The sequence below is a fragment of the Peribacillus sp. B2I2 genome, assembly GCF_041261685.1.
In the GTDB taxonomy this organism is placed as follows: Bacteria; Bacillota; Bacilli; order Bacillales; family DSM-1321; genus Peribacillus.
On sequence record NZ_JBGCCB010000001.1, the window covers coordinates 3519006 to 3980378 of the forward strand.

A 461373-nucleotide genomic window follows, 5' to 3' on the forward strand; every position below is an offset into this window, starting at 1 on the left:
CTGTTGTCGGGTGACGAAGACTGACTTCTTCTGCATGGCTCGGCCCTGAAAGAACCACTATATCTTTAAGCCAATCCGCCGAAGATACTTCTTCAATCATTTCCGAAATACGAAGCAGGGAATCAGGTTCAATCCCCTTACTCACATGAACGATTGTCAATGGTTTATCATGAGCCTCTTTAATCTGACCCAGCACTTCCCGGTAGGCTTTAGTCGGCACAGCCAAGATTATTATTTCAATCCCGACCAACGCTTCCTCAATGGAAGAATACCCTTGAATCCCCAAAGGCAATTCAATCCCAGGCAAGTATTTTCCATTCGTATGATTTTGATTGATTTCATCAATTTGTTTCTGATTATGTCCCCATAATCTCACTTCATGCTGGTTATCAGCTATGACCATCGCTAAAGCAGTTCCCCAGCTACCTGCACCAATCACTGCGATGCTTTCTTTTGCTTTCACCATTGTATAACCACCTTTTACTATTTTCTCTGACGTCCAAAAATTCGTATTGGTGTTCCTTCAAAACCAAAGGCATCCCTAATTCGATTTTCTAAAAACCTCTCATATGAGAAATGCAATAACTCAGGATCGTTAACGAATACAACGAAAGTAGGCGGCTTGATCGCTACCTGAGTCGTATAATAAATTTTCAAACGGTTGCCATTATGAGTCGGTGTCGGATTCATCGCCACGGCATCCATGACCACTTCATTCAATACATTTGTCTGAACACGGATAGCATGATTCTCACTAGCCTGATCAATGACTGGTATTAAGGTATGTGTCCGTTTTTTAGTTAAGGCAGAAAGATAAATGATTGGCGCATAATCCAAGAATAGGAAATGGGCACGGATTTTTTCTTCAAAATCCTTCATCGTTTTTTCATCTTTCTCGATGGCATCCCACTTATTGACGACGATGATGACCGCTCTACCCGCTTCATGGGCATATCCGGCAATTTTTTTATCCTGCTCACGAATACCTTCTTCAGCGTTAAGGACCACAAGAACAACGTCTGAACGTTCAATTGCCCTTAATGCACGAAGTACGCTATATTTTTCCGTACTTTCATACACTTTCCCTTTTTTCCGCATCCCAGCTGTATCAATAATGACATATTCTTTGCCATTATATTTATAAGGAGAGTCGATCGCATCGCGAGTCGTTCCTTCAATATCACTTACGATGACTCGATCTTCACCTAACAACGCATTGACCAGGGATGATTTACCTACGTTCGGTCTTCCGATCAAACTGAATTTAATGACATCATCAGCATAATCCTGGCCGCTGAATTTAGGGAAGTGTTTGGCCGCTTCATCCAGAAGGTCACCAAGACCAAGTCCATGAGACCCGGAAATCGGGAATGGATCGCCAAAACCTAACGCATAGAAATCATAGATTTGATCTCTCATTTCTGGGTTATCGACTTTGTTGACTGCAAGGACAACTGGCTTTCTCGATTTAAAGAGAATTTTAGCGACCTCTTCATCAGCAGCCGTTACACCTTCACGACCATTCGTCATAAAAATGATCACATCCGCTTCGTCGATGGCAATTTCAGCCTGCTGGCGAATTTGTTCAAGGAACGGCTCGTCTCCGATATCAATTCCACCTGTATCAATAATGTTAAAATCATGTGTCAACCATTCACCTGAACTATAAATCCTGTCCCGTGTTACTCCAGGAACGTCTTCGACAATCGAAACCCGTTCTCCCACTATTCTATTAAAGATTGTCGATTTTCCTACGTTCGGACGACCGACTATCGCAATTACCGGTTTTGGCATTGCTATTCACCCTTTCTGCTACTATATCTCTGTCAAAGTCACGAAATTCATGAATGCATTTTTTACGGTTGCTTTGCATTATTGATTTTCATTTTTTCCTTTTAAAGGAAAAGGCTGTATCCATCATCATATAAGGGAAACTTTCATCAGTAATCCTACTGATGTTCAGTTAAACGTATCAAGTATTAACAGGCAGTTTGTCCACTTTACTACCCAGTTCCTCAGGTGACGTGAAGCCGAACCCTCAGCATGCTAAAACGTGATTATAAACAGCCCAAAAAAATGAAGAAAGCTTTCGGCATACTGCTTCCTTTTTAATTGTTTAGAGCATTTTACGATTTATCTACAGACCTCTAACTATCCTATAGTAACAAATTTCTCGCCAATCAACAATGATTGTATGCATAAAAGCCTTCCAATACCCTTTGATTCCATTTTAACTGCAGCCTTTTGATTAAAGCGGATAACACCCCTTGCCTATTTTCCACCATACTCACTCTTCATTGATTAAAATTCTCTTTTCCTTGTTTTGATAAAAATCTCGATTGGGATGATAAATAAATGTATTGGCCAAAAAGCTCCAATATTCTCCATAGTATGTTTGCGCCCAATATCAGCACTGCATTATCATGCCATGCGTACGCAAGGCCCACATGGGGCAAAGAGTGATAAACAAGCAATCCGGAATATATGATATCACCCATTATCAAGCCATTTAAAAGGACGAACAATCGATGTTTCCAATTTTTAAAAAGCAAAAGGATTAGATAATTCAGGAAAATACACAAAAGATAAGAGGGTTTCATGATGAGCCATATCGGATCAAGCAAAGAAAAAAGTTGAAAACTGGCATAAGCGAGAGTGATGATAAGACTGCCGCTGATCAGTTCCATTATCTTGAGGATTGATTGCTTCCTAATATACACACACAGTATAAAGAAAAGATATGGACCGCTCAAATGCACGGAAACCAGGGAAAATTCCAGTTTATACCCCGCCAATATCATTACGGCCAATAGATGAAAAAGAAAATCAAAACGAAAGGGAACCGTTTTTGGAATAAAATACATGACAATGACCCAAACTATCCATGACATCCAATAAAACAAAATTCCATCCATGCATCGTCCCCCTTTTAGGAAACATTATGGCTTGTTTATTCAAAGTATAAACGTAAGCCCGGCATTTAATGTGGAACTGCAAATATTTATGCATAAAACCTTCCCACTATCAACTAAAGAAGGAGGTGTAAACATGGGCAAAGATCGGCAAGAGAAGAAATTGAAAGAAAGTAAACGGGTGGAGTCCGACAGGGACCAATCATTGGATAAAAAAGGGGCAACAAGCATGGAAAGTCCTGAAGAGGCAAGAAGAAGGAATAGTTAAGTCTATCCTCAACAAAAAGAAGCATCTCAATTTGTTTCAATCGAGATGCTTCTTTTTGTGGTCATTCATTTAGCATATGCCGAACAATCAATGCCTCTTTGAGATAACCAATGATAGGTGTTGCCTTTGATGACTATTTTGGATTTCCTTAGCTCTGAAATATTACAGCACCCGAGTGCAGTCATGATGATCTTTAAATCTTCATGTATGTAGTTTATTTCTTTAATCAGTTGTACCAGGCCCAACTCTTTATGCAGCTTGAGGAAATGTCCGGCTAACCCTACACCTTTCGCTCCTAAGGCCAGGCTTTTTGTAATTTCCAAGGGGCTTTGAATCCCACCCGATCCAATGACTGACAGCTGAGGTGAGACATTAACAGCTTCTACTATCGAAGCAGCTGTCGGTATTCCCCATTCATTAAAATACTCGAGTATCTTCGCTCGTCTTTCATTCTCGACTTTAGCAAAATTTGTTCCGCCAAACCCACCTACATCAATGATCGAAACACCTACGGAATGTAACTGTTGCACCGTTTCCATACTCATCCCAAACCCAACCTCTTTTACGATGACAGGAATTCCGATAGTTCTGTTAATTTCCTCTATTCTCGAAAGGGTACCCGCAAAATTCCTATCCCCTTCAGGCATCGTCAATTCCTGAATGACGTTAATATGAATCTGCAGTGCATTAGCCCCGATCATTTCGCTAGCTCGCTTTGCCTGTTCGACTGTTGCTTCACCACCGAGATTACCAATCAACACCCCATCGGGATTTTCCTGTCTTACCACTTTAAAGGAGGCCTGCTGGCTAGAATCCTTGATGGCTGCCATTTGTGATCCAACCGCCATAGCGATTCCTGTTTCCCGGGCTGCAATGGCAAGGTCACCATTCAATTTTTCGGTTTCAGGGCCTCCGCCTCCAGTCATGGCATTTATAAAAATCGGCGAACTTAATTCAAGTCCGCCAACTTCTGCTGTGAGGTTCACATTATTCAAGGAAATCCCTGGTAAGCTTTGATGAATGAACGAAATATCTTCTAATCCGGTTTTATGCTGCTGACCTGTTTTTAGCGCAAATTCTATATGATCTAACTTTCGTTGTTCTCTCTCCAAGGCCATCACCATTATTATCTTATTTTAGTTTTTTCAATTGATCACCGATCATTTCACCTAGCTGAAAGCCTTTCGTTTCTTCAGGAAGCTCATAATCTGATGTGTTGTAATTGGATTGTGGCTCTTCAAGTTCTTTAATGCTCAATGATAGACGTTGATCCGTTTCATTGACATCCAGGACTTTCACTTCGACTGACTGGCCTTCTTTAAGTACTTCTTGTGGTGTGGCAATATGCTTGTGCGAAATCTGTGAAATATGGACAAGCCCTTCTACCCCTGGGAAAATCTCCACGAATGCACCGAAAGAAACAAGGCGTTTAACGATTCCCTCTTGTGTAGAGCCTTTTGCCGCTTTTTCGGCAACGCCTGCCCATGGTCCCGGAAGAGTATCCTTAATGGAAAGTGAAATCCTTTCATTATCACGATCAATGGATAGGACTTTCACCTGCACCTTATCGCCTTCTGAAACGACATCGGATGCTTTTTCGACATGCTGATGGGAAAGCTGGGAAATGTGGACAAGACCGTCTACGCCTCCAATATCCACGAATGCACCAAAATCGGTAATCCTTTGGACCACGCCCTCAAGCACTTGCCCGCTTTCGATTTTATCCAAAACGTTTGCTTTTTGTTTTTCCTTTTGGTCTTGAACGACTGCCCGATGTGAGAGGATCAAGCGATTCTTGTCTTTCTCAAGCTCAACGATCTTGAATGTTAAAGTTTTGTTTTTGTAATCAGAAAAGTCTTCAACGAAATAGTCTTCTACAAGAGAAGCTGGAACAAATCCACGTACGCCTAGATCTACAACAAGCCCGCCTTTGACGACATCTTTAACTTCGGCCTCAAAAACGTCTCCGTTCTCAAATTTCAATTCCAGGTCATCCCATGCTTTCAGAGCGTCAATTTTACGTTTTGATAGAATGATAGCTTCTTCTTCAACTTTAATGACTTCCAGCTCCAATACATCACCTTCCGAAACGGCATCTGACGCCTTTTCGACATGAAGGCTTGAAAGCTCACTTATAGGAATGATCCCATTAGTCTTACTGTTTTCCACATCGACAATGACCTGTTTTTCTTCCACCTTTGAAACGGTTGCTTTAACTTGATCCCCAACTTTGTAATTGTTCACTTCTACCTGGTTCATATCTTCTGTCATTACTAACTCCTCCTTAACCCATGACTGATCAGCTAACTTCCTCTTCATCGGCCACATATTTTATTTAAAGTGGTTCAATAAAAACACTTTCCTAATAAAGATAAAAACAGTTTTCTTTAGAGTTATAAGGTTATATTCCTTTTCATCCCCAATAAGGAACAATACCCCTATTTTATAAATTCTAACAAAATCAGAAAATTGTCAAGTATGAAGGACTATTTATGCTCGGAAATCAATTTCCCAATTTGGTCCATGATGATTTTGGTAGCTTCATCGGCTGATATTTTCCGTTCCCGATATTCGGTAAAATTTATTGGAGGGCCGTATACGACCTTCAACGGACGCAAAAATTTATATGGGCCGATGATCGCACACGGTATGATCACGGCATCAGATCTCAGCGCGAAAAATCCAGCACCCGCCAAACCTTCTCCCAATTCACCTGTCTTACTTCTGGTACCCTCGGGAAACAGTCCAATCACCTTGCCTTCCTTCAAAATCTTTAACCCTTTTCTAAGAGATTCGCGATCACTATTGCCCCGCTTCACCGGAAATGCATTTACTCTTGGTAATATACCCTTTAAAACCGGTGCATGAAACAACTCTTCTTTCGCCATGAAATGAATATCCCTTGGTGAAGTTATGCCAACTATAGGCGGATCCAAATTATCAATGTGATTGGCACAGATCAATACTCCGCCCTCTTTAGGGAAATGTTCCTTTCCGAGCGTTTTAACCCTAAACGAAGGCATTAAAACGCCTTTTACGACGTTCTTGGCAAATGTGTAAAAATCCAATGTCATCTTTTCCTCTCTTCTATTAAAGACATGATACTTTCTGCAACTTCTTGAATCGATAATGAAGTCGTATCAATTTCGATAGCATCCGCTGCCTTCTTCAGGGGCGATACCTCGCGTTCAGAGTCCAGCTTGTCCCTAGTAGCAATTTCCTCCCTTAATTTTTCAATATCGGATGGAAAACCTTTCAAAATATTTTCCTGATGCCTCCGCTGTGCCCTTTCATCTACAGAAGCGATAAGAAATACCTTTACCTCGGCGTTTGGTAAGACATGCGTACCGATATCCCTGCCATCCATGACGACTCCGCCATTTTCACCAAAGATTTGCTGCCTGCGCACCATTTCTTCCCGGATGCTCCTGTGCTTTGCCACTTCCGAAACAGAACCGGTCACTTCATTGTTCCTGATTTGGGCTGTCACGTCCTCATTATCGACGAACACCAACTGCCCATTTTCACTTGGTCTTAATTCGATTTCTGTATTGATGAGAACTTCAGATAATGCTTGTTCATCATTCAGGCGAATCTTTTGATTAAGGGCCTTATAGGTAAGGGCCCTGTACATAGCACCTGTATCCACATATATGTAATTGAACTTTTCTGCAACAATTTTAGCAACCGTGCTTTTCCCAGCAGCAGCTGGTCCATCGATTGCAACTGATAATTTTTTTTCCATAAATCCTCCCAAGAATCCTACAATCATGCTGATTATTTAGTACCCTTTCATTTTATCACAACTAGCGGGAAAATCATTAATAAAAGGGATGTGTTCGTTCAAAATCACCTTTGTTCAACTTTCGGTTTATACAGCCATCAAAATTATCCTTTATCGAAAAACCTTCATACAAAAAAAGCGGATCACCGCTTTCACTTTGGGGTCCCATTGAAAGTTTCAATGATTTTCGTATAATTATTGCTAGTGACACCTTCGTATTTCGAGAGCTTGGTCAAATCAAAGATTTGATCCTCCCTGCTTAAAAGGAACTGGAAAAAAAATAAGCAGACCAATTGGATGATGATCACTTTAATTAATAGTCTTTCAAATGTTTTCATAAGCCGCACCTTCCATACTGTTTATATTAGCAGTATGGATGGAATCACTGTTTTTCATTCAATCATGTCAAACATACAAGCCTTTTTTCTTTCAGTCCACCTGCTTTTCAAAAATAAATCTCATAATGTCTGTACATCATTTTTTGTCGGTTCAAGAACTTGGACGTGCAGCAGCATATTCACATACTCTTTCTCCGTTAAACGAATGACCTTGGTTTTTAACCTTAAATAATGAATCTCCGTCCACGTCCTTGTATGAAGGAAACCCATAATATTACCCATTAATCTTCCCATATAATCCATAAATCATTTAAGTTATTATGTCATGAAATAAAAAAAGGGAAAGTGCTAGGCACATTTCCCCACTGTGTATGAATCATCTTAGCAGTTTAAATTAAATTTTCATATACCGGTTCGGAATTCTTTAATTTTTCCACCTTTTCTTCTTGACCGGTGTCTGCATTAATGAAAATGCGGTACGTATCATCTTTAATCGTACCAAGGAATTCATAACAAAGAACTTCTTCACCAATATCATTGGTGATTAACGCCTTTCCTTCATCCATTATTTTCACATTCGCGTTGATTTTGTCCTTAGCTTCTTTCTCGGATATTTTCGGATTCCCTATTTCCCTGGTTTTATGTGATTTTAAATACTCGTCGGCTGAAAACCCTATAACGGATCCATCATCCAATGCAATTTTAACCTTGACTGAATCAGGATAAATCTTGACTCCATTTTCAGATGTCACGAAATTCAGTAATGCGATATTATCGTACTGAGCACTTTCAAATAGTTCAAGTGAACTGAAATCATGTTCCCTTAAAAATTCTTCGGCTTTTGTATAGGCTTGATTCAAATCAATGGTTGTCTTGTTCACATCCCTATTATTGATATACCAAATAGGGTAACCGCCTTTTTTTGTCAAATCCATATTCATTTCGATATCGGATTCTTTATCGAGGATGCTCACACTGTAAAATCCATAATCGGAACCTTTGCCATTTTCTTCAACATTCACCTTCAAATTTCTGCTTTTTGAATGGGCATAGCTTTTTGCTGTCTCAATTGCTTCTTCTTTTGAAATGGTTTCACCTTGCAAATTTTTGAAGTTTTCATCCCTCTGTTGTGCAGAAGTAAAAGTCGGATTCATCTCATTCGTTTCCCCATACCCAGATACTTTTTTCTCTACCGTTTTTAATCCGTCGATGATTGTGTTATCCGAATTTTCTTTTCCTGATGCAAGTGCCATTTGGACATCCATCCACCTTAAATTGTTTTTAAGGACTAGATACTGCACTTTTCTTAACTCGCCCTGGATGTCTCCTGCCTGTGTGTACAAGGATTGTAAAGTCGAATATTCCTGATCATTCAATGGTTCTTTTTCAAGGTCACGTACAGCCGTTTTATAACTGAAGTCCGCAATTTTCGATAAAAATTCTTCTGTCTTATTAAAAGGAAGCAAGGTCAATGGCAACTGCCCGACATCACTTTGGGCTTCTGAAGTGATACGCCAAACATCTGTTAAAGCTGGACTTAATGAATAACGTGAATTCATAGCCAAAGTACTGCCGACCTTATCGTGCAATAAATCTACTTGATAGCTTAAATCATGAAAGGCTCGCTGATACGTATTTTCCGCGTTGATTAGTACAGCATTTTTTTCCTTATGTTCTTGATAGCCCCAGAATGCAGTTCCTGCAACAACTACAACAAGCAGGGCAATCACTATATTCCTGATCATTTTCCTTCACCTCTTTACTTACAAAAGATATGTTTTCCGATTCTTTTAATTTGTTCTCTTGACCAAATCCATTTGCTCGTTGCCGTAGCGGGATTAAAATAATATTCTGCATTACCGGTTGGATCCCAACCATTGATGGCATCCACCACGGCTTCTTTTGCCCTTTCGTTTGGTGTCAGCCAAATCTGTCCATCCGCAACAGCCGTAAAGGCTCCAGGTTCAAAAATCACGCCCGAAATGGTATTCGGAAAAGCTGCACTTTCCACCCTATTCAGTATTACAGCCGCAACGGCAACCTGACCTGTATACGGCTCCCCTCGCGCCTCCCCATAAACGGCATTGGCCATCAGCTGAATATCGTTTTGAGAATATCCTCCTGGAAGATTGGCTGATGTCGCTGTTTTGGAAGGGGCTTTTCCAGGTGTGCCTCCACCAGACTTGGATCCATTCGCTTTCACTTTCACCTGGTTTTCAATGGGTACTCCCCCATAATAGGTGAACTCGTTCCCTTTATTGATCTGTTCGTGAACAAATTTTTTATTGAAATTAGATGCATTCGCCAACTTCTGTTTTGTTGAAGTCCCTGCAAAGCCATCGATTGGAAGCCCGAAATCTTGTTGAAAGTTTCGAAGTGCCCAATAAGTGCCCCATCCATAGGCTCCATCAATCTTTCCATTATAGTATCCGATGTTTTGTAAGCGTGCCTGCAGTTCAATTACATCATCGCCAACCGCACCTTTTTGAATGACTTGGCTCGAAAAGGCACTTGTTCTTGCTTCCGGGTAAATTCCGAAACAAATAGTAATACACGAAAACAGCAAAAGCCATTTCCATTTTGACGAAATTCCTTTCATCAAAAACACTCCTCTTTTTCTTGAATTAATGTAATTCTATTTTCTTCTTAACTGTCTTTTTTATTCCAACCCATAAAAAAAACGGAGCGGGCAAAATATGCCAGCACTCCGTTTTGGTAGTATTCGTCTATTTGCTAAGGGAATGGTTTTGGGAAAGTTTTTCTGCATGAAAGTCAGACAACAATCGTGCTTTTTTTACTTTTTTCATGCCTAACCACCATAGGTAAATCATAAATGGCATAATGAAGTACACCCAAAATTTTTGAGAAACCAAAATATAGTCATAAACCCCATGTAATGAAATTGGTATGATCAATGCCAATAATAAATAGAACTTATTATTCGAAGCTGAAAATTTCGCCTTGCCCAAATAATACCCCATGATCACACCGAACAAAGCGTGACTGGATACTGGGAGAACGGCTCTTAGAAATGCATGTTCAACCCCGTTGGCTAGCAGGTACAGAATATTTTCCATCGTAGCGAATCCAAGGGAGACTGCAGCTCCGTAAACAATCCCATCATATGGCTCATCGAATGCCACATGCTGATAAATAACATAAATGAGTATGAACCACTTGAAAAATTCTTCAAGCAGTGCAGCCCATAAAAAAGCATTAGCTAAATCGGTATTCAAGATATGTTCCGTTTCGAGCACATACTGTATGAACATTATCGGCAAAACAAGAAAGACACCGAATAAGAATGTTTTGACCACAACCGATATCGGTTCGGTTTCATATTGATCTTTCAAATAGAAATAGCTCAGTAGCGCCAATCCTGGCGCAATGGCCGCTGACAACATGACCAGCATTAGCTGACCCTCTTTTCCTCTTCTTTTCCTTAATCGTACCATGGAATGAAGAAAAACTGAATCCAAGAATCAAGACTTCCAACAATTATTTAATCCGTCAGTACTTAAAGAAAGTTTCATCTATAGAGTTTTCGCTTGCCAGCACGACAGCTAACTTAATTCTAGCCTTCTTGCAGTCATAATCAGCACCTAATATCACGCCACGTTGTTTTAAATCAAATGCGCTGCCTTCATAATCATAAGCTGGGTAAACTTTTCCTTCTTCTGCACTAGTAGCCATGATGATCGTTACTCCATTATCGATTGCATTTTGTATGGAAGTTACCATTTGTGGAGTAACCTGTCCCCTTCCTACACCTTCGAGCACGATGCCTTTCGCACCGTTGGCAACCGCAGCATCAATAAAGATACCATCAGCGCCTGTGTGGCACTTGATGATATCCACTCTTGGGATGCGATTCCGAATATCATAACACTCCCTATGTAAAGGTTTTTGATAGATGCTGACGACATCATTATCAATTATCCCCAAATATCCATAACCAAAAGATTCGAATCCCTGCAAATTGGAAGCATGCACTTTTTTAACATACTTTGCTGAATAGATTCGCTCATTAAAAACGACAACTACGCCAACATCCCTAATTAGATCACTTGCAGCGCATAATATCGAATTCCTTAGATTGGAATATACATCGGTTCCCACCTCTTGAGGTGACCGTTGGGATCCGGTTAATACGATTGGACGTGGATCCTTATTCGTGACATCAAGGAAATAAGCCGTTTCCTCCAGTGTATCCGTACCGTGGGTCACGACAATTCCCGTAACTTCCGGATCCTCCAATTCCTTTTGGATGGCCAATTTAAGCTGTTGCATTTTCTCAAAGGACATGGACATGCTTGAAATCTGAAAAAGATTAACCACTTTAACCCCGATACCATTTGGCAATTCGCAAAGTGATGCCAACTCATGGCCAGTCAATGCACCAGAGGCCAACATACCATTCGCGGTTTCTTTACTGGCGATAGTCCCACCTGTGGTAATTAATGATATTTTTCCCATATTCAACCATCTCCATTTCGTTTAATTCACTTTTCTTTAACAGCCAAATGATAGGCAATCAAACCACCATGGAACCTGCCATTTTCGATGAAGATTTCATTCGCATTATTTCCGGCTGCCAGAACTCCTGCAATATAAAGACCTTTAACATTCGTCTCCATCGTTTCCTCGTTATATGAAGGCCTTCCAGTTTCCTTATCAATATTTATGCCCATTGAAGCCAAAAAGGAATGGTCAGGATGGTAACCAGTCATGGCAAACACAAAATCATTTTTAATAACTTTTTCCTCTTCACCTACATGATATATGACACTATCTTCAGTTATCTTGTCCAAATTCGCATTAAACTCCATCATAATCGTTCCATTGCGGACTAATGATTCAAATTCCGGGAGAATCCATGGTTTGATACTTGAAGAGTACTCCGATCCTCTATAAAGGACTGTAACCCTTGCGCCAGATTTGACCAATTCCAGAGCCGCATCCACACTTGAGTTTTTACCACCGATGACGGCAACATCACAATTAAAGTAGGGGTGGCCCTCCTTGAAGTAATGAAACACTTTAGGAAGCTGTTCGCCCGGAATGCACATATAGTTTGGATGATCATAGTATCCGGTCGATACGATCACATGTAGAGCTGTATAGTCACCTTTTGATGTCTTGACTAAAAATTTCCCATCTTCACGTTTTTCCACTTTTTCCACTTTTTCGAATTTATTGATTCGCAATTCTTTCCTTTTGACTACTTCCCTATAATAGGCTAGCGCTTGATTACGGACCGGCTTACGATTTTCGATAATAAATGCGGTATCACCAATCTCCAGTTTTTCGCTTGAACTGAAAAATGTTTGGTGTGTTGGATAACGGTAAATGGAATCCACCACATTACCTTTTTCAATGATCAGGGACTGAATTCCCACTTCTTTAAGAGCGATCGCAGCAGCCAATCCACAAGGGCCCCCACCTATGATAATGACTTCTTCAACATTCATCTATACTCCACTGCCTTTCCATGCACTATGTAATTCGTTCGTCTAAAAATAAAAACTCCTATCAATACATGATAGGAGTTTTTACAAATCATTTCAATGATAAAGCAATCAACATGATTTTCACTATAATCAATACAAGAATTTGAATCTTTTAGATCCAACCACGGAAGCGTGAAGCTTCAGCCATTTTCCTTACGCCAATCATATAAGCCGCAAGTCGCATATCAACACGTCTGGATTGTGCAAGTTCATAAATATTATTAAAAGATTTCACAAGGATTTTTTCCAGCTTTTCATCCACTTCTTCTTCAGACCAATAATATCCTTGATTATTTTGTACCCACTCGAAGTAAGAAACCGTTACTCCACCAGCAGAAGCGAGGACATCTGGAACAAGAAGGATTCCACGATCCGTTAGGATTTGTGTCGCTTCAATTGTTGTAGGTCCGTTTGCCGCCTCGACAACGATCGCTGCTTTAATATCAGCAGCATTTTCTTCAGTGATCTGGTTTTCAATTGCAGCCGGAACTAAAATATCACAATCCAATTCAAGCAATTCTTTATTTGAAATTGTGCTTTTAAACAATTTCGTTACGGTTCCGAAACTATCTCTCCTATCGAGAAGATAATCGATATCCAGTCCTTCAGGATCATGTAGAGCACCATAGGCATCTGAAATACCAATAACTTTAGCACCTGCGTCATGCATGAATTTAGCTAAGAAACTACCTGCGTTACCAAAACCTTGAATGACGACCCGTGCCCCTTTAATATCAATGCCCCGTTTCTTGGCAGCTTCATTGATACAAATCGTTACACCCTTGGCAGTTGCTGATTCACGGCCATGAGAACCACCAAGTACAAGCGGTTTACCCGTAATGAATCCTGGTGAGTTGAATTCATCCATACGGCTGTATTCATCCATCATCCAAGCCATGATCTGAGAATTTGTAAATACATCAGGTGCCGGGATATCTTTAGTCGGCCCCACGATTTGGCTAATTGCGCGAACATAGCCCCGGCTTAGCCTTTCCAACTCACGGAAGGACATATTACGAGGATCACAAACGATACCGCCTTTACCCCCGCCATATGGTAAATCAACGATGCCGCATTTTAAACTCATCCAAATGGATAATGCTTTCACTTCACGTTCCGTTACATTAGGGTGAAAACGGATACCACCTTTTGTAGGCCCAACAGCATCATTATGCTGTGCACGGTAACCCGTGAAAATTTTCACTGACCCATCATCCATGCGGATTGGCATCTTCACCGTTAATAAACGCAATGGTTCCTTCAAAAGCTCATAAACTTCTTCCGGGTAACCCAGCTTATCCAAAGCTTTATGTATTACAGTTTGGGTAGACCTCAGTACGTCGTGTTTTTCTTCTTCATTTACATGGCTATTACCTTTTGCCGATTCCATTAAAAGTACCTCCTAGGGAAAATCTCATCCATATATAAAATTATAATGTACAAATAGTCCTCTTCATGTGCTAGTATACACCTTCGATATATTTATGCAAGAGTAAAAATGGGAATTTAAAAGTTGGAAATATTCTAAAAATGAAAACGTTATCATATCAACTGTTTTCTTACTATTTTACCGTACATCTTCTCCGGCCAAAAAGGTGAGACAGATAAGGCAAACCGCATTGTTTTTCCATTATGTGGTTGCCTTGTCTCATTCGTATTGCAGCTAACTGAAGTGTGTGATCAAAACATGTATCGCTTCATTCTGGATTATGCATGTTCCATATTCATTGATGCGGCAAAGTGTCAATGTTGATGCATGGCCATACTCAGCCGCTAAAGAGATGACCGTGTCATAGGTCGTGTCTTTAACATTTTCGATAAGTAAATAGTATCTTCCCTCATAATGATAAAGAGTACTTTTAAGCGAACCTTGCAAAGACAATCGATGAGATAATTGGACGATATCTTCAAAATCATTGAAAACATACAGAATATGGGGGAAGTCATCAATTTTCACCTGCAAATCCAAGAATTCCTCTTCGTCTGTCAATAGTTCCTCTTCGTCCTTTGTTACGATGATTATCAATCCCTGTGCAGGCAGGGAAAAAATTTCGATTGCAATGGAACCACTCATTTTAAAGCTGAGTTCTTCGCACGCTTCTTCAACCATATCCTGGAATAACTTGTGGACCTTAAAGGAATTCCCTAAAATATCTTCTTTTGTAATACCTCTATCAATCAAATCATCAAGGGTCAAAAAAATCTTGATTTTATTATTAGTTAATCGCTCCAGCTTCATAAAAAAATGCCCCCTGGTTACCATCTTCATACATCATATGAAGCCTTGGTCGCAGGGTGCATATCCATTATTTCTCCACAGCCGATCGCTAACCTTTCAGCCATTCTTCCCATTTCGATTGCGTGTCCCCCATCAAAACTCCGCTGAAGGCAGTACGTTTCTCTTCGGATATAAGGCTCAGCGCCGCACCTCCAAGACCCACCTTCAAATCCGGGAAATCCTTCATTAACTCCTCAACCAGCCTAAATGTTCTATCGAGATTCTCTTTTAGTGAACATGACATGAATAAGTAAGAGGGTCTTATGATGTTTAAAACGGTAAAAAGATCCTTATCCGCGATGGATTCTCCCAAATAAATGGTTTCATATCCTTTCCGCTTCAAAAAAATGGTAAAGACCAACAGTCCGAATTCATGTTTTTCACCAGGGGCGCAAACGGTAAGGGCTTTCGGAAGAAAACCGTTAGTCGGAATCGTATGCATGACTGAGCTGATCCTGGATTTTAAGATGTTCGAAGCAAAGTGTTCATGAGCGGAAGTAATTTCCCCCCTTTCCCACTTATCCCCTATCTGAACCAATATTGAACCGAGTAGATCAACTATGGTATGTTCGATTGTATACATACTGAATGCTTGGCTTATCAGCATATGGGCTTTATTTTCATTGAAATTTAATAGAGCTTCAATTAATTCATCCGATAACTTAGTCGTTTGTTCATCCTTACGGTTCGTTTCAGGAACTCCAGTCGCCAGATAGCCTGTACTTTCAAGTAGCGAAACGGCTTGGCTTATCGTAAAACCTTGCTCTGTTTTATTGATGAGCCATTTAAGGATTTGCAGATGTTTTTCTGTATACAGCCGGTGCCCTGATTCATTCCTGACAGGTTCGATAAATTTATATCGCCTTTCCCACGCCCTTAGGGTTCCTGGCTGAATGTCTAGCAGTTTTGAAACTGCCTTTATATTATATTTACCTTCTTGCATGGTTTTACAAGGCCTCCAATAACTGTACGATCAATTGTTGAAATTATAGTGGATTTTTTTAAGTCTGTAAAATCTCGATAGGCTCGATTAAAAGCAGCTTAATAGGTCTGCTCCACCGCTTCGCCTATTTTAGTGCATGCCCCCCTTTTCAGGGTGAATAAGTGCGTTTCCGGCTTTGCTTCAAGCCTTAAAGGCACTGTACTTGTCCCATAGCCATTACTCGTCATATACAAACAGTCCCCCTCTTTTTTTATGCTGCCGATCTGATAGGGACCGAATCCAAATATGCGAATCTGCCCTCCATGGGTGTGACCTGACAGAACGAGACTTATATGGTGTTCCGGAGTCAATTGTTTCTTAACCAATGGGTTATGACTCACCAAAATCCGAAAAGCTTCATTCCCGCAATCCGACAACGCAAGATCGAGCCTATCTCGTTCTTCCGTTATATCATCAATGCCCAGAAGAGCGATTTTGCTGCCATTTTGAGACTCAAAAGAAACAGCTGTATTATCAAGGATTTTCACTCCATGTTTCAAAAGGGTTGCATCAAGCTCATGGAAATCCCCTTCATAATCATTATTTCCCCAAACAAAATAAAGGGGGCCAAGTTCTTTTAATTTCAATATATTTTTTTCCACACGTTCCAAGGGAACCCCGTTTTCCCTTATGTCCCCGCCGATGATCACCAGATCAGCCTTGTCACGTGCTCCCTCAATTAATCTATCCGATATGATCCGTCGATGAAGATCAGATATGAAAAAAATCCGAACATCGCCAAACCCTTCAGGAAAGTCATTGAAAAATAAGTCTTGAAAAATCAACCTATCTTGCTTGGCCATACGCCACATGTAAATAATCGTGGCAAATACCAGCAGAATGATGACTAAAAATAATCCAGATACCAATAACATCTTTCGTAAACCTTCTTTCCATCCTAATCCCAAGAGTTATCTTCATATAACCATAAAACCATATTACTCGCAATTAAATATGATTTAACGCGATCATTCATTTATTTTCATGATATAAGTTAATATCATAATTCTTCTTCATCATTTCAAAAACCTTATGGCGACTTTTCCATTCTTCCTCTTTTTCCCATAACTGCTTACTTTTATTAATAATTTCACAGCGAAGCAACTGAAACTCCTTTTCTGCTTTATCGAGCTTTTTTTTAATTAATATCATATATCCATATAGCCCTATGGCTGCCGCCAAAAAAAGGAAATGGCTAAAATGGTCGACGAAAACACTAAACATACTGAAAAAGGAATAAGAATAAGGTACAACGATATAAAAATAAAGATAAACCAAAAAAAGGGTAGCAACAATCATGGTTGCCCATAAGCTTTGAAGGTGTTTCCTTTTAAGAGCCTCGAACTTTTTTTTTCGATCCACGACATTCTGCAGCATTTGTTTAGTTGCTTGATCCGTTTTTTCATCCAATAAAATGATTGTAGATTCCATCGCATTTCCTCCTCTACTCTTTCAAATCATGATATGAAAGAGTAGTGGAAAAAATGATAAAGTACCTGTCATGTTTGGCTTCATACTGAACCAAGTTGAACAATATTAAAAATACCCTGCCTATAAAGACAGGGTCAGACTGGAGACAAACTCGATAATAATTGAGTTTGTCTCCAGTTTTTTTAGGTTTTTAAAATTTGAATGTTGATTTCCACTTCAGGCACTCGCTTTCCGCGTCCAAGGGAGTCTCGTACCTTCCGTTCCAATCAACTTTGTTTTAACATTAAGGTAGAACTCCTTTTGCCTAAAGTCTTTTTTGTTTTGAAATAGAAGGATTTAAACTTGATGTTTTCTAAAGGTGCCATCATTATTTCTTGATCGGAATTTTCAAAACCTGACCTCTGGAAATTTCATTGCCATTCAGACCATTCCACTCCCTGATCAGAGCAATGCCTTCCTGTGATTTGTAGTAATTCATGGAAATTCGGAATAATGTTTCCTCACCTTGAACAGTATGTAAGACAACCTTGTATTCCTCTTTATCCGATTTCGCCGCTTGAACTCTTTCGGCTGCCCTTTTCTTTTCTGCCGCTTCAGCCTTTGCTTTTTCGTCAGCTATTTGCTGTGCTTTGGCTTTTTCTTCGGCTTCTTGCTGTGCTTTAGCTTTTTCTTCGGCCTCTTGCTGTGCTTTGGCTTTTTCTTCGGCCTCTTGCTGTGCTTTAGCTTTTTGTTCGGCCTCTTGCTGTGCTTTAGCTTTTTGTTCGGCTTTTCTCTTTTCTTCTTCCTCTGCTTTAGCCTCAGCTACTTCTTTTTCTTTCTTTTCCTTTAAATCCTCTGCCGTTGCTGTAGTAGGGATCGCTTCTTTATCTTCCTTATTTTCTTCAAAGACGACTGGGTCACTTTTTGGATCATGTACAGGGAAAGGTTTTTCCTGAAAATATGTATAAAGGCTGTAAAATCCAATTGGAAGCAAAATAAAAAACAATGCTAATAATTGTATCATTGGAAACTTAATCTTCACTTTACTTTTTTTCTTTTTATTCTGGTGAACTTTGCTGCGCTTTGGCAATGATGACTTAGCCTTATGACGTTCAATTCGCGAACGAAGTTCACCAGCCTGATCGTTTTCCTTTTCACTCTTCTGCACTCGACTCATTAAAGTCACCCCCTTTCTTGCTCAACCCTCTTTGCTTTTTGCTCTTGATTAAAATACCTAGGATAAAGTCAATCAAAAAGTGTGCCGTAATCGTCACCAGGATATTATTGGTCATTTCAAAGAGAAAACCGATAAAGAAGCTCAAAACCAAAACATTTAAAAATAAAAACCAATTAAAAAGGTAACGATAATGAACAGCTGCAAAAATGAGGCTCGTAAGAAGCAAGCCAAAATGTGTTTGCAACACTCCACGAAATAATAACTCTTCACTTATCGCTACCACTAAAGCAACGACAAAAATCATCGGGTATGACAAATTACTGAAAATGCGTTCGTTAATACCACCATCATCCTGATAGGAAGATGGTGTCACTTTCATAAAGAAAATGTCAAATAACACGACAATGACTCCAGCGGGAATTCCAATCAGCAAAATGTTCAGGTCATCAAAGATAAATAAGTCGAAAAAAGCAGAACGGTCTTTAAATAAAATAATACCTAAAAAAATGGATAACGTTAAGAGAATAATTTGTGTAAGAAACAAATTATTTAGCAACTGTTTATCTGTTAGTTGTTTAATTATTTCAGCTTGCTTATTTTTCATTCCCATTTTCCTTCTTTAATAAGATAAAAGCCAATTCCTCTTTCCACGTTGAATAGGAATTAACCGGATCCACCTTGACTTCCGGCCATACATCAGCCATTTTCTCGGCATCCATACCACAGATATCACAGCAAATGGGGTTCACTTCCCGCTGCTTTTCTTCAAAATAGTCCAATATACCTGAACGGCGACATTCGTTTGCTTGTATCCAAATAAGGAAATTATTAAGCTTTTCTTGATTCCCGGATTTCCTCTTTTGACAATACTCTTTCATCTCTGCCACTTGATATAAAGGATCTTTATTTCCTGTAATGAACTGGGTAAAAAAACGAAGCTGGATTTCGTTCAACGAAAAAGATTGAGACAGCTGTTCTTTTTCTGATAGGGTCAAATTCGCCGGAATCTGTTGTGAAGCATTAAGGAAAGAGCAAACACCATCGATTTGCATATCCGTAGGCAACTGTTGCTCCATCAGATGCAGGGGAAGCCCTTCATCCCCGTCACTATATAATAAGACAGCCACACTTTGCTTCCTATCTCGTCCCGCCCTGCCTATCTCCTGAAGATAAGCTTCCATCGTGGATGGCATATGAAAATGGATAACGTACCTGACATCGGATTTATTTACACCCATGCCAAAAGCACTCGTTGCACATATAATTTTCAACTGACCGGAAATGAATTGCTGCTGAATGAGCATCCTTTGTTCCTGTTCCATGCCACCGTGATAATAATTGACGCTCTCTATCCCGTTTTCCTGTAAAAACCCAGTGACCGATTCCGCCAATTTTTTAGAGGAAAAATAAATAATTCCGCTACCTGTAAATTTCCTGACAAGCTCCAGTACACGGGATAGTTTCTCTTCGTAGCTGAACTTGCGCTCTACAATTATTGCAATATTATCGCGGTCAACAGATGAGACGGTTTCCTTGGCTTGTCCAATGTTGAGTTTACCAATGATATCCCTTCTGACTTCAGTGGTTGCAGTTGCTGTCAGGGCAAGAGTCAATGGATTGTTCAATTCACGCCTCACTTCTCCTAAATTCAAATAATCCGGTCGGAAATCATATCCCCATTGTGAGATGCAGTGTGCTTCATCGATGACGAATAGACCTATTTCTATGGATTTCAAGGATTTTATCACAGTCTCCAGGCTCAGCATTTCAGGAGATAAAAAGATAAAACGATAACTATGTAACCGGTCGAAAGCTTTCCTTTTTTGATTTAGATTCAAAAAAGAATTGAGGGTCAAAACACTTTTTTCGCCACTCATCTTGAGCTGATCTGCCTGATCCTGCATTAATGATAATAATGGGGAGACAATTAGGACAGTCTTATTCAAAAGATAGGCCGGCAACTGGTAACATAATGATTTACCGGATCCGGTTGGCAGCATCGCTAAAGTATGACGGCCGGACATCAATGATTCAACCACTTCTTTTTGTCCGGGACGGAATTCATCAAATCCGAATTTTTCTTTGAGGACTCGTTCTATATTCATCATCCATCACCTAATTTCGCAAGTACAAGCCGTATTTGGAAAAAGCTTATCTGTTTATTATCGACCATATTCTTGATTGCTTTAAGCTTTTTCGTACCAAGTTCCTTAATAGCAGCAGCAATTTCTCTCTCATCCTCGATAGACACATAATCGGATATTGGAAAACCTTTATCCGATAGGACAATTTCAACGAGGTGATCTTCAATGGTGTTGACTTTCAATCGGCGGATTTCAGCTATTTCCCCCAGGTTTTTCCCTGCCTGTATGTACCGTAAAGTAGTCTGTGTAGATTGTGTCAAATGAGGATTCTCACTCTTTTGCCAATCATTGGTTAACGAGGACAAAAGGGGGTATTCCGTTCCCGTTCCCGTATCCATTTCTGAAAGCATTTGATGCAACGAGTCAAGAAATGTAAAGCGAACATATTGTTCTTCTACATCTTTCCTTTTGGCAATCTGTTCAAACGTAAGCCCAATCCTATTTACCCCAGTTAATTTCAAAATGAAAATGTCTCGTTTCAAATCACTTTGACTTTCTAAAAGGGAAATCAGTTCTTCATATAGATGTTGAGCAATCAACACTCGGTCCTGACGATTGGCATGTAAGAATTCCTTCACGAAATATTGGATTTTCGGATTTCGTTGTATCGGATAAAAACGTCTTTCATTGTGGACAATATGGGATATGGTTTGAATGAGCAAGTTTAACCTTCCCCAGAAAACCGGGGTGATATTGTGATACTTCCAACCATTTATATACGTCGGAAAAGGATTATTATTAAAGTAATCGACTAACATTCCCTCTCCTTGCAGACTAATTTCATATGCATCTGATTTATCCGTTAAATTAATGTAGTCATGCTTAAGGAACTGTTCAATGTTTTGATTCAATTGCTGACGTGTAAACCGAGGTATTGTCCCAAATATATTCGTTAACCCGAATAAATGGGCATCCTGGATTGTTTGTGACGACTTCTTTCCCTGTAGCATATGGTATATAGCATAAATGGAACGTTCGCCTTGAAATTTTTTTATCGCATATAGAATGATTGCCTGTAGATAATTATTCATGGGACTCACATCCTTGTTTCATTTAACCAATAAACCCATTGTAACAAATATCTGCAAAAATCGCCGTTATTATTGATGAATACAAGGAAAATTATGTGACTAAATGACGAACCATGGTAGGACCCAAGTTAATTATTACGATGTTTTTCGTTGACATTCTACTACATGATAGTTATTATCAATACAATTTCTATTGAAAAGTTTGGCATTCGGTCTTACAATAAGAAAGAGATAATAATCTGAAATAAAAAGATTATCAGTTGTTAATCAACTTAGGAGGGGTTATATTCATGGCTAAATTTACTATTGTGGATAAAGAAACATGCATCGCTTGTGGTGCTTGTGGAGCAGCAGCACCAGATATATATGATTATGATGACGAAGGGATTGCATTTGTTACCCTTGACGATAATGAGGGAATCGTTGAAATTCCAGATGTACTAATAGATGATATGATGGATGCATTTGAAGGATGTCCAACGGATTCTATTAAAGTTGCTGACGAGGCATTTGACGGGGATGCACTAAAATTCGAATAAAGGTACAAGCCATTTTCAATCGAGAATGGCTTTTTCTTTTGGCCAATGTCGCTTACACATTCCCATACCAATGACATAAAAAAACAACCGGATATGTATATCCGGTTGTTTTTTTATATTTCTATCGTCAATGCCGTTAAGCATTTTTATATAATATTTGCTTATTGATCCATGTCTGTAATTTAATGAACAATAACATGAATACAGATGTGATGAGCACGCCTTTAATCACGTTGAAAGGCAAGATTGCCGTCGTGACGAACTTTCTCGACTCGGGTGCCGACATTGCATCCGCTCCCATAAAGAAGGTATAAGCCGGTAAAAAGACAAAATAGTTTAAAACACTCATAAATACCGCCATGGAAACTGTACCCGCAAGTAAAGCGAACGTCATCCCTTTTTTTGAATTGATTTTATTAAATACATAATAAGTCGGCAAGACGAACAGTATTCCCGCAACAAAGTTAGCGATATGTCCCACTGGTACAGCAGTCAAGGTCCCTGTCATGACAAAATCCAATAGGTTTTTAAGGAATTCAACTAGAATCCCGGCCATCGGTCCGAAAATCAATGCCGCCATCAGTGCTGGTATGTCGCTAAAATCAACACTCAGAAAAGGTGGAAATCCTGGGAACGGAAAATTTAAAAGCATCAATAAATAAGAAATGCTTCCCATCATGGCCAGTGTGACCATTTTTTTCACTTTGTTCTTTTTCATAGTTCTCTCTCCTTCTTTTCCGATCTACCTGAAAAAGAGGTTAGGGTTCCTTAATCATGTTGATGCTCAATAAAAAACCTTTAATTCCAATAGAATTAAAGGGATAAATTAAAGGTTACATCAAACAAACGTTCAGCAAATAACTGTTGAAACGCACTCAGGAACCTCCATCTTCTCCCATCCAGACTATACTGTCGGCTTTGGAATCACACCAAATCCTGCCCATAAGGCTCGCGGGCTTAGAAGAGAATTTCCTTCATCACCGCCGGTGGGGAATTACACCCCGCCCCGAAGATAGACCTATAAAATTTTGTTTTATCTTTCCCATTATATCCGAAATTCCTTTTTTGTGATAGCATTTTTTCTCAGTTGATACATTTAGGACTATAAATCACTTAAAAGAAAAATCGGATACACAAAATTATCATAATGAAAATATTTTTTCTTTTAAGGCAATCGATGTTGAAGCCATTAATAGTGCGGCATTAAACATACGATCCAAATGTAATTATTGTTTTAAGCGCTTACAATCAGTGAAGCCAAATTGACACAATTGGCATTTAAATTGTAAAATTAACTGAAATTTAAGATAATTCTTTTCCCTAGGAAGGTGTTTAGACGTGTATCGGATTTTAGTAGCAGATGCCATCAAACCAGAAGGACTCGGACCGCTATCAGAGGCTTCCAATATTCACCTTATTCAGAAGACAGTAGAGGAAGCGGAAAACGAACTTGATCAGATTGATGCAATACTTGTAAGAAGTGCAACGAAGGTTACGGAAGATTTAATGAACCGTATGCCGCAGTTGAAAATTATAGCACGCGCTGGTGTCGGCGTCGATAACATAGACATCCCCGCTGCGACAAAACGTGGGATTGTCGTGGTTAATGCTCCTGACGGCAATACCATTTCAACTGCAGAACATACATTTGCCATGATGGCTTCTTTAATGCGCCATATTCCGCAAGCTTATGCTTCACTGAAGAATGGGGAATGGAAACGTTCTTCATATACTGGAACGGAACTTCGCGGCAAAGTATTAGGTATAGTTGGATTTGGACGTATCGGAGGGGAAATTGCCAAACGTGCTAAAGTGTTTGGGATGGATGTAATTGTCTATGATCCGTTCCTGACTGCTGATCGTGCAAAGAAAATGGCCGTAACGTCCCTGCCGTTAAATGAATTGCTTCCTAAAGCAGATATCATTACTGTACATACTCCACTAACGAATGAAACTAGAGGTTTAATCAATAAAGAAAAACTGCTTACCTGTAAAAAAGGAGTTTATGTACTGAACTGCGCACGTGGTGGAATTCTAGACGAAGATGATTTATATGAAATGATAGTTGAAGGACATGTTGCAGGGGCGGCGCTGGATGTTTTCGTGGAAGAACCTCCACTTGGCCATAAACTGCTTGAATTGGATAGCGTCATTGCTACACCTCATCTAGGTGCATCTACGAAAGAGGCCCAATTAAATGTAGCCGTACAGGTTGCCCAAGAAGTTTTGACCTATTTCGAAGGAAATCCAGTTTCCAGTTCAATCAACCTTCCAGCGATTTCTAAAGAAGTGTTTGAAAAGGTACAGCCATTCTATCAACTTGTTCAGCAAATGGGATCCATTGCTTCTCAGTGCATGAATGAAGGGATTCAGGAAATCTCCGTTACGTATGCAGGAGAGTCATTGGACTTCGATACAGCGATTCTGACAAAAAGTCTAATCTCAGGCTTCTTCAAATCAAGGGTTGATGCATCAGTCAATGAGGTGAATGCCTTGCTGGTCGCAAAAGAGCGTGGCATTACAGTTGGTGAAAAAATCTCAACGGACTCTTTAGGATACTCTAACTTGATCAGCCTTAAAATAAAAGGTGACAACCGCGAATTAACAATAAGTGGAACTTATATCGAAAATTACGGTTCTCGAATTGTAAGCTTGAATGGTTTCAAAATCGACTTTCATCCGGAATCGAATTTACTTTATATCCAGCATACCGATAAACCTGGTGTAATCGGTAACGTAGGTAAGGTTCTTGGTGATCACGGAGTGAATATCGCCACCATGCAGGTAGGCCGAAAAGAAGCTGGTGGGGAAGCAATCATGGTTTTAAGCTTTGATGAACCATTGGCAGACAACATGAAACAATTTTTAATGGAAACAGAAGAAATTACATTCATGGCCCGTATTTCATTATAAGAAGAAAAAAGTGCCCGTCAGCGCGGGCACTTTTTTTAAATGTATAGAGCACCCCTCCATCATTTAGCCCGTCCCCTGCATCAATTCACTAGGTTCGGTGCTTTGGGCACCCATATGTCTTCAGTTAAATTCAACTGGCCGACCTCTTCAATTGGTGCATTTTCAAACTTCACTTTTTCAAAACCAAAATCCTTAGCAATGAAGAGTATGGCTTCTAAAGCTTGAAGGGATTCCTCACTATTTTCTATAGCTGCTTGATCTGACAATTGAATGGACACAAGATCTCCTTTTGAACGTATACTTTCCCATTTAAGGTCATCCGGGATTGCAGGTGAAATCCCCTCCATGTCCGGCTCCCCTTTTCCAGCTTGAAGTGCCTCTTCAATGTCCCGATAATCCATATTGCTTGGAACTAGGAACCTTGGAGAGGATTCATCTCTTTGGTAAAGTAGGTATGTGCGTTTTTGTTGATGAGGTATATCCGCCTCCTTTAAAAATCCCTTATTGGCAAACATTGCCCCTTGCTTACCACCTGTAGAAAAAGTCATCTTCTCTATATCATTATAGGAAAGCGTTTCTTCCATCGAATGGAGAAAAAGAGTATCCTCTTTCAATAATCGGCTGTTTTCTCGAAACTCAATATGAGCAGTGGTCATATCGTTTCCTTGGTTAATCTTTATATCAAGCGGAAAATAGTCAGATAGCCCATATTGCTCTTCATCGATATTGGACATTTGATTCGTTAACCGATTCAGTGTATCCGCTTTGTCATAATGTTTGAGTTTAATTGATATGGGAACGATGAAATTCATTTGATCATCAGGTACGCCCATGGTAATGACCGATGCATTTTTAAGGTCGTCTTGATAAATCGCATGTGCAAAAGTTTTTTCCTTTTCCCCTGTTAGAGGTTCTATTTCTGAAACCTCGTCTTTAGATTCAATCTCCGCTTGCTTACTCAAAAACTCTTGATTACCCTGTTTATCTTCTGAGGTATTTTCTTTGATATTTGCATTTTGCCGTTCCTGATCTGCCATTTCCTTATTTTCGGATATGGATAATTTCCCATTACCGCTGCTGTCCTCTTCCCTTGTAGTTCCCTTGTTTCCAATAATTAACGATGACGCCAAAACAACCATTAAGAATAAGGAGGCCACACCCGCAATTAGAGGTATCCAGTGTTTCTTTCTTTTTTTATCATGTATTCTCGCATACACCTCTGCCTTGGTTCGGTCATCTTTTAATTTCGGAAGCCCGCGTAGCATGTCTTCAATTTCGTTTTCTTTCCAACGGGATCTTCTCATTGCGGTGGCCCTCCTTTCCTGATAAATCTTCCATCAATTTTTTGATTGCCTTTAAAGCACGGTGCTGGGTCGTTTTTACCTTACTTTCACTCCAATTTAATATTTCTGCAGTTTCCGTAATGGACATGCCCTGAATGTACCTTAAAATGATGACGGATCTTTGATCGACGGTACATCTGTTTAAACATTGATAAATATCTTGGATATCATCGTTCATGATGGCCACTTCTTCCGGAATGGGCTGAGTATCTTTAATCAATTGCCTATCCCAATCAAAGTTAGGAAAGATTTTGTCTTTCCACCCTTTTTGTTTCCGAAAATAATCAATCGTCACATTTCTGGCAATCGAATAAATCCACGTTTTTTCACTGCTTTTTCCTTCGAAGCGTTCATAAGCCTTCATAACCCGGATATAGACCTCCTGAACAAGGTCCTCTGCCGTTTCTCGATTTTTAGTCATATAAAAAATGAATTGATAAACTTCCTGATGATATTTTTCATATAGATCGTGGAAAACGGAATCCATCATTTCCCCACATCCGTTCATAAATATAGTCGTCATTCCTCAATAAAAGTTACATACTTCGGCTTTAATCTTAATATAAAATTCCGTCAATTTCCACATGTCCGGAACTTCTTATCTTGTTCGCTAAAAAAAACAAAGACAAGTTGGAAATGAATCCAATTGCCTTTGTCTTCACAGTTCCCTATGAAACAAGATTTTTTTGGAAAGCTGTCCGTCATTCAATCGGCATTTTCCATAATTCGAGGCAGGATAAAACTGAACGTTGTCCCTTTATTAGGTAAACTGTTTACCGAAATGTAGCCATCATGGGCATTGATTATATTTTTTACGATGGCCAAACCCAATCCGGTACCTGATCGGCCGCGGGTCCTTGCCTTATCCGCTTTATAAAACCTCTCAAATACAAAAGGTAAATCTTCTTCGGGAATACCAGATCCAGAGTCCCTCACATCAATGATCAGACCTCTTCGATCACTTGTCCTCTGAATGACATCAATGTTCCCGCCTGGAGGAGTATGACGAATCGCATTATCAATTAAATTAGTCAAAACCTGTTCAATACGGTCAGGATCAAAATGCCATTCAATTTCATTGTCTTGAAGACTGACTGATATTGTAATCCCTTTTTCTTTGGCTAGCCCGGAAAACTTACTTGTAATCCTCTTTAAATAAGGTGAAATTGGTACATGTTCAAAGCTAAGGTTCATTTTTCCCGATTCCAATTTAGCCAGATCGAGCAGATCATTGACTAAACGTCCCATTCTCAAAGACTCATCATAGATGATGCGGGCCATCTCCAGCTTTTCCTCTTCACTGCCCGCAATATCATCAACGATCGCTTCACTATATCCTTGCAGCATTGAAATGGGCGTTCTTAATTCATGGGAGACATTGGCTATGAAATCCGTCCTAAGTTTGTCCATACGTCTTTCATCACTCATATCCCGTATGATGGCCACCGCTCCCCGAATATTGTCGGCATTTGTATATAGCGGGCTGACAATGAATCCCCAATCTCGGCCCTGCAAGGTAATTTCCCCGACTTGCTCCTTATCGAAGGACTCTGATTCATCAAAAAGATTCATCAAAACCAAGGGGACATTCACGTTATCTTCCCGGTTATTGCCTTTTTCAAAGTACCAGGATTGGAGAAACCTTTCCGCTGGCGGATTCGTTTCAAGGATTGTGCCATCTTTATTGAAGGTAATGACCCCATCAGCCATACTGCTAAGAATGCTTGAGAGATGTTCCTTTTCCTGACTGAGTGCATTCATATTGAATTTCAGCTGCTTCCTCATCTGATTAAACGCTATGGCCAACTCACCGATCTCATCTTGAGTCAAGATTGGAACCTTTGTATCAAATTTCCCCCGGGCAATCGCCAGTGCGGCTTCCCTCATCTTCACCAATGGGGCATTGATTCTTGTAGATAAAAAGAAAGCAAAAATCGTTGTCAAAATAATGGCGATGCCCGCTGCCAATAAAATGAACTGTGTAGTGGATTTTGTGGTTTCTTCCATGGACTCCAATGATTGAAATAAGAAAACTTCATCCTGTTCCCCATTCAATTCAAGTGGAATCCCAACAACGATTGCGGATAATTCCTCTTTACCCGGATCATGGGATAGCGCCATTTCCTTTTTTACAGTCTTTCTTTCGGTAAAAACCTTGAGCAATTCAGGATCATTCTTAATGGATTCCGGCGTGATTTCAAACTCCTTATCTCCTCCAATGGATGAGAAAATCATTTTGTCATCGTTTAGAATGATCATTTTCGTTTCGTTTCCTATTAATTCCGAAGCTATTTGTAAAACCTCATTGTTAGATCCCTGATGGTCATTTGTTACCTTAATGATTTGTTCGGCCGTTTTGGTTAAATCATTTTCAATATTTTCAATTTGGAAATTCTCAAAGAATTCGACCAGCAGAACGGTTAAAACGATTAATACGAATGACACGAGCAATAGGATCGTTGCCCATAGCTTCCCTACGACACTGCCCCACAGCATCAGTCATTAACGACTTCGAACTTGTAACCTACACCCCAAACAGTGACAATCATCTTGGCTGCGTTTTCGGATATGCGGTTTAATTTTTCACGTAAGCGTTTAACATGCGTGTCAACAGTTCGAAGATCTCCAAAGAATTCATAATGCCACACTTCTTTTAACAATTGCTCCCGATCGAAAACTTTATCTGGGGATTTAGCTAAGAAATATAATAATTCATATTCTTTTGGTGTTAATGAAACCTCTTTGTTATCAGCAAGTACACGGTGGGCATCATTATCAATGGTTAGATGCGAGAAGACGATCACATCTTTTGCCGTCGTTTCCGTCTGCATGTAACCCGTGCTTGAGGAGCGGCGCAATAAAGCTTTAACCCTTAACACGACTTCACGGGGACTGAACGGCTTTACGATATAATCATCGGTCCCCACTTCGAACCCTTGAACGCGGTTCACTTCTTCCCCTTTAGCAGTCAGCATGATAATAGGTGTCGTCTTCTTCTCCCTTAATTCACGGCAAACTTCGATTCCATCTTTACCAGGCATCATAATATCCAATAAAATTAAATCATAATCATTTTCAAGGGCTTTTGTTAAAGCCACATCTCCATTTTCAGCTTCATCAATTATATAATCTTCTCTTTCCAAATACATCTTTAACAGCCGGCGGATTCTTTCCTCATCATCCACCACGAGAATTTTAATAGCGTTATACATTATGTAATCAGCCTCCTATCATTTATTCTACAAAATGAAAACTTCCCTGACTAATAATTTTTCCTTCCAAAGTACGATAATGAGCCAATTTCGCATGGCTTTTATGGACCTTTCACCATATTGTCACAAAAAAAGACCTCACCCGTTTCCTCTGTGAATTCATAGTGGGTATTTCACTGAAATATCATATATAAAGTGAGGACGGAAAAAGGGATCATTCTCTAGAAAAATCGACAAGCCAACCCTCGACGTTTCTATCAAAAGACCCCCTTCATCTAATTATTACAATACAGAATCAAGCATATGAATGCAAACCAGCAATAACAAGATTAACAAATATCAAGTTAAATATCATTATGGCAAAACCGATGACGGCAAGCCATGCTGATTTTTCCCCTTGCCACCCCTTTGACATGCGCAGATGTAAAAAGGCCGCATAAAACAACCAAGTAATCAGAGCCCAGACTTCTTTCGGATCCCAGCCCCAGAATCGTGTCCAGGCCACTTGAGCCCAGATCATTGCAAAAATGAGGGCACCGAGTGTAAAGATCGGAAAACCGATAAGGACTGAACGATAACTAATCTCGTCCAATAAATTCAAATTCACATTTTTAACGATCGGCTTAATCAATGCTGCCACTCTTTTACGGGCAATCAATCTTATTAGACCATACAGGACGAGTCCCATACCGATTGACCAAATGACTGTATTCAGTTTCTTGGCATTGATCAGGGCAGGCATGTTCACCAGTGGTTCAAACCGATCCGTCTCGGTTAGTTCCCCTTCATGGGGACCTACAAGTGCAGGAAGGTTAAATTCTTGCTTAGCTGGCACACCTTTTTTATCGACCCAATCAAAATTCGCCTTATAATCCATGGCGGCAAAAGTAGAAGTGATGATGACGAAACCGATGGTACTGACTAATGTGAACATGATGACTTCAAGCCAAAACGTTCTTTTGCTCGCTTGTGACTGATCGACGAATTTGATTAAATAAATGATGGCTGCAACGAAACTTATCGCAAGGATCGACTGTCCTGCCGCTGCGGTCGTTACATGAATATGAAGCCAATCGCTCTGCAAAGCAGGAATGAGCGGCGAAATTTCTGTAGGGAACATACTTGCGTATGCAATTATCAATAACGCAATCGGTAAAGCGAATAACCCAAGTGCAGGTGTTTTATAAAGGAAATAAATTAGTATGAAAGCACCGACCAGCATCATTCCGAAAAAGGTCGTAAATTCGAACAGGTTACTTACCGGGGCATGGCCAGCAGCAATCCATCTAGTGATGAAATACCCAATTTGCGCAGCGAAACCGAGAATGGTGATGAAAATGCCAAGTTTAGCCCATTTGTTTTGTTTCTTTTCCTCCGCTCCACGTTTATCCTTTATCGATCCCCCAAATAAAAAGGTAGCGATCAGATATGATAAGAAAGCTGCATATAAAAAGTTACTGCTTAATTCAGCCATTTAAAACTTCCCCCTTATTAGAAGATTTCTCCTCCTCAAGTTGATCCGTTGGTTCGCAAAGAGATGTTGATTCTATCGCTTGTCCTATATCTCTTTTAATGCCGTGCCAGTTTTTGTTTGTATGGCCGGCCATTAATATCTCATCATCTTTCCTTTTAATCCATATACGTCGGTGATTCCAATATGAGCCTTGGACAACGCCTATCATGAAAATGATTCCACCAGAGAATAGGATCCAAAGCGTTAAATCCTTCCTAACGGTCAAAGCCGTGACATCTTGGGTTTCCACACCATTAAAGGCCATTTTATATGTATTTTCCCCTAAAGGCTCCACAGTCTCTTTAATCGCTACGAAACTGACTTCACCCTCTGGCTTATCCGGAGTATGCATTTTAAAGATAAATGCTGGATTATTCGGAATCTTCGATATCGTTCTAGGTTCACCTTTTTCATCGAACTCGAAATCAGGGAAGTAACTGATCAAATCAACAGAATAACCTTCATCCAACTCGTATTTCTTTTCAGGATTATTCAAATCAACCTTTAAGCTGCCATATTTCTCTTCGGTTTCTTTATTTATCAAATTAAAAGACATCGTACTGAGCTCATCCAGTTTATAGTCTACTTGGTAGAGGGCATAATGATCATGTTTCAGAGGTTCATTGACTTTGATTTTAAAATCTTTAAGCTTATCAAGGTCCACTTTCTCCCCTGGTATGGTTTCTCCCTTGCGCTCATAGAGCGTTACATCGGATTGATAGGTTTTAGCTATCGTACCGGTTTTATCTATTGCAGCACTGTATTGTTCATCTTCTTCATTTTCTTTGTCATATACCTCTAAGGTAAATTCATTATTCTGGAGGTAGTATTCACCATTTGTACCCGGGATTTCTTTTCTCTCGCCTTCCCGCAGCCAAAGTACTTTGTCAATATACATCCCAGGGACAGAACGCAATAATGCTCCAATTAAGAAAATGATAAGTCCAATATGATTTACATAGGGTCCCCAACGTGAAAAACGACCCTTTTCGGCAAGTATATGACCGTTTTCCTCTCGTATATGATAACGCTGCCTTTTTAGCCTATTCTTTACTTCTTCAAGGTTTACATCTTGATCTTCAAGCTTTGTCACACCAAAAATCCTTTGACGTTTCATGAAACCGTCATGACGTGTGACCCCTTGTTTTTTTAACGATTTATATAAGGGAAAGAACCGATCGATACTGGCAATCAATAGTGATATGCCGAGCATGCCTATGATAATTAAATACCACCATGAACTGTACAAATTATGAAACCCGAGTTCATAATACACCTTTCCGAACCAGCCGTACTCCAGTTCATAATGCTCTGCAGGCGTCGCCGTTGAAGGGATATACATTTCCTGAGGTAAAATCGTCCCGATAGCTGAAGCGACTAAGGCAATGACAATGAGCGTCACCCCTACCTTAACGGAAGAAAAGAAGTTCCATATTTTATCGATGACCGTTTTTTTATATGTTTGTGAACGCCTTGCACTTCCTTCATATCGCATATCAATTAGCTTGTTTTCTTTTTCGTTACCAAGCACCATCCCACATTTCCCACAAATCTTTGTGCCAAATGGATTTACATGACCACAATCGCATTTTACTTCTTTCATGTCAAAAACTCCCCAATATTATGGTTTAATTCTCTCCATATGCTTTTGGATGCTCTCTTCTGTCAAAGCTCCGGTGATGATATCTATCACTTTCCCCTCTTTATCAACCAAAAAGGTGACTGGCAAAATATCCACGCGATAGGCATTTTCCACTTCCCTACCTTTATCGATCATGACAGGAAAGGTAAGATCATGCTTTGTGATGAAATTATTGACAGCATAGTCAGATTCCCCGACATTAACCGCTAATATCTCAACGCCCTGGTCTTTAAATTTCTTATATTGATTTTCCATATAAGGCATTTCATATTCACACGGCTTACAATATGTACCCCAAAAGTTCAGGAAGACGCCTTTTCCCTTGTAATCGGAAAGTTTATGTTCTTTGCCTTCCATATCAGTCAAAACGAAATTGGGTGCATCGGATCGTTTACTCAGACTTTCATTCTTATCTTTAGTGAAGTTCGTATAAAGGGCAAACACTAAAGCTGCACCTAGAAGCAGGAGAATGATGGTCCTGATAATTAGGCGTCGCTTCTTTTTATCCATAGAAATCCTCCTAAGGCCACACTAATTTAACCATACCATTATACCATTTAACACCATGTCCATTTTATTTACATTTCTGAAGGTTTTGTGACATCTTTTCCCGATTCATGAAGGAAAGGTATTTACAGGTTGTTTTCCACCACCCAATCCTCCAGGGGAAAAATGGGGTAGTGGTTTCAACCTATTAATACAGGAAAAATTCTTTCTTACATTCTCCGCTGTTTTGGTTCGGTCGTTGCTAAAGTCCGCATTAATTTAACTTCATGTGGAGTCAGCTCACGGGAATCTCCTGCTGTTAAACCGTCCAATGTCAAGAAACCATATTGTTCCCTCTTCAATTTTATGACGGGATGGCCGATTGCTTCAAACATCCGGCGGACTTGCCTGTTCCGGCCTTCATGTATTGTGATTTCAACTATGGCCGTTTCCTTTTTTTTGTCGGTGGACAATACCCTAGTCTTGGCTGGGGCAGTCTTACCATCCTCCAATTTGATACCTTTATCCAACTTTTTCAAGCTTTCACGCAAAGGCATCCCTTTCACTTTTGCCACATACACTTTATCCACTTCATGCTTAGGATGCATTAACGTGTTTGCAAATTCTCCGTCATTGGTTAAAATCAACAAACCCGAAGTATCGTAATCCAAGCGGCCAACTGGATAAATCCGTTCATTGATGTAAGGGAAATAGTCCGTTACGACTTTTCTATTCTTATCATCAGAAACTGCCGAAATGACACCGCGCGGTTTATAGAATAGGAAATAAACAGGAGCTTCTTTTTCAAGCGGGACTTCATTAACCTGAACCTTATCATTAGGACCCACCTTCACACCTAATTCCTTCACTACTTTGCCGTTCACTTTTACCTTACCTTCTAAAATCAACTCTTCTGCTTTACGGCGGGAAGCCAGTCCAGCATGTGCTATCACCTTTTGTAATCGTTCCATCTATCTTCACCCCATAATATAATCATTCGTTTGTTATTGTCGATACATACACAATCATACAATTATTACATATAGAGAGGCAAAAACAAAAGGTTTTTCGCGATTAAGAGCTTTTCTTTTATAATTACATCAATAATGTGACGGTTAAATGGGTTGGTTTCCATAATGAGTGTAACATAGCTTATTTTTCCATACAAAAAAATGTTTCTTTAAGATGAATGTTCGAACCATATAAAAAATTGATAGCTATCCATAACGGGTTCGTTTAAGAAAAAGGCAAAAAAAAAAGAAATGGAATCGCCCATTTCCTTACCTTTAATTCATTCCAAATACTAATGTGACGACGATAACGGCGGCTATGATTCCGATCAAGTCTGCCAAAAGACCAACCTTAAGGGCATCACCCATTTTTTTGATTCCGACGGCTCCAAAATAAACCGTCAATACATAGAAGGTGGTGTCTGTACTTCCCTGAATCGTGGCAGCCAAGCGCCCGACAAAGGAATCCGGTCCATAAACCGATATCAGGTCGCTGGTCATTCCTAATGCGGCTGTTCCTGATATTGGCCGGATAATCGCAAGGGGTAAAACCTCAGACGGAAAATGAAGAAGGGAAAGCAATGGGTTTAGTGATTGTACAATGAAATCCAAGGCGCCTGATGCCCTAAATACTGAAATCGCCACAAGCATGCCTACCAGGAAAGGGATAAGGGAAAAGGACATGTTGATCCCTTCTTTCCCCCCCTCGACGAACATCTCATAGGTGGGGACTCTTTTCAATGTGCCGTACAGTAATATACTGAGGATCAAAATCGGTATCATCCAAATTGAAATGGTGGTCATCCAGTGCAACATCCTATTCCCTCCCGCTCCTCTTTCTCCTGTAATAAAAATATCGATCTATCGCGATTCCTCCAACGGCAGAAATGGCCGTAGCTATTATGGTTGGAAAAACGATGTCCGTCGGGGATTGGGCATCGTAATTCATGCGAATCGCAATGACAGTCGTTGGAATCAACGTTACGCTTGAGGTATTGATCGCTAAAAAAGTGACCATCGAGCGGCTGACCGTTGCTTTTCCTCCATTCAGTTTCTTTAGCTGCTCCATCGCTTTAATGCCAAGAGGTGTAGCTGCATTCCCCAAACCGAATGTGTTTGCCATCATATTCGAAAGTATATATCCCATAGCCGGATGATTTGGCGGCACTTCAGGGAACAGCCATCTCATGAATGGCCTGAACAAGCTGGATAGTTTATCAAGCAGTCCCGATTCCTCCGCTATTTTCATCAAACCCAGCCAAAAAACAAGAATGCTCATCAGTCCCAGACAAAGGGTGACCGCTTCCTTTGCGCTGACAAAAAGAGCTTCATTGACCTGATCCATCGTCCCATTAATCATGCCGAATACAATACCTATCACAAACATGCCAACCCAAATGTAATTAACCATTTCGTTCGAGTCCCAATACCGATTCAAATACCTCAGCCCATGAAGATTGGAATGATTGTTGCTTGAAGCTTTCTTTCGATTCCCCATAAAAAATTGAACGCGTTCCTATTTTCTTTCCATCGAGATAAATGGATGCTCTGCCGACCACTTCCGGGATTTCCCTTTTATCTTTCCAAACCTTCTGTGGCTTCAATAATTTCATTTTCACATTGACCAATTTTCTCTCTTCTTTTGTCAGTGGGTACGAGAAATCATTTTTAATGTAAACATGCCCTTTATACATTTTATTTTGCAAATTTTCTACCATGCCTTCGGGTAAAATTTCTGTAGGCTTATAATCCTTAAAAGCGGATTCGTACATTTGGATATGATCATTCCAATCATCGGGACCATTCAATGTCACAGCAATCAGGTCATGCTCGTTTTTTGTTGCCGTCGTCACCAAGGTACGTTTTGCTAGTTTGGTATACCCTGTTTTCCCGCCTGTGCAATACTCATATAATTGTGTAAGCAGGCGATTTTTGTTCTTCCATACATAATCCCATTGTTCTGTAGAATTATGCGCCCTGTGCTCCTTAGTGCCGGCAATCTTTGCATACGTTTCATTTTGCATGGCATAACGAGTAAGTATGGCCATATCATATGCGGTTGAATAATGGTTTTTCGTATTATCCAGACCATGTGGATTTGAAAAATGTGTATTTTTCATCCCGATTTCTTCTGCCTTTTGATTCATCATCCAGACGAATCCATCCAGGCTTCCACCAACCTTTTCACTGATTGCGACTGCTGCATCATTACCTGAGCGAAGCATCAAGCCATAAACCAAATCTTCGAGCTTAATCTTTTCTCCCACTTTTAAATAAAGGGAAGATCCCTCCGTCCCGAAGGCATTGCTGCTTACCTTAACTGTTTCATCCATTTGTCCCGATTCAATAGCCAAGATAGCCGTCATTATTTTGGTAATGCTTGCTATGCGATTCTTTTCATGAGCATTCACCTCATAAATGACCCTTCCGCTATCCTCATCCATTAAAATCGCGCTATGGGCACTTACAGCTACATTTGCATTGACGCTTTGTACAGGTGCCATAAAAGACAACAGGAGAATGACGATACACAAACTTGATAACCCTTTATATGGAAAACGCATGAGTGCCCCCTCGTCTCTTTACTTGTTTTTGTACAAGTTTATGCAAAAGGACAAGGGTTATGAATAAAAGAATGTAAACCGGCATGATATCTACTGATTTTCAAGGGTCATTTCCCATAAAAAAATCGATAGGAGGACATTCCCCTATCGACTTAGTGTTCTATCATACTAATAACGCTGCGATTTCATCAATTTTCTTAGCGCCGAATACCACTTCTTCATCATTGATGATCATGGCCGGCACGCTCATGACTTTATATTTCTTCTTAATTTCCTGGAAATTGCTTATATCGACCATTTCAGCTTCAACGTTAGGGTTTTCAATCGCAATACGCTGTGCGCCAACTACAACGTCTGGACAGTAGTGACATGCCAATGAAACCATAACCTTAATGTTCGCTTTTTTACTGATTCCCTTAATTGAATTCAATACGACTGAATCCAATGCTTGACCAGGTCCGGCTAGGTTATAGATAGCCAAAATGAAGGAATTCAACTCATGGCCGCCAGGTACACCGTGGTATTTGACGCCACTGTATTCACCATTCGAATTTAAGAGGGAAACGACAGGGAACTTATCTGCATTGATTTTTTCTTCGATTTCCTTATTTTCCCCCTTGTTGTATAACTCAAGATGAAGCTTGTCCCCCAATTCAGCAACATCCAACAAGAAGTCTCGCAATTCGACTGATTTCGGCAAACTTTCATCGACGATGGACACCAATGTTACGTCACTCTCCATCTTGCCGAAGATGCCCTTTAATTGGCCACGTAACGCATCACTTAATAAAGCGCTCTTTCCTGCTGGGACAGCGGCCTGTTCTTTTTTGGCCGGTTTTTCAACTTCAGGTTCATCTTTAATGCCTAAGCGATCTTTTTCTTCTGCAATATATTTACCGGCATCCGTTGCTGCAATCGCACCGTCAGATACAGCTGTGATAATCTGGCGCAAGGATTTTGGCCTTAGGTCGCCTGCCGCATATACACCATTCACATTAGTCTTCATATCATCATCAGTGAGAATGTAACCCGCATGATCCATTTCGATATGGCCATTGAAAATCTCTGTTTTCGGCTCATAACCTATGAAAACGAATACTCCAAACGTACTGTCTTCTTCCTTCGCCTTATACTCAAATTCTTCTTTAGTCGCGTTATTGATGAAACGGGCACTTTGAATCATCCCATCTCCATATACCCCTAGGATCTCCGTATTGAATTTCACTTCAATCTTATCATTTGCCATTACCTTATCAACAATGGACGGGGCACACGAGAAGCTTGATTCACGTGCGATAATTGTAACCTTTGTAGCAAAGCGGGTCAGGAATATAGCTTCTTCAGCGGCTGCATATCCTGCCCCGATAACGAAAACTTCCAACCCTTCAAAGAATTCGCCATCACATGTTGAACAATAAGCTACACCGCGACCAGTAAATTCCTCTTCACCTGGAAATCCTAGTGTTCTTGGAGAAGCACCCGTTGCAATGATGACCGCGCGGGAATGGTAGTCCCCACCAAGGGTTTTAACCACTTTTACCTCACCGGAGAAATCCACGCCCGTTACATCAGCTTTGGCAAACTCAACCCCAAAATCTTCATTTTGCAGCTTCATTTCTTCAACTAACCTTGGGCCCGATATATGGCGGATACCAGGATAATTGGCTATTTCCGATGTAGTTGCAGCTTGTCCGCCGCCAGTTCCTTTTTCAAGAATAATTGTCTTTAATTTAGCTCTTCCTGCATAAACGCCTGCTGAGAGGCCTGCAGGACCACCACCAATAATTAATAAATCATATATTTTTTTCATTTTGTTCTCCTTGCTGAATGATAATGTCTGCTAAACTGATTATTTTGACAAACAAAAGGCACTTATTTTAGGTAAGTGCCTTTTGTCATTAAATCTTGTCGGACGAATTGTCCCAGTAATCGTAATCAATTGCTGGATATACCCTTTAACTGAAGAAAGGAATCATCCCATTTAAAATTAAAGTTTACCTACAAGGTCCAGGCTTGGTTCAAGAGTAGCTTCACCTGGAGTCCATTTTGCAGGGCAAACTTTATCTCCGTGTTCTGCTACGAATTGTGCAGCTTGAACTTTTCTTACTAGTTCTTCTGCATTACGGCCAATCCCTAAGTCATTAATTTCGTATGCTTTAATTTGTCCTTCTGGATTTACAATGAAAGTTCCACGTAGAGCCAATCCATCTTCTTCAATCAATACACCGAATTGACGGGATAAAACGTTTGCTGGGTCAGCTAACATTGGATATTGAATTTTACCGATTGTATCAGTAGCATCAGCCCATCCTTTGTGGCTGAAATGAGTATCTGTTGATACTGAGTAAACTTCACAACCAATTTCCTTGAATGTTTCGTAGTTATCTTGAAGATCAGCTAATTCAGTTGGACATACGAATGAGAAGTCAGCTGGGTAGAAAAAGAATACTGCCCATTTTCCTTTAACATCTTCAAGTGTAAATTCTTTGAATTCTCCTGCATGGTAAGCTTGTACTTTAAAATCTTCTACTTGTTTATTGATCAATGACATAATAAATTCCTCCAATTAGCTATTTTTTTTATATGCTCCTGTTTATAATAATTATTAAATAGAAACTAGTCAATAAATATACCTTAATAATTTTTAAGTTCACAAATTAGTCACAGTTTTTATATTGATATAAATTAAATATTTTTAAAAACCCATAGTACTTCAAAATAGCATATTTAACACATTTCCGATGTTATTTCAAGGTTTAAAATAAGACGCATGCTCATTATTTCGAAAGATGATACCATCCCCTTTTCAATCAAATAAAAATATCCAAATGAGAATCAATAGTCGTTTGCAAATAAATGGGTAGGTGATTCTTTTATATCATTGCCATATTTTCCCTAGAAAATTCTTGATACAGGATTTCAGCAAAAAAAATACGAACCGTCACGGCTCGTATCTTCAAATTGGTTCCCCTAAACATTCCTGGATTTTATCAGTTATTGTTTTTTCCAAATCAGCTTCTTCGCTTCCGTGAACCTTACGGCCGTTTGCGGCCAGTTTACAACGTCCCACCATTTGTCCACATAGGCTGCCCGATTATTTTTATATTGTAGGTAATAAGCATGTTCCCATACATCAAGAACAAGGATTGGAATCGTATCCCACTGGGTCAAAACCATATGCAACTCCGATTGAAGTATTTCTAGCCGCCACGCACGTGGAGCCCAGACTAATATCGCCCAGCCAACACCTTCTACCTGTTTGGCCGCTTCACTAAAATGACTTTTAAAAGCTGCAAAGCTTCCAAAATCCTTTTCAATCTGTTTAAGTAAATCTCCCTTTGGCTGTCCGCCTCCTCCTGGAATCATCACTTCCCAAAAAAGCGTATGGAGATAATGGCCTGACCCATGAAAGGCTGCTTCCTTTTCCCAATGTTTCAACAAGGAGAAATCTTTCGTTTCCCTCGCTTTTTTCATCATCAATTCCGCTTTATTCAGCCCATCGACATATGCTTGATGATGCTTATCATGGTGCAGATGCATGATCTCCCTTGAAATCGTCGGTTCCAACGCATCATAGGCATAAGGTAACGGCGGAAGTGTATGCTTCCCAATCGGGACTGATTGCCTATCCTGTATATTGAATTCTCTAGCGAGTTCTTCAATTTCTTCATAGACCCGAGCCATCTCTTCTTCAATCAGGACCATATCCTCATAATCCATTTCTTCCTCATCCATATCTTTTGTCAACTGGGAAAGCCGTTCAATATTTGATAACACTGACGAATCGGTGATATCGATCTTCTCAAGATATTCCATGACTCCATCAACCCAATCACTTACCTCTTTAGCATAATCTCTAACATCAGACATCTTTCAACCTCCTCTTAACCCTCATGCACATAATCATCAAAGTATTCTATGTTTCGATTAAGCGGAGATTCCATTTATAAATAAAAAAACAGCTAGGCCTATTAAGCCTGGCTGTTTCCTTATCTTGACTGTAACATTTTCGTCCGGTAATCCGTTTCATAAAACTCCAATTCTTCACGCATGGTCTGGAATCCACTTTCCACGGCCTTCAGAATGGTTATTATGCTGTCTGGCACACTTTGGTGAAATTTAATCGAGTTTTTTCCTGTATAGGCAGATCTGCTGTCCTCAAACCACCGATCCGATTTTGGGGAAAAGTATTCTTCGATACATTGATGATAAACCCTATAAAGCGTCTTTTCAGCTGCAGCTTTATTAAAAACATCATTTTTAAGAACGATTTGGCAAGCCTCCAAGCCCTCTTCACAACTTACAAGCATTCTTCTTAAACTAGAAAGGATCCCTTTATAATAAGTTTCATCCCCGCTTTTTTCCTCTTGCAGCTTAGTATAGGTCGTCTCATTTATAAATTCCTCTAGCTGAGCCACTGTCGTTTCCAAAAAGCCTTTTACATCCTCAAGCTGAGATTTAACCAATGTATTCCCCAACCGTGAACCCTCCTCAAAATGATTAAGATTGAATATAATAGTCAACATGTGATTCTATATCATATGGTTTAGCTTGGTCAATAGATATAAACACTTTCTCCAATTTTTCAAAATCTATATTTTCAAAATAACCGGCTAGCTCTTTTTCTGCATTTATATATACACGTTTTCGGTTAACCAGGCTCGGGTCTTTGAGCAGACAGACCATTGCAATGATATCAGCCATATAAATATCTCTCTTAGAACTTTTGAATAGCGGATTGGCGGGATAAGGAGTCCAACGAGTGACCATCTCATCAAAATAACGAAGATACAGTACATTCAGCGTCTTTTCTTCTCCATCCTTTATGTATTCTATAACGGATCGGTTAAAAAATTCCTCCGGCGAATTTGGCTTTTCTTTTTCAAGGCCAAATCCATTGCATGCTACAATTTGCACCCGCAATCCCCCCGCATTCATTTTTTTCTATATTATCACAATTTAAAGAAAAATGTTATTCGATTGTTTGCTGAAATTTTTCAAAAAACAGATCTGCTTCACCATTTTCAAAGCTATCATCCGAATTATCGGCGAGCGGCGGTAATTCATCAATGGAATTCAGGCCGAAGTAATCCAAAAACTCTTTTGTTGTCCCATATAAATAAGCCCGGCCGGAACCTTCAGCACGTCCGACCTCTTTTATTAAGACTTTAGTGACAAGTGTATGGATGGGGCGGTCCGTTTTGACACCGCGAATTTCATCAATTTCAGCTCTGGTAATCGGCTGCTTATAGGCAATGATTGCGAGTGTTTCCAAAGCGGCCTGGGACAAACCTTGAGTGTTTGATGTTTCCACTAGTCTTTTCAAGTAATCCGAGTGTTCTTTTTTTGTCGTCATTTGATAAACACCCGCTATTTCGATCACCTGAATCCCGCGTACATCCGATAAATATTCTTCCTTTAAACTTTCAACGATGTCCGTTGCTTGATATTCCGTAATTTCAAGGACAGAGGCAATTTGTTTGACGGAGAGTCCTTCATCTCCTGCAGCAAACAATAATGCCTCAAGAATCCCTTTCCAATTAATAACTTCCAACTGGCTCTACACCTTCCTTAGCAGCAATCATGATTTCCGAAAAATTATCTTCCTGTTCAACAATGATTTCATTTAGTTTCATAAGTTCCAGCACCGCCATAAAAGTGACGACGATATGCTCTTTAACCGGAAGCGAAAACAGTTCAAAGAAACTTTTCTTCCCTTTAATTGATTGTAACTCAATCATGATTTCATCCATTCGTTTTTCTATCGAGATCTCTTGTTTCGTTACTTTCGTATAAAGCGGCTTTTGTATTTTTTGCCTTCGCAGCAGTTTTTGCAGAGCTCCCAACATATCGTATAGACTTATGTTCAACTCTTGTTTATCACTTTCCGCTTCTTTAACATATACAGATAAATCACTTGGGGGTTTAGTGAACATCAAGCTGCGTTCTTCTTCCATCCCTTTAAATTCTTCAGCTGCATACTTATACTTTTTATATTCTAATAGTTTCTCCACAAGCTCATCCCGTGGATCTTCTTCAAATATTTCCCCATCTTCATCAACCAATTGTTCATCTTCATGTTTTGGCAGCAACATTTTACTCTTGATGGCAAGCAGTGTTGCAGCCATCACCAGATATTCACTGGCCACATCCAATTCCAGGTGCTGCATCGTATGGATGTATCCAAGGTATTGATCTGTAATATCAGCCATCGGAATATCGTAGATGTCTATTTCCAGGCGATTAATCAAATGCAGGAGTAAATCCATCGGACCTTCGAAAGCGTCAATTTTTATATTATAACCCATTAAATTACCCCATTTAAATCTAATTGGCCGATAATAGGCCTATTTCTTTCACTAATCAAGTATAGTGGATTGCCGCCCTTTATCCAATAATAATAATTTCCAGACCTTAGAAAAGTTCTTAAAAGGGATTTGCGATAAATGGGTCGATGCCCAATCACATTCTAAAATCCAACATAACCTAGAAATGTAAGAATAGCAGAACAAAGGAGGTACTCATTATGGGTGCAGGTGGTTTTGGAAACGGCGGCGGATTCGCGTTTATCGTAGTATTGTTCATTTTATTAGTTATCGTCGGTGCTTCTTGGTGTTAATGGAAGACTGATGAATCAAGCTGATTGCCTTGCAATCGGCTTTCTTTATTTTCCAAGAAAAAATTCTATGCTAAACTTAGAGGGTATACATGGCGGGTGTTAAGCTATGGAAAAGGCTTTTTTCCTTACTTAGAGATTCCATCAAACAAAAGGGGTGCTCCTATTGAATTACGCGGAAGACTACCTTTCTTTCCTTGTCCATTTCCATGGGACAAGGGATTACTTCGAATGTCATGAAATTCTTGAAGAATATTGGAAGGAAACCGCTCCAAAAGAGCGTGACTCGCATTGGGTCGGGCTCATACAAATTGCAGTTGCCCTGTACCATGACCGCAGGGGAAACAAAAAAGGGGCTGCAAGGACCCTGGCTAAAGCCCTGGCAAATCTCCACACTAAAAAGGCCGAGCTCCTGAAGTTGGGGCTCGATCCAGAAGAACTGTTCAAAATGCTCGAGGACACACATGAACGAATGTTATCCCAAAAGCCATATGAAAGCATAAATCTTCCGATAGCGGATCAAGGGTTGATCGAACAATGCCAATCCATGTGTTTGCACGAAGGGTACATATGGGGCGCAGGTAGCAACATGGCTAATTCATCAATAGTTGATAAGCATCTAATGCGCGACCGCTCAGATGTCATTTCAGAAAGGGCTCGTCAGCTATCCCTTCGAAAAGCAAGAATGGAGGACCGCCCTTAAAGGTGGTCCTCCATTCAACTTTCATATTCAGACTTCTTCACACCTGTCAAGAAAGCTTTCCGTAAACTCATTTGCTTTTAATTCTTTGTCAGGATATTGCTCCTTGATGGCCCTGACCATCGTTTTACCGATACCTTGTTTCCGAAAGGATGGATTTACAGATATATGTTGTATCTCAATGTGGTTTGGAGAGACTTCTATTCCGATCAAGCCCGTAATCTCTTCATCTTTCCATAAGAACAGCTGTAGATTTTCATCCGTTTCATAATTCTTCATCGTATTCCGAAGCGTTTTTATTTCTTTTTCATTTGGCATGAAAGATAATAATCCCATGGCAAACTTCTCATAACTTTTCTTATACTTAATCAACATAATATCCCTCGTTACTAAATAACGTTTTTATTATCTACCTGTTTCAAATAATTCGCTTTGAATAATAATCCTCACATATAACATTTCCATCATACATAAAAACTTCGTTCGTTTCAACATCACTTTCAGCACTTGATTTATCGATGTACTATGTGCTAAGCGATAAACAGCCAATATACGATTCCCCACATCAAAGCGATAATAAGCATCATAAGTAAAAGAGTTTTATTACTTTTCCTCATCCCATACTCCCTTTATGAATGGTCCAAATATTTAAATAACGAATTCATTTTACTATAACTTAACACACTCTGACAAATATCCTTGCAATCTTGCTTCGATTTTACTACATTGGTAAAGTGATCTTAGGTTCATAGAGTGGTCTTAGGTATAAAATACAAGGATGCAATCACTTTTTCTCCGTTGAAAGAACCTTAGCTATCTTTGGCTATACAAATATTTTCCGGAAAATATGTATCTTTTTTATCCTTTGTTTCGTCAAATACTATGAATCTTTATTTAAAGCGCCGCCCTTTTATTGAAAGATTCTAATTCAGCAGGAAAAGTTAAGGAGGATTATCATGAAAAAAATGAATAAATGGGTCATTGTAACCATTTTATTATGTCTATTATTGCCATATAAAGCTTTTGCAGATGCAGCTGTTGGTGAAATGATCGTCACACTTGGGGAAAATTTGACAAATGAACAAAAAAATATGATTTTGTCAGAAATGAAAGCCCCTAATGATGTTGAGGTACTGACGGTTACAAATGCGGAGGAACATGAATACTTAGGAGACTATATCGCTAGCCGGCTGATCGGTACTAAAGCGATTTCATCCTCTGCGATTACTTTGGAGGAAAAAGGTACTGGACTTAAACTGGAATCGAAAAACATTAACTGGGTCTCAGATGAAATGTATATCAATGCACTGGCAACTGCTGGAGTAAAAGATGCTACCGTTTATGTCACCGCACCTATACCCGTTTCCGGTACAGCAGCTTTGACAGGGGTCATTAAAGCCTATGAGATCTCCTCCGACAAGAAGATTCCGGAAGATGTGAAACAGGCAGCGAATGAAGAAATGGTGAAAACAGCTAAATTGGGTGACGAAATCGGTACAGAGGAAGCCTCTGCACTAGTAACGAAAATAAAAGAGGAAATGGCTGAAAATCCACCAGCCAATACTGAAGAGGTCCGCGAGGTTGTCGAGTCTTCAGCAAAAGAACTTGGAATCGCCTTAAATGATGATCAAGTTCAAAGTCTAATTGATTTATTCAATAAGTTAAAAGAATTGAATATCGATTGGAACGCTGTCGGGGATCAGCTTACTGCAGCTAAAGATAAGCTATCCAATTTTCTTGAGTCCGAAGAGGGTCAATCATTCTTGGATAAATTGAAAGAAGTATTCAGTAGTTTAATAGACGCAATCAAATCATTTTTCAGCTGATTCAAATGAAAAAAGGATGGCCAATGCCATCCTTTTTTCATTTTTTATTGACGACCGCTGCTTCATGTAGGGCCAAATCCAAATGGATAAGATCTTCATACGTTTCGCGTTTGATGACCAATCGGGCTTCTCCATTTTCGGCAAAGACGACAGCCGGTCTCGGAATCCGATTGTAATTATTCGACATGGAATATCCATATGCCCCTGTACAAAAGACTGCCAAGACATCACCTCGTCCGGCTTTTGGCAATGGTAAGTCCCAAATTAACATATCACCGCTTTCGCAGCATTTCCCAGCAATGGACACCGTCTCTTCTACAGGATCAAGTGGCCGGTTTGCAAGAATGGCATCATATTTCGCTTCATAAAGAGCAGGACGTATATTATCACTCATGCCCCCATCAACGGCAATATATTTACGGACATTAGGCACTTCCTTTTCAGAACCGACCTTGTACAAGGTCACACCGGCGTCTCCGACTAATGAACGGCCAGGTTCGATCCAGATTTCAGGCATCATTAAATCAGAATCGGCAATCAGGTTCTGCACTTCCGTAACGATTTCTTCTACATATTGAGATGCCGGTAGCGGGTCGTCCTCTTGTGTATACCGAATTCCGAATCCCCCTCCGAGATTCAATACCTTTGGTTGAAACCCTATCGAGCCATGCCAGTCATTCAGCTTGCCGATAATTTTTTGGGCTGCAAGAAGGAAACCGGTCGTTTGAAAGATCTGGGAACCTATATGGCAGTGCAATCCCAGAACTTCCAGAAATTCACTTTTCAGTGCTTGTCGAAGGGCGCCTTCCGCCTGCCCGTTAATAAGATCAAAACCAAATTTCGAATCTTCTTGCCCTGTCAAGATGTAATCATGCGTATGGGCTTCGATACCTGGTGTTACACGAAGAAGGATTTTCATTTTTTGTTCACGGTTTGTACAAATTTCTTCCAACAGTGTCAACTCTGAAAAATTATCGACTACTATACAGCCAATGTCATAATCCAAAGCCATATGTAGCTCTTCTTCACTTTTGTTGTTTCCATGGAAGTGAATCCGTTCAGTTGGGAAATTTGCCTTAATTGCCGTATACAATTCCCCCGCTGAGACAACATCGAGAGAAAGTCCTTCTTGATCGGCCAACTGGATCATGGCAATCGAAGAAAAGGCCTTACTTGCGTAAGCAACTTGAGCAGAAATCCCCAATTCCTCAAAAGTTTTCTTGAACCCTCTTGCCCGTTCACGAATTAGCTCTACATCATAAACATATAATGGTGTACCAAATTGTTCGATCAGTTCGATCGTGTCCACTCCTCCGATCTCCAGATGTCCACGTTCATTGACACCACCGGTTCCGTACAAATGCATGATAGCCTCACCTTCCTGACTTAGATCTAAAGATTAATAAGAAATGAGGCAGCCCCAAATAAAGAAACCCTGCTGTAAGTGAGTAGGGTCCTCTATATGAACAAGCCTCATCCGTATCGATTATCCCATTTAATATTGTTCTCTATGACTGCTTAGTAGTTCGAAGGGAAAGACAGATTGGTTTAACTTCAAAGAGGCATAAACGCTCTATCTCTTTGTGAAGCCTTAACTTTACCGCTTTATCCGAATAAAATTAAATTACCATAACTTTTCGACAACATCAACCTTTAGATTTTCTCGGCTGCCTATATTTATCCTGGGGATGCACAATACTCGGACGCTCAGCAGTTCCTGGATAAGGTCTTCTTAATAGTATATGTGACAAACCCTTCGGCTGAAATGGGATAAGCGGCCATAAATAAGGTGTATTTAACGTTTTTATATTAGTAAGCATAATAATGTAGAGTGTGATGCCTATGATCAAGCCCGGCACTTTAAAGATAGCGACCAACACTATCAGTATTAAACGGGAAATTTTATTCGCAACCCCTAATTCTAAACTTGGAGTGACAAAAGTACCGATTGTCGCTACGGAAGCGTAGAGAACCACTTCAGGAACAAATAGTCCGACATCTATCGCTATCTGTCCAATCAAAACTGCCGCAACCAAGCCCATTGCCGTAGAAAGCGGGGACGGGGTATGTACGGCTGCCATCCTTAAAAATTCTATTCCTATATCGGAAATGAAGATTTGGACCACAATGGGTATATGCGTTTTTTCATTCGGCCCGATAAATTCCAACTTATCCGGTAAAAGAGAAGGATCTAAAGCAAACAATAACCAAATAGGCAGCAAGTATAATGAAACGAAAATCCCGAAAAAACGTACCCAGCGCACCAAGGTTCCAACTGCAGGCGCCTGCCGATACTCTTCAGCGTGTTGCATGTGATGGAAAAGAGTGGACGGGGTAATGATGACGCTCGGTGAAGTATCCACATAAATAAGGACATGCCCCTCAAGTAGATGTGTTGCCGCTACATCAGCCCGTTCCGTGTACCTGACAAGCGGATATGGGTTATATCTTTGCTTGACGATGAACTCTTCGATCGTCTTATCAGACATCGTTATGCCATCAACCTCAATGTTATTCAATTCCTTACGAACGATTTCTATTAAATCAGGATCGGCAATATCTTTAATGTAGCCGATGGAAATATCCGTTTTCGATCGTTCCCCTACATGCAACATTTCGAAACGTAATCTTTCATCCCGTATTCTCCGTCTGGTTATCGCAGTGTTAACGATGATATTCTCGACAAAACCATCTCTTGATCCACGGACGACTTTTTCCGTATCGGGTTCTACTGGCTGTCTCCCGGGATAACTCCTGACATCAACAACCAATCCTATTGGTTTACCATCAACAACAATGACTATTAAACCGGATAATACCTGATCAACAAGCTCATCCATCGTCTTTATTTCCTCAACGGATTGGTGTACGAGCAAGCCTTTGACTGCATCAAAAACTTTAGTAGTCAAGATTTCAGCATTTTTGTTATGAATAAGAGATTCGAGGATTTCCATGATGAACTCTGTATCCGTCAGCCCGTTTATATAGTAAAGATGCACATCTTTTCTAAGGACCTTTATCCTTCTTACCCCTAAGTCGAAGCTGACGCCCAGACCTACTTTCTCTTTCATGTATGCGTCAACTTCCGCTACCCTATCCGGAATCGGTTTCATGTTTTCAGGTTTTTCTGAAGTCATCATGTCCACTCCTTTCCAATATGATTTCCACCGCTAGCTTCGTTATCGGTGCTCCTCTTTTAAAATCGTCCTGATGGGACATTTTTCCGATATCCCCTATCCCCACTACTATGGGAACATGCAATTGATCGATGCAATACACCGTGTCTCCTGTAATCTTACCCAGTTCGAATTCCTCAGCGCCGTATTTATCAACCCCGTTCGGTGTCAAATTACCATCACGGTCAATACAGATATCCACCTTGGTCCATTCTTCCCTTCTAGTCTTTGAAGCGACCGCTATCACTCCAAGGACATTAATATCAGGGTGACCGGCAACTACCTTCATTGCCTGTTCGCCGGATCCTTCACCGATAAAACCGCTATCATCAAACATGACCAATACTGGATCATACTTCGCCTTTTTTATTAATTCAACTAACTCCAAGCCCGTATATCGTGATGGATTACCCTGGGACATGGAGATACATCTTCCCCCAATTTCCTTGGCTACATGCTCGACAGCCCGTTTCGCATACTCATCTCCATCCGTAATCAATATCACTTTTCGTTTGGTCACCATCTTGGGCCTACCTTTCATCATCAGGAATAGTTACCTCATAAACTTATAAATCGACAAAATAAATCCATTGGAATAATGATCCCGCTATTTTCCCCAAAACGAGTGCCATTAACAGATAAATGATTTTCTCTTGAATGCCGATTCGCTTGGACAGAACCGGAAATACATTCAGGACTTCAGTTAAGGCAGCAGCAAGCATCCCATTAAAGATCCCGTCAGCCAGGCCGATCGGAATCAATAAAAATTGTGGGAGGGAAAATTCCGTACCCTGTAACCCTAGCCAAGTTCCTGCGACAACCCCGGCAATGATAGCTCCTTCGTAGTAATGTATCATTTTCATTGTTTTTGTCAGCTGAGTCAGCCTCGGTATCACCCCAAGTACAGTTAAAAACGCTACAAAACCGGCACCTGTCGCAAAACCTCCGGCTAAACCAACAAAGATTCCGAAGATAACTTTACCTGTCATCAAGATGGCGCACGTTCTCCTTATTTTCATTCATGATTACATAACGGTCCAAATCCTGCTGATAGTTGAACATTTCAACCTCGAGCGGACTAGGTTCCTCATTGAAGCGTTTTTTAAAAAAGTGATTAAAAAATAAAATCATGCCCATGCCAAGTCCGAAGCTATATGGGATTTGGATCAATAACGGCTTTTCTTCCACTTTTCCCGTTATTAAAGTAAAGATTTTTTGATGCACTTCCCCCATGCTGACATCCACATGGAAGTTCATGATGGTCATCCCACCGCCGACAAACAACAAGAACCAGACTAAGGCGAAAGTCAAAACTGACATTTTCTTTTTCGAAAGGATGATTTCGATGATCGTTTGGGAGGGTCCGAACGTCTCCACCTCAATGGTCGTATCCACCTTACGAATGGCCATGATAACTTGAGCCAAATCAATGACAATAATATTCCTATCTTCCTTCTTGACCGTTAATAATATGATTTCTTCAATTTTTCGAATCACTTCTTCAGGTCCGATTATCCTTGCAATGTCTTTTATCCTCACCGTTTGATTTCCCTTTACTTGTACACGGTTCCTCATCCTAATATATACAACTGCCACTATCATCACATCCCGACCTTTTATTTCCTTATGCTAGTAGTATGGATTTGAAACAGTTTGAAAATGCAGGAAGTGAACCATGTCCAAATATTACTAATTGAAAACAAAAAAGACATGCTGCAATGACAGCATGTCTTTTTGATTTACATTCATAAATTAATGAGTGGGGAAGAAAATCAGCTGAATCAAAAATATCAATCCAAAAATATAAATGAGCGGATGTACCGATTTTCCTTTTCCACTGAATACCTTCATAAGGGGATAAGTAATGAACCCGATTGCAATCCCTGTAGATATGCTTGAAGTAAGCGGCATCGTTAAAATGATCGCAAATGCCGGAAATGCTTCATCGAAAATTTTCCAATTGACTTTAGCCAAGCCTTCCATCATGAAACATCCTACGATGATCAAAACGGGGGCTGTAATTGCTTGAACTGAAGAAATGGCCGATATTAATGGAGAAAAGAAAATCGATGCAGCGAACAGGATCGCCACAACAGTAGCAGTTAACCCGGTACGTCCGCCTGCGGCGACTCCAGTACTCGATTCAACGTAAGCCGTTGAGGGACTTGTTCCAAACATCGAGCCGACTATCGTCGCTATCGCATCACCTAAAAATGCTTTCTTGGCGCGTGGGATTTTCCCATCCTTCGTTAGTCCTGCCTGTTCCGTGACACCAATCAAGGTACCTGTCGTATCAAAGATCGTCACAAGTAAAAAGGCGAAAACGATTGAATATAAAGAATGCGTGAAGACCCCGGCAATATCGATATCGAAAAATACCGGTGTTGGAGGTACAGATACGACTCCATCAAAGTTGAGCAAACCGATAAAGTAGCCAATGACTGCCGTGATAATCATACCAATAAAAATTGCCCCTTTAATATTACGGGCCATAAAAATCAAGGTAATGAATAAGCCCGCTAACGCTAAAACGGTTCCTGGCTGATGCAAATCGCCTAGCGTCACCATCGTTGATTCATTAGACACCACGATTCCAGCGTTCTTCAATCCGATAAATGCAATGAATAAACCGATTCCGGATGTGATGCCATATTTTAATGAGTTAGGAATCGCATCAATTATCATTTTACGCAAGCTCGTTACGCTAATTAATAGAAATAGCAAACCAGCAATGAAAACCGTACCGAATACAGTCTGATATGAGAGGCCCTGTGCCCCCACAACGCTGGCAAAATAAGCATTCAAACCCATCCCTGGTGCTATCGCAATCGGGTATTTTGCTACCAGCCCCATGATAAGGGTCCCAATTACCGCTGATATGACCGTTGCCATGAAAACTTGTTCAAATGGAATTCCGATAGAAGACAATAATGCCGGATTCACAATAAGGATATAAACCATTGTTAAAAATGTCGTAACACCCGCCATGACTTCTGTACGGACATCCGTCCCATTTTCTTTCAGGGAAAAAAACTTTTCCATAAACATATTTTAGACCTCCAGATCTAAAGGAAACACCGACAACCGTTTGCACGCAAAGACAAGGTGTCCTAAAATTGTACTGCATCGACGCTTTTCCTGATTGATTTTTCGTTTAAAACAAGATGAAAAACGAATGAAAAACGCGACCTTTACTATATTATTCGTTTTTAATTTTAAATTCAACTAAAAAATTTGACCCCCACTCATATTTTCAAAAATTTTCATCCCACCAAGATATCCTGAGGGAATTACTTTTACTTTTTCCTAAAATAAAGATTTATCTCCAGCCAAATGAAAAACCACATGAATCACTGATTCATGTGGTTTTTCATTTGCTGAAGAATTTTCTTTTCCAGTCTTGACACTTGAACTTGGGAAATACCAAGCCTTGCCGCTACTTCCGATTGCGTCTGATCCTTATAATACCTCAGGAAAACAATCAGCCTTTCACGTTCATTCAATTCATGTATCGCTTCTTTCAAAGCGATTTGATCAAACCAAGATGTCTCGTTATGATCGGCAATCTGGTCAAGAAGGGTAATCGGATCTCCATCATTTTCGTAAACCGTTTCATGGATGGATGAAGGGCTCCTGCTGGCTTCTTGGGCCATGATGATTTCTTCTGGCGATAGCTCAAGGTGTTCCGCTAATTCGTTGACAGTCGGGACACGGCCATACGTCTTTGAAAGTTCCTCTTTGGCCCTGCGAATTTTATTCGCCATTTCCTTTAAAGACCGGCTTACTTTAACCGTTCCATCATCACGGATAAAACGTTGGATTTCACCAATGATCATTGGCACAGCATAAGTTGAGAATTTCACCTCAAACGATAAGTCAAATTTATCCACGGACTTCAACAGACCAATACAGCCAATTTGATAAAGGTCGTCCGGTTCGTAACCTCGATTGAGGAATCTTTGCACGACTGACCATACAAGCCTAAGATTGCTATTGACAATCAGGTTCCTTGCATCCTGGTCACCGCTCTGGCTGCGTTGGATTAAATTCCGCAATTCCTCATCTTTTAAATGGGGCTGGCCTTTCTTGCTCTTCTGGTTTTTAACCTCCACATCCATATGCAAGTCTCCCTTAATTGCACAAAGCTCTGCTTGTAGTTAAGTGCTTTTTTAATCGAATGATCGTGCCTTCGCCCTTATGGGAAATTATATGGATTTCATCCATGAAGTTTTCCATGATGGTGAATCCCATACCGGAACGTTCAAGTTCGGGTTTAGTCGTAAATAACGGCTGTTTAGCCTCCTCGACGTCCTCAATGCCCAGTCCTTCATCCCGGATGGTCAATTCCACAGTATCACCTTCGATGACCACTGAAATATAGACCCAACCTTCAGGGTCGCTCTCATACCCATGGATAATCGAATTCGTAACGGCTTCTGACACGACAGTCTTGATCTCAGTCAATTCATCCATCGTCGGGTCCAATTGGGCAATGAAAGCCGCAACAGTTACCCTTGCAAAAGATTCATTTTGGCTTAGTGCAGAAAATTTCGTTTCCATTTTATTTTTCATCTTAGGCAACCCCCAGTCTTTGCAAAGCGTTTTTTTCGGATAGTTCCATTTTAACAATTTTAAACAACCCTGACATCTCAAATAACCGCTTTACCGCTGGAGAAATTGCACAAACCACCATTTCACCTTGCTTTTTGTTTACCTGCTTATAGCGTCCTAAAATAACTCCAAGCCCTGAACTGTCCATAAAATGCAATTCTTCCATGTTGAGGATAATATGCTTGATGTTATGCTTTTGAATGGCTGCCTCTGCCTGGTTTTTCAATTTTTCTGCTGTATGATGATCTAAATCACCTTTGAGACGAATGCACAATACACGATTTTTCGCCTCCATATTAATCGTAAGACTCATTATATACAGCCTCCTTCACTGTCTTATAAAGAGTCAAATTCTCTTTTTCACCTGCAGATTCCTTCTTAGTGGCAAAACTAGTGGAGATTCGCCTAAATTAGTACAATTAACAGGCATTGCGACAATTTATTCTATTTCGCTTGGGCAAACATGCCGAAAGCCCGTTTATACAATTGCCACCAGCTGGCATTTTCAACAGTTTCTTTCGCGACTATTGGAGATTCGACATACACCTTACCGTTTTTCTTCAATTCAAGTGTACCAATTTGATCGCCTTTTTTAATGGGGGCATCCAAATTTTTATCAAGAGTGATTTTTTTTGTAAAGTCCTTTGGCGTCCCGTTCTTGGTTGTCAAAACTGAAATGGGTTCACTTGTCACTCCCATCACGGATTTCTTGCTGCCTTTACTTATCTTCGCTTCACCTAACACCTCACCGCGTTTATAAATCGGATATGTGATGTATTGCGAAAATGCATAATCCAACATCTTGGTGACCTGAGCGTTTCGTTCCTTTGGAGAAACGGCCCCGAAAACGACGGCAATGACACGCATATTCCCCTTTTTTGCTGTGGCTGTCAGACAATACTTCGCTTCATTTGTGAATCCTGTCTTCAGTCCATCCACTCCAGGGTAAAATTTCACCAATCTGTTCGTATTGACAAGCCAGAATTTCTTTTCGGTATTTTCACGGAGGTAATCTTCATATGTTCCCGTGAACCTTGTTATCGTATCGTATTTCAATAATTCCTTCGCCATGATCGACATATCATGGGCCGAACTGTAATGATCTTTAACAGGAAGGCCTGTTGCGTTTTGGAACTTCGTATTTTTCAACCCGAGGTCTTTCGCCTTTTTGTTCATTTTCCTAACGAACTCTTCTTCCGATCCAGCAAGACGTTCAGCCATCGCTACCGATGCATCATTCGCCGAACCAATCGAGATGCCCTTAAGCATTTGTTCTGTGGTCATTTCTTCACCTGGCTCGAGGAAGATCTGGGAACCTCCCATCGAAGCTGCATACTCACTAGTCCTGATTTTCTCCTTCATGCTGAGTTCGCCTTTATCGATCGCTTCCATGATCAGCAGCATCGTCATGATTTTCGTCATGCTTGCCGGTGAAAGACGAGCATCTGCATTTTTATCATACAGAATATTGCCTGTATCCCGTTCAATCAAAATGGCTGATTTAGCATTGGCCGCCAAGTCAACTCCCTTTTCTTCAGCTGCCTCTGTATGCGGGATGCTAAAACCCATTGCTACTAATACGGTTAAAAATAGAGAAAGAATCCGCTTCATCTCCATACCCTCCAATCTTTATATGATTTATTTTTTCCATCAAACCCATTTTTATACAAATAAAGATGAATTTTGAACATATAATGGATATTGGGTAACATATTAACAAAAATAAAAGAGGATGCGCATGGGCATCCTCTTTTAAACATTCAATGGGACAGACGTAAAAAGGCCGCTCAAAACCGCGGCCTTTTTTTTGTTATTCCATGATTTCTTTATAGATCAAAGTAGGTTTTTCCACTTTCTCTTTTGAAATCGCAATGCTTTCATACAATTTTTCTTTCACCTTTGAAACATCTTCAAAATTGCTGTAAATCGTCACAAGGGATTCACCTTTTGCCACGGATTCCCCGATTTTTTTACGGAGTACCAGCCCGACTGCCAAATCAATCTCTGACTCTTTTGTCGCCCGCCCGGCGCCTAAAAGCATAGCTGCCGTTCCTACTTCATCAGCGATGATTTCCGATACATATCCATCCTCTTTCGCTTCTAGCTCGAAAACATGAGCAGCCTGCGGAAGTTTTTCCGGCTGATCCACAACCGAACCATCGCCTCCCTGCGCTTCTAGGAAGACTTTGAATGAGTTAAGTGCAGAACCATCTTTGATCGCATTTTCAAGCAAGGTTCTTGCTTCTTCCAGCGAGCTTGCCTTTTTGGCAAGGTACACCATGTGGCTTCCCAGTGTTAAAGAAAGTTCCGTTAAATCTTCCGGTCCTTCCCCTTTAAGCGTATCGATGGCTTCCTTCACTTCTAATGCATTTCCGATTGCGTAACCCAGAGGTTGGCTCATATCGGAAATGACAGCCATCGTGTTTCGCCCCACATTGTTCCCAATGCTTACCATAGCATGCGCTAACTCTTCGGAATCTTCGAGAGTTTTCATGAAAGCGCCTGCTCCCGTTTTAACATCAAGTACAATCGCATCAGCACCAGCAGCGATTTTCTTACTCATGATCGAGCCGGCAATCAAACCGATACTATTAACCGTAGCCGTAACATCGCGCAATGCATATAACTTTTTGTCCGCTGGAGTCAGGTTACCACTTTGCCCAATGACAGCTATTTTATTTTTATTGACAAGTCTAATGAACTCGTCATTTTCTATTTCGACATGGAAACCTTTTACAGACTCCAATTTATCGATCGTACCGCCTGTATGGCCGAGCCCGCGTCCTGACATCTTTGCCACTGGGACACCTACAGCAGCAACCAATGGTCCAAGCACTAGTGTTGTGGTGTCACCAACACCGCCTGTTGAATGTTTATCGACCTTAATTCCTTCAATCATCGATAAATCAATTTGATCGCCCGACTCGACCATTGCCATGGTTAAATCAGCACGTTCCTGCTCATTCATCCCTTTGAAATAAACAGCCATTGACCAGGCACTCATTTGGTAATCCGGAATCGATCCATCGGTAAACCCTTTGATAATGAACTGTATTTCTTCTGTAGAAAGAGCCTTTCCATCACGCTTTTTCTCAATTAAATCTACCATTCTCATATTGGAATCCCCACTTTTTTAAAGACACCGCTTCTCTCAGGTGTACTTGTATTTTTTTGGATCGTTTTATATGTCTTTAACGATTTGCTTAACAAATTCCAGAAAACTGCTTTTCACTTTTTCCGTCGTTTCAATTACCTCTTCATGCGACAAAGGCTGATCCAGAATGCCTGCAGCCATATTGGTAAGGCATGATATTCCAAGCACCTTCATACCGCTATGCCTTGCTACGATAACTTCCGGAACTGTCGACATCCCAACTGCATCCCCGCCAAGGATCCTTGCCATTTTCACTTCTGCCGGTGTCTCATAGGTTGGCCCTGTATTTCCGATATAGACACCTTCTTTAATATCCAGGCCTAGTGAAGATGCAATTTGTTTAGCTTGAGTCCGAAGGTCTTTATTATAAGCTTCTGACATATCAGGGAATCTAGGGCCGAAACGCTCCTCATTAGGACCAATCAATGGGTTTGCCCCCATTAAATTAATATGATCCGTAATGAGCATCAAGTCACCTGGTTCATAGCTTTCATTAACGCTTCCGGCAGCATTCGTTACAATTAGCTGCTCAACACCAAGAAGTTTCATTACACGTACTGGAAATGTGACTTTCTCCATGGAGTACCCTTCATAAAAGTGGAAACGCCCTTGCATGGCCACTACCTTTTTACCACTTAAATTACCAATGACAAGCTGTCCAGCATGTCCTTCAACAGTCGATACCGGAAATTCCGGAATTTCGTGGTAAGGAATCGTTATGGGATTTTCAATTTCATCTGCTAATACTCCAAGTCCAGAACCAAGAATCAGTCCTATCTCCGGGGAGCCTTCAATCTTATTTTTTATGAATGACGCAGCTGTCTCTATTTTATTAAACATCTATTTAATCTCCCCTTTATTTAGATCGCCCAATATATTTTTCCCGAAGGCAGGCATTTTCACATCAAAATTAGCAGCGACCGTCGCCCCGATATCAGCAAATGTATCTCTTACCGGGAGCTCGGCACCTTCTGTAAATCGTTTGGAGTAGACTAATAATGGCACATATTCACGTGTGTGATCGGTTCCTTCATGTACCGGATCATTCCCATGGTCGGCAGTGATGATCAATAAATCATCCTCTTTCAGTTTATCTAGGACTTCCGGCATCCGAGCATCGAATTCTTCCAATGCCTTTCCGTATCCCTCTGGATCGCGCCTGTGACCGTATAAAGCATCGAAGTCGACCAGGTTAAGGAAACTTAGCCCTTTGAAGTCCTGTTCTATTGTTTGGATTAATTTATCCATTCCATCCATATTGGATACGGTCCTTAATGATTCTGTGACGCCTTCCCCATCAAAGATATCCGAGATTTTCCCGATTGCGAGCACATCATATCCAGAATCCTTCAATTCGTCCATTACTGTCCGGTTAAAAGGCTTCAATGCATAATCATGACGGTTAGTGGTTCTTTTGAAGCTGCCTGGTTCACCTGTGAAAGGTCTGGCAATCACGCGCCCAACCTTGAACTCATCAGCCATTGTCACCTCACGTGCAATTTCACAAATCCTGTATAATTCGTCTATCGGAACGATATCTTCATGTGCAGCAATCTGTAAAACTGAATCAGCTGATGTATATACGATCAACGCACCCGTTTTCATATGTTCCTCGCCCAGTCTTTCAATGATTTCCGTACCGCTTGCCGGGACGTTCCCAATAATTCCCCGTCCCATTTTCGCCTCGAGTTCATTGACTAACAATTCCGGAAAACCATCTGGAAATACACGGAATGGAGTGGATATATTCAACCCCATGATTTCCCAATGTCCAGTCATCGTATCTTTTCCTGTAGATGCCTCTTTCATTTTCGTATAGTATGCGAGAGGATGTTGAGCTTTATCAATCCCTTTGATTTCACGTATATTGCCTAAACCCAATTTTGCGAGAGTCGGCATGTTCAATCCATTCATTTTTTCTGCGATATGGCCAAGTGTATCCGCCCCTTTATCACCGAATAAATCTGCATCAGGTGCTTCGCCGATTCCAACAGAATCCATAACAACTACAAATATACGTTTAAATGCTGAATTTCCATTCATGAGTCATTCCTCCTAAAATAGTAATCAGTTTTATACTCTCTATAATACCCTTATACTGCACAGTTACTCTTCAAATAAATGCAATGATGATAACGTCAGAAGTCTGACCTCTCTATATTGTAAACGATTACCTAGATGGAGACAAATAATATATTTCACGAATGAAATAAAGTTCCATTGGATGTGCGCTAGAATCTCAGCAGCATTATGACTGTCGAGACAGATCGGAAAAAAGGCTGCTCCCTTCAACTGCCTCGCAGTTAAATTCACAACCTTTCTATCATTCTGCTATTCTATTATGCTCGCGGATGGAATTTTGAATATACATCCTTGATCCGTACGTTCGTAATATGTGTATAAATTTGCGTTGTCGAAATATCCGCATGACCGAGCATTTCTTGGACGGCACGTAAATCAGCCCCATTCATCAATAGATGAGTCGCGAAAGAATGTCTCAGTGTATGTGGTGTAATTTCTTTTTCTATTTGTGCCGATTTCACAAGTTTTTTTAGAATCTTCCAAAACCCCTGCCTTGTCAGCCTGTTGCCATGATGATTCAAAAAAAGTGAATCTGTCCTGTGCTTTGGGCTGGCCAATCTCCCTCGGGAACTTTCCATATAATGTTCAATGGCACCCAGTGCCGTTTGTCCAATCGGAATGATCCTCTCTTTATTCCCTTTCCCTACACAACGGACAAAACCCATCGATGCATGAACATCACTCACATCCATGGATATCAACTCACTGACACGCATACCTGTCGCATACATCAGTTCTAGCATCGCCTTGTCTCGTAAACCGAATTCATCCATTATCTTCGGGGCTTCCAATAGTGCTTCAACCTCTTCCATGCTTAATACTTTCGGAAGGCTTCGTTCCGGTTTTGGCGTTTCTATATGTATGGACGGATCCTGATCGGTTACTTTTTCCCTTAGAAGAAATTGATGAAAAGACCGGATGGACGCAATATGACGTGCTACCGTCTTCGATGATTTCCCTTGATCCTTCAAATGCACGAGAAAATGCAAGATGTTCACCCGCCGTGAATCATTCCAGTCGTTAATGGTTTCAACATCTTTCAGATAGCCCCAATATGATTTTAAGTCGCGCTCATAGGAGACGAGCGTATTCTTGGCCAGTCCTTTTTCAATGGTTAAAAAATGAATGAAATCCCTAATTTGATTCTCCATATTCATTACTCCCCGTTTAAATAAAACAACATTAAGCGTTCAAGCCATGCATCATCACCTGTATCAACAGCCTTCGATACTTTTACAGCCATACCTTTGGGTTCATCATAACGATGATAACTCTGATATTCCTGATTTAACCATACCATTCCTATATAAAAAAGAACAGTAAAGCTAACAAAGAGAACCATCACTTTAGCCGTATGCAAAATAAGCGATAATGATGTTTTCATCATCTTTCCCCTCCCATTCGATCCTCTGTATCAATCTATGCCCAACAGGACAAGTTTTATACGTGTTTAGGTAAGGAGAAAGCAAATACTGCACTTACGTGAGAAAATTCATTCCTTCATCCTGATATTTTCCTGATGTCTCGCAATAGGTTTTAGCCCTTTAAAAATGCAGAAAACCTTCTCCACTAAATGGAAAAGGTCCAACTTCATTCACCTTTGTTGTCTTCTTTGTCATGACATCGATGACAAATGCCATGAAAGGTTAATCTATGGTCTTTAATCTTGAAGTTCCAGTCGCGTTCGACAATGTCTTCTACGTCTTCAAGTAGGTCTTCCTGGATCTCATCTACCGCACCACATTCCACACAAACAAGATGATGATGGAAATGCGCAGCTCCTTCTTGTCTTAAATCATAACGGGAAACCCCGTCTCCAAAGTTAATTTTATCTACTATCTTCAATTCAGTCAGCAACTCTAGCGTACGGTAAACTGTTGCCAATCCAATTTCCGGCGACTTTTCTTTGACAAGGAGGTAAACGTCTTCTGCGCTTAAATGGTCCTCTTCATGCTCAAGTAAAACGCGGACGGTCGCTTCTCGCTGAGGCGTTAATTTGTAGCTGGACGAGTGCAACTGCTTTTTTATCCTATCAATTCTGTTTTCTATTTCCATACCTAATATTCCCTCCCGCGCCGCTATCCTATCCATTATATCAAATGAGGGAAAACTGTCAAAATAGATTTCTTGTTAATGATAAAAAAATTTGCGGGAACCGTAAATTTCCATCAATGACCCAATAAACTTACGACATTTTTCATTAAGGAAGGGGATAGGTACGCTTCAAATGCAGCAGCTGTAACCAAAAATAACCCCGACAAAATCAATGAGAAAATATACCGTGATATTATCGGCTTCAGTGGCTCACGAACCTGCTTAAGGAAAATCCGGCTGATCATTTTCATTGATAGTGAGACGGCAAGGACGGTTATCACGATGAATATAGGGACTATGAATATATTTTGGGGCAGAATGGCGACAAACGATAATAAAAACCCACTCCACCCCATTTGATTGACTAAAAAGCCGACTGTGAATCCAACAACCATCCCTTTTATAAATAGCAAAACCAAGATGACAGGCAAACCGATGACCGATATTCCGAGAATCCAGATGACGCCGATATATTTTATATTATGCATAATACTTTGGCTGAACATATCATGCGAAGATGCAAATTCACCTTTGGATACTTGTCCGAAAAATTGCGATAAATAATAGAACAAGTCTTCCTTTTGGGTAAAGCTCAAACTATTCACCAGTACTGCCCCAAAAATGACACCCATCAAAAAAAGCACAGTGATAAAGACATATAATGAGGAATGTTCGTTAATATGTTTCATTACGGCATTTTGTACGACAGATTTTTTTTTCATCTTTCATCCTCCCAACTCCGCTTACTAGAATCTATGTTTTCACTCTCTCATTTATGCTAAGAAAACTTTCCCCATCAGCAGAACACCTTAAACTGAATTTGTGTTATAATTTCCCAAAATCATTATATGGAGGTAGGATATGAAAGCTATATTAATGGATTTCCCCGAAAAAATTGAAACCCCACGATTATATTTAAGACCATGTCAGCCTGGTGATGGCCTTGACGTTTACGAGGCCATTGTCCATTCTAAACATGAATTGAAACAGTGGCTGCCATTTGCCCATCAAGATGCGTCTCCGGAAACTTCAGAACAGAACGTTCTTAAGTCCTTTGCGGACTTTATTATAAAAGAGGATATTAGACTTCATATTTATAGGAAAGAAGACGATCAATTCATCGGCTCCACTGGTCTGCACCGGATTAACTGGGATATCCCTAAATTCGAAATTGGCTATTGGATTGATACGAGGTACAGTAAACAAGGGTACATAATGGAAGCGGTCGAAAAGTTAACCAAATTCGCTTTTTACCATTATGGGGCAAAGCGAGTTGAAATCCGCTGTGATCCTAAAAATATTGCCAGCAAACGGATACCCGAGAAGCTAGGGTTTATCCTTGAAGGAACTTTGCGTTATGACTGTCTAAGTGCTGATGGCAAGGAATTGCGGGACACCTCCATTTATGCAAAAACTACAAACTAAAAAAAGTCCTGACAGGTAACAATCATCTGTCAGGACTTTTATTCAGGTTAGCTTTCCTTTTTGACTTTTCCGTATTTGCCTCCGCCCCCCACCTCAAAAGAAAGCGTCCCTTTTCTGGCAGAATCAATGTATCGAGCCAATTTTTCAGGCACGATTTCCATGAGCTGTTCAAGCGTAACTTCATGAAGGATATTCATCTCTGTTCCAAATGCCTCCAGCAGTTTTTCCATCGATTTAGGTCCAAGTCCTGGGATGAAATCGAGTGGTACTTGATGGATATATGGTGGCCTTTCCCTTCCATATCTTCCGTTGATTTTGGTAATGGAGAGTTCGTTGATCCTGGACGATACTCCTTTTATAATGGATTTATTACCACACTCAGGACATTGTTCACTATCCCTCAACACCTGGTGTAAACACCCTGAACATACGGTTTGATGATATTTTCCCAATAAGGGGTTCAATCCATAATTAACGGTCACCTTACGATTCCCTTTTTCTTTAAGGGCTTTTGCCAGCTCATTGAAACTTGGTTCTGCAAGCAGGACTTTTTGATATTCACGAGCGATTTTCCCAAGCGAATGAGCATCAGAATTTGTCACGAATACATAGGAGTCCAACTCCTCGATATCCTTGACCATTTCTGTATCTGAACTTAAGCCAAGTTCGATGGCATCAATCAGCTTCGGATCGAATACTTCTGTCAGACTGGACCGCACTCCTTTTCCATACAAGCTTTTAAAAGGGGTGAAAACATGTGCCGGGATAAACAGGCCGCCCAGTGACTTCACCATCTTTTGCAGCGTTCTTCCATCACAATAAATCCTTTGGGAGCTCAAGGTTATATTTTTAACATGTCCGCTCATCCATGAGGAGAAATCCTTCATCGCTTTTAAAGTGGGAAAATAGGCGAGGACATGGATTGGTCCATTACAATTCTGGTCATAAATTTCAATCTCCGAGCCTGGAATGATGGTTGTATTCCTGTATTGAAGTCCACCTTCCATCTTTTCCGTGATTTCGCCATCCAGAATCCCCGCTTCGATCTCTTCGATAATTTCAGGAGAATGGCAATCGATTATCCCGATTAGATCAAGGCCCTTCCTTTCACTCGCCACTTGCAGCACCTTGCTGAAGGTTAACGTCTTAGCACCTGTTATTTTCACGGCCCTTCCGCTTCTCGTTCTGCCTATATGGATATGCAGGTCAGCGTAAAACTCCTTCATTTATGAAGTCATCGCCTTTTTCAACAGCAGATACTGCACGGCATATGCCGTTTTGGCATCCTGGATTTTCCCTTCAACCATATAAGTTTGAGCTTCCTCCAACGTGAGTTCAATCATCTCGACAAATTCATCTTCATCCAGTGGGGCCGCATTTTCTTTCTTTTTCAAATTGTGGGCCACATACAGGTGGACCAATTCATCGGCGAAACCTGGTGAAGTATAGAAGGATATGATGTGCTCCATTTTTTCGCATTCATAACCTGTCTCCTCTTCCAACTCCCGTTCTGCCGACAGAACCGGTTCTTCCCCTTTTTCCAGCTTTCCTGCAGGGATTTCCACCAAGCTTCTCTCCAGCGCTTTACGGTACTGTTCAACCATGATGATTTTATTTTCTGCAGTAAGAGCTATGATGGCAACCGCTCCCGGATGTTTGACTATTTCACGTTTACCCGTTTTCCCATCAGGAAGTTCAACATCATCCACTTGCAGGCTGATTACCTTTCCTGTGAAGATTTTTTCCGAAGACAGCGTTTTTTCTTCAAATTTTTTCATCCTGACCACTCCTCTGTTCTAATTGCAGCATGATTTCTCATACATTTTACCATAATAGAGAGGGAGGGCGATTTAATGAAAGTTTACGTATTGGAAAAAAGCGTTACTTTATCCGGAAAGAGTTGGGAAATCCTTCAAAAACTAAAACAATTGCAAAATCAATATGTCTATATCAATGATTGGATTGCCGACATACACCATCAGGCGCCACCCGCTCCTTTAAAACGGATCAAGTGAATTCTTTGAGTGAAATGGATTTCTCCTTTACAATGAATGTAAAGGGAGTGGATAACATGAAAAAACGCAGACTAGGCAATTCAGAATTGCTAGTATCTGAAATCGGGCTCGGATGCATGTCATTGGGGACTGTTGAAAATCAGGCATCCGAAATCATACAGGCCGCTTTAGATGAAGGAATCAATTACTTTGATACGGCTGACTTATATGATTTCGGTATGAATGAAGAAATCGTCGGAAAGAATTTAAAATCGGTCCGCGATAAGGTATACATAGCCACCAAGGTTGGAAACCGTTGGAATGAAAATAAGGATGCCTGGAGCTGGGATCCATCTGGCTCTTATATTAAAACGGCAGTAAAAGATAGCTTAAAACGGTTGGGGACTGATTATATTGACCTTTATCAATTACATGGAGGCACCATTTCAGACAATATCGGAGAAACGGTAGAAGCATTTGAAGAACTGAAAAAAGAAGGCTATATCCGATATTATGGAATTTCCTCGATTCGTCCGAATGTGATCAAGGAATTCACTGAAAAATCCGAGCTCGATTCCGTAATGATGCAGTTTAATCTTCTCGACCGCCGCCCAGAAGAGTGGATGTCCCTTTTGGACAACAAACAGATCAGCATCATCGCCCGTGGGCCCCTTGCTAAAGGGTTGCTTAGCGAGAAAATGCTTGCAAAGGCAAAAGAGGATGGATACCTCGACTATAGCTATCACGAGCTTAAGGATTTACTTCCGCAATTAAAGGACAAACTTTCTGATAGGAAGTTGAATGAAACGGCACTTCAATATGTATTGTCCCATCAAAGCGTCGCTACCGTTGTACCAGGAGCAAGCTCAGTACAGCAGCTCCGTGAAAACTGCCAGGCCGCTAACAGCTCTTCACTGTCCAAAACCGAGCTTGATATCTTGAAGCAGTTGACCAAAGCGAACAAATATGTAAGTCACCGGGAATAAAAAGTTGTTCGAACTAAACTAAATGTTTCAAAGGAATGTCAGGACGATCTTTAGAGGCTGCCTTATCTGCGTTTAACCAACGGGATAGGCAGCCTATTTCCGTTCCGTCATTTTATTTTCCATAGTGCTTCTGTATCTCCTATCATTCTAATCCTTTCCAGACCCCACTTCTAATATATTCAGTTGATGAATTTTGATCGATAACTTCATTCGATATAGTTTTTCAACTTTTTCATTGCCATCCTAAAGTTAATGTTGTACAATTCAGTTGTGCACAATTAAAAATAAGAAGGTAAGGGAGAAAAATCATGACAAAAACATTATTTACAACATCAGTAACAGTGGATGGCGGAAGAGAAGGAACGGCTATTTCCGCTGACGGTAACTTCACGGTTGATATTGCGATGCCGGGAACGCCAAGGGCTAAACAGATGCCTGAAGCATCTAATCCGGAACAGCTTTTTGCAGCTGGATATGCTGCATGTTTTGATAGTGCCTTGCAATCAGTTGGTAAAATTGAACGCGTTTCTTTCGATTCCAAAGTCACTGCAAGCGTCAGTCTATTGATGGGTGAGATGCATCAGTACAGCTTGGCTGTAACTTTGGCCGTGAAGGGATCCGGGGTCGATAAGGAGACATTCGAAACCCTTGTTCATAAAGCACATCAAATGTGTCCTTATTCAAAAGCAATCAACGGCAATGTGGATGTCGCCATTGAAATAGATGTAGATTAATCCGACAAAAAGACGCTTGGGGGTTCCCAAGCGTCTCAGACTGTAGACAAACTCGAAGAAAAGCGAGTTTGCCTGCAGTTTTTTATTTTAAAAAAGTTGCAGTTGATTTCAGCCGGTGCACTTTTTTCGACCTACACCGTACTTTTTTCGTTATCCGGAGCTTTTTCCCGGCAGTCCACGCAGTTTTTCAACTTACACCACATTTTTTTTGGCCGTTCACGCAATTATTCGACCTACACTGCACATTATTCGACCGTTCACGATTTTTTTCGACCTACACCGCACTTTATTCGATCTTTCACAAATTATTTCGACCTTCATTTCACTATTCGGACGCCGAAGCAATTATTTAAGATCCACGGATCAAATCCGCTCCCTTTCCGTCGACTGTCAGCCAAGCGTCTGTGGGGTCTCGGCTAGCCAGTTATTCGGCAGGAGTGTCGCAAATTTCTTCAATCTACTAAGGTTTGGATAACCAAGCCTTCTTTTATAATTTGGTTAGGGATAAGACCATTCCGAATCTCCTTTTTTCGACAAACTAAAACGCTTGGGATTCCCAAGCGTTTTTCCTTTTTGCTAAAATTCCTGTAATGTTTTCAATAGTTGGAGCAGTGAAGCTTTCAAATCCTCAACCACCCTCTTATCCTCACCCGACATAGCCGAAATTCGATCGGGAATGAGACAGGCCTCTTCCTGTAAACCATGTCCCTTTTCCGTCAGCTTTATCATGACAGACCGTTCATCTTCAGTGGAACGTTCACGGACAATCAAGCCATTCTGCTCCATTCGTTTCAACATGGGGGTTAGCGTTCCTGAGTCGAGGGCAAGCAGCTCCCCTAATTTTTTCACTGTAAGTGTATCCTGTTCCCATAGTAGAAGAAGAACCAGATATTGAGGATATGTCACTTCGAGTTTATCAAGCAGCGGTTTATATTTTTTCGTCATTTCCCTTGAACTTGCATAAAGCAGGAAACATAATTGGTTTTCCAGTACATTTTCTATTTTACTTTGCATCATATCACCAGCTAGTAGTAGTCCATCCGATATGAATGCATATCGAACTTATCTTTAATATAATCGTTATACTTTATAAAATAAAGGAATATCAGCAAGGAATGTTCCCCTATCCTTTTCTAAGAATGGTTCTTTCCTGTTGTTAGGAACGAAAAAGGGAGACGCCCCTTAAACTGCTCCCTGTTCTTCATTTATAGTTCTTCCAGTTCATATTGCTTTCACCCAATAGTTCTTCGAATGATTTGTTCTTCTCCCGCTGCTTTCTTTCTTCGCGTTTTTTTTCTTCTTCCGCTGCCCTTTTCTCTTGTTCAGCCTCATTCAGTTCCTTTTGCTTTTGACGAAGCTGGGACATGATATCTTGATTGATCATATCACCAAGTTTCAATGATGATGAATCTTTATCTTGGTTTTTGCTTTGATTTTGATTTCGCGGCTGTTTCTTTTTCATCCTTAAAACCTCCTGGCCATTTATGAAATTATTATATCACGACTGCCGTTTTCCTCGTTATGGTTTTCAAACAGTGTTTTCCCATTTCCCTCATGGTAAAATAAAGAAAATCAACCGAGGAGGATCCTTCATGAAGAAATGGTGGTTTACACTCGCTGGAATCCTAACCTATATCATCGGCGTCGGCATTTATTTTTCCAATCGGATCATGTACATGAAAAAAAAGGAAGCTGATTTTATCCAGAATCGTGAAATCACGGCTAAACGCCTGATCAGGGAGGATTTTGATAATCTGCCTAAAACGGAAATTTGGGTATCCTCACCATCCGGATATTCCTTGAAATGCTTGTTTATCGAACCGCATGATACCAATAAGTGGGTGGTCATTTCCCATGGTGTGACGGAGAACAAAGTCAATTCCATTAAGTACATGAATATTTTTCTTAAGCGGGGCTTCAATGCCATCATTTATGACCACCGCCGGCATGGGGATTCCGGTGGCAAGACGAGCAGTTATGGACATTATGAAAAATTCGACCTGAAAGCCGTAATCGATGAATTGAAAAGGCGTAAAGGTTCTGATCTTCATATTGGCATTCATGGAGAATCCATGGGGGCCGTAACCCTGCTTTTATATGCCGGAATGCTTGAAGATGGTGCTGACTTTTACATTGCGGACTGTCCATTTTCAAATTTCGAGGATCAGATCAAACACCAGCTCAAGCTTGAAATCCCATTTCCCTCTTGGACCGTGTTTCCGCTTGGGCGTACGTTCATCAAACTCCGTGATGGATATTGGACCAATGAAGTGTCCCCAATCGATTATATGAAAAATATCCGAAACCCCGTGCTCTTCATCCATAGTGAGAATGACAGCTTTATTCCTGCTTCCATGACAGCGGAATTATATGCAGCAAAAGAGGGCCCAAAGCAGTTGTACATCGCTAAAAAAGGGGCCCATGCTCAATCTTATAATGAAAATCCAAAAGAATATGAAGATCAAATCGATCAGTTTCTCGAACTTGTCTGAGAAGAAAATGAGAGGGATCCAAGATTCCCTCTCATTTTCTTCAGTTAGATTTTATTAAAATAGCTCATCCTCGGATTTAAGATTTGATTCGGACTTTTTAACTGAAAGCTGTTCGCTTCCGGAACAAAGTCTATTTTCATGACTTCATCCAAAAAAATCATTTTCGATTTCTCCACATATAGAGGGATTCCGTTTGTTTCCGCTTTTTCGGTACCTTCCTCAGGTTCGTTGACCAACCATAGCGCCGTCACACCACTTACCACGCAGCCACAGCCATCAGTATCATATTTCAACTGTAAATATCCTTCTTGTCCCTGTACCTTATCGGCTATTTTCTCAGCCGCTCTTTCCGTCCATTCAATATACATGATTACATGCCTCCCGATGTCTTTGCATTCCCCCATTATAAACGATAAAAATGTTTCTGTTAACGAAACTGCCTGCTTCCTTCTGCAAGATCGGCCGACATGAAAATCACTTTTTCCATTAACCGTGCTACAAGTCAGATTCCCTTTTGCCCGATGATTTCCTTTTATCAAGATGAAAATACAGTAAAGAGGATCGATGTCGTTCCGAAAATGAAAGGCTGTCCCTTGAGAACAGCCCTTCCGCTCATTATTCCATTATCCTTACATCCGCTATATCGGAAAGCCTGATATAGTGAGCCTGCTGAAAGCGATCAACGATATGAAGCTTTTGGGTGAGCTCATTATAATAATGGATCCTGCCGATTAACAGCTGATACCGGTTTCCTTCATAATGAGCAATCGCGACATCCTTTCTTTCCTCCATCGCTTCCCCCATTACCGCATTCATTTCTTCCAGTTGCTGCTCATCCAGGATGCGCTCCGTTTCATAGCCATCCTCCACCACCCAATCCCGCAGCATCTTCACATGCTCCGGCAACATCATCGATGTCCATTTGATACGGCCGCGATCACGAATCATTCTTTTCCCTCCCTTCAAAGTCAACCTTACGCCTTATGCCCACCAAGCAGCCTGCTTCGGTGAACAGCTGTACCCGCTTCTGTATACGAAACTGCACGCAATAACGATTTGGGTCCATATTTATGGCGGATTCGATCAACCGTGTAACTCAATTCCCGCTTTTTCCAGCGCGAAGCATCAAATAAAGTCAGCTGCATTTCGTTATCATCCACAATATTCGAGAGTCGGACCTCTATGCTCCGAACCGTTTTTTGCTTATAGTTCTCATGAAAAAGCTCCAGGCAAACTTTATATAACTCCATCGTAATGTTGGTCGGTTCGCTGATCGAACGCGAACGATGGAAACCACCGCCAAACTCATCCTTGCTGTAACCAATGCTTAGGCTGACCGTCCTTCCTGCCTTGCGATGGGTACGTGCCCTTCTTCCAACTTCTTCGCAAATTTCCAGCATGACCTGCTTGACCTCATGCTCCGCCTTATAATCCCTAAGCAGGATTTGACTTTTGCCAAAGCTGACCTGCCCTTCGATGATCACTGCCCCCATATCCGATAAATCTATTCCCCACGCATGGTGGTAAAGCTGATTGCCCATAATTCCAAACTTCGCTTCAAGTAATTCAAGATCATAATTGGCAAGCTGCCCAACCGTGAATATTCCCATTCCATGAAGGGTTTTTTCTACGCGCCTGCCGATTCCCCACATTTCACGAAGCGGGGAAATCGGCCAAAGTTTGTTTGGCACATCCTCATACTTCCATTCTGCAATCCCTTTATCTTTGGCTTCCAAATCAAGGCAAAGTTTTGCCATAAGCATGTTCGGACCAATTCCAATGGCACATGGGAGCTGTAATTCCCGTTCGATTTCATCTTTTATCTTTTCAGCTATCACCCGGGCATCTCCCCATAAAGAAGCGGCACCATCGACTTTCACAAAACTTTCGTCCACACTATACACGTGAATCGCTTCTTTGGGCACATAACGGTTGAACAAGCGGGTGATTTCTGTCGAGACCCTTAAATAGGTCGCCATTTTGGGTTCAACGACGACAATCCTTGGATCATTCGGAATCTCAAACATCCGCGAACCTGTCTTGATGCCAAATTCCTTCTTCATTTTTGGAGAAGCTGCAAGCACAATGCTCCCCGTCCTCTTCAAATCACCAACCACCGCCAGATAACAATCGAGTGGGTCCAGACCAAGCATGACCGCAGAACAGCTTGCATAAAAACTTTTCATATCGATACACATAATTGATTGTTTCGGCATCGTCCCATAATCCATCATTTCTTCACCCTAACAAGAATATACGTTCGCTTTTATTATATTCATAACTTTAACCGAATATACGTTCTTATTCAATGGAAGTTTTCATACAAATTTCTACTTTTTATTGTAATTCCCTTGAAAAATATAACAGACCCTAAAAACGGATAAATTACCATATTTAAACTATGTTTCCATATAGTTTTTTTCAAATAGATTAATTAGTAACTTGAATAATTTCAAGTGAATCCATATGCTTAGTTTTTTAAAATTCATCCACCCTTTTCAATAGACTTTCGTCTATTTAATTTTAGTCTTACTACTCATTTTTTGTAATGTAATTGTAACCAAAATTATGTCTAATTGTCATAATGGTATTGTAGGATAATATTGTTAAGAATAATAGAGAGATAGATAGAGAGGAAATGAAAATTATGAAGAAATGGATCGCTTCAGCTGCTGTTGCATCTGCCATGATGCTAACCCCACTGCAAGCCTTTGCAAATATCGGAGATCAAACCCTCAGACCCGGAATGACACATAGCGATGTCAAACAACTACAACAACTTTTAAAAACCAAAGGTTATTTCACATATTCAGGTTCACTGACTACATATTACGGCACCTATTCTGTATCTGCAGTAAAAAAATTCCAAAAAGCCAAAGGATTAACTGCCGATGGGATTGCCGGCCGAGGCACATTTAATGCGCTTGGTGTTTATAATGTCAATAATACAAGCCTGATAAGCTATGCAAAAACCTTAATAGGCAAACCTTACAAATGGGGCGGAACAACACCGACTGGATTCGACTGCTCAGGCTTCGTCTATTACGTATTCCAGAAATCACAAGGAATTACCTTACCTCGTACAACATCATTGCTCTATTCCAATACAGGTTTAAAAGTATCATCACCAGCTAAAGGTGATCTTGTATTCTTTGATACTTCTTCTGGAAGAACAGGAGTATCCCATGTTGGGATCTATATCGGAAATGGTCAATTCATCAGTGCTACGTCTTCTAAAGGAATAACCATCACGAATATGGATAATTCTTATTGGAAACCAAAATATTTAGGTGCGAAAACGTTATAAAATCCAGGACATGAGCTCATCCTTGTGAGCGAAATCCCATTAAAAAAACCGGACTGAATTCATAAATGATTCAGTCCGGTTTTTTTGATTTATTTTATATATAATATTTCATCCGTTAAATCCTCTATAGTCACCATGAATGATGAATCCAAATTGGAACGATTCATCATTTCAATATTATACACATGCTCTGAGGGCAAATGGACGACATCGAGAACCATGAATCGCTGACTTTCCGCTTTACTGACATGATTGAGGGCAGCAGTGACAGCCCTTTGTTCGGCCAAACTTTTTTCATCCGTCAAAACAAGAATCAATTTCGCTTCCGCTTTCCCAGGAAATGATTTCTTGACCCCGCCCCGGTGCCATGGTTTCACTTTCATCCCGATTTCCAAGTCAGAATATTCGAGGTCATTACCATGTTGATCTTGAATATATGTATCATTGGTCACCCTATAATAAGTCCCTTTAATCAAAATCCTTTTATCGTCAAGATCTGTAATGAAACCTTCTTCCCCCTTGGCAATGGCTTCACCCATGTTCCAATCAGAGGATTGACAGCTACCCAGAATAAAGACAACAATTATATATATTAAAAGGTTTACAATCATCTTCATGAAAATCCCTCCTAAGAAATAGACGGATTCCCCATGAAATAGTTACCAATTTATTCAGAATAAAACTTCCTTTATTTCATAAAAAAAGGGGAATGTCATCGACATTCCCCTTTTTTTACCTATTATTGAACATCTTTCGCCTTGTCCGGTATCGAAAATCTAGCCTACTTTTTAAAAAATGCTTTTTTCCCTAATGTTTCGGTGATCTTTGGAAACATGTTATACCATTTCCCAGCTAAATTCATCCAGCCAGGGAGGTTGATTTCCCTCTTATTGGTCAGCATCGCCGCTACGATTTTTGCCGCGACATCTTCAGGCTTAAGCATGAACTTTTCGACATTCTTTAAATATGTACCTGATTCATCTGCAATGTTAAAGAAATTCGTTTCTATAGGTCCGGGATTGACGGTGGTCACAAAAACACGATCCTCCATCAGCTCGAGCCGAAGTGCGTTTGAATAGCCAAGAACTGCGAACTTGGTTGAGGAATACAATGTTGATTTAGGAGTGGCAATTTTACCGGCCTGTGAAGCAATATTGATGATATGCCCCGATTTTCGCTGCTTCATATACGGAAGAACCAGCTTTGTGCAGGCCATTAATCCAATGACGTTGACAGCAAACATTGCTTTCGTTTCATTTAGTTCCGTATCCTGCGCTTCTTTAAACGTGCCGAAACCAGCATTGTTGACCAACACATCCACTTCACCTATTTGAGCATGGATGTCATTAAATACCCTTGTCACCTGATCAGTATCTGCAACGTCGAGCTTATAGGCATATGCATCAATCCCATATTGGTCGATGAGTTCATTCTTTAGCTGTTGTAATTTATCCAGACTTCTGGCCAAGAGGACGAGACGGCATCCCTGCTTTGCACTTTGGATGGCAACTTCCTTGCCAATCCCTCCGGAAGCACCGGTGATAACAATAATTTTCCCTTGTAACTTATTCAAAAAAATGTGCCTCCTTGCCTAACATTAAGCGATTGAATACAGAATGACCCCTGATTGGATTTTGGTTTCGACTTCACCCAAATCTTCTAAATAGTCCAGCTGACCGACCGTTTCCGAAAGTGTCAGGCCCACTTCCTGAAGGTATACTTTAGGAAAAAGCTGCTGACACACTTCAAAGGCCGATAAAGGCTTATCTTGAAGCATGCTTTTCACCTGCATGGCCCGGTTATGCTGCCGCTCGAATCGATATTGAATCAAGTCGGCAACCTCATCTCCTTCCACTTCAGATCCATGTCCGGAATAAACAGTGGAAATCGAAAAATCCAATAATTTCTGAAGTGATGCATTATATTGCAGTAACGGACGAGGCCTCATGCCACCCGGAAGTAAAGGCGGTTCCATTAATGGATTGGGTGAAATCTTAGCAAGCAAGTGATCGCCCGCGATCATGACCCCGTCACTTTCCCGGTAAAAGGATAAATGGCTTTGCGCATGCCCTGGAGTCTCGATCACTTTCCAGCCTGGAAGACCAGGAAGCTCATCCCCTTCAGCCAAATATCCATGCAGCTTCCGTTCACTAAGGAATCTGATTTCGTCACGGTTATGGATCAGTTTATTTTTCAGCTCTTCTGCCACTCCAAACTTTGTGGCATAATCAAGGAAAAAACGATTATGGGTTTCAAGGAAATCATCACTGATAGTCAGCCAGCGCTGATTGTTTTTATGTCCATAAACCGGGATTTCCTTATCAAAGAAATCGAGTGCACCAGCATGATCAGGGTGATGATGGGTTAAAATGATTTGTTCGATATCGGTCAGTTTCAGACCCAAATCCCCAAGCCCGTTAGTCAAGGCTTCCTTTGATCGTTTGGTTTTAACACCAGTATCAATGAGCGTCAAGGCATCCCCTTTAACTACATAAACATTCACATCACCCACTGCAAACGGCGTGGGCAAAGCAATTTTTGCAATATTTCCATTCCAATTCGCCATAATCTTTTCCACCTTAGAAATTATATTTATATAAATCTTTTTATACGCTAAACAGAATTACTTAGTATACTTAGCAAGAAAACGAATGTATAATTACCATTTTACATGCATTTTTAAATACTGTCATTATTTTCACATAATTCATGTCTATTTTTTGTCGTCCATGCATATATTATCATTGACAGAGTACTGATATATCCTTCATAATCACAAGTAATTAAAGACGGCATGGCTTTGATTAAGGCCAAGTAAATTTATTGATGGCGTAAAGAGAGTGAAGCTCGGAATGTGCTGAAAGGCTTCATCGCCCCCTCATTATTGAACCTACCTTATGAGCCTTCAGGAAAACCTGACGTAATTCCCGCGTTAGAGGATTCAAGTGCAGCTTTTCTGTTTATTTATTATGGAAAAGTTGAACAAAGGTGGTACCACGGAAGCTAGACCTTTCGTCCTTTATTGGATGAGGGGTCTTTTTGTTTTTCAAAAAAAGCCAGAAATTTAATAGGAAAAGGAGCGGGAAATATGAAAAAAATCGCGTTTATCGGAGCTGGATCGATGGCAGAAGCAATCATTTCGGGGCTGGTGACCCAACAGGTAATTGACCCAGCAAATATTTTTGTAACAAATAAATCCAATGATGATAGGTTCAATTATTTAAAGGAACAATACGGTGTAACTGCCACAAGATCGCTGAAGCTTTTAGTACAGGATGCAAACCTTGTCGTACTGGCCGTGAAACCGAAAGATATTTTAGAAACGATGCAATCAATAAAAGAATATATTCGGGAAGAAATGCTATTCATTTCAGTTGTGGCCGGGGTTCAAACTGCAAGCTTGGAAGGAATCGCCAACAAGCGGTTCTCGATTGTCCGTGCCATGCCTAATACATCGGCAGCTGTGGGAAAATCAGCAACGGCCCTTGCGGCTAATGGTCATACGAAAGACTCGCAATTACAAACGGCGATTACTCTCTTTGAAACGGTGGGTACGGTGGCAGTCGTTGACGAAACGCAGCTCGATGCGGTAACAGGCTTATCAGGAAGCGGACCGGCTTATATTTATTACTTGGTCGAAGCATTGGAAAAATCAGCAGAAGAAATAGGTCTCGATTCCGAAACCGCGAAGCAATTAATTCTCCAGACACTGATGGGTGCGGCCGATATGTTGCAGAAATCACCTAAAACCCCAGCCGTGCTAAGAAAGGAAGTAACTTCACCAGGCGGAACGACCGAAGCAGGTCTGAAAGCACTTCAAGCACATCAAGTGCAAGAAGCTTTCATTGCCTGTGTACAAGAAGCGACTGAGCAATCGAAGCGAATGGGCAATCAAATAAGTAAAGAACTTGCCAAGCATGTAGTTTCTCAGTAAATGCCCAGAGATGATGATTGGCTGTTGCCTAGCACTCCCTTACAGGCAGCGGCTAGGCAACAGTCCTTTTTATGATCTGGACTCCTTATAAGTGGCATAGGGAAGGTCCAGGTCAATTTGATTTCACAGCTGCAGTGAGCGTTACTTTATAATCAGCATATCCGATTCATCAAAACTCCAATCCTTCGAATACGCAACCTCCCAATAGTAACCATCGGGGTCTGAAAAATATCCGCTGTATCCTCCCCAAAAAACCTCTTGAGGTGATTTCTCGATTGTGCCTCCGGCCTTTTCAGCCTTGTTGATCACCTCATCGACTTCTTCAATTGATTTAGCATTATAAGCAAGCGTAATACCCGGGAAACCATTTTTCTTAGGCGGTTCTATCTCATTGATGTCTTTTGCTAGCTTCTCTAAAGGATACAAAGCAAGTTTCGTTCCTGCATTATTAAAAAAAACGATTGCGGGTTCGTCCTCTTTAATCGATGTATGGAATCCCAACCCGTCCCGGTAAAACCTTAATGATTCATTGATATCCCTGACACCTAAAGTTATAATGTTGATCCTGTTCATACTAGTCCTCCTTTATACATTGTTCATTGGTAATTCGACATTTGAATCATTTTTCCTTTTAAAGCTTAATTGACCGGCAAACCACGCACTCACAAATGCTCTTTAAAGCTCCTAACAAGGCTCACCATTTTCCAAAACCGACTCCAAGAGATTCCCCCCTTATTGATCGTTTCGCATGCAAATTACGTAGGAAATCCACTTTCTTTGCCGAATGAAAACATGTTTTGTCATCTGTAAAGGAATTGCCTCATACTTATCGAATTCAACAACCAAAAGGGGGAATCTCGATGAATACAAGTGCAGTTGCCCGGTTACTGAATGTTTCCCATAGTACGATTCAACGCTGGGTTACTCAATTGAACATGGAAGTAGAACGGAATCAGCTTGGCCACTACCAGTTTTCAGATGATGACATTGCATTATTGAGAAAAGTCCAAGATCAGCTGAACGAGGGCATCATTCTCCAAAAGGTCAGCATATCAGAGAAAAAAATTAGAAAAGCAACCGTCCAGAAACACCCCGAAACGAATAAAGAACATGAACAATTGATAGAACGGGTCGTCAGGCTTGAAAATGGACTGAAAACAAAAGCGGACGATGTTGTATCCTATCAACTTTTACAGCACAGAAGTGAAATGGAAGAAATGCACAAACTCGTTAAGAAGCTCGAAGCCCGTATTGAAGCGTTAGAAACACCAATGGACCAGCACTTTGATTATTTCCTCGCGGCTGAAGAAGCTGCTGCCACGAAAAAGCCGAAAAAAAGACCATTCATAAAAATGATTTTTGGAAATTACAGAAAGAACGATACTTCATCATGGAGCACAGCCGACAGCGATTAGCATCGGTTATCATCCAAGATCGTTAATGATTGCTCCACCATAGCCATTTTCCCTATGCTAAGGTACTTCATCGACATTCGTTCAGAAATAGAACCTGATCTGATAATTACCCAAAAATAAAAAGGCCCTGCCCCAAGGTTAGTCTTCCACCTGGGTCGGGCCTTTTCATCATCTTAAATCAACACTGCACGGTCATTTAGCATTTTTTCACCTTTGATGCGTTGGAATTCGTTAAGCAGTTTTTCAACGGTTAGCTTCTGCTTTTCAGCGCCTCTAGCTTCAAAAATGATCTGTCCCTTATCCATCATGATCAAGGAATTTCCAAGATCGATCGCCTGTTGCATATTATGAGTCACCATCAACGTCGTTAACTGGTTCTTTTCGACGATTTCCTTCGTCAGATTTGTAACAAGCTCTGCCCTGGAAGGATCAAGTGCTGCTGTATGTTCATCAAGAAGCAGGATTTTAGGATCCGTGAAGGTCGCCATCAGCAATGATAGAGCCTGGCGCTCCCCTCCCGATAATAATCCCACTTTTGCTGTCATCCGGTTTTCCAAGCCTAAATGAAGGGTACCCAAACATTCTTTAAATAGTTCTTTCCGTTTTTTTGTCACCCCGAAGCCTAAACCTCTTCTATTGGTTCGGCCATAAGCAATCGCCATATTTTCTTCAATCGTCATATGTGGTGCCGTTCCCAGCATGGGATCCTGAAAAACGCGGCCAATCATTCTGGCACGTGCATGTTCTTCAATTGCCGATACGTTTTCCCCATCAATGATGACTTCACCGGCATCAGGGAGAATCTTACCGGAAATCATATTCATCAACGTCGATTTACCTGCTCCATTACTTCCGATGACAGTTACAAATTCGCCTTTTGTCATATGCAGTTCCAGATTTCCAAGGGCAAGCTTTTCATCCGGTGTTCCTTCGTTGAAGACTTTATAAATCTGATTTAACCGAAGCATATCCTTCCCCCCCTTTCGGTAAAGTCCCGCCATGACGCATCTGTATTTCTTTAAGCCGTCTTTTCTTCCGGTTTTTTTCCTTTTGTTTATCGGAAATTTTCGGAATGACAAGTGCCCCGACCACAATAAGTGCCGTAATTAATTTAACATCACCTGTATCAAGGAATTCTACGCGAAGTGCCAAAGTTACGACGATTCGATAAATAATCGCCCCTCCAATAACCGCAAGCGTCGCACGCGCAATCGTTTTAGCCCCAAATAAAGCCTCACCGATTATGACGGATGCCAATCCGATGACGATGATTCCTATCCCCATGCCAATATCACTAAAACCGTTATATTGGGCAACCAAGGACCCCGAGAATGCCACAAGTCCATTTCCGATTGCAAGTCCAAGGATTTTCATGTTGCCGGTATGGGCTGAAAAACTCTTGACCATGGCTTCATTATCACCAGTCGCCCGTAAAGCCAGACCGATTTCCGTTTTTAAAAAAGCTGACATTCCAGCTTGAATGACAACGGCCACAATCAGCATAACGATTAATATGGCCCACGTTTTTGGCAGGCTATCACCGAGACCCACGATCGATAAAAGACCATTCAACAAATTGTCCAGCCCGGTGCCGACCCAGGCATCCTGGATATTCGTGATAATGGTCGTTTGAGAAAGCAACGGAATGTTGGATGCACCCATGATCCTTAAATTGATGGAGTAGAGCGCAATCATCATTAAGATACCTGCCAGGAGTGGATTGATTTTTCCTTTCGTATGCAGGAAACCCGTTATTGTCCCAGCGATGAACCCGGCTACCATAGCACTCAATGTGGCTACGATCGGCGAGAAACCGTTAACGATCATAATGGCGGCAACAGAGGCCCCTGTCACAAAACTACCTTCCACTGTCATATCCGGGAAGTCGAGAATCCTGAATGTTAAATAGACACCTAGTGCCATGATCGCATAAATCATTCCCGACTCAAAAGAGTTGAATAAGGCTGAGAACATTTTTTTCTTCCTTCCCCGAACAAAAGCAGAGTTTATTTTACAAACTCAGCATCTGCTTTCCATTCTTCTTTTATTTCAACACCCATATCTTTTGCTGCCTTTTCATTAATGACCAATTTAAGTTTTTGTGGATATTGAACCGAGATATCTCCAGGCTTTTTACCATCCTTCAAGATTTCAACCGCTTTTTGCCCCGCTTCATAACCAATATCATAGTAACTGAAGCCGTAGGCTGCAAAACCACCCGCTTTAACGGAATCAAGTTCGCCAACAAACAAAGGGATATCTTGATCATCTGCCACGGAAATGACCGATTCCAGAGCCGAGACAACTGTATTATCAGTAATGATATAGAAAGCATCCGCTTTTCCGATTAATGATTCCGCTGCCTGTTTAACCTCGGCTGAAGTCGAGACAGATGCTTCCACGACTTTCAATCCTGCTTTTTTCGCTTCCGCTTTCACATTTTTTATTTGGACGACGGAATTTTGCTCCCCTGTATTATAAACGGTACCAATTGTCTTGGCGCCAAGTTCTTCCGCTAGGAATTTCATTGACTTTGCAATGGCTTCAGGATGGGAATCCGTCGTGCCCGTCACATTTCCGCCTGGCTTATCCAAAGAAGTAACTAGCTCCGCCGCTACGGGATCGGTAACCGATGTAAAAACGATTGGAATATCCTTGGTCGCATTTAATGAGCTTAGGGCACTAGGAGTGGAATTCGCAAAAATCAGATCCACTTTATCCCCAACGAAGTTATTGGCAATCGTCTGACTGTTGTTTTGGTCACCCTGTGCAACTTGAAGATCATACTTGGCATTGATGTCGCTGTCCTTCAATGCCGCCTGGAATCCTTCATATGCCTGATCCAGGGAATCATGCTGAACGAATTGTGATACCCCAATCTTGAAGGTATCCTTTCCGCCTTCATCCTTGGCCGTATCTTTTTCCTTGTCATTTCCACACCCAGCCAGTAATAAACCTGCGACCAATGTCATGGCTGCAGTTGAATATAATTTCTTTTTCATATGTTTCCCCCCGCTTTTTTCTTATTTAATAACGACGCCAGCTTTTTAGCTTTTATGTCCTAAATTATAATCGTTTAGTCCCAATTATTCCAATCTATTTTTTAACTTTTTAGAATTTTTCGAGTTTTAATTGTAAAACATCAAAAAAGCTGCTGTGAAAGGGGATAACTTTCACAGCAGCTAAATGGAATATCAGTGTTCGACTACTTGGTTAACAATTTCGGTAACTGTAGCACGATCAATTTTTTCTTTGCCTTCTTTCAAGGCCTTCAATGTGGCTTTTGCCAATTCCAAGGGTATTTTACAGAATTGGATGATCTCTTTCGTTTCAATCTCCCCAATGTAGGCATCGGCTAATGTAAGATTATGTTCCGTATGGGCAAGCATCTCATCGAAACCCCAGCCATCCGGATAAAAGTTCACACCACGTTCTGCATCTTCCTCACGGTTACGCAGGATATTGACCGTTTGGAGTCCACGGCCAAATGCGATGGCAAGTTCACGGTCCGTTTCCGTTCCATCATACCAGTTCCACATATCAGACAGCATGACTCCAACCAAACCCGCAACATAATAAGTGTAATCATCGAGCTCTTCCTCATTATGGATTTGCCAATCTTTCTTAACCCACTTGGCCATGCCTTCGGCCATTTCCTTTGTCGACTCCAGGACTTTGGCTTTTGCACCGGGAGGACAATATTGAATCCAGTCCGAAAGAAGCAGGGTCACGTCGGGCAGTTCATCCTTATATGGTTCAAATAACGATTGAAGTTCTTCTTCCCTATAATCCGCCCCAAGCAGCTCACTGAGATCCTGTAACAGGGAAACCTTAATATCAGCAGGAAGACCAGGGTGATCCTCGATCTCATCGATGGCGCGCATGCAAAGGTATGCTGCTCCAATGGCCTCCTGTAATCCCTTTGGAAGATAGCTGATTGGTATGAAAAAAGTCCGGCTTGTTTTTAAGAGAAAATCCATTGCTTTAGTATGTAGGTTACTTTGGTCCGTCATATTTACACTCCTTTAAATATCCAATGAACAATTGATTAATTATATCAAACATCAGCATCGATTTCAGCTACCCTATTCCTCTGAATATAAAGGAACTTTAATGGTCATTAAATCTTCTGCCATGATCGTGTTTGCAAAGATCGCTTCGCTTTCCGCTTTTAACCTCTCCGAATCCTCTGGAGTATACCGTGAGCTGATATGGGTAAGGATTAGATGCTTAGCTCCCGCTTTCAAAGCCGTTTCTGCAGCCTGAACCGTGGTCGAATGATAATAGGCGGATGCCATTTCAGATTCTTCCGCTGAAAATGTAGCTTCATGAACAAGGTAATCCGCCGATTCAGCAAGAATGAGAGCATTGCTGCACACTCGTGTATCACCAAGAATCGTGATGACCCGGCCTTTTTGCGGAGCACTGAGATAATCCTTCCCATTTAGGACACGGCCATCATCGAGACTGACCGTTTGTCCATCTTTCAATGCTTTAAAAAGCGGACCCGGCTTTACACCTTCTTTTAGCAGCCGGTCGACCAGTAAGCTTCCCGGTCGATCCTTTTCCACAATCCGGTAACCGATACTGTAAATGCCATGATCAAGCGACATCGCCGTCACTATGAATTGTTCGTCCTCAAATACTACGCCTTCCTCTATTTCAATGATCTCCAATGGATATTTCAAATGAGTGCCACTCACCTGTAAGCTCGTCTTAATAAATGCATCTATGCCATGTGGACCATATACGGTCAATTTTTCCAGTCCGCCCTGAAAAGATCGGCTGCTTAAAAACCCAGGGAGTCCAAAGATGTGATCACCATGCAAATGGGTGATGAAAATTTTTTCGATCTTTCGCGGTTTGACTGCCGTTTTTAAAATTTGATGCTGCGTCGCTTCACCACAATCAAATAACCAAACCTTCCCCCGCTCTTCCAATAATTGAAGAGCGATTGACGTCACATTACGCGCTTTAGCCGGAACGCCAGCGCCTGTACCCAATAAAACAAAATCCACGATACTACCTCCGTTGCAAATACTTTATGACTTAACTATAGCATAACCAAGGTGCTCTTTCATTTATGGTCCATTAAAACCGAAACCAAATTAATCTTTTAATGAAATATGAGAAAAAATGCGCAAATTGATTGCTTTGAGGGAAAGCTAAACGTAAAATTAGAAATTGGTACACATTCGGGAATTCCAACTTTATAGACAGATTTAAGGGAAAGTTGAGGTTTTAACATGACAGAAAACAATAAACCCACAGCATTGATCATGATTTTTGGTGCTACCGGAGATTTAGCGAAAAGGAAATTGTTTCCTTCCATATATCGACTATTTCAAAAAGAGAAAATCAATAAATTTGCTGTCGTTGGAGTAGCAAGGAGACCATTGACGAACGAGGAGTTTCAAACAAGTGTCAAGGACTCCATACTTACGTTCGGACATGCGGAAGAAAAGGTAGACGAATTCATTTCCCATTTCCATTATCACTCCCATGACGTAACTAGCTCGGAATCATACCTGCAGTTAAAAGACATTGCCGAAAAATTAGACGGACAATATCAATTAGAAGGAAACCGGATCTTTTATTTAGCGATGGCACCCGAGTTTTTCGGAACGATTGCCGAACAGATTAAAGCTCAAGGCCTGACTAACTCGAATGGATACAAGCGCCTGGTCATAGAAAAGCCATTTGGACACAGTTTCGAAACCGCACAAAAATTGAATGAGCAGATTCGGACTGCCTTCGCTGAAGATGAAATCTACCGTATCGATCATTATTTAGGAAAAGAAATGGTTCAAAATATTGAGGTCATACGTTTTTCAAATGCCCTTTTCGAACCGCTTTGGAATAACAGATATATATCTAACATCCAGGTTACTTCAAGCGAAACACTTGGCGTTGAAGAACGTGGGCGTTATTATGAAACTAGCGGTGCCCTAAGGGATATGGTCCAAAACCATCTGCTGCAAATGGTTGCCTTGCTTGCCATGGAGCCCCCAATCGCTTTGACAACCGAAGAGATCCGAAGCGAAAAAGTGCGGGCTTTGCGTTCACTTCGCCCAATGAAAGTGGAAGAAGTCGATCAATACTTCGTCCGCGGCCAATATGGTGAAGGAACGGTAGACGGTCAAACACTTCCGGCATACCGCAATGAACATAACGTAAATCCCGAATCCAACACAGAGACCTATGTTGCGGGCAAATTGATGATAGATAACTTCCGTTGGGCCGGTGTACCTTTTTATATCCGTACCGGTAAGAGAATGGATGTCAAATCAACGAATATCGTTGTTCAATTCAAAGATATCCCAATGAATTTGTATTATAAAACGGAAGAAACGTTGAACCCGAATCTTCTCGTAATCCATATCCAGCCAGACGAAGGCATCACACTATACTTAAATGTCAAGAAATCCGGGACGACATCCAATACAAAGCCAGTGAAGCTGACCGTATCCAACAAAGGGATCGAACACATCAATTCTCCCGAGGCGTATGAAAAGCTATTGTTTGATAGTATGCGCGGCGATGCTACAAACTTTACGCACTGGGACGAGGTTGCCCTCTCATGGAAGTTCGTCGATACCATTTCCAATGCATGGGAAAATACTAAAGAAGAGTCTTTCCCTAACTATGAAGCAGGATCCACAGGTCCACTTGCATCCGATGAACTCCTGGAAAAGGATGGGCATATTTGGTGGCAAATCAAGAAAAACATAAATAATGATGATTGATTAAATAAAGAAGGGATGCAGATTTGAATCTGTATCCCTTCTTCATTCATGAAACACTCTTCCTGACCAATTTCTTCCTGATAATACGAAGCATTTCCTTGGGCTTGGACATTGCTTCATCCATTTCTGAATTAAGCCAAAATGAAACACCAAATTCTAAGGCAATGAAAAATAAAAAAATGGCTACAGCCAACCAGATGATGAACATCTGTCATCCGCTCCTTCTCTCTCTTATCTGCCTACTGTATCCTACGGTTCGTCCATGGCTCTTCATGTTTATATTTCTTTTTCCGCAGGTGTTTAAACCTAAAAGGCCTGGATGAATGACATCCATCATACTACCATTTCCATAAAAAAGGTAAATCAATTAGCACTATTTACAATTAGTTCATTTTTACCATTTTCACCCTTTTATTCTCTTTATAAAAAAAGAATGCTGAGGTCTTGCTGAGGTTACACTAGAGAAGGTGATATTAAGGCACCACTAACTTCGATGTGGAGGGATTAAACGATGGACATTCGTGAAGGATTAATTCCAACAGCCTTGGGCACAGCCGTGACAGCTGCGGGCTATGCAATGAAGCAGAACAGGCGCTCAAACAAAATGGTAGCTAATACGGTCTTTGGTTTCGGTTTGGCACATGTTGTATTAGGGGTCATTGACCTTGTAGAGCATCGGAGATAGAAAAAGAGAGGGCGCATTGGGGCGCCCTCTCTTTTTCTGTACATAAAAGTTCCTTCAATCGATGAATACAAAAAAAGCCGGCTTGAAAGGGAATTTCCTTATAAGCCGGCTTGAACTTTTTATTTTTCCATCCATTCGGTATGGAACGTTCCCTCTTTATCAATGCGTTGATAAGTATGAGCTCCAAAATAGTCACGTTGAGCTTGAATTAGGTTAGCTGGCAGCGTTTCTGTACGATAGCTGTCGAAATAAGCAAGAGCTGATGACAAGCAAGGAACCGGAATTCCGTTCATCACTGCCGTTGACACTACTTCACGTAAAGCTCCTTGATAGCTTTCAACGATTCCTTGGAAATAAGGATCTAGAAGAAGGTTGTTCAAGTTCGCTTCACGATCGTACGCTTCCTTGATTTTTTGTAGGAATTGTGCACGGATGATACAGCCGCCACGGAAAATCATCGCGATTTCCCCATATTGCAAGTTCCAGTCATTTTCTTCTGATGCTGCTTTCATTTGTGCAAATCCTTGTGCATATGAACAAATCTTGCTCATGTAAAGTGCTTTACGGATATTTTCAATCAAAGCCTTTTTGTCACCAGTAAATGATTCGGCTTTTGGACCGCGAAGGATTTTACTCGCTGCAACACGCTCGTCCTTGATTGCTGAAATAAACCGGGCAAATACGGATTCTGTAATGATTGGAAGCGGAACACCAAGATCAAGCGCACTTTGACTTGTCCATTTCCCTGTACCTTTTTGGCCAGCTTTATCTAAAATGACATCGACCATCGGCTTGCCAGTTTCTTCATCATATTTTTTGAAAATATCAGCAGTAATTTCTATTAAATAGCTATCAAGTTCCCCTTTATTCCATTCAGTAAAGACTTCATGGAATTCTTCAGCGGATAGTCCCAGAAGATTTTTCAAAAGGAAATAAGATTCGGAAATCAACTGCATGTCCCCGTATTCAATACCATTATGTACCATTTTCACATAATGACCTGCTCCATTAGGTCCGATATATGTACAGCAAGCATCACCATCGACCTTAGCTGAAATATCCTTCAAGATCGGTGCAACCAGTTCATATGCTTCTTTTTGACCTCCAGGCATGATGGATGGACCTGTCAGAGCTCCTTCTTCCCCTCCTGACACGCCTGTACCGATGAAATGGATGCCAAGCTGGCTTAATTCCTCATTACGGCGCTGAGTGTCTTTGAAGAAGGTATTCCCTCCATCAATAACGATATCACCTTTATCAAGTAACGGTTTTAACTGCTCGATTGTTGCATCTGTTGCAGCACCAGCTTTAACCATCAATAAAATTTTACGTGGCGTTTCCAAAGAATCGACGAATTCTTCAAGCGTATAAGTGGCTGTTACGTTTTTGCCTTCCGCTTCCTTCATCATTTCGTCCGTTTTTGACCCTGAGCGATTAAACACGGAAATTGAATATCCTCTGCTTTCAATATTAAATGCAAGGTTTTTGCCCATTACAGCTAGTCCGATAACGCCAATCTGTTGTTTTGTCATGATCATCTTTCCCTTCTCTATATCTTTACACAGCTTATACGCTATTCTTTGTCAAAAGAATCATCATGCCTTCTGGATTGCTCAAAGAAATCTTTGCTGAAGCTAGTGTCTGTTCCAATCGAACGGTTCTTCAAGGGTAATCCCTTTTTAATAATATTTTCTCCGTACTTATTTTGCAAGTGTTCCATCGCTTCATACAGAGGTTCTTTTTCTGCATCCTCTTTAAATGAGAAAATATCCAGTTGCTTGAAGGCCGACTCTTTCTCGATGACATCATAGGCAGTGACACCAAGAAGCCTGATTCCTTCCCCATTCCAATTTTTCATAAATAGTTCGGTAGCTACATCCAAAATATCCTTTTTTTCAAAAACTGGATTAGGAACCGTTCTGCTTCTCGTTATAGTGCGTCGGTCTTTATAACGGATCGTCACACCAATTTTTTGACCAAGCAGGCGTTTATTTTTTAAACGGACGGCTACCTTACCGGAAAGCTTTTCCAATACACCGATCAGTTCTTTTTGATTGGTGGTGTCATGTGGAAGAGTTGTCGAGTTCCCAATGCTTTTATGATCAAAAATCGCTTCGGGATCGACAACCCTCGGATCGTTTCCATTAGCCCTATCTTTCAAACGGATGCCATTGATCCCAAGAAGCTGTTTCAGTTGATGATCATTGGCGTGTGCAAGGTCCCCGATCGTCATTATGCCAATAGTATGAAGCTTTTCCGAGGTCTTATCCCCGATGCCATGCATTTCGCCGACTTGTAAAGGCCAGAGCTTTTCCGGAATATCCCTTTTCCTAAATACGGTGATTCCCATAGGCTTCTTCATATCTGAGGCAGTTTTGGCCAAAAATTTATTAGGGGCAATCCCAATGCTGCAAGGGAGATCCATCGTATTATAAATTCTTTCCTGAATGCTCTTGGCTATATCTAAAGGTGAACCCAATTCGGCGCATTCACTAATATCCAGAAATCCCTCATCTATCGAAACCGGTTCAACCATCTCTGTATATTGCCTTAATACATCGAAAATAGCCAGTGATGCCTTTCGATAACGCTCGAAATTCGGTTTCTGGATGACTAATTGAGGACATAGTTTTTTCGCCTGCCAAATCGGCATGGTCGTTTTAACCCCGAACTTCCTTGCTTCATAACTGCAAGTGACGATTATGCCTCTTCTCTCTTCAACATTGCCTGCTATGGCAAGCGGTTTGCCTTTCAATGAAACATCATATGACATTTCCACTGAAGCATAGAAACTATTCATGTCTACATGGAGAATGACCCTGCCATTTTTGGGATACATGTCCTTCATGTTTGACCGTCACATCCTTGTAAAAATAAAAAACACCGGATAATAGGGTCAATAAAAAAACCATTCCTTTTAAGATACCCCTATTTATCTTTGGTAATCACTGTAAAAGTGCTTCCACTCCAAGAAAAACAGCCATCATGTCATTGATGACTGTACATATATTCCTGCAATACCTGAACTCCTTCAAAAGATGATACGAGTTTTTGCGGATCAATGATCGTAATCAAACGGCTACCCACATTGGCAACACCCTGCATATATTCAGTTTTCAGATTGCCTAATTAGCCTATCCGTTCAAAGGGTATATCCTTTAAATCAAGTATTTCACGGTCTGCCTGGACAATGGAGGGGATTCCACCTTTAATGTAATCCACCTCTGTTCATCTACCGATAGCTGATTTACCTGGATATAATACCTCATTCATATCATCAGTGGTTACAATTCATTCCTGACTTTGTCATGCCAGCAACAAATCCTGGAAAGTGGGAATCAAAGTAATGCATCATTTTTCTCGTCGGTAACCTGCTTCGATATATCCAGGAAATTCTTCCCCACTCCTGTCATTTTCCGGGTTGATTATTCCCCGGATACTTCTTTGATGATACTGACAACCATCTCAGCAAGCTTCGTTAATTCCTCAACTGGAATTCTTTCATTCGTAGTATGGATATCTTCATAGCCCACTGCGAGATTGACAGTAGGAATCCCAAAGCCTGCAATGACATTTGCATCGCTTCCGCCGCCGCTTTTAACCAACTCGCATGGACGGCCGATTTTCTCTGCTGCCTTTCTCGCGATTTCGACTACATGGTCACCAGCCCCATATTTAAAACCAGGATACATGACGTTAACTTCAACTTCGGCACGCCCGCCCATTTCAATAGCGGCAGTCTCGAATGCCTCTTTCATTCTCGCTACCTGTTTTTCCATTTTTTCAGGAATCAAGGATCTTGCTTCTGCAAGGATTTCAACATGGTCACAAACAATATTGGTTTGCTGTCCACCCTGGAAACGTCCGATGTTGGCTGTCGTTTCCTCATCGATTCGGCCTAATGGCATTCTAGAGATTGCTTTTGCAGCGATCGTAATAGCCGAAACTCCTTTTTCTGGAGCGACACCAGCGTGAGCGGTCTTGCCTAAAATTGTCGCAGACACTTTCGCCTGAGTAGGTGCAGCAACGACGATATTACCCACTTTTCCATCACTATCAAGTGCAAAACCGAATTTAGCCGTTACAAGGGAGCGATCCAATGCCTTTGCTCCAACCAAGCCAGATTCTTCACCGACTGTTATGATGAACTCGATTGTTCCATGCTCGATATTCTGTTCTTTCAACACTTTAAGCGTTTCTAACATGACCGCTAATCCAGCTTTGTCATCAGCCCCTAAAATGGTCGTTCCGTCTGACACTATGTATCCATCTTTGATGGAAGGCTTGATTCCGTTCCCAGGAACAACCGTGTCCATATGGGAGGTGAAATAAATGGTATCTACGCCTTCTTTCATTCCTTTTAAAGTACATACTAAATTGCCTGCACCATGACCGGTAACTGCTGTTGTATCATCTTCAAAAACCTCTACACCCAGTGCCCCGAATTTTTCTTTCAGCACTTTGGCGATGGCTGCTTCATTTTTCGTTTCGGAATCAATTTGCACCAATTCCATGAATTCACTAACTAAACGTTCTTCATTAATCATAAAATAAAACCTCCAAAAAAGTTTTCCTCTTTAATTATACTTCTAAAAGCAGCGCCCCGGCAAATAATGTGAAAATGAAGAACCCCGCTTAATGGTCATTTCCCTCCCAAAAGGTCGTTTTAAACTGGGAATGATGACTTATAAATGATTTCCTTTAATCATGATTTCTTCCCAATATGGAAAAGAGCCCAAAATAGATTTATTTTGGGCTCCTTGCAGTTGGATCACAACGGGATATTGCCGTGTTTTTTCCATGGACGTTTTTCTTTTTTGTTGCGAAGCATTTCAAGTGATTGAATGATCTTAATCCTTGTTTCACGGGGATCAATTACATCATCTACCATTCCAAGGCTCGCAGCAACATATGGATTGGCGAATTTCTCACGGTACTCTTCTATTTTAGCTGCACGGGTCGCATCTGGATCCTCACTATTTTGAATTTCACGGGCAAAAATGATATTTGCCGCTCCAGCAGAACCCATTACCGCGATTTCGGCATTTGGCCATGCAAACGTTAAATCAGCACCGATGGATTTACTATTAAGGGCCACATAAGCTCCTCCGTATGCTTTACGCAGAATGATCGTCAATTTTGGGACTGTTGCTTCTGAATAAGCGTATAGCAGCTTTGCACCGTGACGGATAATCCCGCCATGCTCTTGTTTAACGCCCGGAAAGAACCCTGAAACATCTTCAAACGTAATTAACGGAATGTTAAACGAGTCACAAAAACGAATAAAACGGGCAGCCTTATCAGATGAATCAATATCCAGTCCCCCTGCCAATACTTTTGGCTGGTTGCAGACAAGCCCCACTGATTTCCCTTTGATTCGCGCTAAACCAATCACTATGTTCTTCGCAAAGCCCTCTTGCACTTCCATAAAGGAATCCTCATCGACAATTTGCTCCAATACTTTCCGAACATCATATGGACGGATCCCTTCATAAGGGACTACATCCGTTAAGTCCGGACGGTAGTCATCGCCTACGTCCGCTTCCAAAACCGGCGGCTTCTCTTCATTGTTTTGTGGAAGATAGCTCAGGAGACGTCTAACGTCGGCCAATACTTGTTCTTCTGTTGCTCCCTTGAAATGCGCATTACCGCTTATGGTATTATGAACAGTCGCTCCACCCAACCCTTCAGATGAAATCTTCTCACCCGTTACCGTTTCAATGACTTTGGGTCCTGTTATGAACATTTGGCTCGTTTTTTCAACCATGAAGACAAAGTCGGTTATGGCTGGGGAATATACGGCTCCGCCAGCACAAGGTCCCATAATAACCGAAATCTGTGGAATGACCCCTGAATAAATGGAATTCCGGTAAAATATTTGGCCATATCCGTCAAGCGAAACTACGCCTTCTTGAATACGCGCCCCACCAGAATCGTTCAAACCTATGAAAGGGGCTCCATTTTCCGCTGCTAAATCCATAACATTGGCAATTTTCAGAGCATGCATTTCACCGAGTGCACCGCCAAATACAGTAAAGTCCTGCGAAAACAGGTAAATGTCGCGGCCGTTCACCTTTCCGTAACCGGTGACAACCCCTTCTCCCGGCCCTTCTTCCTTTTCCATGCCAAAATTGGTATTACGGTGTTTGATAAAAGGATTAAGCTCGATGAAAGTACCTGGATCAACTAAAAGTTCAATTCTTTCCCTTGCAGTAAGTTTGCCCTTATCATGCTGCTTGTCGATCCTTTCTTCTCCGCCGCCCATCTCCACTTTTCGGCGTCTATCATATAAGTCATTGATCGTTTCATATATGTCTGTCATTCCTGCTCCTCCTTTGATTCGGCTCGTTCACAAAGCTCATATAATACACCCGCGGTAGACTTGGGATGAACGAAAGCAACATCTGCATGGTGCGCTCCCTTTCTTGATGAATCATCAATCATGCGCAATCCCGATTCTTTAATTTCTTTAATTCGATCTTCGATACGATCGACGCCAAGCGCCACATGATGAATACCTTCACCGCGTTTTTCAATGAATTTGGCGATTGGACTTGAAGGTGATAACGCTTCCAACAACTCCAAACGGGTATTGCCTGCCAAAATAAAGGCCACTTTTACGCCTTGGTTCTCCACTATCTCAATTCCTTCAAGTTTCAATTTCAGCGTTTCCGTGTAAAGTGGCAAAGTCTCATCAAGTGACTTGACGGCAATCCCGATATGATCGATATTTTTTATCATCATTCAAACCCCCATGCTATGTATTATTGGATGACTCCATTTAAACACTACTAATCTTGCATTAAAGTCTTTTAAGATTCGGAATAATATGAACATTATACTTTTACTTGTTTCTACTAAATGTTCAAGTTAAAATGAAATCAATTAAACTGTTTTGAGGGAGAGAGCATATGGGAAACAAAAAAATAAGAAAGATCGTCGTGTATTTAATGCTTATCTCAATGTTATTAATGAGCTTATTATCAGGTATCGCATTTCTTTTGTAAAAGACATCGTAATGGGGAGGGGAGCAAAAAGCTTCCCTCTCCTTATTTTATCGCCCCGTTTTTCTTTGCCAAAGTTTTGAAATCCTCGTTTGATATGGTAATCAACACCTTAGTGCCGATAGGGACTTTTTCGTACAAACGCTCTACATCGGATTTATGCATCCGTACACAACCATTTGAGATGTATTTACCAATTGATGATGGCTGATTCGTACCATGAATGCCGTAAATCCTCCCATCGGTATTTCGTGCATCGAATCCAATCCACCGCGACCCCAGAGGGTTTCTGGGATCGCCGCCGGGAATATTCTTTTTACGGTAATAGGGGTTGACCGCTTTTACTTTAACCGTGAAAATCCCTTCAGGTGTCAGTTCCTGACTCTTTCCCGTACCGACCGGCAGTATCTCCTTGACCTCGTTTTCATCAATGAACGCCAATTTATTGTTGGCTTTATTGATGATGATAAAAGGATCGCCAGGCTTAACCGATTGAGGTTGGGCATGTACCTGCAGCGGCCACAAAGATAGCATAAGCAACAAAGAAAGGATCCATTTCATTCGTATCAATTCCTTTACCTTTTTGCTTAGTTTAAGCCAAGTGCCTCTTTTTCATTCGGTTGCTGGTCGGCTTGGGTAACCCCTTGAAGGAATGCTTCAATAATAAATAGCGTTCCATTTCCTTCATGAGCTGCAGTAATGCGGCCCTGGATTCGAACTCTTCCCGTGTCTGCGGCAGTGCCATTCCCCTAAAATGAATCTCCATTTCTTCAAGCTTCTTCAGATAAAGAATGGCCGTATTTTGTGGATGGACGTTTTCTGCCAGATCTTCTATAAAATCAGCCACTATCCCGCTTTGCTTGACGACCAATGGAATATTCGTGACTAGGGGAAGAATTCGTTCAATGATTTCAAATTGCTTTTCACGCATTTTGAAATAATGGTAATACAGGTCTTCTTCCCTTAAAAAATGATTTTCCACGTCCCTGAAGGCAAGGCTTTTGGCTTGATTAAGAAGATTGGCTGTTTCAGTAATTTCCTTACCATCCCATGTGTGATCATTATCCCTTAAATAGCGGACAATCCCCATCAAGATCGCACTAAAGTTAGTTTCGATACGTTCCTGATAGGCAAGCAGTTTCTTATCGACACTGGGCATGTACAGATTCATGACAAGCGCCACTCCAACACCAACGGCAATTAATATCGTTTCATTGATCAGCAGTGAAAAAGTGATGTCGCCCGACCCATATAGGTGCATGATGATGACGCTACTCGTCACAATCCCCTCATTAATCTTCAAGGCAACTGTTGTTGGAATGAAAATCAAGAGAATCAATCCTATTATCAGTGGATGGAACGCGATGAACTGAAACATTAGGGATGAATAGGCCATTGCGATCAAACAAGCTAAAAACCGGTGCCAGGAGGCATACACCGACTTCTTTTTCGTGACTTGAATGCATAAGATCGTAATGATTCCCGCAGCAGAAAAATACTCCAGGTTAAGCATTTGTGCAATAATGATTGCCAGGGTAACCCCCAAAGCAGTTTTAATCGTTCTGTACCCGATTTTAAACATTGTTATGTATCACCTGGCTCTTTCGCTCTCTATTATAATACTATCAGGAATTCAGATATTTTCACAGTCCTTTGCGAATGAAATTTCCAATTATTCAAAAGACACACTCAAAAATACATTATAGGAATAAAATAAAAAAAGGTAACCTAAACGTTACCTTTTTTTCATAATTATATACTATTTGCTTTAGCTTATAAAACTTTTTCCAAGAAGTCTTTTGCACGCTGGCTTTTCGGATTGGAAAAGAATTCTTCCGGAGCACTTTCCTCAACGAGCAGACCTCCGTCCAGGAATAAGACACGATCGGCCACTTCTTTGGCAAATCCCATTTCATGCGTTACGATCAGCATGGTCATCCCTGTATGTGCCAGTGACTTCATAACCTCGAGCACTTCTTTTACCATCTCGGGATCAAGAGCAGAAGTCGGCTCATCAAAAAGCATTACTTCCGGGTTCATTGCCAATGCCCGTGCAATGGCGACCCTTTGTTTTTGCCCGCCTGACAGACGATTCGGATAAGCTGATTCTTTGTCGGCCAAACCGACTTTAGTCAATAGCTCACGAGCTTGTTTCACTGCCTCAGCCTTTGATAATTTTTTCACCTTCATAGGTGCATATGTCAAATTCTCCAGTACGGTTTTATGAGGAAATAAATGAAAATGTTGAAATACCATCCCGACATTTTCACGCACTTTCATGATATTGGTCTTTTTTTCAGTGATGATTTGATCTTTAAATCTAATTTGACCATCAGTTGGAGTCTCGAGCATATTGATACAGCGCAAGAAAGTTGATTTTCCCGAACCGGATGGGCCGATGATCGCCAACACTTCACCCTGCCCTATCTCGGTGCTGATTCCTTTTAATACCTCAAGCTTACCATAATTTTTTTTAAGTTCATCAATTTTAATCACTGCGCCTCATTCTCCTTTCAATCACTTTGCCTAAGATGGTAAGAACCATGACCATCACATAATAAATGAGTCCGGCAAATAAAATCGGCTCGAAGAATTTATATGTCTCACCGCCGACAATATAAGAACGACGCATGATATCCCCTAATCCAATGATTGTGACAACCGCTGATTCCTTCGTTAAGGAAATCAATTCGTTCACAAGGGAGGGCAGGATATTCTTGATGGCCTGCGGAAGGATAATATTGAGCATCATCCCTGAATAGGGAACCCCAAGTGCAAGTGCTGCCTCGCGTTGCCCTTTATCGACCGCTAAAATCCCCCCCCTGATAATCTCGGAAATGTATGCCGCAGAATTTAACCCGAATGCTAAAAATGCTGCTTGGAATGCTTCGATTTGAATCCCTAATATTTGTGGTGAACCAAAATAAATAAGCATTAATTGAAGCACTAAAGGGGTACCGCGGAAAATGGATGTATAGAAGTCAGCAATCCAATTCAAGGGCTTGATTCTACTGATTTTTAGTATAGATAATAATATTCCCAAAACAAAACCGATTACAGCCGCAACCGCTACAACTTTTAATGTAGTCGGTATTCCCTCCAAGATATATGGAAGGGAGGGCATAATCCTATCAAATTCAAGATTCACTCCATTCATCCTCTCTTATGAAGGCCGTTATCCCAGGCCTTCCTCCTGCTTCATTTTAATAACAATAAAGCGCGGAAAAACGTTCAGAAGGCATATTGCATCTCTTCTGAACGTTTTTCATCTCTCTGCATTATTCAGTTTCACTGCCACCGAACCATTTTAGTATTAATTTTTCCATTTCGCCATTCTCTAACATTTTTTTCAATTCGGTATTGAATTCGTCAGTTAACTTGCTTCCTTTTTGGAAAGCTATTGCCGAACCGGCATCTTGTTCACCAGACTCGATCACATGGCCCACCAAATCCTTGTTATCTTTCAAATAGCCTTTTGCCACAGTATCTTCCATGATCACGGCGTCAAAACGTCCAGTAGACATTTCCTGAACAACTTCGGGAATACGATTCCGTTTTTCAACTTTCATCCCGATATCTTTGGATTTATTCAAGTCGTTTGCCAATGTCTCCTGAATGGATGCAAGCTGTACGCCTACCGTTTTCCCTTTTAAATCTTCAACAGTTTTGATCTTACTGTCCTCTGTCGTGATGATCATGTTCTTAGCTGTATAGTAAATATCACTGAAGTCAACGGATTGCTCACGTTTTTCTGTCGGAGTCATTCCAGAGATAACGAAATCGACCGATTTATTTTCCAGAGCCGGCACAAGACTATTAAAGTCAATGTCTTTAACTTCGACCTCATAACCTAATTTTTTACCGATTGCTTTAGCGATATCAATGTCGAATCCTTTTATTTCATCACTTTTAGATGTTTCAACAAATTCAAATGGCGGATAATCCGCAGATGTTCCCATTACCAGGACCTTTTTGTCTTCGTTGCCAGCTGTGTTTTTATCTTCTTTCTCTGATGTTCCGCATGCCGCTAAAATACCTACTAATAAAACAGAAGTAAGCAACAATGCTAACTGCTTTTTCAACTTCATTATTATTCCTCCAAAATGATATTTTCAATTCTCTAGTTATTAAGTTTGGTTTTAGTTAATATATCAATTAACTAATATTCATACACTATTGTGTATTTTAACACACTCTAATAATTATTCAATAACGTAAATAATAGATTTATTTTTCAGAATATTTACACAAGTTTATTTCTAAGTTTCGCACTTTCCTCCATGGGGAATATATCGGGCATCCTTATCTATCTTCTTTCCTAAATGTTCCTTAATTATGCAAATTCATGAATAATAAAAAAACCCGCCGATTGGGCGGGTTTCAGACTATAGACAAACTAGAAGAAAAGCTAGTTTGTCTACGGATTTTTTCTAAAATAAATATTCCAGTTGATTTCAGAAATCCGCTCCCTTTCCGCCGCCTGTCTGCCAAGCCGCATCAAAGCAAGCGTCTGTGGGGTCTTGGCTAGCCAGTTATTCGGCAGGAGTGTCGCAAATTTCTTCAATTTATTGAGGATTTCATTTCATATAAAAAAGTAAAAATTCATGAAGGTTTTTATAATCACGGTTCGGGATGAGAGCATTCCGAACCTCCTTATAGTAGACAAATTCGAAGAGACGCTAGTTTGTCTGCAGTTTTTTTCTAAAAAGATTCCAGTTGTTTTCAGAAATCCGCTTCCCGTCTGCCGACTGTCTGCCAAGCCGCATCAAAGCAAGCATCTGTAGGCCCTTGGCTAGCCAGTATATTCGGCAGGAGTGTCGCAAATTTCTTCTATTTAGTGAGGATTTCATTCCATATAAAAAAGTAAAAATTAATGAAGGATAACCAAGTCTTCTTTTTATAATCATGGTTCGGGATGAGAGTATTTCGAACCCCATTTTTCAACAAACTAAAACCCGCCGAGTGGGCGGGTTTTTCAGTTATGACTATGGCTTACACTTCTTCGCAATATTGGTCGAAGTAGTCTTGCAATTTTTCAACTACGGACATCGGGTGGTGACCTTCAATTTCATGGCGTTCTACCATAGTGACGATTTTTCCATCTTTCAACAATGCAAATGATGGGGATGACGGCGGATACCCTTCGAAATAATCACGTGCTCTCTCCGTTGCCTCTTTATCTTGTCCAGCAAAAACAGTAACAAGCTGATTTGGGCGTTTATCATTATGAATCGCATGAGCCGCTGCAGGTCTAGCTATACCCCCGGCGCAGCCACAAACGGAGTTGACCATAACAAGCGTCGTTCCTTTTTGCGCAAATACTTCTTCTACTTCCTCGGGAGTGGTCAATTCTGTATATCCAGCAGTCTTAATCTCATCGCGAGCCTGTTTGACTACGTCGTTCATTAAAAAATTAAAATCCATATTCATGGTATGTGCTCCTTCCAAGTTTTCTCTTCAATCCTATCATAACAATTGCCTCTTCGTGATTCAATAAATTTACCTGCTAAACAGCATAAAGCGTTCCGAATATGTTTAAAACGAAAGTGAAGCGGGAATCATATGTGTAACAACAAGAAGACTTCTTAGAAAAGGATGGGGCATGCCCCATCCTTTAATTCGGCTTAAACGTATCAGTAAAAGATTGAAACGCCTGCTTAACAGCAGCAGTGACCGTTTTATTCCCTGACATCACTTGATTCTCGAGTATAGGGAGAAGACCTTTGACGGTTTCATTTTTATAGAACATCGTTTTAAGCTGGTGATCCATTAATGAATAAAGCCATTCCTTAGATTGCATTCTTCTCCGTTCCTGGAAAACACCCGATTCCTTGGTCATATCGGAAAATTCATTCAATACATCCCAAAGCTCAGGAATTCCTTTACCGGTTATGGCAGAACAAGTATATGCCTTTCCTGCCCATCCCTTTGTTGCTGGCTGAAGGAAGTGCAAGATTCTGCTATATTCGGACTTTGTCCTAATCGCCAGCGGAATGTTCTCTCCATCCGCTTTATTGACCACAATTCCGTCCACAAGTTCCATGATCCCTTTTTTCATCCCCTGTAATTCATCCCCGGCACCTGTTAGTACAAGGAGCATGAAGAAGTCGACCATGCTTCGTACTATAGCTTCACTCTGACCCACACCAACTGTTTCTATCAGTATGACATCAAATCCTGCCGCTTCACAAAGCAACATCGTTTCCCTCGTTTTACGGTGAACTCCTCCTAAGGTGCCTTCGGATGGTGAGGGCCGTATGAAGGCATGGGGGTTTCTTGCCAGCTCCTCCATCCTCGTCTTATCGCCTAGTATACTTCCCCCATTTATCGAAGAGCTTGGATCAACGGCTAGGACAGCAACCTTATGACCCCTTTCACATAAGTAGGTTCCGAAGGTCTCGATAAACGTACTTTTTCCAGCACCAGGCACTCCGGAAATCCCGATTCGAATCGAGTTCCCGGTATGAGGAAGGATGGCATGCAATAATTCCTGTGCAGGATCGAAGTGGTGGGATGCATTGCTTTCAATCAGTGTAATCCCTTTAGCAAGCCTGGCCCTGTCCCCTTTTATGATTCCCTCCTTAAGTTCATGGATCGGTACGTTTACATTTTGTCTTTTGACGAATTTGCTTTTTGAAGCTTTGTTATGGCTGGCTGCTAATTCTACACCTGGCTTTAATGATGAAGCAAAACCTTCCTGATTGTTATCATCGACCCATTCCGGCTTCTTGTCTTCACTCATTATTGGGCCACTTCCTCATATCCAAGGCGATTGTATATTTCCTGAAGTACTTTTTTCGCTGCCTGGGGAATGACAGTACCAGGTCCGAAAATGGCTGAAGCGCCATTTTCCATTAAGTACTCATAATCCTGTGCAGGTATGACGCCACCGACGATCACGATAATGTCTTCACGGCCCAATTTCTTCAGTTCCGACATAAGCTGCGGCAATAATGTTTTATGGCCGGCAGCAAGCGAACTCATTCCGACTACATGCACATCATTTTCCACGGCCTGTAAGGCAGTTTCTTCCGGTGTTTGGAATAATGGACCGATATCGACATCATAGCCTAAATCCGCAAAACCCGTTCCTACTACTTTAGCTCCGCGATCATGACCATCCTGACCCATTTTAGCCATTAACAAACGCGGCCTTCTTCCTTCATTTTCAAGGAACTCTTCCGTCATGCGGACGACTTCCTCAATTTCCGCTTCTTTTGAGTATGCTGAGCTGTATACGCCGCTGATTGAACGGATGGTTGCTTTGTGACGTCCAGCCACCTCTTCGATTGCATCGGAGATTTCACCTAGTGAAGCACGTACTCTTGTAGCTTGAACAGCCAATTCCAGCAGGTTGCCTTCACCCGTTCTAGCAGCCAAGGATAGCGCCTGAAGGGCTTCATCCACCTTTGCCTGGTCACGTTTCGCTTTTAATTCGCCCAAACGCTTAAGCTGACTCTCGCGAACTGCAGTATTATCAATCTCCAGTATTTCAATCGGATCTTCTTTTTTCAAACGATATTTATTGACGCCGACGATCGTTTCATCTTGAGAATCGATTTTAGCTTGACGCTTTGCAGCCGCTTCCTCGATTCTCATTTTTGGAACGCCGGTTTCAATTGCCTTTGCCATTCCTCCAAGTCCTTCGATTTCTTCTATGTGAGCCCAAGCGCGTTCGATTAATTCATTTGTGAGCGATTCTACATAGTAGGAACCCGCCCATGGATCGATTACCTTTGTGATCCCGGTTTCCTCCTGCAGATAAAGCTGTGTGTTGCGTGCAATTCGGGCCGAGAAATCAGTTGGGAGTGCAATGGCCTCATCCAATGCGTTCGTATGCAGGGACTGTGTATGTCCAAGTGCGGCCGCATGCGCTTCAATCAGGGTCCTTGCGACATTATTAAACGGATCCTGCTCGGAGAGGCTCCAACCCGAGGTTTGGGAATGAGTCCTCAATGCCATCGCTTTATTATTTTTCGGTTCGAATTGCTTCATCAGTTTTGACCAGATGAAACGAGCCGCCCTCATTTTCGCCACTTCCATGAAATAGTTCATACCTACAGCCCAGAAGAATGACAGTCGTGGTGCAAATTTATCGATATCAATACCTGCTTTCATTCCGGTACGTGCATACTCAAGCCCATCAGCCAACGTATAGGCAAGTTCGATATCCGCCGGCGCACCCGCTTCTTGCAGATGATAACCGGAAATGGAAATGGAATTGAATTTGGGCATATATCTCGATGTATACTCGAATATATCGGCTATGATTTTCATGGACATTTCAGGTGGGTAGATATACGTATTCCGAACCATATACTCCTTTAAAATGTCATTTTGAATCGTGCCTGAAAGTTTATCCTGTGTAACGCCTTGTTCTTCAGCTGTCACGATATAAAATGCCAGGATGGGTAATACCGCCCCGTTCATGGTCATTGACACGGACATCTGATCTAGCGGAATACCGTCGAACAGGATTTTCATGTCTAGAATGGAATCAATGGCAACTCCCGCTTTCCCCACATCACCGACAACTCGCGGATGATCAGAGTCATAACCACGGTGTGTGGCTAAATCAAAGGCAACTGAGAGCCCTTTTTGCCCCATTGCGAGATTACGTCTGTAAAACGCATTCGATTCCTCAGCAGTAGAAAAACCTGCATACTGACGTACTGTCCAAGGACGGTTGACATACATCGAAGGATAGGGCCCCCTTGTAAACGGAGCGATGCCTGGTACACTCTCCATATGCTCCAAATTGCGATTATCTTCTTTAACATAAAGCGGTTTGACTTTTATTTGTTCATTGGTTTCAAACAGAAGATCATCGATATTTTCCCCAACGGCTTTTTCGGCTTCTTTTTTCCATGCTTCTACCGTCCCTTTAATCTCAGCCTTGGCAGGATTTATAGCAGAAAAATTCGGTTTTTTCATTTCAGTTCACCCCTAGCTTCTGCAAAAATTCCAATAAAATGGCTATTGCATTCGTTTTAACATGGATAAAATCTTTGATTCCGGCTTCACTTAGTGTAATTTCCAATTCTTCTTGCTGCTTGCCAGCCATATAAATATTGATTTCCGGGAATTTCTTTTTGATTTCTTTAATGGTGATTGGCGCTAAATCCGAGTAGTCACCATCACTGCCGCAAACACAATAAACAGGGAGCTTGGTGGAAGCTACGTAATCAACTGCGTCCTTAATGGTTTGACACCCATTACTACCGAGTGTTTCAATACCTCCTGCTGCAGCCAGACTTTTAACGAAATCTGCACGGGGTTTATAGGATTTAAGATTTTTCAAGTTAATTAAACCAATCGTTGGAGCCGTTCCACTTATTTCTTTATACGTTTCACTGCGTTGTCTTATCTGTTCGAACTGAATGGATACCCGATTCCTGGCAATTGGCGTAATGCCAACCGGTTTCTCGACTTTCATATATGACACTTGGTTATCCTGTGTCGGAGTTTTAATCTTATCCGCTGGATTCGGATATACATTCGTTCCGATGATGCTTTCTTTTCTGAAAGCCGCATTTTGAACTCTGCCTTGGTAAACTTCAGCTATTTCTTTCTGCAGGGTGCCTTGCTTAATTAGCTCTAAAATCCCCCCGGCTTCATCGATTTCAAGGAAGTTCGCCCAAGCCTTTTCAGCCAATTCATCCGTTAATTGCTCAACATACCATGAACCGCCAGCAGGATCGACCACTGTCGTGATATTTGTTTCTTCTTTTAATATCAGGTGAGTGTTGCGGGCGATTCTTTCTGAAAAATCATCAGCTTCACCAGTTGCGTGAGTAAATGGATGAATTTGAAGGTATTGAATGCCTCCAATAGCTGCAGCGAAAGCTTGGTTTGTGGTCCGAAGAATATTGACGTGCTGATCATATAGCGTTTCTGTCAATTCGGAAGTAACAGCATGTATGGCCATTTTAAAATGGTCCTGAGCTGTATCGAAGGCTTCAGCAAGACCTGCCCAAAGCCTCCTGGCAGCCCTCAGTTTAGCGATGGACATGAAGTAATTGGAATCCACTGCAAACGAAAATACTATTCTTTCGGATACTGAAGAAATAGAAAGCCCTTGTTTTTGCCCTTCCAATAGATATTGGACGGCTGCGGATAATCCGTACGCTATTTCTTGAACGGCATTAGCCCCTCCATTATGATAAACTGCCGTATTAATCAAAACTGTCTTTAAATCCCGGCCTATCTTCTGATAATCTTGGATCGTCTTCATCCAGTCTGCAAAATAGTTTTCCGTATCTTCTGGCAGCTGTCCGCCAATGAGCCATTCTGCAATGGGATCTTCTGCAACTACACCTGTCAATTGGGCATTTTGCGATTCGGCAATAGCTTTGAACTGCGGGAATAATCCTTTTTGTTTCCCCTTAAGGTCAATGAAAATCGGGATTTCCTTTAATGGGATATCCTTAAACAACTTTTCAGCCCTTGCCCCCTCAGCAAGCAATCGTGCAGGGTATGCCACAACATTTTGACCGCGCTTGAATGAGGCCTTCATCTTTTCATTTGCCTCTTCTGCCGTGATACCGCTTACAGGTTGAACGACAAGCCAAGGTTTTTCATAATAACCCATTGGGGACGTTCCTCGGGTGAAAGGGAAGAGTCCTGGCAATTCAGATACTTTTACTGTCGAATCCGCCTTTTCTGTATAGAGCGGATATAACGTGATGCCCTCATATGTATTCGTTTTTAACTTTTCTATACTTTTTCCTTTTAAACTGGCTTCCGCAGCTTCTTTCCACTCTTCAAAAGAAGGCCTAGGAAAGGTTATGTTTTTCACATCTTTCAGTTCCATCTGTAATCGCTTTCTTATCGTCTGCCGCCTCAAATGCTTGGTCCATTCCACTGGAGAACGAACGCTCAGTCGGTTTAGATAAGAAAACCACCCTCCCATCAATTTGATCTGGATTATACTAACATTCTATCATAATTTTCTTGAAATTTATGTTAATAGAAATTGGCAAAGCTGCTGTAAGGGAAACCAAAAGCCTATTTTTCCTATTTAAAATGAAGTACAGCCCCTTATCTGTATTAGAACAGCTCTAATTAAAATAATAGCAAAAATAAAATTTTTGTCGATGTTTTTCTACTGAAAAATAAAGTGCAAAAAAAAAGGAAGGAACCTAATGGCCTTCCTTTTTCTTCACTTTAGTATATGGAAGTGTTGTCTTTGGAAATCTTTTCGATGATTTCTTTAACCCTTGCGAGGAAACGTCCGCATACCAGTCCATCCAAAACACGATGATCAAGTGATAAACAGAGATTCACCATATCCCGAACTGCAATCATGTCATTTATGACCACTGGACGTTTTACGATCGTTTCAACTTGTAAAATGGCGGCCTGTGGATAATTGATGATTCCCATGGACTGGACTGAACCGAATGAGCCAGTGTTATTGACAGTGAACGTGCCACCTTGCATATCCTCTGCTTTTAACTTACCCGCCTTCACTTTGGATGCGAGTTCCTGTATCTCCCTTGCTATACCTTTGATTGATTTTTCATCTGCATTTTTTATGACAGGTACAAATAAGGCATCTTCAGTTGCAACGGCTATAGAAATATTGATTTCTTTCTTTTGTATGATTTTATCGCCAGCCCACATCGAATTGAGCTCTGGAAATTCCGTAAGGGCTTGAGCAATCGCTTTTACAAAAAAGGCAAAGTAAGTTAAATTATAGCCTTCTTTTTGTTTAAAGCCGGACTTGAGATTATCACGCAACTTTACCATATTGCTTGCGTCGACTTCCACCATCGTCCATGCATGCGGAATTTCGTGCTTACTTTTTAACATATTGGATGCAATTGCCTTACGGATACCCGTAACAGGTATTTCCTTGTCACCAATAGCAGTCGGCACGTTAGTAGTCACTGCACTAGTTTGACGATTAATTGGAGGCTTGTTCTCTTCATGAGCCGAATCGGATATCACGGAAGGTTCATCCGCCTTAGGAAGAGTACCGGATTCAACAAGTTTCAATAGGTCTTTACGGGTGATCCGTCCCTCATTCCCCGTTCCTTTCACTTTCGAAAGGTCGATCCCATGCTCCTGGGAAAGTTTTAACACGGCAGGTGAAAAGCGAGCTTTCCTTGATGGTTCACCTGCTTGCTGCACATTTTTTGTAACAGGTGCATCAACATTTTCCTCGCTACGAGAAACAGCTTGGCCTGCGTTGTCGTTATCCGTCTTTGCCGCTTCAACTTCAATCGAGCAAATGACTTCCCCGACTGCCAACGTTTGATTCTCTTCCGCTTTCAATTCCTTGATGATGCCGGTAAAGGAAGAAGGAACCTCAGCATTTACTTTATCCGTCATCACTTCAGCTAGCGGATCGTATTTCGTGACATGATCCCCAGGCTTTACAAGCCATTTACTGATGGTTCCCTCTGTGACACTTTCGCCTAGTTGAGGCATCTTCATTAATTCCATTGCCATAAATCGTTCCTCCTTCTTAACAGTCATTAATACTCGGCCAATTCCCTCATCGCTTTTTCCACTTTATCAGGGTTCACCATAAAATGTTTTTCCATCGTAGGCGCATATGGCATGGCAGGTACATCAGGCCCGGCCAATCGTTTTATAGGGGCATCCAAATCAAAAAGGCAATTCTCGGCAATGATGGCTGCGACCTCACTCATAATGCTTCCTTCTTTATTATCCTCCGTAACCAGTAAAACTTTCCCTGTTTTAGAAGCTGCTTCTATGATAGCATCCTTATCTAAAGGGTAGACGGTGCGAAGGTCAAGAACATGTGCAGAGATTCCATCTGCAGCTAATTTTTCTGCTGCCTGGAGAGCAAAATGCACGCAAAGGCCATAGGATATGACAGTAATGTCTTCCCCTTCCCTTTTCACATCCGCCTTACCGATTGGAAGTACATAATCTTCAGTGGGTACCTCACCCTTAATCAAGCGGTATGCGCGTTTATGTTCAAAGAAAAGAACTGGATCTTCATCACGAATGGCAGCTTTAAGCAACCCCTTGACATCATATGGAGTGGAAGGCATCACAATTTTCAAGCCCGGCTGGTTAGCAAAAATCGCTTCAACCGATTGCGAATGATAAAGAGCTCCATGAATCCCTCCTCCATAAGGAGCACGGATTACCATAGGACAGCTCCAGTCATTATTAGAACGGTATCTAATTTTAGCTGCCTCTGAAACAATTTGGTTAATGGCAGGCATGATGAAATCAGCAAATTGCATTTCAGCTATTGGCCGAAGCCCGTACATGGCGGCTCCAATTCCCACTCCAGCAATTGCAGATTCAGCGAGCGGTGTATCGATGACCCTGGCTTCACCAAATTGGTCGTATAAACCGTTAGTGGCTTTAAAGACCCCACCTTTTTTTCCAACATCCTCTCCCAATACGAATACACGGGAATCACGTTCCATCTCTTCCCTCATTGCCATTGTCACGGCATCTATATAAGAAATCACTGGCATTCTATTACCCCCTTACTTTTGTGCATACACATGATTCATAGCACTTTCAGCCTTCGGATATGGAGCATTTTCAGCATAATCAGTTGCTTCGTTGACTATCTTCATGACTTCATCATTCATTTGTTTCTCAAAATCATCATCCATGATTCCCGCTTCTTTTAAATACGCTCCAAATGTTATTATGGAATCCTTCGTTTTGGCTTCGGCCACTTCGTCCGCTGTCCGGTAGCTTCGGTCATCATCATCACTTGAATGAGGAGTGAGCCTATATGAGACGGTTTCTACAAGGGTAGGCCCCTCTCCCCTTCGTGCACGGTCAGCCGCTTCTTTCACTGCTGCATACACTTCCAATGGATCATTGCCATCCACCGTTATTCCAGGCATCCCATAGCCAATCGCCCTGTCGGAAACATTCTCACATGATAGTTGTTTCGAAATAGGAACGGAAATCGCATATTTATTATTTTCACACATGAAAATGACCGGCAGCTTATGTACACCTGCAAAGTTGGCCCCTTCATGAAAATCGCCCTGATTGGATGAACCTTCACCAAACGTAACGAATGTTACTAAATCCTTGCTTTCCATCTTCCCAGCAAGGGCAATTCCAACTGCATGCGGGACCTGTGTCGTTACAGGTGATGAACCAGTGACGATCCTATTTTTCTTTTGACCGAAATGGCCAGGCATTTGGCGTCCGCCTGAATTGGGATCTTCCTCTTTCGCAAAACCTGAAAGCATCAAGTCTTTTGCTGTCATTCCGAAGGTAAGTACCACACCTACATCCCGATAATAAGGAAGTACATAATCCTTTTGCCGATCCAGCGCAAACGCTGCCCCAACCTGCGCAGCTTCTTGCCCCTGGCAGGAAATCACGAAGGGAATTTTCCCGGAACGGTTTAAAAGCCACATACGCTCATCAATCCTGCGGGACAAAAGCATTGTCCGGTACATATCTAAAACCGTTTCCTCATTTAAGCCTAATTGTTCATGACGTTTTTCTACCATCATAAAACCTCCTGACCTTATTCTTTATGAATGAATGGCAAGTCCATCGACAGCAAGCGCCGCCTCTCCGATTGCTTCAGAAAGACTTGGGTGTGGATGAATTGTCTTGGCTACCTCCCAAGGTGTCGCATCAAGCACTTTTGCAAGTCCCGCTTCTGAAATCATATCCGTAACATGTGGACCGATCATATGAACGCCCAGTATATCATCCGTTTTCTTATCTGCAATGATTTTGACAAAACCATCCGCTTCCCCGAAAACCAGGGCCTTACCAACTGCACGGAATGGGAATTTTCCAATTTTAAGCTCATAGCCTTCCTTTTTTGCCTGTTCTTCCGTCAAACCGACACTTGCCGCTTCAGGGCTTGAATACACACATTTTGAAATGAGCGAATAATCCAAGCGTTCCGGTTTTTGGCCTGCCATATGTTCAACGGCAGTAATACCTTCATGGGAGGCAACGTGAGCCAATTGCAGACCGCCGATACAATCACCGATCGCATAGATATGCGTTTCCTTCGTTTGGAAGAAGTCATTGGTTTCAATAAAACCTTTTTCTTTTACAATTTCTGTATTTTCAAGGCCGATCCCTTCAACATTTGCTGTTCTGCCTACGGATACCAGCATTTTTTCAGCTGTGAATTCCTCTACCGATCCTTTTACTTCAGCAGAAATGGATACTGAAACATCCGTTTTCAGGGTTTCAGGCAATACCTTGGCACCTGTAATGAATTTGACGCCTTTTTTAGTTAGGAGACGAAGCATTTCACTGGAAATATCCTGGTCTTCAGTCGGGATGATCCTATCCGCATATTCCAGTACGGTTACTTCCACACCAAAATCATTCAGCATCGAAGCCCACTCAATGCCGATAACCCCACCGCCTACAATAATCATTGATTTCGGCAGGCTCTCAAGCTTTAGAGCTTCATCCGATGTAAGCACCAATTCCCCGTCAATTGTTAAACCGGGCAGTGTTTTCGGACGCGAACCGGTAGCAATGATAATATTCTGAGGAATGAGCATTTCATTTTCACTGCCATTATTCATTTCCACTGAAATTGTCCCAGGCATCGGTGAAAATATAGATGGACCAAGTATACGTCCTAAACCTTCATAAACCGTTATCTTCCCTTGTTTCATCAAGTGCTGAACACCTTTATAGAGTTGATCGACGACTTTATTCTTTCTTTCTTGTACCTTAAGGAAATCCACCTTTACATCCCCGGTTACAATACCGAATTCCTCACTTTTCACTGCAGTCTGATAAACTTCCGCACTCCTTAAAAGTGCTTTTGAAGGGATACAGCCTTTATGTAGACACGTTCCGCCGAGCTTGCCTTTCTCCACGACAGCCGTTTTCAATCCTAATTGAGCAGCCCTTATTGCTGCCACATACCCGCCTGTTCCTCCTCCGAGGATAACGAGGTCAAATTCTTCAGCCAAAACCACTCCTCCTCACAAATACACACTATTGTCACCGTTATTACTTGTCCTATGTTTCATTACATTATCCATGTTGAAATTCCTGTGTTTATATTTAAAAAAACACAGGAATCCATATCTTGTCAATTATATTCATTTTCTTCCATTCAAGATATGTTTTTCATTTTGCAAGAATTGACTTCTTGAATTCCGCATACGAGCAATGCGCTCCTCTGCCATCCTGTCCGCTGCTTTATAAGTTGGAATTTGATCGCGTTTGGCAATCTCCATGACTCGTTCAATCGTATCATAAACCATTTCCACTTTCTTAAGGGCTCTTTCTCGATTATACCCTAAAAGTTCATCAGCCACGTTTATGACACCACCTGCATTAATTACATAATCAGGAGCATATATAATGCCTTTTTCATGAATTTGATCACCATGAACAGGATCCTTCAATTGATTATTGGCTGCACCTGCAATGACTTTCGCCTTAATTTGATTAATTGTTTGATCATTAATGACGGCACCTAATGCACAAGGAGCATAGATATCACATTCAACCCCATAAATTTCATCAGTATTCACTGCAGTCGCCCCAAAGGATTCAACCGCACGTGCCACGCTTTCTTTATTGATATCGGTAACGATCAGCTTAGCGCCCTCCTCATGAAGGTGACGGCATAAGTTATAAGCTACATTCCCGACGCCTTGGACTGCAACAACCTTGCCTTCTAATGAATCAGTGCCGAATGCTTCTTTTGCAGCAGCTTTCATACCGCGGTACACCCCATATGCAGTTACAGGCGAAGGGTTACCTGAAGAACCGAATGCAGGGGAAATCCCAGTGACAAAATCCGTTTCCTCGTGGATGAGATCCATATCTTCAACCGTGGTCCCTACATCTTCAGCAGTTATATAACGCCCATTCAGCCCTTGGATATACCTTCCGAATGCACGGAACATTTCTTCATTTTTATCCTTGCGAGGATCGCCGATGATGACGGTTTTTCCCCCGCCTAAATTCAAGCCGGCCGCTGCGTTTTTATATGTCATTCCTTTCGAAAGCCTTAAAGCATCTTCTATGGCATCTTCTTCGGAAGCATACGTCCACATCCTTGTGCCACCAAGTGCTGGTCCTAATGTCGTATCATGAATGGCAATAATCGCTTTCAAACCCGATTGTTTATCCTGACAGAATAGCAGTTGTTCGTAATCATACTTCTCAAGATATTTAAAAATTTCCATACAGGAATCCTCCCTAGATGTTTTAATAAATGTCAGATATGAGGACACTGAATCACTCCTCATTCTTACTGGTCACTACGTTCATTTTAAATAAAATCCGCTAATCACATGATATTTTCCCCACTGGGAATGGTTCCCTTGAAAAATCCATGCACCTTTAAATATGCAAATAACATGCCAATAAATTAAATAATGAGAGCCTTTTCACCCAAAAAAAGGAGATGCTGGTTAATATATTGAGCAACTATAGCCTATAACAAATTCAAAAAAATTTCATGTTGGAAGTGAACTCTCGCTTAAATTAAAATAAATCAGAAAATTCTGTGCAGTTTTTTTCATACTATGCAATTGCTTGCATGCAAATATTTTCACAGTTTTAATTTTTCCATTTTATAATATAGATTTCTAACTGAAATACCCAACGCTTTTGCAGTAATTGTTTTATTTCCCTTGTGGGTATCGAACGCTTGCTGAATGATTTTGGCTTCATACTGGTCTATTATCTCCGAGAGCGGTTTACCCGATACGTAGCCAGAAGGCTCCATTAAGAGTTTCTCCTGTTTTAATGGAATCTCTTCGATAAAATCAGGAATATGCTGTATATCAATGATTGTCTCGTTCAATTTCATGAAAATGATAGCCCGTCCCAAAATATTTTCCAGTTCCCTTACATTCCCTGGCCAGTTATAGATTTGCATCTTATGTATAGCTGCTTCAGTAATCCCCTCTATGCTCCGTCCATACTCCTGATTGATTTTATGAATCAAATGCTCCGCCAATTCCCTCAAATCTTCTTTTCGTTTTCGTAAAGGAGCAATGAAAATAGGCATGCGGTTCAGCCTGAAATATAAGTCTTCCCTGAATGATCCGTTTGCAATGGCGTGTTCAAGATTGATATTCGTGGCGGCTATGACACGGACATTGATGGAAATCGGCTTTGTCCCCCCCACTCTGATGATTTCCCGTTCTTGTAAAACCCGAAGTAATTTAGCTTGGATGTTAGCTGGTAATTCACCAATTTCATCTAAAAAGATGCTTCCTTGATTTGCCTCTTCAAAAAAACCGACCTTTCCGCCCCTGCTTGCCCCTGTAAACGCTCCCTCATCATAACCGAACAGTTCACTTTCGAGTAATGATTCCGAGATGGCCGCACAGTTTACACGAACGAATTTATTGAATTTCCTATCACTCGCATTATGGATGGCGTGGGCAAATAACTCTTTGCCGGTCCCTGATTCCCCTCTTAATAAGACGGTAGCCGGTGTCCTTGCCGATAATTTCGCCTGTTCGATGGGAAGCTTCATCTCTTCGGAAGCCCCTATTATATCATCAAAGGAATATTTAGCCTGTAATGTCCGGATAATCTGTCTTGCCCGATTCAATTCGTGAGTCAAGGTTTGAATTTCCGATACATCATGAATGACGCCAACGCTACCTTTCAGGCACCCATCCACAATGATTGGAGCAACATTAACAATCACTTCCTTATGTTTTGGGCCGACACGCATATTGACACCCCGAACAGGCTTTTTTGTCTGAAGCACTTTCATATGCATGCTATCACCTTCGTAAATATCGATGGAAGCCGGCTTACCAATCACTTGGTCCTTGGTTAAGCCAGTGATTCTTGTATATGCCGGATTGATCAAAAGTCCCCTCCCTTGATCGTCCACGACCGAGATGGCTTCATCACTGGATTGGATGATTGCCTGGAGCATCGTCTGTATCTCTTTTAAATCAGTGATCTGCTCCGCCAATTGTACAGCTTCCGTTTTATTCCGAAACACGGAAAAAGCCCCTATGATTTCCTTATCGGCATTCACCAGAGGAATCCTTGTCGTTATGAGCTCCATCCCATTAGTAAGGGTAATCTCCTGATTCACTTCTTTTTGGTTCGTTTCCATCACTCGTAGTAATCCAGTTGAAGGAACGAAATCTTTGATATGTTTGCCTATCACATCCTCGCGCTTTGTGTCAGATGCTCGTTCCGCACTATCATTGAACATGATGATGAATCCATCATGATCAATCACCACCATTCCTTCACTGGTCGTATTAAGGATCAAGTCCATTTTTGCCGAGGTATTTTCCAATTTATTTATTAAACGATTTTTCTCTTCAAACAACTTTGTCATAATGAGGGCGACACTTCCAGGAATGAGTATCGTTTGATCGCTCATATCCCGTTTTATCTTACTATAGACAGTCGGGTCTCCAGTGGTATCAAAAATGATATCCAAATCCCCATCCAATCCCTCGCTCCAATCAGTCACTGTAGGAATCCTTCTTTCTTTTGCAGCAAGCATCCCTTCAGCGGATTCATTCGTATCAGCCATACAAACAATTGAGAATACTTCACTTTCCGAGAGGAGTTTCAACACCGTTGTCCCCCCCACTCCTCCCCCTACTATCATGACTTTTTGCATGAGCCATCCCCCTTAAGATATAATTACCCTATTATTAGATATATCTCTGCAATTTTTTTCATACTTCACACCTCATTTTACCATATTGGCATCCTTTAAAAAACAGCCTCTAACTTCCAGTCATTTTCTAGTTTCCCGAAACTTGACAAATATTTTATATCCTTTATCATTTTTAAAAGACGGAATTTTCGGAAGGGATTTGGCCGCATGAAACGTTTAATCGCTTTTTTGATTCTTTTTATACCCGGGGCCTTTGCTGCCTATGGCATTAAAATAATGAGGGACATGGTGTTCGGTATTTTACAGCCTCCCTATCCAGTCCTTTGGCTGCAATTTTTAATCGGACTGCTTATTACGATTGGCGGAATAGCCTTTATCGCAGGCTTCGTCCTTCATCGAGATCGAAAACAAAATAAGGTCCAAAGCAGGTTCAATAAATTTTAAACGTAAAAAGAAGGTGCCATGTATAATTGGGCACCTTTTTCTTTATCTTGATTTAAGTCCTTCTCTGACCCGTACGGCTGCCTCAGGAAAATCGGTAATGATGCCACTGCACCTCAATTTGAATAATCGCTTCATATCGGCTTCCTTATTAATGGTATAGGGCCGTACAGGAACACCCAGGCTCAACGATGCTTGAATTAGTGCATCAGAGGCAGACCTGATATTTGGATGGATTGCGCTCGCGCCTATTGCCTTGGCATATATCCATGGCATGTATAGACCATCCCTATAAAGTAGTGCCGTTTCCAGTTCAGGTGCCAATTGATGACAATTAACCAAACTATAATGATTGAAAGAAGAAAGGATTATCCTTTCCTTCATTTCGTAGGCACGAATGAGCCTTATGACTTTCTCTTCTAAGCCTGGATACAGAAAAAGCGTGTTTTTCAATTCAATATTACAAACAAGCTGGTTATCTTTAAGCCATATAAATAGTTCTTCTAGCGTCGGAATTTTTTCTTTACCCAATTTACCCTTAAAGTTTGAGGACGCATTAAGATTTTTCAACTCCATCAAGGTCCGGTCTTTTACATACCCTGAGGCATTCGTGGTCCGATCGAGCTTTTCATCGTGAATGATGACCACTTCTCCATCTTTCGAGAGTTGGACATCCGTTTCAATACCGTCCGCCCCAACACGGGCAGCTTCTTTGAACGCCGACATCGTATTTTCCGGATGTGTTCCTGCAGAGCCTCGATGTGCAAAGATTAAGGTCATGATGAAACGCCGCCTCTCCCAAAAATTGTTATAACCCAATTTTATGAACAGAAACGATAAATTATTTTCATCTTCTTTAATCGAAATAGAGGTGATTATTTTCTTCGTAGAAGGTTTTCTAAAATATCCCCCATAATAACTGAAAAGTTCCCTTAAGGTAGTTATCCGAACAATTGAGTTTTACACTTGCGGACATTTATCAGCAGCTATTGTTTGACATTCTCCAGCATGATTTGCGGAAAATTCAATAGGATGGGGATGGGATTAAATTGAAGAATGGAAAAAGCCTTTTTAAAAACGGTAAAATACCATTTCAATATCCACTTCTAATGCAAAATACTTATTTTTTTCATAAATCATTTATTTACCCCTTATTCACTATATATATACCTATAATTATAATCTAAAAATTAAGAAAAGGACCCATAATGCCAAAATCCGTTTAAAAAATTAGTGATTCAGATAATTAGTGTCGCTTTTTCACGCAAACAAAAACGCCTTTTATTTATTGGATTTCCTGCAAATCCAATAAATAAAAGGCGTTTAATTTTTTTAACCGGCAGCGTAAAAAAATTGAAGTTGCCGATTAGAAAAAATCACAAAGCAACTTCTTCCTGTCCATACCACCAGACGGAGAGTTCCTATTTATATTTAGTGGCTCTAGCCTTTATTTGGTCAATTGTTATCCTGAATCCGAACACCGGTGTTCCCCTACTGTCAAGAAGCTTTATGTTCGAGACGAAGCTTATCGGCAACCATGGCAATGAATTCGGAATTTGTAGGTTTTGCCTTAGTCATGCTGACAGTATAACCGAAAAGAGATGAAATGGATTCTATATTGCCACGGCTCCAAGCCACTTCAATCGCATGTCGGATGGCTCTTTCAACACGGCTGGCCGTAGTATTGTATTTTTTTGCGATATCCGGATATAAAACTTTCGTGATCGAACCCAATAGTTCAATATCATTATATACCATGGATATGGCTTCCCTTAAATACAAATAGCCCTTGATATGTGCAGGCACTCCAATTTCGTGAATGATGCTTGTGATGCTGGCATCGAGGTTTTTCGGCTTGGCTTCATTTTGGGGACGATAGCTAAACTGACTATGATTTTTTAAAACCGACTGCCCTTTACCGCTTACCTGACGAATGTGATTGGCCAGATTTTCCATATCAAAAGGTTTCAGGATAAAGTAAGACGCGCCCAAATCAACAGCTTTTTTCGTTACATCTTCTTGACCAAAGGCAGTAAGCATAATGACATTAGGCATAGCACCCCGTTTTACTTCACGAAGTTTTTCAAGTACACCTAATCCATCTAAATGAGGCATGATAATATCGAGAATCAATATATCCGGATCAACACTTTCAAGCATACCCAGGCAATCTTGACCGTTATGTGCCACCCCAATTACTTCCATGTCTTCCTGTGCTGAAATGTATTCTTCCAGAAGGCCAACAAGTTCTCTATTATCGTCTACAACGCACACCTTAATTTTTTTCACGCTTGATTTCCTCCTCAACTACAATTGGTCTTTTTTTCTATATGACTAAATTCTATTGTAATTGAACTTTTCGACAATGGAAACTAAATTCCTTTTATTTTTGAAAAAATATAAGGAATTCAATATTATTCTCCGGATATCTCTTGTTTTCGACTTCGTTTGCTATTCGAATAAACCGATTGTCGAAAAATCTTCATTTCGTTATCATTTTATCACAACGTTTCAAAAAAACCTCTATTTTTTGAAGAAATCATATTTAATTACCATCCATGACCTGGGCTAATCAATTAAAAAGGGGCATCCAAAAGGATACCCGGTTTCTTTAGCTTGCCTTTTCATAATTATCTTTGTCGTATATATTTATACCGGCTTCGTTTAACATCCATTCGATATGGACTCCATACCCACTTGTAGGATCATTAACAAATACATGGGTGACTGCACCGATTAATTTCCCATTTTGTATGATAGGACTGCCGCTCATACCCTGAACGATCCCGCCCGTTTTTTGAAGCAGTTCTTTATCCGTCACTTTTAAGACCATTCCTTTAATCGCAGGAAACTTCTGTGGTATGGAACTGACGATTTCCACATCGAATTCCTCCACTTTAGAACCATCCACCACAGTCAGTATTTTTGCTGGTCCTTCCTTTACCTCATGGGAAAGGGTGATCGGGAGAGCCTTGTCATTAATCCCATTTTTAAAATCTTGATTTAATTTCCCAAAAATCCCAAAGGGACTATTGCGATTGATATTTCCTATTTTTTCTTTGTTGGAAGAAAAGCGTGCCAATTTTTCTCCAGGATCACCATTGCTTCCCTTTTCAATGGACGTGACCGTGGATTGAACAATCTGTCCATCTTTTACAACAATCGGCTTTTTGGTATCCATATCGGAAATGACATGTCCCAATGCTCCATATTTTTTCGAATCCGGGTGATAAAATGTCATCGTTCCGATGCCAGCTGCTGAATCACGGATATACAAACCCAATTTGTAAGTTCCTTCATTCTTATCTTTTAGAGGTAAAAGGGTGCTATGAAGCACTTCATTATCACGGTTTATGACTAGATTCAACGCCTCACCCTTTTCACCTGCCTGCTGAACAAAAGGGGTTACATCCCCCATCTTCTTTATCGTCTGACCATTGATTTCTGTAATAATATCACCGATTTCAATTTTCGCTTTTTCACCTGGTGATTTTTTCCCCTGCGCAGTATCAATAAGATGATGACCTACTACGAGCACTCCGAGAGTATTTAGCTTCACTCCAATGGATTGGCCTCCAGGCATGACTTTAAAGTCTTTCAACACCCTAATGTCGACCTTTTTGGCGGGCAAGCCTGCTACATCCAGCAACACTTCATTCGTACCTGGTTTCTCAGCACCAAGCGTAATTGAAGCTTGCTCATCATGAAGCGAAATCCCATCACTGAATCCCGAAGCTTTTGCAGAAACAGGCAATGATTTGGAAATACTATATTGACTTCCTTCAAATAGTACAAGATGATTTGGAATTAAAAAATATTCACGAGATGGCTGGTATAACCCTAATGTTAATAGCGAAACAAGGAGAATTCCACCGATGATCCTGTTTATCCATACAAATTTCAACCCATTCACTCTCCTCGCTCTCTGAAACTTTATGGCTACACCTTTAATTTAGCCCTCAAGACAGTCATTTATAACAGATGCACAAAATAAAAGCTATCCGTTTTTGGATAGCTTTACAATGAATGCTTATGATAAGTTTAAATTATCTACTTTACCTGTCCATCAAGATGTGATTTTCAACCTTTTTGCCAGCTGGATTAATTCATTGGCATGCTGCTTCGTCAAATCCGTAATCTCGACTCCAGAAATCATCCTGCCAATTTCTTTTATCTTTTCCGTTTCAATTAAAGGCTTTACCGAGGTATTCGTGCGTCCGGCCCTTACATTTTTCGCTATGAATAAGTGAGTATCCGCCATAGCTGCCACTTGTGGTAAATGGGATATGCACAGTACTTGAGATCCCGTTGCCACTTTATAGATCTTTTCAGCAATGGATTGTGCAACCCGTCCGCTCACACCGGTGTCCACTTCATCAAATATAATGGACGTTATGCCTTGGTGCTTGGAGAAAATGCTTTTCAAAGCCAGCATGATCCTCGAGAGTTCTCCACCCGATGCGATTTTAGATAGAGGTTTTAACGGTTCACCTGGATTTGTGGAAATATAAAATTCCATCGAATCTAGCCCCGACTGATTAATGCCCCTATCTGACAACTCATCGAAAGTATAAGCCGTTTGAAGGAAATGTGGTTCAAAAATGGTCTTTTCCATGTATAAATCTTTTAATTCCTGATGGATCTTTTTGGTTAACTGCTGAGCGAATGTCTGACGAAGTTCAGACAGATTCTTTGCTTCAACAATTAAATCGGCCTTGATGGATTTCATTTCCTTTTCAAGCTTCGCTATATGCGTTTCCCTATTTTGCAGCTTTTCGACTTCCTCTTCTATGCCTGCACCATATTCCAGGATTTCCTCGATGGTCCGCCCGTATTTACGTTTTAATTGATTTATTTCATTAAGGCGGCTTTCAATGAATTCGACACGCTCTGTATCATAGTCCAAAGAGTCTAATTGATCCCGGATGTTTGACACTGCCTCTTCAAGCAGGAAGTAACTATTTGAAACGGTTTCGGAGCTGTTTTTTAAACCTTCATCAAGGCCTGCGGCTTCTTCCAGGTTATTCATGGCTACGGAAAGCCAATCAATTGCATGCTGCTCTCCATTTAAAGCATTATAACTGGTTTGCAGCGCTTCATGAATTTTTTCGAAATTATTAATTTTCTTTCGCTCTTCCATTAATTCTTCATCTTCACGTAGTTTCAAATCAGCTTTTTGAATTTCATCGAATTGAAATTGGATCAAATCAAGACGGTGGACCATTTGCTGTTCATTTTGGCTCAAACCATTCAATTGTTTTGAAGCGGTTTCATAACGTTTATAGAGCTTTTGGTATTCCGTGAGTGCAGAGGCGATTTTTTCACCGCCGAATTGATCCAGCAGAGGAAGATGGAGTCGTTCATCCATTAATTCCTGATGTTCATGCTGACCATGAATATCTATCAATGTCCTTCCTATCTCGCGTAAAATGGCAATCGTTACAAGTTTTCCATTTACTCTGCAAACGCTTTTGCCGCTCTGTGAAATATCCCTTCGAAGAATGGCCATCCCATCATTCATATCCAGTCCAAATTCTTCTGCTTTGGCAAATACCGGGTGTTTTTCATCTTCAATTTGAAATAATCCCTCTATTTCGGCCTTGGACTCACCATGCCGAATGAATTCTGCCGAACCACGTCCCCCAACCAAAAGATGAACGGCATCTATAATGATTGATTTCCCTGCCCCTGTTTCTCCGGTCAAGACAGTCAAGCCTTTCTCAAATGAAACGGACAGGCTTTCTATGATCGCAAAATTCCTAATCGATAGTTCTGTTAACAAACTAGGTCACCTCACAAAATTATTAGAGCATGTCCAAGAATTTGCCGGAAATGATCTTTGCATCTTCCTCAGAACGGCAGATAATTAAACAAGTATCATCGCCGCCAATCGTCCCGAGTATCTCTTGCCAATTCAAATTATCAATCAATGCACAAATTGCCTGGGCATTACCCGGGAGCATCTTCATAACCAGTAAATTATTGGCTGCGTCAATACGTACAAATGCATCAACCAGGATTCTCTTTAATTTTTGAAGTGGATTGAAACGTTGGTCGGCTGGCAGGCTGTATTTATACCTTCCATCCGTTAAAGGGACCTTAACTAGGTGAAGCTCTTTAATATCCCTTGAAACAGTTGCTTGAGTTACATTGTATCCAGCTAATTTCAGTTCTTCAACCAGCTCATCCTGGGTTTCAATATCGTTATTAGTTATAATGTCCCTTATTTTTATATGTCGTTGTCCTTTATTCATAAGTAGTAGCACCTCTTCTCATCTGTTGCTCATTTTATTGGCAATCGATATCATACTTAAGGAAGCTCCCAATATGGGATTGCTTCGGTAACATCCGTACGTGCAAATAGGCCGCTCTAGAAAGTGGCTAAAATTAATGTTATCGGATTTTTATGCAATTGTACAACTTTTTCTCTAAAATGCATAACAAGTCTATTTTTTATTCTTACCTATTTTATGTATCCAGACTTAAATGATTCAAGTGCATTTCAACACCATTTCAAGTTAAAAAGCTCCTTTAGCCAACCATTCAGCCAAAGGAGCCGTACAAGTTCTTGCTATTCTTTTTTAAATTGCGCATGGGCTTCCCCAACGATGTCATCAACCGTTTTCGAAAGCAATATCGCTCCATCTTCCTTTGACCCTTGCCAGTATAAATGAAGTAAAAATTCAATATTTCCATCACCGCCGGTAATCGGTGAGAATGAGGCATCCTTAATATCGTAGCCTTCCTTTTTAGCAAAAGAAATGATCTTATCCAACACTAGTTTATGGATTTTGGGATCACGAACAATCCCTTTTTTACCCACCTGATCCTTCCCAGCTTCGAATTGCGGTTTAACTAAGGCAACGACGTCGCTATTCGGAACGAGCAAGGTCTTCAGCACCGGTAAAATTAACGTTAGGGAGATGAAAGAAACATCAATGCTTGCAAAGTTAGGCATCTCCCCATCGAGATCGGCGGGTGTAACGTAACGGAAATTCGTCCGTTCCATTACTTTCACCCGTTCATCCTGCCTAAGCTTCCAGGCAAGTTGATTATATCCTACATCAAGGGCATAAGACATTGTGGCACCATTTTGCAAGGCACAATCCGTGAACCCTCCTGTTGATGATCCGATATCAAGCAGGATTTTTCCGTTCACTTGTAAATCGAATTCCTTTAAAGCCTTCTCAAGTTTAAGTCCGCCTCTTGAAACGTAAGGCATGACTTTTCCTTTAATAGTAAATTCGAGATCAACCGGTACTTTTTCCCCGGGTTTTTCGTACCTCTCTTCATTCGCGTAGACAAGACCAGCCATAACCATACGCTTTGCTTTTTCTCGTGTATCTGCCAAGCCTTGTTCTACAAGTAATACATCTACTCTTTCTTTCATCACTTTCATATTGTCAGGCCCTTTTTTCTTTTTTGGGTGTTATCATTTTAATCTTTTTGATGGCTGTTTCAGTCGTTAAACCGATCTCTTCAAGAAGTTCATCGACACTGCCATGTTCAATGAAATAATCAGGTATTCCCATTCGATCTATAATTGCCCCATAAAACCCTTGGTCATGAGCATATTCTAGTACAGAACTGCCAAAACCACCTTGAAGAACCGCTTCTTCTATTGTCAAGATAGGCATTTTTTCACCAAGTAGGCTGCTTAGCATGTTCTCATCCAAAGGCTTAATGAACCGGGCATTGATCACCTTAACTGAATAATCCTCTTTCTCTAGCAGTTCTGCCGCTTCAAGGGCCATTGGAATGGTGGTACCGAACGTTAAGATGGCAGCATCCGTTCCTTCTTTAAGAACTTCCCACGAACCGATTGGAATCTGCTGTAATTCAGCATCCATCACAACACCCCAACCATTCCCACGAGGGAATCGCATAGCGATTGGACCATCATTATAGCTTAAGGCCGTATTGACCATATGCTGGCCTTCGTTTTCATCTTTCGGCATCATCAACACCATATTAGGAATGTGCCGTAAGAATGCAATATCGAAAACGCCTTGATGCGTTTCACCATCGGAACCAACCAATCCGGCACGATCGATTCCTATGAATACGTTCAAATTCTGTCGGCAGATATCATGGACCACCTGGTCATAAGCCCTTTGCAGGAAGGTTGAATAAATGGCCAGGAACGGTTTCATTTTTTGCGTTGCCAATCCAGCTGCAAAAGTTGCAGCATGCTGCTCGGCAATCCCTACATCATAGAAACGCTCTGGGAACTCTCGGGAAAACCCCACTAATTTCGAACCTACGGGCATTGCAGGTGTAATCGCGACAATCCGTTCATCTTCACGGGCGAGCCTGCTGACAGTATCGCTTACAAGGGCACTCCATGCAGGAGCTTTACTAGTGGATTTCACGAAATCGCCTGTCTCTATCTTGTAGGGGCCTGTCCCATGCCAATTTCCTGTTGTATCCAACTCGGCAGGTGAATAGCCTTTGCCTTTTTTCGTGATGACATGTAGCAGTACGGGTCCCTTCGTTTTCTTGGCATATCTTAAATTCTCCAGCAACTCTTCATAATTATGACCATCGACTGGTCCAAGGTATGTGAAACCGAGTTCTTCGAAAAAGATTCCTGAGACCAATAAGTACTTCATGCTATCCTTCAAGCGTTCAGCGGTAGCTGCAAGCTTACCACCGACTGCAGGAATTTTTTTCAAAAGTAACTCCAATTCATCTTTTGCCCAGTTATATTTACCTGCGGTCCGCAATCTTCCCAATATCGTGTGCAAAGCCCCCACATTAGGCGCTATCGACATTTCATTATCATTCAGGATAACGATCATGTCCTTTTTTTCATCACCGATATGATTCAATGCTTCAAGTGCCATTCCGCCTGTTAGGGCCCCGTCACCGATTACAGGCAAAATGAAACTTTTTTCACCTTTTATATCACGGGCAGCGGCCATTCCCATTGCAGCTGAAAGGGAAGTCGAACTGTGACCGGTTTCCCAAACATCATGGGGGCTTTCAATCATTTTAGGAAAGCCGCAAAGACCTTTATATTTCTTTAAGGTATTGAACTCCCCTGCTCTGCCAGTCAGGATTTTATGCACATAGGATTGGTGACCGACATCCCATAATATTTTATCATTCGGACTGTCGAATTCTTTATGCAAGGCTATAGTCAACTCGACTACACCTAAATTGGGACCGATATGCCCACCGGTCACCGATAATTTTTCCACAAGGAATTTACGTATTTCCACACTTAACTCGACTAGTTCTTCATTATTCATCTTCTTCAAAAAAGAAGGGTCTTTTATAGATAGAAGATCCAAACAGGACCACTCACTTTCTGTCATTTTCGGTTGTTAGCATAAACAAAGCCTCATAAAGAGGGCTATATGGAAGACTTGACCGAAAAATTGGTTTTAAGTTAAAAAATAGCCGCCAACACCCAGGTGATTTCGGCGGCTTAATATACCTATTTTATCACGTAACTCAATTAAAAAATCCATTTTGATTTTCGCATATTTTTGCACAATGAGTATACCATAAAACCTCAATTGATAACAAATTTAGCCACAATCAATGATTACGGTTCGCTATTAAATCGGTTAGTTCATTCAACAAACCCGTTTGTAAGGTTGTTTTTCCCAAAGCGGCATGAGCAAGTTCAATATGATGGTTCAACTTTTCCTTTGCCCCTTGAAGCGAAAGTAAAGAAGGATATGTGCTTTTATGATTTCCCTCATCACTGCCAACCGGCTTGCCGATCAACTCGACTGACCCTTCAATATCCAGAATATCATCCCGAATCTGAAAAGCAAGCCCCAGGTGGTATGCAAAGTCACGTAAATGGAGTCGCTGTTCTTCATTCGCACCGGCTAATATAGCACCGGAAAGGATGCTTGCAGTCAATAACTTCCCTGTTTTATGTTCATGGATATACTCCAATTCCTGAAGGGTCAACTGTTTATTTTCACCTTCCATATCGGCAACTTGACCTCCAACCATCCCTTCGGCACCGGCAGACTTAGCAATTTCACTTACAAGGTTCAGCTTCATTTCAGCCGTCACATCTGGATTGTTCATATCCGTCACCAATTGAAAGCTATATGTAAGGAGGGCATCACCTGCCAGTACTGCTACCGCCTCACCGAACACTTTATGGTTCGTCGGTTTTCCGCGGCGGAGATCATCATCATCCATCGCTGGAAGATCATCATGAATCAAAGAATATGTATGAATCATTTCAATGGCAGCAGCTGCAGGTATCCCCATCCTCAAGTTTTTTCCAAAGGCCTCCAGAACCGCAAAGACCAATAAAGGGCGAATCCGTTTACCGCCTGCCTCCAATGAATAGATCATGGCTTCTTTGACCACAGCAGGAGCATTAAGCTTATTGACATATTCAACGATTTCCCGTTCTATAATCGCCTTATATTCTTTAGAAAACATATCAAAGGACACCGTACCCATGTTATTCTTCCTCCTGTACAGTGAAGTTTTCGAGTTCCCCATCTTCGCGCAAAATTTGAGTCAACTGATCTTCAACCGCCTTAAGCTTTGAATGACAAAGCCTGGATAAATCCATTCCTTGTTTATATATGGAGATGGCTTCCTCTAAGGGCACATCGCCTTCTTCCAACTGTTCTACAATTTTCTCAAGATTCTCCATTGCTTCTTCAAAAGTGGCTTCCTGTTTTTTTGTCATGGTTCTATTCGCTCCTTTATTTCTTTAATTTCACATTCAAGTGTTCCATCTTTAATGGAAACGGCTATCTTATCCCCTCTGGATACTTGCTGTGTACTTTTCACTAACGTCTCATCCTCAGCAAAAACCAATCCATAGCCCCGTTCCATGATTTTTAATGGACTGAGGGCAGACAAAGTGGCTGTAATATGAACGAACTGCTGTGATTTTTGCCGATAAATGGCTTCCATTGCCCTCCGCAATACTTTTGCATGCTGCCGCAATTCATCTTTGGAATTTTGCACCGCTTGTTCAGGATGCTGCTTTTTCAGAATATCGTTCAACTGATTCAGCTCATCCCTCTTTTTCATGAAATACCGCGTGCCGGTCCTCCCTAGCCTGTCCACCGTCTTGTCTAGCTGTTCGAGCTTCTGTTCATACATTTTATGTGGATAACGGAAAGCATAAGATCTCTCCATCCTGGTCAAACGGGTTCGTTCGAAATTCACCACTTCACGAATGGAGCGGGTCAAGCGATTCTTACGGTTCATCAGGCGTTCAAGTATTTCATTAAGGTGGGGAACCGCTAACTCTGCTGCACCAGTCGGTGTAGGAGCCCGCATATCCGCGACAAAATCAGCAATTGTAAAATCGGTTTCGTGACCGACAGCAGAAATTATCGGTATATCAGAATCATAGATTGACTCAGCCACTATCTCCTCATTAAAGGCCCATAGCTCCTCGATCGACCCGCCGCCCCTTCCGACAATGAGTACATCGCTTTCCGCCCTAGCGTTAGCCATGGAAATTGCCTTGGCAATCGATTTAGCGGCATTATTCCCTTGGACTAGTGCTGGGTAAACGATGACTCTGGCAATTGGATATCTCCGCTTGATGGTGATCAGGATATCTCTTAGTGCAGCTCCGGTCGGTGATGTTATGACTCCTACAGACTTAGGGTATTGTGGAATCTGTTTCTTATGCTCGGCCAAAAACAAACCTGCCGCCTCCAGCTTTTTCTTCAGCTGTTCATAAGCAAGATACAAATCCCCGACACCATCAGGGGCCATGCTTTTCACATAAAGCTGATACTGTCCGCCTGCCTCATATAATGAAATATCGCCCTTAACAAGTACCTTCATTCCATTTTCAGGCAGGAATTTCATCCCTTTGTTATTGGCGGCAAACATAACGGAGAGGAGTCGGGCCTTCTCGTCCTTTAGAGTAAAATACATATGTCCGCTTGTATGTTGTTTAAAATTTGAAATTTCGCCTTTTATGTATACATTTCGCAAATGGGGATCGGCATCGAACTTCCTTTTGATGTATTTCGTTAAAGCCGATACACTCAAATATTGTTGGTTGCTCATATAATGTCTCCTTCCGATGGAAATCGGATTTAAAGAAAACTCACTTATAGGTTTTACTTAAAACTCGCTTAATCTATGAATGAAAAAAAGCGGTCTCCCGTTATTATAAAACAAGAGGTCCGCTTCTTTAAAATAATTTAACGTTTTTTTAGCTTTTTAAGGCTTGCTTATTCTGTTCAAGTGTTTTTTGAGCAGATTTAACCGTATTCTTCATAAGCATCGTAATCGTCATGGGACCAACGCCTTTAGGAACAGGTGTAATGTATGAAGCCTTGGTTTTCACTTCATCAAACGCCACATCACCGCAAAGCTTCCCTTCATCATTCCTGTTCATTCCGACGTCAATGACGACAGCACCTTCTTTAATATGGTCACTCGTGATCGTGTCCCTCTTGCCGACAGCTGCCACAACGACATCAGCTTGCTTTGTATAATACGCAAGGTCCTTTGTCTTTGAATGACAGTATGTGACGGTTGCATTCGCATTTAGAAACATTTGTCCGGCCGGTTTTCCCACGATATTACTTCTTCCTACGATAACAACATGCTTACCTTCAAGGTCATAGTCGATATACTCAAGCATTACCATCACCCCGTATGGCGTACAAGGTAAATAAGCATCCTGCCCAGTCATCATCCGCCCAATATTAATGGGATGGAATCCATCTACATCCTTCTCGGGGGAAATCGCTTCAATGATCGCTTTTTCCTGAATATGTCCAGGTAACGGCAGCTGCACCAATATACCATGAATGCTGTCATCCTGGTTTAATTCATCAATGCTCTGAATTAATTCCTCCTGAGAGAGTCCCGCAGGCTTTTTAATCAATACAGAATGCATGCCCAGATCTTCACACGCCTTTTGCTTATTGCGTACATAGGTTTGCGATGCTTGGTTGTCCCCCACAAGGATTACAGCCAAACCCGGAACGATATTTTTTTCCCGTAATTGTTGAACTTCCTTACTGATTTCTTGCCTAACTGCCTCCGCAATTTCTTTACCATTAATGATTTGAGCTGACATGTGTATATTCCTCCCAAGATAATTTTGCTAAAGAAATTGCTGAGAGAATCCCCTGGTTAAAGGCTGCAGCCTTAGCTGCCGCTTTTTACCTTAACTTTGGATAAAACGGCATTTACAAAGCTGCTCGATTGATCATCACCGAATTTCTTAGCAATTTCAATAGCTTCATTCATTGCAACACTTACAGGAACATCTTCACTGTGAACCATTTCATAAACCGCGATTCGCAGTAAATTCCGATCAATGTTCGCCAGTCTTTCCAACGTCCAATTCTCTAAATTGTCCCTGATCATTCCATCAAGTTGTTCACGATTTTCCGTTATCCCCATTACTAATTTCTTGAAATATTCATCAGTAGGAGCACCATCCAGTACGCTTTCCATTGCTTCTTCTGCATTCGACTTGGCAATATCTATCTGATATAGTGCTTGAAGGGATTTTTCACGGGCTACTCTTCTTTTCATAATCTTACTCCTTTAACATCTACTATTATATATGAAAACGCTAGAACAAACGAACATTTAATAACATTTTTTCAAAAATATTAAGATTTTCGCTTCATTTTTTATAAATTAAGCTGAATCCCACTTGAATTAAGGCCAAAAGACTCAAACATCTTGATTCAAGACAACATCTCAAGATTCATTTCCAGTTAAACGGCCAACACAGTCATATACTTTTTGAAAGTGTCAAAAAGCTCTTGCCTAGCTTTCATGCTCATATTTCACCTTTTACACTCTAACAGAAATCACCCTTGAATTAAAGGGAAACTTCCAGATACCGCCTTATTATGTTCATTTAACGTAATATTATTAGCGGGCTCCAAAAGCAGGGTATCATTGAGTCAAGAATTCAAAAAAACAAAAACCCGGCTTTTTGCCGGGTTTTTGCAGGTGTGAATCGAATGAAGCCAACTTACACTTCTTGTTCGTAATCCGCTTCTTGTTTAGCGTTTTCAAACGCAATGCCCACTACATGAATGTTCACTTCGCCCGCGTCGATAGCGGTCATGTTCAACAAGGCTTCACGAATGTTATCTTGCACTTCCTGAGCAACTTTCGGAATTGAGACACCAAACTTCATGACACAATAAAGTTCGACTTTGATGGATTCTCCCGTTAAGTCAACTTTAACACCTTTACCGTGGTTCTTTTTACCAAGCTTTTCAACTACACCTGTAGCGAAATTCCCGCGCATATGTGCAACACCTTCAACTTCCGATGCAGCGATACCCGCAATCACCTCAATCACCTCAGGCGCAATTTCAACTTTGCCCAAACCACTATTATAATCATTCATTTCGAGTAATTGGCCTTCCATTTCACTCATTCAAAAGCACCTCCTGTCTTCCTTTACATTATGAGTTCATTACATCATATATTTCAAGGAATTTGGTATTAAATTCTCCGGAAACAAATTGTTCATGCTGAAGTAACTTAATATGGAAAGGAATTGTCGTGCTGATCCCTTCAATGACAAACTCACCTAAAGCGCGTTTCATCTTCTCAATCGCCTCGTCTCTCGTTGGTGCGTGGACAATCAATTTAGCGATCATGGAATCGTAATACGGAGGTATCGAGTACCCAGGGTATGCCGCAGAATCCACACGTACTCCGTAGCCACCTGGCGGTAAATACATGTGAATCTTACCTGCTGAAGGCATAAAATTCTTTTCTGGATTTTCCGCATTGATCCGGCATTCGATGGACCATCCGTTAAACGTGACATCTTCTTGTGAAAGTGATAGTTTGTCACCTGAAGCAACTTTGATCTGTTCTTTAATCAAATCGACGCCCGTTACCATTTCTGTAACTGGGTGTTCGACCTGGATACGTGTATTCATTTCCATAAAGTAGTATTTTCTATTCACATAGTCATAAATAAATTCAACTGTACCGGCACCTGAATAGTTTACGGCAAGAGCAGCCGTAACTGCAGCCTGCCCCATATCCGCCCGTGTTTCACCATCCAGGGCCGGAGATGGAGTTTCCTCAACAAGTTTTTGCAAACGTCGCTGAACCGTACAATCACGCTCACCTAAATGAATGGCGTTGCCATGATTATCTGCCATGACTTGAATTTCAACGTGCCGGAAGTCCTCGATGAACTTTTCAATATACACGCCTGGATTCCCAAATGCCGTCGCGGCTTCCTGTTGCGTGATGTTTATGCCTTTAATGAGTTCTTCTTCGGTCCTTGCGACCCGGATACCTTTACCGCCCCCACCGGCAGTAGCTTTGATGATGACTGGATAGCCCATTTCATTAGCGAGGGCTACACCATCATCCGTATCTTTAATTATGCCTTTGGAACCTGGAACGATCGGCACACCAGCTTTACGCATGGTTTCCCTTGCTACGTCCTTCGTTCCCATTTTATTGATGGCTTCTGGGCTAGGACCGATGAAAATGATATTACATTCACGGCATAGCTCAGCAAAGTCCGCATTTTCAGCAAGGAATCCATATCCAGGGTGAATCGCATCGGATCCCGTTTTCTTGGCTGTACTGATTATGTTCGTTGTATTTAAATAACTGTCTTTTGATAATTTAGGACCGATGCAATATGCTTCATCAGCAATTTGAACATGTAATGCTTCTTTATCCGCTTCTGAATAGACCGCTACAGTCTCGATTCCTAATTCCTTGCATGCCCGGATGATTCGGACAGCAATTTCCCCACGATTGGCAATTAATACCTTTTTAATCATTTAGAAACAGCTCCTCATTCCGGCTTTACTAAAAATAATGGTTGTCCATATTCTACAAGTTGACCTTCTTTTACAAGGACTTCAACGATTTCACCGCTTACTTCGGCCTCAATTTCATTGAAAAGTTTCATGGCCTCCACGATGCAAACAATGGAATCCCCTGTTACTTTATCGCCTGCTTTTACGTATGCAGGTGAATCCGGTGCAGGAGATTGGTAGAATGTACCCACCATCGGAGAAGTGATTTTATGTAAATTTTCCTGTTCAGTGACGGCAGCAGCCGGTTTTGCAGGTTCAACAGCTTTTGGCGCTACAGGGACAGGAGCAGCTACGGGCTTGACCTCTGCATTGGCTTGAACAACTTCTTGAGCAGCTGATGGCTGTAATACTGTACCCGTTTCAGTTTTTTTCAATTTAATTTTCGTTCCTTCATTTTCAAAAACGAATTCACTGATATTTGATTGATCGACTAGCTTAATAATTTCACGAATTTCTTGCACTTTCATTTTGTGGCACCCCTTGTCTAATTTAATATGAGTTTGTGAGGCAATAATATTTTATGTAACCTTTTACCCTTAGCTTATCCTACTTTGTCCAATTCTGCACAATGTAGCCGCCTTCTCCATCCGAAAGCGTATAAACTGAATACACCCTCCATCTGTATTATAACAGATATTTCATTTTCTCAAAATATTGTTCCCATTAGAGAATTGAAAAGTTTATGACCAGCTTCTAACATCATACAATATTAGCTTATACAAATTCAATGATAGATTAGTTGCAACTTGTTATCCATGCTTTTATATTACACCTTTATTATAATATTGTGAATATTTTTCAACCGGGCACCCTTAGCGTTTCCACTTGAATTCTGCTAATTCCCACTTTGAAACCTGCATTAATCTCCATCTAAATTACTTTTCTAGAATATTACGGATGATCATAATACCCATTTCTGTTTGAGTTCCTGGTATCAATTTACATAAAAAAACTTTTTCTCTAAAGTTTCCCGGTTGTATGTTAGTGAAAAAATAATAATAAAAAAGCCTCCCTTTTTTTATTTAAGGGGGACTTTCAAATTTTTACGATTATGAACTGTTGTGTATCAGCCCTTATTTCTGTATCTGAGATTACTTTTCCGGTTGGAAATCTACCACTACATTTTGTGCATCGCTGACTTCTTTCCTTACGAGGCGGATAATGTTATTGGCCTCTGTTTTCGTTTGTTTATCGGCCTTGACACTCACCTTTACATCCGTTCCGTCCACCCGGACCAGTGCGGCATTGTAATCCATGGCTACAATTAAGTTTTCGATGATATTTTCTTTTACTTTCGTTTCACTTAATTGCTCGATTTTCGCATAAGCCTCATCTCGTTCTTCAGCGGATAGATCTGTATTGCCCATCTTTGCAGTCAATTCTTCATTCAGCTTAGCCCGTTCATCTTCAATCTGCATCCTTAACGATTCGAACTCGTCCCCTGATGCAATGGTTACAGAAGAACCTTCTGTATTTTTGGACGTTTCTTTTTCACTTTTATTTTCCCCTTTGGTATCCGCTTTGCTATCTGTTTTACTTTCTGTTTTACTTTCTGTTTTATTTTCTGCCTGTTCCATTTCTTCAGTTGCCGTCATATCGGCAGCATTTTCCTCAGGAGCTGTTAAATAATAGACTGAAAGTACAACGACCAGACTTAGCATAGTCAATAACCAAACGGTTTGTTTTTTTAATAACATGTAGATTTTCCCCCTTATTTTTTAGGCATGACAGAAACCCTGTGACTCGGTACATCAAGTGAACGTGTGACAGCCTCGATGATCCACTTCTTTATTTGGATGTTTTCAGCCCCTTTAGCGACTACCAGGACGCCTCGTACACTAGGTTTTTTCGTTTCCGAAATGATCGGCCCTTCTTTTTCACCGCTTTTGACCAAAACGAGCTGTTCATCAACCGATGTGTCTTCGACCGTCCTTTTGCCGCCTTCCTGGTCGGTTTCTTCTGTGACTTGTTTTTGGGTGACTTTGTTTCTTTCATATACTTTTTTCTCGGATGCATCCACGTAGATTACGACTTTTACATCCTGGACGCCTGCGATGGATTCAAGCGCTTCCTTCATTTCATTCTGAAGATATATTTCATAGTCTTTTGTCGTCTTGAATTCGGATTTCTTCTGGCCGAATGTTTCAACATCCCCTTCGTCATCTTGTTTATCATTATTGAATACCGTCTTCACTTCAGGTGTTTGTCCCGTCTGGTTGGTGGTTAACAAGTTCCCGGCCATCATAATTCCCGCTCCCAAAAGGACAACTATTAGAGCATAGACATACAGGGAAGGTTTTTTTTCCTTAGGCTCTTTTTGGTCAGGGTCTTTATTTAATAGTTTTTGCAGCCAGGATAATGGACCTTTGTCTTTGTTCAATACTCAGTCACTTCCTTTCCCCGGCGATTTCAATGATCTCTTCATCAACGGACCAACTTGTTGCCAGAAACCTTTTGACAGCATCCAGATTGGCATCATTCGGAGTGGAAGATCTATCTGCATTGATATCAACCTTCGCTACTGCCTCTATCTCCGAGTCTTCTTTCCCCTCTGCCTTTTCCAATGATATGGTTATGTTTTGCAAATCATCAACGCCCGGCTTTTCCTCATTCTTGACTCCTACTTCAATTGAACTAATCTTCATGTTATAGTCCACCATCAGCTCCTCTTCCACTTCTGCCTGTAAGTCAACAGCCATTTGTTTTAAAATATATGCACCCTGGGTAGCTTGTATTTCTTTTTTCTTCATTTCTGTCAAATTTCCTAAATCTTTTTTTTTCTGATCTTCAAATTCACTTGTAGCCGCAGAGAGGATTTCGTCGAAGTCCTTATTGAATAATCCCAATATAGGAGTGATGATGATCGCAATCAGTAAAAGTCCGATTACCATTTTGGCATACTTCTGTAAAGCCGAATTCGGTAGAAGCATATCGATCACAGTAGCCAGCAATACAAATATGATGATGTTGGATACCCAGCCAGCTAAAAAACTCACCAAGCCCTCCTCCTTTCTAACGAACCATCAATGTAATATTTCCAGAGGCGATAATTACTGTGATACTTAAAAAAAACATGAGTGAGACAATGGCCAATGCTGCGAAAATATAAATCATGCTTTTACTTATAATGTCAAGGCACTTTATTACAGGCCCCCCGCCCAGCGGCTGCAAAAGACTCGCTGCCAATTTATAGACAAAAGAAATCATCAAGATTTTTATGGCGGGAAATGTGGTTATGAGCAAGAGAATAATGACGCCTGACAAGCCAACTGTATTTTTCAGAAGAACGGAGGCACTGATGACCGTATCCGTTGCATCTGTAAACATGCGCCCTATTACCGGTATAAAGTTACCTGTCACGAATTTGGCCGTTCTGATCGTCACTCCGTCAGCTACAGCGGAGGATGCTCCCTGAACGGATATGACGCCAAGGAATATGGTCATGAATGCTCCAAGGATCCCGATGGCAAAATTACGGAGAAGCTGTGCCAGCTGTGTCACTTTATAATGTTCGGTCAGCGTGCTGACGATGCTTAAAATCGCTGCAAAGAATAATAACGGAAGGACGACAAACTGGATCAAGATACCGCTTGTATTCATCAAAAACATTAATACCGGGTGAAAGAAAGCTGCTGATACAAGTCCGCCTGAAGCGGCTATTAAGGCCAAGAGTAAAGGGATGAGCGCCATTAAAAAGGAAATCATCAAATCTATCGTATCTTTTGTATATTCAATCGCCACATGAAAACTGTTAAGTGCCAAAATGATCAGCACCATATAAACGATTGCATAAGCGACTTTACTTACGGAGCTTTGTTCAAACGCATTCTGCAAAGACTGCAGGAACATGCTGAAAACTGTTAATAAAATGAGTGATCCCAGCAGCTTTCCATTCACGAGCAGTTCATGAAAAATGAATTTTGTAATCCCCTTTATCCATTGCTCAAAGGAGAATTTCTTATCACCGCTTACAAAATCCATGAAGCTCCCTTTCTGGCTTTCCGGTAAGAATCCTCCATATTCCGTTACAATGTCATCCCAATATTGTTTGAGTTCATCGACACCGAGCCTTTCTATTTGGGCTTGTACCAGTTCCGACTGCATGATCGGCTCTTGATCGATTTCACCACTTTCAGGATCTTCGGCAGCTTGTCCAATAGATGTATGCAAAAAAAAGAGTAAAACGAATAGAATGGATAAGTAAGGCATCCGCTGCTTCATACATTCACCTCATTGACTAGTAGAAGTAATCCGTTAACTTGGGAGCATCTGTAAAATCGTTTCGATGATGACCGTCAAAATCGGAATCGCCATGGCAAGAATCAAGATTTTTCCGCTCAATTCTATTTTGGAAGCGAGCGACCCTTGCCCTGCATCTTTTGTAATTTGAGAAGCGAATTCGGCAATATAGGCAATTCCGATTATTTTTAGGATGGTCTCCAGATACACGGTATTTACATTCGCATTCACAGCAATTTTTTCTAACATCAAAATGATTTCGTATATCTTATCCGCTAGAAAAAGAAATATGGAGCAGCCTACAAAAACGACAAGCAGGAATGCGAAATTTGGTTTTTGCTCTTTGACGACTAGGGCCAAAAAGGTGGCAACTAGGGCAATGCCCACGATTTTTATGATTTCAATCGTGAATCCCTCCCTTACTGAAATAGGAATACAGATTTAATTTTTTGAAATAAATCCTCTACTACAGAAGCTACCATGAATAAAATATAGATAAATCCGAAAAGTGTGACCCACTGGGCATATTCCTTCTTCCCAACCTGATCGAGTATCGTGTGAAGAAATGCCACAACAAGCCCTACACCAGCTATTTTAAATATGATGTCCACATCAATGCCCATTTTCATTCCCCCCACATATTCCTACATCAGCAAGATGATCAATAATAGACCTGATAAAAAACCAAGACTTTTCATCATTTTTTCATATTTTCCCTGTCGGTCGAGTGCATCGCTCTCTTCCCGTTCCAAGTGTGCCATCGTCAGCATGATTTGCTTTTGCTGATGATATTTATCGCTTTTTCCAAGCGTCTCCCCAAACTGTGAAAGAATCTCGAATTCTCCCTGTTTTAAAGCAAGGGATTGCCATATTTTCTTCAAACTATCATCCCATGCTTCTTTGACGGTGGTCTCACCTGATTCGAGTCGATTTGCAAAGGTATCGAAAAAGATGGATAAAGGTTTGGGCATCTGCTTAGAAAGTTTCCTTGCGGCTTCTTTCAAAGGTGTGTGACCATACATGATTTCTGCTTCAAGTGATTGCATGGCGACTTTTAGCTGCCTCAGTTGGCGGGGCCTCATACTTAATTTTTTCGCAGCTTCGAAACCTGCCCATGTCGTTGCAATGATAATGATCGCTGCTCCAATTAACTTAAACATGCGGGTTCACACTTTCTCCCAAGAAAATGGGAACCCCCGCTGCATCAAGGACTTTGTAGCCCCTCTTTCCGGATTTACTTCTCTGTAATTCTATAAAACGTTCAAAGATGTTTTGCTGTAATATTTCTGTGATGAAAGGCCGCTTCTTAACTTCAGCCAGTGTATGGCCATGAGTAGTTATCATGAGTTTAATACCTGCATTCACAGCTTCCAGCACAGCCTGTGTATCCTCCGCGCGGCCTATTTCATCCACGATCAATACATCAGGGGACATCGAACGGATCATCATCATCATCCCTTCCGCTTTGGGACATCCATCGAGCACATCCACCCTTGTTCCAAATTCGAGCTGCGGCACTCCATGAACACACCCGGCAATTTCTGAGCGCTCGTCCACTATTCCCACCTTTTGAGGGGGAATGCCCCGTTTTTCATCTCCACTGGATATCATTCTTGCGATATCACGTAATACCGTCGTTTTTCCTGTTTGCGGAGCACCAATCAACATCGTATGTTGCCATTCCCCATTATATAAATAAGAAGTGAGCGGTTCAGCAGCACCTATTTTTTCACGTGCAATCCGAATATTGAATGAGGAAATGTCCCTGATCGCTTTGACCGCCCCATTTTCCAGGATAACCTTGCCAGCAAGACCCACCCGATGTCCACCCGCTATAGTTATATATCCTCGTTTTAATTCTTCCTCAAGTGTATATAACGAAAATTGACCTATCTGATTCAATAATTGATCTGCATCCGAATGGGTCACTTCATAGGAAAAGAAGAAAGGTTCCCCACCTACAATGACTTCAAGCGGCCTTCCAACCCGAATCCGCAGCTCTTCCATCTTTTCGATCATCATCGGTGTCATACCCCGGAGTTGCTCGTATAATTTTTTCGGTAAAAAAGAAAGAATCGTTTCCATTTTGACAATCCTCCTGTATACACCACTTTCAATAAAATATATGCCGACCACCCCACAATGATGACAGGCTATTAAAGAAACCGGCCATTTATTGATTTTTTTATTACTTCCTGGATCTAAAAAAGACCAAAAAAAAGACCGAGAAATTAATCTCGGTCTACAGTCTTTTTATTAAAAAAAGTTGCAGTTGATTTCAGAAATCCGCTCCCTTTCCGCCTGTCTGCCAAGCCTCCTCGGCGCAAGCGCCTGTGGGGTCTCGGCCAGCCAGTTATTCGGCAGGAATGTCGCAGATTTCTTCTATCCAGTGAGGGGTCCACTCCATAAAAAAGGTAAAACATGAAGGATAACCAAGTCTTCTTATAAAATCATGGTTTGGGATTAGACCAAACGGACCCTCCAGACTGTAGACAAATTTGAAAAAAGCGAGTTGCCTACAGTCTTTTTAAAATAGAAGGATGAAAACTTAAGGTGATGAGGATGCTTTTTAAACATGATCATGATTCTATTCAGCGAGGTCAGCTTGAAATGATTACTACTTTAGACCAATTGGTGCCAGCTAAACATTTGGTTCGTAAAATGGGGATTTAAAGTAAACAACAACAAATAAAGAGGGCTATCGTGAGTACAAATCATCTATATCCAATAAAAAATCAAAAAGGTTTCGGAATGAGACCATTCCGAAACCTTTTTGTCTACAAACGAAACCGAGAAATTCATCTCGGCCTTCTTTCATTTATGCGCGTGATACGTAAGAACCTTCATTTGTATTGATCAATAATTTGTCACCTTGGTTGATGAAGAATGGAACTTGAACCGAAAGGCCCGTCTCAAGTACCGCTGATTTCGTTCCGCCTGAAGATGTATCGCCTTTTATTCCTGGCTCAGTCTCCGCAACTTCAAGTTCTACTGTGTTTGGAAGCTCGACCCCAAGTGTTTCGGCTTGGAAAGTCATGATATGTACTTCCATATTTTCCTTAAGGAATTTCAGTTCACGTTCAATGCTTGAAGCTGGTAGCTCGATTTGGTCATACGTTTCGTTATCCATGAATACATGGCTATCTCCGCTTGCATAAAGGTACTGCATTTTGCGGTTTTCGATATGTGCTTTAGCAACTTTTTCACCAGCACGGAATGTTTTCTCCTGGATCGAACCTGTACGAAGATTACGAAGTTTAGAACGTACAAAAGCTGCACCTTTACCAGGTTTAACATGTTGGAACTCGATAACCTGCCAAATTCCATTATCTACTTCAATCGTAACACCCGTGCGAAAATCGTTTACAGAAATCATAAAATTGTCCTCCTACATGTACATGTTTACAGAATGATTAACTCTTTCGTTGAATGAGTAAGTGCTTCGTTACCTTCATTTGTAACGATTGTATCATCTTCAATCCGCACTCCGCCTACCCCCGGTAAGTAAATCCCCGGCTCGACGGTTACGGCCATACCTGGTTCTAAAATGATATCAGACCTTAAGGATAATGCCGGACCTTCATGAACTTCCAGACCGATTCCATGTCCAGTCGAATGTCCAAAATACTGCCCGAATCCCTTTTCTTCAATTAAATTACGAGTTAGTGCATCCGCTTCCCTGCCCGTCATCCCAGGTTTAATCCCAGCCATTCCGCGCAGTTGCGCTTCTAAAACAATGTCATAAATGTTAATAAGTTCTTCACTTGGCTTGCCAACTGCCAATGTCCGAGTTATGTCAGACACATATCCGTTATAGTATGCTCCGTAATCCAATGTGACAAAATCGCCTTTTTCAATGATTTTATCCGTAGCCACTCCATGTGGAAGAGCAGATCTTACACCAGATGCTACGATAATATCAAAGGATGAGGAAGTTGCCCCCTGTTTCCTCATGAAGAATTCAAGTTCATTGGATACATCCAGTTCTGAAATCCCTGGACGCATGTAATCCAGAATATGTGTAAAGGCAGCATCAGCAATAGCAGCCGCTTCCTTTAATATCTTAATCTCTGATGAAGTCTTTATCAAGCGTAAATTCTCAATAACTCCAGACACCGGCAAAAGTTGTGCTTCAATGCCCGCTTCGTATGCCTTATATGTCGCAAAAGTCATATGCTCTTGCTCAAAGCCCAGTGTGCCGATATTCATTTCTTTTGCCTGCTTACCGACTTCTTCGATGATGGTTCCCTTATGTTGGACGATTTCATAGTCTGCAGCCTGCTTGCCCGCTTGTTCCACGTATCTGAAATCAGTGATGAATTTAGCTTCTTTTTGGGAAATCAGGACGACGCCTGCACTTCCCGTAAAATTGGTCATGTACCGGCGGTTATATGTACTGGTGATCAAAAAACCATCAATGCCTACCTTTTCCATTGAGGCTCTTAAGCGCATTAGTTTATTCATTTAATTTCTCCCCTTTGCAATCTTTGTGATCGCCTGCAACGCCAATTCATAACCGTGTATCCCCAAGCCGACAATCTGTCCCGCCGATACCGGCGCGGTCACTGATTCATGCCGAAAGCTTTCACGGGCATGTATGTTCGAAATATGCACTTCCACAACTGGAACATCAATTCCGGCAATTGCATCACGAATCGCATAGCTATAATGAGTAAAAGCTCCAGGATTAATGATAATCCCGTCGATCCCATGATCTTCTGACCAATGGAGCTTGTCGATAATCGCCCCTTCATGGTTAGATTGAAAAGAGGTAAATTCCACATTCAAGCCTTGAGCTTGCTGCAGCAATAGAGCTTCCACATCCGCAAGCGTCGAGGATCCATAATGTGCAGGTTCCCGCTTCCCCAAGCGATTTAAATTCGGACCATTGATTAGTAAGATTTTTGTCATCATCAACACCTGCTCATAATTAAAAGAATGCTTTCCATGAACATTCTATCATAATTACAAATTGTCTTACTACTTTTTTACAACCAAGAAGCGATCAGCTTTCCTTTCGTTTCTCAGCGTTTTTTTGTTGACGTATATATTCCTGATGATCGTATGATATAGAATACCCTACAAAAAGACCGTATAAAATAAAAATGCAGACACTGGTTATAATCGTATTTGCCGACATTTTCGAAATGGTTGGCAAATCGGCGAACATCGGTTTCAGGACAAATACGAGCAACGCCCAGCAAACCACTCCCAAAAAAATACCCGAAAAAATACTCTTCATCCTTTTAAAAAGACCATAGTATATAAAAGCGATCCCCACGGATAGAATTCCGAACAAAAGTATGGTCATTACCGTACCAAGCCAGTGATCGATCCAAGTCATATTCGACCACGAAGTAAGTATGAATTTGGGGCTAAACCCCATAAAATTAACATAATGGGCGATGATTCCGGCAAAACTGGCTGCAGCCCCGCCAACAAAACCGATAGCTAGTACATTGTAGATCAAGCTTTGATTTTCCTGTTGAATTTGTCCATTTTCATTAGAAGACATATCAAACACCTCCGCTACGTAGTATGCCCTTTGTTAAATAGAACTATTTTTTTTTATTCTTAAGGAGGAGAATCACTAGAGGTTTTGGGATTTATTCTGTATGATTAAATCATAAATATTGTACTTTTTTCAGAGGAAAATACCTATCCTCTGTTGAAGTTTATAATGTACACAGGATACTAACTTCCTGTGAGTCAACATTCATAAAGTAATCGCAGGGATAAAGCCGCCATTCAATTTTGGAGGACCGCCTTTAAACCCTTGTGATGCTTGATAATAAACATGTTAGCACCCATGAGAGAGCTACGTGAATAACTATTAGGTTGGTGTAGAAATGTCTGAGGTCCAAAAACCCGTTTATGGAGGGCAGGCTGTTGTGGAAGGCGTCATGTTCGGGGGCAAACATCACACAGTAACTGCGGTACGCCGCAAAGATTCAACGATTGTATATTATCACCTGCCGCGAGAATCAAAACCTGTTGTCAACCAATTAAAAAGAGTGCCGTTTCTAAGGGGTATCGTATCACTGATTCAGTCAAGTGCCACCGGCTCGAAACATCTGAACTTTTCCACTGAACAGTTTGAAGAAGAGGACGGGGAAAAGCAGGACGAAAAGAAAAAAGAAACGAAAGAATCTTCTAAATTAAGTGTATGGCTTGGAGTTGCCGTAATCGGTGTTCTTTCCTTCCTATTTGGAAAGCTGCTTTTCACTTTGATTCCAGTCTTTCTTGCCGAATTGACAAGACCCATCTTTAGTGGCCATATTGCCCAGGTTTTAATGGAAAGCTTGTTCAAGTTGATATTATTGCTGGTATACATTTATGTAGTATCCATGACCCCATTGATCAAACGGGTCTTTCAGTATCACGGAGCAGAGCATAAGGTGATTAATTGCTTTGAAAGCGGAAAAGAATTGACCGTTGAAAATGTGCAGGCAAGTTCACGCCTTCATTATCGCTGTGGCAGTAGCTTTATTTTATTTACAGTCATTGTAGGTATGTTTGTCTATATGCTCGTTCCGACCGATCCATTATGGCTCCGTGTCGTGGATCGCGTTTTACTTATCCCCGTAGTGCTAGGCATAGCCTTCGAGGTATTGCAGTTGACCAACAAAGTAAGAGATATTCCCATCCTGCGTTACCTTGGCTACCCTGGCCTTTGGCTTCAGTTATTGACAACCAAAGCCCCTACCGACGATCAAGTCGAAGTCGCATTGGCGTCCTTCCACGAACTGTTAAAAATGGAAAAGAGAACTGAAAAAGATTTAGAATCGGATGTTATTGTGTAAAACATCTATACACATTTTGATTATGGAAAATCATATACTAACTTAAGGAATGATCTTCATTTATTTCAAAGATTTTACATGAAGAATGTTTAAAATAAGCAAAAAATGCTTATGATGCTCTTAAGGAGGTGTCTTTGTTGAAACGTTTCATATCTTTCATGATATACGGAATCATCGCCCTCGGAGTCCTCGGACTAATGAGCCGACTATTTAATGACCCGATTGGCTTTTTTAGAAACATTCTCATAATAGCCATTGTCGCAGGGATTATTTATATGATTTATACCGGATTAACAAAGGGAAAACCAGTTAAAAAAGAGCAGCAAGCATTCCGAAAGGCTGCCCGCCAATCGAAAAAAAGGCTAAAAAACCGAACTTCGAAAAAGGATAATGTGGCTAGCTTCTCTGCAGCAAAATCATCAAAAAAAATAAAAGTGAGAAAGAAAACGGATAGTCACTTAACCGTCATCGAGGGGAAAAAGAATAAAAAGAAAAATCGGGCTTCTTTTTAAGAGCCCGATTTTTTTATGATTATTAATATGTCCAATTCTTAAGGAATTCTTTAGTACACTGTCTGCCCTGATCCATCAATTCACCCTTTTTTTCATCATTCAGATTGAAATCCATTGCAGAAATTCCCTTCATCGGGATAAATACAATATTCTGGACGTGTTTCTTGGAAATATAACGTGCATCATGGGCATCTTTCATCGTTTTGAATAGTGCGGAGAACAATTCTACCGCATTATCCACCTTATGCGGTTTCCATATCTCATCGACACTTAGTCGCAAGCCTATGACCGGTCGTTCCTTCCTTACATGATCTGAATTGAATAACCACATTGGAAAATTGCTTATCACACCTCCATCAACAAAAAGGAACGTGCTTTTTCCGACATCAAGTTTTACTGGCTCAAAAAAATAGGGAATGCTACAACTCATTCTCACTGCCTTAGCCACTGGAAATGTGAGCGGATCAATTCCATAATTCGGTAACTCATCAGGCAGTACCACCAATTTCCCATTTGTAATGTCAGAGGTTATGATACGGAGAGACTCCGGTCGAACATCCTTAAAGGTAACTACATTCCTTTCGGCAAGTTTACCGGCAACCCAGGATTCCAAAGCGTCGCCTTTATAAAGGCCCAGTTTCCAGTAAATAAGGAGCCACTTAGCAAGCGGGATAGGCAATAGACCACGCCTTTTATCCAGCATGCCGCTTAAATCTATATCAAGAAAAAGCTCTTCCATTTCTTTACCTGTGTATCCAGCGGCTACGAAAGCTGCAATTATGGAACCAGCACTTGTACCCGCTGTCCTATGGAATACAAATCCTCGTTCCTCTAATTCCTGCAGGGCTCCAACTAAACCATATCCTTTAATTCCGCCTCCGGAAAAAACGCCGTCAATAATCATAGCTGCCCTCCCCTAATCCGGTCTTTACATTTTTAAGCAGGATTAGAGCGATTTATGACAGTTTTATATGAAAGATGGCCTTCTTCAGGTAAAATACTGAATTTCCGCTTTAGGGAAAAATTCCGCTATATACCCACGAATTGCCGTTTCCAGTTCTGCGGCTTCTTCGGTTTGGTAAACATATTTACCAATACCGTATCGGCCCCATTTATATTTACGCTTCGTTTCGTCCAGTTCCAATTTCGTTTTCGGGTAGTTTTTTTGAATCACTTTTTTGGCAGGGCCAGTAAACCGATGCTGGATTAATTCGAAAGTCAAGTCTGGGATATCCACGCCTTTTAACGCCTCACTTAACCGTTCGAATAATTCACGGTAGCCCTCTTCCCATGCTTCATGACGATATATTGGAGCTACGATAAAACCCAAGGGATATCCGGCACCTGCCACTTTTCGAGCCGCTTCCATTCTTTCTTCAAAGCTCGAAGTGCCGGGCTCGAAATTCTTTATCACGTAACGTGAATTTATACTGAACCTAAATCTAGTTTTTCCATTATGCTCAGCATCCAACAGGTGGTCGACATGATGAAATTTAGTTACGAACCTTAGGACCCCATATTCACTTTTCCCAAAATATTCTATAGCCCTTTTTAACGAATGTGTCAAATGATCAATTCCGACGATATCTGATGTACAGGCCGCCTCAAAACGTGTAATTTCAGGCTTTCGCTCATTGATATAATTTTCGGCAGCCTCGAAAATCTCCTCGAGATTCACGTATGTCCTAATATATGGCTTTGTTCCGAGTGTCGTCTGTAAATAACAATAATGACAATGCCCCATACACCCGGTTGCAAGAGGGATGGCATATTCAGCAGATGGCTTTGAAGAATCGAATTTCAATGTCTTTCTGATCCCTACCACAAGCGTGGACTTGGCGACACGATATTTTTGTAAATCATTTTCTCCAGGTAGATCCCTAATTTGGTTATGTGAGGTAGTCTCACGGATTTCAATGTTCAAATCCTCAAATTTTTTTTTCAATTCCCGCCCAAGCGGGTATTCCAGTGCCCTGGGCTCGATATATACTAACTGTGGCATAAATGGTTTCATTTCGTTCTCCGTTCTTTTCTGTATTTGTTCATACTTTCAATCGAACTACACAATCTAATTAATAAGGATAGTTTTTCTTTATTCTGTTATCCTCATGATTGTTTTTAATTGGAAAATCCAAAATGAAGGAGATGCGATATGGTATGGCTAATAAACGAGACTTCTTGACAAATGGAATGGGGAAACAATCGATAACCGTCCAAACAGATAATAAATATCCAAATCCCAGGAATATACCTGGAGACTCGGTCGATGAATTTTCGGTATTAAAGGATGGAAACCAATATCTAGCCGAAAAGGAAATAGGCCAGCAAAATGAAAATGGATGAATGAACGCAAAGAGAAGCCGAATCCAACGATTCGGCTTCTCTTTATTTAAGTTCAATGGAATGTAAATTGAACAGAAGTTAAAAACCTACAAGCTCAATCCAATATGTTTATATAAAAAAGCCGTTAAGATCAGCTTTTCAGCACACTTAACGACTTCTTCTATCAGCTTAGCTTATAGCCCACATTTTAATTGTGCTCCACAATTCGTGCAAGTATTACATCCGCCCATTTCCTGGACTTCGCCTTTACGGCAGACCGGACAAGTGTTGCCCACTTCCGACCCAATCGTAACATTCGTCGAACGGAGTTCATTTATCGTATCGACCAATACGACTTTTTTCTTTACTTCCACATCTGTCAATTCGTCCATCTCTAGCTGTTCGTCCATTTGGTTTTCTTCCGCTTTGAGCGTGAGAACCTGACTGTCACGGCTGCCGTCCACATAAACGGTACCGCCTTTTGCTCCGCCTTTGTATAGACGTTCATATACTTTTTCAACCTGTTCGACAGTATATCCTTTTGGAGCATTGACCGTTTTACTGATCGAACTGTCAATCCAGCGTTGAATGATGCATTGAACATCCGCATGGGCTTCAGGTGCCAATTCCATAGCGGAGATGAACCATTTTGGAAGCTCCTCTGGATCAGCTTCTGGATGACGGTCCAAGTATTCCTGAACAATATCAGCCTTAACTTCAATGAATTTGCCAAGTCGGCCACTGCGGAAATACGTGAAGGAGAAGTATGGTTCAAGACCTGTAGATACCCCAACCATCGTTCCTGTGCTTCCTGTAGGAGCCACTGTCAATAAATGAGAGTTACGGATTCCATGTGCAGCAACACTTTCCCTGATGTCTTCCGGCATTTTTTCCATAAATCCGGTTTGTGTGAAACGCGTTCTAAGCTCATCGGTTTCTTTATCATTTGATCCGATCAGGAATGGGAAACTGCCTTTTTCTTTAGCAAGTTCCACGGATGCCCTGTAAGCCGTAGTCGCAATCGTTTCAAACACCTTGTCGACCAGGATGTTTCCTTCTTCAGATCCGTATTCCGTTTCACAGTAGATCAACAGGTCATGCAGACCCATTACACCAAGTCCAACCCGTCGCTCGCCCAGTGCCTGTTTTTTGTTTTCATCCAAGAAATAAGGAGTTGCGTCAATGACATTGTCCTGCATACGCACACCGACTTCGACGGTCTGCCTAAGTTTCTCGAAATTAACGGTTTTGTTATCTTTATCGGCCATTTCAGCCAAATTGACAGCAGCAAGGTTACATACTGAATATGGGGCCAATGGCTGTTCGCCACATGGGTTCGTAGCTACGACCTGTTGACCGTATGCTTTGGCGTTCGTCATTTCATTAGCATTATCGATAAAGAAAATACCTGGTTCAGCAGAATATGTTGCACAAATGTTTATTAAGTTCCAAAGCTCTTTAGCCCGGATTTTACGGTAAACACGAACTTTGTGACCCATTCTCTCCCATTCGCGAACATCACCGACATTATGCCATTCGGCATTATAAATAGCCATTTCTTCGGCATTATAGCTTTCAACATCAGGAAAACGCAATTCGTATTCCTCATCTTTTTCTGCCGCTTCCATAAATTCCTTAGTTAAGCAAATCGAAATGTTGGCGCCAGTTAGAAAATCGGAATTATGGACACTGTACGTTCCGCCTGTACGGATCTTTTCCTCTGCATCCCTAATGATTTTCTCGCTAAATCCACCTAGACCAGGAATCTCTTTATAATTGATGATTCCTTGATACATAGCCGTTTCCTGTTCGGTGTGCGGCGTGAATTTCAATTTATCCGTCGCATATTTCTTGATGGCCTCATCTTTAGTGTTTTCCACTAGATAACGAAGGATCCTTGGATTTTGCATTTTAGAGATGATGAACTCTGCAATATCAGGATGCCAATCAGCGAGCATGATCATTTGCGCACCGCGTCTGCTACCGCCCTGTTCAACAAGATGCGTCAATTTCGCAATATCATCAAGCCATGACACTGAACCCGAGGATTTTCCATTTACCCCTTTTGCCAGAGTGTTCCTTGGACGCAATGTCGATCCGTTCGTACCCACTCCGCCGCCGCGGCTCATGATTTCCATCACTTGTTTCCTATGTTCTGAAATTCCCTCACGTGAATCAGGTACGAATGGCATCACATAGCAGTTGAAATAAGTAACATCCGTATTGGAACCCGCACCATATAATACTCGACCTGCCGGGACAAAATTAAGGTTCTTTAATTCTTCATAGAATTTATTGAACCATTCCGTTCTTTTTTCTTCAGTGGTTTCCACTGAAGCCAAGCCTGTTGCATTACGTTTCGCAATTTGTTCATAGTATATTTCAAGCGGTTTTTCGATAATATCCAGCGGACGGTTTACAATCCCCGTCTCCACTTCTTCCGGATTATCCAATACGCCGCGGAATTCTTCATCCACCAATACCTTGGCTTTTTTGGTTTCCCAATCTATTTCAACGATGTGACCGAGACCCCGTGCTGGGAATTTCGGATCTTCCTTGATCGTCAACACTACGAAATCGCCTGCCGAGAGTGTGATTTTTTCAGTATCCTTAAAAGAATAGCGGTCAAGCATGACTAGACGGGACACTCCCTTATGCGCCATTTTCATATCAGCCGTTACAGGGTGAACCTGGGGAAATAAAGAAATATCCTTATTCAACCTTTCTAGATCAACCTTTAAAGCTTCTTTTATTACAACCGACATAATTCCCTCTCCTTTATATGTTTCAAGATCCGTTCTTGCCGCCGCAAAAATCTATATGTAGCCTTACATGTCCGTTTCGCTTAACAAGTACCCTAAATTTATCATAGCGAAACTCAAAAATCAACATATAGTGTCGCATTAAATATTTCAACTACTATATATTGTGTTTGTTTTGAATGACTTTTAATTTTGTCAAACGATAAATCAATTAATATAGTTAGCAAAAGGGAGGAAAATGTCGATTTACAATAATTTTTCATCAGATTTCAATTAATTTGGACCTTGCTTTTTCCCCATCCCTTTTAGGACTTATTCCTGCAAGGAATAGCTTATTTGGTAAACAAATCTGAAAAAACTTTTTTATTTTCCACTTTAATTATTCTGCTTCTTCTATCTCATGAAATTCCATTCATCGCTTTCATATTTGCTTTCTGCAATGGCCTTCACTTCCAGCAATTGTTGTTCAGTGAGGACGTATGGTTCTAGATCGATCGATAGTCCTTCGGCAAAACCTTTTTCAAAAGCAACTTTCGCTTCGGGGATGGTAATCTTTCTTCCGGCAATGTCATTCATGGCTACAGCTTTGTTTTTTAAGTTTTTTTGCATTCTCTCTTTAACCCTGTCATTTGAAAATTTAAATACGCTAAAGAGCTTTTCATCATCAAGTTCAAGCAAAATGGCCCCGTGTTGAAGGATGACGCCCTTTTGCCTGGTTTGTGCGCTGCCAGCGACCTTCCTGCCCTCAACGACCAGTTCATACCAGCTTGGAGCATCAAAGCAGACGGAAGACTTGGGCGCTTTTAAAGCCGCTTTTTCCTGCTCGGTTCGAGGCACAGCAAAATAAGCATCCAATCCAAGATTCCTGAACCCCATTAATATTCCTTCAGATATGACACGATATGCTTCAGTAACGGTAGTTGGCATTCCCGGATAGGATTCTGGAACGATTACGCTATAAGTCAATTCATGCTCGTGCAGCACCGCTCGCCCTCCTGTTGGTCTGCGAACAAAACCGAGGCCTTGCCTTTTGACCTCTTCCATATCGATTTCCGCTTCTGCCTTTTGAAAATAACCAATCGACAATGTCGCTGGATCCCAACCATAAAAGCGTATGATTGGCGGAATTTCCCCTTTGCTTTGCCAATTTAAAAGCGCTTCGTCCATCGCCATATTAAAAGCCGGTGAACAATTTCCAGAATCTATAAAACCCCATTTTTCTTTAGTCATCCTAAACCCTCGTTTCAATAGACTGTTTTTCAGTAATTCCGTTATACCCCACAAAAAACTCACATGTAGTAGTTTAACAGACTTTAACACTCTAAAAAAGAAAGTGCTATCAAGTCGATAAAGAATTTGATGAAAATTCTTTTTGATTATTAAGTAAAGCAATTATATAATAAGTATTGTCTGTATTCGTTAAGGTAGAAGGGAGTTTTAATGTTTGGAATTATTATATACACTGCTCATCATCTTGGGAGTGGTTATTGCGTATTCACTTTTTAATTGGTACCGCCAGCGTAAAATCGTTAAAACATTAACACAGGACGAATTTATCGCTAACTACAGAAAAGTGCAACTGATCGATGTTCGGGAACCGAATGATTTTGATAATGGTCATATCTTAGGCGCAAGAAACATCCCTATGACGCAAATGAAAACTCGCTTGGTCGAAATTAGGCCGGACAAGCCTGTATACTTGTACGCTCAAAGCGAAATCATCAGCGGAAGAGCTGCAGCCATGCTATACAAAAAGGGCTACAAGGAACTTTTTCACCTAAAAGGCGGTTTCAAAATGTGGACCGGGAAAATCAAAGCAAAGAAATAAGACCCCATCTCCGCATGGGCTCTTTTTAATTAAAACGTCTACATGTTCAATGCGGGCTCAATGAAAATGAAAATGAAAGTTAACTCATTGACTTTGATTAGTTCTTTACAAGATACATAAACATGAAAAAACCCCCGCCGGCAGGCAGGGGTTTTTTCATGTAAGCTTTCAGTCTAGGCTTGAAAACGCAGAACCGGTTTTCTTGCAGCAAGAGTTTCATCAAGCCGCTTTATAACGGTCGTATGCGGAGCTTCCTGAACGATTTCCGGAGTTTCCTCCGCTTCCTTGGCAATCTGGATCATTGCATCGATGAATGCATCCAGAGTTTCCTTGGACTCCGTTTCGGTCGGTTCTATCATCATTCCTTCTTCCACGTTCAACGGGAAGTAAATGGTTGGAGGATGATACCCGAAATCCAGCAATCTTTTGGCTATGTCGAGAGTCCTGACTCCCAATTTCTTTTGCCGACGTCCGCTTAATACGAATTCGTGCTTACAATGACGATTATATGGTAGGTCAAAATAAGGTTCCAACCTACGCATCATATAATTTGCATTGAGGACCGCATTCTCGGTGACGGCTTTAAGGCCATCAGGACCCATTGAACGAATGTACGTATAAGCCCTCACGTTTATCCCGAAATTCCCATAGTAGGGTTTTACCCTGCCAATGGATTGCGGGCGATCATAATCAAGAACGAATTGCTCATCTTGTTTGACCACAAGCGGTTTAGGCAAGTAAGGAATCAAATCCGACTTTACCCCTACAGGGCCAGAACCCGGACCGCCGCCGCCATGCGGGCCAGTGAATGTTTTATGGAGATTTAAGTGAACCACATCAAAGCCCATGTCACCCGGGCGTGCTTTTGAAAGTACTGCATTCAGATTGGCACCATCATAATAAAGCTTCCCACCGGCATCATGGACAAGTTGTGCCATTTCCAAAATGTTCTCTTCAAACAATCCCAACGTATTGGGGTTCGTCAGCATCAAAGCCGCCGTATCCGGTCCCACAACACGCTTTAAATCCTCAAGGTCGACTAACCCGTTTTCATCGGATTTCACTGTTATCGTTTCAAGTCCGGCCACAGTGGCAGAAGCTGGATTCGTACCGTGTGCAGAATCGGGTACGATCACTTTCGTCCGTTCTGTATCGCCATTAGCTTCGTGAAAAGCGCGAATCATCATCAACCCTGTCCATTCACCGTGTGCACCTGCTGCAGGCTGTAATGTCACTTGATCCATCCCAGTGATTTCCGTTAGATGTTCCTGCAAATCAAATAATAGTCCCAAGGCTCCCTGAACAGTACTCGGATCTTGATATGGATGGATATGGGCGAAACCGTTAAAGCGTGCCACATTTTCATTTATTTTCGGATTATATTTCATCGTGCATGAACCCAGCGGATAAAAACCCGAATCCACTCCATGATTCCGTTTGGAAAGTGCTGTATAGTGACGCATGATATCCAATTCGGACACCTCAGGAAGCTTAGCCTCTTCTTCACGGATGTAGTCGGCAGGAAGAATTTCTTCGAGCGGAGTAGTTGCAACATCCATTTCTGGCAGACTATACCCGATTCGACCGGATGTACTGATTTCAAAAATGAGTGATTGATCTTGATTATTCATGTTGATCCCCCAATTCCTGCGCAAGTGCATCAATTTCTTCTTTTGTTCTAAGTTCCGTTACCGCGACCAGCATATGGTCTTCCAGCTCAGGATATACCTTTCCTAAATCAAAGCCGCCGATCATCCCTTTTTCAAATAGGTTTTTATTGATTTCTGAAAACGAAGCAGGCAGTTTAATGACAAATTCATTAAACGAAGGACCGTCGAACATTACTTTTATCCCTTTTGCCTCAATAGCTTTTTTCGCATAATGCGCTTTTTGAATATTTTGCACGGCCATTTCTTTGACCCCCTTTTTCCCAAGAGCGGTCATTGCAACAGAAGCTGCCAAGGCGTTCAACGCTTGATTGGAACAAATGTTGGATGTGGCCTTATCACGGCGAATGTGCTGCTCACGAGCTTGAAGCGTCAGCACAAAACCCCTTTTTCCATTTTCATCCACTGTTTGACCGACGAGTCTGCCCGGAACTTTCCGTACAAGTTTATTCGTAACGGCAAAATATCCACAATGAGGTCCGCCGAATGCTGCTGGAATGCCGAATGGCTGAGCATCCCCCGTTACGATATCTGCACCGAGGGCACCAGGGGATGTCAAGGCTCCCAGTGCAAGCGGATTACTGGAAACGATAAACATGGACTTGACGCCATGAATGATTTCTTCCATTTCTTTCAATGGCTCGATGCGGCCAAAAAAGTTCGGATATTGCACAATCACTCCTGCAATATCATCATTCACCAACTCCCTTAAGGCCGCCATATCCGTCACACCGTCTTTATAAGGAATTTCGATCACTTCCACGCGTTGTCCTTTCGCATAGGTCTTTACGACTTCTCTTGATTCAGGATGAACCGTCCCTGAAATGAGAATCTTCTTGCGTCGTGTGTGACCTGAAGCAAGCATGGCTGCTTCAGCTAGCGCTGTCCCGCCGTCATACATGGAGGAGTTAGCCACATCCATACCCGTCAATTCACAAATCATCGTTTGATATTCAAAGATGGCCTGAAGCTCGCCCTGTGAAATTTCAGGCTGATAGGGTGTATAAGCCGTATAAAACTCAGAACGGGAAAGAACATGATCGACGATGACCGGTGCATAATGGTCATAGACACCCGCACCAAGGAAGGAAGCATAGTTTTTAAGATCCGCATTCTTGGAAGCAAGCCTTGATAATTCTTTCATTAAGGCAGGTTCCGATTTAGCGGGCTTGATATCGTATTCGCCTTGAAAACGAACACTTTCAGGGATATCATTGAAAAGTTCTTCAACAGTAGGTACACCTATCACTTCAAGCATTTCTTGTTTATCTTGCTCTGTCATGGGTAAATAACGATGTTTCATCTAATGACCATTCCCCTCTATTTACGTGGTTTTTTATAAAAAGGTGTTTGTATGATAACGGCTTTCAAACGTTTGGATCGGATTTCCACTTCGACTTCCGCATCCAGCACCGAAAATTCCTTATCGATAAGTGCCAATCCTACGTTTTTCTTCAACGTTGGTGATTGGGTACCAGTCGTGACCTCGCCAATGACTTTGTCCCCGCTGTAGACCTTATACCCATGACGTGGAATACCACGGTCAATCATTTCAATTCCCATAAGCTTGCGGGGAGCCCCTTTCTCCTTTTGTTCAGCAAGAACGGCTTTCCCGAAAAAATCTGCTTCCTTATCCACTTTTACCGCAAAACCGATCCCGGCTTCTATTGGGGTGATGTCCGCTGAAAGTTCCTGCCCATACAGTGGCAGCTTCGCTTCAAAACGCAGGGTATCACGAGCACCTAAACCAATCGGCTGAATCCCTTCTTCCTTGCCGGCATCCAGAATCGCCTTCCAAAGGGCAGGACCGTTTTCACTATCGCTATATATCTCAAAACCATCTTCACCAGTATATCCGGTACGGGATACCATCGTGGAGATACCATTTATCATGACATTTTCCTTGAACTTGAAAAATCCAATTTCACTTAAGGCAGTATTTTCTGATAGTTTTTGTAATATCTTCTCTGCAGATGGCCCTTGAAGTGCTAGCTGTGTATAGTGACTCGATACATTCGTGATTTGGACATCTTCTGGTAGATTAGCTTGCAGCCAATCGAAATCTTTTTCTGTATTCGCTGCATTGACCACGAGCAGATAGTCGTCTTCAGCCCTCTTATAAACGATGAGATCATCAACCGTCCCGCCGTTTTCATAGCACATAGCCGTATATTGGGCACCGCCCTGTTGCAGCTTTGATATATCATTAGTCAGCATCTTCTGTAAAAAGGAAAGGCTCGCAGGACCCTTAACATCAACTTCCCCCATATGGGAAACATCGAATAACCCCGCTTTTGTACGTACGGCTTCATGTTCGTCCTTTATACCCGAAAATTGGACAGGAAGTTCCCAGCCGCCAAAATCGATCGTTTTACCGCCGCATTCACGATAAACTTCAAATAGTGGTGTTCTTTTTAAATTGGTCAAAAAATGACCCCCCTCAGATTTTTTAATTTAAATGGCTTCATTATCAAAGCTTCTTGTCATTACGCATCAGATATCCTGATTCATGATGTGAAAAAAGCACAAAAAAGGACAGAGAAAGCCCGTTTGAGCTTTTTCTCTGTCCTGAAACCTGAAAGTTTACCTATATAATAGGTTTTCCCCTTTGGTGGCCGTCCCAAAATGGGCGGCGCTCTCCAGAGTTGCGTCCAATAAGAGTTCTTTTGCCTGAGAGATTCACTGCTAAGTTTGCTCCTTCGGCGCTACATCCGTAGTCTCTCCCCTTATCTTCACCCGCATATAAATGGTCTACCAATGAAAGTAAGCGAATAAGCCCCAAGCATTAGTAAAACCTTTGAGCATCATGGAATGCATTCTCTGCCAACTCTCCTAAAACTTCAGGAACCGTTTGAATGATCTCCTTCAGTATCTTGGATAAAATAGGAGCCTGTAGCGCATACTAAGAAAACGCGAACTGCAAAACCGAAATACAAAGATTCTTTATAGCGTTTGGAAATTGGAATTTTCTAAATATACTTATATCCTACCCTAAGAAACTTATCTCTGCAATATCTTTTGAAGAGAAATATTTTTCTTACTTCACATATGAAATGTTCGGGTTTTGACCTTTTATTAAGGAAATTATGATTTAAGAGGGAGTTATTTCTATGAAAATCAATATATCCTTCAATTCTGAATGGAATGACGAGTTTCTGCAAAAGATGGAAAATGACGGTCCATGGGGAAATTGGGAGCTTTATAAGTTGGCGGTTCAAATGGAGGAAAATCTCATCATCCCTGATTTTGAGGGTTTACAGGCGCCCAAGCACCTTCCGCAGTTAACCCCGCTTCCCCACCAATTGGAAGCAGCAAAGCAAGTGGTGGAAAAGATGAATGGAAAGGCCATTTTAGCTGATGAGGTAGGGCTCGGAAAAACAATTGAAGCCGGCTTGATCCTAAAAGAATATATGATTAGAGGCCTTGTAAAAAAAGTATTGATCCTTGTACCGGCTTCACTTGTAACACAATGGGCTTTTGAATTGAATACCAAGTTTCATATTCCGGCAGTCGTTCAGAGAAAAAGTTATGTTTGGGACTCCTGTGATGTGGTCATTTCATCCATTGATACAGCGAAACGCGCTCCACATCGTGATATCATTTTCAATCAGGAATATGACTTCATCATTATTGACGAAGCTCATAAACTTAAAAATAATAAGACGAAGAACTATGAATTCGTCCAAAATCTGAAAAAGAAATTTTGTTTACTCCTGACAGCTACTCCCATTCAAAATAAAGTCGAGGAAATTTTCCACCTCGTTTCGTTATTGAAACCAGGCCACTTGGGAAATGCCACACTCTTTTCGGAAAAATATAAAGGGAAAGGCCGGAACATAATTGAAGATGAACACCTTAAGGAACTGGTCAACACTGTTATGATACGAAACCGGCGGGCCGATACTGGTATTGAATGGACAAAAAGGCATGTGGAAACCATCACCATTGAATTTTCTCCAACCGAGCAGGCATTGTACGATGCCGTTTCCAAATTTAAGCCTATTTCGGATGGAACAAAAGGAAGCGCCTTTTCAGCTCTCACTCTCCAAAGGGAAGCCTGCAGCAGCAGGGAGGCAGTCTTTTATACTTTAAAAAATATGAAAGCAAAATACGACCAGCCTTCCCCTGACTTTTTGGCAAAGCTTGATGATTTATTTTCTAAAGTAAACGAAACGGTTCAGAACTCCAAAGCTGAAAAAGCTTTGGAACTGATCAAGAAAATTGATGACAAAGTGATTATCTTTACCGAATACCGAGCGACCCAGCTTTATCTGCAATGGTACCTGCAACAGAATGGGATTTCTTCAGTCCCTTTCCGAGGCGGATTTAAGCGTGGAAAGAAAGACTGGATGCGCGAATTATTCCAAAAGAAAATACAGGTATTAATCGCAACCGAAGCGGGCGGGGAAGGGATAAACCTTCAGTTTTGCCATCACTTGATTAATTTTGACCTGCCATGGAACCCCATGAGACTCGAGCAAAGAATTGGGCGGATTCACCGGCTTGGTCAGGAAGAAGATGTCATGATTTATAACTTTTCCACGAAAAATACAGTTGAAGAACATATTCTGAAGTTACTATACGAAAAAATCAATTTATTTGAAAAAGTAATTGGTGAACTGGATGATATTCTAACCAAACTGGATATTAACAACATTGAAGAATACTTAATTGATGTAGTCGGCGAGTCCAAAACAGAGGGCGAAATGAAAATCAAGATGGATAATTTTTCATCGTTAATTCAATTCGCTCAATCCATGAAGGAAGGTGAGGTTCATGCAGCAACGGGAAATTCATGATTTTTTATTAACTTACTTTAAAGCCAATGATTGTGAAATACTGGATAATACACCAACCCACCTTACCGTTCAACTGACGATTGAAATGGATAAAGAATTAATGAACAGACCCTTTTATTGGCACTATCTAGAAAAAACGGGTGGCATTCCGAACCCAGCCCAGATGACTTTCATTACCGACCCAGAACACGCTCCACCCGATTTAAAGGGAGAAATGATTCATTTTGGCTCCCCTCGCCTTCATCAAATTATTCAATCAACAAAAAATCTGGCAGGGTATACTAGACTTTTTGAGGATACTCCTCCATCAAAAGGCGGGAATAATCCATTGTTTCCTTGGCTAACCCTTAATGTGAAAATATCCTATCAATGCGATCGTAAAAAAGATACCTTTATGTCCATCGGATTGAATTTAATCTCAGGCGAGATCATGGAAAGCTTTCACCATCGGGTTTTACCGGTTAAGGTCACCCCAAAAATACCGGATTATTCCTTTACGCTTTCACCGCTCATCATGCCCAAGAGTGGATTGGCCAGACTGGATACATACATCAGAACCAGTTTCGAGGATGATGACCATTCTTGGGCGGAAGAAGCAATGCTTCGCTGGCAGAATGACTTGAATTTATTGGAGCATTTTTACAAGGATATGGACGAAAAAAGTGAGAGCTATTTTACCGAAAAAGAAGCCTTAAAAGCACAATATGAACCGAACATCCGAATATCCATCATCAATGGAGGTTTATTTTACCTTTCAGATAGGGCGTTGGGATAGGATCCTTAATAAAAAAACAGATGTCCTAATTTAAGGACATCTGTTCTATTTCTTGATATTTTTCCTTAAGAACATCGACAAAGCAAAAGGGACAATGCCAAACCAATGGGACATACCATGGTTTTTATCCTCTTTTCTATGACGTCGCTTTTCTTTTCGTTCTTTTTTGGTCAGATTAAAATATTCGACAAGCTGTTGCGTCAGATATTTAATATAAGCGTTTGTAGACATATAAAAATCACCCTAAACAAAGTATGCCCGGTTTACGCTTGTTTTATTCCTTCACTTGTTCCCTAAACACGCGAATCTATCGCTTGAACATGATTGAACCTTTATAAAAGACTGTGTATTTTACGTATTACACAGCCTGCTTTTCTATCCATTGTATCACTCGCCCCGCTTCTGTATCGTATTGAATGATGACCCTACCCCTTCGGTCATTTTTAGTCGTCGATGAAAATTCTATATAGACGTAAGGACCATCTTCCTCCGTTAAGGAATATCGCACCGTACCATTGGGGTAGAAAATTTCCCCCTGGATGATTTCCGGGACCTCTTCCCCCCACTCTGACGTCACATCCTTAACGGCAAGGTGGACAAGATGATCGGCCACAAGCGATTCTTCCACTTCTTTATAAAACATTTTATCGATGATAAATTGATCGATCATTAATATCGTGAACATGATGAAAACACTCGCTACAATCATGATCATCGGGAAAACGACTCCTTTTTGATTATTCATCGACTTTCGTCACATTTCTTAAGAAAGGATGAAATCTTCGACTGAAAGTAGTCCCTGCTTTATCCGTTATATTTAGAACAATGACACTTCCATCCTTCTCAACCTGGAATTCCGAAATGTTCTGCAAGATGACCTCATGCCCCTTACCATTCACTCTCCTTCGGACCTTATCTTCATATTGTTCAATGGATGATAATTGTTCACCTGAAAGCAAATATAATTTATTTCCCATTACATCCTGAACTTTGGAACTCCGGACCTCCTGCTTCATTTGCATGGTAAAGACCTCCCACTCTTTAGGATGCAATTTATCAATGGATCTCATCTGGGTGTGAATGATTGAAAAAAGCTGTAGGACAAAAAGGGACGTCGTCATTAAGATCATTAAAGAAAAAAGCAACTCTATCATCGTAAAACCATCATCTTTTCGCAGCATCACAAATGGTTTCAAATTTACCCGATTCATTTTCATAACGTACACACCCTTCAATCATCCCCGGGAAATCCCCATGATCCTTCCAAATCAATTCATAGGATCTTTTTTTGTTGATGATTTCCTGTCCAATTGCTTGTATCTCCCCATCCATGAAAGCCGTCAATCTTTCATATAATAAATGGTGGGCTTCTGTCCTGATTACGATATCTTTCCGATGCGTGATTAACTCGTCAATAATCGGTAAAATGGAAAGGATCAAGAAAATACAAACGAAAAATGCGGCCATTAGCTCAAGGTAGACGTAACCTTTACAATTTCTCAATCCTGAACCTCCCTTTACCTATATTGAGGACCAATTTATACTGTCCTTTTGAAGTGTCAATGATCATCGTTCCTGCTTTTGAAGCATTTCCAAACTGATTAAAATGAAAGCTGAACCCTAATGTGCCATTTAAAAACTGTATATCCTTTGGTATGCTTCTCTCTAGAACGATTCCCTCCTTATAAGACAAAATGGTATAAACCTTTTTGTTATTATCAATCTGGAGGTAAATCAGGCTCTCATGACTGATGGCATACTGCTGTGCATGGAAAAGATCTTCATGGAACCGGGAAATGAATAGCCTATTTTCCATTCCTTTAGTGAAGCTTGGATATAAATTTGGACTGATGGAAATCAGGAGTACAAAAATAACGAGGACTATAAGGGTTTCAGACAGGGTATACCCGCCATTGGAGCGCCGTGCATTCACTTTTCTCCTACTCAACGACCGTTATCTTTCCTTTGCTATCCAAACTAATATCATCCCCATTAGGACAGGATGTCTGTTTGAGATAGCCTTGGCTTTCCAATTCATTGATACTTACGGGCAGTTTAGCATTGTCGATCTCATATGCCTGAACCTGTGCTTGAGCCATCTTCACGAATGCTTCACACCCTTTAGACTGGATTGTCGATTGGTTCTTCGTGATATTGGGTATTGTAATAATCAAAAGAATGGATATTACAAGTAAAACAATGAGCATCTCAATTAGTGTAAAACCTCGTTCATTCATCACTTTCTTCATCATATCATCCTGCTCCTGAAACCATCTGAATACCAGATGGTTTCAGGAGCAATTTCACCTCCAGAATGCAAAAATCAAATTCTATATACCTTCGAGCAGAGAGAACATCGGCAGCAAAACCGCTAAATAAATGGACACGATCACAATACCTATCAGTAAAAACATAAGGGGCTGAATGATTTTCAAGACTGCATTCATTCTCTCTTCAATTTTCTCCAGTAAAAAACGACTGTAATGAAGTAGCTCCGCATCAAGTCTGCCATATCTTTGACCATTTGCAACGACCACCGGTAAATTCCCATCAAAATAGGGGAGTTCACGAAAGATCATTTCAAGCGATCTGCCCTCGATAAGGTCATCCTTAATGATCGAGCATAGTTTTTGGTAAAAAGGCTGCTGCTGATTTATAGAGAATAATTTGATGCTGTCGTTAATCGATAACCCTCCGGAAAGTAAGCCACTGAATTGGCTTGCAAAAAAATAAGTTTCGTATAACTTGATGAAGGTTCCTAATATCGGAATTCCCATCAAAATCCTCCGCTGCCGTAATGGGCATAATCCGTTAAACCAAAATCGTTTGAGTACAAACAAGAATAGGAGCGATACGAGAAAAATGAAGGGGAGAGCCGGAAGAATGAATGTAGAAGCTGACAGTAATTTCAAGATTGTATTCTGTTCAACATCCATCGTGAAATAGATGGTCTGGAATTTAGGAAGGAGAACACTCTGAAGAATGTAAAAAACGATGCTTACAAAAAAGATTAAGAATACGGGATACACCATTAACTTTTTTACTTTATCCATATCCTCCGTTCTTTTCTTCCAATATCGCCCTCCCTCTTTCAATGCCCGATCCAGGTCGCCGTATTGCTCTCCATAAAATATATAACTTACAAGCTGAGGATGAAAATTAAGATGGGTTAGCACTTGATGCAACGGGTAACCGTTCCTTAATTCCTTTATGGCCAGAGTGAAGTCTTCCGCTTTATTCTTTGATTCCTGAAATTCGAGAAAATGTAAAGCTTCCGCCAAGGGATAACCATGATGTAATAATTCACCTAGCTTCGAAATAAAGACCGCCTGTTCTTTTAACTTCCATTTAGTTTTTAGCTTCATGGTATACAAGCCGTTCATATTCCTGCGAATCCACATAGCCCATCGCAACAGCTTTTCCTATTTCATCCTTCAATAGGCGGTAGCTGGCCGTTGCCCTTCCTTTTTCATCCCCCATCATCCGGAGAACCTCGGCCAGGCTTTTTCCATAAAGCAATTCATACACACTTGCCCTTTTATTCCTGGCAGTCATTTGGCAAGCAAAAGCACAGTCCCCATTACATGGAAGACACCTCAATTCAACCAGCCGCTGTGCTGTCACGCCAATCAAACTCTGTTCAATCTCAAGCAAGCTGACACCAAATTCAAGTAACCTGGAGATAGCCCCCTGTGCATCCCTTGTATGCATGGTTGTAAGTATCAAATGGCCGGTTAGAGCTGCACGCACTGCGATTTTGGCCGTTTCGGCATCCCTGACTTCCCCTACCATGATCACGTCGGGATCATGCCTTAGCACAGCTTTAAGTCCGACAGAATAAGTAATGCCCGCCTTTTCATTGATTTGGACTTGCAGTACCTTTTCAGATACATTTTCAATGGGATCTTCAAGCGTTATGATATTTCGATTGATCATCTCATGGGCATGATGAAGCAGGGAATATAGTGTCGTGGTTTTCCCACTGCCGGTCGGACCGGTAAAAATGAGCATGCCATGGGAATGCTTCAAAAGTGCAATCAATTTTTGAACGGTGTTTGGAAATAAGGATAACTGTTCTAGAGGAAGGATATTCTGTTGGGGTATTAAGCGGATGACCAAACTTTCGAGATAGGAAGTGGGTAGAGTGGAAAGGCGGAGTCCAACCACTTGGTTAGCCAAATTGATGGTGATGGCACCACTCTGGGGTCTCCTTTTCTCCCCTATGTCCATTGCGGCAAGGAACTTCAAATGGGCTATCAGCCTTTCAGCTTCAAAGAATGATAATGTTTCCTGGGGAACGAGTTTATTATCTATCCTGAATTGGATGAGAGGCCCCTCCCTGCGAAAAAAAATGTGGATATCCGATGCTGATAACTTTATGGCACGGGTAAGTATTTTTTCTGCGGTCTTTTCAATCGATATCAATTCATTCATCACCTCCTATGTTTCTTGTTGTATGAATTCGACAATCCACGACAAATTCCTGCTTATGAATAAAAAAAATCCCCGAAAGGAAACTTCGAGAATCGACTTACATGCTCATTTTCAAATTAATCCTTTGTGATACCAAATTTCTTAATGCGTCCTCATTATGACCAATCACCAGTTTTTCCCCGTTGATAAGGATGGGCCTTCTTAATAACTTCGGTTCTTTTGTTAATAATTGGATGACATCAGAAAGCATCATTTCGTCAATATTAATATGTAAGCCTTTGTAAGCTTCACTTCTGGTTGCCAAGACTTCATCAAGTCCTTCCGTTGTCAATTCAAGAATTCTTTTTAACTCTGCTACTGTTGGAGTTTCCCTGAATAAATGTCGCTCATCGAAGGAAACATGATTGGCCTTTAACCATTTTTTTGTTTTTCGGCAAGATGTACAACTTGGGTACGAAAAGAATGTTAACTGTTGCATACTTATCACTCCCCGTTCACATTTTGTATATATAATCACCCATATAATGATTGTATAACATTTGTACAATTATTGTATATTATTTTACCTTATAAAACCGTTTGAATTGTGAACTTTTTTTAAACTAAGGGGAGTTTGCCATTTCTATTATTCCATTTTTTTCTTCCTGCATTATAATGAACATAGTTAAACTATGGAACATGAGGAGGGTAAAATGGAACAAACGTTAAGAATAACAAACGTGTTAGCAGATCCCACCAGATATTATATTTATCAACATATAGTGAAAAGCCATGGAGATGTATCGGTTCAGCAAATCGCCGATTCTTTTAAAATCCATCCCAATGTGGCCCGTCTACATTTATCAAAACTGGAAGATATCGATATGTTGACCTCTGATGCCCGTAAAACTGGGAAAGGCGGTCGCCCTAGCAGACTTTATCGATTGTCTGATAAAGTCATTCAGCTTAATTTTCCATATAGGAACTATCAGCTCCTTTCAAGGATTGCAATCCAGACGATTATGACATTAGGGGAACCAGGTAAACAGGCTCTTTATGAAACGGGAAAAGTATTCGGAGAGGAATTGATCAATCAGCAACTATCCATGAACTCAACACCGATCGATCAAATCGCTTTTGCGGAAAAAGTCAACATTCTTAAAAATGCGGCTAACATTGCAGGCTTGTCGCCTGAAATACAAGCTAGCGAAGAAGAAAATAAAATCTACTTCAGTATCTACAATTGCCCGTTTAAGGAAGTTACTGAATTAGAGCCAGGTACGATCTGTTCCATGCACAATTCATTTTTAAAAGGTATGTTCGAAGCCTTGTTTGAAAATGTCCATATTGTGGAATTGGAAAATATGATGTCTAATTGCGCAACATGCTCTTATCAGGCTTCGGTTCTCACATAGAAACAAAAGGCATCCTTTACATTACCTTACAATCTCATTTATAATTATTTAGAATGTACACGACTAGACATAAGGAGGGATTCGGATGGAACGCATGTTCAGAGTATGTGGATTTTGGACAGGAATTATGGCAATATTCTTTTATCTTGGCCATATGCATCAAACGTCATTACTTTTCTTTGCACAAACCGGCTTTTTCGTACTTTTAAGTTATTTGAAATTATCTGAGCGCATGTATATTTATGTTTTCGGCGCCTATCTCACCGTTTTCTTTGTAGGATTTTCCTACTGGAGCGTATTTATGATGACTCCAGGTACTGCGCATTAGGAACAAGCAATATTACATAACCCATGAATTTTGATTCATGGGTTTTTACTTGTCCTCATTCAGGGAGGATCTTTGCATCTTCAGCTAAATTCTTCGATTGAAGCAACACTCTGAAATGTTCACTAAATCCCCCTGGAACGATTAGCCCCCGAATTGCACGATTACGCTTTGCCGTTTTGGAGAATGGATCAGTTCCTTGGTGGTCCTTCAATTCCTCAAGTATCCCGGTTTTAATCAGGAATTCATTTTGAAGAAAAAGCCCCTGATTGAAAAAACCCTTTCTTTTTCCGATTTCGATTAAAGTGTCAAAATGGATATGTGTCGTCAAATCCATATCACCAGGATACATAAGTGGATCTTTGATCATTTCATGCTGATAATAGCCCCTCAAGCTCCCTTGAAGGTGGGTTGGCTCCTTCCATTCCCGTTCGGTATAACCATAATCAATTGTAAGGAGCATGGCCGAATCGATATGGGAAATGATATTCTCATATTCCTGGACCATTTTAAGCGGAACTTCGTATCGTTGTTTTTCATTTAATGTGATGTTTCGTTCTGTAAGGTAAGATAGAATGCCAGGGTTGACCAAAGGTTCCCTTACTTCTACCAAATCGCCTTCCTTTTCAGCAACGAATACCTCTACAAGCGCTCCCTTATACTTTTCAATGACATGTACAGGCAACGCGTCGAATAGTTCATTTGAAAAGACGATTCCATTTACTTTCGTCCATTTTTCTAAACTGGCAACAGAAACTGCCTGTTTGAACATCCCTACACGTTCTTGCTGGATCTTTCTGTGATACGGACTGCCATCGACCATGATATAAGTCAGGGAGTCCCATAAAAGCGGTTCCATTTCTTTTATGAAAACGAGGATGTCATAAGCCAGCTTACCATCCCCAGCACCGACTTCGATGATTCTTGGTGAAACTCCGCACATTTTTATTAAATAGACGAACCATCTGGCAAGTGACCTTCCAAATGCATCCCCTACATTACCAGACGTATAAAAATCCCCTCTTGAGCCAATCTTTTCTTTTTCGCGCACATAGTAGCCTATATTTGGTGTATATAAAACAGCATCCATATAGTCATGATAGGAAATTCTCCTTTGGGAGCTGCTTGCAATCAATTCCTTCAAGTGATTTATCAACACAATGCCTCCGTCTCCATGGTCATCGGAAAATTAAACCTTCCCTTATCTTTAATAAAAATAAGTTCTATGTCATGAATAAGTTTTTTTATCGACAACATGCAAAAAACTATATTTTAAAGTTCACAAAAAGGACACAGTTCATAAAAGATGCACCTTGATAACTTTAATCGAAAAAAAGGAATGTTCTCCCTAAAACCGACATTAAAATAAGCATTTTATTTCAGAGCAGGAATCAGGAAAGTCATCCACTCCCAGGAAGACCCTTAAATTAAACTTGGGCCTCTCTTTTCATCCCCTCCATTCCCCGATCAAGTGAGAGACAAAACATTTTTTATATTCAGTATAGTTCCGGAGATGACCGATTTCAATATTTTCACATTACAAAGAACGTAAAATAAAACAGGTGCCATATGGCACCTGCAATAGTCATTATCTTAAAAAGGGATTGGTATTCTTTTCATCTAAAATGGTCGTGACTGGCCCATGACCTGGAAAAACGATAGCATCATCAGAAAGTGTCAGCAGCTTCGTTTCAATGCTTTTTAACAGCACTGCTTCGCTTCCGCCTATTAAATCGGTTCTGCCAACGCTTCCCTGGAACAAGACATCCCCTGAAAATAGAAGACGTTCCTCCTTCACATAATACGACACGCTCCCTGGTGAGTGTCCGGGGGTTTCGAATACTTCGAAAGTGAATCCTCCTATAGTAAGTTCTTGCTCATTTGCGAGGATGTGATCGGCTGGCTTCATGCGCATTGGATTTTCAGGGAACCACTTTTGGGAACCATTCAATGCGGGATCAAGTAGCCACTTGGCCTCTTTTTCGTGAATATATGCAGGTATCTCATAATAATCGCGAATAGCATCAAGAGCACCGATATGGTCAAAATGTGCATGTGTCAATAAAATCGCCAATGGCTTCAATTTTTTTGTCTGTATGTACTGTATGATTTTTTGAGGCTCTTCACCCGGATCGAAAATGACGCAATCCTGTCCATCGGAAACTACATAACAATTCGTTTGCAGCGGGCCTAGAGGTATTTGTGTCCATTTCATTTTCATCAACTCCTATATGATTTTCTATCTTCATCTTACACCAATTAAAGCTGCTAATGTTAATTCAGTTTACTCAAGTCATACAAGTGTCACCTTTTAAACCTCGACAAATAATTGAAAAAATATTAAGATATTAACAAATGCAATCTTTTCTACATATTTTTGGTAGTTGCTTTATTCTCTGGGTATATTATTAGAGATTAGGTATTCATTACAAAAAAGGGGGTTTTGATATGATATTAATGGTTGTTTTCGGACTTGTGGCCATCTTAGGAGTTGCAGCTGTGTTTACCTCATTAAAAAAGAGAAACTTCTTAGGATTCCTTTTTGCAGCCGGCAGTGCAGTCGTGTTTGGCTGGTTCACTGTCATGACTGTCATCAACAGTGGTTTTCCTGTTGCCCATTAAAGAAAAAAGCTCGCCATCCGGCGAGCTTTTGTTTTGGGTCATTATGTTTGTTTGAACAATCTTTGTATTTGATGGGTTTTCATATCAATGATTTTCTCAAATTGATATCCATATAAGCAGAGGTTGCCATCAAGCGAACAGCTTAATGGTTCATTTTCCATGTCCTTCATCAATTCTTCTTGTGTGCCTTTTTCCCAATTTAATTTAGTTAAGGTAAACCTTCCCTCATATTGGTCCGCATCTTTTGATTCATTAGGAATAAACGTTATGAATTCCTTGTTTTTTTCAATGAAATCATAGGATGGAATCACCCAATCTGAAAAGCTTTTCAATAGTGGCACGGAAAAAGAGTGGATCGGTTTGTTTGTTCGATCATAAAATGCATATGTACCCCGATCTTGTTTTTCTGTCTCCACTTGAATCGTCATCAGCGCTTGTTTCATTTTTTTAAAGTGAATGACATCGAGCATAAGGCTTTCCGCTCCAGCATCATTCAGCGCTTTTCTTTCTAAGGGAGCCGTCAAAGCAGGTTCTTGCTTATCCCAATCGAGAAACATCAATTCTTTTTCACTTGCCCATTGAGCAAAGGGCTGTGGAAAGTCCAGTGTTTCCAGTGTTTGATCACCTGGATTCAACACATAACTACTGTATGTCCAATCTTCATAAAAACTCGATAAAAACAACATGCCATCTTGATATGAATTCCACTCATAAGCTAATTCATAGGCTGGGATCGCCACGGAATACAGTGGATTTCCCGTTTTATCGAGTATTGTGATTGATGCTTTACCCGAAGAGGTGAAGGACGATAACAAAATATGCGTACCAGACGGACTGATGGAAACTTCAGAAAACGCAAAAGCCGGCTGATAGAAAACGGAAGTGTCATTCGTTTCCAAATTCCATGACATCAACTGGGATAATTCATGACCATCCCGCTTCACAGAATATAAAATGGTTTTAGAATCCAGCCATCCAAAAATGGCTTCGATTTTTTCCGTTTCTGCAGTCGGGACCTTTAATTTGCTTACTGAAGTTTCCTTGGTAGATTGGGAGTGTTCTTTTTCCGTATCATTTACGGGTTTACTAAGGTCCTTGGAAGGCTCACAAGCCGAGATAAGAAGGATAGTGGAGATAAATAATGGGATGAAACACAACATCTTACAAATGGAAAGCCGCATACAAAGTGCTGCTTTGGATACTTTAATCTCCACACACCTCCCACTTCATAACTAAAAACGCCTGGCATATGTGAGCGAGACATTAGAAAGAGAGTAAGGATTAACCAATCGAACCCTTACGACTTTCATTATAAAGTAAAAAAGAGAAAATGTGGCGAATAATTACCTTATATTTTTTTGGAAGTATATTCCCCCGGATTAATGGCATCACATATACAAGCCAGCCATCAAAATCTTAACGGAATCTTCATATATACCAGGCAAATGGGATAGGGGAAGTGGATTGATGCCCTTTCCCAGCTCAATTGTGAATCCGCAACGTTTGAATTCCTGAATGAACCAATCTTTATACCCAGCATGGCTGTCAACATATTGTACAGCCCGATATCCGCTCCGTTTCTCAAACTCCCTCGCAACATTCGCAGCCTGTTCAGGTTCATGTCCTTCATATCCCCAATAAAATTCTTTTCCTTGTGTGTGAAGTGCTAACACTCTTTCAAAATTCCGTCTTTTTGCCAGCTCCTTCATGGCCAATGCTTCTGGTTCCGATAATGCGGTCTCGCCTGGAAAATCCCTCGGGGCAGGGGCTTTTGGAATCTTTCTTTGCTTTTCAATCTCCCAATTGGCCGGATATTGATTATTCAGGTCGACACCGCGGATATTGGCTTTCCAAGCATAAAAGGCAGGATTTCCATTATTCATTTTCAAAACATCGACTTTCCCCTCTGCCGCCTCCTCCCCCTTTAGGACTAGCTCTACTCCATCCGGATTAACCATTGGAACCATCGAAATCGTCGTATCCCTATAGAAGGGCATACAATCCATACCGCATAATGTACGATCATTCGTTACTGCCAGCAGAAAATCATTCAGCCACTTCATCAAGACCGCCGAAGTGATCCATTCATTTGCATGGAATGAACCGTTATAATGTATGATTTTTTCACCTTGACCGATTCTTACCTCAAGGAGGTCTTTTCCCAATACACTCCTCCCAATCGATTCAACTTTAATGAAGGGGTAATGAAAAGATAGAATATCAAGATCGTTAAGAAGTGATTGATAATCATAGGGTTTTTCGGTGACAAGCATGGGATTCATGATTCGGACGGGTACGGAAATCGTTTTTTGTTCAACTTGATTCAATAATAATATCCCATCGATGGGCAGGTGATATAGTAAAGCGATTTCGGCAAAATCGATATCTAACCGGGACTCTTCCTGAACAATGTACCCCGGTATCTGTACTTCCATGCCATTTGGCAAAACCCCGTCAGTAATACCGGGATTTGCATCCTCAATCAAAACTCGGGGAATTTGGAACATTTGGCTGTAATATGCCAAATTATCCCCGTTTCTGCTCACTACTTTCATTCAGCCTCCGCCCCTTTCATTGTTTAATCTTTATGAAACGAAAGGCAGAAAGATGTTCAGGAAGTCTCCGTGTTTCATAATTGATTCTAGGTTCTCCTTTTATGGACCTGAATCTCCTTACAAAAACAAAAAAACCTGGATTGCTCCAGGTTTCTTTTTTCAACGTCGCTCATAAAATCGGAGCAAATCCCCGTATATGATTTTGTCGGAGTAATCAAGCTCCTGCTTCGCCTTTTCCAAGTACTTCTCACATGGATCCTTTTCCGTCGCCGCTCCGGTCTTTTTATCATAACAGGTATCCATCGTATAGAGATAATCCTTCGTGATGAAACTGCTATCGCGAAGAACGGTGAATTCTATTTTCTCTTCAGAAAATAGATCTTTGCCGAATTCGATATAATCATCATTTTCAATCCCCAATAAATGAAGGAGAGTCGGCCTTACATCAATCTGACCGGAAACGGTGGAAACCGTTTTACCCTTCTGCCCGGGGACATGTATGATGAGCGGGACACGCTGAAGCTGGATGGATTCGAAAGGCGTGATTTCCTTCCCAAGGAACTGGCTCATAGCAGAGTTGTGATTTTCCGAAATGCCATAATGATCGCCATATAATACAATAATGGAATCCTCATATAATCCCTCACGTTTCAAATCACCGATAAATCGTTCCAATGCTTCGTCAGTATAGCGCACGGTCGGAAAATACTGATTCAATGTTTTGGAACTCGAATCGTAAGGTTCCAATGTCCGGTCTTCTTCATTCAAAGTGAATGGGAAATGATTGGTTAACGTTATGAACTTGGCATAAAAAGGCTCCGGCATCCCCTTCAAGTGGGCAATTGATTGCCGGAAGAACGATTTATCATTCAAACCCCAATTGACGGAATTCTTTTCAGAGACTTTATATTCATCACTATCATAAAACTGCTGATACCCAAGAGAGTCGTACATTATGTCACGATTCCAAAAACTTTTATTATTGGCATGCAAGGAAGCCGTATAGTAACCTTTTTCCGTTAAGATTTCAGGGGTGGCTCTGTATTCATTTTGGGCATGAGTGAAAAATACTGCACCTCTGCCTAAAGGATAGAGGGAATTCTCAATAATGAATTCTGAATCGGATGTTTTCCCCTGGCCAGTTTGGTGATAAAAGTTATTGAAATAATAGCTATCTTTGATGAATTCGTTCAGAAAAGGAGTGATTTCTTCACCGTTCACAGTTTTATTGATGACAAAGCTTTGAGTCGATTCCAATGAAACAAGAATCACATTTTTGCCTTTTGCCAGACCATATAGATCATCATTAACCGCTTTTTGATTGGCACGGACATAATTTTCAATTTCCGACAATTCACTGCCATCCGCAAGGGCACGTTGGGCCGATGATTTCGTCTGTAATATTGCATCATAGAGGTGATAATGGTACGTACCAATATTCTTGACGAGGATTTCACGGTCAAACGTTCGCGTCAGGAGTTCAGGACGCTCAGCTTCCGCTAAAGCTAAATTAAAGAAGGTCACTCCTAAAGCCATTAACACAAAGAATTTACGGTCCTGAGGATTGTATGAACGGTCATGGAATGATTTCGGTTTGTATTTCACCATAAGCATCAGGAACAGAATATCGGCAAAATACAAAAGGTCACTTGGATTGATCAATTCATGTACACTGCTTCCAAGGTCGTTCATATTGCTCGTTTGAAAAAGTACGGGAATGGTTAAAAAGTCATTAAAAAAGCGAAAAAACACAAGGTTGGCAAAGAGGACGAAGGTGATGAAAAAACTCATGATCAGTAAGTATGCCGTCCGTTTATTTTCTTTTAAAAATATATACACGCCAAGAGTAAGTAAAAGGAAACTGACCGGATTGATGAAAAGTATGAACTCCTGGATCCAATTTTCAATATCTATCTCAAAACTTGTTTTATAAGCAATGTATGTTTTAAGCCAAAGTGATATTAATACGACCCAAAACAATGAATGTCCCTGTTTTTTGAAGACCCTTATCAATCCTGGTCCCTCCTCATCGAAGAAGCGATGGAGCTATGATCCAGAGCGCTTCAATCTTGGGTCATAGTTCTCCCCGCTATGCAAAATGCATCCACCCCTTCAAATGGGGAACTTTTTGAAAATTCGATAATTTACACACCCCAGCTTGCCAAAGGGCACAAGAACGGATCAACCATTCAATTGGCTTTTAATGAGCCAGGCTGCACCAATTACCCCTGCATCATTGCCTAGTGTTGCCAGGCTGATTTTCGTTGATTTACTAACCCGTTTAAAGGCATACTTTCCAAAGGCAGATCGGACAGGATCGAGCAAAATGTCTCCCGCTTGTGAAACGCCCCCACCAATGACGATTTTATCCGGATTCATGACATTCCCAACATGTGATAGTGCTAGCCCCAAGTAATTGCCTACCTTATCCACCACTGCTTTGGACAAAGGATCGCCTGCTGCAGCGCATTGGAATAACAATTTGGAAGTAACCACATTTCCCTCGTCGACTTTCTGCTGAAGCATTGACTTTTCATCGGCAGTATTCAAGGCCTCTAAAGCCATACGAACGATTCCCGTAGCTGAAGCAACCGTTTCCAAACAACCTGTCTTGCCGCAATTGCATGGTGCCCCGCCGTCCGTTACGACCGTTATATGCCCCACTTCACCAGCAGCTCCACTAGTACCATGGACGATTTGCCCATTATGGATGATCCCTCCGCCTACACCCGTTCCCAGAGTTATACAAACGAGGTCTTTGGCACCATTACCGGCACCTTTCCACATTTCTCCCAAAGCTGCCATATTGGCATCATTATCGATCACCGCAGGGAGAGATGTCTCCACCTCCAATAAATCTTTTAATGGATAGTCTTTCCAACCTAGATTGACAGCTTCATATATGGAACCGTTAACAAATTTCACAGGGCCGGGGGCACCCATTCCTATCCCTACTATCTTACTCTTCGGTTCATTAAGTTCCACGAGCTTCGCATCAATCGCTTTGGCTATGTTAATCGTAATGAATTTGCCCTTTTCGGAGATATCCGTGCTGATTTCCCATTTATGAATAATCTCTCCGTATGAATTGATCAGAGCCAGTTTGGTAGTTGTACCGCCTAAATCTACACCCATCAGCCACTTTTCCATCATTCTCACCTTTTTTATCAATTTTTTTTCTGTTTTTCCCTTTCAAGAGACAATTGCTGCCTAATTAAAAGGATCGCCATTTGATAATCTTTCGTATCCATCATCTGCATACGGTGGATTTCCCTGATTTCAGCTTCCATCAGTTCAAGCTCGGCTAATCGATCACCAATGTAAATAAATGTGCCGAATCTTTTCAGGTATTGTTGAAGATCATAATATGTTTTCATAATAAGCCTCTTTACTCTTTTCTATAGGAAAGTATATCGAATCAGCCTCATTGTAACAAGCGTCGATTTCCACTTTTGATAATTTTCCCCATCCTCCACATACATGTCCAACTCTATTCATATGATGAAATATCAAGAATGTGAACGCCTAATATGGACTCTTTCGATTTGATTTGAAAATTTGAAACTGCTTAATATTTTTTAAACCATTCATCATGCGTAAAAACGGAGGGGAAAAATGAAACTACAATTGAAGTATACCGTCTTTTTAGTCTTAACCACCATTTTTGTCATCCTTTATTTTTCAAATAATGAACAGACAGAGGAAACCATCATTTTTTTTCCCATCGATTCCTCGCTCCATTTTGAACATGCTTCCACCCACCTGACACCGAAGGGTACCGGGAATTCCACCTATACAATCACTTGGAAGGTGAGTTCTGCGTTGGACCAGCCTGCTTACTTACGTCAGGATGTATCGCTCTTATACAAAAATGGAAAATTGGCAGGAGCGTTAAAAAATTGGCGGCAAAATAAACAAGAACTCTCTCAAAAAGCGAAATCTAAAGAAACCGAGAGTGGGCGTTATGAAGCGGTAACTTTTCATTATGCCGAGGTTCATCCGAGCGACACAATTTTCACCAGTGCCCAGCAGCTGAGTAAAGAAAAACTTTATACAGTAACTACACCAACTTTTCAATACTTCCACCGTCCCCTTTCAGAGGAACAGATTCAGTGGAAAAAAACGCTGGACGGCTTTACCGATCAAACGGTTCGAAATGGTTTGGAGAAAGCCGGTCAAGCATTTCAAGTTAATCTGGATCAGTACAAAATCATCTCATTGACAGACCTGCCCTCAAAAAAAAACCAATGGCTTTCTGCCTTCCCCCAATTCAAACGGGAAGAAATTGTGGGAAAGCTGTGGGAAGGGCTTTATAAAAATTATGTGTTAGGAATAAAAAAGGAGGATGGATCCACTGTGAGTCCACAAGGCAGCACCATCCCCCAATTGCTCATGGCTAAGAATCAAAGTGAAATACTTGTCTTGTTTACACTGAAAGACGGTACCCCAATCATGCTACGTCAAAAGTTATAGCCGTTTTTCAATTTCTGGCAGCAGTTTAGTATATGACTTATTATCCGGGGCAAGCTCAATAGCCTTTTCAGCTTGCTCCTTAGCTTGATCGAATGATTCGAGATTCATGTAGACTAAGGCAAGATTGTAATGGGCTTCATGCAAATCCGGATTGCTTTCAACCGCCTTTTCATAATAATCCCTCGCTTTATATATATCCTTTTTCTCAAAAGATAAATTCCCTAGCATAAAAAGCGATAGTGGTGCATCAGGGTTTGCATCCACATATTTGAATAACATCTCTTCCGCTTTATCTTCTTCTTCATCATCAATATACTTTTGGGCAAGCATGGCCATGGTATTATCATCCATAGCTGCACTGTCCTGATGGTTGAAACCAAATTGAAGCAAGCCATAGGTCAGTATTGCCGTCCCTATCAGAAAAGCCAGCTGCCGAAAGATATTCTTGGATTTTGGCAGATGGACCACTCCAGCAGCCAAGAACCCTCCGATCAAACCTCCGATATGCCCTGCATTGTCAATTCCCGAAACGGTGAAACCATATATTAAGTTAATGATGATCAACACGATCACCGATGAACCCATCGAGCGCATGAATAATTTCGGATAGACGATGCCAAAGTACAGAAGTGCCCCAAAACAGCCAAAAATGGCCCCGCTCGCCCCTGCCGAAAGATTCGGGGTCATGATGAAGCTGCCTAGAGTTCCAGCGAAACCAGCGAATATATAGATGAAAAGGAACCTGGCATTACCGTAAATCCTTTCCACTTCAGCACCGATCAAATACAATGAAAATGTATTCATCAGTAAATGAATAAACCCAATATGGACAATCATTGGTGTAAAGAACCGCCACCATTCCCCTTGTATGATATAAGGAGAAAATTTAGCGCCAAACTCAATCAAGGTCTTGGAATTGGTGCTGCCTCCATTGAACTCCATCAAGATGAACACAGCTATTTGTATCGCCATGAATATATATGTAAAGAATGGCTTATTGGCATTTTGAAATACCTTCTGCTCAGCCTTAGCCTTTTTGACCGACTCCGAGATTGCGTCTTTCTTTGCTGCGAGAATCTTTTCCTCATCTATTTCATCTTCTTCAAGAACTTGAATTGAAAGTGGTTTTTTCAATACATGCTCAAGGTTTTGTAACGAATCATGAAATGATTCACAAGTTAGAATAAACGTGTTAACATTCGTTTTTTTAAAGGAAGCCACCTGTAAACTAAAGTCATGATCATCGACCGGGGCAAATTTACTAACATAGATACTTAATATGTCTATGGGCTTTTTGTATAATTTCCTTCTGATCCTTTCCCCATTCTGCAATGTTCGGTCGATATCGCGCTTGAGCCAATTAGCCCAATCCAAATCATGTCGAATGAGTCTGATGACTGGAAACTCCTTATTCTTATCGCTCTCAAGCCAAATCTCCTGATGGTTTTCCGTGACAGTGATCATTCGATAATCATAATGGGCCGACAACTCCCTAATGGTTTCCCAAAACAAATAATCCTCTTTAAATCCCAATGCCTTCCCCACTTTCCAATGAATCTTAAGCTTCTAAAATTCCTGTTTCTATAATTAAAACTATAGACGAAATCATGAAAAAAGTAAAAAAGGAGACTGTTTTAACCCCTCTCTCCCTATGGGTTATAAATAAAAAAGGAACCCCTGATCAGGTTCCTTTTAAGATGCCGGCATCATCATTTGGTCTGACTGAACATGCTTTGCATCATTTTATCCCTGAACATTGGCATATTCAAGGATTTAGTCACTAGAAATCTTCTTAGTATACCGCTAGACAGCACAACATTTATCAAGCGGTACCGATTTTGATAACCTGCATAAACCACTAAACCAACCAAGAAGATTTGAATAATTAATCGAAGCATAACGATCCCTCCTATCATTAGTGTGATACAGGACAGGATTTTTATGAGCAAAAAAGTGATAATTAATAAACTTCTTCTAGTGGGCGTACGTGCGTAAAACCCTGGATGGGGTGATGAGTTTGCTGACAGCTATATCATGAACCTCTATCGGGAGATCATCCATTAATTGAAGCTCGTATGTAAGGGCCAATGTAGCTCCTCGGTAATGAGAGAGGAAACGGTCATAATAGCCGCCCCCAAAGCCCAGGCGATACCCTTCTTTGGTAAAAGCAAGACCGGGGACGATCATTACATCCAATTCCTCTTTACGGGCCTTGGCTGTTTCTTCCACTGGTTCAAGCAATCCATAATAAACAGACTCCAGCTGATTGAAGGACGAAATCTTTTTGAATTCCATTGTCTTTTTTTCAGGATCACATTTCGGTACTGCCACTTCTTTTCCTTCACTCCATGCTTGTTCGATGATCCGTACTGTTGGAACTTCAGGCGGAATGGAGATGGTGATCCCAATGGTTTTAGCTTTTTTCCATTCCTCCAGTGAAAATAAGTTTTCAGCGATGCTGTTCGAAAGTTCTTTATGTTCCTCTTTGGTTAGCTCCATTAAACGGGACCTAACTTCTTGGCGGAGCTTATTTTTGTTTTCTCTCATCATTTCCGACTCCTTTAGTCTAATTCTATTATTATCTCATAATATTTGTTCATTTACGAAAATACGAAATGGGAAATTGCCGAGTGCATTCTGAAAATATTCACTAAAGGAAAGATAGGGAGAAGACATTAAAAAAATGCAAAAAAAAACAACAGGAAAAATCCTGTTGCTTACTTTGTTTCACGGTGAGTCGTGCTGCGTTTTTCTCTTGAGCAGTATTTTTTAAGCTCAAGACGGTCTGGATTGTTACGTTTATTTTTTTTAGAAATATAGTTACGGTCTCCACATTCAGTGCAAGCTAATGTAATATTTACGCGCATTGTGTATTTCCCTCCAAACATATTGACTTTTTCACATAGGACTTTTCTATAATAGCATTATTCAATGTGAATTGCTAGTATGTTTTTTGGGAAATCCAACATTAACTTTTTTTAATTTTTAATTGGTTACGTTTTGCATCGTCAGGAGGAGCTGATTATTCATGATTTTCGCTTCTTCTTTCGTTTCAGCATGAATGACCCAAGCCACAGCTTCCACACATTCCTTCGGTAAGATTTCAGTCTCCAGTGTGAAAACGCTGGTTACCTCCCCTTTGGCGAGCGGTGAATAAGCAAGGAGCCCTTCTTTCAATGATTTGAAGCATCCCTCTTGATAAAGGCTTCCCTTACCTTGGATGCAATATTGAGAGATGCTTTTCCCTTTCACCAATCCACCCAATAAGGCTATCGATTGAGGGGCTACATGTAAAATCGCCCGTTCATTCGGGCTATAAAAAGCCACCGCCTGTCTTTCGAAAGCGTTTTCATAGTGAAAAAACACTTTTGGGCGCTTAGTTTCAAATGAGGTATTCCTAATTGTGAACTTCGAAAAGGTCACCTGCCCTTGGGTATAAGTTTGAGAAAGTGTCCGGATCTCCCCATTAGGATGACTCATCATATCTTCCTCAGGATACCAATCAAAACTCTCATCCATCCATAACCCAGCCTTTAACCCCTTACGATACATATCCTGGTTATCCTGCGGCATATACGCGATCGAATTCATATAATCATCCCTTCCCCTTCTTTATCCTTATATAACTTATCGTTAGGCGCTGACAGTGAAACTATCCACTTTAGAATCTGCACACCATTTCCTTATAGGTTCATTATTTTAACTATTCAAAATATTTCGTTTTTCGATTTATTCTATCTTTATGTTAGCACTGAATTGGCTGATGGACAATAAACACATTTTGTCGAATTTTATGTATGTTATATCTAAAGGGTTTTTTTCCCCTTTTTAGTGCCTGAATTTTTTTCTTCAACGATAGTCATGAGGCATTTCGACAATAATTTGAAATAAAACAGACAATAATTGAAGGTAACTGCCACTTCCGAAGATATAAAAATATGAAAATCTCCAATTTTTTATAAAATATGTGTAAAATATAAGTATATGTCGAAATTCAGCTTCTGAGGTGAAATCATGGAAACACTTATCATCCTTCTTTTTTCATTAGCGATTGTCCTTCTTATCATTTCCTTTTTCAGTAAAGATAAGGTTGCCAAATTAGAAGAAGATTTAGAACAGATGACCATTACGTATATGCAGGATATCTACCAATTAAAGAAGAAGGTGAAGATTCTTGAAGAGGAATTCGTTATCCAGGATGACCCTGTTCCTCCCGTTAAGACTAAATCACTTGTCACTTCCAATGAAGTTGAACCTATTCATGAAATTCTAAAAAGTCAGGTTCTATCCTTATATAGTCAAGGTCTTTCTTTGGACCAGATCGCTAGCCAATCCTCGTTAACGAAGGAACAAACCATTTCAGTGATCGAGCAACAAAGATTGCAGGGTGAATGAAGATGAACAAAGCAAGACTGCAAGGTCTTCCGCCGGTATCATCTTTACAACAACAATCTTTGCCGGTTTTAATTATGGCACCGGATTAATCGAAGGTACCACTCCGACTGCAGAGGAAGCTAAGGAATTGCTCGTGAAGCAGGGATTCGTCGTTTCCCTTCCTATGGAGGAAACAAAAAAGACCGTCCAACCAAAGGATGCAGATAAAGATTTATTGGAGAATGAAGCATCAAAAAAAGTTCAATCCATCGTCTCCTATACGATTAAAATGAAAACGAATATGACCACAACTGAAATTGCCGATAGGCTCTCCAAGGAAAAAATCATCGATGATGCTGCTGGATTTGAAGCTTATATAAATGAACATGATTTCTCAAAAAAAGTTCAAATCGGCGAGTTTGTCGTTACGAATAATATGACATATAGACAATTGGCCAACACTTTGACCCATTAATGAATAAGAGAGACTTTTTAATTGGACTTTGTCCGAAAAAAAAGCCTCTCTTTTTTTCAAATAAGAATGAATTCATTCATTCATTCCTGCTGATATATCTCCCTCTTACCAGGAAGTAAATATTCTCTGCGATATTCGTTGTATGATCTGCCGTTCTTTCTAAATATCGGGCAATTAAGGAAAGCTGTGTGACCTGCTGTAGGTTTTTTTCATCTGAAAGTCGAAGGAGACTTCGAATCATCTCTCCATAAAAGCGATCGACCTCATCATCCATTTCAATGATTTCTCTTGAAAGGACAACATCTTCCTTCTCAAATGCTTCTATCGAAAGTTCAATCATCTTTAATGTAATATCATGCATCTGCCTTAAAGGTGTTAAAGGCAGAATAAATGGCTGGTCACCGATTCGGATGGCTGATTTAGCGATATTGACGCCAAAGTCCGCCATCCTTTCAATATCCGAGGCAATTTTTATGGCAGCAATGATACGCCGCAAATCAATTGCAACCGGCTGCTGCTTCGCAATCAGTAAAATCGCAAAGTCATTAATTTCCTCTTCCAGTAAATCAGCTATTGTATCATCATCAATAACTTCAAGAGCATCATCAACATTATTGTTTTCCAGTGCGGCATATGATTTTGATATTGCCACTGAAGCTAAATTAGCCAACCTCACTATTTTCTCCTGTAACTCTTTCAACTGAAGCTCGAAATTTTCACGAACGACCATTATCGCATCTCCCTTTCTCTTTAACCGAAGCGTCCGGTAATGTAATCTTCTGTCCTTTTATCATTCGGATTAGAGAAGATGGTGTTGGTATCAGAATATTCGATGACTTCCCCATTTAAGAAGAAGGCTGTTCTATCAGAGATACGTGCTGCCTGCTGCATGTTATGGGTAACGATGATGATGCTGAAATCCTTTTTAAGTTCTTGGACCAATTCTTCTATTTTCAAAGTGGAAATCGGATCAAGGGCAGATGTCGGTTCATCCATTAATATGACATCTGGTTCGATTGCCAAACATCTGGCGATACAAAGACGCTGTTGCTGTCCACCTGAAAGTCCATATGCATTTTCATGCAGACGGTCTTTCACTTCATCCCAAATGGCTGCCCCTTTTAAACTCTTTTCAACTATCTCATCAAGAATTTTTTTATTTTTTATTCCATGGATCTTCGGTCCGTATACAACATTTTCATAAATTGATTTAGGAAAGGGATTAGGCTTTTGGAAGACCATTCCCACCTGTGTCCTTAAATCTTCAACCTTGTAGGACTGATCGAGGATATTCCTGTTCCTATATTTAATCTGGCCTGTCGTTTTAACATTCGGGACTAGTTCGATCATTCGGTTCAATGTTTTGATGTAGGTGGATTTCCCACATCCTGAAGGTCCTATGATGGCTGTCACCTCATTTTGATGCATATCCAAATTAATATTTTTCAAAGCATGGTTTTCTCCATACCATAAATTGAGATTGGACGTTTCATATACCTTTTCCGAAAAGGGAACGGACTCGACATTTTCGAACCCGATAGCCGGTGACTCATTTTCTCTCATTAAGGTCATATTCATGCTTTCCTTCCTCCTATTAGTATCTTTTCTGGAATTTATTTCGAATTAAAACCGCTATTGAATTCATGAAAATTAACAGGATGAGTAAAACGATGATTCCCGCGGCAGCAACCTGCTGGAATTCCTCCTGCGGACGAGATGTCCAATTATAGATTTGCATTGGCAGAACTGTAAATGTATCCATGACCGTTTGTGGTAAAAAGGCGATGAACATCGGTATGCCAACCACCACAAGTGGCGCCGTTTCACCGATTGCCCGTGACAAAGCCAGTATTCCCCCAGTTAAAATACCAGGTACCGCAGCCGGCAGGACCACTTTCAATATCGTCTGCCACTTTGTTGCACCCATTCCAAAGGAAGCTTCCCTTAAATCACGCGGTACGGCACGTATGGCCTCTTGGGCAGCTACTATGATGACCGGAAGAACGAGTAGGCTCATGGTCAAGCCTGCTGCCAATATGGACCGGTCCAATGCTAGAGCACGAACGAAAACCGTTAAGCCCAGCAGTCCAAATACTATTGACGGGACACCTGCCAGATTGGAAATATTCACTTTGATAAAAGTGGTGATCCAATTTTTCCTGGCATATTCCTCTAAATAAATGGCCGTTCCGACACCAAGCAGCAGGGAAACTGGAGCCACGACTACCATCAACCATATTGAACCGATCAATGCTGCCTTTATACCAGCCTCTTCTGGTTTCCTGGAAGCGAAATTCTGAAGGAAATCCCCATTCAGACTACCAATTCCTTGAGTGAATATCCGATAAAATAAGATGGCCAATACTACGAGGCCAACCAATGTTGCCAAGAAGAATAATCCTTTACAAATCGTATTAACAGCCAGCCTAACGGGCATCTTTTTTGCAACATGACTTTTGTTTATCAGTTTCATGTCTTAATATTCCTCCCTGAACTTGCGAGAGATGAACTGCGCCAGTAAATTCATGATAAGCGTAAAGACGAACAGTGTCATTCCAACCGCATATATGCTGTAGTAAATCGTTGTCCCGTAACCTGCATCCCCCGAACTGACCTGTACGATATAAGCAGTCATCGTTTGGATCGATGAAGTCACATCCATGCTCATATTTGGGGTCGAGCCACCGGCAACACTCACAATCATGGTTTCCCCGATCGCTCTGGATAAAGCAAGAACGATGGATGCCACAATTCCTGAAATGGCTGCTGGCAATACCACTTTGATTGTCGTTTCGAGTTTCGTAGCTCCTAAAGCATACGCACCTTCGCGAATCGACTTCGGCACTGATACAAGGGCATCTTCCGACAAAGAGGCTATCATCGGCATGATCATGATACCTACAACGATCCCAGGACTTAAAGCATTGAACATGTCAAGGAAAGGAAATAAATCGCGCAAAACCGGTGTTACAAAAGTTAAGGCAAAGAAGCCGTAAACGATAGTAGGAATCCCAGCTAAAACTTCTAAAATCGGCTTGATGATTCTCCGTGTTTTCTCAGATGCATATTCACTCAAGAAAATGGCTGTTGCAAGCCCTACTGGAACTGCAACCACCGCTGCTATGACTGTTATCTTCAACGTTCCAACGATAAGGGGCATAATCCCATAGGAAGGTGTAGATGCAAATGGCAGCCATTTAGCTTCTGTAAAAAACTCGACGATGGACACTCTATCAAAAAAGATAAACGTTTCAAATATAAGCGTCAGGATAATCCCGATTGTAGTGAAAACGGAAATCGCCGCCGTAAGGAACAAAAGCTTAGGTATGACTTTTTCCATATTCATTTTTTTCTTTCTTTTCTTTTCCAGGATCATTTGCTGTACAGAATAGGTTTCTGTTTTTCTAAGTTCCAACTTGCATCCTCCATTTCAGACACGCAATTTTTGGATTTACAAGCTGTTACCCCCGCCTTAATCGAGTCAAGGCGGGATTTCAGTAGCCTGTAATATCGGTTATTTTTCCAGTTCTTTTAATTTATCAAGATCTTTCTGGTACTCTTCTTCCGGCAGGCTGATATAACCCACTTCTTCAGCAAGCTCTCCTGCATTTTCAATGACGAATTGAGTATAATCTGCCACTTGTTCTTTTTCAGCTACAGACTTATTAGCTACATATGTGTAAAGTGGACGTGATAACGGGGCATACTCGCCACTTTTGATCGTTTCATGTGTTGGCTCTACGGCACCTTTGCCGTTGTCGATGGAAATGATCTTTAACTTATCTTTATTTTCTGAATAGTAGGCATAACCGAAGAATCCAATCGCATTTTTATCACCTTCTACACCTTGTACAAGAACGTTATCATCTTCTGAAAGCGTAGCATTTTCCACCATCGGTTTTTCTTCAAGGATCACTTCATTGAAATAATCATATGTGCCTGAATCTGTTCCCGGAGAGTAGAATTTAATTTCTTCCTTCGGCCATTCAGGACGTATATCAGACCATTTCTTCACCTTTCCATTATCCACCCACAGTTTTTGAAGTTCTTCAACTGTTAGTGAATCGATGAATTCATTATCTTTATTGGCAACGATTGAAATACCGTCAAATGCCAGTTTCAATTCTGTATATTTAACTCCCTTTTCTTCAAGTAAGGCAGTTTCTTCTTCTTTGACCGGACGGGATGCATTGGCTAGGTCCGTATCACCAGCGATGAATTTCTTGAATCCCCCACCTGTTCCTGACGATCCCACTGAAACCTTCACATCAGGCTGTGTACCCATATATTCTTCTGCAACTGCCTCCATGATCGGAAAGACCGTTGAAGAACCATCCGTAATCACTTCTCCCTGCAGTTGGCCAGATCCTTTTCCTTCACCGCTGCTTGTCTTAGTGTCATCGGATCCACAACCCGCCGCTACTGCAATTACTCCGCCCATCATTACAGTCATTGCCATACCTTTGAAACGTCTCATTTGTAAATCCCCCTAAGAATTTTATATGAATATTTTGTACTACTCTCATATCATACTTTCAGACTGTAAATTCCGTTTAAAGCATTTGTAAATATTCAGTAAATTATTGTGTGCTTATTGTAAAGATGAAAGAACTGAACTGATTTCGTTCTTAAAATGCAAAAAAACACGTTTTCGGTTTACCCAAAAACGTGTTTTAACCTTTTATTCATTTTCCTGGCTTTTTCTAACTTCAGCCTGGTCCTTTTGGACGTCTTTACCATTCTCCACTTTCAAATCAGTCGAGGTTTCAGTATTTTCCTTCTTTGCCCGTTCTTTCTTCAGTTCGAAATAAGTATCCATAATCTCTTCGCCAATTTTTTTACTCATATCATGACCCGAATGGCCCTGATACGCCCACGGGACAACAACAGAAAAAGCAACTTCCGGATTTTTAGCAGGGGCATAGCCGACCAACGTGATATTCATCGTATCTTGAGGTTCGCTATAATCCGCTCGGTTCGGACCATCATAGAAAGCTTGCGCCGTTCCGGTTTTAGCCGCTACCGTATATGGTTTCTTACCAAAATACTTATATGCTGTTCCGCCTTGTTCCATGGAAACTTTCTCGAAACCGCTCTGCACACGTTCTATCCATTCTTCCTTCATCTCAAGACGATTAAGGACAGTTGGTGAAACGTCTTCCGCAACAGGACCCAATTCCTCATTATTATCTACCGGATCGCGGATTTCCTTAACCATATGCGGCTTCATACGATTTCCACCATTCGCAATGGATGAAACATACTGCACAAGCTGCATCGGTGTGTACGTATCGTACTGTCCGATTGCGAGGTCAAGCAGTTTACCTGGTGACGTTTCCGAACCTTTGAATCCACTCATTTCATTCGGGAGGTCGATCCCCGTTCGGACACCCAAGCCAAACTGGGCAAATGAATTACGCATGGTTGAAAAGGCACTTGAACTTATATTCAAAGGTTCATTCGGCACATAATGCGCACCTGCAATATTAATTGCCGTTCTGAACATATAAACGTTCGAGGATACTTTTAACGCAGTCAAATCATTAATGTTCCCAAAGTTACTATATGAGCCTTTTTCCTTTGTACCCTTAATCTTCAGCTTCGTATCATAAAAGTATGTACCTGGCTGAATGGCTCCTTGCTGATAACCGGTCAAAACAGTTGCGCCTTTTACTGAGGAGCCCATTGTATAGGAAGTCGTAATATTCCCTAATGCAAAGTCCTCTATGGAAGATTTCCCTGTTTTTGAATCCTTCTCATATTTCTTACCCGCCATCGTTAAAATTTCCCCTGTATTAGGATCCATCATAACTACAAAAGCTCTATCCAAGAACTTAGTGTTGCCCATTTTTTTCTTGGCAATCAATTCCTTTTCAATGATTTCCTCTGTTGCAAGCTGTAAATCCATATCAACTGTCAATATAAGATCTTTTCCTCGCGAACCTTCAGTAATCACTTCGGAATCGACAACATTTCCTGATTTATCGGTCACATTCCTTACTTTCGCTTTCTGCCCTTGGAGGATATCCTCATATTGCGCCTCAATATAACTCTTACCTACACGGTCATTCCGGCTGTAATCACGTGCAAGGTAGTAGTTCAGGCTTTCACTAGGCAAACCCTCTTCAGATGAAGAAACTTTACCTAATACAGATTTAAGCGTTTTATTATACGTATAAAAACGATCCCAATCTGTTGATATATCGACCCCTGGGAGCGAATCAAGGTTTTCACTCACCTTAGCGAATTCTTCTTTCGTTACTTTCTTGTTTTTCACAATTTGCGGGGTAAGGGCATATCCGCTAGCAAATTCCCTATATATTGCAAGGACTTCCAGCTCATCTTTCGAAAGCTCTATTTCATCTAAAGTAATCCGATCAAGCTGAAGCTTATACAAATCACTTTCTTCCAGCTCTCCCTCTTCCACCTTTTTCCTCTCTTTATCCGTAACCTTCTTCTCGGCCAACTTTGGATTATTTAAAATCCAAAAATCCTTTTTATCGCGCTCAGTCACTTTTTTTGTGTCTTTTTCGATCAGCTTCGCGAGTTTTTCAGCCGTTTCCACCATTTCTGTTTGTTTCGTACCTTGCTTTCGTGTATATGTAATTGCATCCAGTGGTTGGTTATCGACCATCAATTTTAAATTCCGGTCATACATTTTCCCACGGGGCACCGAATTATTCACGGTCACTTCCTCTGTTCTTTCAATCTCACGCCGGTAATCATCACCATAAACAATCTGTACAACACCCAAGCGTAAAATTAAAGCGGAAAACAAAACAAACACTAAAAAGAAAAGAATATTCAATCTGAAAGGCACATGCGTCTTTTTCTTTTTCTTTTTATTCACACTAAGCCACACATCCTTTTTACATAGTCATAATAGTCCTATACTATTCTATAGAACATTTATATTTTTTTCTACCTTAGTGTTCTAGAAATATTAAACATCTAACGAACTTTACATAAAAAGTGACTTACGGCTCATATTTCCTAAAACCGTAAGTCATGGATATTGAAAAGAGGCCACTAAGGCCTCTAATCTTGGTCAATGATATCGATTTTCCGTACAAACCAATATATCACGGTATGCCCTGCCCCGACGATTAAAAGATAAATTGGCAGTACTTGCTTTAGGTCGAAAAACATGACGGAAAGAATGAATCCCGATATGGATACAATCCTTCCAATATGAACGAACAGTTCCCTGACAACGATATATTCAATCCTCATTTCCGCTGCTTTCCAAGCGCGGCCTATAATGTCATAAGTCAATGAAATATAAGGAACCAAAAGAATTGGATAAGCGGTAGCAACAATCGCCCCATATATGAGAAGCTTTCCGAAAGTGATATCAAATGCAATCAATAAGACCCCTGCATACAACAGGATTCCCCCAATAAGAATCGCTTTTTTCCGCATCGGCTGTTTTATATATCGCGAAGCAAAAAAATACGCAACGAATGAAATGGCTGAATTTAACAGACCATAGCTACCTAAGGCCAGTTCACTCTCCGTCTGAATGAAAACTGTAATCGATATGATGAACATGAATGTTCCTTCTCGTATCCCTTGAAAAAAGTGAGCACGGGTGATCAAGAGCCAATTTCGATTATTTTTACGTTCTTGCAATATCCGAAGGAAAAAGTATTTCCCATGAGCCGGACGCCTTTTTAACGAAAAGCTAAGAAACACCGCAACGGAAAACAATAGCAAAGACAATCCGAATACAATGGAATATCCCGTGAATTTTTCAAGCCTCGAAATGATGAACCCTGAAAGAATCGGACCAACCATTCCCCCGAGGGATGATAAAATCCCTAAAAAACCATTGAAGAAATCTCTTGTTTCCGGTTCAGTGATTTCAAAAGTCAATACATTATAGGCAAGCCAATAAAACCCATAACCAATACCTAACAGTGCACCAAGCAGCCATAGGAAATCCGTTGCATGTGTGCCGACCAAAAGGACAGATAAATAAAATAGGGCCAAAAAGATAACGCCTAGACGCAAAACAATGATTCGATCCACTTTTTTCGCCAGCCTGCCAGCAAAGATAAAAGTTAGTGGTTGAAAAAGCACCACGGTTAGATTATATACGGCAATATCAATAATTTGACCGGATTGTTTCCACAAGTACACATTAACGAATGTATTGGATAAAGCAATACTTAGGCTGTACAGACCGCCAATAAACAAAAGGAGATGCAGATCCTTCTTCCCTCCCGCTTCACCCAACCATCTCTCTAAAATACCCATTGTTTTAACTCTCCTTTAAATTCCACTCTAGTGTTTGAAAAAACAAAAGAATTTATGTAAAAAAAGGTAAAGAAAACTCTTCGATTGGCGAGACAGGATGGCGAAGACAGAGAAGTAGTTGCCCTTATACTGTTTTCCTCTCTCTTGAAATCAGGGATCAAGAACAGTATAAAGAAAACTCTTCGATTGGCGAAGACAGAGAAGTAGTTGCCCTTATACTGTTTTCCTCTCTCTTGAAATCAGGGATCAAGAACAGTATAAAGAAAACTCTTCGATTGGCGAAGACAGAGAAGTAGTTGCACTTATACTGTTTTCCTCTCTCTTGAAATTAGGGATTAAGAACAGTGTAAAGAAAACTCTTCGATTGGCGAAGACAGAGAAGTAGTTGCACTTATACTGTTTTCCTTACCGTTTTTTTCTCCTCTTGGAATTGGGAACAGTGTAAAGAAAACTCTTCATTTGGCGAGACAGGATGGCGAAGACAGAGAAGTAGTTGCCCTTATACTGTTTTCCTCTCTCTTGAAATCAGGGATCAAGAACAGTGTAAAGAAAACTCTTCGATTGGCGAGACAGGATGGCGAAGACAGAGAAGTAGTTGCACTTATACTGTTTTCCTATCTCTTGAAATCAGGGATCAAGAACAGTATAAAGAAAACTCTTCGATTGGCGAAGACAGAGAAGTAGTTGCACTTATACTGTTTTCCTTACCGTTTTTTTCTCCTCTTGGAATTGGGAACAGTGTAAAGAAAACTCTTCGATTGGCGAAGACAGAGAAGTAGTTGCCCTTATACTGTTTTCCTCTCTCTTGAAATCACGGATCAAGAACAGTGTAAAGAAAACTCTTCGATTGGCGAGACAGGATGGCGAAGACAGAGAAGTAGTTGCACTTATACTGTTTTCCTATCTCTTGAAATCAGGGATCAAGAACAGTATAAAGAAAACTCTTCGATTGGCGAAGACAGAGAAGTAGTTGCACTTATACTGTTTTCCTTACCGTTTTTTTCTCCTCTTGGAATTGGGAACAGTGTAAAGAAAACTCTTCGATTGGCGAGACAGGATGGCGAAGACAGAGAAGTAGTTGCCCTTATACTGTTTTCTTCTCTCTTGAAATCAGGGATCAAGAACAGTATAAAGAAAACTCTTCGATTGGCGAAGACAGAGAAGTAGTTGCACTTATACTGTTTTCCTCTCTCTTGAAATCACGGATTAAGAACAGTGTAAAGAAAACTCTTCGATTGGCGAGACAGGATGGCGAAGACAGAGAAGTAGTTGCCCTTATACTGTTTTCCTATCTCTTGAAATCAGGGATTAAGAACAGTATAAAGAAAACTCTTCGATTGGCGAGACAGGATGGCGAAGACAGAGAAGTAGTTGCCCTTATACTGTTTTCCTCTCTCTTGAAATCAGGGATCAAGAACAGTATAAAGAAAACTCTTCGATTGGCGAAGACAGAGAAGTAGTTGCACTTATACTGTTTTCCTCTCTCTTGAAATTAGGGATCAAGAACAGTGTAAAGAAAACTCTTCGATTGGCGAAACAGGATGGCGAAGACAGAGAAGTAGTTGCCCTTATACTGTTGTAGTCCCCTCATTATAAGAAACAAAAAAAAGACAGGATTCCCTGGAAAGGGGGTTCCTGTCTTTTTAATTAATTACAAATTATTTTGCAGCGCTGTAACGTTTTGCAACTTCATCCCAGTTTACAACATTCCAGAAAGAATTGATGTATTCAGGACGACGGTTTTGATAGTTTAGGTAGTAAGCATGTTCCCAAACGTCCAATCCAAGAAGAGGAGTTTTACCTTCTGATAAAGGATTGTCCTGGTTCGGTGTGCTTGTTACTTCCAACTCGCCATTGTTGACAGCAAGCCAAGCCCAGCCAGATCCAAAACGAGTTGTAGCCGCTTTAGCGAACTCTTCTTTAAAGCTGTCAAAGCTTCCGAATTTTGAAGTGATAGCATCCGCTAATTCACCAGTTGGTTGTCCGCCGCCGTTAGGTGAAAGGATTTCCCAGAATAAAGTGTGGTTAGCATGTCCGCCACCATTGTTGCGTACAGCTGTACGAACAGCTTCAGGTACTGCGTCAAGGTTAGCGACAATTTCTTCAACGCTTTTGCTTAGAAGTTCTTGGTTGCCTTCTAGAGCATTGTTCAGGTTTGTCACATATGTGTTGTGATGTTTAGTGTGGTGAATGTTCATTGTTTCTTTGTCGATGTGTGGTTCCAATGCATCGTATGCATACGGTAATTGTGGAAGTTCAAAAGCCATAATAAAATTCCTCCCTATGTAAGCTGTTTTTTTTTGAGGGCTTCAGTTCTCGAAAGATACCTGAAGCTCGCTAGCAATAGAGTATCAAATTTTTGTAACCGTTTCAAACCTTATGCCTCAATTTTTCATTTTTCGATTTTATTTCCTATGAGAATACCACGAATATAAAATATCCGATCATTAGTAATTGAATGATGCCTTTTGTGATTACACTACTTATAAAACCTACGACGGAACCAAGGCCGATTTTAGAAGCAGTGACCGGGTCTTTTTTATGGACTAGGATTTCTGCCAGGAATGCCCCGATGAATGGACCTATTAAAATTCCGACGAACGGAATCACGAATGGTCCGACCAGAAGCCCAATCGTACTGCCCCAAACCCCCGCTTTCGTGCCGCCATATTTTTTGACCCCAACCATGTTTGCGATATAATCGGCTGCGAATAAAAGGATGACGAATAGAATTTGTACCGTCCAGAAAAACCAGCCAAATGGTTCAAACGAATAAAATAGTCCATATAACAATATTCCGCCGAATATGAATAAAACACTTGGGATGATCGGAAAAATCAGACCGACGAAGCCCATTATGAACATGAGGATGATTATTATCCAAAATAGTGTATCCATAACCAAAAACGCCCTTTCTCATTTCATTTATAAATTGGCTTTATCTCTCCATAATTGCCTCTTTATTGATGGTTGAAACCAATGAAGCAGAATACAGGTTGTTTTATTTTTCCCATATAGTTAAAATTGGTTAGGAATCTTATATAGTTAGGTGCTGAAAACATTGAACATATTCAAACAACTATGGGTAAGCTTATATTCTCCTAAAGATATCGCTTCCTTTCAAAACCAAGGTATCGGGAAAACGATTTTATTCGTATTCTTTATAAGTCTAATCGCCTTTCTCCCTTCAGCTTATTATTTCGGTACAATGATAGTTGACGGGATAGATGCCATGCATGAAACAGTATCCGAAGACTTGCCGGCATTTGAAATCAAAAATGGCACGTTGACGACTGAAGAAGGTGAACCATTTAGCTTGAATAAAAACGGTTATCAAATTTTTGTAGATGGTACGGGAGCCTTAACCCCGGAAGAAGTGGCTGCAAAAGCTGATGAGGCTGTCGCTCTTTTAAAGTCTGATCTGGTTTTCGTATCTGGAGGCAACGTGCAATCCTCTCCATATTCACTTTTGGAAGGAGATAATCAGGACATATCCACTTGGCTTGATTCAGTCGAATCTGTGCTACCGATCATCCTTCCGTTGCTACTACTTATATTATACCTGTTTACTGCCAGCGGAATTTTCATTAAAGTGACAATCCTTGCCGCTTTCGGTCTTCTTTTCAAAAATGCCCTTGGCCGTTCGCTTTCCTATAGGCATTTATGGAGAATTAGTGCTTACAGCATTACGCTTGCCACCATATTCTTCACTATCATGGATGCTTTTCAAGCAACGGTTCCATTCGCTTCAATCATTAGCTGGTTTGTGACATTGATGATGTTATATTTATCCATTAAAGAAACATCAACTAATAAGATCGAAGATTGATTTTAAAAAGAAAAAGATCCGGATCCATCCTGGTGCGGATCTTTTTCTTTTGCTAATAATCGGGTAATCCTTTCCCCGCATATGACTACAGTCATCATTTTTTCATATCTACTTAATTCGACAAAATACTCACCAAGTTATTCCTATACTTATACTTGAAATAGTAATTAAGAGGTGATAGACGTGAAGGAGAATAATATTGATGTACAGTGGTTGTTACTTATAATGCAGGCAAGAAAGATTGGTCTGACTACAAAGGAGATCAGCTCCTTTCTTAGCTCCCATTCAAATAAGGATTTTACTCAACTGAAATAGAGAATTTGAATGGTACCCCATATTCCATTTGAAAAACCGCCCATTTTTAGGCATATTTTCGGACCCTTCCAAGTATATATGAATTAAAGACAAGCTTGGGAGGATGGAAAATTGAAACGGCTACTGCTTTTTATCTCATTCTGTTTCACTTTATTTATTATTTATTTCGATCTGACTACGGGGACCCTGCCGGCTTCCCATCCACCGGCCACTACAAGCGAACCGGCCGTCCCGGCCAGCCAGCCTGCATCCGCACCATCTGCTGCTTATAAAGAAATCACCATGAAACCCGGGGATACCTTACTCTCCATCGTTGAAACGGAAAAAGGCGGATCCAAACAGCCAATCGAAACGATCATCTCTGACTTTCAAAGTTTGAATGAAGGATTGCAGCCCGAAAATATGCAAATTGGCAAAACATATAAGATACCCGTTTATAAATAATCGTCTTAATGGAGAACTCCCCCTTCCCAAGAACCATTAAGAGGGGTTTCCATGCAACGAATATATCCAGGAATAGGGAATCCTTCATGTTGAAAAAAGATATTGCGTCCTATTTCCTTGTCAACCGGTATGTACATTGATACAATATTTGAGAGAAGCAAATTAAAAATCAAAACTGATTTTTTCCTAAAGGAGAGAATTCCACTTGAGTGAAATCATACATCGCACCAAGACGCGGCCAATTAAAGTCGGAAACTTAACGATTGGCGGCAATAATGAAGTTATAGTACAAAGCATGACAACTACAAAAACACATGATGTTGAAGCAACGGTTGCAGAGATCCTTCGTCTTGAAGAAGCGGGATGCCAAATCGTACGGGTCGCATGTCCGGATGAAAGGGCAGCCGATGCAATCCCTGAAATAAAAAAACGGATTAACATCCCTCTTGTAGTCGATATTCATTTCGATTATAAACTTGCTCTGAAGGCCATTGAAGGCGGAGCGGATAAAATCAGGATAAATCCCGGTAACATCGGACGCCGTGAAAAGGTTGAGGCAGTCGTGAAAGCTGCGAAGGCCAAAGGAATTCCAATCCGCATCGGGGTCAATGCCGGTTCTCTTGAAAAGAAAATCCTGGATAAATATGGGTACCCAACTGCTGATGGAATGGTAGAAAGTGCTTTACACCATATCAAGATCCTGGAAGATCTCGATTTTCATGACATTATCGTTTCCATGAAAGCTTCCGATGTAAATTTAGCCATCGAAGCATATGAAAAAGCTTCAAAAGCATTCGATTACCCTTTACATCTTGGGATCACGGAATCAGGTACACTGTTCTCCGGAACAGTAAAAAGTGCTGCCGGACTAGGTGCAATCCTAAGTCAAGGTATTGGAAGCACGATGCGTGTTTCCTTAAGTGCCGATCCTGTCGAAGAGGTGAAGGTGGCAAGGGAGCTCCTAAAAGTATTTGGCCTTGCTTCTAACATGGCCACTTTAATTTCCTGCCCTACTTGCGGTCGAATCGAAATTGATTTAATCTCCATCGCGAATGAGGTTGAAGAGTACATCCAGACGATTAAAGCACCAATCAAGGTATCAGTGCTTGGTTGTGCTGTAAACGGTCCTGGGGAAGCCCGTGAGGCTGATATCGGCATAGCCGGGGCTCGTGGTGAAGGTTTGCTGTTTAGAAAAGGTCAGATTGTTCGTAAAGTGCCTGAAGAGACGATGGTCGAGGAACTGAAAAAGGAAATTGACAAAATTGCTGAAGAGTACTATGAAAAACAAAGAGCCGAAGCTGCTGCTGCAGCTTTACTAAATAAATAAAGCAAAAAATCCCGAATTTTCATTATCGGGATTTTTTTTTTTATTTGAAAAACCCTTTGATGCATTTTGGAGAAATGACATCAAAGGGTTTCATAACGCTTAAAAGAATGGCAGGATGAATATGCCAACGATGATGGAGATTGCACCTATGACTATGGCCCAAGTACCCATGTTCGATCCTCGGCTTCTTGCCACTATCCCTACAATGATACCCACAACCCCTAAGATGAAAGGCATCATGAATAACGATAAAATGGAGATGATCAAAGCTATGACACCAATAACTTTCCCTCTTGATGCCACATCCCCGGAATCAGCAGCACCTGCAGACTCGTCATCCCTATATGTCCTGATTCGCTGAGGTGGTGTTGAAATTTCGGCAGACGTTTCTTCCTGATAGCGGTTATCCAAATTGGCATCGGTCCCGCGACTTTCATATCGTCTGTCATCTGAAGGTGTATCTTCATTATAGTACCGCTCATGATGTTGATCATCCACAACGGATGGATCACTGCCCTCTTTAGCCAATTGCATCTCATCGTCAATACTGGAGTATTGATCTTTTTCCATTCTTGCATCCCTCACTTTCGTTTGTGGAGCATTTATAGTGTATGTAAAAATTGCTAGAATCCATCGTGAAAATGGTTTCATGTCTTGGAAATAAATATGGGTTTTTACCAAAGCTATGATGGTATATGTTACACTATTACAAGTATTGAAAATGAGGAGAGATTCATCATGAAAAAACGTTTTGGCATTGATATAGACGGGACTGTTACGAGACCAGATTCCATGGTCCCCTTTTTAAATAAAGCTTTTCAGCTAAATTTAGCTTATGAAGACATTACGGAGTACGACTTATTCCCTTTCGTGAATGTTCCAAAAGAAGAATTCACTAAATGGTTCATTGAAACGGAGCCACTCATCTATTCCGAATCTTTATTGGCTGAAGGAGCGAAAGATGTATTGGAAAAATGGACAGAAAAAGCCAACTTATATTTCATCAGTGCCAGGAGCTCCCGTTTATTGGATGTAACGAAGAACTGGTTCACGACGAATCAAGTCCTTTATGATCATATAGAGCTTGTAGGTTCACACGATAAAGTGGCTGCAGCCAAGAAATTTGATATCGACCTGTTTTTAGAGGACAAGCACGATAATGCAGTGGCCATTTCGGAGGAGTGTAAAATACCCGTGATTTTATTTAATACTCCTTACAACCAAGATCCTGTGCCTGAAAGGGTGATTCGGGTCAACAATTGGCAAGAAGCATCAGTCTGGGTGAATACTTGGATGTCAGGTAAACCTGCAGCCATAAAATGATACAAGAAAAAAACCATTGACCGAGGGTCGATGGTTTTTTTATGCTTCCAAAGATATGCTACATGCGGGACAGCGTCCGTAAATTTCAAATTTATGCCCCGAAACATCATAGTCCTTCAAGCTTTCCTGAAGTTCCTGCATCGGGCACAATTCGATTTCTTTCGTTTTTCCACAATTCAAACAGATGAAGTGGTGATGGTGGGAGGAATGACCGCAAGTAAAGCGAAAATGCTTTTCCCCTTCCAACTCGGTCGCTTCAAAGATGCCTAGTTCGACAAATAAGGAAAGATTCCTGTAAATCGTATCGAAACTTAACCCTGGATAGTCTTTTTTCATATTCTCCAAAACATCTTTTGCCGTTAAATATTTATCGCTGGAAGAGAAAAGCTGAAGCATTTCCTCCCTCTTTCCTGTATGTTTAAAACCTTTATCTTTTAATAATTGCATGGCAGTAGTTACGTTCAAAAAAAATCACCCCATCTATCGATTTTTCCACTTATCAAACAAAATTGACAAGATGAGAATTAGCACAGCTATTATTACAATGGTCCCACCAGGAGCGAGATCAAGGTTGTATGATAAAAACAATCCGCCTATGACAGATATTTCACCGAATAATACCGAAAAAACAATCATCTGCTTAAAGCCCTTCGCAAAGCGGAGACTAGCTGCTACCGGGAGCGTCATGAGCGAAGAAACCAGTAATATTCCAATTATTTTCATGGAAGCGGCAATGACCAATGCTACCATGACAATGAAAATAAAATGAATGGCTTTATAAGGTATTCCGGACGCTTTCGCGTGCTCTTCATCAAAAGATAACAGAAATAATTCTTTATACAAGAGGGTTAGCATCAAGGCAACGACTATCCCCACTGCCAATATGACATACAAGTCCGCCCGGCTGACGGCACTTACACTGCCGAATAAATAACCATATAAATCCGTATTGAAACCATCTGCAATGGATATGAAAATGACACTAAGACCCATGCCGCCGGACATAATAATCGGGATTGCAAGCTCTTGGTAATGCTTGTAAACCCCTCTTAATTTTTCAATGAATAATGAACCACCTACAGAAAAAGCCATCCCTATATAAAGTGGATTCAATCCTGCTAGAGATAGAAAGCTCTTCTGAAGCAGTAAACTAAACGCTATACCAGCAAGCGCTACATGACTGAGCGCATCGGAAATCATCGACATCCGCCTTACCACGACAAAAACGCCCACTAATGGCGCAATCGCTCCGATGATGATTCCGGTCAAGAATGCGTTCTGCAAAAATTCAAATTGCAATATCCCCGATATCATTGGGCTATCCTCCAAAACATATTAATGATCATGATTTAAAAATTGGACCCCATGTCCATAAATGGACGAGAGCTCGCCTTCATTCAACTCATTATATTCACAGGCATCCCCGTGAAAATGAAGCTTTTTATTTAAACAGGCGACATGTGTGACTTTATCGGTCACAGTACCAACATCATGGGTTACTAAAATCAGGGTTATTCCTAATTTTTTATTCAACATCTCAAGCATTTCATAAAATTGGTGGACGTTCTTTGAATCAACGCCAACCGTGGGCTCATCCAATATCATCAATTCCGGCTCGCTGACCAGTGAACGGGCAATGAATACCCTCTGTTGCTGCCCTCCGGACAATTCTCCGATATTGCGGTTCTGATACTCAAGCATGTCCACTGATTCCAAGGCCTTCTTCACCTTTTGCTTATCCTCTTTACCAGCAAACTTGAATAATCCTATTTTTTTGGTCAAACCGCTTTGAACCACTTCAAATACAGTGGCAGGGAATCCAGAGTTGAAGGAGTTCGCCTTTTGGGAAACGAACCCGACCTTTTGCCAATCTTTAAATCGTCGTATATCTTCCCCGAATAACTCAATTTTTCCCTTTTGAAGCTTGAACAGACCAAGCAGCAATTTCAAAAGTGTTGACTTACCGGATCCATTCGGCCCGACGATAGCTAAGAAGGCACCTCTAGGAATTTCAAGCGAAACATGTTCCAGCACTAGATCTTTTGTATATTTGTAAGATATATCTTCTAATTTAACTATGGGGTTTACTACATTATCCAAAGAGATCACCTATTTTTTAAGAATCATTACGATTAACAATCGTTAGTATAAATCAAAGAAGTCCAGATGTAAAGAATCCGGTCCTCAAAACAAGTGCCCATCCGCCCAGAACCACCAAAAAACGTTAGCGGAACCAAATTCCCTCAAATCAAACAAAGTTTCATGTTCACATACGTCTTCCTCCTTCATATGTTTTAACAAAGGAGGAGATCGTTTGAAATTATTTGAAATGATGGTCAATCATAAAATCAACAACATACGCCCAGATGAACTGCTTTCCCTTGCTAAGCAGCACAAGGTTGCACTCACCCAAAAGCAAGCACAGGATATCACTGCACTTCTAGCAGGTAAAAATATTAACATTTTTGATATACGTCAAAGACAGAACGTACTTGGTCAAATTACAAAAGTTGCCGGTGCAAGCACAGCCAGGGAAATAGAATCCCTCTTTAACAACCTTACTTCCACCTTTTAACTTGGCCTACTTCCTGAATTTGAACGTCATACTTAAACCAATGTAAAATGAAAGGACGATTCATCAAAATAAAGATGAATCGTCCCTTTCTATTATGATTATTGTTGGAATCTGATCTTTTCCAATAAATCTTCTTCAAATTGATTATTCTTGAACATATCTATTTCAAATTTATAAGGTGCCTTTTTGTCTTTCTTGTCTTCCCCCACATAAGGTGTTTCCAAGATTTTTGGAACAGTGCTTAATTGCGGATGGTGGACAATATCATTCAACGCTTTAAAACCGATATGACCAAATCCTATGTTTTCATGGCGGTCTTTACGCATGCCGCGTTCGTTTTTGCTATCGTTTATATGAAGTACCTTGATACGTTCAATACCGACCAATTTATCAAATTCATTCAGTACGCCATCAAAATCCTCAATGATATTATATCCTGCATCGTGAGTATGGCAAGTATCGAAGCATACCGATAATTTTTCATTATGGGTCACACCATCAATGATCATCGCTAACTCCTCGAAAGACCTGCCACATTCAGTACCTTTACCCGCCATCGTTTCAAGGGCGATCTGAACTTTATCATCAGCAGTAAGCACTTCATTCAAACCCTCGATGATTCTCTTGATGCCCAGTTCACTGCCTGCACCAACATGCGCACCTGGATGAAGTACGATCTGCCTTGCACCAATCGCTTCGGTCCGATCGATTTCGCTACGTAAGAAGTTGACTCCCAGCTCGTATGTGGCTGGATTCGTAGTATTTCCTATATTGATGATATACGGGGCATGGACTACGATATCACTGATTCCATTCTCTTCCATATGCAGTCTTCCGGCTTCGATATTTAAATCCTCGATTTTTTTACGTCTTGTATTTTGAGGGGCCCCCGTATAGATCATGAATGTGTTGGAGCCATATGAAGCCGCTTCTTGACTCGCAGCAAGAAGCATATTTTTCCCGCTCATTGAAACATGCGATCCAATCTTCAGCATCTGATTTCTCCCTTATTTCTTTCTCTGTATACGACGTTCACGTTTTTTAAAGTTTTCCACATCACGTTGAATTTTCTTCTTGTAACCTGGCTTGACTTTAGTTGGCTTCTTGACGTGCCTGCTCGCTTTAACATCGATATCAGATTTTTGTTTTTTACGGTTTTTACGTTTATTACGTTCATCGATATCAACCCAATCACCGTTTTGGATATCGGCATCACGGAATTCAATGCCCATTTTTTCAAGGCGGTTCAATGAATCTTCATCGGATGTATTATAAATGGTAGTGGCAATGCCAGAATATCCTGCACGAGCCGTCCTTCCCGTCCTATGGATGTAAAAATCCAAATCTGAAGGCAATTCATAGTTTATGATATGACTTACACCTTCAATATCGATTCCACGGGAAGCCAGATCTGTAGCAACAATGAATTGATACTCCAAATCATTGATTTGCTTCATCATTTTTTTACGCTCACGAGGCGTTAAATCCCCATGAATACGACCGACATTCAACCCTTTTTCGATCAAGGAATTCGCCACATGATCCGCCATTTTTTTTGTGTTCGTGAAAACTATCGCCAAATATGGATTATATCGAACGATGATATCATGAAGTAACTGCTCTCTGTTTCGGTGGCGAAGCGGTACGAGAACATGTTCAATTTTCGCAGCGGTTGCCTGCTTGGGATTCACTTGAACATACTTTGGGTTCTCCATATATTTATTCAAAAACGGCTTTAATTTTTCCGGGATGGTTGCCGAAAAGACAAGCATTTGAATTTTTTCAGCCATACGTGATGCAAATACATCGACATCTTCAAGGAATCCCATGTCTAGCATAAGGTCCGCTTCATCTACTACAAGCATTTTTGCTGTATACACTTGAAGTGCCTGAGCTTCAACCAAATCCTTGATCCGGCCTGGCGTACCGATTACCAGTTGAGGTTGTGTCTTCAATTTATCAATCATTCGCTGTTTATCAGTACCACCGATGAAACAACGGACTTGAATCTGCTCATCCTCAGGGAAATGGTCGGCAATTTTCAAAGCTTCTTTGTAGATTTGGTTCGCTAACTCACGGGTTGGTGCGGAAATAATCGCTTGAACCTCATTTTTACCAGCATCAAGCCTGTTCATAATCGGCAGCAAATAGGAATGTGTCTTTCCTGTACCTGTCTGCGACTGTCCAATTAAGCTACTTCCCTTTAAAAGCGACGGAAGCACACGCTCTTGAATTTCCGTCGGCTTATCGAACCCTAAAGTACGAACCGCATCTAGAATGTAGCTTTTCAAATTAAATCGTTCAAATTGGTTTTGTTTCATCAAAAAACTCCTTTATCCTGTCAGTCATTAGACATGTCCTGTTATTATAATAAATTTTATACAAAAAGCGCAAGCGCCTGGGTTGCTCGTGAAGAAAATAGGGATTGACCCGTAAGGCGTTCTTTTGCCTTATGTGGTCCATCATCTTTTTCACAACGAGCTGGGCGCTGAAGCTGGATTATACAAAAAGCGCAAGCGCCTGGGTTGCTCGTGAAGAAAATAGGGATTGACCCATAAGGCGCTCTTTTGCCTTATGTCGTCCATCATCTTTTTCACAACGAGCTGGGCGCTGAAGCTGGATTATACAAAAAGCGCAAGCGCCTGGGTTGCTCGTGAAGAAAATAGGGATTGACCCGTAAGGCGTTCTTTTGCCTTATGTGGTCCATCATCTTTTTCACAACGAGCTGGGCGCTGAAGCTGGATTATACAAAAAGCGCAAGCGCTGAGGTTAGTTCTCTTAAGTTGGACTCTTGCAAACGAAAAGCCCCTGTCCTGGTCATAGCGTATCCCCCGCAGACATGGAGCTAAAAGACTACCGTTACCATCTTACCTTCTTTCCGGTCACTTCACAACTGCCCAGTCACTCTTTCCTCAAACCTTTTTTGTCGAGCTGCATATTTTATATAGAAGAATACACCAGCATAATAACATAGAGGAGGTGAAACCCATGTTCCCAGATAGAAATCGTCAATTCGGACCCGGTTTTCAGTCACCCAATGGTCGAAGAATGCAACAGCTCCCTGCTCCATTCAGGCAAACACCACAACCCCCCCACCCTTATCAGCAGATGCGGCAGCCAATTATACAAAACAGACCGCAGGGGCCACAGGGACCTCAAGGTTTCCGAGGTCCTTTCACCCAACCGCAGCGCCAGGAAATGCCGCCTGCAAAGAAGGAAGGGCTATTGTCAAAGATACTTGGTAAGTCAAAACAAAAAGCTGGTTCGCCTAACTTGTTTGCTCCAGCTGGTTCCACTAACCAAAGTTCTTCAAGAAGCAGCGGAGGCGGTATCTTAGAAACACTAAAAAACCCCGATTCCCTGAACAATATGCTTTCCAATACGCAAAAGGTGCTGCAGGCAGCCGAACAATTCACCCCTATGGTGGAACAATACGGACCAGTGATCAAAAATCTGCCTTCAATGTGGAAAGTTTTCCGGAGCATATCGTCAGCCGGTGATACCGGGGACCAGGAAACTCCCGTTGAAAGCGGGCCTAATGTAGAGGCAAAAAAAAGTGAGGTAAAAAACAGTGCGGTAAAAACCGATTCGAAGAAAAAAGTAAAAGCTAAACCCATCGCCCAAGTTCGTAACAATACCAAAAGGGAAAGGTCATCCGGTCCAAAGCTTTATATTTAAAGGTATAAAAAATTTTTACCAGTAACCGAATTTATGCAAATAGGATGTTTTGTAATATCATCTATGGTCTTATATAATAGAAAGGTATAAAAAGTGAGAGTTTCTTGCCTTGAAGGAGGACACATAGATGAAAGTGATTAAAATTTCCCCGCGCGGCTATTGTTATGGCGTTGTCGATGCCATGGTCATCGCCCGAAATGCGGCTTTAGATAAAACCTTGCCACGCCCCATTTACATTTTAGGAATGATCGTGCATAACAAACATGTGACTGATGCGTTTGAAGAGGAAGGCATCATCACGTTGGACGGCAGCAACCGTAACGATATCATTGAACAGGTGGACAGCGGAACTGTCATCTTCACTGCTCACGGCGTTTCCCCTGAGATTAGGAAGATCGCTGAGAAAAAAGGGCTTGTTACGCTTGATGCAACGTGTCCCGATGTTACCGCAACTCATGACTTAATTCGGGAAAAAGAAGCGGAAGGTTATCAAATTATTTATATTGGCAAGAAAGGCCATCCGGAACCTGAGGGCGCAGTCGGAGTTGCACCCGATGTCGTACACCTGGTTCAGAAGGATGAAGATGTTGAAGCCTTGACATTGAATAGTGATAAGATCATTGTGACCAATCAAACAACGATGAGCCAATGGGATGTTTTGGATATCATGGATAAGGTTAAGGAAAAATTCCCACATGCCGAAGTCCATAAGGAAATTTGTTTAGCGACACAGGTACGCCAAGAAGCGGTTGCCCAGCAAGCAGGCGAAGCTGATGTTTTAATCGTCGTCGGAGATCCCAAGAGTAATAATTCAAACCGCCTTGCACAAGTATCCGAAGAAATTGCCAGCACGAGAGCTTATCGCATCGCTGACATTTCCGAGCTGAACCTTGAATGGCTAAAGGATGCAGAAACGGTTGCAGTCACTTCTGGGGCTTCTACACCAACTCCGATAACGAAGGAAGTTATCGCTTTTCTAGAGCAATATGAAGCAAATGATGAATTGACTTGGAATACCGAAAAGAAAACGCCATTGCATAAAATTTTACCTAAGATTAAAGTGAAAAAATGATACACACAAGAAAAGGCAGCCACTATGGCTGCCTTTTTTCGTTTTATTTAAATGAAGCGGAAAGGGTCGGTATTCAGCTGGGATGGAATGAATTCCACATCGTAATCGCGACACATTTCTTCAAGGATTCGTGCCACGCCTTTTTTCATCACCTTTTCAACATTGTGGCCTGGGTCCACAATATTCAAGCCAATCATCATCGCGTCATGGGCTGTATGGTAATACATATCACCTGTAACATATACATCAGCACCCTTGAATTTTGCCGTCGTAAAGTATTTATTCCCGTCTCCGCCCAACACGGCCACTTTTTTTATCGGGCTTTGCAAATCTCCAACGACACGTACCTTTTCCACATCAAGTGTCCGCTTCACATGTTCAGCAAACTGTTGAAGTGTCATTTCTTCAGCAAGTACACCAATCTTTCCTAAGCCAAGTGACTCCCCTTTATTCTCCAGTTTATATATATCGTGAGCAACTTCCTCATATGGATGGGCTTTAATCATCGCAGCAAGCACTTTCTTCTCGATATTTTCCGGGAATATCATCTCAACCCGCATTTCAGCTACCGCTTCAAGCTTTCCTTTGGTGCCGATTACCGGTTCACTGCCTTCACCTGGCAGGAAGCGTCCTGTACCTTTTCCAGAAAACGAACACTGGCTGTAATCCCCAATTGCTCCGGCACCTGCCTTACCTAAGGCTTCCCTCACCTTTTGTTCATCTGCCTCCGGAACATATACGACCAATTTTTTTAGGACCGTCTCGTAAGTAGGAACCAATACTTCTGTGTCCTGCAATTGGAGCGCTTCGGCAAGTAAATCATTTACTCCACCCTTAGCTACATCCAGATTGGTATGTGCAGCATAAACAGCGATATCATGTTTGATCAGTTTTTCTATGATCCGGCCTCCAGTAGCCATTGTATCGATTCTTTTCAATGGTCGGTATATAAGCGGGTGATGAGCGATGATTAATTCCACGCCATGTTCTATCGCTTCGTCCACAACCTCTTCCAATACATCAAGGGCAATCATCACTTTAGTAACCGGCTTATTCAGCTGCCCGACATGCAAACCGATAGGATCTCCCTCCATTGCATATTGCTTCGGGGAGAATTGTTCAAACATTTCAATGATTTTGTGACCATTTACTGTCTTCAACCTTTAAGCACCTCCTCAATTACGGAAATTTGGGATTTTAATTCATTGCGTTTCGTTTCCAATCCGCTTCGTCCGCTTTCATCCAATTGTTCGATGATTCTTTCCAAATGTTTTTTCTCAAGCTGCCATTTTTTTATGAAAATGTCACTGAATTGCTTTCTTAAGTAAGGACCGAAAATCAGGCCGGTTTGCATGTTTACACGATAAGGGCGAAGCGGGTCCCCTTTTTCAGCAATTAAGATTTCGTAGATTTTCCCATCTTCCTCAAGGATTTCCTCTCCACTAAGTTCCCAGCCGTTATCGATTAGCCAGCTGCGGACATTCGCTGCACCGACATTAGGCTGAAGGATAAGCCTTTCCGCCTTGCCGAGTTTTCCTTTTCCGCTTTCCAATATACTTGATATTAAAGTGCCTCCCATGCCTGCTATCGTAATGCATGTCGCTTCATCGGGATTCAATACTTCAAGCCCGTCTCCTTTACGTACCTCTATCTTGTCCCCGAGCCCCGTTATGGCCACTTGCTTGCGGGCTGACTGATAGGGCCCTTCTACAACCTCACCGGCTATAGCACTGTCACACAGGCCGTTAGTCACCGCATAGCACGGCAAGTAAGCATGGTCGGACCCTATATCTGCAAGGATACTTCCTTTTGGTATATGTATGGCAACACGTTCTAATCTCATCGATAGTTTCTCATGATTCATATTTATCAACTCTCTTAATTCAAATAATGTCTTGCATATAATTAGTTTCCCATTCGATTATACCAAGTTCAATCGAAAAATTACAGGAAGGAGAAACATGGGTCTTTCTATCACTGGGCAAAGGGAACCTTCCATCCGGAATCTTCCTTTTTGGAATAAAAGAAAACTGACTCAAAAAGTTCGCCTTCCAACGATTTCTTGAGTCAGTTTCGTGAATTATTTCAGTCCATGAATATATTCGGCCATGGCGTCAATGTTCTGTTCTTCGACTAAGCCTGGTGGCATGGCACCCCGTCCATTAGTGATCACGTTTTTAACCTCATCGACCGACAGTCGATCGCTAACTCCTTTTAGAGCAGGTCCGACACCGCCTTGATAGGCGTTACCATGACAAGAGATACAGTTTTGCTTATAAATGTCCTCAGGTGATGCAGAGGCACTTTCTGTTTCTTCTGTCTTTTCGCCGCCCTCTTTTTCCTTAGCAAGATCTTTGGCATCACCCAAACCTTTAAACGAAAGTAAAAACATAAGTCCAATACCAAAAACCATGATAATAATAAAAGGCATTACTGCATTGCGATTCATAGTATTTCCTCCCCTATGTAGAACCTAAACTTACCATATTTAATATTATATACAAACAGCTATATATTATTTTACTTGAAAAGAGTTTCAAGTAAAAGCCCAAAAATAGAAGATATTATATAATTTCTTAAAATTGTCAAAAACTTATGTATATTTCCAAACAATTTTACTTTTTCTTACATATGTTTCATAATACCCTAAATTCATTATTTAAAACCGTTAGCTCGTCATTGAATTATATTAATAAAAAGTAAAAAGTGACCATTGCTCCCAAGCTTCCCGCCAGGGAGAAATGGAGCAGCTTCAGTTTTTTGCCCATTAAAATCCAGAGTCCGCAATTAATGAACAAGAAAACATAAAGGATGTCCACTTTGCCGGGTGCCATGAATTCCGCCAAACTGACTGTTAATAAAAGCAAGGATAGTGCCATTCCCATCGATGCCATTTGAAAAATGATTTTCCTGCCTATAAAGCGGCGGACCGCCAGTCCAAAGACAATGATTGAAATTGTTGTCATAAGCATTTGCATTCTTATGGGTATTTCAGTAAAATAATTCAAAAATACAATAAATGCAAAAAGAGCCCCAATCAACAGCCCGGAAAGAATGTCCTTTATATCGCTCCCGGTGTTATTAGAATTTGATGGCGGCAGTTCACCTTGACGGTACAATGCAAGCAGGTAATTACAATATTGCTCCGGAAGCATACGACTTTCCTTCCAGGAGTTTATTTCTTTAATGATGATTTTCTTTCTCATCTCATCCATGAATTTCACATCCTTGCGGGCATTTCTTTTTTAACGGATCTTGACCTAAGTTGTGGATACTCAGTTATCGTGTTAAACAGATCTCCATTATATAGATAACTGGATAAATTTTGTTTTTACATGGATAATTTTACATCGGATTGCAAAAAAAAAGCCACTCCCGAACGCTGGGCATTCAAAGAGGGCTCTGTTAAGGGCTTATATATTTTATTCCAAGAAATCTTTCAAGCGTTTGCTGCGGCTTGGATGCCTCAGTTTACGTAACGCCTTCGCTTCGATTTGACGGATACGCTCGCGGGTGACTCCAAACACTTTACCTACCTCTTCAAGTGTCCGAGTGCGGCCATCATCAAGTCCAAAGCGGAGTCTCAAGACGTTCTCTTCACGATCAGTAAGAGTATCCAATACGTCTTCAAGCTGTTCTTTCAATAGTTCATATGCTGCATGTTCCGATGGCGAAGTCGCATCCTGATCTTCAATGAAATCACCTAAATGGGAATCGTCTTCTTCACCTATTGGCGTTTCCAGGGAAACAGGCTCCTGAGCTATTTTCAAGATTTCACGAACTTTTTCAGGAGTTAAGTCCATATCCTCCGCAATTTCTTCCGGAGAAGGTTCACGTCCTAAATCCTGAAGAAGCTGTCTTTGGACACGGATCAATTTATTGATGGTTTCCACCATATGCACCGGTATCCGGATCGTTCTTGCTTGGTCGGCAATGGCACGGGTTATGGCTTGGCGAATCCACCATGTTGCATAGGTACTGAATTTGAATCCCTTGCGGTAATCGAATTTTTCCACCGCTTTGATAAGTCCCATATTACCTTCCTGAATCAAATCAAGGAAAAGCATTCCTCGTCCGACATAGCGCTTGGCAATACTGACAACAAGACGAAGGTTAGCTTCAGCCAAACGGCGTTTCGCTTCTTCATCCCCATCTTCAATTCGAGTAGCCAGAGAAATTTCCTCTTCTGCCGATAAAAGGTCTACCCGTCCAATTTCCTTTAAATACATACGGACCGGGTCATTAATTTTAACGCCGGGAGGAACACTTAAATCATTTAAGTCAAACTCTTCTTCTTTTGCAAGTTTCTTCTCATCAGGATCATCTTCATCATCGTCTTCCTCACCATCCGTGAGTATTTCGACACTATTTTCTGTTAACACCTCATAGAACTCATCCATTTGATCGGAATCTAACTCAAAACCGCCAATCATTTCTGCGATTTTTTCTAAAGTCAAAGAGCCTCGTTTTTTACCTAGCTCTATTAATTTTTCTTTCACCTGTTCAAGGCTAAATTCATTATCAACTTGTTTGGAACGTGCTGGTTTTTCAGCCATTAGTTCCCCTCCTTCCAGGACTTACACCTAAACGACTACAACATTTTACGCAATTTAATTATTTCCATGGCTATTTGTGCAGCAGTGACATAATCACTTCGTCTCACTGCATCTTTTTCTTCAACTTGTTTTTCTTTTATCTTTAACAACTTTTCATATTTCAACACTTGATTTATACAATCGGTCAGTTCTTTATCGGTAACTTCCTCATTCACTGACATCATTTCTATTTCCGAAACGATCCTTCTCAAGTTTGGATCCGGTAAATAAGTAAGGAAAAAGCTTGTATCCGGTTCGTGTCCATCTTCATAGAACGCATATAAATAGGTGATGATTGCCTGATGTTCGTCTACATGAAAGGCCGTTTGCCCAAGCAGCTGCTGAATTTTAATAGTCATATCCCTGCTTTTTAGCATATGGGCAATCAACTTCGTTTCAGCATTATGATGAGCAGGCTTTAACTTATGCTCATATTGCAGGGCCATTTTCTTTTGGGCAGCGGGCTGCGGCAGTGTCCCCTTCTTGCGTTCCGTAAAGAACACCTGTCGCTGCTGCTGTTCCAGCGCATCCAATGATAGGGAAAATTCAGAGGATAACTGCCGGAGATAATGATCCCTCTCCACTGCATTGGGCAATCGCGAAATTTCTTTAAGGACTTCTTCGATATATTGAATTCGATCTCCTTCATTATTTACATTTTTCCCTCGACGCAAATAATGCATTTTGAATGCCATGTAGGTTAAACTGGCCCCTATTACTTCAGAAACAAAGCTTTTTTCACCGAATTCCTTTATGTAGTCATCGGGGTCCATCTTATCAGGCATGAGAGCGACTTTCACGGAAAACTCATGGTCCTGAAGCATATTAACTGCACGATTGGCTGCATTCAATCCCGCAGAGTCCGAATCGTAGCAAATAAGTATCTGATCAGTATTTCTTTTTAAAAGCTGGATATGCTGGTCCGTCAGGGCAGTCCCCATTGTAGCGACCGAATTCTCCACACCTGCTCGAACAGCTGAAATGCAATCGGCAAAGCCTTCAAAAATGACTACTTGTTCTTTCTTTCGTATGTGAGGTCTTGCATGATGGAAATTATATAAAGTTTTACTTTTATTAAAGATTGGCGTTTCAGGACTATTCAAATATTTGGGCTCATCGTCCCCCATCGCTCTCCCTGAAAACGCAATCGTATTTCCTTGATGATCCATAATTGGAAACATGACTCTATTTCTGAAACGGTCAAAATATGACTCGTCTTTTTCCCTGTAGATAATAAGCCCTGCCTGCTCCATGTATTCCGCTGGAAAACCACGTTTTAAAAGAAACTTGGACACGAAGTCCCATGAATCCAAAGAGTAGCCAATTTGGAACTTCTCTATCGTCTCTTCAGTAAACCCGCGTTTAAGTAAATATTCGAGGGCATCCTGCCCCTCCTTCGTATTAACGAGGAGATGATGATAAAACTTCCGCAGCAGATCATGGGCTTCAACCATTTGCTGCGATCCTGCGGGCATGTTAGAACGCTTGGAATCCTTATTCAATTCAACATCCAAAGGAACATTTCCTTTTTCAGCTAAAACTTTTGCAGATTCCACAAAGTTGTAGCCTTCTATATCCATCAAGAAGGTAAAAATATTCCCGCCTGCCCCACAACCAAAACAGTGGAAGATTTGTTTTTCCGTTGAAACGGAAAACGAGGGAGAGTTCTCACCATGAAAAGGGCAAAGGCCAAAATAATTGCGTCCTTGCTTCTTCAGCTGGACATACTCCCCAATTAAATCAACAATGTCAACAGCTTCGCGAATTTGGTTAATTTTCTCATCTTCTATACGGCCATTTATCATTTTTCCACCTTGCAATATTGGTGATAGTTTCTAATTCGATACTGTTTCCTAATCCCCTGCAAAGTTCGACAAAGTTTTCAAAAGTTTATTTGTAAAACATGTACGATCTTCCTTTGTGAATGCTTTCGGCCCTTTGGTATGTTTACCCTGCCTGCGGAGTTTCGCCGACTGATAACGCATATCCAAGAGCATGAAAATATTCTCGTCTGTGTATTCTTTTCCCCTTGGGGAAAGAACATAAACGCTTTTAGGAAGCAGGGTCCCAGCCAAACCAATGTCCGCAGTAACGACAATATCACCCTTTTTTACTGAGTTTACTATATAAAGATCTGCCGCTTCTTTGTCTGCATCGACATAAACCCATTTACCTTCAGGGTTATTCATCATATTTTTATATGATGCAACAAAACAGACTTCGACATCGTGCAAACCTGCACAATGAAGGATCTCGTCTTTCACCGGGCATGCATCGGCATCGACGTGTATGGTAGGTTTATTATTCATACCTTCTAATTCTACATCTTTCTGCATAATCCTTTTTCTCCCCTAAACTTTATGAAGATATAGTGATTTTTCAGCATTGGCTCACAAGAGTTCCCTTTAATAGTGCCAACATTATACCTGCTTATTTAAGTGAAAGCGCCTCTTTTGCCTTGAATAGGGCAAGCCCATTTTGAATTATACGGAAGATGTCGAATTATTTTTATGATAAAAACCTTGACATCTCATTAACCTTTAGTTTATTCCTTATTAATTAAGTCTAAACCTTAAGATTACTTTTTTCTCACAATTTTTTATTATAGTCTATTTGTTTAGAAGATGCCAACATTTAAATTCCGATTATGTTTTCATGCAAATCAACGGTTAGCATTTGGAAACCAAGAGGAATTATATGTAATTATTTTCAACTTATTCTTTATATTCCCTTTTTTGACCTTTGCATTAAAATGTGAGCCGACACTTAAAGTGTCTAGCTCACATTTTGTTTGCCTTAATATAAGGGTCAACGATCTTTGTTTTGAAGTATATTGATAATCAAATTGGCTGTTTCTTCAACAGCTTTATTGGTCACATCAATAATTGGACAGTTCAATCTTGATATGATTTTATCAAAGTATGTCAATTCTTCTTTTATACGCTCAACATTTGCGTAAATCGCATGATCATTGAGCCCGAGTGACTTTAATCGTTCTTTGCGAATATGATTCAGCTTTTCCGGACTAATCTTTAGACCAATGCATTTTTCAGGAGGTACCAGGAACAGCTCTTCTGGAGGTTCCACCTCAGGCACTAGAGGTACATTCGCCACCTTATAGCGTTTATGGGCTAAATACTGTGATAATGGTGTTTTTGAAGTGCGTGAAACACCCACAAGGACGATATCAGCACGTAAAATGCCTCGAGGGTCACGTCCATCATCATATTTTACCGCAAATTCAATGGCTTCGACACGCTTGAAATAATCATCATCCAGTTTTCTTACCAGACCAGGCTCATTAAGCGGGCCTTTTGGTGCCCTTTCCTGAAGTATGTCCATGAGCGGCCCTAAAATGTCATAAGCAGACAGGTTTTCTTTTTCGACCTGTGCTTTCATATACGCTCTAATAGCTGGCTTCACAAGGGTGTAAGCAATGATCGCCCCATCCAATTTAGCCAGTGAAATCACTTCATCCACGTTTTGTTCATCTTCAATATACGGGATTCGCTTAATGGAAAAAGCAGATCCCGAGAACTGGCTTGCAGCTGCTTTTGTAACCAATTCCGCTGTTTCCCCTACTGAATCCGATACAACATATATAATAGAACCGTTCATTTTCTCCGTCATTCCTTTTGCAAGCCCCCTAATAGCCTTCATCAGCCAAAGCTACGAATGCTTTCGTTATATTGGTTTTTGTAATTCTTCCAATTACTTCATAGCCTTTTTCTGTGTCTTTGACGACCGGTAATGAGTCGATTTGTTTATCTATCAATTTTTTGGCAACATCAATCAAAAGGTCTTCTTTGGAACACATTGTAATATTGGGCATCCTGGTCATGATGATATTGACTGGAATGGAGTTAAGCTCTTGTTTCCCAATACTTGCACGCAACAAGTCTTTCCTTGATAAGACACCGACAAGCAATGCATGCTTATCGACGACGAACATGGTCCCGACATCTTCTAAAAACATCATGACGATTGCATCATATACGGAAATGCCCTCGTCAACAACGACAGGGATCGATTGGTAGTCTCGTACATAAAGATGGTTAAGGCTGTCGGTCAAAAGCTGTGTTCCTGACCTACCTGTATAGAAATACCCCACCCGCGGCCTGGCATCCAGAAAACCTGCCATCGTTAATATGGCTAGATCTGGACGAAGGGTCGCCCTGGTAAGGTTCAATCTATCGGCAATATGTTCTCCAGTAATCGGTCCGTTCTCTTTTACAATTTGTAAAATATGTTCCTGACGCTTATTCAGTTGGATTATAATCACCACCCCACTGCTTTCGCAGAGTAAAGTAACAAAAGTTATTCATTTAATAATTATATACTAAATTATTTAATAAGGGCATGTTTGTCCTATTTATTGACCATTTATCTTTTTAAGAAATCGGAAACCCTTATTTAAAGTGTTTCCGATTTCCATACACCCTTTCAATTATGAAAGGATAATTTTATTCATGGCAGCAAAGCCTGCAACCAAATCACTGATTTCCTTCATAAGGGATAAACGGTTATTACGGATTGCTTCATCATCTGCCATGACCATTGTATTCTCGAAATATGACTCTATTTCCGTTTGGAGCGAAACAAGCTGTTCAAAGCGCTCATTCTCGTCTTTAGATTCAGTATAACGCATGGCAACTTTTTGGAATTTTTCGTATAGCGTTGTTTCTTGATCATTTTCAAAGGCACTAGGGTCGACCGTCACTTTATTGTCACATTTTACTGCAATGTTCATGACGCGACTCAAAGCTTCCAGGCTTTCTTTAAAGCCTTCTTCGTCTTTTTTAGCATCCAAGACATGTGCCCGTTCCACGATGGAATGGATATAACCGATCTCATTGAACAGAACTGCGTCAATCAAATCGTAACGGATTTGCTGTTCTTGCAACAGGTGTTTGACACGGGCTTTAAAGAATGTGAACATATCCGCTTTAACTTCCTCAAGTTCACGTTTTAAGATGCCTTTTGATTCAAGTCCTTTAAGGCCCAAAACAATAAGCTCCTCTAAAGAGATATTCCATTTCTTCTCAGCTAGAATTTGAACGACACCGCTCGCCTGCCTTCTTAAAGCGTATGGATCCTGGGAACCTGTCGGAATAACGCCAATAGCGAAGAATGAAGCAAGAGTATCAATTTTTTCAGCTAAACTCACAACCGCTCCAATGACTGAAGGCGGCACATTGTCATCCGCATGCCTTGGCATATAGTGTTCATTGATAGCCGCGGCCACTTCCTTGGCTTCTCCTTTTAGGAGCGCATATTTTTCACCCATATACCCTTGCAATTCAGGGAATTCATAAACCATATGACTCACCAAATCGAACTTGGCAATTTCTGCTGTACGAAGCGCCATTTCTTTTTCTGCCTTTAAATTCAAAGCATCAGCAAGGGCACCGGTCACTGCAGTTACCCGGGCAGCTTTCTCGGCCAATGTACCAATTTCTTCATGATAAACGATGCTGTCCAACTTTTTCAAAGCTTCCGAAATCCCTTTTTTCTGATCTTCCTTATAGAAGAATGCTGCATCCGATAGGCGGGCTCGCAAGACTTTTTCATTTCCTTTAGAAACCTTATCCAAATGGCGATCGTCTCCGTTACGTACGGTTACAAAGAAAGCAAGCAGCTTCCCGTCCTGATCTTTAACAGGGAAATAACGTTGGTGTTCCTTCATTGATGTGATTAATACCTCTGCTGGAAGCTCAAGGAATTCTTCCTCAAATTGTCCAAATAACACCGTTGGATACTCTACCAAATTATTCACTTCTTCAAGCAGTTCTTCATCGACTGGGATGATCCAGCCCTTTTCCTGCTCAAGCCCTTTAATCTGATCTAAAATAACTTGTCGGCGTTTATCTGGATCCGCCATTACAAATTGTTCTTTTAACGTTTCTTCGTACTGATCCGGCTGCTCGATGATTGAGCTATCGCCCAAGAAACGGTGTCCCTTTGTTTCACGGCCCGTTTCCACATCAGCGATGCTAAATGGCACTACGTCATTCCCGAATAAGGCAATCAGCCATTTAATCGGACGGACGAAGCGGAGCTCTTGATTGGCCCAGCGCATATTTTTCGGGAACGTCATACCACTGATGATTTCCTGCAGCTCGGATAAAAGCTGAACAGTCTGCTGTCCTTTTATGAATTTATTCACATGGGCATATTCCACACCCTTGAGTTCTTTAAAATAAATATCCTCTGAAGTCATGCCTTGGCCCCTGACGAATCCCAATGCGGCTTTAGACCAGTTACCTTCGCTGTCCACAGCGATTTTCTTAGCCGGTCCTTTTGCTTCTTCTTCGATATCCTTTTGTGATTCTTCCACGTCTTTCACCAATATAGCCAAACGTCTTGGTGTGGAAAAGGCTTCAACCGTTCCGAAATCAATCGCTTTTTCCGTTAGCCATTGCTGCACTTTATCTGACAACTGTTTCATGGATGCTGTCACAAAACGGGCTGGCAGCTCTTCCAATCCAATTTCCAATAACAAATCACGCTTGCTCATTTGTATTCTCCCCTTTCACTTTAAGAATCGGGAAGCCTAATTTTTCCCGCTCTTCATAGAAGGTTTTGGCAACCTTACGCGCTAGGTTACGGCACCGGGCAATATATCCAGTTCTTTCCGTCACCGAGATGGCACCTTTCGCATCCAAAAGGTTGAATGTATGTGAACATTTCAAAACATAATCATATGCAGGATGTACAAGCCCTTCTTCCATTTGGCGATGCGCTTCCTTTTCATACATCGTGAAAAGTTGAAACAGCATATCAAGGTCGGAGGTTTCAAATGTATATTTTGAGTGTTCGTATTCCGGCTGTCCAAATATATCCCGAACTGTGAATCCTTCTGTCCATTCTAGGTCAAATACGTTTTCCTTATCTTGAATGTAAGAGGCGAGACGTTCGATCCCGTATGTAATTTCCACGGAAACCGGTTTACATTCAAGGCCACCCACTTGTTGGAAATATGTAAATTGCGTAATTTCCATTCCATCTAGCCAAACTTCCCAACCAAGACCAGCACACCCTAGTGATGGGTTTTCCCAATTGTCCTCCACAAAGCGAATATCATGCTCAAGCGGATTAATCCCCAATGCACGCAGGGAATCCAAATATAACTCTTGGATATTGTCAGGCGAGGGTTTCATGATCACTTGGAACTGATGATGCTGATACAGTCGATTAGGATTCTCACCATAACGACCGTCAGCCGGACGGCGGGATGGCTCAACGTAAGCAACGCTCCATGGCTCAGGTCCAATGGCTCTCAGGAACGTGTATGGGCTCATCGTTCCTGCCCCTTTCTCGACATCATAAGCATTCATTAATATACAGCCTTGTTCAGACCAATGCTTTTGTAACGTTAAAATCATATTTTGAATATTCATCGTACACCTCCAGGTTATTTAAAACGGCTCTTTGAAAATTAAAGGTTCGGAACCCATTCACATTTCGGCAAACAAAAAACTCCCGTCCCTATGCGAAATGCATAGGGACGAGAGTATACCCGCGGTTCCACCCTAATTGCCGTTTATAAAACGGCCTCTTTTCAAAGCAACATGCTCCGGAAACGCCCTTCCCTGTAAATCCATATCCCGGCTTCCACCGTCCCGGGTTCGCTTTTTATGGAGAATGACAGATACTCTTTTCCATCAACGCAATCTTCTTAATTTGATGATTAGAATTTTATACAAACTAGCATGGAATGTCAATAGGTCAGATCCTAAAACATATCTTTCATCGTATCAATCTGTTTCAGGAACTTTTTTGATTTCAAATGCAGACCAGAATATTCCTCATAATAAGCATCGATGATTTTCTGCAGTTCTTTTTTCGTTTCAGGCTTGACGGAAATGTTTCCGAGCCTTGATAAATCGAAATAATAAAAGATCCGCAGCAATTTGACGGCTGCAGGTGAAATTTTATAATGATAAGGGTCTTTCCCTAGACAGCGGTGACAGATAAAGCCCGCTTCCCGAAGCGAAAAGGAGAATTCCCCTTCCGTTTCACCACATACAGCACACTGATTCAGCACTGGGTTAATCCCATTGACGGGCAGCATCTTCATTTCAAAAATGAATTTCAAAACCTCTGCGTCATATTCCTCGTTTATGTAATGCAAGGTTTGCGAAAGCAATTCATACAAATATGGATTCGGTTTCTTATCCTCGACGCTTTTATCAAGCAATTCAACAATATACGAGGCATAAGCAGTGGCAAAAAGATCCTCCCTAATGAAACGGAGTGAATCGACCATTTCGCCTTGCTGAAGACTTCCGAGTCCGGTTGATGTGGTTATAAGAAAATACCCGGAGCAAAAAAGCTGTGTGACGGCAGAAAGCCTGCTGTTAGGTTTACTGGCTCCCCTCGCCATAACGCCAATTTTTCCTAGCTCACGGGTATATATAGTAATGATTTTGTTATTTTCTCCATATGCAGTTCGCCTTATGACAATGCCCTCACATTTTTGGAGCATACCAAGACACCACCCATGCTCGCCAAGACTAACCTATGAAACAGGAAAATCAATTTCTGCTAGCTCATCATTCAATACCAAGTGTCTTTCCTGTCTCTCGACTTCTATCTCCTTAAACAGCAAATAGGTGTCCACATTACCTGTTTCACTAAATAATTCCCAGGTAAAATCCAACATATAAAGCCCACCTTTCATTTTTAACTAGCAATATGAATATCCGACCATATGATTAGCTTGACCGTTTTCCAAACTTTCATGACGCGTAAATTTTGTTAATTAATACTCACTCTCATTGAAACCATAATCTCGAAGCTGGCTGGCTTTGTTACGCCAATCCTTCTGTACCTTTACCCACAGTTCCAAGAAAACTTTCGAGCCCAATAAGTTTTCGATGTCCACTCTGGCACGGCTGCCGACTTCTTTAAGCATTTTCCCTTGCTTTCCGATGACGATGCCTTTTTGTGAATCACGTTCGACAACGATCGTCGCCATGACATTAATTGTATCGCTGTTATCCATTTTTTTAATTGAATCGATGACAACAGCCACTGAATGTGGAATTTCTTCACGTGTCAGGTGCAGCACCTTCTCGCGGACCAATTCGGAAATGATAAAACGTTCCGGGTGATCGGTCACTTGATCGGCTGGATAAAACTGGGGACCTTCAGGCAAGTGTTCCTTGATTTGTTCAAGCAATGTCTCGACGTTATTTCCTTCAAGCGCAGATATCGGAACGACTGCCGCAAAAGGGTAAAGCTGTTGGTATTTCTCAATGATCGGAAGTAAATCATCTGGATGCATCGCATCGATTTTGTTTACAACCAGGAAAACAGGCGTTTTTACGGATTGAAGTTTTTCGATGATAAACTCATCACCGCGTCCGTACCCTTCAGTCGCATTGATCATGAAGAGAATCAAATCGACTTCTTTCAATGTATTCGTTGCCACTTTCATCATGAAGTCACCAAGCTTATGCTTTGGTTTATGAATGCCGGGTGTATCAATGAAAATCATTTGTGAATCGTTTTGTGTTAGTACACCCTGAACCTTATTTCTTGTAGTTTGCGGTTTATCACTCATAATGGCGATCTTTTGACCGATGACACGATTAAGAAACGTACTTTTTCCAACATTAGGTCGTCCAATAATCGAAATGAAACCAGATTTGTAACCTTTTACTTGTGTATCATCAAATAATTTTTCCATTTAAATCCTCCGGTGAAAAAGCTCCTGGAAGCAATTCCTTTACTGTTAGTTCTTTTATATCCCCATTTAAGTTGGTCAAAACAACCGGCATATCCTGTTCGCACAGTTCTGAAATAACCTGCCTGCACGCCCCGCATGGAGAAACGGGACCATCGGTATCTGCCACGACTGCAAGTTTAGTGAATTTTTTATCGTCATGGGCATAAGCGCTGAATAAAGCGGTCCTTTCGGCGCAATTACACATGCTGTATGCAGCATTTTCTATATTACAACCATGATAGACCTTCCCATCAGCGGTTAAAAGGGCTGCCCCCACTTTAAATTTGGAATAAGGCACATATGCTTTTTCCCTTGCTTTTTTAGCTTCCACAATCAATTCATTCGTATTCAATTCACATCTTCCTTTCAAATTGAGTACCATTCGGCAACCTACAGGCCAAACTTAGGCAAAAAGATAATCAATCCAACTATTATAGAAAATATAGCATATATGAATACAGCTCCGGCTGCAATATCTTTTGCCTGCTTGGCAAGGGGATGGATTTGATCCGTCACCAGGTCAACTACCCTTTCAATCGCTGAATTAACGAGCTCTAACGTAATCGTACCGGCAATGGCTGCCAAAATGAAAAGCCATTCCATCCCATTCAACGAGAAGTACCAGCCAAAGAATACGACGATTGCCGTTAACGCGAAATGAATCTTAATATTGCGTTCCGTTCGAACAGCCTCCAAAATTCCCTGACAGGCAAAAGAGAAACTTTTTAATAGAGGATACCTTTTTTTACCCTTCTCTTGAAAGTCCATATTCTTCCAAGATCTCCTTTTGTTTAGTGAACATCACTTTTTCATCATCTTCATTCATGTGGTCGAATCCCAATAAATGAAGAAAACCATGCAGCGCTAAAAATCCAAGTTCACGGTCAAAAGAATGACCATATTCTTCAGCCTGCTCTTTCGTGCGTTCAATCGAAATGATGATATCGCCTAACATGCGTGGCATTTCCGCCCCGACAATTTCCACTTCATCTTCTCCCATTTCTTCAAGTGCAAAAGAAATGACATCGGTAGCTGAATCTTTGTGACGATATTCTTTATTGATTTCCCGAATTCTCTCATTGTCTACAAATGTAACAGAAAGCTCGGTATCTTTTTCAATGTTTTCTTTTTTTGCAGCAAATTGCAAAATGCTTTCAACAAGTCGCTGGGCTTCTTCAGTTACTTCGTTCGTTTCATCCATTAAATCGATAGCTAAAATCATTCTTTCACCTTCTGTCCTAATTTATCCGTCTCCGGATATTCAATCCTGGAGTGGAAGATACCATTCAGCGATTCACATAAGGAATGCTTAACGATACTCAATTCTCTCATAGTAATGTCACATTCATCAAATTGACCATCTTGAATCCTATCCTGAATGATGAAACTTACCAGTTCTTCAATCTTCTCTGGCGTTGGGTGCTGCATCGATCTCACTGCAGCTTCCACACTATCGGCAATGCCTATGACAGCTACTTCCTTCATTATCGCCCTTGGCCCGGGGTATCGGTAAGCTGCTTCCGGTGTGTCTTCATCCTGTTTTTTTGCCTTATGGTAGAAAAATTTCAATAAAGTGGTCCCGTGATGCTGCTCTGCAATATCCACAATCTCTTTCGGGAATTTTTGACTGCGCAGCATCTCCCCGCCATCTACAGCATGGGCAATGATGATATCCCTGCTCGTTTCCGGCTGGAGCCGATCATGCGGATTCTCCTCATTCATCTGGTTTTCGATGAAGAAATGCGGCCGCTTCGTTTTACCGATATCATGATAATAACTGCCGACCCTTGCCAGCAATCCATTCGACCCGATGGCTTCACATGCAGATTCCGCCAAATTGGCGACCATTACACTGTGATGATAAGTCCCAGGAGCCTCAATCAAGATCTTCCGCAGTAACGGATGATTGGGATTCGCAAGCTCGATAAGCTTAATGGATGATAAAATCCCGAAACCAGCCTCGAAAAACGGCAACAGCCCCATTGTCAAAACGGCTGAACCCACTCCGGAACCTATGGCAGCAGCAGCATAATATAAATACTCCATTCTAGTATAATGGCCGTCCATAATAAAAATGAGAGAAAAAACAAATGCGATATTGATTAAGGACAATAGCAGCCCTGCTACCAACACCTTTGATTTGAAATTGGGTCTTGATAAGATGATGATTGCCGTCAATCCCCCGAAAATGATATAAAGCCCCATCGAGAAATCCAGATTTCCAGGTGTATCACCGTTAAATATAATCGTACCATACGAACCTAACAATATGATCATGGCTACCGCTAACTTATCATTCAATAATATCTTTATGAGCATCGCCGCCATGGCACCCGGGAAAATGTATTCCAAATTCGAATTTTTAAGGTCTGCCAGAATGCTGACCGTTTTCATGGTAGCCATTGAAAGGATAAAGACAAGACTGAAAATCAATAACTGATTGTACTTGTTGTCCTTTTTTGAAATGGAAAAGTGGAAAAAGTAATAAAAAGCGGCAATGGTCAGAAATATGAATAGCAGCAGGCCGATATACGGGTAGATGGTAGACTCGGTATTTAAAAAGCCTGCCAATTCCAGCTGCCTATATACATCCCTGTCCACTAACTGATTTTCTTCAACGATGATCTGTCCTTGGAGGATCCTGATCGGCTCCACGCTCTCGACCGCTTTCCTTCGCTGTTCCTCGGTTTTGTCCTTATCGAAAAACACATTCTGAATGATTGCCGTACGGGCAAGGGAATTGGAGGCTTTTTTCATATCGCTATTGATGCTCATATAGCCCAATTCCTCTACAACCTTTTTCTTGGCATTTTCGACGTCACTGGCAGCGATCCGGGAGCTCATCACATTATTCACGGCAGTAATGGTTGAATCCTTCGCAATTTTCAACTCATCTTCATCCGCCTGCACTAAAGCAAGAAAAACGGATTCCTCAATATCTTTATTGACTTCATCGGTCAATTTTTCTTTTAATATGGAAACTTTTTGAGCATCCGTCTTTACGGTCCCTTTTTTATCTTCTTTTCCCTCATCTTCTTTATGATCTTCATCGGGGTCCGTTTCTTTATTCACCTCAATCGCTGAATCGAAAATGGATGAAATCAAGTCGACTTTATTTTTGGCATATTCTTTTTTTAAAGAATAAACATCGGCCACCTGTTTTGAAATCTCTTCTTTTTCCTGTTCCGTCTTATAGGTATCTTCCACGGTCTTGGTTGAACGGATTGTTTGTTCCGCAGGCTTAAAAAGCTCTACCTGGACCCTTTCCGGCTTTACGTTGGAGAACATTAACCCATAAGCTATCAAACCAAGTATGATAAACAATAGCACTTGAAAAAAACGATGGACCAACAGCCCTTTTATTTGAGTGAAAAATTTCTGGATACGATTCAAGGAAGGTCCTCCTAAAAAAAAATGATGTTTATTATTCTAGATATGTAAAATCATAACAGTTTTCATATAAATTTTCACCTCGTATTAATAAATGTAAAGCTTCTTTCGATCCATATCCACTTTTTCACCAAAATGATAGGTCATTTCGACACATCACGAAAAATCCGCCGATTGAAAATGGCGGATTTTTTCTTATGACTTCGCCTGCTCGTAAGCAGTAATGATTTTGGCGACAAGCGGATGCCTCACTACATCACTTTGTTCAAAATAAACAAAGGAAAGGCCTTTAATATTCTTCAAAATCTCTTCTACCCGGACCAGACCTGACTTCATGCCTTTTGGAAGGTCTATTTGGGTCCGGTCTCCCGTAATAACCATTTTCGATTCGAAACCTAGCCGGGTCAAAAACATCTTCATTTGGGCTTCTGTCGTATTTTGGGCTTCATCCAATATGACAAAGGCATCTTCAAGCGTACGGCCCCTCATATAAGCCAGAGGAGCTATTTCGATCGTTCCGCGTTCTATCATCCTTTGGGTCTGTTCCATCCCAAGAAGGTCATGGAGAGCGTCATACAGCGGACGTAGATAAGGATCTACCTTTTCTTTCAGATCACCAGGCAGAAAACCGAGGCTTTCGCCCGCTTCGACGGCAGGCCGTGTCAGGATGATCCGTTTAACATGTCCATTTTTCAATGCATTGATTGCCATCACCACAGCAAGATAGGTCTTCCCTGTACCGGCAGGCCCAATTCCAAATACCAGGTCTTGTTTCTTTATTGCCTGGATATAGTATCTCTGGCCGATAGTTTTGACTTTAATGGATTTCCCCTTAGCCGTTTTAGCGATTTCCTCATCATATAATTCTCCGAAATACTCCAATGTGCCTTTCCTAGCCAATTCAATCGCATAAAGCACATCTCTGGAACTGATTGCAATTCCTTTTCTAATCACTGTCAATAGTGCCTTAAGGATATCCTGCCCCATCGTTACCCGCTCGATATCCCCGGCAACACTCACGGCTTCACCCCGGGTAATGACGGAAATCCCAAGCTCCTCTTCAAGCACTTTTACATTTGAATCTCCATTGCCCAATAAAGCGATCGCTTCATTAGGTGATTCTATTTCCAACTTAATTACTTTCACATCATCTGCCATTCGTTAGTCTCCTTGAATGATTGGCTGTCCAATCGCTATATCTTCAATAACTTGGTAATGTATAGATAATTTAACTTTACCATTCTCCATGCTTTCGTGCAAAATTTTTTCTTCGACGATTTCATCTTCCTCGTCTAAATGCTTTTTCAATTCCGCTTTAGCCATTTTCCTGCCTTCCTTCACCGCCTCTTCCTCCGTATAACTTCGAACTATATCTTCCTTGCTCCTTAAGGTCACCTGTTTATAGGAAATGGGCAGTTCCCATTGAAGAAAGTGAAACGGCCTCACTGTCGTTTCTTTTACCTGTTTTTCATAACCTGGGTCCTTGAATCCCCAAACAGGCAGGGAGAAGTCCCCCATTTTCAAAAAGTGCCTGCTCGTTTCATTTCCGTTAAAAACAGAAAACTTGGTTTTTAACGGCACATCCACTTTCGCTTTATACCACGTTTTCCCTTTTATTACTCCCTGTGCTGATACAATTTCCTGTTTGTCCTCTTTTCCAATAAGTCCTGAAACAAGAAGCTGTCCTTTTCCTACATAATCATTCACATTAACTATAGATTGTCCTTTTTCAACGAACATATTAGTGATGATCGCTTTTTTGGAAGCCACCAAATTTTGTGGAGATGTTTTCTCGACCTCTTTAGGCTGCCGTTTTTCAACCACCCGGAAATGGTATGTCGTTCCCTTTAGCTCTACCCCTACCCATGTCAATGCACCAATCCGGTCCGACAGCTTACGCTGAATCGTATCCACATCATCAACAAAGAATTGCACTTTACCGATCTTCACACCCATCTTGTCCAATTCTTTTCGGATGGCATGCTCGGTTGCCGGCTTGGCATCTTGCACCTCGATGCCCCATACCATATTGGAAAGTACAAATATGCAAAGCAGGAAAGCGATCAGACCCACTAAAAACCCGCTGTTTTTCATAATCCTCTTCATTAGGAAAGGGAAACCCTTTCCCTGCATGAACTTTACTTTACAATCGCTCTTTCGCATGACCTGACGGAGTTTAGGGATATCCCTGACATCCATATGGAAAATCAGGGCCTCGCTGCCGACGCGCTTCACTTCCCAGATATGAAGCCCCCTTCTCGTCAGCATATTTATCAGCCGTTCTGCACCTTTCCCATAAGCTTTCACTTTTACATAGCCTGTATAATAGTTTGTCCATTGGTTTTTCATGGAGACCTCCCGGGATCATTCATTGATAAAATAAACCTTGTCAATTTTGCCTTCGAGCATGATTTCTTCCGGCAAAATCGTCTTTATGACAAAGGCGTTTCCCTTTATCAGCAACTGCCCATTTTTCAGCATCAATCGTACTTCGCTGTCTGTAAAAGCCAATAAGCCACGATGGTTTTCAATATAAATATGTAATTGACCGATCATAGTAATTCGCGGCAGGTCCATCATGACATCTTGCGGAAGGTCCATTGTTTTGGTCATAAGCTGTTTCACTTTTTTTCCCCAATTGCGTGCCATAAAAAAGAACCCCCTTTCATCTCAATGTATGTATTATTTTATAGATAGCTTGATGAAAGTGTGATAACACAGCCTTTAGGTAATAATATTCTTCAAGGGGGAACATTATGATAAAGCACGTAGGAATCTTATTGAGGATTAGTCGAGAGAGTACAGAAAACGCTGATACATTGCTTTCACATAGAACCATAGCCGAACGGTATATGAAGGAACATGGCTATACCTATCAAATATATGAAGAAGTTAAATCAGGTGCTTCTAATATTGCTAACCGTACCGCCTTATTAGAAATGTTAGCAGATGTTGAAGCTGATAAATTAGATGCAGTGTTTGTCGTAAGTATTGACCGTATCAGTAGGGATACACTATATGCACAAATGGTAGCTAAAGTTATTGCTGATGCTGATATACCTGTTATAACGCCTGAAAAGACGTATGATTTAAATAGTGACGATAGGTTGTTATTTGATATTCAGAACGTTGTATCTAGCCAAGAATTAAGGCTAATCACTAAACGTCAAAGGTCTGGTAAACGGGAACATATAGCTAGAGGTCAGTGGGCACAAGGTGTAGCCCCCTTTGGTTATAAAAGAAATGAAGATAATACTAGCCCTAACTATAAACACCTTGAAATTAACCCTACTGAAGCTGATGTAGTACGGATGATATTTACTTATGCAATTGCAGGAAATGGTATTCCTACGATTATAGATAAGTTAGCGGGCTACACTACAAGAAGTTACACAACCAGTAAGGGAAAATATCATACAGGCAAACCTTTTAGTATTAGTATGGTCAATACGATTCTGAAGAATAGGGTTTATGTAGGTGAAGTTCAGATGCAAATTAAGGATAAACGGAAGAATGTTGTAGATGTTATTTCTACAGTTAATGCACATGAAGCAATAATTGATACAGATACCTTTGAGAAGGCACAGGAAGCAGTAGCTGGACGTTTATCGGGTGGTGCTGAAGGTTTGGTTAAGCGTAACCGTAGTAGAGGTGAATGCCTATCTATATTGAAGGATTTAGTGTATTGCAATAGATGTGGTAGCAAGATGGGATTCAGGAAAGATTCTAAACAGCAGGATGTTGTATATCTAAAAGCTTGCCCATGTGGTAATAAAGGTGCAACAGAATCCCGACTATTAGAAGAGTTCTATAATCAGTTTGAATTCACAGAAAGATACTTTACGGAACAATGGGAAAAGGCTTTAGCAACACCTATGGAAGATTCTAAGGAAGTACTACAAAAGCAATTGAAGCAACTACAGGAACAACAGGACAAACTAAACAGGAAACTAACTAAGATACGTTCCGCTTACCTTGATGAAGTTTTTACAAAAGAAGAATATTTAGCTGATAAAACGGCTACTGAAGAAGAACTGATGTTGCTGAAGAGGTCTACAAGCGATTTAGAAAGGCAATTGGTTAACCTAGATACTAAAGATGTTGCCGAAGGCTATGCAGAGAAGCTGAAGTTAATCCATAAGGTTAAGGAAATGGTTAAAGATAACCCTAGTTTAACGGATGAAGTATCAACACGTGCTAATACAATAGAAGCTAACCGGATGCTTAAAGTTCTACTTGATAAGATTTACTACCAGAAGTTTGATCAAAAGGTTATAGGTTCAGATGCAATGGGTAATCCAGAAGTTGACTACAATATAATAGAAGTAACTATTGCCCCTAAATAAGATTAGGGGTTTTATTTATGTTTACAGATATGTAAATCTAAGTGTAAAAAAGCCTACAAATTAGATAAGATTGTTAACGGTAGGATTATAGATAAGGGACTATAGAAAGCCTATTATAGCAACCTTTATGGGAATTAGGGTGACTGAATTACCTTAGAAAATAGGTATCAATCTACGCTACATTGTAATCATTCTAATTAAGTCATACCCGATTACCACCCCTATAATTACCATTGACATTTACCCCACCTTACGAGTACCCCCTTTCCCCTACCCTATTGTTACCCCCTATATATACACACCCCCTTACCCTACCCTATTGCTACCCCTGTATAGTACGGTGTTACTAAGGGTTATAGTAGTATGTTTATTATTAGTATCTACTACTAATACCTTATACTTAATCATTAGTTTCAACATCATAGATATGTAATGATTTATAGATAGCTGTATCAATAACCATTAACACTAATCATTACACTTAATGTAATATCTTAACACTAGTAATTAAATTATAAATATGATTGACCGTTTGATGTTTAATTAAAATCAATTGAAATAAAAAGAAATTAATAAGAAGAAATTAAACTAAGTTGACGGGTAGGGGTGCTTTAAAATTTGGGTTAATGGTGGTTTGGGTATCAATACATATAATAAATCCTCTTTCCAATTCGAGTCCAAATTTTATTTTTTCCTATTTTCTAATAAGGGAATTCCACATAATCTGTTTTAACACCCCTAGCAAGCCATATAAGGGACGTTACAACTAATCGGGTCTAATTAAAGTTAATTGGAATCTTCTTACTTCTATTTGTGGTGTTAATCCTTATAATAAAGATCAAAACTAAACTGGCAGGTCAATTTTTTTCACCCTTAAAAATAAACTTGGCGATAACTTGTTCCATTTTATCACGTTACAGAAAATACCTTATTTGTTATACTTTATAGTGTTGACAAAATTATCGGGAGGTAAGGTTTTGAAAGGGATTAACGAATGGGTACAAAATAATAAAATAAAATCAGTCTTAATAGTATTATTAACTTTTTATCTTTTACCGCTTTTAATCGTTCATATATTATATAAACTACCTACAATTTCCACTGTGTTTATAACAAAGTGGACAGCAGGTGAATTAATTGATTACTCTGTAACATTTATGGCATTTCTCGGAACTCTTGCATTAGGGGGTGTAGCTTACATTCAAAATAATAGACTTAATAAAATTAATAACGATTTAATTCAACATCAATATAAGCCAATTATTACTGTAAGCCCTTCTGTTGATGAAAATAATGAAAGAGAGAAATTAAGAACCTATTATAGGAGAGTTGAAAGAAACAAAACTGGTATATTAATAAAAAATGGATGGTCAAAAAGGCAAACGTATTTCCCTGATGCAAAATTAAGTTTTTTAAATATCGGTTTGGGACCTGCGGTTAACGTTCAATTATTTTGGTATCAACTTGACAGTGTTGATGGAATCTCAAAATTAGATGAAATCTCAAAAAGAAATATAGATGATTTTTATGAAAAAGTTAAGTATTCTAATTTTACATATATTGATAACGGTATCACTAAAAATGAACCTTGGCAGATTTTCACAGACTTTTCATTAGGAGTAAATGAAGATGTAAATAAGCTTAATTTGATATTATCATTTGAATATAATCCTTCTCCATTACACAGTATCATAGAAATTAGATATGAAAATTTGTTGGGGATGAAAATAAAACAGCTTTTATATTTAGGATATGATGGAGAACCAAACATGTTACCTGTATCAAATGTATATGTTAATAATTCATCAGTTTAAGTTGGGATTGTGAGGTTACTTAATGAAAGCAAATGAAATAGTTACTGTTCTAAATCATTTTAATTGGTCAAAATATAGAAGAGTATTGATAGACGGTACTTGGGGGATTGGAAAAACAAGATATGTTTCAGAATTTGAAAAAGACCAATCACATGTAAGTTATGTATCATTATTTGGGAAAAAAGATATAGACAGTATAATTCAAGAAATATATTTTCAGATTATTGAAAAAGCACCATTGGGTATGTATAAGAAAAGTTACAGGGTTTTAAGGGAAAAATTTAAAAATGTTACCTTTCGATACCAGGGGTTTACTATCTCGGTTCCACTTATTGAAGATTTACATAAAAGCTTGAATAAAGAGTTAGGTAGTAAAGGAACATATATTATTATATTTGATGATTTAGAGAGAAAACATCATAATCTTAAAATAACAGAAATATTAGGATTACTAGATAGTCTTTCTAAAATAGAAAACATTAAAACGGTTCTTATAGCAGCTACAGACCAACTAAAAGGTAAAGATAAAACCACATTTATAGATTATAAAGAGAAATCAATTGATAGGACATATAAAATTGATGATTACGCTGATAACGCACCCGTTGATATTTTGGGTAAACAAATATGGGAAGTTATTGGGGAAACAGCAAAGAACTTTGATTTTAAAAACTTAAGGACATTTGAAAAAACTTACATGTTTATTAAAGAAGTGATTCAAATTCTCGGTAAAGATATTTTTACTGATAAGTTTACCAGAGATGACCTTTACCGAATGTGTTTTGCAAGTGTATTTTTTAATATTGAACATAAAAATGAAATGAGATTATTAGATACTGAAAAAAAAGATAGTGATTTAAGAAACGCTGATTTAAGAAACGCTGTTTATAAGGGTAGTGATAGTGGAGTAATAGCGTACTTGTATGAGTATATCCTTAAAAAAAATATGGATAATGTAATGAGTAAAAATGTTTTTCATCATATTAAAAATTGGTATGTAACCGGAACTTATTCTAGGGATGACATTCTATCAGTAATAGCTTCGATAAATAGTTTTGAAGAAAAGCCTGGAAATTTCTATTCCTCTGAAAAAGAAATACTTAAAATGATTGAACATACCAAAGCTTATATTTTACATTTAAACGGAACTGAAAAAGTTGACGATATAATAAATCACTTATCTATTGCGTTCTTTTGGTGTGAAGCATTGTCTGTTGATTTCGGTATGAGTAATGAGGGTGTATTAAAGAATATTAAAGGCAATGTTTCTAATAGGATTGAATTAGAAAAAAGTCAATATCAAAATGAAGTTGATATATTCTTTCATAGTGAGAGTAAAAAAGTTGGAGAATTAACCCGTGCTATAAATGATACTATAAAAATGGAATATCAAAAGCAATTAATACAAAAAATTAAAGATTGCTACATTGAAAAGACATATCAAGTAAGATATTTAAGAGAACTTACTGACTTAGTAAATTCAATATATGATCAATCGAATAGAACATATATATTAAGAAGTTTAAATGAACATCAATATTTTTTCCCTATCCCTTCAGGGAATATTAATGAAAATTTTTGGTTCTGGTGTATTCAAATTAAATTATTAGTTAGTGCAATTGAAGCACGGTGGGGTGTAGAAAATTACAGTAATGACTTTAAGGAATATCTATTTAAATTAGATGAAATTGAAGAAGATAGATTGCTTAAATATAGGTTAAAAACACTTTTCGAAAGATAACCATTGCCTATCAATAACACGTTTTTCTATCAATGTTGACAAGTTTGTGCGACTTCTAAAAAGGACTTGCAAAATTGCAGGTTCTTTTCATTTCCCCCCTAATTGTGTAAGTTCTTTTTTAAGTTTCTTTAAAGCCCTGTTCTTAATCTTCGTTACTCTATCTCTGTTACAAAGAAGTAATTTATCTGCAATTTCTGATGGTGCAAAGTCTCTATAAAATAACCAGTACACTACATCCCATTCAATAGGTGTTAATACATTGCGGAATATCTCTTTGTTCTCTAAAATCCATTTCATTTCAACGGTAGCACCTTCAGGAATGTTGCCCGTCATTTCTTCTTCAGCACTTTGAGAAGAACTATCTTTAGAATTCATAACGTCATAGCGGTTACCCTTACTGTCTTTTTGAATATATCCCTCTTCAATCAGTAGGTTCTTTTTAATGCTTATGAAGTTCTTGAAATCTTGGTTCAAAGCGTGACGGATATATATTAGTAGTTTCTCGTCAACGGTTTTACCTTGGTTAAAATCCCTGCCACCTTTTCGGTAATCTTCCAAAGCTTTCAAACCATGCCTTGTTAGATAATCCTCTAGTCGAACAAGATTAAGCTTGAAGTATTCAAAACCACCGTTGCCATCATCAACCGTTATGGTAAATCCTTCACCCTTTTTAACTATTCGCTTAATCTCCTTCAGAACAATTTCCCATTCTGCTAATCCTGAATCTGCTGATTTAGCGAACTCCTTGTTTCTTCTGATTAATGTGTTGATACTTGTCATGTTGTCCATTCTCCCTTTTGTGTTGTTTTTGTATCTCTAATACTTCTAACGAATCAAACAGCCCATTTGCACAACTGCTAAAAAACGTCCTCTCCCTAGTAAGTAAATCGAAGTCGGTTTTTTGCACAATTGCCTTACAAAGTTTTAAACAATTGAAGTTAATGAAATGGGACATATAAGAAAAATAAAGCGAAGTTGATGAAATGGGACATCATTCCAGCAGCGATTGAAATAAACACAAAAAAGAGAAAAGTTTTTTTAAAAGAGGGTGGAAATTATCAACGGGAAAAGCGGATATAAAGAGTGAGGGGGAAAAGTTGATGGGGAAACCATTTAAGGAAGGGGTTATTAGTAATCTTTTAAAAGAATGTTTTAATAGAAAGATTGTTCACTACGTTCACTACTAATTAAGTAAATACATAAATAACAAACAATGACCGTTAAAGGTCAATCACTTCTAACAGAAACATTACATAATTAAGTTCAACGGTATACATAACTTTAGAATAAGTAGGATATACCTCTAATTCCTCCACAATTGCCCTTCTAAGCGATTCTATTAGCTTATGGGTAATTAATTAGTGTTACCTCCCCCTCTAACACCTTTTAGAAGCGAATTCAGACATTTGACAAAAAGATTATTTTATGTTAGGTAAAGTGGAAATTATCAAGGTGATTCACAGATGTATATTATGTAGGGAAGGAAATAGTCCACCTTCCTTAAGCATTAGTTAAGTGCTTGTCATTCTAAGTTATCCCTTCCATTTCCCCTTTCTAGAAATCATTACAGGTTTACTCCCGTTTCCCTGTAGTGGTTTCAATGAAGGTAGAAATACTTTCAATTGGGTTCTTTTATTGGTCTCGGAAAAGACCGTCAAAAAATTACTACCCTAGTAGTAGTTTGGATTGCTTTATTTCTCGGCATTAATACCGCTAGATCGAATCGTCTTGGAGAGGGTTCTAGCACCCCAATTTCGAAAAACTAACGATAGGCGATTCACTATTTTTAGATTGCCTGATTGTTTACCCAATTGGGCACTTTTTAAAGTAGATAATACGAGATGGATATCCTCGTTAAAAGGTCTATATAGTATAGAGAATGGCATGAACCGTTTTCTTCTATGTTTGTTAGCTGGTAATTGATTCTGCCTTGATACGCAAACTCCAATTGTTTTGAAGAGTATAAAAGCTTATACAATCACCTTGATTAATTGTTGTTCAGTGGGTGGACAATGATTTAATGTACACTAGACGGATACCTTGGAACGAAGTCTAGTATTTGTACCTTTCCCATACGGAACAATTCGTGTGGTTACAGGGCATCCTTTTCGAAGGGTGTCCCATTATCTATACGAACAATAAAATATAAAGGATGGTGTTATTAGTGGAGAAGATTATTACAGTAGATGAAGCAAACGCATCATCTAAGAATCAGCTTATCGGTAGATGCTTGGAACAGAATAAGTTGATTTACCGTATGCAGATGGAAGCTATTCAGAAGGAAAAAGAAATTGATTACCTTAGAGGTATTATTCGGAGATACGATAAAGGGTTAACAAATAGATTTAAATAATAGAAAAGAGGATGACTAAAAATGACAAAAGCAAATGATATGATTCAATTACAACAACAGGTGCAACAGCTTTCAAAACAGCTTCAAGCTAACAATGCATATAAAAATACTTCAATCTTCAAACGGATGAATAAGGAAGCCGAAAAGTGGTATGAGGAAAAAGTTGTTGAAAAACAGACTGCCCAAACTCATAAACAATTCTTACAAGACAAGATTTCTAGTATGATGTTAGGACAGCCACAACATAGAGACATTAGTACTATTAAAACTGTTAATGGTGTACTAATGAGGGTTGCTACAGATGACCAAGCTAATGTTGTAAAAGTAGAACCTATCAAAAGTTTTGGTGAGTTGGATTATAACGAACGTTCTCAACTAATGACCGAAAATAAGAAGTTATATACTCGCTTACAACATGATGTTTATAGACCTGAAATGCATGATTTTCATATTGATGTAATGGTAGCTGAAGGTATTAGATTTGATGAATGGTCTATTCTAGCTGATACACCACAGAAGCCTAGTCTAGAGGGTTTAAGCATGGAAGATTCATCTAAGGTACTAAGTGAGTATAGTAAAGCTACAGAAGCCCATACAGCCCGTTTAACAGCCTATCAGAGTGATAAGACCGCCTATGAAACAGGCACTATGAATAATGACCTACGGGAATGTGAAACTAAGATTGAAACTATCAACAGTGAATTACAGGGATAAACTAGGGTAGCCTTAATTGGTTACCTTCTTTTTATTTATAAAACAGAAAAGGAATGATTAAATCATGAAGTTAGAACACAATAGAGTAGATTTAAAACTAAGTGATATAGAAATGAAGTTTTGTCATGCCTATGTTGCCAATATGAGAAACGCATCCGAAACGGCTAGACAGATTAATATTAGCAGACCTACTTTAAATAAATGGTTGAAGAAACCACATATCATAGCCTATTTAGATGTGTTAGCTGAAGCAGGTATTGCAGAATCAATATTAACCTTTGATGAAGCTATGCAGATTCTAACGGGTATAGCTAGGGGAACAATTACTGAAGAAGTAATAAACTTTAAGTCAGGTCAGATTGAAAAGACAATTCCTAATACCATCTCTAAGAAACAAGCCGTTGAACTGTATTTAAAAGCTACTGGACAGCTAGTACAGCGTATTGATATCACATCAGACTATGATAGACCTAAACCTAATGTAAATGACCTTACAACAATAGATATGGCTACTAAGAAGATTGCCCCTCCTATTGATGCAGAATTTGAAGACATTGATGCAGGTGATTTAAATTGAACAGTGAAGGATTTTTCATAAGCAAGTATAAAGATGATGAAGGTAATCTGATTCATGAAATTGACTTACATCATTATGACCCTAACGAAGATGAAGAAATAGATGATAATATGGTTATTGGTGACTTTAACGGTATCAGTATCACATCTATAACTGAATGGTATTTCAATACTAACAAGCTTCAAGGGAAGGTTAAATTAAGTTCTGATTCAAGGATAAGCTTACCTACAGTCCCATCATGGAAAGAACTTTCTAAACGCTATCCAGAAGGGAAGCTACTTAGAATTAAAGGTGAATTCTTTGTTGTATCAGGTACTGATGTTGAAATTGTAACACAAGCCTTTAAGGATAATACTTGGCAAGAAACAGACCTATGGACAGCTACCGTAAATGTTAAGCCATACGGTGTAGATGTTGCAGAAGATTGGATTAGTGTTGACTTAGATATTAACTGGAATGAATAACAAAACCCCTTTTCCTTAATTGGATTAGGGGTTTTTTTTGTCTAAAATACTTACCAGTAATAACCTAATGTAATCTAATATAATCTGTTGTATTCTAAGTCTTGTAAGAGAGACACCTTATACAAGGTTCTTTATTAGCTTCAAGAAGTAATGCTAATAAGCTTGTGCATAGTGCTAAAACAGAAGCTGAACGTGAAATGTTTATAGAGTATAGAAATCATGTTATAGAAACAATGAAAACTTAGTAAAGCTTTATAATAAGCTTGATAAAGTTATTTAAAGGCATTGGGGAGAAATCCCCTCCTTACATATTCATTCTAAAGGAGGTTGCAAAAATGGCTAAATCAAGTGTTTCATTGAAGGTTGCTGAAGAGGTTAAGGGAATGTTAGAGGAACTTAGGGTATTCTACAGTAAAGAAGTATCCGTTGATTTAAACACTAGTCAAACGGCTGAACGTATTATTAGATTAGCCTACTTAGATATGAAAGAAAAAAAGGCTGAGGATTAAAACTTCCCCAACCTTTCTTTTTGTTTATTTATAACCACCTCTAAATAATTTCAAATGTATGAAATGAAAGAGGGTTCTAGCACAAAATTATAAGGGAATGAAAGTCTATTTTTTTCATGCATCAAAAACAGGCTGAAAAAAGCCCGGGGTGCCGAATTACCTTCTGGACCGCTGAAGACTTCGCCTCGCCCTTGGCGGTCCCAGCACTTCTGACATGATGATGCCATCAATCAGCTGCTTTTTCCCAAAAGACGGTCCTTTGCGATAGACCGGACTGTTATTATCAGATATCGCTGATGTAATCTGATCCGCCTTCGCTTTTTGATATAAACGCTCTTGATCGTACTTCTGCTGAAGCCGTCTAAGCTCCGCAATCCTTTTGTTCGCTTCGTTCTTCGTCTCATCGATTACTTCAAAAGCCTGTGTTGCCTGCTGATCGACTTTCCTTACGGGAGCAGGGGCAGGCCTTTGCTGCTGTTCCCCTTGCGACATTTCGCCCTGAAGCTCCCGCATGACCTCCTGCCATTTCTTTTTCGGAGGCGTGTTTGGATCATCATTTTGCTGCTTTTTCTTTCCTAACATGGACGTTAAGATACCGATCAAGACAATGATAAGGAATGGGTTCTTGAGAAAGAAATCAATAAAATCTCCCATTTAAAGACCTCCCTTCCCTGACCTAATTATTATTGTTATTGTTATTGTTGTTGATATTATTGTTATCCTTTGGATTTTCGGATATTTTACTGATGGAACCGCGCATATCCGTATCGGCCGTGATATTTTGGATATTCATATAATCCATCACTCCAAGATTCCCGCTTTTCAGTGCATCGGCCATGGCCAACGGAACTTCCGCTTCGGACTGAACAACCTTCGCTCGCATTTCCTGAACACGGGCAACCATTTCCTGTTCAAGTGCAACAGCCATTGCACGCCGTTCTTCGGCCTTCGCCTGGGCTATTTTCTTATCTGCCTCGGCTTGATCCGTCTGTAATATGGCCCCGATATTTTTCCCGATATCCACTTCAGCGATGTCAATGGAAAGAATTTCGAATGCCGTTCCAGAATCCAACCCTTTTGATAAAACCGTTCTAGAAATCAAATCGGGATGTTCCAGTACATCCGTATGCATTTTAGAAGCACCGATCGTCGATACGATCCCTTCACCTACACGGGCAATGATCGTCTCTTCACCGGCACCACCGACTAGACGTTCAATATTGGCACGAACCGTAATCCTTGCCTTCGCTTTTACTTCAATCCCATTCATCGCTACACCAGAGATGAACGGAGTTTCGATCACTTTCGGGTTAACGCTCATTTGAACGGCTTGAAGAACATCACGACCTGCCAGGTCAATAGCTGCACCCCGTTCGAAAGGTAAGACGATATTGGCGCGTTCTGCAGCAATTAAAGCATTCACTACGCGATCGACATTACCCCCTGCAAGGTAATGGCTCTCCAATTGATTCGTTGAAACATTGATTCCAGCCTTATGGGCCTTGATAAGGGGATTAACAACCCTGCTTGGTATAACACGGCGAAGCCTCATCCCAACTAATGTAAATATACTGATTTTGACTCCTGCCGCCAAAGCGGAAATCCATAACATTACTGGTACGAATGTGAAAAACACTGCCAATACGATGATGGCAGCAATCACTGCCAGTACAATAAATATCGTTCCTGAAGTTATCACTTAATGATTCATCCTTCCTGTATCTTTTAATTTTAATTCGAATCCGGAATTTCCCGGACGACCACCCTAGATCCTTCAACTTTAACGATCATGATTGACGAACCTTTGGAAATAAAGCTTCCTTCAGTCACGACATCCACTCTTTCATCTTTGATCAAAGCTGTTCCCGAAGGCCTCAAATCTGTCATGGCCTTCCCTTCCACACCTAATAAATCAACTCTATTCGGATTGCTGACATACCCTTGTTCCGTTTTTGTTGCATCGGTTAATATCATTTTCCTGAAAAATTTCATTTGTTTTCCAAACACCTTTACAAGTAGGATGAATACCAAAATGGATACGGTGACCGCAATTAGCAAGGATATCGTCATATGAACAGGATCATCTGATGCGAGGAATAAACTCCCCACGATCGCTGTAAATCCAAGCAGTCCGATAATCCCACCTGGGAGAAAAAACTCAATTAGAACGAGAATGACCCCAATGATGAACATCGCTAACGATTCGTACCCGGTGATACCAGCGACAAGATGGCCATAGAAGAATAAAACGAGACTTGAGATCCCAATTACCCCTGGAATTCCAAAACCAGGTGAAAACAATTCCATCACAATCCCGATTCCCGCTATCGTCAATAAAATGGGAACGACGATCGGATTGGTCAAAAAGCGGGCAAGTTTCTCAGGAAAGCTTTCTTCGATTGACCGAATATCGGCATCCTCGACCCCAAGTATACTATACAGCTCCGCTTTCCCAGAGACTGTGCCTTCACTATATCCAGCCTTTTTTGCCTGTTCAGCTGTAAATGTCAGCAACTTTCCTCTTTCCGCTCCATATTCGGGAAGATTGATGTCATCATCCGCCATCGCCTGAGCGAAAATGGGATCGCGTCCATTTTGTTCTGCAGCAGTCTTCATGGCAGCCAGCCAATAAGATTGCGCTTTCTTACCTGCAGCGTTCCCTGTTGAATCAATGACAGCCGCCGATCCCATGGTAGCACTTGGAACCATATAGATCTCATCTGCACTTAGAGAAATATATGCACCTGCAGATAATGCCCTGTTATTGACGTAGGCAACTGTCTTAATTGGTGAATCGGACAGTAACTTTGCGATTTCCCCTGCCGCATCCACAGCACCTCCAGGGGTATTCACTTCGAATACGACAAGATCTGCATCAGCTGCTTCAGCAGTGGTCAGCGCACGTTCCAAAAAGGCCGAGAGCCCCTTTTCCACCGTTTCTTCAATTGGAACATGGTAAACGATCTTTTCTTTTGCAGAAACCGACGATACCCCAAATGAAGACATGGTGAACAGCAATCCAAACAGGAGTACAGATAAATAACGCCAAATTTTCAACGGAACGCCCCCTTTCCCGTATTAAACGCTGTAAGTGCCTCCAATTTCATGAAGATACTTACCAGTAAAATTCAGGCCGCAACTAAAATTCGAATAAGGAGCAAATGAAGCAACCCTTTACTCTGTTCTTTAGTTATTACGTATGTATATGAAAAAGGTTTCAAAAAAAGCAAATAAAATTGAAAGTACCCCATATTATCTTGGACTTTGCTTCAATAATATACGCATAAAACCATGAAATACACAAAAACCACAGGCAATTGCCTGCGGTTAGGTTTCGAGTTTTAAGTTTCGAGTTCAAGATAGATGTTGTTGTACTAATTTGTTTACTAGAGAACCATCCGCTTTACCTTTAACTTTAGGCATTAAAGCTCCCATAACTCTCCCCATATCTGCTTTGGATGTTGCATTGACTTCTTCAATCGTTTGTTTAACAATATTAGAAATCTCTTCTTCTGAAAGTTGCTCAGGCATATATGCCTCTACGTATACTAGTTCGGTGCGGACTTTATCCACGAGATCGGAACGACCTGCGTTTTCAAACTCCTGGAGGGAGTCTTTGCGTTGTTTTAATTCGCGAGAGAGCACTGTCAATTCTTCATCATCTGTTAAATCTTGTCTCTGCTTTAGAGCTTCATTTTGAATAGAAGCTTTCAGCATCCGAATAACAGATAGTTTGTCCTTTTCCTTGTTCTTCATCGCTTGTTTCATATCATTATTTAAACGCTCGAGAAGACTCATCTTTCCACCCTCTCTTAGAATTTACGTTTTCTAGCAGCTTCAGACTTTTTCTTACGTTTTACGCTTGGTTTTTCATAAAATTCACGCTTCCTAGCTTCCTGAAGCGATCCTGCTTTAGATACAGTACGTTTGAAACGACGAAGAGCATCTTCAAGCGATTCGTTTTTACGAACGACGGTTTTAGACATCTCTTTCCCTCCCTCCGAAAACAACACACTAACTCAAGTTGTCAACATGTTATACATGTACTAAACAATTATAATATATCATCTTTAGCAGGTCAACCAATTAAATCAAACTTATTTTGAATTTATTCATGTTATTATCATAACTTTTCTCTAAACGGCATGGAAATCCAATTTATAGCATGTCTCCTCTTAATGGACCATAAGATTATTAAGGGGTGACTGTCATGTTTGAGCTATTTTTATTCCTGCTATTCATTGCGATATTTTTGGCAGGTATGTCAGTTTTACGAATCGGACTGTTCAATATGTCCGGTGCAGCATTAAAGACTTTTCTATTAAAGGTAACGGATAAGCCATGGAAAGGTTTCATGGCCGGAACCATCTTTACGGGGATCCTGCAAAGCAGCTCGGCGGTCATGGTCATGACGGTCGGCCTCGTTTCTGCAGGAAGCTTAACATTCCCGCAAACAATCGGGATTATTCTTGGAACGAATATCGGATCCACCTTTACAGCAGAGTTCATGACCTTCTCTTTGGATCGTTGGATCATTCCCGGAGTTGTCAGCGGCGCTTTCCTTTGCTTCATGCCTAAAGTATTACCGAGAAGCTTAGGGATGTCCCTGATCGGAATCTCTGCCATCTTCGCGGCAATGAGTGGTTTTAAAACGCTTTCGACACCGATTGCTGCCTATCCATCCATACAGACGCTCATCCATTACATAGAGGGCCATATGATTTATGCCCTATTGGCCGGAATATTATTGACGGCACTCATTCATTCCAGTTCAGCAACCATCGGGATAGCCATGAGCTTTTTGATGAATGGGGAGTTATCCGTCGCTTCCGCAATCATCATCATGCTCGGATCCAATATTGGCACTTGCATCACCGGATACATGGCCAGCATCGGGTCTGGGAGACAAGCCGCCTTCACGGCTTATGCACATATTTGGCTAAACGTCATCGGGGTTGCCGCATTCCTGCCTTTTGTGGACACCCTGGAACGAACGGCTGCCTTTTTCACCGAAAACAAGGGGACACAGCTCGCCCATGCGAGTGTCATTTTCAATATCTTGACTTCTTTGGCTGTCTTGCCTTTCGCACGCCAATTCTCCAATTTCATTCTTTTGGCACATCGGCCACATATAAAAAAATAAAGGACTGTCCCAAAAGTCATTAGAAACTGACAATGGGACAGCCTCGAAGAAGATAGACATAACCTAACCGCTACAGATATCGAGGGTGGTAAACGATTACCAGAGGTTTTTTAGCTAATCTTTTTATAATTAGTTTTATGGTTTAATAAGCTCAAACCACTTAATATAACAGCAGCTAATATCAAAACGATCCAACCTTTATTAGAGAAAGATGTTAGATAAAAAACAGTTACTGCCATTATAAATAAAAGGGTTATTAAAGTATTATATACCCAAAATTTCATCATGTATTTCACCACTCATCGTAAGTAGTTTTAGTTTTTCCTTTATAATTCTTTTCCTTATAGTGCACTGTTTTAATAATTCCACTCTTATCAGATTTCGTATTCCTTTTCACGTAAGATTTATAAGATGCGTATCCGTATAATTCTTTCACACCCAATGCAGTTGCAGTAAGAAAGGAAGGTATACCAACTCCAGGAATTAGACCACCAGCACTAACTGCCGTTATACCAATGAAAACCCCTTTTGATCTATCTTTATTACTAAACATTAATTTATAACTTGTGGGTAAGGAAGATCTGGGCATACATTTCTATGCTGGATAACATGCATCTGCTTTTTGAGGTGCAGCCAGTGAAACGCCAATTAAAGAAAAAGCTAATGTTATTGATAAAAGTAAATTAAAAACCCGTTTTTTCATTTTCCTCCCCCTGTTTATGTATTTAATATAAGCACGTTTACTCCCCTTGTTACCCCCTATATCTATTAAATCGACAATAAACTTTTTTTGAATTTATAGGTTCCAAAAATGAACAGTACAAATTCAAAAATGGTACAGGTCCTCTTTTTTTATCCGAGAAATCAGAAAAACCAATATATTGGAGATATTTCTTGGACGACCGGAATATACCAACAGATTCAATTACATCACCAGTAAAACGGACACGATCTTTCTTCACTATACAAAAACATACCCTTTAACTTCTGAAGAAAATTTTTGCAACAAGAGAAGTGCTAATAGAGAAAGTAACAAAGATACCAACGCCTTCAACATGAAAAGGATTGTCAAGGAACGAAAAGCTCAGAGGCGTCCACTTGTGAATTCGCCAGTTACATTTCAATCAATTAATGGAGAATTAAAGCGAAGGCAAAAGTAAACGTTTATTCTGAATCAAGACGCAAATTCTAAGCAAGATAAAAATCGAGATAGAGAGCATTTTTGTTCAAATCAAGGGCAATCGGTCTTTTCGTCGCTTTTCGCTTCGGAGAAACTAAATGTTATAGTCCGAACGGAGTTTTGAATCGTGGCAATGGTTTATATTTAAATGGCTTTCATCCTCCAGCTGTTTTCGGTAGATATTAAAGAAATAAAAAACAGGCGGAGAAAAATAAATTATTTTTCTCCGCCTGTTTTATTTTAAGGACTTATTATACAGCCCAATACAATATCAATAATCCGAATCAGCCGTTAAGCCCTTTACGATGGAGACACCTGCACTCGCTCCAATTCTTGTTGCACCAGCTTCAATCACGTTCTGGGCATCAGCCGTGTTGCGGACTCCGCCTGAAGCTTTGACACCGATATCGGGACCAACCGTTTTTCTCATTAGCGCGATATCTTCAACAGTCGCACCGCCGGTCGAAAAACCAGTTGATGTTTTAACATAATCCGTTCCCGCTTTTACTGCAAGTTCACAAGCACGGACTTTTTCTTCCTCAGTCAATAGAGCGGTTTCAATGATTACTTTCGATAGAGCTTTACCAGTGGATGCCGCTACCACAGCACGGATATCCCGCTCTACCAACTCATTATCCTTGTCCTTCAATGCGCCGATATTAATCACCATATCGACTTCGTGGGCGCCATTGCTGATGGCATCTTTCGTTTCAAAAGCTTTGGTTTCCGGTGTGGTTGCACCTAGAGGGAACCCGATAACCGTACAAACTTTTACATCTGAACCTTCCAAAAGTTCGCTTGCATACTTAACCCAAGTCGGGTTTACGCATACGGAAGCAAAGTTATATTCTCTCGCTTCTTCGCATAATACCTTAATTTGATCTTTGGTTGCATCTGCTTTTAATAACGTGTGGTCAATTAAACCTGCTACATTTTGTGACATTAATAATCCTCCTCAAAACAATCTATAACTAGTTGTACGTACCTCTCATGATACCATAGTTTATCCAATTTGACGATATATATAGTCTTTACCCGAATGTACCAAGAAACACGCAAACAGATGATAAAAAAAAGACAGCAGAAAAACGGCTGTCTTAAATATTGGAAACTTGTTGCAACGGAAAATCCTTCACAACCGTCACGAACTGACCTTCACTAAATGGATAGCCAGACTTTGTAATCTTCACTTTTACGATTTCACCGACCATCTCATCCGAAGCTGGGAAGACGATTTTCATATAATTATCGGAGTATCCTTCATAAAGGCCATTTTCCAACTTCGTTTCAGGAATGACTTCAAGAACTTCCCCCTCAAATCGTGATGCATACTCTTTTGCCAGCTGGTCCGACAAAGCGATAAGACGGTGGACGCGTTCATTTTTGACATCTTCATCCACTTGATCTTCCATACGCGCAGCCGGAGTCCCTGTCCGTTTTGAATAAGGGAAGACATGGAGTTCGGAGAATTTATATTTTTCTATAAAGTTATATGTCTCCATGAATTCTTCTTCGGTTTCACCCGGGAAACCTACGATGACATCAGAAGTAACAGCAAGACCCGGAAGTGCAATTTTTAACTTTTCGATTCGATCACCGAAGAAATCCATCGTATATTTACGTCTCATCCGTTTTAAAACCGTATCGGAACCCGATTGGATTGGAATATGCAAATGACGTACGACTTTTTTTGATTTCGTCAGCACTTCAATGATCTCATCTGTAATTTGGCTGGCTTCAATGGATGAAATACGGATGCGCTTCAGCCCATCGATTTTTTCCAGGTCCCGCAGCAGCATCGCCAAATTATAGTCCTTCAAATCGTCTCCATAGCCACCAGTATGAATTCCGGTCAAGACTAGTTCTTTATATCCTGCCTCGACAAGCTGTTCAGCTTGGTGAACGACTTCCTTTGGGTCGCGCGAACGCATTAATCCACGAGCCCAAGGGATGATGCAGAAAGTGCAGAAATTATTGCACCCTTCCTGAATCTTTAATGAAGCACGTGTACGGTCTGTAAAAGCAGGTACATCCAACTCTTCGTAGACACGGTTTTTCATGATATTTCCTACAGCATTGATTGGTTCACGTTCAACCTTGAATTGCTCGATGTAATCAAGCAGTTTAACCCTGTCCTGTGTTCCTACAACAATATCCACACCTGGTATGGCCATGATTTCTGCTGGCGATGTCTGAGCGTAGCATCCCGTTACCGCTATGACGGCATTCGGATTCTTACGAATGGCACGACGGATGACCTGACGGCTTTTTTTATCGCCAGTGTTTGTCACCGTGCATGTGTTGATGACATATACATCTGATGTGTTTTCAAACTCAACACGATCATATCCCCCAGTTTTGAATAATTGCCAAATAGCCTCTGTTTCATAATGATTCACTTTACAGCCTAATGTATGGAAAGCGACCGTTGCCATTTTTCATCACCTCAAAAGTTCTACATGATAAGAAACAGCGGAAAGTGCATATAAAGGTGCTGTTTCAGTTCTTAATATCCTTGGTCCAAGACCGCAAGCCACAAAACCGGCATCAGTCAGTTTTTCAATTTCCTTATCTGCTAACCCACCTTCAGGACCAAACACGAATAAGATCGATTGCCCTGGGGTGATATCTTTCAAGACAGATGCGAGTACAGAAGTTTCCCCACGTTTTGCCTCTTCTTCAAAAGCGATTAATTTATGATCGAAACCGGAAGCATACCCAGCTAGCTGAACTGCCGTCATCGGTTCCTTGATGGCAGGGATAACTGTGCGGTGAGATTGTTCAGCCGCCTCTTTTGAAATCTTCTGGAGCCTCTCCAATTTCTTACCTACCTTTTTGTGGTCCCATTTTACCACCGAACGAGCCGCAATAAAAGGGATAAATTCAAAGGCACCCAGTTCCGTACCCTTTTGAACGATATATTCCAATTTATCCCCTTTAGGCAGACCGCTCGCAATCACAACCCTCACAGGAAGTTCCTTTTCTTCATTCTTCCATTCGATAACGGTCCCTATAACAGCATCATCACTAATTTCCGAAATTTCCGTGACAGCTGTCATACCATTGCCTTTCACCGTAATGATCCGCTCCCCTGGTCCCATTCTCATGACCCTGGCGATATGGTGAAAATCATCGCCTGATATCGTCACCGTGTTTCCATTGATGTCTTCTTCGTTAAGAAAATACCGTTGCACACTGCCACCCACTTCGTCTAGTCTAAAAACTTACAGGCTAACAGTCAGAGGCTTATTACCCGAATGCAAGCCATGCAAAGATTCAAGCTAAAAAAAGGTACTCTGACTATCAAAATACCCGATAATCAGAGTAACTTTTTTCAATTAATCATTTCTTTTCGCGATTATCGCTACCCAATCTTCCATCAAGATGGTTTCGGAAATGGTGAAGCCAGATCCCGTAATCGCATCCTTCACATCTTGTTTCTTAGGTTGAATGATTCCAGAAGCTATAAAATATCCGCCCGGTTTGACGACTTTCGCTACATCATCCGTAAAGCTCATGATCACTTCGGCAAGAATATTAGCCACGACGACATCCGCTTGTTCATTTACACCATCCAGCAAGTTACCTTTTGAAACGGACACTTTATCCTGCACGTTATTAAGTTCCACATTTTGTATAGCTGACTGTACAGCCACTTCATCCAAATCAAGGGACTGGATTCGTTTTGCGTCCAATAATGCAGCAGCAATGCTTAGAACACCAGAACCCGTTCCTACATCAACGACTAAATCCCCAGGCCGCACTGTACGTTCCAGCGCTTGGATGCACATGACCGTTGTCGGGTGTGTACCTGTTCCGAAGGCCATGCCTGGATCAAGTTCGATGATCAGTTCGTCACTGCTTACTGGAGTGTAATCTTCCCATGTTGGCACGATGGTAAAACGTTCGGATATCTTGACGGGATTATAATATTTTTTCCAAGCCGTCGCCCACTCTTCTTCATTCACTTCACTAATTGAAACAACATTCTTCCCAAGGTCTATATCAAAAAGGTGGAGATTATTGATTGATTCCTTAATAGCATCAACGGTTTCACCAAGAAAGCTGTTTACGGGAAGATAAGCCTTAATGACTACACCCTCATCCGGATAATCATCTGGGTTTAAGTGGTAGATTTCGCCAAAAACATTTTCGCGTTCCTTGACTAATTCTAGAGGATCCTCAATGACAACACCACTCGCACCTGCCTCATGAAGAATATTAGAAACAGGTTCAACCGCTTCATTCGTTGTTTGGATTGCAAATTCAGACCACTTCATAATCTACCAACTCCCAATTTGTTCTTTTACTTTTATTCACCTATCTTTAAATGCACGTTTCACTTTTGAGAAAAAGCCATCTTCTTGTTCATCTATACCTTGTCCGCTGATATCGCTGAACTCACGAAGCAGATCCTTTTGTTTTTCCGTTAATTTTTTAGGCGTTACCACTAATACGACCACATGCTGATCTCCTTGGCCATATCCTCTGACGTTAGGAACACCTTTGCCTTTTAAACGGAAACGCGTGCTTGTTTGTGTACCGGCAGGGATCTTCAGCTTCACTTTTCCATGAAGGGTCGGAACTTCTATTTCATCGCCTAATGCTGCCTGAGCGAAAGTAACCGGCATTTCACAATAGATATCATCGCCATCCCGCTCAAAGAATTCATGGCTGCGTACATGGAAGACAACATACAGGTCTCCAGCTGGACCGCCATTGATTCCTGGCTCTCCTTGGCCGGTTACACGCAATTGCTGACCATCATCAATTCCGGCTGGCACCTTAACTTGGATCTTTTTACGTTTTTGGACTTTTCCGTCACCGCCACATGTTGAGCATTTATTAGGAATGATTTTTCCTGTTCCTTGACAATGGTGACATGCTCTCCGGTTCACAATCCTTCCGAACGCTGTGTTTTGTTCAACATTCAATTGACCGGTTCCATGACAATGTGAACAATTTTCCACTTTTGTGCCTGGTTTGGCACCGGATCCTTTACATGTATCACAATTCTCTTCACGCGGAATTTCGATTTCAGTATCTTTTCCAAATGCAGCCTCTTCAAAAGAAAGCGTCATCGTATACTGTAAATCCGCCCCTTGACGTGGTGCATTAGGATCTCTCCTACGTCCGCCGCCACCAAAGAAGCTACTGAAAATATCTTCAAAACCGCCGAAACCACCAAAGTCCTGACCACCAAAGCCCTGATTTGGATCTGTATGTCCGAATTGGTCATAATGGGCCTTTTTCTGTTCGTCACTCAATACTTCGTAAGCTTCCTTGATTTCCTTGAATTTATCCGCAGCATCGTCCGCTTTATTAATATCAGGGTGATATTGTTTGGAGAGCTTTCGATACGCTTTTTTGATTTCATCCTTCGAAGCACTTTTCGAAAGGCCTAACACCTCATAATAATCGCGTTTACTCATATCTAAAATCCACTCCCGATTCGATTCACATAAAGGTAATATTATCACTGAACGAAGATAATAATCAACTAGAAAAGTACAAACAGGCTTTAACACTTTTTTGTAAATGGTAATGCCAGCCCCAAATTGCACACATTTATTTCTAAAATCCCATGATTCCCCACCAGCGATTGTAAGATTAAAAGAAAACCAGATGCCAACGCTCCCTGACAATGATTCCCTTCACTGTAAAAAAAGTCAAAGTCAAGATAACCTGACTTTGACTTTTCTACAATGGCAGGCAGAAATGAACTGCCCAATATTTATCAGTGTCCCGATTGGGTCACTTTTTATTTTTTCTCTTCTTCGTTAACTTCCGTGTATTCTGCATCAACGACATTATCGTCTTTAGCAGATTCGCCAGCACCGGCTTCGCCAGCTTGCTGAGCTTTTGCCGCTTCTTCATAAAGCTTCATTGTCAAAGCTTGAACGATTTCATTAAGTGCATCTTTTTTCACGCGGATTTCTTCAAGCTCATTTTTCTCGATTGCAGCTTTCAGTTCGTCCTTCGCTTCATTTGCTTTTGTTACTTCAGCTTCGTCCACTTTACCTTCTAGATCTTTAAGCGTTTTTTCCGTTTGGAAGACTAATTGATCAGCTTCGTTACGAAGTTCAACTTCTTCTTTACGTTGTTTATCGCTATCGGCATTTTCTTCCGCTTCACGTACCATGCGTTCGATCTCTTCATCAGAAAGTCCTGAAGATGATTTGATGGTGATCGCTTGTTCTTTGTTCGTGCCAAGATCTTTCGCACGAACGTTCACGATACCATTTTTATCGATATCGAATGTCACTTCAACTTGCGGAATTCCACGCGGTGCAGGTGGAATGTCACTCAATTGGAAACGACCGAGCGTTTTGTTATCCGCTGACATTGGACGTTCACCTTGAAGAACATGTATATCAACTGCCGTTTGGTTATCAGCCGCTGTCGAGAATACTTGTGATTTACTAGTTGGAATCGTAGTATTACGGTCAATCAGTTTCGTGAACACTCCGCCCATCGTTTCAATCCCAAGTGAAAGTGGAGTTACATCCAGAAGGACAACGTCTTTAACATCTCCTGTTAATACGCCACCTTGAATTGCAGCACCCATAGCCACTACTTCATCAGGGTTTACACCTTTGCTTGGTTCTTGACCGATTTCCTTTTTGATCGCTTCAACAACCGCAGGAATACGTGTAGATCCACCAACAAGGATTACTTTGTCAATTTCAGACGCTGAAAGGCCAGCATCTTTCAATGCTTGACGAGTTGGTCCCATAGTACGCTCAACAAGACCTGAAGAAAGCTCATCGAATTTTGCTCTAGTCATCGTTACGTCCAAGTGAAGCGGGCCAGCATCCCCAGCTGTGATGAATGGCAATGAAATTTGAGTTGAAGTTACGCCGGAAAGATCTTTTTTCGCTTTTTCAGCTGCATCTTTCAAACGTTGTACCGCCATTTTATCTTTTGAAAGGTCGATTCCATTTTCTTTCTTGAATGCTTCAACTAGGTAATCGATGATGACTTGGTCGAAATCATCTCCACCTAGACGGTTGTCACCGGCTGTGGACTTAACTTCGAAAACGCCATCTCCAAGTTCCATGATCGATACGTCGAATGTACCGCCGCCAAGGTCGAATACAAGGATCGTTTGATCTTCTTCCGTTTTATCCAAACCGTATGCAAGTGCTGCAGCTGTAGGTTCGTTGATGATACGTTCCACTTCAAGACCAGCAATTTGACCAGCATCCTTAGTTGCTTGACGTTCTGCATCATTGAAGTAAGCAGGTACAGTAATAACCGCTTTTGTAACTTTTTCGCCAAGATACTCTTCAGCGTATGATTTTAAGTATTGAAGGATGATTGCAGAAACTTCCTGAGGTGAGTATTCTTTTCCTTCAATTACTTCTTTATGGTCGGTACCCATATGGCGTTTAATGGAAATGATTGTGTTAGGGTTTGTAATCGCTTGGCGTTTTGCCACTTCCCCCACTTGTCTTTCTCCATTTTTGAATGCCACTACGGATGGTGTTGTACGGTTTCCTTCTGGATTCGGGATTACTTTTGGTTCCCCGCCTTCAAGTACAGATACACAAGAGTTTGTTGTACCTAAGTCAATACCTATAATCTTGCTCATAGTTTCACTACCTCCCAATTTTTTATATGTAAAAATCTTATTCGTTCACTTTAACCATTGCAGGTCGAATCACACGGTCTTTTAGAAGGTATCCTTTTTGGAATTCCTCGACGACGATGTTAGAACCGAAGTTTTCATCTTGAACTTGCATGACCGCTTGATGCAAACGCGGATCGAACTCTTCACCAACCGAACTGATCGGTTCGATGCCTTCTTTAGTCAATGCATCAGTAATCGCTTTGTAGACCATTTCCATGCCTTGAAGCAGGGATTTCGTCTGTTCATTTTCCGCTTCGATTTTTGTAGCTCTTTCAAAATTATCAAGAGCTTCAACTAAATCACTGGCAATACTTTGAACTCTATATTTTTGAGCCGCCTCCATATCAAGCTTGGCACGGCGTCTTGAATTATCAAAATCGGCCTGCAGACGAAGATAACGGTTATCCATTTCTTCGATTTTTGCCTGAAGCTCAGCAATCTTTTCATGAGCCAATTGAAGTTCATCTTTTTCAACCGGTGTTTCCTCTTGGTTTTGTTCTGCTGGAGTTTCTCCTTCAGCGAAAACTGCTTCTGCAGCGCTTTCCTCGATTGTTTCATTTTCCAATGTTTTTTCTTCATTTTTATTTTCTGTCACAATCTCACCTCCCTAAAAGGGTTATACAATTTATGCTAAAGTAATAGGTCAGGCTGCGGAATATGACCTCCGCCACCTTAACAATATTACCTTTGCTACTATTTTTGATACAGTTTTGTCATTAGGGCCGTTAAATCTTTCGAGAAAAACGAAAGCAAACTGATCACTCGCGAATATTCCATTCTCGTCGGACCCAATATGGCTAATGTGCCCACTTGCTCCTGCCCGATTGAGTATGTTGCCGTAATCAAACTGCAGTCATCGAGCACTGTGTTTTGATTTTCACGGCCAATCTTGACGTGGATGCCCGATGGATTTTGAGTAATGAGTTCATAAAAACCCTGCTCCTGCTCAATCATCGATAAAAGCGTGCTTACTTTAGCAATATCATGGAACTCAGGCTGCCTTAGCATATTCGTTTTCCCGCCGAAAAATATTTTTTCGGGCTTTGTGTCAGTCAGGGTATCCGCCAGGACAGAGACCATCGATCCATAGTTATGGATGTGACGGCTCAAAAGAACAGCCACTTCCTTGTAGATCTTATCCTTTAGATCAACTAGCGGAACATCGACCAAACGGGAATTCAATATGTTCACCATCTTTTCAATTTCGTTTATATCAAAAGAAGGCGGTAAGGAAATCATTCGATTTTCCACATGACCTGTATCAGTAATAATGATGGCTATTGCTGTTTCCGGGCTCAAAGGAATGATCTGGATTTTCTTCAGCTTATGCTCATTCACTTTTGGCCCCAGTACAATCGCCGTATAATTCGTCAGTTCCGAAAGTATTTTCGCTGACTTCTGAACGATCTTTTCCAATTCATAAATTCGTTCTACAAAAACGGATTTTAATATCTTCATTTCATTCTTTTTCGGAGCTTGAGGAGAAAGTAAATGATCCACATAATATCTATACCCTTTTTCAGAAGGAATCCTACCGGAAGAAGTATGGGTTTTTTCTAAAAATCCCATTTCTTCAAGATCAGACATTTCGTTGCGAATTGTGGCAGAGCTGAACGTAATTTCTTCTTTCTTCGACAAGCTTCGTGACCCGACTGGCTGGGCAGAATGGATAAAATCCTCGATTATCACTTGTAGAATCAATAATTGACGATCAGTTAGCATGTATGATCACCTCTGTTAGCACTCTGTCTCTTCGAGTGCTAATATACTAATAAATTATCAAATGAAGCTTATGATGTCAACAATGAAAACCGCTAATTACTCGTAAAATAACATAGATTAACTTCACTCGGAATCAATAATGCCCAAAAATGATTGGAACACTTCATTTCCAAGCAGTTTCCCCCGCTCCGTCAAGCGCACGAACCCGCCTTCCACCTTAAGCAGACCCTTTACCGATTCTTCTTCGAGCGGTTTCCTGAAAATCTCCGTCATTTCAACAAAAAATTTACTCTTGAAGGTTTCCAATGAAACTCCTTCCGTTTTTCGGAGACCCAAAAACATCTCCTCTTCCATCCGTTCATGAAGCGGTACTCGGCGTTCCTCCAATACAGGCAGCTGGTTCGCCATCAATGGTGTGATATATTTCTTCACCGGTCCATGATTGGCCACTCTTTTTCCTCCAGTATAGCCATGTGCACCGGCACCAATCCCATAATACTCCACATTATCCCAATATGTCAGGTTGTGCCGGCTTTCAAACCCAGCACGGGCAAAATTACTGATTTCATATTGATGCAGTCCATGCTTCTCCATCTCTTCCATCAGCTTCTCGTACATCGAAGCCTCGAGCTCCTGCGGCGGCAGGTTTAATTTACCCCTTCGCATCTGATTATAAAAAACCGTTTTCGGCTCAACGATCAATGAGTAGCTGGAATAGTGCGGCAATTGAAGGGCAATCGCTTTATCCAACGTGTCATTGAAATCTTCCATAGTTTGTCCCGGCAATCCGTAAATCAAATCGATGCTGATATTCGTAAAGCCAACTTCTTGAGCCAAATGAATCGTTTCATATACTTCAGAAGCCCGATGAGTCCGGCCTATTCGCTTTAATAATTCATCATTGAAGCTTTGCACTCCAAAGCTAAGTCTATTGACACCTGAATGATAAAGGATCTCGAGTTTTTCTCGCGAAAGATCCCCTGGATTGGCTTCGAATGTATATTCAGCCTTTGTTGGATCAAATGGCAGGGTTTCATTGATCGCTTCACATAAAAAAGCAAGCTGCTTTTCATTTAGGGAGGTCGGTGTCCCTCCACCGACGAATACCGTATCCAATCCTGCAGTCGGGTATTTAGAAAGTTGCATCACCATTTCCCTTTTCATCATCTGTAAATATTCGTCAACCGGCTGTCCCTGTAAAAATACTTTATTAAAATCACAATAGTGACAAATATGTTCACAAAATGGTATATGGAGGTAGGCGCTTTTAATCATTGTGTTCACAACCTTTTAATCGAATGAGTCGATAGAAAAAGAGGCTAGATCTCCTCTACCCTCTTTTTTCTATCTATCGTTTATTTTATTTATTTTTTCGGTGTCGTATCATCCATTTTCAAAACAGCCATGAAAGCTTCTTGCGGCACTTCAACGGAACCTACCTGTTTCATCCGCTTTTTACCTTCTTTCTGTTTTTCGAGCAACTTACGTTTACGGGAAATATCGCCGCCGTAACATTTAGCCAATACGTTTTTGCGCATTGCACTAATCGAAGAACGGGCCACGATCTTTTGCCCGATCGCTGCTTGGATCGGCACTTCAAATTGTTGTCTTGGAATCAATTTCTTCAATTTTTCAACAATGACTTTACCGCGTTCATAAGCAAAGTCCTTATGAACGATGAAACTCAACGCATCCACAGTTTCAGCGTTCAGTAAGATATCCATCTTCACAAGTTTGGACGGTTTGTAGCCGATCAACTCATAATCGAATGAAGCATAGCCTCTAGTATTGGATTTCAACTGATCGAAGAAATCATAAACGATTTCCGATAATGGTATTTCATAATGAATGCTCACACGAGTCTCATCGATATATTCCATATCAATGAAGTTACCGCGTTTATTTTGACAGATTTCCATGATCGTTCCGACGAACTCTGTCGGTGCCATCATCGTTGCTTTGACATATGGCTCCTCGACTCGTTCAATCTTTTGAGCATCCGGCATATTGGAAGGGTTATCTACTTTCAGGACCGTTCCGTCTGTCAGGATCACATCATAAATAACACTCGGCGCAGTGGTGATCAGATCAATTTTGAATTCACGTTCAATCCGTTCCTGGATTATTTCCATATGAAGGAGTCCAAGGAATCCGCAACGGAAACCGAAGCCCAATGCTTGCGATGATTCCGCTTCGAACTGTAACGCTGAATCGTTCAATTCCAACTTCTCTAATGCATCCCTTAAATCATTGAATTTCGATGCGTCAATTGGGTATAAACCGCAATATACCATCGGATTCATCTTCCGGTAACCCGGCAATGGCTCTGTCGCACTATTCACGGCACTGGTAATCGTATCACCAACAGTCGTATCACCAACGTTTTTAATGGCGGCAGTAAGGAAACCTACATCACCGACGTTAAGTTCATCCAAAAGCTGGGTTTTCGGATTGAAGACACCCAATTCGGTTACATCAAATTCCTTGCCAGTGGACATCATTTTGATTTTGTCGCCCACTTTAATGGAACCCTCAACAACACGGATATAGGCAACCACACCGCGGTACGCATCAAACAGTGAATCGAAAATAAGCGCCTTGAACGGGGCATCGGGATCTCCCTGTGGTGCTGGCACCAATTCAACGACCTGCTCCAAAATCTCCTCGATTCCGATTCCCGCTTTAGCGGAAGCCAAAACTGCATCGGAAGCATCCAATCCGATTACTTCCTCGATTTCTCCACGTACCCGTTCCGGATCGGCACTCGGCAAGTCAATTTTATTGATGACCGGGATGATTTCCAGGTTGTTGTCCAAAGCTAAATACACGTTTGCAAGCGTTTGGGCCTCAATTCCCTGTGCCGCATCGACAACAAGGACAGCACCTTCACACGCTGCAAGGCTTCGTGAAACTTCATACGTAAAATCGACATGTCCCGGTGTATCAATAAGATGGAAAATATATTCTTCGCCATCTTTCGCATTATATTTCAATTGAATCGCATTCAATTTAATCGTAATTCCACGCTCTCGCTCTAAATCCATGGAATCCAACAGTTGACTCTTCATTTCACGCTGAGTCATTGCGTTCGTTTTTTCAATGATACGATCCGCCAATGTAGATTTTCCATGATCAATATGAGCGATGATGGAAAAGTTACGAATCTTTGATTGTCTTTTTAATTTTTCTTCTCTATTCATGACGTTCACTCCCACTAGTCGACACAATACACTATTTTTTATTATATCAATAGAAAATGCAAGATTCAACAGAATAGTTACAAAAGAAGCATCATTGTAGGGCAAAGGATAAAAAAAGGCTGCATTCCGGATTCGGATGCAACCTTTTGATAGGGCACACTCAACTTATTCCATACCTAAATCATATCAATAAGTGCTTGAAAGGCCCCTGATATCGTATCTCCAAGCGTTTTGCCGATCGATGAGAAAAAGTTGAAGGCTTTCATTTCTTCAAGCTTTTCTTTTTTCGACTCCAAATCATGACTTGTTACTTTTTCGCCAAGAATATCCGCTTCCATCTCCCCTTGATCCGATTGGTTAATAATGAATGCACTATTCAAAGAGGGATCTTCATACCCCTTCATTTTTTTCATCCCATCGTTCGCTTGCTGCATCCCAATCAGAACACCTAAAAATAATACGAGCACAATCCCAGTACATTTCAACCAAAACCGAACCATGATAGAGAACTCCTTTCAACTTACTTCGCTTCCGATTCCCCAGTCGTTTTATCAACCGCTTTGGCATCCCAGTAAAATTCACTGAAAACATCGGTAAAGGCATCAACGGTTAAGTACATTTCCTCGAAAGTATTATCAACACCGCCAATTTCCAAGAGCATGGCATTGCTTGACAAATCCTGATTGTATACTCCATTCTGCCCCGCTCCGCCTTGTTTCATAACCCCTCGTGAAATGCCAGGGTATTTTTTCTCCAAAGCTTTATGAAGCTTATTGGCAAGCGCTGCATTTTTTTCGAAGTTCGGGTTATTGCCCCCGACCACGAAGGCAATCTTGGCATAATCTTTACCGTTAATGTTAATGGTCGTATGTTTTTTTCGTTTAGAATCACGATGGATATCAATGATATATTCTAGATCTTTATTGGTAGCCAACGCAGTCTGAACGGATTTACGAGACTCTTGATAGGATTTGGCATAATTCAATCCTTTATTATTCAAATTGCCCATAATATCCGTTTTATCAAGCGATGATCCTATCCCTTTATCAGCCATGTCCTCCACCATTCGGGCACCGAGTTTTGTAATGTTGATTTTAGAATGGTAGGCTAGGTCCGGATTGGTCACCCCTTTTAAATAAGGAAGATACGATTCCCGGTTATGGCTATGGTAAATCTCGACCACTTTCCGTCCATTGGTCGTTTGATTCGGCTGATTGGCCACTCCTTTTTCCGGTTCTTCAATCTCATCCATGTTTTGCAGGGATGCATCCCTTTCTTCATTCAAGACGTCTACTGGCGGCGAGGATTCATACGGCATATTCGTATAATTCGTCCCTTCCCCAGCCACGAGGATCTCATTATCAAAAATCGAAAAGCCAGGAAGTTCCCTGCCAAGTAAACTTCGCGGGTCCTCCAATGAAATGTTAGTCGAGACTTTTATCAATTGATTCGTGATAACCGATTCCTGCTTACCTTCTGGCAGGGCATTAAAAAAATAGTGGTTTTCATTGGCCAGCATCGAGAACAGCATTTTTCCCGAGAATTGGTTGGCTACAGTATGTACGGAATTCGAAGATATCCGATACTCCGGTCTTAGGGAAGTCATGACACCACTGACTGAAAAAACAAAAAGAAGCAAGGCGAGAATACCTAGAAAAGTTTTTATTATTGTTGATCCGTGAATAGCTGTTATGATTCCTGGGGAATTTCTTCTTTTCATCTTTCCACCCTCTCTATAGCTTGTCTATTAATACCTATGACTTTGCTAGAAAGGGTAGAACACCATTTTTGGGCACTGAAAATGATTTAACGGGTATAGTAGCCCGTATTTTCTTGATTTATTGAATTATGCAAGGCAGCATTTAATCCATTAGCTATCAAATTGGCCATATCTTCAATGAAAACATCCACTTCTTTGGGCGTAACCATTAAATTATGACCAAGTGGCGAAAGCACCTCATAAATCAATTTCCGTTTCTCTTCATCAGGGAGGACACCTATCATTCCCAAGAAAGTTTGGCGTTCCTTTTCACCTGGCATATCCTCTTCGGTCAGCTTTGTCCGCTTTCCAAAACTGAATCCAGCGGGTGCCAACGAACGGGATGGTCTGTCCCCTTCATTCATTTCCTTGCCAAAGTGCTTCAAAATATAATCAATCGTATCGCTTGCTATCGATACGGCATCCACGACGGTAGGTATTCCAATGGCTATAACAGGAACTCCCAGGGTAGCCTGACTCAATTCTTTTCGTTTATTTCCAACACCAGACCCTGGATGGATGCCTGTATCCGTAATTTGAATCGTGGAATTCACACGATCAATCGAACGGGCAGCCAATGCATCAACGACGATCAGGAAATCAGGGTTACTTTTTTCGATGACTCCTTTTATGATGTCACTCGTCTCGATTCCCGTAATCCCCATCACACCAGGGGAGATCGCACTGACCGGCCGATAGCCCTCCTTGACCGACTCAGGCTGCAATTCGAACAAATGTCTTGTGACTACAAGGTTCTCAACGACTGCAGGTCCCAGAGCATCGGGAGTAACATTCCAGTTACCAAGGCCGACAACTAAACAACTGCTTTCCTTGGTGATTTTATTCCGTTTCAAGAAGTACGCCAGTTCATTGGCAAACACCTTTTCCACCCGTTGCTGAGTATCCGTATCCTGCTGGCGGATTCCCTGGACTTCGATGGTCAAATAGCTGCCCTGTTTTTTACCGATTTCTTTTTCCCCTTCAGCCGTGACCTCGACTAAGGATACCTTCAGATCTTCCACTTCTTTTTCCTTAATTATGACCCCTTCAATATGGGATACATCCACTTCCTCAACGACACCTTTATGTTCAAGGGCAATTTCCTTTGCTTCAATCGCCAAATCTGTTCGAATTCCGTATTCACTAAGGTCCAAATTATTTTCCATAACGGCCTCCTGATGTTTGAATTGTATCTAATCTAGTAATTTTTATGGTCTCTCTTAAACATTCTGTCGTTTTTGCTTTTTTATTATTCATTTTTTTGATACAATGAATTATGACGAGATGAATTTATTACTGAAATTATAATTCCTTTTATAATTCCTTTTCGATTCTCAATCTGAAGTATTGCATATTTATGAGCAGTCTGATAGAATATCACTTGTGCTATTTGATATGGATTTGAAAAGTCGAGTTCATATAATCTCGATTTCTTTGTAGGAGGTGAACGGAATGCCAAACATTAAATCTGCTATTAAACGTGTAAAAATCAACGACAAAAAACGCGTTCATAACATTACTGTTAGATCAACTATGCGTACTACAGTGAAAAATGCTGAAGTTGCATTAGCTGGTGAAAACGTTGAAGCTGCTAAAGAAGCTCTATTAACAGCTGCTGTGAAATTAGACAAAGCTGCATCTAAAGGATTAATCCATAAAAATGCGGCAGCCCGTAAAAAATCTCGTTTAGCGAAAAGACTTAACGCTCTTAACGCATAATGACAAAAAATTAAACGATCCAATTGGATCGTTTTTTTTGTGCGTGTTTTTTCGTATAAAAAAGGTGGCAGGGTTTCTGCCACTTTTTTTATGATCTGATTTTTAAAAGCAGCAGCTCAAGCGTGATCGCCTTATCGGCTTGGCCGGTCTTCATTTTATAATCCGCCTCCGCTAAGTCGTTCATGATGGACAACAGCTCGCGTTCCTGGAATTTCCCCGTCTTTTCGAGTGCCAGTTTCACCCTGTATGGATGCACCTTCAGTTGTCCCGCAATTTTTTGCTGGCTATAGCCTTGACGGGAAAGCTCTTTCACTTGATACATTAGCCTGACTTGTCCAGCCATGACACTTAAGATCTTGATCGGCTCTTCGTTCTGCCTGAGAAGATCGTGTAAAATCGTCATGGCACTTTCCATCTTCCGCTGTAAGACATGATCAACTAACGTGAAGATATTCTGCTCAAGGGATTTAGCGACCAGCTTTTCCACTATCTCGACCGTAATATGTTTATCAGCTTCTGCATAAAGGACCATTTTATCCAGTTCATTCGTCAGCATCATCAGATTCGTTCCTGCAAGTTCAAGTAAAAGCTCTGTAGCCTGTTCATCTATTTGGACAGAAGAAGCTTCGACCCGCTCCTTCACCCACACCTTTAACTCATGATCACCAAGCTTCTTCGCTTCAACGAGAACCGCCTTACGCTTCAGTTCCTTGGTGATTTTCTTCCGTTCATCCAGTTTCTCATAAGGTGCGGTCAAAACGACAATAGAATAAGGAACCGGATCAGCCAAATACGCTTCCAGTCTTTTCACATTATGTTCAACTCTTGACTTCGTTTTTTCAGCTGTCAAAAAAAATGGGTTTTGCATGAAAACAAGGCGCCTTTCCCCGATAAATGGGAGGGTTTCGACATCTTCAAGCGCTGTTTCAACAGGCGTCTCTTCTAAATCAAATTGAGAAAAGTTAAAATCCATCTCATCTTCGTGAAGGACATTCTCGATCAATAGCTGCTTCGTTTCATTAATTAGGTAGGCTTCCGTTCCATATAACAAGTATACTGGCGCGAATTGCCCTTTTTTTATACTTTTCCATACATCTAATACCAATAGAATCCGCCTCTTTTTTATGTATTCTTCTCTAATGGTATAGGTGGATGGACCATTTGACAAGCTATAAAGGGAACTAGCCCCCTAAAGGACTAATTCCGAATCTATATGAACACTTTCAAGAAAGGCCCGGGTAATCTTCCTTGAAAGCGGGTAAAGTATTCATGTAGAACAAAAATTGAGCTTTTCTTTTTTCGCTTGCTTTGTTTGTACTTTTATTTTGACCTCAAAATCCCAAACTATTTGTGACAACTCTTGTCAGTAAAGGAAATGAAGAAATGAAGCCTGTAGATTTTTTTTTGGTAATGTTTTATACTATTAGCAGAAATAGGAGGGGTAATAATGAACGAATTCGAAAAGAATGTCCAATCCAAGACAGATGACGTCGCTGATTCCGCTATGGGATTCATCGGTTCTTTTGTATTTTTCGCTGCCTTGTTCACCATAGCTGTCGTCGTTAAAGCTGTCGGATCCTGATTTCATTACTACATGCACTTATTTTTCCTGATGGAGGCTGCCGTTGCAGTCTCTTTCTTTTTGATTTTCTACATACTATGGAAGTGTCTTCCGAAAGGTTCCTCTCCTTTTGTAATACTTATAAATTATAGATCCATCCTCATCCGTCCTGAACACCTTAATGCCATTTCTCTCCAGATTCCCAATTACGTCTCCGTGTGGGTGACCGTAGCGATTTTCTTTTCCAACCGAAATAAGAGCAGCTTTCGGCTGTAGCTGTTCAAGGAATAACGTGGAAGAAGAAGTTTTACTGCCATGGTGACCAACCTTCAAGATATCCGCCTGCAACTGCGGAAATGTGCTTAATAGCTCCCTTTCGCCCTCTTCTCCCATATCTCCAGTAAATATCCATGACAATCCCCCCATCTCTGAGTGAAGGACTATCGATGAATCATTCTTATTGTCTTCCTTTTCATATGGACTTAGCACGGAAAACTGCGCTCCGTCCACTACCCAATGGTCCCCCCTCTTCAAGACGGTCATTTTCATCTTTTTATCTCTTGCCATGGACACAAAATCCAAATTCCGATAATGCTCCTCACTCCAGCCTCCTATGACGATCTCCCCAACTTTGAAATTCTCAATTAATTCTCCTGCACTTCCCATATGATCTGCATCCGGATGGGTTAAAATCAGTTTGTCCAATTGGTGGATTCCTTTACTTTTCAATAATGGAATGATGATATCATCCGCCGTGTTGAACTTCTTTCGCTTTTTTGCCCATGTTTCGATTGGAAATGTAATTTGCCCACCCGTATCAATCAAATAATTACCGCGATTGAATGGCAGGATAATTAAAATGGAATCACCCTGTCCAACATCGATCATCTGTACTTCAACAAAAGGTGAGAACCTTTGTAAATTATATTGAAGAAGTAATAGGACAATCAGTATTCCGCACCAAATTTTACTTTTTTCAAAAGATTCATCCCAAGTCAGGTATAACCCTAAAAGGGAAATAACAAGTAATGCCATCATGATGAAGGGTGGTTTTCCAAACGCAATGGAGGCCAGTGGCAACTCGGATGCTGCATCCGCGACTTTATTACAAAGTATGAAGGTGAAGTTCAATATAGTTATGAGGAGCTGCCCCAGGGAAGGCAGTAATAAATGAATGAAGAGGGTAATTAATGAAAATGGAAGCAAAATGATCGAATAAAGCGGAACATACAATACGTTCAAGAACACGCCAAGAAAAGATACTTCAAAAAAGTGAAAAAGCAAAATGGGAAGCGCTGCCATTTGGCAGATGGAACTGATGATGAATAGCTGCATCGTTTTTTTGGGGTATCTTAAGAAAATGCTTGAAGACATGATAATGGAGAAAGTGACTGCGAATGAGAGCTGAAAACCTATATCATAGAGCATATTAGGTTGAAAAAACAATAGTGCCATATAAACCGATCCGATTGCGGCACCCGCCGAGATCCGCTTCTTGAATAGCAAGAGTAAAAAGAAAAGCATAGCCATTAAACAGGATCTCACCACCGATGGGCTAGCACCTGAGAGTATCATGTAAACTGGAAGGAAAATCAGGATGGCCACCATCATTCTTTCCCTTGTAATTCCAACCCTGATGCCAAGATAAAATAACACCCCCGTTAAAAAACTGACATGAAGACCGGAAATCGCCAGTAAATGAACCAGACCCAGCCGCTGATAATTAGCAAGGTCATCTTCATCTATATATGTCTGGTCGCCGAATATGAGTGCTGCGACAAAACCGCTCGATTCTTCCGGAAAGTGTTCTCTAATATACGCAATTCCCTTCAGGCGCAAATTACGAATCGAAATGACAATCGAGTTTCCAACTTCTTGGCAATCTCGAAATGATATGGAATCAGCGTTAAATATCCAATGGGTGCCTTGGCGGAAAAGGTAACGCTGATAATCGAAACTGTTTTCATTCCTGTTTTTGTCGGGAATTCGCAAGTTCCCTTCGGCGGGACAGGATAAACCGATACGCAGAAGCTGGCCCAGCTTTTCCTTTTCTTGTTCGGTGTTGATTTTATAACGAAGCATTAACCGTTCGCCTTTCTCACTGCCCACGAATCCTTTTAATGAATTTCCATCTATATTCGGCTGATCGGTAAATGTGATGATAAATTGGCTTTCCGTTCTAGGCCGTGTTGTTTCGGTGATCGGAGAAGGAGGCGGCCCCTAAAAAAATCCCCATGATCATTAAATGAATGCTAAGGGCCTTCACACTTAACCCGACCGAAAAATAAAGGAAACAGAGAAAAATAAAGATAATGATCAAAAGCCTTACATTTAAAAATGAATGGGCCGAAACTCCAAATGTAGCCGAGACGGCTAATAAGAGAAGGTGCCTAGCCATGCCTGCCCCCTGTCCGATTTAAGATTTAATTGTCAAATATCTGTTTGGCCTGCTTTTCCAGCTCCAATACAGCTTCTTTTCCCAGACCTGTTCGTTCAAGCTGAGCTAGCAATGAGAACACAAAGTCCTTTTTTTCTTTTCCATTAACATCGATGGCCCCTTTTGCTTCAACCTTTTCGGTCTTGACACCAGCCTGTTTAAATAATTCCAGAGCATATGGATGATTTTTGTAATCCTCCGCATAATAAACAGCTTTGATTCCAGCTTGGATGAGTGATTTACAGCACTGCAGACATGGAAAATGCGTCACATATATTTCAGCCCTATCAGTAGGCACTCCAAATTTCGCACATTGTAAAAGTGCATTCATTTCAGCATGTATCGTTCTGACACAATGATTATCAATTACATAACAGCCATCATCAATACAGTGGGTTCCGCCAGCAATTGACCCATTATATCCTCCAGCAATGATTCGGTTATCCCGGACGATCGTCGCTCCTACAGTGAGGCGTGTACATGTGCTTCTTAAAGCTAATAAATGGCTTTGCGCCATGAAATATTGATCCCAACTAATCCTGTTCATGTTGTATCCCCTTACTCACTAGAATGATTTTCTTCAATTTTACCCTCTTCCTGTTCATTTGTGTAGCATATTCAATCATTCATTGAACCGAAATGGACTCCTGTAACTTTTCAAACGTTTTATCGCCGATTCCCGATACCTTCTTCAAGTCATCTACCTGCTTGAATTTCCCTACCGTTTCCCTATATTCCAGGATCGCAATCGCTTTGGATGGTCCAATTCCCGTCAGGGTTTCTAAATCTGCCTGGGTAGCTGTATTCAAGTTCACCCGTCCTTCTGATGTCCCTTTGGAAGCAGCATTACCAGACGAAACGACTGATATGTCCTCCAAGTTCCCTTTGTCTTCTTCACCTATTTCCGGTACATAAATGACCATTTGATCTTCAACGATTTGGGCAAAATTCACTTTATCCTTATCGGCCTTGTCCGTAAAACTGCCTGCAGCCGAAATCAAATCGATCACCCGGTCACCTGCCTGTGCCGTAAATAACCCTGGGGCCTGTACAGCCCCTTTAACGTCCACTTTAATGATCACCGGTTCGGTTTCCGCTTCATTTTCACTTTGTTCGATTTCATCTCCTTTTGCCGTAACGGAAAATATATCTTCCGTATCAACCGGATCCTCCCCTGGTTGCAAAAAAAAGTAAATTCCTGCTGCCCCAGATGCCGCTGCAACCGTAATCAACGCCATTTTCTTTTTTAAAATTTTATCCATTTCTTTGCCTCCTTGTTTGATTTCTCACGATACATTGTCATAGGACAGATTAAAAATACATAGTGTTTTTAGGAGTATCAATCGCTTTAAGTGAGAGGAGTTGATCGGCATTGAAGAAAATCGGTGTAATCGGAACCGGCAATATGGGTACCATTTTAATCGAGGCGTGGCTGGAGGCAAAAATTTTGAATCCGGCTGATCTAATCATTACAAATCGAACGCTTTCCAAAGCATTGGTGCTGAAAGAAAAACACCCCGGAATCAAGGTGGCGGAAAGCGCAGCCGAAGTCGTCCAGCAAGCGGACTTTATTTTTCTCTGTGTAAAACCATTACAAATTGACAGCCTGTTACAGGGCATCAAACATCATATAAAAATGGAACAACTAGTTATCTCCATTACAAGCCCGCTTTCAGTGTCCCAGCTTGAATCGGCAGTGAAAGCCCCCTGCGCCCGTTTTATCCCCAGCATAACCAACCGGGTGGGCTCAGGGGTATCGTTACTGAGTTTCGGCAATGGCTGCAGTGAGAAAAAAAAGTCGGAATTATACGAATTGGCCTCCGCCATATCGGCACCGGTCATCATTGAAAATGATATCACCCGGGTAGCTTCCGACATCGTCAGCTGCGGTCCTGCCTTCTTCAGCTATTTAGCACAAGCTTTCATTGACGCGGCATGCCAAACGACGAAGATTGATAAAGAAACCGCTACGACTTTGACTGAGAACATGTTGATTGGCTTAGGGGAACTACTTGGTAAAGGAGTTTATACATTGCCGGCCTTGCAGGAAAAGGTTTGTGTAAAGGGTGGAATCACGGGTGAAGGAATCAAGGTTTTAGAAGCTGAAACAGGGGAAATGTTCCATCATCTCTTTCAAGCTACACATGAAAAGTTTGCAGAGGATCTTCAAGAAGTGGAAAAACAGTTCGGCCATCCATATTAATATTCGTAATCAATATCTCATTTCCTTCTAAAAATAAAAAAAAGAGGTCAGACCTCCACTCGTACAGTGATGTACGAACGGCGATTACTGACCTCTTGATTCATTTACTAGCTACAAACAAGATTCTTTCGGTTTCCGTTACAAGCGGTTCTTCTTCAAGATCCGCCAGAATTTCAGAAACCGTAAAACCTGCTTGCTGCAACCACTGTTTATATTGTTCAACCGGATAGGTCCGTTGATAATGCAACTCATCAAAACGGTCATACAGACCACTTTCATCGTCCCTCACGAAAAAACTTAAATCATGTTCCACACTGTAAGGTTCTTCACCTGGAAAACAGTCCCATATATAGGATACTTCTTCACCATTGACAGCAAACGTATGATCACGAAAGATTTCTTCCATTTTATAAATGGAATGGATATCAAACAAGAATAATCCGCCATCCTTCAAATGCTCATGAACCCTGCTGAACGTTTTCACTATATCCGCCTCGTCGCGAAGGTAGTTCAGCGAATCACAAAAAATCGTGACACAGTCAAATTGACCAAGTCCCTCAAGTTCTGCCATATTCTGTTGGAAAAGTGGAATCGATAATCCAAGCTTCACCGCTTTTTCATTGGCAACGAGAAGCATTTCATCGGATAAATCCACGCCGGTGACTTCGAATCCGTGTTGCGCCAATCCAACGGTCATTTCCCCGGTTCCACACGCTAAATCCAGGACTTTCCTTCCACCAATTCCGTACTGTTCCAGCTTCGCCGTAAGGATCATCAGCCATTTTTCATAGGGAGCGTCCTTCATCAATTCATCGTATACATAGGCAAAGCGTTCGTAAGTCATGGAGTCAGTTCACTCTCTAGATCTTCAAAAGGTGCATCTCCCCATAAACGTTCGAGGTTATAATAGTTTCTTTCATCCTTATGGAAGATGTGGGCCACTACATCGCCAAGATCCACAAGCACCCATTTCGCTTCGTCAAAACCTTCAAGACGTTTTACATTGATTCCTGATTCATCAGCTTTGCTCTTCATTTCACGAGCTATTGCTTGTACTTGTTTTTCAGAATTACCGTGGCAGATCAAAAAGTAATCCGCTACAAGGGAAATACCTTGCATGTTCAATGCTACGATATCCTCCGCTCGTTTATCATCCGCCGCTTTTGCTGCAATTACAAGAAGTTCACGTTCAGTCATTACATCTTCTCCTTCAAATTCATGATCAAATCATTATATGTCTTAAATGTGTCAGGGTAAATTGCCTGATTTCTTTTCATTAAAAAAACAACTGTATTCCTTAAAGCCTGGATGACAGCATGATCCAAATTTTGCTTTGCTGTCTGCCTGACTTCGTCGACTCCGGGAAAGGAACGTCCCGGCTCAATATAGTCAGCAAGGTATACTACCTTATCCAAAAGGCTCATGCCAACCCTGCCAGACGTGTGATGGGCAATCGCATCCAATATTTCAGCGTCAGTGATACCGGCTTCCTTTTTTACAAGATAAGCCCCGACAGGAGCATGCCACAGCTCCATATTGTATTCAAGTAACTCCGGGTCCATTTTTTCAGCGATTATAATTTGCTCCATTTCCTCTTTTGGACGAAATTTTGCATAATCATGGAAAATGGCTGCCAGTTCCGCTTTTTTGACGTCGGCACCATACAGTTCAGCAAGTTCAATCGCTGACTCGACCACACCCAAGGTATGAATGTACCTGCGCTCGGTGATTTGTTCTTTGACCAGCGCCAAAGCTTTCTCACGATTCATATAAACCATTCCCTTTAATATACTTCACCACTGGATCTGCTATTAAATATTTCACGGTTTTCCCCGTTCTTAACTTCCTTCGTATCATGGAAGAAGAAATGAACATCTGAGGGACTTTCACCATCGTGATTGGGTATACGGTCTTTTCATTATAGCCAGGGCGCTTCACCCCGACGAAATTGACCATGTTCACCAGCTCGTCAATACGGTGCCAATTCGGTAAATACTCAATCATATCTGCGCCAATTATGAAATAGAACTCATTGCTTGGCTCAAGTTCTTTCAGCAATTTTATCGTATCATACGTATAAGATGTGCCTTTTCTTTCTATTTCAATACCCTCAATATAAAAAGATGGGTTTCCGGCTATCGCGTTTTCCAACATAGCCAGCCTGTCCATATCGGTTACTTCCTCCGATTTTTCCTTATGGGGAGGAACGTGATTTGGCATGAATCTGATTTCATCTAGCTCAAGGGCATCCAGCACTTCATTCGCTATAATTAAATGCCCGATATGTGGAGGGTTGAATGTACCGCCAAGAATTCCAATTTTTTTCATAGATAGGTTCCTTAAGGTAATTTAAGTTGTTTGTTTTCTTTTGATTCTTTATACAGCACAATTGTGTTGCCGATAATCTGAACCAATTCCGCCCGTGCACCTTTTGATAAAGAACGTCCCACATCATTGCGGTCCTCTTCACAGTTTTGCAGGATGCTGACCTTGATTAATTCACGTACTTCAAGCGCCTCACCAATTTGCTTGATGAGATTATCATTGACCCCGCCTTTACCAACTTGAAAAATTGGATTGAGGTGATGAGCCTTTGATCGTAAAAATCTTTTCTGTTTTCCTGTTAACATGTGTTACCTCCTAGTTTGTTCAAGACAATATCTGTCATTCTTGCTGTATCCGGCATAATGCCCGTCCATATCTCGAAAGCGAGCGCAGCCTGGTTGATGAACATCCCCAAACCATTTTGCGTTTCCGCCCCTTTTTCCCCCGCTTCACGCAGCAGCTTGGTATGCAGAGGGTTATAGATAATATCACTGACAATTGCACCGGTTTTAAGCTGGTCGACCTTCAACGGTGAATGATCCAATTCCGGGTTCATTCCTGAAGAAGTCGTTTGGATGATTAAATCATATTGTGATAAGCTTTCTTCCGCTTCGATAATCGAGAGTGCCTTCGATACTTTATCATATGGGCAATCAGAAACAAGCTGGGCCGCTCTTTCCTTTGTCCGGTTTGCAATATCAACTTGCTTTACCCCTTCTTTTACAAGGGTAAAATAAATCGCACGCGCAGCACCGCCCGCTCCGATCACTAACGTTTTTTTAGCCTTAATGTCACCTGATATTTCATCGCATAAAGATTTGAAAAATCCTTTTCCGTCTGTATTATACCCTATAAACCGACCATTTTTGTTAACAACCGTATTTACAGCCCCGATTGCAAGGGCCAGTTCATCCACTTCATCAAGGAATGGGATGATTGAAGTCTTATGAGGGATCGTGATGTTAAACCCTTCTATACCAAGGGCTTTCATGCCTTTTACAGCATCGTTCAAACCTTCATTCGTCACATGAAAATGATGATAAACCGCTTCTATATTTTCTTTTTCAAATGCATCATTATGAATGTCCGGTGACATCGAATGTGCAATTGGATCTCCCATTACCCCATATATCTTTTTCATAGACTAGACGACCCCTATATTTAGATTAATGATTTACGAACTATCACATTTACGCCCTTTGGTACATGGGCAACGATTTTCGCTCCTGGCTCATTGACCGTAACCCAACCAAGACCTGAAAACACAATATCCATTTTACCATCTTTCAAGGAGAATTCATGTGGAATCAGCTTCGGGAACTCCTCGATTTGTTCAGGCCGTGGGGGCGTCAATAATTCCCCGGCATGGTTTTTATACAATTCATCTGCATTTTCCAATTTCGTACGGTGGATATTCAATTCATTCGAAAGGTAGCAAGTCAGTGAACGCCTTCCGCCTGAGACATAGTCCAGCCTGGCCAGCCCTCCGAAAAATAGCGTCTGCGCTTCATTCAGTTGGTACACTCTCGGCTTGATTTCCTTCTTCGGCATAATCACCTTGAAGTCCCGTTTGTCCACATAATGAGCCATTTGATGATGATTGATGATTCCTGGTGTATCGATCAATGCTTGTCCATCATCCAAAGGTATTTCGATCATATCCAATGTTGTGCCTGGGAAATGGGATGTCGTGATGATATCCCCTTCACCACTCACTTCTTTTATAAGACGGTTGATGAAAGTCGATTTACCTACATTCGTACAGCCCACCACATAGACATCCTTATCTTTGCGATACCGCTCAATTGCATCAGCCGCTTCAAGTATGTGCTTTCCCTTTTCCGCACTGACAAGCAGGACATCAACCGGGTTAAGCCCCAATTCCTTGGACGATTGCTTCATCCAATTAATCAACTTGTTCGGTTTTACTGATTTAGGCAATAAGTCGACCTTATTACCGATCAGAAGAACATCATTTCTTCCTACAAATCGATGTAGGCCAGGCAGCCAACTTCCATTGAAATCAAAAATATCGACGATTTTGACGATTAAAGAATCGGTTTCGCCTACTTTATTCAAGATTTTCAAGAAGTCATCGTCTGTTAAGGATACATCCTGAACTTCGTTATAATGTTTCAATTTAAAGCAGCGCTGACAAACGATGCTCTCTTTTTCCAGAGCCGATGTAGGGGCAAAGCCCAACTCCTTCGGATCTTCAGTCTGGACTTTCACACCGCAGCCGATGCACACTAATTCTTGATGATTGTTCAATTGTGATCCTCCCATTCTATCATTCCTTTTCGTTTAAAAAACGCCATGATCTTTCTTTCAAAATAACGATTGATTTTCGTTCTGAATTCGTCGGTTTGTGCGACAGGGACCACTAAGATCGTATGGAACCCGCCTCTGTTTCCTCCCAATACATCCGTCAATAACTGATCGCCGATTACAACTGTTTCTTCCAATTTCAATCCCATTGACTTACGTGCTTTATGAAAAGCCCTTGACATCGGTTTCCTTGCCTGAAAGATAAACGGAATGTGAAGCGGATCGGAAAAAGACCGAACCCGATTTTCATTATTATTGGATACAATCGTCACTAAAATCCCATGATCCCTCATATTGTCGAACCATTTGATTAAATCGGGGGTGGCAGTTGGCCTATCCCACTCAACGAGAGTATTATCCAAATCGGTAATGACTCCCTTAATCCCTCTTTTTTTCAATTCTTGAGGATCTATATTAAAAATGCTTTTAACATGTTCACTCGGCAAAAATAATTTAAGCATATTGACACCTCTGTATTTTCATTCTAATTTACCGTCTCCATCATATCGAATTTTCGGCTTACTTTCAAAAAAAATTAGGAAAGAAAGGCTGACGGTAAAAAAACATCATAATGTATGTTTTCTGATATGGAAAGGCATTTTTTATTAAGAAATGGGAAATTAGCAGGTAGACCAGAACCAAAGAACTAATTATTCCTAAAAGATTTCGACAAAAATTTCATTTGTTCAACCTGTGGATAACTTTACTAACATTTTCCATACTGATGTGCGCCATTTCGTCCACCTTGTAAACAACTTAACCACAGGTTATCCACTTTTAACTGTGGATAACAGAACGATTGTTCTCCACGTTTATTTCTGATACAGTAGGGGTACATCAAGGATGACTTATCAATATATGCAAGTGAAAACCAAATTATTCCCCGCAATACCTACTGGAGGTGAGCAGCCGTAAATGGCGTTCTGATGCAAAAACTATCTGATGACCTGTTGCTGGAATCCTATTTTAAAGCGCAGAATTTAAAGTTAAGTACCGATTTCATCCGCCTCATAGAAACGGAAATTCATCGAAGATCCTTAACACATAAAATCCGATCAATTTTTTAATATGAAATACATAGGCTGACATTAAATGTCAGCCTTCTTATTTTCATTTGGAGTTAGACGGCTTTCATGAATCCGATTGTTTCACCGACACGGACATCAGCCGGAATGGATAAGTTTCCTTCAAGTTCAAAACTGCCTTTTTCAAAAAGAAGTACCACTGTCGACCCAAAGCTGAAATATGAAAATTCCTGTCCTTTTTCCAATTCATCCGATTCATCAGTAATGACGATTGAATTTATAAACATGGCCCCGACTTTCACCATTGCCAGGCTTCCAGCTTCATTTTGAATTTCAGTTATTGTACGGTAATTTTTTGACAATGGCTCTTTTCCATATTTCATCCCCCATTTATTAACGGGGTACGATTTCCTTCCAAGCGTCCATCGTTTGACTACGGAACCCTTGATTGGTGCATGGATCCTATGGTAATGACTTGGGCTTAAGTATAACACGAGATATTTGCCGCCTAGGTACTTTTCCAAATAAAGCTCATCCCCGAGCATCTCCTCCATTGAATATACCTTTCCCTTAACGATGATCTTTTTATCAGCGTATATCTCCCCTGAATCCTCGAGTATACCGTCCACAGGACAAGCCACTGCAGAAGGAACGGCAGTGATGGGCCTGGCGTCCGCCTTTAACCGCCTTGTAAATAGATCATGCAGGTTCGTATACCCTTTTAAATCCTTACCAAATTCTTGTTGATTAAGGTTGAAAGTTTTTACATATAGTAAAATTAAGGGCCTGCTCCAACGTGATTGGCTAAAATGCTTTAATAAACCTGATGAATACCGACCATTCGTCAGTTCAATAAGAATGCGATACAAAGACTGATACAAATAAAACCACTCCAAATTGTAAAATTATTCAAAAATGACTTGCATAAATTGTGTTAAATAAAATATTATTATATAATAAATACTTATGTTTACTATATTTTGTTTTATTTTGTTTCATTTGAAAGGAGTGAAAAGATGTTTTTATTACACGCCCTAGATCAAACCATTAAAAAAGTGAAAGCACAAACAGCAAATATACTTACTTTAATGAATTTATCCCTTGGTGGATTTGCGATAATTGCCGTGATGCACGGCCAATTGAATTTAAGCCTGCTTTTAATCTTCCTGGCTGCCCTTGCAGATCGCTTTGACGGTATGGTTGCACGGAAGTTCAACATTGAATCGGAATTGGGTAAGCAACTTGATTCCATGTGTGACATCATTTCTTTTGGCGTCGCACCAGCTCTATTATTATACCAAGGAATATTAATAGAATTCGGAGCACCTGGCACAATCTTCACGGTTTTCTATATCGGCTGCGGCGCATTTCGCCTCGCCCGCTTCAATATAAGTGAAAGCAATGGGTATTTTACAGGAGTTCCCATTACGGTTGCCGGCTGCATCGCTACCTTAAGTTATCTCGCCATCCCATATTTCCATCCGGTCTTTTTCTTATCCCTTATGATTATATTATCATTACTCATGGTCAGTCCATTTAAAATGAGGAAAGTTTAAATAGGAAAGCGGATGTCCTAAACCGGACATCCGCTTTTTTTCGTTCATATTCAGCCTAAAGCTTTTTATGCCTTTCGGACAAGGGGATCTGTCAAACGTATGAATTCTTCTACATCCTCCATACAGGCCTTAACCGCTTCTTCCCAAAAATCCCGGGTCGTCAAATCGACGCCTAAATGTTTTTCCGCCAAATCCTCGACCTTCATGGAACCGGTATCCTTTAATAGGGCGATATATTTTTCTTCGAATCCTGCCGGTTCTTTCAGGGCATTGGCGTATATGCCTAATGAGAATAAGTATCCGAAGGTGTACGGAAAATTATAAAATGGTACACCTGTAATATAGAAATGTAGCTTTGATGCCCAGAATGTTGGATTATAATCACTTAACGCATCACCATAAGCTTCTTTTTGTGCATCAACCATCAGTTCATTCAACCGTTCGGCACTGACATATCCCTGTTTCCTCTCATCATAAAATCTTGTCTCGAATAAGAAACGGGCATGGATATTCATCAATAATGATACGGAACGCTGAATTTTATCTTCTAAAAGAACCAGCTTTTCTTCTTCACTGGCCGCTTCCTTCACAGCTGCATCCGATACGACCATTTCAGCAAAAGTAGAGGCTGTTTCAGCCACGTTCATTGCATATGATCGATTCAATGGATGGATATCCCTCATCGCATAAGAATGGAATGCATGCCCCAATTCATGGGCCAATGTCGATACATTGGAAGGGGTGCCCGAGTACGTCATGAAAATTCTTGACTGCTTATTTAATGGAAAGCCCGTGCAAAAACCTCCTGGCCTCTTACCTGGTCTGTCCTCCGCTTCAATCCAGCTATCTTCAAAAGCTTTTTGGGTGAAGTTTGCTAATTGAGTGCCAAATTTAGAGAACTGCTGAACGATGAAGTCCGCACCTTCTTGATAATCCATCACTTTGGACTCGGCTGTGACAGCTAGCGGTGCATCCAAATCCGCCCAACTTAATTTATCCAAGTCCAGTAACTCTGCCTTCCTTTGTAAAAACCTCACAAGCGGCTCCTTATGGTCGGCAATTACATTCCACATACTTTCAAGGGTTTCTTTTTTCATCCTCCCTATTTCAAGAGGCTCCTTCAAAATATCATCCCAGCCCCTTTTTTCATTCACGCTGAGACGAAATCCCGCCAAGTGGTTCAAAGTCCGGGCAAAAAGGTCATTTTTTTCCTCCCAAGCCTGTTCCCATGCAGTAAATAATTCTTTTCGGGCCATTCCATCGGGATCAGAAAATTTATTCGCCGCTTGGCCTACAGAAAGATTTTCACCCTTATAAGGGATGGTCATTGAACCAACGATCGTATCATACATTTGGCTCCAACCTTCGAAACCGTCCATGGACAATTGGGTGATTAATGATTCTTCCTTTACGGAAAGCTTTTCCTTTGCCCTTTCCCGACGTTCGTTCAATACGAATTTCAATTCATTCAATGGTTCTTTTTCGAGGATTTTTTTAAAAAACGCATCATCAAGCTGCAACAACTTTTCATCCAGCTTGCTTAACACCATTTTTAGTGAAGCGACTATCTTCATTTGTTTGATCCGCAGCTGACCTGCCTTTTTATCCTGCGCATTTTGAGCTTCCAGGCACCCGATGAAAGCACCGGCCTGTGACGATTTCATATTAGTGTTTTTTAAAAGATCGAACGCCCTGATGAAACTGATTTCATCATTTCCTTCTGGATTGATATTGCTTACAAGTCGGTCTAATTCTTGTACCTCTTCGTTAATTTCATCTAAAAAAAGCAGGAACTCCTTGGAAGAACTTCCTCCTTTAAAAAAGATATCCAAATCCCATGTCAAAGAATATCCCATACTTTATTGCCCCCTTTTTATCAATAATCCTATTATAGAGGTTTTTTCAAAATTTTTCTAATTAAAAGGAATTTTCAGTATTTTGTCAGAACATTTTCCTATATCCCACAATAAAAGCATGTTATGATGAATATATTCATATTCTTGGGAAAGGGGTGGTTGATTCATATGAAATTCTTTATTCACATGTCTGCCATCATCCTGCTCCTTTGGACACTGCCCATACAGTTCCATCACCCTGCACAGCAGCTAACCATTGAAGAACATACCGATGTTCACCATTGGGATAAGGCCGACAAGAAACAGCCTTTGGTGCCTTCCTTCAGTTTTTGGCAGTCACTTATCATTATTCTCATTTTCGAATTTTCCATTTTGAGTTTTCTTTATTTTCACTCAAATCTCCGCCTACGATATCTCAGTCCTGTTTTTTTTCAGGCGAATTACGTAGCCTTACGCTCTGACATTTTATAAAAAATAAAATGGAGGAGTGATTCATATGTGGTTCCGAATGATTATGATAGGGGTCTTTTCTTTAACCGCTTCACGTCTGTTCCTTTCTCAGGGAATCGAGATTTATCATGCATTTGCAGATTTGATCAGAAATAAATATTAAAAAAAGAGTGCGGGGAAAGCTCCCCGCACTCTTTTTACTTTTCATATCCTTTAGCTTTCTTTTCCTTCTCTTTTTCCGCCCTGTAAAATTCGTGGAACATCTTCATCAAGGCACGTTTTTCGATCCTTGATACATAACTGCGGGAAATGCCCAGCTCTTTAGCGATTTCCCGCTGGGTTTTTTCCTTTTTTAAATCGAGTCCGAACCTGCCTACAATGACTTCCTTTTCCCGTTCATCCAAAATATCAATGTACTTTTTCACTTTTTCAATTTCCATATTGAGCTGAATCGTATCGATGACATCTTCCGATTCCGATTTCAGCACATCGATTAAACTGATTTCATTTCCTTCTTTATCCTGACCGATCGGATCATGCAGGGAAATATCCTTCTTCGTTTTCTTAGTCGCCCGTAAATGCATCAGGATTTCATTCTCAATGCATCGCGCCGCATATGTGGCCAGCTTCGTACCCTTTCCATCCGAATAACTCTCAATGGCCTTTATCAAACCAATTGTCCCAATCGAAATCAAATCCTCTGTATCTTCGCCCGTATTCTCGAATTTCTTGACAATATGGGCAACAAGCCTGAGATTATGCTCGATCAGGATGTTACGGGCATCACCGTCACCTTCACTCATAAGCTTCAGATACCTCTTTTCATCCTGAGATGACAAGGGCTGGGGAAAAGCGTTGTTTTTCACATAGGAAACAAATAAGTAAAATTCTTTGATAATGTAACCGACAACTGTAAGTATTCCGGGCATTGGTTTCATCCCCCGTTTCTTTGGTTTCCCTATTCATACCTATGCAGCAATGGGCTTGTTCGTGTCTGTCCCGCTAAAAGAAATCATGAAAGTATTAAATGTTCAAACCAGACTGGTTGAATTCCCAAACGGACACGGGCAAACGTTCATATAATGAAAGTGAATTTTTAAGGAAAGGGGGTTTTTAGGATGGGATATAACTATGGACCACACGGGTGCAGCTATGGTTATCCTGCTCCTGCACCTTGTTATGCCGGATCCGGTTACGGGTTTGGTTATGGCCTGTTTATCGTCCTCTTGATTTTATTGCTCATTTTCGGGTTTTGGTGGTTCCCCGGATGTGGGTTTGGTTATGGCGGATCAGGTCCGTGCTGCTGATGCAAGCAAAGAAAAAAACTCGGCCCGAGAGCCGAGTTTTCCTTTTTTACTATTCATTTCAAATTGCGCAGCGACTGATCGACAACAACGTAAACGGCTATCACAGTTCCGGCCGTTAGCCGTTAGCCGGTATCCTTCTCCTGCCAATAGCAACGCTTCTCTCCTTTTACGTACACCAAATTCAACATATTAACCTCCACCTTTCTTAAAATATTAACGGGATACCAACCTCTTATGTCTTTAGAAAAAAGGACGATGTTTCATCGCTTTGTCCAGATGTTCTTCTCTAATCTTGTGGATTCTCTCCTGTTGCAAACATTCCTCAGCAGTCATTTTTTTCATTTTTATCGTGATTGTGAAAAAAAGCATATTCAGTGTCATAATATCACCTCCTTTAAGGGAGCGGCCCAACAAAAAGGCATAAAAAGGCCGCAGAAAGTTACGTCCTCCTGCGGGATTTTTTAGAAAATACAAAAAGGCCGCAGGATAAAACACTTCTCCCTGCGGCCGCTATGTGAATGATTAATAAAGCCAAAAAATTGCTTTAGAAATATTCCGCTTGGCACAGGTCGAATTGTATGTGATTGTCATTTGAAACGGACCGGCTAATCTGATCAGTAACGATTCCATCATATAGATACAACTTCATTTTCTTCGACCTCCCTTTGGAATATTTTTTATTACCTGGTAAGTATATCCATAAATTTGATATTTGTAAACGGCTTTTGCCTATTTTTTTGAAACTTCATTCTTTTTTCCCATTTTCAAGAGCAACTATTACCTCAAGGAGGTAATGAGTATGATATATCTGCCCATACAACGGGCAATAACGTAAGAAAAAACAAAAAAAACCTGATTCTTGAAAGAATCAGGTTTGCTTCTATTGTTGTAAAGAATCCTGGTCATCCATTTCCGCCAGGGTCCTTTTATATTTATTGGATAATCGGAAAAATACTATGGATATGCCAAGGAACATAATTGTCGCTCCCATATAGACATATGTGTCAATCATCGTTTTGTCGCCCGAGGGAAGGATGGTTCCTAAATAGAAGAACGAGCCCACACATAACAATGTGATCGCAAATTGTTTAAAATCGACCATTTTCGAACGGAGCATTGCCGCCGTTTGTTTTTTGCGGTTTTTCATGCCATTCCACCTACTTTCAAGCTAATAAGATATCGATATCTCATTCTACCATATTTATTCCAAATGACAGGGTGTAAATAATGGCAGGTAGCTATGAAGCGGTTCCTTTTCCGATTTATCCTTTTAGCGCTTGTTCCAAGTCTTCCAATAAGTCTTCAACGTCTTCCAGACCAACTGAAATACGAATCAACCCATCGGTTATTCCAAGCTCTGCACGGCGCTCTGCCGGAATCGAGGCATGTGTCATCAAGGCTGGAATCGAAATTAAGCTCTCCACTGCCCCTAGGCTTTCAGCCAGTGTGAAGAATTTCACTTTACTCAAAACGGATTCGGCTTTTTCGGCACTGCCGACATCGAACGAAACCATACCGCCGAAGCCACGCGATTGTTTTTTTGCAATATCATGGTTTGGATGGTTTTCAAGACCTGGGTAATAAATCTTGGAAACGTCTTTATGCCCGGATAGGAAGCTGACGATCCGAGATGTATTTTTTTCATGTTCTTCCATCCGGATTCCCAGCGTTTTAATGCCCCGCATCAGCAACCATGAATCTTGGGGCCCTAGCACGCCTCCTGTAGAGTTTTGGATGAAATGAAGGTCATTGCCAAGTTTTTCATCATTCACCACGACAAGACCCGCTACAACATCGCTGTGTCCCCCCAGGTACTTCGTAGCGCTATGAAGTACGATATCGGCTCCAAGTGTAAGTGGATTTTGCCAATATGGCGTACTGAAGGTATTGTCCACAATTGTAAGGATGCCGTTATCTTTAGCTATTTTTGATACCGCTTCTAGATCAGTAATCTTCAATAATGGATTCGTTGGGGTTTCAATGAACAGTGCCTTGGTATTGTCCTTGATCTCGTTTTCGATCGAATGTATGTCACTCGTATTGATGAACGTAGCTTCCACCCCAAAGCGGTTAAGCACTTTAGTGATGACCCGGAAAGACCCTCCATAAACGTCATCGGTCATCAATACATGATCACCTTGATTAAACAGCATCATAACCGCCGTCATCGCTGCCATTCCCGATCCGAAGGCGAATCCTCTTTCTCCATCCTCCAGGTCCTTGATCAATTCCTCGAGTGCATGGCGGGTGGGGTTGCCTGTACGGGAATATTCATATCCCCGGTGATTCCCCGGACCATCCTGTTTATAAGTGCTTACTTGATAGATCGGCACCGAAACCGCTCCTGTTTTTTCATCACCAAAAATGCCGCCATGGATCAATTGTGTTTTTTTCCTCATTTCATATACCTCCCTGATAAATTTTTTTGCTTAAGTATCGTTCACTGGAATCCGGAAATATGACGACGATATTCGCGCCCCGGGAAGCCTTGGCCGCTTCCTTCATGGCCGCTGCAAATGCCGCTCCGGAAGAACTGCCGACAAGCAGGCCTTCTTTGATCGCCAATTCATTCACCATATGGAAAGCGTCATGATCGCTTATCGTATGAATTTGATCAAAATACGTTTCATCCATATAGGCAGGCAAAAATTCCATCCCTATCCCCTCGGTTTTATGGGGTCCTGCTTTGCCACCGTTTAAAATCGATCCTTCTGGTTCGACAATGACCGTTTTGACGGCAGCATTCTTATCTTTTAAATATCGCGATGTTCCCATGAATGTCCCCCCCGTACCGGCACCGGCAACAAACACATCCACATCGCCATCCATCTGTTCCCATATTTCAGGTCCCAGCGTTTTATAATATGCATCAGGATTGGATGGGTTGGCAAACTGTTGGGGACAATAGGATCCCGGAATTTCAGCCAGCAGCGCCTTAGCCCTGGCGATTGCTCCTTTCATTCCTTCCTCTGTCGGGGTCTGGATCACTTTTGCTCCAAGGGCACGCATCAATTCCTGTTTCTCGGCACTGAATTTCTCCGGAACACAAAATATCACGTCCACTCCACTGTTTATCGCCGCCAACGCCAAGCCAATCCCAGTATTTCCGGCAGTCGGTTCAATTATCGTCCCACCCTTTTTTACATTCCCAGTCCGTAAAGCTTCGGCTAAAAGTTCTTGACCAAGCCGGTCCTTCACACTGCCTCCCGGATTAAAGTATTCCAGTTTGGCAAAGATACGGACTTCATCCGGAAGCGGGAAATGGGTGATTTCCATCATCGGCGTTTCCCCTATCAACTCATGAATATTTTGAAAGACTTTCATATTCGGACATCCTTTCATAGTTATCCTACCAATTTAATGAGGTTTATGCAATAAAGAATAACCAGCGGAAAGTCTTCCGCTGATCACTTAACATTTCATTTCATTTTTTCAACCATTTTCAAAATCAGTGCCGCTGAATGAAGAGCCGCAGTTTCCAGGAATTTATCAAAGGAAATATTGGACTCCTTACCTGCGATATCCGAAAGGGAACGAATGATGACAAACGGTGTTTTAAATTGGAAGGCCACTTGAGCAATGGCTGCCGCTTCCATTTCCACCGCGTATAAATCCGAAAATTTCCCTCTGACGAATTCAACCCGATCAGGATCGTTCATGAAAGAATCCCCTGTCACGATCAACCCTTTCGCCACTTGTATATCCTCGATTTCTTTAGCTGCTTCTTCTGCGATTGCGAAAAGCTTTTCATCCGGAATGAAAGCTGCCGGCAGCTGAGGGACTTGACCATACTCATATCCAAAAATCGTCACGTCGACATCATGGTGGCGAACCTCCGTGGATATGACCACATCCCCGACATTAAGTGCTGGATGGTAACCGCCGGCAGAGCCAGTATTGATGACAGCATCCGGTTTGAATTTTTCTAAAAGGATCGCAGTGGACATTGCCGCATTCACTTTACCGATTCCCGATTTAAGCAAAATGACCTCAACACCATTCAGTGTGCCTGTATTGAACTCGGAACCGGCAATGGTCACCTGTTCCAAACCTTCCAATTTATCACGTAAAATCGTAACTTCTTCTTCCATTGCTCCGATTATGGCTACTTTCATTAGTAAAAACCTCTTCCTATAATTTTTCCGCCTCCATAATCCAGACAAATTGATTGCAGCGCTCGAAGTTCACTTTATATCCATTTTCTTCAAGTACTTTTTCCAAAAAAGGAATCGTAGTATAATATTCCGTTTGCAAATCGTTCGCCAAATTATGAAAGCCTGCCTGCCTTGCATCTAGAATCGCTCGTTCATGCGCTTCCCTTGATTGATACATCGTATCCGCAAACACTATTTTACCACCAGTATTCAGTAACTTTCCATAGTTGGCTATCGCTTTTTCTTTTTCTTCATCGGTTAAATGATGAAACGCGTACGTACTCACGATTGAATCCACCTGTTCCGGCTTCGGAAAATCGATGAAATCGCCATCTACAATTTCCGTTTTTCCGCCCACTTTGCTTACCGCTATTTTCCTCATGGCGGGTGAAGGCTCGATTCCCGATACCTTTAGGCCTTTCTTCAAAAGCCTTTCCGTTAAATTCCCGGTACCTACGCCGAACTCCAGCACGTGACCCTGAGCCCGATACGTGACGCTGTCCAATATCCTATCATAATGTTTAAAAACTTCTTGATACTCAATATCGTGTCCACCAACAGTATCATCATACGATTTTGACCATTCTTCGAATAAATCCAAAAATTCTCTGCCCATTTTAATCACCTTTTTATGATGAAATAATAAAACCTATAAGCATAATATGAATTAAACACAAAAACAGTTCTTGTTTTTTAGGCAAATCCTTCATTAGGTTCAGATACAAACAAAAAGGTGTGTTAAACTAACAGTATCTAAATGTTGGAGGGGAACAATCATGGGTTTTCAACTCGACTTAAAATTATTCGAAGATAAAATAGAATTTTTCGAGGCAGAAAGCATTAAGAATCTTGAAGAAAAAATCCAATCACAAATTGAAATCAATAATGCGATCATGCTTCAGGTTCAATCCGTGTCACACCAAATGTATGTTAGTGAGGAAGGCAGACGATTTTATAGCGCAGTCGTTCACTTTAAAGCCCAAAAGTAATCTCCATGAAAAAACCCCCGAAAAGATTCCTTTCGGGGGTTTTTAGATTAACTATTACCTTTTATCGTTTGTCTTCAGCTCTTCGACTTTTACAGGTTTCCAACCTGATCCGTCCACCCATTCAATATGGACTCGGAAGGTTTTAGGATTGTCCCCTTCAGAAACGGTACCGATTGCCGTGTTCGGCGAACCGCCGTTTTGAAGCCACCATAGCTTCATGCTTCCTTCATCGATTCCAGCGCCATTAGCAATGGCTTTTCTCATTTCATTCCAATCGACCGAGTCCTTTTCGAAGCTTGTAGTGTGTTCCCCGGATTGCTCAGTTCCAACTGGTTTCCAGCCCTCACTCGTATATGTAGCCGCGACATTGCCATCTCCGCTGCCTTCCACTTCCACAAGTTCGGCATCCCCAGCTTTTTCTGAGTCTGAACCATCTTCAGCCTTCTCTTCTGTATCTTCCTCTGTTGCTTTACTATCTTCATCTTCCTCTGTTGCTTTACTATCTTCTTCATCTTCCTCTGTTGCTTTACTATCCTCTTCTGCCTCTACCTTCTCTGAATCCGTTTCTTCCTCTTTCCCAGCAGGTTTGTCCACTACTTTTCCCTTTTCTTCGGCAATTTGATTAGGTTCGGTCGTGGTTTTCTTTGATTCGGTGCCATCATCACTTAAGAAAATCGTGACTGCTACAATGACGATTAAAATGGAAACGATGGTGATTGCAATATTATATATTTTATTTACTTTTCTTTTTTGATCTCTCTGATTGAAACGTGAGCCCAAGGTCCATTCCTCCCTTACCATTTCTTACTGCCTCATTTTAACATGATTTAGCTAGAGATAGAAGGGAAGGGTTTCCTACACTTTTCGTCAATTCTCGCTATTGTCCTGGTTCTTGGAGTACAGGACTTTTACAATATCTGAAAAAAGCGGCGTCATACTGGAACTGTTTTCCTTTGTTTCAAAACTTACGGTAACAAGGGCATATTTTGGATCTTTATATGGAAAGTAGCCCGCAAACCATTTATTGAGCTCTCCTTTTTTAATATTCGTCTGAGCTGTTCCAGACTTGCCAGCGACCTCCACAGGTAAATCTCTCAAAGAAGCGCCAGTACCTTTCTCCTCCGTTACGACTTTCCTCAGAAGATGCTGCATCTTCATCGTTGTATATGGAGACAGCGTTTCGCCGCCAATACTTTGATTGGGGAAATCGACTACGGTCGTACTATTGTTAAATTCGACCTTGGAAACGGCTTTGACCTGTTCCTTCTTGCCACCGCGGGCAATCGTGGCCATCATATTCGCTATCGCGAGCGGTGTCGTTTGGACATCCTGCTGGCCAATGGCTGTTTTGGCAATCATTTTGGGATCTTTTTTTAAGTCGTCATCATGCCAGACCTTCCCGGTTTGTTCATGATGCAACTGAGTAACTTCCGTGTGATAAACGTCCCCTTGCCAGCCCGTTTCGCCAACCAACCCTAGCATTTTTGCATATTTATCCAAAAAGTCGGGATCCTTCTCAGCTATTTCCTGGGACAATTCGGCAAATGTCCTGTTACAGCTTTGGGCAAAACTATTTTCAAAATTAAGTATGCCCAGTTCCCTCTGCTTATCCGTTTTGCCGTCAATCGTTAAATTACAATTAAATGTCCTTGTGGGACTTGCCGCTTCATAATCGATGGCAGCTGCAGCCGTAACCGTTTTAAAGACGGAACCCGGCGTTTTTTGAGTCAACATCATATTGACGGCCCCTTCGCCATTCGGATCTTTTATATTTAGCGCCGGACGTGATACCATGGCGACGATTTCACTTTTTTCGATATCGATGAGTACGAGACCGCCTTTTTTTATCCCGCGGTCATCGACGAGCTTCTCCGCTTTTTCCTGAATTTCTTTATCTATCGTCGTCACGACTTTCACTGGGTAAAGAGGATTAGCAGGTTCTACGTATTTTACATCGACACCGAACATGGGGCCCCCACTGGCGTCTACGTGAAATACGAGCTTTGATTCCCCAGCAGAAAGCAAGAACTCATCAAAGGTCCTTTGCAGTCCCGTATTTCCTATTTTCGTTTCAGGAGATAAATTCATGTCCGGATAACGTTTTTTCTTTTCCGCATCCGATATATTCGTTGTGCCGATCAATTGGGCTGCAGGGGTTTGATCATGATATAATTTCTCGTTCACCGCAAAGACCCCGGGTATCTTCAATTGATTGATTGCCTTCGATTGGCTGGGCGTCAACTCTATCGGTTCATCTCCGCCAAATACGAATGGTTCATCCGCTTGTTCAATTGCTCGTTTCAGCTCCGCTTCCGATCTGCCTATGATCGAGGCAATTTCATCTATAGGCCATGTCATTTTGTTCAAAAATGGAAATAGGACGAGTGTTGGGATTTCTTCATGTGCAAGTGGTTCCCCATTTCTGTCATAAAACTTTCCACGCCCATCATCAATCTTTAATATCTGTGAACGCTGATTCACACTTGCTTCTATCAGGTTCACATCATGCTTCGAAAAAGATTCTGTCGATACAAGTTGGATGTAGGCAAGCCTGCCTATGAGCATCAGCATAAAAGTGGTCAAAAAAAGAGCCAGCAACCTCATACGTTTCTTTTTCATAAAATACACCTCGTAACCATTGTTGACGAGGTGCGAATTTTTAAACAATTATGAACAAATTTAACGCGGCGTTTTTCCGATATGAAAAGAGGATGCCCGTATGGACATCCTCTTAAGCCGTTAATTAGCTGATGGATACAATCTTGACGCTCATTTCGCCGCCAGGTGTCATGATCGATACCTTGTCGCCGACCCTTTTCCCTATTAAGCTTTTCGCGATTGGAGAATCATTTGATATTTTCCCATCGAATGGGTCCGCTTCAACACTTCCTACGATGGAATATGTTTCTTCGTCACCATTTGGAAGTTCCACGAATGTTACCGTCTTTCCAAGTGAAACTGTATCTGTATTCGAATCATTGCCTTCAATGATTTTTGCATTACGGATCATGTTTTCGATTGTTGTAATACGTCCTTCAACGAATGCCTGCTCTTCTTTTGCGGAATCGTACTCTGAGTTCTCGGAAAGGTCCCCAAAACTGCGGGCGATTTTAATTCTCTCCACAACTTCTTTACGTTTAACCGTTTTTAATTGTTCCAGTTCCTGTTCAAGCTTTAACTTACCTTCTTTAGTCATTGGATATTCTTTTTCGATTGCCAAAACCCTTCACTCCTTCTAATTCTTTACAGCAAGCTTTCGCTGTGACAAGTTTATGTAGTATATAATGCTTAACTCTAAAACTCGAGTCAAAATATATATTTGCACGACTTAAAAAGTACGCGCATTTATACTAAGGAACAACTCGGTCCTTAGTATATAAACCGACTGCGGTGGCAGCCGGTTCGTTCTGTATCAAGAATAGAGTATTGCGTTTTCCAGCATTTGTCCAGTCTTTCCCAATAAATAAATGGGATTATTTAAAAAACGGAGGAAAATGGCACCTATCATTATTTATGCTATGTTATTACAAAAAAGACTTTTGTTCAAGGATTGTTTGAATTTTTGTCACCATAAGGTCAATCGCCACATGGTTCTGACCGCCTTCTGGAATGATGATGTCGGCATAACGCTTCGTCGGTTCTATGAACTGATTATGCATCGGGCGAACGACACTGATGTATTGCTCGATGACTGAATCTATGGAACGTCCACGTTCTTTAATATCACGGGTCATCCGACGGAGTATCCGCAAGTCTGCGTCTGTATCAACATATAGTTTCATATCCATCAGGTCTCGAAGGCGCTCATCTTCCAGTACAAGGATCCCTTCAAGGATGATGACATCCTGCGGCTCAACTGTGATGACTTCTTCCGAACGTGTATGGATCGAATAATCATAAACTGGTTTTTCTATCGTTTCATAACGCAGCAATGCGTTAAGGTGATCGATCAACAAATCATTATCAAATGCCAGCGGATGATCATAGTTCGTTTTCAACCGCTCTTCGAAAGGCAGATGACTTTGATCTTTATAGTAATAATCTTGTTCGATCATCAAGATCGAATGTCCTTGAAAGAATTCAAAAATGGAACGGGTAACACTTGTTTTACCTGATCCCGACCCTCCGGTAACTCCGATGACTACTGGTTTCTTCCTTGTCATGTCAATTCTCCTTCCGCATCATATTGTTCACATATACTTGATTATCTACTTGAATGCGGACAATTTGAAGCGGATGGCGGGCTGCCTCCAGCTCCTTACCTGACTCATCCCAGATCGTACCGATTTTTTGAGTGAAGTTTTCGATTTCCGGTCCAAAAAACTCCACTTCATCTCCAGGCTTGAAGAAGTTACGTTGCTGCATGGTGGCGATTTGAGTTTCTTCGTTGTAATCAAGCACCAAACCAGCGAAGTCGAAGCGAGTCTTTACGGTATGATTCCCGAACATTTGCTGTTTATACCCAGGAATTTCCCCTTCCATGAACGATGATGCCGTCTCACGGTTCGCACACTTATCAAGCTCCTCCAGCCATTCTTGTTTAATCCTGAAATTGTCCGGATCGGCACAATACGCATCAATCACCTTACGATAAACGCTGACAACTGTAGCAATATAATGAATGGACTTCATTCTTCCTTCGACTTTTAAGCTATCTATGCCAATTTCAATCATGCCTGGCAAGGATTCTATCAGCTTCAGGTCTTTTGGACTCATTGCGAATGGAGCATCTTCTTTATCGAATAATGCCTTTTCCCCGGCTTGATCCAACTCATATAAATCGTAATCCCAACGGCAAGACTGACAGCAGCCGCCGCGATTCGAATCCCGCGCCGTCATATGGTTCGAAAGGGTGCAGCGTCCAGAATAGGCAATGCACATGGCTCCGTGAACGAAAGCCTCGATTTCGATATCGACCTTCTCCTTCATCTCACGGATTTCATCAGCACTCGTCTCACGGGCCAAAACAACCCGCTCCAAGCCTTCCTCTTTCCAATACTGAACAGCCTTCCAGTTCGATAGCGATTGCTGCGTGCTTAAATGGATTTCGACGTTCGGAGCGACCCGTTTACACGTTTCGATGATTAATGGATCGGCGACGATGATACCATGAACTCCAGCCTCCTGAAGGCCTTCCAGGTATTCATCCAGACCATCGATATTTTCATTATGTGCGAAGATATTGGTTGTTACATATACTTTAGCGCCATATTTTTTAGCGAATTCGACGCCTTCCTGCATTTCCTCAAACGTGAAGTTGCCGGCATTGGAACGAAGGCCATATTCCTGACCGCCAATGAACACGGCATCCGCACCGTAATGGACGGCAATTTTTAATTTTTCCAGGTTGCCAGCCGGAGCCAGCAATTCCGGTTTTTTTACAATGACTCTCTTTCCATCAACGATCTTGGAAATTTTATCAGCAATAGCATTCAAGGCTATTCCTCCTCTTTCTCTTACCCTTTTCTTTAATAAACCGATTCCTTAAAGAAGAATCCTGTATCCAACTCACGGCTATCCGGCTGAACCGCTTTTACTTTTTCAAAAAGTTCCGTTTTCAAATCATCATAACGTTCAGGGTCTTCTGCACAAACGTCAATCGCTTCCCGATACAACATTGTCATTTCGTTGATATATTCCGGTGTTTGTAATACCCCTTCGATTTTCAGGGAATCAATTTCCGCTTCAATCAATTCCTGAAGTTCATCGATCATGCACATATCATTCGGACTCATGATATGTGTACCATTTTCATCTTCATAAATCGGGTATTTATTTTCACGTTCCTTATCATGCAAGAACATATTTCTATGTTCCTTCCGATTTTCCACTTCCAATGCCTTGCCTTGGTATTCAAAGTAATTACCAAGGAGCGTCCGCTTCGATTGGAACATGCATGTCATGCCGTGCACTTGCACTTCAATCTCCACTTTGGCATTTTCCTTCATTTCCACTATCTCGTCCATACTTATCTCACGGGCAGCCACGGCACGGACAGCACCGCGTTTCCCCCAATAATTACATGTGTACCAGTTCGTTACCGTCATCTCTGTATTCCAGTGCAGGGGCATATCAGGGGCCACGGCACGGACAGCCATTAAGACCGCTGGATCACCGAATATGATCCGGTCAGCACCAGCCTGCTTAAGGAATGTGACATACCCTTCAAGCTCGTCCACTTTTTCATTATGAAAAATGGCGTTCATGGATACATATACTTTCTTGCCTGCGGCATGTGCAAGCTCAATCGCCTTCTTGACGTCTTCACGTTTGAACTCCCCTGCCAGCCTAAGCGCATAACGTTGTTCGCCAATGACGAAGGCATCAGCTCCAGCATCGATAAGTTCTTTTATATGATCGACACTTGTCGGAGTCACGAGTAATTCAGGCTTTTTCATTTTTGTCACCTCTATGTTTACTTATGGCCACACCATCACCAATCGGCAAAATTACGGTATCGAAATGAGGATGGTCATGTAACCAGATGTTAAAGTCTCTGATTTTTTTAATGAGAGCTCGCTTTCGTCTCGTCATTTCCATTTCTTCAATGTTTTCGGCAACCAAGCCTTTAAATAAAACATTATCAGTAATGATAATGCCAGCATCAGCAAGGAATGGTTCAAACAGTTCAAAGAATCGCTTGTACTGCCCTTTAGCTGCATCAACGAAGATGATATCAAACGGACCATGTTCCATGACTTTCGGTCCTGCTTCAAGGGCATCCCCTTCAATGAGGGTAATCCTTTCCGAAAGCCCAGCCCTCTTGATATTAGCTCTTGCCTGCTCAATGCGGGCTTCATTCCGTTCAAGTGTGACGATTTTAGCCTCCGGAAGGGTCTCAGCCATCCTTATGGCCGAATAGCCAATCGCCGAACCAACCTCCAATATCGCCTTAGGCTGGTGAAGCCTTAAAATCTGAAGCAGCACCTCAATGCCTTCCGGCTCCATGATCGGCACATTATTTTCCATTGCAAAATCTTCCAACTCCTTAATCAAACCCGTACGCTCCGGAATTAAGGAATGAAGATATTGTTCTATTTTTCCGTTCAAAACGTTTCCTCCAATTATAAGAAAAACGAAAGCGCTTGGTCAGTGCATGAAGAAATTGATCGGTCAAAAACTATTGCCTACAATTTTTCACAAGGAGCTGAAACAAGTATGCTTGACGATCTACATTTCCTTATCTTTCAAAATAAAACCCGGCATTCGCCGAGTTACGTCACCGATAAAAATCGGATCTAAAATTCACTTGTACTATTCTATCATAAAAACAAGGGGAAAGTAATATCCCTCCCCCATCAGTCGCATTGCATTTTTTATTTATTTATTGGAAATATGCTCTGCCTTTTTGTTATTGTGGTCATCCAAGGTTTTGGAGTACAGGACTTCCCCTTCAGGTGTTGCCAAAAAGTATAGGAAATCCGTTTTCTCAGGTTTCAATACCGCATCGATCGATGTCGTTCCGGCATTGGCAATCGGTCCTGGCGGCAGCCCCTTGTTCTTATACGTATTATAAGGGGATTTCACCTCAAGGTCTTTGTAATATACCCTGCTCTTATGTGAACCTTTTGCATACAAAACAGTCGGATCCGTTTGAAGCGGCATATCTTCCTCGATACGATTGTAAAAGACGGAAGCTATCTTTCCGCGATCGACTTGTGCCGTCGCTTCCTCTTCGACAAGCGAAGCGAAGGTCAGCATCTCGTGTACGGAATAATCGTTTTTGTCCATCTGGGTCTCGTATGCCTGTAATGTCTCTTCCGTTTTCTTCAGCATCTCGATGACTATGGATTCCATGGTCGGCTTTTCCTCATAAAAGTCATAAGTAGCTGGGAAAAGGTACCCTTCAAGCGGATATAATACCTTTTCATTTTCAATCTCCGACGTCAAGAGCTCCGGAAATCTCTCTTGCATGGACTTGACGAATTTCTTATCATTCAATACCTTAAAGACCTTTTTCGGATTTTCACCGGTCTTCACTGCGATGATATCGGCAATTTGGATAAGCTGCTTTCCTTCAGGAATGGTTATCTTCAATGCAGCTTCTTTCATGAGTTTCCCGGTTTTGATGCTTGTGACAATATCTTCAATTGGCATCGAAGGCGATAATTTATACTCACCTGCCTGAAAACCGGATTCATTGCGGAACTTAATGTAATATTTGAATACACGTGCGTCCTTGATTATTCCTTGTTCTTCTAGCAGTGTTGAAATTCCATTCACGGAAGAACCGATTGGGATTTTCACTTTCTTGATGGTATCATCATCAGGATCGACTGGTTTCATGGCTGAGTTGATATACAAAAAGCCCACAAGACCTACTATCCCAATTAGTACAATAAGCGAAGCTATCGTAATCATGATGATTTTACGAACCAGCCTGGCTTCTCCTTGCTGTTCTAACAATTTCATACGGATATGTTCCTTTTTAGATAAATTTTTATCTTTTTCATCCATTTTCATTCCCCCTGCAAACTCACACCAACTACAGAATGGTTTCTCGATGATGCTTTCTCTAATTAAACTTTGCTTCGAACATTATACTAAAATCAACAAATAATTACATGGTTTTTGCAAAACTACATTCATTACTACTCTATTTATGGCAAAAAAGCACTAGTTTTGTCAATATTCAGGTATTATTTAATAGAAAAAGCCCTTAAATTTGTTTCCCTGCATGTGTTAGGCATTTCAGTCAATGACAGGAATATCATGTAACGATGCCATTATTAATTTTTAGATGAAGGAAGGTGTGAAGGAGTTGGATAATTCTTATTTTGTAGGTTGGGGGACATTGGCACTCATTAACGCAGGACTTGCTCAAGGTAAAAATAGAACGGGGCTGAATTGGTTCTTGCTCTCATTATTTTTGGGTCCGCTCGCTACTTTTATTCTTTTATTCGCAGAGAAAAGATAAGGGTTTACTGGTACATAAATGAAAAAACCGACCTCGATCGAGGTCGGTTTTTCTGATATTATTCTTCTTCAGCTTCTTCTTGGTCAAGGAATGTATTTAACATTTCTTCGACTAGATCCCATTCTTCTTCTGTTTCGATCGGTGTAAGTTCACCATCTTTATTATCTTCGCTTGGTATGAATGATGAAGCGTGGATTTCAATTTCTTCCTCTTCATCTTCTGCAGACATCGGATAGTAAAGTACATAAGATTTGTTGAATTTATCTGAGTCGAATGTGAAAAGGATTTCGCAAAGCTGCTCGTTTCCGTTTTCATCTACTACTGTAATGTTGTTTTCGCCGTGTTCCATTTGTATTCACCTCATATTGAATTTGTTTGTCTGTCCAAGAATCCTTGCAGAATCATGACAGCAGCCATTTTATCAATGACTTTCTTGCGTTTGCTTCGGCTCACGTCCGCCTCAAGAAGGACACGTTCAGCCGCCATAGTTGTCAACCGTTCATCCCAGAGAAACACCGGCAGCTTGAATTTTTTTTCTAATCGTTTAGCGAAATCTTGACTGATCTCGCCTCGCGGTCCAACAGTACCATTCATATTTTTAGGTAAACCAAGGACAATTTTAGAAACTTCATGCTCTTTTATAATTTCATTGAGACGTTTAAAGCCGAAGTCATTTCCAGCTTCGTTAATTTTGATCGTTTCCAATCCTTGTGCAGTCCAACCCATCGCGTCACTCACGGCAACGCCGATGGTTTTTGAACCTAAATCAAGTCCCATTGTGCGCATTAGTATTCCTCTCGATGATTCTTAAGATACGACTTAACCAATTCTTCGATGATTTCATCGCGTTCAAGCTTACGAATAATGTTCCGAGCGTCCATATGGCGCGGGATGTAGGCCGGGTCACCAGATAATAGATAACCGACAATTTGGTTGATCGGGTTATAACCTTTTTCCTGAAGAGCAACATAAACTTGAGACAATACTTCTTGTACATCTCTTTCGAATGGTTCTTCGGGAAAATTAAATTTCATCGTTTTATCAAAGGAACTCATTAACATGCACCTCTCCTCAGCGTCCAGAATCCACTATTACCTACATTGTACAACACTTTTCATTGATTATGAAATCGATAAGACCCATTCTTCAACAAAATTAAGTGCTGCATCCAATTTTTCAGGGTCTTTTCCGCCTGCTTGGGCCATATCTGGACGTCCGCCACCGCCTCCGCCGCAACGGGAAGCAACTTCTTTGATCAATTTACCAGCATGGAAACCGCGATCGATATAATCCTTGGTAACCCCAGCAATCAAATTGACTTTATCACCTTGGGCGGATCCTAATACGATAACGACAGAATCGAGCTTTTGTTTCAAATCATCAGCCATGGCACGTAGATTATTCATATCGGTAGCTTGAACTTTTGCCACCAATACTTGAACCCCATTTATGTCTTTTACGTTAGAAACAAGGCTTCCTGCTTCAATATTACTTAACTTTGCAGTCAGGCTTTCATTCTCACGATGAAGATCCTTCACTTCAGCTAAGACCGTTTCAATTCTTGAAGGTACATCTTTCAAGTTCGTTTTCAACTTAGCAGCCGCGTCTTTCAAGACACCGATTTGATCAGTCATCAATTTGTATGCCCCGGCACCCGTTACCGCTTCTATCCGGCGAGTCCCTGCACCGATGCCGCTTTCTGAAACGATTTTGAACAAGCCGATCACCGCTGTATTCGGGACGTGGACACCCCCGCAAAGTTCAAGACTATAATCGCCTATTTGAACGACACGGACAATCTTGCCGTATTTTTCGCCGAACAAGGCCATTGCACCCATCGCTTTAGCTTCTTCAATGTTTTTATAGTCCGTATTCACTTGTAAGCTTTGCCAAATCTTTTCATTTACAATCGTTTCGATCCGCTCAATCTCTTCCGCCGTTATCTGGCCAAAATGAGAGAAATCGAAGCGAAGGCGCTCAGCTTGTACGAGTGAACCAGCCTGATTGACATGTGTACCAAGCACATCTTTCAACGCCTGGTGCAGAAGATGTGTCGCAGTATGATTTTTCGTGATATGGATGCGGTTTTCTTGATCTACCGCAGCAACGATATCGGAATCTGATGTTAAAGTGCCGGCAGCCACTGTTACACGGTGCAGATTTTGGCCATTAGGAGCTTTTTGAACATCATGGACATCAACCTTCACGGCATCACTAGCCATCGTTCCTTTATCAGCTATTTGCCCGCCGCTTTCCGCGTAGAAAGGAGTCTTGTTCAAGATTACCTGAACTTCTTCACCTTCTTGTGCCTCCGTAACAAGCTCGCCATTTTTAATGATGGCAGAAACTTTTGCTTCAACCGCAACTTGATCATAGCCGACAAATTCACTTTCAACTTTAATATCGCCTAATACCCCGCCTTGGATTTGCATGGAATCAACATCTTGACGTGCTGAACGGGCACGTTCACGCTGTGCATCCATTTCTTTTTCAAAACCGGCTTGATCGACCGTCATGCCTTCTTCTTCTGCATATTCTTCCGTTAACTCGATCGGGAAACCATATGTGTCATATAAACGGAATGCATCACTGCCTGGAATGGTTGTACCGCCTTTTTCCTTTTCCTTTCTAATGACTTCAGAAAGGATGGCCAGTCCATCATGTAGGGTTTCGTGGAAGCGTTCCTCTTCATTCTTGATAACTTTTGCAATGAATTCTTTATTATTGAGGACTTCAGGGTAGAAGTCTTTCATGATTTCGCCGACGACCGTCACAAGTTCGAACATGAATGGTCGATTGATGTTGATTTGCTTAGCATAACGAACCGCTCTGCGAAGCAAACGGCGCAATACATAGCCTCGGCCTTCGTTGGATGGAAGAGCCCCGTCACCTACCGCAAAGGCAACCGTACGAATATGGTCGGCAATGACCTTGAATGCAACATTTTTTTCTGCATCAACACCATATTTCACATCGGAGATCTCTTCGACTGCCCGGATGATCGGCATGAATAAATCCGTATCATAGTTAGTCTCTACATCTTGAACGACGGAAGCCATACGTTCAAGACCCATGCCCGTATCGATATTTTTCTTTGGAAGCGGTGTGTAAGAACCGTCCGGATTATGGTTGAATTGAGAAAACACAAGATTCCAGACCTCTAGATGCCGTTCATTTTCACCGCCTGGATATAGTTCCGGATCATTCGGGTCATCGCCATATGCTGGTCCGCGGTCATAGAAAATCTCTGTATTCGGGCCACTTGGACCCTCACCGATATCCCAGAAGTTTTCTTTCAGGCGAATGATTCTTTCAGCAGGAACACCGATTTTCTTATTCCAGAGTTCGAAGGCTTCATCATCTTCAGGATGGATTGTCACAGCCAATTTCTCTTTGTCGAACCCAATCCACTTTTCATCCGTCAAAAACTCCCATGCCCATGTGATGGCTTCTTCTTTGAAGTATTCACCAATGGAGAAGTTGCCGAGCATTTCGAAAAACGTATGATGACGTGCCGTTTTCCCCACGTTTTCAATATCGTTTGTACGGATGGCCTTTTGTGCATTTGTAATCCTTGGATTTTCGGGAATCACCCGTCCATCAAAATATTTCTTTAACGTCGCCACCCCGGAATTGATCCAAAGCAATGATGGATCTTCATGAGGAACCAAGGATGCGCTTGGTTCGATGTTATGGCCTTTTTCACTAAAAAAATCTAAATACATTTGGCGGATTTGAGCACCAGTTAAATACTTCATATATATATCCTCCTTTTAAAATTATGTAATTTTGAGCACACAAAAAACTCCCATCCCAAAAACAGGGACGAGAGTTAACTCGCGGTACCACCCTGATTATGGACGCAGGAACATTCCCGGGTCCATCACCTTAATAAAAGCCTTAACGCGGCATGACGGCAGGTATTAGCTGCTCTCAGGACTAGCTTTCTGCTGCTCTTCACCTTGCAGTCCCTTTCAGCCTGGGGGACCCCTCTCTTTTAGATGGACTTCAGCATACTTCATCCTTCAACGAATTATCTTATGTAATGGATTATATTCACAAGACTTTTATTTGTCAATAAGGGGCGGCTTCTTTCTAAAGTGAACGCGGGCATGAAGCACAAAAACTTTCAACACAGCCAAAATGGGAATCGAAAGGACCATGCCCGTGATACCACCTATTTCACCGCCGGCCAATAATGCGAGCATGATGAAAAGCGGGTGCATATGGAGGCTTTTACCGACTATAAACGGCGACAGGATATTTCCCTCGAGAAATTGAAGCACGAGCACGATGACCGCGATGATCACCACCATTTTCACTGACATGGTCGCGGCGATGATCACTGCAGGGATGGCCCCAATTACAGGCCCGAAATACGGAATGACATTCGTTATTCCGATTATCGCTCCCAATAGCAGCGGATATTGCATTCCGACTATCCAGAAAAGCAGCGAGGAAATCAACCCGACCAAGGCACAGACAATGATTTGTCCCCGAATATAGCCGCCCAGCGACGCATCCACATCACGAACGAATGCCCGTCCCTGCTTGCGCCATTTTTTCGGGGTCATATACCAAGCCATTTTTTTTAGAACAGTGAAATCTTTCAGGATATAAAAAGCAATGAATGGAATCAAAGCAATCAGAACGATGAAATCAATCATCTTCATTGCATACTCCATCGCCTTCTCTGGAATGCGCTTCAGCCAGCCTTCGAAAAGGGTGACACCTTCTTCGAACCTTTCATGAATTCCGAACGGCCATGCTGCAGTTTGATGATTGAGCTTATCTATCCGGCTCCGATATTGATCAACCAGTTCCGGGACGCTTTCCGACAGCTCGCGAACCTGGCTGACAATTACTGGAATGCCTTTATAAACGGCAAAGCCAATCCCTCCGAAAAACAACAAATAGATAATCGTAATCGAAAGCCAGCGACGCAGCCCTTTCTCATTTAAAAATTCCACTACCGGGTGCAGCAAATAACTGATGAACGCACCAATCAAAAAAGGCAGCAGTACCGTCACACATACAGTAACGAAAGGTCCCCACATGGGCTTAAGTTTCATAAAAATATAGATAACGAAAAATAAGAGCAATAAAAAACCCAGGCGATAAAACCACTTCAGACGAATACTCACAATAAACACCTCCCGCTCATTTATTCTTCGAAAGGCGGAAGGTTTTCATACATAAAAAAGAGTGCCCTCATTATCAGGACACCCATTCCCGCTATAATAATGACTTTAATCTTTTGCGTATTTTCTTCATGTTCCGTTTGATCATCTTCGAGTTCATCAAGTCCGAACCCATATTCATTAGAGTATTGCGTGAACGTCTAGCCATTGCAAACACCTCTTCCGTTAAATTACATACTGAAGCGGCGGTCATTTTCCTCAAACAAATCGTCCAATGAGCTTAAACTTCCATCTTCCTCGACTTGGTGCGTACTAATGAGCCCTTCGGATAAGGTCATTTCAATAAAGCAATTCCAACAATAATATTGATTCACGCCAATCTTCCCAACATCTTTACTGCGGCAATTCGGACATTTAATTTCCAAAATGGACACCTCACTGTTCATAAACTGAAACAATGATGGTATCCTTCCCTAATGCAGGCGGCTGTTTTGATTCTATCACTGTCGACTCCGAGAAAAACCCATCCGTTGTTTCATACGCTATAATCGTGCCCATTTTCTCCTTGAAATATACATCCTGCAGTAAACCCAGTTCTTCGCCCATTTCTGAAAAAAGCATGCGACCCAATAATTCGTCCTTCGATAGGCATATGGAATCCGCAGGCACTTTCCTTAAGTTTGAATCCTGTTGCATGATGACGATCCCATCTGGACCGAATGAAGAAATATCGTCAAGTTTCAAATGAAAAGCTCTTTTGAACAATGCTTGCTGATGAACGACCAAGCCTGTTACCTGACCCATTTCAGAAATTGATAAATCGTGGACCGTGCCGACTCTTTCTCCTTTGATTGTAAAAACCGGCATCCCTTTCAATAATGAAAACGTCCGCAAGGTCATCCCGCCTTTCCGAACATTTTTATTATCTCTTTACTACTGAAAATAGATGTGCTGAAAGGTTTTCCATTGTTGCTCCATCTTCCGGAAATACAGGGAACAGGCATAAAAAAAAGACCGGTTTCCCGGTCTGATCCACCTGTTTTACCATCCCCTGCTGGCACCTCCGCCACCGGAACTTCCTCCACCACCTCCACGTGGACCGCCGCTGCCGCCTCCACGGCCACCGCCGCCTCCGCGACTGATGATTATCAAAAGGATATTGATTAGCGTTTGGAGGAAAAATCCTTTAAAGAACTTGGCATCGAGGATGAATACGATGATGACAACGAGGATAATGAGGAAAATCTGTAAACCTGATGGCTGAAAGGTTTCTGACTCGGGCTGAACGGATGGTTCTTGATAAAACTCGTCACCCAAGTTATATTCTTCCGTGACATCGTTATATACGGCCTTATAGGTTTCAGTCAGGGCAACATCATATTTACCCTCTTTCAGCGCAGGGATAGCCACATTGTCCAAAATCTGACCAGATTTTATATCGGTAATGGCCCCTTCCAAACCGTAACCCACTTCAATACGGATTTTCTGTTCTTCCATGGCTAGAACAATGAGAACTCCATTGTTCAGCTCGGCATCACCAAGCTTGAATGATCTCAATGCCTCGACCGAGTACTCCTCGATCTCGGATCCTTCCATGGAATCAACCGTCAAAACGGAAATTTGTGCTTTTGTGGCATCATCCAATCGTTTCCCAAGTTCGATGAGTTCGGATTTTTCCTGATCATCCAGGACTCCGGCGAAGTCCTGAACATATATATCCCCAACTGGTTCAGGGATGTTAGGTTGTGCTGCGACCACGTTTGCTAAACTGCACGTGAGAATGAAGAATAGCGCAAACACAGCGAGTCTTTTCATTATTTATCGCTCCCGAAATCAACCTTTGGCGTTTCTTTTTCTTGATCGGTCACTTCAAAATATGGTTTAGCATCGAACCCGAACACTCCTGCCATCATATTCTTCGGAAATCGTTTAATCATCTTATTATAGTTGGTAACTTCATCATTATAGTCTTTTCGCGCTACTGTCAGTCGATTTTCCGTTCCTTCCAAACTATCCATGAGACCCTTGAAGTTCTCATTGGCCTTTAAATCCGGATAGTTCTCGACAACCACCAAAAGACGGCTTAAGGCCCCGCTCAATTCTTGATCGGCATCAATTGCATCTTCAGTCGAGTTGGCACCGGCCAACTTTGAACGTGCATCACTCACCGCTTTAATGGCTTCCGTTTCATGCGAAGCATAACCCTTGACCGTTTCAACAAGGTTTGGAATCAAATCCGCTCTTCGTTTCAATTGGTTATCCACCTGTGACCATTTATTGTCAACATCTTCACTTGCACTTACAAGGCCGTTGTACGAAGATGCCCCAAAAATGACCAGCAAAACGACAACGACTATTCCTAGTATCCAACCTTTTTTCATCAGTTTCCCCCCTACTCTTTCACATATAAGTTATATTCTATATTAGTTCCACCAAAACTATGAATTATAAACAAAATTCATCAAATGAAGAAACAAAACATTGATCACCAGTTACATGAAATCATAAGGGGTGACACTTTCCATCCCGATCATCGGGTCAGCATGCATGAGAGTATCAAGATAACTTGCCTCTGGCGCATGTACATCTCCCTTTTCAACCTGCCTATCTTCCTCACTCAAAATCTCCCGCAGCTTTTCACGCAAAGTCGTTTTCCGGCGCATCTCATCATTACGCTCGATCCCTAAACGGAATGCATCCTCTTCACCACAAAGGATCAAGAAATTTTTACTGCGGGTAATTGCCGTATACAATAAATTTCGGCGAAGCATCCGATAATAACTTTTCACTACAGGTAAAATGACAATGGGGAATTCGCTTCCCTGCGACTTATGAATGGAGCAGCAATATGCATGAGTAATCTGGTTCAAGTCCTGTTTCGTGTAGGTCACCTCGATACCTTCGAAAGAAATGATAACTTTATCGACATGATCGGTATTTTCCTTAGCGAACAGTATGGACACGATTTCACCCATATCGCCATTAAAGACACCCTCCTCTGGCTGGTTCACCAGTTGAAGCACCTTATCACCCGTTCTGTATATTACGTCACCGAATTTAATTTCCCGCCGCTTTTCATCCGCATTGCCATTGAACACTTCCTGAAGCATTTTATTCAGTGCATCAATCCCGGCAGGCCCCCTATACATCGGAGCCAGCACCTGTATATCCCTGGCCGTGAAACCCTTTGTCCTGGCATTCGCAACCACTTTCTCGATTACCTGGGCGATTTGCCCGGTCTGACAGCGAATGAACGATCGATCTTCTTGCTGCTTCGTAACATCATCCGGGAGTCTTCCTTTTTTGATGTCATGGGCCAATTCAATGATCGATGAGCCGTCAGCTTGACGGTAAATATGTTCCAAACTGACAGTCGGTACACAATCCGATGCAAGCAAATCCTTTAAAACCTGCCCAGGGCCGACTGATGGCAGCTGATCTTCATCACCCACCAATATCACTTGGACATTTTCCGGCAAGGCTTTAAACAATTGATGGGCCAGCCACGTATCCACCATGGAAACCTCATCGATGATCACGATCCGGCCATCCAACTGATTATCCTCATCATGGGAAAAGCCTTCACTCCCATTCCACCCCAGCAAACGGTGGATCGTAACAGCGGGAAGTCCAGTCGATTCGGCCATGCGTTTCGCTGCACGGCCAGTAGGAGCCGCAAGTACGAATGGAAATGGATCGCTTCCTTCTTTTTTATAATCGTTAATGTCCATGGATACACCATGCAGCTCCGCATAAAGCTCAACAATTCCTTTGATCACCGTCGTCTTACCGGTACCCGGCCCCCCCGTCAAGATTAACATGGGGGACTGCAGGGCTGTTTGTATCGCTTCCTTCTGGGCCGGGGCGTAGGAAACATCAAGCCGCTCTTCCAGCTTCCCAAGTGCCAGCAAAAACTCCGATTCCGGGAACTGGTCCTCATACTCCGTTTGAGCAAGCAGCCGCTTGATGTTCATGACGATTCCCTTTTCGGAATAGAATAGTGAAGGCGGATAAATTCGTTGATCCTCGACAACTATTTTTCCCTCTTGCGTCAATTCGATTATTTCCGAGGAAATGTTTGTGAATTCAATGCGATCCCGTTTATTTTCCTCAAGCAGTCGCTTGACCGCTTCCAATAACTGCTCGGCTTCTATGTAGATATTTCCATCCTGGAGGCATTGTGATTCAAGTGTATACAAGCACGCAGCCTTGATTCGGTCGGGATGGCTGCCGGAAATGCCAAGCTGATGCCCAAGCTCATCCGCCCGTCCAAAACCAATCCCTTCAATATCCTCCACGAGCTTATAAGGATTTCCCTGAACCATCGTGATCGTATCCTGTTTATACATTTGATAAATCTTCATCGACAACTGTGGTCCAAAGCCATATTGATTCAGGGCGATCATCACCTGCTCCAAACCCTGATGCTCGACTAATGTATCATAGAGGCCCTTTGCCTTTTCCCCTGATAGCTTCGGGATATCATCAAGTAACGAAGGCTGAGCCAGAATTTTGGAAATTGCCTTTTCCCCTAGTGTCTCAACAATGCTTTCGGCTGTTTTTTTCCCAATGCCCTTGAAAAGATCACCGGATAAATAACTGACGATCCCTTCCTTGGATTGAGGCAAATCCTTACGGAAATGCTCCACATGAAATTGAAGGCCAAAACGCGCATGTTCCTTCATCGCCCCATAAAAAATATAGATCTCATCCTCATGCATCCTTGGAAAATAACCTGTTACGACAGCTTCCTTCTCTTCATAATTCAGATTCGTTTCATGCACACGAATTCTTACAACCGAGTACATATTTTCTTCATTATGAAAGATCGTCACTAAATGACTTCCTTTCATGAACATTTTCTCCTCTGAAAACAAATCCAACGAATCTTGCTGGCTCAACGCTACTCCCCACCTTTCCATGCATATGCCGACTATTTACTCAGCATTCATTTCTTCCATCAGTTTCTTACCGTGTGCAGCAAGCATATGGTCAGGCTGTGCTTCCAAAGCCTTATCAAAATAAGCGATCGCTGCTTGCGCATCTTCACGATACCCGGCAAACGCAACACCTAAATTATAATAAGCATCGGCATGTCCCGGATCCTGCTCCACAACTAAATTCAGTTGATTGATCAATTCATCGTATAATTCCGCATTGGCAAGACATAGTGCATATTGGAATCTCGCGTCAACGTCCTCTGGGCTCAGCTCCACCGTTCTCTGTAAATAAGGCATCGCCAACTTCGGTTGATCCAACGCCATCAATGTCAATCCAAGCATGAAGTAAGCATCGCTGTTCTCCAGTCCCAAGCGGATTGCCTTTTCAAACATATCCTTCGCTTCGACTAATTTAGAATCGGATTCATAGTATAAGTTACCTAATGAATAATAAGCCGCAGCTGCATTTTCATCCAGCTCAATCGCCTTTCTGTAAAACTTGACCGCTTTATCCGTTTCACCAACGGCAGTCAATACATTCCCGAAATTTATGTAGGCAACAGGCTCATTCGGATTTTCCTCGATCGCCTCATTAAAAACTTTCGCCGCTTCTTCGTATTTCCCTTGCTGCATTAACTCAATTCCTTGTTGATTCTTATCCATTATCATTTCACACTCCATTTTTATATTAAAAAGTATAGCATAACAGTAGTCGAATTCAGACAGCACACCCGCAATCCAAAAGAAGTCCCCAACCGCAAACACAGCTGGGGACATGCTTATTTTACCCTACGTAAGTCAGTTTTTCACCTTTTTTAAATACTTCATCAATCGTACCGCCACCAAGGCACACTTCACCATCATAGAATACGACTGCTTGTCCAGGTGTGATCGCGCGGACTGGCTCGTCAAAGATGACTTCGACATCACCATTTTCCAAGACCTTCACCTTAACACCGCTATCCTCTTGACGATACCTGAACTTTGCCGTACCTGTAAATTCATCCGCAGGTATATGTTCCGCTACCCAGCTAACATTCACTGCACGAAGCGAATTAGAATACAGCACATCATTATCAAACCCTTGACACACATATAAAACATTGCGTTTCAAGTCTTTACCCGCAACAAACCAAGGATCGCCGCTGCCGCCAATCCCCAGACCGTGACGCTGACCGATGGTGTAATACATCAATCCGTCATGCTTGCCCATGACCTTGCCATCCATCGTGACCATATCTCCTGGCTGAGCTGGAAGGTAATTGCTTAAAAACTCTTTGAAATTGCGTTCACCGATAAAACAGATGCCTGTAGAATCTTTTTTCGTTGCCGTAGCAAGACCCGCTTCTTTCGCAATCTCACGGACTTCCTTCTTATCAATATGTCCAAGCGGAAACATGACTTTTTCCAATTGTTCTTGAGTAAGTTGATTCAAGAAGTACGTTTGATCCTTATTATTATCGATGCCGCGAAGCATTTTGTATTCGCCATCCCGGTATTCAACCTGTGCGTAATGACCTGTAGCCACATAGTCAGCACCAAGACTTACCGCATGTTCAAGAAAGGCCTTGAACTTGATTTCCTTATTGCACATTACATCCGGATTCGGAGTGCGGCCCGCTTTATACTCATCCAAGAAATAAGTGAAAACTTTATCCCAATATTGCTTTTCGAAATTGACCGCATAATAAGGGATGCCGATTTGATTACATACGGCAATTACATCATTGTAATCTTCCGTTGCCGTACAAACTCCGTTTTCATCTGTATCATCCCAGTTCTTCATGAAAATCCCGACCACATCATAGCCTTGATTCTTCAATAGCAGGGCTGACACAGAAGAATCCACGCCTCCTGACATGCCCACGACAACGCGGGTGTCCTTTGGTGCTTTATTCATTCTGTCACCTCATTTATTTAAAGAAGGAATTATCTTCCCACTAATCTTTTAACGATTTTAACGGTGGTTTCAGCTGCCTGCCTGACGTCCTCTTCCGTGTTGTTCAAACCGAAGCTGAAACGAATCGAATTCTTCGTCCGCTCCGAATCTTTCCCGAACATCGCCACAAGTACATGCGACGGATCGATTGACCCCGCTGTACAAGCGGATCCGCTCGATACCGCAACACCTGCCAAGTCCATATTGACGAGCATAGATTCCACATTCGTACCTGGAAAACTAACATTCAGCACATGTGGCAGCGACTGTTCCATAGATCCGTTAATTTCATATTGTACATCCGCCTCATCAAAGACAGCAAGCAATACGTCTTTAAATCGCTTGTATTGCTCCGTTTTCTCTTCCATCGTGCTTTGTGCAAGTAAAACAGCTTCTGAAAAACCGGCAATTGCCGGCACACTCTCCGTACCTGCACGGCGTTTGCGTTCTTGTTCCCCGCCATATAAATGCGGATTCAGCTTCAAACCTTCACGCATATATAGAAAGCCGATTCCTTTGGGACCGTTGATTTTGTGCGCTGATACACTAAGCAAATCCACCCCCAGCTCACGAACGTCAATACGGATCAAACCATATGCCTGGACCGCGTCCGTATGGAAAATGGCTGGATGCCCCTTGAGCAGCTGTCCAATTTCAGCAATCGGCTGGATCGTGCCAACCTCGTTATTGCCGAACATGACCGAAACCAAAATCGTATCGTCCCGCAATGCAGCCTTTAAATCGGCAATTGAAATAAGCCCCGCTTCATTCACAGGTAAATATGTGACTTCAAAGCCAGACTTCTCAAGGAATTGGCACGTATGCAAGACCGCATGATGCTCAATCTCCGTCGTGATGATGTGCTTTCCCTTTTCTTTATAAGCATTGGCAACACCAATGATCGCCGTATTATCCGCCTCGGTTCCACCGCTCGTGAAAATGATTTCATTCCGCCCGGCACCTATGCTCGTAGCAATACTCGAACGCGCCTCATCCAAAACATGGCGCGCCTCCCGCCCGAAAGCATGAATGCTCGACGGATTGCCAAAGTCATGGCTCATGACTACCATCATCCTATCGATCACATTCGGATGCATCGGTGAAGTCGCAGCATGATCTAAATATATTCTGTCCACTTTTTTGTCGCCTCCATTAAAAAAACGCAAGCGCCTACATAATAGGCGCATTGCTAATCACTTAAATATAGTACATATAAGAATCGATTTCACCCGTATCCTTGTAGCTAGCCAAATCCATAAGCGTCGTATTATCCAATACATCCTTCACAGCATCGCGAATCCGGATCCAAAGCTGGCGCTTAACCGGCTCTTCATCCTCAATTCCTTCAACCGGAGTAATCGGCCCTTCCAATACGCGGATGACATCACCCGAAGTGATCTCCTGAGGATCTTTAGACAAGACATACCCGCCATAAGCACCGCGGACACTCTTCACCAACCCTGCATTACGAAGCGGCGCAATCAACTGCTCCAAATAATGCTCCGACAAATTATGCGTCTGGGCAATCGATTTCAAACTTTTCGGGCCTTCTCCATAATGTTTAGCAAGCTCGATCATAATCGTTAAACCATAACGGCCTTTAGTAGATATCTTCATACATATACACCTCAAATTATTTATCCGTTTCTAAATTCTTATGAAATTATAGCATATTCCCGCCGGAAATGCATTCACCCGCCCTCCATTTGTCAAATTATCCTAATTGGAAAGGTAGGATAATGCAAAAAAAGAATGAAATGTAACCGATCGGATGACAGATTTTTTCCGGTGTAGACCGAATTTTGGGTTAGGACGGATATTTCTACGGACAGTCGGATAGTGGGGATAGGTCGAATCTTTCGCTTGAACGGCCGGATTATTGTGGGGTAAGGTCGAATCTTTCGCTCGGACGGCCGGATTATTGTGAGATAGGTCAAATTTTTCGCTCGGACGGCCGGATTATTGTGAGGATAGGTCGAATCTTTCGCTCGGACGGCCGGATTATTGTGTGGATAGGTCGATTTTTTCGCTTGGACGGCTGGATTATTGGGCGCTAGGTCAAATTTTTCGCTTGAACGGCCGGATTATTGGGTGCTAGGTCGATTTATATAAAAGTTCGTTCCATGCCACATTTATTTTCACTAAAATACAGGAAATCACTTTATTAACCGAGAATACTTCACTTAAATCTATAAGGAGTGGTTATCATGATCATTAAAAACCGCAAGATGCCTTTAAAGATAGACATGCTCGAAGCCCTGATGAGACGCTTACCTCCTGGACATGCGAGGCAACCTGCAATAAATGCAGATATCAAGAATATCAAGGCAGGATACAACGGTGAATACAGAGTCTTCCAATCTCTTATAGCACTTCCTGAAAAGGAGTATCTACTCTTTCATGACCTCCGTCTAATCGGATCACCTTTTCCCTTCCAAATGGACATCCTCATTCTCACATCCTCTTTCCTCTTAATCCTTGAAGTCAAAAACATGGCTGGTGAAATCTTTTTCGACGATGCCTTCAATCAACTTATCCGTACTAATACAGATGGAAATACCGAAGCTTTTGATGATCCCATATTGCAAGTGAGCCGGCAGCGCCAGCACTTGTTAGACTGGTTAAAAACAAAAAGAACAAACAACCTTCCAGTTGAAACCCTCGTTGTCAGTGCCAATACTTCAACGATCATTCGGGCCGTGAATAAGGATATTAATAGAAAAGTAATAAGAAAGGATCGTATTCTTCTTAAAATTGAAGAATTAAATTACAAGTATGGCGAAGCGGTCCTTTCTACTAGAGCAATGAAACGGTTATCGAATCTATTGCTCGATGGACACATCCCTTATATTCCTAAACCGCTAGAGAATTACAGAATTCCGATTACCGCCCTCCAAACCGGAATATTCTGCCACAAGTGTTCTGCATTTACCATGGAGCGGAAATCAAAAAAGTGGATTTGCCGTACCTGTTTGGATATTTCCCTTGATGCTCACATTTCGGCACTTTATGATTATCTATACCTCGTTAAACCTACCATTACAAACAGCGAATTTCGAAACTTCGTCCAACTCCAATCCCCATCCAGTGCAAAAAAACTATTACTTTCACTGAAACTGAATCATTCCGGCCATACTAGAGGCAGAGTTTATCTATTAGATTCTCTCTTAGAAGGATAGGCCGGATTATTCTGCTGGTAGGTCGCATTAATTCTTTTTAGGTCGGATTATTCCCCCGGTAGGTCGATATATCCCTTGGTAGGACGAATTAGCGTGCTCGTAGGTCGATTTATCGAACGATGGCACAAATTAAATCCCCAAACGGACTACTATATTAGGAATTCGCCCTCTTTTACAGCATAATCAGCGCATTTCCCCCATCAGTTGTGATACCTTATATAAAAAGGAGAGGTGCGCAATGAATATTAAACCGCTTGCTTTCCGGATGCGGCCTCGGTCGATTGATGAGATCATCGGGCAGGAGCATCTGGTCGGTGAAGGAAAAATTATCGCAAGGATGGTGAAAGCCAAGCAGCTTTCTTCCATGATTTTGTATGGTCCGCCGGGAATTGGCAAGACATCGATTGCAAGTGCGATTGCCGGAAGCACGAAGTTTGCTTTCCGGACGCTGAACGCGGTGACCAATAATAAAAAGGATATGGAAATCGTGGCAGCCGAGGCTAAGATGTCCGGGAAAGTGATTCTGCTGCTTGATGAGGTTCATCGACTCGATAAGGCGAAGCAGGATTTCCTATTGCCTTATCTTGAAAACGGGATGATCACCTTGATCGGTGCAACGACCAGCAATCCCTATCATGCAATCAATCCGGCCATCAGAAGCCGGTGCCAGATTTTCGAGCTCAAATCATTGGAAACCAATGATATAACCAAAGCTCTGGAACGGGCACTTCATGATGAAGAACGGGGACTTGGTGCGTATAAAACCGATGTCACCCTTGATGCCCTAACCCATTTCGCGACTGCTTCGAACGGAGATGTCCGCAGTGCCCTTAACGCTCTTGAACTCGCCGTCATTTCCACCGAAACCGATGAGTCCGGAACGATTCATATAGATCTGCAAATTGCCGAGGAATGCATGCAGAAAAAAAGCTTCTCACATGACAAGGACGGAGATGCCCATTATGATGTTCTGTCGGCTTTCCAAAAATCAATTCGCGGAAGTGATGTGAATGCAGCCCTTCATTATTTGGGGCGATTGGTCGAAGCCGGTGATCTTGTCAGCATTGCCCGCCGCATGGTGGTCATTGCCTACGAAGACATAGGTCTTGCCAATCCCCAGGCTGGTCCCAGGGCACTCGCTGCCGTCGAAGCCGCTGAACGACTTGGGTTTCCTGAAGCCCGGATTCCACTTGCCAACTCAGTGGTCGAGTTATGCCTATCACCGAAATCGAATACGGCCATTGTCGCGATTGATGCAGCTCTATCCGACATTCGAAGCGGCCATAGTGGAGATGTACCAGATCATCTCAAGGATGCCCATTACAAAGGCGCCACTGACCTCGGACGCGGCATCGGCTACCTTTATCCGCATGACTACGAGAATGGCTGGGTGAAGCAGCAATACTTACCGGACAAACTGCGCAGCAAAAAATATTACAAACCTAAAAAGAGCGGAAAATTTGAACAAGCCCTTGCCTCGGTCTATGAAAATATCGAGAAAAAGAAATAACTCCGGATCACTTCAGATCCGGAGTTTTTTTATTGTGGGAAATGAAAACTTTTAATATTCCTCAGATGGACAAAGACCGCCTCCCCATGAGCATTCATCAACCGTATTACTCATTCCAATATTCTGCGGATGCATAACTAATTTGAGCACGACCAGTTTATTGGTTTGTATGTACACCTGCCAGCCAAACGATCCGGCTAGACCTTTCTTAGTTAAAAACCGGAACGCTTAGGCTAAATTCCCTTTGAATCGCCTTACTTGGCCAATTTCCCCCGGGAATCAGTCCGCATCAAGGGCAGAAACAACATTTCAATATTTGATTCTAGCCCGATAACTTTTACAGCATTTAATCTTAGATTATTGCAGACTGCAATCCGCGCACTTTTAGCCGCAGAAAAATTAGGTTTCCTCGTATCCAGTAAGCGGATATGTCAATTACGATTGCTAGCGGCATGTCCACTTTCATAAGAAGGCACAACAACTTTTTGGTTGCTGTACCTGTGTGGTCAATCTTCTTCTTTATAGATACCCTTCGATGCTTTAATCATATTTTCCAGCCACATTTTCTTAAATATATTCACACGACGAGGACTGCCATTCTCTTCACCCTCATCTGAATTTTCTATAGAATCATTATCTTCTGCGGTGAGTTCATTTGTACCAATTTCTTCGGAAAGGATTTCATTTGAAATGCCTTCATCTGCTGAAATTTCCATTGAGCTACTTTCATCTGATGATGAGCTTTCCGTTGAGCTACTTTCATCTGATGATGAGCTTTCCGTTGAACTACTTTCATCTGATGATGAGCTTTCCGTTGAACTACTTTCGTACGATGAGCTTTCCGTTGAATCACTCTCGCACGATGAGCTTTCCGTTGAACCACTCTCGCACGACGAGCTTTCCGTTGAATCACTCTCGTACGATGAGCTTTCCGTTGAATCACTCTCGTACGATGAGCTTTCCGTTGAATCACTCTCGTACGATGAGCTTTCCGTTGAATCACTCTCGTACGATGAGCTTTCCGTTGAATTACTTTCGTACGATGAACTTTCAGTTGAATATTCCATTTATTTTTTAACCTCCAAGATTTATTTATTTATTCTTTAGGGATATCCGTACTGCATATATATGCGTCTTCTTTCTAATAGGGACTTTGCTTATCACCCATTTTAAGGTAAAACTACATTCTCTGATAAATATTTGGCGATTCAATTTTACCTGGTCAATTTAATTAGATTAAAGTTTTTTCTCCTTGCAAACAAAAAAATAGCCTCGGAATCGAAGCTACTTTACATTTTTCCCTTCATACTAGCTATGATGTCCCTTTAGCCAACCGACCACCGATTTCCCACTACTTTCGCGAAGGTCCTCGACATTTTCCTTGGAAATGATCTCGCCATCCTTAATCAGAATGACCTCATCAAGGATGTTCTCGATCTCCTCAATTTCATGAGTCGCCATAATAACCATTTGCCTTTCAAAATCGATAGAAGACAGCAAGCACCGTACAATCGACTCCCTGACCATAACGTCCAGCCCTGAGAATGGTTCATCCAATAATACGACCGGTGCCTCCCGAGAAAGGGCTAGCACTAATTTAAGCCTTCCCCGATTACCTTTCGACATCGTACGGACCTTCTTCCTGTCATCCAATTGCATGAATGCCAGCATTTCAATTGCCTTATCCCGATTAAAATCAGCAAACTGCGATGCATGAAATTCAATATACTGACCTGCCGTAAAATTGGGATAGAAAAAATCAAGCTCTGTCAGATAAGAAACAACTGAAGCTGTCCTCCTGCTTACCGGCATCCCAGCGACCGTCACCTCACCATGATCCGGTTTCGCAAGACCCGCAATCAGTTTGAGCAATGTTGACTTACCGCTACCATTGGCTCCCAACACCCCATAAATCTTCCCCACTTCAAACGTGAGTGATACACCATCAAGGGCAGCAATGCTTCCATACCTTTTCGTTACATCATGCAGCTCAACTTTCATTCCGCATCCCCCTGCTTCTTCAGAAATTGCTGTACCGCTGTCAGCATTTCTTCTCTCGACAAGCCAATTTCTTTCATGTTCTCAACGAATGTCTCAATAACTTCCGTTTGAATCCGGGTACGCAGTGAAGCAATCAGCGCCGGATCATTTTTAACGAATGTACCTTGCCCCCTTCTCGTCTCCACAATTCCATCCCTCTCAATCTCGCTATAAGTACGCTGTATCGTATTCGGATTGACACCCATTTCGACAGCCATTTCGCGGACCGATGGCAATTTATCCCCACTCTTTATTTCACCCCGTACAATTGAATAACAAATTCGATCCACAACCTGTAAATAAATCGGCTTTGATGCATGAAAATCCTCTGACATCCTTTACACCTCAATCTTTCGGTCCAACAGCCAACAAGAAGCGAGGAACAATATCACTAACCCAATAACATCCAACCCGCTTGTCAAAAGCGAAATATTTCCCCCGCCTTCTATATAAACCTCCAACTTGGCTTGAGACAAGCTAAACGACGAACCGCTAAAAGCCGGTACAGCCCATATATCATCCAGGTTCCGATATACCATTGTATGACCAACCCAATTTTTCAACAAAACCATTCCTATAAACAGAAGAGACACTAACAGCCAACGAATATTTTTAATAAGTTGAATCCTTGCGAGTGCATGATACACTACCCATAAAAACATCATAAGCACAGCTATGACAATACTAACCGCCGTCATAGCCCCTCCTAACTGTAACAGGCTACCTAATTCCGTAATATTCCCCACCTGAAAGTCTTGCTGAAAATAACTGGTCGGAACCTTAAAAGCCACAAAAACCAAACAGCTGGCAAATAAAATGGAAACCACTTGAAACAGCACACTTGACACTAATTTACTTCCAAGCAACATCGCTGCAGACTGGGGATTGTGAATCCACAATTGCGTCTTCCCCTCGTAATTCAAACATCCAAAAATCAAAGAGAACATAATAAATGGCTGTAAGAACAAGATCACCCATGTACACATATAAAAAAGACCTGCAACTTCCAAAAACTTGGATGCTAAAAAAGAAATGAACACAAAGCCAACTTGCGCAACCAACAACCACAGAAGCGTGGCTTTCCCGATCAACCACTCCTTTTGCACTAAACCTTTAAATGAAATCAACTTCCCAACCCCTTCAAAATTGTTCTAGTTACATAGTACACAGTTACACCAAAATATGTCAAAGGTATTATAAAATAGTAAAATATACTATTATTTTATATTGAAATTAAATATAATGGATGAAGTGGTTACAAATTGAGGAAGGAAGTAAAATATGAGACATGAAAAAAAGAAGAAAAAGAAACGGACATGGCTGAAGGTAGTTGGTATAATTGTCCTACTTTTTATATTAGCAGGCGGAGCCTTTGCCTACTCCGTATGGAATTCACTGACAAAAACCGTTGACACGATGCATACACCAATAGACCGTACCACGGATAAACGAACCAAAGACCTTGCACTATCAGATCAGGAGCCATTCTCTATGCTCATGCTCGGTGTCGATGAACGTGATGGCGACAAAGGCCGTTCAGATACTATGATCGTCTTGACAGTCAATCCACAAAAGAAATCGGTCAAAATGCTAAGCATTCCGCGTGATACACGGACCGAGATTGTCGGTCATGGTACACAGGATAAAATTAACCACGCATTTGCCTTCGGCGGAGCGAAAATGTCCATGGATACCGTTGAGAATTTCCTGGATATCCCGATCGACTATTATATGAAGATCAATATGGAAGGCTTTAAGGATATCGTTGACGCAGTCGGCGGCGTGACTGTCCAAAACGATTTGGACTTCACCTATGAAGGCGTCCATTTTGCAAAGGGAAGCATTAATCTAAATGGGGAAGATGCACTTAAATATTCGCGAATGAGATATGAAGATCCGAATGGTGATTATGGCCGTCAATCCAGACAACGTTCCATCATCGAGGCTGTCATCAAGGAAGGCGCTAGCCTTTCATCATTGACGAAATACGATGATGTATTCGCAGCATTAAGTAAAAATATCCAGACGAATTTGACGTTTGATGACATGATGGACATCCAAAAGAACTACAGGGACGCAAGCAAAAGCATAACCCAAGCAACCATTCCAGGAAATGGAACGAAAATCGATGGAGTCTACTATAATATTGTGTCGGATGAACAAAAAGAAAAGGTTCAATCCGAATTAAAAGAACAATTATCCATCAAATAAGAAAAAATGAAAGAGCTGTCCGGACCCGCATCCTGACAGCTTTTTCATTTTCCCCGTCCAATATTCTGACAAAAAACGAACACCAATTGTAGAGATTTGTTGGAATTTTTGTTGTTTATTAGGCATGAAAAGACGGTATAATCTAATATGAGCTGAAAATTCCATCTTCCCCTTGCCCCTTTAAATCACTTGACCTATTATTCTATGGACCCGGAATTCCATCAACCACCATTCATCAACTATAATAAATAATCCTAAACAAAAGGAGCGGATTTACATGAAAATCAAAGCAGGCAGCTGGGCTATGCTAAGCACACAGGACAAAATGTTTATTCTTAAAGCCATCAGTGATCGTTCAAGAATGAAATATGTTTCATGAGAAGTAGATCTTATCATCGCTACACGAGAGCATCGCCTCTCCCTTTTCAATAAAACGAACTTGAGCCTGAAAAAGGAGAGGAGTCTATTCAAACTGATGATCCCATAACAAACGCCATTCGCCTTATTCTTTCACGGCATGTAAACATCCCAAAGCGAGAATTGAAGACCTGTGTAACTGGAATTTCATAGGCCGTTTTATGCTGCCTCCCATCCTTATCCAGCCTCCAGTTCTTCACTTTCTTAAATTGGCCTACATCATACTGAAAGGTCTGCACTTCCATATGCTGTAAAAATACACGTGACCGATTTTGCACATAATCTGCCCGATTCGGAAACCACTGCTTCATTTCAGAACTTAACAATTCCCAGAACTTCCCAAACTCCGCTTCACTTTCATACTCATAAAAATCTTCAACTACGCTTTTTGATCCGCTGGGAAAAAGAAAAATGATACAGGCTTCTGCAACTAAAACCATGAGAATTGCCGCCAATACTCCTATTGGAATCTTACTTTGTCTCCTCACCCTCATCACCCTCACAGGTTATCATTCATTTATATATAGGGGGAAACCATAAAAAAGAAGCATGTTGTTAGACATGCTCCTTACGTATATGTACCGAAAAAGATTTCTTAGATTCTATGACGCCTTCTCCGATAAAAGAAAAGAAAACAGAAGATTCCTAGCAAACCGCCAAACGTGTCCAGCATGACATCCTGCCATAAAGGGGTACGGCCACCCGTTAGTTTTTGATGAAGTTCGTCAGCACTTGCATAAAAAAGGACACATACAAGAGCCCCTGAAAACGAAAGAATAGGATTCTTCACAAAACTCCGCCAAACACCCAACGTCAATAAACCAAACACAAAAAAGATAAAAAGATGGGCACCCTTCCGAATGAAAAACTCCACAAAACCACTCACTCCAGCAGTATGAGCACTCACCTCAACTCCTCCATACATGAATGAAATGCCACTTAGCTTATCATACCAATACGGCGTATTGAACTGCGCTAAAAAAGGGGTAACGCTTTGCTCCTCATACGTCTGCGTGGAAAAAAAGAAGATCAGCATCGCCCATAAAATGAGTAGAATGGGGAATATCCACTTACTTTTCATATGATAATTAACCCTTCCCAAATATCGCTTAATTTTTCTTTAAGTTATTCCACAAGTTCACCTATAGTAACACTTTTCTCAAATTGTATTGCATATCCAAAATCCAATATAATTTTCTATAATAGAGCCACCATCTTTACAAAAATAGGGTATTTTAGCACTTTCATTTTTAATATAGTAGGTATTAGCAAGTAGAATATACTTTAATACAAAGTTATCCTTACAGATTCACAAGATTAAGTTCCTTTATCATTTAATTACTTTTATTAAAATTTCCTTCTGTTTTTAAAACTTCCTTCTAATCACGTTATCATTATAATTTTAGTACATATCTTTCACTTTTTAATGATAAACTCTTATTTATTGTAAAAAAAAACGCTCCGTAATTTCTACAGAGCATTTGTTTTTTTTATACAAACTAAAAGAAAGTATTATATTTTTTAGTGAACTTTTTCAGTTTCTTTAATACCTACTGTTGCTTTTCTCCCTATAGATTCATAAATTATCTCTGTATTCTTTACTTTTTCAACATCATAACAATTTCTACCATCAATAACTAAAGGCCTGTTCATTAATTTCGCATATTTTTCAATTTCGAATTTTTTAATTTCGGACCATTCAGTAAAAATAAAGCAAACATCAGCATTTGTTATAGCTTCTTCAATTGAAGAGCTGTAGCTTACACTATCGGTAAATACTTTTTTAAAATTATCCATTCCAACTGGATCCCAAACATTAATCTTTGCCCCATCTTCAAGCAGGATTGGAATATTTGTAAGCGAAGGTGCTTCCCTTAAATCATCAGTTCCTGGTTTAAATGTTAGCCCTAGAACTGCTACCGTGAGTCCATTAAAACTATTAAAATACTTTCTTGCCTTTTTAATTAATTTTATTTTTTGGTTTTCATTTACGTCAATTGTTGCTTTAATTGTTTTGATTTCATAATCATTATAATTGGCAAGCCAATGTAAAGCTTTGGTGTCTTTTGGGAAACAAGACCCACCATAACCGATGCCTGCATTTAAAAATTTGTCACCTATTCTAGGATCCATTCCCATTCCTTTAGAAACATCTTCTATGTTAGCTCCAACAATCTCACATAAATTTGCAATTTCATTTATATAAGATACCTTTAAAGCTAAAAAATCATTAGCAGCATATTTTATCATTTCTGCGCTGTTTCGATTAGTAATTACAAAAGGAATATTGAAATTTTTATATACTTCTCTCATTATCTTCTCTGCATTTTCTGACTCTACACCAAGAACAATCCTTGTTGCTTCTAGAGTATCTTTTACAGCCGATCCTTGAGCAAGAAATTCCGGATTGGAAACTACATCTACATTAACGTTATATTGTAAATTTTCTTTTATTATTTTTTCAATTTTATCATTAGTTCCAATAGGAACTGTAGATTTAATTGCTACTACACAATCTTTAATTACAGTATTAGCAATCTGTTTAGCAACCTCATTGATATACTGGAGATTAGCAGAGCCATCTTTTCTTTCAGGGGTCCCAACAGCAATTATTATTACATCAGCATCTTTGTAAGCCTCTATATATTCAGTGACAAACGTAATCTTTTCACTATTTTTCCACATTAACTCCTCCAATTGAGGTTCATAAATTGGGGATACTCCACTATTTAACAGTTTCACTTTTTCTTCATTTATATCAACACAAGTTACCGTATTACCATTTTCCGCAAGACAAACGGCAGTAACCAGACCTACATAACCTGTACCAGCAACAGCAATTTTCATTAATTTCACTCCTAATTTTTAATACTTTAATATAATCTTTAGCTTATAAAAATTATTTAGATCTAATAATCGATTATTTAGAAATTGATAGATAACAATAAAATTTTCATTTTCTTAATAATACCAATTTCATTCAAAATCGGTAATATGGTAGCCCAATTCACTTTGAATCTTTTCTGTGGTGCATTTACATTGCAGGAATCTCTGCTCGGAGTTTCACATAACAAATTATTCCTTACTCTATTATATTTAGGTTTATCCTATACTTTCACCCAAAATATTAAATGTTTTTTATTATGGCTCCACTATTAACCCTTTTTAGTTTCATAAATCATGAAGAATGAAAAATTCTTTTTCTTTCTGCGTTGAATTCATATTTTGCCACTAATTTATTACTTATTTTCTGTATTTCATGTATTAGAGTTTAATTAATCATTTTGAAGTTTATTATATATGACATCATAACTTGGTTTCTTTTTGTAATCATCAGTAAATAAAAGCGGATAATCTTCATTTCCGGTATACATAGGAATCCAAGTATATTTATCAGTAACCCCCCATGTAATAAATGTATTACACTTCTCGGCTTTTAAACATACTTCAAGTAAGTTTGAATACACCTTTGCTTGTTCTTCTAATTTTCTCTCCATAGATAATGGACTATTTTGTACTTTAACGTCCAATTCTGTTATTTCAGTCTTCAGTCCTAATTTATTAAAACGCGAAAAGTTATTTTTTATTTCGGTATAATTATGCTTGGTATTAATGCTAGTGTGAAATTGGAATCCTACACCATCAATAGGTACCCCATTTGCTTTTAGCTTTTTCATTAATTTATAGGTAGCATCAGATTTGGAATTGATACTTTCATTGCCATAATCATTATAATATAGTTGTGCATTTGGGTCAGCTTCATGCGCCCATCTAAATGCTAATTCTATATATTCAGGACCTATAACATTCATCCAAATATTTCTTCTTAGATTTCCATCATTATCGATAGCTTCATTTACAACATCCCAAGCGTAAATTTTTCCTTTATACCGTTTAACAACTGTCTGGATGTGGCTTTTCAAAATACTTTTAAGTTCATCTTTAGAATATTGCACTTGAGTAATCCAATCTGGGATTTGATTATGCCAAACTAATGTATGCCCTCTTATAGATATATTATTTTCAATTCCATATTCCACCATCAAATCTGGTATTAGGAAATTATAAGTTTCTTTTTGAGGGTGGACACGTGCAAATTTCAAGTCGTTTTCAATAGTAACGACATTAAATTCTCTACTTATAACACTTCTGTACTCTTTATCCTTTAAAAAGGGAAGAGAAGCTATTGAAGTACCAATTAAAATATCTTGTTTTTCTGCTAACACACGTAAAGATTTATTACTATTTTTATTAACTATAAAATACAACATAGAAATAATTAGTAATAAAAATACAAGCTTGATTATTGATTTATTTTTAAATTTCAATAAAACAACTCCTTCCTAGTAGCTAAAATTGGATAAGATGAGATATTTTAATGAAAAATTTTGGTAACTATTATAAGTAACTTTAAAGTCATAACAATTAAATACATGAGAAGTGGAATTATTTGATCGGTTAATCCAAAGTAATTAATTCGTTTTACAAACCAAATTATAAAAATCCATATGCCCATCATAATAATTTTCTTTAGAAAAATTTCTTTTAAAATGGCTAATAGATTTTTCACTTATTTGTACTCTATACTCTTTGTTGTTAAAAACTTTAATAATCGCCTTACTAATAGCTGTATAAGAGCCACTAGGAACCAATAATCCATTGAAGTTATTGATGACAACTTCATTTGTTCCTGGAATGTCTGTAGCCACTATAGGAATACCCAACGATGTTGCTTCAATTAAAGATAATGGTAATCCTTCTTGATATGAACTTTGAATCATTAAATCGAAATTTTTCATATATTCCTTTATATTATTTACCTTCCCTACCAATGTTACAATATCCTCTAAACCATGATCTTTAATATATGTTTCAAATTCCTTTTTTAACTTACCGTCCCCAAAAATAAAAACTCTTATATTACTGCAATCATTAGATTTACTAGAAATTTCATTAATTGCTTTAAGTATTAAATCAATTCCTTTTACTGGCTCTAGTCTACTAACTACTCCTATAATAAAGTTCTTTTTAGCTTTTTCCATTAAAAATTTTTCATTCATTTCCGATGTTTCTTCATTAAATTCAATCGTATTATAGATAGTTCTTATATTTTTTTCTTCTTGTTTATAATAACCTATTAAACCGTCCTTAACACCATTGCTGACAGATAGGATTGGCAAATCCTTCAAAGTATACTTTGTAAGTAACTTTTTATCTGTTGTGTACAAATGTGCAGAATGAATTACTTTAACTCCTAAGATCCTTGATAAACATTTAGCATATAAAGTCGTCATTCTGTGGTGACTATGAATTACTTCTATTTCATTTTTCTTTATTATTCTATACAAAGTAATAAGGTTCTTTACAATACTGATAGGATTCTTTTTTTCAGGATTTATAATATCATAGTGCTTGATACCTTTAGAAATTAAATCTTTTACATATTCACCACCACTAGATGCAACAAATATTTTATTATCATATGAAAACCTACTTGCCAGAAGGAATATACATTTTTGAACTCCTCCACCGAGTACCATCGTATTGTTTAAATATAAGATTCGCATTGATGTCCCCTTAAATATTATTTGGATTATCTTACCTTTCTCAGGTTAAGTACAGTAATTATCTCTTTTATTTTATCTTTTGAAATTAAGCAGCTAGAGGTAATATAAAATAAGGTTTTTAATTTTTTTCCCTTCTTAGAACTATTGATACCTTTAATATATAGTTCAGATGCTTTACTATAGTTTCTTTCTTCTTTTCTGGTAACTTGTATTTTTTCAATACTTCTTTCTAAACTATTATACGCTCCTGGATTATCAAGGGAGTCAATATAGTGCTTTTTTAAACAATCGGCAACTCTCTTTTGTTTTAATAAATTTGTTTTAGAAATTCCATTTGCCCTAATTCTATACCTAATCAAATGATTTTTTATAATACAAAATCTATATCCAGCTAAAGACATTCTACATAAGAAGTCATAATCTTCCGCACTAGGAATATCATGGTATTCCTGTAGTTTTATCAAGATCTCTCTTCTAAACATCCAAGACGGATGCAGAAATATATTCCTATATTTCAAAGAACTCTTAGCTTTAGAATAACTACCTCCATAAGTAGTTGTTCTATATAATTCAACGCCATTTTCATCCATTATAATACCGTTAGTTGAAGTAAAATCTATATCACTGTTTTCCATAAAAAAGTAATATTGAATTTCTAACCGCTTAGGTTCTGAAATATCGTCTGCATCCATTCTAGCTATAAAATCACCCTTCACTAGCTTAAGTGCTTTATTTAAACTTTTAGTTAGTCCAATATTTTCATCGTTAAAAACTAGTTTAATTCTACTGTCTTTTACTTGATATTCTTCTAATAAATTTTTCGCACTAACATTTAAAGGATTATCTAAAACAATAATAAATTCGAAACACCTGTAAGTTTGATTAAGTATCGATTCAATTGACTGCTTTAACCATTCTTCTTGCTCATTATACACTGACATTATTACTGAAATAAGGTCCTTATTCATTTCATTGCCCCTAACTCTTATTCATAAAATCTTGAAAATAATACTAAGAATTTTATGCCTGATTCTTATAAATACTATTTTTCTGGATATCTCGATTAAATAAAACAGTATTTGCACCTATTATACTTCTTTCACCAATTATGCATGGGCCATAAATACAAGCATTACTATATATAGTACAATTATCACCAACATAAGGCTGGCTTATTTCAATATTGTTCATCTTTTTTTTCTTTCCAGTTCCTCCTAGAGTAACCCCTTGATATATCGTTACATAATTACCAATAATCACATCTCTACCTATTACTGTTCCAATCCCATGTACTAAAACAAATCCTTTTTCAATCTTAGCTCTATAGTCTATATCTACCGAAAATAATACTCTGTTAATGTACCAAATAATTTTTGAAATAAATTCTAATTTAATTTTGTAAAAAAAACACGCTAATCTAAATAGAAAAACAGTATGAAAATTAGGATTTATTATAACAGCAAACCTACTTTTGGATGGTGATCTCTTTAAAAAAGCTTTAAAATCAGATTTAATCATATTTTGCACCTTCTTGCTTAATATTTTATGGAATAAAATGGTGTGCGTTTTGCAAAATTAAAATTAAAATTAAAACATACTCTTTTTTATTAATCTTAAAAAGAAGTAATTAAACCATCTTATATTTTTTGTAAACCACGTTTTACTATTAAAAAACAATTTGAACTTATCTAAGTTAGATAAGCACTCTGATTTTATAAGCGTAAGTAGAAAATTATACTGGATTACTTTTCTTAAATCAGCTTCCTTGAATAGTTTAAGCTGGCTATTTTGTATTATCATCTTATTTAATAACTGAATACTTCTTTCATAGCAATTAGAATCCAGTAAATTCTCTTCTCCAAATACATTATTAAATAATTGTAATTCTTCTGTATTAAAAGTAAATCCATAATATTCAAGAAGATCCTTGTGAATATAATCCACAAGTTCTTTTCTGTCATCTTTCCTTTTAAGTTTCGTCACTTTAGTTGTATTTTCATGCCCAGTTCGATAAGTAATAAGAAATTCTTGATCAGTATAAATATATCCATATTTTGAGCATTCGTTCCAAAACATATAATCTTGACAAGAAAAAAACCTTAAATCGTAGCTTATATTATTCTCCGTTAAAAACTCTTTTCTAACCATAGCTGAAGAATTAAGAATATAATTTCTAAAAAGGAGTTGAATTTTCATTTCATTTTTATTAAAAATAGGGAGGCTGCTCTTTCTAAATTTCCCATTACCATATTGTAAAATATAATTACTAGCTATTATTGGTATATTGTTATTTTCCTGTAAAAAGTTAACTTGTCTTTCTAACCTATCTCTCCTTGCAATATCATCAGAATCCATTACGGCAAAATATTCGCCAGCAGCTAATTTTAATCCTAAATTTCTTGTATAAGGAAGTCCCTTATTTACATCATTTTGAACCAATCTTATCCTCGAATCCTTTATTGATCTAATAATATCTAAACTTCTATCAGTTGAACCATCATCTATAATTAATAATTCAAAATCACTAAAGGTTTGATTTAAAATACTCATTATTGATTCTTCTATGTATAATTCAGTATTATACACTGGCATAAAAACTGTTATTTTGGGGTTTAAAATACTTTTATTAGTTTTCATTTATCTCTCCATTTAAAGCAAATTTTACTTATTTCACTTTCGAACTATAACTTTAGAAGCTGTATTTATTAGTCTACTAACTATCTTTCTATAGGATTTGATCGTCATAAATAATAGAAATAGTATAGATGCAAATACAATAGATGTAATCAAAGCATAAAATATTAAGGAAATCCAGCTATTCACTTGAAAATTTACTAACTTTTGAATTTCCTCTGAAACAGCGATTGCAAGAATGGATAATAGTGTAAGCTTAAATAAGGATATTAGGTATTTACTAAAAGTGATTTTAAATCCGCTTTTATATAAAATATATGGTCTCCAAAACACTATTAATGGTAAACTGCTTACCATTGTCCCAATATACACTCCAATTATTCCATATTGTTTCCCCAATATAATTGAAATTATTAGATTAAGCATCGCTTGTAATATTGGAGCATAAATATCATAAAAGATGCCATAACCATCTTTAAAAAAATCAACAGTTCTTCGTGTTACTTGAATAAAAAAGTTAATACAAATAATTAGCAAGAAAATATTGGAGAACAGGAACTCCTCTCCAATCCATATCTCTATGAATGGATTTACTAACCTATATAAAATATAAGTTACACACACCCCAATATAAAATTCTAAATGATATAATTGTTGAAATATATTATAAGATTTTTTATTATCACTATCTGCTATTAAATTTCCTATACTTGCAGTCAAACCATTAAATAATTGAGCCAGTATATTTGTTATTCCGTTAACAATTAATAAATAGTTTGCATATAGAGCAATATCTCGAGCAGTGGCAACAATTGAAATTATAATGCTATCAGTTTGTGTACTGACAGTTCCGGATAATCTATGGAATATTATATTTTTTAGATTAATAAGTACCTCTTTATTTTCCTTTAATAAAATCCTATAACTTTTATTTATATTTAAATTTAACCAACTATATTTTTTGCTAACTTCTCTATTTATAATAATGTAAGTTAACATGTTACCGACTAGTTCTAATATAATCCATATCATAAAGTTTTGGTAAACTACGGCAGAAATTAACTGAGCAATAGTTCTAACTATTCTAATAATCCCAGTTATATTTGTAACAACATAAGCATTTTGGTCAGAGATTATCAAAACTTGTTTAAAAGTAAAGAAATAAGAGATGGCAGTAGTTAATAAATATAATATATAGGTTAATACTATTGTGTTGTAATCTATACTAGAGGTGAAAATTAAATTAAAAAACGGTATGAACAATAATCCTAAAATTAATATTAGAGCTCCTATTATTCCATACGAAATTTTTATGAATTTCATTAATTCGTTTATTTTATTATAATTTTTTTCATTTAAATGTTTATATAACGCGTATCCAATTGCAGTTGTAACCCCTAATTCAGTTAAGCTTAAAACTCCAATTATATTCATTACTATAGTTGTTAAGCCTAAATATTCAGCATCAAATGCATATAAAAAAGCGGATCTAGCTACAAAACTTAAGATAATATTTAAAATACTAAATGAAAAGCTGTATGCTATATTTTTAAATGATTTTCTTGCTCTCATTCTGCTGTACCCATTTTTTGATTCAGGCTATTCTTAAATAATTTAAGTTTTAGATCTAAATAAATATAAACAAAGAAAAACCAATATATAGGAGCACTGAAAACAATTCTAGTTTCTGTAGAATTTTGAATAAGCATTATTATTAATATAACTATGTAAACATGGTCTTTATGAAAAACAAGGGCTTTTAAAGAATTAAAAAAGAAAATTATTAAAATTATTAAAAATAGTCCTAGTCCAATTAATCCCACATTCACGAAAATATCAATAAAAGTATTATGAGCAGAAGTGACCTGAAATTCTTCCATATATCTATATAAAACTGTATTTAGATAACCGTGTGTAATCCAGACCCCCCCATAACCCTTTCCAATAAAAGGGGTTTCGAAGGCGTAATTTAACACTGTATCCCAAATAATATCTCTACCCGTCAAGCTTTGGATGTCCTTCCCAAAATACTCAAATATTAAAGGTATATTTTTATATATTAAAGTGGTTAATACTGTTAAAACACTAATAGATAATAGAGTAACACTAGCTCTTAGTATAAAATTATTAATTTTATTTAAAGAGAATAAATAAAAATTTATACAAATAAAGAGTATGAATAGAAAAACAACAGCTATTGACTGAGCTTTTAAAATTAAAATAAAGAGTATTATTGACCCGAATATATAAGTTATCTTCTTAACATTGTATTTAAAGTAATATAATGTATTAATCATAAACGTCAATAATAAAAATGAAGCAAATGCATTTTTTGCTAGAAAAAGCCCCTGCCATTCTCCTGTCTCATATATGGCTTTCTCAGGAAAGGCTATTAGGTATAAGATATTTAAAACAGCTACAAAATTAAAACTATTTTTAATTACGTATAACGAATTAATATAAGTATTGAAACATAGCAAAATTACTAATATTGAATTAATCAATTTCATTACTGCAAATAAACTTTCGGTAAAATATTCAGACCAAAAAACACTAACTATACAGTAAAATACAAAAACATAAATAGGAATACAAAATCTGTGGATGATTTTTTTGTTTCCAGTTCCTTTTATAGATTCTAAAAATATTACAATTAATAGAAAATAACTATTAATGAATAATAATTCATTATATACATTATCACTAATAGGCCTTGTTTTCTCAATAATCAAAAAAACAATATTATAAAAGAGAAAAAATTCAATAAATTTATTTTTTTTTATATTTTTATTCAATTATTTACTTCTCCTTTTTATATCAGTTCATTCTAAGTTTTATAAGGTTCAATATAAACAAAATTTAATCTTAGCTTTGGACTCTCCTTTACTTAAATAAATAAATAAATTATTTATTACACAAACTAGTAGAAATAGAGATGCCGCCATTTAATTAAAATGAAAAATGTTGTTATCCAGAAGAACTAAATAAAAAGTTAAAAAGAGTCCTAGTTATGATAATGCAATAGGTAATTAAACCAAAAACCATAACAAAGGACTTCCTTTTAGCTATTTTAAGAAGCTATCAATGGCATTCAATATAGGGAAGCTTTCATGAACCATTCGTATTTAATGTATTCAGGAAGTTATCAAAAATTTTAATGATTTCTTTTGTATTTGATTGGTATTTTTCAAACTCTATTTCTTTCACTTTTTCGATTGCATTGCCAATTTCTAGAGTATCTGAAACTACGTAGATCATATTAGTTTTAGAAAACTGCTCTAATATTTCAATCTGATGATTATCTACATGTTCCCCATACTCTTTCAATCTGGGAACGCCAATAACTTTTTTTCCCTTTTTAACACCATTAATAATCGAACCAGTTCCTCCATGAGAAATAATAATGCTGCTCTTCTCCATTACTTCTATAAATTCATCTTTATCTATAAACTGCTTATAAGTATAAAACTTTGGTTCATATGTTGAATAACCAATCTGTGCATAAATCTCTTCAGCACTAAGAAACTTTTTCTCAACTAAATGGTCTATCTCCTCTAATAATCTATTAAACTGAAATTTTTGTGAACCTACAGTAACAAAAATCAATATATTCCGCCTCCGTAGATTGCATTAGGATAAAACTTTTTTAATTCTTCCCATTGGATTAAAAATAAATCTGCGACCTTGTACATTATTCTACCAGTAATAGTTGGTGAATTAATTTTTGAAAAAGATTCAATAAAAATGATTTTTTTTCGAAATATCTTTGCCAATAAACAAATAGGTACTGTAGCTAAGGCACCAGTTGAAATCACAACATCGGGTTTTTCCTTTAAGAAAATAATCAATGATTGTGTAATGATTATTATTAACTTAATCAGAAATAAAAATTCATGTCTATTAATTTGAGATAAACTATATGTTTTTATATCCTTTGCGTTAAAGTTATATATTGTTTTTTCGGTCAAAATAAAACTCTTATTTTTTTTCATTATTGGATAAAGCATCATAAGTTGCTCTAAATGTCCCCCCGATGATGCAGCAAAGCAGATTTTCAAATTTCTCCCTCTTTCAATAAAATAATTAAATAAAGATTTTTTTATCCTAGATATACAAGTATCCGAAATTGAATAAACAGATTTGAAAGGAGCTGAAATCTCTCACAAAAAATTAGGCCTGATTCAAAAAGCAGCACTCCTACCAAATATAACTAAAGCTGTTTTGATTATTATTTTAATATCCAATTGTAATTTTCTATGTCTAATATAATGTAGATCTAACTCGACCATTTCTTCGAAACCAACACTATTTCTTCCAGAGACCTGCCATAAACCTGTACAACCGGGAGTCACGATTAATCGCTGTAAGTGGTATTCAGAATATTGTTCAACTTCTCTTTTTAGAGGAGGACGTGGTCCTACAAGACTCATTTCACCCTTTAATACGTTCAACAATTGTGGTAACTCATCAATACTTGTTTTCCGAATAAATTTCCCGATTTTCGTAATCCTCGGATCATTCTTCATCTTAAACATGGCTCCTGACACTTCATTCAACGCAAGTAAATCTTTTAATTGCTCTTCAGCATTTGAGACCATTGATCGAAACTTATACATTTGAAATTCCGTTTCGTCTTTCCCTACGCGAACCTGCTTAAAAAAAACAGGTCCTTTTGGGTCTTCTAATTTGACCAAAATAGCTACTATCAAAAATATGGGTGCTAGTAAGATAAGTCCGAATATTGATCCAAAAATATCTATTAATCTTTTCATTCTTAAGTAGCTCAAATTAGCATTTACTTGATCTGCTGTTAATATTTGTTCAGATGATGCCACACTCTGCTCAACTGCTACAGCTTTCAAATTGGCTCCTCCTTTACTTTTATTATTTTACATCTTCTGTTTTTCCAGTAGGTTCTCTATAAACTCTAGAATATCATCTTTAAGAATTTTATCTTTCAATGCAAACTCAATCGTTGTCTGAATGAATCCTAATTTCTCTCCAACGTCGAATCGTTTTCCTTCAAAATCATACGCAAAAACTCGTTGGATTTCATTTAATTTTTGGATGGCATCCGTCAGCTGAATCTCTCCGCCTGCTCCCAGTTCTTGCTTTTCCAAGAACATAAATATTTCAGGTGTGAAAATGTACCGGCCCATGATTGCCAAGTCGGATGGGGCTGTTCCTTTTGCTGGCTTTTCGACAAAGTTATTTACTTCGTAGCGTCGTCCGTTTTGGTTGCTTGGATCAACAATTCCATAACGATGGGTTTCTTCTTTAGGAACGGTTTGTACACCAATGACTGAAGATAAGGTTTTATCATATTCATTCATTAACTGTTTTAAGCAAGGTGTTTCCGCTTGGACGATATCATCACCTAATAAAACGGCGAATGGTTCATTTCCAATGAATTTTCTTGCACACCAAACTGCGTGACCTAGACCTTTTGGTTCTTTTTGTCTAATGTAATGAATATCAACTTTGGAAGGAGCTTGGACCTTTTCAAGTAATTCGAATTTGTTTTTTTCCATTAAATTATTTTCCAGTTCAAAGGCATTATCAAAATGATCCTCAATTGCACGCTTACCTTTTCCGGTAACAATAATAATATCTTCAATACCTGAAGCAACCGCTTCTTCGATGATATATTGAATGGTTGGTTTATCCACGATAGGCAGCATTTCCTTAGGCATGGCTTTAGTGGCTGGCAGGAACCTTGTCCCCAACCCTGCTGCTGGTATTATTGCTTTTTTTACTTTTTTCATTTTTTCTCCCCCTCATGTTATTCGTGATCATTTATTAAAATAAATATTATTCTGGATGCTGATAAACTTTTATGTATATTCCTAATTATCCATAAAGGATTAAACATTTAGAGTTTTAATCCGATATATAAAATGCCATCCATATTTTTGTATTCATTAAAAATTAGCAACATTCAAAAAAAAACAAAATGGTTCTGCCCGTTATTAGAAATCACCGAAAATAAAGATTCCAGAAAATTAGAAATAGGATTCAGTTCCATATAAAGTTTCGGACATTAAAAAATCCCCAAAAACTTCTTCTTTTTAATCTTCTCAGGAACTTCTTTATAAACCGTTTTACCTTCCACTAGCAGTTCCGCGTTAGCTAGAAAAAGATCAACATAATCCACGCTGAACTTCTTTTCAATCACATCAAAAGCTTCGTTCATTTTGAAGCTTCGACTTGTGATGTTATGAGCATCTGATGAAATGAAATGTGTTAGATTAGACTCAATTAATTGCAACGAAAACTTTTGTATGTCCTTTCCGAAGGCACCTGAAACGCTGGCAGCAGTTACCTGGGTAAGTGTTCCGTTGTTCACAAACTTGTATAAAAGGTCCGGATTTTCGATTAATTCCTGGTTTCGTTCTGGGTGGACGATAATCGGAGTCAGGCGCTCGAATTGTATATCTGAGAGCAATTGTTCCGTATAGCGTGGGACATGTGCCGATGGCAGTTCAATGAAAAGATACTTTTGTCCATCATTCAAGGTGATGATTTCATCTAGTTCATAGTCTTTCAAAATCTCTCCATATATCCTTGTTTCTTGCCCTGACAGTATTTCCAATGGGATGGCTTCCGCTTTTAATGCGGCATTAAGTTCTGCCACTCTGTGTATGATATCTTGTTTCCGATTTTCATATTTACCATTCATATGATGCGGCGTAGCAATGATCTTATGTATACCTTCTGAAACCGCCATTCTCGCCATCTCTAAACTATCCTCGATCGATTTAGCACCATCATCTACCCCGGGTAATATGTGGGAATGGATGTCTATCATACCTTCACCTCCTTTTCCCTAATTCTTTTAACCTACTGAAATTACAATCATTCCCTACATTAAATATAATACAAAAACTAGGAAATAAGTAGTGATTTTACTTATTTCCGTAATAATAGTAATACTGGCTGTTCTTTTGCATTTTTTTGTTATTTAACACAACACCCAAAAGGTTACATGAAGCTGCATTCAATAGTTCTTTTGCCTTTATTGCTTGTTCAGTTCCTGTTTTTCCGCTCGAGATTACTAGGATCGTACCATCACATTTGTTTGATAGAATCTGCGCATCCGTAACGGCTAAGACTGGAGGGGTATCCATGATAATGACATCAAATTCTTTGTAGAAACTTTCGAATAACTCCGTCATCGAGTTTGAGCCTAGTAATTCAGCTGGATTAGGCGGGATTGGACCGCTTGATAACACATATAGATTTTTTTCGTCCGTTTCAACGACAGCATCCTTCAATTCCATACGTTTCGTTAATACGTTCGTCATTCCAAAGGCATTCGGTAAATTGAAGGTATAATGAACAGTTGGTTTTCTTAAGTCAGCATCGACAAGCAAAACCCTCTTTCCCTGCTGCGCAAATACGACTGCAAGATTGGCTGCTGTGGTGGATTTCCCTTCACCTGGACCTGTAGAAGTGACCATGATCGAACGCATCTCTTCATCAACGGCTGAGAATTGAATATTCGTCCGGATGGTACGGAATTGTTCCGAAATCGGAGATTTTGGATTGAATTTTGCAATTAATTTTCTTTTAGAATCCAATTTTTTCTTTTTAGCCAATTTTTTCACCTCTTCCACGCGTTGCTAGTCTTTCGGAACGTAAGCTATTATCTCCCTGACCATCAATTGTCCCAATGACACCAAGAATAGGCAAACCTAGTTGCTTATCGATATCTTGCTCTGTCTTTATCGTGTTATCCAAATATTCCAATAGGAAAGCAAGACCTACACCTGCCATTAATCCGACAACTAGTGCTATGGCAATGTTAAGTAACGGTTGCGGCTTGATCGGAGATGGGTTTTCTTTATACTCTGCCTTTGCCAACAAAGTAACATTATCAACCTTCATAATTTCAATAATTTGCTTTTGGAACACTTCTGCCGTTTTATTCGCAATATCCACAGCTGTTTTGGGATTGTCATCCTCGACAATGATGTTGACAACTTGTGAATTTTGTTCACTCGCTACCGAAATTTTTTCATTTAGCTCTGCTGCTGTCATGTCTAGATTAAGATCTTCTTTAACTAATTCTAATATCGCCGAACTTTTAATGATGACATTATATGTATTAATTAATTGAAGATTCGTTTGGACTTCACTGTAGTTATAAAGTGCTTCTTCATTCTTGGATTGATTGACTAATAATTGTGTGGAAGCTTGATAGATTGGCGTTAATAGAAAATAGCTGACAATTCCACTTACTAAAACAGCAAGTGCCGTAATGATGATGATTAGACTAAAACGTTTTCGCAAAGTTAAAAATAGGTCTTTTATACTTATTGTTTCTTCCATGATTCCCTCCAACTTTTAAATAACAGCATTGGTATTATAACACAAAACCTTGCCATTCATTGTTTTTTTTGTCATAATTTTAGGTAATTTGATATCTATATTAAATCTCATTTCCCTATAAATTGGTATAGATATTTGATAATTGGTATAAATTACAAAAACAGTGTCTAAATCCGGCATATTTGGAGGAATCACATGAAGGTCTTCTTACCCACTTTTATCATTTTAACATGTATCGTATCCTTAGTAATAGGTAATATTCATTGGAACGATAAAATCTCTGATGCTGGTGTCAGCCAGCCTGGGACAAAACAGTCGAAGGAGGAATCTAGTAAACCAAGTCCCGATAATGAAGAATTAGTAAAATACATAGGCAATTGGCCGAAAGAAAGCAAAGAATTATATAATAAAAGATTGTCGGAAGGGAAACCTTTTAAGATTTTGATGGTTGGTTCGAATTCCCTTGGCAATGAGGAGTATAACTTGCCTGATGATTTAGCTGACCAGTTGAATCATGTTTATGGGAACACCGTTCATGTAGACGGTTTAATTTACGATATGATGTCTTCACAATTTGTAAGTCAAAACAAACAAAAAGATTTAATAGAAGCTAAGGCCGATTTAATTTTATTCGAACCTTTCACATTAAAGGACAATGGCAATGTCGCCATTGAAGATTCTCTCGGAAATATCACGTCGGTTATTAAGGATGTCACAGCAGCAAATAAAGAAACACAATTCATCCTGCAGCCACCTAACCCACTATATAATGCAACATACTATCCTAACCAAGTGGATGAATTGGAAAAGTATGCAAAAGACAACGATATTCCTTACCTCAATCATTGGAGTAACTGGCCTGATCAAGAATCAGAAAAAATGATAAATCTCTTGAACGAAGACCGGGAATTACCTAATGAAAAGGGCTACAAAATATGGAGTTTGTATCTGGAAGAATTCTTTGTTAAGCAGTTTTAAAACAAAAAAAGCCACATCTACCATCACGGAGATGTGGCTTTTTTGCATTTAAAATATGCTTAAGAATTTTCTTGATTCTATTTTTTGCGGCATTTCCTTGTAAGCAAATTTCCCTTGAACCAGAAGTTCTGCATTGTCCATGAATAAATACCTCATATCGACACCAAACTTAGTTTCAACTTCAGTAAAAGCCTCGGTCATATGGAAAGCACGGCTTTTCGTGTTATGGGCATCAGATGCTATATAATGAGTCAAGTTTTTCTCTATGAGTTGGAAGGCAAACTTTTTCGTTTTCTTTCCAAAACCACCAACAATACTTTTTGCCGTTATCTGAGTCGAAGCTCCATGTTTAACAAGCTTGTAAAGGAGATTTGGAGATTCTAAAAACTCTAGATTCCTTTCTGGATGAACAATGATAGGAACTAGCCCTTTCATTTGCACCTCATATATTAAGGGTTCAGTATAGGCGGGAACATGGTCTGACGGCAATTCGATTAACACGTATCTTCCGCCATCGTTCAGTGTTAAATTTCTATCTTCCTGATAATCCGCTAAAAGATCGCAATGGATTCGTGTTTCCTGACCTGACAATACTTCCAAATCAATTGATTCAGCTTTCAATGCTATGTTTAGTTCTGCCACTTTTTTTATAATATCAAATTTCTCATTTTCAAAAGAACCATTTTTATGATGAGGAGTGGCAATGATGGTCTGTATACCTTCCGTTACAGCAAGCTTCGCCATGGCTATACTCTCTGTAATGTGTTTAGCTCCGTCATCAACACCTGGTAAAATATGAGAGTGTATATCAATCATCTATAAAAACCTCTTTCCGCTCTGTCGGACAAACTTCGTCATTATTTACACATAAATCTAACATTTTAATGAATTTTATACAAATAAAATTAATAGGAATTACTATTAAACTCTGGAAGTCCATAGAATTATGAATTATTTCACTTTTTGATTAGCTGAGATTATTATAAATCTTACATCCGTTCTTTTTAATGAACAATAGGGAAAAAGGCATGACTCTTTTGAAATAACTATAACTAAATACTTATTTCAATAGGTATGTCCTATGTGTCTTTTTAATCAGTACGTTAATTTTCCCTTGTTTTAAACTCTAGACATGACTGATTCAACTTGTCGGCTAACTCTTGAAGATCAAATTGTAAAGTAATTGCATCAAATGCCTCATATACAAAGAAAGCGCTTTCTTTTATAATTATCATAAGAAAACCAAGCCGAGAGGTGTGTTCAATATGGTAGGTAAAAATGAAGGGAATTTCTTAAAAGGACTTTTGTTTGGTACATCTTTGAGCATACCGTTATGGATTTCTTTTATTGGATGGGTAAAATTAATCATTAATAGTTTATTTTAGAGCCCTAGGGCTCTTTTTATTTTGTTTTGGTCGAGAAAACTTGCGATAACTTTCTTATTCACTATGAAACTCTACTATCCTAATACTCTAAAAATGCTTTCATTACCAGTCAATTTTTTAACCCAATGTTAAGTATGTTATGGTTTTATTTGTTTTAAGTAATGTTATTGTATTCCTTGTTTCCTTCACACTTTTTCGTTGTATGATAGAAAAAAAAGGAGTTTTGGTAATGATTATTCTGCAGTATATTGAAAAACTTTTTTCATTCATGCAAAAGGATATACCGGAAACTCATGTTAAATGCCATGTTTGTGCAGGAACAGGTGCCTACGATATTTATACAGATTGTCTTACCTGTAATGCAAAAGGATTAATAAGTAAAGTTGAATATAATAGGAGGCTTGAAGAGGGTGAAATTTAAAGTATTTCATGAGGTCGATATATGTAATCAAAGAAGCAGTATTGGCTATTGCTTCTTTTTTTTGATCCCAAAACGGTACCGTTTGCCCCTCACCTTAAAGGGTATTTATTATCAGGGGGGATACATATGACAGCAATTACTCACATTGTATTGGCTGTACCTGATTTGGATGTTGGATTAAGTGGTATTTGCAGGTGTTGGGATTCAAATTTGCGCCCCATTTTTCGGACAGTATAATTAGTGCCAATGAAGCTAATATGGTCCCGGTATTGTACCGTGGCTATTTTCTTTAACGATAACGACACTCATTATATTCTTCAATAACTCAATCAACTTCTTCCTTCACATCCGTTAAATTAGTACATGGAAAGCCTTGTTCAGTATGCAGGATTGCACTCGGATGGAACTCGTGATTCAGAGCCTGCCTTAGCTTAGTTAAATTACATAAACGATATTCATATATAATGGCAGAATCCCTTGGGAATTTTCAAGGGATCTGCTTTTAGTTTGGTGCAAAGACTTTTCCGTAGCTTTGTTCAGTACCAATGTCATTTTCACTCGTATAAATTATACTGCTTTAATTTCAATTGCTAATGTTTTATTTCCTGAATTCTCACTAGTATTATCCTGTGTTCTGTAAACAGTTTTTTTTAATACTCCAATTATACAAGCTGTAATAATTGAACCAATTAAAATACATAAAATGTATAACAATGGACTGCTTGCAGCGATAGGAATTACAAAGATTCCACCATGAGGAGCCTGTAAAGAAATTCCTAATGCCATACAAATCCCTCCACCAATTGCTGAACCAACAATATTTGCTGGAATTATTCTTAATGGATCACTTGCAGCAAACGGAATTGCTGCCTCAGTAATAAAAGATGCCCCCATAATATAAGCAGCTTTTCCTGCGTTACGTTCTTCAAGTGAGAATTTATTTTTAAATAGAGTTGTTGCTAATGCAATCCCTAATGGAGGAACCATCCCTCCAACCATTAGTGCAGCAGATGGTTCATAAATATGATTTGCAAACATCGCTAAGCCAAATGCTGATGCTGTTTTATTGATAGGACCGCCCATATCAGATGCCATCATTCCTGCCAAAAGCGCTCCTAATAAAATTGCATTCGAACCAGTTAAACCATTTAACCAACCTTGTAACGACTCATTAATCCACGCCATCGGACTATTAATTACAAAGTGCATAATAAAGGCTGTTACAAACGTAGCCAATAAAGGCAGTATAAGTACCGGTGAAAGACTTTGTAATGAATCTGGAATGCCTTTTAATAATTTTTTCAATCCTAAGATTGTATAACCTGCAATAAAGCCTGCTATCATACCACCTAAAAATCCTGAACCACCAAGGGTTGCCATCATACCGCCAATCATACCTGGTGCTAAACCTGGACGATCCGCAATACTATACGCAATATATCCTGCTAGTACTGGAACCATTAGTGCGAAGGCTGCGCTGCCACCTGCTGTACCTAGAAAAGCAGCGAATGCATTATATTCTGAACTAGTCGGGTCTGAAGCATGAATGCCAAACATAAAGGAGATTGCGATTAATATACCGCCAGCAACAACAAATGGAATCATAAAAGATACCCCATTCATTATATGGTTGTATATTTTAGGTTGTTTTAATCGTGTTTTTTCTTTTGCTTCCTTTAACTTGTTGTTCCCCTGATTTAAAACCGTACCTTTTCCAGAAACAGCATCTTCAATTAAATCCTTAGCATGATGTATCCCATTTTTAACAGACGTTTTAATAACCTTGCGATCACCGAAGACATTCATGTCCACTTTAACATCTGCAGCAACAATTATGCCATCTGCTTCATCAATATCTTCTTGAGTTAATCTGTTCTGTATTCCCGTCGATCCATTGGTTTGAACTTTTATTTGAACGCCAAGCTCCTCAGCAGCATTTTTCAATGCTTCTGCAGCCATAAATGTATGTGCTATTCCAGTAGGGCATCCAGTAACTCCGACCAATTTCTTACCAAAATACTTCTTATCATTCGTATCTACTTGTAACATTTTTTCTTCAGCATTTGCAAATAGCTGGACAACTTCATGACTATCTTTGGCAAGAATAAGCTTAGCTCTAAAGGTTTCATCCATTAGAAAAGTGGAGATTTTAGATAAAGTCTTTAGGTGCTCAGTTGAAGAATCTTTGCCGGCTGCTATCATGAAAAATAAATTACATTTTTCTGAACTATACTTAATTCCACTTAAAGATCTTCCCATAATAATAGCGGGCGATTTAACTCCAGCAGATTTTGCATGTGGAATAGCAATACCAAACCCTACTTCTGTTGGGACCTGATCTTCTCGTGCCCAAATATCCTGTTTAAATTGTTCAAGATCATGTAAATAGCCGTTTGAATTTAATTTTTCTGCAAGCTCATTAATTAAGTCCTCTTTCGTTTCAGCAACTAAATCTAATATTATGTTTTCTGGCCTTAAGACACTAGAAGTCATCATATATATCCCTCCTATTAAATTTCTCCTAATTTATAGAGTGATGCTTTTCCAGTTGAACCAAATAGATCCATTTTCTTCTTTACTAATTCAATAGCTGCCTTCGTTGCTTCAGGCATTAATATATCTGGTTCGTAAGCATTTGGATTATCATCCAGCGTAGCTCTTAATTGGTTATAAAACGCTCTCTTCATATCTGTTGATAAATTAATTTTGGCAATACCATGTTTCACAGCTTGTCTTATTTCTTCATCTGGGTTGTCTGATCCACCGTGGAGAACCAAAGGAATGTTTACTTTTTCATGAATCTTCATTAATCGATCAATTTTAATAGAGTGATCTTTCGTTTCTGGGTATAAGCCATGTGAAGTTCCAACAGCAACAGCAAGCGTATCAATTCCTGTTGTTTCAACAAAAATGGCTGCTTCATCAGGATTCGTATATAAAATCTCATCTGCTCCGCCTTCTGAACTGCCCTCATTACTTCCAATAGTACCTAGTTCACCCTCTACAGACACGCCTACCATATGAGCAAGTTCTACTGCTTTTTTTGTTAATGCCATATTTTCTTCAAATGGTAAATGTGACGCATCCATCATCACAGACGTATAGCCATTTCTAATAGATCGAGTAATATCTTCGATTGTTGCCCCGTGGTCTAAATGAATAACAAAAGGAACTTTAGACTTTGACGCAGCCTCTCGTACATATGCCACAAATTCATCAGTCACTAAATTAATTTCATTCGGGTGAATTTGAAGTATAGCAGGAGATTTTTGCTCCTCTGCAGCACTTACTACAACTTTGACAAATTCGCTATTTGCTACATTAAATGACCCAACTGCAAATTTATTCTCATAAGCTACTAAAAGTAAATCTTTCATATTCATTAACATTTCTATTCCTCCTAATATTATTTGGAAGACCAAACTTCCAAAAACTCATCATAATTGGTTACATTTAATAATTTTTCTGTCATGTTTGTTTGCTTAAACACATCATGAATCTCTTCAAAAAACTTTGTATTATTTACCTTTTGATTTTTTGGAGGGATAAATAGAAAGATAATTTGAGCCATTTTGTCTCCCCACAAAATTTTTTGTTTATTTATTGCTACTAACACTCGTAATTTTTTGTTATTTCCACAATCAAATGGATGCGGCATGGCCACTAAATTACCAATATTAGTACTCGACATCTTTTCTCTTTCATTAATGCTTGTATACAGATGTTGAATATCTCCAAGCTGCGTAAGGGTTTTTAATAAATCTATTCGATTCTCTTCATCTAAGAAATAAAGATCATTCGGAGATAAATAGTACTTTAGTAAGCCACGATTTAATTGACTAGAAATAGTCTTCATATCTTCATTTGTAATCATTTCACTAACACGAATACAATTTTTCACATTTAGGTGTTGCTCCTCAAGGATTACACTAGTAGTTACTATAGTTTCTATCTCTTCAGGAAGTAAATGGATTTCATGATTTGCAAATAAACCATCAATTTTAATATTTGGGAAGTATAAATTTATTTTTCTTTCTATTAGCTTACCTACTAACGGATTTTTTCCATAAATAATTGCAATTCTTTTCCTTGTTTCTTGGGAATTTTCAATAATATTCATAATATGTAGTGTCAAGTAACCGATTTCATTTTCTGGTATCTTTATATTTAAGCAAAATTGTAATTCTTTCGCTAAAACCACTGCAATATTATAAGCATTCATATATTCCGACTTTATTTGAGAAATAAATGGATTCTCTAAAGGAAAGTAATATTTTAATGGATATAATGACTTTGTAATATGTACCAATAGGCGATTAAATAACTTTTCATTCTTTCGACTTGAAAAACCATATCGATCCCCAACATTTTTTATCACCGCTTTTACTTTTTCCTCTATTTCATCTGAGTGTTCATGCACAGTTACTTCATTTTTCTTCGGTAATATTTGTAGAGTGATTAACAGGTAGCATAAATACTGATATTCATATTCGTCAAACTGTACATTCATTTCCTTAGCTAAACGACTAAGGATTAACTTTGCTATTTTTAATTCTTCAAAGCAAGTATTATCTAACCTCATGTCTTTTTCAGCAATTTTTTGATGAAGGCCTACTCGTTTTAAACTAATAATTATGTTCACACATATTGCGAATAGTTCTTCCGAGCTTAGTAACAAATTGTTCTTAGTGACTTCTTCTTCAATACAAGAATATACTAATTGAATGGAGGACTGACTAAACCAATCACCAAAATAGTATTGCAGCGCTTCATCAAGCGACATTCTCTTTAAACAATTTGTTGTTACTAACTTTTTTAGTAATAGACGTTTTTCTACTTCACTTCCCTTAAGCCTTACCCCTTGGAAGATAATTGCTTCAACTTCAATGTTCCATTTTTCGGCTTGGATTATTTGAAATAATCTTTGTACGTCTTTCCTAATTGTTTGAGTAGAAAAATAAAGTTTTTTTGCCAGTTCATCATAAGTTATAAAATCAGTTTCAGATAAGAGTGTTTTTATAATATGAAAAGCTCGTTCTTCGTAATCATCTTCATTTTGCTGAATATTTGATAAATCCCCAACTAATTTATATCCTTTTTGAGTATTACCAGTAATTATTACTTTATCTAAAAAAGTTTCCTTTATTTCCCTAATGTCATTTCTAATTGTTCTTGTCGTTACATTAAATAGATTAGCAAGTTCACTTCCACTTACAAAGTCATCGTTAGATTGTTCCAAATATTCCAATAACTTAATGTAACGTTTTTTCATTAGTATTTCCTCCTCACACTTATATTAATGTAAGCGCTTCACTCTTACCAAGCCTATACATTTTCCTAATAGTTAGGAAGTTTTTAATATTGGGATGATATTATAATAGACCAAAGAAGGTAAGATGGTCGATGAACTCTATCCAATTTGGAAATAAAACGATCCCGTATACACTTACGAGAAGCCAATGTCGCAAAACTTTATAGATTAGCATTGCGTGACTGTCATATCTCCTTCTGATATAGATGTAGAAAGATTTTTACATAAAAAAGCCGTTTGGACCGTAAAACAACTATCTGATTTCAATGAGTGAAAATATGCATATTATTAAATTGCAAGTGTGCACTTTACATTTCAGATTATTCTTTAATAGAACGAATTAAACTTATATACATGATCTAGGTTTATTGATTGGGGGATCGCCATTACCTATATATACGAATTAGCCCGGGGTTCTTCCAATGACTAAAGCTATGTAATTCATCCTTCTTGATGTTATATAGGGAATATAGACAATTCAGAATAATTGTTTATTCCTTTTTTAAATTAATTGCTGATATAAATAAATATAGTAGAGCTACAAAAGAATTATTAATTTATACAATTAATAATTAAGCTCCTCTCTATTTAGAGAAGGGCTTTAACAATGGAGAAGTACCTTCGGGGTAGCACAATAATAGAAAAGTGATTAGTGAAAAGCGCTTAAGCCTATCACATATCAGATTGGCTACTTATAGATTTTGTTAGTTTAACAAATGATAAGTCAAGGAGTGTTATATTTGAAAGTGGAAGGTGTATATACTTATTTATGTGAAAATTGTCAAACACTGTTTGGCGTAGTATCTCGTCTTTCTGTTATGGAAGATAGAATTGATACTCTGACGTGTCCTATGTGTTCTAAGAAAGAAGCAGTATGCATTGGAGAAGGGCATATAAATTACGTAACTCATGAAAGAAGGGAAAAAATAATAACGAACGAAATGGATGAGATTTCACAACTACCAGAATTATTAACTGTAGAGCATTTGGCAGATTATTTAAATGTTAGTGAAAGAACTGCTGATGAATACATGGGAAATCCCGATTTTCCTTTAATTCGTTTAAAAAGGTCCAAGAGGGTTTTCAGGGATGACTTTTTAGACTGGTTACATTCAAAGAAAAAATAAAACAAGAAGAAGTCGTTTAGAAATTGTAAAGCTGGGGTGCTACGTAATGGCAGCACCTTATTTGTGTTTTTAAAATAAAACGAAGATAGCAGCAAGTACAGCCCCCACATCGAATATTGGGGGCCGCCGTTTTTTTATCACTTTTTAACCGTGACTTTCCTCGATTCACTTACGTTTTTCGCTTTGTCTTTTGCATAGGTATATAGGTTCTTCCCGGCTTTTTGTTTGGGGATTTTAACCGAGAATGTGCCTTTAGTCGTTGCTGTGGCAGAACCGATCACTTTTCCTGATGCTTTGATGGATACAGTGGAGCTGGCTTCTGCTTTGCCTGTTACTTTTGTCGTTTTTGTTGTCACTGTGTTGACCGTCGGTTTACTTGGTGCTGTTTTGTCTGTGACGGTCACTGTTTTGATCGAGCTTATATTACCTGCTTTATCCGTTGCTGTAACGGATAGGATTTTTCCGGCTTTTTGTTTTTTTGATATCGTTACGGTGAAGTTCCCAGCACTATTGGAAGTTGCTTTACCGAGAATCGTGCTGCCATTTTTGACAGTGACGGTAGTGCTCGCTTCCGCTTTTCCAGTAACTTTTACGGTATTGTCACCTACCGAATTTACTGAAGGACTTGCTGGGGCCGTTTTATCAACCACTTTAAATGAAACGGGTATGCTTTTATTTCCCGATTTATCAATGACCCTAGTAGAGATGGTCGTGCCTGCTGGTTGCTTTGCGATAGTTGCTGTAAACGTCTTTTCGCCATTGACCTTCACAGTGGCGAGTTGTTTTTTATCGGTATATATGGAGACGGTCCCCGTTTTGAAATCGGTTGGGATTTTTCCATTGATCTTGGTGTCCTTATCGGAAATCGCGGTCACGGCCGGTATGGTCAGCGTCTTCATTTCCAGCGCTTTCTTGGCATTGACCCGCCCGTTTCCATAGTATATGTCTTTCCCTTTCGAACCGAGATCCACGGCTGAATCATAGAGGCGGTATTCGACCTCCAATTTGTTGAGTTTGGGCTCATGGGACCAAATCAGTGCCGCTACACCCGCCACCATGGGCGTGGCCATCGATGTTCCACTCATCCAGCCGTATTTTTCACCTGGTAAGGTTGAAAGGATATCATCCCCAGGTGCTGCAATATCGACTGTTGAATGGTAGTTGGAATAACTGGGACGCTTGTCCTTTGAGTCAGTGGCGGCAACGGAAATGACATGGCTGAATGCAGCTGGGTAGACACGCTGTACATTTTTCCCCATATCTCCTTCATTACCGGCAGCCGCAACGATTAGTATGCCTTTTTTATAGGCTTCCTGGACGGCCTTGTTCAAAGCCTCCGAATAACTGGTGTCTCCTAAACTCATATTGATGATGTTCGCCTTTTGCTCAACGGCATAATGTATGGCGTCTATGATATCGGCAGTATCGGCATACTCCCCATCAAAAACGTTGATCGGCATTAGTTTAATGTTCGGCGCAACTCCCGTTCCACCTATGCCGTTATTGGCAGAACCGGCAATGATGCCTGCGATATGCGTTCCATGTTCACCTTTTGGTATGATATTCTTCCGATTGCTTACAGTATCATAAGCTTTGACGATCTTCCCTTTTAAATCATCGTGGTTGCGATCGATACCGTCGTCAATGATGGCCACGATCAATTCCTTGGAACCCATGGATTTTGTCCATGCTGCATTCGTACCAAGCTTTTTATGATGCCACTGGTCATTGTAGGCTGGATCGTTCGGGCTTTCCATCTTCTTGAAAAGATAGTTTGGCTCTGCATATTCCACATTCTTCCGTTCTTCAAGTTCCTTGATCAGGTTGTCGGTCGTTTCCCCTTTAGGAACCTCCACCTTTTCTATCAAGTCGTTGATTGGCTCATCGTTCGTCTCTTTATATTTGACGATGACACCATCTGATTGCGGGGTCTCTTCTGCAGATGCAGCATCCGGCTGGCAGATTGGCAGAATCATAAACAGCAATAATACCGGTAGTAAGGCCTGAATATGTTTGTGCATGAAATCACTCCAAAAAAATAATATTAACAATAGCTACGGATGAGGTTTGATCATGAACCCATTCTACTATTATCCCTAACTAGATTGTATACCGCGTGATTTGGTTTTACTAACCTTTTTAACTAGTTAAAATAACTTATTTAAAAAACAAAAAAACCGCTATAAAACGGTCTCGGTTTGTCGACAAAATGAGTTTTATCTAAATATTAAAACAAAGTTTGATTGGAACGGAAGGCGCGAGACTCCTGCGGGAAAAGCGAGTTCAAGGGAGACCCCGCAGGCGCGAAGCGTCGAGGGCGGACCGCCCGCGGAAAGCGAGTGCCTGGAGTGGAAATCAACGTTCGAGTTTTACAAACAAAAAAAACTGCAGGCAAACTCGCTTTTCTTCGAGTTTGTCTACAGTCCGAAACCGCCATATGCGGTTTAATGTCCTCCTAAATAGGCATTCTTGATTTCTTCACTTGCGGTCAGTTCCTCTGATTTGCCTGATAGGACAATTCGGCCGGTTTCGACAACATAGGCTCTGTCCGCGATGGATAGGGCTAAGTTGGCATTTTGTTCGACCAGCAGAATGGTTGTACCGGTTTTATTGATTTCTTCGATGATATGAAAGATTTGCTTCACCAATAATGGGGCGAGTCCCATGGATGGCTCGTCCAATAATAGAAGCCGGGGCTTGGCCATGAGTGCCCTGCCCATTGCGAGCATTTGCTGTTCCCCGCCGGAAAGCGTTCCGGATTGCTGTTTAAGGCGCTCAAGCAAACGCGGGAATAATTCATAGACTTTCTCCATATCCTGCTTGATGCCTGCCTTATCTTTGCGTAAATAAGCACCAAGCTGAAGGTTTTCTTCAACCGTCATGTTAGCGAAGACCCGCCGTCCTTCAGGCACATGGGAAATGCCCATTTTCACGATGGATTGTGCTGCCTTTCCGCCGATGGATTGCCCTTCGTATATGATTTTCCCTTGTTTTGGTTTTAATAGGCCGGAAATGGTTTTCAGCATCGTGCTTTTTCCGGCTCCGTTCGCCCCGATCAGGGTTACGATTTCGCCTTCGTTAATAGAAAGCGAGATTCCTTTCAAGGCTTGAATGTTTCCGTAATAGACGTTGATGTCCTCTATTTTTAACATTATGAAACCTCCTCGCCCAGATAGGCCTCGATGACTTTTGGATTGTTACGGATTTCCTCTGGCTTTCCTTGAGCGATCAGTTGTCCGTGATCGAGTACATATATGCGTTCGCAAACACCCATGACCAGCGGCATATCATGTTCGATCAATAATACGGTCAAATCAAATTTCTCACGGATGAGGGCAATCAGGTTCATGAGCTCGTGAGTCTCCTGGGGGTTCATCCCCGCTGCCGGTTCATCCAGCAAAAGCAGTTTCGGATTGGCTGCAAGTGCACGGGCGATTTCCAAACGTCTTTGTTTACCATATGGCAGGTTCTTCGCCTTTTCATCCTTATATTGATCCAGGTTGAAAATCTTCAGGAACTCAATTGCCTTTTCATCCATTTCCTTTTCGCCTTTAAAATGGATTGGCATCCGGAAGATCGAACTTAAAATGCTATGCTTCGAAAGGGAATGATAGGCCACCTTTACATTATCGATCACGGATAGTTCGCTGAATAAGCGGATGTTCTGGAATGTCCGGCTGATTCCTTTTTGCGTAATTTTATATGGAGGCTTTTTTCTCAAGTCCTCCCCTTCTAAAGAAATCGTTCCCTCCGTCGGGACGTAAACCCCTGTCAGCAAGTTGAAAAAAGTGGTTTTCCCGGCTCCGTTCGGACCAATCAAGCCAACCAATTCCCCAGGGTACAGCTCGACGTTAACATCGGAAACGGCTTTAAGCCCTCCGAACTGGATGCCGACCGAATCGACTTTAAGCAGCGGTGTTTTTATTTTCATGGCTGCTGCCTCCTTTACGTTTGAACATGGAAGTTATTTCTTTTGTCCCCATTAAACCTTGTGGACGATAGATCATCATGACGATAAGCACTAGGCTGTAGATGATCATACGCGTTTCGGGATAATCCTGGAGGAATGTCGTGACCACAGTCAGTAATATGGCAGCCAATACGGCTCCTGACAGACTTCCAAGGCCTCCCAGTACGACTAAGATCAGGATATCGAATGACTTCAGGAATCCAAAGTTCGATGGCTGGATGATGTAGAAGTTATGAGCGTATAGCCCTCCAGCAATTCCGGCGAAAAAAGCACCGATCGCAAACGCGACAACTTTGTAATAGGTCGTATTGATCCCCATCGAATCGGCAGCCGTCTCGTCCTCACGGATCGATATGCACGCTCTTCCATGGGTAGAACTTGTGAAGTTCCTGATGACGATGATCGTAACGATAACGGAAGCGAATACCCACGGCCAAGTGGTCAAATGGGAAACCTGCATGCCGCTCGCCCCGCCAACATAATCGATATTCAAAAGCATGATCCGGACGATTTCCCCAAATCCCAGGGTTGCAATCGCCAGGTAATCGCCTTTTAAGCGTAAGCTTGGAATTCCGATGATCAATCCTGCCAACGCTGCCGCCAAACCGCCCACAATCAACGCTAGAGCAAATGGCATTTGCAGCTTCATGGTCAAAACGGCTGAAGCATAGGCACCGACTGCAAGGAATCCTGCATGTCCGATGGAAAACTGCCCGGTTATCCCGATGATCAAATGAAGGCTCGCTGCCAAAATGATATTGATCCCGATGAACATGAGCGTATTTTGATAAAAAGGATTTAGCGATCCGCCGCCGATTAACACTTGAATTGCGGCGAAAAAGATCAATGATAGTAAAATCGAGAGCCAAAAAACCTTTTGCTCGCTTAATTGTAGTCATTGCTTTGTCTCCCCTATACTTTTTCTTTTTTGTTTTTACCGAATAAGCCTTGTGGCAAGAAAATCAAGATAAGAATCAGTACGACGAAGGCTACGGCATCACGCCATAATGAGTAACCGGCGGCGCTGACCAATGCCTCGATGACACCAAGCAATAAGCCACCGACCATCGCGCCAGGTATGATTCCGATCCCTCCAAGTACGGCGGCAACAAATGCCTTCAATCCCGGAAGCACTCCCATAAGCGGCTCGATCTTAATATAGTAAATACCGAATATGACGCCCGCTGCCCCAGCTAATGCGGAACCGATTGCAAAGGTGGCAGAAATCGTGTTGTCAACATTAATTCCCATCAGTTTAGCTGCATCCGCGTCGAAGGAAACGGCACGCATGGCTTTTCCTATTTTTGTTCTATGAACGATGATTTGAAGAATGATCATCAGGACTACAGCCACTCCAAAAATCAAGACCGATTGACTATTGATGGAAACTCCAAAAATATTGAACTTGTCTGCAGGCAATACATCATTCGGATAAGCTTCCGGCTGTGCACCGCGGACGTAAATGAATCCGTATTCGATCAAAAGGGAAACCCCGATGGCCGTGATAAGTGCGGCAATACGCGTTGCGTTACGCAATGGCTTGTACGCGATTCGCTCGATCAATACCCCAAAGAGCGCACAGACCGTCATCGAGATTAATAGAGCGGGCACGAATGACAGATCCAGAACCGTTATCGAGTAAAATCCAACGAATGAGCCAACCATGAAGACATCCCCATGTGCAAAGTTTATCAATTTAACAATCCCGTAAACCATCGTATATCCGAGAGCGATAAGGGCATAAATACTTCCTAGTGAAACCCCGTTTATTAACTGTTGTATCAATTCCATGTTCGACTCTCCTTGAAAAATCTAATTTTATAAGTGATAAGTCCAGACTCTTCTCGTTCCGCTAAGGGGAAGTTCAGCGACCTGGTATGCTTGAAAAATGAGAATTCGCCAGCACCTTCTGATTGACGAAGGGCCGGCGAAAGGGTTGGAGTTGTTCTCCGGGATTAAGGATTGATTTTAGTGTTGAATACTTGTTTACCCTCTTTAAATTCAAGGATGGTAGCGGATTTGATTGGATTATGTTTTTCATCCAATGTAAATGTACCCGTTACGAGCTCAAGGTCCGCCGTTTTTTCCAGTGCTTCTTTAATTTTTTCTGAATCCGCCGATCCAGCACGTTTAATCGCATCTGCAAGGAAATATCCTGTGTCATAGCCTAGAGCGTTAAATGCATCCGGGGATTTATCTTTGTACTTCGCTTTAAATGCTGACACAAAATTCTGAATTTTCTCATCAGGGTCACCTGAAGAATAATGGTTCGTGATGAACGTATTATTTAGAGCCTTTGTACCGGCAATTTCTACTAGCTTAGGAGAGTCCCAGCCGTCGCCGCCCATAAATGGAACATCAAGTCCAGTTTCCCGTGCCTGCTTCACGATCAGACCAGCTTCCTCATAGTAACCAGGAAGGAAGATGAAATCAGGTTTTGCCGATTTCAAACGAGTCAATGTGGAACGGAAATCAGTATCCTTCGCAATGTAAGCTTCCTCAGCCACGATCTTTCCGCCATTTTTTTCGAATTGTTCTTTAAAGGCTGCGGCTAAACCTTTTGAATAATCGCTTGAACTGTCAATATAGATGGCTGCACTTTTCGCTTTGATTTCAGTACTGGCAAAATTCGCAGCAACCGTTCCTTGGAACGGATCGATGAAGCTTGTCCTGAAAATGTAATCGTTCAATTTATCCTTGCTGAAAGTGATTTCAGGGCTTGTACCGGAAGGTGAGATGACCGGCACTTTGTTATCTTGTGCAATTTGCACTTGGGCAATCGAGTTCGTGCTTGTCGCTGCACCTACGATCGCTGCAACCTGATCTTGTGATGTCAGCTTGATCGCTCCGCTTGTCGCTTCGGACGCTTCAGATTTATTATCGACTTTAATTAGTTTGATTTTTTTTCCGTCAATGCCTTCTTTATTAATTTCTGCAGTCGCAAGTTCCAGGCCTTCCGCAATCGATTGACCATATGAAGCTACACCACCTGATAATTCAAGGTTGACACCGATCTTGATCGTATCACCGTCCCCACTTGATTTATCTGATGAACCAGAGCCGGAACAACCCGCTAGCACTCCTGCAGCAAGTGTTAGAGAAAGGAATGCACTTGCTAATTTTTTCTTTTTCATAAATAATCCCCCCATTTTGTAATCAAGCTCTGATGCATGAATATTTATTCATGATGCTTCAGAAAAAATTGATTAGATGAAATGTTTCAAATTAAATTAATATTTCGAAAAATAGTTTACCGCATAATTTTCATTCCGTCTATACAATAATTGCGAGAAGATTCCGCTTAATAGGATATTTTTCACAGCATGTACAGGTCGTTTTTATTTTTATATATTTTAAATATTGCGAAAACAGTGGTTATAATCAGAAAAAACTGATAATTTAACTATATTAATATTGTAAAATCCTTTATTACTACTCAAAAAAATTTATTCATTCTTTCATTTATATCATCCTATTAATTACATTTTTACCAAAATACAAGCATCTTGATAGGGAATTAAACCCAGTTCCTTTGCTCTTTTTTAGTCTTAATTCCTATATCAAAATTGAATAATACTATTTGAATGTATAAAATCCTGCATGAACCTTCACCCCATTTTTAAGCTTCTTCGTATATTTTTTATATCCCAATCCTCATTTCCCCACAAAAAAACCGCCAAACGGCGGTTCAGTGGCCTCCTAAATAGGCCATTTTAATTTCTTCACTTGAAGTGAGTTCCTCGGCATTGCCCGAAAGGACGATTCGGCCCGTTTCAACGACATAAGCCCGATCTGCAATGGATAAAGCAAGGTTGGCATTTTGCTCGACCAAAAGGATCGTTGTCCCCGCTTCACTGATTTCCTGTATGATGTTGAATATTTGCTTTACCAGCAGCGGTGCAAGGCCCATCGAAGGTTCATCGAGCAGTAATAAACGTGGCTTCGCCATTAAAGCCCGGCCCATAGCAAGCATCTGCTGTTCACCACCTGAAAGCGTGCCGGCCTGCTGTTTGATTCTCTCCAGCAGCCTCGGAAATAACTCATGGACCTTTTCCATATCCTTTTTGATGCCCTCTTTGTCGTTTCTCAAATAGGCACCAAGCTCCAGGTTTTCGGCAACCGTCATGTTCGCAAAGACACGGCGGCCTTCAGGTACATGGGATATGCCCATTTTCACGATGGACTGTGCAGCTTTTCCTCCAATCGGATCACCTTCGAACAGAACTTTTCCCTGCTTTGGTTTTAACAGCCCGGATATCGTTTTGAGCAACGTGCTTTTTCCGGCTCCATTCGCTCCAATCAGAGTCACGATCTCCCCTTCGTTAATCTCCATGGAAACACCTTTTAACGCTTGGATATTGCCGTAATATACATTGATGTCTTCTATTTTCAGCATCATGAAACCTCCTCGCCTAGATACGCCTCGATAACTTTAGGATCGTTGCGGATTTCTTCCGGCTTTCCATGAGCGATAAGCTGTCCATGATCAAGTACGTAAATTCGTTCGCATACCCCCATGACCAGTGACATATCATGTTCGATGAGCAATACGGTAAGGTTGAATTCCTTCCTGATAAAAGCGATGAGATTCATCAATTCTTTCGTTTCATGCGGGTTCATACCTGCTGCAGGTTCGTCCAGTAAAAGCAGTTTTGGGTTTGCCGCGAGAGCACGTGCAATTTCCAGCCGCCTTTGCTGTCCGTATGGAAGATTCTTCGCTTTTTCATCCTTAAAATGGTCAAGCTTGAAAATCCTCAAGAATTCCAACGCCTTTTCATCCATTTCCTTTTCACCGGAAAAATGTCCCGGTAGCCTGAATATGGAGCTTGGGATCATATGCTTGGCAAGCGAGTGGTAAGCAACCTTCACATTATCGATCACAGATAACTCACTGAAGAGGCGGATATTTTGAAAGGTCCTCGAAATCCCTTTTCGGGTAATTTTATAAGGCTGCTGCTTTTTTAGATTTTCCCCGTTCAAGGCAATCGTCCCTTCTGTAGGGACATACACACCCGTCAACAAATTGAAGAACGTCGTTTTTCCAGCTCCATTCGGTCCGATCAGGCCTACAAGTTCCCCCGGAAATAATTCCATGTTCACATCGGACACGGCTTTCAATCCGCCAAAACGGATACCAACCGAATCTACTTTAAGCAACGGTATTGTGGCTTCCATCCTTTGGGCCCCCTTTCGTTTTTTTATGTGTGAACAATGTCGTGATTTCTCTTGTTCCCATTAAACCCTGCGGGCGGAAGATCATCATCAAGATCAGGACAAGACTGTATATGATCATCCTCGTTTCCGGATAATCCTGAAGGAATGTCGTCACGATCGTCAGTAAAATGGCAGCCAAAACCGAACCTGAAAGACTTCCAAGACCGCCCAGTACGACGAAAATCAGAATATCGAAGGATTTTAGGAAACCGAAATTCGATGGCTGGATAATATAGAAATTATGGGCATAAAGCGATCCGGCAATTCCGGCAAAGAAAGCTCCGATGACAAAGGCCGCCACTTTATAATAGGTCGTATTGATTCCCATCGCATCAGCCGCCGTTTCATCCTCCCTTACGGATATGCATGCACGTCCATGAGTCGAATTGGTGAAATTCCGGATGACTATGACGGTGATCATGACACAGGCAAATACCCATGGCCATGTAGTCAGATGGGAAACCTGCATCCCGCTTGCCCCGCCTACATATTCAATATTCAAGAGGACTATCCGGACAATTTCCCCAAAACCTAGTGTAGCTATCGCCAAGTAATCCCCCTTCAGACGCAAGCTGGGTATCCCGATCACCATACCGGCAGCTGCGGCGAAAATGCCCCCAGTCAATACTGCGATGATGAAAGGAAGTTCCAGTTTCATTGTCATGACTGCCGAAGCGTAGGCCCCTACCGCTAAAAACCCTGCATGTCCGATCGAGAACTGCCCGGTTATTCCAATGATTAAATGAAGGCTCGTTGCCAGCATGATATTGATGCCTATGAACATGAGTGTGTTGATATAAAATGGATTGAGCATACCGTTTGTAATGGTGTACTGCATGATTCCGAAAAAAATAAGTGCGAGCACGATCGAGAGCCAAAAACCCTTTGAATTCTTTAAAGTAGTCATCGCCTTGTCTCCCCTATACTTTTTCTCTTTTATTTTTACCGAATAGTCCCTGCGGCAAGAAAATCAAAATCAAGATAAGAACGACGAAAGCCACACCATCGCGCCATAATGAGTAACCGGCAGCACTGACCAAAGCCTCGATCACTCCAAGCAGCAGTCCGCCGACCATCGCTCCCGGAATGATGCCGATGCCGCCCAAGACTGCTGCAACAAACGCTTTAAGGCCAGGAAGGACACCCATCAACGGCTCGATTTTAATATAGTAGATCCCAAAAATGACGCCGGCAGCCCCTGCCAAAGCCGAGCCTATGGCGAAGGTAGCTGAAATCGTATTATTCACATTGATTCCCATAAGCTTAGCAGCTTCGGAATCGAATGAAACGGCACGCATCGCTTTGCCGATTTTGGTTTTATGGACAACGAATTGTAGGATGATCATTAAAATGATGGATACAGATAAGATCAATATCGATTGACTGCTGATGGAAACTCCCAATATATCGAGTTTATCCATCGGAAGGACATTATTTGGATAGGCTTCCGGCTGGGCGCCCCGGATGTAAATCAGCCCATTTTCTATTAGAAGGGAAACACCGATGGCCGTTATCAAGGCCGCAATCCGTGTTGCATTACGAAGGGGTTTATACGCGATCCGTTCAATTAAAACACCAAAGATGGCACAAGTGACCATCGAAATCAATAAAGCCGGCATGAAAGATAAGTCCATTACGGTAATGGCGTAAAACCCTACAAATGAACCAACCATGAATACGTCGCCATGGGCAAAGTTTATCAGTTTGACGATTCCATATACCATCGTATATCCAAGCGCGATCAATGCATAAATGCTGCCGAGTGAAATGCCATTTACCAATTGTTGAATCAGTTCCATATTGCACTCTCCCTGATAAGGTGTTTTTTAAGTGAATATAGAATAGGGGGGACTTGCCCCCTATCCACGTAAGGTATTATGGATTGATTTTCGTCTTGAATGTTTGTTTGCCATCTACATATTCCAAGATGGTCGCCGATTTGATCGGATCATGATTTTCATCAAGGTTCAGCGTTCCGGAAACTAATTGAAGATCTTTGACTTCTTCCAACGCTTGTCTGATTTTTTCGGGGGAAGCATCTCCAGATCTCTTGATGGCATCAGCCAGGTAGTAACCAGTATCATAGCCAAGTGCTGCAAAGGCATCCGGTGTTTTATCGTATTCCTTTTCGAAGGCTGCAACGAAATCCTGGATTTTTGCATCTTCATCTTCAGGGGAATAGTGATTCGTGATATAGGTATTTTTTAAAGCCTCCGCTCCGGCAATTTCAACGACTTTCGGGGAATCCCAGCCGTCTCCACCCATGAATGGAAGGTCTATGCCGTCTTCACGTGCCTGCTTTAAGATCAATCCGACTTCTTCATAATAACCAGGAAGGAAAACGAACTCTGGTTTGGCGGATTTGATACGTGTCAATGTAGAGCGGAAATCAGTATCTTTTGTAACATAAGCTTCTTCCGCCACGATTTTACCACCCTTGGCAGTGAACGCTTCTTTAAAAGCGGCGGCCAATCCTTTAGAATAATCACTTGCGCTATCCACATAGATCGCAGCTGTCTTCGCCCCTATTTCGTCAGATGCAAAATTGGCTGCCACCGTACCTTGGAATGGATCGATAAAGCAAGTTCTGAACACATAATCGTTTAATTTTCCAGCTTTGTTGGTGATGTCGGGATTTGTTGCAGTTGGTGTGAGAAGAGGAACTTTATTATCCTGTGCGACCTGAACCTGTGCCAATGTATTTGTGCTTGTCGCTGATCCGACTACAGCCACAACCTTGTCCTGGCTGACTAACTTGATCGAACCGCTTGTAGCTTCTGCTGCATCTGATTTATTATCAACCTTGACGATTTCCAGTTTTTTACCGTCGATGCCCTCTTTATTAATTTCATCGATGGCCAGCTTCAAACCATCGGCAGCCGATTGGCCGAATGATGCCGTACCTCCGGACAGTTCAAGGTTGGCCCCAATTTTGATCGTGTCACCCGATTTGGATGAACCCCCGCCTGAACTGCTAGTTTTCGAGTCGCCGCTACAACCTGCCAGCGTCCCTGCAACCAAAGAAAGTGATAGGAACACTCCTGCTAGCTTTTTCTTCTTCATTTGAAACCCCCTTGTTTAGTATGTTCTTTTTAATAAATAGAATATTTGAATAAAAAATAATATTCTGAAAATAGTTTATCTCATTCTTTCGACCCCGTCTATATGATATGGATAAAAAAGTTATTTAAAGGGAATATCTCCTAGTAGACAAAAAAAAACTGACCCTGTATAGAGTCAGTCAACTTATCAATCATTTACACGGCGTACTTCAATATCTTTTAAAATATCATTGATCACCCAGCTTGCTGCAATTAAGCCTGCTACAGATGGTACGAAAGCATTCGAAGATGGCGGCATTTGGGCCTTACGGATTTTTGCCTCATCATTGCCGACTTCTTTTCGGACATCCTCACGAATGACAATTGGACTTTCGTCGGAGAAGACAACGGGAATTCCCTTTGTTATGCCCTCTTTACGCAATCTAGTACGAATGACCTTGGCAAGCGGGTCGGTATGCGTTTTGGAGATATCGGCAATTTGAAAACGTGTCGGGTCCATTTTATTAGCGGCCCCCATGCTTGAAATCACCTTGATATTCCGTTTCAGGCATTCCTTCATCACATGCATCTTATAAATGACCGTATCGGATGCATCAATGACATAGTCCAGTCCATAACTGAAGAATTCTTCAAACGTTTCTTCTGTATAGAACATTTTAAGGGAAATCACTTCGCAGTCGGAATTGATGTCCTGAATGCGATTTTTCATCAATTCCGCTTTCGGTTGACCGACTGTTGATAATAGTGCATGAATCTGTCTGTTTACATTTGTGATGTCGACATCGTCTTTATCCACAAGAATAATACGGCCGACCCCCGTGCGTGCCAATGCTTCAGCCGAAAAAGAACCTACGCCTCCTACCCCCAGGACAGCAACGGTCGTGTTTTTCAGGATATCGATGCCTTCCTTGCCTATTGCTAATTCATTTCGTGAAAACTGATGCAGCATATATATTCAACTCCAATAAATTCTGTTCTTATTTAGCTTCCCAATTAACAATATATCATAAACATCATTTATGACAAGCGAAATATGAGCAGTCTAATCGGAATTAGTATACTAGGTCATTTTTGCTAATTTCTGAAGGACGGTCGCCAGCAGGAGAGTCCGTTCTGTCAGGCTGGGAATTTCCAAATACTCCTCTTCACTATGTGCATTCCCTCCAATGGGCCCGAGTCCATCTACCGTCGCTATCCCCAATACAGAAGTAATAGATGCATCCGAACCTCCACCCGTGGCCGTATCTGTGATTTTTATGCCGATTTCCTCCCCGGCCTGACGGATAGTCTCTAAAAGCAAGTTCGTTTTCTCGTTCTTTTCCATGGGAAACCGGTCCATTTTCCCGCTTAATGTCGTTTTCGTCCCTGGAATATAAGTTTCAGCGCAGATTTTTTTCAGTTGTTTAAGAATGATAGCTTCTTGCTTTTTTTCCGAGATCCGTACGTCCACAAAAGCAGCAGCATGGGCAGCGATGGCATTGACAGCAGAACCTCCTTCAATCATGCCGACATTAACGCTGATACCTTTCTTTTGATCATTCAATCGGTGTAAGGCAATGATCTTATTAGCCAATTCTTCAATTGCACTCCGACCCTTTTCCGGTTCGATCCCTGAATGGGCTGCCACCCCCACTATATCCACTTTAAATTGACCGCATCCCCTTCTTGCCGTGACAAGTGAACCATCCGTCCTTGCCGGTTCAAGAATTAACGCGAACTTCTTATTGGCCCCTTTTTCAGATATGAGTGAAGCGGAAGACGGAGACCCGATCTCTTCATCACTATTGAGAATTATTTGAATATGCTTATAGCCTGTCTGCCCCGTCTGTTTCAAGCAAAGGACCGCATAAAAAAGCTCAACTAAACTAGCCTTCATATCAGCTACACCAGGACCGTATGCCCGATTTCCCTTCACACTAAAAGGACGTTTTTGCGCTGTCCCTTCTGGAAAAACCGTATCCATATGGGCGACGACCAGAATATGCGGTTGATATGCCTCACGATGCTGGATGACCAGCTGATTTCCATAATTCTGCTGCTCAACAGTATTCACAATAAAATCCAGGCTTTCAAATTTCGCTTTTAAAATCGAACCAATTTCATCAATACCCTTTTTCGTATGAGAACCACTATCTATATTCACTAGCTGCTCCACTAATTGAAGCATTTCGTTCCTCTTTGCATTCAATAAATCTTTCAAAGCCCTCACTACTTTCTATCATTGGCTGATTATAATTCCAACCTTACTATAATTTACGAATCTATATTGCGGAATGTTACTTAAATGGGGATATTTGAAGTTTATTCGAGAGTTTTTGGGGTTTACTCGTGAGTTTGGGGATTTCACTCGTAAATTTGGGGCTTTTACTCGTGAGGTTAGGCTTTTTACTCGTGAATTTGGGGCTTTTACTCGTGAATTTAGCTCGTTTACTCGTCAATTCGGGGCTTTTACTCGTGAATTTGGGGCTTTTACTCGTGAATTAATCCTTCAAGACTATAAGCTCTATTTTTAAATTGCCCTGAATAAGGCAACCCCAGGGCAGATAGCATTCGTTGCATGATATTGATTGAATCTATTTGTAAAAAGAGCCGTGCTTGTTTATTCGTAATCTTGGGTTTTATAAGGAGAGCGAAATCACGAAGAGTTTGTATGTGGGCATCTTTGGAGGCGTAAGAACATTGACCGCATGACCATTTGCCCCAGTGATATTGCATATGGAGAGTTGAGCATTTAGGACATTGAACGCTTTTGAGCAGATCTTGCTCATCGATTTGATACCATTCGAGTATATCCTGATTATGTGGAGTGTTTGTTAGCATCATTGTGTTCGAAAGTCTATTTCTCTGCCTTTGAGTTAATTGCTCAGAAGGATACTTTTCTTCAAGGGTGTGAATTTTGGAGATTAGGGTTTCTTTTCCCGTGATTCTTTTGAAAATGGGGGTAAAACCTGGGGTAGTCCTGATGATGGTATTCGAGTTTGCATTGGCTATAAGCGTTTCAATCGGAAGCGAGGGGAATTTATGAAAAGCGAGCCAATCCGATAATCGGGATTTTTGCACGTCAACCTGGATTAGCGGGTCCAGATAAGCTTGTTCCTGACCATCTTTTGTTCTAATCAATTGAGGATAGGTGCGATCAAAGTAGAGCATTCCCGCAAAGTTTTTCACTTCGATGATGATACAGACATTCCGGGTGATTATAAGAAAATCCATTTGAAAATAACGACTCCCATCGTTGCTTAACCTCAAGTCATGCAATACTTGATATTCTTTTGAAAGATCCTTCAACTCATTTCCAATACTCCGCTCCCCGTTAAAACCTGTATCGATTTTACGGAAATCGTTCCTTATCTTTTCCTGTTTTGGATGGTTTGGTGATAGCCTCCTGCTTAATGCCTCCAGTTTGAGCATTTTCAAAGGCTTTTCACACGGTTTTAGCATTCATTCATCAACTCCTTGTCCTTTAGCTTCTTTGTTAATGCACTCTTTTCCTGCTGGTAAACTGAAAATCAGCATTTTACCCTGAGTTTGCTCTGTCTAATTCGTGAATCTGTTCCTTACTCGTGAGTTGCGCCACTTACTCGTGAGTTTGGGCTTTTTACTCGTCAATTCGGGGCTTTTACTCGTGAGTTTTAGCTTTTTACTCGTGAGTTTGCGCCTTTTACTCGTCAATTTGCGCCTTTTACTCGTGAGTTTGGGCTTTTTACTCGTGAATTTGTTCCTTACTCGTCAATTTGCGCCTTTTACTCGTGAGTTTGCGCCTTTTACTCGTGAGTTTGCGCCTTTTACTCGTGAGTTTTGGCTATTTACTCGTCAATTCGGGGCTTTTACTCGTGAGTTTAGCTCGTTTACTCGTAAATTTGGGGCTTTTACTCGTGAGTTTGGGCTTTTACTCGTCAATTTGCGCCTTTTACTCGTGAGTTTGGGCTTTTTACTCGTCAATTTGCGCCTTTTACTCGTGAGTTTTGGCTTTTACTCGTGAGTTTAGCTCGTTTACTCGTAAATTCGGGGCTTTTTACTCGTGAGTTTGGGCTTTTTTCTCGTCAATTCGGGGCTTTTACTCGTGAGTTTGCGCCACTTACTTGTGAGTTTGGGCTTTTTACTCGTCAATTTGCGCCTTTTACTCGTGAGTTTGGGCTTTTACTCGTGAGTTTGCGCCTTTTACTCGTGAGTCTGGGCTATTTACTCGTGAATTTGTTCCTTACTCGTGAGTTTGGGCTTTTTACTCGTGAGTTTGCGCCACTTACTTGTGAGTTTGGGCTTTTTACTCGTCAATTTGCGCCTTTTACTCGTGAGTTTTGGCCTTTTACTCGTGAATTTGTTCCTTACTCGTGAGTTTGGGCTTTTACTCGTCAATTTGCGCCTTTTACTCGTGAGTTTGCGCCACTTACTCGTGAGTTTGGGCTATTTACTCGTGAGTTTGCGCCACTTACTTGTGAGTTTGGGCTATTTACTCGTCAACTCGGGGCTTTACTCGTCAATTCGGGGCTTTTACTCGTGAGTTTTGGCATTTACTCGTGAGTTTGCGCCACTTACTTGTGAGTTCGGGCTTTTTACTCGTGAGTTTGCGCCTTTTACTCGTGAGTTTGCGCCTTTTACTCGCGATTTACGCTATTTACTCGTGAAATCACCTCACTTACTCGTGAGTTTTGGCATTTACTCGTGGGTTTGCGCCTTTTACTCGTGAGTTTGGGCTATTTACTCGTGAGTTTGCGCCACTTACTTGTGAGTTTGGGCTTTTTACTCGTCAATTTGCGCCATTTACTCGTGAGTTTACGCTAATTACTCGTCAATTTGTTCCTTACTCGTGAGTTTGCACCTTTTACTCGTGAGTTTGCGCCTTTTACTCGTGAGCTTGCGCCTTTTACTCGTGAGCTTGCGCCTTTTACTCGTGAGTTTGCGCGTATACTCGTGAGTTTTAGCTTTTTACTCGTGAGTTTACGCTATTTACTAGTGAAATCACCTCATTTACTCGTGAGTTTGCGCCTTTTACTCGTGAATCCACGCCATTCGCTCGCAATATCATGCTTTCACTCGTAAGTTACGCTATTTTAACGCACAAAAAAACCCATGTTATTTAACATGAGTTGCTTTGTAATGTGTAAGAGTCCCAATTGTGCCGTTTACGCCTTTGTTTTGAACCCGCTCTCCGCAGGTGGGTGCTCGGTTCCTCGCGTTTGTAAGTCCTCTTCGAGGGAGGCATTTACGCGGCCAGGAAACTAGTGCTCCCGGTAACTATAAGTGTTCGGTCAAAACTTATAGGTTAAAGAACGAACACATCAGGACTCTTACTTGTTGAAGATATCATATCATAATGCTTAACTCCGTTTCAAGAGAAAGCATCTAGGTATTTTTTCGTATTTTTTCCCAGTTTTATTACTTTTTTAGTGCAGCAAGCCTTAGGTTAAGTTCGGCCAATTGCTTGTCACTTACAGCACTCGGTGCGTCAACGAGCAGGTCGCTTGCGCTGGCTGTTTTCGGGAATGCGATGGTATCGCGAAGGTTCGTGCGGCCTGCAAGCAGCATGACCATACGGTCCAATCCAAGGGCGATTCCGCCGTGTGGTGGCGTTCCGTATTCGAATGCATCCATTAGGAAGCCGAATTGTGCGTTTGCTTCTTCTTTCGAGAATCCAAGGACTTTGAACATTTTTTCCTGAACGTCGCGTTCGAAAATCCGCAGTGATCCACCGCCAAGTTCGTAGCCGTTCAAGACAAGGTCATACGCTTGTGCACGGACGCTTGCTGGGTCTGATTCCAATTTGTCCATGTCTTCACGGAATGGCATTGTGAATGGATGGTGTGCTGCATAGTAGCGTCCTTCTTCTTCGTCGTATTCAAATAATGGCCAGTCCGTCACCCATAGGAAGTTGAATTTGCTTTGATCGATCAAGCCTCTTTCTTTACCAAGCTTGTTACGAAGTGCTCCTAGTGCATCGGCGACTATGCCTTTTTTATCCGCCACGAACAAGATTAGATCGCCCACTTCGGCTTCCAATACGGATACTAATTGCTGTTGATCTTCTGCGAAGAATTTAGCGATTGGCCCTTTTACTCCGTCTTCTTCAACTTTCAGCCATGCAAGGCCTTTTGCACCGTAAATCGCTGCAAATTCAGCCAATCCGTCAATATCTTTACGGGAATAATCCGCATTTCCGTCCTTAACGACAATCGCTTTAACTTGTCCGCCGTTTGCAACAGCGCCGGTGAACACTTTGAAATCACTGTCTTTCACGATTTCCGAAACATCTTTAAGTTCCATTCCGAAACGCGTATCCGGTTTGTCGGAACCGTAACGGCTCATCGCTTCATTGTATGTCATTCTAGGGAATGGCAGTGTTACGTCAAGTCCTTTAACATCCTTCATCACTTTAGCCATCATGTTTTCTGCGGTGTTAATGATATCTTCTTGGCTCATGAAGCTTGTTTCAATATCGATTTGCGTGAATTCAGGCTGTCTGTCAGCACGTAAATCTTCATCACGGAAACAGCGGGCAATTTGATAATAACGTTCGAAACCGGATACCATCAATAGCTGCTTGAAGATTTGCGGTGATTGCGGAAGTGCATAGAACTCACCTTCGTGTACACGGCTAGGCACTAAATAATCTCGTGCTCCTTCAGGTGTACTTTTCGTTAAGATAGGTGTTTCGATATCAAGGAAGCCTTCACCGTCCAAGTAATCACGGATTGCTTTTGTTGCTTGATTACGCATTTTCAACGTTTCGAACATCGCCGGACGACGCAAGTCCAAATAACGGTATTTCAAACGGATATCTTCTGATACATCCGTTCTTTCATCAATGATGAAGGGAGGGGTTTTAGCCTCGTTTAAAATTGTAACGTTTTCTGCTTGAACTTCGATGGTACCTGTTGTTACATTCGGGTTGAAGTTGGCTTCATCACGTTTGATGACTATCCCTTGGATATCAAGGACGTATTCATTACGGATCTTTTCAGCTGTGGCCAATGCGTCTGCTGAAATGTCCGGATTGAAAACGACTTGGACGATTCCGCTTCTGTCACGCAGGTCGATGAAGATTACTCCGCCCAAATCCCGACGTTTTTGTACCCATCCTTTTAATGTTACTTTTTCACCAATAGCTGCTTCTGTCACTTCACCATTGAAGTATGTTCTGCCAAACATGGTATTTCCCCCTTAAGCCTGTAGCTTTTTGAATTGTTCAACGAATGTGGCAAGGTCCATTTGGACTTGTTCACCAGTTTCCATGAACTTTACATTGATTTTATTATTTGCCAATTCATCTTCCCCGAGTGTCGCCACATATCTCGCTTCCAGGCGGTCGGCTGATTTGAATTGAGCTTTCACTTTACGGTCTTGATAATCTTTTTCGACAGTAAAACCGGCATTCCGCAATTGATGGGCAAGTTTGACATTATAATCCTTGGCTGTTTCACCTAATGAAACAAGATAGCAGTCAATTCCCTTTTTGATCGGAAGCTCGATGTTTTCTGCTTGCAATGCTGCAATCAGGCGTTCAATGCTAAGAGCAAATCCGATACCAGGTGTTTCCGGTCCGCCAAGTTCTTCAGACAGCCCGTTATATCTGCCGCCTCCGCAAAGTGTAGTTATGGCTCCAAAGCCTTCTGCATCACTCATGATTTCAAAAGCGGTATGATTATAGTAATCCAAGCCCCGCACAAGTGTAGGATCTTCGACGAATTCTATTTCTAAATCCGTAAGATGCTGTTTCACTTTTTCGAAATAAATACGGGATTCATCATTTAAATATTCAATGATGGATGGCGCGGTGTTCATCAATTCATGATCGTGATCTTTTTTGCAATCCAGGATACGCAATGGATTTTTTTCCAGGCGGTTCTGACAATCGCCGCAAAACTCTCCAATCCGAGGTTCGAAATGTTTGATTAAAGCATTGCGATGCGCTGTCCGGCTTTCCTTATCACCAAGGCTGTTGATCACAAGTTTCAGCTTTTTCAATCCAAGTTCTTTGTATAGGTTCATCGCAAGTGAAAGAACCTCTGCATCGATTCCGGGATCCTTACTACCTAAAGCTTCGATGCCGAATTGAACGAACTGGCGGAAGCGGCCTGCTTGTGGACGTTCGTAACGGAACATCGGGCCGATATAATAAAGCTTGACCGGTTGATTGGCCCACCCGAACATTTTGTTCTCGATATATGACCGAACAACTGATGCGGTGCCTTCAGGACGAAGGGTTAAATTCCTTTCACCGCGATCTTGAAATGAATACATCTCTTTTTGTACGATATCGGTTGTATCACCTACACCACGTAAAAATAATTCGGTGTGTTCAAAAATCGGTGTGCGGATTTCTTTATATTGATAACGGTGACAAATATCACGCGCTGTCTTTTCGATATACTGCCAAATTTCCGTTTGGCCAGGCAATAAATCCTGGGTTCCTCTAGGAATCTGAATAGACATATATGTTTCCTCCTTTAAAGCAAAACGCCCTTTATCCAGCGCTATACTGATTTTTTCCAAACAAAAAACTCCCGCCCCTTGTAACTTATCCGTTACAAGGGACGAGAGTTTGGATATCCCGTGGTGCCACCCTAGTTGAAGCACAAAAAATAAGTGCCCCCGCTCAAAAACAGTTAACGCCTGTTTTACGTCCATCTCCTATTAAGTAATACCGTTCGGAGTGAAGCCTACGGAGGGTTCTTTCATTAAGTCATCATGTGGAATGCTTTCAGCCTCGGCATTTCCTCTCTTTTCATGTGTTTCTTAATTACTCTTCTCCATCATTGGTTATTGCAGTAATAAGTCTGATATTTTATAATCATACGGACGTTAACATCAAATGTCAAGGCAGGCTGAGGATTTTGTCGCATTTTATTGGTTCAAATGTTTTTTCAAATTTTTGACCGTCCGGACATTGACTCCGAATTCGGATGCCAATTCAACAAGGTTTGCGCTTTGTTCCTTCTGGATGAAATCGTGAAAATCGACACCTAATACTTGATTGCCTCCGCTTAAGCTCGTTTGATCTTTTTCGCTGAATTTCATGTAGGTTCCCTCCTCGAGTTATATAAGCTTTATTCTTCCCAAAAAAAAATGTTTTTTGCACTGGGAAAGAGGGAAATTTTTATTGAACGAGAATACATACATATAGACATTAAAAGGGAGAGACAACTTATGAAGAAGAAATCGGGTTTATTCTGCCTGATCCTGATGCTGATGATCTCAGCAATATTCCCCGTCAATCATGCTTTTGGAAAAGAAGAAGGGGAAATTATCGTGACGTCCAAAGTGGTCAATGTCCGTGAAGGTGCAGGTCTCAGTTTCCCTATCGTAAAAAAACTGGCAAAAGGGGAATCGTATCCAATTCTGAAAGAAGATGGCGACTGGATTGAAATCCGGATTGGCGTCGGCAAAACAGGATGGGTCGCCAATTGGTTAGTGGAGAGAAAATCGGAGTCGGATACCAATCAGGTCAAAAAGGAATCCGGACAAGGCATGATATCCGGTAGCTCCGTCCGCGTCCGTACAGGTCCCGGAACTACATTTCAAACGGTTGGTTCCTTGAGTAAAGGAACAGCTGTTGACATTATTGAAAAGAATGAAAATTGGATAAAGGTCAAAACGGCGGATATCGAAGGTTGGGTCTCTTCTGACTACCTTAAGCTTCCCGCCTCATCAGGGAATGCAGCGAAGAAAGATTCTACTAAGGTAAAAGAAACGAATCAATCCGTAAAAACCGGAGTCACTTTGGTGGACCGGCTCAATATCCGTTCGGAACCATCGAAAAGCAGTGCCGCGCTCGGAAAGCTGAATAAAAATACGGCAGTGACCGTTTACAGGGTTGAAAATGAATGGGCTGAAATTGATTTCCAAGGAGTCCGGGGTTGGGTAGCTGAACCTTACATACAAATAAGCGAAGATGAAGATGATACGAAAATTAATATGGCAGGCGCGACTGCAAGGGTGACCGCTGAAGGTTTAAATGTCCGGAAAGATGCCTCTCTCAGCAGCAAGGTCATCGGTTCGGTGAACAAGGATGAGACATACGCCATCTTGCAAACAAAGGGGAAAATGACGCAGATCCAACTTTCCGGTTCAAAAAAGGGCTGGGTAGTGAGTTGGTACTTGGAAAAAGAGAATGTTGAACAAACGACTAAGGAAAAGAAGATTGATATAAAAGGAAACAAGATAACCATCATTCATGACGGAACGATCCTTAGAAGTGAGCCTGATGGTGACTCGGAAATCGTAGAGCAGGTCAATGAAGGTGAAACGTTCTCCGCATCAGGTAAGGAAGGCGACTGGTATTCCATTAAACTAAAGAGCGGAAAAACCGCTTATGTGGCTGGATGGATCGTGACGATCGAAGGGAATTCCGAACAGATCCAACGACCTGGCGTTGAAAAATATTTAAAGGATAAAACCATCGTTATCGATCCCGGCCATGGCGGCAGGGATAGTGGTACAGTAGGGGTCGGTGGCACTCTTGAGAAAAATCTGACGATCCGGACGGCTGAGTTGCTGCGGGACAAACTTCAGGCGGCAGGAGCAAAAGTTATCCTGACCAGAAGCGGCAATACCTATGTTCCACTTCCTTCCCGGGTCGGCACTTCACATATCCATAACGCGGATGCTTTCATCAGTCTCCATTATGATAGCACCAAGGACCAGATCACCAGCGGGATAACTACATACTACTATCATGACTACCAACGTTCATTGGCCATTACACTGGCCAATTCACTCGGTTCCACCATGCAGGTGCCCAACCGCGGATCACGTTACGGGAATTTTCATGTTACCCGTGAAAACAAACGTGTAGCTACACTTATTGAACTTGGTTATTTAAGTAATCCGGTTGAAGAATTGACGTTAACATCGAATGAGTATCAAGAAAAGATCACATCGGCCATCTATAATGGATTGGCGCGGTATTTCAAATAAAGACAAGACAAGCCAGCTTCCCGTCGAAGCTGGCTTGTCCATTCGTCGGCATTTATTTACCCAAACAAAAAAACCTGCAGCAGCAGGTTATTTTTTGCTTTCAAGTATTAATGTAACGGGACCATCATTAGTAAGCTGAACGTCCATCATGGCACCAAATTGACCTGTTTCCGTATGGACGCCTTTCTTGCGGAGTTCCTCGTTAAATGCTTCATATAATTCATTCGCCTCTTCAGGACGGGCGGCGTCCATGAAGTTCGGTCGACGGCCTTTACGGCAATCGCCGTATAGGGTAAATTGCGAAACTGATAAAATAGAACCTCCTACATCCAATAGTGAGTGGTTCATCTTTTCATTTTCATCTTCAAATATCCTGAGATTGACAATCTTATCGGCCAAATATACGGCGTCATCGATGGTATCCCCATGGGTGATACCAACCAGCAGAACGAGTCCGCTGTCGATTTGCCCGATTACTTGGTCTGCAACAACGACTTTTGCCGCTTTGGAACGTTGTAAAACAACACGCATGGTAATAAAAACTCCTTAGTTCATTATCCTTCTGACGGAATAAACATCTGAAATTTGTTTTATACGGTCGACTACCTTTTGTAAATGGGCAATGTTATGAATGTAAATCGACATGTGAATGGTCGCCACCTTATTCCTGTCGGATTTACCAGAGACCGCTGAAATGTTGGTCTTGGTTTCATTGACTGCCTGCAGCACTTCGTTTAATAAGCCGCGACGGTCATACCCGCTGATTTCAATTTCAACGATGTATTCCTTGCGTTCGTTAATTGTACTTTCCCATTCAACCGGTACCAGGCGATGATCGGAATCCCCGCTTTCCAGGTTCGGGCAGTCTTGTCTATGGACTGAAACTCCACGGCCTTTGGTTATATAACCAACGATTTCATCTCCAGGAACTGGGTTACAACAGCGTGATAAACGGATAAGTAGGTTATCAATCCCCGGCACCTGTACACCTGAGTCACGTTTTTTAGTTGAATTGGAGAAGGTTTTCAGATCGGCTACCGCTTCTGAAATATCTGCTTCCTGCTCGACCATTTTCTGCTTTCGCCATTTTTCGGTAAGGCGGTTAGCTACCTGAAGGGCAGTTATTCCGTTATACCCGACTGCTGCATACATATCTTCTTCATTCAGGAAGTTGAATTTATCTGCAACACGCCTGATGTTCTCGGGAGTCAGGATTTCCTTCAGGTCAAACTCCATATCCTTGATTTCTTTTTCAACAAGCTCTTTGCCTTTTTCGATATTTTCTTCCCGGCGCTGCTTTTTGAAAAATTGGCGGATTTTATTTTTAGCTTGAGATGTTTGCGTGAGTTTTAGCCAGTCCTGACTTGGACCATATGAATGCTTCGATGTTAAGATTTCAATGATGTCGCCAGTTTTCAGTTTATAATCCAGCGGCACCATTTTCCCGTTCACTTTGGCACCAATCGTTTTGTTTCCAATTTCCGAATGGATCCGGTAAGCGAAATCAATCGGGTTGGAACCTGATGGGAGTTCGATGACATCGCCTTTAGGTGTGAAAATGAATACCATATCAGAAAAAAGATCTATTTTAAGGGATTCCATGAATTCCTCGGCATTAGTCGCGTCATCCTGGAATTCAAGAATTTCCCGGAACCAAGTCAATTTTTCTTCTAATGAAGGCTGTTCACCGACATCTTTTCCTTCTTTATAAGCCCAGTGCGCGGCAACCCCGAACTCGGCAATGCGATGCATATCGGAAGTACGGATCTGCACTTCGAGCGGATCGCCTTTCGGACCGATTACCGTCGTATGGAGCGATTGATACATATTCGGCTTCGGCATCGCGATATAGTCTTTAAATCGGCCAGGCATCGGCTTCCAGCATGTGTGGATGATCCCTAAAACCGCATAGCAATCTTTTATGCTATTGACGACGATCCGAACTGCAAGCAAATCATAAATTTCACTGAACTGCTTATTCTGCAAAGCCATTTTGCGATAAATGCTGTATATATGTTTCGGCCTGCCGGAAAGGTCAGCCTTAATGTTGACTTCCTCAACGTTTTTCCGCACTTCATCAATGACTTCTTCCAGATACTCTTCACGTTCTGCACGCTTTTTCTTCATCAGGTTAACGATTCGGTAATACTGCTGAGGATTCAAATACCTTAGTGCAGTATCTTCAAGTTCCCATTTAATCGTGCTGATACCAAGACGATGGGCAAGCGGTGCAAAGATTTCCAACGTCTCGTTCGATATCCTTCTCTGCTTCTCCTGCGGCAGATGCTTCAATGTCCGCATATTGTGCAGTCTGTCGGCAAGCTTTATCAAGATTACCCGGATATCCTGGGCCATCGCCACGAACATTTTCCGATGGTTTTCCGCCTGCTGCTCTTGCTGTGATTTATACTTGATTTTCCCTAATTTGGTCACGCCATCCACGAGCATGGCGACTTCAGGACTGAAATTTTCTTCAATATCCTTCAGAGTGATCTCCGTATCTTCAACAACATCATGTAAAAAACCTGCCGCAATAGTTGCAGGGTCCATTTCAAGATCAGCCAGAATGCCCGCCACTTGAATCGGATGAATAATATACGGCTCTCCCGATTTACGGAATTGTTCTCGGTGAGCATATTCTGCATACTTAAACGCTCTATGAATAAATTCAGCTTCTTCCGGCTGAAGATATAAGCTGGCACGTTCTACAACCTGCTCGGCAGTCAATATTTGATCATTAGCCATTTAATCACCTTAACCCCACTTTAACTGCCACCGGTATGATCCGGATTGAGTATGATTGGTAGCACTTCCCTTTATTCTGCAAAACGTGACAATTTTTGCGAAAAAAAATAAATCCGCTTAAACGGATACAAGTGCAAATAAACTTATTAGCAGAAAAACTCTTTATTATTACTATTATCGAAAAAAAAGGCAAGGATGTAAAGGGTTAAACGTGTATTTTATAAAGAATAATGCATTTTTTCACTGGAAATTCGACAAAATCCAGTTAAAACGAGTAAAACAGAAAGAGCACCCTGGTCAGAGTGCTCTTCTTTATTAAAAGCTCATTAATGTCAAGACATCATAGCCGTCTAATTTATCTTTACCATCCAAGTCCGTCAATTCAATAAGGAATGCAATCCCGGCTACAATTCCGCCAAGCTGTTCAACCAATTTGATCGTCGCTTCGATTGTTCCGCCAGTAGCAAGTAAATCGTCGGTAATCAGGATACGCTGTCCCGGTTTGATGGCATCTTTATGGATCGTCAAAACATCCTTGCCATATTCTAATCCATATTCGACTTTTATCGTTTCACGTGGAAGTTTTCCTTCTTTTCTCACTGGCGCAAAGCCGACTTCCAATGAGTATGCGACTGGACATCCGATAATGAATCCGCGTGCTTCCGGTCCGACCACTAAATCGATATTTTTATCGCGAGCATACTCGACGATTTGGTCTGTTGCGTATTTATAAGCTGCGCCGTTATCCATTAATGTTGTAATATCTTTGAAGACAATACCCGGTTTTGGCCAGTCTTGCACAATTGTTACATATTGCTTTAAATCCATTGCTTTGTTTCCTCCTCAAGGTCTGTTGCCTCATGGACTAAATAATGATTGAACCAATCGAATAATTGCTGATAGGAAGAATAAACTAGCTCTTGTTCAAGCTCAAATTGCTCTTTCTTTCTTATATACGATTCAGATTCACTGAGATCGCGTTTTTTCGCATTGGTTGTAAGCATAATTAACCCATTCTCTATTGTAACAAAATCAAGCTCAAAAAACACCTTAGAAATGAAATCCACGGTATCCCTTGACCAGCCGCGGTATTTGGCAAGGTCATCACCATATCTTTTCACATCGAGCGGACCCTTTTTGGCAAGGAAGGCGTAAAACCATTTAAAATGGTCCCTTGTTGGCATCGTACTTAAGAAATGGTCCTGTTCATGTGAAAGGTGAGCGTAGATACGCGATGGATTCTTATTGGCAATGACCCGTTTCAAATATTCCCTTAACGGTGGCATGTCCATAAAAACCACATGTCCTTCTAGGCAGTCGAGCTGATCTGCATCCTGTTCATTCTTGATATGAACAAGATCCGGATGGTTTCGTAAAAAGGGATATCTGCTATAAATATCTTCCGAGAAAATGACGATTTTCCGGTTTTGTGCCGGAATGTCGGCAAGCCACTTCTCTGCCTGGCCCTTGCCGCGGTAATCGAATAACTGCCAATGGTTCACCGAGACATCCTGGACAAAGATCTGGGGCTTTTTCATATTATTCCACTCATTGATGGAAAGCTCTCCAATCACCGAGACTTCAGCGTGCGGCGCTAATTCATCCACAAAATGACCGAGACCGAAGCCTACGCCATCAAGTTTATGATTTTCACCATCTTCCAGCTGGACCTTCAAGTGATTTTGGTTGGCACCAATTTTACGGGCGCTTGAAAGTTGTACGGAATCTATCAAAATCTTCGGCTTAGGATTCGTAACCCCGAATGGCGCTAGCAGGCTCATCTCCTGAATCGTTTGAACGGAAACTTCAGCTAAAGTCGTAGCACCGTCCAAATTTGTAATGGGTGTGAAGTCCTCTTCATTCAGTTGCTCCTTCGCAATCAAGTTCATGCGGTCCCTAAGCTCCTGAACATCTTCAATTTTCAATGTCATTCCAGCAGCCATAGGATGGCCACCAAAATGAGGCAGTAATTCACGGCAAGTGGACAGACTTTCAAATAGATCGAAACCGGCGATACTCCGAGCAGAACCTTTAGCGTATCCCTTTTCCCGGTCATAGCTCAATACAATCGTGGGCCGGTAAAAGCGTTCAACCAGTTTAGAGGCCACAATCCCCACAACACCGGCGTTCCAGCCTTCCCTGCCGATGATGAGCACACCATTCGACTCCGGCGGGAAGTTTTCCTCAACTTCAGAAATCGCTTCTTCCGCCATCTCTGCAACCATAGCCTGCCGCTCTTTATTGATATCATTGATTTCATTGGCGAGTTCCGTCGCTTCTTCCAGGCTTTCAGACATCAATAAATCCACAGCGGGGTCGGCATCTCCAAGACGTCCGACCGCATTGATCCGTGGTGCCATCGCAAAGCCGATCGATTCTTCATTCAATGCTTCCTGCTGAACATTCGCCACTTTCATTAATGCAACAAGTCCCGGACGGCGGGTCAAACGTAACTGCTCGATGCCTTTTGCAGCAATGACGCGGTTTTCCCCTTGTAAAGGCACTAAATCCGCTATGGTGCCAATTGCCGCTATTTCAAGCAAATCCTCAGGCAATTCTCCAAGCAAGGCGTGTGCCAGCTTAAAAGCGACCCCTACTCCCGCAAGGTCTTTAAATGGATAGGAACTGCCCTCAAGTTTAGGATGGATGATTGCCAATGCTTCAGGCAATTCCGGTCCCGGTTCATGGTGGTCGGTCAAAATATAATCCATTCCAAGCTCTCCGGCAAGCTTCGCTTCATCGATTGCAGAAATTCCTGTATCGACGGTTATCAATACCTTCACCCCTTGCTCAGCTGCAAGGCGGAACGCCATTGGATTCGGTCCATACCCCTCTGTAAACCGATTCGGGATATAAAAATCCACATCGGCTCCCAATCTCGTTAGTGCCGTCATCATCACTGTGGTCGATGTCACGCCATCCGCGTCATAATCACCGAATATACGTATTTTTTCTCCATTTTGAATGGCTTCTCTTATTCTATATACTGCTTTATCCATATCTTTCAATAAAAATGGATCATGAAAAGTTTGATTTTTTACAAATAAAAATGATCGGGCACTTTCAATCGTATCCAGGCCTCGATTCACAAGCAACGCTGCAACCAAAGGTGTGATATGGAGCTCTTCAGCTAGTGCAGCAACTTTGTTTTCATCGGCAGTTCGCAAGTTCCACCGAGTTTTTGGCTTTAACATTAATTCACCCCTCAACTTACTCATTATACAAAACGGCAATAACGGTTTCAATTTATTTTAAACTCAAAAATGGCTGTAATTCCCTATTCAACAAGTTAGTCTCACAAAAAGAAGGCTGGCATCATGCCAGCCCCCTCTCTCCTATTAAACTTGTCCTTCAAGACTTTGTTTCTTCTCTTTTGCGGTATTCAGCGGACCTTTCTTCTTCAATTCCCTGATTTTCAAATCAAGCCAGAATTGGGAAGCAATCAATAGTGATGAATACACGCCGCATATTAAACCGATAAACAGTGCAATCGAGAAGTTTCGGATAGCTTCACTGCCGAATATCGCCAACGCGATAACCGTAATGAGAACGGTCAGTACTGTGTTAATGGATCTCGTCAAAGTTTGCCTGATACTGATGTTTACAATGTTCTCAAGTTCTTCGACGGTTTTGACTTTACGACTGAAGCGTAAGTTTTCACGAATGCGGTCAAAGGTTACAATCGTATCATTGATCGAATAACCGACGATCGTCAGAACCGCAGCAATGAAGGTGATATCCACTTCAAGCCGAAGTAAGCTGAAAACCGTTATGATGAAGAATGCGTCATGTATTAGCGCTACGACGGCCGGTACAGCCATTCGCCATTCAAATCGTATCGATACATACAATATGATTCCGATTGATGCAATCGCTAACGCAAACATGGCATTTTTCGCAAGTTCTTTCCCGACTGTCGGCGAAACGGTGCTGACATTCGGTTCTGCTCCGTAATCCTTCTTGAAGTGGTCCTTCAATTCAGCGATTTCCTGTTTATCAAGGACACCGACTGTCCGAACGACAGCGTTTTTATTTTCTTTTCCAGCGAGCCTGACATCCTTGATGTCCTTTTTGTCAATACCGACCTTGCTCATTTCGGTTTTGACTTGCTGAGTCGTCAAGACATCTTTGGACGCAATCTCAATTCTGGTACCGCTCGTGAAATCAATCCCTAGATTCAATCTGAAGACGAGCAGGAAAATAATCCCGATAATCGTGACACCGATTGAAATGCCATAAAAAACTTTCCGATGTTTGACGAAATCGATTTTATCAAAGCGTGTTGGCAATGACATTAATTCAATTTTCTCGGATAAATCGTGAATGTATTTCTTTTTCACGCCAAACCATGTTGTACGTTTGTCCAGGAACCCGCTATTCACCCACAGGCTCATGAAAAGACGTGTACCATAGACGGCTGTAATGAAACTCATTAAAATTGAAATGATCAAAGTTGTTGCAAACCCTTTAACCGAGCTTGTTCCATAATAGAACAGAACGGCTGCAGCCAGCAAGGTCGTTAAGTTCGCATCCGTGATCGTAGCAAGTGAATTTTTCGTACCTTCTTTATAAGCTGCTTTAACTGAACGGCCAAGTTTCAGCTCATCCCTGATTCGCTCGTAGGTTATGATGTTGGCATCGACAGCCATCCCGACCCCGAGTACCAATGCCGCAATACCAGGCAGCGTAAGGACTGCATTCATCCAATCAAACACTAATAGCGTCAAGAAAATGTATATGCTTAAAGTGACGACTGCAATGAATCCCGGGAAGCGGTAATACACAAGCATGAACATAAAAACAAGTGCAATTCCGATTATTCCCGCAAAAATGGTATCATTCAGCGCACCCGCGCCAAATTGGGCACCTACAGAAGTGGAGTACTTTTCTTTTAAATCTACAGGCAGGGCACCCGCATCCAGAAGGGCTGCAAGCTCTTTCGCTTCTTCCACCGTGAATTGACCTGTAATATATACCTTCTTCGTATTGAAAACTTCACTGACAGCTGGAGCTGAAATCATATTGTCCTGTGAAGCTGTATCTTTAATGGAATCTTTTCCTTCTTCGAAATCCAACCAGATTGCAAGGACATTAGTCGGACTTTCCATCGAGGAAATTTTTTGGGTGATATCCTTAAATTTATTCACATCTTTCAATGTGACTTCGACAACCGGTTTATTATCTTGGAACGTTTGTTTCGCGCCGCCTTCTTTCAGGTCAGCACCGGTCATCATTTCCTTATCGTTATAATCACGGAAGGATAATTTAGCTTGTGTCGAAAGGATTTCCCGAGCGTTGTTTTGGTCTTTGACTCCAGCCAATTGAACGCGGATCCGGTCTTTCCCTTCGATTTGAATGTTAGGTTCGCTAACGCCCAAAACATTGACACGCCGCTCAAGCGAGCTTACTGTAGCCCGTAAAACATCCGGGGTGATCTTTTCCCCAGACAGCGGTTTTACTTCATATAACACTTCAAAGCCGCCTTGAAGATCAAGACCCAGCTTGATATCCTTTAGGATTCCTTTTGAAGTCGATCCCATCGCTGCGAAAATCAAAAGTGCAATTAGAAAAAACGCAACGATCCTGCCTCTTTTTACCATTATGTAGTAGGCCCCTTTCTATAATACGCCTGTTCCTGAAGTTTAAAAATAGTTTATATGATAACTGCATACCCTTTGCTTCTGGAGAAAAAAGACACAGCTTCCCATGCTTTTTCCCAAAAAAAGCATAACCATATCCATTATGAGTCATATACAAACAGCTGTCAATTTAAGTATATCTTTGCATCATTCTTTTAAAAGTTCCTTCAGTTCCTCTTCAGAAAGCGGCTCAAATAGGTTTGGTGATTTATAAGCTTCGACCATTTGGAAAGTCATGAACTGGTTGCTCGAAAATGTCACGATATCTGCGACAAGTTCATGAAGGTGAATGTTTTCCTGCGGACGCTTCCATTTATTTTTGGTCAAGGTTCCCCATATGTCTTCCTCTGTTACGGCATTCAATCCGACCATTTCGAATTCCTCACGCTTGCTCTTCAAAAATGGGCGTACCTTTAGATAATACCTTTGATAGGGATGATTCTTTTTCGCCATCACTTTGCCTCCAGTAAAAATGATTCTCAAATGAATGCGCATTTTCTTAGAAGAGTTTCAATCATTTGTTAGAACGCAAACAAACACTTTTGTCATGCTTTGTCCAAGTACAAGCATATAGATAATTGTATAGCATAACCGCTTTTTTGAGAAGGAAGGAAGGGAGTTCAATGTCCAAATTTTTAAAAGGGACGCTGATTTTATTAGTCGCAAGCCTGATAACAAGGGTTCTTGGTTTCATTAACCGCATTGTCATCGCCCGCTTCATCGGCGAAGAAGGCGTTGGTTTATATATGATGGCTTTACCGACCCTATTTCTCGTCGTAAACATTACCCAGTTAGGCCTGCCTATCGCCATTTCCAAATACGTGGCAGAGGCAAATGCCAGAGGTGATGAACGGAAAATCAAGAAAATCCTTGTCGTCTCTTTGGCCTGCACCTTTACGCTATCGATGATTTTCACTCCCGCAATGCTGCTTTTCGCGCCGGTGCTCTCAGAATATCTATTCACTGACGAACGGACGGTATGGCCGCTCATGGCGATTGCTCCTATCGTACCGATCATAGCCATTTCATCCGTACTGCGCGGTTATTTCCAAGGCAAGCAAAATATGAAGCCCTTCGCTTTCTCACAAGTTATCGAGCAGGTGGCACGAATCACGTTCATAGCCGTCCTGACGAAGGCCTTTTTACCATATGGAATCGAATACGCTGCTGCCGGGGCGATGTTCGCTTCTATTATTGGTGAGCTTGTATCTCTCTTCTACTTATTGACTAGTTTTAAGTTAAAGAAACATTTTAAGTTCCGGAAAGGTTTCTTCAAGAATGTCAAATCCGGAAAAGGAACGTTCACCGAATTGATGGGGATCGCCCTTCCATCCACCGGAAGCAGGATGATTGGATCGGTTTCGTGGTTTTTCGAACCGATAGTGGTCGCCCAGAGTTTGGCAATCGCCGGCGTCACCGCGGCTGCAGCCACCAGTCAATACGGGGAGTTAACAGGATACGCACTGCCTTTACTCATGCTTCCGTCATTCGTTACATCCTCGTTGGCGACGGCCCTTGTCCCGGCAGTGAGCGAAGCCCGTACGACCGGAAATTTTTTACTCGTTGAACATAGGCTTCAACAGGCCTTGAAAATCACCTTTATCACAGGCTGTTTAGCTATCGTCATTCTGTTTATCTTTGCCGAACCGATTTTACAAGTCATGTATGGCTCTTCGCATGCTGCTGTTTTCATTAAATTCCTGGCACCTTTTTTCATCCTTTATTACTTTCAATATCCGCTGCAATCCATGCTGCAAGCACTGGATCTTGCAAAGGCCGCAATGTTCAACAGCCTGGCTGGGAATATCCTTAAAATCGGTGTGATCTGGCTGCTGGCGTCAAAGGAAAGCTTCGGGATCATGGGAGCCGCAATCGGGATAGCCGTCGGTACAATGCTCGTTACCTTCCTGCATTTTTCAACCGTGCTGAAGGTCGTCCCTTTCACGCTTCATTTCCGCAGCTATATGTCAGCTTTGGTCCTTGCTTTAATTTCCGGATGGGGCGGTTATTACCTTTATCAATTCCCGCTCTCCTCACAGCCTCTTGGCATACGGCTTTTGCTTTCCGTGACGGTCGTTATCCTGCTGTTCACATTTTTCCTGCTCATGACCGGCAGCATAAAAAAGGCGGATCTAATCAGGATACCTGTTGTGGGCGGCTTTTTATCAAAATTCGCATGGAAATAAAATGAACCGAAGCATTCAAAGGCTTCGGTCATTTCTTCATTTCATTTTTATCAATGTAAAATTGGCCATCTATGTACCCGCAAATCGAAATCTCTTTAATATTCGTTTCTCCCAATTTTTTCAACTGATGCCGGAGCCAAAAATGGTTTTTCCCAATTTTATCAAGATTTTCTTCCTGTATCTCTCCGTCGACAATTAGCGGAAATGGTACTTCACTTTCCGACCTTTCTTCGTTGCATTTTTTAATCACTGAGAGCCTTCCTGATGTTTCAAGGATGGCAAATTGAACTTCGTTTATATCAATAATTCCTTGTTCACGAAGCTGGGTCAATAAGTCATCAAAATTATATCGTTGTCTGCGCATCGCTTTTTCATCTATTTTCCCCTGATTAATGATAATCTGCGGCTTACCGTCCATGAAATAGCGAAGTTTGACACTTTTCAATGAGGCAAATGCCAATGTAATTTGGAGGATCGCGAGGACAAACATTGGGATAGTCTGTCGAATAAACGGTTTTTCCAAATCTTCAAAGGATAGCACAGCAATGTCCCCTATCATGATGGATACCACTAAATCAAGAACGCTCAGTTCCCCAACTTCCCGCTTACCCATAATTCGAAATAGGAACCAGATGACTAGATAGATTACCGTTGTCCTAAAAATAATAGCCATGATATCCACTTCAATACCACTTCCTTCATCCATAGCATGGCTTGGGAATTGAAAAATTACTCCATAATCTTTTCTAATTTTACTTGGAAGCTACTTAAAGCTGGTCTAAAGGTTCCATGCGGGGAATATGCTTGTACAAACACATAAACAGGCTAAAACGTAACAGCCTTTTAAAAAGGAGGAATACCCATCGAAACTAAAAAAATGAGTGTCGCCGTAATTTATGGCGTAGGCTCCATCTTTGCAATAGCGATGATTGCAAGTTTAATCGTTTCCATCCTTCTTCGTTTCACTTCACTGACGGAATCATCCCTGACATACGTGATCATGATCGTGTCCTTTTTATCACTGTTCATTGGTGGATTCATCTCAGGAGGGAAAGGGAAAAAGCAAGGACTATTCTTAGGCGGTAGTACTGGGCTGCTTTATCTGTTGGTCGTGTTCCTTTTTCAATATTTAGGTAACGATGCGCTCTTCACCATCAAGCAATGGATATACTATGGCTGTTTTGTCATTACGGCCATGATGGGTGGCGTGCTTGGGGTCAACATGAGTTCCGAATCACGTACCAATTAAAAAAACACAGCAAAAAACCGGGCACATGGCCCGGTTTTCGTTTGTCTTATAAAGTTGCTTCTTTATTTGGTGCGCTTTCCTTAATTTCACGGATTGCAGCACGGTCGAAAGTTAGTTTTGTACCGTCTGGTGATTTAATGACGATTTGCAATTCATCGATCGCATCGATTGTTCCGTGCATGCCGCCGATAGTAGCAACTTTATCACCTTTTTTCAAACTGCTCTGCATGTTTTGCGTAGCCTTTTGGCGTTTTTGCTGCGGACGGATCAATAAGAAATAGAACAATACGAACATTAAGATCAACGGAAGTATTTGTGTTAAATTACCCATTTGTATAATTCACTCCTTTCGTTCATTAAAATATTTATGGAATTAGAAGTTTCTCGCATTAGGTTCATTGAAACCATATTGCTCAAAAAACTCTTCCCTAAAGTCTCCAAGACGATCTTCTCGAATAGCTTGTCTGACCTGTTCCATCAAGTTTAACAGAAAATGAAGGTTATGATAAGTCGTAAGACGAATCCCAAAGGTTTCTTCACATTTAATCAAATGGCGGATATATGCCCGGCTATAATTCTTGCAAACATGGCAATCGCAATTTTCATCGATTGGACCAAAATCACGTGCATATTTCGCATTTTTCACAACCAGCCGCCCATTGCTCGTCATCAGCGTACCATTACGCGCAATTCGCGTCGGCAGTACACAGTCAAACATATCGACTCCGCGGAGTGCACCATCGATCAATGAATCCGGCGAACCGACTCCCATCAGGTAACGCGGTTTGTCAGTTGGCAGCAGCGGACTTGTAAACTCAAGAACGCGGTTCATGATATCCTTCGGTTCCCCTACGGATAATCCTCCAATAGCATAACCCGGGAAGTCAAGGGAGACAAGGTCTTTTGCACTTTGTTTGCGAAGATTTTCAAACTCCCCGCCTTGAACGATCCCGAACAGCCCTTGATCATTTGGACGCTCATGGGCATTCAAACAGCGTTCTGCCCAGCGTGATGTCCGTTCAACCGACTTCTTCATATACTCTTCAGTCGCCGGAAATGGCGGACATTCATCGAATGCCATCATAATATCGGAGCCAAGTGCATTTTGTATTTCCATCGCTTTTTCCGGAGATAAAAATAATTTATCGCCATTCAGATGGTTTCTGAAATGTACGCCCTCTTCTTCAATTTTACGGAACTCGCTCAAACTGAAGACTTGAAAGCCGCCAGAGTCCGTCAAGATCGCCCGATCCCAGTTCATGAACTTATGCAATCCGCCAGCTTCCTTGATGATTTCATGCCCCGGACGCAGCCATAAGTGGTACGTATTGCTCAGGATGATGCCTGCCCCCATTTGTTTCAAATCTTCCGGGGACATCGTTTTGACAGTAGCCATCGTTCCAACCGGCATGAATGCCGGCGTGTCAAAAGAACCATGCGGCGTATGAACCCGGCCTAGCCGTGCCCCTGTCTGTTTACATGTTTTGATTAACTCATATCGTATTGCAGTCAACGCAATAACTCCCTTCAAGAGCTTCTCACTCTTATATTACTTAATTAACATTGCATCTCCAAAACTAAAGAACCTGTATTTTTCTTCCACGGCCGTTTCATAGGCATGAAGGACATGCTCCCTGCCTGCAAGTGCAGAAATAAGCATGATTAAAGTCGATTTCGGTAAATGGAAGTTCGTTATCATCGCATCAATCCCTTTGAACTCATATCCAGGATAGATGAAGATGCTCGTCCAGCCATTCTCTTCCTTGAACACCCCATCATTACGGGACGCAATCGTTTCCAATGTCCTTGTGGACGTTGTGCCGACCGTGATGATTTTCCCGCCTTTTTCTTTCACATCATTCAGTAACCTGGCTGTGCCTTCCGTCATTTGATAAAACTCTGAATGCATTTCGTGGCTGTCAATATCGTCGACACTGACTGGACGGAACGTACCAAGCCCTACATGAAGCGTGATGAAAGCGATGTGGACACCCATCCCTTTAAGTTTCTCGAGCAAATCCTCCGTAAAATGCAGGCCTGCGGTTGGTGCCGCTGCAGATCCCCGTTCACGTGCATATACCGTTTGATAACGGTCCTGATCGTCGAGTTGTTCCTTGATATATGGAGGTAATGGCATTTCGCCAAGCTTCTCTAGTATTTCATAAAATATGCCTTCATATTTAAATTCAAGGATTCGGCCTCCATGCTCAAGTACACCTGTACAGACGGCACTCAGCTTACCATCGCCAAAAATGATTGTCGAGCCTTCTCTAATCCGTTTGGCTGGCTTCACAAGCGTTTCCCATACATCATCATGCTCTTGCTTAAGCAGCAATACCTCGATTTTTGCACCTGTTTCTTCCTTACTTCCGTACAGTCGGGCAGGCAGCACCTTCGTATCATTCAAAACCAAGCAATCTCCCGGCTTGATATATTCCGTGATATGGCTGAATACATCATGCTGGAGCTTACCGGTTCCTTTGTCCAACACCATCAATCTACTTGCTTCCCTATCCTCCAAAGGAACTTGGGCAATCAATTCCTCCGGTAAATGAAAATCAAACATATCCAATTTCATCTGTTCCACTTCCTAACCTGTCTTTCAAGCTGTAATATTTATTTAAAACGGCCAATCAAATAAAAAATGGCGGACAACACAACACTGACGATGATTGATGTGACGATAGGAAAGTAAAACGTCGTATTCCCCTTTTTCAGCAAAATATCTCCCGGCAGCTTGCCGAGATGAATGTATTTCATCGCAAAACCAATCACGAATATAATCACACCAAGCACCATAACCATTTTTGGTATATTCATCATTCGGGCATCTCCATGCCGAAATGCTCATAAACCAGCTGTGTTGCCATCCGGCCTCTAGGGGTACGCTGAAGAAAACCGACTTGTAACAGATATGGTTCATACACATCTTCGATCGTATGTGCCTCTTCGCCAATCGTTGCAGCAATCGTTTCCAGACCCACGGGTCCACCACGGAATTTTTCAATGATCCCTTTAAGTAATTTATGGTCAATATGATCGAGTCCTAAACGGTCGACCTGCATTAATTCAAGCGCATAATCGGCAAGCTCGGCCGTTATCGTACCATCACCGCGTACCTGGGCGAAATCCCTGACCCTCCGTAATAGCCGATTAGCAATTCTCGGGGTGCCCCTTGACCTTCTAGCAAGTTCGCTAGCTGCTTGATCATCCATTTCCGTATCCATGATTCTTGATGTACGGATGATGATATCAGTCAAATGGTTTTCCGTATAATATTCAAGACGGCTCAAAACGCCAAAACGGTCCCTGAGCGGTGCAGACAGTGAGCCTGCACGTGTCGTGGCCCCCACGAGGGTGAACGGCGGCAAGTCGATTCTGATCGAACGGGCTTCCGGTCCCTTACCGACTACAATATCCAGACAGAAGTCTTCCATAGCCGGATATAGCACTTCTTCGACAACACGAGGAAGACGGTGAATCTCATCAATGAATAATACATCACCAGGTTCAAGTGCACTCAAAATGGCCGCCAGATCCCCCGGCCGCTCAATGGCGGGACCGGAAGTCGTGCGGATATTGACACCCATTTCATTGGCGATGATGACGGCAAGCGTCGTCTTTCCAAGACCGGGTGGTCCATATAATAGTACATGATCGAGCGTTTCTTCACGCATCCTTGCCGCTTCAATGTATACACTCAAATTCGCTTTAACTTTATCCTGTCCAATATATTGCTTTAAGTTTTGGGGCCGCAGGCTTTGTTCAAAGGATAGTTCGTTCAAATCGGCTTCCTGATTGAATATTCTCTCCTCCATTGCGCCACTCCTTATCTTAACATCATTTGCAATGCTTTCTTAATATATTGCTCGGTCGTCATATCTTCCGTCTGCAATTTCTTAGCAACCTTTTGGATTTCCTTTTCAGAATAACCAAGAGCCTTCAAGGCAAGAATGGCTTCATCCAATTCCTCCGAATAACCATTTGGACTGAGTGCAGCCGTGACGCCTTCGTTAAACAAGCTTGGAAAAGCATCCGGAATAATGTTCTCAAGTTTTCCTTTTAGATCGAGAATCATTTGCCGTGCCGTTTTCTTACCGACTCCCGGGAATTTCACCAAGAACGACTCATCTTCATTTTCGATTGCCTGCACCACCTGATCAACCTGTCCTGATGCTAATATGGCTAGTGCACCCTTCGGCCCGATTCCGGTTACATTCAATAGTTTTGTGAATAATGCCTTTTCTTGACGAGTCTGGAAACCGTAAAATGCAGCCATATCCTCACGCACATAATGATACAAAAAAACTTGGATCTCTTTCTGGTATTGAGCGGAAAAAATAAAAGGATTCGGTGTCATCACTTGATATCCGATCCCCCCATTTTCCACAACTATGTATTCAGGTCCAATATAATCGACCTTGCCTTTTATATAATCATACAAATTAATTCTCTCCCTGATTTTGCTGTACCTCTCATTTTATCATAAAAAGGGAGCGTTGTTCATTAAAAGTTATTTAGTAATCGGCAAAGACTTTTCCGATGGACGATATCACGTTTCATTGCATTTGACGTTTATGGTATTCTGTTGAAAAACAAAAGAGGATGGGTGTCATCCCATCCTAATTTACCGAATATGGCTCATATTCTTTAATGAGCTGTTTATATTGGTCTTTATTCATGATCGGTATCCCTTTTTGCAGTTCCTCCTGCTTGTATACTTCAAGTTTACCAACGTCTATTTGGTAGAAAGTATGAATGATTTTGGCGTGCTCCGGCCTTCCTATAAAAATGGATAACGTACCATCTTCCCTCATCCCAAGGTATCCATTCGCTTTTAAAAGCGGAGATATGTCATTTTCTATTTTCTTAAGGACAATCTGCTCTTCATTTTGATCGACTACTTTCCATCCTTGATATTTTGACCAAAAGTCTTCCATCGACCAAATTTTTTCTGTCAATTTCTCCTCACTTAACTCGCCATCCAGATACATACGCTGAAGGATGACCTTCCTTTCAATTGGTTCATTTTCCTTTTGAACTGGTTCTTCAGCAAAAACGGTTAAGCAAAATGGCAATATGAATAGGATCATGAAAAATTGGATTCTTAGTTGATTAGTCAATTTACTCACCTCTTAAGGCGTTTACTTTTTAAATAGTTTGACCCCAAATAAGGATTATTAACCAGAAAAAAATCAAAAAGAGCTGACTCCTGATCGGGTCAGCTCACGAATTACTTTAAGTGGTCTTCGTGAATGTTAAGGTTATCGAACATGTCATTGGCATCCTGAATGACCATTTCCCTCGTATCGCCATCACGAAGATTGTTATCAAGTGTCATCGTCCTGAAATAGACACCTTCATCGGTGGTGACATGTATGGTCCGGCCATTAGAAAGGGGGCCGATTTCCTTCTTGATCCTTTCTTTGACACCTTTTGCTTGACTGTAGTCGTCAAGCAGCAAGGCAACCAGCATTTCGTCTTTCATGATGATTGTCCTGGCATCGGCGACCGACCCCACTTCATTGGCGACCCCATTAACTTTGTCAGCTAAAGTGCCTTCATAAGAATTATAATAAGATGATCGTGCCCTAAGCGGTTTACTTTCATGGCCATGGTAATTACGGTCACGTTCACTGTATGCATCATCTTTATCGTATAGACCTTGGGCCATATTCCGATAATTGATGTTTCGTACCAATACATCTTTTTCAGTTGAATGGTACCCTGTATCATTCGTGATATTTTCGTTCTCCGCTGTATCATTATTAGCACATCCAACCAAACTGACGGCGGCTAATACCGTGTAAAGCGGCAGTGCCCATTTTATTTTCTGCACCAATAACCCTCCCATTGCGATAGAATGAGCTATATTCCGCTCATAATTAGCATGGGTGTCGAACGGGAAATGTACTCTGTAAGTTACGGCCAAAAGCCCGTTTTATTTCCTATTTAGGGAAGAAATCTTTTTCTCCAATTTTTCATTCATCTGCATCCGCTCCGAAAAACCTTCCACAGTCATTTTCCAGACCGAATGAAGCTGGGAAGAACTTTTATTAAGGCGATTCCATTCACGGAAAATATCCGTTGGATAAGTTAAAGCATATAAAAAGGCCAGGTCTGACTGATACCTTTGCAATTGCGGCACTTCCCACAGCGTAGTGGCTGCATCTTCCAAATGATGCGAAATTCGATTCGCATACTGTAAATAATCAATGCACCTTGGAGCACTTGCCATTAGGTCAAAATCGATTAAGGTCAATGTTCCGTCTGCTCTCCTCAAGAAATTATGGTGGGCACAATCACCATGGATGATGACTTTCTTTTCTTCATTCCATAAAGATTGATTTTTTTCAAAACCCTCTAGTGCCCACTCACCCCATCTAATCCATTCTTTGATTGTATCTTCGGAAACATATTGGCGAACATAAGAAAAGTTCTTTTTAAATAGTGATAAACGCTCTTTCCATTTTTTTAATTGATTGAAAACAGGTGCGTTAATGGAGAGGTGTTCCGACACATCATGGAAGCTTTCCAGTAACTGAATCCCCTCCAACCGGTCTTTATGATTGGAAAATCGAAATTTTTTCTTATTCGGCTGAAAATAGTCCATGCTGCCATACCATTTCCCTTTAAATTGAAAGGGCATTAAATTCTGATGAATATAATAAGTTTGATGGAATCCCTTTTGTTTTAACAAAGTAGTCAATTCTCTTTGCCGATCCCATTTTTCAAAACTGTCGAATCCTTTAAGGATTATTGGGTGGCCCTTATCAAAAGTTATTAAATAGACACTACTTTGAAGATGTTGGACATTCTTTGGCTTACGATTTAAATAAGAGAGGAGACGAGTGTTAAAAACACTGTCTCCTTGATAATTAGTAGTCATCGCTTTCATCTACATATGTCGGTATCTCAAATGTTTCAGGCGCACGAACGCCCCCGAATTGGCCTGGCTGGCCTCCCATTTGTCCAGGTAACATAGCTTCCGGGTGACCGCCAAACTGTCCCGGCATCATGCTCCGCTGACTTCCGTTTTGACTGCCCATCATGCCTGGTAGACCTCCTATTTGACTCTCCTTTATGTCTGGAGGACCTCCATTTTGGCCGCCCATCATCATGCCTGGAGGGCCTCCATTTTGGCCGCCCATCATCATGCCTGGAGGACCTCCGTTTTGACCGCCCATCATGTCCGGTTGACCTCCATTTTGGCCGCCATTCATCATCCCCGGTTGACCTCCATTTTGACCGCCCATCATCATGCCTGGAGGACCTCCGTTTTGGCCGTCCATCATCATGCCTGGAGGACCTCCGTTTTGACCGCCCATCATCATGCCTGGAGGACCTCCGTTTTGACCGCCCATCATGTCCGGTTGACCTCCATTTTGGCCGCCATTCATCATACCTGGAGGGCCTCCATTTTGACCGCCCATCATCATGCCTGGAGGACCTCCGTTTTGGCCGCCCATCATCATGCCTGGAGGACCTCCGTTTTGACCGCCCATCATCATGCCTGGAGGACCTCCGTTTTGACCGCCCATCATCATGCCTGGAGGACCTCCGTTTTGGCCGCCCATCATCATGCCTGGAGGACCTCCGTTTTGGCCGCCCATCATGCCCGGCTGGCCTCCGTTTTGATCGCCCATCATCATGCCTGGAGGACCTCCGTTTTGACCGCCCATCATCATACCTGGAGGGCCTCCGTTTTGACCGCCCATCATCATACCTGGAGGGCCTCCGTTTTGACCGCCCATCATCATGCCCGGCTGGCCTCCATTTTGACCGCCCATCATCATACCTGGAGGGCCTCCGTTTTGACCGCCCATCATCATACCTGGAGGGCCTCCGTTTTGACCGCCCATCATCATGCCCGGCTGGCCTCCATTTTGACCGCCCATCATCATGCCTGGAGGACCTCCGTTTTGGCCGCCCATCATCATGCCTGGAGGACCTCCGTTTTGACCGCCCATCATGTCCGGTTGACCTCCATTTTGACCGCCCATCATCATGCCTGGAGGACCTCCGTTTTGGCCGCCCATCATCATGCCCGGCTGGCCTCCGTTTTGACCGTCCATCATCATGAACCCTTCATATGGTTGCGCTTGAGGCGATTCTACTGACTCTGTATCATATTGATATTGCCCTTGATGTTGTTGCTGTGATTGTACGGATTGATATTGGTGATAATCTGGATGATGTTTTGGATTGGAATCCATTTTTTTGTTTGCTTGAAACTGCCCCTTCACTTCCGGCCCGTAGGTTCCAAGTAGCCCCTTATTACAACCGCAATCTTCTTCATCGGCAGTCTGGGCATACTGCTGAGGGTAGTTATTGTGATTGTTTGAAGATGGCGATTCTGCTGGTGACTCATAATCTTGTTGCATATATGAACCTGCTACTTGAGCCTGTTGATTCATTCCCCCATAAAAATGGTGCGGAACGGGTGCTGAGGCTTGATATGGATAATGTTGCTGGCTTGGTGGATTCATACTTGCCCCTTGAACGAATCCTTGACCCATCATTTGCATGTCAGGAGACTCATCCCAAATATCAGAGCTTTCTTCCATCATGTGATAACCTTGTGTTTCCTGAGCCGCCTGATACCCTTGAGCGTCTTGATATGGGGCTTGCATCCCTTGCATGTGCATATGCGCCCATGGTGGCGGCTGAATACAATAACCGCTTCCAGGCATGATTGGCGTTACTGGAATACAATCATCCACTGGCTCTTCCTGAACTGGCTGAACAGCTGGCTTTTTCTTCTTCTTTTTAGTGACTGCCGGCTCTTCCTTTTTCTTTGGTAAAGGTGGCGGTGCAGGCGGCTTTTGCACACTCATATTGGTCATGTTGACCATATAATAATTATTGATATCAACTTCCGGAATCACCGGCATGGGTACCGGTACTTCTTTTGGAACGATCATTTCCTTTTCTTTTATTGGCTTTGGCTGAACGATTTGCTGTTCTTTCTTAACTGGCTGTTGAAATTTCGGCTGCTCTTTCACTGGCTGCTGAAATTTTGGCTGCTCTTTCACTGGCTGCTGAAATTTCGGCTGCTCTTTCACTGGCTGCTGAAATTTCGGCTGCTCTTTTACTGGCTGCTGAAATTTCGGCTGCTCTTTGACCGGCTGTTCTTTGACCGGCTGTTTTTGCATGATTGGCTGCTCTTTCATAAGTGCAGGCTGAACCTGATACGGTTGAACTTGGGATTCTTTCATTCCCGGTTGAATATTCACGTTTGGTGTAGCCGTTTCTTTTATTACAGCTCCGGATGTCCCTGGTATTTTAATTTTCATTCCGGGCATCATCATGTCCGGGTTACTCAATTGCGCGTTAACTTTTTTAAGTTCTTCAAAACTGACGCCGTATTTTTTGGCGAGTTTCCAAAGTGTATCGCCTTTTTGGACTATATGAATTTTCACGCTGTTAACCCCTCCTGTGCATATGTCCATATATTCTATGATGCAGTGGGTGAATTGCTATTATTTTTATCATGAAAACTTATGCTTGAAAAAGGGATTTTATGATTGGATCAATGATTTATGGACATGAAAGGTGTTATTTTGGAGAGGAAATATTCGATATGACATCTCAGAACCACCACTTTGGACCCCATTCGGGTTTATTGATCGAGTAAGAATATATAATTAAAAATGAACCATTGCATACTTCTCAAGAAAAGGAGACAGTGGTTTTTTAGGTTAGGAAGCCATGATGAATGAAACGCTTCTTTCAAGCTCCTGTCTAAACTCATGGAAATCCGGGTATAAGAAAGTAAATGACCTAAGGCTTTGTCTTCAGGCACTTATCTTACATTCTGGGAGGAATAATAATGAAATGGAAAGGAAGGCAAGGCAGCTCGAATGTCGAGGACAAAAGAGGCATGAGCGGCAAGGGTATGGCTGGGATCGGTGGAGGGGTTGGATTGGTAATCATCTTGATCGTGACGCTCCTTGGCGGTAATCCCAGCGAATTGCTAGGCAGCTTGAACTCCACTGATTCGGAAAACGGCAGTAATTATGTGGAAACCGATGAAGAGAAGGAACTTGCGCAGTTCGTATCTGTCGTCCTTGCAGATACAGAGCAGGTCTGGACAGATGAATTCCGTAAAAATGGCTTGGAGTATAAGGAACCGAAACTTGTCCTATACTCAGGAAGTGTTGAATCGGCATGCGGGTTGGCAGGTTCATCCGTTGGGCCATTTTATTGTCCAGGTGACATGAAACTATATATAGATCTCAGCTTTTATCAAGAGTTGAAGCAAGAATTCCAGGCACCCGGGGATTTCGCCATGGCCTATGTCATTGCCCACGAAGTCGGACATCACGTTCAGACACTTTTAGGGACAACGGAAAAGGCAATGCCCGATCGTTCAAAGGTCAGCGAGACCGAATATAATAAGTATTCTGTCCGCCTAGAATTACAGGCCGATTATTTGGCTGGAGTTTGGGCACATCATGTCCAGGGAGAGAATTTGCTTGAAGAAGGCGATCTTGAGGAGGCCATGAATGCAGCAAGTGGTGTGGGAGATGACCGTATCCAAAAAAAGGCACAAGGGTACGTGGTTCCAGACAGCTTTACGCATGGTACCTCCGAACAGAGGAAACGGTGGTTCAATAAAGGATTTAAATCCGGTGATATGAATGAAGGCAATACTTTTAAAGCGAGTAATCTTTAAAAGTTCACACATGTTTCGATTACATAAGAAATAGGGGGTCTTGGCCCCCTTTCAGACTGTAGACAAATTCGAAGAAAAGCGAGTTTGCTTGCAGCTTTTTTTTTATAAATGGCAGTTACTTTCAAAATCCAGTGAGTTTTCAGTTATATAAAACAGTAAAAATACATGAGGATAACTAGGGTCTTGTTTTAAAATCATGGCAATAACTCCCTTGATAAAATCGTGAAAGGGATTGGGGATGAGACCATTCCATTCCCCATTAGATCGACAAACTCAATGTGGCTCCTGCCCCCTCTTTTTTCTTGGGTCCATAACATTAATAAGACTAACTCAAACGCGTTCCAGCATTCTGTTTAAAGCTAGGATGGCATTATCCGCAATGCTCTTCTCCACTTTTATCGGATTAATGATTATACCTTCTTCAATTGATTCAAGCGCCCAAAGCAGATGTGGCAGGTCAATCCGGTTCATCGTAAGACATGGACACATATTAGGATTTAACGAGATGATGTTCTTGTCAGGATTATTGTCGATAAGTCGTTTGACAAGGTTCATTTCCGTGCCGATTGCCCAAGAACTACCTGGTTCAGCCTTTTCGATCATATTTATGATGTACGATGTCGAACCCGCATAATCTGACTCGGCGACTACCTCACGGCGACATTCGGGATGGACGATGATATTCATTTCGGGCTGCTCCGTCCGAAGCGTTTCAATATTGGCCGTAGTGAAATTTTCATGCACCGAACAATGACCTTTCCAAAGAAGTACCTTCAGATCTTCGAGTTCCCCTTCATAAATCAATTCGTCTTTATGAGGATCCCAGACAGCCATTTCATTCAAAGGAATGCCAAGGTCAAAGGCTGTATTCCTCCCAAGATGCTGATCGGGAAGAAAAAGGATCCGTTCTTTTTGCGAGAGGGCCCACGAGACCATCCCTTGTGCATTTGAAGAAGTCACCGTCGCTCCGCCATTTTTTCCTACAAATGCTTTGATGGCCGCAGTCGAATTAACATAAGTTAGCGGAAGGATCGTATCGCCAAATAAATCCTGAAGCTTTGTCCAGGCCCGTTCCGTTTGTTCAATATCCGCCATATCTGCCATGGAACAGCCTGCACGCATGTCAGGAAGGATAACGGTCTGCCTTTCCTCTGTCAAAATATCTGCTGTTTCAGCCATGAAATGCACACCACAAAACACGATATAATCCGCTTCGCGATTTTGCGCGGAAAGTTGGGCCAATTGAAGTGAATCTCCCGTTACATCCGAAAATTGAATGACTTCCTCCCGTTGATAATGATGACCTGGGATATAAAGACGGTTCCCCAACCGTTTCTTAATGTCATGGACCCGATTCTCCATATCTTCCTTTTTCATCGTTTTATACTTTTCAGGCAATACATTTCCTGCTGTGCTAGCCATCTCCAATATGTTCATTTCATTATCCCCTCACGTTCTTTGACCTTTGCGCTAATATCAAGTGCCTTGACACTGTGTGTCAGGCTGCCCAGCGATATATAATCAACCCCTGTTTCCCGATATGAAGCTAGATTGCCTAAATGGATTCCTCCGGAAGCTTCAGTTGTGATGTGGGCAGGAACCAATTTGACCATTTGCTTAATTTCTTCGGGGCTCCGGTTATCGAACATGATGATATCGGCACCGGCTTCCACTGCTTCAAGCACCTGTTCGATTGTTTCCGTTTCCACTTCCACTTTAGTGGTATGTCCCAGCTTGGATTTTACCGTTTGAACCGCTTTCGTTATGGACCCAGCGAAAGAAATATGGTTGTCCTTTATCATCACGGCATCATACAGACCATATCGATGATTGAATGCACCGCCGGAACGGACCGCATATTTTTCAAGCATCCGCAGGCCCGGAGTGGTTTTCCTCGTATCACAAGCTCTCGTCTTCGTACCCGCTAAAATCATGGTAGCTTTATGAGCCTGTGTCGCAATGCCGGACATACGCTGCACTAAATTCAAAACCACCCGTTCCCCTTTTAAAAGAGAGGCCATATCGCCGGTCATTTTTGCAAGCTGCTGTCCTTCTGCAAAAAATTCGCCATCTTGAACAAAAAGGTAAACCTCGATTTGTTCATCCAACAATGCAAAACCCGTCTTGATGACGTCACCTCCACTAAAGACCCCGCCTTCTTTTGCGATGAATGTCAATGTCCCTTGTTCTCCTTGATCAAAAATCGTATCACTCGTTACATCACATTCACCTATATCTTCCATTAAAAATTGTTGCAGCATCTGCTTAAGCTTCAATATATTCATATAGTCGTCTCCCTTTCACTCGATTTTTCACATCCGTGCGAGCAAGGATAACCGAATTTTCAAGCCATTGGGAGTCATCTTCGCTTGGATAGTCACTGCGGAAATGACCGCCCCTGCTTTCCGTTCTGGTCAATGCAGATTCGGCAATCAGCCACGCCACGATTATGGCATTGATTTTCGTTATTTCTTTTATCGATAATGCAGTTACTTCCATTTGCAGCAATTCTTCGATATTAAATGTCTCTAGATAATCCTTCAGTCGCGTTAAACCCGCTTCATTTCGAACGATTCCCGCTTCACTCATTAATTTTTCCTGCATTGTCGTGAAATCAGGTAAAAAGGAAAATTGACAGGAACTTTTGGACAGCTCTTTTTCTTCCGGTATCGACCTTGCTGGCATGTTAGCAAGCAGCTGACCAAGCGTATTGCCAAAAACCAGCCCCTCGAGAAGGGAGTTGCTTGCCAACCGGTTCGCCCCATGTACACCTGTGCATGCCACTTCTCCAACTGCATACAAAGAGGGTACAGAGGTTTGCCCCCATTCATCCACTTCAATCCCCCCCATTAGAAAATGGTTTCCAGGTGCTACAGGAATTTTCCCGAATTGAAGGTCAAGCCCACTTTTTTCACATAATGAGCTAACAGTCGGAAAACGGTTTTTAAAATCCTTAATCATCGAAATATCCAAAAATACCTTTTCACCGCGCTGTAAATAAGAAAAAATCGTCTGTGCCACAATATGCCTTGGAGCTAAATCTTTCATGCTATGGACATCATCCATGATCGGCGTTCCCGTTTCAGTCACTAATCTTGCACCATCCCCGCGGACAGCTTCTGAAACCAGCCCTTCCGCTTTACCATTTATAAAAAGCAGTGTAGGGTGAAACTGGATGAATTCCATGTCACGAACTTTTGCCCCAGCCTTGAATGCAAGTGCGATTCCATCCCCTGAAACCGTTTGTGAATTTGAAGTGAAATGGTATAGGGAACCACAGCCGCCTGTTGCCAAAACCGTTTGTTCTGCATGATAGGTTACTAGCTCCCCTGTCTTATCAAGAGTTTTGATGCCTATGCAAGAATCATCTTCCCCGATGATCAACTCAACTGCAGCCACATTCTCGATCACAGTGATCGATGAGTTTTTCAAGCACCCTATTAGATGTTCCATGATATACTTTCCGGTAGCATCCCCGTGACTATGAAGGATTCTTCTTTCACTGTGGGCGCCCTCCATGCCAAGCATGAGAGTGCCGTCATGATCATGGTCAAATTGCATACCGGATCTAATAAGTTCAGCTATGATCGAAGGGGCCTCTTCAACGAGTTTTTCCACTACCTTCACCTTGTTATAACGCTGTCCAGCCGTCAGCGTATCTTCTTTATGAAAGGATACTGTGTCACGATCAGATATTGCAGCAGCAATCCCGCCTTGAGCCAAATAGGAATTACTATCACGGATATCTGATTTTGTGATGAGTATCACATGCTTATGTTCACTTGCTTCCAATGCCGTTTTCAAGGCAGCAATCCCGCTGCCTATCACGATGATTTCCGCTTTTACCATTATTTCATTCCTCCTGTTTATGACAGGTGTCTTGACAACTATATTTACATATTATTAAACTATTATCAAGAGTTTTTTAAGATTAAAGGATGGAAGTGATTTCTTGATTTATTTGGATTATGCAGCTACAACGCCGATTGATGATGAGGCACTCGAAGTATTCAGCCAAGCATCCCGGAAGTTTTTCGGGAATGCGAGCAGTTTGCATGATATTGGTTCTGAAGCGGCACGTTTATTGGATATGTCACGGCAGCAACTCGCAGATATGCTGAACATAAAAAAGGAAGGAATCATCTTTACGAGCGGCGGATCAGAAAGCAATATGCTTGCCATAGATACATTTATCGCTTCAAAACCATCCTGGCAGAACCACTTGATCGTTAGTCGAACTGAACATGCATCCATTGCCAATTTTGTCGCAAAGCTTGAACAAGAAGGCTTCGATGTTACATATTTACGGCATTTGGAAGATGGCAGCGTTGATATTGAACATCTGGAGGAATGTCTGACGGAGAAAACTTGCTTGGTCATTGTCCAACATGTGAATTCAGAAATTGGGGTCATTCAACCCATTGAGCAAATAAGTAAAGCCGTTCGAAAACACCAGGCTTTTTTACAAGTGGATTGTGTCCAATCATTTGCTAAATTGCCGCTAGGGAAGATATCTGCCTTATGTGATGGATTATCAGTTTCCAGCCATAAAGTTTATGGTCCAAAAGGGACTGGAGCCGTCTTTTTCCCGGCCATCCATCAGTTGAAGGCTCCGGTACCGAATATTACTCATGAGTATGGTTTCCGCCCAGGGACAGTGGACGTCCCCGGTATAGCTTCCTTCGTAACCGCTGCCAAGAAATTAGGGGATATCATGGAAGATGAACGGAAACGGATTTGCATGCTTAGGATGCAATTGATCGAGCAGCTCACGGTAAGGAAAGTCGATTTCCAAATCATCGAAGCGAAAAACCAATTGCCTCACATTCTGGCGCTGACCTTTGCTGGATTGCAAGGACAGTACATCATGCTCGAATTAAACCAGAAAGGATTCGCTGTATCGACTGGAAGCGCCTGTCAAATCGGTAAACAGGATCCTTCAAAAACCATGATGGCCATCGGGAAAAGCGAAGATGAAGCCCATCAATTCGTCCGCTTTTCCTTTGGGAAAAATACGACGGCCGATGACATTCACAAGTTGGCAGACTGCATCGAAGGAATAGCTGGCATTCGATAAAACCCTCCATTCTGTGGTAGAATGTTTTGTAAATAAAGAGGTGAATGATTATGGAAAGAAAGAAATTACTCGGGGAAGAAAGACGGACGAAACTCTTACATATATTGCAAACGAGCGCGCAGCCAGTAACAGGTAGCGAGCTTTCGCAATTAACGAATGTAAGCCGGCAGGTTATCGTTGGTGACATAACTCTCCTGAAAGCGCGGAATGAACCTATCATTGCCACGAGCCAAGGCTATATGTACTTACAATCGGGGAGCACTCAAAAGCCGGAAAGGATCATTGCTTGCCAGCATGATCCTTCCCGGACCCAAGAAGAGCTATATTTACTCGTGGATATCGGCATCACGGTGAAAGATGTCAAAATCGAGCACCCCGTATACGGTGACCTTACTGCTTCCATCATGGTCAGCAGCCGTAAGGAAGTCCAGCAATTTCTCTCTAGGGTGACGGAAACGAACGCATCTTTTTTATCGGAACTAACGAGTGGCATTCATCTCCATACACTGAGCGCTTCATCCGAAGAACTGCTTGACGAAGCAGAGGGTGCATTGAGGGAAGCCGGCATTTTGGTCGATTGAATAAACGAAAAATCCTCAAAAGCCAGATCTTTTGAGGGTTTTTTTTATTGGCTCCAAAGTGCATGTATGATCATATGCTCCCTCCACCATTGGAATTGTTTTCATTGGTGCTGCCATCCTCGGAGTTTTCTTCATTGTTACTTCTCAATTGCCCTATAAGACTAATGATGGAACCGACCGCCTGTATCCAGCCTCCCATCACTTGTATTAATTCAGCATCCGAAGGCTTCTCTTCCAAATATGGATATTGATAGTTTTTCATGTTCTGCTCTTTGTCTGCATCTTTATCTTGTTCTTTTTGGTCTTTATCCTGACAGCTATCTTTAAGTTCAGCAATTCCACCTATCGCTTGCATCGAATTCCCAATCGCCTGCAACAAATTTCCCGTAACATTGAAGGCCTGCTCCGGTTCATCCGGATTTTCGAATGCCCCCGCCACAGCGGTACCCCCGCCTAACGCTTGAATCAGATTACCTTTAATGATCAATTCCTGCTTCGTTATTTCATCGAAATCAATGACTAATCCTAAGATAACCGTCGAATTCCCGATCGCCTGTATTACATTACCGAATTTATTCAGTGACCAGGTTTCTTCTGCGTCCGCCAATATGGCATTCCCTGTTGCTTGAAGTTCATTTCCAATCAAATCCAACTTTTCACGAAATTCTTCGCCCAAGACATTGGATGGCGTACCCGCAACAGCTGAAATGACAGTTCCTATCGCTTGAGTCCAAGAACCGAAAGTTTCTTTGAATTGACTATCCATCTCTGCTGACCACCACCCTCTCTCTGAATCGATATTTTTCTTAGGGTACATCCACTGAATTAGTCATCAAGGTATGTATTCATATGCCTATTTCCACAGGGAGCCTGCCGGGATTTACCTATTGTATAAGCGTTCATCATGAACGGTGTTTATTTACTTCTCATCCTCAAAATCCAAAAAATTAAATTCATTCCTTCATTGTTCCTTTCTTGCCTATTTCCATATTTTCATAAAATGACAGCCAACCAATTTAGGAACTTGTACAGAAGGGAAATACAAACCTTAACGTAAACCTTCACAAAAAAATGCCCCGGAAATACTTCCGGGACACCCTTCTTATTCATTATTTCCCTTTTACATTGTTAAAAAAAGCTGAGGTTGTACCATTCATCACTTGGGGAAACGACAACTTTATGAACCCAAGGAAAATTTCCACCTCTGCTTTAAGCGTTCTTTATTCCTGGGAAATCATCGTTGTGGCACACCATTTTGGACTTTAAAGCATGTATAGCTTCCCATGATCGAAACCGTACACCCAAGGGCCTCGAGCTCAGAGATCGCTCCTGGAATGAGAACATCGTCAAGGCCCATTTCAATGTCGATGATGAAAAAGTAATTGCCCAATCCTGTTTTCATGGGTCTTGATTCTATCTTGGAAAGATTTAGCTTCCTCCAGGAAAAAGCGGAAAGGACTTGGTGCAGCTGACCTGAATGATCGGCAGGCAGCTGAATCATCAGGGTCGTTTTCTTGTTCCCTTCAACGGTCAAATGCCCTTCATAGTCGACTTCACTGTTGGATACGACAATAAACTTGGTGTGATTATGTTCGTAATCATGAATATTTTGTTTTACGATCGTCAAACCATACTCCGCTGCAGCCATATCATTTGCAATCGCTGCAATATTGATATCGGGATTCTCCATCACCATCTTCGCAGCGGCTGCTGTGGATGTGACATACTCATACGGAATACCCCTAAGTTCATTATGTAGGAATTTACGGCATTGAGCGATGGCATGGGAATGCGAATAAACCATGTCCGGTTTGAAACCAGGATATGCATGATCCGGATGCACCATATAATGCTGTTGGATAGGAATCGTCACTTCCCCTTTTATCGGTAATGGGACTTCATGGACTAAGTAATCCATCGTTATATTTACCGATCCCTCCAAAGCATTCTCGATCGGTACGAGCGTGTGATTCACTTCCCCGTCCCGGACAGCATCAAGGCAGTCTGGAATCGTGTTCATGGGTATTTTAATATCATTAGGAAATAGTCGCGAAACAGCTAAATCCGTGAACGTTGCTTTTGGTCCAAGAAATGCAATTTTTGATGTCATGTTATAAACTCCTTTTCACGGAAAATCTAATGTTTATGTTATGCCATTTTCTGATTTTTTACAATACTTAATCGTTAAATCTTCCTCTTACAAATAAAAACAGCCTGTACATTTAAAATGTACAGGCCGTTTTCATGCGCCGTTACCAATAATTTCGACTTTTTCGACGAACTCCATTTTACGCAGTTTAGTAAGCAGTTCATTAATATCCATTGTCATCCCACCCGTGTTAAGGGATAAGGTAACATTGGCACGTCCCTGCAAGGGAATCGTTTGGTGGATAGTCATGATGTTGCAACCGGATGAGGCGACGAGCCGTAAGAGCTCCGATAGAGTACCAGAACGATCTTCGAGATAGAAGAACAGTGTAATCAGCTTTTCCTTAACAACTGTATGAAACGGAAAAACCGTGTCACGGTATTTGTAAAAAGCACTCCTGCTTAGGTCCACCCGCTGTACCGCTTCCCAAACTGATTCTGCTTTTCCCCGTTCAATCATTTCTTTTGCATCCAGCGTTTTTTTCATCGCTTCGGGAAGGACATCCTCTCGAACGAGGAAAAATTTCTGATCGGACTTATTCAAACTCCGCACGCCTCCTTTTGCCTGCCATCATGGTCTCCAATCAATCAACAAATTCAAATTCATATTCAAGGATACGGACGATATCGCCATTTGTCGCACCTCTTTGGCGAAGGCCTTCGTCGACTCCGAATGAACGAAGCTGTCTAGCGAAACGACGTATGGACTCTTCACGGGTGAAGTCAGTCATTTTGAATAAACGCTCGATCTTGAATCCTGATACAGCAAAGCTGCCATCGGATTCGCGTTCAATATTAAATTCATCAGACTGTGATGTATGTTTATAAAGAACCCGGTGGATTCCAGTATTCTCTTCTTCATGGTCAAGAGGGAACTCAGGCGTTTCTTCGATTTTATCAGCAATTGCATAAAGAAGCTCACGGATCCCTTCACGCGTTACGGCAGAAATCGGGAAGACAGGATAATCTTCTTCCAGCTTTTCTTTGAATGCCGCTAAATTATCTGCTGAGTCCGGCATATCCATTTTACTTGCCACAATGATTTGCGGACGTTCAGTCAAGCGCAGGTTATACTCTTCCAACTCTTTATTGATTGTTTGGTAGTCTTCATATGGATCCCTGCCTTCAAGACCAGACATATCGATTACATGAACGATTACCCTCGTTCTTTCAATATGACGCAGGAATTGATGTCCAAGGCCCACTCCTTCTGAAGCACCTTCAATCAGACCCGGTAAATCGGCCATGACGAAGCTGCGGTGATCTTCCGTTTCCACCATTCCGAGGTTAGGGACGATCGTTGTGAAATGATATTCGGCAATTTTAGGTCTTGCTGCGGATACGACGGAAAGCAAAGTGGATTTCCCTACACTTGGGAAACCAACCAAACCGACATCAGCCAACAGTTTCAATTCCATGATTATATCGCGTTCTTGGCCCGGTTCGCCGTTCTCCGCGATTTCAGGTGCAGGATTAGCTGGTGTAGCAAAACGGGAATTCCCCCGGCCTCCGCGACCGCCCTTAGCGATAATGGCGCGCTGCCCGTGCTCAACTAAATCAGCGATGACTTCCTTCGTCTTTTCATCAATGACAACCGTGCCTGGTGGAACCTTGATGACCATATCCTTTGCGGCCGCACCATGCATGTTTTTGGACATGCCATGTTCTCCGCGAGGTGCCTTAAAGTGACGTTGATAACGGAAATCCATTAACGTACGCAAGCCCTCTTCCACTTCAAATACGACATTGGCTCCATTGCCGCCATCTCCGCCGGCAGGTCCGCCTTTTGGTATGAATTTCTCACGACGATAAGCAACTATCCCGTTACCACCGTCTCCGCCTTTTATATAGACTTTCGTTTGATCGACAAACATGCTATCACTTCCTTGTTTTCTGCAAGTCATTTCTTGCTGTATACTTCTCTAAAAGTTAATATCCATCTTAAAAAATATTTCATCCTCATTACATTCAAGAATTTCAATTGATTGCTCTGCCGTTAATGAACTTCCCAAAAACTCCATCACTGCGGATTGATCAATGAACTTCCCTTGCATATGAAATGAACAGTGCATATCACTCACTTCTTTTTTACACATAGAAACAGCTAGTATATTTTCAAAATACGGGTCCAGATTCTTATCCAGAATTTCAAAGAAATCGTTCGTCCAGCGATGCATCAGCACGTCCATCTCAGCAGAGCCTTCAAAAACATCAATGATTTCATATTCGCAATAAAATGATCCATTATTCCAATTCGACGTCAACAGCATCTCGGTGAACTTAGGTAAATTCAAACTGGAAAGGCGTGCTTCATTCTGGGTTTCAACAATGATTTCATCAATGATTCCCTTGACACGATCAATTCTGTTCAACTCCAGATTCCCTTTGATGATTTGAATTTTATTCAGCCAGTCATGCCTGGTTTGACGCAGAGTTTCAATAGTCGTCCAATTTTTATCCATTATTAACACCTTCAATTATGATAAAGAAACTTTTTTCAGCTCTATCATGTTGAATACTTCCATTTGTACAGTATATCAAAAAAACAACAAACAGGAAATGAAGCTCGATTCACATGCCTTCACATGAAAGCCCCCGTCCAAAAAATACAGCCACACACCCTGAGTTCTTTGGACGATGGTAGAGCCATTTGAACTAAAAAAGAGAATGGGCCTTTTTTATGCACCAATTGGAGATATTATAGTTGAAGTGGACTGTCTATTTGGTTAAACCAAATGGGATGGAAGAGTAATCTTGGATTTTCCCCCTGAAAGTTTAAGAAAGCCCGCCGATTGGCGAGCCTTTTTTAAGTCAGAGGTTGTTTTCCTTATACTAATGACTAAAGTCTCCTGCAAAATGCTGGTTATTTATCGTTCCTATAGTATAAATAAAGGGCCGGACCCCTTCTTCACTATATCACATACCATTATTAAAAATGACGCGGTATATAGTGTCTCGTAGAAGGAATCAGACCCTTTTGAGTCAGCCTCTGTTCAAAGATGCCAATTATGCTTCTTGTGCTACTGGATATACGCTTACTTTTTTACGGTCACGTCCGAAACGTTCGAATTTAACAACACCGTCTACTTTAGCGTATAGAGTATCGTCTCCACCACGGCCTACGTTCTCACCAGGATAGATTTTTGTTCCGCGTTGACGGTAAAGGATAGAACCACCAGAAACGAATTGACCATCTGCACGTTTAGCGCCAAGACGCTTAGAGATTGAGTCACGTCCGTTCTTTGTAGAACCTACTCCTTTTTTCGAAGCGAAGAACTGAAGATTTAATCTTAACATTTGTTCCACCTCCTATTGGTTGAGGATAATTTTCATGTATTTACCATAATCACGTTCGATGGTTTGCAAAGATATGAGCATACTGTTCAAAAGGAGCTGAACCTTCTCTTCCGATTCCGGCGAAAGATTCCCCGGAATGACGCAGCGAAGATAGCCGCCTTCCCTCCCTTGCTCAATCTCAGGCTCTACGTCCGTTAAGGACATGATCGCATTGACTGCCCCGAAGGAAACAGCCGATACACCTGCACAAACGATATCAGAACCTTTTTTAGCAAAATTAGCATGTCCGCTTAAAGTGAACGAAGTAATCCGTTCCTGCGGAGCGTCAAAGACAACTTTAATCATCTAGAATCAGCCCTTACGCGTTGATTGCTTCGATAACAACTTTTGTGTATGGTTGACGATGACCTTGTTTTTTACGATTGTTTTTCTTCGCTTTGTATTTGAAAACAGTGATTTTCTTTTGCTTACCTTGTTTTTCGACAGTACCTGTTACAGTAGCGCCTTCAACTAGTGGAGCACCGACTTTCACGTCTTCGCCACCTACGAATAAAACTTTGTCAAATGTAACAGTTTCGCCTGCTTCTGCGTTTAATTTTTCAATGTAAACCGCTTCGCCAGCTGCTACTTTAATTTGTTTACCGCCAGTTTCGATAATTGCGTACATACTTGCACCTCCTTAAATGTCTCAGACTCGCCAATCACAGGCGTTTTACCAGAAAGGCAAAAGCTTATGACCTGTTGTTGAGCGGTTGTAGCACGGGTGCTACAAACATAACATTAAAATCCTAACATGAAACTGGAATGGCTGTCAATATATTTGTAAGAATTCCCGTCCTTCATTCGAAAGCCCGCCCGATTTCCTGAATGCTCCCGAAACGCTTGATGGAATAGGTATTACTGGAACCGGGGATTAAAGATAGAAATAACTTTTTAGCGATCAAATCCTCCAGTGTCGGCCGGTATGATTCCTTTTCACCAAGAAGCACGTCCGCCACCGCCTTACTGACCTCCACCCAGACCGCTTCATCATCCGTCTTCCGGTGTTCCAGCAGGTCACGTTCCAACCGGAAAGCCACCGTTTCAGGGCTCTCGATTTTACCGCTTCCGCTGCACACGGGGCACGGCACCGTCATCATTTCACTTAAAGACGGGGACGTTCGCTTTCTGGTCATTTGTAAAATCCCCAGTTCCGTAAAGCCGATGACCTGGACCCGCTTCTCATCCCTCGCCGCTTCCTTTTTGACGATGTCGATGATTTCTTGTGCATGTCGCGATTGGTCCATATTGATGAAATCTATCAAGATGATTCCGCTGATATTCCTCAATCTCAATTGACGGGCGACCTCTTTTGCAGCAGCCTGATTCACCGCAAACAATGTTGCTTCCTTCGCCACCTTACCGGTGAACTTACCTGAATTGACATCGATTACGGTGAAAGCTTCCGTTTCTTCAAAAATTAAATATCCACCATTATCAAGCCAGACAATTTTCTTGGCCAGTTTCTCCACTTGCGCTTCCACATTCCATTCGGAAAAAATATTCTTACCCGATTCATGGGATATTTCCCACTCCTCACCGTTTTCCTGTACCCACTTTTTCAATTCCTGATAGGCCTCGAAATCATCGATGGCAAGTTCCCCGGTAGCCGTTCCCGACATTTCAGAAATGATCATGTCAAGGTATGTGTCCCTCTCATAGAGAAGGGACGGGGCCTTGACCGACGCAGCCTTTAGTTCAAGTCCTTTAAAGAGATCCCGCAATATGGTTAACCTGTCCAGGAAGACCGTTTCGCTTTCGTTCTCCATCGAGGTGCGGACAATCAATCCCTCATCAGGCTTTTTATATTGTAAGGCCGTTTCCCGCCATCGCTGATGCAGATCATCGTTTTTGAATTTCTTTGAAACGCCAACATAATCCATTCCATGTATGTATACGAGGGAATCCGTTGAAAACTCGATCAGCCCTGTCAATTTAGCTCCTTTTGTGCCCGTTTCATCCCGGGTCACCTGAACGAGCAGCTTTTCTCCTTGACGGACATATTGACCGATGGATGCTTTCCCATCGCTTTTTTTTGTCAGCTGGAAAGAGGGAATCTCGTCACGGTGTAAAAAACCATTCTTCTCTGCACCATAATCAATGAAGACGGCATCCATACCCGGTAACACCTTCGTCACTTTCCCAAGATAAATATTACCGACCGTACTGCGCTGGTGGGGCGGCATGATTTCAAGTTTACGTAAAACACCATTCTCAAGTACGGCCACTCTTTTTTCGCGTGAAGCTAGGTTCGCGATCATCTTTTTCATCAAAAAAAATCCTCTCCTCAATTTGAAGAAAGGATAACATATTTAATAAGAATATAATAGGTCGCCGATTTTCCCGTTTGTCATTTTTTCGGAAAAATAGGCATGAAGGATCTCCGTTTCATCCAACGAACCGCTCTCTTTCCCGTTTTTCGTGATGATGACGGGGTGTTTACATCCGCGTTGGAACAGTTCCAGCACTTTATAAATCGGTTCTTGTGAATCTACCGAGATCGGCTTCAGTTTTGCCAAATCATTCGTATGCCCGTAATGGCGCTGCAAAAGAAAGCGGATAAACGCATAATACCGCTGCCGCCATTCCATGACGAGTGAGAGACTTATGAAAAAGATGATGAGCCAGATGTTCAAATTGAGCGGATCAAGAATGAGCCAGGTCAAAAAAGCCAGGAAAGCGAATACTGCAGAAAAATGAAGTGTATGTTTCTGCGCTTCAAGAAAGGTGCAATATAGGGAAATACCGATGAATAGCAGCCGTCCCCCGTCCAAAGGCCAAATAGGCAGCAAATTAAAAACCAACAGCATAAGATTCATATACAAAAAGGGCTGATACAGCTCATAGGGAATAATAGAAAAGAAATAGAGCAAAAAAGCTGCACCAATGAGCCAAACATGTTGAAGCGGACCGGCAAGCACCACCGCCAAATCCTCCTTCAAACTCTTATTACCATACTCCTCAGTCTCGACAGCCCCTCCAAAAGGAAGCAGCTGGATTGACTTTATCCGCCATTTGAAGTGCTGGGCACAAACGGCATGCCCCATCTCATGAATGAAGACGATGAGCAGAAGCATCATCACTTCAACGAAATGAGCAGTGAGGATGGCAATTCCAATGACAAACCACAATGTCGGGTGCACCCTGACTTTAAACAGTAACTTCACGTATTCACTCAAAGGAAATCACCTTTTTAGGATCGACGAAAGCGTCATTTTCTTTTATCGCTAAATAAAATCTGCCCTTGGATCCATCTTCACTTACTGTAACCTGTCCGACTTCATTGCCCTTTTTAACGAACTCATACAATTTCACATCAATCTCTTCCAGCTGCCCATACCAAGATTCACTTTTGTTGGCATGCTGAATGACGACCGTCTTTCCAATCCCCTCCTTTTCACCGGCAAAAATGACTACCCCTTCATTGACTGCCTCGACCTTCGAGCCTTTGCTCGTTTCCAATATGATACCCTCACCGTTCGTTTCGAAGGTTTGGGTAATCTTCGCAGATGCTGGCATTGCATAGCCTTCACCCGAGTCGACAGTTTCCGTATCAGCTTCATTCGGTAAGAAAGCGATTGGTTTACCAAATGCACTTTCGTACCAATTGGAGATTGAAGCGAACTGAAATTCCTTGTTCATGTTCTCCATGACAAAACTTCTGGCAGGGTCGAGCCGCACAGAAGGGTGTTTGAACATCACCGCGATAATCAGGAACAGGCATACACTGGCAAGGATTTTAAAGAAAAAATATTCTTTCTTGAAGAGCGGATGATCTTTCTCGGAATACCCATTATATGAATCAATCCCATATGGTTCCTCATTGTTGATCTCCGTCCAACTACTGCTTCCTGCCGGATTATCCTTAAACTTACGTCTCTTGGCGATACGATTACGGATATCTTTCCTGCGATCATCCATTCCAGATCTCCCCCCTGCTCATGTCAAAGCGCTATATTACAACGTATGAGTATCTTGTCCAGACTATGCCGGAGAAAAGAATTTCTTTCTGCACACCCCTGAATTTATTGACAGAAAAATATTTTTTTGATGAAAAATTAACCAGAAACTTATGAATTCCCAAGGTGATTTGGGCATCGAATCAGAAAAACGAATAATTGGGGAAAAATCCAATTGATATTGTTCCCCTGAATTTGTTATAATAAAGTGGTTTTAACATTATTGAGGGGGAACATTTTTTTATGTCAATCGAAATAGGCAGCAAAGTACAAGGTAAAGTAACAGGTATCACTAATTTTGGAGCATTCGTAGAATTACCAGGAGGCTCAACAGGTCTTGTGCATATCAGTGAGGTAGCAGATAGCTATGTAAAAGACGTAAATGACCATCTTAAAGTAGGCGACCAAATTGAAGTAAAAGTGATTAGTGAGAAAGACGGAAAAACTGCCTTGTCCATCAAAAAGGCTATAGATAGACCCGAAGGGCAAACCTCTTCTTATACCAAACGCCCACCACGCCAAGGGGATAGCCGTTCTAAAGATTTTCGTTCAAAAGGTAATTTCCAACCAAAGGAAAATTTCGAAGATAAAATGGTTCGCTTTTTAAAGACTAGTGAAGAAAATTTATCAACTCTTAAACGCAGCACCGAATCAAAACGCGGCGGCAGAGGCGGAAGACGCGGATAACCCGTTGGATTTCAGCATATGGATAAGGCAAGCCAGGATATGGCTTGCCTTTTTTATTTTACATGTTCAGCATAAAAAAAAGCGAGGGCATCAAGTGCTCCCGCTTCTTAATATGGAATATAGATTTACCGCACGCTAAAGAATTTTTTCAATTTGGACATGAAGCCTTTAGGTTCGCCGCCAATTGGAGTCAAGGGTACAGATTCACCAAGGATCCTCCTGGCAATGTTCCGATAGGCAAGCGAGACTCTATTGTCCGGATTATAGGCAATGGGTTCCTTTTTATTGGCTGCCACAATGACTTGGTCATCATCAGGAATGACGCCGATCAAATCAATTTTAAGAAAATCGGCAACTCCATCGATATCCATTTCTTCATCCTCATGAAGCAAATGGCCACGTATCCGGTTGATGATCAATTGAGGCGGTTCAATATGCTCTTCTTTTTCAAGCAGGCCAATGATACGGTCTGCATCCCTGACAGCCGGTCTCTCTGCAGTCGTAACGATGATCGCTTTGTCTGCCCCAGCTATGGCATTCCTGAAGCCCTGTTCAATGCCTGCAGGGCAATCAATGATGATATAATCATAGTCAGGCTTCATATCACTTATGAGTTTCCTCATCTGCTCTTCATCAACCGCTGATTTATCACTATTTTGTGGAGCTGGAAGCAAATAAAGCAAATCCTCGAAATGTTTATCTTTAATAAGCGCTTGGTGTATCTTACAGCGCCCTTCGACCACATCGACCAAATCATAGATGATGCGATTTTCCAATCCCATGATCACATCCAAGTTCCGAAGACCAATATCCGTATCAATCAAGCAAACCTTTTTGCCTAGAAGAGCTAAAGATGTTCCTAAATTGGCGGAGGTGGTCGTTTTCCCGACACCACCCTTACCGGATGTTATAACTATTGCCTCTCCCACGATTAGAGACCCCCTTCTAATCTATTTAAATTAGGTCTATATTTCTTTAAGACTTGCAGTTTTTCTATTATGATATTTTCTTCTTCATCCATGAAGGCACATTCCAAGTCATGTCCCCATTTCGTATATTGGTCAGGAGATAAATTCACTTGTCCGGCAATGCGCAGCTGGGCAGGCTTCATGACAGAGGCAGCTATAATGGCCTCATTATTCCCTTTATATCCGGCATGGGCTATTCCTTTTAGCTGTCCCATGATATATATGTTGCCACCCGCACGAACCGTTCCGTCGGGATTGACATCCCCTATTAGCAGTAAGTCTCCGGGAACTTCAAAAACCTGTCCCGACCTTATCACCTTGGTCACGGTCGTCACTTGGTTTTCATCTTTCCATCGTTTCGCTTCATCCTTCGTCAGGACATTCGAAATCATCTCATCTACGAAAAGCTTCTTCTTTTTATGGATGACCTCTTTAATCTTTTCTTCTTGTTGTTCATCAAGATAGCGGTTCCCTGTATGTACTTTTACGGAAATGGACGGGTCATTTTCTTGAAACTGATAGTTTGCCGAAAGCTTCACTTCTAACTCTTTCAATAACTCGGAAAATGAGCAAGAATCATCGAGATGAAGCATAAACCCGTCTTTTGTTCCCTTAATCATGACATTTTGCTGAATTCTTTTATTCATGACGTTTGTTTCACCTCAATGAAATATAATTCGACATAGGAAAACAAATTTCCTTTTTCTACGTACACGGAAAAGAGAAAATACATTTCCTCCTGCTTCTTAAGACACAGGAACGTTATTCCGTTTCTCCCTGTAAATCAAGCTTTTCAATCATTCTCTTTAAAGGGTAGCAACTGATAATAATGAATGCGAGATTCAATAATAATGTCGGCAGCAATCTTCGTTCCGCAAATTCACCAAATCCCATATCTGCAAAAGAAAGGATGATATTCATCTGAAAGATGACAACCTCTAAAACTGCCGTGAATAAAAACGCAGTAAGGCAGGCAATCAATATATTATTTTGCAGGATTTTCATGCATTTCGATATCAGATAGGCAAGAAAAGGCAGCAGGAACATGTAAGTCCCAAGGATTTCCGTATATACGACATCATAAGTCAACCCAAGAATCGCCCCATAAAGCATACCCATTTTCCTGGACCCGAACATGGTCAGGAAAAAAACGAAAACCATCATGAAATGGGGCACGAGGATTTTATCGGCCCCGAATGCATCTCCAGCGAACATCTGGGCGAAGATGCTTTCAAAAACAAAAAAAACCAAGGCTATAAAAGAAAGGATGAAATATTTCACTCAGCTTCATCCTCCCCTTCACTTTCTTTCGGTGCACCGTCCACTTCGCGCTGAACGACCATAACATTGTTAATATCATAAAAATCCGTCGAAGGTTCAATATATGCGGTCTGGTTCAACCCATATTGATCCACTTTGACATCGACAACCTTCCCGATCAGCAGACCTTTCGGAAAGATCCCTCCATAACCGGATGTGATGACCAATGAATTTTTCTTGATCTTTTTATCGTAAGGAATACGTTTCATCAGCAAAAGGTTCTTCTTATCATCGAATCCTTCAATCAAGCCATATGCTTTATCATCGCCTTGAACGATGGCTGAAACACGATTGGCTTTATCGATCGAACTTAAGAGTTGAACCGAAGCGGTGAAATCCGTCGCTGATTTCACCTTACCCACTAATCCATTGGAAGTGATGACAGCCATATTTTTTTCTACCCCATTACGCTTCCCTTTATTAATCGTCAGCATTTCATGCCAGCGGTCAGGATTACGTCCGATGACCGTCGCCTGAGTGGGCGAATACTTCCGCAGGTCATCTTCTTTTTTGAGGTTATCGCGAAGTTCTTCATTTTCTTCTTTTAAATCTTGGACTTGGGTTTTCAATAATACATATTCATCCAAGCGGGCTTTCAATTTTTTGTTTTCATCGTATGTATGTTGAAGGTCTTTTAAGCCCCCTACAAAACCTGTTATACCCGATACTGGCTTATTAAACACATTTCCGACCCAGCCTGTCGTATCTTTCAGGAATTGCTCCGGCCATGTCAACTCTTCTCTTTCTCTTAATGAAAAACCGATCAATGCCACGAGAACGATAATACTAACGAGCAAGAGAAGGAGCTTTTTATTAAAAAACTGTGGCATGATAATTGCACCTCTATCTAAAAATTTACTCCATGGTCATGGTCTAAAAATTTACTCAATGGTCTAAAATTTACTCAATTATCTTGTTCATCCAGACCAAAAAACAGTTAAATTAAACAGCAAAACATAAGAAAAACCGGCTCAAAATTGCACCTTTTGTTGAGCCGGCCCTATTTGAGAAGTAATGCTTATCGGGAATCTCTTGATTTAGTCTTGAACAAATGAATGTGGTCCAAAGCTTTACCCGTTCCGATTGCAACACAATCCAGCGGATTTTCAGCGATGATTACCGGCATTTGCGTTTCTTCACTGATGACTTTATCCAAATTGCGCAGCAAAGCACCCCCGCCTGTCAATACAATACCTCTGTCCATGATGTCAGCGGCTAATTCAGGTGGTGTTTTCTCTAAAGTGTTTTTCACGGAATCCACAATTGCGGAAACTGTGTCGCTTAATGCTTTGGATATTTCCTCAGCAGTAATTTCGATCGTTTTCGGTAATCCAGTCAATAGGTCACGGCCGCGAATTTCCATGTTTTCTACGCCTTCCGTGTCTCCAGCAGAACCAATTTCCATTTTAATCGCTTCAGCAGTACGCTCACCGATCATCAAATTGTAGTTCTTACGGATGTAAACGATGATGGCATCATCCATTTCGTCACCGGCAATACGGATGGATTGGCTTGTTACGATTCCGCCAAGGGAAATGATTGCCACTTCCGTTGTTCCTCCGCCGATATCAACGACCATGCTGCCTGTAGGTTCCCAAACAGGAAGGTCCGCCCCGATCGCTGCTGCAAACGGTTCTTCGATAGGGTATGCATCACGGGCTCCAGCTTGTCTAGCTGCATCGATGACAGCACGCTGCTCAACTGCCGTAATTCCAGAAGGCACACAAATCATGACATATGGCTTGTTGCCGAATACGCCCTTCTTTTGAGCTTCCTTCATATAGTACTTCATCATGGTAGCCGTCGTTTCATAATCGGCAATTACCCCATCCTTCATCGGACGAAGGGCAACCACGTTACCAGGTGTACGGCCAATCATGTTTTTCGCATCGTTTCCGACTGCAACGATTTGCTTTGTATCTGTTTGCACAGCTACAACCGATGGTTCACGTACAGCAATCCCTTTTCCTTTTACATATACAAGCGTATTCGCCGTTCCTAAATCAATCCCTATATCTCTAGCGCCAATTCCAAACATTATGGTATCTCCCTTTCGTAAACAAAAATGCCTTTTTATAAGTTCAAATAATAATTTGTCGTTTTTTGACAATAAGAGTTTTGAAAAAGTTTCCTCTTTTAAAAATCATAAACAATATTATATCGTATCGTCAAAAATTTTGATAGTGTCATAAATAACCTTTTTCCTTCAAACTAACATATTTATGTTCCCCGATAATGATATGGTCCAATACTTCGATCCCGATAATTTTACCACATTCGACTAATCTTTTCGTCACTTCAATATCTTCTCTGCTGGGAGAGGGGTCTCCGGAGGGGTGGTTATGAAGACAGATGATAGAGGCAGCGGACCTTCTGAAAGCTTCTTTAAAAACCTCACGCGGATGCACGATTGAGGCATTGAGGCTGCCGATGAAGACCGTAGTTTTTTGTAGCACTTGATTTTTCGTATTTAAATAGAGACAGACGAAATGTTCCTGTGACAAGAACCGCATTTCTTCCATGCAATAATTGGCCCCATCTTCAGGAGATCGAATCACATAACGGTCTTGATCATTCAATTTATTAATTCTCCTGCCAAGTTCGACAGAGGCCAGGATTTGAATCGCTTTCGCTTCACCAATCCCTTTCATCACGGTCAGTTCTTCCACTGAAGCTTCTTTTAGCAGGCGCAGGCCCTTGAAGGAATTGATGAGCCTGCCGGATAGTTGCAGAACGGATTCTTCCCTCGATCCCGTCCTCAAGAGCAGTGCAAGCAATTCTTGATTGGAGAGACTTTGCGGTCCGTCCTGCAAAAACCTTTCGCGCGGCCTCTCTTCTTTCGGGTAATCCCGTATTAACATTTTTTCACTCAAAAGATCCACCCTTCCTTAGAAAGGGAAGATGCCAGAGGAAATCCATTATCCTAAGTCTGCCTGCATTGCTTTAAGTTCCCGGGCCAGTCTTGAAACCGGAAGCCCGACGACAGAGAAATAGTCGCCTTTGATCTGTTCGACAAGAAGAGATCCGTATCCTTGAATCCCATAGCCGCCAGCTTTGTCAAAGGGTTCACCGCTATCCAGATAACGTTCGATTTCAGCATCTGGCAACTCCCAAAATGTCACTTCCGTTTTTTCTGCGAATACTCTGCGATGCCTGCCGAATAGGATGGCGACACCAGTGTATACTTCATGTGTCCGTCCTGATAGCATTTCCAGCATTCTTTTTCCATCCGCCCGGCTTGTGGGCTTACCCAATATCTCACCATCAAGGACAACAACGGTATCCGAGCCGATAACCCAGCTTTCCTGAAATCTTGCTGAGATGGCTTCCGCTTTACGGGAGGCCAGCTCTTTCACAGCAGCATCCGGACACATGTTTTCATCAATACTTTCATCGACATTGGAATTCATGCATTCAAAGGGGATTTGAAGAAATTGTAGAAGTTCTTTACGACGTGGTGATGAAGAAGCTAAAATCAATGGCTGCATAATAAAAAAGTCACCTTTCTTTACATAGGGAGATACATGTCTATCCTATCAAATTATGGTGCAATCCACAATTATTGTTTACTAGGAATCGACAAATATCTGTAAGTATTTCCCGGAGAATAAAAAAAGTGTAACCTGAGAGTTCAAAAAGGGAGCTTGTCCCATTAGGCAGCTCCCCTTTTTCTTTACTTAACTCGATATGTTTTGGTAATTCAATAAAAAATCAAGAAGACTTTCTTGAGCCTTGAATAGCTTTTCTTCCTTTTTGGAAGTCTCATATTCATCAATCGACTTTGCCGCAGCAGTCAAGTCATCGTTCAAATTCGAAAACTCCGGCGATAATTTCCCCGCCTTCAGTTCATCCATGTTTTTTTTCAGGGTTTCTTCGTTTACCGTCCCTTCCTTTCCACGAAGCTTGGTTGAAGATGTTTCTGCCAATGAAGCATATACTTCCTTCATCTTGTCGAGGGTTTTCTCATCTTCCTGGCTTGTCCCAGCAGCTTCAAAATTGATTTCCTTCCAATATACGTCCACATCATAGGACTTTAAGAACAAGGCCAGCTCCTTACTTGCAACTAGACTCTCTGCCGATCCCAAGAATAAATAATAGCTGTCTTCCAATTTGAAAATTTCAGCTGGAACCTGCTTTTCAATGATTTTCTTTTGTATTTGCCTTGCCGCATCCTCGCTGCTGAATACACCTCCCTGTACAAGGAATGTCTTCAGCTGGGTACCTGGTTCTTTCACTGCCGCTTTTTTATCCTCAACAGTAGCTTCCGTTGGAATCGTGGTCTCGACCGAAGATACTGCGGCTTTTTCCTTTGTTATCGTTTTAACGGCAATCAAGCCAAGAATCGACCCAAAAAAAACAGCACAAATGACGGCGATCATGAATGTCTTGATCGGTCTTTTATCCGAGCTTTTCAGCGAACTGGTACCAAAACCGATCAGCTTTGGCAATTTCTTCTTTGGAGGTGTGGGAACCAATACGATCTTGTTCTCATTTGAATCCTCAGGGAGTATCCATTCGAAACTCTCATCTGGATGTTCCTGTTCCTCACTCGCCGCCTCTTGACTTTCAATCTTTTTATCGGCAAATACTTTTTCTTCCCCATTTATTTTAATCGTGACGCCCTTGCTTTGTTCCGGCTTGCCCAATTTTTTTCCTCCCCTCCAGGTCATTTTTTTCATCCTATCATAGAGGTAAAAAAAAATAACAAGACTTTTGTCGTCTTGTCATTAATAGGTTTCGTCAAATTTCCCTATTCATATCCCGTTAACCAAAAGGGCCTTCCAGGTACTGGTACTTCTGGTTCATAACATTTTAATATCGCCTCTCAACAATTACATGCATTCCTCTTCCATGTCACCTTCACTTGCAGCCGCATGGGGATAGTTCCCTACTGCCTCATTGTTCAGGTGATTTTTGACAAATTCCCCGTAAACTGTGATGGTCCTTTAAGCTCATCTTAGAAAAGTTACATACCAATATAAAATGGAGTCGCCCCAAAAATAGGCAGTCAATGTCCCAAAAACGATATACGGACCGAAAGGAATCAGCGTTTTCTTTTTTAGAATTCCGGTTAGCAACCCTATGATGCCAAGGAATGCCCCATAAAAGCACGCAAAAAGGAATGATAACAGGACCATCTTCATCCCCAATGCAAAGCCAATCACTGCAAAGAGCTTAATATCACCGCCACCCATGCCCCCCTTACTTACAACAGCGATTAATAGCAGAAGGCTAAAACCAACCGCTGCACCGAAAATTGAATCCCACCAGGGTGACAGCGGAAATGAAACCCTTAAAACCATAAAAATCACCGTAAAGAAAAGCAGTATTTTATCAGGTATGAGCATATAGGCTACATCAGACACCAAGATGATCATAAATAATGAAATCAATGTCCAGGCAACCCAGAGTTCACCCGACCAGCCAAGAAATATGGGAGCTGAGGCAAACAAAACACCGGTCAGCAATTCCACTACCGGATAAAGGGGGGAAATCCTTGCTTTACAGCCCCGGCATTTTCCGTCTTGCAACATATAAGAAATAACCGGTATCAACTCGAAGAAGGTCAATGTACGCCCACAAGATGGGCAAGCGGAGCGACGATTCGCAAATGGATTATTTGCTGGAACACTTAAACCGACGACGTTAAAGAATGAGCCTAAAATTAAGCCCAGGACGAAGAGATAGAAATGGATACCCATCATTTATACAGAGTGCACGAGGATTCGATTCACTTTCGTTGTATCTCTAAGGTCATGTCCCATTCCTTTCACAGGATATGCGACTTTGTAATAATCATTTGGGTTCTTCATGATTATTCATTCCTCCCATATTTCATTTTCCCTACCCGGCTCTGCTTAAAGCCGTTAAGTCCAAACTACTATTCAGAATCAATATATAAACATATTTTAACAAATATACGCGGTGTTTTGTTATCAATCACTCTATTAGATTTTTTTCTTTTTCGAAGTCCCTGTTAAATAGAAATGAGCTGTCCTTCTTAAAAAGGGAAAAGGACCATTGAAAAGGTCCTTTTTTTGAGACTGTTACTGATGTAAGTTAATTAATCACTAGTTCAATTCCAATCGTGCCTCTGCATATGGAGAAGAAAAAATAACCAGTTCACCATCTATCCATTTAGCATTCTCTATGGAGGTACCACATCAATCATCCACTTTGAATTTTTTAACTTTCAGATAGAAATCCCCTCACAAGTGAAAGGAAATGAAGGGAACCTGTTATGACAAGAACCTCTTTCTCCCCTGTTTTTCTTCTGCCTTCCCTTATCGCCGTCTGCCAATCCTTGTTTATTGTTTTATTTTCATGACGACATTCTTCATAAAGTGTTTGCGCATCCGCCGCCCGTTCATGTTCGAATTCGGTAATGATGATTTCAATCGTTTCCGTTTCCAGTCCACGAAGCATCTGGGAATAATTTTTATCTTTAAATGAACTGAATATGAACCGGTACTTATATTCAGGATAATTCAATTTTAGCGTTTCCATCAATACATCGATGCCGGCAGGATTATGTGCACCATCAATGATCACCAACGGCTCATCCGATATTTTTTCAAAACGCCCCTCCCATTTCGCCTCCTCTATCCCTTTAAGGATGCTTTTTTCATCGATATTTTCCATTCCTACCAGGACAGCAGCAATGGCCAGTGCCGCATTCTCGATTTGATGACGTCCCAACATCTGCATTTCCACATTTTCGATGGACCTATCGGCAAGCGAAAAGGAGAAACTTTGTCCTTGCTCACTTTGCTTCACATTCCCTACATGAAAGTCTTTGCCTAATTGGTAATGGGGTACGCCTAATGAAGATGCTTTTTCTTCGATTACTTTTGCTGGTTCCCAAGCGTTGACTCCACTGATGACCGGCGCCCCGCTTTTAATGATGCCCGCCTTCTCTGAAGCAATTTCCCCAAGTGTGTTACCCAGGATGCTCGTATGTTCCAAAGAAATCGAGGTAATGATCGAAAGAAACGGCTGGATGACATTCGTTGTATCGAGCCTGCCTCCAAGCCCTGTTTCCATCAAAACCAAATCCACTTCCTTTTTGCTAAAATAAGAGAATGCCATCGCAGTCAATATTTCAAACTGAGTGGGACCATCCCCCTTACTGTCCATCTCTTGGATGAACGGCCACAGCTCGCGGAAGGCAGCGATAAAATCCTTATCACTTATTTCATCCGCATTTATCTTCAGCTGTTCATTCATCCGCACTAAATATGGTGAAGTGAAGGAAGCGACCCGAATCCCTTCAGCAAGAAGGATTTCTTTAATATATTGCAAGGTTGATCCTTTCCCGTTTGATCCTGCAATGTGAATATACTTTAGCGCCTTATGGGGGTCACCCAATTCAGTTAACAATGTTTCCATCCGTGATAGGCCAAAATTCATGCCCAATTGAACTTGGCGCCGTTCAAAAAAATGATTGATGTCTTTCATGGTTGTTACCATTAATCATTGAGCCTCCTCTTTCTTTATACTGCTCTTATGCGTTAAGATTATTTTATCAATATATGAACGATTAACCTAGATGAAAGGTAGTGTTTTACCATGAAACCTTCAGATCTCCACTGTTGGATTGTCGTTAACGGCTATTTACAGCATGATAAGTTTTCCAGTTTAGCTTTCTTCATTAAAGAAGCGGCTGAAAGGAAAGAGATCACAGCAACCCTTATCCGCAATTCAGATCTTATTCCCATAATCGAAAAAGGAGTGCCGCTAATTAAAGGAGCCTTTGATATGCTGCCTGATTTTGTTCTGTTCATGGATAAAGACATTCATTTGGCACGCCATTTGGAATTGCTCGGCATCCCCGTATATAACAGCAGCACGGCAATCGATATTTGCGACAGCAAAGCAAAAACACATCAAGCATTGGCCAGTCATGGCATACCGATGCCAAAAACCTTGTTTCCACCTTTCACGTACGAAGGTATTGAAAGGGTCAATATGGATGCCTTCATACAAATCGGTATTGAACTTGGGTATCCACTTATCGTTAAGGAAGCATACGGTTCTTTTGGGGAACAAGTATATTTGATCCAAACAGAGGATGAGTTACTAAAGACCATCCGCATTCTTGGCCACAAACCATTTATCATTCAGGAATTCATCGAACATAGTAAAGGACGGGATATTCGTGTGAATGTCGTCGGCAATCAAGTCATAGCAGCGATGCAACGCCATTCCGAGAACGACTTCCGAGCTAATATGACTGTCGGTGGTCAGGCTGCCCCTTATACACCCACTAGGGAAGAAGCACAACTTGCCATCCGGTGTGCGGAGATACTAGGCGCCGACTTCGCTGGCGTCGATTTGTTGTTCGGTAAAGAGGGTCCGCTTTTGTGCGAAGTGAATTCGAATTCGCATTTACTAAATATTTATGAATGTACTGGCATCAACATCGCTGAGAGCATGTTCGATTATATCTTGAACAAATTAGGAAAGGGAAGTGCATCTGATGAAAAAACAAGTAGGTTGGTTGATTTATAACCGTGAGGATGCCGTGAAAAATCAAGGATACATAGATTGGATGCTTGACCAAGCCAGTAAGCTTGATCTTGATTTACACTTTTACCATCGGGAAGACCTTAGAATCGGTCATCGTTCCAACGAATTGTACGTGGAACATGCAGCTCAGCCAATTGCATTGCCAGACTTTGCTATCGTCCGGGCCATCGATCCTTTTCTAACAAGGCAACTGGAGCAAATGGGGATTGCCTGCTTTAACTCCTCATTCGTATCGGAAATCGCGAATGACAAAGCAAGGACCCATCAATATTTGGCCTCGATGGGAATTCCAATGGCCGATACCATATATTGCAACGGAAAGCCGAATGCCGATGACATGGAGTTCCCTTTCATTGCTAAAGAAACGCGTGGCCGCGGCGGGAAACAAGTATATTTAATCGAGCATGCCGATGATTTAACCGAACTGAATGACGGAAATTGGATTGTCCAAAAACCCGGCTTATTCGGAAAGGATATCCGCGTTTTTGTAGTTGGTAAAAAAGTGAAGGCTGCTGTACTTAGGGAATCCACTTCAAGTTTCAAGGCAAATTATACGCTAGGGGGATCGGCTTCCATATATGAGCTGACCGCTTCCGATTTAGCCCTTGTAGAAAGAGTTATCGAAGCGTTTGATTTCGGTCTGGTCGGGATCGATTTCATATTTGCCGAGGATGGCAGCCTCATGCTCAACGAAATCGAGGATGTAGTCGGCAGCCGGACATTAAGTGCACTAAGTGACATCAATATCGTATCGGAGTACCTTACATTCATAAAAGAAAGTCTATCCTCCTAACGGAACATTTGATTTTCGAATCAATGTCGTCCAACACAAAAAAGGATGAACCGGCATATTAGCTGGTTCATCCTTTTGTTTTACAGTTGTTTCAGTTCGCTGATCCTGTGGATCACAGAGTCGCGTTTTTCGCTATAGTCTTTTTCTTTGGCACGTTCTTCTTCAATGACGCTTGCCGGCGCCTTTTTAACGAAGCCCTCATTGCCTAATTTTTTCTGTACGCGTTCAACTTCTTTATTAAGTTTGTCGAGTTCTTTTTCAAGACGTTTCACTTCTTCGTCGATATTGATCAGCCCTGTCAGCGGAAGGATTAGTTCTACGCCAGTTACGACAGCTGTCATGGCTTGAGCAGGTTCTTCGACTTCGATACCGATCGTCAATTGTTCAGGATTACAGAAACGCTCGATATAACTGCTGTTTTTCTGTAACGTTTCTAAGATGGACTCATCTTTCGCTTTTAAAATCAAATTGATTTTTTTGCTTAGCGGCGTGTTCACCTCAGCACGGATATTACGGACGGCGCGGATGATTTCAACAAGCAGCTTCATTTCTTCGGCTGCAGCTGTATCTGTCAATCCTTCATTCACTTCCGGCCAAGCGGCAACAGTGATCGACTCACCTTCATGCGGAAGGTTCTGCCAGATTTCTTCGGTAATGAATGGCATGAACGGGTGCAACAATCTCATCGTATTATCCAGTACATAAGCCAAGATCGAGCGCGTCGTTTTCTTAGCCGCTTCATCTTCGCCATATAACGGAAGCTTCGCCATTTCAATATACCAGTCACAGAAATCATCCCAAATGAAGTTGTAAAGCACACGGCCGACTTCACCGAACTCATAACGGTCAGCGAGTCTTGTCACGTTTGAAATCGTTTCGTTCAAACGTGTCAAAATCCATTTATCGGCTACAGATTTTTCACCGCTTAAATCGATTTCGTCATACGTCATGCCATTCATGTTCATTAATGCAAAACGGGATGCGTTCCAAATTTTGTTGGAGAAGTTCCAAACCGCTTCCACTTTTTCCGTGCTGTAACGAAGGTCCTGACCTGGTGAGCTGCCCGTTGATAAGAAGTAACGCAGCGAATCGGCACCGTATTGATCGATGACATCCATCGGATCGACACCGTTACCAAGCGATTTACTCATCTTGCGTCCTTGTTCGTCACGAACAAGACCGTGAATCAGTACATCTTCAAATGGACGTTCGCCCGTGAACTCAAGTGCTTGGAAAATCATCCTTGAAACCCAGAAGAAAATGATATCATAGCCTGTCACTAGCGCTCCTGTTGGGTAGTATCGTTTGAAATCGACGCTGTCTTTGTCAGGCCAACCCATAGTCGAGAACGGCCATAAAGCCGAGCTGAACCATGTATCCAGAACGTCTGTATCCTGTTCCCAGTTTTCAGCATCCGCAGGCTCTTCATGTCCTACATACACTTCACCTGTTTCTTTATGGTACCAGGCTGGAATGCGGTGACCCCACCAAAGCTGACGGGAAATGCACCAGTCGCGGATATTTTCCATCCAACGGAGATACGTTTTTTCGAAACGATCCGGTACGAAATGAACTTTTTCCTCATCGGATCCTTTTTGAAGATCAACGGATGCATCAGCTAGAGGCTGCATTTTTACGAACCATTGAGTCGATAGATATGGTTCAACAACAGCACCGCTTCTCTCTGAATGACCGACTGAGTGAAGGTGATCTTCGATTTTGAAGAGTACTCCTTCTTCCTGAAGGTCTTTGACGATTTGTTTACGGCATTCAAAACGGTCCATGCCTTCATATTTACCGGCCTTTTCATTCATCGAGCCATCTTCATGCATGACAAGGATGCGCTCCAAATCGTGACGGTTCCCGATTTCGAAGTCATTCGGATCATGAGCAGGAGTAATTTTAACCGCGCCTGAACCGAATTCCATATCGACATAGTCATCACCGACAATCGGGATTTCCCGGCCTGTAATTGGCAAGCGAACCTTTTTGCCGATCAAGTGTTTATACCGATCATCTTCAGGATGTACAGCAACAGCAGTATCGCCAAGCATCGTTTCCGGACGGGTGGTGGCTATTTCAATTTCACCTGATCCGTCAACTAACGGATATTTCATATGGTAAAATGCGCCCTGTACATCTTTGTAAATAACCTCGATATCGGATAACGCCGTTTTCGTTGATGGATCCCAGTTGATGATGTATTCGCCGCGATAAATCAAGTCCTTCTTATAAAGCGAAACGAACACTTCGCGCACTGCTTTTGAAAGCCCTTCATCAAGAGTGAAGCGCTCACGGGTATAATCAAGTCCAAGACCCAGCTTTGACCATTGTTCACGGATATGGCTCGCGTATTCCTCTTTCCATTTCCATGTCTCTTCCACGAACTTTTCACGTCCAAGGTCATAACGGCTCACGCCTTCCGCACGAAGTTTCTGTTCAACTTTCGCTTGAGTGGCGATACCGGCATGATCCATGCCCGGCAACCATAAAACATCATAGCCTTGCATCCTTTTCATGCGTGTCAATATATCTTGAAGTGTCGTATCCCATGCATGGCCAAGATGCAGCTTACCAGTCACGTTCGGCGGGGGGATGACAATCGTGTATGGTTCTTTTTTATCGTCACCCGTCGTTTCGAAAAACTTCCCATCAAGCCACCATTTGTAGCGGCCTTTCTCTATCGTCTGCGGATCATATTTAGTCGGCATCGAAATTTGGTTCTCTTCCATATCATTTCCTCCTTATTTGGGCATAAAAAAAACTTCCATCATCACAAAAGGACGAAGGAAGTTGTTCGCGGTGCCACCTTTTTTCCGAAAAAGTAAAAAATCTCTTTCGGCTCTCAAATCGGATAACGGCTCTTCACCGGCCTTCGCTACTTAAGATCTTTCACGAAAACTGCTCGCGGACGACTTCGGATGCTGCTGCCTGGAAACCTCGCACCAATTGGTTTCCTCTCTGAAAAGTGCATTTCATCTTACTATTTCCGGTCTTTGCATTGATTTATATTCATATGTAAAATCATTGAATGCATATAGTATATAGTACAAAAAAAATGGGGCTCCAGTCAATCATCTTTTCGCTTTCTTTCTTTAGGAAGCATTCCATTACATGCATTTGATCCCGCTGCCCGGCCATTTTCTTTATTTTATCCTCCAGGAACAGTGAATGTGACCGTTTTTTCACCTTTTCCACTACCCGCCCATAGAATATAAGAAGCCCTAAAAAGGAAGGTAATAATATGAAGCGAAGATATACCCCCTATACTTTACCGCCTTGGATGAAAAAATTCCGGGGTGTTTGCCAGCAGTTCATCATCCCCTTTGTCGTATTCCAAGGATTGCGTACGCTGATTTTCCCTACTTTCTTCGATATGCTCCTGCTAATCGCCTTTATTTTCTTGGCCATGTCTTTGTATTTCGAATGGATTTAATTATTCCCTTACAGCAAAAAAATATACATGACTGGAGATGATCCAATCATGTATATTTAGCTTGGGGGTGATTGCTCTTCTTTGGCAGCCTCGGCAGCCGCCTTTTTCTGCTGTTCGATCTCTTCGATTTTCATCACCATATACTCAATATTCTTTAGTAGCCAAAATTGCCGCTGCAGTTGAGTAACATTATCAAGCTCTGAACGATGTCCCCTGCCATCGGAATAACCCTTCACTAATTCCAAAGCTGATCCAGGGAAAGCCAGATAACTTTGCATGAGCAGCAATTCTTCTTCTTTCAACGGAAAATAACGAAAATAGTTATATAGCCAGTCGACGCAGTCATCGCATTGGACAGGATAGGTCCTGGCCGACTTAACGAGATATGGCAGTAAATCGAAATGAGGCGGTGCCGTATTCGAATTCTCAAAATTGATGAAGTAGCCATATCCGCGTTCGTCATAAACGAAATGCTTCAAAGAGACCTTTCCGTGCGTGACCACGGTTCGAACCTTTTCACTTTCCTTCGTTTTTTCATACCAAGTTTCAAACTTCTTGATCGAGTACTTCAGTGCCTGTGAAATATCAGTGTAGAAAGAACAAACCGTCATTTCGACTGGAGACATATACCACTTCTTTTCACAGCTGACAATATACTCATCCATAAAGTCCTTCTCATTATTCCAGGCATCAAGCGTCCGCTCATAATGGGCTTCCCGTTCCTCTGGATCCACCTGTATTTCCCTAACGGACAGCGTATGCATCCGGGCAAGCTCCCTGAACATTTGCTTATGCTTTTCAACGCGCTCCCCGTCCCCTTCATTATTCAACCAGGGCATCAGGTAATACAAACGTCCATTATGAAGAACGGCGTAACGCTGATCCATCGTTTGATAAATGGGAACGATCCTGTTATAGCCGCGATGGTACAGTTTTTGAACATTTTTTATAAAATCAATGCCGTTATGCGGTAAAATCGATTTCAAGGCAAATGTACCGCGATCAGTGTATACTTTTTTTACACGCCCGAAATCCTCAATATATTGTACATACATGGCATATTCCTTCAAGACGGTTTCCGTGTCAAGATCCCGATTAGCAGGCTGCTGATTCTCGTTTTCCCTCACGAGACTCACTCACTTTCTCTAAAAAAACTCAATCCGATTCCTATAGTCACCAAAGTCCAGTGGCCAATCAGGCTGCTCTAACACCGTTCAACAACTTTACCCTAGTAAAAAACAGGAGCAGACCATATGCTCTGCTCTCTGTCCTGGTCAATTCTTATATACAACGGCCTTCGGTATATAGATGACTTGCCCTTCATGGACGTTTTGATTCGACTCCAATTCATTGCTGAAAAGTATGGATTGAACCGTAACATCATAACGTTGAGCCAAGTCGTCAAGCGTTTCCCCTTGCTGGACAATGCAAACCTTCATCCTTACCAGTTCTTCTTCTTGTTTCCGTCCGAATAAATCCATGATGGAAAGCTGCTTTTCATCATGATCGGCCGTATCTTTATCATCACGCTCAGCTGCTTGTTTCCTGCCTTTGAAATTTTTGACTTCCTTGGCTGGGGGAGCTGGTCTTTCCCTCTTTTTGAATAGATCGCTTATGGATGAATTGGACTCCTCTTCCTGTTCCACCTTCACATGTTCATTTAGGATAGGTCCCGTTACAACGTCATCTTCTTCCTGCCGGATGACGTCCTCGGTTTCAAGATTTGAAACTGGGCTATCTTGATGAGGCTCTTCTACCACTTCTTCTTTCAAAGTCACTCTAGGAGTCTCCGTCTCCACTATGGAATCCTGCCTACTTACTTCTTCCTCCAGTTTCTCCTCATCCACGAATGACACAGGTACCTCCTCTGTGGAGTCAGGCTGATCACTTATAAAATTCACTTCTTCCTCTACAGCTTCAGCATCTTCCTGTCTGTGCACTTCCGTTTCCCACTCCTCCTCTTCAGGATATGGTGAAACGGGAATTTCAAAGACTGGGGCATTATGCTGATCGCTTAAATAGATTGATTCCTCTTCTTCTTCTTCGTTCGCTTCAGATACTCGTCTTGCCTCTGCAGAAAAAGGCGTGTATAACTCTTCCTCCTGCTCATCACGGAAAACAGGCTGAAAATCCGGGATTGGCGGCACTGCAGCCGCATAAGGAATGTATGACTCATTTTCCCCATCCGTTTCTTCTCCCTCTGTTTCCCCAACTTCCTGCTCCGTATCGAACCGTTGTTCCACATATGAATCATTATAGATTCCAGTTATCAACAAATCCGCCTGCAATTTCAAACAGTTATGCTCAGGCAGGGCATAATCAAAGCTTTGAATCGAGACATCAATCTCCTCTAATGAGGCAATCCGATTATTCGGAATCGTTATATCAACCGGAAAACGGTGTGTGAACTCATTAAGTCCATTGGGATGCCTCTCGACCTTTTGAACGGATTTTGGCAAAAAGGTCTGCGAAAACTCCTCTTCCTCACCATTTTGCGAGTCTTTGTATTCACCGCATAAATCTAACGAGCCTCGTATAAAAACATATTGATCACTTTCTTGAATCGTCACATTCGGATCCAGGGAAATGGAATAGAGCTCAGCCACTTCCTGTCCCTTCTGGAACCAAACGGATTCCTCTAAAGAAAATCGTAAATACGATTCATTTTCTTGCGACAAGACAACTCCTCCTTTCAGCTTCAGGAAACGGTACCTATACCATTATCAATCTATGAAGGTAGGAAGATGATTATTCCTTAATTTCATTTGCCGCCATCCAGATCTTATTTATCCTGAACCACTAAAAACGAGGAGATTCTATTTTTCCAGGCTAAAATCAATGTAGAATTGGATCAATGCAATCGGCCTGAAACCATTTAAATTGGTCCTAAAACCAGTTATTCGGTCCTATCTCCATTTTATTTCGACCTTCAATCTATTTATTCGTCCTACCTCCCTATTATTTCGGCCTTCAACCTTTTATTCCGTCCTATCTCCCTATTATTTCGGCCTTCAACCTTTTATTCCGTCCTATCATCCTTTATTCAGCCTTCAATCTTTTATTCCGTCCTACCACCCTTTTATTCGGCCTTCAACTTTTAATCAGCATTCTTCCGCTTACTGATTGAATTCAAAAAAACAGGCTACCATTCTCCAAAAGTTTTTTTGGAAAATGGTGCCTGTTTAATATTTATGATTGCTTAATTAGCCAGAAAGTTTTTTTGCATCATTTTTTTAATTTTGCAAAGGCCTGTTCTGCCGCTTCAATGGTCTTTTCGATATCTTCATCACTATGTGCTGTTGATAGGAATAAACCTTCAAACTGGGATGGCGGCAAGTAGATGCCTTGATTCGCCATTTCCCTATAGTAAGAAGCAAAGAACTCTAAATCGGATGTTTTTGCTGTATCATAATTTACGACTTCTTCATTTGTAAAGAAAAGTCCAATCATGGAACCGGCACGATTGAATGTATGGGGAACTCCGTATTTTTCCGCTGCTTCTCCAATGCCTTTTTCGAGGATATCACCTTTTCGGGTGAACTCTTCATAAGATTCTGGAGTCAATTGGCTCAGCGTTTCAAGACCAGCCGTCATGGCCAGAGGGTTACCAGACAATGTTCCCGCTTGATAGATTGTCCCACTCGGGGCGATTCGTTCCATGAATTCGCGCTTTCCTCCGAAAGCTCCGACCGGCAAGCCACCGCCAATTACTTTCCCAAGGCAAGTCAGGTCCGGTACGATGCCAAAATAGCCTTGTGCACAATTATAGCCGACACGGAACCCAGTCATCACTTCGTCAAAGATCAATAGAGCCCCGTATTGGGTCGTCACTTCACGTAAGCCTTCGAGGAAACCTGGCTGTGGCGGAACGACGCCCATGTTCCCCGCAACAGGTTCTACGATGATACAGGCGATGTCTTCGCCAAATTGTTCAAACGCATATTTGGTTGCAGCAAGATCATTATATGGTACGGTAATCGTATTTTTCGCAATGCCTTCCGGTACTCCCGGGCTATCAGGTAAACCTAATGTTGCAACACCGGATCCCGCTTTGATTAGCAATGAATCGCCATGCCCATGATAAGAACCTTCGAATTTCAGGATTTTATCCCGGCCTGTAAAGCCTCGCGCCAACCTTAGGGCACTCATCGTCGCTTCGGTTCCTGAAGATACCATCCGGATCATCTCAATCGAAGGCACACGTTCAATGACCAACTTAGCCAGTTCATTCTCAATCAGTGTAGAGGTTCCAAAGCTTGTACCTGATTCCGCTACCTTTTTCAATGATTCCACGACACGGTCATTCGTGTGACCCAGGATAAGCGGTCCCCATGAAAGAACATAGTCTATATATTCATTCCCATCGATATCATACATTTTTGAGCCTTTTCCGCGCTCCATGAAAATTGGATCCATGTCCACAGATTTGAAGGCACGTACCGGGCTGTTCACGCCGCCTGGCATCAAGTCTTTTGCTTCGGCAAACGCTTTTTTCGATTTTTCATATGACCGCATGATTCAATCCCCTTTTCCATTACAGGTTTTATTTGTCATCATCCTTGATTATCTTCGTTTATCCAGCGTGCTACCTCTTTTGAAAAATACGTAATGATCAAGTCGGAACCTGCGCGTTTCAAGCCTGTTAGCATTTCCATCACTATCGCTTTTTCATCAATCCAGCCATTTTGGGCAGCTGCCTTAACCATTGAGTATTCACCGCTGACATTATAGGAAACAATCGGGAGATTAAAGTTATTCTTAACGTCCCTGATGATGTCCATGTAGGATAGGGCTGGTTTTACGATTAGGAAATCCGCACCTTCAGCAACATCGGATTCAGCTTCACGGAATGCTTCAAGGCGATTGGCGGGATCCATTTGGTAAGTTTTCCTGTCGCCAAATTGTGGTGCACCATTCGCAGCATCTCGGAATGGACCGTAAAAAGCCGAGGCATATTTCACTGCATAGGACATGATTGGAATATCTTCATAGCCCGCTTCATCCAGACCTGCACGGATGGCCGCAACGAAACCGTCCATCATATTGGAAGGGGCAATGATATCGGCACCGGCCTCAGCCTGGCTGATTGCCGTTTTGGCAAGAAGGTCAAGAGAAGCGTCATTCAGGATCTTTTCCCCTTCAACGACCCCGCAATGCCCATGGCTTGTATACTCACATAGGCAGGTATCAGCAATGACAATGACTTCAGGATATTGTTTTTTGATAAAGCGGGTTGCCTCTTGCACAAGTCCGTTATGGTGAAAAGCACCTGTGCCCTGTTCGTCTTTATCATGATCAAAAGGGACACCGAATAAAATGACTGACTTTATGCCCAGACTCACGACTTCATCCATTTCCGCTCCCAGATTATCCATGGATAACTGATAGATACCCGGCATCGAGTTGATTTCATTTTTTACATTTTCACCGTCGATGACGAAAATCGGATAGATCAAATCCTCTTTATGCAATTGTGTTTCACGGACTAAAGCCCTCATGCCAGCACTTGCACGCAAGCGACGGTGGCGATTGAATGGAATGTTTTTCATTTTAAAGTTCCTCCCTTATTATTTCTTTTCACGATGAAGCGTATTAAATCAGCAACCATGGCATCCGTCGTATAAACATCTGGACAAACATCGACGGATAGCCCATGTTTTTCAGCCGTTTTAGCGGCAATCGGTCCGATGCATGCGATGATGATCCGGTCTATGTATGTATCCAACTCACAGCGTTCCATAATCTGCAAAAAATGATGGATCGTCGAAGAACTCGTAAAGGTTATGACGTCGATTTCATGATTCGTTATAAGTTGCACGAGTTTTTTTTCACTGCTTCGAGGAAGCACGGTATGATAAATAATCACTTCATCACACGATGCTCCACCTTCATTGATTGCCTCCGCAATAACCGCCCTGGCGAGATTTCCTTTTGCCAGCAATACGCGTGACCCGGGATCAAGTAAGGTCATGAACTCCGAAACAAACCCTTCAGCAACAAACTGAGCTGGCACGAAATCCGCCTTATACCCATGCCGTTTCAGGGCCGCTTCTGTTTTGGAGCCGATAACGGCTATTTTCGGAAGCTTTAAAGGCAGTTTACCAAGAAGCTTAAAGAAGAAATCCACCCCATTTTGACTTGTCAGAATGATCCAGTCATAGGTAAGCAACTCACCTAAACGCTGATGAACCTCTTCCATATGATCAGGAAGAGTGAACTCAAGCAATGGCACAAGAAGCGGCGTTCCGCCATTTTTCTCGATCGAATCTTTTAAACCATCTGCCTGCCCTTTCCCTCTCGTGATTAATACCCGATAATCCTTAAGAGGTTGAAAGGGTTTCATTACTGATCAAGCTCCTCTTTTACGCGATCGATCAATTCTTTACCGCCCATTTCACTAATCTGCTTGGCAGCATCATGCCCAACCGTCACGGGATCTGCCCCCTCGACCATTTCTTTATAAATCACCTTTCCATCAGGAGAAGCGACCAAAGCCGTCAAGGAAACGGATCCATTATCTTTTGCTACCGCAAATCCGGCAATCGGAACCTGGCATCCGCCTTCCATTTTATCCAAAAAGGCACGTTCCGCTTCAACCGTTCTTTTCGTTTTTTCACAGGTCAATTTCGCAAGTTCTGCCAGCAGATCTTTGTCATCTTCACGGCATTCAATGGAAAGTGCTCCTTGTCCAACTGCCGGAATGCAAATATCTTCATCTAAGAATTCCGTTACGATGTCTTGTTCCCATCCCATTCTTGATAGTCCTGCTGCAGCTAAAATGATAGCATCATAATCTTCCGTTTTCAGCTTATTCAAACGGGTATCGATATTCCCGCGAATCCATTTAATTTCAAGGTCCGGCCTTCTAGCCAAAATTTGAGCGCCACGGCGCAAGCTGCTTGTACCTATGATGGAACCGGGTTTCAGTTCAGAAAGGGTTTCATGGTTCTTGGAAATCAAGGCATCCCGATGGTCCTCCCTCGGTGGTATGCAACCAATCGTCAATCCTGTAGGAAGCACTGCCGGCATATCTTTCATACTATGTACAGCCATATCAATTTCTTTATCCAGCATCGCTTGCTCGATTTCTTTAACGAATAAGCCTTTTCCGCCTACCTTGGAAAGCGTTACATCAAGGATTTGGTCACCCTTTGTGACAATTTCCTTCACCTCGAACTCGTATGGAACCCCAAGCTCTTTAAGTTGATCGATAACCCAGTTCGTTTGGGTGATCGCTAATTTACTACGTCTAGAACCGACAATTATTTTTCTCATAGTTTCCTCCTATGTATTCCAAAAGTGGAATGTTGAAAGGCTTCCGAAAAGGAAAAAGTTAATTAACACAATCATGAAAGATCCAATATTCAGAAAGGCTAGCGTCCTTCCATACATTTGTTTCCGAATTTTCAAGTATAAAAATACACTGTATGCGATGAGCAAAATAAATGAGCCGATGATCTTCATATCCAGCCAGGATACCCCAGGCACTTTTATATAAGCCCATTGAATCCCCAAGATAAGTGATACCACCAATAATGGAACACCTATTACTGCTAGGACATAAGACATTTGCTCGAGCTTAGTTAGATCGCCGAGTCGAAGCAGCCGTTTCCCCCACTTCTTCCGTTTCAACAGATCATATTGAATTAAGTAGAGTAGTGAAAACACGAAAGAAAGCGTGAATGCCCCATAAGATAGGATGGCAAAAGTGATATGTATGAGCAATAGCTCTGAAACCAGACGCTGTGCAAGCACTTGAGATTCTATCTGAACAGGTGCAAATGTATGGATGGCCATAACCATGAAACCTAATACATTCGTAAAAAAGACCGTAAAGTCGACTCTTAGCAATCGGTTAATGATCAAAGATAACGATATGAGGACCCATGCATAAAAATATAAGCCTTCAAAAATCGTCAATACCGGGAACCTTCCCGTTTTCATTACATACAGAAACAAAAAAATTGTTTGCAGTACCCAAACAATAGAAAGCAACCAGAAGGCGACCTTATTAGCCTTCTGGTTATTATTAAGGAAGTCAATAAAATATAAAAGCATACTGATGGCATACAACAACACAGTGGCTTCATGCAATCTTGTCATTAGTAATTCCATATCTACCTCATTACTGGACAGGAACTGGATTCAATAGGGATGCCTTGGAACTGTTCAGTTCTTTTTCATCATCCGCAACCAGCTGGTCTTCTATCAATTCCTCTAAATTGAAGATTTTAACGAAATTATTTAATTGCTCTTTTGCATTCGGCTCATCTGCAAGCTCTTTTGCATAAAGAATAGGATCTTTTAGCATTTGGTTGATGATGCTCTTCGTATGCTTGTTCAGAACCTTTTTGTCACGTTCGCTTAAATGCGGAAGCTTTCTTTCGATGCTTTCCATCGTTTCCTTTTGTATCGAAAGGGATTTTTCCCGTAAAGAAGAAATGACTGGCACCACACCAAGCAAATTAATCCATTGATTGAAGTCCACAATTTCAGATTCGATCATCAATTCTATTTTCTCGGCAGCTTTTTTACGTTCTTCGATATTGGCTTGCACGATCCCTTCAAGATCGTCAATGTCATACAGGAAGACATTTTCCAGCTCGCCCAATGTTGGATCAAGGTCACGCGGCACTGCGATATCGACCATGAAAATAGGACGGCCTTTACGAAGCTTATTCACGAATGACATCATTTCTTTTGTTACGAGAAGATCTTTTGATCCAGTGGAAGTGATCAGGATATCAGCCTCCACTAAAGCGCATTGCAGCTCTTGAAGCTGTTTTGCTGTACCATTGAATCTTTCCGCCAGGTCGACCGCTTTCTGAAAGGTGCGGTTAATGACTGTGATGCTGTCGGCTCCATTACTATGAAGATTTTGAATGGCTAGCTCACCCATCTTACCGGCCCCAAGAATCAAGACATTCTTGCCGTTCAGGCCTCCAAAGATTTTTTTTGCAAGCTCGACTGCCGCATAGCTGACGGAAACGGCATTGGTATTGATTTCGGTTTCCGAATGAGCTTTTTTAGCCAATGTAAGGGCTTGCTTGAAGAGATGGTTAAAAACGGTACCGATCGTATCTTCCTTCTGCCCTAACAGATAGCTTGAACGTACTTGTCCCAAAATCTGAGTTTCTCCCAGGATCATGGAATTCAAGCCGCAGGTAACAGAAAATAAATGCTCGACAGCCCCATCGCCTTCATAAATGAAGAGATATTTAGAAAATTCTTCTTTATCGATATTAAACCATTCCGAAAGAAATTCCTTTATATAATACCTACTTGTATGAAGCTGGTCACCGACCGCATATATCTCCGTTCTGTTACATGTTGAAATAATAATATTTTCCAAGATGCTTTTTTTATTTTTAAGAGCTTTCATTGCCTCGGCAAGTTCGGCTTCGCTGAACGATAGTTTTTCCCGAATTTCTACAGGGGCAGTTTTGTAATTAATACCAACCGCTAGAATATGCATCCTTTTGTTTTGCACCCCCAAAATTTTTCATGTAAATTTATTATACCATGTACTAAAATTGATTCACGCAAATAATATGAACAGTTTATGAAAACGTATGCTACCATGAAAAGACAGCCAAAACGCCTGATTGCTACAAAAGGTGTCTAAGCGGGATTTGTAAGTTACATACATATTTCGACATTGTGTACAAAAGTACCATATCAAAAATGGCAAAAAACTTCAAGTAATCGAATTGGATAGGAGGATAAAATGAAAACGCAGCGTATTTTCCCTGGAATCGTTTTAATCGGTTTCGGACTCTATTTTTTTCTTGAACATTCCCAAATGGAGATCTTTCCAGGCTTTTTTAGCTGGCCCACTTTATTATGTATAGTTGGTGCCGCCTTCTTGATTCAGGCTTATAGCGGTAATGAATATGAGTCCATCCTGCCAGGCGTCATCTTACTGGGGTTCGGGGCCCACTTCCACATTGTCGAGAACCTGGATATTTGGCCGGACAATATAGGTATCTTTATTTTAATCATCTCGCTGGGATTTATTCTTCGGGCACGTAAAACAAATTCTGGAATGTTTCACGGGATGGTAATACTCATCATCTCGATCCTTTTCTTATTCTATGATAAAATCACAACGTCTTTCGGGATTGTTGAAACAAGCACGGCGAACATCGAAAGGTTTTGGCCATTTGCCTTGATGGCAATCGGCATTTTCTTTTTGGTTCGAAAAAAGTGAATATGGACCGATTCGCATTTTATGTGAATTCCATAATGAAAAAGGGTATTCCAGATGCGGAATACCCTTTTCTTTTACATATATTTCTTAAGGACGCCCCATGCTTGTTCCTTACCTTCTCCTGTTTCCCCTGAGAAAAGAAGCAATTCATCTTCTCTTTCCATATTCAACGTTTGGCGCGTGACCTTCAAGTGCTTCTGCCATTTGCCCTTTGGAATTTTATCCGCTTTGGTGGCAATGACGATCCTTGGCAGATCATAATGCTTCAGGAATTCATACATTGCGATATCATCCTTAGTCGGAGGATGACGCAAATCGACGATCAGAAGCGCAGCGCGGAGCTGATCACGGGAAGTGAAGTACGTTTCGATCATCCTTCCCCAGGCATCGCGCTCCGTTTTTGATACCTTTGCATAACCATAACCCGGTACATCCACAAAATGGAGTGCTTCATTTATGATATAAAAATTCAAGGTCTGCGTCTTACCCGGTTTAGAGGATGTCCGCGCCAAGTTTTTTCGATTGATCATTTTGTTGATGAAACTGGATTTCCCAACGTTGGAACGGCCTGCCAAGGCAAATTCCGGTATTGGAGTATTGGGATATTGTTCAGGTTTCACAGCACTGATGACAATATCTGAACTTGTTACTTTCATTCGTTCACACCTACCAATGCATGCTCAAGGACTTCATCGACATGTGAAACTGGAACAAATGTTAATGCTTTACGGACACTTTCCGGGATATCATCAATATCCTTTTCGTTATTTTGCGGGATGATGATTTTCGTAAGTCCTGCGCGATGGGCCGCTAAAGATTTTTCTTTAAGCCCGCCGATCGGAAGAACCCGTCCGCGTAATGTAATTTCGCCTGTCATGCCTACCTCTTTTCTGATCGGCCTATTAGTTAGGGCCGATATTAACGCTGTTGCAATCGTGATGCCTGCAGATGGGCCATCTTTAGGGACGGCACCTTCGGGGACATGAATATGAATATCATATTTTTCATGGAAGTTCGTATCAATATGAAGTTTCTCGGTTTTTGAACGGACATAGCTGAAAGCAGCCTGGGCTGACTCTTTCATTACATCGCCAAGCTTTCCTGTCAGGATAAGCTTGCCTTTACCTGGTGATAAGGAAACCTCGATTTGCAGCGTATCGCCACCAACCGACGTGTATGCTAAACCATTAGCAACACCGACTTGGTTCTCGACTTCCGCCTGTCCATAATGGAACATGGTTTTCCCTAAAAACTCCTCGACATTCTTTTCAGAAATGACGACCCGCTTTTTATCTCCGGACACGATGATTTTTGCAGTCTTACGACAGATGCTTGCAAGCTGTCGCTCCAGACTCCGGACACCGGCTTCCCGAGTATAATAACGGATGATTTTGGTAAGAGCTTCCTCACGGATTTGCAATTGTGTCTTCAATAAACCATGGTTTTCCAACTGTCTAGTCAGTAAGTGATCCTTGGCTATGTGAAGTTTCTCTATCTCAGTATAACCTGCAATCGAAATGATTTCCATACGATCACGAAGCGGGCCAGGAATCGATCCCAAATTATTCGCCGTCGCAATGAACATGACCTTGGAAAGATTATACGTTTCTTCAATATAATGATCACTGAAATTATGGTTTTGCTCAGGATCGAGTACTTCCAGCATCGCTGCAGATGGATCTCCCCTAAAGTCATTGGACATCTTATCCACTTCGTCCAGTAAAAAGACAGGATTGATCGTTCCAGCTTTTTTCATGCCTTGGATGATCCGTCCTGGCATCGCCCCTACATATGTGCGGCGATGTCCGCGGATTTCCGATTCATCACGCACCCCGCCTAAAGATATACGGACGAAATTCCTATTCAGTGATGACGCGATCGATTTAGCGAGACTGGTTTTCCCGACACCAGGTGGTCCAACCAAGCAAAGGATAGGACCCTTCAATGAATTGGTCAATTGCTGGACGGCTAAATACTCAAGCACCCGCTCCTTCACCTTTTCCAATCCATGGTGGTCCCGGTTCAGGATTTTTTCAGCTTTGTGAATATTCAAGTCATCTTTAGTAGCTTTGGACCAAGGAAGCGAGATCAACCATTCGATATAATTGCGGATGACAGAACTCTCGGCTGAGCTGGACGGTACTTTTTCATAACGGTCCAATTCCTTTAATGCCGTTTCTTTGATGTGCTCTGGCATATCCGCTTCTTCTATCTTTTCGTTGAGGACCTCAATTTCCCCTGTCTTCCCTTCTTTATCGCCCAATTCCTTTTGGATCGCTTTCATTTGTTCACGTAAATAATATTCTTTTTGAGTCCGTTCCATCGAACGCTTAACACGCTGGCCGATCTTTTTCTCGAGGAAAAGAACTTCTTTCTCGTTATTGATGATCTCGATTACACGGCTTAAACGCTTTTTCATATCAATGGTCTCGAGCACTTCTTGCTTTTCCTTCAATTTCAAAGGCAAATGGGAAGCGATTATATCGGCTAATCTCCCTGGCTCTTCAATATCGGAAGTGGAAGAAAATGTTTCACCGGTTATTTTCTTGGACATTTTTATGTATTGTTCAAAATAATCCAATAGTGTGCGCATTAATGCTTGATGTTCAGCATCCTTTTCATCACTGTCTTCATATATTTTAATCTTGGCACCATAATGTGTCTCATAATCGTAAAATTCAATGACCTCTGCCCGGTTCAATCCTTCCACCAACACCCGGATTGTACCATTCGGAAGCTTCAGCATCTGTTTTACCTTTGTTAAAGTTCCCATTGTAAATAAATCTTCTTCACCTGGTTCGTCCAACGAAACATCTTGTTGTGTCGTCAAAAATATAAGATGGTCTTCCACCATTGCTTTCTCAAGGGCTTGTACCGATTTATCTCGGCCTACATCTAAATGAAGTACCATCGTTGGATATACAAGCAGTCCTCTAAGCGGCAGGAGGGGGACGATGATTTCTTTATCAGTCATTTCCTGACACCTCCATCTAATTAGTATCGTCGTTGTAAACTATTTACCCATGTTCTCAACCTTTTAACAATTCTATCCTATTTATATAGAAGTGTCTATTCGTTTACCTTAACACGTTTCGACTGCTATTATTATCTCCAATATTAGATAAAAAAGCACGTCTGAACACGTGTTTATTTTTTCTTTAAGTTTAAGACGGACTCCAATATGGTCCTTAAAATGCCCCGGTTCTATTTTAGCCGGGGCATTTCGTTTATACACTTTCTTTTTTCGATAGGTCCAAGGATGTGAGGATTTGTTCCGATATCATTTCCTTTTTCAGTGCCTGATCGAGCACTTCTTTTACATTCGTAACCGGAATGATTTCTATATCCTTGATTTCAGATAGCAAAGGCTGCATGTTATCGGCTGGGATGATTACTTTCTTTGCGCCGGCAAGTTTTGCGGCCTTGATTTTCGGAATGACACCGCCAATCGGTTTAACACCGCCATGAATGCTGATTTCCCCAGTCATCGCCATTGTGTGATCAACAGGGATTTTATAAATGGCCGAGTATATGCCAGTTGCCATCGCGATTCCGGCAGAAGGACCATCTACAGGACTTCCGCCCGGGAAATTCACATGGATATCGAATTGATCGGCAGGCACTCCCATCGACCGTAAAACCGTAATGACATTTTCAATCGAACCTTTTGCCATGCTCTTACGGCGAATCGACTTGCCGCCACCACCGCCAATACTTTCTTCTTCAACGATGCCGGTAATATTTATCGAGCCTTTTTCATCAGAGGCAGCCATGACCGTAACCTCGATTTCAAGCAATGCCCCGCTGTTGGGACCATAGACTGCAAGACCGTTGACAAGGCCTATTTTAGAATTCGATTCTATTTTCCTGTCCATTCTTTGGGTCAGTTGGCTGCTATGTGCCATCCAATCTATATCTTCTTCTCTGATAAAAGTCCTGTTTTCATTAATTGAAATTCCTGCAAGAGTCTGAATCATGTTGACGGCTTCCCTGCCATTTCGAGCATAATCCGAAATCGAATGCAAGCCTTTTTCACTGATGGTGATTCCCACTTTATCTGATGCATTTTTAGCCACGGTGATTATTTCTTCCCGATCAAGTTCACGGAAAAATACCTCTATGCATCTCGAGCGTATTGCAGGTGCGATTTCATTTGGCGTTCTCGTTGTGGCTCCAATCAATCGAAAGTCAGCCGGAAGTCCATTTTTAAAAATATCATGGATGTGAGTGGGAATATTTTGGTTTTCCTCTTGATAATAGGCACTTTCCAGAAAGACCTTACGATCCTCCAATACCTTTAACAGTTTATTCATCTGTATTGGATGTAGCTCCCCTATTTCGTCGATGAACAATACGCCTCCATGAGCATTGCTGACTGCACCCTGCTTTGGCTGCGGAATGCCAGCTTGTCCCATTGCCCCGGCCCCTTGATAAATTGGATCATGCACCGAACCAATAAGCGGATCGGCAATCCCCCGTTCATCGAACCTGGCTGTGGTGGCATCCAATTCAACAAACACTGCCGAATTCTTAAAAGGGGACTTCCCGTTTTTCTTAGCCTCTTCCAAAACAAGTCTGGCCGCTGCTGTTTTCCCTACCCCTGGAGGACCGTAAACTATCACATGCTGGGGATTCGGCCCACATAAAGCAGCCTTTAAAGATTTAATGCCATCTTCCTGACCGATGATTTCATTAAATGAGCTTGGTCTAACCTTCTCAGCCAATGGCTCAGTTAACGAAATCGATCTCATCTTCCGTAATTGGTCCATTTCCTTACGTGAATCACGGTCAATGGAAACTTTTTGTGTCCGCTGGCCTTTCAATAGGTTCAAAAAATACAATCCAATAATAATCCCAAAAAACAGCTGGATAAACAACGCCAATCCTGTCCAATTCATCGTATTCCCTCCTGCACTCTCCTAGTTTGTCATTTCTGTTAGTATCTCCTTTGGAAGGGCGATATTATCCAAGAAATTCGTGTTGTAAATTTTGGGGTTTTCATCCTTAAGAACAACAATTTTTCAATAAACATAAAAAAAGACAAAAGAAAAAGACTGCCAGGATGAACTGGCAGTCTTACTTTTCCTATTAATTAAGCAGATGTCTTCTTTTCTTGTCCTTTGATGGTCGTACCGTCTTTTAGGACGAGCTTTGGAGATTCATTTTTTGAAATCGTGCTGCCTGTGATTACACATTTTGCAACATCATCACGTGAAGGCAGATCGAACATCACTTCAAGAATGATGCCTTCAATGATGGATCGCAGGCCACGTGCACCAGTTTTACGTTCAATTGCCTTTTTAGCAATTTCACTAAGCGCTTCCTGTTCGAATTCCAATTCGACATCGTCTAGTTCAAGCAATTTTTGATATTGCTTAACAAGGGCATTTTTTGGTTTTGTCAGGATTTCGATCAAAGCAGCTTCATCCAATTGCTCAAGAGTCGCAATTACCGGAAGACGTCCGATGAATTCCGGAATTAAACCGAAACGAAGCAAGTCTTCAGGAAGGACTTTGGAAAGCAATTCTTTTTCTGCAACATCATCCTTCTTCACGTCAGAGCCAAAACCAATGACTTTTTGACCAAGACGGCGTTTGATGATCGGTTCGATGCCATCAAAGGCACCGCCACAGATGAACAAAATATTGGTCGTGTCGATTTGGATGAACTCCTGATGCGGATGTTTACGCCCACCTTGAGGCGGAACGCTTGCAACCGTTCCTTCAAGAATTTTCAATAAAGCTTGTTGCACACCTTCACCAGACACGTCACGTGTAATGGAAGGATTTTCCGATTTACGGGCAACTTTATCGATTTCATCAATATAAATGATGCCTTTTTCCGCTTTTTCCACATCATAATCAGCTGCTTGGATCAATTTTAGAAGGATGTTTTCGACATCTTCCCCAACATATCCAGCTTCCGTCAATGAAGTTGCATCAGCAATGGCAAAAGGAACATTCAGTAATCGTGCCAATGTTTGCGCAAGAAGGGTTTTCCCGCTTCCCGTCGGTCCGATTAGGGCGATGTTACTTTTAGAAAGCTCCACATCGTCGACTTTGCTATTGGAATTGATACGTTTATAATGGTTGTAAACAGCGACAGCCAAAGATTTCTTCGCCTGTTCTTGTCCAATCACATATTCGTCAAGAATTTCACGGATTTCCATAGGTTTAGGAACATCCCTGAATTCCACTTCTTCATCAGTGCCCAGCTCTTCTTCGACGATCTCCGTACAAAGCTCGATACACTCGTCACAAATATAGACACCTGGACCAGCAACCAGTTTACGGACTTGTTCTTGTGTTTTACCGCAAAAAGAACATTTTAACTGTCCTTTTTCATCATTAAATTTAAACATGTACGTTCACCCCTTTAAATACTCTTCCAACTCTATTACATAGCGGTACCCAATCGAATGAAAAAAAATAGGCACACATCTACTTAAGCATTCCAAAATCCCTAGTATGTTTTGCATTTTATCATGTTCTTGGAAGTTTAGTAACAAAAATGCTCACGCGTCCGAGTTGTTAAATAAGTACAATAATCAATCAATATGTATTTGCCCTTTACCAGTATGCCCCAAACTTTTGATTTTTAAAATCAGGATTTGCTGTATAAATATGTATATGCGGTATTAGAACTAATCTACACTGAAATCCAAAAAAAATCAATCAGGAACTAACCGATATTTGAAATTTCCACTAATTCTCAATATGTATAAAACAAGGCACGATTACTCGCGCCTTGTTTTTTTTAAGGAAATATTTAAATCTACTTATTTATAAAAATTATTTTGCGTCAACTGTTTTGCTGTTTTCTACCAAGAAGTCAATAGCTTTCTTAATTTTAAGATCGCCTTTGATTCCTTCTAAGTTTCCAAGAGCTTGTTTGATCGCGTCAATTTCCATGTTGTACATTGTAGCCATTTGTCCAAGTTCAGCTTCCACATCTTCGTCAGTCGCTTCAAGTTTTTCAACTTCAGCAATTGCTTCAAGAGTAAGGCTCGTACGAACTTGCCCTTCAGCTTCTTCTTTCATTTGTGCTTTTAAAGCTTCTTCGTCTTGACCTGAGAATTGGTAGTAAAGTTCCAAATTAAGTCCTTGAGATTGAATGCGTTGAGAGAACTCATTCATCATGCGGTCCACTTCATTTGAAATCATTGCTTCAGGAACGTCCATTTCCGCACCTTCAACAGCTTTACCAATTACAGTGTTTTGGATGAAGTTTTCTTCTTCATGTTTTTTGTCATGCTCTAATTTATGTTTTGTTTTTTCTTTAAGTTCAGCCAAAGTTTCAACTTCGTCGTCGACATCTTTCGCGAACTCATCATCCAACTCAGGAAGTTGTTTTGTTTTGATTTCGTGAATTTTCACTTTGAATACAGCTGGTTTACCTGCAAGTTCAGCAGCATGGTATTCTTCAGGGAAAGAAACTTCGATATCTTTTTCAGCGCCAGTTTCAAGACCAACAAGTTGCTCTTCAAATCCTGGAATGAAAGAGTTCGAACCGATTTCCAATGAATGGTTTTCTGAAGCTCCGCCTTCGAATGCTTCACCATCCACGAATCCTTCAAAGTCAAGAACGACTGTATCGCCTTCAGCAGCTTGTCCTTCTTCTTTAACAACAAGCTCAGCTTGACGCTCTTGTAATGTTTTCAATTCGTTTTCAACATCTTCGTCAGTTACTTCAGTATTGAATTTTTCAACTTCAACACCTTTGTAATCTCCCAATTTAACTTCAGGCTTAACCGTTACTGTTGCAGTGAAAATCAGGTTTTCGCCCTTTTCCATTTTCTCGATGTCGATTTCTGGACGATCTACAGGCTGAATTCCAGCTTCTTCGACAGCATTTGCATAAGCATCTGGAAGAATGATATCAAGCGCATCTTGGTATAGTGATTCTACGCCGAATTTCTTTTCGAACATTTGACGTGGCATTTTACCTTTACGGAAGCCAGGTACATTTACTTGTTTCACTACTTTTTTGAAAGCTGCGTCTAAACCTTCGTTTACTTTTGCAGCGTCAACTTCAATTGTTAGTACGCCTTGATTACCTTCTTGTTTTTCCCATTTTACAGACATGTGTTTCCCTCCAAAAAATCTATATACTTCAATAATAAGCATTGGATGAATATGCTTTGCAAGTGTTAACAAGTCATCCTTCAAATATACCCAAAAAAAATATTGGGAAATCGTCAAAACTCGACGATTTATACATTACAACCACTACATTATACCACAGGTTTAATCTGTTACAACAGCAATAGCTTAAATAATGGGATAAGAAATTTCCTCAATTTCTTTTAAATAGGATAGAATATCCGCAACTGTTTCTTCATCAGCCAGATAAAGGTCCGCTAAGTCCCTCCCGAAAACTTCCCCAGTCATGTATTCCTCCGCTAATGCATGGTAGGCAGCTGCCCAAGCCGGCAAGCTTTCAGGTCCGGGTTCAAAAGGATATAACAGAAAGGAATGACGTTCGATTAAACTATGGACCATTTCAAATAAGCTCGGGTTTTCCTGACTGATTTCCTCTTCTGTCAGGCCGGTTACCGTCTTATAGAAGTCCGTCTCCTTCAAACTTTTCAATTCCCTTGGTATGACCGACTTCGATTGATTGAATTTCCTTAGTGTCACTTCCTCGGCATATTCCTGGTCGATAAGGATGTTAAGGAGCATCGTTTTAAAGAAAGGGTGTCCCTCGTCTCTTTGTAGAAATTGTTCGATTTGCGGGATAAATGGTCGAATGTTGATATTCGTGAGTTTTGAAATGACCAAGAACATTTCATTATCCGTTTTCCCTTCAAAGAGATCATCCTCTTGCAATTCTTCTGCAAGCTGCTGATTTTGCCTTTCCTTTTCCTCTTTTTTATCCTCAAGGGCCCTTTGGCTGAACTGAAGCATCTTTTCAAAATGTTCCTCTTTATCAAAGGGAATTTGGCTCTCTTCAAATAGCAGTTCGATCGTCGTGACCATTTCCTGATGCTCGCCCAATTGCAGCAGGACCATCAAATAGATATTGATAAGTTGAAAATAGTCGCCGATGCCTTTATTCAGCATCTCTATACATAACTCTTTTGACTCCTCATAGTGCTCAAGTTCGACTAGAGAGACCACTAGCCCCATGCAAACCTCATCATTTTCGGGCTCATATTCCCTGGCTTGGCTGAAAAGCTGTGCAGCTACTTTAAAGTTTCTGTTTCCAAGCTCATCCAGCCCTTTTACAATCAGCCTTTCACCGAGATTTGGAAAGGCGATAATCTTGGTTTCTCCAGCCTTCTTTTGGTTGTTCTCATTATCCATCCTATTTTCCGCCTCACCGTTCGCTTTTTGAAAAACAGTTTAGCATGTAATAGCAGGAAACACAAAATTTTATATGGGAGAATAAACGCCTTTTCCGTCCATTTCAAGCTTTCCCATAAAAAAATCCCGTCCTCCTTTCAAATATGAAAGGAGGACGGGAAAATGACCATCTTCAATTAAATGCTCGATACAACCTTTTTTTGTGATTCATAGGCGGAAATCTCTTTATCATATTGAAGGGTTATGGAAATTTCATCCCAGCCTTTAATGAGCATTTCCTTCCAATATGGATGAATTTCAAAACTTGTTTCAAACCCTTGACCATCTTTCAATGTCTGATTGGGAAGGTCAATCGTCAACTCATAGTCAGGTGCCGCCACTCTCTCCATTAAATACTTCACTTCAGCTTGGGTTAAAGCAATGGGGACCATGCCATTCTTCATGCAATTACTTTTAAAGATATCAGCATAGGACGGTGCGATGATGATATCGAATCCATAGTCTTTCAAGGACCATGGGGCATGCTCACGCGAAGAACCGCAGCCGAAATTTTCACCGGCTATTAAAATGGACGCGTTTTGATTATGGGGCTGATTCAATTCAAACTCAGGACGTTCTTTTCCATTTTCATCAAAACGCCAGTTATAGAATAAAAATTCACCAAATCCACTTCGCTCAATTCGTTTTAAAAATTGCTTTGGAATGATTTGGTCCGTATCCACGTTTTTACGGTCAAGTACCGCCGCTCTTCCTTTATATATAGTAATGGGTTCCATCCTCTGCACCTCCGGTTAATTCTATTCTTAATGGACTTGTTCAGTCGTTTTCAAATTCCTAATATCGACAAATTTCCCATGAATGGCGGCCGCGGCAGCCATTGCCGGACTAACTAGATGTGTCCTGGCACCAGCTCCTTGCCTTCCTTCAAAGTTCCGATTACTGGTGGAGGCACAATGCTCACCGGCTGGAACCACATCAGGGTTCATGCTCAAGCACATGCTGCAACCTGATTCGCGCCATTCAAAGCCCGCAGATTTGAAGATCTCATCCAACCCTTCATCTTCCGCTTGCCTTTTAACACTCTGTGAACCGGGAACGACCATCGCCCGAACTCCTTTTTGAACAGTCTGGCCTTCGATCATTTCTGCAGCCTGCCGTAAGTCCTCAATGCGTGAATTGGTACACGATCCTATGAATACATGCTGAACGGGAATATCCGTAATCGGCATGCCTTCCTCAAGACCCATATACTCAAGTGCACGATTCAGTTCCTTTGGATCCATGATATCTTCCGCGAAGGTAGGTACTTTACCGTCCACTCCGCTAGCCATTCCAGGATTTGTACCCCAGCTGACCATTGGCGAAATCAGGCTGCCATCAAGAATGATTTCCTGGTCGTATACAGCATCCTCATCACTGGAAAGTGACTTCCAGTCCTGTACACATTGCTCGAACTCTTCTCCTTTTGGCAAATACTTACGGCCTTTCAAATAAGAGAAAGTCGTTTCATCGGGAGCTACCAGCCCCGCTCTTGCCCCGCCTTCGATCGACATATTGCACACCGTCATTCTCTCTTCCATCGACATATCCCGGAAAACTTCCCCACAATACTCAATGATGTGTCCCGTACCGAAATCGACGCCGAATTTAGAAATCACATATAAAATGACATCTTTCGCCATCACTCCGTGACCAAGCTTGCCATTAACCTCAAGCTTTAATGTTTTGGGTTTTGTTTGCCATAGGGTTTGTGTGGCTAAAACATGCTCAACCTCACTCGTCCCGATTCCAAACGCAATCGATCCAAACGCACCATGTGTGGAAGTATGACTGTCACCGCAGACAATCGTCATCCCTGGCTGTGTAAGACCCAATTCCGGTCCGATAACGTGAACGATCCCTTGTTCCGGGCTGTCTAAATCAGCAAGGCGGATACCGAACTCCTTACAGTTTTGGTCAAGTGCCTCTAATTGTTTCCTTGCAATATCATCCTCGATGAAATAACGATTAACGGTTGGCACATTATGATCCATTGTCGCAAAAGTACGGTCGGGTCTCCTGACTGCACGTCCTTTTAATCTTAATCCTTCAAATGCTTGCGGAGAGGTCACTTCATGAATATATTGAAGGTCAATATAAATTAAATCCGGTTTATTTTCCTCTTCATTTACAATATGGCGATCCCATATTTTCTCTATTATCGACTTTCCCATCTTTATCCCACCTCGATCAATCTTGTATTTTTTTAAAAAACACGGCCTAATGTTAGGCCGTGAAAGAAGTTTATGCGTAAGCTCCCATGATGTTGGAAATGGCTTCCTGGTCTAAAAGATTTGCTTTTATTTCTGCAATCATCTCTGAAGTAGACGTAATATTCGATTGGCCATTTGCGATATCGCCTGTTCTCAAACCATAATCAAGGACCGCTTCCACTGCCTGCTCAACTGCATGTGCCTCATCTTCCAGGCCAAAGGATAAACGCAGCATGGACGCCGCTGATAAAATGGTCCCGATTGGGTTAGCTAAGTTTTTGCCCGCGATATCCGGAGCTGAGCCATGAATCGGTTCATATAGGTTAGGCCCTTTTGTTGATATAGAGGCAGATGGTAGCATTCCAAGCGAACCAGTCAACACGGATGCTTCATCGCTTAAAATATCACCGAACATATTCTCCGTCACGATAATATCAAATTGTTTCGGGTTTTTGATCAGTTGCATGGCTGCATTATCCACAAGCATGTGTTCAAGTGTTACATCCGGATAGTCCTTGGCGATTTCTTCAGCCGTTTCACGCCACATCCTGCTGGATTCAAGAACATTCGCTTTATCCACGGATGTTACTTTTTTCTTGCGATCCGATGCTAATGCAAAAGCAAGTTCAATAATGCGCTTCATTTCGCTTTTCTGATAGAAAAGAGTATCGACAACCGCCTCTTTCCCCTCTTTTTCAACGCGTTCACTTGGCTTTCCGAAATAAAGGCCTCCAGTTAGTTCCCTGACAATCACGAAATCCACATCTTCAATGAATTCCTTTTTAAGAGGAGAAGATTCCGACAAGCTGGAATAGTAGCTGATTGGACGGATGTTAGCATAAAGATTCAAATCTTTTCGGATTTTCAACAAACCTCGTTCCGGTCTTAGGTGCGCAGGCTGGGCATCCCACTTAGGTCCTCCAACGGCCCCTAATAATACCGCATCGCTGTTTTTACAAATCTCCACTGTTTCATCCGGCAGGGGCGAACCCGTGTTATCGATGGCCCCGCCGCCAATCTCACCATATTGAAATTCAAAATCGTGTCCATATCTTTGGGCAACGGCTTCGAGGATTTCTACAGCGCCTCTTGTTACTTCTCTCCCGATGCCATCTCCTTGAAGCACCGCAATATTCCTTTTCATCGAAATCTCCCCTTCCTATTGTAATACTGCTTTTTCTTCCAATTCCTTCATGATGATCACTCGGTTCACAGCGTTCAAATACGCTTTTGCGGATGCTTCCAAGACGTCCTGATCCAGACCGCGGCCGCTTGTTTCCACACCATTAAAATCAATTTTCACAAAAACTTGGGCAAGTGCATCCATTCCGCCACCTACCGATTGAATCCGATAGTCCAGCAAGTTGATTTCGCTGCCTAAACATCTTTCAAGCGTGTTATAAAGGGCTTCAACACTTCCTGCACCTGTTGCCGCTTCCTGAATCTCTTCATTATCGCCTTTTTTCAGTGTAACCGTCGCTGTTGCCGTCTGATGTGTACCGTGGGAAATCTGTAAGGAAATCAGGTCATAGAAACTGATATCCGTCGCTTTCTCTTCAAGCACAAGTGCCACGATATCCTCATCCGTCATGGTCTTTTTATTATCGGCCAATTCCTTGAATTGAACGAATAATGAGTTCATTTCCTCATCCGTAACCGAAAAATTTAACTCTTGTAATCTTTCTTTGAAAGCATGGCGTCCTGAATGCTTCCCTAAAACAAGTGAATTGGACGAAACTCCGACGAGTTCAGGTGAAATGATTTCGTATGTCGTTTTTTCTTTTAACATGCCATCTTGGTGAATGCCAGATTCATGTGCATATGCATTGGCACCAATTATGGCTTTATTAGCAGGAACTTGCATTCCGGTAAGTCGGCTGACCAAATCACTGGTTCTTTTAATTTCATTCAATACAAGGCCCGTTTCCGCTTGATAGAAATCTTTACGGATGTAGAGTGCCATAGCCACTTCTTCAAGTGCCACATTTCCGGCACGTTCACCAATGCCATTGATTGTACCTTCGACTTGTGTAGCCCCGCCTTCGATAGCGGCCAATGAATTGGCGGTTGCCATACCAAGATCGTCATGGCAGTGTGCAGATAAGCTAACCTTATCAATAGAAGGAACATGTTCACGAAGGTACCGGAAAATGTTTCCGTATTCGATTGGAGCTGCATATCCTACAGTATCTGGAATATTAATGACCTTGGCACCAGCTTGAATGACCGCTTCAACGATTTCAGCCAAATAGTCAAGTTCTGTACGACTGGCATCTTCTGCAGACCATTGTACGATCGGGAAACGTGCTGCCCCGTACTTAACCATCTCAACGGACTTTTCAATCACTTGCTGTTTCGACATTTTCAACTTATATTCACGATGAATGGGCGAAGTGGCGATGAACGTATGCAACCTTGGTTCTGCACCGATCCTCAATGAATCCCAAGCTGCATCAATATCTCCTTTTACAGCACGCGCCAGCCCCGTAACAGAGCTGTTTTTAATTTTGCGCGCGATTTCCTGTACGGAGTTAAAATCCCCTTTGGATGCTGCCGGAAAACCGGCTTCGATAATATCAACACCCAATCTTTCAAGCTGATAAGCAATTTCAAGCTTTTCGGTAAAATTTAAATTTACACCGGCGGATTGCTCCCCATCTCGAAGTGTGGTTTCAAATATATTAATTTTTCGCAACGGCTACCACTTCTTTCTCTTTTTGTTGAGGTTTTACGAATGGCATCATTTTTCTTAATTCACGACCCACCACTTCGATTTGATGTTGGTTTTCACGATTATTGATAGCATTGAAGACTGGACGGTTCGCTTGGTTTTCCAAAATCCATCCTTTAGCGAACTCTCCGTCTTGGATGTCTTTCAAGATTGCTTTCATGGCCTCTTTCGTAGTTTCCGTCACAACGCGTGGTCCAGAAACGAAATCTCCCCATTGAGCTGTGTCAGAAATGGAATAGCGCATGTTTTCCATACCGCCTTCATACATAAGGTCGATGATTAATTTAAGTTCATGTAAACACTCGAAATATGCTACTTCCGGTTGATATCCAGCTTCTGTCAAGGTTTCGAATCCAGCTTTCACAAGGGCAGTCAATCCGCCGCAAAGTACGGCTTGCTCTCCAAATAGATCCGTTTCCGTTTCTTCCTGGAAAGTAGTTTCCAAACCGCCAGCTCTTAAAGATCCGATCCCCCGAGCGTACGCAAGTGCCAATTCTCTTGCTTCCCCCGTAACATTTTGATAGATGGCAAACAATGCCGGCACTCCTGCACCTTGTTCATATGTACGGCGAACAAGATGTCCTGGACCTTTTGGAGCAACTAATAAAACATCTACGTCTGCCGGAGGAACGATTTGATTGAAATGGACATTGAATCCGTGTGCGAACATTAACGCTTGACCAGCACGCAAGACCGGTTTGATTTCTTCTTGATATACCTTCGGCTGAGTTTCATCCGGTAAAAGGTTCATGATTACATCTGCTTGTTCAGCTGCTTCTTTAACTGTGTAAACATTGAACCCGTCTTCCACGGCTTTATCGAAGGATTTACCTTTCCTGATTCCGATGATTACTTCTACACCGCTGTCACGCAGGTTTTGTGCGTGTGCGTGTCCTTGTGAACCATATCCGATTACCGCTACCTTTTTATTGTTGAAAAAATTCTCGTTTGCCTCTGCGTTATAATATACTTTTGCCATAATAATTACATCTCCCTTTTCTTTTCATTGTTTTTTGTTTTTTGTTTTTTGTTTTTTAGTTTTTTGTTTATACGATTGTCGCGCTCTTAGCGTGTGCTATTTGCATTCCACGCGGGATGGCGGCAGTCCCTGTCCTTGCCAATTCCTTAATGCCATATGGCTTGATCAGTTCAATGAAGGCTTCGATTTTATCCGATTCCCCTGTGATTTGAACTGTCAGGCTATCTTTACTGACATCAATAACTGATGCTCGGAAGGGTTCGATGACTGAATAAATCTCGGCTCGGGTCTGTGTAGTCACCAATATTTTAATGAGTGCAAGTTCCCTCGCCACAATCGATTGATTCGTAATATCATTTACTTTCAATACATCGATCTGCTTATTCAATTGCTTGGTGATCTGTTCCACGACAGCTTCGTCATCAACATCGACCACAAAGGTCATCCTTGAAATGCCGGCCTGCTCGGAGGGCCCGACAGCCATGCTTTCAATGTTATAATTTCTTTTCGTGAACAGGTTCGTAATCCGATTCAGGACGCCTGGACGGTTGTTCACGGTGAGGCTAAGAATTCCCTTCATTGATTAAACTCCTTCCATTTCATCAAGCCCTTTTCCTTGTGCTACCATCGGAAAGACATTTTCATTTTGCTTTACCCGGAAATCGATCAACACGGGACCATCAGTTTTTAACGCTACATCCAAGCAGTTGCTTGCTTCTTCCTCTGTCGTCACTTTGTATCCTGGAATTCCATACGCATCGGCCAATTTCACGAAATCCGGATGCGATTGAAAAATACTGTGTGAGAAACGTTTATCATGAAAGAGTTCCTGCCACTGCCTTACCATCCCGAGTGCCCCATTATTGACGATGATGATTTTGATTGGCAGATTCAATTCGGCTATGACCGAAAGTTCTTGGAGGCACATCTGGAATCCTCCATCTCCCGATATCGAAAGCACCGTCGCTTTCGGATTCGCCAGTTGCGCTCCGAGAGCCGAAGGTAAGCCAAAGCCCATCGTCCCCAGTCCACCGGAAGTGACCCATGAATTCGGTTTGTTAAACGGATAGTATTGTGCTGCCCACATTTGATGCTGTCCAACATCCGTCGTAACAATGGCCTCCCCATTCGTTTTTTCATGAAGCATTTGGATGACCCGCTGAGGTTTCAGGACGCCTTCTTCATGTGTATAACGCAATGGGAATTCTTCATTCCATGCAGCCAGCTGTGTGGTCCATTCATCAATTTCCGGCTTCTTGCCATTTTGTGCAATCAAGTCCGTCAATGCTTCCTTAGCACTTCCGACGACTGGAATTTTCGTCGGTACATTTTTACCTATTTCTGCTGGATCAATATCGATATGGGCCACCGTTGCATGCTGTGCGAACTTCGCTAGATTCCCAGTCAATCGATCATCGAACCTGGCACCGATATTGATTAATAGATCACATTTCGATAACGCCATGTTTCCTGCAAAACAGCCATGCATGCCACCCATTCCGATAAAGAGAGGATGTTCCGCCGGAAAACCTCCAAGACCCAATAAAGTGTGGACGACTGGAATGCCTTGCTGCTCAACATAGTCCTTTAATAGATTGGACGCCTTTGCATGCAGGACACCTGCCCCTGCAAGAATGACCGGTCTTTTCGCTCCACTTACGGCTTCAACAAGCTTTCTGATCTGCAAGTAATTAGGCTTGGTCGTCGGCTGATAACCAGGGAGATCCATTTCCGGTTCCACATCCGTCGATACACCTTCTAAAATGGCCATATCTTTAGGTATATCGATTAATACTGGACCGGGCCGGCCGCTTGAAGCGATATAAAAAGCTTCTTTTATAATGCGCGGGAGGTCTTCCGGCTTTCTCACCTGATAGTTATGTTTTGTAATCGGTGTAGTAATCCCCAGTACATCAGCTTCCTGGAAAGCATCTGTACCAATTACACTGGTAGCTACCTGACCCGAAATTACCACAAGCGGCAAAGAGTCGATCATTGCATCGGCCAAACCGGTCACAATGTTCGTCGCCCCTGGTCCGGAAGTGACTATGACAACCCCCGGCTTGCCGGTAATTCTGGCGTATCCTTCCGCTGCATGGATCGCACCTTGTTCGTGTCTTGTCAAAATATGAAAAAGCTCTGAACTATAAAGCTTGTCATAAATCGGCAATACGGAACCACCTGGATAACCAAAGATGACTTCAACATTTTCCTTTTTCAATGCATCCATCAGAAATTCGGCACCACTATAATGTGTCTTTCCACTTTTCCGATCAGCTACCACTGATTTTTGTGTCATTTCGTAAAGACCTCCTTCGCTTTTCTTCTAAGTATTTTCCCAAGATTCAGAATTTTCAGCTTTTTGCGCATACAAAAAAGCCTTTTCACCCCAAATGTACTTGCACTTAGCAAGTTAAAGGGGTGAAAAGGCTTGATGAGCCACTCCACGGTACCACCCTTTTTCGCATGAAACTCCATGCGCACTTTGAATAGTTTACACTATTCTCTGTTTTGGTAACGGGTACTGGTACGCACCCGTTCAGCCCTACTAGTCTGACGTTCAAGCTGAAACTCCAAGGTGAGTTCATCTTTCGGGACAATACCGGTTCTCAGCAACCCGGCTCTCTGTAAATGACTTTTAAAAAGACTACTTATCCTCTTCAATGCTTTTCGCATTATTCTATTTTTCGTATCGCTTATGTTTGATGTCTTGTATTTGTGATTATCTTACGCGTATTTCCGGTAGTAGTCAACAGGTTTTTGAGAATTTTTTGATAATTCTAAATTGAAAGATTTGTTGTATACGCTTACATACCTATCATTACCACATTCTATAAAATAAAGTTATTTCAATTTTTAATTTTTAAAACGTTAGGTACATCATTTATTTTTTATAACTTATTATTGGAACTCCACTGACGTATCCATCCATGTATTACCCATACCATTCAAGTCACTTGTAATGTTTTCACCATGTGGAAACATTCATTTTTCCTTTCAGCTTCATTTCCCACTGTCAATCTCCTTTGTGACAAGGGTTTGGAAACGTAACTTTTGATACAAGATTCGGCCTCAATCCCTTTTGAAGATCTCTCGTGGACAAACCTCCCGACATTCCAAGATGCGGAAAATCCCGGAACAATTCAAAATCCCCACCCCAAACAAAGCCCAGGGATTTCGCTATGGCTGCCACCCTTGTCCACTTTTCGTCCTCTGTCCACAATGCCCGCTTGCCGTCATCACTGACAATGACAAAATCTACAGCAAGTCCATAGTTGTGCAAGGATTGGCCCGTTCTCGCATAAGTCACGATTGGTTTTGATTTGTTCGTTCTGCCTTGTTCATACAATTCTTTTTGTTCCAAGAAACTTCGATAACCAGCCGTGATTTGAACAAATATCCCCACTTCATAAGCCAATTTAACCACTTCAAGTATCGCTTCGTTCACGACCGGGTTCATACCGCTTCCCATATTTTCCTTTGCGCGATTCAATAGGGTTTGTAATTTGATAGCCATCCTGGCACCTCCCCTATATTTAATGCGAAAAATGTCCTAGACGGAAAGGCGCTTTATATATTATTAAACTGGAAGAACTTGAAGGGGGCTGATTGATGAAAAAATCCTTATTCATTTACACCCCCTGCCTGAATGCAAAAGGGCCGAACACAGGTGAAATATATCATCCCCCTGTGTCCAGCCCTCTGGTTCATTTAGCCAAAACATCCTCATATTCAGCATTTTTTTCAAACTGTTTTTGAACGAACGAACATACCGGAACAATTTTCAGTTTTTCCTCACGTGCGAATCCTATTACCTTTTCAACAAGGGCATTTCCTACCTTTTGTCCGCGAAGCTTGTCAGAAACTACGGTATGATCGACCGTGATTACATCATCACCTGATTTAAAGAATGTGATTTCCGCTAGCTTCTCGCCAGATTCTTCGACAAAAAAAGAACTTTCACCTTTTTTGATATCCACCATCTTGTTGACCTCCTTTTAGTTTCCTTTATCATATCTCACAAAATGGAAATTAAACAAATATTTAAAACGTGATCAAAATTCATTGGAGTGAAAGCAAGCATTGTTGATGTGAAGTTTATTTACAAATAAAAAACGGCTAATAAACAATATTTTCAGGAAGGCATAAGACATGATAAGGAAATCTTGATCGATTATTCCTGACCGATGATATATCATTCCTGAAAACCCTAGGTTTCACTAAGGCTGAGGTGTACGATACTGCATGATTTTTATTACAAGTTTTTTTATTACTCCTTCATGACCATAATGAAATTCAGAGTATGTCATGCTTCTGTTTTTTGATTGCATTTTAATTAATGGAAGAAATCTTACCGTAATGACGTAAGAATAAGTATATTATAGTAGAAACTAAAAAACTGACCTATTTAGGATAGGACAGTTTTTTAAACTTTTATGAAAACAAAATATAAAATGATCATCAATAACAATATGACCATAAAAACAGCGATAAGAATTACGTGTGCACTCGAGGGCCGGAACGTCCCTTCAATGATTTGTTGCTTCTTCTGCAGATACCCGAACGTCGCCAGTACTGTAATCACAAGGCCCAAAGCACATGTAAACATCCCCAGTACGATACTGATTAAGTCAATCCGGGCATCCCGATGCACACCTATCGTAAAATGCAGGCTCGTCGTGAGAAAACCAACCCCCACTATCGCAATCACCGTTCTTATCCACGCTAAAAAGGTGCGTTCATTAGCCAGATGCTGCTGGGCATATTTCAATTGGTTTTTCTCCATGTCATCACCCTAATTGAACGTTTTTGATCAATCATTTATGTAACTAAAAGACTCTTTAATCAGTCATCTCTTAAGAAGCGAAAAGGCCCTGATCATAGACCCGACAAACATTAGCCCTGCACCGCCAAGCAAAAAATATATACATAGTGTTTTATCAATGACATTCAGAGGATAAAGCAAGGCACCCAGTGCAATGATTGCCCCTATCCCCGTTATGGCCCATCCTATTTTTTTCATTAGCAACTCCTATTATTAATTATTTAGTGAAGGTCCTTCACAGGTTCCCCCTCTGTTTTACAAACAGGTCCCGCATTACTAGCTTAAACCATTTAAAAACTAACAACAAGTGAGATCCTTTAATTATCTTTCCACATAAAAAAAGAGCCATAAATGACTCCCGGTTTTGAAAATATCCAAATTCAGCCGTTCTTTTTATCCTTTTCCATGTATTCTTTTATCTTTCTTTCTTCCCACTCAGACCCGAAGTTTCCATCTGCAAAGGTAGTAATGCCGTGTATCAGAACTCCAATCCCCCACCCTCCAAGGGGATAAAGGAACCACCAATAACCAGAATCAGTTAATAGGTTAATGGCAAAAAGCATTACATTCACCAATACATACACCGTTAAATGGATGTAGAATGCCTTAAGGTTTTCCACCCTTTTTTTCGCCCTTAGATATCCATTTTCATTTTCCATCCCAGCACCTCCTAAGCGAAACACTTGAATATATTACCATCTTATTCAATAATACCTCATTTATCCCATTCCCATAAAGGGATGAGATGCGCAAACGCTAAATCGAGAGCTGGAATTACGGAAGAATTTCAAAAGATTAACTTCAAAAAAGTCAGTTGGATTTCATTCTATTGTATCCCCGTTCTTCATATGGCTGTATTTTTTCGACCCACAAATCTTCAAGTTTTTTCAATTCCCGTTTTGCATCGAAAAATCCTGTTTCTTTCGGCTTCATTACCTCCAGTACTTCAAAAGAAAAAGCCTCTTTCCCATATTGATTCCACTCATCCTGGAGAACTTTATTGGTGTTTGTTCCCACTTCCAATTCAAATTGTTTACCCTTCAACGTCTTTAAATTTCTGGTGCTCCCGATAAAAACTTTATTATTTACCGTATTTCTTATTTGGTAAACACCCGCTTCAACTTTCGTTTCTTTATATAATTGCTTCAATTCTTTTTTACGATCCATCTTCCTTGCCTCCAGTCATCATTTCTTCAGCCAATATTGGCTCCCATCAGGCTTTCTATCCAAGAATCCATATTCTATTAAATATCTCCTCAAAAGAACATGATCATGATAAACGGCACCCAATATTTGATTGATTTCCTTTTCTTCGTATTTTCGCTCATTTTCAAAACGGTTCATAATTTCTTGGAGAATCATCAGCCTTTGTTTTTCCTTGGGCGGGAAAGACTTTAATGCATCCTTACTGCCTTTAGGGAAATACTTTTTCAGTACAGCCATCTTTTCATCCTCGGTAACGTTATAACGATCATCGACCATCCTTGCTTTTTGATGAAGGGGGATAAATGCCGGCGCATGTTCATCTTTATCTTTCAAAAGTTCCATCAGTGCTAAAAATAACTTAGCCTGACGCTCTTTCTCTTTTAACACAAAGCGATGGTTCCGAATTGTGGAAGGACTTCCAATTCCCATTTCCTCCTGAACCTCAGCATCATTCTTCCCTTGGTAAAAAAGGCGAAGGAGACGATTTTGGTGATCAGTAAGCCCTGTAAGTTTTTTATCGAGATCAATCAAGTATTCAAAAACGGAGCTGTGTGCATGTTCAATATGAATTCGCATATACCTCTCAGCTTCATAAAGAACCCCATCTTTCGGGTATACTATCCCCTTTTCAATTGCATTTCCGCATAGCAAACAAATATATTGATTCCCTTCTTCGCTATACCCTTGTTTAAGCTCATCCTGAGATGCACTCCAAAACATTTCAGCGTCCTTCATTAAACAAACACTTCCCCGTAAAGTTTATAATATAATAAACATATTATTAATTTGTTTGCTATATGTCAATGTTTTTTCTGATTTATTTATAATTTCACTAAAGTATTCAGGCCTTGTAAGCGAGGAGTCAGGGAATTGAGCTTTTACTGATTTCAACCAAGTTCAATGATCCCATGGCACTATGCCGATATAATCCATTGATTAACGAGTGTAATTTCCCATGTCGAAATAGAGCCTTCATTGTATAATTATCTACCCTCAATATTATGCTATATAAAAGCGCGAATAAGCTTAGAGGAGGATTATCATTGAAAGATAAACATGAAGGGATTGTCCCTTCAATCCATAACCCCGATTTACATAAGGCATTACATCATTTATCCGAACAATTCAAGGTATCACTGCCAGAATTACGGGATACAATTGAAATACTTATACAAAACCAATCAAGTGTGCAGCAACTTAGTGAAGAAGATGATAAAAGTTCACCCGTTGAAGAATTGAAGACGGCAATAATCAAAAACCGTGAAACTATTAAAAAGAATCTTCAAACATTAAATAGGACTTGATTAAAATAGAAAAAGGCATCCAATGTTGGATGCCTTTTTTCCATGGAGCATATGAAATTCGTAGTATAAGTCCTTCGTTAGCTCATTAAGTATTAGCTAGGCACAAACTTAAGTATTCCTTCCAGATAAACACTTTGATCTTTTCGTGTGCATTCCCTCAACTTGATTCTTCCTTCTTTTTCTAACTCTTTGGCTAATTGGACTACTTTAGTTCCATCTTCGGATATTTCGACTGAGAAGAAATTGCCCCGAGTGGAAGTTTGAATGAACTTGAACAATCTATCTTTATTCATTTAAACAACTCCTTATCCATAACAAGTTCGACATAAAAAGATCATCCACCTGCGATAAATATGAAATAAAAAACTTCTTTTCGTCAAAACGGAACATTAATGGTTCAAAGGATGCAAATCGAAAGGCATTCTTTCTATATTCATCCCATATTTTCGTTCACACTTAAAGCAAAAAGTAAAAAAGCCAAAACCTTAAAAGGTTTTGGCTTTTTCAAGTTAGTGTCCCAGGAGAGATTCGAACTCCCGACCGACGCCTTAGAAGGGCGTTGCTCTATCCAGCTGAGCTACTGAGACATTTATGATATAAGTTGCGGTAAAACTTATGTATTACCTTAACTGTTCCCTTAGGACACTTCTTATTATAGTAGGATATCAAAAGAAAGTCAACGGTTTTTCATAAAAAGTTTTTTTCTTTTTTTATGTACCAGGAAGCGGGGAAAAACGCTTCCTGTTCATTATACATGAATTCATTCCATTTGATAAGCATTTCTTAATTCTTCAACGATTTTTCCTTCAAGGTCATAATAGGTGATTTCAAGTTTGCCTGTTCCCATTTCCAAAATGGCATAGGTTTTCTCTTTTCGTCCACGCGGCTGGCGTATGCTTCCCGGGTTGATGAAGAGCTTGCCGTCAATCGATTCGGAACCTGCAGCGTGGGAGTGACCAAAGCAAATAATATCCGCTTCGGCCTCTTCACTTTTATAAGATAAATTCATCAGGGTCATCTTTATGTTATAGAGATGTCCATGCGTAATGAAGAAACGCTTGCCTGCGATGTTCTCCACAATGTCAGTCGGATATGCCGAATCATGATCACAATTCCCACGAACAGCTAAGAAATCCGCCATGTGAGGATCATTTCTTTCCAACTCTGAATCACCGCAATGGATCATGGCAGCAACTTCTTGTTTATGACGGTCGGTTATCATGCTTATTTCATGAGTTAAGCCATGACTGTCACTCATTATTAGCACTTTCATCGTCACATTCCTTCTTCCCTTTTTAGAAATAAATCAAGTTTTTCATCTAGGGCCCTCAATGCGTGGGCACGGTGGCTGATTTGGTTTTTTTCCTCTTTTGTCAATTCGGCGTTTGTTTTACCCTGTTCTTTAACAAAAAAGATTGGATCATAACCAAATCCATTCGTTCCTGAAGGCTGTTCTGTAATCAAGCCTTCCATCGTTCCCGAAACCGTAATCGTTTCCTGGTTGGGTGACGCGAGGGCCAAGGCGCAATAGAATCTCGCTGTCCTTTCCTCTTCCGGGACGCCTTCCAATTCCCCGAGGACTTTTTCCGTGTTCGCTTCATCACTCTTGGACTCTCCAGCATAGCGGGCAGAATATACGCCCGGACGGCCATCCAATGCATCTACAAGCAATCCGGAATCATCCGCAATGACAAAATGGCCTAGCTGATGGGCAATGGCCTCTGCTTTCAAGATTGCATTTTCTTCAAAGGTTGTACCTGTTTCCTCCACATCCGGTGCACCCGGTACATCGAGAAGCGTTTTGACTTCATATCCTTTAGCAGAGAACAAGCTTTCGAATTCCTTGGCTTTCCCTTTATTTTTCGTTGCAATGATTACTGTCTTCATTTTTTCATTTCACCCTTTTTTATTTTATCGGCATGTGAGCCCTTTTGGGGCTAAGCAAGAATTTGCTGTAACTCGTTATATGTAAAAGCCGCTTCTTCTCCAGTGCCAAACGGATGAATTCAGCGCTGCCTTTCATGATCAACAACGGCCGCTGAATTTTCCTGATAAGTTAAGTCTAACACAACTCCCTCATCTGCATTAACCTGAAACTTATAAACTAACGTTTGTAATTTTCACTATGTTCAATATGGATATTAACTTTTATGTTATTTATTGAAGTCTTATCAAAGGAATTTATAATTTTATTATCCCACTTATTGACATGGTATCTGTATGCCTTTTCACTTATGTTAAAAAGGTCTGTATTGATTTCCTCCCCCGTCTCCAATGTCTTCAAAATATCTTCCTTAACTTTTATTTCTACTTTTTTTTCGATTTTTTCTATATCCAAGTTATCTATATTTTGTTTCAATATTCCATTTGCTCTTACCTCTAAATCATACAAAGGTTTCTTTTGTTGTTCCAATACTATGATGTTTGTTTTGGGATCCATGATTTCAACACTTACCTTTTGTTTGTTCAGGGAAAAAAACATTACTGTCGCCTTGTTTTCAACCCATTTTAAACCGATCAAATCTTGTTTACTTACGAACCCTTTATACTGTTGTTTTGATAAAACATAGCCGCCATTCAACGTTGGTATCTTTTTTTCTTTCCCCTTCTCTGAGTAATGATGCTCATTTATGACCATAGAGGGAATTAAAATGGAACCAACCGGTTGATAAAATTCCGAAACCAGTTCACTGAATTTTAACGGGGAAATAAAATAGTTCTCATTAATAACAGTCTCTGGCCTTTGAATGATCGTGAATAAGTTAGGAAGATTAAAGAAACTATCACTGTCAAACACCTTTTTAATATCCTCGTTTGTAACAAACAGCCAAGAATTGTATCGCAATAAGGGCTCTTTCCCTACATATTCAATGAAATCCTTCATTTTCTTTTTGATTACATTCTCACTTAAAATGAAGGAGTTAATATGCCCGATATAAAGTGGTAATGCTGCATTTTGTTCTAATTCAGTATATGCTTCTTCGATACTTTCCCCTTTACCTTTCCCAATGACAACAGAAGATTTTTCTTGTAATGCAGTTGCCCCCTCTTGTTTTGCTATATCCGCAAAATTTAATGCTTGAAAGTATAAGATGAATTCACCCTCTTTATAATCGATCCCAAGAGCGGATCCATATGTTTGAGCTTGAATTTCCTTCATTCCCCAGCATCCTGTCGTCAGTAAAAGTTGACAGCCAATAATCATGACTGCAAATAGCTTTCTCATTTGTTCGACTCCTTTTGCGGTTCATTATCACTGGACTGTATAGCTTGATTCCGCTGCCTTAACATCCCATACGGAAGCTTAAATAAGACTTTTAACATATCCGATTTATTTGGTTTGGAAAGTGGATTCACAAAAGGCTGGCCGAAACTTTCCAAGGAAACCACAACAATCAAGATAAGGAATATTCCCATAAAGAATCCAAACAAGCCTAAAAACGCTGAACAAGCAAATATGAATAACCTTATAAGAACGATATTCCCAGCAATATTCTGATTGATTAAGGTATAGCTTGACAGAACTGTAACAGCTATTACTACTAGCATGGAGGGTGAAGTGAGCCCTGCCCGAATCGCTGCATCACCTATAATCAATCCACCCAACACTGAAACCGTAGGACCTACAGCTTTTGGCAGGCGAAGACCGGCTTCTTTAAATAGTTCAAACAATATGATCATCATGAATGCCTCCAAAGAAGCAGGTATGGGTAATCCCTGTCTCGTGATTGAAATCGTCGCAAGAAGCGAAAAGGGAATTTGATCGAATTGATAGGAAACTAACGCTATAAAAAAACCCGGTAACGTAACCGTTACAAATAAGGCGACTACACGAATGATGCGTATAAAACTAATGTAAAAAAAGCTTGCATGTGCGTCATCAGCAGAATAAAGCAACTGATTAATACTGGTTGGTCCGATCAAGCATGTGGGATTCCCGTCTACCAGGATGGCAAAGCGCCCTTGATTCAAGGATTCAACAACATAGTCCGGTCGACCAACGTAATCCATTAAGGGGAAGATGGAAAATTGATTATCATATAGGAGTTCTTCAACTTGGTAACTGCTGACTATGATATCAACCTTTAATGAATCCAATCGTTTTTTAATATCCGAAAGAATCGAGGGATTAATAATGTCATCTATATAAAGTAGCAATATTTTAGTTTTACTTCTTTTCCCAATTGTATATTCTATACATTTAAGTGATGCCGTTTTTAACCTTTGGCGAATTAAAGACATGTTATCCGATATATTCTCAACAAATCCATCTCTAGGTCCCCGAATGGAAGATTCTATATTGGATTCTTCCGGACTGCGCTTAGGGGAATTAGCCAATGGGGTATAGTAAATTTCATTAGAAGATTCATTAATAATGATTAGGTCTCCTGAAAAAAGAATGCTCTCTACTCCCTCTTTTAAATCGGAGCCCTTTTTAAGCGTACTGATCTCCATAATATTGCTTAATTGATCAATTGTTAATTCCCCATTTTCTTGAACCGCTTTTGATATTGTAGGCAGTATCACTTCATTGATAAATTGCATATCCACTAAGTTCGGCGCATATAAAAATCCCAACAAATAACGATCTTCATTATCAAAAGTTTTTGTTCTTAAAACAACATCGGAAGAATGTTCGAACCATTTTTGGATTTGGTCAATGTAAGAAGGAGTTCCATTCAATTTTCCCTTCTTCATAATGTTTCACCTTTTCCTTTTCCCTTTTTTATAATAATAAATAACAGTATAATTGCAGCACTTAAAAGAAACAGACTGCTGATTGGAAAGAAATATTTGTATATAAAATTTAAAAATGAATCAGCATCCCAATGGATTAGCGTTCCAATAACAATTAACAAATATAGTGAAAGCAGTATCCACTTCTGATGTTTTGAATTTGAGATTAATTTATAGCCTATAAATAAACATAAACTTATTCGAATCATGGCACCTGAAAGCCATTGGAAGATGGAAAGGAAATCGAGTCGAGTAATATAATAGCCAAACCTTAACAACTTCCACTGTTCATAAGCCGGATTCCTCATTTTCACTGCTTCCACAGAACCAAATTCCGCAATCGCTCCCATGAGGGGTCCTAACGTCAGCATGATTAAGATAATACCAGCCATTAATAGCCACTTGGCTTTTAGCTTATTTTTCAAGTAAGGAGTTAAAAATAAAAAAACGATAATTTCTAAATATCCTGCACTCGTATACAGAATTCCATTTAGAGTATTGTGATACCCGCTTTCAAATATCGGGAACAATAATTCGTAATTCTTATTACTCGTATTCCCCAGACCCACAAATATCCCGAAAAAAGTGACGACCGGAAGAAATAGGAGAGCCAAAGTACTTATGGTGCGTATTCCTTTATAACTTGCAAAAATACATATAAAAGTGAATAGGCTGACGACTACGATGTTTGGTATGTCATGAGTATAATTAGCTTTTGCCCAAATCACTGTAAATTTGATGGTAATGAAGGCGTTAATTATAAAGTACAACCCAAATGCTATAGTGAAAATATATGTAACAAAAGGTGTAGACCATTTTTTCAGAAAAGAGATTATATCTTCTTTATCTAGTTTTTTATAAATATAAAAAATAAATAGCGTCCAAACGATACATGGAACAACACTTATTATGACACTTATCCATGCGTCGCGTTGAGATGCGGTTAAGATATTGGGAATGAGCAGGACATGTACCATGAATCCTGTATTCATAATGATTAAAACATAGATGTGTAAAGCCTGAATCACCTTTTGATCCATAATATCCCCCATTAATTACATCATTAAAGGTAATTTCCCCTTTTAAAAATTTATTTATGTAAAAACTTTCTCACGATAAGAGAATTTGCTTGGCGGGGTATTAGTTTTCAACTAATGCAATAATTAAGATTTATAAAACAAGGGCTTTAACACGTGGTAATCAATCGTGGAGGTAAAAAAATAAGAGGCAGCTGCAGGCTGCCTCATTGTGCTATTTCAATATATAATATCGCTCTTTAAAAACTACCTGTGTTGACTTTCTCTGGACGGACCACTGGTTCGGATAATTTCTTTCCTTCTTCATTAAGAACATCGGCGCTGCCCTGCACTTGTACTTCAACGCTTTCAATTCCTTTCTGTTCCGTTAAAGAAAGGACCAATGCATCAAGTACTTCTTGTGATACCTTTTTCTCTTTAAAGCTTCCAAGGATATTTTCGTTAAAATTGAGGCTGACCTTACCTTCTGCCACTTTAGGCTCGTCAAGTAAAGCTACATCACTCATGAACCCTGTTTGCAGGTTAGAACCCGAAGGACTCTTCGTTAATTCCTGTATGACTGCCGTTACATTATCAGACACCGTTTCGCTGATCCTGCGTGTCACCGGAACATAATAGGTGTACTCCTCGTCACCGCCTACATAATAAACAGTCAGTGCTTTGGAATTCGAAATGTCGACCACATCACTCGTATCGATATTGATTCCTGAAGACCTTGAGATATTCTCATCTATCGGTGTGCCATTGACCGGCATTTCGGAAATATCTTCCCCATTTATTCTCATTTGGATTTTATCGACTGAGTCGAATTGTGTCAGAGTCCATGTAATGGCTTGAAGGATTTTGAGTTCATCCTCTTTTTGATAGTTTTTGAACTCCGGCGAAAAGTCCGCAACAGCCACTCCTTCTTTAATGTTCACGCTTATTTGGGTATCGGCAGGAATGACGGCCCTGAATCCATTAGGAAGTTTATCCGTGACTGGTCCGTTAGCGACAAGGTAATCAAGGGCCTGTTTAGCTACGGCCTCCGATTTAGGAAGTTCCAATGTCTGTGGAACCACATACCCACTTTTATCAATTAAATATAACTCTGTCTTCACAGTTTTCGACTCAACAGCGCCTTCTTCTCCATCTGTTGCAGGCTTTTCTTCACCATTCGTTTCTGTTTCTTTTAATGAAGATTCATCCTCGACTAATGAAACATCCTTTGGTGGATCAATTTCCTTTTTCTCTTCACCGCCAAATAATCCGCAGCCTGAAAGCCAAAAAGAAGATGCCAGAATGGTCACAGCCATTGTTACTTTTGATTTATTGGACATAAAATCACTCCTAGGACAGTTTGTACTCCTATTTATACGAGCCCTAAGCGAAAATAGACCAATTATTTTTCACTCCGATAATGGAGCTGGGCAATTTGCCTGTACTGCTGCATCTTTGTCAGCTTCATTTGGATTTCGGGACTTCCTGCTTGGAACAAACGAATCCCATTCCCCAGGATAATCGGTATGATGGACAGGATCACTTCATCCACCAGCGATTTCTTCATGAAATCAGACACTAACTCCGCACCGCCTACAAGCCAGATCCTTGATCCGCCTTTCAGTTTTCCAATGAAATCACCCACATCTCCAATCACAAACTCCACATGTTCTTCTTTCCCTTTCGCACTTCTTGAAAAGACATAGCAGGCCTTACTGCCAATGTATGAATCTGTTGATATGTCTTATTTCCAATAATCACCGTATCGCTATTTTTATAGAAATCGCCGTACCCCATTGTCCCCCTTCCCCTTCTGTCTCTTCAAGCCAATCTATGCTTCCAGCTTCCCTAGCGATATATCCATCCAGGCTTGTAGCTATATACATATAACGGTAGGCTTTTTCATTTTTTCCCTTCAGAAAAAAGGCTTCCATATGGAAGCCTTATAAGTGATCAATTTTAATTGTTTCGATTGTATTGATATGAATACCGAGCCAGCTCTCCGCGATGGAACCGAACATATCTCTTGAACCGGTTGTATAAAAGCGATGAACTGGACGGAGCTTGCTTTTATTGATTAATTTATAGTAATCCAAAATGACACTTGCCTCTCGGGCCGTCTCTTCCCCAGAGGAAATGACTTGTACTTCATCCCCCATATAGGTCGAGATTACAGGCCCCAGCAGTGGATAATGGGTACAGCCAAGGATTAATGTGTCGATCTTCGTTTTCTTCAACGGACTCAAGGTTTGTGCCACGACCCTATTGACTATCTTCCCTTGAAACTCGCCGCTTTCTACGATAGGGACAAATTTCGGGCATGCTAAACTATCTACTTTCACATCGGAATTGATGGAGGCAAGTGCATCGTCATACGCTTTGCTTTTCACTGTGCCTTCCGTACCAATAATGCCGATATGCAAGGAATTGGAAACTTTCAACGCCGCCCTTGCCCCAGGATGAATGACACCTAATACCGGAATCGGAAGTAATGCCCTGATTTCATCCAGTACAGCTGCAGTCGCTGTATTGCAGGCGATGATCAGCATTTTTATATCCTTCTTCATCAAAAACCTCGTCATTTGCCATGTGAAGGTTTGGACATCTTTTTTGGTCCTAGGCCCATAAGGGCATCTTGCTGTATCACCTAAGTATATAATATTTTCATTTGGAAGCTGACGCATGACTTCTTTAGCTACTGTCAAGCCGCCTACCCCTGAATCAATGATTCCTATCGGTTGTTTCAAAAAACTCGCCTCATTTTTCTTTCATTTCTTGATGTAGTTTTGCTAGAATTCCTTGCAGGGACACGATGTCAGATTCGTTGAAATTGACTAATACCCCACTCAAGTACTGTTGTCGTTTATTAATCACTTCTTCAATAATCCGTTCACCTTCTTCAAGAAGGTGAATTCGAACCACGCGCCGGTCCTTATCATCCTTGACACGCTGGACAAGCTGATGTTTCTCCATGCGGTCAATCAGATCCGTTGTTGTGCTGAAGGCGAGAAACATCTTTGTGGACAATTCGCCAATCGTCATGTCGCCTGATTCAAAAAGCCATTGCAAAGCCACGAATTGAGGAATGGTGATTTTATAATCTTTGAGAATTTCTCTTCCCCTTTGCTTAAGCCATGTCGATACATAGCGCAATTCCCTCTCGATATCGGCTACATATGCAACCTGCTTCTCTTCATCCATACACACAGCTCCCCACTTCATGAAACTTATCATACTACCATTTTGGATGAAAGTGAAATGATTTTCAAGAATGATTATCCGGAATCCATAATGAAACCCCCTTCATAAAAATAAGCAGCATCCAAAGAAGTCAAAACAACCAAATTGTTTTGGCCTTCCTTATATGCTGCCAATGAACGGGAGAGAAAATATTTATAAGGCTTACGTATTAAATGTCAACACATTAAAGCTTAAGTTCTCCCATACGAAGGAGTTCTATGACTGCCTGCGAACGTCCTTTGACTCCAAGCTTCTGCATCGCATTCGAAATATGGTTTCGAACTGTTTTTTCGCTAATAAACAATTCACCTGCGATTTCTTTTGTTGTTTTGTCTTGTACTAGTAACTCAAATACTTCTTTTTCTCTTTTGGTGAGTAGTGGCTTATGAGTGAATTCGTTCTCCTTCAAGTAATGTTACCCTCCTTGCCTTCACCAGCATAAAACCCGGAGTGGGTGTCTATTTAGTCAAGATATAGTATGTCGGCCGGGGCAAGGGAGTGACTCTTTTACTTGTCTAAAATGAAAATATTTTCAGGAATGTTCGAGCTCTGTTTGCCACATCGATCGCTTCATCTCTTCCGTCCAAGGTATCGGCTTTCCGGTGGCTTTGGAAACTTGGACAATCGTTCCCCTACCCGTTAAACAAATTGAACCATCTTGTTTGGTTCCCATATAATGTATGTCTACTGAAGAGTTTCCGATATGGTCAGCTTTCACATGGATCGTCAATTGGTCATTGAAAAACACCTGCTTCAGGTAATCACACTGTAAATTGGCAACAACCGGCATCTCACTGCATTCAGCCGAGGTCCAATCCTTCATGAACCCCATACTGTTGAAATACTCAATCCGAGCTTCCTCAAAATAAGTAAAAGGAATCGTGTTATTCAAGTGCCCAAACATATCAGTTTCTGAAAAACGGACCTTAATCTCATGTTTAAAAGAAAAATCATTGATCCACTCCGTTATATTATCGATATATGATATCCTGCCCATCTTGTGCACACCCTTTCTGAATTGAATGACTATTCACTCATTTTATAAGAAAACAACGATATTGAAAAGGATTTTCTATTGAAGGCAGGTTAATTTGCTTGTTGCTCACTTTATTAATCAAATCCTTCAGCCTTTGCGTGAAGATGTTGGGTTACAAGAAACTCATTTGCCCAAACCAATCACACTTCGATCCCGGTTTTTCAGGGTGCATGCAAATTATCAATCTTTTAAGGACTTGCCATTCTCTACGAATGTAAAACAAAAAGAACCCATATCCTAAGATACGGGTTCTTTCTTTTTCATTATTAAACTTCGTCGCTTCCGAAGAAGTTACGGAATTGTTGGATCGTAGTATCACGGTTCAATGCTGCAATCGAAGTTGTTAATGGAATGCCTTTAGGGCAAGACTGCACACAGTTTTGTGAGTTACCGCAGTTTGCAAGTCCTCCATCACCCATGATTGTATTTAAACGTTCAGCTTTGTTCATTGCACCCGTTGGATGTGCGTTGAATAAACGAACTTGTGATAATGGTTGTGGGCCCCATGAAGTCTGAATTGCTGTTTACGTTCGGGCAAGCCTCCAAACAAACACCGCAAGTCATACATTTTGATAACTCGTAAGCCCATTGACGTTTCTTTTCTGGCATACGCGGTCCTGGTCCAAGATTGTACGTTCCATCGATTGGAATCCATGCTTTTACCTTTTTCAATGAGTCGAACATACGGCTGCGATCGACTTGTAGGTCACGAACAACAGGGAATGTACGCATTGGAGCTAGACGAACCGGTTGCTCCAATTGATCGATAAGAGCTGTACATGATTGTCTTGGTTTACCATTGATAACCATTGAACAAGCACCACAAACCTCTTCAAGACAGTTCATGTCCCATGCGATTGCTGTAGTGTGCTTGCCTTGTACAGTTACCGGATTACGACGAATTTCCATTAGAGCGGAAATTACGTTCATATTCGGGCGATACGCTAATTCGAATTCCTCATCATAAGGAGCTGAATCCGGTGTATCTTGACGAGTGATTATAAAACGGACTGTTTTAGTCTCAGATTTAGTTTCAACCATTTTTTTGCTCCCCCTCTTTAGTGTTTCGTTGTGTAATCACGTTTACGCGGTGCGATCAGTGATACATCAATATCTTCATAATGGAATTCAGGTGCTTGATCCATGCCTTTGAATGTTGCCATAGTTGTTTTCATGAATTCCTCATCATTACGTTCTGGGAAATCAGGTTTGTAATGCGCTCCGCGGCTTTCGTCACGGTTTAACGCACCAATTGTGATTACACGAGCCAATTGCATCATATTTTGCAGCTGTCTAGTGAATGCAGCTCCTTGGTTACTCCATTTTGCCGTGTCATTGATGTTAATTTTCTTGTAACGTTCCATCAGTTCAAGAATCTTGTTATCCGTTTCTTTCAGCTTGTCATTGTAACGAACTACAGTAACATGCTGTGTCATCCACTCACCAAGTTCTTTGTGAAGAACGTACGCATTTTCGTTACCATCAAGGGACATGACTTCATTCCATTTTTCCTGTTCTTGTTTTTCGTACCCTTCAAACAACGAAGAAGAAATGGATTCTGAAGTTTTATCAAGGCCTTCAATATATTTAACGGCATTCGGTCCAGCGACTGAACCACCATAGATTGCAGAAAGAAGTGAGTTCGCACCAAGACGGTTACCGCCATGTTGAGAGTAATCACACTCACCAGCAGCGAATAAACCTTTGATGTTAGTCATTTGGTCATAATCCACCCAAAGTCCGCCCATGGAATAGTGAACGGCAGGGAAAATTTTCATTGGAACTTTACGTGGATCTTCACCCATGAATTTCTCGTAGATTTCAATGATTCCACCAAGTTTTATATCAAGTAATTTAGGATCTTTATGTGATAGATCCAGGTAAACCATGTTTTCTCCATTAATGCCAAGCTTCATGTTCATGCATACGTCGAAGATTTCACGAGTCGCGATATCACGAGGTACTAGATTACCATAAGCAGGGTATTTTTCTTCAAGGAAATACCAAGGTTTTCCGTCTTTATATGTCCAGATACGTCCACCTTCACCACGAGCGGATTCACTCATTAGACGAAGTTTGTCATCTCCAGGGATTGCAGTCGGGTGAATTTGAATGAACTCACCATTTGCATAATTTACACCTTGTTGATAAACGATGGAAGCTGCTGAGCCTGTATTGATCATTGAGTTAGTTGATTTACCGAAAATGATTCCAGGGCCACCGCTCGCCATGATGACTGCGTCGCCAGGGAATGATTTGATTTCCATTGAAGTCAGGTTTTGAGCTACGATACCACGTGCTGTTTGTTCATCATCGATAACAGCTCCAAGGAATTCCCAGCCTTCATATTTCGTTACAAGGCCTTCAACTTCATAACGGCGAACCTGCTCGTCCAATGCGTAAAGTAATTGTTGACCAGTTGTTGCACCAGCAAATGCTGTACGGCTATGTTGAGTACCACCGAAACGACGGAAATCAAGAAGACCTTCCGGAGTACGGTTGAACATAACACCCATACGGTCAAACATATGGATGATAGATGGTGCTGCTTCGCACATCGCTTTAACCGGCGGTTGGTTAGCCAAGAAATCTCCGCCATAAACTGTATCGTCGAAGTGGATATATGGAGAATCCCCTTCACCTTTTGTATTTACTGCCCCATTGATTCCGCCTTGGGCACAAACTGAGTGAGAGCGTTTAACAGGCACTAAAGAAAATAAATCAACCTGTTGTCCCAGCTCTGCTGCTTTGATCGTAGCCATTAATCCAGCTAGACCTCCACCAACGATAACTATTTTACCTTTACCCAATTCTGTCACTCCCTTATTTCCATTAGCCAAGCTATGTTTTTCCTAATACTTATAAATGAACTCTATCTTCTTATACGAAAGCGAAAATTGCGCTAATTCCGATATAAGAAAGAAGAACGAAAACGATCAATGTAAAGTAAGTCATGATTTTTTGCGATTTAGGTGAAACTGTAAGACCCCAGCTCACTGCAAATGACCATAATCCATTAGCAAAGTGGAAAATTGCCGAGATAATACCAACAATATAGAACACAATCATAAATGGACTAGAGAAAATTTCAGCCATCATGTCAAAGTTAACTTCAGCACCCATGGCTGCTTGAATTCTAGTTGCCCATATATGCCAAACAAGGAAAATCAACGTTATGATTCCAGTTAGACGTTGCAGCATGAACATCCAGTTACGGAAGAAACTAAATCTGCCTAAATTGTTTTTTGCTGTAAAGGCAATATAAATTCCGTACACAGCATGGAAAATGAGCGGTAGATAGATGACGACCCATTCTACCAAAATCTTCACGGGCGTATACTCAATTAAATGAACTGCCCCATTAAAAGTTTCTTCTCCTTTTGTTGCCATAAAGTTTACCGATAAATGAAAAATTAGGAATAGACCAATTGGAATTACTCCTAGAAGTGAATGAAGCCTGCGATTCCCAAACTCACGATTTTTTGCCACTAAGTGCCCCCCCTTAATTTGTGAAAAATCATGCAAAGATAAACTGGTGGCTACCTTTTATCTCCGCGTGAAAATACAGTATAGAGTCAAAAAACTCCTCTATACTTCCTTTACAATTATGTGACATGTCCATTTTACTCCTGACTTCTATGTGCGTCAAGAAAACGGATACAAGAAATCTCTTTTTCAGAATAGATTTTATTGGATTAAATTGGCTATTTTTTGTTTGTCAAGATGATATTTTGAAGAAATTTCAAATTTAACTATTAATATCTCGGTATAATTTCTCATTTTTTTCCAATTGTTATTTAAATAAATAAAAAACAGTATAATTTGCAAAAGAAATACGTTTATAATAGATTTACAGAAAGAGGCGATAAACTATGAAAAAAAATATTGCTGCTGCGATAGAAGAAGAGATTCAAGCTGAAGAAATTCAAACTGAAGAATTCCAAGTTCCAGCTTTCGGATACGAATTAATCAGAGAAGTTCTATTGAACGATATTCTCGGAAAAGACTCTAATCAAATCCTCTATTGGGCAGGTAAACAGTTAGCAAGAAAATTCCCATTGAATGGCGATCAGGAAGTGATTGAATTTTTCCAGAGCGCTGGATGGGGCAATCTGGAAATCATGAAGTATTCAAAAACCGAGATGGAATTATCCCTGACGGGTGAAATAATCAGCCGCCGCCTGGATTTACACCCTGATTGTCACTTCCAACTTGAAGCCGGTTTCCTTGCCGAGCAGTTTACACTGCAAAAAAAATTCCTCAGCGAATCAACGGAAGAAATCAAACGCCGCGCAAAAAAAGTGATATTCACCATCCAATGGGATCCCAGAGATCCAATCTAATAAGCCCTTAAAACAGACTTACCCTTTTTACCGGAAGTCTGTTTTTTTATTGGACTCCTTACACTCAAGCTAGCACATTTGCATGCTGCCCAAGTTTAAATGCTTCATGAAGAGATTCGACAGCCTTCACCATTTCCTTTTCATTGACGACAGTCGAGACTTTAATTTCCGATGTGCTGACCATTTTCACTTGGATGCCTGTATTGGCCATCACTTCAAACATCTCGGCAGCCACTCCTGGATTGGATACCATACCAGATCCGACGATGGACACTTTGGCCAACCCACCCTCCGTTTCGATTCGGTCGAATGCCAATCGTTCTTTATTGTTTTCCAGCACGATCAATGCCGCTTCCGTATCTTCACTTTTTGTGGAAAATGATAGATTGGTCGTATCCTCGGCAGTCATGCTTTGAATGATGATGTCCACATTAATCCGGTTTTTCGCAAGTGTCGTGAAAATTGTGGATAATGCACCAAGTGATTGTGGCAAACCATAAATTGTGACCCTAGTAATACTGTCTTCAAAAGCAATGCCGCGTACAATTAAGTTTTCTTCCATAGTTGCTTCCTCCTCTATGATCGTTCCTGATTCTCTCTCCATGCTTGAACGGACTTCAAGCGGGATTTGATAATTCTTTGCATATTCGACAGCCCTTGGATGTAGGACGCCCGCCCCCAGGTTTGCAAGTTCCAGCATCTCATCGTAAGAAATGGATTGAAGTTTTCGCGCACCTTTTATGTAGCGTGGATCCGTAGTGAAAACACCCGTTACATCCGTATAAATATCGCATCTATCCGCATTCAGCGCTGCAGCGATGGCAACCGCCGTCGTATCGGAACCACCCCGCCCTAAGGTAGTGATTTCCCCATTTGCATCGCTCCCCTGGAAACCGGCTACGACCACAATTTTCTTTTCCTGGAGTTGGGCTTGAATCCTTGTAGAATCGATGTTTAAAATCCTGGCATTCCCATGAACGGATTCCGTTTGCATGCCTGCCTGCCAGCCTGTGTACGAAATGGCTTCATGTCCTTTTTCAATCAATGCCATCGTTAACAGGGATATCGTGATCTGTTCCCCCGTCGTCAATAGCATATCCATTTCCCTCTTGCTCGGGGTTCCGGAAATATCTTGGGCCATGGAAACCAATTGATCTGTGGTTTTCCCCATAGCTGAAACAACGACTACCACACCATTTCCATTCTCCACTTCCTCGATTACCCGATTGGCAACATTTTTGATTTTTTCTACGCTTCCGACGGATGTTCCGCCGAATTTTTGAACGATTAATGCCATCCTAATGCACCCTCTCTACCTTTTTAGGCAATAAAAAAAGCAATGAGAAATATCTCATTGCTGTGATCACATATCTAATACTGTAAACACAGTGAGATAGCTCTCCAGGGTATTAACCCTGACAATCCGCCATTTATTAAATGTCAGACCAGAAAAACAAGGTATGAGTCTTGTCTTCCTTCGGCGTCATCCCCTTTCAAAACCTTTCATGGAAGCTCATACTTCTCCAGGTTTTTACTCTTGAATTCCGCACCTCTATCAGCACTTTTAAGTTGTCTAGTTAAAAATTCATTTTAATCATAGCATAGGGAATAGTCGGTAGCAAGATTATTCTTGTAATTTTCTTACGATTCCCTCGGCTACCCCTTTTGGCATGCCCGCTTCCATAATTTCCTCGGCCGTTGCCTCTTTGATTTTCTTCAATGACCCAAAATGCCTCAACAATTGCTTCCTTCGCTTTTCCCCGACACCTGGAATATCATCTAGCTGGGAGTGTACCGCATTTTTCCCGCGTAGCTGACGATGAAACGTAATCGCGAACCGATGCACCTCATCCTGAATTCTTTGCAAAAGGTAAAATTCCTGGCTACGTGAATCAAGTGGTACGAGTTCAAGCGGATTTCCAATCATCAACTGCGAGGTCCTATGCTTTTCATCCTTAATGAGACCTGATAGTGGAATATCAAGGCCCAATTCATTCTCCAATATATCCCGAACGGCTTCCACATGGCCCTTTCCACCATCGATGATGATTAAGTCCGGAAGCGGCAGCCCTTCTTTCAATACTCGTGAATACCTTCTTCTGACTACTTCACGCATCGATTCATAATCATCAGGTCCCTGGACCGTCTTGATCTTATATTTACGGTACTCCCTTTTTTCCGGTTTCCCATCAATGAACACGACTAAAGCGGAAACAGGGTCACTTCCCTGAATATTGGAGTTATCGAAAGCTTCAATTCGGTGCGGGGTGTAGATGCCTAATTGGGTCCCGAGGTTTTCTACCGCATTGATGGTTCTTTCTTCATCCCGTTCAATCAAGGAGAATTTTTCCTGAAGGGCGATGGAGGCATTTTTATTCGCCAATTTAAGCATGTCTTTTTTCGATCCCCGTTTCGGGTGAATCGTTTTGACACCAAGGAGCCCTTCGGCCATTTCAGCATCCACTGACTCAGGCAGCAAGATTTCCTTTGGTTTAAAGTGGTTGGTAATCTCGTAAAACTGACCGAGGAATGTAAGAAGTTCCTGTTCCGGTTCATCATAGACAGGAAAAAGTGAAACATCTCTTTCTATCAATTTACCCTGTCGGACAAAAAATACCTGAACACACATCCAGCCTTTATCATAGGCAAACCCAAATACATCCCTGTCGATGAAATCGGTCGTCATCATTTTCTGCTTCTCCATCGTAATATCGATGTGGGCAATTTTGTCACGGAACTCTTTGGCCCTCTCGAAATCGAGATTTTCTGATGCCTCCAGCATTTTTTCAGTCAGTTCTTTTTTTATCTCAGTATGTCCACCGTTCAAGAAGCGGTTGATATCATCCACCATTTTCTTATATTCCTGTTCCTCAACATCATAAACACATGGGGCCAGGCACTGGCCAAGGTGATAATAAAGACAAACGCGATCAGGTAAGGTATTGCATTTTCTAAGGGGATAGATGCGATCGAGCAACTTTTTCGTTTCGTTAGCTGCAAAAGCATTTGGATATGGTCCGAAGTATTTCCCTTTATCTTTTTTTACTTTTCGCGTAATGATTAGACGTGGATGACGTTCCGCCGTCAGCTTGATGAAAGGGTACGTCTTATCATCCTTAAGCATGACATTATATTTTGGATCATGTTTTTTGATTAAGTTCAGCTCTAAAATAAGGGCCTCGATATTGGAAGAGGTGACGATGTATTCAAAATCCTCTATCTCATTCACAAGCCGAAATGTTTTTCCATCATGAGAACCCGTGAAATAAGAACGGACACGATTTTTCAACACTTTCGCTTTGCCTACATATATGATCGTTCCCTGACGATCTTTCATTAAATAACAACCAGGTTGATCGGGAAGAAGGGCAAGTTTATTCTTTATTTGTTGGTTCATGCATTCAGCCTCCTGTTCTCCCATTTTACAATTATTATATATCAAGATAGCGAAAAAAGCTTCAAGTCCGCAGACTTGAAGCTTTTTTTAGCTAACTTACTATTACGAGTGTTTTGAAATAAGTTCAGCAAGTGCTTCTTTAGGTTGGAAACCAACAACTTTATCCACCACTTCACCGTCTTTAAGGACGATTAATGTCGGGATGCTCATCACACCGAATTTCCCAGCTGTTTCTTGGTTTTCATCTACATCCACTTTTACGATTTTCGCTGTATCGCCAATTTCAGTATCAAGCTCTTGAAGAACAGGAGCGATCATTTTACAAGGTCCGCACCATGGTGCCCAAAAATCTACAAGAACTACACCTTCGCTAGTATCTGTTGTGAAAGTTTGGTCAGTTGCATTTACAATAGCCATATATATTTCCTCCTCAAAATTACTCAAATAACTAAAGACAGTATACCATTGTTGCTAGAAACGATGCTAATATTTTGCTTCAGTGGTAGGATGTCCAAAAAAAGAGTAAATATGCAGGCTCAAACCTTGCCTAAAAGCCAAGAAAAATGAAGGGGCAAGACATGTATCGGCTTATGCCAAATGTCTTGCCCCTCATCAGAATTTATTTCTTTTAAGCGTTAACTTTTAGTTTTTTGAATTCTTCCGTAAGTAATGGAACGACTTCGAAAAGATCTCCGACAATTCCATAATCAGCTATATTGAATATGTTAGCTTCCGGGTCTTTGTTGATGGCAACGATAACCTTGGAGTTGGACATCCCCGCTAAATGCTGTATCGCTCCAGAAATACCGCAGGCGATATAAAGGTCTGGTGTAACGACTTTACCCGTTTGCCCGATTTGCAAAGAGTAATCGCAATAGTCCGCATCACATGCACCGCGGGAAGCACCTACCGCTCCGCCCAGTACTTGTGCCAGTTCCTTCAATGGTTCAAAACCATCTTCACTTTTCACGCCACGGCCACCTGCGATGATTACTTTTGCTTCTGAAAGGTCGACCCCTTCACTAGCTTTTCTAACAACATCTTTGATGATTGTGCGTAAATCCTTAATATCCACACTTAATGCAGAAACATCACCAGAACGGGACTCATCTTTCGCTAACGGTTCAATATTGTTCGGACGGATTGTCGCGAATATCACGCCATCTGTAACAATTTTCTTTTCAAATGCTTTACCAGAATATATCGGGCGGGTGAAAACGATATTTCCGCCTTCTTCTTCAATGGATGTAACGTCGGAAATCAATCCTGATTCAAGCTTTCCAGCCAATTTAGGTGCAAGGTCTTTTCCCAGAGCCGTATGTCCAAAGAAAATCCCTTCTGGCTTTTCCTGCTCGATGACGGCAAGCAATCCTTGCGCATAACCATCTGAAGTATATTGTTTCAATTGATCATTTTCGACTGCAACAACCCGGTCTGCACCATACTGGATCAATTCATTTCCGAAATTTTGAACACTGTCACCAACTAAAACACCTACGATTTCCCCGCCATCTGCAGCAAGTTTAGCCGCACCGATAGCTTCAAATGATACATTTCTTAGTGAACCGTCGCGAACTTCGCCCAATACAAGAAACTTTCTAGCCATTTATAAAAACCTCCTGTGCTCTATTTTATCTATTTGTCGTGTGTTGTTGTTTTAAAAGTACCGTTTCGATTAAATCACTTTTGCTTCGCTGCGTAATAATTGAACAAGTTCGCTGACTTGGGCACCGATTTCGCCGTTCAATACTTTTCCAGCTTCTTTTTTCGCAGGAAGGTAGATTTCAATCGTTTTTGTTTTTGCTTCAACATCTTCCTCTTCCAAATCCAGGTCATCCAATTCCAATTCTTCAAGCGGTTTTTTCTTCGCTTTCATGATTCCCGGCAAAGAAGGATAACGTGGCTCATTTAGCCCTTGTTGAGCTGTCACTAACAATGGAAGAGATGCTTCGATCGTTTCAGAGTCCCCTTCGACATCCCGGATAACGCTTACATTTCCATTTGCAATGTCCAGTTTAGTAATGGTTGTAATATAAGGAATTTCTAAAATCTCGGCAACTCGTGGACCCACTTGACCAGAACCGCCATCGATTGCAACGTTCCCTGCAATGATTAGATCGGCATTTTTACCTTTTAAGTATTCGCCTATAATTTTGGCAGTCGTGAATTGATCGCCATTTTCTATGTCGTCCTCAATATTTATCAATACGGCTTTGTCAGTCCCCATTGCAAGCGCTGTGCGTAATTGCTTTTCAGCCTCTTCGGTTCCGACAGAAATAACCGTTACTTCGCCGCCTTGTGCATCTCGCACCTGGATTGCTTCTTCAACAGCATATTCATCGTATGGATTAATGATGAATTCTGCTCCATCCTCATTAATTTTCCCGTTGGATAGTGTAATTTTTTCTTCTGTATCAAATGTTCTTTTCAGCAGTACATAAATGTTCACGATAATACCTCCCGAATGATTTGAGTTTTGAAGATTATGAATTTTATTGATATATATTATTGTATTCTTCAAATTTCATCAAAATCCTGCATGATATATAAAAATAGTTATTTATTTCCCTTTGAATACAGCTTCTCTTTTTTCCATGAAAGCGCCAATTCCTTCTTTTGCGTCAGCAGTATCGAAAGCTTTGCCAAAGAGGTCGGCTTCCCTTTCCACACCTTTATAGTAGGAATCATGCTTGGAATAATTTAATAATTCTATAGCCGCCTTTAAAGCCAGAGGGCTTTTCTTGGCAATTTTATTGGCTAGTTCCTTCGCTTTTGGAATCAGTTCTTCATCCGAGAAAGCATGATTGGCCAATCCGCATTGCACAGCTTGGATACCTGTAATCGGTTCACTTGTAAACAGCATTTCAGCGGCCTTTGCCATACCCACATAACGAGGAAGACGCTGGGTGCCAGCAAATCCAGGGATTAAGCCCAACTGCAGTTCAGGCAAACCTAGTTTAGCCTTTTCGGTTACCAAACGGATGTGACAGGACATGGCCAGCTCCAATCCTCCGCCAAGCGCCGCACCATGGATGGCTGCAATGACCGGCTTTGGAAAAGATTCTATTTTCTCGAATACAGATTGACCATTCTTGGTCAGCTTCTCGAAAGCCTTACCGTTTGTCACTTCCGTAAACTCTTTAATGTCTGCTCCTGCAGAGAAAAACCTTCCTTCACCATGAAGAAGGACAACCCGTACGGCTTCGTCTTGCTCAATTTGATCAAAGGCCTGTGACAGCTCTCCGATGATTGACGTGGAAAGCGCATTTGCTGGTGCATGATCAATCGTTATAAATGCTACATGATTTTCGACAGAAAGCTTAAGGTATTCCATATCTATCCCTCCTGGCATCTAGTCAAACTTTTTTGAAAATTCTATATGTATCACTTCCCGGTAAGCCGGAGAGCATATTAACCGATTCTTTCGAGGATGGCTAGCCATCCTCTATTAAAATCGTTAACTTTTCAAGCCACAGCCGCCAATTAGAAGGCGGTGAACGTCTGGTGCAAGGTCTGGGAGCGAATACTTTTGCTCATTCATGACCCAAGTCGTCACTGTTTCGTCAATCGTTCCAAAAATCATCTGCCTGGCAAGTAAATTATTTAAATCAGGCAAAAATTCGCCGTTCTCTTTTCCTTCTATAATGATCTGATCGATTAAATTTAAATATCCTCTTAACACATCATTAATCCTTAGGCGTAATTCTTTATTCGACTGTCTTAATTCCAACTGAGTGACAATTGCTAAATTCACGTCTTCTGAAAGGTTTTGAAAATGTTTTTGGATGAGCACATGCAGTTTATCCGAAGCTGTGGTCTTTCCTTTTAGTTCTTCTTCGATCTGTTCCACAAAATAGCCCATCTTTTCATGGAATAATGATATTAAGATATCTTCTTTATTTTTAAAATAAAGATATATGGTGCCATCCGCTACGCCTGCCTGCTTGGCGATTTTGGATACTTGAGCTTGATAGTAACCGTTTTGGGCAATGACGATAACGGCCGCATCAATAATTTGGTTATACTTTGGTCTGTTGCGTTTCACTGGATGTCCCCTTTCAGAAAATGAATGAATCATCATTCATATTTCTATCATAAAATGACGACCCTTTACTGTCAAGCAAAAACTTCTAAGAGTCATGGCATTCCACTTATGTTCATTGTACAGCCCCGATCCATAGGTTGTCCAGTCGTTCTGCAAAACACGGAGCCCTATTCCGCTGCTCCGTATGAAGGGGTTGCTTGTTTACGCTTCTTTTCTTTCCTCCGATATTTTTTTCTTTTCTTCCTCGATAAGGACTCTTCTCAGGATCTTTCCTATCGTCGTTTTAGGAAGTTTCTCCCTAAATTCATAGCTGCGCGGCACCTTATAGGAAGCCAGGCTTTTTCTAGCAAAATCATTCAATTCATCTTCAGTCACCCGGGCATTTTTTTTCAGTACGACGTAGGCTTTGACGGTCTCACCGCGATATGGGTCAGGGATACCTGCCACAACAACCTCCTGTATGGCCTCATGCTCGTATAGTACCTCTTCCACCTCACGTGGGTATATATTGAAACCACCAGCAATGATTGTATCCTTTTTCCTCTCGACTACATAAAAGAACCCACGCTCATCCATGTAACCCAGGTCGCCTGTTAGTAGCCAGCCATCTTTAAAAGTGCTTTCCGTTTCATCCGGACGGTTCCAGTAACCTTGCATTACCTGAGGTCCTTTTATGGCAATCTCACCAATTTCATTCGGAGGAAGCTCTTCGCCCGTTTCCAAGGACAGAATCACCGAGTCGGTATCTGGCCATGGCAATCCAATGCTTCCTTTTACACGCGGCTGATCCCAAATGAAATTAGCATGGGTTACCGGTGAGGTTTCCGACAGTCCAAAGCCTTCAACCAGCTTCCCGCCGGTAATTTTCTCAAACTGCTCTTGAACCTCTAAAGGTAATGGTGCAGAACCGCTTATGCAGGCATTGATGGAAGAAAGGTCATACTTAGCGATATCTGGATGGTTCAAGAGGCCGATATACATCGTTGGTGCTCCTGGAAACATGGTCGGTTTCTGTTTTTGGATGGTTTTAAGCGTCGCTTCAACATCAAACTTCGGCATGATGATCATGGTATTCCCTTCCATGACGGAAAGAACCAAGACTGTCGTCATACCGTACACATGGAAGAATGGGAGTATCGCAAGAATCCTTTCCTCACCGCGCTTATTTTTATAAAGCCATGCATTGCACATTTTTGTATTTGCCAGCAAGTTCTTATGGGTAAGCATGACCCCTTTGGGAAAGCCTGTTGTCCCGCCAGTATATTGCAAAAGTGCAAGGTCGTTATTCACATCGATCGGCTCGGCGACTTCTTCAGGGACCTTTTGTTTCATGATTTCGGAAAATAAATGATGATTGCCCGCATGCTCCACATTGATGACAATGCCATATTGCTTTTTTTGAATAAAAGGATAGATAAGATTTTTCGGAAAAGGTAAATATTCCTTGATAGCGGTTACAATTATATGTTCTATATCCGTTCTTGAAGCGACTGCAGTGACACGGGGAAATAAAATATCCATCGCTAAAATTATTTTCGCTCCTGAATCTTTCATTTGATACTCTAATTCACGTTCAGTATAGGTTGGATTCGTTTGAACCACGACACCGCCAGCCATCAATATCCCAAAAAAGCTTATGACACCCTGAGGGCAGTTCGGAAGCATGACGGCAACGCGTTCTCCTTTTTGAAGACCGATACTTTTTAAATACACTGCGAACTTTAAAGCAGATTCATGCACTTCCTGGAAAGTTAATTCTTTTCCCTGGAAATGAATCGATACTTTATCAGGGAATTCTTCGGCTGATTCCTTCAAAAAAGAATAAAGAGGTTTATCTTCGTACGACAAAACCGCTGGTATCTGTTCCGGATAAATAGCTTGCCATGGCTTATTGCTCATTTGCCCCCTCCTTCTGAATATTCTCAATACTCTTTATCATTATAATACAATCGGGATTTTCTTACAATTGCTTAAATTCAGAAAAATAAGCATAAAGGCTGATGATGAGCGTTAAGGTAGTCCATATGTCCTACAAGAGTACAAGAGAGGATTGGAAACACTTAAAAAGGAAAACAAAAAAAGGAGTGTTTTACTCCTTACAGACAGTAAACAAACTTGAAGAAAAGCTTTTTTTTGTCCCATTTCAATATGTTACGAATTAGATTTGCAGCATAGCCTTGGTTTCGAAAGTTTCACTTTACACACCACCTCCTTTTTTAAAATGGAATTCAAATAAAAGAAGCGGCACAATGGCCGCTTCAATTGAAGAATATCATATAAAAAATTCCTAACAGAAAAAAGATTCCGCAACAAACAATTAAGACTTTTGCAAGCTTCTCCACAGTTTTCTCCCTCTCATGAAGGGCATTAAGAAATTCCTGCGCCGATGACAA

At 41.1% G+C, this 461373-nt stretch carries 473 protein-coding genes, 1 tRNA gene, 1 other RNA gene, 2 pseudogenes, 4 riboswitches and 5 other annotated features (2 of these 486 running past the window's edge); of the genes and pseudogenes, 84 read left to right on the forward strand and 393 right to left on the reverse strand.

Features of this window, described 5'->3' with window-relative positions; all coding sequences use genetic code 11:
• The 3 genes from ABIE66_RS17300 to ABIE66_RS17310 all read right to left on the reverse strand — a co-directional run.
• Window positions 1–466, reverse strand: the beginning of a protein-coding gene (locus ABIE66_RS17300; protein ID WP_370015700.1) for an NAD(P)H-dependent glycerol-3-phosphate dehydrogenase. The gene continues 587 nt to the left of window position 1, outside the view; 466 of the gene's 1053 nt are visible here — the first part of the coding sequence; its start codon is at window positions 464–466; the stop codon falls past the left edge of the window.
• Between the two features lie 17 nt (window positions 467–483).
• The gene (der, locus tag ABIE66_RS17305) at window positions 484–1794 is read right to left on the reverse strand and encodes a ribosome biogenesis GTPase Der (protein WP_230156953.1); all 1311 of its coding nucleotides are present in this window, start codon (window positions 1792–1794) and stop codon (window positions 484–486) included.
• A gap of 500 nt (window positions 1795–2294) precedes the next feature.
• Entirely contained in the window at window positions 2295–2915 is a 621-nt protein-coding gene (locus ABIE66_RS17310) for a YphA family membrane protein (protein WP_370015702.1), read from the reverse strand.
• Between the two features lie 133 nt (window positions 2916–3048).
• Between ABIE66_RS17310 and ABIE66_RS17315 the strand changes: the two genes are divergently transcribed.
• Window positions 3049–3180 carry a YpzI family protein gene (locus tag ABIE66_RS17315; RefSeq protein ID WP_289315816.1) on the forward strand — a complete coding sequence of 44 codons (132 nt, stop codon included), beginning with the start codon at window positions 3049–3051 and terminating at the stop codon, window positions 3178–3180.
• A gap of 65 nt (window positions 3181–3245) precedes the next feature.
• Here the strand turns inward: ABIE66_RS17315 and fni are convergent, their stop codons facing one another.
• The 20 genes from fni to ABIE66_RS17415 all read right to left on the reverse strand — a co-directional run bounded on the left by fni (window position 3246) and on the right by ABIE66_RS17415 (window position 21834).
• Entirely contained in the window at window positions 3246–4292 is a 1047-nt protein-coding gene (fni, locus tag ABIE66_RS17320) for a type 2 isopentenyl-diphosphate Delta-isomerase (RefSeq protein ID WP_289325618.1), read from the reverse strand.
• A 19-nt stretch (window positions 4293–4311) separates the two neighbouring features.
• On the reverse strand, window positions 4312–5451 hold the full coding sequence (gene rpsA / locus ABIE66_RS17325) for a 30S ribosomal protein S1 (RefSeq protein ID WP_370015704.1): 1140 nt from the start codon (window positions 5449–5451) through the stop codon (window positions 4312–4314).
• A 215-nt stretch (window positions 5452–5666) separates the two neighbouring features.
• Window positions 5667–6254, reverse strand: a complete 588-nt coding sequence (locus ABIE66_RS17330; RefSeq protein WP_289315813.1) for a lysophospholipid acyltransferase family protein — start codon at window positions 6252–6254, stop codon at window positions 5667–5669.
• Complete coding sequence (gene cmk / locus ABIE66_RS17335; RefSeq protein WP_289315812.1) at window positions 6251–6925, reverse strand: (d)CMP kinase; 675 nt, start codon at window positions 6923–6925, stop codon at window positions 6251–6253. The genes ABIE66_RS17330 and cmk overlap by 4 nt, the downstream gene beginning before the upstream one ends.
• A 191-nt stretch (window positions 6926–7116) precedes the next feature.
• Entirely contained in the window at window positions 7117–7302 is a 186-nt protein-coding gene (locus ABIE66_RS17340; RefSeq protein WP_289325620.1) for a YpfB family protein, read from the reverse strand.
• Between the two features lie 120 nt (window positions 7303–7422).
• On the reverse strand, window positions 7423–7584 hold the full coding sequence (locus tag ABIE66_RS17345) for a hypothetical protein (protein WP_289325621.1): 162 nt from the start codon (window positions 7582–7584) through the stop codon (window positions 7423–7425).
• Window positions 7585–7691: 107 nt separating this feature from the next.
• Window positions 7692–9047, reverse strand: coding sequence for a germination protein YpeB (ypeB, locus tag ABIE66_RS17350; RefSeq protein WP_289325622.1), 1356 nt, complete (start codon window positions 9045–9047; stop codon window positions 7692–7694).
• A gap of 14 nt (window positions 9048–9061) precedes the next feature.
• Complete coding sequence (gene sleB, locus ABIE66_RS17355) at window positions 9062–9901, reverse strand: spore cortex-lytic enzyme (protein ID WP_289325623.1); 840 nt, start codon at window positions 9899–9901, stop codon at window positions 9062–9064.
• Window positions 9902–10028: 127 nt separating this feature from the next.
• Complete coding sequence (gene prsW, locus ABIE66_RS17360; protein ID WP_289325624.1) at window positions 10029–10715, reverse strand: glutamic-type intramembrane protease PrsW; 687 nt, start codon at window positions 10713–10715, stop codon at window positions 10029–10031.
• A gap of 97 nt (window positions 10716–10812) precedes the next feature.
• Window positions 10813–11778 (reverse strand): asparaginase, encoded by a 966-nt coding sequence (locus tag ABIE66_RS17365; protein ID WP_370015706.1) that lies wholly within the window; start codon window positions 11776–11778, stop codon window positions 10813–10815.
• 26 nt (window positions 11779–11804) lie between these two features.
• Window positions 11805–12773, reverse strand: coding sequence for a YpdA family putative bacillithiol disulfide reductase (locus ABIE66_RS17370; protein WP_289325626.1), 969 nt, complete (start codon window positions 12771–12773; stop codon window positions 11805–11807).
• A gap of 151 nt (window positions 12774–12924) precedes the next feature.
• Window positions 12925–14202: a Glu/Leu/Phe/Val family dehydrogenase gene (locus ABIE66_RS17375; protein ID WP_289325627.1), complete on the reverse strand. Its 1278-nt coding sequence runs from the start codon at window positions 14200–14202 to the stop codon at window positions 12925–12927.
• A gap of 273 nt (window positions 14203–14475) precedes the next feature.
• Window positions 14476–15051 (reverse strand): genetic competence negative regulator, encoded by a 576-nt coding sequence (locus ABIE66_RS17380; RefSeq protein WP_289325628.1) that lies wholly within the window; start codon window positions 15049–15051, stop codon window positions 14476–14478.
• A gap of 88 nt (window positions 15052–15139) precedes the next feature.
• Window positions 15140–16033 carry a MerR family transcriptional regulator gene (locus ABIE66_RS17385; protein ID WP_370015707.1) on the reverse strand — a complete coding sequence of 298 codons (894 nt, stop codon included), beginning with the start codon at window positions 16031–16033 and terminating at the stop codon, window positions 15140–15142.
• Window positions 16034–16131: 98 nt separating this feature from the next.
• Complete coding sequence (locus ABIE66_RS17390; RefSeq protein WP_289327343.1) at window positions 16132–16947, reverse strand: metallophosphoesterase; 816 nt, start codon at window positions 16945–16947, stop codon at window positions 16132–16134.
• A 97-nt stretch (window positions 16948–17044) separates the two neighbouring features.
• Window positions 17045–17503: a YpbF family protein gene (locus tag ABIE66_RS17395; protein WP_370015708.1), complete on the reverse strand. Its 459-nt coding sequence runs from the start codon at window positions 17501–17503 to the stop codon at window positions 17045–17047.
• 367 nt (window positions 17504–17870) lie between these two features.
• On the reverse strand, window positions 17871–18659 hold the full coding sequence (locus ABIE66_RS17400) for a LysM peptidoglycan-binding domain-containing protein (RefSeq protein ID WP_370015710.1): 789 nt from the start codon (window positions 18657–18659) through the stop codon (window positions 17871–17873).
• Window positions 18637–19263 (reverse strand): CPBP family intramembrane glutamic endopeptidase, encoded by a 627-nt coding sequence (locus ABIE66_RS17405; protein ID WP_370015711.1) that lies wholly within the window; start codon window positions 19261–19263, stop codon window positions 18637–18639. The genes ABIE66_RS17400 and ABIE66_RS17405 overlap by 23 nt, the downstream gene beginning before the upstream one ends.
• Window positions 19253–20764, reverse strand: a complete 1512-nt coding sequence (locus ABIE66_RS17410; protein WP_289325633.1) for a RecQ family ATP-dependent DNA helicase — start codon at window positions 20762–20764, stop codon at window positions 19253–19255. Before ABIE66_RS17410 ends, ABIE66_RS17405 begins: the two co-directional genes overlap by 11 nt.
• The gene (locus ABIE66_RS17415; protein ID WP_370015712.1) at window positions 20764–21834 is read right to left on the reverse strand and encodes a YpbB family protein; all 1071 of its coding nucleotides are present in this window, start codon (window positions 21832–21834) and stop codon (window positions 20764–20766) included. Before ABIE66_RS17415 ends, ABIE66_RS17410 begins: the two co-directional genes overlap by 1 nt.
• A gap of 290 nt (window positions 21835–22124) precedes the next feature.
• Between ABIE66_RS17415 and ABIE66_RS17420 the strand changes: the two genes are divergently transcribed.
• Window positions 22125–22373: a ferredoxin gene (locus tag ABIE66_RS17420; RefSeq protein WP_034308087.1), complete on the forward strand. Its 249-nt coding sequence runs from the start codon at window positions 22125–22127 to the stop codon at window positions 22371–22373.
• 136 nt (window positions 22374–22509) lie between these two features.
• Here ABIE66_RS17420 and ABIE66_RS17425 read toward each other — a convergent pair whose 3' ends face one another.
• A complete protein-coding gene (locus ABIE66_RS17425) occupies window positions 22510–23091 on the reverse strand; it encodes an ECF transporter S component (protein WP_289325635.1) in 582 nt (193 codons plus the stop codon).
• Window positions 23092–23256: 165 nt separating this feature from the next.
• Window positions 23257–23391: riboswitch (FMN riboswitch) on the reverse strand.
• Between the two features lie 320 nt (window positions 23392–23711).
• On the opposite strand from ABIE66_RS17425, the gene serA reads away from it, so the two are divergent.
• Entirely contained in the window at window positions 23712–25286 is a 1575-nt protein-coding gene (serA, locus tag ABIE66_RS17430; RefSeq protein WP_289325636.1) for a phosphoglycerate dehydrogenase, read from the forward strand.
• A gap of 80 nt (window positions 25287–25366) precedes the next feature.
• Here the strand turns inward: serA and ABIE66_RS17435 are convergent, their stop codons facing one another.
• From ABIE66_RS17435 to ABIE66_RS17520, 18 genes are all read right to left on the reverse strand, one after another.
• A complete protein-coding gene (locus ABIE66_RS17435) occupies window positions 25367–26590 on the reverse strand; it encodes a hypothetical protein (protein WP_370015714.1) in 1224 nt (407 codons plus the stop codon).
• Window positions 26556–27116, reverse strand: coding sequence for an RNA polymerase sigma factor SigX (gene sigX / locus ABIE66_RS17440; RefSeq protein WP_370017071.1), 561 nt, complete (start codon window positions 27114–27116; stop codon window positions 26556–26558). The genes ABIE66_RS17435 and sigX overlap by 35 nt, the downstream gene beginning before the upstream one ends.
• Before the next feature lie 218 nt (window positions 27117–27334).
• Complete coding sequence (locus ABIE66_RS17445) at window positions 27335–29128, reverse strand: ATP-binding protein (RefSeq protein WP_370017072.1); 1794 nt, start codon at window positions 29126–29128, stop codon at window positions 27335–27337.
• Window positions 29125–29841, reverse strand: coding sequence for a response regulator transcription factor (locus ABIE66_RS17450; protein ID WP_289325638.1), 717 nt, complete (start codon window positions 29839–29841; stop codon window positions 29125–29127). Before ABIE66_RS17450 ends, ABIE66_RS17445 begins: the two co-directional genes overlap by 4 nt.
• Before the next feature lie 295 nt (window positions 29842–30136).
• Window positions 30137–31315: a c-type cytochrome biogenesis protein CcsB gene (gene ccsB, locus ABIE66_RS17455; protein ID WP_289315792.1), complete on the reverse strand. Its 1179-nt coding sequence runs from the start codon at window positions 31313–31315 to the stop codon at window positions 30137–30139.
• Window positions 31308–32957: a cytochrome c biogenesis protein ResB gene (gene resB / locus ABIE66_RS17460; protein WP_289325640.1), complete on the reverse strand. Its 1650-nt coding sequence runs from the start codon at window positions 32955–32957 to the stop codon at window positions 31308–31310. The genes ccsB and resB overlap by 8 nt, the downstream gene beginning before the upstream one ends.
• Before the next feature lie 18 nt (window positions 32958–32975).
• Complete coding sequence (gene resA, locus ABIE66_RS17465; protein ID WP_370015717.1) at window positions 32976–33506, reverse strand: thiol-disulfide oxidoreductase ResA; 531 nt, start codon at window positions 33504–33506, stop codon at window positions 32976–32978.
• 206 nt (window positions 33507–33712) lie between these two features.
• Window positions 33713–34453: a 23S rRNA pseudouridine(2605) synthase RluB gene (gene rluB / locus ABIE66_RS17470; RefSeq protein WP_289315789.1), complete on the reverse strand. Its 741-nt coding sequence runs from the start codon at window positions 34451–34453 to the stop codon at window positions 33713–33715.
• Between the two features lie 315 nt (window positions 34454–34768).
• A complete protein-coding gene (locus tag ABIE66_RS17475; protein ID WP_370017073.1) occupies window positions 34769–35296 on the reverse strand; it encodes a spore maturation protein in 528 nt (175 codons plus the stop codon).
• A 13-nt stretch (window positions 35297–35309) separates the two neighbouring features.
• The gene (locus ABIE66_RS17480) at window positions 35310–35903 is read right to left on the reverse strand and encodes a nucleoside recognition domain-containing protein (protein WP_289315787.1); all 594 of its coding nucleotides are present in this window, start codon (window positions 35901–35903) and stop codon (window positions 35310–35312) included.
• Window positions 35896–37056, reverse strand: coding sequence for a D-alanyl-D-alanine carboxypeptidase family protein (locus tag ABIE66_RS17485; RefSeq protein ID WP_370015718.1), 1161 nt, complete (start codon window positions 37054–37056; stop codon window positions 35896–35898). The genes ABIE66_RS17480 and ABIE66_RS17485 overlap by 8 nt, the downstream gene beginning before the upstream one ends.
• 163 nt (window positions 37057–37219) lie before the next feature.
• Window positions 37220–38866 carry an FAD-dependent oxidoreductase gene (locus ABIE66_RS17490; RefSeq protein ID WP_289315785.1) on the reverse strand — a complete coding sequence of 549 codons (1647 nt, stop codon included), beginning with the start codon at window positions 38864–38866 and terminating at the stop codon, window positions 37220–37222.
• Between the two features lie 177 nt (window positions 38867–39043).
• Window positions 39044–39607 (reverse strand): alkyl hydroperoxide reductase subunit C, encoded by a 564-nt coding sequence (ahpC, locus tag ABIE66_RS17495; RefSeq protein ID WP_370015719.1) that lies wholly within the window; start codon window positions 39605–39607, stop codon window positions 39044–39046.
• 443 nt (window positions 39608–40050) lie between these two features.
• Window positions 40051–40926 carry a superoxide dismutase gene (locus ABIE66_RS17500; protein WP_370015720.1) on the reverse strand — a complete coding sequence of 292 codons (876 nt, stop codon included), beginning with the start codon at window positions 40924–40926 and terminating at the stop codon, window positions 40051–40053.
• A gap of 119 nt (window positions 40927–41045) precedes the next feature.
• The gene (locus tag ABIE66_RS17505) at window positions 41046–41534 is read right to left on the reverse strand and encodes a YpuI family protein (protein ID WP_289315783.1); all 489 of its coding nucleotides are present in this window, start codon (window positions 41532–41534) and stop codon (window positions 41046–41048) included.
• Window positions 41535–41556: 22 nt separating this feature from the next.
• Window positions 41557–41973 carry a hypothetical protein gene (locus tag ABIE66_RS17510; protein ID WP_289325646.1) on the reverse strand — a complete coding sequence of 139 codons (417 nt, stop codon included), beginning with the start codon at window positions 41971–41973 and terminating at the stop codon, window positions 41557–41559.
• A 55-nt stretch (window positions 41974–42028) separates the two neighbouring features.
• Entirely contained in the window at window positions 42029–42610 is a 582-nt protein-coding gene (gene scpB / locus ABIE66_RS17515) for an SMC-Scp complex subunit ScpB (protein ID WP_289315781.1), read from the reverse strand.
• Window positions 42597–43364, reverse strand: a complete 768-nt coding sequence (locus ABIE66_RS17520) for a segregation/condensation protein A (protein WP_289315780.1) — start codon at window positions 43362–43364, stop codon at window positions 42597–42599. Before ABIE66_RS17520 ends, scpB begins: the two co-directional genes overlap by 14 nt.
• A gap of 218 nt (window positions 43365–43582) precedes the next feature.
• Here ABIE66_RS17520 and ABIE66_RS17525 point away from each other — a divergent pair, with 218 nt between their 5' ends.
• Window positions 43583–43675: a YjcZ family sporulation protein gene (locus tag ABIE66_RS17525; protein WP_072273196.1), complete on the forward strand. Its 93-nt coding sequence runs from the start codon at window positions 43583–43585 to the stop codon at window positions 43673–43675.
• A 163-nt stretch (window positions 43676–43838) separates the two neighbouring features.
• A complete protein-coding gene (locus tag ABIE66_RS17530) occupies window positions 43839–44375 on the forward strand; it encodes a DUF309 domain-containing protein (protein ID WP_370015723.1) in 537 nt (178 codons plus the stop codon).
• A gap of 27 nt (window positions 44376–44402) precedes the next feature.
• Here ABIE66_RS17530 and ABIE66_RS17535 read toward each other — a convergent pair whose 3' ends face one another.
• A complete protein-coding gene (locus ABIE66_RS17535) occupies window positions 44403–44747 on the reverse strand; it encodes a GNAT family N-acetyltransferase (RefSeq protein ID WP_289315778.1) in 345 nt (114 codons plus the stop codon).
• A 590-nt stretch (window positions 44748–45337) separates the two neighbouring features.
• Between ABIE66_RS17535 and ABIE66_RS17540 the strand changes: the two genes are divergently transcribed.
• The gene (locus ABIE66_RS17540) at window positions 45338–46198 is read left to right on the forward strand and encodes a DUF1002 domain-containing protein (protein ID WP_370017074.1); all 861 of its coding nucleotides are present in this window, start codon (window positions 45338–45340) and stop codon (window positions 46196–46198) included.
• 37 nt (window positions 46199–46235) lie between these two features.
• Here the strand turns inward: ABIE66_RS17540 and lysA are convergent, their stop codons facing one another.
• The 17 genes from lysA to spoIIM form a co-directional block, all read right to left on the reverse strand.
• Window positions 46236–47564 (reverse strand): diaminopimelate decarboxylase, encoded by a 1329-nt coding sequence (gene lysA / locus ABIE66_RS17545; protein ID WP_370015725.1) that lies wholly within the window; start codon window positions 47562–47564, stop codon window positions 46236–46238.
• Between the two features lie 280 nt (window positions 47565–47844).
• On the reverse strand, window positions 47845–49338 hold the full coding sequence (locus ABIE66_RS17550) for a spore germination protein (protein WP_370015726.1): 1494 nt from the start codon (window positions 49336–49338) through the stop codon (window positions 47845–47847).
• A complete protein-coding gene (spoVAEA, locus tag ABIE66_RS17555) occupies window positions 49316–49897 on the reverse strand; it encodes a stage V sporulation protein SpoVABEA (RefSeq protein WP_098370826.1) in 582 nt (193 codons plus the stop codon). Before spoVAEA ends, ABIE66_RS17550 begins: the two co-directional genes overlap by 23 nt.
• A 43-nt stretch (window positions 49898–49940) precedes the next feature.
• A complete protein-coding gene (locus ABIE66_RS17560; RefSeq protein WP_289318341.1) occupies window positions 49941–50363 on the reverse strand; it encodes a stage V sporulation protein AB in 423 nt (140 codons plus the stop codon).
• Entirely contained in the window at window positions 50353–50976 is a 624-nt protein-coding gene (locus ABIE66_RS17565) for a stage V sporulation protein AA (RefSeq protein ID WP_353957662.1), read from the reverse strand. Before ABIE66_RS17565 ends, ABIE66_RS17560 begins: the two co-directional genes overlap by 11 nt.
• 150 nt (window positions 50977–51126) lie before the next feature.
• The gene (locus ABIE66_RS17570; RefSeq protein ID WP_370017075.1) at window positions 51127–52416 is read right to left on the reverse strand and encodes an NCS2 family permease; all 1290 of its coding nucleotides are present in this window, start codon (window positions 52414–52416) and stop codon (window positions 51127–51129) included.
• Between the two features lie 308 nt (window positions 52417–52724).
• A complete protein-coding gene (gene sigF / locus ABIE66_RS17575; RefSeq protein WP_061463935.1) occupies window positions 52725–53492 on the reverse strand; it encodes an RNA polymerase sporulation sigma factor SigF in 768 nt (255 codons plus the stop codon).
• A gap of 13 nt (window positions 53493–53505) precedes the next feature.
• Window positions 53506–53946 carry an anti-sigma F factor gene (spoIIAB, locus tag ABIE66_RS17580; protein WP_289315772.1) on the reverse strand — a complete coding sequence of 147 codons (441 nt, stop codon included), beginning with the start codon at window positions 53944–53946 and terminating at the stop codon, window positions 53506–53508.
• 1 nt (window position 53947) lies between these two features.
• On the reverse strand, window positions 53948–54298 hold the full coding sequence (gene spoIIAA / locus ABIE66_RS17585) for an anti-sigma F factor antagonist (RefSeq protein ID WP_061463936.1): 351 nt from the start codon (window positions 54296–54298) through the stop codon (window positions 53948–53950).
• A 131-nt stretch (window positions 54299–54429) separates the two neighbouring features.
• A complete protein-coding gene (locus ABIE66_RS17590) occupies window positions 54430–55596 on the reverse strand; it encodes a D-alanyl-D-alanine carboxypeptidase family protein (RefSeq protein ID WP_289325653.1) in 1167 nt (388 codons plus the stop codon).
• 199 nt (window positions 55597–55795) lie between these two features.
• Entirely contained in the window at window positions 55796–57100 is a 1305-nt protein-coding gene (locus ABIE66_RS17595) for a pyrimidine-nucleoside phosphorylase (protein ID WP_289315770.1), read from the reverse strand.
• 66 nt (window positions 57101–57166) lie between these two features.
• Window positions 57167–57979 (reverse strand): purine-nucleoside phosphorylase, encoded by an 813-nt coding sequence (locus tag ABIE66_RS17600; protein WP_370015728.1) that lies wholly within the window; start codon window positions 57977–57979, stop codon window positions 57167–57169.
• Window positions 57980–59182, reverse strand: coding sequence for a phosphopentomutase (gene deoB, locus ABIE66_RS17605; RefSeq protein WP_289325654.1), 1203 nt, complete (start codon window positions 59180–59182; stop codon window positions 57980–57982).
• Between the two features lie 296 nt (window positions 59183–59478).
• Complete coding sequence (gene xerD / locus ABIE66_RS17610; RefSeq protein ID WP_289325655.1) at window positions 59479–60372, reverse strand: site-specific tyrosine recombinase XerD; 894 nt, start codon at window positions 60370–60372, stop codon at window positions 59479–59481.
• A 5-nt stretch (window positions 60373–60377) separates the two neighbouring features.
• Window positions 60378–60605, reverse strand: coding sequence for a YqzK family protein (locus ABIE66_RS17615; RefSeq protein ID WP_095389711.1), 228 nt, complete (start codon window positions 60603–60605; stop codon window positions 60378–60380).
• 206 nt (window positions 60606–60811) lie between these two features.
• Entirely contained in the window at window positions 60812–61270 is a 459-nt protein-coding gene (fur, locus tag ABIE66_RS17620) for a ferric iron uptake transcriptional regulator (RefSeq protein WP_289318338.1), read from the reverse strand.
• 119 nt (window positions 61271–61389) lie between these two features.
• On the reverse strand, window positions 61390–62037 hold the full coding sequence (gene spoIIM, locus ABIE66_RS17625; RefSeq protein WP_289315766.1) for a stage II sporulation protein M: 648 nt from the start codon (window positions 62035–62037) through the stop codon (window positions 61390–61392).
• A 139-nt stretch (window positions 62038–62176) separates the two neighbouring features.
• Between spoIIM and ABIE66_RS17630 the strand changes: the two genes are divergently transcribed.
• On the forward strand, window positions 62177–62740 hold the full coding sequence (locus ABIE66_RS17630) for a GNAT family N-acetyltransferase (protein WP_289325656.1): 564 nt from the start codon (window positions 62177–62179) through the stop codon (window positions 62738–62740).
• A 47-nt stretch (window positions 62741–62787) separates the two neighbouring features.
• Here the strand turns inward: ABIE66_RS17630 and ABIE66_RS17635 are convergent, their stop codons facing one another.
• Both ABIE66_RS17635 and ABIE66_RS17640 read right to left on the reverse strand, forming a co-directional pair.
• Window positions 62788–63966, reverse strand: a complete 1179-nt coding sequence (locus ABIE66_RS17635) for an endonuclease Q family protein (protein WP_370015730.1) — start codon at window positions 63964–63966, stop codon at window positions 62788–62790.
• The gene (locus ABIE66_RS17640) at window positions 63967–64518 is read right to left on the reverse strand and encodes an NUDIX hydrolase (protein ID WP_289325658.1); all 552 of its coding nucleotides are present in this window, start codon (window positions 64516–64518) and stop codon (window positions 63967–63969) included.
• A gap of 75 nt (window positions 64519–64593) precedes the next feature.
• Between ABIE66_RS17640 and mciZ the strand changes: the two genes are divergently transcribed.
• The 3 genes from mciZ to ABIE66_RS17655 all read left to right on the forward strand — a co-directional run bounded on the left by mciZ (window position 64594) and on the right by ABIE66_RS17655 (window position 66454).
• Window positions 64594–64755, forward strand: coding sequence for a Z-ring formation inhibitor MciZ (gene mciZ, locus ABIE66_RS17645; protein WP_289315762.1), 162 nt, complete (start codon window positions 64594–64596; stop codon window positions 64753–64755).
• Window positions 64756–64811: 56 nt separating this feature from the next.
• Complete coding sequence (locus ABIE66_RS17650) at window positions 64812–65720, forward strand: aldo/keto reductase (protein ID WP_370015733.1); 909 nt, start codon at window positions 64812–64814, stop codon at window positions 65718–65720.
• Between the two features lie 308 nt (window positions 65721–66028).
• A complete protein-coding gene (locus tag ABIE66_RS17655) occupies window positions 66029–66454 on the forward strand; it encodes an Ohr family peroxiredoxin (protein ID WP_252281220.1) in 426 nt (141 codons plus the stop codon).
• 576 nt (window positions 66455–67030) lie between these two features.
• Here the strand turns inward: ABIE66_RS17655 and ABIE66_RS17660 are convergent.
• Together ABIE66_RS17660 and ABIE66_RS17665 are read right to left on the reverse strand one after the other, a co-directional pair.
• The gene (locus ABIE66_RS17660; protein ID WP_289325660.1) at window positions 67031–67468 is read right to left on the reverse strand and encodes a MarR family winged helix-turn-helix transcriptional regulator; all 438 of its coding nucleotides are present in this window, start codon (window positions 67466–67468) and stop codon (window positions 67031–67033) included.
• 187 nt (window positions 67469–67655) lie between these two features.
• A complete protein-coding gene (locus ABIE66_RS17665; protein WP_289325661.1) occupies window positions 67656–67916 on the reverse strand; it encodes a YqkE family protein in 261 nt (86 codons plus the stop codon).
• Between the two features lie 130 nt (window positions 67917–68046).
• On the opposite strand from ABIE66_RS17665, the gene ABIE66_RS17670 reads away from it, so the two are divergent.
• On the forward strand, window positions 68047–68946 hold the full coding sequence (locus ABIE66_RS17670) for an alpha/beta hydrolase (RefSeq protein ID WP_289325662.1): 900 nt from the start codon (window positions 68047–68049) through the stop codon (window positions 68944–68946).
• A gap of 44 nt (window positions 68947–68990) precedes the next feature.
• Here ABIE66_RS17670 and ABIE66_RS17675 read toward each other — a convergent pair whose 3' ends face one another.
• The 3 genes from ABIE66_RS17675 to ABIE66_RS17685 all read right to left on the reverse strand — a co-directional run bounded on the left by ABIE66_RS17675 (window position 68991) and on the right by ABIE66_RS17685 (window position 71180).
• The gene (locus tag ABIE66_RS17675) at window positions 68991–69314 is read right to left on the reverse strand and encodes an iron-sulfur cluster biosynthesis family protein (protein WP_289325663.1); all 324 of its coding nucleotides are present in this window, start codon (window positions 69312–69314) and stop codon (window positions 68991–68993) included.
• A 247-nt stretch (window positions 69315–69561) separates the two neighbouring features.
• A complete protein-coding gene (locus ABIE66_RS17680) occupies window positions 69562–69894 on the reverse strand; it encodes a YolD-like family protein (protein WP_289315755.1) in 333 nt (110 codons plus the stop codon).
• Window positions 69895–69920: 26 nt separating this feature from the next.
• Window positions 69921–71180, reverse strand: coding sequence for a Y-family DNA polymerase (locus ABIE66_RS17685; protein WP_289325664.1), 1260 nt, complete (start codon window positions 71178–71180; stop codon window positions 69921–69923).
• Between the two features lie 413 nt (window positions 71181–71593).
• On the opposite strand from ABIE66_RS17685, the gene ABIE66_RS17690 reads away from it, so the two are divergent.
• Window positions 71594–72253, forward strand: a complete 660-nt coding sequence (locus tag ABIE66_RS17690) for a C40 family peptidase (protein WP_370015734.1) — start codon at window positions 71594–71596, stop codon at window positions 72251–72253.
• Between the two features lie 89 nt (window positions 72254–72342).
• On the opposite strand, the gene ABIE66_RS17695 is transcribed toward ABIE66_RS17690, so the two are convergent.
• From ABIE66_RS17695 to ABIE66_RS17705, 3 genes are all read right to left on the reverse strand, one after another.
• A complete protein-coding gene (locus tag ABIE66_RS17695) occupies window positions 72343–72870 on the reverse strand; it encodes a hypothetical protein (protein WP_289325666.1) in 528 nt (175 codons plus the stop codon).
• A 164-nt stretch (window positions 72871–73034) separates the two neighbouring features.
• Complete coding sequence (locus ABIE66_RS17700) at window positions 73035–73826, reverse strand: SDR family NAD(P)-dependent oxidoreductase (protein WP_370015737.1); 792 nt, start codon at window positions 73824–73826, stop codon at window positions 73035–73037.
• 24 nt (window positions 73827–73850) lie between these two features.
• Window positions 73851–74819: an MBL fold metallo-hydrolase gene (locus ABIE66_RS17705; RefSeq protein ID WP_370015738.1), complete on the reverse strand. Its 969-nt coding sequence runs from the start codon at window positions 74817–74819 to the stop codon at window positions 73851–73853.
• A gap of 522 nt (window positions 74820–75341) precedes the next feature.
• On the opposite strand from ABIE66_RS17705, the gene proC reads away from it, so the two are divergent.
• On the forward strand, window positions 75342–76187 hold the full coding sequence (gene proC / locus ABIE66_RS17710) for a pyrroline-5-carboxylate reductase (protein ID WP_289325669.1): 846 nt from the start codon (window positions 75342–75344) through the stop codon (window positions 76185–76187).
• Window positions 76188–76328: 141 nt separating this feature from the next.
• Here the strand turns inward: proC and ABIE66_RS17715 are convergent, their stop codons facing one another.
• Window positions 76329–76760, reverse strand: a complete 432-nt coding sequence (locus tag ABIE66_RS17715) for a VOC family protein (protein WP_370015739.1) — start codon at window positions 76758–76760, stop codon at window positions 76329–76331.
• Between the two features lie 287 nt (window positions 76761–77047).
• Here ABIE66_RS17715 and ABIE66_RS17720 point away from each other — a divergent pair, with 287 nt between their 5' ends.
• Window positions 77048–77602 (forward strand): MerR family transcriptional regulator, encoded by a 555-nt coding sequence (locus tag ABIE66_RS17720; protein WP_289325671.1) that lies wholly within the window; start codon window positions 77048–77050, stop codon window positions 77600–77602.
• Between the two features lie 173 nt (window positions 77603–77775).
• Here the strand turns inward: ABIE66_RS17720 and ABIE66_RS17725 are convergent, their stop codons facing one another.
• From ABIE66_RS17725 to rnz, 5 genes are all read right to left on the reverse strand, one after another.
• Complete coding sequence (locus ABIE66_RS17725) at window positions 77776–78570, reverse strand: ABC transporter ATP-binding protein (protein ID WP_289315747.1); 795 nt, start codon at window positions 78568–78570, stop codon at window positions 77776–77778.
• Window positions 78545–79576, reverse strand: coding sequence for an ABC transporter permease (locus tag ABIE66_RS17730; protein ID WP_289315746.1), 1032 nt, complete (start codon window positions 79574–79576; stop codon window positions 78545–78547). Before ABIE66_RS17730 ends, ABIE66_RS17725 begins: the two co-directional genes overlap by 26 nt.
• Window positions 79577–79608: 32 nt before the next feature.
• Window positions 79609–80604: an ABC transporter substrate-binding protein gene (locus ABIE66_RS17735; protein ID WP_370015741.1), complete on the reverse strand. Its 996-nt coding sequence runs from the start codon at window positions 80602–80604 to the stop codon at window positions 79609–79611.
• Window positions 80605–80796: 192 nt separating this feature from the next.
• On the reverse strand, window positions 80797–81615 hold the full coding sequence (locus ABIE66_RS17740) for a phytoene/squalene synthase family protein (protein WP_289325674.1): 819 nt from the start codon (window positions 81613–81615) through the stop codon (window positions 80797–80799).
• A gap of 72 nt (window positions 81616–81687) precedes the next feature.
• Window positions 81688–82620: a ribonuclease Z gene (rnz, locus tag ABIE66_RS17745; RefSeq protein WP_370015742.1), complete on the reverse strand. Its 933-nt coding sequence runs from the start codon at window positions 82618–82620 to the stop codon at window positions 81688–81690.
• A 228-nt stretch (window positions 82621–82848) separates the two neighbouring features.
• Here rnz and zwf point away from each other — a divergent pair, with 228 nt between their 5' ends.
• Window positions 82849–84348 (forward strand): glucose-6-phosphate dehydrogenase, encoded by a 1500-nt coding sequence (gene zwf, locus ABIE66_RS17750; RefSeq protein ID WP_370015743.1) that lies wholly within the window; start codon window positions 82849–82851, stop codon window positions 84346–84348.
• A 46-nt stretch (window positions 84349–84394) separates the two neighbouring features.
• Here zwf and ABIE66_RS17755 read toward each other — a convergent pair whose 3' ends face one another.
• Window positions 84395–84556, reverse strand: a complete 162-nt coding sequence (locus ABIE66_RS17755) for a hypothetical protein (protein ID WP_289325677.1) — start codon at window positions 84554–84556, stop codon at window positions 84395–84397.
• A 303-nt stretch (window positions 84557–84859) separates the two neighbouring features.
• Here ABIE66_RS17755 and ABIE66_RS17760 point away from each other — a divergent pair, with 303 nt between their 5' ends.
• A complete protein-coding gene (locus tag ABIE66_RS17760; protein WP_289325678.1) occupies window positions 84860–85033 on the forward strand; it encodes an asparagine synthase in 174 nt (57 codons plus the stop codon).
• A gap of 119 nt (window positions 85034–85152) precedes the next feature.
• Here the strand turns inward: ABIE66_RS17760 and gndA are convergent, their stop codons facing one another.
• The 5 genes from gndA to mce all read right to left on the reverse strand — a co-directional run bounded on the left by gndA (window position 85153) and on the right by mce (window position 91777).
• On the reverse strand, window positions 85153–86565 hold the full coding sequence (gndA, locus tag ABIE66_RS17765; protein WP_370015744.1) for an NADP-dependent phosphogluconate dehydrogenase: 1413 nt from the start codon (window positions 86563–86565) through the stop codon (window positions 85153–85155).
• A gap of 41 nt (window positions 86566–86606) precedes the next feature.
• Window positions 86607–87881 carry a DNA polymerase IV gene (locus ABIE66_RS17770; RefSeq protein WP_370015745.1) on the reverse strand — a complete coding sequence of 425 codons (1275 nt, stop codon included), beginning with the start codon at window positions 87879–87881 and terminating at the stop codon, window positions 86607–86609.
• Window positions 87882–88458: 577 nt separating this feature from the next.
• Window positions 88459–89580, reverse strand: coding sequence for a tripeptidase T (locus ABIE66_RS17775; RefSeq protein ID WP_289315736.1), 1122 nt, complete (start codon window positions 89578–89580; stop codon window positions 88459–88461).
• 224 nt (window positions 89581–89804) lie between these two features.
• Complete coding sequence (locus ABIE66_RS17780) at window positions 89805–91355, reverse strand: acyl-CoA carboxylase subunit beta (RefSeq protein ID WP_289325680.1); 1551 nt, start codon at window positions 91353–91355, stop codon at window positions 89805–89807.
• On the reverse strand, window positions 91352–91777 hold the full coding sequence (gene mce / locus ABIE66_RS17785) for a methylmalonyl-CoA epimerase (protein ID WP_289325681.1): 426 nt from the start codon (window positions 91775–91777) through the stop codon (window positions 91352–91354). The genes ABIE66_RS17780 and mce overlap by 4 nt, the downstream gene beginning before the upstream one ends.
• Before the next feature lie 167 nt (window positions 91778–91944).
• Between mce and prli42 the strand changes: the two genes are divergently transcribed.
• Window positions 91945–92040 carry a stressosome-associated protein Prli42 gene (gene prli42 / locus ABIE66_RS17790; RefSeq protein ID WP_156404416.1) on the forward strand — a complete coding sequence of 32 codons (96 nt, stop codon included), beginning with the start codon at window positions 91945–91947 and terminating at the stop codon, window positions 92038–92040.
• A gap of 42 nt (window positions 92041–92082) precedes the next feature.
• On the opposite strand, the gene ABIE66_RS17795 is transcribed toward prli42, so the two are convergent.
• From ABIE66_RS17795 to ABIE66_RS17875, 17 genes are all read right to left on the reverse strand, one after another.
• Window positions 92083–92598: a L,D-transpeptidase gene (locus ABIE66_RS17795; protein WP_370015747.1), complete on the reverse strand. Its 516-nt coding sequence runs from the start codon at window positions 92596–92598 to the stop codon at window positions 92083–92085.
• A gap of 31 nt (window positions 92599–92629) precedes the next feature.
• Window positions 92630–93619 carry an aromatic acid exporter family protein gene (locus ABIE66_RS17800; protein ID WP_370015748.1) on the reverse strand — a complete coding sequence of 330 codons (990 nt, stop codon included), beginning with the start codon at window positions 93617–93619 and terminating at the stop codon, window positions 92630–92632.
• A 191-nt stretch (window positions 93620–93810) separates the two neighbouring features.
• Entirely contained in the window at window positions 93811–94533 is a 723-nt protein-coding gene (locus ABIE66_RS17805) for an amino acid ABC transporter ATP-binding protein (RefSeq protein WP_289325684.1), read from the reverse strand.
• A complete protein-coding gene (locus tag ABIE66_RS17810; protein WP_289325685.1) occupies window positions 94526–95185 on the reverse strand; it encodes an amino acid ABC transporter permease in 660 nt (219 codons plus the stop codon). Before ABIE66_RS17810 ends, ABIE66_RS17805 begins: the two co-directional genes overlap by 8 nt.
• A 130-nt stretch (window positions 95186–95315) precedes the next feature.
• Complete coding sequence (locus tag ABIE66_RS17815; protein ID WP_483313891.1) at window positions 95316–96119, reverse strand: transporter substrate-binding domain-containing protein; 804 nt, start codon at window positions 96117–96119, stop codon at window positions 95316–95318.
• A gap of 335 nt (window positions 96120–96454) precedes the next feature.
• On the reverse strand, window positions 96455–96601 hold the full coding sequence (locus ABIE66_RS17820) for a hypothetical protein (RefSeq protein ID WP_370015749.1): 147 nt from the start codon (window positions 96599–96601) through the stop codon (window positions 96455–96457).
• Between the two features lie 428 nt (window positions 96602–97029).
• Complete coding sequence (locus ABIE66_RS17825; RefSeq protein WP_289327348.1) at window positions 97030–97467, reverse strand: BrxA/BrxB family bacilliredoxin; 438 nt, start codon at window positions 97465–97467, stop codon at window positions 97030–97032.
• Between the two features lie 184 nt (window positions 97468–97651).
• Window positions 97652–98779, reverse strand: coding sequence for a methylmalonyl Co-A mutase-associated GTPase MeaB (meaB, locus tag ABIE66_RS17830; RefSeq protein WP_289315726.1), 1128 nt, complete (start codon window positions 98777–98779; stop codon window positions 97652–97654).
• Window positions 98779–100971, reverse strand: coding sequence for a methylmalonyl-CoA mutase (gene scpA / locus ABIE66_RS17835; RefSeq protein ID WP_370015751.1), 2193 nt, complete (start codon window positions 100969–100971; stop codon window positions 98779–98781). Before scpA ends, meaB begins: the two co-directional genes overlap by 1 nt.
• Before the next feature lies 1 nt (window position 100972).
• Complete coding sequence (locus tag ABIE66_RS17840) at window positions 100973–102850, reverse strand: methylmalonyl-CoA mutase family protein (RefSeq protein ID WP_370015753.1); 1878 nt, start codon at window positions 102848–102850, stop codon at window positions 100973–100975.
• Window positions 102813–102941: a hypothetical protein gene (locus ABIE66_RS17845; RefSeq protein ID WP_289325690.1), complete on the reverse strand. Its 129-nt coding sequence runs from the start codon at window positions 102939–102941 to the stop codon at window positions 102813–102815. The genes ABIE66_RS17840 and ABIE66_RS17845 overlap by 38 nt, the downstream gene beginning before the upstream one ends.
• A 262-nt stretch (window positions 102942–103203) precedes the next feature.
• Entirely contained in the window at window positions 103204–104493 is a 1290-nt protein-coding gene (locus ABIE66_RS17850; protein ID WP_370015755.1) for a dihydrolipoamide acetyltransferase family protein, read from the reverse strand.
• A 26-nt stretch (window positions 104494–104519) separates the two neighbouring features.
• Window positions 104520–105503 carry an alpha-ketoacid dehydrogenase subunit beta gene (locus tag ABIE66_RS17855; RefSeq protein WP_289334773.1) on the reverse strand — a complete coding sequence of 328 codons (984 nt, stop codon included), beginning with the start codon at window positions 105501–105503 and terminating at the stop codon, window positions 104520–104522.
• A gap of 12 nt (window positions 105504–105515) precedes the next feature.
• Entirely contained in the window at window positions 105516–106511 is a 996-nt protein-coding gene (locus ABIE66_RS17860) for a thiamine pyrophosphate-dependent dehydrogenase E1 component subunit alpha (protein WP_370015758.1), read from the reverse strand.
• A gap of 24 nt (window positions 106512–106535) precedes the next feature.
• The gene (gene lpdA / locus ABIE66_RS17865; RefSeq protein ID WP_370015760.1) at window positions 106536–107957 is read right to left on the reverse strand and encodes a dihydrolipoyl dehydrogenase; all 1422 of its coding nucleotides are present in this window, start codon (window positions 107955–107957) and stop codon (window positions 106536–106538) included.
• Between the two features lie 132 nt (window positions 107958–108089).
• Complete coding sequence (gene bcd, locus ABIE66_RS17870; protein WP_289315719.1) at window positions 108090–109187, reverse strand: branched-chain amino acid dehydrogenase; 1098 nt, start codon at window positions 109185–109187, stop codon at window positions 108090–108092.
• Between the two features lie 368 nt (window positions 109188–109555).
• The gene (locus tag ABIE66_RS17875) at window positions 109556–111613 is read right to left on the reverse strand and encodes a sigma 54-interacting transcriptional regulator (RefSeq protein WP_370015762.1); all 2058 of its coding nucleotides are present in this window, start codon (window positions 111611–111613) and stop codon (window positions 109556–109558) included.
• Between the two features lie 207 nt (window positions 111614–111820).
• Between ABIE66_RS17875 and ABIE66_RS17880 the strand changes: the two genes are divergently transcribed.
• Window positions 111821–112057 carry a DUF2627 domain-containing protein gene (locus ABIE66_RS17880; RefSeq protein ID WP_101222519.1) on the forward strand — a complete coding sequence of 79 codons (237 nt, stop codon included), beginning with the start codon at window positions 111821–111823 and terminating at the stop codon, window positions 112055–112057.
• 42 nt (window positions 112058–112099) lie between these two features.
• On the opposite strand, the gene ABIE66_RS17885 is transcribed toward ABIE66_RS17880, so the two are convergent.
• From ABIE66_RS17885 to ABIE66_RS18015, 27 genes are all read right to left on the reverse strand, one after another.
• The gene (locus tag ABIE66_RS17885) at window positions 112100–112834 is read right to left on the reverse strand and encodes a glycerophosphodiester phosphodiesterase (RefSeq protein WP_370015765.1); all 735 of its coding nucleotides are present in this window, start codon (window positions 112832–112834) and stop codon (window positions 112100–112102) included.
• A 717-nt stretch (window positions 112835–113551) separates the two neighbouring features.
• Complete coding sequence (gene spo0A, locus ABIE66_RS17890; protein WP_289325696.1) at window positions 113552–114343, reverse strand: sporulation transcription factor Spo0A; 792 nt, start codon at window positions 114341–114343, stop codon at window positions 113552–113554.
• Between the two features lie 322 nt (window positions 114344–114665).
• The gene (gene spoIVB, locus ABIE66_RS17895; protein ID WP_289325697.1) at window positions 114666–115958 is read right to left on the reverse strand and encodes a SpoIVB peptidase; all 1293 of its coding nucleotides are present in this window, start codon (window positions 115956–115958) and stop codon (window positions 114666–114668) included.
• Window positions 115959–116120: 162 nt separating this feature from the next.
• Window positions 116121–117836: a DNA repair protein RecN gene (gene recN / locus ABIE66_RS17900; protein WP_289315714.1), complete on the reverse strand. Its 1716-nt coding sequence runs from the start codon at window positions 117834–117836 to the stop codon at window positions 116121–116123.
• 22 nt (window positions 117837–117858) lie between these two features.
• Window positions 117859–118308, reverse strand: coding sequence for a transcriptional regulator AhrC/ArgR (gene ahrC, locus ABIE66_RS17905; protein ID WP_061144401.1), 450 nt, complete (start codon window positions 118306–118308; stop codon window positions 117859–117861).
• A 317-nt stretch (window positions 118309–118625) separates the two neighbouring features.
• Window positions 118626–119453: a TlyA family RNA methyltransferase gene (locus tag ABIE66_RS17910; RefSeq protein ID WP_289325698.1), complete on the reverse strand. Its 828-nt coding sequence runs from the start codon at window positions 119451–119453 to the stop codon at window positions 118626–118628.
• A 4-nt stretch (window positions 119454–119457) separates the two neighbouring features.
• On the reverse strand, window positions 119458–121350 hold the full coding sequence (dxs, locus tag ABIE66_RS17915; protein ID WP_289327349.1) for a 1-deoxy-D-xylulose-5-phosphate synthase: 1893 nt from the start codon (window positions 121348–121350) through the stop codon (window positions 119458–119460).
• A gap of 250 nt (window positions 121351–121600) precedes the next feature.
• The gene (locus ABIE66_RS17920) at window positions 121601–122494 is read right to left on the reverse strand and encodes a polyprenyl synthetase family protein (RefSeq protein WP_370015770.1); all 894 of its coding nucleotides are present in this window, start codon (window positions 122492–122494) and stop codon (window positions 121601–121603) included.
• 1 nt (window position 122495) lies between these two features.
• Window positions 122496–122729 carry an exodeoxyribonuclease VII small subunit gene (locus ABIE66_RS17925; protein WP_064463276.1) on the reverse strand — a complete coding sequence of 78 codons (234 nt, stop codon included), beginning with the start codon at window positions 122727–122729 and terminating at the stop codon, window positions 122496–122498.
• Complete coding sequence (xseA, locus tag ABIE66_RS17930) at window positions 122726–124078, reverse strand: exodeoxyribonuclease VII large subunit (RefSeq protein ID WP_370015773.1); 1353 nt, start codon at window positions 124076–124078, stop codon at window positions 122726–122728. The genes ABIE66_RS17925 and xseA overlap by 4 nt, the downstream gene beginning before the upstream one ends.
• Before the next feature lie 148 nt (window positions 124079–124226).
• Window positions 124227–125102, reverse strand: coding sequence for a bifunctional methylenetetrahydrofolate dehydrogenase/methenyltetrahydrofolate cyclohydrolase FolD (gene folD / locus ABIE66_RS17935; RefSeq protein WP_289315708.1), 876 nt, complete (start codon window positions 125100–125102; stop codon window positions 124227–124229).
• Between the two features lie 71 nt (window positions 125103–125173).
• Window positions 125174–125566 (reverse strand): transcription antitermination factor NusB, encoded by a 393-nt coding sequence (nusB, locus tag ABIE66_RS17940; protein ID WP_289315707.1) that lies wholly within the window; start codon window positions 125564–125566, stop codon window positions 125174–125176.
• A 451-nt stretch (window positions 125567–126017) separates the two neighbouring features.
• Window positions 126018–126422 carry an Asp23/Gls24 family envelope stress response protein gene (locus ABIE66_RS17945; protein WP_222620245.1) on the reverse strand — a complete coding sequence of 135 codons (405 nt, stop codon included), beginning with the start codon at window positions 126420–126422 and terminating at the stop codon, window positions 126018–126020.
• Window positions 126423–126459: 37 nt separating this feature from the next.
• On the reverse strand, window positions 126460–127812 hold the full coding sequence (accC, locus tag ABIE66_RS17950) for an acetyl-CoA carboxylase biotin carboxylase subunit (RefSeq protein ID WP_289325703.1): 1353 nt from the start codon (window positions 127810–127812) through the stop codon (window positions 126460–126462).
• 14 nt (window positions 127813–127826) lie between these two features.
• Window positions 127827–128318, reverse strand: a complete 492-nt coding sequence (accB, locus tag ABIE66_RS17955) for an acetyl-CoA carboxylase biotin carboxyl carrier protein (RefSeq protein WP_289325704.1) — start codon at window positions 128316–128318, stop codon at window positions 127827–127829.
• A gap of 624 nt (window positions 128319–128942) precedes the next feature.
• On the reverse strand, window positions 128943–129548 hold the full coding sequence (locus ABIE66_RS17960; protein ID WP_370015776.1) for a SpoIIIAH-like family protein: 606 nt from the start codon (window positions 129546–129548) through the stop codon (window positions 128943–128945).
• Between the two features lie 14 nt (window positions 129549–129562).
• A complete protein-coding gene (gene spoIIIAG / locus ABIE66_RS17965; RefSeq protein WP_289325706.1) occupies window positions 129563–130231 on the reverse strand; it encodes a stage III sporulation protein AG in 669 nt (222 codons plus the stop codon).
• A gap of 7 nt (window positions 130232–130238) precedes the next feature.
• Window positions 130239–130847: a stage III sporulation protein AF gene (spoIIIAF, locus tag ABIE66_RS17970; RefSeq protein WP_370015778.1), complete on the reverse strand. Its 609-nt coding sequence runs from the start codon at window positions 130845–130847 to the stop codon at window positions 130239–130241.
• 16 nt (window positions 130848–130863) lie between these two features.
• Window positions 130864–132072: a stage III sporulation protein AE gene (spoIIIAE, locus tag ABIE66_RS17975; RefSeq protein WP_289325708.1), complete on the reverse strand. Its 1209-nt coding sequence runs from the start codon at window positions 132070–132072 to the stop codon at window positions 130864–130866.
• A gap of 33 nt (window positions 132073–132105) precedes the next feature.
• Window positions 132106–132495, reverse strand: a complete 390-nt coding sequence (spoIIIAD, locus tag ABIE66_RS17980; RefSeq protein WP_289318337.1) for a stage III sporulation protein AD — start codon at window positions 132493–132495, stop codon at window positions 132106–132108.
• A 14-nt stretch (window positions 132496–132509) separates the two neighbouring features.
• Window positions 132510–132713 (reverse strand): stage III sporulation protein AC, encoded by a 204-nt coding sequence (gene spoIIIAC / locus ABIE66_RS17985; RefSeq protein ID WP_034308319.1) that lies wholly within the window; start codon window positions 132711–132713, stop codon window positions 132510–132512.
• A 21-nt stretch (window positions 132714–132734) separates the two neighbouring features.
• The gene (gene spoIIIAB, locus ABIE66_RS17990; RefSeq protein ID WP_289315700.1) at window positions 132735–133250 is read right to left on the reverse strand and encodes a stage III sporulation protein SpoIIIAB; all 516 of its coding nucleotides are present in this window, start codon (window positions 133248–133250) and stop codon (window positions 132735–132737) included.
• Window positions 133243–134175: a stage III sporulation protein AA gene (gene spoIIIAA, locus ABIE66_RS17995; protein ID WP_289325709.1), complete on the reverse strand. Its 933-nt coding sequence runs from the start codon at window positions 134173–134175 to the stop codon at window positions 133243–133245. Before spoIIIAA ends, spoIIIAB begins: the two co-directional genes overlap by 8 nt.
• 733 nt (window positions 134176–134908) lie before the next feature.
• A complete protein-coding gene (efp, locus tag ABIE66_RS18000; RefSeq protein ID WP_034308328.1) occupies window positions 134909–135466 on the reverse strand; it encodes an elongation factor P in 558 nt (185 codons plus the stop codon).
• Window positions 135467–135492: 26 nt separating this feature from the next.
• The gene (locus ABIE66_RS18005; RefSeq protein ID WP_289315698.1) at window positions 135493–136554 is read right to left on the reverse strand and encodes a M24 family metallopeptidase; all 1062 of its coding nucleotides are present in this window, start codon (window positions 136552–136554) and stop codon (window positions 135493–135495) included.
• A complete protein-coding gene (aroQ, locus tag ABIE66_RS18010) occupies window positions 136555–137001 on the reverse strand; it encodes a type II 3-dehydroquinate dehydratase (RefSeq protein WP_289315697.1) in 447 nt (148 codons plus the stop codon). It lies immediately after the preceding gene.
• A gap of 94 nt (window positions 137002–137095) precedes the next feature.
• Window positions 137096–137605 (reverse strand): YqhR family membrane protein, encoded by a 510-nt coding sequence (locus tag ABIE66_RS18015; protein WP_289325710.1) that lies wholly within the window; start codon window positions 137603–137605, stop codon window positions 137096–137098.
• Between the two features lie 334 nt (window positions 137606–137939).
• On the opposite strand from ABIE66_RS18015, the gene ABIE66_RS18020 reads away from it, so the two are divergent.
• Both ABIE66_RS18020 and ABIE66_RS18025 read left to right on the forward strand, forming a co-directional pair.
• Complete coding sequence (locus tag ABIE66_RS18020; RefSeq protein ID WP_370015779.1) at window positions 137940–138893, forward strand: DUF1385 domain-containing protein; 954 nt, start codon at window positions 137940–137942, stop codon at window positions 138891–138893.
• Window positions 138894–139030: 137 nt separating this feature from the next.
• Window positions 139031–139405 (forward strand): SA1362 family protein, encoded by a 375-nt coding sequence (locus tag ABIE66_RS18025; RefSeq protein ID WP_061464010.1) that lies wholly within the window; start codon window positions 139031–139033, stop codon window positions 139403–139405.
• Between the two features lie 22 nt (window positions 139406–139427).
• On the opposite strand, the gene ABIE66_RS18030 is transcribed toward ABIE66_RS18025, so the two are convergent.
• Together ABIE66_RS18030 and splB are read right to left on the reverse strand one after the other, a co-directional pair.
• On the reverse strand, window positions 139428–140309 hold the full coding sequence (locus ABIE66_RS18030; RefSeq protein ID WP_370015780.1) for a patatin-like phospholipase family protein: 882 nt from the start codon (window positions 140307–140309) through the stop codon (window positions 139428–139430).
• 84 nt (window positions 140310–140393) lie between these two features.
• The gene (splB, locus tag ABIE66_RS18035) at window positions 140394–141419 is read right to left on the reverse strand and encodes a spore photoproduct lyase (RefSeq protein ID WP_370015781.1); all 1026 of its coding nucleotides are present in this window, start codon (window positions 141417–141419) and stop codon (window positions 140394–140396) included.
• Window positions 141420–141562: 143 nt separating this feature from the next.
• Between splB and ABIE66_RS18040 the strand changes: the two genes are divergently transcribed.
• Window positions 141563–141748, forward strand: a complete 186-nt coding sequence (locus ABIE66_RS18040; RefSeq protein WP_289315692.1) for a hypothetical protein — start codon at window positions 141563–141565, stop codon at window positions 141746–141748.
• Between the two features lie 173 nt (window positions 141749–141921).
• Here ABIE66_RS18040 and ABIE66_RS18045 read toward each other — a convergent pair whose 3' ends face one another.
• Window positions 141922–144492, reverse strand: coding sequence for a vitamin B12-dependent ribonucleotide reductase (locus tag ABIE66_RS18045; protein ID WP_289325713.1), 2571 nt, complete (start codon window positions 144490–144492; stop codon window positions 141922–141924).
• 390 nt (window positions 144493–144882) lie between these two features.
• Entirely contained in the window at window positions 144883–145719 is an 837-nt protein-coding gene (locus ABIE66_RS18050; RefSeq protein WP_289325714.1) for a lipoate--protein ligase family protein, read from the reverse strand.
• Between the two features lie 214 nt (window positions 145720–145933).
• Between ABIE66_RS18050 and ABIE66_RS18055 the strand changes: the two genes are divergently transcribed.
• Window positions 145934–146317 (forward strand): rhodanese-like domain-containing protein, encoded by a 384-nt coding sequence (locus ABIE66_RS18055; protein ID WP_289315689.1) that lies wholly within the window; start codon window positions 145934–145936, stop codon window positions 146315–146317.
• A 173-nt stretch (window positions 146318–146490) separates the two neighbouring features.
• Here the strand turns inward: ABIE66_RS18055 and gcvPB are convergent, their stop codons facing one another.
• From gcvPB to gcvT, 3 genes are read right to left on the reverse strand one after another with little or no spacing between them, the layout of a single operon-like run.
• Complete coding sequence (gene gcvPB / locus ABIE66_RS18060; protein WP_289325715.1) at window positions 146491–147948, reverse strand: aminomethyl-transferring glycine dehydrogenase subunit GcvPB; 1458 nt, start codon at window positions 147946–147948, stop codon at window positions 146491–146493.
• Window positions 147941–149287, reverse strand: a complete 1347-nt coding sequence (gene gcvPA / locus ABIE66_RS18065; RefSeq protein WP_289325716.1) for an aminomethyl-transferring glycine dehydrogenase subunit GcvPA — start codon at window positions 149285–149287, stop codon at window positions 147941–147943. The genes gcvPB and gcvPA overlap by 8 nt, the downstream gene beginning before the upstream one ends.
• Before the next feature lie 17 nt (window positions 149288–149304).
• Window positions 149305–150411, reverse strand: coding sequence for a glycine cleavage system aminomethyltransferase GcvT (gcvT, locus tag ABIE66_RS18070; protein WP_289325717.1), 1107 nt, complete (start codon window positions 150409–150411; stop codon window positions 149305–149307).
• A gap of 134 nt (window positions 150412–150545) precedes the next feature.
• A riboswitch (glycine riboswitch) is annotated at window positions 150546–150629 on the reverse strand.
• Between the two features lie 3 nt (window positions 150630–150632).
• Window positions 150633–150720, reverse strand: a riboswitch (glycine riboswitch).
• A gap of 374 nt (window positions 150721–151094) precedes the next feature.
• Here gcvT and ABIE66_RS18075 point away from each other — a divergent pair.
• A complete protein-coding gene (locus tag ABIE66_RS18075) occupies window positions 151095–152783 on the forward strand; it encodes a DEAD/DEAH box helicase (RefSeq protein WP_289325718.1) in 1689 nt (562 codons plus the stop codon).
• The gene (locus tag ABIE66_RS18080; protein WP_289325719.1) at window positions 152761–153558 is read left to right on the forward strand and encodes a YqhG family protein; all 798 of its coding nucleotides are present in this window, start codon (window positions 152761–152763) and stop codon (window positions 153556–153558) included. Before ABIE66_RS18075 ends, ABIE66_RS18080 begins: the two co-directional genes overlap by 23 nt.
• A 45-nt stretch (window positions 153559–153603) precedes the next feature.
• On the opposite strand, the gene ABIE66_RS18085 is transcribed toward ABIE66_RS18080, so the two are convergent.
• The 9 genes from ABIE66_RS18085 to ABIE66_RS18125 all read right to left on the reverse strand — a co-directional run bounded on the left by ABIE66_RS18085 (window position 153604) and on the right by ABIE66_RS18125 (window position 158470).
• Window positions 153604–153789 carry a YqzE family protein gene (locus tag ABIE66_RS18085; RefSeq protein ID WP_289315683.1) on the reverse strand — a complete coding sequence of 62 codons (186 nt, stop codon included), beginning with the start codon at window positions 153787–153789 and terminating at the stop codon, window positions 153604–153606.
• Between the two features lie 127 nt (window positions 153790–153916).
• Window positions 153917–154303: a competence type IV pilus minor pilin ComGG gene (gene comGG, locus ABIE66_RS18090; RefSeq protein ID WP_289325720.1), complete on the reverse strand. Its 387-nt coding sequence runs from the start codon at window positions 154301–154303 to the stop codon at window positions 153917–153919.
• Window positions 154296–154775: a competence type IV pilus minor pilin ComGF gene (comGF, locus tag ABIE66_RS18095; protein ID WP_370015784.1), complete on the reverse strand. Its 480-nt coding sequence runs from the start codon at window positions 154773–154775 to the stop codon at window positions 154296–154298. The genes comGG and comGF overlap by 8 nt, the downstream gene beginning before the upstream one ends.
• A complete protein-coding gene (locus tag ABIE66_RS18100; RefSeq protein WP_370015786.1) occupies window positions 154723–155061 on the reverse strand; it encodes a hypothetical protein in 339 nt (112 codons plus the stop codon). Before ABIE66_RS18100 ends, comGF begins: the two co-directional genes overlap by 53 nt.
• On the reverse strand, window positions 155048–155491 hold the full coding sequence (gene comGD / locus ABIE66_RS18105; RefSeq protein ID WP_289325723.1) for a competence type IV pilus minor pilin ComGD: 444 nt from the start codon (window positions 155489–155491) through the stop codon (window positions 155048–155050). The genes ABIE66_RS18100 and comGD overlap by 14 nt, the downstream gene beginning before the upstream one ends.
• A 7-nt stretch (window positions 155492–155498) precedes the next feature.
• On the reverse strand, window positions 155499–155807 hold the full coding sequence (gene comGC, locus ABIE66_RS18110; RefSeq protein ID WP_289327350.1) for a competence type IV pilus major pilin ComGC: 309 nt from the start codon (window positions 155805–155807) through the stop codon (window positions 155499–155501).
• Between the two features lie 81 nt (window positions 155808–155888).
• Window positions 155889–156941: a competence type IV pilus assembly protein ComGB gene (comGB, locus tag ABIE66_RS18115; protein ID WP_289334751.1), complete on the reverse strand. Its 1053-nt coding sequence runs from the start codon at window positions 156939–156941 to the stop codon at window positions 155889–155891.
• Window positions 156907–157983 carry a competence type IV pilus ATPase ComGA gene (comGA, locus tag ABIE66_RS18120; protein ID WP_370017076.1) on the reverse strand — a complete coding sequence of 359 codons (1077 nt, stop codon included), beginning with the start codon at window positions 157981–157983 and terminating at the stop codon, window positions 156907–156909. The genes comGB and comGA overlap by 35 nt, the downstream gene beginning before the upstream one ends.
• Window positions 157984–158089: 106 nt before the next feature.
• Entirely contained in the window at window positions 158090–158470 is a 381-nt protein-coding gene (locus ABIE66_RS18125; RefSeq protein WP_370015789.1) for a Spx/MgsR family RNA polymerase-binding regulatory protein, read from the reverse strand.
• 214 nt (window positions 158471–158684) lie between these two features.
• On the opposite strand from ABIE66_RS18125, the gene ABIE66_RS18130 reads away from it, so the two are divergent.
• Together ABIE66_RS18130 and ABIE66_RS18135 are read left to right on the forward strand one after the other, a co-directional pair.
• Window positions 158685–159386: a helix-turn-helix transcriptional regulator gene (locus ABIE66_RS18130; protein ID WP_370015790.1), complete on the forward strand. Its 702-nt coding sequence runs from the start codon at window positions 158685–158687 to the stop codon at window positions 159384–159386.
• An 85-nt stretch (window positions 159387–159471) separates the two neighbouring features.
• Window positions 159472–159714: a DUF2626 domain-containing protein gene (locus tag ABIE66_RS18135; protein WP_289315675.1), complete on the forward strand. Its 243-nt coding sequence runs from the start codon at window positions 159472–159474 to the stop codon at window positions 159712–159714.
• Window positions 159715–159769: 55 nt separating this feature from the next.
• Here ABIE66_RS18135 and ABIE66_RS18140 read toward each other — a convergent pair whose 3' ends face one another.
• Both ABIE66_RS18140 and ABIE66_RS18145 read right to left on the reverse strand, forming a co-directional pair.
• Entirely contained in the window at window positions 159770–160867 is a 1098-nt protein-coding gene (locus tag ABIE66_RS18140) for a class I SAM-dependent methyltransferase (RefSeq protein WP_370015793.1), read from the reverse strand.
• Window positions 160868–161299: 432 nt separating this feature from the next.
• Entirely contained in the window at window positions 161300–161926 is a 627-nt protein-coding gene (locus ABIE66_RS18145) for an MBL fold metallo-hydrolase (RefSeq protein ID WP_289315673.1), read from the reverse strand.
• Between the two features lie 233 nt (window positions 161927–162159).
• Between ABIE66_RS18145 and ABIE66_RS18150 the strand changes: the two genes are divergently transcribed.
• Window positions 162160–162333 (forward strand): DUF2759 domain-containing protein, encoded by a 174-nt coding sequence (locus ABIE66_RS18150; protein WP_289315672.1) that lies wholly within the window; start codon window positions 162160–162162, stop codon window positions 162331–162333.
• 41 nt (window positions 162334–162374) lie between these two features.
• Here the strand turns inward: ABIE66_RS18150 and ABIE66_RS18155 are convergent, their stop codons facing one another.
• The 5 genes from ABIE66_RS18155 to ABIE66_RS18175 form a co-directional block, all read right to left on the reverse strand.
• Complete coding sequence (locus tag ABIE66_RS18155; protein ID WP_289325755.1) at window positions 162375–163547, reverse strand: YqgU-like beta propeller domain-containing protein; 1173 nt, start codon at window positions 163545–163547, stop codon at window positions 162375–162377.
• A 174-nt stretch (window positions 163548–163721) separates the two neighbouring features.
• Window positions 163722–164888, reverse strand: a complete 1167-nt coding sequence (locus ABIE66_RS18160; protein WP_370015796.1) for a M14 family metallopeptidase — start codon at window positions 164886–164888, stop codon at window positions 163722–163724.
• A gap of 159 nt (window positions 164889–165047) precedes the next feature.
• Window positions 165048–166898 carry an LTA synthase family protein gene (locus ABIE66_RS18165; protein ID WP_370017077.1) on the reverse strand — a complete coding sequence of 617 codons (1851 nt, stop codon included), beginning with the start codon at window positions 166896–166898 and terminating at the stop codon, window positions 165048–165050.
• 171 nt (window positions 166899–167069) lie between these two features.
• On the reverse strand, window positions 167070–168041 hold the full coding sequence (locus tag ABIE66_RS18170) for an ROK family glucokinase (RefSeq protein ID WP_289327351.1): 972 nt from the start codon (window positions 168039–168041) through the stop codon (window positions 167070–167072).
• A 14-nt stretch (window positions 168042–168055) separates the two neighbouring features.
• Window positions 168056–168265 carry a YqgQ family protein gene (locus ABIE66_RS18175; protein ID WP_076365307.1) on the reverse strand — a complete coding sequence of 70 codons (210 nt, stop codon included), beginning with the start codon at window positions 168263–168265 and terminating at the stop codon, window positions 168056–168058.
• Between the two features lie 238 nt (window positions 168266–168503).
• Between ABIE66_RS18175 and ABIE66_RS18180 the strand changes: the two genes are divergently transcribed.
• Window positions 168504–169361: a hypothetical protein gene (locus ABIE66_RS18180; protein WP_370015797.1), complete on the forward strand. Its 858-nt coding sequence runs from the start codon at window positions 168504–168506 to the stop codon at window positions 169359–169361.
• On the opposite strand, the gene ABIE66_RS18185 is transcribed toward ABIE66_RS18180, so the two are convergent.
• From ABIE66_RS18185 to ABIE66_RS18205, 5 genes are all read right to left on the reverse strand, one after another.
• The gene (locus tag ABIE66_RS18185; protein WP_370015798.1) at window positions 169356–170894 is read right to left on the reverse strand and encodes a rhomboid family intramembrane serine protease; all 1539 of its coding nucleotides are present in this window, start codon (window positions 170892–170894) and stop codon (window positions 169356–169358) included. The genes ABIE66_RS18180 and ABIE66_RS18185 overlap by 6 nt on opposite strands.
• 176 nt (window positions 170895–171070) lie before the next feature.
• Window positions 171071–171259, reverse strand: a complete 189-nt coding sequence (locus tag ABIE66_RS18190; RefSeq protein WP_289325760.1) for a hypothetical protein — start codon at window positions 171257–171259, stop codon at window positions 171071–171073.
• Window positions 171260–171335: 76 nt separating this feature from the next.
• Window positions 171336–171908: a 5-formyltetrahydrofolate cyclo-ligase gene (locus ABIE66_RS18195; RefSeq protein WP_289325761.1), complete on the reverse strand. Its 573-nt coding sequence runs from the start codon at window positions 171906–171908 to the stop codon at window positions 171336–171338.
• A gap of 170 nt (window positions 171909–172078) precedes the next feature.
• Window positions 172079–172228 (reverse strand): 50S ribosomal protein L33, encoded by a 150-nt coding sequence (rpmG, locus tag ABIE66_RS18200; protein ID WP_028391797.1) that lies wholly within the window; start codon window positions 172226–172228, stop codon window positions 172079–172081.
• Window positions 172229–172346: 118 nt separating this feature from the next.
• Window positions 172347–172952 (reverse strand): hypothetical protein, encoded by a 606-nt coding sequence (locus ABIE66_RS18205; RefSeq protein ID WP_289325762.1) that lies wholly within the window; start codon window positions 172950–172952, stop codon window positions 172347–172349.
• 423 nt (window positions 172953–173375) lie between these two features.
• On the opposite strand from ABIE66_RS18205, the gene ABIE66_RS18210 reads away from it, so the two are divergent.
• Together ABIE66_RS18210 and ABIE66_RS18215 are read left to right on the forward strand one after the other, a co-directional pair.
• A complete protein-coding gene (locus ABIE66_RS18210; protein WP_370015799.1) occupies window positions 173376–173756 on the forward strand; it encodes a hypothetical protein in 381 nt (126 codons plus the stop codon).
• Window positions 173749–174210 carry a hypothetical protein gene (locus ABIE66_RS18215; RefSeq protein ID WP_370015800.1) on the forward strand — a complete coding sequence of 154 codons (462 nt, stop codon included), beginning with the start codon at window positions 173749–173751 and terminating at the stop codon, window positions 174208–174210. Before ABIE66_RS18210 ends, ABIE66_RS18215 begins: the two co-directional genes overlap by 8 nt.
• Before the next feature lie 76 nt (window positions 174211–174286).
• Here ABIE66_RS18215 and phoU read toward each other — a convergent pair whose 3' ends face one another.
• The 7 genes from phoU to ABIE66_RS18250 all read right to left on the reverse strand — a co-directional run bounded on the left by phoU (window position 174287) and on the right by ABIE66_RS18250 (window position 182469).
• Window positions 174287–174940 carry a phosphate signaling complex protein PhoU gene (gene phoU, locus ABIE66_RS18220; RefSeq protein ID WP_370015802.1) on the reverse strand — a complete coding sequence of 218 codons (654 nt, stop codon included), beginning with the start codon at window positions 174938–174940 and terminating at the stop codon, window positions 174287–174289.
• A 20-nt stretch (window positions 174941–174960) separates the two neighbouring features.
• Complete coding sequence (pstB, locus tag ABIE66_RS18225; RefSeq protein ID WP_370017078.1) at window positions 174961–175782, reverse strand: phosphate ABC transporter ATP-binding protein PstB; 822 nt, start codon at window positions 175780–175782, stop codon at window positions 174961–174963.
• 22 nt (window positions 175783–175804) lie between these two features.
• Window positions 175805–176683 carry a phosphate ABC transporter permease PstA gene (pstA, locus tag ABIE66_RS18230; protein WP_370015803.1) on the reverse strand — a complete coding sequence of 293 codons (879 nt, stop codon included), beginning with the start codon at window positions 176681–176683 and terminating at the stop codon, window positions 175805–175807.
• Between the two features lie 3 nt (window positions 176684–176686).
• Window positions 176687–177586 carry a phosphate ABC transporter permease subunit PstC gene (pstC, locus tag ABIE66_RS18235; RefSeq protein ID WP_370017079.1) on the reverse strand — a complete coding sequence of 300 codons (900 nt, stop codon included), beginning with the start codon at window positions 177584–177586 and terminating at the stop codon, window positions 176687–176689.
• 138 nt (window positions 177587–177724) lie between these two features.
• Window positions 177725–178687, reverse strand: coding sequence for a PstS family phosphate ABC transporter substrate-binding protein (locus tag ABIE66_RS18240; protein ID WP_370015805.1), 963 nt, complete (start codon window positions 178685–178687; stop codon window positions 177725–177727).
• 204 nt (window positions 178688–178891) lie between these two features.
• Window positions 178892–181060 carry a peptidoglycan D,D-transpeptidase FtsI family protein gene (locus tag ABIE66_RS18245; RefSeq protein ID WP_370015806.1) on the reverse strand — a complete coding sequence of 723 codons (2169 nt, stop codon included), beginning with the start codon at window positions 181058–181060 and terminating at the stop codon, window positions 178892–178894.
• A 188-nt stretch (window positions 181061–181248) separates the two neighbouring features.
• Window positions 181249–182469, reverse strand: a complete 1221-nt coding sequence (locus tag ABIE66_RS18250) for an MFS transporter (protein ID WP_370015807.1) — start codon at window positions 182467–182469, stop codon at window positions 181249–181251.
• 519 nt (window positions 182470–182988) lie between these two features.
• On the opposite strand from ABIE66_RS18250, the gene ABIE66_RS18255 reads away from it, so the two are divergent.
• The 3 genes from ABIE66_RS18255 (at window position 182989) to ABIE66_RS18265 (ending at window position 183929) form a co-directional block, all read left to right on the forward strand.
• Window positions 182989–183153, forward strand: a complete 165-nt coding sequence (locus ABIE66_RS18255) for a hypothetical protein (RefSeq protein ID WP_370015808.1) — start codon at window positions 182989–182991, stop codon at window positions 183151–183153.
• Window positions 183154–183274: 121 nt separating this feature from the next.
• Window positions 183275–183439, forward strand: coding sequence for a hypothetical protein (locus ABIE66_RS18260; RefSeq protein WP_370015810.1), 165 nt, complete (start codon window positions 183275–183277; stop codon window positions 183437–183439).
• Between the two features lie 223 nt (window positions 183440–183662).
• Window positions 183663–183929: a hypothetical protein gene (locus tag ABIE66_RS18265; protein ID WP_370015811.1), complete on the forward strand. Its 267-nt coding sequence runs from the start codon at window positions 183663–183665 to the stop codon at window positions 183927–183929.
• 198 nt (window positions 183930–184127) lie between these two features.
• Here the strand turns inward: ABIE66_RS18265 and sodA are convergent, their stop codons facing one another.
• Window positions 184128–184736: a superoxide dismutase SodA gene (sodA, locus tag ABIE66_RS18270; RefSeq protein ID WP_034308436.1), complete on the reverse strand. Its 609-nt coding sequence runs from the start codon at window positions 184734–184736 to the stop codon at window positions 184128–184130.
• 145 nt (window positions 184737–184881) lie between these two features.
• Window positions 184882–185367, reverse strand: coding sequence for a DUF456 domain-containing protein (locus tag ABIE66_RS18275; RefSeq protein ID WP_207440841.1), 486 nt, complete (start codon window positions 185365–185367; stop codon window positions 184882–184884).
• Window positions 185368–185530: 163 nt separating this feature from the next.
• Between ABIE66_RS18275 and ABIE66_RS18280 the strand changes: the two genes are divergently transcribed.
• From ABIE66_RS18280 to ispG, 3 genes are all read left to right on the forward strand, one after another.
• A complete protein-coding gene (locus tag ABIE66_RS18280) occupies window positions 185531–186298 on the forward strand; it encodes a DUF1189 domain-containing protein (protein ID WP_289325771.1) in 768 nt (255 codons plus the stop codon).
• A gap of 426 nt (window positions 186299–186724) precedes the next feature.
• The gene (locus ABIE66_RS18285) at window positions 186725–187057 is read left to right on the forward strand and encodes a hypothetical protein (protein ID WP_370015813.1); all 333 of its coding nucleotides are present in this window, start codon (window positions 186725–186727) and stop codon (window positions 187055–187057) included.
• A gap of 214 nt (window positions 187058–187271) precedes the next feature.
• A complete protein-coding gene (ispG, locus tag ABIE66_RS18290) occupies window positions 187272–188384 on the forward strand; it encodes a flavodoxin-dependent (E)-4-hydroxy-3-methylbut-2-enyl-diphosphate synthase (RefSeq protein WP_289318333.1) in 1113 nt (370 codons plus the stop codon).
• A gap of 99 nt (window positions 188385–188483) precedes the next feature.
• On the opposite strand, the gene ABIE66_RS18295 is transcribed toward ispG, so the two are convergent.
• The gene (locus tag ABIE66_RS18295; RefSeq protein WP_370015814.1) at window positions 188484–188954 is read right to left on the reverse strand and encodes a DUF4190 domain-containing protein; all 471 of its coding nucleotides are present in this window, start codon (window positions 188952–188954) and stop codon (window positions 188484–188486) included.
• A gap of 168 nt (window positions 188955–189122) precedes the next feature.
• On the opposite strand from ABIE66_RS18295, the gene ABIE66_RS18300 reads away from it, so the two are divergent.
• Entirely contained in the window at window positions 189123–189707 is a 585-nt protein-coding gene (locus tag ABIE66_RS18300) for a 5' nucleotidase, NT5C type (protein WP_370015816.1), read from the forward strand.
• A gap of 39 nt (window positions 189708–189746) precedes the next feature.
• Here ABIE66_RS18300 and ABIE66_RS18305 read toward each other — a convergent pair whose 3' ends face one another.
• From ABIE66_RS18305 to ABIE66_RS18315, 3 genes are read right to left on the reverse strand one after another with little or no spacing between them, the layout of a single operon-like run.
• Window positions 189747–190172: a Fur family transcriptional regulator gene (locus ABIE66_RS18305; protein WP_370015817.1), complete on the reverse strand. Its 426-nt coding sequence runs from the start codon at window positions 190170–190172 to the stop codon at window positions 189747–189749.
• 15 nt (window positions 190173–190187) lie between these two features.
• Entirely contained in the window at window positions 190188–191021 is an 834-nt protein-coding gene (locus tag ABIE66_RS18310; RefSeq protein ID WP_370015819.1) for a metal ABC transporter permease, read from the reverse strand.
• 21 nt (window positions 191022–191042) lie between these two features.
• Entirely contained in the window at window positions 191043–191807 is a 765-nt protein-coding gene (locus ABIE66_RS18315; RefSeq protein WP_370015820.1) for a metal ABC transporter ATP-binding protein, read from the reverse strand.
• Between the two features lie 214 nt (window positions 191808–192021).
• Between ABIE66_RS18315 and ABIE66_RS18320 the strand changes: the two genes are divergently transcribed.
• On the forward strand, window positions 192022–192282 hold the full coding sequence (locus ABIE66_RS18320; RefSeq protein ID WP_076365270.1) for a DUF2624 family protein: 261 nt from the start codon (window positions 192022–192024) through the stop codon (window positions 192280–192282).
• A 98-nt stretch (window positions 192283–192380) separates the two neighbouring features.
• Here the strand turns inward: ABIE66_RS18320 and ABIE66_RS18325 are convergent, their stop codons facing one another.
• Entirely contained in the window at window positions 192381–193277 is an 897-nt protein-coding gene (locus ABIE66_RS18325) for a deoxyribonuclease IV (RefSeq protein ID WP_289315647.1), read from the reverse strand.
• Window positions 193278–193289: 12 nt separating this feature from the next.
• Window positions 193290–194603: a DEAD/DEAH box helicase gene (locus tag ABIE66_RS18330; protein WP_370015821.1), complete on the reverse strand. Its 1314-nt coding sequence runs from the start codon at window positions 194601–194603 to the stop codon at window positions 193290–193292.
• 667 nt (window positions 194604–195270) lie between these two features.
• Here ABIE66_RS18330 and vrrA point away from each other — a divergent pair.
• Both vrrA and ABIE66_RS18340 read left to right on the forward strand, forming a co-directional pair.
• Complete coding sequence (vrrA, locus tag ABIE66_RS18335) at window positions 195271–195960, forward strand: VrrA/YqfQ family protein (protein ID WP_370015823.1); 690 nt, start codon at window positions 195271–195273, stop codon at window positions 195958–195960.
• A 127-nt stretch (window positions 195961–196087) separates the two neighbouring features.
• Window positions 196088–197032: a 4-hydroxy-3-methylbut-2-enyl diphosphate reductase gene (locus tag ABIE66_RS18340; protein ID WP_289325779.1), complete on the forward strand. Its 945-nt coding sequence runs from the start codon at window positions 196088–196090 to the stop codon at window positions 197030–197032.
• A 47-nt stretch (window positions 197033–197079) separates the two neighbouring features.
• On the opposite strand, the gene ABIE66_RS18345 is transcribed toward ABIE66_RS18340, so the two are convergent.
• The 21 genes from ABIE66_RS18345 to yqfC form a co-directional block, all read right to left on the reverse strand.
• Window positions 197080–198192, reverse strand: a complete 1113-nt coding sequence (locus ABIE66_RS18345; protein WP_370015825.1) for a Nif3-like dinuclear metal center hexameric protein — start codon at window positions 198190–198192, stop codon at window positions 197080–197082.
• Window positions 198189–198896 carry a tRNA (adenine(22)-N(1))-methyltransferase gene (locus tag ABIE66_RS18350; RefSeq protein ID WP_289325781.1) on the reverse strand — a complete coding sequence of 236 codons (708 nt, stop codon included), beginning with the start codon at window positions 198894–198896 and terminating at the stop codon, window positions 198189–198191. The genes ABIE66_RS18345 and ABIE66_RS18350 overlap by 4 nt, the downstream gene beginning before the upstream one ends.
• Before the next feature lie 216 nt (window positions 198897–199112).
• Complete coding sequence (cccA, locus tag ABIE66_RS18355; RefSeq protein ID WP_370015827.1) at window positions 199113–199481, reverse strand: cytochrome c550; 369 nt, start codon at window positions 199479–199481, stop codon at window positions 199113–199115.
• A gap of 235 nt (window positions 199482–199716) precedes the next feature.
• The gene (locus tag ABIE66_RS18360) at window positions 199717–200247 is read right to left on the reverse strand and encodes a hypothetical protein (protein ID WP_370015828.1); all 531 of its coding nucleotides are present in this window, start codon (window positions 200245–200247) and stop codon (window positions 199717–199719) included.
• Window positions 200248–200454: 207 nt separating this feature from the next.
• Complete coding sequence (rpoD, locus tag ABIE66_RS18365) at window positions 200455–201588, reverse strand: RNA polymerase sigma factor RpoD (RefSeq protein ID WP_289315640.1); 1134 nt, start codon at window positions 201586–201588, stop codon at window positions 200455–200457.
• 35 nt (window positions 201589–201623) lie between these two features.
• Window positions 201624–203429, reverse strand: a complete 1806-nt coding sequence (gene dnaG / locus ABIE66_RS18370; RefSeq protein ID WP_370017080.1) for a DNA primase — start codon at window positions 203427–203429, stop codon at window positions 201624–201626.
• Window positions 203430–203480: 51 nt separating this feature from the next.
• Window positions 203481–203936, reverse strand: coding sequence for a YaiI/YqxD family protein (locus ABIE66_RS18375; protein ID WP_289318331.1), 456 nt, complete (start codon window positions 203934–203936; stop codon window positions 203481–203483).
• 499 nt (window positions 203937–204435) lie between these two features.
• Complete coding sequence (locus ABIE66_RS18380) at window positions 204436–205257, reverse strand: pyruvate, water dikinase regulatory protein (protein WP_289315639.1); 822 nt, start codon at window positions 205255–205257, stop codon at window positions 204436–204438.
• A 16-nt stretch (window positions 205258–205273) separates the two neighbouring features.
• Window positions 205274–205912, reverse strand: coding sequence for a transcriptional regulator CcpN (gene ccpN / locus ABIE66_RS18385; protein WP_286182260.1), 639 nt, complete (start codon window positions 205910–205912; stop codon window positions 205274–205276).
• 162 nt (window positions 205913–206074) lie between these two features.
• Window positions 206075–208144 carry a glycine--tRNA ligase subunit beta gene (gene glyS, locus ABIE66_RS18390; protein WP_370015830.1) on the reverse strand — a complete coding sequence of 690 codons (2070 nt, stop codon included), beginning with the start codon at window positions 208142–208144 and terminating at the stop codon, window positions 206075–206077.
• A complete protein-coding gene (gene glyQ / locus ABIE66_RS18395; RefSeq protein ID WP_061140675.1) occupies window positions 208131–209027 on the reverse strand; it encodes a glycine--tRNA ligase subunit alpha in 897 nt (298 codons plus the stop codon). The genes glyS and glyQ overlap by 14 nt, the downstream gene beginning before the upstream one ends.
• A 100-nt stretch (window positions 209028–209127) precedes the next feature.
• Window positions 209128–209304: a binding site (T-box leader), on the reverse strand.
• A gap of 58 nt (window positions 209305–209362) precedes the next feature.
• Window positions 209363–210115 carry a DNA repair protein RecO gene (gene recO, locus ABIE66_RS18400; protein ID WP_289315637.1) on the reverse strand — a complete coding sequence of 251 codons (753 nt, stop codon included), beginning with the start codon at window positions 210113–210115 and terminating at the stop codon, window positions 209363–209365.
• 33 nt (window positions 210116–210148) lie between these two features.
• The gene (locus tag ABIE66_RS18405; RefSeq protein WP_101222596.1) at window positions 210149–210292 is read right to left on the reverse strand and encodes a YqzL family protein; all 144 of its coding nucleotides are present in this window, start codon (window positions 210290–210292) and stop codon (window positions 210149–210151) included.
• Window positions 210293–210391: 99 nt separating this feature from the next.
• Window positions 210392–211321, reverse strand: coding sequence for a GTPase Era (gene era, locus ABIE66_RS18410; protein WP_370015832.1), 930 nt, complete (start codon window positions 211319–211321; stop codon window positions 210392–210394).
• Complete coding sequence (gene cdd / locus ABIE66_RS18415) at window positions 211305–211712, reverse strand: cytidine deaminase (RefSeq protein WP_289325787.1); 408 nt, start codon at window positions 211710–211712, stop codon at window positions 211305–211307. The genes era and cdd overlap by 17 nt, the downstream gene beginning before the upstream one ends.
• Window positions 211713–211750: 38 nt before the next feature.
• Complete coding sequence (locus tag ABIE66_RS18420; RefSeq protein ID WP_089361538.1) at window positions 211751–212128, reverse strand: diacylglycerol kinase family protein; 378 nt, start codon at window positions 212126–212128, stop codon at window positions 211751–211753.
• Window positions 212106–212582 carry an rRNA maturation RNase YbeY gene (gene ybeY / locus ABIE66_RS18425; protein WP_370015833.1) on the reverse strand — a complete coding sequence of 159 codons (477 nt, stop codon included), beginning with the start codon at window positions 212580–212582 and terminating at the stop codon, window positions 212106–212108. The genes ABIE66_RS18420 and ybeY overlap by 23 nt, the downstream gene beginning before the upstream one ends.
• Window positions 212579–214753, reverse strand: coding sequence for an HD family phosphohydrolase (locus ABIE66_RS18430; protein WP_289325789.1), 2175 nt, complete (start codon window positions 214751–214753; stop codon window positions 212579–212581). The genes ybeY and ABIE66_RS18430 overlap by 4 nt, the downstream gene beginning before the upstream one ends.
• 192 nt (window positions 214754–214945) lie before the next feature.
• Window positions 214946–215908, reverse strand: a complete 963-nt coding sequence (locus ABIE66_RS18435; RefSeq protein WP_289325790.1) for a PhoH family protein — start codon at window positions 215906–215908, stop codon at window positions 214946–214948.
• A 3-nt stretch (window positions 215909–215911) separates the two neighbouring features.
• On the reverse strand, window positions 215912–217099 hold the full coding sequence (gene yqfD, locus ABIE66_RS18440; RefSeq protein ID WP_289325791.1) for a sporulation protein YqfD: 1188 nt from the start codon (window positions 217097–217099) through the stop codon (window positions 215912–215914).
• 15 nt (window positions 217100–217114) lie between these two features.
• Window positions 217115–217399 carry a sporulation protein YqfC gene (gene yqfC, locus ABIE66_RS18445; protein ID WP_034308511.1) on the reverse strand — a complete coding sequence of 95 codons (285 nt, stop codon included), beginning with the start codon at window positions 217397–217399 and terminating at the stop codon, window positions 217115–217117.
• 107 nt (window positions 217400–217506) lie between these two features.
• Here yqfC and ABIE66_RS18450 point away from each other — a divergent pair, with 107 nt between their 5' ends.
• The 3 genes from ABIE66_RS18450 to ABIE66_RS18460 all read left to right on the forward strand — a co-directional run bounded on the left by ABIE66_RS18450 (window position 217507) and on the right by ABIE66_RS18460 (window position 222651).
• Window positions 217507–219096, forward strand: coding sequence for a recombinase family protein (locus ABIE66_RS18450; protein ID WP_370015834.1), 1590 nt, complete (start codon window positions 217507–217509; stop codon window positions 219094–219096).
• A gap of 977 nt (window positions 219097–220073) precedes the next feature.
• Window positions 220074–220910: a hypothetical protein gene (locus ABIE66_RS18455; RefSeq protein ID WP_370015835.1), complete on the forward strand. Its 837-nt coding sequence runs from the start codon at window positions 220074–220076 to the stop codon at window positions 220908–220910.
• A 22-nt stretch (window positions 220911–220932) separates the two neighbouring features.
• The gene (locus ABIE66_RS18460; RefSeq protein ID WP_370015836.1) at window positions 220933–222651 is read left to right on the forward strand and encodes a P-loop NTPase fold protein; all 1719 of its coding nucleotides are present in this window, start codon (window positions 220933–220935) and stop codon (window positions 222649–222651) included.
• Window positions 222652–222738: 87 nt separating this feature from the next.
• Here ABIE66_RS18460 and ABIE66_RS18465 read toward each other — a convergent pair whose 3' ends face one another.
• Window positions 222739–223431, reverse strand: coding sequence for an RNA polymerase sigma factor sigma-70 region 4 domain-containing protein (locus ABIE66_RS18465; RefSeq protein WP_370015838.1), 693 nt, complete (start codon window positions 223429–223431; stop codon window positions 222739–222741).
• Between the two features lie 1384 nt (window positions 223432–224815).
• Between ABIE66_RS18465 and ABIE66_RS18470 the strand changes: the two genes are divergently transcribed.
• From ABIE66_RS18470 to ABIE66_RS18490, 5 genes are all read left to right on the forward strand, one after another.
• Window positions 224816–225004: a hypothetical protein gene (locus ABIE66_RS18470; protein WP_370015840.1), complete on the forward strand. Its 189-nt coding sequence runs from the start codon at window positions 224816–224818 to the stop codon at window positions 225002–225004.
• A gap of 21 nt (window positions 225005–225025) precedes the next feature.
• Entirely contained in the window at window positions 225026–225718 is a 693-nt protein-coding gene (locus tag ABIE66_RS18475; protein WP_370015841.1) for a hypothetical protein, read from the forward strand.
• A 64-nt stretch (window positions 225719–225782) separates the two neighbouring features.
• Window positions 225783–226295: a terminase small subunit gene (locus ABIE66_RS18480; protein WP_370015843.1), complete on the forward strand. Its 513-nt coding sequence runs from the start codon at window positions 225783–225785 to the stop codon at window positions 226293–226295.
• Window positions 226292–226759 carry a hypothetical protein gene (locus tag ABIE66_RS18485; protein ID WP_370015844.1) on the forward strand — a complete coding sequence of 156 codons (468 nt, stop codon included), beginning with the start codon at window positions 226292–226294 and terminating at the stop codon, window positions 226757–226759. Before ABIE66_RS18480 ends, ABIE66_RS18485 begins: the two co-directional genes overlap by 4 nt.
• Before the next feature lie 335 nt (window positions 226760–227094).
• A complete protein-coding gene (locus tag ABIE66_RS18490; RefSeq protein ID WP_331261875.1) occupies window positions 227095–227268 on the forward strand; it encodes a hypothetical protein in 174 nt (57 codons plus the stop codon).
• 156 nt (window positions 227269–227424) lie between these two features.
• On the opposite strand, the gene ABIE66_RS18495 is transcribed toward ABIE66_RS18490, so the two are convergent.
• The 5 genes from ABIE66_RS18495 to rpsU all read right to left on the reverse strand — a co-directional run bounded on the left by ABIE66_RS18495 (window position 227425) and on the right by rpsU (window position 231254).
• On the reverse strand, window positions 227425–227922 hold the full coding sequence (locus ABIE66_RS18495; protein WP_370015846.1) for a hypothetical protein: 498 nt from the start codon (window positions 227920–227922) through the stop codon (window positions 227425–227427).
• A 22-nt stretch (window positions 227923–227944) separates the two neighbouring features.
• Window positions 227945–228949 carry a flotillin-like protein FloA gene (gene floA, locus ABIE66_RS18500; protein ID WP_370017081.1) on the reverse strand — a complete coding sequence of 335 codons (1005 nt, stop codon included), beginning with the start codon at window positions 228947–228949 and terminating at the stop codon, window positions 227945–227947.
• A gap of 50 nt (window positions 228950–228999) precedes the next feature.
• The gene (locus ABIE66_RS18505) at window positions 229000–230319 is read right to left on the reverse strand and encodes an NfeD family protein (protein ID WP_370017082.1); all 1320 of its coding nucleotides are present in this window, start codon (window positions 230317–230319) and stop codon (window positions 229000–229002) included.
• A 303-nt stretch (window positions 230320–230622) separates the two neighbouring features.
• Window positions 230623–231066: a GatB/YqeY domain-containing protein gene (locus ABIE66_RS18510; protein WP_289325794.1), complete on the reverse strand. Its 444-nt coding sequence runs from the start codon at window positions 231064–231066 to the stop codon at window positions 230623–230625.
• Between the two features lie 14 nt (window positions 231067–231080).
• Window positions 231081–231254, reverse strand: a complete 174-nt coding sequence (rpsU, locus tag ABIE66_RS18515) for a 30S ribosomal protein S21 (RefSeq protein WP_028391853.1) — start codon at window positions 231252–231254, stop codon at window positions 231081–231083.
• A 224-nt stretch (window positions 231255–231478) separates the two neighbouring features.
• On the opposite strand from rpsU, the gene ABIE66_RS18520 reads away from it, so the two are divergent.
• A complete protein-coding gene (locus tag ABIE66_RS18520) occupies window positions 231479–232411 on the forward strand; it encodes a Na/Pi symporter (RefSeq protein ID WP_289325795.1) in 933 nt (310 codons plus the stop codon).
• Between the two features lie 292 nt (window positions 232412–232703).
• Here the strand turns inward: ABIE66_RS18520 and ABIE66_RS18525 are convergent, their stop codons facing one another.
• The 14 genes from ABIE66_RS18525 to gpr form a co-directional block, all read right to left on the reverse strand.
• On the reverse strand, window positions 232704–232964 hold the full coding sequence (locus ABIE66_RS18525; RefSeq protein ID WP_370015848.1) for a hypothetical protein: 261 nt from the start codon (window positions 232962–232964) through the stop codon (window positions 232704–232706).
• An 898-nt stretch (window positions 232965–233862) separates the two neighbouring features.
• Complete coding sequence (deoC, locus tag ABIE66_RS18530) at window positions 233863–234534, reverse strand: deoxyribose-phosphate aldolase (RefSeq protein ID WP_370015849.1); 672 nt, start codon at window positions 234532–234534, stop codon at window positions 233863–233865.
• Between the two features lie 154 nt (window positions 234535–234688).
• Window positions 234689–236026 carry a tRNA (N(6)-L-threonylcarbamoyladenosine(37)-C(2))-methylthiotransferase MtaB gene (mtaB, locus tag ABIE66_RS18535; protein WP_289315626.1) on the reverse strand — a complete coding sequence of 446 codons (1338 nt, stop codon included), beginning with the start codon at window positions 236024–236026 and terminating at the stop codon, window positions 234689–234691.
• A 6-nt stretch (window positions 236027–236032) separates the two neighbouring features.
• Complete coding sequence (locus ABIE66_RS18540) at window positions 236033–236785, reverse strand: 16S rRNA (uracil(1498)-N(3))-methyltransferase (RefSeq protein ID WP_289325798.1); 753 nt, start codon at window positions 236783–236785, stop codon at window positions 236033–236035.
• A gap of 144 nt (window positions 236786–236929) precedes the next feature.
• Window positions 236930–237871 carry a 50S ribosomal protein L11 methyltransferase gene (prmA, locus tag ABIE66_RS18545; RefSeq protein ID WP_289325799.1) on the reverse strand — a complete coding sequence of 314 codons (942 nt, stop codon included), beginning with the start codon at window positions 237869–237871 and terminating at the stop codon, window positions 236930–236932.
• A gap of 36 nt (window positions 237872–237907) precedes the next feature.
• A complete protein-coding gene (dnaJ, locus tag ABIE66_RS18550; RefSeq protein ID WP_207437135.1) occupies window positions 237908–239023 on the reverse strand; it encodes a molecular chaperone DnaJ in 1116 nt (371 codons plus the stop codon).
• Between the two features lie 329 nt (window positions 239024–239352).
• Window positions 239353–241185, reverse strand: coding sequence for a molecular chaperone DnaK (gene dnaK, locus ABIE66_RS18555; protein WP_289325800.1), 1833 nt, complete (start codon window positions 241183–241185; stop codon window positions 239353–239355).
• Window positions 241186–241222: 37 nt separating this feature from the next.
• Entirely contained in the window at window positions 241223–241819 is a 597-nt protein-coding gene (gene grpE, locus ABIE66_RS18560) for a nucleotide exchange factor GrpE (protein WP_370015851.1), read from the reverse strand.
• A gap of 98 nt (window positions 241820–241917) precedes the next feature.
• A complete protein-coding gene (hrcA, locus tag ABIE66_RS18565) occupies window positions 241918–242946 on the reverse strand; it encodes a heat-inducible transcriptional repressor HrcA (protein WP_289325801.1) in 1029 nt (342 codons plus the stop codon).
• Window positions 242947–243069: 123 nt separating this feature from the next.
• Window positions 243070–244221, reverse strand: coding sequence for a radical SAM family heme chaperone HemW (hemW, locus tag ABIE66_RS18570; protein ID WP_370015852.1), 1152 nt, complete (start codon window positions 244219–244221; stop codon window positions 243070–243072).
• Window positions 244222–244310: 89 nt separating this feature from the next.
• The gene (gene lepA, locus ABIE66_RS18575; protein WP_289315619.1) at window positions 244311–246146 is read right to left on the reverse strand and encodes a translation elongation factor 4; all 1836 of its coding nucleotides are present in this window, start codon (window positions 246144–246146) and stop codon (window positions 244311–244313) included.
• A 176-nt stretch (window positions 246147–246322) separates the two neighbouring features.
• A complete protein-coding gene (locus tag ABIE66_RS18580) occupies window positions 246323–246646 on the reverse strand; it encodes a YqxA family protein (protein WP_289325804.1) in 324 nt (107 codons plus the stop codon).
• A gap of 20 nt (window positions 246647–246666) precedes the next feature.
• Window positions 246667–247866, reverse strand: a complete 1200-nt coding sequence (spoIIP, locus tag ABIE66_RS18585) for a stage II sporulation protein P (protein WP_370015855.1) — start codon at window positions 247864–247866, stop codon at window positions 246667–246669.
• An 86-nt stretch (window positions 247867–247952) separates the two neighbouring features.
• The gene (gene gpr / locus ABIE66_RS18590; RefSeq protein ID WP_289325806.1) at window positions 247953–249071 is read right to left on the reverse strand and encodes a GPR endopeptidase; all 1119 of its coding nucleotides are present in this window, start codon (window positions 249069–249071) and stop codon (window positions 247953–247955) included.
• Between the two features lie 286 nt (window positions 249072–249357).
• Here gpr and rpsT point away from each other — a divergent pair, with 286 nt between their 5' ends.
• Window positions 249358–249624 carry a 30S ribosomal protein S20 gene (gene rpsT / locus ABIE66_RS18595; protein WP_034308554.1) on the forward strand — a complete coding sequence of 89 codons (267 nt, stop codon included), beginning with the start codon at window positions 249358–249360 and terminating at the stop codon, window positions 249622–249624.
• A gap of 88 nt (window positions 249625–249712) precedes the next feature.
• Here the strand turns inward: rpsT and holA are convergent, their stop codons facing one another.
• The gene (gene holA / locus ABIE66_RS18600) at window positions 249713–250729 is read right to left on the reverse strand and encodes a DNA polymerase III subunit delta (RefSeq protein WP_289327355.1); all 1017 of its coding nucleotides are present in this window, start codon (window positions 250727–250729) and stop codon (window positions 249713–249715) included.
• A 342-nt stretch (window positions 250730–251071) separates the two neighbouring features.
• Between holA and ABIE66_RS18605 the strand changes: the two genes are divergently transcribed.
• Window positions 251072–251206 (forward strand): YqzM family protein, encoded by a 135-nt coding sequence (locus tag ABIE66_RS18605; protein WP_289315614.1) that lies wholly within the window; start codon window positions 251072–251074, stop codon window positions 251204–251206.
• Between the two features lie 75 nt (window positions 251207–251281).
• On the opposite strand, the gene ABIE66_RS18610 is transcribed toward ABIE66_RS18605, so the two are convergent.
• The 4 genes from ABIE66_RS18610 to ABIE66_RS18625 form a co-directional block, all read right to left on the reverse strand.
• Complete coding sequence (locus ABIE66_RS18610) at window positions 251282–253387, reverse strand: DNA internalization-related competence protein ComEC/Rec2 (protein ID WP_370017083.1); 2106 nt, start codon at window positions 253385–253387, stop codon at window positions 251282–251284.
• Window positions 253365–253583, reverse strand: a complete 219-nt coding sequence (locus ABIE66_RS18615; RefSeq protein WP_370015858.1) for a hypothetical protein — start codon at window positions 253581–253583, stop codon at window positions 253365–253367. The genes ABIE66_RS18610 and ABIE66_RS18615 overlap by 23 nt, the downstream gene beginning before the upstream one ends.
• A gap of 25 nt (window positions 253584–253608) precedes the next feature.
• Entirely contained in the window at window positions 253609–254169 is a 561-nt protein-coding gene (locus ABIE66_RS18620) for a ComE operon protein 2 (protein WP_289325808.1), read from the reverse strand.
• Window positions 254170–254248: 79 nt separating this feature from the next.
• Complete coding sequence (locus ABIE66_RS18625; RefSeq protein WP_370015859.1) at window positions 254249–254884, reverse strand: helix-hairpin-helix domain-containing protein; 636 nt, start codon at window positions 254882–254884, stop codon at window positions 254249–254251.
• 110 nt (window positions 254885–254994) lie between these two features.
• Here ABIE66_RS18625 and comER point away from each other — a divergent pair, with 110 nt between their 5' ends.
• Entirely contained in the window at window positions 254995–255825 is an 831-nt protein-coding gene (gene comER, locus ABIE66_RS18630; protein ID WP_289315610.1) for a late competence protein ComER, read from the forward strand.
• Between the two features lie 100 nt (window positions 255826–255925).
• Here comER and ABIE66_RS18635 read toward each other — a convergent pair whose 3' ends face one another.
• Genes ABIE66_RS18635 through ABIE66_RS18670 form a run of 8 tightly spaced genes read right to left on the reverse strand, consistent with a single transcriptional unit; the run spans window position 255926 to window position 260939 of the window.
• Window positions 255926–256669 carry a class I SAM-dependent DNA methyltransferase gene (locus ABIE66_RS18635; protein ID WP_370015860.1) on the reverse strand — a complete coding sequence of 248 codons (744 nt, stop codon included), beginning with the start codon at window positions 256667–256669 and terminating at the stop codon, window positions 255926–255928.
• The gene (rsfS, locus tag ABIE66_RS18640) at window positions 256666–257022 is read right to left on the reverse strand and encodes a ribosome silencing factor (RefSeq protein WP_057218744.1); all 357 of its coding nucleotides are present in this window, start codon (window positions 257020–257022) and stop codon (window positions 256666–256668) included. Before rsfS ends, ABIE66_RS18635 begins: the two co-directional genes overlap by 4 nt.
• Window positions 257022–257594 (reverse strand): bis(5'-nucleosyl)-tetraphosphatase (symmetrical) YqeK, encoded by a 573-nt coding sequence (gene yqeK / locus ABIE66_RS18645; protein ID WP_289325811.1) that lies wholly within the window; start codon window positions 257592–257594, stop codon window positions 257022–257024. The genes rsfS and yqeK overlap by 1 nt, the downstream gene beginning before the upstream one ends.
• Window positions 257584–258153 (reverse strand): nicotinate-nucleotide adenylyltransferase, encoded by a 570-nt coding sequence (locus tag ABIE66_RS18650; protein WP_289315607.1) that lies wholly within the window; start codon window positions 258151–258153, stop codon window positions 257584–257586. The genes yqeK and ABIE66_RS18650 overlap by 11 nt, the downstream gene beginning before the upstream one ends.
• 11 nt (window positions 258154–258164) lie before the next feature.
• On the reverse strand, window positions 258165–258455 hold the full coding sequence (gene yhbY / locus ABIE66_RS18655; protein ID WP_207437102.1) for a ribosome assembly RNA-binding protein YhbY: 291 nt from the start codon (window positions 258453–258455) through the stop codon (window positions 258165–258167).
• A complete protein-coding gene (gene aroE, locus ABIE66_RS18660; protein ID WP_370015863.1) occupies window positions 258449–259291 on the reverse strand; it encodes a shikimate dehydrogenase in 843 nt (280 codons plus the stop codon). Before aroE ends, yhbY begins: the two co-directional genes overlap by 7 nt.
• Window positions 259292–259311: 20 nt before the next feature.
• On the reverse strand, window positions 259312–260421 hold the full coding sequence (gene yqeH / locus ABIE66_RS18665) for a ribosome biogenesis GTPase YqeH (protein ID WP_370015864.1): 1110 nt from the start codon (window positions 260419–260421) through the stop codon (window positions 259312–259314).
• Entirely contained in the window at window positions 260418–260939 is a 522-nt protein-coding gene (locus ABIE66_RS18670; protein ID WP_289334710.1) for a YqeG family HAD IIIA-type phosphatase, read from the reverse strand. Before ABIE66_RS18670 ends, yqeH begins: the two co-directional genes overlap by 4 nt.
• A gap of 465 nt (window positions 260940–261404) precedes the next feature.
• On the opposite strand from ABIE66_RS18670, the gene ABIE66_RS18675 reads away from it, so the two are divergent.
• A complete protein-coding gene (locus ABIE66_RS18675; protein WP_034311351.1) occupies window positions 261405–261545 on the forward strand; it encodes a sporulation histidine kinase inhibitor Sda in 141 nt (46 codons plus the stop codon).
• 53 nt (window positions 261546–261598) lie between these two features.
• On the opposite strand, the gene ABIE66_RS18680 is transcribed toward ABIE66_RS18675, so the two are convergent.
• Window positions 261599–262384 carry a phosphatidylserine decarboxylase gene (locus ABIE66_RS18680; protein ID WP_370015866.1) on the reverse strand — a complete coding sequence of 262 codons (786 nt, stop codon included), beginning with the start codon at window positions 262382–262384 and terminating at the stop codon, window positions 261599–261601.
• A gap of 135 nt (window positions 262385–262519) precedes the next feature.
• Here ABIE66_RS18680 and pssA point away from each other — a divergent pair, with 135 nt between their 5' ends.
• Complete coding sequence (gene pssA / locus ABIE66_RS18685; RefSeq protein WP_289325816.1) at window positions 262520–263059, forward strand: CDP-diacylglycerol--serine O-phosphatidyltransferase; 540 nt, start codon at window positions 262520–262522, stop codon at window positions 263057–263059.
• 65 nt (window positions 263060–263124) lie between these two features.
• Here the strand turns inward: pssA and ABIE66_RS18690 are convergent, their stop codons facing one another.
• Window positions 263125–264915 (reverse strand): M3 family oligoendopeptidase, encoded by a 1791-nt coding sequence (locus tag ABIE66_RS18690; RefSeq protein ID WP_370015868.1) that lies wholly within the window; start codon window positions 264913–264915, stop codon window positions 263125–263127.
• A 168-nt stretch (window positions 264916–265083) separates the two neighbouring features.
• Here ABIE66_RS18690 and ABIE66_RS18695 point away from each other — a divergent pair, with 168 nt between their 5' ends.
• A complete protein-coding gene (locus ABIE66_RS18695; RefSeq protein ID WP_370015869.1) occupies window positions 265084–265386 on the forward strand; it encodes a hypothetical protein in 303 nt (100 codons plus the stop codon).
• A gap of 176 nt (window positions 265387–265562) precedes the next feature.
• Here ABIE66_RS18695 and sigK read toward each other — a convergent pair whose 3' ends face one another.
• A complete protein-coding gene (sigK, locus tag ABIE66_RS18700; RefSeq protein WP_289315599.1) occupies window positions 265563–266294 on the reverse strand; it encodes an RNA polymerase sporulation sigma factor SigK in 732 nt (243 codons plus the stop codon).
• A 189-nt stretch (window positions 266295–266483) separates the two neighbouring features.
• Here sigK and ABIE66_RS18705 point away from each other — a divergent pair, with 189 nt between their 5' ends.
• On the forward strand, window positions 266484–266672 hold the full coding sequence (locus ABIE66_RS18705; RefSeq protein ID WP_370015871.1) for a sporulation protein YjcZ: 189 nt from the start codon (window positions 266484–266486) through the stop codon (window positions 266670–266672).
• Between the two features lie 240 nt (window positions 266673–266912).
• On the opposite strand, the gene ABIE66_RS18710 is transcribed toward ABIE66_RS18705, so the two are convergent.
• From ABIE66_RS18710 to ABIE66_RS18735, 6 genes are all read right to left on the reverse strand, one after another.
• Window positions 266913–267053: a YrzI family small protein gene (locus ABIE66_RS18710; protein ID WP_072273247.1), complete on the reverse strand. Its 141-nt coding sequence runs from the start codon at window positions 267051–267053 to the stop codon at window positions 266913–266915.
• Between the two features lie 499 nt (window positions 267054–267552).
• Complete coding sequence (locus ABIE66_RS18715; RefSeq protein ID WP_289315597.1) at window positions 267553–267819, reverse strand: YrhC family protein; 267 nt, start codon at window positions 267817–267819, stop codon at window positions 267553–267555.
• A gap of 115 nt (window positions 267820–267934) precedes the next feature.
• Window positions 267935–269071, reverse strand: coding sequence for a bifunctional cystathionine gamma-lyase/homocysteine desulfhydrase (locus tag ABIE66_RS18720; protein WP_370015873.1), 1137 nt, complete (start codon window positions 269069–269071; stop codon window positions 267935–267937).
• Window position 269072: 1 nt separating this feature from the next.
• Complete coding sequence (locus tag ABIE66_RS18725) at window positions 269073–269996, reverse strand: PLP-dependent cysteine synthase family protein (protein WP_370015874.1); 924 nt, start codon at window positions 269994–269996, stop codon at window positions 269073–269075.
• Window positions 269997–270091: 95 nt separating this feature from the next.
• A complete protein-coding gene (gene mtnN, locus ABIE66_RS18730; RefSeq protein ID WP_289325820.1) occupies window positions 270092–270787 on the reverse strand; it encodes a 5'-methylthioadenosine/S-adenosylhomocysteine nucleosidase in 696 nt (231 codons plus the stop codon).
• A gap of 16 nt (window positions 270788–270803) precedes the next feature.
• Window positions 270804–271442: a class I SAM-dependent DNA methyltransferase gene (locus ABIE66_RS18735; RefSeq protein ID WP_289315593.1), complete on the reverse strand. Its 639-nt coding sequence runs from the start codon at window positions 271440–271442 to the stop codon at window positions 270804–270806.
• A gap of 160 nt (window positions 271443–271602) precedes the next feature.
• Here ABIE66_RS18735 and ABIE66_RS18740 point away from each other — a divergent pair, with 160 nt between their 5' ends.
• Complete coding sequence (locus ABIE66_RS18740; RefSeq protein ID WP_370015876.1) at window positions 271603–271815, forward strand: DUF2536 family protein; 213 nt, start codon at window positions 271603–271605, stop codon at window positions 271813–271815.
• Between the two features lie 54 nt (window positions 271816–271869).
• On the opposite strand, the gene ABIE66_RS18745 is transcribed toward ABIE66_RS18740, so the two are convergent.
• The 8 genes from ABIE66_RS18745 to mltG form a co-directional block, all read right to left on the reverse strand.
• The gene (locus ABIE66_RS18745; protein WP_370015878.1) at window positions 271870–272595 is read right to left on the reverse strand and encodes a YrrS family protein; all 726 of its coding nucleotides are present in this window, start codon (window positions 272593–272595) and stop codon (window positions 271870–271872) included.
• Window positions 272596–272682: 87 nt separating this feature from the next.
• A complete protein-coding gene (locus tag ABIE66_RS18750; protein WP_370015880.1) occupies window positions 272683–274434 on the reverse strand; it encodes a peptidoglycan D,D-transpeptidase FtsI family protein in 1752 nt (583 codons plus the stop codon).
• 124 nt (window positions 274435–274558) lie between these two features.
• The gene (gene greA / locus ABIE66_RS18755) at window positions 274559–275035 is read right to left on the reverse strand and encodes a transcription elongation factor GreA (protein ID WP_289315589.1); all 477 of its coding nucleotides are present in this window, start codon (window positions 275033–275035) and stop codon (window positions 274559–274561) included.
• Window positions 275036–275339: 304 nt separating this feature from the next.
• Window positions 275340–275978, reverse strand: a complete 639-nt coding sequence (udk, locus tag ABIE66_RS18760) for a uridine kinase (RefSeq protein ID WP_144479404.1) — start codon at window positions 275976–275978, stop codon at window positions 275340–275342.
• Between the two features lies 1 nt (window position 275979).
• Window positions 275980–277251: a peptidase U32 family protein gene (locus tag ABIE66_RS18765; RefSeq protein WP_370015883.1), complete on the reverse strand. Its 1272-nt coding sequence runs from the start codon at window positions 277249–277251 to the stop codon at window positions 275980–275982.
• A gap of 32 nt (window positions 277252–277283) precedes the next feature.
• Complete coding sequence (locus ABIE66_RS18770; RefSeq protein WP_370015885.1) at window positions 277284–278213, reverse strand: peptidase U32 family protein; 930 nt, start codon at window positions 278211–278213, stop codon at window positions 277284–277286.
• Window positions 278200–278865, reverse strand: a complete 666-nt coding sequence (locus tag ABIE66_RS18775) for an O-methyltransferase (RefSeq protein WP_289325827.1) — start codon at window positions 278863–278865, stop codon at window positions 278200–278202. Before ABIE66_RS18775 ends, ABIE66_RS18770 begins: the two co-directional genes overlap by 14 nt.
• Before the next feature lie 270 nt (window positions 278866–279135).
• The gene (gene mltG / locus ABIE66_RS18780) at window positions 279136–280272 is read right to left on the reverse strand and encodes an endolytic transglycosylase MltG (protein ID WP_370015887.1); all 1137 of its coding nucleotides are present in this window, start codon (window positions 280270–280272) and stop codon (window positions 279136–279138) included.
• A 283-nt stretch (window positions 280273–280555) separates the two neighbouring features.
• On the opposite strand from mltG, the gene ABIE66_RS18785 reads away from it, so the two are divergent.
• The gene (locus tag ABIE66_RS18785; RefSeq protein WP_289327422.1) at window positions 280556–280732 is read left to right on the forward strand and encodes a hypothetical protein; all 177 of its coding nucleotides are present in this window, start codon (window positions 280556–280558) and stop codon (window positions 280730–280732) included.
• A 58-nt stretch (window positions 280733–280790) separates the two neighbouring features.
• Here the strand turns inward: ABIE66_RS18785 and ABIE66_RS18790 are convergent, their stop codons facing one another.
• The 14 genes from ABIE66_RS18790 to cymR form a co-directional block, all read right to left on the reverse strand.
• Window positions 280791–281081: a DUF1292 domain-containing protein gene (locus ABIE66_RS18790; RefSeq protein ID WP_289315584.1), complete on the reverse strand. Its 291-nt coding sequence runs from the start codon at window positions 281079–281081 to the stop codon at window positions 280791–280793.
• An 11-nt stretch (window positions 281082–281092) separates the two neighbouring features.
• Entirely contained in the window at window positions 281093–281518 is a 426-nt protein-coding gene (gene ruvX / locus ABIE66_RS18795) for a Holliday junction resolvase RuvX (protein WP_064463555.1), read from the reverse strand.
• Entirely contained in the window at window positions 281518–281787 is a 270-nt protein-coding gene (locus tag ABIE66_RS18800; RefSeq protein ID WP_034311358.1) for an IreB family regulatory phosphoprotein, read from the reverse strand. Before ABIE66_RS18800 ends, ruvX begins: the two co-directional genes overlap by 1 nt.
• 66 nt (window positions 281788–281853) lie before the next feature.
• Window positions 281854–284490, reverse strand: coding sequence for an alanine--tRNA ligase (gene alaS / locus ABIE66_RS18805; protein WP_370015890.1), 2637 nt, complete (start codon window positions 284488–284490; stop codon window positions 281854–281856).
• 309 nt (window positions 284491–284799) lie between these two features.
• Window positions 284800–285876 carry an AI-2E family transporter gene (locus ABIE66_RS18810; protein WP_370015891.1) on the reverse strand — a complete coding sequence of 359 codons (1077 nt, stop codon included), beginning with the start codon at window positions 285874–285876 and terminating at the stop codon, window positions 284800–284802.
• Between the two features lie 227 nt (window positions 285877–286103).
• Window positions 286104–286319 (reverse strand): hypothetical protein, encoded by a 216-nt coding sequence (locus ABIE66_RS18815; RefSeq protein WP_370015893.1) that lies wholly within the window; start codon window positions 286317–286319, stop codon window positions 286104–286106.
• Window positions 286309–286767 carry a PRC-barrel domain-containing protein gene (locus ABIE66_RS18820; protein ID WP_370015894.1) on the reverse strand — a complete coding sequence of 153 codons (459 nt, stop codon included), beginning with the start codon at window positions 286765–286767 and terminating at the stop codon, window positions 286309–286311. The genes ABIE66_RS18815 and ABIE66_RS18820 overlap by 11 nt, the downstream gene beginning before the upstream one ends.
• A gap of 147 nt (window positions 286768–286914) precedes the next feature.
• Window positions 286915–287688 (reverse strand): TPM domain-containing protein, encoded by a 774-nt coding sequence (locus tag ABIE66_RS18825; RefSeq protein WP_370015896.1) that lies wholly within the window; start codon window positions 287686–287688, stop codon window positions 286915–286917.
• Window positions 287688–288257, reverse strand: a complete 570-nt coding sequence (locus tag ABIE66_RS18830) for a LemA family protein (RefSeq protein WP_370017084.1) — start codon at window positions 288255–288257, stop codon at window positions 287688–287690. The genes ABIE66_RS18825 and ABIE66_RS18830 overlap by 1 nt, the downstream gene beginning before the upstream one ends.
• Before the next feature lie 108 nt (window positions 288258–288365).
• Window positions 288366–290795: an SF1B family DNA helicase RecD2 gene (recD2, locus tag ABIE66_RS18835; RefSeq protein ID WP_370015898.1), complete on the reverse strand. Its 2430-nt coding sequence runs from the start codon at window positions 290793–290795 to the stop codon at window positions 288366–288368.
• A gap of 15 nt (window positions 290796–290810) precedes the next feature.
• Window positions 290811–291476, reverse strand: coding sequence for a tetratricopeptide repeat protein (locus ABIE66_RS18840; protein ID WP_370017085.1), 666 nt, complete (start codon window positions 291474–291476; stop codon window positions 290811–290813).
• A gap of 121 nt (window positions 291477–291597) precedes the next feature.
• The gene (gene mnmA / locus ABIE66_RS18845) at window positions 291598–292713 is read right to left on the reverse strand and encodes a tRNA 2-thiouridine(34) synthase MnmA (protein ID WP_370015899.1); all 1116 of its coding nucleotides are present in this window, start codon (window positions 292711–292713) and stop codon (window positions 291598–291600) included.
• Between the two features lie 29 nt (window positions 292714–292742).
• Window positions 292743–293888, reverse strand: a complete 1146-nt coding sequence (locus ABIE66_RS18850) for a cysteine desulfurase family protein (protein ID WP_370015901.1) — start codon at window positions 293886–293888, stop codon at window positions 292743–292745.
• Window positions 293889–293949: 61 nt separating this feature from the next.
• Window positions 293950–294369: a cysteine metabolism transcriptional regulator CymR gene (gene cymR / locus ABIE66_RS18855; RefSeq protein WP_034308657.1), complete on the reverse strand. Its 420-nt coding sequence runs from the start codon at window positions 294367–294369 to the stop codon at window positions 293950–293952.
• Window positions 294370–294959: 590 nt separating this feature from the next.
• Between cymR and ABIE66_RS18860 the strand changes: the two genes are divergently transcribed.
• Complete coding sequence (locus tag ABIE66_RS18860; protein WP_370015903.1) at window positions 294960–295931, forward strand: nuclease-related domain-containing protein; 972 nt, start codon at window positions 294960–294962, stop codon at window positions 295929–295931.
• A gap of 238 nt (window positions 295932–296169) precedes the next feature.
• Window positions 296170–297441 carry a replication-associated recombination protein A gene (locus ABIE66_RS18865; protein ID WP_370015905.1) on the forward strand — a complete coding sequence of 424 codons (1272 nt, stop codon included), beginning with the start codon at window positions 296170–296172 and terminating at the stop codon, window positions 297439–297441.
• A gap of 506 nt (window positions 297442–297947) precedes the next feature.
• Here ABIE66_RS18865 and ABIE66_RS18870 read toward each other — a convergent pair.
• Entirely contained in the window at window positions 297948–298157 is a 210-nt protein-coding gene (locus tag ABIE66_RS18870; RefSeq protein WP_370015907.1) for a hypothetical protein, read from the reverse strand.
• Between ABIE66_RS18870 and ABIE66_RS18875 the strand changes: the two genes are divergently transcribed.
• The gene (locus tag ABIE66_RS18875; protein ID WP_370015909.1) at window positions 298132–298548 is read left to right on the forward strand and encodes a hypothetical protein; all 417 of its coding nucleotides are present in this window, start codon (window positions 298132–298134) and stop codon (window positions 298546–298548) included. The genes ABIE66_RS18870 and ABIE66_RS18875 overlap by 26 nt on opposite strands.
• Window positions 298549–298749: 201 nt before the next feature.
• Here the strand turns inward: ABIE66_RS18875 and ABIE66_RS18880 are convergent, their stop codons facing one another.
• From ABIE66_RS18880 to ABIE66_RS18890, 3 genes are read right to left on the reverse strand one after another with little or no spacing between them, the layout of a single operon-like run.
• Window positions 298750–299442 (reverse strand): ABC transporter ATP-binding protein, encoded by a 693-nt coding sequence (locus ABIE66_RS18880; RefSeq protein ID WP_370015911.1) that lies wholly within the window; start codon window positions 299440–299442, stop codon window positions 298750–298752.
• Window positions 299439–299816: a GntR family transcriptional regulator gene (locus ABIE66_RS18885; RefSeq protein WP_370015912.1), complete on the reverse strand. Its 378-nt coding sequence runs from the start codon at window positions 299814–299816 to the stop codon at window positions 299439–299441. Before ABIE66_RS18885 ends, ABIE66_RS18880 begins: the two co-directional genes overlap by 4 nt.
• 3 nt (window positions 299817–299819) lie before the next feature.
• On the reverse strand, window positions 299820–300608 hold the full coding sequence (locus ABIE66_RS18890) for a hypothetical protein (RefSeq protein ID WP_370015914.1): 789 nt from the start codon (window positions 300606–300608) through the stop codon (window positions 299820–299822).
• A gap of 154 nt (window positions 300609–300762) precedes the next feature.
• Between ABIE66_RS18890 and tagU the strand changes: the two genes are divergently transcribed.
• Window positions 300763–301692 carry a polyisoprenyl-teichoic acid--peptidoglycan teichoic acid transferase TagU gene (tagU, locus tag ABIE66_RS18895; RefSeq protein ID WP_289315569.1) on the forward strand — a complete coding sequence of 310 codons (930 nt, stop codon included), beginning with the start codon at window positions 300763–300765 and terminating at the stop codon, window positions 301690–301692.
• A gap of 467 nt (window positions 301693–302159) precedes the next feature.
• Here the strand turns inward: tagU and ABIE66_RS18900 are convergent, their stop codons facing one another.
• The 17 genes from ABIE66_RS18900 to ABIE66_RS18980 all read right to left on the reverse strand — a co-directional run bounded on the left by ABIE66_RS18900 (window position 302160) and on the right by ABIE66_RS18980 (window position 318641).
• Window positions 302160–302597: a hypothetical protein gene (locus tag ABIE66_RS18900; RefSeq protein WP_370015916.1), complete on the reverse strand. Its 438-nt coding sequence runs from the start codon at window positions 302595–302597 to the stop codon at window positions 302160–302162.
• 107 nt (window positions 302598–302704) lie between these two features.
• Window positions 302705–303190, reverse strand: coding sequence for a VanZ family protein (locus tag ABIE66_RS18905; RefSeq protein WP_370015917.1), 486 nt, complete (start codon window positions 303188–303190; stop codon window positions 302705–302707).
• Between the two features lie 440 nt (window positions 303191–303630).
• On the reverse strand, window positions 303631–304956 hold the full coding sequence (locus tag ABIE66_RS18910; RefSeq protein ID WP_370015918.1) for a UDP-glucose dehydrogenase family protein: 1326 nt from the start codon (window positions 304954–304956) through the stop codon (window positions 303631–303633).
• 428 nt (window positions 304957–305384) lie between these two features.
• Window positions 305385–306437, reverse strand: coding sequence for an endo-1,4-beta-xylanase (locus tag ABIE66_RS18915; RefSeq protein WP_370015919.1), 1053 nt, complete (start codon window positions 306435–306437; stop codon window positions 305385–305387).
• A gap of 144 nt (window positions 306438–306581) precedes the next feature.
• Window positions 306582–307676, reverse strand: a complete 1095-nt coding sequence (locus ABIE66_RS18920; RefSeq protein ID WP_370015921.1) for a glycosyltransferase — start codon at window positions 307674–307676, stop codon at window positions 306582–306584.
• A 26-nt stretch (window positions 307677–307702) separates the two neighbouring features.
• The gene (locus tag ABIE66_RS18925) at window positions 307703–308644 is read right to left on the reverse strand and encodes a glycosyltransferase (RefSeq protein ID WP_370015923.1); all 942 of its coding nucleotides are present in this window, start codon (window positions 308642–308644) and stop codon (window positions 307703–307705) included.
• A gap of 52 nt (window positions 308645–308696) precedes the next feature.
• Entirely contained in the window at window positions 308697–309194 is a 498-nt protein-coding gene (locus tag ABIE66_RS18930; RefSeq protein ID WP_370015924.1) for a serine O-acetyltransferase, read from the reverse strand.
• A 69-nt stretch (window positions 309195–309263) separates the two neighbouring features.
• Window positions 309264–310313, reverse strand: coding sequence for a glycosyltransferase family 2 protein (locus ABIE66_RS18935; protein ID WP_370015926.1), 1050 nt, complete (start codon window positions 310311–310313; stop codon window positions 309264–309266).
• A gap of 33 nt (window positions 310314–310346) precedes the next feature.
• The gene (locus tag ABIE66_RS18940; RefSeq protein ID WP_370015928.1) at window positions 310347–311882 is read right to left on the reverse strand and encodes a lipopolysaccharide biosynthesis protein; all 1536 of its coding nucleotides are present in this window, start codon (window positions 311880–311882) and stop codon (window positions 310347–310349) included.
• On the reverse strand, window positions 311879–313105 hold the full coding sequence (locus ABIE66_RS18945) for an O-antigen ligase family protein (protein ID WP_370015930.1): 1227 nt from the start codon (window positions 313103–313105) through the stop codon (window positions 311879–311881). The genes ABIE66_RS18940 and ABIE66_RS18945 overlap by 4 nt, the downstream gene beginning before the upstream one ends.
• Window positions 313106–313418: 313 nt before the next feature.
• A complete protein-coding gene (gene pssE, locus ABIE66_RS18950) occupies window positions 313419–313916 on the reverse strand; it encodes a PssE/Cps14G family polysaccharide biosynthesis glycosyltransferase (RefSeq protein WP_370015932.1) in 498 nt (165 codons plus the stop codon).
• Window positions 313913–314368 (reverse strand): PssD/Cps14F family polysaccharide biosynthesis glycosyltransferase, encoded by a 456-nt coding sequence (pssD, locus tag ABIE66_RS18955; RefSeq protein WP_370015934.1) that lies wholly within the window; start codon window positions 314366–314368, stop codon window positions 313913–313915. Before pssD ends, pssE begins: the two co-directional genes overlap by 4 nt.
• A 123-nt stretch (window positions 314369–314491) precedes the next feature.
• Complete coding sequence (locus tag ABIE66_RS18960) at window positions 314492–315172, reverse strand: sugar transferase (RefSeq protein ID WP_370015936.1); 681 nt, start codon at window positions 315170–315172, stop codon at window positions 314492–314494.
• Between the two features lie 27 nt (window positions 315173–315199).
• Window positions 315200–316075, reverse strand: coding sequence for a UTP--glucose-1-phosphate uridylyltransferase GalU (gene galU / locus ABIE66_RS18965; RefSeq protein WP_370015938.1), 876 nt, complete (start codon window positions 316073–316075; stop codon window positions 315200–315202).
• Between the two features lie 275 nt (window positions 316076–316350).
• Window positions 316351–317118 (reverse strand): tyrosine-protein phosphatase, encoded by a 768-nt coding sequence (locus tag ABIE66_RS18970; RefSeq protein WP_370015939.1) that lies wholly within the window; start codon window positions 317116–317118, stop codon window positions 316351–316353.
• Window positions 317119–317215: 97 nt separating this feature from the next.
• The gene (locus tag ABIE66_RS18975; RefSeq protein WP_370015940.1) at window positions 317216–317908 is read right to left on the reverse strand and encodes a CpsD/CapB family tyrosine-protein kinase; all 693 of its coding nucleotides are present in this window, start codon (window positions 317906–317908) and stop codon (window positions 317216–317218) included.
• Window positions 317901–318641, reverse strand: a complete 741-nt coding sequence (locus ABIE66_RS18980; RefSeq protein ID WP_370015941.1) for a YveK family protein — start codon at window positions 318639–318641, stop codon at window positions 317901–317903. Before ABIE66_RS18980 ends, ABIE66_RS18975 begins: the two co-directional genes overlap by 8 nt.
• A gap of 195 nt (window positions 318642–318836) precedes the next feature.
• Here ABIE66_RS18980 and ABIE66_RS18985 point away from each other — a divergent pair, with 195 nt between their 5' ends.
• Window positions 318837–319619, forward strand: coding sequence for an SGNH/GDSL hydrolase family protein (locus ABIE66_RS18985; protein WP_370015942.1), 783 nt, complete (start codon window positions 318837–318839; stop codon window positions 319617–319619).
• Window positions 319620–319667: 48 nt separating this feature from the next.
• Here the strand turns inward: ABIE66_RS18985 and ABIE66_RS18990 are convergent, their stop codons facing one another.
• Entirely contained in the window at window positions 319668–320435 is a 768-nt protein-coding gene (locus ABIE66_RS18990; RefSeq protein WP_370015943.1) for a tyrosine-protein phosphatase, read from the reverse strand.
• A 798-nt stretch (window positions 320436–321233) separates the two neighbouring features.
• On the opposite strand from ABIE66_RS18990, the gene ABIE66_RS18995 reads away from it, so the two are divergent.
• A complete protein-coding gene (locus ABIE66_RS18995) occupies window positions 321234–321425 on the forward strand; it encodes a hypothetical protein (protein ID WP_289334674.1) in 192 nt (63 codons plus the stop codon).
• A 567-nt stretch (window positions 321426–321992) separates the two neighbouring features.
• Here the strand turns inward: ABIE66_RS18995 and ABIE66_RS19000 are convergent.
• From ABIE66_RS19000 to ABIE66_RS19010, 3 genes are read right to left on the reverse strand one after another with little or no spacing between them, the layout of a single operon-like run.
• Complete coding sequence (locus ABIE66_RS19000) at window positions 321993–323921, reverse strand: PTS fructose transporter subunit IIABC (protein ID WP_370015944.1); 1929 nt, start codon at window positions 323919–323921, stop codon at window positions 321993–321995.
• Between the two features lie 14 nt (window positions 323922–323935).
• Window positions 323936–324814, reverse strand: a complete 879-nt coding sequence (locus tag ABIE66_RS19005; protein WP_370015945.1) for a ketose-bisphosphate aldolase — start codon at window positions 324812–324814, stop codon at window positions 323936–323938.
• 17 nt (window positions 324815–324831) lie between these two features.
• A complete protein-coding gene (locus ABIE66_RS19010; RefSeq protein WP_370015946.1) occupies window positions 324832–326697 on the reverse strand; it encodes a BglG family transcription antiterminator in 1866 nt (621 codons plus the stop codon).
• 779 nt (window positions 326698–327476) lie between these two features.
• Between ABIE66_RS19010 and ABIE66_RS19015 the strand changes: the two genes are divergently transcribed.
• Window positions 327477–327863 (forward strand): helix-turn-helix transcriptional regulator, encoded by a 387-nt coding sequence (locus ABIE66_RS19015; protein ID WP_370015947.1) that lies wholly within the window; start codon window positions 327477–327479, stop codon window positions 327861–327863.
• Window positions 327864–328000: 137 nt separating this feature from the next.
• Here ABIE66_RS19015 and ABIE66_RS19020 read toward each other — a convergent pair whose 3' ends face one another.
• The 13 genes and pseudogenes from ABIE66_RS19020 to ABIE66_RS19080 all read right to left on the reverse strand — a co-directional run bounded on the left by ABIE66_RS19020 (window position 328001) and on the right by ABIE66_RS19080 (window position 342276).
• Window positions 328001–329884 carry a S8 family serine peptidase gene (locus ABIE66_RS19020; protein ID WP_370015948.1) on the reverse strand — a complete coding sequence of 628 codons (1884 nt, stop codon included), beginning with the start codon at window positions 329882–329884 and terminating at the stop codon, window positions 328001–328003.
• Between the two features lie 423 nt (window positions 329885–330307).
• A complete protein-coding gene (locus ABIE66_RS19025; protein ID WP_063232914.1) occupies window positions 330308–331015 on the reverse strand; it encodes an ABC transporter ATP-binding protein in 708 nt (235 codons plus the stop codon).
• Complete coding sequence (locus tag ABIE66_RS19030; RefSeq protein WP_289315529.1) at window positions 331015–331794, reverse strand: ABC transporter ATP-binding protein; 780 nt, start codon at window positions 331792–331794, stop codon at window positions 331015–331017. The genes ABIE66_RS19025 and ABIE66_RS19030 overlap by 1 nt, the downstream gene beginning before the upstream one ends.
• Window positions 331769–332732, reverse strand: a pseudogene (locus ABIE66_RS19035) (branched-chain amino acid ABC transporter permease). Before ABIE66_RS19035 ends, ABIE66_RS19030 begins: the two are co-directional and overlap by 26 nt.
• A 13-nt stretch (window positions 332733–332745) precedes the next feature.
• Window positions 332746–333624 (reverse strand): branched-chain amino acid ABC transporter permease, encoded by an 879-nt coding sequence (locus tag ABIE66_RS19040; protein ID WP_289315527.1) that lies wholly within the window; start codon window positions 333622–333624, stop codon window positions 332746–332748.
• Window positions 333625–333788: 164 nt separating this feature from the next.
• Window positions 333789–334967: an ABC transporter substrate-binding protein gene (locus ABIE66_RS19045; protein ID WP_370015949.1), complete on the reverse strand. Its 1179-nt coding sequence runs from the start codon at window positions 334965–334967 to the stop codon at window positions 333789–333791.
• 554 nt (window positions 334968–335521) lie between these two features.
• On the reverse strand, window positions 335522–336229 hold the full coding sequence (locus ABIE66_RS19050; RefSeq protein ID WP_289315525.1) for an ABC transporter ATP-binding protein: 708 nt from the start codon (window positions 336227–336229) through the stop codon (window positions 335522–335524).
• Window positions 336229–337008 carry an ABC transporter ATP-binding protein gene (locus ABIE66_RS19055; protein ID WP_289325882.1) on the reverse strand — a complete coding sequence of 260 codons (780 nt, stop codon included), beginning with the start codon at window positions 337006–337008 and terminating at the stop codon, window positions 336229–336231. Before ABIE66_RS19055 ends, ABIE66_RS19050 begins: the two co-directional genes overlap by 1 nt.
• Entirely contained in the window at window positions 336983–337954 is a 972-nt protein-coding gene (locus ABIE66_RS19060) for a branched-chain amino acid ABC transporter permease (RefSeq protein ID WP_370015950.1), read from the reverse strand. Before ABIE66_RS19060 ends, ABIE66_RS19055 begins: the two co-directional genes overlap by 26 nt.
• 13 nt (window positions 337955–337967) lie before the next feature.
• The gene (locus ABIE66_RS19065; RefSeq protein WP_370015951.1) at window positions 337968–338846 is read right to left on the reverse strand and encodes a branched-chain amino acid ABC transporter permease; all 879 of its coding nucleotides are present in this window, start codon (window positions 338844–338846) and stop codon (window positions 337968–337970) included.
• Window positions 338847–338922: 76 nt separating this feature from the next.
• Complete coding sequence (locus ABIE66_RS19070) at window positions 338923–340110, reverse strand: ABC transporter substrate-binding protein (RefSeq protein ID WP_289325884.1); 1188 nt, start codon at window positions 340108–340110, stop codon at window positions 338923–338925.
• 186 nt (window positions 340111–340296) lie between these two features.
• On the reverse strand, window positions 340297–341058 hold the full coding sequence (locus ABIE66_RS19075) for a tRNA threonylcarbamoyladenosine dehydratase (protein ID WP_370015952.1): 762 nt from the start codon (window positions 341056–341058) through the stop codon (window positions 340297–340299).
• Between the two features lie 111 nt (window positions 341059–341169).
• Window positions 341170–342276 (reverse strand): M20 family metallopeptidase, encoded by a 1107-nt coding sequence (locus tag ABIE66_RS19080; RefSeq protein ID WP_370015953.1) that lies wholly within the window; start codon window positions 342274–342276, stop codon window positions 341170–341172.
• Between the two features lie 161 nt (window positions 342277–342437).
• Here ABIE66_RS19080 and ABIE66_RS19085 point away from each other — a divergent pair, with 161 nt between their 5' ends.
• Window positions 342438–342593: a hypothetical protein gene (locus ABIE66_RS19085; protein WP_370015954.1), complete on the forward strand. Its 156-nt coding sequence runs from the start codon at window positions 342438–342440 to the stop codon at window positions 342591–342593.
• On the opposite strand, the gene ABIE66_RS19090 is transcribed toward ABIE66_RS19085, so the two are convergent.
• On the reverse strand, window positions 342579–343550 hold the full coding sequence (locus tag ABIE66_RS19090) for an NERD domain-containing protein (protein WP_370015955.1): 972 nt from the start codon (window positions 343548–343550) through the stop codon (window positions 342579–342581). The genes ABIE66_RS19085 and ABIE66_RS19090 overlap by 15 nt on opposite strands.
• 103 nt (window positions 343551–343653) lie before the next feature.
• Between ABIE66_RS19090 and ABIE66_RS19095 the strand changes: the two genes are divergently transcribed.
• The 4 genes from ABIE66_RS19095 to ABIE66_RS19110 all read left to right on the forward strand — a co-directional run bounded on the left by ABIE66_RS19095 (window position 343654) and on the right by ABIE66_RS19110 (window position 345149).
• A complete protein-coding gene (locus ABIE66_RS19095) occupies window positions 343654–344091 on the forward strand; it encodes a hypothetical protein (RefSeq protein WP_370015956.1) in 438 nt (145 codons plus the stop codon).
• A 39-nt stretch (window positions 344092–344130) separates the two neighbouring features.
• Entirely contained in the window at window positions 344131–344259 is a 129-nt protein-coding gene (locus ABIE66_RS19100) for a hypothetical protein (RefSeq protein WP_370015957.1), read from the forward strand.
• 57 nt (window positions 344260–344316) lie between these two features.
• Window positions 344317–344610: a hypothetical protein gene (locus ABIE66_RS19105; RefSeq protein WP_370015958.1), complete on the forward strand. Its 294-nt coding sequence runs from the start codon at window positions 344317–344319 to the stop codon at window positions 344608–344610.
• 293 nt (window positions 344611–344903) lie between these two features.
• Window positions 344904–345149, forward strand: coding sequence for a hypothetical protein (locus ABIE66_RS19110; RefSeq protein WP_370015959.1), 246 nt, complete (start codon window positions 344904–344906; stop codon window positions 345147–345149).
• A gap of 63 nt (window positions 345150–345212) precedes the next feature.
• Here the strand turns inward: ABIE66_RS19110 and ssrS are convergent.
• The 4 genes from ssrS to ABIE66_RS19130 all read right to left on the reverse strand — a co-directional run bounded on the left by ssrS (window position 345213) and on the right by ABIE66_RS19130 (window position 349124).
• Window positions 345213–345398, reverse strand: a non-coding RNA gene (gene ssrS / locus ABIE66_RS19115) — 6S RNA.
• A gap of 87 nt (window positions 345399–345485) precedes the next feature.
• Window positions 345486–347255: an aspartate--tRNA ligase gene (gene aspS / locus ABIE66_RS19120; RefSeq protein WP_289325887.1), complete on the reverse strand. Its 1770-nt coding sequence runs from the start codon at window positions 347253–347255 to the stop codon at window positions 345486–345488.
• A gap of 12 nt (window positions 347256–347267) precedes the next feature.
• Window positions 347268–348539, reverse strand: a complete 1272-nt coding sequence (gene hisS, locus ABIE66_RS19125; RefSeq protein ID WP_370015960.1) for a histidine--tRNA ligase — start codon at window positions 348537–348539, stop codon at window positions 347268–347270.
• A 94-nt stretch (window positions 348540–348633) separates the two neighbouring features.
• Window positions 348634–348872: a binding site (T-box leader), on the reverse strand.
• Between the two features lie 78 nt (window positions 348873–348950).
• A complete protein-coding gene (locus ABIE66_RS19130; protein WP_289315514.1) occupies window positions 348951–349124 on the reverse strand; it encodes a hypothetical protein in 174 nt (57 codons plus the stop codon).
• Between the two features lie 129 nt (window positions 349125–349253).
• Here ABIE66_RS19130 and ABIE66_RS19135 point away from each other — a divergent pair, with 129 nt between their 5' ends.
• Window positions 349254–351023, forward strand: coding sequence for an N-acetylmuramoyl-L-alanine amidase family protein (locus ABIE66_RS19135; protein ID WP_370015961.1), 1770 nt, complete (start codon window positions 349254–349256; stop codon window positions 351021–351023).
• Between the two features lie 87 nt (window positions 351024–351110).
• On the opposite strand, the gene dtd is transcribed toward ABIE66_RS19135, so the two are convergent.
• From dtd to ABIE66_RS19165, 6 genes are all read right to left on the reverse strand, one after another.
• Window positions 351111–351554, reverse strand: coding sequence for a D-aminoacyl-tRNA deacylase (gene dtd / locus ABIE66_RS19140; RefSeq protein WP_289325890.1), 444 nt, complete (start codon window positions 351552–351554; stop codon window positions 351111–351113).
• Window positions 351555–351569: 15 nt separating this feature from the next.
• Entirely contained in the window at window positions 351570–353768 is a 2199-nt protein-coding gene (locus tag ABIE66_RS19145; RefSeq protein ID WP_289325891.1) for a RelA/SpoT family protein, read from the reverse strand.
• 315 nt (window positions 353769–354083) lie between these two features.
• On the reverse strand, window positions 354084–354596 hold the full coding sequence (locus ABIE66_RS19150; protein WP_061464220.1) for an adenine phosphoribosyltransferase: 513 nt from the start codon (window positions 354594–354596) through the stop codon (window positions 354084–354086).
• Window positions 354587–356962 (reverse strand): single-stranded-DNA-specific exonuclease RecJ, encoded by a 2376-nt coding sequence (gene recJ / locus ABIE66_RS19155; RefSeq protein WP_289325892.1) that lies wholly within the window; start codon window positions 356960–356962, stop codon window positions 354587–354589. Before recJ ends, ABIE66_RS19150 begins: the two co-directional genes overlap by 10 nt.
• 144 nt (window positions 356963–357106) lie before the next feature.
• On the reverse strand, window positions 357107–359368 hold the full coding sequence (gene secDF, locus ABIE66_RS19160; protein WP_370015962.1) for a protein translocase subunit SecDF: 2262 nt from the start codon (window positions 359366–359368) through the stop codon (window positions 357107–357109).
• A 186-nt stretch (window positions 359369–359554) separates the two neighbouring features.
• Window positions 359555–359860, reverse strand: a complete 306-nt coding sequence (locus tag ABIE66_RS19165; RefSeq protein WP_289315508.1) for a post-transcriptional regulator — start codon at window positions 359858–359860, stop codon at window positions 359555–359557.
• A 170-nt stretch (window positions 359861–360030) separates the two neighbouring features.
• On the opposite strand from ABIE66_RS19165, the gene spoVB reads away from it, so the two are divergent.
• A complete protein-coding gene (gene spoVB, locus ABIE66_RS19170; protein WP_289325894.1) occupies window positions 360031–361593 on the forward strand; it encodes a stage V sporulation protein B in 1563 nt (520 codons plus the stop codon).
• Between the two features lie 28 nt (window positions 361594–361621).
• Here the strand turns inward: spoVB and ABIE66_RS19175 are convergent, their stop codons facing one another.
• Entirely contained in the window at window positions 361622–362299 is a 678-nt protein-coding gene (locus ABIE66_RS19175) for a DUF421 domain-containing protein (RefSeq protein WP_370015963.1), read from the reverse strand.
• 171 nt (window positions 362300–362470) lie between these two features.
• Here ABIE66_RS19175 and ABIE66_RS19180 point away from each other — a divergent pair, with 171 nt between their 5' ends.
• Window positions 362471–362842 (forward strand): TIGR04086 family membrane protein, encoded by a 372-nt coding sequence (locus tag ABIE66_RS19180; RefSeq protein WP_370015964.1) that lies wholly within the window; start codon window positions 362471–362473, stop codon window positions 362840–362842.
• Between the two features lie 46 nt (window positions 362843–362888).
• Here ABIE66_RS19180 and yajC read toward each other — a convergent pair whose 3' ends face one another.
• From yajC to safA, 10 genes are all read right to left on the reverse strand, one after another.
• Window positions 362889–363173: a preprotein translocase subunit YajC gene (yajC, locus tag ABIE66_RS19185; RefSeq protein WP_289315504.1), complete on the reverse strand. Its 285-nt coding sequence runs from the start codon at window positions 363171–363173 to the stop codon at window positions 362889–362891.
• Between the two features lie 42 nt (window positions 363174–363215).
• Window positions 363216–364355, reverse strand: a complete 1140-nt coding sequence (gene tgt, locus ABIE66_RS19190; protein WP_289315503.1) for a tRNA guanosine(34) transglycosylase Tgt — start codon at window positions 364353–364355, stop codon at window positions 363216–363218.
• Between the two features lie 36 nt (window positions 364356–364391).
• Complete coding sequence (queA, locus tag ABIE66_RS19195) at window positions 364392–365420, reverse strand: tRNA preQ1(34) S-adenosylmethionine ribosyltransferase-isomerase QueA (RefSeq protein ID WP_289315502.1); 1029 nt, start codon at window positions 365418–365420, stop codon at window positions 364392–364394.
• 38 nt (window positions 365421–365458) lie between these two features.
• On the reverse strand, window positions 365459–365665 hold the full coding sequence (locus tag ABIE66_RS19200; RefSeq protein ID WP_370015965.1) for a DUF2905 domain-containing protein: 207 nt from the start codon (window positions 365663–365665) through the stop codon (window positions 365459–365461).
• Entirely contained in the window at window positions 365662–366660 is a 999-nt protein-coding gene (gene ruvB / locus ABIE66_RS19205; protein WP_289315500.1) for a Holliday junction branch migration DNA helicase RuvB, read from the reverse strand. Before ruvB ends, ABIE66_RS19200 begins: the two co-directional genes overlap by 4 nt.
• Window positions 366661–366671: 11 nt before the next feature.
• On the reverse strand, window positions 366672–367286 hold the full coding sequence (gene ruvA / locus ABIE66_RS19210) for a Holliday junction branch migration protein RuvA (protein ID WP_289325897.1): 615 nt from the start codon (window positions 367284–367286) through the stop codon (window positions 366672–366674).
• 178 nt (window positions 367287–367464) lie between these two features.
• On the reverse strand, window positions 367465–367974 hold the full coding sequence (locus ABIE66_RS19215) for an intercompartmental signaling factor BofC (protein ID WP_289315498.1): 510 nt from the start codon (window positions 367972–367974) through the stop codon (window positions 367465–367467).
• A 101-nt stretch (window positions 367975–368075) separates the two neighbouring features.
• Window positions 368076–368681, reverse strand: a complete 606-nt coding sequence (locus ABIE66_RS19220; protein WP_370015966.1) for a YhcN/YlaJ family sporulation lipoprotein — start codon at window positions 368679–368681, stop codon at window positions 368076–368078.
• A 102-nt stretch (window positions 368682–368783) separates the two neighbouring features.
• A complete protein-coding gene (locus ABIE66_RS19225) occupies window positions 368784–369542 on the reverse strand; it encodes a phosphotransferase (protein WP_370015967.1) in 759 nt (252 codons plus the stop codon).
• 178 nt (window positions 369543–369720) lie between these two features.
• Window positions 369721–372264, reverse strand: coding sequence for a SafA/ExsA family spore coat assembly protein (gene safA / locus ABIE66_RS19230; RefSeq protein ID WP_370015968.1), 2544 nt, complete (start codon window positions 372262–372264; stop codon window positions 369721–369723).
• A 410-nt stretch (window positions 372265–372674) separates the two neighbouring features.
• On the opposite strand from safA, the gene ypfJ reads away from it, so the two are divergent.
• Window positions 372675–373520: a KPN_02809 family neutral zinc metallopeptidase gene (ypfJ, locus tag ABIE66_RS19235; RefSeq protein ID WP_370015969.1), complete on the forward strand. Its 846-nt coding sequence runs from the start codon at window positions 372675–372677 to the stop codon at window positions 373518–373520.
• A 330-nt stretch (window positions 373521–373850) separates the two neighbouring features.
• Here ypfJ and nadA read toward each other — a convergent pair whose 3' ends face one another.
• From nadA to nadB, 3 genes are read right to left on the reverse strand one after another with little or no spacing between them, the layout of a single operon-like run.
• The gene (gene nadA, locus ABIE66_RS19240; RefSeq protein WP_370015970.1) at window positions 373851–374957 is read right to left on the reverse strand and encodes a quinolinate synthase NadA; all 1107 of its coding nucleotides are present in this window, start codon (window positions 374955–374957) and stop codon (window positions 373851–373853) included.
• A complete protein-coding gene (gene nadC, locus ABIE66_RS19245) occupies window positions 374954–375805 on the reverse strand; it encodes a carboxylating nicotinate-nucleotide diphosphorylase (RefSeq protein ID WP_370015971.1) in 852 nt (283 codons plus the stop codon). The genes nadA and nadC overlap by 4 nt, the downstream gene beginning before the upstream one ends.
• Complete coding sequence (gene nadB, locus ABIE66_RS19250; RefSeq protein WP_370015972.1) at window positions 375786–377369, reverse strand: L-aspartate oxidase; 1584 nt, start codon at window positions 377367–377369, stop codon at window positions 375786–375788. Before nadB ends, nadC begins: the two co-directional genes overlap by 20 nt.
• Window positions 377370–377472: 103 nt before the next feature.
• Between nadB and ABIE66_RS19255 the strand changes: the two genes are divergently transcribed.
• Genes ABIE66_RS19255 through ABIE66_RS19265 form a run of 3 tightly spaced genes read left to right on the forward strand, consistent with a single transcriptional unit; the run spans window position 377473 to window position 379178 of the window.
• Complete coding sequence (locus ABIE66_RS19255; RefSeq protein WP_370015973.1) at window positions 377473–378597, forward strand: IscS subfamily cysteine desulfurase; 1125 nt, start codon at window positions 377473–377475, stop codon at window positions 378595–378597.
• Window positions 378598–378637: 40 nt separating this feature from the next.
• A complete protein-coding gene (locus ABIE66_RS19260) occupies window positions 378638–378733 on the forward strand; it encodes a hypothetical protein (RefSeq protein ID WP_370017086.1) in 96 nt (31 codons plus the stop codon).
• Window positions 378702–379178 (forward strand): transcription repressor NadR, encoded by a 477-nt coding sequence (locus ABIE66_RS19265; protein ID WP_370015974.1) that lies wholly within the window; start codon window positions 378702–378704, stop codon window positions 379176–379178. Before ABIE66_RS19260 ends, ABIE66_RS19265 begins: the two co-directional genes overlap by 32 nt.
• Window positions 379179–379248: 70 nt before the next feature.
• Here the strand turns inward: ABIE66_RS19265 and ABIE66_RS19270 are convergent, their stop codons facing one another.
• The 11 genes from ABIE66_RS19270 to ABIE66_RS19320 all read right to left on the reverse strand — a co-directional run bounded on the left by ABIE66_RS19270 (window position 379249) and on the right by ABIE66_RS19320 (window position 388583).
• Window positions 379249–379944, reverse strand: coding sequence for a DUF6944 family repetitive protein (locus ABIE66_RS19270; RefSeq protein ID WP_370015975.1), 696 nt, complete (start codon window positions 379942–379944; stop codon window positions 379249–379251).
• Between the two features lie 468 nt (window positions 379945–380412).
• Window positions 380413–381288 carry a prephenate dehydratase gene (gene pheA / locus ABIE66_RS19275; RefSeq protein ID WP_289315488.1) on the reverse strand — a complete coding sequence of 292 codons (876 nt, stop codon included), beginning with the start codon at window positions 381286–381288 and terminating at the stop codon, window positions 380413–380415.
• Window positions 381289–381420: 132 nt separating this feature from the next.
• Window positions 381421–381870 carry an ACT domain-containing protein gene (locus tag ABIE66_RS19280; RefSeq protein WP_034308837.1) on the reverse strand — a complete coding sequence of 150 codons (450 nt, stop codon included), beginning with the start codon at window positions 381868–381870 and terminating at the stop codon, window positions 381421–381423.
• A 40-nt stretch (window positions 381871–381910) separates the two neighbouring features.
• Window positions 381911–383200, reverse strand: coding sequence for a GTPase ObgE (gene obgE / locus ABIE66_RS19285; protein WP_289325910.1), 1290 nt, complete (start codon window positions 383198–383200; stop codon window positions 381911–381913).
• Window positions 383201–383248: 48 nt separating this feature from the next.
• Window positions 383249–383788 carry a Spo0B domain-containing protein gene (locus ABIE66_RS19290; protein ID WP_370015976.1) on the reverse strand — a complete coding sequence of 180 codons (540 nt, stop codon included), beginning with the start codon at window positions 383786–383788 and terminating at the stop codon, window positions 383249–383251.
• Window positions 383789–384332: 544 nt separating this feature from the next.
• Window positions 384333–384623: a 50S ribosomal protein L27 gene (rpmA, locus tag ABIE66_RS19295; protein ID WP_061143474.1), complete on the reverse strand. Its 291-nt coding sequence runs from the start codon at window positions 384621–384623 to the stop codon at window positions 384333–384335.
• Window positions 384624–384635: 12 nt separating this feature from the next.
• Complete coding sequence (locus ABIE66_RS19300) at window positions 384636–384968, reverse strand: ribosomal-processing cysteine protease Prp (protein WP_061464244.1); 333 nt, start codon at window positions 384966–384968, stop codon at window positions 384636–384638.
• 13 nt (window positions 384969–384981) lie between these two features.
• Window positions 384982–385290, reverse strand: coding sequence for a 50S ribosomal protein L21 (rplU, locus tag ABIE66_RS19305; protein ID WP_034308849.1), 309 nt, complete (start codon window positions 385288–385290; stop codon window positions 384982–384984).
• 13 nt (window positions 385291–385303) lie between these two features.
• Window positions 385304–385387 (reverse strand) — a sequence feature (ribosomal protein L21 leader region).
• A 75-nt stretch (window positions 385388–385462) separates the two neighbouring features.
• On the reverse strand, window positions 385463–386932 hold the full coding sequence (locus ABIE66_RS19310) for an Rne/Rng family ribonuclease (RefSeq protein ID WP_370015977.1): 1470 nt from the start codon (window positions 386930–386932) through the stop codon (window positions 385463–385465).
• A gap of 42 nt (window positions 386933–386974) precedes the next feature.
• Window positions 386975–387841 (reverse strand): M50 family metallopeptidase, encoded by an 867-nt coding sequence (locus ABIE66_RS19315; RefSeq protein ID WP_370015978.1) that lies wholly within the window; start codon window positions 387839–387841, stop codon window positions 386975–386977.
• Entirely contained in the window at window positions 387834–388583 is a 750-nt protein-coding gene (locus ABIE66_RS19320; RefSeq protein WP_289325914.1) for a M23 family metallopeptidase, read from the reverse strand. The genes ABIE66_RS19315 and ABIE66_RS19320 overlap by 8 nt, the downstream gene beginning before the upstream one ends.
• 281 nt (window positions 388584–388864) lie before the next feature.
• Between ABIE66_RS19320 and ABIE66_RS19325 the strand changes: the two genes are divergently transcribed.
• Window positions 388865–389308: a S1 domain-containing RNA-binding protein gene (locus ABIE66_RS19325; protein ID WP_034308861.1), complete on the forward strand. Its 444-nt coding sequence runs from the start codon at window positions 388865–388867 to the stop codon at window positions 389306–389308.
• A gap of 125 nt (window positions 389309–389433) precedes the next feature.
• Here the strand turns inward: ABIE66_RS19325 and minD are convergent, their stop codons facing one another.
• From minD to ABIE66_RS19375, 10 genes are all read right to left on the reverse strand, one after another.
• Window positions 389434–390237, reverse strand: coding sequence for a septum site-determining protein MinD (gene minD / locus ABIE66_RS19330; protein WP_289315481.1), 804 nt, complete (start codon window positions 390235–390237; stop codon window positions 389434–389436).
• Window positions 390238–390239: 2 nt separating this feature from the next.
• Window positions 390240–390923, reverse strand: coding sequence for a septum site-determining protein MinC (gene minC / locus ABIE66_RS19335; RefSeq protein WP_063232834.1), 684 nt, complete (start codon window positions 390921–390923; stop codon window positions 390240–390242).
• 115 nt (window positions 390924–391038) lie between these two features.
• Window positions 391039–391557: a rod shape-determining protein MreD gene (gene mreD, locus ABIE66_RS19340; protein ID WP_289325915.1), complete on the reverse strand. Its 519-nt coding sequence runs from the start codon at window positions 391555–391557 to the stop codon at window positions 391039–391041.
• A complete protein-coding gene (gene mreC / locus ABIE66_RS19345; RefSeq protein WP_289325916.1) occupies window positions 391554–392426 on the reverse strand; it encodes a rod shape-determining protein MreC in 873 nt (290 codons plus the stop codon). The genes mreD and mreC overlap by 4 nt, the downstream gene beginning before the upstream one ends.
• Before the next feature lie 188 nt (window positions 392427–392614).
• Window positions 392615–393634: a rod shape-determining protein gene (locus ABIE66_RS19350; protein ID WP_034308871.1), complete on the reverse strand. Its 1020-nt coding sequence runs from the start codon at window positions 393632–393634 to the stop codon at window positions 392615–392617.
• A 148-nt stretch (window positions 393635–393782) separates the two neighbouring features.
• On the reverse strand, window positions 393783–394457 hold the full coding sequence (radC, locus tag ABIE66_RS19355; protein ID WP_289318324.1) for a RadC family protein: 675 nt from the start codon (window positions 394455–394457) through the stop codon (window positions 393783–393785).
• A 57-nt stretch (window positions 394458–394514) separates the two neighbouring features.
• Window positions 394515–395084 (reverse strand): Maf family protein, encoded by a 570-nt coding sequence (locus tag ABIE66_RS19360; RefSeq protein ID WP_370015979.1) that lies wholly within the window; start codon window positions 395082–395084, stop codon window positions 394515–394517.
• 189 nt (window positions 395085–395273) lie between these two features.
• Entirely contained in the window at window positions 395274–396242 is a 969-nt protein-coding gene (locus ABIE66_RS19365; protein WP_370015980.1) for a hypothetical protein, read from the reverse strand.
• Between the two features lie 306 nt (window positions 396243–396548).
• The gene (locus ABIE66_RS19370; protein WP_289315476.1) at window positions 396549–397301 is read right to left on the reverse strand and encodes a prepilin peptidase; all 753 of its coding nucleotides are present in this window, start codon (window positions 397299–397301) and stop codon (window positions 396549–396551) included.
• Window positions 397302–397782: 481 nt separating this feature from the next.
• Window positions 397783–399066 (reverse strand): bifunctional folylpolyglutamate synthase/dihydrofolate synthase, encoded by a 1284-nt coding sequence (locus ABIE66_RS19375; protein ID WP_370015981.1) that lies wholly within the window; start codon window positions 399064–399066, stop codon window positions 397783–397785.
• Window positions 399067–399165: 99 nt separating this feature from the next.
• Between ABIE66_RS19375 and ABIE66_RS19380 the strand changes: the two genes are divergently transcribed.
• Together ABIE66_RS19380 and ABIE66_RS19385 are read left to right on the forward strand one after the other, a co-directional pair.
• Window positions 399166–400107 (forward strand): ATP-grasp domain-containing protein, encoded by a 942-nt coding sequence (locus ABIE66_RS19380; RefSeq protein ID WP_289325921.1) that lies wholly within the window; start codon window positions 399166–399168, stop codon window positions 400105–400107.
• On the forward strand, window positions 400076–400918 hold the full coding sequence (locus ABIE66_RS19385) for an ATP-grasp domain-containing protein (RefSeq protein WP_370015982.1): 843 nt from the start codon (window positions 400076–400078) through the stop codon (window positions 400916–400918). Before ABIE66_RS19380 ends, ABIE66_RS19385 begins: the two co-directional genes overlap by 32 nt.
• Window positions 400919–400998: 80 nt before the next feature.
• Here ABIE66_RS19385 and ABIE66_RS19390 read toward each other — a convergent pair whose 3' ends face one another.
• Window positions 400999–403650, reverse strand: a complete 2652-nt coding sequence (locus tag ABIE66_RS19390; RefSeq protein ID WP_370015983.1) for a valine--tRNA ligase — start codon at window positions 403648–403650, stop codon at window positions 400999–401001.
• A gap of 44 nt (window positions 403651–403694) precedes the next feature.
• Window positions 403695–403924, reverse strand: a binding site (T-box leader).
• 238 nt (window positions 403925–404162) lie between these two features.
• Between ABIE66_RS19390 and ABIE66_RS19395 the strand changes: the two genes are divergently transcribed.
• Window positions 404163–404354: a hypothetical protein gene (locus tag ABIE66_RS19395; protein ID WP_289315471.1), complete on the forward strand. Its 192-nt coding sequence runs from the start codon at window positions 404163–404165 to the stop codon at window positions 404352–404354.
• A gap of 56 nt (window positions 404355–404410) precedes the next feature.
• Here ABIE66_RS19395 and ysxE read toward each other — a convergent pair whose 3' ends face one another.
• The 8 genes from ysxE to hemA form a co-directional block, all read right to left on the reverse strand.
• Window positions 404411–405481 carry a spore coat protein YsxE gene (gene ysxE / locus ABIE66_RS19400; protein WP_370015984.1) on the reverse strand — a complete coding sequence of 357 codons (1071 nt, stop codon included), beginning with the start codon at window positions 405479–405481 and terminating at the stop codon, window positions 404411–404413.
• Window positions 405482–405628: 147 nt separating this feature from the next.
• Complete coding sequence (locus ABIE66_RS19405; protein ID WP_370015985.1) at window positions 405629–407032, reverse strand: LysM peptidoglycan-binding domain-containing protein; 1404 nt, start codon at window positions 407030–407032, stop codon at window positions 405629–405631.
• 547 nt (window positions 407033–407579) lie between these two features.
• Entirely contained in the window at window positions 407580–408869 is a 1290-nt protein-coding gene (gene hemL, locus ABIE66_RS19410) for a glutamate-1-semialdehyde 2,1-aminomutase (RefSeq protein WP_370015986.1), read from the reverse strand.
• Window positions 408870–408907: 38 nt separating this feature from the next.
• Entirely contained in the window at window positions 408908–409903 is a 996-nt protein-coding gene (gene hemB, locus ABIE66_RS19415; RefSeq protein WP_289325928.1) for a porphobilinogen synthase, read from the reverse strand.
• Window positions 409900–410697 carry a uroporphyrinogen-III synthase gene (locus ABIE66_RS19420; protein WP_289325929.1) on the reverse strand — a complete coding sequence of 266 codons (798 nt, stop codon included), beginning with the start codon at window positions 410695–410697 and terminating at the stop codon, window positions 409900–409902. Before ABIE66_RS19420 ends, hemB begins: the two co-directional genes overlap by 4 nt.
• Window positions 410697–411629 (reverse strand): hydroxymethylbilane synthase, encoded by a 933-nt coding sequence (hemC, locus tag ABIE66_RS19425; protein WP_370015987.1) that lies wholly within the window; start codon window positions 411627–411629, stop codon window positions 410697–410699. The genes ABIE66_RS19420 and hemC overlap by 1 nt, the downstream gene beginning before the upstream one ends.
• A 9-nt stretch (window positions 411630–411638) precedes the next feature.
• Complete coding sequence (locus ABIE66_RS19430; RefSeq protein ID WP_289315465.1) at window positions 411639–412469, reverse strand: cytochrome C assembly family protein; 831 nt, start codon at window positions 412467–412469, stop codon at window positions 411639–411641.
• A gap of 10 nt (window positions 412470–412479) precedes the next feature.
• Window positions 412480–413829 (reverse strand): glutamyl-tRNA reductase, encoded by a 1350-nt coding sequence (gene hemA / locus ABIE66_RS19435; RefSeq protein ID WP_289325931.1) that lies wholly within the window; start codon window positions 413827–413829, stop codon window positions 412480–412482.
• A 252-nt stretch (window positions 413830–414081) separates the two neighbouring features.
• Here hemA and ABIE66_RS19440 point away from each other — a divergent pair, with 252 nt between their 5' ends.
• Window positions 414082–414564, forward strand: coding sequence for a LiaI-LiaF-like domain-containing protein (locus ABIE66_RS19440; RefSeq protein WP_289315463.1), 483 nt, complete (start codon window positions 414082–414084; stop codon window positions 414562–414564).
• A gap of 74 nt (window positions 414565–414638) precedes the next feature.
• Here the strand turns inward: ABIE66_RS19440 and yihA are convergent, their stop codons facing one another.
• The 20 genes from yihA to ABIE66_RS19540 all read right to left on the reverse strand — a co-directional run bounded on the left by yihA (window position 414639) and on the right by ABIE66_RS19540 (window position 436597).
• Window positions 414639–415220, reverse strand: coding sequence for a ribosome biogenesis GTP-binding protein YihA/YsxC (yihA, locus tag ABIE66_RS19445; RefSeq protein ID WP_053347179.1), 582 nt, complete (start codon window positions 415218–415220; stop codon window positions 414639–414641).
• Entirely contained in the window at window positions 415217–417538 is a 2322-nt protein-coding gene (lon, locus tag ABIE66_RS19450) for an endopeptidase La (protein WP_289315461.1), read from the reverse strand. Before lon ends, yihA begins: the two co-directional genes overlap by 4 nt.
• Before the next feature lie 253 nt (window positions 417539–417791).
• Window positions 417792–419462, reverse strand: a complete 1671-nt coding sequence (gene lonB / locus ABIE66_RS19455; RefSeq protein ID WP_289325933.1) for an ATP-dependent protease LonB — start codon at window positions 419460–419462, stop codon at window positions 417792–417794.
• A gap of 194 nt (window positions 419463–419656) precedes the next feature.
• Entirely contained in the window at window positions 419657–420925 is a 1269-nt protein-coding gene (gene clpX / locus ABIE66_RS19460; RefSeq protein WP_101222811.1) for an ATP-dependent protease ATP-binding subunit ClpX, read from the reverse strand.
• A gap of 430 nt (window positions 420926–421355) precedes the next feature.
• Complete coding sequence (tig, locus tag ABIE66_RS19465; protein ID WP_289325934.1) at window positions 421356–422648, reverse strand: trigger factor; 1293 nt, start codon at window positions 422646–422648, stop codon at window positions 421356–421358.
• A 186-nt stretch (window positions 422649–422834) separates the two neighbouring features.
• Window positions 422835–423869 (reverse strand): tetratricopeptide repeat protein, encoded by a 1035-nt coding sequence (locus ABIE66_RS19470; RefSeq protein ID WP_370015988.1) that lies wholly within the window; start codon window positions 423867–423869, stop codon window positions 422835–422837.
• 176 nt (window positions 423870–424045) lie between these two features.
• Window positions 424046–424645 carry a 3-isopropylmalate dehydratase small subunit gene (leuD, locus tag ABIE66_RS19475; protein ID WP_289325936.1) on the reverse strand — a complete coding sequence of 200 codons (600 nt, stop codon included), beginning with the start codon at window positions 424643–424645 and terminating at the stop codon, window positions 424046–424048.
• 27 nt (window positions 424646–424672) lie between these two features.
• Window positions 424673–426082, reverse strand: a complete 1410-nt coding sequence (leuC, locus tag ABIE66_RS19480) for a 3-isopropylmalate dehydratase large subunit (protein ID WP_370015989.1) — start codon at window positions 426080–426082, stop codon at window positions 424673–424675.
• A gap of 70 nt (window positions 426083–426152) precedes the next feature.
• Window positions 426153–427265 carry a 3-isopropylmalate dehydrogenase gene (leuB, locus tag ABIE66_RS19485; protein WP_370015990.1) on the reverse strand — a complete coding sequence of 371 codons (1113 nt, stop codon included), beginning with the start codon at window positions 427263–427265 and terminating at the stop codon, window positions 426153–426155.
• A gap of 15 nt (window positions 427266–427280) precedes the next feature.
• A complete protein-coding gene (locus tag ABIE66_RS19490) occupies window positions 427281–428816 on the reverse strand; it encodes a 2-isopropylmalate synthase (protein WP_289315454.1) in 1536 nt (511 codons plus the stop codon).
• Window positions 428803–429831, reverse strand: a complete 1029-nt coding sequence (gene ilvC / locus ABIE66_RS19495; protein WP_063575544.1) for a ketol-acid reductoisomerase — start codon at window positions 429829–429831, stop codon at window positions 428803–428805. Before ilvC ends, ABIE66_RS19490 begins: the two co-directional genes overlap by 14 nt.
• Window positions 429832–429898: 67 nt before the next feature.
• Entirely contained in the window at window positions 429899–430411 is a 513-nt protein-coding gene (ilvN, locus tag ABIE66_RS19500; protein WP_289325939.1) for an acetolactate synthase small subunit, read from the reverse strand.
• 3 nt (window positions 430412–430414) lie between these two features.
• A complete protein-coding gene (gene ilvB, locus ABIE66_RS19505) occupies window positions 430415–432130 on the reverse strand; it encodes an acetolactate synthase large subunit (protein WP_289325940.1) in 1716 nt (571 codons plus the stop codon).
• A 115-nt stretch (window positions 432131–432245) separates the two neighbouring features.
• Window positions 432246–432504: a binding site (T-box leader), on the reverse strand.
• Window positions 432505–432847: 343 nt separating this feature from the next.
• Window positions 432848–433348 (reverse strand): M15 family metallopeptidase, encoded by a 501-nt coding sequence (locus tag ABIE66_RS19510; RefSeq protein ID WP_370015991.1) that lies wholly within the window; start codon window positions 433346–433348, stop codon window positions 432848–432850.
• Window positions 433349–433538: 190 nt separating this feature from the next.
• Window positions 433539–433814, reverse strand: coding sequence for a GNAT family N-acetyltransferase (locus tag ABIE66_RS19515; protein ID WP_289315450.1), 276 nt, complete (start codon window positions 433812–433814; stop codon window positions 433539–433541).
• 443 nt (window positions 433815–434257) lie between these two features.
• Window positions 434258–434617, reverse strand: coding sequence for a YidH family protein (locus ABIE66_RS19520; protein ID WP_289315449.1), 360 nt, complete (start codon window positions 434615–434617; stop codon window positions 434258–434260).
• A 63-nt stretch (window positions 434618–434680) separates the two neighbouring features.
• On the reverse strand, window positions 434681–434854 hold the full coding sequence (locus ABIE66_RS19525; protein ID WP_370015992.1) for a hypothetical protein: 174 nt from the start codon (window positions 434852–434854) through the stop codon (window positions 434681–434683).
• 182 nt (window positions 434855–435036) lie between these two features.
• Window positions 435037–435315: a 2TM domain-containing protein gene (locus ABIE66_RS19530; RefSeq protein WP_289325943.1), complete on the reverse strand. Its 279-nt coding sequence runs from the start codon at window positions 435313–435315 to the stop codon at window positions 435037–435039.
• 151 nt (window positions 435316–435466) lie between these two features.
• Complete coding sequence (locus tag ABIE66_RS19535; RefSeq protein WP_370015993.1) at window positions 435467–435823, reverse strand: GIY-YIG nuclease family protein; 357 nt, start codon at window positions 435821–435823, stop codon at window positions 435467–435469.
• A gap of 18 nt (window positions 435824–435841) precedes the next feature.
• Window positions 435842–436597, reverse strand: coding sequence for a DUF2087 domain-containing protein (locus ABIE66_RS19540; RefSeq protein ID WP_289325945.1), 756 nt, complete (start codon window positions 436595–436597; stop codon window positions 435842–435844).
• Window positions 436598–436905: 308 nt separating this feature from the next.
• Here ABIE66_RS19540 and ABIE66_RS19545 point away from each other — a divergent pair, with 308 nt between their 5' ends.
• The gene (locus tag ABIE66_RS19545; RefSeq protein WP_370015994.1) at window positions 436906–437166 is read left to right on the forward strand and encodes a hypothetical protein; all 261 of its coding nucleotides are present in this window, start codon (window positions 436906–436908) and stop codon (window positions 437164–437166) included.
• 92 nt (window positions 437167–437258) lie between these two features.
• Here the strand turns inward: ABIE66_RS19545 and ABIE66_RS19550 are convergent, their stop codons facing one another.
• The 17 genes and pseudogenes from ABIE66_RS19550 to ABIE66_RS19630 all read right to left on the reverse strand — a co-directional run bounded on the left by ABIE66_RS19550 (window position 437259) and on the right by ABIE66_RS19630 (window position 450684).
• Window positions 437259–437459, reverse strand: a complete 201-nt coding sequence (locus ABIE66_RS19550) for a hypothetical protein (protein ID WP_289325947.1) — start codon at window positions 437457–437459, stop codon at window positions 437259–437261.
• A gap of 220 nt (window positions 437460–437679) precedes the next feature.
• Window positions 437680–437753 (reverse strand) — tRNA-Arg (locus ABIE66_RS19555).
• Between the two features lie 173 nt (window positions 437754–437926).
• Entirely contained in the window at window positions 437927–438439 is a 513-nt protein-coding gene (locus ABIE66_RS19560) for a metallophosphoesterase family protein (RefSeq protein ID WP_289325948.1), read from the reverse strand.
• A gap of 2 nt (window positions 438440–438441) precedes the next feature.
• Window positions 438442–439053, reverse strand: coding sequence for an XTP/dITP diphosphatase (locus tag ABIE66_RS19565; protein WP_370015995.1), 612 nt, complete (start codon window positions 439051–439053; stop codon window positions 438442–438444).
• A 217-nt stretch (window positions 439054–439270) separates the two neighbouring features.
• A complete protein-coding gene (locus ABIE66_RS19570) occupies window positions 439271–440392 on the reverse strand; it encodes a Ger(x)C family spore germination protein (RefSeq protein ID WP_370015996.1) in 1122 nt (373 codons plus the stop codon).
• Window positions 440389–441864, reverse strand: coding sequence for a spore germination protein (locus tag ABIE66_RS19575; RefSeq protein ID WP_289325951.1), 1476 nt, complete (start codon window positions 441862–441864; stop codon window positions 440389–440391). The genes ABIE66_RS19570 and ABIE66_RS19575 overlap by 4 nt, the downstream gene beginning before the upstream one ends.
• Window positions 441861–442943 (reverse strand): GerAB/ArcD/ProY family transporter, encoded by a 1083-nt coding sequence (locus ABIE66_RS19580; RefSeq protein ID WP_370015997.1) that lies wholly within the window; start codon window positions 442941–442943, stop codon window positions 441861–441863. The genes ABIE66_RS19575 and ABIE66_RS19580 overlap by 4 nt, the downstream gene beginning before the upstream one ends.
• A 236-nt stretch (window positions 442944–443179) precedes the next feature.
• On the reverse strand, window positions 443180–444259 hold the full coding sequence (locus tag ABIE66_RS19585) for a GerMN domain-containing protein (RefSeq protein ID WP_289325953.1): 1080 nt from the start codon (window positions 444257–444259) through the stop codon (window positions 443180–443182).
• A 62-nt stretch (window positions 444260–444321) separates the two neighbouring features.
• Window positions 444322–444576, reverse strand: coding sequence for a dihydrofolate reductase family protein (locus ABIE66_RS19590; RefSeq protein WP_370015998.1), 255 nt, complete (start codon window positions 444574–444576; stop codon window positions 444322–444324).
• 100 nt (window positions 444577–444676) lie between these two features.
• Window positions 444677–444805, reverse strand: coding sequence for a hypothetical protein (locus ABIE66_RS19595; protein WP_370015999.1), 129 nt, complete (start codon window positions 444803–444805; stop codon window positions 444677–444679).
• A gap of 57 nt (window positions 444806–444862) precedes the next feature.
• On the reverse strand, window positions 444863–445666 hold the full coding sequence (gene racE / locus ABIE66_RS19600) for a glutamate racemase (RefSeq protein ID WP_289315437.1): 804 nt from the start codon (window positions 445664–445666) through the stop codon (window positions 444863–444865).
• Window positions 445667–445676: 10 nt separating this feature from the next.
• Complete coding sequence (locus ABIE66_RS19605; RefSeq protein WP_370016000.1) at window positions 445677–446153, reverse strand: MarR family winged helix-turn-helix transcriptional regulator; 477 nt, start codon at window positions 446151–446153, stop codon at window positions 445677–445679.
• Between the two features lie 190 nt (window positions 446154–446343).
• Complete coding sequence (locus ABIE66_RS19610; protein ID WP_028392149.1) at window positions 446344–446568, reverse strand: helix-turn-helix domain-containing protein; 225 nt, start codon at window positions 446566–446568, stop codon at window positions 446344–446346.
• Between the two features lie 123 nt (window positions 446569–446691).
• A complete protein-coding gene (locus ABIE66_RS19615; RefSeq protein ID WP_289315435.1) occupies window positions 446692–447156 on the reverse strand; it encodes an acyl-CoA thioesterase in 465 nt (154 codons plus the stop codon).
• A gap of 305 nt (window positions 447157–447461) precedes the next feature.
• A pseudogene (gene sdhB / locus ABIE66_RS19620) lies at window positions 447462–448236 on the reverse strand (succinate dehydrogenase iron-sulfur subunit).
• A gap of 17 nt (window positions 448237–448253) precedes the next feature.
• The gene (gene sdhA, locus ABIE66_RS19625) at window positions 448254–450005 is read right to left on the reverse strand and encodes a succinate dehydrogenase flavoprotein subunit (RefSeq protein WP_289315433.1); all 1752 of its coding nucleotides are present in this window, start codon (window positions 450003–450005) and stop codon (window positions 448254–448256) included.
• A 70-nt stretch (window positions 450006–450075) separates the two neighbouring features.
• Entirely contained in the window at window positions 450076–450684 is a 609-nt protein-coding gene (locus tag ABIE66_RS19630) for a succinate dehydrogenase cytochrome b558 subunit (protein WP_289315432.1), read from the reverse strand.
• Between the two features lie 383 nt (window positions 450685–451067).
• Here ABIE66_RS19630 and ABIE66_RS19635 point away from each other — a divergent pair, with 383 nt between their 5' ends.
• A complete protein-coding gene (locus tag ABIE66_RS19635; RefSeq protein ID WP_289325955.1) occupies window positions 451068–451538 on the forward strand; it encodes a YslB family protein in 471 nt (156 codons plus the stop codon).
• Window positions 451539–451602: 64 nt separating this feature from the next.
• On the opposite strand, the gene ABIE66_RS19640 is transcribed toward ABIE66_RS19635, so the two are convergent.
• From ABIE66_RS19640 to ABIE66_RS19680, 9 genes are all read right to left on the reverse strand, one after another.
• Window positions 451603–452835, reverse strand: a complete 1233-nt coding sequence (locus ABIE66_RS19640) for an aspartate kinase (RefSeq protein WP_370016001.1) — start codon at window positions 452833–452835, stop codon at window positions 451603–451605.
• A gap of 89 nt (window positions 452836–452924) precedes the next feature.
• Window positions 452925–453101, reverse strand: a riboswitch (Lysine riboswitch).
• Between the two features lie 61 nt (window positions 453102–453162).
• Window positions 453163–454935, reverse strand: coding sequence for an excinuclease ABC subunit UvrC (uvrC, locus tag ABIE66_RS19645; protein WP_289325957.1), 1773 nt, complete (start codon window positions 454933–454935; stop codon window positions 453163–453165).
• 102 nt (window positions 454936–455037) lie between these two features.
• Entirely contained in the window at window positions 455038–455379 is a 342-nt protein-coding gene (gene trxA / locus ABIE66_RS19650; protein ID WP_370016002.1) for a thioredoxin, read from the reverse strand.
• Window positions 455380–455563: 184 nt separating this feature from the next.
• Window positions 455564–456541, reverse strand: a complete 978-nt coding sequence (locus tag ABIE66_RS19655; RefSeq protein ID WP_289325959.1) for an electron transfer flavoprotein subunit alpha/FixB family protein — start codon at window positions 456539–456541, stop codon at window positions 455564–455566.
• Window positions 456542–456610: 69 nt separating this feature from the next.
• A complete protein-coding gene (locus ABIE66_RS19660; RefSeq protein ID WP_370016003.1) occupies window positions 456611–457384 on the reverse strand; it encodes an electron transfer flavoprotein subunit beta/FixA family protein in 774 nt (257 codons plus the stop codon).
• Window positions 457385–457495: 111 nt separating this feature from the next.
• Entirely contained in the window at window positions 457496–458269 is a 774-nt protein-coding gene (locus ABIE66_RS19665) for an enoyl-CoA hydratase (protein ID WP_370016004.1), read from the reverse strand.
• Window positions 458270–458392: 123 nt separating this feature from the next.
• Entirely contained in the window at window positions 458393–458980 is a 588-nt protein-coding gene (locus tag ABIE66_RS19670; RefSeq protein WP_289325961.1) for a fatty acid metabolism transcriptional regulator FadR, read from the reverse strand.
• 201 nt (window positions 458981–459181) lie between these two features.
• The gene (locus ABIE66_RS19675) at window positions 459182–460879 is read right to left on the reverse strand and encodes an AMP-binding protein (RefSeq protein ID WP_370016005.1); all 1698 of its coding nucleotides are present in this window, start codon (window positions 460877–460879) and stop codon (window positions 459182–459184) included.
• Between the two features lie 468 nt (window positions 460880–461347).
• On the reverse strand, window positions 461348–461373 hold the 3' end of the coding sequence (locus ABIE66_RS19680; RefSeq protein WP_370016006.1) for a DUF350 domain-containing protein. It continues 382 nt past the right edge of the window; 26 of the gene's 408 nt are visible here — the last part of the coding sequence; its start codon lies off the right edge, out of view; the stop codon is at window positions 461348–461350.

Excerpts from the sequence above, each read along its gene's own strand:
- der (WP_230156953.1), bottom strand. The coding sequence starts at position 1,794 with ATGCCAAAACCGGTAATTGCGATAGTCGGTCGTCCGAACGTAGGAAAA.
- ABIE66_RS17310 (WP_370015702.1), bottom strand. The coding sequence starts at position 2,915 with ATGGATGGAATTTTGTTTTATTGGATGTCATGGATAGTTTGGGTCATT.
- ABIE66_RS17315 (WP_289315816.1), top strand. The coding sequence starts at position 3,049 with ATGGGCAAAGATCGGCAAGAGAAGAAATTGAAAGAAAGTAAACGGGTG.
- rpsA (WP_370015704.1), bottom strand. The coding sequence starts at position 5,451 with ATGACAGAAGATATGAACCAGGTAGAAGTGAACAATTACAAAGTTGGG.
- ABIE66_RS17330 (WP_289315813.1), bottom strand. The coding sequence starts at position 6,254 with ATGACATTGGATTTTTACACATTTGCCAAGAACGTCGTAAAAGGCGTT.
- cmk (WP_289315812.1), bottom strand. The coding sequence starts at position 6,925 with ATGGAAAAAAAATTATCAGTTGCAATCGATGGACCAGCTGCTGCTGGG.
- ABIE66_RS17340 (WP_289325620.1), bottom strand. The coding sequence starts at position 7,302 with ATGAAAACATTTGAAAGACTATTAATTAAAGTGATCATCATCCAATTG.
- ABIE66_RS17345 (WP_289325621.1), bottom strand. The coding sequence starts at position 7,584 with ATGGGTAATATTATGGGTTTCCTTCATACAAGGACGTGGACGGAGATT.
- ypeB (WP_289325622.1), bottom strand. The coding sequence starts at position 9,047 with ATGATCAGGAATATAGTGATTGCCCTGCTTGTTGTAGTTGTTGCAGGA.
- sleB (WP_289325623.1), bottom strand. The coding sequence starts at position 9,901 with ATGAAAGGAATTTCGTCAAAATGGAAATGGCTTTTGCTGTTTTCGTGT.
- prsW (WP_289325624.1), bottom strand. The coding sequence starts at position 10,715 with ATGCTGGTCATGTTGTCAGCGGCCATTGCGCCAGGATTGGCGCTACTG.
- ABIE66_RS17365 (WP_370015706.1), bottom strand. The coding sequence starts at position 11,778 with ATGGGAAAAATATCATTAATTACCACAGGTGGGACTATCGCCAGTAAA.
- ABIE66_RS17370 (WP_289325626.1), bottom strand. The coding sequence starts at position 12,773 with ATGAATGTTGAAGAAGTCATTATCATAGGTGGGGGCCCTTGTGGATTG.
- ABIE66_RS17375 (WP_289325627.1), bottom strand. The coding sequence starts at position 14,202 with ATGGAATCGGCAAAAGGTAATAGCCATGTAAATGAAGAAGAAAAACAC.
- ABIE66_RS17380 (WP_289325628.1), bottom strand. The coding sequence starts at position 15,051 with ATGAAGCTGGAGCGATTAACTAATAATAAAATCAAGATTTTTTTGACC.
- ABIE66_RS17385 (WP_370015707.1), bottom strand. The coding sequence starts at position 16,033 with ATGCAAGAAGGTAAATATAATATAAAGGCAGTTTCAAAACTGCTAGAC.
- ABIE66_RS17390 (WP_289327343.1), bottom strand. The coding sequence starts at position 16,947 with ATGTTATTGGTATCTGGATTATTTTTAGTCATCATTCTGCTGGTATTT.
- ABIE66_RS17395 (WP_370015708.1), bottom strand. The coding sequence starts at position 17,503 with ATGGAATCTACAATCATTTTATTGGATGAAAAAACGGATCAAGCAACT.
- ABIE66_RS17400 (WP_370015710.1), bottom strand. The coding sequence starts at position 18,659 with ATGAGTCGAGTGCAGAAGAGTGAAAAGGAAAACGATCAGGCTGGTGAA.
- ABIE66_RS17405 (WP_370015711.1), bottom strand. The coding sequence starts at position 19,263 with ATGAAAAATAAGCAAGCTGAAATAATTAAACAACTAACAGATAAACAG.
- ABIE66_RS17410 (WP_289325633.1), bottom strand. The coding sequence starts at position 20,764 with ATGAATATAGAACGAGTCCTCAAAGAAAAATTCGGATTTGATGAATTC.
- ABIE66_RS17415 (WP_370015712.1), bottom strand. The coding sequence starts at position 21,834 with ATGAATAATTATCTACAGGCAATCATTCTATATGCGATAAAAAAATTT.
- ABIE66_RS17420 (WP_034308087.1), top strand. The coding sequence starts at position 22,125 with ATGGCTAAATTTACTATTGTGGATAAAGAAACATGCATCGCTTGTGGT.
- ABIE66_RS17425 (WP_289325635.1), bottom strand. The coding sequence starts at position 23,091 with ATGAAAAAGAACAAAGTGAAAAAAATGGTCACACTGGCCATGATGGGA.
- ABIE66_RS17435 (WP_370015714.1), bottom strand. The coding sequence starts at position 26,590 with ATGAGAAGATCCCGTTGGAAAGAAAACGAAATTGAAGACATGCTACGC.
- sigX (WP_370017071.1), bottom strand. The coding sequence starts at position 27,116 with ATGGATTCCGTTTTCCACGATCTATATGAAAAATATCATCAGGAAGTT.
- ABIE66_RS17450 (WP_289325638.1), bottom strand. The coding sequence starts at position 29,841 with ATGTATAACGCTATTAAAATTCTCGTGGTGGATGATGAGGAAAGAATC.
- ccsB (WP_289315792.1), bottom strand. The coding sequence starts at position 31,315 with ATGGCTGAATTAAGCAGTAACTTTTTATATGCAGCTTTCTTATCATAT.
- resB (WP_289325640.1), bottom strand. The coding sequence starts at position 32,957 with ATGAAAGAAGTAAAATGCGATTGTGGTCATGTAAATCCATTTGGCACA.
- resA (WP_370015717.1), bottom strand. The coding sequence starts at position 33,506 with ATGGATAAAAAGAAGCGACGCCTAATTATCAGGACCATCATTCTCCTG.
- rluB (WP_289315789.1), bottom strand. The coding sequence starts at position 34,453 with ATGGAACGATTACAAAAGGTGATAGCACATGCTGGACTGGCTTCCCGC.
- ABIE66_RS17475 (WP_370017073.1), bottom strand. The coding sequence starts at position 35,296 with ATGACCACCATTTCAATTTGGATGATACCGATTTTGATCCTCAGTATA.
- ABIE66_RS17480 (WP_289315787.1), bottom strand. The coding sequence starts at position 35,903 with ATGGTTAATTACATTTGGGTTGGCATGTTTGTGATAGGTATTGTATTC.
- ABIE66_RS17485 (WP_370015718.1), bottom strand. The coding sequence starts at position 37,056 with ATGCGTTTTCCATATAAAGGGTTATCAAGTTTGTGTATCGTCATTCTC.
- ABIE66_RS17490 (WP_289315785.1), bottom strand. The coding sequence starts at position 38,866 with ATGAAAAAAATATATGATTTATTAATTATTGGTGGTGGTCCTGCAGGC.
- ahpC (WP_370015719.1), bottom strand. The coding sequence starts at position 39,607 with ATGTCATTGATCAATAAACAAGTAGAAGATTTTAAAGTACAAGCTTAC.
- ABIE66_RS17500 (WP_370015720.1), bottom strand. The coding sequence starts at position 40,926 with ATGTCTGATGTTAGAGATTATGCTAAAGAGGTAAGTGATTGGGTTGAT.
- ABIE66_RS17520 (WP_289315780.1), bottom strand. The coding sequence starts at position 43,364 with ATGGGTTATAATATAAAAATTGACGCTTTCGAAGGTCCGATGGATTTA.
- ABIE66_RS17525 (WP_072273196.1), top strand. The coding sequence starts at position 43,583 with ATGGGTGCAGGTGGTTTTGGAAACGGCGGCGGATTCGCGTTTATCGTA.
- ABIE66_RS17535 (WP_289315778.1), bottom strand. The coding sequence starts at position 44,747 with ATGTTGATTAAGTATAAGAAAAGTTATGAGAAGTTTGCCATGGGATTA.
- ABIE66_RS17540 (WP_370017074.1), top strand. The coding sequence starts at position 45,338 with ATGAATAAATGGGTCATTGTAACCATTTTATTATGTCTATTATTGCCA.
- lysA (WP_370015725.1), bottom strand. The coding sequence starts at position 47,564 with ATGCATTTGTACGGAACCGGTGGTGTCAATGAACGTGGACATCTGGAG.
- ABIE66_RS17550 (WP_370015726.1), bottom strand. The coding sequence starts at position 49,338 with ATGATGACTTCAGAAAAACCTGAAAACATGAAACCGATTCCGGATAGG.
- spoVAEA (WP_098370826.1), bottom strand. The coding sequence starts at position 49,897 with ATGGTGACCAAACGAAAAGTGATATTGATTACGGATGGAGATGAGTAT.
- ABIE66_RS17560 (WP_289318341.1), bottom strand. The coding sequence starts at position 50,363 with ATGACAGGTAAAGTTATCTTCGGAATCTTTGTTGGTTTAGCCGGAGGT.
- ABIE66_RS17565 (WP_353957662.1), bottom strand. The coding sequence starts at position 50,976 with ATGATAGTGGCAGTTGTATATATTAGGATGAGGAACCGTGTACAAGTA.
- ABIE66_RS17570 (WP_370017075.1), bottom strand. The coding sequence starts at position 52,416 with ATGGAAAAGTTTTTTTCCCTGAAAGAAAATGGGACGGATGTCCGTACA.
- sigF (WP_061463935.1), bottom strand. The coding sequence starts at position 53,492 with ATGGATGTGGAGGTTAAAAACCAGAAGAGCAAGAAAGGCCAGCCCCAT.
- spoIIAB (WP_289315772.1), bottom strand. The coding sequence starts at position 53,946 with ATGAAAAATAAAATGGAAACGAAATTTTCTGCACTAAGCCAAAATGAA.
- spoIIAA (WP_061463936.1), bottom strand. The coding sequence starts at position 54,298 with ATGAGTCTTACGATTAATATGGAGGCGAAAAATCGTGTATTGTGCATT.
- ABIE66_RS17590 (WP_289325653.1), bottom strand. The coding sequence starts at position 55,596 with ATGAAGCGGATTCTTTCTCTATTTTTAACCGTATTAGTAGCAATGGGT.
- ABIE66_RS17595 (WP_289315770.1), bottom strand. The coding sequence starts at position 57,100 with ATGAGAATGGTAGATTTAATTGAGAAAAAGCGTGATGGAAAGGCTCTT.
- ABIE66_RS17600 (WP_370015728.1), bottom strand. The coding sequence starts at position 57,979 with ATGTTTAATAAAATAGAGACAGCTGCGTCATTCATAAAAAATAAGATT.
- deoB (WP_289325654.1), bottom strand. The coding sequence starts at position 59,182 with ATGAATGGAAATTCAGCATTTAAACGTATATTTGTAGTTGTTATGGAT.
- xerD (WP_289325655.1), bottom strand. The coding sequence starts at position 60,372 with ATGGAGAATCAAATTAGGGATTTCATTCATTTTTTAACCATTGAAAAA.
- ABIE66_RS17615 (WP_095389711.1), bottom strand. The coding sequence starts at position 60,605 with ATGAAAACATCATTATCGCTTATTTTGCATACGGCTAAAGTGATGGTT.
- spoIIM (WP_289315766.1), bottom strand. The coding sequence starts at position 62,037 with ATGAAAAAAAAATCTGTCGTACAAAATGCCGTAATGAAACATATTAAC.
- ABIE66_RS17630 (WP_289325656.1), top strand. The coding sequence starts at position 62,177 with ATGAAAGCTATATTAATGGATTTCCCCGAAAAAATTGAAACCCCACGA.
- ABIE66_RS17635 (WP_370015730.1), bottom strand. The coding sequence starts at position 63,966 with ATGAAGGAGTTTTACGCTGACCTGCATATCCATATAGGCAGAACGAGA.
- ABIE66_RS17640 (WP_289325658.1), bottom strand. The coding sequence starts at position 64,518 with ATGAAAAAATTTGAAGAAAAAACGCTGTCTTCGGAAAAAATCTTCACA.
- mciZ (WP_289315762.1), top strand. The coding sequence starts at position 64,594 with ATGAAAGTTTACGTATTGGAAAAAAGCGTTACTTTATCCGGAAAGAGT.
- ABIE66_RS17650 (WP_370015733.1), top strand. The coding sequence starts at position 64,812 with ATGAAAAAACGCAGACTAGGCAATTCAGAATTGCTAGTATCTGAAATC.
- ABIE66_RS17655 (WP_252281220.1), top strand. The coding sequence starts at position 66,029 with ATGACAAAAACATTATTTACAACATCAGTAACAGTGGATGGCGGAAGA.
- ABIE66_RS17660 (WP_289325660.1), bottom strand. The coding sequence starts at position 67,468 with ATGCAAAGTAAAATAGAAAATGTACTGGAAAACCAATTATGTTTCCTG.
- ABIE66_RS17665 (WP_289325661.1), bottom strand. The coding sequence starts at position 67,916 with ATGAAAAAGAAACAGCCGCGAAATCAAAATCAAAGCAAAAACCAAGAT.
- ABIE66_RS17670 (WP_289325662.1), top strand. The coding sequence starts at position 68,047 with ATGAAGAAATGGTGGTTTACACTCGCTGGAATCCTAACCTATATCATC.
- ABIE66_RS17675 (WP_289325663.1), bottom strand. The coding sequence starts at position 69,314 with ATGTATATTGAATGGACGGAAAGAGCGGCTGAGAAAATAGCCGATAAG.
- ABIE66_RS17680 (WP_289315755.1), bottom strand. The coding sequence starts at position 69,894 with ATGATTCGTGATCGCGGCCGTATCAAATGGACATCGATGATGTTGCCG.
- ABIE66_RS17685 (WP_289325664.1), bottom strand. The coding sequence starts at position 71,180 with ATGATGGATTATGGGACGATGCCGAAACAATCAATTATGTGTATCGAT.
- ABIE66_RS17690 (WP_370015734.1), top strand. The coding sequence starts at position 71,594 with ATGAAGAAATGGATCGCTTCAGCTGCTGTTGCATCTGCCATGATGCTA.
- ABIE66_RS17695 (WP_289325666.1), bottom strand. The coding sequence starts at position 72,870 with ATGAAGATGATTGTAAACCTTTTAATATATATAATTGTTGTCTTTATT.
- ABIE66_RS17705 (WP_370015738.1), bottom strand. The coding sequence starts at position 74,819 with ATGGCGAATTGGAATGGAAATATTGCAAAAATTGCTTTGCCCACGCCG.
- proC (WP_289325669.1), top strand. The coding sequence starts at position 75,342 with ATGAAAAAAATCGCGTTTATCGGAGCTGGATCGATGGCAGAAGCAATC.
- ABIE66_RS17715 (WP_370015739.1), bottom strand. The coding sequence starts at position 76,760 with ATGAACAGGATCAACATTATAACTTTAGGTGTCAGGGATATCAATGAA.
- ABIE66_RS17720 (WP_289325671.1), top strand. The coding sequence starts at position 77,048 with ATGAATACAAGTGCAGTTGCCCGGTTACTGAATGTTTCCCATAGTACG.
- ABIE66_RS17725 (WP_289315747.1), bottom strand. The coding sequence starts at position 78,570 with ATGCTTCGGTTAAATCAGATTTATAAAGTCTTCAACGAAGGAACACCG.
- ABIE66_RS17730 (WP_289315746.1), bottom strand. The coding sequence starts at position 79,576 with ATGTTCTCAGCCTTATTCAACTCTTTTGAGTCGGGAATGATTTATGCG.
- ABIE66_RS17735 (WP_370015741.1), bottom strand. The coding sequence starts at position 80,604 with ATGAAAAAGAAATTATATTCAACTGCAGCCATGACATTGGTCGCAGGT.
- ABIE66_RS17740 (WP_289325674.1), bottom strand. The coding sequence starts at position 81,615 with ATGACGGACCAAAGTAACCTACATACTAAAGCAATGGATTTTCTCTTA.
- zwf (WP_370015743.1), top strand. The coding sequence starts at position 82,849 with ATGACAGAAAACAATAAACCCACAGCATTGATCATGATTTTTGGTGCT.
- ABIE66_RS17755 (WP_289325677.1), bottom strand. The coding sequence starts at position 84,556 with ATGTTCATCATCTGGTTGGCTGTAGCCATTTTTTTATTTTTCATTGCC.
- ABIE66_RS17760 (WP_289325678.1), top strand. The coding sequence starts at position 84,860 with ATGGACATTCGTGAAGGATTAATTCCAACAGCCTTGGGCACAGCCGTG.
- gndA (WP_370015744.1), bottom strand. The coding sequence starts at position 86,565 with ATGACAAAACAACAGATTGGCGTTATCGGACTAGCTGTAATGGGCAAA.
- ABIE66_RS17770 (WP_370015745.1), bottom strand. The coding sequence starts at position 87,881 with ATGAAGGACATGTATCCCAAAAATGGCAGGGTCATTCTCCATGTAGAC.
- ABIE66_RS17775 (WP_289315736.1), bottom strand. The coding sequence starts at position 89,580 with ATGATTAATGAAGAACGTTTAGTTAGTGAATTCATGGAATTGGTGCAA.
- ABIE66_RS17780 (WP_289325680.1), bottom strand. The coding sequence starts at position 91,355 with ATGACAGACATATATGAAACGATCAATGACTTATATGATAGACGCCGA.
- mce (WP_289325681.1), bottom strand. The coding sequence starts at position 91,777 with ATGATGATAAAAAATATCGATCATATCGGGATTGCCGTCAAGTCACTT.
- prli42 (WP_156404416.1), top strand. The coding sequence starts at position 91,945 with ATGGGAAACAAAAAAATAAGAAAGATCGTCGTGTATTTAATGCTTATC.
- ABIE66_RS17795 (WP_370015747.1), bottom strand. The coding sequence starts at position 92,598 with ATGAAATGGATCCTTTCTTTGTTGCTTATGCTATCTTTGTGGCCGCTG.
- ABIE66_RS17800 (WP_370015748.1), bottom strand. The coding sequence starts at position 93,619 with ATGTTTAAAATCGGGTACAGAACGATTAAAACTGCTTTGGGGGTTACC.
- ABIE66_RS17825 (WP_289327348.1), bottom strand. The coding sequence starts at position 97,467 with ATGAATATGGATTTTAATTTTTTAATGAACGACGTAGTCAAACAGGCT.
- meaB (WP_289315726.1), bottom strand. The coding sequence starts at position 98,779 with ATGAGTGAAGACAAGAAGCCGGAATGGGTCGATGATAACAATCAGGAA.
- scpA (WP_370015751.1), bottom strand. The coding sequence starts at position 100,971 with ATGAAAAAACCGAATTTTTCTGCTATAAATCCTGCCAAGGCTGAGATT.
- ABIE66_RS17840 (WP_370015753.1), bottom strand. The coding sequence starts at position 102,850 with ATGGAACTGAAAGATGTGAAAAACATAACCTTTCCTAGGCCTTCTTTT.
- ABIE66_RS17850 (WP_370015755.1), bottom strand. The coding sequence starts at position 104,493 with ATGGCAATGGAATTAATGAAGATGCCTCAACTAGGCGAAAGTGTCACA.
- ABIE66_RS17855 (WP_289334773.1), bottom strand. The coding sequence starts at position 105,503 with ATGCCAGTGATTTCTTATATAGATGCCGTGACAATGGCAATGAGGGAA.
- ABIE66_RS17860 (WP_370015758.1), bottom strand. The coding sequence starts at position 106,511 with ATGGTAGAAAAACGTCATGAACAATTAGGCTTAAATGAGGAAACGGTT.
- bcd (WP_289315719.1), bottom strand. The coding sequence starts at position 109,187 with ATGGAAATTTTTAAATATCTTGAGAAGTATGATTACGAACAACTGCTA.
- ABIE66_RS17875 (WP_370015762.1), bottom strand. The coding sequence starts at position 111,613 with ATGCAAAAAGTCATGATAGTAGGGGGAGGAGTGGGGGGGACAACGGTG.
- ABIE66_RS17880 (WP_101222519.1), top strand. The coding sequence starts at position 111,821 with ATGAAACGTTTAATCGCTTTTTTGATTCTTTTTATACCCGGGGCCTTT.
- ABIE66_RS17885 (WP_370015765.1), bottom strand. The coding sequence starts at position 112,834 with ATGACCTTAATCTTTGCACATCGAGGCTCTGCAGGAACACATCCGGAA.
- ahrC (WP_061144401.1), bottom strand. The coding sequence starts at position 118,308 with ATGAATAAAGGACAACGACATATAAAAATAAGGGACATTATAACTAAT.
- ABIE66_RS17910 (WP_289325698.1), bottom strand. The coding sequence starts at position 119,453 with ATGAAAGTGATGAAAGAAAGAGTAGATGTATTACTTGTAGAACAAGGC.
- ABIE66_RS17920 (WP_370015770.1), bottom strand. The coding sequence starts at position 122,494 with ATGGGTACGGTGTCCTTTGATATGTTTTCTAAAGAATATAAGGCGATT.
- ABIE66_RS17925 (WP_064463276.1), bottom strand. The coding sequence starts at position 122,729 with ATGACAAAAAAACAGGAAGCCACTTTTGAAGAAGCAATGGAGAATCTT.
- xseA (WP_370015773.1), bottom strand. The coding sequence starts at position 124,078 with ATGAGCAACCAACAATATTTGAGTGTATCGGCTTTAACGAAATACATC.
- folD (WP_289315708.1), bottom strand. The coding sequence starts at position 125,102 with ATGTCAGCTCAAATCATTAATGGTAAAGAAATTGCGGAGGCAGTTAGG.
- nusB (WP_289315707.1), bottom strand. The coding sequence starts at position 125,566 with ATGAAAAGAAGAGTAGCCCGTGAAAAATCCCTTCAAGCACTATATCAG.
- ABIE66_RS17945 (WP_222620245.1), bottom strand. The coding sequence starts at position 126,422 with ATGGAAGGCCAATTACTCGAAATGAATGATTATAATAGTGGTTTGGGC.
- accC (WP_289325703.1), bottom strand. The coding sequence starts at position 127,812 with ATGATTAAAAAGGTATTAATTGCCAATCGTGGGGAAATTGCTGTCCGA.
- accB (WP_289325704.1), bottom strand. The coding sequence starts at position 128,318 with ATGAAAGTGCAAGAAATTCGTGAAATTATTAAGCTAGTCGATCAATCA.
- ABIE66_RS17960 (WP_370015776.1), bottom strand. The coding sequence starts at position 129,548 with ATGTTATTAAAAAAACAAACCGTTTGGTTATTGACTATGCTAAGTCTG.
- spoIIIAE (WP_289325708.1), bottom strand. The coding sequence starts at position 132,072 with ATGAAGCAGCGGATGCCTTACTTATCCATTCTATTCGTTTTACTCTTT.
- spoIIIAC (WP_034308319.1), bottom strand. The coding sequence starts at position 132,713 with ATGGGCATTGATGTGGACATCATATTTAAAATAGCTGGTGTAGGGCTT.
- spoIIIAB (WP_289315700.1), bottom strand. The coding sequence starts at position 133,250 with ATGTTTAAGTTAATTGGAGCAGCGATCATTATCATTGCAACGACATGG.
- spoIIIAA (WP_289325709.1), bottom strand. The coding sequence starts at position 134,175 with ATGGAAACGATTCTTTCTTTTTTACCGAAAAAATTATACGAGCAACTC.
- efp (WP_034308328.1), bottom strand. The coding sequence starts at position 135,466 with ATGATTTCTGTAAACGATTTTCGCACGGGTGTTACGATTGAAGTAGAT.
- ABIE66_RS18005 (WP_289315698.1), bottom strand. The coding sequence starts at position 136,554 with ATGAATAAACTAATGCGCTTAAGAGCCTCAATGGAAAAGGTAGGCATT.
- aroQ (WP_289315697.1), bottom strand. The coding sequence starts at position 137,001 with ATGACAAAAATCTTACTAATCAATGGTCCGAATTTAAATCGCTTGGGG.
- ABIE66_RS18015 (WP_289325710.1), bottom strand. The coding sequence starts at position 137,605 with ATGTCTTCTAATGAAAATGGACAAATTCAACAGGAAAATCAAAGCTTG.
- ABIE66_RS18020 (WP_370015779.1), top strand. The coding sequence starts at position 137,940 with ATGTCTGAGGTCCAAAAACCCGTTTATGGAGGGCAGGCTGTTGTGGAA.
- ABIE66_RS18030 (WP_370015780.1), bottom strand. The coding sequence starts at position 140,309 with ATGATTATTGACGGCGTTTTTTCCGGAGGCGGAATTAAAGGATATGGT.
- splB (WP_370015781.1), bottom strand. The coding sequence starts at position 141,419 with ATGAAACCATTTATGCCACAGTTAGTATATATCGAGCCCAGGGCACTG.
- ABIE66_RS18040 (WP_289315692.1), top strand. The coding sequence starts at position 141,563 with ATGGCTAATAAACGAGACTTCTTGACAAATGGAATGGGGAAACAATCG.
- ABIE66_RS18045 (WP_289325713.1), bottom strand. The coding sequence starts at position 144,492 with ATGTCGGTTGTAATAAAAGAAGCTTTAAAGGTTGATCTAGAAAGGTTG.
- ABIE66_RS18050 (WP_289325714.1), bottom strand. The coding sequence starts at position 145,719 with ATGACTAAAGAAAAATGGGGTTTTATAGATTCTGGAAATTGTTCACCG.
- gcvPB (WP_289325715.1), bottom strand. The coding sequence starts at position 147,948 with ATGAATAATCAAGATCAATCACTCATTTTTGAAATCAGTACATCCGGT.
- gcvPA (WP_289325716.1), bottom strand. The coding sequence starts at position 149,287 with ATGAAACATCGTTATTTACCCATGACAGAGCAAGATAAACAAGAAATG.
- ABIE66_RS18075 (WP_289325718.1), top strand. The coding sequence starts at position 151,095 with ATGAAAATCAATATATCCTTCAATTCTGAATGGAATGACGAGTTTCTG.
- ABIE66_RS18080 (WP_289325719.1), top strand. The coding sequence starts at position 152,761 with ATGCAGCAACGGGAAATTCATGATTTTTTATTAACTTACTTTAAAGCC.
- ABIE66_RS18085 (WP_289315683.1), bottom strand. The coding sequence starts at position 153,789 with ATGTCTACAAACGCTTATATTAAATATCTGACGCAACAGCTTGTCGAA.
- comGG (WP_289325720.1), bottom strand. The coding sequence starts at position 154,303 with ATGAATAATCAAAAAGGAGTCGTTTTCCCGATGATCATGATTGTAGCG.
- comGF (WP_370015784.1), bottom strand. The coding sequence starts at position 154,775 with ATGAAAATGAATCGGGTAAATTTGAAACCATTTGTGATGCTGCGAAAA.
- comGC (WP_289327350.1), bottom strand. The coding sequence starts at position 155,807 with ATGAAGAAAGTGATGAATGAACGAGGTTTTACACTAATTGAGATGCTC.
- comGB (WP_289334751.1), bottom strand. The coding sequence starts at position 156,941 with ATGAACGGCTTGTATACCATGAAGCTAAAAACTAAATGGAAGTTAAAA.
- ABIE66_RS18125 (WP_370015789.1), bottom strand. The coding sequence starts at position 158,470 with ATGCAACAGTTAACATTCTTTTCGTACCCAAGTTGTACATCTTGCCGA.
- ABIE66_RS18130 (WP_370015790.1), top strand. The coding sequence starts at position 158,685 with ATGGAACAAACGTTAAGAATAACAAACGTGTTAGCAGATCCCACCAGA.
- ABIE66_RS18135 (WP_289315675.1), top strand. The coding sequence starts at position 159,472 with ATGGAACGCATGTTCAGAGTATGTGGATTTTGGACAGGAATTATGGCA.
- ABIE66_RS18145 (WP_289315673.1), bottom strand. The coding sequence starts at position 161,926 with ATGAAATGGACACAAATACCTCTAGGCCCGCTGCAAACGAATTGTTAT.
- ABIE66_RS18150 (WP_289315672.1), top strand. The coding sequence starts at position 162,160 with ATGATATTAATGGTTGTTTTCGGACTTGTGGCCATCTTAGGAGTTGCA.
- ABIE66_RS18160 (WP_370015796.1), bottom strand. The coding sequence starts at position 164,888 with ATGAAAGTAGTGAGCAGAAACGGGGATAATTTGGCATATTACAGCCAA.
- ABIE66_RS18170 (WP_289327351.1), bottom strand. The coding sequence starts at position 168,041 with ATGATGGAAAAGTGGCTGATGGGTGTAGATTTAGGCGGTACAACTACC.
- ABIE66_RS18175 (WP_076365307.1), bottom strand. The coding sequence starts at position 168,265 with ATGAAAACATATTATGATCTTCAACAATACCTGAAAAGATTCGGCACA.
- ABIE66_RS18180 (WP_370015797.1), top strand. The coding sequence starts at position 168,504 with ATGAAACTACAATTGAAGTATACCGTCTTTTTAGTCTTAACCACCATT.
- ABIE66_RS18190 (WP_289325760.1), bottom strand. The coding sequence starts at position 171,259 with ATGCTTCGATTAATTATTCAAATCTTCTTGGTTGGTTTAGTGGTTTAT.
- ABIE66_RS18195 (WP_289325761.1), bottom strand. The coding sequence starts at position 171,908 with ATGAGAGAAAACAAAAATAAGCTCCGCCAAGAAGTTAGGTCCCGTTTA.
- rpmG (WP_028391797.1), bottom strand. The coding sequence starts at position 172,228 with ATGCGCGTAAATATTACATTAGCTTGCACTGAATGTGGAGACCGTAAC.
- ABIE66_RS18205 (WP_289325762.1), bottom strand. The coding sequence starts at position 172,952 with ATGAATTCGATCGCGTATATGCCGCAGGATAACCAGGATATGTATCGT.
- ABIE66_RS18210 (WP_370015799.1), top strand. The coding sequence starts at position 173,376 with ATGGAAACACTTATCATCCTTCTTTTTTCATTAGCGATTGTCCTTCTT.
- phoU (WP_370015802.1), bottom strand. The coding sequence starts at position 174,940 with ATGGTCGTTCGTGAAAATTTCGAGCTTCAGTTGAAAGAGTTACAGGAG.
- pstB (WP_370017078.1), bottom strand. The coding sequence starts at position 175,782 with ATGACCTTAATGAGAGAAAATGAGTCACCGGCTATCGGGTTCGAAAAT.
- pstA (WP_370015803.1), bottom strand. The coding sequence starts at position 176,683 with ATGAAACTGATAAACAAAAGTCATGTTGCAAAAAAGATGCCCGTTAGG.
- pstC (WP_370017079.1), bottom strand. The coding sequence starts at position 177,586 with ATGATCCTGGAAAAGAAAAGAAAGAAAAAAATGAATATGGAAAAAGTC.
- ABIE66_RS18240 (WP_370015805.1), bottom strand. The coding sequence starts at position 178,687 with ATGAGACGTTTCAAAGGTATGGCAATGACTGTAATGATGGGCGGAGTA.
- ABIE66_RS18250 (WP_370015807.1), bottom strand. The coding sequence starts at position 182,469 with ATGGGTATTTTAGAGAGATGGTTGGGTGAAGCGGGAGGGAAGAAGGAT.
- sodA (WP_034308436.1), bottom strand. The coding sequence starts at position 184,736 with ATGGCTTTTGAACTTCCACAATTACCGTATGCATACGATGCATTGGAA.
- ABIE66_RS18275 (WP_207440841.1), bottom strand. The coding sequence starts at position 185,367 with ATGGATACACTATTTTGGATAATAATCATCCTCATGTTCATAATGGGC.
- ABIE66_RS18295 (WP_370015814.1), bottom strand. The coding sequence starts at position 188,954 with ATGGAAAAAGATCAATACTCCAGTATTGACGATGAGATGCAATTGGCT.
- ABIE66_RS18300 (WP_370015816.1), top strand. The coding sequence starts at position 189,123 with ATGAAAAAACGTTTTGGCATTGATATAGACGGGACTGTTACGAGACCA.
- ABIE66_RS18310 (WP_370015819.1), bottom strand. The coding sequence starts at position 191,021 with ATGATATCGGGGATATTGCAATTTGAATTTTTGCAGAACGCATTCTTG.
- ABIE66_RS18325 (WP_289315647.1), bottom strand. The coding sequence starts at position 193,277 with ATGCTGAAGATTGGATCGCATGTTTCAATGAGCGGGAAAAATATGCTT.
- ABIE66_RS18330 (WP_370015821.1), bottom strand. The coding sequence starts at position 194,603 with ATGAAACAAAACCAATTTGAACGATTTAATTTGAAAAGCTACATTCTA.
- vrrA (WP_370015823.1), top strand. The coding sequence starts at position 195,271 with ATGTTCCCAGATAGAAATCGTCAATTCGGACCCGGTTTTCAGTCACCC.
- ABIE66_RS18340 (WP_289325779.1), top strand. The coding sequence starts at position 196,088 with ATGAAAGTGATTAAAATTTCCCCGCGCGGCTATTGTTATGGCGTTGTC.
- ABIE66_RS18350 (WP_289325781.1), bottom strand. The coding sequence starts at position 198,896 with ATGAATCATGAGAAACTATCGATGAGATTAGAACGTGTTGCCATACAT.
- cccA (WP_370015827.1), bottom strand. The coding sequence starts at position 199,481 with ATGAATCGCAATGCAGTAATGCCTTTTATTATTATCATGGTTTTTGGT.
- ABIE66_RS18360 (WP_370015828.1), bottom strand. The coding sequence starts at position 200,247 with ATGGATGAGATGAGAAAGAAAATCATCATTAAAGAAATAAACTCCTGG.
- rpoD (WP_289315640.1), bottom strand. The coding sequence starts at position 201,588 with ATGGCTGAAAAACCAGCACGTTCCAAACAAGTTGATAATGAATTTAGC.
- ABIE66_RS18375 (WP_289318331.1), bottom strand. The coding sequence starts at position 203,936 with ATGAATAATAAACCTACCATACACGTCGATGCCGATGCATGCCCGGTG.
- ABIE66_RS18380 (WP_289315639.1), bottom strand. The coding sequence starts at position 205,257 with ATGACGGAGAAAATGAACGGTTCTATTATATATGTTGTATCGGATTCA.
- glyS (WP_370015830.1), bottom strand. The coding sequence starts at position 208,144 with ATGAGCAAGCGTGATTTGTTATTGGAAATTGGATTGGAAGAGCTGCCA.
- glyQ (WP_061140675.1), bottom strand. The coding sequence starts at position 209,027 with ATGAATATTCAAAATATGATTTTAACGTTACAAAAGCATTGGTCTGAA.
- recO (WP_289315637.1), bottom strand. The coding sequence starts at position 210,115 with ATGCTCCAAAAATGTGAGGGCATTGTCATAAGGCGAACTGCATATGGA.
- ABIE66_RS18405 (WP_101222596.1), bottom strand. The coding sequence starts at position 210,292 with ATGTTGGATTTTACCTGGGAATTATTTAGTGAAACAGGTAATGTGGAC.
- era (WP_370015832.1), bottom strand. The coding sequence starts at position 211,321 with ATGGAAAAATTATTTGATGATACACAAGTAAAAGGTTACAAATCTGGT.
- ABIE66_RS18420 (WP_089361538.1), bottom strand. The coding sequence starts at position 212,128 with ATGGACTTTCAAGAGAAGGGTAAAAAAAGGTATCCTCTATTAAAAAGT.
- ybeY (WP_370015833.1), bottom strand. The coding sequence starts at position 212,582 with ATGATTTTAGCTATCGATTTAATGGATGAAACGAACGAAGTAACTGAA.
- ABIE66_RS18435 (WP_289325790.1), bottom strand. The coding sequence starts at position 215,908 with ATGGCAGATGATGTGAAAGTAATTAAGTTGGAAATAGAATCACCTAAT.
- yqfD (WP_289325791.1), bottom strand. The coding sequence starts at position 217,099 with ATGAAAAACCAATGGACAAACTATTATACAGGCTATGTAAAAGTGAAA.
- yqfC (WP_034308511.1), bottom strand. The coding sequence starts at position 217,399 with ATGGCACGCAATTGGGGAAAAAAAGTGAAACAGCTTATGACCAAAACA.
- ABIE66_RS18450 (WP_370015834.1), top strand. The coding sequence starts at position 217,507 with ATGATAAAGCACGTAGGAATCTTATTGAGGATTAGTCGAGAGAGTACA.
- ABIE66_RS18460 (WP_370015836.1), top strand. The coding sequence starts at position 220,933 with ATGAAAGCAAATGAAATAGTTACTGTTCTAAATCATTTTAATTGGTCA.
- ABIE66_RS18465 (WP_370015838.1), bottom strand. The coding sequence starts at position 223,431 with ATGACAAGTATCAACACATTAATCAGAAGAAACAAGGAGTTCGCTAAA.
- ABIE66_RS18475 (WP_370015841.1), top strand. The coding sequence starts at position 225,026 with ATGACAAAAGCAAATGATATGATTCAATTACAACAACAGGTGCAACAG.
- ABIE66_RS18480 (WP_370015843.1), top strand. The coding sequence starts at position 225,783 with ATGAAGTTAGAACACAATAGAGTAGATTTAAAACTAAGTGATATAGAA.
- ABIE66_RS18490 (WP_331261875.1), top strand. The coding sequence starts at position 227,095 with ATGGCTAAATCAAGTGTTTCATTGAAGGTTGCTGAAGAGGTTAAGGGA.
- ABIE66_RS18495 (WP_370015846.1), bottom strand. The coding sequence starts at position 227,922 with ATGGGAGATTTTATTGATTTCTTTCTCAAGAACCCATTCCTTATCATT.
- ABIE66_RS18510 (WP_289325794.1), bottom strand. The coding sequence starts at position 231,066 with ATGAGTCTTCTCGAGCGTTTAAATAATGATATGAAACAAGCGATGAAG.
- rpsU (WP_028391853.1), bottom strand. The coding sequence starts at position 231,254 with ATGTCTAAAACCGTCGTTCGTAAAAACGAATCGCTTGAAGATGCTCTT.
- ABIE66_RS18520 (WP_289325795.1), top strand. The coding sequence starts at position 231,479 with ATGTTTGAGCTATTTTTATTCCTGCTATTCATTGCGATATTTTTGGCA.
- ABIE66_RS18525 (WP_370015848.1), bottom strand. The coding sequence starts at position 232,964 with ATGTTTAGTAATAAAGATAGATCAAAAGGGGTTTTCATTGGTATAACG.
- deoC (WP_370015849.1), bottom strand. The coding sequence starts at position 234,534 with ATGTCACAAAATGTAGCAGGTTTAATTGACCACACGTTATTAAAAGCA.
- mtaB (WP_289315626.1), bottom strand. The coding sequence starts at position 236,026 with ATGGCAACGGTCGCTTTCCATACATTAGGCTGTAAAGTGAATCATTAT.
- prmA (WP_289325799.1), bottom strand. The coding sequence starts at position 237,871 with ATGAAGTGGTCTGAATTTGCAATCCAAACAACGAATGAAGCGGTTGAA.
- dnaJ (WP_207437135.1), bottom strand. The coding sequence starts at position 239,023 with ATGAGTAAACGCGATTATTATGAGGTGTTAGGCCTTTCGAAAAGTGCT.
- dnaK (WP_289325800.1), bottom strand. The coding sequence starts at position 241,185 with ATGAGCAAGATTATAGGTATTGACTTAGGTACAACAAACTCTTGTGTA.
- hrcA (WP_289325801.1), bottom strand. The coding sequence starts at position 242,946 with ATGCTAACTGATCGTCAATTATTGATTCTACAAGTGATAATCGAGGAT.
- hemW (WP_370015852.1), bottom strand. The coding sequence starts at position 244,221 with ATGATTAAAAGCGCCTACCTCCATATACCATTTTGTGAACATATTTGT.
- lepA (WP_289315619.1), bottom strand. The coding sequence starts at position 246,146 with ATGAATAGAGAAGAAAAATTAAAAAGACAATCAAAGATTCGTAACTTT.
- ABIE66_RS18580 (WP_289325804.1), bottom strand. The coding sequence starts at position 246,646 with ATGGTTCGGTTTTGGTTGAAATGTACTGGGATTGTGCTCGTATTATTT.
- spoIIP (WP_370015855.1), bottom strand. The coding sequence starts at position 247,866 with ATGAAAAGAAGAAATTCCCCAGGAATCATAACAGCTATTCACGGATCA.
- gpr (WP_289325806.1), bottom strand. The coding sequence starts at position 249,071 with ATGGAAAATAATTTGGACCTTAGTGAATACGGAATTCGAACAGATTTG.
- rpsT (WP_034308554.1), top strand. The coding sequence starts at position 249,358 with ATGCCAAACATTAAATCTGCTATTAAACGTGTAAAAATCAACGACAAA.
- ABIE66_RS18605 (WP_289315614.1), top strand. The coding sequence starts at position 251,072 with ATGAACGAATTCGAAAAGAATGTCCAATCCAAGACAGATGACGTCGCT.
- ABIE66_RS18615 (WP_370015858.1), bottom strand. The coding sequence starts at position 253,583 with ATGGCTAGGCACCTTCTCTTATTAGCCGTCTCGGCTACATTTGGAGTT.
- ABIE66_RS18620 (WP_289325808.1), bottom strand. The coding sequence starts at position 254,169 with ATGAACAGGATTAGTTGGGATCAATATTTCATGGCGCAAAGCCATTTA.
- ABIE66_RS18625 (WP_370015859.1), bottom strand. The coding sequence starts at position 254,884 with ATGGATAAAATTTTAAAAAAGAAAATGGCGTTGATTACGGTTGCAGCG.
- ABIE66_RS18635 (WP_370015860.1), bottom strand. The coding sequence starts at position 256,669 with ATGACTTACGAACGCTTTGCCTATGTATACGATGAATTGATGAAGGAC.
- rsfS (WP_057218744.1), bottom strand. The coding sequence starts at position 257,022 with ATGACTGAACGTGAACTTCTTGTAATTGCAGCAAAAGCGGCGGATGAT.
- yqeK (WP_289325811.1), bottom strand. The coding sequence starts at position 257,594 with ATGAATCGTGAGAAAGCTTTGGCGCTGGTCAAAGAACAAATCACCGAG.
- ABIE66_RS18650 (WP_289315607.1), bottom strand. The coding sequence starts at position 258,153 with ATGAAAAAAATTGGAATTCTTGGCGGTACATTCAACCCTCCACATATC.
- yhbY (WP_207437102.1), bottom strand. The coding sequence starts at position 258,455 with ATGTTAACAGGAAAACAGAAAAGATTTTTACGATCAAAGGCTCATCAC.
- aroE (WP_370015863.1), bottom strand. The coding sequence starts at position 259,291 with ATGAAAAAGATATATGGGGTAATGGGAGATCCAATTGCACATTCGATG.
- ABIE66_RS18670 (WP_289334710.1), bottom strand. The coding sequence starts at position 260,939 with ATGCTTAAATTATTTTTGCCGAGTGAACATGTTAAAAGCATTTTTAAT.
- ABIE66_RS18675 (WP_034311351.1), top strand. The coding sequence starts at position 261,405 with ATGCAAAAACTATCTGATGACCTGTTGCTGGAATCCTATTTTAAAGCG.
- pssA (WP_289325816.1), top strand. The coding sequence starts at position 262,520 with ATGTTTTTATTACACGCCCTAGATCAAACCATTAAAAAAGTGAAAGCA.
- ABIE66_RS18690 (WP_370015868.1), bottom strand. The coding sequence starts at position 264,915 with ATGGGATATTCTTTGACATGGGATTTGGATATCTTTTTTAAAGGAGGA.
- ABIE66_RS18695 (WP_370015869.1), top strand. The coding sequence starts at position 265,084 with ATGAAATTCTTTATTCACATGTCTGCCATCATCCTGCTCCTTTGGACA.
- sigK (WP_289315599.1), bottom strand. The coding sequence starts at position 266,294 with ATGCCCGGAATACTTACAGTTGTCGGTTACATTATCAAAGAATTTTAC.
- ABIE66_RS18705 (WP_370015871.1), top strand. The coding sequence starts at position 266,484 with ATGGGATATAACTATGGACCACACGGGTGCAGCTATGGTTATCCTGCT.
- ABIE66_RS18710 (WP_072273247.1), bottom strand. The coding sequence starts at position 267,053 with ATGACACTGAATATGCTTTTTTTCACAATCACGATAAAAATGAAAAAA.
- ABIE66_RS18715 (WP_289315597.1), bottom strand. The coding sequence starts at position 267,819 with ATGAAAAACCGCAAAAAACAAACGGCGGCAATGCTCCGTTCGAAAATG.
- ABIE66_RS18720 (WP_370015873.1), bottom strand. The coding sequence starts at position 269,071 with ATGAGGAAAAAAACACAATTGATCCATGGCGGCATTTTTGGTGATGAA.
- ABIE66_RS18725 (WP_370015874.1), bottom strand. The coding sequence starts at position 269,996 with ATGAAAGTCTTTCAAAATATTCATGAGTTGATAGGGGAAACGCCGATG.
- mtnN (WP_289325820.1), bottom strand. The coding sequence starts at position 270,787 with ATGAAAGTAGCCATAATCGGAGCAATGGAAGAAGAAGTTACGATTTTA.
- ABIE66_RS18735 (WP_289315593.1), bottom strand. The coding sequence starts at position 271,442 with ATGGGCAGAGAATTTTTGGATTTATTCGAAGAATGGTCAAAATCGTAT.
- ABIE66_RS18740 (WP_370015876.1), top strand. The coding sequence starts at position 271,603 with ATGGGTTTTCAACTCGACTTAAAATTATTCGAAGATAAAATAGAATTT.
- ABIE66_RS18750 (WP_370015880.1), bottom strand. The coding sequence starts at position 274,434 with ATGAAAAAGAAACGTATGAGGTTGCTGGCTCTTTTTTTGACCACTTTT.
- udk (WP_144479404.1), bottom strand. The coding sequence starts at position 275,978 with ATGACAAGGAAGAAACCAGTAGTCATCGGAGTTACCGGAGGGTCGGGA.
- ABIE66_RS18770 (WP_370015885.1), bottom strand. The coding sequence starts at position 278,213 with ATGAAAAAGCCTGAATTACTCGTGACTCCGACAAGTGTCGATCATATA.
- mltG (WP_370015887.1), bottom strand. The coding sequence starts at position 280,272 with ATGGATGAAAAAGATAAAAATTTATCTAAAAAGGAACATATCCGTATG.
- ABIE66_RS18785 (WP_289327422.1), top strand. The coding sequence starts at position 280,556 with ATGAAGGAAGGTGTGAAGGAGTTGGATAATTCTTATTTTGTAGGTTGG.
- ABIE66_RS18790 (WP_289315584.1), bottom strand. The coding sequence starts at position 281,081 with ATGGAACACGGCGAAAACAACATTACAGTAGTAGATGAAAACGGAAAC.
- ruvX (WP_064463555.1), bottom strand. The coding sequence starts at position 281,518 with ATGCGCACAATGGGACTTGATTTAGGTTCAAAAACCATCGGCGTTGCC.
- ABIE66_RS18800 (WP_034311358.1), bottom strand. The coding sequence starts at position 281,787 with ATGAGTTCCTTTGATAAAACGATGAAATTTAATTTTCCCGAAGAACCA.
- alaS (WP_370015890.1), bottom strand. The coding sequence starts at position 284,490 with ATGAAGTATTTAACTGGTGCTCAAATCCGCCAAATGTATTTAGATTTT.
- ABIE66_RS18815 (WP_370015893.1), bottom strand. The coding sequence starts at position 286,319 with ATGAACAGTGAGGTGTCCATTTTGGAAATTAAATGTCCGAATTGCCGC.
- ABIE66_RS18825 (WP_370015896.1), bottom strand. The coding sequence starts at position 287,688 with ATGAAAAGACTCGCTGTGTTTGCGCTATTCTTCATTCTCACGTGCAGT.
- recD2 (WP_370015898.1), bottom strand. The coding sequence starts at position 290,795 with ATGGAAAGGTGGGGAGTAGCGTTGAGCCAGCAAGATTCGTTGGATTTG.
- ABIE66_RS18840 (WP_370017085.1), bottom strand. The coding sequence starts at position 291,476 with ATGGATAAGAATCAACAAGGAATTGAGTTAATGCAGCAAGGGAAATAC.
- mnmA (WP_370015899.1), bottom strand. The coding sequence starts at position 292,713 with ATGAATAAAGCACCAAAGGACACCCGCGTTGTCGTGGGCATGTCAGGA.
- cymR (WP_034308657.1), bottom strand. The coding sequence starts at position 294,369 with ATGAAGATATCTACTAAAGGCCGTTATGGTTTAACGATTATGATCGAG.
- ABIE66_RS18860 (WP_370015903.1), top strand. The coding sequence starts at position 294,960 with ATGATCATTAAAAACCGCAAGATGCCTTTAAAGATAGACATGCTCGAA.
- ABIE66_RS18865 (WP_370015905.1), top strand. The coding sequence starts at position 296,170 with ATGAATATTAAACCGCTTGCTTTCCGGATGCGGCCTCGGTCGATTGAT.
- ABIE66_RS18875 (WP_370015909.1), top strand. The coding sequence starts at position 298,132 with ATGCCTTCATCTGCTGAAATTTCCATTGAGCTACTTTCATCTGATGAT.
- ABIE66_RS18870 (WP_370015907.1), bottom strand. The coding sequence starts at position 298,157 with ATGGAAATTTCAGCAGATGAAGGCATTTCAAATGAAATCCTTTCCGAA.
- ABIE66_RS18880 (WP_370015911.1), bottom strand. The coding sequence starts at position 299,442 with ATGAAAGTTGAGCTGCATGATGTAACGAAAAGGTATGGAAGCATTGCT.
- ABIE66_RS18885 (WP_370015912.1), bottom strand. The coding sequence starts at position 299,816 with ATGTCAGAGGATTTTCATGCATCAAAGCCGATTTATTTACAGGTTGTG.
- tagU (WP_289315569.1), top strand. The coding sequence starts at position 300,763 with ATGAGACATGAAAAAAAGAAGAAAAAGAAACGGACATGGCTGAAGGTA.
- ABIE66_RS18905 (WP_370015917.1), bottom strand. The coding sequence starts at position 303,190 with ATGAAAAGTAAGTGGATATTCCCCATTCTACTCATTTTATGGGCGATG.
- ABIE66_RS18910 (WP_370015918.1), bottom strand. The coding sequence starts at position 304,956 with ATGAAAATTGCTGTTGCTGGTACAGGTTATGTAGGTCTGGTTACTGCC.
- ABIE66_RS18920 (WP_370015921.1), bottom strand. The coding sequence starts at position 307,676 with ATGCGAATCTTATATTTAAACAATACGATGGTACTCGGTGGAGGAGTT.
- ABIE66_RS18925 (WP_370015923.1), bottom strand. The coding sequence starts at position 308,644 with ATGAATAAGGACCTTATTTCAGTAATAATGTCAGTGTATAATGAGCAA.
- ABIE66_RS18930 (WP_370015924.1), bottom strand. The coding sequence starts at position 309,194 with ATGATTAAATCTGATTTTAAAGCTTTTTTAAAGAGATCACCATCCAAA.
- ABIE66_RS18935 (WP_370015926.1), bottom strand. The coding sequence starts at position 310,313 with ATGAAAACTAATAAAAGTATTTTAAACCCCAAAATAACAGTTTTTATG.
- ABIE66_RS18940 (WP_370015928.1), bottom strand. The coding sequence starts at position 311,882 with ATGAGAGCAAGAAAATCATTTAAAAATATAGCATACAGCTTTTCATTT.
- galU (WP_370015938.1), bottom strand. The coding sequence starts at position 316,075 with ATGAAAAAAGTAAAAAAAGCAATAATACCAGCAGCAGGGTTGGGGACA.
- ABIE66_RS18970 (WP_370015939.1), bottom strand. The coding sequence starts at position 317,118 with ATGATAGACATCCATTCCCACATATTACCCGGGGTAGATGATGGTGCT.
- ABIE66_RS18980 (WP_370015941.1), bottom strand. The coding sequence starts at position 318,641 with ATGGAAGAAACAATAAGTATAAAAGACCTATTTTTAACTTTGCGAAAA.
- ABIE66_RS18985 (WP_370015942.1), top strand. The coding sequence starts at position 318,837 with ATGAAGGTCTTCTTACCCACTTTTATCATTTTAACATGTATCGTATCC.
- ABIE66_RS18990 (WP_370015943.1), bottom strand. The coding sequence starts at position 320,435 with ATGATTGATATACACTCTCATATTTTACCAGGTGTTGATGACGGAGCT.
- ABIE66_RS18995 (WP_289334674.1), top strand. The coding sequence starts at position 321,234 with ATGATTATTCTGCAGTATATTGAAAAACTTTTTTCATTCATGCAAAAG.
- ABIE66_RS19000 (WP_370015944.1), bottom strand. The coding sequence starts at position 323,921 with ATGATGACTTCTAGTGTCTTAAGGCCAGAAAACATAATATTAGATTTA.
- ABIE66_RS19005 (WP_370015945.1), bottom strand. The coding sequence starts at position 324,814 with ATGTTAATGAATATGAAAGATTTACTTTTAGTAGCTTATGAGAATAAA.
- ABIE66_RS19010 (WP_370015946.1), bottom strand. The coding sequence starts at position 326,697 with ATGAAAAAACGTTACATTAAGTTATTGGAATATTTGGAACAATCTAAC.
- ABIE66_RS19020 (WP_370015948.1), bottom strand. The coding sequence starts at position 329,884 with ATGCACAAACATATTCAGGCCTTACTACCGGTATTATTGCTGTTTATG.
- ABIE66_RS19025 (WP_063232914.1), bottom strand. The coding sequence starts at position 331,015 with ATGTTAAAAATAGAGGACATCAACGTCTATTACGGAAACATTCAAGCC.
- ABIE66_RS19030 (WP_289315529.1), bottom strand. The coding sequence starts at position 331,794 with ATGAAAATAAAAACACCGCTGCTTAAAGTCGATTCGGTCGGCATCCAG.
- ABIE66_RS19040 (WP_289315527.1), bottom strand. The coding sequence starts at position 333,624 with ATGGAATTGATACAACAGTTAATAAACGGGGTTTCACTAGGAAGTATT.
- ABIE66_RS19045 (WP_370015949.1), bottom strand. The coding sequence starts at position 334,967 with ATGAAAAAGAAAAAATTAGCAAGTGCATTCCTTTCTCTAACACTTGCT.
- ABIE66_RS19050 (WP_289315525.1), bottom strand. The coding sequence starts at position 336,229 with ATGCTGAAAATAGAAGACATCAATGTATATTACGGCAATATCCAAGCG.
- ABIE66_RS19055 (WP_289325882.1), bottom strand. The coding sequence starts at position 337,008 with ATGGAAGCCACAATACCGTTGCTTAAAGTAGATTCGGTTGGTATCCGT.
- ABIE66_RS19060 (WP_370015950.1), bottom strand. The coding sequence starts at position 337,954 with ATGACTACTTTAAAGAATTCAAAGGGTTTTTGGCTCTCGATCGTGCTC.
- ABIE66_RS19065 (WP_370015951.1), bottom strand. The coding sequence starts at position 338,846 with ATGGAACTGATTCAACAATTGGTAAATGGCATTTCACTCGGCAGCATT.
- ABIE66_RS19070 (WP_289325884.1), bottom strand. The coding sequence starts at position 340,110 with ATGAAGAAGAAAAAGCTAGCAGGAGTGTTCCTATCACTTTCTTTGGTT.
- ABIE66_RS19075 (WP_370015952.1), bottom strand. The coding sequence starts at position 341,058 with ATGCTGCATCAGTTTTCACGAAATGAATTAGCAATAGGCAAGGAAGGC.
- ABIE66_RS19080 (WP_370015953.1), bottom strand. The coding sequence starts at position 342,276 with ATGCTTCAATTAGTGGAGCAGCTAGTGAATATAGATAGTGGTTCTCAT.
- ABIE66_RS19090 (WP_370015955.1), bottom strand. The coding sequence starts at position 343,550 with ATGCTAAAACCGTGTGAAAAGCCTTTGAAAATGCTCAAACTGGAGGCA.
- aspS (WP_289325887.1), bottom strand. The coding sequence starts at position 347,255 with ATGTTTGGCAGAACATACTTCAATGGTGAAGTGACAGAAGCAGCTATT.
- hisS (WP_370015960.1), bottom strand. The coding sequence starts at position 348,539 with ATGTCTATTCAGATTCCTAGAGGAACCCAGGATTTATTGCCTGGCCAA.
- ABIE66_RS19130 (WP_289315514.1), bottom strand. The coding sequence starts at position 349,124 with ATGAAATTCAGCGAAAAAGATCAAACGAGCTTAAGCGGAGGCAATCAA.
- ABIE66_RS19135 (WP_370015961.1), top strand. The coding sequence starts at position 349,254 with ATGAAGAAGAAATCGGGTTTATTCTGCCTGATCCTGATGCTGATGATC.
- dtd (WP_289325890.1), bottom strand. The coding sequence starts at position 351,554 with ATGCGTGTTGTTTTACAACGTTCCAAAGCGGCAAAAGTCGTTGTTGCA.
- ABIE66_RS19145 (WP_289325891.1), bottom strand. The coding sequence starts at position 353,768 with ATGGCTAATGATCAAATATTGACTGCCGAGCAGGTTGTAGAACGTGCC.
- ABIE66_RS19150 (WP_061464220.1), bottom strand. The coding sequence starts at position 354,596 with ATGGATTTAAAGCAATATGTAACAATTGTGCAAGACTGGCCAAAACCG.
- recJ (WP_289325892.1), bottom strand. The coding sequence starts at position 356,962 with ATGTTAAAGCCAAAAACTCGGTGGAACTTGCGAACTGCCGATGAAAAC.
- secDF (WP_370015962.1), bottom strand. The coding sequence starts at position 359,368 with ATGGTAAAAAGAGGCAGGATCGTTGCGTTTTTTCTAATTGCACTTTTG.
- ABIE66_RS19165 (WP_289315508.1), bottom strand. The coding sequence starts at position 359,860 with ATGGCGAAAAAGAATCATCCCTATCAAAGGTATTATCTAAAGGTACGC.
- spoVB (WP_289325894.1), top strand. The coding sequence starts at position 360,031 with ATGTCCAAATTTTTAAAAGGGACGCTGATTTTATTAGTCGCAAGCCTG.
- ABIE66_RS19175 (WP_370015963.1), bottom strand. The coding sequence starts at position 362,299 with ATGGATGAAGGAAGTGGTATTGAAGTGGATATCATGGCTATTATTTTT.
- ABIE66_RS19180 (WP_370015964.1), top strand. The coding sequence starts at position 362,471 with ATGAGTGTCGCCGTAATTTATGGCGTAGGCTCCATCTTTGCAATAGCG.
- yajC (WP_289315504.1), bottom strand. The coding sequence starts at position 363,173 with ATGGGTAATTTAACACAAATACTTCCGTTGATCTTAATGTTCGTATTG.
- queA (WP_289315502.1), bottom strand. The coding sequence starts at position 365,420 with ATGAAATTGGATATGTTTGATTTTCATTTACCGGAGGAATTGATTGCC.
- ABIE66_RS19200 (WP_370015965.1), bottom strand. The coding sequence starts at position 365,665 with ATGATGAATATACCAAAAATGGTTATGGTGCTTGGTGTGATTATATTC.
- ruvB (WP_289315500.1), bottom strand. The coding sequence starts at position 366,660 with ATGGAGGAGAGAATATTCAATCAGGAAGCCGATTTGAACGAACTATCC.
- ypfJ (WP_370015969.1), top strand. The coding sequence starts at position 372,675 with ATGAAATGGAAAGGAAGGCAAGGCAGCTCGAATGTCGAGGACAAAAGA.
- nadA (WP_370015970.1), bottom strand. The coding sequence starts at position 374,957 with ATGAACATATTGGAGATGGCTAGCACAGCAGGAAATGTATTGCCTGAA.
- nadC (WP_370015971.1), bottom strand. The coding sequence starts at position 375,805 with ATGAATATATTGAAGCTTAAGCAGATGCTGCAACAATTTTTAATGGAA.
- nadB (WP_370015972.1), bottom strand. The coding sequence starts at position 377,369 with ATGGTAAAAGCGGAAATCATCGTGATAGGCAGCGGGATTGCTGCCTTG.
- ABIE66_RS19270 (WP_370015975.1), bottom strand. The coding sequence starts at position 379,944 with ATGGATAGTCAATTCAAAGAAACTTTCGGTTCTTGGACTCAAGCGATA.
- pheA (WP_289315488.1), bottom strand. The coding sequence starts at position 381,288 with ATGACATCAAAAATTGCATTTCTTGGACCAAAAGCAACGTTCACGGAT.
- obgE (WP_289325910.1), bottom strand. The coding sequence starts at position 383,200 with ATGTTTGTCGATCAAACGAAAGTCTATATAAAAGGCGGAGACGGTGGT.
- ABIE66_RS19290 (WP_370015976.1), bottom strand. The coding sequence starts at position 383,788 with ATGGATAAAAATTGGACGACTATTGAAACTCTGCGTCAAACCAGGCAT.
- rpmA (WP_061143474.1), bottom strand. The coding sequence starts at position 384,623 with ATGTTAAGATTAAATCTTCAGTTCTTCGCTTCGAAAAAAGGAGTAGGT.
- ABIE66_RS19300 (WP_061464244.1), bottom strand. The coding sequence starts at position 384,968 with ATGATTAAAGTTGTCTTTGACGCTCCGCAGGAACGGATTACTTCGTTC.
- rplU (WP_034308849.1), bottom strand. The coding sequence starts at position 385,290 with ATGTACGCAATTATCGAAACTGGCGGTAAACAAATTAAAGTAGCAGCT.
- ABIE66_RS19310 (WP_370015977.1), bottom strand. The coding sequence starts at position 386,932 with ATGAAAAAGATGATCGCGAACCTAGCTTCACGCGAAAAAAGAGTGGCC.
- ABIE66_RS19320 (WP_289325914.1), bottom strand. The coding sequence starts at position 388,583 with ATGGATGATCGCAGGAAAGATATCCGTAATCGTATCGCCAAGAGACGT.
- ABIE66_RS19325 (WP_034308861.1), top strand. The coding sequence starts at position 388,865 with ATGTCAATCGAAATAGGCAGCAAAGTACAAGGTAAAGTAACAGGTATC.
- minC (WP_063232834.1), bottom strand. The coding sequence starts at position 390,923 with ATGAATAAAAGAATTCAGCAAAATGTCATGATTAAGGGAACAAAAGAC.
- mreC (WP_289325916.1), bottom strand. The coding sequence starts at position 392,426 with ATGCCACAGTTTTTTAATAAAAAGCTCCTTCTCTTGCTCGTTAGTATT.
- ABIE66_RS19350 (WP_034308871.1), bottom strand. The coding sequence starts at position 393,634 with ATGTTTGGAATTGGCGCTAGAGATATAGGGATTGATTTAGGAACGGCG.
- radC (WP_289318324.1), bottom strand. The coding sequence starts at position 394,457 with ATGTTAATACGGGATTACCCGAAAGAAGAGAGGCCGCGCGAAAGGTTT.
- ABIE66_RS19360 (WP_370015979.1), bottom strand. The coding sequence starts at position 395,084 with ATGCAGCCATTGATTTTAGCTTCTTCATCACCACGTCGTAAAGAACTT.
- ABIE66_RS19370 (WP_289315476.1), bottom strand. The coding sequence starts at position 397,301 with ATGATGGGTATCCATTTCTATCTCTTCGTCCTGGGCTTAATTTTAGGC.
- ABIE66_RS19375 (WP_370015981.1), bottom strand. The coding sequence starts at position 399,066 with ATGGTAACAACCATGAAAGACATCAATCATTTTTTTGAACGGCGCCAA.
- ABIE66_RS19380 (WP_289325921.1), top strand. The coding sequence starts at position 399,166 with ATGAAACCTTCAGATCTCCACTGTTGGATTGTCGTTAACGGCTATTTA.
- ABIE66_RS19385 (WP_370015982.1), top strand. The coding sequence starts at position 400,076 with ATGAAAAAACAAGTAGGTTGGTTGATTTATAACCGTGAGGATGCCGTG.
- ABIE66_RS19390 (WP_370015983.1), bottom strand. The coding sequence starts at position 403,650 with ATGGAAGAGAACCAAATTTCGATGCCGACTAAATATGATCCGCAGACG.
- ABIE66_RS19395 (WP_289315471.1), top strand. The coding sequence starts at position 404,163 with ATGAAGCGAAGATATACCCCCTATACTTTACCGCCTTGGATGAAAAAA.
- hemL (WP_370015986.1), bottom strand. The coding sequence starts at position 408,869 with ATGCGGTCATATGAAAAATCGAAAAAAGCGTTTGCCGAAGCAAAAGAC.
- hemB (WP_289325928.1), bottom strand. The coding sequence starts at position 409,903 with ATGAAAAACATTCCATTCAATCGCCACCGTCGCTTGCGTGCAAGTGCT.
- ABIE66_RS19420 (WP_289325929.1), bottom strand. The coding sequence starts at position 410,697 with ATGAAACCCTTTCAACCTCTTAAGGATTATCGGGTATTAATCACGAGA.
- hemC (WP_370015987.1), bottom strand. The coding sequence starts at position 411,629 with ATGAGAAAAATAATTGTCGGTTCTAGACGTAGTAAATTAGCGATCACC.
- ABIE66_RS19430 (WP_289315465.1), bottom strand. The coding sequence starts at position 412,469 with ATGGAATTACTAATGACAAGATTGCATGAAGCCACTGTGTTGTTGTAT.
- hemA (WP_289325931.1), bottom strand. The coding sequence starts at position 413,829 with ATGCATATTCTAGCGGTTGGTATTAATTACAAAACTGCCCCTGTAGAA.
- ABIE66_RS19440 (WP_289315463.1), top strand. The coding sequence starts at position 414,082 with ATGAAAACGCAGCGTATTTTCCCTGGAATCGTTTTAATCGGTTTCGGA.
- yihA (WP_053347179.1), bottom strand. The coding sequence starts at position 415,220 with ATGAAAGTAACAAGTTCAGATATTGTCATCAGTGCTGTGAAACCTGAA.
- lon (WP_289315461.1), bottom strand. The coding sequence starts at position 417,538 with ATGACTGATAAAGAAATCATCGTCCCCCTCCTGCCGCTTAGAGGACTG.
- lonB (WP_289325933.1), bottom strand. The coding sequence starts at position 419,462 with ATGAATTGGACAGGATTGGCGTTGTTTATCCAGCTGTTTTTTGGGATT.
- clpX (WP_101222811.1), bottom strand. The coding sequence starts at position 420,925 with ATGTTTAAATTTAATGATGAAAAAGGACAGTTAAAATGTTCTTTTTGC.
- tig (WP_289325934.1), bottom strand. The coding sequence starts at position 422,648 with ATGTCTGTAAAATGGGAAAAACAAGAAGGTAATCAAGGCGTACTAACA.
- ABIE66_RS19470 (WP_370015988.1), bottom strand. The coding sequence starts at position 423,869 with ATGGATAATGAGAACAACCAAAAGAAGGCTGGAGAAACCAAGATTATC.
- leuD (WP_289325936.1), bottom strand. The coding sequence starts at position 424,645 with ATGGAACCCATTACTATATATAAAGGAAGAGCGGCGGTACTTGACCGT.
- leuC (WP_370015989.1), bottom strand. The coding sequence starts at position 426,082 with ATGGGAAAGTCGATAATAGAGAAAATATGGGATCGCCATATTGTAAAT.
- leuB (WP_370015990.1), bottom strand. The coding sequence starts at position 427,265 with ATGAAAAGGAATATTGCGGTGCTTCAAGGAGATGGCATCGGGAGAGAA.
- ilvC (WP_063575544.1), bottom strand. The coding sequence starts at position 429,831 with ATGGCAAAAGTATATTATAACGCAGAGGCAAACGAGAATTTTTTCAAC.
- ilvN (WP_289325939.1), bottom strand. The coding sequence starts at position 430,411 with ATGAAGGGAATTCTTAGCCTCACCGTGAACAACCGTCCAGGCGTCCTG.
- ilvB (WP_289325940.1), bottom strand. The coding sequence starts at position 432,130 with ATGACACAAAAATCAGTGGTAGCTGATCGGAAAAGTGGAAAGACACAT.
- ABIE66_RS19510 (WP_370015991.1), bottom strand. The coding sequence starts at position 433,348 with ATGGCTATCAAATTACAAACCCTATTGAATCGCGCAAAGGAAAATATG.
- ABIE66_RS19515 (WP_289315450.1), bottom strand. The coding sequence starts at position 433,814 with ATGGTGGATATCAAAAAAGGTGAAAGTTCTTTTTTTGTCGAAGAATCT.
- ABIE66_RS19520 (WP_289315449.1), bottom strand. The coding sequence starts at position 434,617 with ATGGAGAAAAACCAATTGAAATATGCCCAGCAGCATCTGGCTAATGAA.
- ABIE66_RS19525 (WP_370015992.1), bottom strand. The coding sequence starts at position 434,854 with ATGAAAAAAATAGGATGGGCCATAACGGGGATAGGGGCAATCATTGCA.
- ABIE66_RS19530 (WP_289325943.1), bottom strand. The coding sequence starts at position 435,315 with ATGGAAAATGAAAATGGATATCTAAGGGCGAAAAAAAGGGTGGAAAAC.
- ABIE66_RS19535 (WP_370015993.1), bottom strand. The coding sequence starts at position 435,823 with ATGGATCGTAAAAAAGAATTGAAGCAATTATATAAAGAAACGAAAGTT.
- ABIE66_RS19540 (WP_289325945.1), bottom strand. The coding sequence starts at position 436,597 with ATGAAGGACGCTGAAATGTTTTGGAGTGCATCTCAGGATGAGCTTAAA.
- ABIE66_RS19550 (WP_289325947.1), bottom strand. The coding sequence starts at position 437,459 with ATGAATAAAGATAGATTGTTCAAGTTCATTCAAACTTCCACTCGGGGC.
- ABIE66_RS19560 (WP_289325948.1), bottom strand. The coding sequence starts at position 438,439 with ATGAAAGTGCTAATAATGAGTGACAGTCATGGCTTAACTCATGAAATA.
- ABIE66_RS19565 (WP_370015995.1), bottom strand. The coding sequence starts at position 439,053 with ATGAAGACAGTAATCATTGCAACGAAAAATAAAGGGAAAGCCAAGGAA.
- ABIE66_RS19570 (WP_370015996.1), bottom strand. The coding sequence starts at position 440,392 with ATGAGAAAGCTATTTGCAGTCATGATTATTGGCTGTCAACTTTTACTG.
- ABIE66_RS19575 (WP_289325951.1), bottom strand. The coding sequence starts at position 441,864 with ATGAAGAAGGGAAAATTGAATGGAACTCCTTCTTACATTGACCAAATC.
- ABIE66_RS19580 (WP_370015997.1), bottom strand. The coding sequence starts at position 442,943 with ATGGATCAAAAGGTGATTCAGGCTTTACACATCTATGTTTTAATCATT.
- ABIE66_RS19585 (WP_289325953.1), bottom strand. The coding sequence starts at position 444,259 with ATGTCCAATAAATCAAAAGTAACAATGGCTGTGACCATTCTGGCATCT.
- ABIE66_RS19595 (WP_370015999.1), bottom strand. The coding sequence starts at position 444,805 with ATGTATATAGCTACAAGCCTGGATGGATATATCGCTAGGGAAGCTGGA.
- ABIE66_RS19605 (WP_370016000.1), bottom strand. The coding sequence starts at position 446,153 with ATGATAAGTTTCATGAAGTGGGGAGCTGTGTGTATGGATGAAGAGAAG.
- ABIE66_RS19615 (WP_289315435.1), bottom strand. The coding sequence starts at position 447,156 with ATGGGCAGGATATCATATATCGATAATATAACGGAGTGGATCAATGAT.
- ABIE66_RS19635 (WP_289325955.1), top strand. The coding sequence starts at position 451,068 with ATGAAAAAAAATATTGCTGCTGCGATAGAAGAAGAGATTCAAGCTGAA.
- ABIE66_RS19640 (WP_370016001.1), bottom strand. The coding sequence starts at position 452,835 with ATGGCATTAATCGTTCAAAAATTCGGCGGAACATCCGTCGGAAGCGTA.
- uvrC (WP_289325957.1), bottom strand. The coding sequence starts at position 454,935 with ATGAACCAACAAATAAAGAATAAACTTGCCCTTCTTCCCGATCAACCT.
- ABIE66_RS19655 (WP_289325959.1), bottom strand. The coding sequence starts at position 456,541 with ATGGCTAGAAAGTTTCTTGTATTGGGCGAAGTTCGCGACGGTTCACTA.
- ABIE66_RS19665 (WP_370016004.1), bottom strand. The coding sequence starts at position 458,269 with ATGGAATACCTTAAGCTTTCTGTCGAAAATCATGTAGCATTTATAACG.
- ABIE66_RS19675 (WP_370016005.1), bottom strand. The coding sequence starts at position 460,879 with ATGAGCAATAAGCCATGGCAAGCTATTTATCCGGAACAGATACCAGCG.